The sequence below is a fragment of the Janthinobacterium sp. Bl 1 genome, from assembly GCF_058215535.1.
The window spans coordinates 5,012,938-5,471,943 of record NZ_CM177086.1; the positions used below are offsets into that span (position 1 = coordinate 5,012,938).

Here is a 459,006-nt window from a genome sequence, read left to right on the forward strand (position 1 = left end):
CGACACGGAACCATTGCTGGTGCGCACGCATTGCTGCTCCAGGTCCACCACCAGCTTGTAGCCGGGGAAAGCCTTGACTTCATTGAACAGGTGCTCGACCTGGCTTTCCGACAGCACGATGGGCAGCAAGCCGTTCTTGTAGCAGTTGTTGAAGAAGATGTCGGCAAACGATGGCGCGATGATGGCGCGGAAACCATATTGATCCAGCGCCCACGGCGCATGTTCGCGCGAGGAGCCGCAGCCGAAGTTCTTGCGCGTCAGCAAGATCGAAGCGCCCTGGTAGCGTGGCTCGTTGAGCACGAACTCGGGGTTCAGCGGGCGACGGCTGTTGTCCTGGCCCGGCTCGCCATGGTCGAGGTAGCGCCATTCGTCGAACAGGTTGGGGCCGAAACCGCTGCGGTGGATCGATTTCAGGAATTGCTTCGGAATAATCGCGTCGGTGTCGACGTTGGCGCGGTCCAGCGGGGCGACCAGGCCTTCGTAAATCGTAAATTTATCCATGCTGTTTCTACTCGGTAAGACGCGCGGCGCAGTGCGCCCGCACGTCACGGTTTATTTTCCGCCGGCGCCAGTGACAACCTGGCCGACTTTCTGCACATCGCGGCCGATGCCGGAGACGGTGTTGCAGCCAGACAGGATGACGGTGGCGATAAGGAGGGCGAAGAGTTTTTTCATGATGAGTTCTCGATAAGAAAGATGGGACTGATACCGCTAGTGTAAACCAGCGGCGCCAGTCCCTGCCGTCATCGCAATCCCCGCACGTCGACAAAGTGGCCGGCGATGCCCGCCGCCGCCGCCATCGCGGGCGACACCAGGTGGGTACGGCCGCCCTGCCCTTGCCTACCTTCGAAGTTGCGGTTCGACGTGGAAGCGCAGCGTTCGCCCGGCTCCAAACGGTCCGCATTCATGGCCAGGCACATGGAGCAGCCCGGCTCGCGCCATTCGAAACCGGCATCCTTGAAGATGCGGTCCAGTCCTTCGCGCTCGGCCAGGTCCTTGACGAGTCCGGAACCGGGCACGACCAGCGCCAGGGTGACGTTCGAGGCGCGGTACTTGCCGCGCACCACGGCGGCGGCCGCGCGCAAATCCTCGATGCGCGAATTGGTGCAGGAACCGATGAAGACCTTGTCGATGCGGATGTCTTCGATGGCCGTGTTCGGCTTGAGGTTCATGTAGACGAGCGCCTTTTCCATCGCATCGCGCTTGACGCTGTCTTTTTCCTGGTCAGGGTCAGGCACGCGGCCATCGACGCCGACCACCATTTCGGGCGACGTGCCCCAGGTCACTTGCGGCACGATCTCGGCCGCATTGAGGGTGACGACGAGGTCGAAGCGGGCGCCCGGGTCCGAATGCAGGGTGCGCCAGTAGGCAACGGCGCGTTCCCAGTGCGGACCGGCCGGCGAAAACGGACGGCCCTTGACGTAATTGATGGTGGTGTCGTCGACGCCGATGATGCCGGCGCGCGCGCCCGCCTCGATGGCCATGTTGCACACCGTCATGCGTCCTTCCATCGACAGGGCGCGGATGGCCGAGCCGCCGAACTCGATACAGTAGCCCGTGCCGCCGGCCGTGCCGATCTTGCCGATGATGGCCAGCACGATATCCTTGGCCGTCACGCCGGCCGGCAGCGCGCCGTCGACTTGCACCAGCATGGATTTGGATTTCTTTTGCAGCAAGGTCTGCGTGGCCAGCACGTGTTCCACTTCGGACGTGCCGATGCCGTGCGCCAGCGCGCCGAAGGCGCCGTGCGTGGACGTGTGCGAGTCGCCGCAGACGACCGTCATGCCGGGCAGGGTCGCGCCCTGTTCAGGGCCGATCACGTGCACGATGCCCTGGCGCTTGTCGTTCATGTTGAAGTAGGTCAAGCCGTAGTGCTTGGCGTTCTTGTCCAGGGTTTCCACCTGCAGGCGCGAGACCGGATCGGCAATGCCGTCCACGCGGCTCGTGGTCGGCACGTTATGGTCGGCCACGGCCAGGTTGGCGGAAATGCGCCATGGCTGGCGGCCCGCCACGCTGAGGCCGTCGAAGGCTTGCGGGCTGGTGACTTCGTGCAGCAGGTGCCGGTCGATATACAAAATTGTCGTGCCATCATCTTCGGCCCGAACAACGTGGGATTCCCAGAGTTTGTCGTAAAGCGTCTTCATCATGATTTATGCAGCGTTGCCACAGCCTGTAGTAAGTGATCTGTCGTACTGATCGAAGGGATCGGCAATGATTATGCCATATATTGTGCAATGCAGAACCAAAAGCCGCTCCAGCGTGGGATAGGCGATACAAAATTTGGCATGCTTTGCAGATATGACGAAAAAATTGCTGATACGAAAATCCGCCAAAATGCCGGCGGGGCGAATAAAAATCGAAAAAAGCCGAAAAAAAAGCCCGCTGCAGAGGTCTGCAGCGGGCTTGGTGTCAGTGCCGGTGTTTCTAGGCAGCCAGACGCACACTCCCCCTGCACCCGTCCATCAGGAACGACAGACCCACGACCAGCACCAGCTCGCCTTCGGCCGAACGGGCCGTACCGGTAATGCCTTCCACGGTGATGGCCGTCATCGGCTTGATCACGAGGTCGGCCGTGCCATCGACGGCTTCCACGGCGAGAATGTATGGCTGCGGCGCAGCGACAACGATGCCGACGCGCTCGCTGCACGATTCGTAGCCCAGCGAGCCGGCCAGCGACCGCACGGGCAATGGACGGCCCTGGTCTTTCAGCACGGGCGCGCCGCCCACTTCCATGAAGGTTTCCGGCAATTCGACGACGCGCTGTACCACCGCCATCGGCAGCGCCAGCGCGGCGCCCGAGGTCGATACGAGCATGGTCGGCACGATCGACAATTCGATCGGCAGGCGGATGGCAAACTTGGTGCCCTTGCCCAGCGATGATTCGATGTGAATGGCGCCGCGGTTTTTCTCCACGGCCGTTTTCACCACGTCCATGCCCACGCCGCGCCCGGAAACGCTGGAGGCGACTTCCTTGGTCGAGAAGCCCGGCAGGAACACCAGCTGGAAGCATTCGTCGTTGCTCAGTTGCGCGTTTTCGCTGATCAAGCCCTTTTGCTGGGCCTTGCTGCGCAGGAAGACGGGGTCCATGCCCTTGCCATCATCCTGCAGCACGATCATGACGCTGTTCGCTTCCTGCCATGCTTTCAGCGAAATATACGATTTGGCGGGCTTGCCGGCGGCCAGGCGCGCTTCCGGCGATTCGACGCCATGGTCGAGCGAGTTGCGCAGCATGTGCACGAGCGGATCGTACAGGCTGTCCACGACGACGCGGTCGACTTCCGTTTCCGCGCCTTCGATGGTCAGCTCGACATCCTTGCCCAGGTCTTTCGCCAGTTCGCGCACCAGGCGCGGGAATTTCTGGAACAGGCGGCCGACGGGCTGCATGCGCGTGGCCAGGGTGGCCCGCTGCAGTTCCGTCGAGTAGCGCGAAGCGCGTTCCAGGGTTTCCGCCAGGGTCGCCATCAAAGTAGCGGCCTGGCCTTCGAATTTGAATTGCAGCAAGCGCTCGAGCAGCACGGCAGCCTGGTTGGCGGCCTGCACGGATTCGCCGGCCACTTCCAGCAGCGCGTCGAGCTTGACGGCGTCGACGCGGATGCTGTCTTCCTTGACCGGTGCGGCATGGCGTACTTCCGGACGCTCTTCGCGTCGTTCGGCGCCATCCCAGGCCTTGGCGGCCGGTTTGGCGGCGGCAGCGGCAGGTGCAGCAGGTGCGGCGGCGGCCACGGCGGCAGGCGCAGCGGCGGCGGACACGGGCGCGGCAGCGACCCGGCTACCCTCGGGCACGACGGCGTTGTACATGGCTTCCCAGTCCAGGCCATCGGCGCCGGCAGTGGCAACGGCAACGGCAACGGCTGGCGCGGCCACAACAACTTCGGCAACCTCGGCAACAGGCGCGGCCACTTCCGCCACGGCGGCGGCTGGCGCAGGCGCATCCATGCCCTTGCCTTCGATGGCGTTCGTCAGGATATGTTCCAGCTCTTCCGGCATGGCCGGCAAGCTTTCCGGCGCGGCGCCATTGGCCAGTTCCGTCAGCTGGTCGGCCACGAAACCGGACGCTTGCAGCGCCGCCTCGATGGCGATCGGGGTCACGGGCGCGGCGCCCGTGCGCAAGGCGTCGAACAGGTTTTCCGTCAGATGGCAGGCCGCCACCAGCGCGGGCAAGCCCATGAAGCCGGCGCCGCCCTTGATGGTGTGGAAGGAACGAAACACGGCATTCAGTGTTTCCTTGTTGTCAGGATCGCGCTCGAGGCGCAACAAGTGCTCTTCAACATTAACCGCAAGATCCATCGCCTCAACGACGAAATCCTTGAGCATATCGTCCATTAGAATCCCAAATCCGCAAGAAGGTCGTCTACATTATCCTGGTCCAGCGCCACCGACGGCACGGACGGGCCCTGCATCAGCGGCACCGGTTTTTGCGCCAGTTTCTCGCGCACCTCGGCCGGCGCGTTGTCGCGCAGCAGCTGGGCCAGTTCGTTTTCCACCGTCTTGGTGATGTTGACCACTTTTTTGATCAGCTGGCCCGTGATGTCCTGGAAGTCCTGTGCCATCATGATTTCCAGCAAGCGCGCTTTTTCCGCTTCCGTTGCTTCGGAAACGGCTTGCGCGAACTGGCGCGAATCGCCGGCCAGGGCCTTGAATTCTTCCAGGCTCAGCTTGCCATCGAACAGGGCCGTCCAGCGGCTGTCCATGTCCTTGGCCTTCTTCGACAGCACATCTTGCGCCGGCATGCCTTCGTCGAGCGTGTTCAGAACCTTGTTGGCTGCCTGCTCGGTCAGGGTGGCGACGTATTCCAGGCGGTCCTGGGCGTCGACGATCTGCGACGACGCTTCCGTCAACGCCTTGTCGTAGCCCAGTTCGCGCAGCGAATCGTGCAGCAGGCGCACGATGCCGCCCAGGCGCTCGAACATCGGCTTGTCGGACTGGTCGACGGGATCGGCCGCGTCGCCAGGCGCATCGGCGCCGGCCACGGGCGCCGCTTCCGGCGCGGCTGGCGTTTCTGCCGCGGCGGCTGCCGGCACGGCGGCGCTGGCCGACACGGAGTCGAACAGCGCGTCGAAATCGTCATCCGCAATCACGGCGGGAGCGGGCGCGGCGGCAGGCGCGGGCTGAGCCGCGGCCGCACTTTGCGCAGATACTTCATCGAATAATGCGTCGAAATCATCAGCGGCGTTGGTCATATCCCTGCTTCTCCATAATTTGTCAAAATTCCGCCTGAACTGTGCGTTTTACAGACTGATACCCACAATTTCTCGATTAAGATGATTTGAGGCAATACCGCTGCGATGGTGCGAGTGTAGCAGGGCGCCGCCCTGTTGGTAAATCTCAAAACGCGCTTCCTGGTGCAAAGCTGGCCCACAAGAGCTTTTCCACCAGGAAATAAGTGTTCCTGCTGTTGTATTTTGAAATACTACCATTGGCGTGCGTGCAAGACCACGCGCAGTACAAGAAATCCTGCTTCCGGGCGCCCGCGCAACAGCGCAGTATGGACATCGTTGCAGCTAAAACACGATCTTTCTGCCAATGTTGTCTATACTGAAGGTGCAGTTGTGTTGATAATTATCAAGTCTTTACATGAATACAATGCTGCCGCCGCGTCTACAATAAGAGGCGTTGCGTGCGCTCAGTCACCGTCAAAGGATCTGCCATGTATAAGAAAATTCTGATCGCCACGGACGGCTCCACCGTCTCCAACTTGACGGCCTGTGCCGGCGTTGCCTTTGCCGAACAGATGCACGCCGACATTCTTGCCGTGTACGTGGCGCCCGAATACCAGTATCCGGTATACATCGAGATCATTCCGCCAAGCTACCCCAGCGAGGAGGAATACCGCATCGCCATGCGCAAAGCGGGCGCCGACCACTGGCAGCCCATCCTCGACGCGGCCGCCAAGCGGGGTCTGGAAGCGACGGGCTTGACGGCCTTTTCCGACAGCCCCGCCCTGAAAATCGTGGAAGTGGCGCAATTGCAGCATTGCGACCTGATTTTCATGGGCTCGCATGGCCGCAGCGGCTGGGGACAATTGCTGCTGGGCAGCGTGACCAACAAGGTGCTGTCGCACTCAAAACTGCCGGTACTCGTGCATAGGCTGATCAAGGAACCACCATCGGAATAAGGGGTCACATGGCCACGCAGACCGCCGTTGCCGGCACATTAAGAAAAAGGCAAATTTTCGGCCGCGTCAGTTAAAATGGCAACGTTTCTCGTTTCTCAACATTTGATTGTCCGGTGACGGACAGAGCAGATTTCACGCATCCAGATTGCCCGCCTATGATACGTATTGTGATTGCCGACGACCACACCATCATGCGAGAAGGATTGAAGCGCATCCTTGACGGCGCGCCGGACATCGATATCGTGGGTGAAGCCATCGACGGCTTTGAAGTACTCAACCACGTACGCCAGGGCGGTTTCGACCTGCTGCTGCTCGACCTGTCGATGCCGGGCCGCAGCGGCGTCGACCTGATCCGGCAAATCCGCAGCGAGGCGCCGAAGCTGGCCATCCTGATCCTCACCATGCACGAGGAAGAACAATATGCGGTGCGCGCCATCCGCGCCGGCGCGCAAGGCTATCTGACCAAGGAAAGCGCGGGCACCCAGCTCGTGGGCGCCATCCACAAGGTGGCGTCGGGACGTCCGTATATCAGCGCCGAGGTGGCGGAGCAACTCGTGCTCAACATCATGATGCCGAATGAAAGCTTGCTGCACAAACAGTTGTCGGACCGCGAGTTCGAAGTCTTTTCCCTGCTGGTGGCGGGCAAGTCGATCACGGAAATCGCCAACAATCTGCACCTGAGCGTCAAGACGGTGAGTACGCACAAGACGCGCATCATGCAAAAGATGGGCATGAGTTCGCTGTCGGAAATGGTCCAGTACGCCGTGGCGCACCGCCTCTTATCCCCCTTCAAGACTTGAGCACGGCGGCGCGCGCCCGCGCGTCGACCGTAGGAACAATCCTACCTCACCTACCACAGCTCCTACTGCCATATTCAGCCACTGCTGATATTAATTGGATACGGTTGTTGGCATACTGAAACCAGTAATCAAGTTGCTGGGAAGTTATTTCATCACACAGCAAGTCGTCAGCGAATTGAGCTCTACCTGCCTGGACGCGCGCCGCCCCTTCCCTGCCCGCCGTCCTGCGCACCCTGTCATTCAACTCTGAACTACCTGTCACCAGGAGATGAACATGCTGTCCACGCAAACGCCCGAAACCCGCGCCGCCTCCCCATCGCTGGCCCCCTCCTCCCCGATGGAAGCAGGGCGCCAGCGCCAGGGGCGGCTCTGGTCGAACCTGAAGGAGGTGTGCGACCTGCTGCATATCTCCAGCGCCTGCACCATCGCCGCCGACGAACTGCTGTTCCAGCACGTGCAATTCAAGACGGGCCAGCGCGTGCACACCATCGGCCAGCCGTTCGACACCCTGTACATCGTCAATTCGGGCTTCCTGAAAACCGTGCTCATCGATGAATTCGGCAATGAACAGGTACTGAGCTTTCCCATGAAGGGCGACATGCTGGGCGTTGACGGCATCCACTCGCGCCATTACTCCTCGGAAGCGGTGGCGCTGTCCGACTGCGACCTGATCCTGCTGCCGTTCAAGAAGCTGACGGCGCTGGGACGTGTTCACCTGGAACTGGAAAACGTCATGTACGGCGTGATGAGCCGTGAACTGGTGCGCGAACAGGCGATGATCGGCATGCTGGGCGCCTTGAGTGCCGAAGCCCGCGTGGCGCGCTTCCTCGTCTCGCTGGCCGACCGCTTCGCGCAGATGGGTTACTCGAGCAAGCTGTTCAACCTGCGCATGACGCGCCATGAAATCGGCAGCTACCTGGGCCTGACCCTGGAAACGGTGAGCCGCACCCTGTCCGCCTTCAATGAAATCGGCCTGATCTCGGTTGACCAGCGCACCATCGGCATCAAGGATCCGGACGCCCTGAAAACCCTGCGCCGCCTGCCGCCCTCGCGCTCGCGCGCCAAGCAGCTGGCCGCCGCCAAGCTCAAGGCCGACACCACCGCCGCCGCGGCCGCCTCGGCCCAATTGCTGGCCACGATTTAACGCCATCCCGCTTTCTTCCAGCTTGGCACAGGCTTGACCCGGCCAAGGCGCGCACCGCCTTGCCGGGTCTTTTTTGCCGCCACCGCCCCTCCACGCCGCGCCAGCGGCCGCCTTTGAACGACCTCGTCGGCCAAGGCGTCGCGCTGCCATAAAAAAGCGCAGGTTCCGCACAAATAAGCCTTGCTTTTCGGGCCACATTCAACAATAATGCAAATACGAATCATTCTCAACTGAGATAAAGAAAGCCCAACATGCAAAGCTCAAAACCAGCCTTGATCCAGGATGCCGCTACTGCCCACGTCCGTCCTCCCGTCAGCATGGCCCAGCCGGCGCGCCGCATCACCAGCGAAGCCCTGTTGCAGCAGGGCCGCGAAGTGGAGATTGAACACAGCGGCAAGATCTATCGCCTGCGCGTCACCCAATTGAACAAGCTGATCCTGACTGCCTGAAGCAGCACGGCAGCCAGTCACCACACTCGCCAGCCAGTCGCGCCCCGTGCGCGCAGCCAGCCAAACCACCGCACAGGAGTGTTTGATGGCGCATGACCGACCTTCCCCGATGTTTTCTTCCCCGCAAGGCCAACAGCCTGAATTGCTGCTCTCGGCCGTGCTGCACCTGATGTCGCACTATCATGCGGGCAGTCCCTGCGAGAAACTGGCCGGTGTCATCGAACGCCATCTGCAAGCGCTGGCCGGCTCGCCCGGCCTGAGTCCCGTGCTGCAAGCAACTTGCCAGCAACTGTCGCAGCAATGGGCCGCCCTGGTGGCGCTGCACCAGCCCACGCCGCCGAAGACCACCTTGCTGGATCGCCTGGCACGCATGCTGAGCGCCAGGCGCCCCGCTTCGCCCCTGCCGCAATAGTTCTCTTCAACATCTCCACCGCCCAACAGGATACCGCCATGTGTGACAAAGACCAGTCCCTGCCCGTCATCAGCAATTGCGCCCACGCCGACACGGAAACGGCCGCGCTCGCTTCGCGCCGCCGCCGGCTGTGGGAACTGTCGCACACCTGCCATTGTCCGCTGGTCGGCGTGGGTTTGCCATTGGGCTACCTGCGCAAGCTGGTAGGCAAGATGACGGGCGGACGCGTGCTGGCCGACGACTACGAAGTGCACGTGGGCGCCGTGACGGAATGCGGCGCGCGCAACCGCCTGTCCGAAGCGCTGCAAAAGGAACTCGAACGCCGCTACGCTCCCGTGATCCTGCGCTTTCGCGGCGCCAAGACGACGGAGCAGGTAGCGCAACTGTGGCGCACGGCCGTCGCCAACGGCGACGTGTCGGGCGCTTTCTGGGCCGGCCTGACACACCCGCGCTGCGATGCCGAGCTGGAAGAGCAGATGTGCCGCGACCTGCACATGATCCAGCACCAGGCCGGCGCCTGCGTGCGCGCCGACATGGGCAAATTTACGGCCTTGCAGGAAGAAAACGCGCGCCTGACGCACGAACTGGCCAAGCTGCAACAACGCAGCCAGGCCGCGCTGATGGAAAAGACGGGCGAGCTGGAACGCCAGGAAGCCGTGCTGCTGCGCACGCGTGCCGAGGCCATCGGCAAGGACAGCGTGATCGACGGCTTGCGCGCGGAACTGGCGCAGTTGCAGGCCGCCATCCCCGCCCTGGAATCGCGCACGCGCCTGGTCGAGCGCCTGGCGCAAATGGATGAGCGCGAAAAGGAATTGCGCCAGCAAATCACGGAATTGAAACAGGCCCAGCCGCGCCCGGCCGCTGTCGCGCCACCACCGGCGCCGAAGCTGGAAGTGCCGACCGGCGGCAAGCTGAAGATGCCGATCCGCCTCGTCGACCAAAGCGTCTTGTGCGTGGGCGGACGCAGCGGCAATGTCGCCACCTACCGCGCCCTGATCGAGCGGGTCGGCGCGCAGTTCGCCCACCACGACGGCGGCCTGGAAGACAATGCCAACCTGCTCGATTCGAGCCTGGCGGCGGCCGACCTGGTGATTTGCCAGACGGGCTGCATCAGCCACAGCGCCTACTGGCGCGTGAAGGATTATTGCAAGCGCACGGGCAAGCGCTGCGTCTTCATCGACAACCCCAGCATCTCCAGCCTGGCGCGCGGCTTGCAGGAAGTGAGCGGCGAGATGGACACGGCGCCGCTGGCCGATATCCAGCCGTAAGCAGTCCCCTCTGTCTTAATACACGTCGCGCCGGTAGCGCCCTTCGGCTGCCAGCGCGTCGAGCGCGGGCCGGCCCAGGATCTCTTGCAGCGCCTGGTCGACGCCGCCCGCCATGCCGGCCAGGCTGCCGCAAATATAGATGGCTGCGCCCTGCTCCAGCCACAGCTTGACTTCATCGGCATTGCCGCGCAGGCGGTCCTGCACATAGGTCCGCTCCGCCTGGTCGCGCGAAAACGCCAGGTCCAGGCGCGGCAAGTCGCCGCTGGCGTGCCAGCCTTCAATCTCTTCGCGATAATGGAAATCGTGGGCCACATTGCGTTCGCCAAAGATCAGCCAGTTGCGCCGCTGCCCTGCCAGCACGCGACTTTTCAAATGTCCGCGCAAGCCGGCGATGCCGCTGCCGTTGCCGATCAAAATCAATGGCCGCTGGGCATTGTCTTCCAGACGGAAACGCCGGTGCTGGCGCAAACGCAGCTGCACCACGTCGCCGACCTTGGCCTGCGCCGTGAGCCAGCCCGAGGCCAGGCCCAGGCTGCCATCGGGATGCGCATGCTGGCGCACCAGCAAGTGCACGCCGCCATCGCGCGGGATCGAGGCGATCGAATATTCGCGCGGCTGCGATGGATCGGCGGGCGCCGTCACCTGCACCAGGTCGCCCGACTGCCACTCCGGCAAGGCGCCCGCCACAGGCGCCAGTTCCACGTGATAAATGGCGCCGCCGGCGCTGCCAGGGTTGAGGTGGCGCCGCTGCGTCAGCCGCCAGTCGCCAAACGCGGGCGCGCTCCAGTCCGGTGCGTCGCTGGTGCCGGCCAGGTGGCTCAGGTGCTGGAACCATTGCTCGATGGCGGCGCTGGCGCTGCGGTCGACTTCGATGCGTTCGAACAGACGCGACGCGCCCTGCGCCGCCAGCCAGGCATCGAGCGCGCGGCCGAAGCCGCAGAACTGGCCATAGCTGCGGTCGCCCAGGGCCAGCACGGCATAGTGCAATTGCAGCAGCGCAATCTCGCCCGTCATCAATCGGCCCATGAAGGCGGCCGCATTGTCGGGCGCATCGCCTTCTCCATACGTGCTGACCAGGAACAAGGCCCGCTCCGCCTGTTGCAGATCGGCGGCTGTGACTTCGGCCAGCGCACACAGGCGCACGGGGATGCCGGCCAGCTGCAGGCTCTGCGCCGTTTGCGTGGCCAGTTCCTCGGCATTGCCCGTCTGGCTCGCATACGTTACAAGCCAGGGCCGGCTGTTGGCCAGCGCCGCCTTGGCGGCATCGGACGCGCGGCGTTTGGCGCGCGCGCGCAGCCAGGGCGCCAGGCACACGCCCGCATAACTGAGGGACAGGGCGGCCAGCAAGGCCAGCCGCGTCGTATCGTGCGTAAAAATCATGGATTAATCGTTCATTCGTCGAGCATGGCCAGCATGTGGCTGCTCAGCGTTTCGTGGTAGCCGTGCCCGTCGCGCTGCAGGAAGCGCGCGGCCAGGCCCTGCTCTTCGGCCAGCGCCATGCCGGCCTCGACACCCAGCACGGTCAGGGCCGTCGACCAGGCGTCGGCCGCCATGCATTGCTCGTGCACGACGGTGACGGAAGCGAGTTGATTGGCGATCGGCATGCCGCTGCGCGGATCGATGGTGTGCGAGAAACGCACCGTGCCGTCCTCGAAGAAACGCCGGTAATCGCCCGACGTCGCCACGGACAAGCCGTGCAGCGCCAGCAGCATTTCCGCCGGATGCTGCGCATGATCGGCACTATCGGCGGCGCCATCGACCTGTTCCAGCAAGACCCACCACGGCTGACCGTCGGGCTTGCTGCCGGCGCCGCGCAGTTCGCCACCCACTTCGACCAGGTAATGGTGGATGCCCTGGCTGTCCAGGTAGCGGGCCAGGCGGTCCACGCCATAGCCCTTGGCGATGGCGGACAAATCGAGCTGCAAGCCGCCCGGCTGGCGCGCGCGGCGGGCCGGCAAGTCCAGCTCCAGGCGGCGGCGCTGGCCTTGCGCCAGCAGCAGGGCCACGCTATCGTCTTTTGGCGGCAAAAAGCCCGGTTCATCGTAGCGATGGCGGGGACCGAAGCCCCACAGATTGACGAGGGCGCCCGCGCACGGGTCGTAGGCGCCGCCCGATGCTTGCGACACGTGCATGGCAAAGCCCAGCACCTCGCAAAACGCGGCGGGCAGGCTGTGCCAGCTACCAGGCTCGGCCTGGTTGAAGCGGCCCAGGTCGGACTCGTCGCTCCAGTGGCTCATTTGCGCCACGACCAGGTCCAGTTGCTGCTGCAAGCCCTGCTGCAGGTCGGCGCTGCCCGCGCGTCCCGGCATGGCGGACTCGAGCAGGCGCACCGACCAGCTGGTGCCCATGGACAAGCCGCGCAAGTCCCGGATCGCGGCGCCGGGCGGCGCGGCCTGATCGGAAATATGCTGCGGCAGCAGGACCCGGCGCATCGGCGCTCTCGTGACGATGCCGCCGCTTACTGCGGCAGCACTTCCACGGTGGCCGCGTACGTCATGCGGCGCTCGGGCATCACCGGCGGCTGGCCGGCCACGGCCGGTGCGGCCGCTGGCCAGGTGCTGCTCAGGTAATACATGCCGGCTGCCGGCACCGTAAACGTGATCTCGCCCTTGGCATCCGTGCTCTGGCGGATTTCACCGAGCACGCCACGGTAGCGCACGCCGCCCGGCACGAGGCTGAACGCCTGGTTCGCCGCCGGCTTGCCATCGACGAGGAAGCGCCACGTGGCTTTCTCGCCCGCGCGCAAGTCGTTCGGGTGCGTCACCGGCACGAATTCCAGGCCCACGCCCGTCGGCTTGAACACTTCCGTGCTCGTTTCGCCATTGCTGAAGAAAGTTTCCAGGCGCGCTGCCGTGCGCGTGATTTTCAGCTCTTGCGCGTCGGCCGGCACTTCCTTCTTGAACGTCTCTTCATTGCCGCGGAAACGTTTCTGCTCGCCATTGAGCTTGTAGCTGCCCATCACGTTTTGCGACACGATGGCCGCCTTGTACGTGCCCGGCTTTTCCATTTTTACGTCGAAGACGCTGCGCAAACGGCCCGTGACCGTGTTCGCCGGCGTGACTTTCGCGCCATCCGGACCGATCACTTGCAGCGCGTCCAGGCGCAGCGGCTGGTGGTCGATATCGAACAGGCCGTCGGAAACGGCCGCGTCCACCGTCACCCAGGCATCCTTGCTTTCCACCATCGTGCTCGATGGCACCATCCAGCCGCGGTGCGCGTGGGCGTTCATGGCCAGGCCGGCCAGGGCCACGGCGATCAGGGATTTGTTGAATTGCTTGAACATGATGTGCGCCTTATGGTTTGAGTTGGACGACGACATTGCCGAGTTCTTCCTTGCCTTTGGCAGGCACGGACTGGGCCGATTTCAGCGGCCACTGGAACGGCACGCGCACCAGTTCGCGTCCGCCCGCTTCGCGCGCCGCTTCCACGACCACCTGGTATTCGCCGGCCGGCAGCTTGTCGAGCAAGGCTTTGGCGCCGGGGAACGTCAGGGTATGTTCGCCGGGCGCGCGCGTGGCGCCGCTGACACCGTCAACGGGCATGGCCAGGTCGCGGCCGCTCTTGCGCCACCATTGGCGCATGTCCTTCAGCCATTTTTCACCGGCCTTGTCCTTCTTTTTCACGTCATACAGCACGGCCAGATTGCCAACGACCTTCTGATCCGCCGTTTCCAGCCAAGCCGCCACGTAAGGACGGTGGTATTCCGCCACGTTCAGTTGCGGCAGTTCAATCTTGAGGGACAGGTCGGCAGCCATCGCCGACGTACCGATCAGGGGAAGGCCAAGCGCCAGGGAGTAGCGTAATTTCATGGTGTGCCTGTAAAAAGGAAAAAACATCAGTGGATAAACAGCAAGGCGATCGCGCAAGGTATCAAGATACCGAGGCCCACCATCGGCCAGGTAAATGGCCGGTTGGCCGCGTGGAACTTCAAAATCAACAAACCCGTCAGGCAAAACACGATGCAGGCGCCGGCAAAGATGTCGATGAACCAGCTCCAGGCCACGCCCGTGTTGCGGCCCTTGTGGACATCATTGAGCCAGGACACCCAGCCCCGGTCCGTCAATTCATATTCGGCGGCCCCGTCTTCGAGGCCGATGCGCACCCAGGCGTCGCCGCCCGCCTTGGGCAGCGGCAGATACACTTCGTCGACCGACCATTCGGCGGGACGCCCGCCCGCATTGAGCGACCATTGCTGCTTGAGCCAGGCTTCGGCGGCGGCCGGCATTGGTGCATTGGCGCCATCGTGCTTGGCGGCATACGCGGCCAGTTCCGTGACGAGGGGTGCCGGCAGCTCGGCCTTCTGGCGTGTGATCGCCGGCTTGGCTTCAATCTGGCCGGCGTGGTTCAAGGTGATGCCGGTAATGGCGAACAAAAACATGCCCAGCAAGCAAAGCGCCGAGCTGATCCAATGCCATTGATGCAAGTTCTTCAGCCAGACGGCGCGGCTGGCGTTGTTCTTGGCCTTGTCTGCGGCGCCCGCATCAGCCATCGAGCGCTCCCGGCAAGGAGCGGGCCAGGTGGCGCGACAAGTCAGTGTGCTTCATTCCCATCCTTCAATCAAAGTGCATGCTTATATTTTCAAACAAATGATAATGATTATCATTTATTAAGTCAATACGTGGGGCGCCCCGCCGGGCCAGCGTTTTGTAACAGCTTTGAAACAAAGCTGGCCTGCTACGTAAGCTGCCGTACAGAGCCGCTTGCCGCACCCGCCTATGCTGTTGTACAGGACAATCAAACAGGAGCAAGCACATGCAACAGTATTCCAGCGAACAACTGGCCAACATCGCGGCCAAGATCAAGGATGTCAAATTCGGCATGCTGACCACCAGCGACGACATGCGCACGCTCACCAGCCGGCCGCTGACGCAACAGCAGGTCGACAGCGAAGGGCAAATCTGGTTTTTTGTCTCGGACGATGCCGCTTACACGCGCGACTTGCTGAACAATCCGCAAGTCAACGTCAGCTTTGTCGACACGGGCGACAGCCTGTATGTGTCCGTCTGCGGCCACGCGCAGCTGCTGAAAGACCGCGCCAAGGCGGAGGAATTGTGGAACCCGTTGGTGAAAGCATGGTTCCCGGGCGGACTCGACGATCCGAAACTGTCGCTGATCAAGGTGACGATACAGTCGGCCGAATATTGGGATAGCAGCGCCAGCAAGATGATGCAATTCTATGAAATGGCCAAGGCCGCCATCACGGGCGAGCCGCCGAAAGACATGGGCGAACACGGCCGGGTCGATCTGTAGCAGATTTTTCCTATTTTACCCGGGTGTTATTGACTTTCAATTTAACCCGGGTAAAATTGCCTCATTCCCCCATGGAGGCAAACATGCATACCCCCGCAATACCCGAGCTCACCGCCTTCGCCGGCAAACGCAAAGTGGCCGCCGGCCCCTTGCACGCGGTCGCGCAATCATTGAAAGAACTGGTGACGCGCGAACCCGACGCGCAGATCCTGATTTTCGACGACGCCAGCGGCAGCCAGGTCGACCTGAACCTGCATGGCAGCCTGGCCGACGTGCTGCAGCGCCTGCCACGGGCAGCCACGCCGGCGCCGCAGGAAGACATTCCCGCGCGCACGGCGGGCCGGCCGAAGCTGGGCGTGGTGGCGCGCGAAATCACCTTGCTGCCCCGTCACTGGGAATGGCTGGCAACGCAGCCGGGCGGCGCTTCCGTGGCCTTGCGCAAACTGGTGGAACACGCACAGCGCGGCAACAAGGCGCACGATGAACAGCGCCAGGCGCGCGAAGCGGCCTATAAGGTCATGAATGCGCTGGCCGGCGACGCGCCCGGCTTCGAGGAAGCGAGCCGCGCCCTGTTCGCCGGCAAGCAGCCGGCGTTCCTCGCGTGCGTGCAGGACTGGCCAGCCGACGTGCGCGAACACGTCTTGCAGCTGGCACAGCGGGGATGGTCCGAAGGTTAAGCGAAGGTTGAAAGATCAGACGCCCGTGCTGCCCGTGGTATCGGGCGCATCGTCGGCGCTCTGCCGGCTCTGCCCGGCGGAGCCGGCCTGGTGATGGGGCAAGCGGTCGGCGCGCCGCACTTCGCCGATGGAAAACAGATCGTCGCCGATATCGAGGCCTTGCTCGCTATCGACCAGCACAAAGTTTTCGCCCGAATCGGCCGTGCTTTGCTTGCTGCCCGCCGTGGCCGGCGTGCCACCCTGCTTATTGCCGGGCTGCGGCGTAGTGGAGTTACCCATCATCTTCTCCCTGATCGTGAATCCGTGATTGCAGATTGACTGTGTTCGCTGGGTTGACTGTGCGTGGGCCGTGGCCGGCGCAGCTATTTCATCATAGTCCATGCCTGCTGCGATACATCAGAATTTTCGCTAGCCAGCGGTAGCCAAATAAGCGCGGCCCTGGTCAGCGGCGTGCCTGTCTTCCGCTGGCCAGGGCCCATTGTTACTGTCTACTTGCTACCGCTTGCCAGGCACTACTTGTTGCGCGACCCCGAGCTGGAACCGGAACCGCCGCTTTGCTTGTTGCCACTGTCGCGGCCGCCATCCTGGTTCATGCTGGCATTGTCGCGCGAGCCGCTGGAGCTGGAGGCGCTTTGCCGATTGCCATCATTCTTGTGGCTTTGGCTGCCTGCACGGCGTGCCTCTTCCGACGTGAACTCATGCGCCGTGCCCTTTTCATGCGCGGCACGTCCGCCTTCGCTGGCGATTTCACGCTGCTGGGCGGGATCCATGGAAGCGAAACCCCGTTTGCTGGTATCGCTTTGCTTGTTGCCGCCGCTGCTACTGCTGCTACTGGTTTTACTACCTTGCTGTTTATTGTCGCTCGATGTGGCCATGATAATCTCCTTGATCGATGGAATCAAAAACAATGCAAAAAACAATGCAAACCATGCAATTCTTCCCCCTCGCATGGCAAGGGAACCGTCATCTTAGTGCGCACATGGGGTACAAGAAATAGGAGGATGGCAAGAGTGCATGTAGGATGAGTCCCGCCTACGGTAGCGTAGTTACTTTCAGTTTTCCACCAAAAGTACCAAACACTCAGCAGTTAGCGGGCAGCGGAAAAATCGCCGCGTCGGCCGTCACGTAGACGCGCTCGCCAGCGCCCGGGCGCACCGCATGGCCGCCCGTGAAAGCACCAAACGAGGGCAAAATGGCGCGCTCCTGCCCCAGCAGGAAACACGGCAGGCGCAAGCCGCCCCTATGTCGTTCAGTCCCTGCTGCGCGCAAGTGGAACACGGGATGCACGTGGCCGGCCAGCACATAGCCGGGCGCCACGGTATCCGGATGATGGCAGAACGACAGCTTGCCCACCTGGTGCGGTTCATCGACCATGCGTATCGCCAGCGTGGCGGCCGGGTCGCCCGCATGCGCATCGTGGTTGCCGCGCACCACCGTCAGGCGCACGTCCCGATGGCGCGCGCGCCAGGCCAGCATGGCTGCCACGGTGGCGGGCGCATGCGCGGCGCGCGCGTGCAGGAAGTCGCCAAGAAAGACGATTTCCTCGCAAGCGTAACTGGCCAGCAAGACGTCGAGCGCCAGCAGGTTTTGCGTCGTGGTGCCGCGCGGCACAGGCACACCCAGCGCGCGAAACGCGGCCGCCTTGCCGAAATGGATGTCGGCGATAACCAGCATCCGGCGCGCCGGCCAATAGATGGCCTTGTGCGCCAGCAGCCAGACTATCTCGCCAGCCAGCTCCACCACGCAGTGTGCTTGCGGCCCGCTCATGCGGCCGCCTTTTCCAGCGCGCTGACCAGGCGCGCCACCCGGTCCGACAGCTTTTCCGTCGTCAGCTGTTCGCGAAAGCGCTCGACCATCAGGCCGAAGGCAAATGGCGATGCCCGTTCCAGCGCTTGCAGGGAAATGCGCCGTCCATGCAGCTCGCGCAAGGTGGCGCGCAGGCGCGTCAATTCCAGCTCCTGTTCCAGCACTTCGCGCTGCGCCTGCGTGAGCAGCAAGTTGGCCGCATCGTGCTTGCGGAACACTTCAAAAAACAGCGAGGACGAGGCCTGCAACTGGCGCGCGCTTTTCGGCTGGCCCGGATAGCCCTGGAACACGAGGCCGGCGATGCGGGCGATTTCGCGGAAGCGCCGCTGCGACAATTCCGTCGCATTCAGGCTGGCCAGCACGTCCTCGAGCAAGTTGTCGGTGCTGAACAGGGCAAGATCGGCGCCGCTGGCGCCCGACAACAGCGGCGCAAAATCGATGTCGTCCGCACCCAGCAATTCAAAGCCGTAATCGTTGACGGCGATCGACAAGGTCGCCGGCTGCACGCGCGCGATGCGGTAGGCCAGCAAGGATGCCAGGCCCAGGTGCACGGAGCGTCCCGCAAACGGATACACGAACAAATGATGGCCTTCGCGGCTGGACAAGGTTTCCAGCAGCAAGGTCGCGCGCGTGGGCAGGCTCGACCATGCCTGCTGGATGGCCAGCAGCGGCGCCAGCGCGCGCATTTCCGGCCCGCTGGCCTTCCCTTCCTGCGCCAGTTGCAACTGGTCGAGCACGGCATGCGCGAGTTCCGACGACAGCGGCATCTTGCCGCCCTGCCAGCGCGGCACGGCGCCGCGGCTGCCCGTGGCGCGCCGCACGTAGGCCGTCATCTCGTGCACGCGCACGAATTCCAGGATGCGCCCGCCAAACAGAAAATGGTCGCCCGCCTTCAGGCGCGCGATGAACGATTCCTCGATGCTGCCGATCCGCCCGCCACCGAGGAACTTGACCTGGATCGCCGCCTCCGACACGATGGTGCCGATGCTCATGCGGTGGCGCCGCGCCAGCGCCACGTCCGGCACGCGGTACACGCCTTCCTCGTCCGGCAACACGCGCCGGTATTCCGGATATACGGTCAGGCTTTGCCCGCCCCGCGCGACGAAATCGAGCGCCCATTGCCACTCGTCCAGGGTCAGGTGGCGATACGACCAGGCCGCGCGCACTTCCGCGTACAGCTCGGCAGACTGGAAACCGCCGCCCAGCGCGATCGTCACCATGTGCTGCACCAACACGTCGAGCGGCTTGTCCGGCACGGGCCGCGCTTCCAGGTGGCCTTGCGCCAGGGCAGTGCGGGCAGCGGCCGCTTCCAGCAATTCCAGGCTGTTCGTGGGCACCAGGGTGACGCGCGAAATGCGTCCCGGCGCGTGACCGCTGCGCCCGGCCCGCTGCACCAGGCGTGCGATGCCTTTCGCGCTGCCCACCTGCAGCACCCGCTCGACGGGCAGGAAATCGACGCCCAGGTCCAGGCTGGACGTGCACACGACGGCTTTCAGTTCGCCCGTTTTCAGGTGCTGCTCGACCCACTCGCGCACTTCGCGGTCCAGCGAACCGTGGTGCAGGGCGATCAGTCCCGCCCAGTCGGGCCGCGCATCGAGCAGGTGCTGGTACCACAGCTCGGCCTGCGAACGCGTATTCGTAAACACCAGGGTGGTGGCGCTGCCCTCGATTTCGGCGATCAACGGTTGCAGCATCTGGATGCCCAGGTGCCCGCCCCAGGGAAAGCGCGTGGGGTTGACGGGAATCAGACTGTCGACGAGGATGCGCTTCTTGACTTTGCCTTCGACCAGCACGCCGGCGCTTTCCTCGCCCAGCAAGACGTCCCGCGCCTGCCGCAGATTGCCCAGGGTGGCCGACAAGCCCCACGTCATCAATGCGCCATTCCAGCGGCGCAAGCGGGCCAGCGCCAGCTGCACCTGCACGCCGCGCTTGCTGCCCATCAATTCATGCCACTCGTCAACGATCACGGTTTCAAGCAAGCTGAAACGTTCGCGGGCATCCGCCTGGCTCAGCATCAATGACAGGCTTTCCGGCGTCGTGACGAGCACCTCGGGCCAGGCTTTCGCCTGCCGTGCCCGCTGCGCCGCGCTCGTGTCGCCCGTACGCGCCTCGATGCGCCAGCCGGGGGCAAGCTCCGCGCCCGAGGCTTGCAGCGCGCGCACCGTGTCGGCCGCCAGCGCCCGCATGGGCGTAATCCACAGCACGCGCAAGCCCTGCTTTCGTCCCTTGCGTTGTAGTCGCTCGGCGCGCAGCAAGGCGCCGAACCAGACGGCATAGGTCTTGCCGGAGCCCGTGCTCGCATGCAGCAGACCGGACTGGCCCTGTGCAGCCGCACGCCAGACGGCGCGCTGGAACGGGAACACCGCCCAGTCGCGCGCGTCAAACCACGCATCGATGCGCTGCGCCAGCGCGCTTTTGCTCATTGCTTGCTCATGTGGCCTGGACCAGCATGGCCTTCAGGGTGGCCAGGGTGTCCGCATCGGCGATGGCCTTGTCGTCACGCCGGCGCAGGATGCGGGGAAAGCGCACGGCGATGCCCGCCTTGTGGCGGCTGGAGGCGGCGATGCCTTCGAAGCCGATCTCGAACACCATCGTCGGCTTGACGCTGCGCACGGGGCCGAATTTTTCTATCGTCGTCTTGCGGATGGCGGCATCGACTTGCCCGATCTCCGCATCCGTCAAGCCCGAATACGCCTTGGCGAACGGCACCAGCTTGCGCTCGCCTTCCTCAACGTCACCCCACACGGCAAACGTGTAATCCGTGTACAGCGACGCGCGCCGGCCGTGGCCCGCCTGGGCGTAGATCAGCACGGCGTCGATCGAATACGGATCGATCTTCCATTTCCACCAGGTGCCCACGTCTTTCGTGCGGCCCACGCCATACGCGGCAGACCTGGCCTTGAGCATCATGCCCTCCACGCCCCGCGCCCGCGATTCAGCGCGGATGGCCGCCAGCGCCTCCCAGCTTGCCGCCACTATGCGCGGCGACAAACGCAGCGCGGGAGCATTTACGCTGGCCACTACGCTTTCCAGCAGCGCGCGGCGCTCGAGCTGGGGCAGTTGCCGCACATCGACGCCATCGAGTTCCAGCACATCGTAGGCCACGAGCACGGCCGGCAGCTCGGCCAGCAGCTTGGACGACACGCTCTTGCGGCCCATGCGTTGTTGCAGATCGGCAAATGGCGCCGGCACATCGCCCGGCTGCCAGATAAGGATTTCGCCATCGAGCACGGTGCCCTCGGGCAAGGCCAGCTGCGCCAGTTCGGGAAAGCGCTCCGTGATCAATTCCTCGCCGCGCGACCACAGCCAGTTCACGCCCTCTCGGCGCAGCAGCTGGGCACGCATGCCGTCGTATTTCCATTCGGCCAGCCAGTCGCCGATGTCGCCGAGGCTCTGCGGCTCCGCCTGCAAGGGATGGGCGAGGAAAAACGGGTACGGCTGGCCGCCGCGCAGCGCATGTTCACCGTCCGACTGCGCCGCGATCAGCTTGAGAAAACCCGCGCCCGTGGGGCTGACCTTGCCGTCGGTCCAGCCCATCAGGCGCTGAGCGATCAGCTTGCTGTCGACGGCGGCAATGGACGCCAGCGCACGCGTCACCAGCAGTTTGGACACGCCCACGCGAAAGCCGCCGCCGATCAGTTTGATCAGCAGGAAGCGTTCGCGCGTTTCCAGCTCGTCCCAGTAGGCCAGCAAGTCGGCGCGGATGGTCTCGGGCGGTGCACCGCGCAACGGCGCGATGCGCTGCTCGACCCACTCGGCCAGGCCGACATCGCTGCGCCTGGCGGGCGCGGGCAGGATCAGGGCAATGGTTTCGGCCAGGTCGCCGACGGCGTGATAGGCCTCGTCAAACAGCCAGGCATCGAGGCCCGCCCGCTCGGTCGCATACTCGCGCAGCAACTTCGTGGGCACGGCCTGGCGCGGCTTGCCGCCGGCCAGGAAGTACACGGCCCAGGCCGCGTTTTCCGGTGAGGCGCCGCGAAAATACGCTTGCAGCGCCGCCAGCTTGCGGCTGGTGGACGTGGTCTCGTCGAGTTCCGCGTACAGCCGGGCAAAGTCACGCATGGGTGACGTCCTCCGCTGCCGTGGACAGGCCGGGCACGCCGTCATCGGCCTCGTCGTCGCCATACTCCGTCTCGAAGCCGCCCGCCTGCCAGCCGTTCTGCTGCAGCCAGCGCACCATCACGGGAATCGAGCCGTGCGTGACGATGATGCGTTCGGCCTGCGTGGCCGTGATCGCTTGCATCAGGCCGGGCCAGTCGGCATGGTCGGACAGGACAAAACCCCGGTCCACGCCACGCCGCCGGCGCGCGCCGCGCAGCAGCATCCAGCCGCTGGCGAACGCATCGCTGTAGTCGCCGAAGCGCTTCATCCATGGCGAACCGGCGGCCGACGGCGGCGCGATCACCATCGCCGTCTTCAGGGCCGCCTTGTCCGTCACGTCGCTCACCATCACGGTGGCGGGCAAGGCCACGCCCGATTCGCGGTAGACCTGCGTCAAGGCCTGCGCCGCGCCATGACAGATGATGGGACCGATGGAAGGGTCGAGCCCGGCCAGGATGCGCTGCGCCTTGCCGAAGGCATAGCAGAACAGCACGCTGATGCGCCCTTCAGCCGCATTCCTGCGCCACCACTGCTTGATTTCATCATTGATTTCCTGCGGCGCCTGCCAGCGGTAGATGGGCAGGCCGAACGTCGATTCCGTAATAAAGGTATCGCAGCGCACGGGCTCGAACGGTACGCACGTGGGGTCCGGCTGCAGCTTGTAGTCGCCCGACGCCACCCACACTTCACCGCCCACTTCCATGCGCACCTGGGCCGAGCCCAGCACGTGGCCGGCCGGATGCAGCGACACTTGCACGCCATGGTGTTCGATGCTCTCGCCATAGGCGAGGCCCTGGATGGACACGGCGCCCAGGCGCGCGCGCAGCACTTGCTCGCCGGGCGCGGCGCACAGGTAATGCCGGTGCCCGACACGCGCATGGTCGGCATGCGCATGCGTGATGATGGCGCGCTCGACGGGACGCCACGGGTCGATGTAGAACTGCCCCGGCACACAGTACAAGCCTTCCTTGCGCACCACCACCATGTCTGCCATGCCCTGCCCCCTGCGTTAAAAAAAGCGCGTTGGAATGGGCTGATTCTAGCGCTCTTGCGCCAAATCACTGTTCGGCAGCGCACCATGGCTTCACGCGGGAACGACGAACTCCGCCATGAAGGTACGCGTGGTGTTTTCCGGAAAGGCAATGGTGACCTGGTCGCCCGCCACGGACAGCACGGTGCCGATCTGGTAGCGCGGTACGCGCACGCGGCTGCCGACGGCGATCTGGGGTGCCGGCGCTGGCGGTGGCGTTTCAACAGGCGCGGGCGGGAACTCGTCAAGGCTGTTGGGTGCGGCCAGCGCGGGCGGCGACTGGCAATTGTCGCAAGTGCAGCAGCGCTCGAAATCGCCAGCATCGCCAAAATAATCGAGCAGCAGTTTCCATCGGCACAGGCCGCTTTGCGCGTACGCCACCATCTGCTCGAGCGCCTGCTTGTCGCGCTCCTGCTTGTCGACATAGATCTGCGCCAGCTGCGCATACGCAGGCATGACGTCCGACGGGGCTGTCAAGCGATAGCCGAGCTTGCGGTCCTGGCGCAGCAGCTTGCCGTCCTTTAACAGTTTCAGGCACACCTTCAAGTGGCCGTCGGAAAACTCGGGCAAGCGCGCTGCCAGGGCGGCGAAAGTAAAGGTGGTCGGCAATTCTTGCGCGGCCGCCACGATGGCGGCCAGTTCTTCGGCCGTGGGATAGTGCTTGGCCAGAAAGAACTGCTGCACCCGCTTGTCTTCCTGGAAGTACAGCAAGGTGCAGTCGGCGGGCAAGCCGTCGCGCCCGGCCCGACCCGATTCCTGGTAGTACGCTTCCAGATTGGCCGGCACCTGCAAGTGAATGACGAAGCGCGTGTCGGGCTTGTCGATGCCCATGCCAAACGCGTTGGTCGCGACCATGATGCGGCGCTCGCCGTTCATGAACAAGTCCTGGTTGTGCTTGCGCTCGCGCGCCGCCAGCTTGCCGTGGTAGCACGTGACGCTCTCGCCCAGTTCCTCCAGCCGCGCCGCCAGGTCCTCGACGGCCTTGACGGTGGCCGCATACACGATGCCCACGCCGGGCGTCTCGCGCAGCAGGCGCAAGACTTCGTCCTGTTTCTCTCCGGCATTCGTGACCTGGATCACGCGGTAGCGCAAATTGGCACGGTAGATGCCGGTATTGATGACCTGCAGCTTGCGCGCTTCGAGCTGCGCGTCGATATCGTCTATCACTTCCCCCGTGGCCGTGGCCGTCAGCGCCAGCACGGGCGGACGGCCCAGCGCGCGCAGGGCGGCCGCGATTTCCAGGTAGGCGGGACGGAAGTCGTGGCCCCATTGGGAAATGCAATGGGCTTCATCGATGACGACCAGGCTGGGCGGCGCGCTGGCCAGCAAGGACAGGAACTCGGGCATCGCCAGGCGTTCCGGCGTGCAAAAGATGATGAGCCTGCCGCCCTGGCCGATGCGGGCGATGGCGTCGTCCTCTTCGGCGCGCGACAGGCTGCTGTTGAGCTGCACGGCCGTGATGCCCAGTTCATGCAGCTTTTCCAGCTGGTCTTTCATCAGCGAAATCAGCGGCGACACGACCAAGGTGGCGCCCGGCAACAGCGCGGCGGGCAACTGGTAGCACAGTGACTTGCCGCTGCCGGTGGGCATGATGGCCAGGGTGTCGCGCCCGGCCAGCACGCTGTCGATGACTTCCTGCTGGCCCGTGCGCAGCCGCGCCACGCCGAAGACCGAGCGCAGCAGGCGCTGGATGTGTCGACCAGACTTGTTCAGCGAAGCAAGCATCATTGCCGTCCTAAAAGTAAAAGCACCATGCCGGCGCCCCTGCGCCAAGGTGCAGTTACTTTACGGCCGGGTCTGGCGCACCGCCATAGGACGGGCGCCACAGCTGGCGTAGGAATTCAGGAAGCAAACAGGATGGCCCAGAACAGCATCAACAAACCGGCAATCGACACGCACCACACGAGCGTGCGCACGACGGGCACGCCAAACGCGTACAGGGGCAGGTACAGCACGCGCGCGGCCAGGTACAGGGCGGCGCCGTACAGGGTCAGCGCGCTTTCCTGCGCCGTCACGTGGGCGATCAGCACGGCGGCGGCGAACAGGGGCAAGGTTTCGAACAGGTTCGCCTGGGCCCGCCGCAAGCGGCCCGTGATCTTGCCCACGGGCGGCCCGTCGCCGTCGCGCGCGCTCACGTTATAGGCCGTGCCCGTTTCGCGCGTGCGAAACAGCGCGGGCAGGAGGATTTGCACCAGCGCCAGCACGAGGGTACAGGCCAGCATCGTCAGTTCAGGAGTCATCCATTTGCCTCTGCAGGGTGAGACGGGCAAGCCGTGGGAGCGCGTGCCAGTCAGGGTTGGTCGAGTGCCGCTTGCAACTCCAGCAAATCATAGGGCTTGCGCAAGACGCTGGCGGAAAAGCCCAGCTCATCCATCGATTCCTTGCCATAGCCCGTGGAAAAGATAATGCGCATGCCAGGTTTGTCGCGCAGCACCATGCGCGCCAGCGCGATGCCGGACATGCCGGGCAGGCTGACATCCGTAAACAGGATATCGAAGTCTTGCTCGTTGAGCAGTTTCCACGCCGCCTCGCCATCGGACACACCGCTGACCGTGTGACCCAGCATGCCCACCAGTTCACACACCATCAGCTGCGAATCGAGATTGTCTTCCACCACGAGTATTTTCATCGATGTCGGCATGTCCCCCTGAGGTTCTGGCGCATGCCCCGTCAAGTCCAGCCCCGGCGTGCCGCCTGCCAGCAGGCTGGCCGCCAGGCCGCCACCCGCTTGCGTGCCGGCCACCGGTGCGCCGGACCGTTCAAACTGGCGCGCGCGCATTTGCTGCTGGCGGTTGGCCAGCACATGGCGCAGCTTGCGCGCCAGCTCTTCGCGCCGGTACGGTTTGCTGAGCAATTCAACTCCCGCGTCGAGTCTGCCCTCGTGCACGATGACATCCTGCGCGTAGCCCGACGTAAACAAGACGGCGATATCGGGCTGCAATTCGCGCGCCTGGCGCGCCATCTCCGTGCTGCTGACGGGACCGGGCATGATCACGTCCGTAAACAGCAAATCGATCTGCGCACCGCTGTGCAGCACGGCCAGCGCGCTTTCGCCATCCTCGGCCTTGAGCACCTTGTAGCCAAGCGCACCGAGCATGTCGACGACGGTCGTCCGCACACCCACGTCGTCTTCGACCACGAGCACCGTTTCCGTGCCGCCCGTGACGACGCCGCTCAATTCCAGCTCCTCGTCCGCTTCCGCCATCAGGGAACGGGGCAAATAGATTTTGACTCCCGTGCCCACGCCAGGTTCACTGTAAATGCGGATATGGCCGCGGCTTTGCGTGACAAAGCCATACGCCATCGACAAGCCCAGGCCCGTGCCCGCGCCTTCCGGCTTGGTGGTGAAGAACGGCTCGAACGCGCGCTGCAGCACGGAGCCGCTCATGCCGCGGCCCGTATCGGTCACTGACAGCATCACGTACTGGCCGGCAGGCACGTCGACCAGGTTGTGCACATACTGTTCGTCGAGCACGACGTTGCCCAGCTCGATGGTCAGCTTGCCCACGCCATCCATGGCGTCGCGCGCATTGATGGCCAGGTTCAGGATGACGTTCTCGATCTGGCCACGGTCGACCAGGGTATTCCACAGCCCGCCACCACCCACCAGCACGATGTCGATCGCTTCGCCCAGGGCGCGCCGCAGCAGCGCATCCATGTTGCGCACCACGCGCGCCAGGTCGGCCACCACCGGTTGCAAAGGCTGGCGCCGGGCAAACGCCAGCAGATGCGACGACAGCTTGGCGCCCCGCTCGACGGCGGCAATCGCCGTATCGAGGCGCTGGCGCATGACGCCATCCGTGCCCGCCAGATGCTGCAGCAAATGCAAATTGCCGGAAATGATTTGCAGCACATTATTGAAGTCGTGCGCGATGCCGCCCGTCAGCTGGCCCACGGCCTCCATCTTTTGCGCCTGGCGCAAGGCGTCTTCCGCCTTCGTGCGCTCATTGACTTCCTGTTCGACCCGGTGCTCGAGCGTTTCGTTCAATTCATGCAGCGCTTTTTCCACGCGGCGCCGGTCCGTGATGTCCGTCTTGACGGCGATCAAGGAACGCGTCTGTCCCTGTTCATCGACCAGGCGGCTGACATTGCTCGACACCCACACTTGCGAGCCATCGGGCTTCAGGTAGCGTTTTTCCAGCGAGAACGATTCGCCCGTTTCCACCAGGCGCTGGAACAGCACGCTGTTGCCGGGCACGTCCGCCGGATGCATGATGTCGTTCATGTTCAGGCTCAGCAGCTCTTCGGCCGAGCGCCCCAGCATGCGGCACAGGGCGCCGTTGACCCTCTGGAAACTGCCGTCGAGGCCCAGCTCGGACAAGCCCACCGAGGCCTGGCCGAAAATGGCCGCCATGCGCTCCTGGCTGGCGTTCAGTTCATCCTCGATCTGGCGCCGCTCCGTCACGTCGAACGACACGCCCACGTAGCGGCGCTGGCCCGGCACGCGGCCTGCCACCACCTCGCCCTGGCGCGCGATCCAGCGCAGCGCGCCATCGGCGGGACGGCGGATGCGGTACTCCACGTATTCGAGGGGATTGGGCGCCACAGCAAGCTTGCTGGGTCCGACCTTTTGCTGGTCGCGCGCATCGACCAGGCTTACCAGCAAGCGTTCCGTTACTTCTTCCTCGTCGGCAATGCCCCACAGGCGGCGAAAGGTGGGCGACACCAGCATCGCGCCCGTCTCGGGGAACCATTCGAAAGTGCCGATGCCGCCCGCCTGCTGGGCCAGGCGCAAGCGCTCCTCGCCTTCCATGCGTTCGGTGACGTCGATGCCTTCGACGAGGATGCCCGTGACCGTACCCTCGTCATCCTTGATGGGCTGGTAGACGAAGTCGATCTGGCGCTGGCCCGTCTGTCCGTCCGCCGTCTGCAAGTCCACCTTCACCTGGCGTCCCTCGTACGGTTCGCCAGTGCGGTAGACCTGGTCGAGCAGTTCGATGAAACCTTGCTCCTTGACTTCAGGCAAGGCCGCTTCGACAGTTTTGCCCAGCAGATCGCGGTGGCCGACCAGGCGCAGATAATGTTCATTCGCCAGTTCGAACACGTGCCGCGGCCCGCGCAGCAGGGCCATGAAGCTGGGCGCCTGCTGGAACAGGGCCCGCAGCAGCGCGCGTTCCTCGCCCAGGCGGCGGTTGGCCGCGCGCACGGCCTCGCTCTCGGCCTGCAATATAGTGTTGAGTTCGCCCAGTTCGGCCGTGGCCAGCTTCAGCTGGCGCCCCTCTTCCATGCGCGCCGTCAATTCCAGCGCCGTGCACAGCACGCCATCGACCTGGCCGCCGGCGCCATGCACGGGCGTGTAATATAGGTCGAAACAGACATCCGCGCGCTGGCCGTCGCGCAACAGCGGCAGACAGCATTCGCGGTGCACCTGGGTCTCGCCGCGCAGTCCCGCTTCGAGGATGCGCGCGTTCCAGTCCCAGATTTCGGGCCAGACGGCCGGCACCGTGCCGCCCAGCGCTTCTGGATGGCGCTCGCCTGCGATCTGGATGTAGTCGTCGTTGTAAATCATCACGTGCTGCGGGCCCCACATCAGCACCATCGCCATCGGCGAATTGAGCACGATGTCGACGCTGGTGCGCAAATGGGCGGGCCAGCCATCGAGCGGGCCCAGGCTGGTGGCGGACCAGTCGCGCTGGCGCACCAGCTCGCCCATATTGCCGCCGCCGCGCGGCCAGGCTGGCGCGCTCATGTAACCAATCCCGCTTGCACGCGCACCTGGCACTGGCGCGGGATGCGCACGGTCGCCAGCGTGCCCTGCGCGGCCGTCGAACTGATCTCGACCGTGCCGCCGTGGGCCTTGACGAACATGTTGACCGTGTACAAGCCCAGCCCCAGGCCCTGCCCCGTCCTGCGCTTCTCGCCCGCCTGCTGGAACGGCTCGAACAGGGTCGGCAGCAAGGCGGCCGGGATGACGCCGCGATTGGCGATGCGCAATTCAATGTGGTCGGCGTTGCGTCCGTCGAGGGCCAGTTGCACGGGCGCGCCCGGCTCGCCATGCGTGATGGCATTGTTTAACAGATTCGAAATGACTTGCGACAGCAAGCCCGCATCGCATTGCCCGTGCAGATTACCCACGCTGCTGACCTCGACCAGCGGGGCCTGGCCGGCCGTCTCGAATTCCTCGACGATGGCGCGCGCCAGCGCCAGGTAGTCGTGCGTGCTGCTGCGCAACTCCATCGTACCCGAGCGGATGCGCGCCAGGTCCAGCAGCTGGTCGACCATGCGCCCCATGCGCTTGGCGCTGCTTTCGATGCGCTGCGCCGTGACGATCACCTTCGGGTGGTCGCTCATCATCGGCAACAGCATGGCGCCGTTCATGACCACGGACAAGGGCGTGCGCAAGTCGTGGCCCAGCACGGCCGTGAACAGTTCGTTCAGGTGCAATGCGTGCTTGAGCTCGTCGAGCTGGGCCGACAATTCGCGTTTCTGCTGGTACAGCTGGACCAGCACGGCCACCTTGCTTTGCAAGGCTTTCACGTCGATGGGCTTGTAGAGAAAGTCGACGGCGCCCGCCTCGTAGCCGCGGAAGCTGTAGCTCGGTTCGCGCGATGCCGCCGTCAGGAAAATCAGGGGAATGCTGCGCGTGCGCTCGCTGCCGCGTATCAGCTCGGCCAGCTCGAAACCATCCATGTGCGGCATTTGCACGTCAATCAGGGCCAGCGCCACTTCATGTGTCAACAGCAATTCCAGCGCTTGCGCGCCCGAGCTTGCCTTCAGGATGACAATACCGGGCCGTGCCAGCACGGCTTCGGCGGCGACCAGGTTTTGCGCGATGTCGTCAACGACGAGGATATGGATAGGTGCGGTCACGGAATCATCTTCAGGCATCGCAACGGCAAGATGCCATCGTGTTTCGATATAAACATCAACATTGTTTCAATTCTCACATATATTACACGCACTACACCACTCTCATTCACTTGTGTTCGCCATCGCCGAGCAATGCCAGGCTGGCGGCCATTTGCGGCAAATCGAGCACGCGGTCGGCGCCCGCCAGCTTGAGCGCGGCCGCCGGCATGATGCCACAACTGGCCCGCTGCGGGTCTTGCACCCAGGCACTGCCGCCCAGCTGCCGCACGCGGGCCAGGCCCGCCGCACCGTCGGCCGAGGCGCCCGTCAGGATAATGGCCAGCATGGCGCGCCGGTAAGCGTACGCAGCCGTTTCCAGCAGGACATCGATGGACGGGCGCGAAAAATACACGGGCGCTTCCTGCGACAGGGAAAAGCAGCCATCGGGCTCGACTTGCAGGTGGTAGTCGGGCGGGGCGAAATACACGGTTCCGGCCTTCAGCGGTTCCTTGTCCTGCGCTTCGCACAAGGGCAGCGCGCAGCGCGCCGCATACAGATGCGGCAACTGGCTCGAGCGGCCTGGTGCCAGATGCAGCACCACCACGACGGCCGCGCGGCAGGTGGCAGGCAAGGCGCGCAGCACAATGCCCAGCGCTTCCACGCCGCCGGCCGAGGCGCCGATGGCGATCAGGCGCAGGCCGGCGGGCGGAGGCGCGACGTCGCAGCTTGGCAGCATGTCAGGCACGCTGGAAGATGCGTTCGGCCGGGCTCAGCTCGTTGAAGCTGTCCGCATGGCGGCTGAAATGCAGGCTTTCCTTCATGCCCAGGCCCAGGAAGCCCCGGTTCACCAGCGCTTCGTGGAACAGGCCCAGACTGCGGTCTTGCAAATCTTTATTGAAGTAAATCATGACGTTACGGCAGGAAACCATGTGCACCTCCGAAAACACGCTGTCCGTCGCCAGGCTGTGGTCGGCGAAGACGAACTGGCGCCGCAAGCGCCGGTCAAAGATGGCGCCCTTGTAGGCGGCCGTGTAATAATCGGACAGCGAACGCTTGCCGCCCGCCAGCTGGTAATTCTCGCTGAACTGGGCGATGCGCTCGATGGGATAGATGCCCGCTTCGGCGGCGGCCAGCGCTTCCACATTGATGTCGGTCGCGTAGATCATGCTGCGCTCGAGCAAGCCTTCCTCTTCCAGCAAGATGGCCAGCGACCATACCTCTTCGCCGCTGCTGCAGCCGGCCACCCAGATCTTGATCGAGGGATAGGTGTGCAGGATGGGCACGACTTTTTCGCGCAGGGCACGAAAATACGCGGGATCGCGGAACATCTCGCTCACTTGCACCGTGAAAAACTGCAGCATCTGCGCGAACATGGCCGGTTCGTGCAAGATGCGATCCTGCAATTGCGACAGGCTGGCGCAGCCGAAGCGCTCCATGGCCTGGCGCATGCGCCGGCGCAGGGACGCCACGGAATAATCGCGGAAATCGTGCTGATAGCGCAGCAGTATTCCCTCAAGCAATAACTTCAGTTCTATATCGAAAATATCGTCATCTAACAACATCCACCTCATCGGATACCTGACCGTTGAACACGGTGCAATGCGCACCGCGCAGTCACTGCCAAATGCTAGCAGATCGCCGGCGATTATCCTGCAGAGAAAGTTTCAGTTAGGTACGCTGGCGTACACTCACGCGTTTTTTTCGGCACTGTCCACGCCCTTCATGCCATTCCCCSGAATCTTCCTGTGTCCCTGCTGTCTGACTGTGTATACCAGACAAACGGGAGCCGTCCATGCAGCCAGCCCAATGGAAAACGTTCATCGCCCAGTTCGCCGGATTGAACCGCCGCCAGCGCCTGGCGGGCATCACCCTGCTGCGCGGGGCCGCATCGCAAGACGTCATCGTGGCTCTGGTCGAAAGCGTGGCCCGGCAGCGATTGCACTGTCCTGCCTGCAACAGCAACCATGCTCACCGGCATGGCCATGCACACGGGTTGCAGCGATACCGTTGCGCTCCCTGCGGGCGCACCTTCAATGCGCTCACCGGCACGCCGCTTGCGCGCTTGCGTCATAAATCGCTGTGGCTCGACTACGCCGATTGCCTGCTGGCATCGGATTCCGTGCGCAAGGCGGCAGTACAGCTAGGAGTGCACCGCAACACCACGTTTCGCTGGCGCCACCGGTTTTTATCGTTGGCAAAGACAGACCGGCCGCATGGCTTGCACGGCATCGCCGAGGCCGACGAGTTATATCTGCTGGAATCGGAAAAGGGAGCGCGGCAGATGACGCGTCCGGCGCGGCGCCGTGGTGGTCATGCCTTTAAACGTGGCATATCGAATGAGCAAGTCTGCATCCTGGTGGCGCGTGACCGCACTGGACAAACCCTCGATTTCGTCACGGGAAAAGGAGCACTGACCAAGGCACAGCTACATGCTTGCCTGCCACCCGTCATCGACAAGGATATCTTGCTGGTCACCGATGGTCATGCCGCCTACCGCGCCTTCGCCCATGAAGCAGGGGTCAGCCACCAGGCCGTCAACTTGCGTGCCGGCATCCGCGTGCGGGGCGCCGCCCACGTGCAAAACGTCAATGCGTATCACAGCCGCTTGCGGGATTGGCTACGGCCGTTTCACGGCGTGGCCACACGCTACCTGTCGAATTACCTGGGCTGGCGCTGGATACTCGACGCCGGGCGCATCCGCTCGCCAGAAACATTATTGAAGGCAACACTAGGAGCATTCCCACATCTAACGGTGACATAGCCTTTTTTTCAGGCATCCACGCCCTTCATGCCTTCTTCCGTATAGCGCGCGCCCGCCGCCATGCCCAAAGGAAAGGCCGCGTTCATCGCCGCCAGTTCCGCCCCATTCAGCCGCACGGCCAGCGCGCCGAGGTTGTCGTGCAAATACGCGATGCGCTTGGTGCCGGGAATGGGAATGATGTCGTCGCCTTGCGCCAGCAGCCAGGCCAGCGCCAGCTGGGCCGGCGTGCAGCCTTTTGCGCGCGCGATGTCCCTCACTTGCGCGACGATGGCCTGATTGCGCGCCAGGTTATCGGCGGCAAAGCGGGGATTGAACTGGCGAAAGTCGCCCGCGTCGAGGCTGGCCGCATCGGCAATGGCGCCCGTCAAAAATCCCCGGCCCAGCGGACTGTAGGCAAAGAAGCTGGCGCCCACGTCGCGGCAGGCGGCCAGCACGCCCTGCTCCGGTTCGCGCGTCCACAGCGAGTATTCGCTCTGCACGGCGTCCACGGGGCAGATCGCCGCCGCGCGCCGCAAGGTGGCGGCGCTCACCTCGCACAGGCCCACGGCGCGGATCTTGCCCTCTTGCCGCAGTTGCGCCAGCGCGCCCATCGATTCCTCAAGTGGCGTCTCGAGATTCAGGCGGTGCAGATAGAACAGGTCGATGGCCTCCACGCCCAGGCGCCCCAGCGAGGCTTCGCACGCCTGGCGGATGTAGGCGGGGGAATTGTCGACGCGGCGCGCATAACTGCCCGCCTCGCGCGCCAGCCCGCACTTGGTGGCGACCAGGGCCTGGCCGCGATGGCTGGCCAAAAAGCGCCCCAGCAACTGCTCGTTGTGGCCGAAACCGTAGGCGTCGGCCGTGTCGAACAGGGTCACGCCCGCCGCCAGGGCCGCTTCCAGGGTGGCCAGGGATTGCGCCTCGTCCGTGGCGCCATAGAATTCCGACATGCCCATGCAGCCCAGGCCCAATGCCGAACTGCTCATACCGTTATTGCCGATGCGTCGCTGTTGCATGCTGCTCTCCTCAGTTGTTGACTCGATGCCGCCAGTCTGGACCGCGCCGGATGACAAGGGAATGCCCGATTTCGTGATACCTTTCTGGTATGAGAGCCCTCGATACCCATGCCTTGACCCTGTTTTGCGCCGTCGCCCGCTGCCTGAACTTCCGCCAGGCGGCGGAGCAATTGCACATGACCCAGCCACCATTGTCGCGCGCCATCAAGGGGCTGGAAGACAAGCTGGGCGCGCGCCTGTTCGAGCGCGACACGCAGGGCGTGGTCTTGACGCCAGCGGGCCGTACCCTGCTGCCGCAGGCGCTGCACATCCTTGATTTGCTGGAGATGGCGCAGCAATCGCTGCGGCAAGACAGCGCACCCGCGCGCCTGCGCCTGGGCTTGACGAGTTCCGTGGCGGCCGGCCTGTTCCGTCCTTTGCTGGCGGCGCTGGAGGAGCAACTGGGCAATGTCCGCCTGGAATTGACGGCCGCCCCGTCGCCGCGCCTGGTCGCCGCCGTGCGCAAGAGCCAGCTCGATGCGGCCCTGCTTGCGCTACCCAGCGCCACGTTCGAGCTGGCCGTGCAGCAGCTGGCGCGCCAGCCCATGATGCTGGCCCTGCCCGCCGGGCACCGGCTGGCGAAGAAGCGCAAGCTCAGCCTTGCTGACATCGCCCAGGAACCCGTCTACTGGTTCGAACGGGCGCGCCAGCCCGCCTTTTTCGACCATTGCCAGCAAGTGTTCCGCCGGCATGATTTCGCGCCGCATTTCCTGCGCGAAGCACCCGACCACCATGTGCTGCTCGGCGACGTGGCCGCAGGCAAAGGCATGGCGCTGCTGGCCGACTCGTTCCGCGCGCTGCGCATGGATGGCGTGATCTACCGGCCATTGGCGGAAGGCGAGGAATTGGCGGCCGGCATCGGCCTGGCCTGGCAAGCCGACCACGGCCATGCGACCCTGCCCCTGCTGCGCCAGCTGGCGCAGGAATATCTGAAACAGTGACGGCCGCGCGCGGAGGCGCCAGACGCGCTACCATATCGCCTTCCCCATTTTCAAGCGCCACCACGACCATGACGTTTACCATCAGCGACGCCGCCTACGGCACCGATACCCCCGCCGCCAAGCAAGCCATGTATGCGGACTTGCGCTCGCAGCTGCAAGGCTTGCTGTCAGGCGAGACCGACTTCATCGCCAATACGGCCAACTTCAGTTCGCTGGTCTTCAACACCATGCCGGGCCTCAACTGGGCCGGCTTTTATTTCCTCAAGGGCGAGGAATTGGTGCTGGGACCGTTCCAGGGCAAGCCCGCCTGCATCCGCATCAAGAAGGGGCGCGGCGTGTGCGGCACCACGGTGGTCGAAGGCGAGTCCATCGTCGTGCAGGACGTGCATGCATTTCCCGGCCACATCGCCTGCGACGTCAATTCCCGTTCGGAACTGGTGGTGCCCGTGTTTGCGCATGGCCAGATCATCGGCGTGTTCGACCTCGACAGCCCGCTCGTCAGCCGTTTTGACGATGTCGACGCGCAAGGCGTCGAATCCTTGGTGCGCGTGCTGGAAGCGGCTATCGTTGCTGAATAACTAGTTGCCCGCCTTGACGGCGATGAATTCGCCCTTGCCGACCGTGGCCAGGCACGTCGTGTAGCGGCTGTCGGCTCGGATGGCTTCGATGAAGCCGGCCATGTCCGCGTAGTGCGAACTGGCGTTGTCGACCACCAGCACGCCGCCGGCCGCCAGCGCGCGGTCCAGCTGCGGCCACCACTGCGCGTATTGCTGGCGCGCGGAATCGAGGAAGATGAAATCGTAGGCGCCGTCCGCCGCATCGCGCAGCACGTCGCCCGCGTCCGCCAGCAGCTGGCCGATCACGCCCTGCAATTGCGCGCGCACGAAGTTGTTGTGCGCCATGTCGAACTTGTCCTGCGCCTTTTCCACCGTCACTACCTTGCCGCCCAGCGCCTGCACGGCGCGCGCCAGCCACAGGGTGGAATAGCCGTTCGACGTGCCGATTTCCAGCACCCGCCGGGCGCCGCGCGCGTGCACCATCACGGCCAGCAATTCGCCCGTGTCGCGCGTGATATTGAGCATGCGGCTGGCGCGCGCCGTGTGCGCCGCATCATTGGTGTTACCGAATGCTTCGAGTTCACTCAACAGAGTATCGATGCTGGGCATGGCGCCTCCTTGTTCAAAACACCAGCATAGCAAAAAAACTATGCCGGTGCACGGCGCAGCGGACGTTTCAGATACTGCACCATCACCACGCCCAGCAGGGTCACGCCGCCACCGATCACATCGTAGCTGTGCAAGGTTTCACCGAGGAACAGCATGGCGATGATCACCGTGAACACGGGCAGCAGATTCATCAAGGTCGTCGCGCGGCTAGGCCCCAGCTTGGCCAGGCCATGCATCCACAAAAACGGTGCGATGATGGAGGCGGGGATGCCGGCAAACAGCACCAGCGGCAAACCGGCACCGGTGACGGGCGGCGCGGACTGGCTCAGGTAGTACACGAACAGCACGGGCACGGCGCACCACACCTGGATCAGCAGCGAATGCCAGTTATTCAGGGGAATCTTCCAGCGCTTGAGCAGCACGCCATAGCCCGCGTACGACAGGCAGGCCAGCAGCATCAGCGCGTCGCCCACGGCCGCGCCATGGGCCAGCAGGGCGGCCGGATTGCCATGGCTGAGCAGGTAAGCGAGTCCCAGCAGCGACACGAGGCCGCCAAACACGCCGCCCACGGTGGGCGCCTCACCGAGCAGCAGCACGGACAAGCCCACGGCCAGCAGCGGCATCATCGATGCCAGGATGCCCATATTGGTGGCCGTCGTCGTTTGCGCGGCGATGTAGGCGAGGCACTGGTACATGACCATGCCCAACATACCCAGCACAAACAGTTTGCCCAGATACGGTCGCACCACGGCCCGCTGCTTCCATACGGGACGGGCAAACACGAGCGCCAGCAGCACGCCGGCCAGCAACCAGCGGTAGAACGAGATGGCGGCCGGATCGATCACGCCGACGGCCATCTTGCTGACGATGGTATTGATGCCCCAGATCAGCACGGCGATCACGGGTAACAGATAGTGCTTCACTTGCATGTTGCGGACTCCAGTATTCAGGACCACCATTTTCGCATGGTCCGATTCCATGGATATAATGCATAGCGGACAATCGATGCGAAGAACAGGACAAAGACACCATGGCCAGCAACCAGCATTTCCCCGCCGTTTCCGACGCCCTGCCCTATCCCGTGTATTTCCGCCTCGACGATTACCGCGCGCACCAGCAATTCGATTACCAGAGCCATCCGTGGGGCCAGCTCACATATTGCTCCACGGGCGTGATGGAAATCATGGTCGCGGGCCAGCGCTACCTGTCGCCGCCCCAGTACGCCGTGTGGATACCGCCCGAGACCTTGCACGACGGCTATATCCGCCAGGATGTCGTGTTTCACTCGGCCTACATCGACGCCAGCCTGTGCGCGCAGTTGCCGGCCCAGCCGTGCGCGCTGGTCATGAGCCCCCTGCTCAAGGCCATCCTCGGCGACTTTGCCGAACGCCATGTCACCACGCCGGCCACCGAAGCCGACCAGCGCCTGGCGCAGGTGCTGGTCGACCAGCTGCAGCTGGCGCCGTGCAGCCGCAACTATCTGCCTGGCAGCGACGAGCCCGTCATTGCGGCGCTGCTGGCGGCCCTGCAGGCGAAGCCTGGCAGTAACCGCTCACTGGCCGAGTGGGCCGCGCAACTGCACGTCACGGAGCGCACCTTGGCGCGCCGCTGCCAGCGCGAACTGGGCATGCCGTTCGGCGAATGGCGCCAGCGCCAGCGCTTCCTGGCCGCCCTGCCCCTGCTGGAACAAGGAGACACCGTGCAGGCGATCGCGCTGGAACTGGGCTACAGCACGGCTTCCGCTTTCATCGCTATGTTTCGCCGGCAAAGCGGCGGCACGCCCGACCAGTTCCGCCGCGGCCTGCGCTGAAAAAGCGGACCGGCGCTATCCGCTTTGTCATATGGGGATGCTAAAATTCAAACATCTTTCCAGAGAGCAAAAGGACGCGCATGAACCCCAGCACCGAGACGGCCACCGATACCCAAGGCAACGAGGACATGCCCCAGGCATCAGCAACGGCCGTGACGGCGCCAGCGCCCCTCAAGCTCGACAAGGAAGAGATACCGACGGTGCTGGGCAAGCTGCGCACCCTGGTGCAGGACAAGACGCGTTTCGAACCGCACGACATCACGCCGCTGGACGAGGAAGACGTACTGCAGGAGTTTTCGCTGCAAGCGAACTACGCGCTCGAGGCGCGCTTCGAGCAGCGCGTCATCAATGGCTATTTCACGCCAGCGGGCAATGACTGCCGCTGCCAGGGTGACCTGCACGAGGTGGGAGCGCTCGCTCACGCGCAGGAGAAGGAACGGCTGCGCCGCGCGGCGGGCAAGCTCGACAATGCCTTGCGCCAGCCAGGCCAGGCCTACAACGGCGTCGAGGCGGGCGTCTACCTGCCGCACGCCGTCAAGTACTGGCACCTCGATACCTGCAGCAACTGCACCGGCAGCGGCCGCATCAACTGCCACACCTGCTACGGCGCGACGACGGAAACATGCTGGAACTGCCACGGCGGGCGCACCGTCAGCTGCGACGCGTATGGCTGCTACGGCAGCGGCAAGGTGTCGTGCTCGTATTGCAGCGGCAGCGGCACCGTGTCCGAGCAAGTCACCGACTACATCACGGTGCAAGTGCCCACTACCACCTACAGCAACGGCAGCTCGCACACCAGTTACCATAGCGAGACGCGGCCCCAGTACCGCACCGAATACCGCTCTTGCTACCATTGCAGCTACGGCAAGGTCAGCTGCAACACTTGCCACGGTTCCGGCAACATCAATTGCGGCACCTGCCGCGCCAGCGGCAAGGTCACGTGCCGCACCTGCAGCGGCGTGGGCGACTTGCGCTGCAACCCGTGCGACGGTTCCGGCAAGGTGGGCAAGGCGGCCTGGGTCGACGTGCATGTGACGCCCGGCTACAGCGTCAGCCTGCCCAAGCAGGCACCCGATGACGCGCGCCGCATCCGCGACAAGGAGAGCGTGCACTCACTGGCAGCCATTGCCAGCAGCCTGGCCCTGGCGAAAGTGAGCATTTACAATGAAGACCAGCCGCAGGAAGTCGACGCCCTGTATGCGGCCAAGCTGCGCATCGTGCGCCTCGATGCATCGTGCAACGCGGAAAAGCACCACCTGGTGGCGTACGGCACGGACTTGCGCTGGCTGACCCTGGACGACATCGTGGAAAAGCTGCTGCGCGGCGACCTCAAGGCGCTCAGCGACGCGCTGGCCGGCAGCGCCGACGACGGCCTGTTCTCGGCCCACGTGCAAGGTTTGCTGACGCCGCTGCGCGACGTGGCCGCCTCGGAACTGAATGCGGACGTGATCGAGTCCGTCCTCAGCGGCGACGCGGACCACGCGCACGTCGATGTCGTCTCCGCCGACTATGCCAACAATGTGCGCACCTGCGTGCTCGGCGCCCTGCGCCAGGTCTACACGCGGCTGGCCAAACAATTCTGGTGGAAAGGCGCGCTGGCCGCGCTGGCCGCCGCCATCGCCACCTGGTTCTTCGCCGGACGCGGGGCCGCCGCCGTCGCCGGCCTGCTCGTCACGGGCGCCGGCTACTGGCTGTTCAACCGCAAGGTGAAAGCCGTGCTGAGCGAAGCGCTGGGCGGCGAGCGGCAAGCCGAACGGGCCATGGGCATCGCCGGCAAGGGCCGCCGCAACCAGCTGGCGCAAGTGCTGATCCTCGCGCCCGCGAGCGTGGCCGTGCTGGCCGCCAGCTATGGCTTGCCCGTGCGTGTGCGCCCGGCGGCTCCACCGCCGCAAACGGCCATCGCGTCGGCGCCCATCGCGCCCCATGCGCCAGCCGTTGTGCCGGCAGATGCGAGCAGCGCCAAGGCCGTCAAGCTGTACGAAAATGGCGACAAGGTTCAGGCGCTGGCCATGCTGGAAAGCCTGGTCGGCAAGGGCGACGCCGGCGCGTATGGCCTGTATGGCTGGATGCTGCTGATGGGCGAAGGCAAGCCGGGCCCCATCACGGCGCCAACGGCGCAGCAGCGCGAAGCACGCCAGGTGGCCGCCAAGCCCCTGATCGGCAAGGGCCTCGTGAAAAACGACAGCTATGCGCTGGCGGCGAAAGGCGTGATGCTGGCCGAAGGCTGGCAGGAACCGCGCAACAGGGCGCGCGGCCTCGACTTGCTGAAACAGGCCGCGAACAAGGGCAATGCGCAAGCCATGCACTTATTGGGCCTGTACCACGTGCGCGGCTACCAGATTCCCGTCAACCACAAGGAAGCGCGCAAATGGTTCACCCTCGCCGCCGACAAGGGCAGCGCGGGCGACATCTACAATCTGGGACTGATGGACTGGGAAGGAGCGGGACTGAAACGCCCCGACCGCGCCAGCGCCATGCAGCGCTGGAAGATCGCGGCCGCCATGGGAGAAGAACGGGCCATCAAAGCTGTGGCCCAGGGCAAACCCTAAGCGGCAGCGACCGCCGCCAGGGCCTGCAAGGCCATCGGGTTCGGCGTCGGCTCGGCGATTTTCGTCAGCAGGTTGCGGTCAGTGTGGTGGAACGGTTCGTCCTTGCCGCGGATGAGCATGACCGTGTCCTCGTCGTAGCCCCACGTGCCATCGGCGTGGATATCAACCTTGATCCGATATTCGACGGTGGTGAATGCGTGTTCGAGGAAGGGGTTCGAACAGATGCCGTACGCCGTCGAATCGCGCTTGGCCACCAGTTCGAAACTGGTGGCGTCCGCCGTCGTCGTGCCGGACGCCATGGCGATCTGGCCGCGCGGAATGGCCAAGGTCTGGATCACGGCGCCCGTGGCCGGCTCCCACAGCCAGTAGCCGACCTGCTCATGATACGTCTTGACTTGATCCGGCTTGGTGATGTGGATGTAGTAGCGCAAGCCGTAGAACAGTTGCGGGCCGTTGGTGACGGGGTCGATCGGCTGCAGTTCGATGCGCTCGACGAAGGCCTGCTTGCGCGGGCCATCCGCTTTCGGCTTGACGTCCAGGCCGCGCGTGCCCGTCCAGATGCCGGCCATGCCCGTCAAGGGGCCCAGGTTGTTCAGGGTGTGCACGTCGGCGGACGGCTCGGTGTAGATATCTTCGGGAAAATCGCTCATGCGGAAGTCTTCAAAATGGGGCAACAGTGCTTGCCGCCATTGTAAGACGCAGGGCACTCTCAGGGAAAGAGCGCGATGTGGCGTTCGATGAACAGCAGGGCGGCAGCTGCCAGCGCGGAGCGCTGCGCTTCGAACACCGTTTCGTCGCGCGTTTGCAGCAGATTGGCGGCCACCTCGGGCAGGTACAGTGCGCCGGTGATGAACGCCGCCACCGCGTCGATATTCGCGTACAGGGCGCTGTCGTAGCCTTCCCAGTCCACATAAGCCAGCCACTCGGCCAGCATCACCATGCCGGCGACGGGCGGCGCCAGGGCCGCGATGCGCTCCGCGCGCAGCACGCTGTCGCTGCCGATGCCTTCCTGCTGCAGCACGGCCAGCGCCACGTGCTGCAGCGCGTCTTCCGGATCGCGCCGGTATTTGTTCAGCAGGCGCTGCGTCAGCGTATAACGTTCGGCGTCGATGCCGCGCAGGGCGGCCGCCACGTCGTCGTCATGCAGCGCCAGGTGGCGCGCCGCGCAAGCGACATCCACGCCGGCTTTCGCGGCGACGATATCGGTAAGCTGCTGCCGGCGCGCGTCATCCATGCTTACACCAGCGGCTCGGTCGAACCGGTCAGGGTAAAGATTTCAAAGCCCGTTTCCGTGACGGCCAGCGAGTGCTCGAACTGCGCCGACAGCGAGCGGTCCTTCGTCACCGTCGTCCATTTGTCGGGCAAGACCTTGACCTGGTAGCTGCCCACGTTGAGCATCGGTTCGATCGTGAAGATCATGCCCGGTTCCAGCACGATGCCCGTGCCGGCGCGGCCGTAATGCAGCACTTGCGGCGTGTCGTGGAAGACCTGGCCCACGCCATGGCCGCAGAAGTCGCGCACGGAGGAAAAGCCCTGCGCCTTGGCTACCGCTTCGATGGCGGCGCCCACGTCGCCGAGAGTCGCTCCGGGGCGCACGGTGTGGATGCCGGCCATCATGGCGTCATACGCCGTGTTGACGAGGCGGTTGGCCAGGATGGAGACGGCGCCCACCTTGAAGGTGCGGCTGGTGTCGCCGAACCAGCCGTTGAACTTTGGCGTCACGTCGATGTTGAGGATGTCGCCCACTTTGAGGATCTTGGTCTCGGACGGGATGCCGTGCGTGACCACGTTATTGACGGAGATGCAGCTGGCGTGCTTGTAGCCGTGGTAGTCGATGGTGCCGGGGATGGCGCCGGCCGCGCGCATGAATTCTTCGCACAGGGCGTCGAGTTTGGCCGTCGAGACGCCCGGCTTCACGAAAGGCGCGATGTAGTCGAGCGTGTCGGCGGCGATGCGGCCGGCCGCGCGCATGCCGATGAAACCTTCTTCGTCGTGCAGCGGGATTTTCTTGCCGTGTTCAAGCTGGGTGGAATAGCGCATGGGGATTCTTTTCTTTGTTAGTGTGAGGTGGTATGGGCGGCCCAGCCGCGCACGGCGTCGTGCGAGGCGCGCAGCATGGCGTCGACGCTGGCCGGTATCGGCCGCTCCTGGGTCAGGTAAGGTTTGACGACGGCCACGGGCGCATCGATCAGCACGAATTTGAGCAGCATGTGATCGAGGTCCAGTTCCGTGGTGGCGGGCATGGCTTCGGCGCAGCGGACAAAGCAGGCGTCGAGCGCGGCCTGCTCCTCCTCAACGGCGGCCAGCAATTCCTCGCTGAGGCCACTGCTGAAATCGGGGCTGTCCGCGCATTGCAGCAGGAAGCGCGCATACACGGGCTTGCGCCGGCACCAGTCCAGCAAGCCATGCACGCCGGCCCAGGTGTCGCCGCCGAGCCAGCGGCTGGCCACTTCCTCGCGGAAGTCGCTTTTTACGCGCAGCCACGCGCGCGCCAGGATGGCGTTGCGCGAATCGAAGCGGTGATACACGGAGCCGATGGGCGCGCCGGCCTTGACGGCGATGGCGGCCATCGAGACGGCGCCCACGCCGCACTGGGCGGCGACGGCGATCGCGCTGTCGATGAAGTTGTTTTCGTTGAATTTAGCTAGTCTGACCATTCAAATAGAATACAGATTCTATTTGAATTCGTCAAGCACCCAACCATGGACCCACACGAGCGGCAACACGACTGGCCCTGCTGCCTTACAATGGTATGCACGAACCGCCACAAGGAGAATCCGCTTGCTTACGCCCCCCTTCATCGCCTCCTCCCGCTTCGACGATCCACGCCTGGCGCTGGAACAGGTGCAAGCCATTTACCGCAGCAGCATCGAACACTTGCGCGATGCGCTGCAGCGCTTTGTCGCCGGCGAAGACATGCACGAACGTGTGCGTGCCTGCTACCCCTTCGTGCGCATCCAGACGGACACCGTGGCGCGCGCCGACTCGCCGCTGGCCTACGGTTTTGTCGCCGGCCCCGGCGTGTTTGAAACCACCTTGACGCGCCCCGACCTGTTCGGCGATTACTACCTGGACCAGTTCACCCTGCTGCTGAAAAACCATAACAGCGGCCAGAAGGTGCACCTGGAAGTGGGCGTGAGCGCCCAGCCCATCCCCGTGCATTTCTCGTTCGCCGAGCATGACCATATCGAAGGCAATATGGATGCGGGCCGCCGCCTGGCCATGCGCGACCTGTTCGACCTGCCCGACCTGTCGGCCATGGACGACGGCATCGCCAACGGCACGCACGAACCGGCGCATGGCGAAGCGCAGCCGCTGTCGCTGTTCACGGGACCGCGCGTCGATTATTCGCTGCAGCGCTTGCGCCACTACAGCGGCACGTCGCCGCAGCACTTCCAGAACTTCGTCCTGTTCACCAATTACCAGTTCTACATCGACGAATTCATCCGCCTGGGCCACGCCATGATGGACCGCGCACCCGATGCGGCCGCGCCATCGGACGACGACGGCTACATCGCCTTTGTCGAACCGGGCAACGTGGTCACGCGCCGGGTCGGCCAGACGGTCGAAAGCGAGGATGCGCTGGGCGCCGCGCCGCCGCGCCTGCCGCAGATGCCCGCCTACCATTTACTGCGCGCGGACGGCAGCGGCATCACCATGGTCAATATCGGCGTGGGTCCCGCCAATGCGAAGACCATCACCGACCATATCGCCGTGCTGCGCCCGCACGCCTGGCTGATGCTCGGTCATTGCGCCGGCTTGCGCACCACGCAAAGCCTGGGCGACTACGTGCTGGCGCATGCGTATGTACGCGAAGACCACGTGCTCGACGAAGACTTGCCGCTGTGGGTGCCGATCCCGCCGCTGGCGGAAATCCAGCAGGCGCTGCAAACGGCCGTGGCGGAAATCACCCAGCTGACGGGGCATGACCTGAAACACATCATGCGCACGGGAACCGTGGCCAGCACGGACAACCGCAACTGGGAATTGCTGCCGCAGCGCACGCCGGAGCGCCGTTTCAGCCAGAGCCGCGCCATCGCGCTGGACATGGAGAGCGCGACGATCGCCGCCAACGGCTTCCGTTTCCGCGTCCCCTACGGCACCCTGCTGTGCGTGAGCGACAAGCCGCTGCACGGCGAAATCAAGCTGCCCGGCATGGCCAATCACTTCTACCGCGAGCGCGTCGACCAGCATCTGCGCATCGGCATCCGTGCCGTGGAACTGCTGCGCCGCCAGGGCGTGGACAGGCTGCACAGCCGGAAATTGCGCAGCTTTGCGGAAGTAGCGTTTCAGTAATAAGTGCCTTTCCCAACCGCCAGCCGCCCTTGCCGGGCGGCTTTTTTTTGTCCTGCTGCCCACCTTGTTCACCCCCGACATTGTCACAAAAAAACCACAGCTGTCTAGACAGGCGATCAGCAAAGACCAAACTTTCAATGATAATTGAACATAATTTCAAATTTAATTTATTTAACAATTGAAATTTAATACTTTCCTGCTTGCCACAAATAAAATTCATCCACCTTCATTCTGCCTCGTGCCATGCACCTGAACAAATACCCGGCAGTTCTTGACAGTCAAGATCAAAAAATGGTCTGATGAATTGCAAATTTAAAATACTAAATTTGTAAACATAGTCATTTTGAAAATACTTTCAAATAGCTACATAAAACCCTAAGGAAACTAAAGTTTCCTAGTTGGAGGATGGACAATGATTGAAAAGAAATTGAGCAAATCCTTGCGCATGATGTTTGCCGGCACTTTGGTCATGAGCGCAGGTTTCATGCACCAGGCCGTCCAGGCGCAGGAAGCCAAGGCTGGCGAGGAAAAAGTGCAGCGTGTGGTCGTCACCGGTTCCGCCATCAAGCGCGTGGATGCCGAAACGGCCGCACCGGTGGAAATCTACAGCAAGAAAGATATCGAGCGCACGGGCGCCACCAGCGTCGCTGAACTGGTGCGGAACCTGGCTTCCATCGACATCAATGACCAGGGCGAACTGAGCGCCAGCTCGCCTTCCGGTTCCGGCACCACCAACATCAAGATGCGCGGCTTGAGCGAACGCAACGTGCTGATCCTGTTGAATGGCCGCCGCCTGCCGACCAATGCGCTGGCTGACGGTTCGGGCGCGGGCGCCGCGGTTGACGTCAACGCCATCCCGCTGAGCGCGCTGGAACGCATTGAAATCCTGAAGGACGGCGGTTCGGCCATTTATGGCGCCGATGCCGTTGCCGGCGTGATGAACTTCATCACCAAAAAGAACTACCAAGGCCTGGAAGCGAAAACCAGCTACGGCCAAAGCTCGCGTTCGGACGCCAAGGAAAAGACGGCCAACCTCGTGTACGGTTTTGGCAACTATGACACCCAGGGCTTCAACGTGCTGGCCACGGTCGACGTGTTCAAGCGCGATCCGATCTACCGCAAGGACCGCGACCTGACCAGTTCGGCCGACTTCCGCCGCTTTGGCGGTCCGGATGGCCGCAGCGGCTTCCATCCTAGCGGCAACATTGCCGGCGGCGGCACCCTCGTGCCTTGTCCACCGGGCGATTTGAGCGCCGGTTCCTGCCGTTTCGACGTCAACAAGACCTTGCTGACCTCGACCAACGGCGCCGACCGCGCCAGCGGCATGCTGATCGGCAGCCTGAAAATCAGCGACAGCATTCGCGCGTTCGCGGAATTTACCTATTCCGAAAGCAAGGACGACTTCTCGTCCCAGCCTGCGCCTGGCAACTTCGTGTCCAATGGCAAGATCGTTGCCGGCCGCTTCATGCAAATGGGCCCGCGCCAGACCAACCGCAAGGGTACGATGACCCAGTTCTCGACGGGCCTGGAAGGCACGACGCGCGGCATCGACTGGGACGTCGCCATCGGCAAGGGCGTGAGCAAGGCCACCAACCGCGATTCGAACTATGCGCAGTCGGATCTGTTCAACGAAGCGATCGCCAATGGCACGATCGACCCGACCCGCACCGACAACCCGCAGGCCGCCGTCGACAAGATCCGTCTCACGCCTACGCGCGCCGGCAAGTCGGAACTGACCTTCTTCAATGCCAAGGCATCGGCGCCGATCATGGACCTGGCAGGCGGCGCGATGGCTTACGCCGTCGGCGTGTCCTACAACAAGGAAACGCTGAGCGACCAGCCCGACCAGAACCAAATCGATAACCTGGTCTTCGGCAGCATCCAGCAGGCTGCCGTGAAGGCGGACCGCAATTCCAAGGGCATCTTCGGCGAACTGTCGATTCCCTTCCTGAAAAACGTCGAAGCGCAAGTGGCCGTGCGCTATGACGATATCTCAAATGTCGGCAGCAAAACCAGCCCGAAACTGGCATTGCGCTACCAACCGCTGAACAACCTGATGTTCCGTGGTTCGTATGCGGGGAGCTACCTGGCGCCATCGTTGAAACAGATGTTTGGCGGCGTCGATGCGGGCGCCTACACGACCAACGATACTGATATCTGCAAAGCCTTCCCTTCGATCGCCGGCAATTGCACCAACTTCTCCTACTACGAGGTCTCCGGTTCCAACAAGGACTTGAAACCTGAAACGGGCAAGACCTACAACCTGGGCATGGTGTTCTCGCCAGTGAACTCGCTGACGGTCAGCATCGACTACTTCAAGATCAACAAGAAGAACGAGATCGGCACCCTGTCGGAACTGAAGGCAATCGAGCGCGGCAACGTGGAAATCAAAAATGGCGACGCGCGCATCCTGCTGAACAACCAGAACCTGGCCACGACCGAAGTGCAGGGTTTCGATACGGACTTGCGCTACACGTCGCCGCAAACGATGTTCGGCAAGTTCACGATCCGCAATGCGTCCACCATCTACACCCGCATGGAAACGCAGGATACGGAAACCGATCCGGTGCAAAGCACGCTGAAGACGTTCATGAATCCGAAGTACCGCAACACGTTCACTGCCAGCCTGGAAAAGGACAATATGTCCGGTTCCCTGGTCATCCGCACGACGGGCGACATGATCGACTCGCCCTTGCGCCGCGACGAAATCAAGCCGGGCACCCGCACGATTCCTTCGCACACGGAAGTGGATCTGACGGGCCAGTACGTGGCGATGCAAAACCTGACCTTCACGGCCGGTATCAAGAACCTGTTCGACAAGATGCCACCATTTAGCGCGACGGGTGCCAGCAACCAGTATGGCACCCTGGGCTTTGCCCAGCTGTACAACGTGCGCGGCCGTTACTTCTACATCGGCGCAGGCTACAAGTTCATGTAATGCAGCACCATCCCCGGCGGCCTGAAATGGCTGCCGGTGCTACCCACGAAAGCCGCACTCCTGTGCGGCTTTTTCATGCCCGGCAGACGAAAAAAAACCGCTGCAGGCAGCGGTTTTCAGGCAAGTCCAACGCTTACAGGAAGCGATCCAAAATCTTGCGCGTCGTCTTGTCGATATTGAACATGTCGCGTATCAAAAAGTGGATGCCGTGGTTGTCGGCGATCAAGAGCGACGTGGCGCCGATGCGGCGGATGTCTTCCTCGCCTTTCAGCACGAACTGCGTCTCGCCCCGGTCCGTATCGACATACCAGGTGCAGGGCGTGGCAAAGCTGGAAACGCTTTTCACGCGCGCGATCTCGGGCATGAATTCGCGCCCTTCCAGCTCTTCCTGCAGCAGGCTGCGCGCCGGCTCAGGCAAGGCGTCGATGCGGTCGATCCACGCCACTTCCTTGCCATTGCCCAGCACCAGCGAAATGCCTTCGTCGGGCGACTGGATGGGGAAGGCGCGCACGGGCGCCACACCTTCAAAGACCTGGCCGTCCGCGTCCGTCATCACCAGCTTGCCGAAGGTGTCGCGGCTTAATGTAAAAGTTGTACTGGCCATGCTTATTCCTTGTCATCCAGGGCGAGTTCGTTGTTGCGCGCCTGTGCTTCGTAGAGGCGGAAATAGGCGCCCTCTTTCGCCATCAGTTCATCGTGACTGCCCACTTCGACGACCTGCCCACGGTCCAGCACCACCAGGCGGTCGGCCCGGTGCAAGGTCGACAGCCTGTGCGCGATGGCGATTGTCGTGCGGCCCTGCACCAGGTTGTCCAGCGCCTTTTGAATCTCTTTTTCCGTTTCCGAATCGACCGACGATGTCGCTTCATCCATGATCAGGATGCGCGGGTCGATCAGCAGGGCGCGGGCGATCGAGATGCGCTGGCGTTCGCCGCCGGACAATCCCTGGCCACGCTCGCCCACCATCGAATCGTAGCCTTGCGGCAGGCGCAGGATGAATTCGTGCGCATGCGCGGCGCGCGCGGCGGCGATGATGTCCTGGCGCGTCGCGTGCGGCTTGCCGTAGGCGATATTTTCCGCGATGGTGCCGAAGAACAGGAACGGCTCCTGCAGCACCAGGCCGATATTGCGGCGGTAGTCGGACACGGCAAACGAGCGGATGTCGACGCCGTCGAGCAGAATCGCGCCTTCCGAGACGTCGTAGAAACGGCAGATCAGGTTGACCAGGGTGCTCTTGCCCGAACCGCTGTGGCCCACGAGGCCGATCATCTCGCCCGCCTTGATGTTCAGGGTAATGCCGCGGTTGACGGCCCGGTTGCCATAGCGGAAACCGACTTCGCGCAAGTCGATGCGTCCTTCGATCTTGTCCAGTTTCACCGGTTGCGCCGGTTCCGGCACGCTGGACACGTGGTCGAGGATGTCGAAGATGCGCTTGGCGGCCGACGCCGATTTCTGCGTCACGGAGACGATGCGGCTCATCGAGTCGAGGCGGCCATAGAAACGCGTGCTGTAGGCGATGAAGGCGGTCAGCACGCCGACGGTGATTTCGCCGCGCGACAGTTGCCAGATGCCGAAGCACCAGATGACCAGCAAGCCCATCTCCGTCAGGAACGATACGGTGGGCGAGAACAGCGACCAGACCTTGTTCAATTTGTCGTTGACAGCCAGGTTGTGCGCGTTGGCGTCGCGGAAGCGGGCCGCTTCGCGTTTTTCCTGCGCAAACGCCTTCACCACGCGGATGCCGGGAATCGTATCGGCCAGCACGTTGGTCACTTCGCTCCACACGCGGTCGATCTTTTCAAAGCCCGTACGCAAGCGGTCGCGCACCAGGTGGATCATCCAGGCGATGAAGGGCAGCGGCGCCAGGGTCATGATGGCCAGCCATGGATTCATCGACCACAAAATGACGCCCGTCATGATGATCATCAGTACGTCGGAAGCGAAATCGAGCAAATGCAGTGACAGGAAGACACAGATGCGGTCGCTGCCGCTGCCGATACGCGCCATCAGGTCGCCCGTGCGCTTGCCGCCGAAAAATTCCAGTGACAGTTTCATCAGGTGTTCATACGTGGCCGAGCGCAAGTCGGCGCCCATGCGTTCGGACACCAGGGCCAGCACATAGGTCTTGCCCCAGCCCAGCAGCCAGGCCAGCAGGGCCGAACCGAGCAAGCCGCTCATGTAATACACGACCAGCCATGGGTCGATATGCTTGCCGTTCTGATACGGGATCAGCACATTGTCCATCAGCGGCGCCGTCAGATACGGTGGAATCATGTGCGCGGCCGTACTCAGCAGCATCAGCATGAAGCCCAGGGCCAGCTGGCCACGGTAGGGATGGGCGAAGCGCCACAGGCGGAACAGGGTCCAGGTCGATGGCGGCGTGTGCAGCACCTTGGCGCAGATCGGGCATTCTTCCTGCTCCGGCTCCAAAGGCGCCTTGCAGCTGGGGCAGACTTCCTGCTCCGCTTCCAGCACGGGCTGGCCCGTCAGGTGGCTGTCGAGGCGCTCGACGAACTGTTCCAGCACGCGGATCGCATGCAAGTTCTGGCCCAAAGTGAAGCGCCACGACGCCAGGCGGCCGTGGTCGTCGAACAATTCCAGGTGGCCGACGCCGGCGTGGTCATGGTGCGTCAGGCGCAATCCGTGGCGGAAAGACCAACTTTTCCAGGTGGTATCGCCCGGCGAACGGGCCAGCAAACGCTTCTCGGTGACAACTATTATGCCTTTTGTGAAACGTAATCGCGCATCGAGGTCAACCTCAACGCTACTTAAAACGTTCTCCCCTGGAGAAAGGTTGCTCTCCACTTCCGCCAGCCAGTGTTCCGGCAGCGATGTGAGGGGAATAGTTGTTGCAGGAACACTCAGTTCAGTTGTCATCGTAAAGCATACTCCGGCTCGAGGCCAAGCCCTTCAGGGCGGGATTTGGGGGATGGGGCAGACGCCCGATCAATGTTTGTGTACTGCGCGATGGCGAGGTGGATGCACCAGTGGCAATTTCCTGTATTGTATCGAATGGATGCCTGCCGGTAAGGAATGATGGCAAAACGGCGCAAAAAAATCAGCGTCCGTCGTACAGGAGCAAGTATACAACAGCCCGCTGTTGCGCAAATGCTCCAGCTTGGCCCAGAGTCGGTATCTTTATAACAAGTACGGCAACAATTAGTAACAATTAGAATGACAACACCAGCAGAATAAGGGCAGCAAACGCGACAAGAGGCCGCTAAAAGTGGCACACTGCGCATACCCGGGATAAAGAACCAAGCAAGAGCCTGAAAAGACTCTGTAGAGCCAACATAAAGTATCTGGCGCCCAGACGCCTGGCTTGTTATCAAGAAACCACTTACATGATCAAGAAGAAGAACATCGAATTTGCCCGCGTCACCCACTTGCGCGGCCCCAACATCTGGACTTACCGCCCGGTGATTGAAGCCTGGGTCGATATCGGCGAACTGGAAGACTATCCATCCAATACCCTGCCCGGCCTGTACGAGCGCCTGGTGGCGTGGCTGCCCGGCATGATCGAGCACCGCTGCGGCGTGGGCGAACGGGGCGGCTTTTTCGAGCGCCTGCGCGAAGGCACGTGGTCGGCCCACATCCTCGAGCACGTGGTGCTGGAACTGCAAAACCTGGCAGGCATGCGCACGGGCTTCGGCCAGACGCGCTCGACCAGCCAGCGCGGCGTCTACAAGATGGCCTTCCGCACGCGCGAAGAGCACGTGGGCCGCGCAGCTTTGGCCGCCGCGCGCGAACTGCTGATGGCCGCCATCAACGATGAAGCCTACGACCTGGAAGCGGCACTGGCGCCCCTGCGCGACATGGTCGACGCGCGCTGCCTGGGCCCGAGCACGGCCAGCATCGTCGATGCGGCCACCGAGCGCCGCATCCCTTCGCTGCGCCTGAACGACGGCAACCTGGTGCAGCTGGGCCACGGCGCCGCGCAGCGCCGCATCTGGACGGCAGAAACGGACCGCACCAGCGCGATCGCCGAAGGCATCGCCAGCGACAAGGATCTGACCAAATTCCTGCTCAAATCGTGCGGCGTGCGCGTCCCTGAAGGCAGCCTGGTGCGCAGCGCCGAGGCGGCCTGGGAAGAAGCGCAAGACATCGGCGTGCCCGTCGTCGTCAAGCCGTATGACGGCAACCATGGCCGCGGCGTGTCGCTGAACCTGATGACGGAAAGCGACGTGAAGGCCGCCTACGAGCTGGCCGCGCGCAAGGGCGACAGCTCGGCCGTGCTGGTGGAAAGCTTCATCACGGGCGACGAACACCGTCTGCTCGTCGTCGGCAACAAGCTGATCGCGGCCGCCAAGGGCGAATCGCTGTGGGTCGACGGCGACGGCGTCTCGACCGTGCTGGAACTGGTCAACACGCAGATCAATACCGACCCGCGCCGCGGCGAAGGCGAAGATTTCCCACTGGGTACCGTCAAGCCGCACGAGTCGGGCGAAATCGTGCTGGAACTGCAGCGCCAGGGCATGACCGCCATGTCCGTGCCGCAGGCGGGCCAGAAAGTGCTGATCCAGCCGAACGGCAACGTGGCCATCGACGTCACGGACGACGTGCATCCGTCCGTCGTGCATGCGGCCCTGCTGGCCGCGCGCGTGGTCGGCCTCGATATCGCCGGCATCGACCTGGTCACCACCGACATCACGCGTCCGCTGGAAGAGCAGCGCGGCGCCATCATCGAAGTCAATGCCAGCCCTGGCCTGCTGGCGCATATCAAGCCGGGCGTGGGCCAGCCCCGCCCTGTCGGCGCGGCCATCGTCGACCACCTGTTCGCGCCAGAGGAAACGGGCCGTATTCCGCTGATCGGGGTGACGGGCACGCGCGGCGCCAGCCTGATCGTGCGCATGCTGTGCAAGCTGCTCAACCTGTCCGGCCTGCACACGGGCGCCGTCTGCAGCGAAGGCATGTACCTGGACCAGCGCCGTGTCGTCAGCAGCGATTGCGTGAACTGGGACGCGGGCCAGCGTTTGCTGCTCAACCGCACCGTGCAGACGGCCCTGTTCGAGAGCAATCCGCGCATGATCCTGGCAGAAGGCCTGGCCTACGACAAATGCCAGATCGGCGTCGTCACGGACATGGGCAGCCTCGATAGCGTCAAGGATTTCGACGTGCTGGACGAAGCGGGCCTGTACAAGGCCGTGCGCAGCCAGGTCGACGTGGTGGTGCCGACGGGCGTGGCCGTGCTCAACGCCGCCAACGCGCACGTGCTGGAGCTGGCCGAACTGTGCGACGGCACGGTGACCCTGTATGCGCAGGATGGCGGCTTGCCAGCCATCGCGGCGCAACTGGCCGCCGGCCAGCGCGCCGTATTCGTGCGCGGCAACCACATCGTGCTGGCCGAAGGCGGCATCGAAACGGTGTTGCTGTGCCTGGACTTGCTGAAACCGGCCACGGCCGGCAATGTCGACAGCGTGCTGGCCGTCGCCGCCGCCGCCTGGGCCTTGAACCTGCCCGTCGATTTGATTTGCGCTGGCCTGCGCACCTTTGACGCGGCACCTGGCTGCATCGGCAACTAATCGGCAACTAAGGCAAAGCAGCACTCAAGCCCGGCCAGGACGGCCGGGCCCACAAGAACACAACAGGATTACGGTTTAATTATGGAAGTATCTCGCGTACGGGCCTTGCGTGGCCCTAACCTCTGGAGCCACGACACCGCCGTGGAAGCCATTGTTTCCTGCACCACGCAGGAACTCGACATCGCCCAGCTGCCCGGCTTCGAAGCCCGCCTGCGCGCCCTCTTCCCGCAACTGAGCCCGCTGCAACCGCTGGGCAACTACAACGCCGCGCCGATGGCGCAGGTGCTGGAACTGGCGGCGCTGGGCCTGCAGGCGCAAGCTGGCTGCCCCGTCACCTTCAGCCGCACCACGCCGACCCTGGAAACGGGCATCTTCCAGGTCGTCGTCGAATACTCGGAAGAAGCCGTCGGCCGCCTGGCGCTGGAACTGGCGCAGCAGTTGTGCCGCGCCGCGCTCGACGATGCGCCGTTCGACCTGGCCGGCGCCCTGCACCAGTTGCAGGAACTCGATGAAGACGTGCGCCTTGGTCCATCGACGGGCGCCATCGTCAACGCGGCCGTGGCCCGCAACATCCCGTTCCGCCGCCTGACCGAAGGCAGCCTCGTGACGTTCGGCTGGGGCAGCAAGCAGCGCAAGATCCAGGCCGCCGAAATGGACGGCACCAGCGCGATCGCCGAAGCCATCGCGCAAGACAAGGAACTGACGAAAAAACTGCTCGATTCGGCTGGCGTGCCCGTGCCGCAAGGCCGCGTCGCCGTCGATGCGGACGATGCCTGGGCCGCCGCCTGCGAGATCGGCCTGCCCGTCGTCGTGAAACCGAAGGATGGCAACCAAGGCAAGGGCGTCACCGTCAACGTCACCACGCGCGAACAGCTGACGGCCGGCTTCCTCGCGGCGCAGGAATTCCGCGACGATATCCTCGTCGAACGCTATCTGCCCGGCCACGATTTCCGCTTGCTCGTCATCGGCAACAAGATGGTGGCGGCGGCCCGCCGCGACCCGCCGCAAGTGGTGGGCGACGGCCAGCACACGGTGCGCGAACTGGTCGACCAGGTCAACCTGGACCCGCGCCGCGGCAGCGGCCACGCCACCTCGCTGACGAAGATCCGCTTCGACGACATCGCCCTGGCCAGCCTGGCCAAGCAGGGCTATGTGGCCGACTCCGTGCCGCCGGTCGGCCAGCGCGTCATCCTGCGCAATAACGCCAACCTGTCGACGGGCGGCTCGGCCACCGACGTCACCGTCGACGTGCACCCGGAAGTGGCGGCGCGCGCCGTCGCGGCCGCGCACATGGTGGGCCTCGATATCTGCGGCGTGGACGTGGTTTCCGACAGCATTCTGAAACCGCTGGAAGAGCAGAACGCGGGCATCGTCGAAGTGAACGCCGCGCCGGGCCTGCGCATGCACCTGGCGCCGTCGTTCGGCAAGCCACGCCCCGTGGGTGAAGCCATCATCGCCGCCATGTTCGCCGAGGGTGACGATGGCCGCATTCCCGTCGTTGCCGTCACCGGCACCAACGGCAAGACCACCACCGTGCGCCTGATCGCCCACCTGCTGACGGCTTCCGGCCTGCGCACGGGCATGACCAACACGGATGGCGTGTACATCGAAGGACGCCAGATCGACAGCGGCGACTGCAGCGGCCCGCGCAGCGCGCGCAACGTGCTGCTGCACCCGGACGTCGACGCGGCCGTGTTCGAAACGGCGCGCGGCGGCATGCTGCGCGAAGGCCTGGCCTTCGACCGCTGCCAGGTCGCCGTCGTCACCAACATCGGCGCGGGCGACCACCTGGGCCTGAACTACATCACCACCGTGGAAGACCTCGCGGTCCTGAAGCGCGTGATCGTGCAGAACGTGGCCGACAGTGGCGTGGCCGTGTTGAACGCCACCGATCCGGCCGTGGCCCGCATGGCCAAGAATTGCAGCGGCACGGTGACCTTCTTCGCCGCCGACAAGACCCATCCTGTGATGGCCACGCACCGCGCGCAGGGCAACCGCGTCGTGTACGTGGAAGACGGCAAGCTGGTCGCGGCGCAAGGCAAGGAGCGCCACGAAATCGCCCTGTCGCAGGTACCGATCACGCGCAACGGCGCCATCGGCTTCCAGGTCGACAACGTCATGGCGTCGCTGGCCGCCGCCTGGGCCGTGGGCCTGGACTGGAAAACCATCGCGCTGGGCCTGAAAACCTTTGCCAATGAAGCCGACAATGCGCCGGGCCGCTTCAACGTGTTCGATTACAAGGGCGCCACCCTGATCGCCGACTACGGCCACAATCCGGACGCCATCCTGGCACTGGTGCAGGCCGTGGAAAGCATGCCGGCCAAGCGCCGCTCGGTGGTCATCAGCGGCGCCGGCGACCGCCGCGACGAAGACATCCGCCAGCAGACGGAAATCCTCGGCGCCGCCTTCGACGACGTGCTGCTGTACCAGGATCAATGCCAGCGCGGACGCGCCGACGGCGAAGTGGTGGCATTGCTGCGCCAGGGTTTGAACGGCGCCAAGCGCACCAGCCATATCGATGAAATCAACGGCGAATTCGTCGCCATCGACAAGGCCTTGGCGCGCCTCGGCGAAGGCGACCTGTGCCTGATCCTGATCGACCAGGTGGAAGAAGCGCTGGCGCACATCGCCAAGCGCGTGGCCGAAGCGTAAACGCAGCCTGAGGGCATATGAGGGCGGCCTGCGGGCCGCCCTTTTTCATCCCTGCGCCTCAGTCGGCGCCGGCTTTCCCGATCGTCTGCGCAGCCAGCGCGCCGGCCCGCATCTCGCTGGCAAACAGCGTCGCCGCATGCGCGATGGCGCGGGTGGCACGCGCGAGGAAATGCGTCCAGTGCTGCTGTTCGAGCAGCAGCATCTCGATGCAAAACCATACCTGACCGCGCTGCACATGGCCTTTCACCAGCTTGATGCGGCGGTTGACTTCATCGAGCGCGGCACGCACGCGCAGCAACTCTTCCGGCGTATCGATAGTCCACACATTCGGCAACAGCAGTTTCCCAAATTGCGCGTCATCGGCGTCAAAGCACAGGACATAGCCCATGCCTTCGAAACGGAAAACGATATCGCCATCGCTGTCGATCTGCGCCTGATATCCGTCCGCTTGCAAGTGCCGCAGCAACGGTTCGGTGATAGTGGATGCCAACATGGTGCTTCCTTTCATTGAGTGGGATGGCGACGCCCCATCTGGTGCCGCTGCATCGCTACCTCAACGCCGCCACCGGCAAAAAATACAAAACTATTTTCGCCACGTGTGAAGAACGGGCAAGGCCGGCACGTGCATGGATGCGGCAGGGATACCGGAATTGATATGGACATCGCAAAAGAAGTCATTTGTGGCGCAAAGTCATTCGCCCCTACCATGCTTCCTGAGCCAGTTCCAGCTCTGGCGGCAACTGCCGCAGCGTTCTCAACATAACTAAAATACAGGTGGAGACAAGATGATGCAATTGATGGCAACGGGCACCCGCACGCCCCGACAAAATACACGCTTGACCTTGAAGGCGACGGTAGCCGCCCTGGCCGGCGCAGGCCTGCTGAGCAGCGCCTCCGTCTGGGCGCAACAGGCGCCCGCCGTGGAAACGCCAGTGGCAGAAACGGTACCGGCAGCGGCGGCGGCCGACAATGGCGGCATCGCCGTCGTCGCCGTCACGGGCGTGCGCAGGGCGGCACAGAGCGCGCAGACGATCAAGAAAAACAGCGACCAGGTGGTCGACTCCATCGTCGCCGATGAAATCGGCAAATTCCCCGACAAGAACGTGGCTGAAATCCTCGGCCGCGTGACGGGCGTGCAGGTCCGCCGCGAAGGCGGCGAAGCCGGTACCGTCATCATCCGCGGCTTGCCTGGCGTGGTGACCCTGCTCAACGGCCGCGAAATGTTCACGTCCGTGGGCCGCAGCCTGTACCTGGCCGATATTCCGACGGCCATGCTGCAGCGCGTGGACGTGTACAAATCGCAGGGCGCCGACATGGTCGAAGGCGGCACGGCCGGCGTGATCGACGTACGCACCAACCGCCCGTTCGACTTCAAGGGTTTTACGGCATCGGGCAACGTGCGCGCCGAACACCGCGACAAGTCCGGCTCGACGGACCCGAACGTCAGCGGCATGGTCTCGAACCGCTGGAAGACCCAATACGGCGAATTCGGCGCCCTGCTCGGCCTGTCCTACCAGCGCGGCAGATACTATGACGAGACGATCTGGAACGCCGAACCCGTCAAGCGCCCGGAAGCGGGCAACATCACGGGTCCCGATTCCGTCGGCATGATCCCGACCGTGGGCGACCGCAAGCGCTACGCGGCCAACGCCGCCTTCCAGTGGCGCCCGAACTCGCAGGTGGAAGTGTATGCGGAAGGCATGTCAACCCTGATCAAGCACGCGTTCGACAGCCAGTTCTTCGTTGGTTCGCTGCCCTGGGGCCAGAACCCCGACATCACCCTGATCCCCGGCACCAATCAGGCGGCCACGGTGGGCAAGATCGACGGCCCATGGTCGCCGTTCACGCTGGGCTCGACCCAGGCGCGGCGCGACCGATCGATCGGTTCGCAAGGCGCCATCGGCGCGCGCTGGGACATCACGCCGCAGCTGCGCGCCACGACGGAACTGGCGCGCACGGTCAGCAACTTCGAGCGCGAATTTCCCATCCTCGACTTTCTCGCCCATCCGACCAGCATCATCGGCAGCACGAACGTGAACGGCGGCGCGCAGATCAGCTACCCCGGCTACAACATGCTCGATCCGAAGAACTACACCTTGCTCGGTTTCTACGACAATCACAGCCACGACGAAGGCAGCTCGACCGACTGGCGCGGCGACGTCACCTACGACATGGACAGCACGGGCTTCTTCCGCGAATTTTCGGGCGGCGTGCGCCTGGCCAAGCGCAAGGCCGAATCGATCCGCGAAAAAAATGGCCAGGGCGGGCTGACGTCGATCATGACTGCGGACGCGATTCCTGGCCTGGCCTGCGCCTCGCACGAGAACACGGGCAACTTCGGCCTGCAAAGCTGGCTCACGCCGTGCCGCGACTTCATGCTCAACAACACGGCCGCGCTGCGCCAGCTGTTTACGGGCAGCAGCGAACGCAGCCCCGACGATCCGATGACCCACTACAAGGATGTGGAAAAAACCAATGCCGTCTACGGCAAGGCGCGCATCGGCTTTGACCTGGCGCAGGTACCGGTCGACGGCACCTTGGGCGTGCGCGTGGTGCAGACCAAGCAGGATTTGCAAGGCAATTCCTCGCAAAACGGCATCGTCACGCCCGTGCGCGTCAAAACCTCGGACACGGACGTGCTGCCCAGCATGACCTTGAAAGCCATGCTGCGCCAGGACCTGATCGCCCGCATGACGGCCGGCAAGGCCGTGCAGCGCCCGAATTTTGCCGACTTCAACCCCGGCGTAAGCCTGGGCCAGAGCCTGGAGATGGTGCGCCCGACGGGCAGCGGCGGCAACCCCGACCTGAAACCCGTGGAAGGCAAGAACCTCGACGTGGCGCTGGAATGGTATTTCGCGCAGACGGGTTCCGTCACGGCCACCGTGTTCCGCCACAACTTCAAGAACTACATCCTGTCCGGTTCGGCCAAGGAAACGTATGGCGGCATCGAGTACGACATCACGCGTCCGCGCAACACCTCGAAAGGCCATCTGCAAGGCCTGGAAATGGCGTACCAGCAGTTCTACGACAAGCTGCCAGGCTGGATGAGCGGCCTGGGCCTGCAAGCGAACGCCACCTACATGACGGGCGAACTGGAAGAATTGAATGGCAGCGTGCACCCGTTCACGGGCATGTCGAAGTGGTCGGCCAATATCGTCGGCCTGTACGAACAGGGACCGTGGTCGGCGCGCCTGGCCTACAGCTGGCGCGACAAATACGTCGACGACTACAACTACCGCGGCAAGGGCATCCACCTGACCGTGGCGCCCACCAAGACCCTGGACGCATCGGTTTCGTACAAGCTCAACCCGAACACCACGGTGACCCTGGACGCGAACAACCTGCTCGACTCGACCTATCGCGACTACCACGACACGCCGGACTACGTGCGAGATGTGCGGCGCTACGACAAGGTCGTGGGTTTATCCGTACGCTGGAGCTTGTGATGGACCCTGACCAAACCGGCTGCGCGGCGCGCTTTGCGGCCGGCGATGCTCACGGCACGACAGTGCCGCTGCGCTTCTCGGCCACAAATCACTGCCGCTCGCGATGGTTTTGTCAGGCGTCGAAACGTCGTTGGAATACATGTCTTCTTCCTTGAGGAGTTTCAGCGCCAGCCGGCAACGGTTGGCGTTTTTTTTGCCTTGTGGAATCTATCCGACACAGGAATTGATTTAACGCAAAGTGGCGGTGCCGGGGCGCTTTTATGCTGGCAGTCTGACCATCGAACCCGGCGGGGACAGCATGCGCGATGCACGGCACGTCGACATACAGTTATTTCAACCCGACATCCCGGTGCGGCTCGACATGCGCACGGCGGCGCTGGTGGAGCATGCGCTGGCCTTGCAGGAAATGGCCGGCACGGGCGCCGCCGCCCTGTTTTTGCACTGCCACGACGTGCCGCTGCCTACCGCTCTGCGCGTGCTGACGACGGGACCGCACCGCAAACCGGCCGGGCCGCACCTGTTTGCCCGCCTGCGCCCGCGCACGGCCGCCCGGGCACACAGCGCGCCGCTACCGGCCCGCTGACGAATCCTGTACCATCGCCGCAACCTATTCAATGAGGCACGGCGATGCAGGCAGCGACACCCCACGATTCCTATGCGGCACTGATGGACCTGATCAAGGCGCGCCATGCGGAACTGAGCCCGCAATTCCAGGCCGGCGCCCGTTACCTGGCCGACCATCCTGACGAAGTAGCCGTGTCATCGATGCGCAGCATCGCCGCGCGCGCACAAGTGCAGTCGGCCGCCCTCGTGCGCCTGGCGCAGCAACTGGGCTTTGCCGGCTGGCCCGAACTGAAAGCCATCTTCGTCGAACGCCTGCGCGCGGGGCCGGCCGGCTACGCGGAAAAAGCCGGCGCGCTGGTGGGCAAGGAGGGCAATCTGGTCACCGAAGTTTTCACGGTGCAGCAGCGCAACCTGGCCGCCACGGAAAGCGCCAACCACGCCGCGCTGGACGGGGCCGCCGCTCTGCTGCAGGCGGCGCCCCGCGTGCACGTGGCCGGCTTTCGCGCCGCCCACCCGATCGCCTATACCCTGCATTATCTGTACCGGCTGCTGCGCCCCAGCGTTCAACTGCTGAGCGGCCAGGGCGGCACCCTGGAAATGGACTTGCGCGCCCTGCAGGCGGGCGAAGCCGTCGTCGTCGTCAGCTTCGCGCCGTATTCGAGCGAAACGCTGCTGGTGGCGCAGGCGGCGCGCATGGCCGGCTGCCACGTGGTCGCCATCAGCGACAGCGCCATGTCGCCGCTGGCCCTGCAGGCTGACGCCAGCATCGTCATCGCCGTCGACAGCCCTTCGTTCTTCCCTTCCATCGTGGCCGGCGTCGCGGCCGTGGAAAGCCTGGTGGAACTGCTGGTGGCGCGCGCCGGGCCCGATGCCGTCACTGCCATCGGCGCGGCGGAAAGCAAGCTACGGGCGCTGGGCGCCTACGCAAAAACATCAAATGATGTAAATTAAAAACAAATACATCAATCGTTGCAATGCGGCGCAACGCCTCCTATAATCGGCCATCCCACTTGCCGATAAGAAAGCGATGCCATGAGCCATGTCTTCCACCGCAGCTTGAGTACCAGCTATCCCGTCGCCGTGGGCGGCGATGGCCCCTACCTGATCGATGCCGATGGCAAGCGCTACCTGGACGCCTGCGGCGGCGCGGCCGTCTCCTGTCTCGGTCATTCGGATGCGGCAGTGATCGCCGCCGTGCAGCAGCAGATTGCCACGCTGGCGTACGCGCACAGCTCGTTTTTCACCAGCGAGCCGATGGAGCAGCTGGCAGATTTCCTCGTCGCCCGGGCACCAGCCGGCATCGACAGCGTGTATTTCGTCTCGGGCGGTTCGGAGGCGGTGGAAAGCGCGCTCAAGCTGGCGCGCCAGTATTTCGTGGAACGGGGCCAGCCGCAGCGCCGCCACGTCATCGCGCGCCGCCAGAGCTACCACGGCAATACGCTGGGCGCGCTGGCCACGGGCGGCAACGCCTGGCGCCGCCAGCAGTTCGAGCCGCTGCTGATAGGCGTGACCCACGTTTCCCCGTGCTACGCCTGGCGCGACCAGCAGGCGCATGAAACGGACGGCGACTACGTGGCGCGCCTGGGCCAGGAACTGGAAGACAATATCGCCGAGCTGGGCGCGGACAACGTCATGGCCTTCATCGCCGAACCCGTCGTCGGCGCCACGGCAGGCGCCCTGCCCGCCGTCGCCGGCTATTTTGCGCGCATGCGCGAGATCTGCCAGCGCCACGGCATCCTGCTGATCCTCGACGAAGTCATGTGCGGCATGGGGCGCACGGGCAGCCTGTTTGCCTGCGAACAGGAAGGCATCACGGCCGACCTGATCTGCATCGCCAAGGGCCTCGGTGCCGGCTACCAGCCCATCGGCGCCGTGATGGTATCGACAGACATCCGCGACACCGTCCGCGCCGGCACGGGCTTCTTCCAGCACGGCCACACGTATATCGGCCACGCCACGGCCTGCGCCGCCGCCCTGGCCGTGCAGCGGCAGATCGAGGAGCGCGATTTACTGGCCAACGTGCGCGCCATGGGCGGCTTGCTGCAAGAGCGCCTGCGCCAGCGTTTCGACGGCCACGCGCACGTGGGCGACATCCGCGGCCGCGGCCTGTTCCTGGGACTGGAACTGGTGCGGGACCGCCATACCAAACAGCCGTTCGACCCGGCCCGCCGCCTGCACGCGCGCATCAAGGCGCAAGCCATGCAAGCCGGACTGATGTGCTATCCCATGGGCGGCACCATCGACGGCCTGCACGGCGACCACATCCTGCTGGCGCCGCCCTACATCATCGACGCCAGCCACGTCGATGAGATCGTCGACAAGCTGGGCACGGCCATCGATGCCTGTGTGGCGTAACCGCGCATGCCTGCGGCAGAAATGCGCAAAGGCGACTGCCAGCAGTTTCTGTTCACTCCTTGCCAATATTAATTGACTTATTTTAAACAATCGTTTTAAATCAGGAAGTTACTCAAAATCAATCATCTTGGGCATTCAATCATCGCATTACCCCTTTTCGATGCTTGACGCCCGTGTTGATGCACTCTGAAGCCAAGGTATATGGAACTGCTCGACTCCCTGCGTCAGCCCCCACTGCAAGACGACACGATCAGCGGGCACTATGAAGTGCGCCGCTTGCTGGGCGAAGGCGGTTTCGGCCATGTATTCGAAGCTTGGGATGCCAAGCTGTGCCGTAGCGTGGCGCTGAAGCGCCTGAAACCGCAAGCCGACGTGCTGCATCCGGAAAAACTGATCAATGAAGCGCGCCTGGCCGCTTCGCTCAAGCATGCGGCCTTCGTGCGCATCTTCGCCATCGAGGGCCAGGGCACGGGCCAGTCCATCATCATGGAACTGGTCGAAGGCCAGACCCTGGGCCAGTTCATGCACAGCGGCAAGGCGGACCTGCAAACGGCGCTCGACGTCGCCTACCAGATCGCCGACGCGATGGACGAAGCGCACGCCATGGACCTCGTGCACGGCGACCTGAAACCGTCGAACCTGATGCTGGAAGCGGACGGTCAAGTGCGCATCCTCGATTTCGGCCTGGCCCGCCACATCGACCCGCAAGCCACGCAAACGACGACCCTGTGCGACTTGCAAGGCACGATCGCCTACATGGCGCCCGAGCGCCTGATGGGCCGCCTGCCCGACACGCGCGGCGACGTGTATGCCTTGGGCGCCATGCTGTACGAAATGCTGGCCGGCCAGCGCCACTTCGCCCACCTGAACGGCCTGGCCCTGGCCGCCGCCCACATGCAGGCGACGGAACCGTGGCCCGACCTGCCAGAATCCGTCCCGCCCGCCATCAACGCCCTCGTGCGCGCGATGACGGCGCACGACCCGGCCGAACGGCCACGCACCATGCGCGATGTGCGCGACGTCATACAGGCGCAGGCAAAACGACCGGTAACGGCAGATACGGTAGCCGATGCGCCAAGGTCAGCCAAGCCACCGACTTCGATTGCCATCCGCCTACAACTACCGCTCAAGCGCGCTCTGCTGGCGGCTGGCGCCATCCTTGTACTGGGCTTACGCATTTGGCAGGCCCCGAGCTTAATGTCCTGGCGTAGCACCAGCCAGGCACCTGCAGCGTACTCCGAAGTGGGATCCATGAAGGCTGGCATGGACGCCATGCGCACGTTTGACCAGGACAACTAGCAGAAACAGGCGGTCACGCATTTCTCGACTGTGTTACAGCACAACCCCAATAATGCCGCGGCGGCCGCAGGGCTATCTCTCGCATCGAGCCTGCGCTATATAGGAGAGGGCCGCGACGATACCTGGCTACATCGGGCTGAAATCAATGCCAGGCAGGCTCTGGAAGCAGACAATCAACTGGCACTGGCGCATGTCGCCAAGGCATGGGTATATGAAATACAGGGCAAGAGCGACGAAGCGTTGCATGCGACGACGAACGCCCTGAATCTCGAACCGAACAGTTTCCTCGGCTTGTATTGCAAGGCACGGCTGTACATCGCCAGCCAAAAATTCGATCTGGCCAAGTCCATACTGGACCAGGCCATGACGGCCTATCCACAGGCGAGCTTGTTTGTAACCTTGCTTAGCGTCATGCAGTATAGGCAGGGAGACTACCCCCGTGCCGAACAAGGCTTCCGGAAAAGTATTTCCATGTCGCCCCACTCCCCCAGCACCTATGCCTTCCTCAACGCACGCTTGTTAAGGCTGAATCGCGATGTGGAAGCGCTACAGGTCTTGCAGCAAGGCTTACAGATCGCTCCATACTGGGAGCTTTACACCAACCTAGGAACAACGCTGTTTGCCAAGGGCGACTATCTGGGTGCCGTGCAGGCGTTTGAGAATGCCGTATCCGAAACCAAGGGCAGTCCCGGCATCTACTTGCTGTGGGCCAATCTGGCCGATGCACAACGCTGGGTTCCGGCGCAAATGCAGGCGTCCAAACAATCCTATGCGCGCGCCATCGCCCTGCTACGGCCCATGTCGCAACGCAAACCCAACGATGTCACCGTCATTTCGCGCCTGGCGCTTTACCAGGCCTATGCAGGAGAAAAGCAAGCCGCCACTGCCGGCGTGCAGCACGCACTTAGTCTCGCCCCAGAAATGGCTGACGTGCAGTTTCGCGCCGCCCTCACGTATGAACTTATCGGATATCGCGGAGAAGCGCTGGCTGCGCTGCAACAAGCCAGCACGCTTGGCTATCCCCTCAATCTGATCGAGTCAGCCCCCGATCTGTTGAACCTGCGACGAGATGCTCGCTACCAGCAGTTTATTATTAACCTGAAAAGAGATCGTAAAACATGACGCCTGTAAGCCCTTGGATGAAGTTATCCGTGCATTTTGATGCAGATCAAATTACCAACCAGCTCGACTACAGCTTCACCTCGTGCGACGGCACGGCCGATCCACGCCATGGCCCCTATATGGGCGGGGTACACTTCCAGAAGGGACAACATGTCTATCTCGACGTGACTTGCTGCGGCTCCAAGGAGAGCGGCTTCAGCTCGTTCCAGATCATCGATTGCTGCATCATCAGCGTGCCGCAACTGACGCAGATCGGTCCGAAAGTCCCTACCATCTACTCACCGCCATCGCCCTTCCTGCAAGCCGTAGGCGCCACTTATAGCTTGCCACTGGACTTCGAAATCCAGCAACTGCTGGGTGATACCGACCAGCCAACGCTGCATCATATCCGCCAGGAATGGAAACATACGCTGGACGTGGGCTATGCAAGCGGCCGCTGGGAATTGTCTTTCGTCATCACCGTACGCATCATGCGCGGCGAAGACTCGCCGCCAGAATTGCGCGTATTTTCCTTTGACCCGGAAAGTTCAGTCGGCGGTACGACTAATCTGTAATACTTTACCAATGCCAATCTGGCGCGGCACATTGCGCCAGAAGCATGCGTGAACAAGTTAAGTTCGGCCATTCAGACACGATCTCTGCCATAACTATCTCCGTTGAGCACAGCATAGTCAACTTCAAAGCCACGCCCTTCCTCCGACGTGGCTTTTTTCCATCCGCACGCAATACGCCGCCCTGCCCGCCGAAAGCGGTAAAATGACGGCCTTGAACCCAAGCTCCGCCCTCTGGCGCGGCCTTGAATGCACACAGCACCACACACAGCCCGGCAGGCATGCGTTTCCCTGCCGCCGGACCAACGACAAAGAACACATGACCACCGTCCCAAAAGAAATCAACGCCGCCGCGGCAAAGAAAAATTCGGCTGAAAAGCTCACGCCCATGATGCAGCAATATTTAGGCATCAAGGAGAACCACCCGACGATGTTGGTCTTCTACCGCATGGGCGATTTCTACGAGCTGTTTTTCGAGGATGCGGAAAAAGCGTCGCGCCTGCTGGGCATTACCCTGACGGCGCGCGGCGTGGCCAGTGGCAATCCGATCAAGATGTGCGGCGTGCCGTTTCATTCGCTGGACGGTTATCTGGCCAAGCTGGTCAAGCTGGGCGAGTCGGTGGCCATTTGCGAACAGATCGGTGACCCGGCCACCAGCAAGGGCCCCGTTGAACGCAAGGTCATGCGCGTGGTCACGCCCGGCACCCTGACGGATGCGGACTTGCTGCCAGAGAAGGCCGAGCGTCCGCTGCTGGCCATGTGCAGCATCACGCAGCGCAAGACGGTGACCACGGGTCTGGCCTGGCTGTCGCTGGCCAGCGGCGCCTTGAAACTGATGGAGTTTTCCGGCGACAGCAGCACCGTGGCCGTACGCTTGCAGCAGGAACTGGAACGCATCGTGCCGGCTGAAATCTTGAGCGGCGACAATGGCAGCCTGTTCGACGACTATGCGGGCACACACATCAACCGCGTGCCGGACTGGCATTTCGACGTGGTGGGCGGCCACAAGGCCCTGCTCGATCAGCTGGGCGTGGCGACCTTGACGGGCTTTGGCGCCGATGGCCTGGGCGCCGCGTTCGGCGCGGCCGGCGCGCTGCTGCGCTATGCGCAGTCGACGCAGGGACGCGGTCTGCAGCACGTGCGCTCGCTGACGACGGAAACGGAAAGCGAGTTCATCGGTCTGGACGCGGCCACGCGCCGCAACCTGGAACTGACGGAAACCATTCGCGGCCAGGAATCGCCCACTTTATTTTCCCTGCTGGATCATTGCCGCACAGCGATGGGTTCGCGCATGCTGCGCCACTGGCTGCACCATGCACGGCGCGATCAGAAGGTGGCGCGCGCGCGCCATGAAGCGATCGCCGCGCTGGCGCAAAGCGAAGCGGCCGGCCCGCTCGCCGCCACCCTGGCGCAAGTACCCGATATCGAACGCATCACCACGCGCATCGCGCTGCTGTCGGCGCGTCCGCGCGACTTGGCCGCCCTGCGCGATGGCCTGCTGCAACTGCCGGCCCTGCGCGGCGACGTCGTGCGTTGTTATGGTCCTGGCCAGGGCGGAGAAACCGGCTTGCTGGCCGCCATCCACACAGCCTTGGCCACGCCTGTTGCCTGCCTGGACTTGCTGGTGCGCGCCGTGGCGCAGGAACCGGCCGCCATGGTGCGCGACGGCGGTGTGTTTGCCACCGGTTTCGATGCCGAACTCGATGAATTGCGCGCGCTGTCGGAAAACGCGGGCCAGTTCCTGCTCGACCTGGAGACGCGCGAACGGGCCCGCACGGGCATCGCCAACCTGCGCGTGGAATACAACAAGGTGCACGGCTTCTATATTGAAGTCACGCACGGCCAGACGGACAAGGTGCCCGACGACTATCGCCGCCGCCAGACCCTGAAAAACGCCGAGCGCTACATCACGCCGGAATTGAAGGTGTTCGAAGACAAGGCCCTGTCGGCGCAAGACAAGGCCCTCGTGCGCGAAAAGATGCTGTACGACCTGCTGCTGGCCGACCTGGCGCCGCACATCGGCACCTTGCAGACGATCTCGCAGGGCCTGGCCCAGCTCGACACCCTGAATGCGCTGACGGAACATGCGCAACAGCACAACTGGGCTGCGCCGCAACTGGTCGACGAGCCGTGCATCAACATCGTCGAAGGCCGCCACCCCGTGGTGGAAAAGCAGATCGAGCGCTTCATCGCCAACGATTGCCGCTTCGTCAACGAACGCCGTCTGCTCCTGATCACCGGTCCGAACATGGGCGGTAAATCGACCTTCATGCGCCAGGTGGCCTTGATCACCCTGCTGGCCTACGTGGGCAGCTACGTGCCGGCCGCGTCTGCCACCATCGGCCCCATCGACCGTATCTTCACGCGTATCGGCGCCACCGACGATCTGGCGGGCGGACGCTCGACCTTCATGGTGGAAATGACGGAATCGGCAGCCATTTTGAACGGCGCCACCGAGCACTCGCTGGTGCTGATGGATGAAGTGGGCCGCGGCACCTCGACCTTCGACGGCCTGGCGCTGGCATGGGCCATCGCGCGCCACCTGATCGATACGAGCCGCAGCTTCACCCTGTTCGCCACGCATTACTTTGAGCTGACGCAACTGCCGGACAGCCACCCGAGCGCCGCCAACGTGCATCTGTCGGCCGTCGAGCACAAGGACAGCATCGTCTTCCTGCACGCCGTGCAGCCGGGCCCTGCCTCGCAAAGCTACGGCTTGCAGGTGGCGCAACTGGCCGGCGTGCCACAGCCCGTGATCAAGGCCGCGCGCAAGCACCTGGCGCGCCTGGAAGCGCAGGCGCTCGACGCCACGCCGCAGCGCGACCTGTTCGCCGCGCCGGCAGCCGATCCGTATGCGCAAGAGGAAGAAGAAGAAGAAGCATCGGCGCCGCTGGCCGCGCTGAATGCGGCACAGCAAGCCTTGCTCGACGCCATCGCCGACCTCGATCCCGATGCGCTCACGCCACGCGATGCGCTCGAGCAGCTGTATCAGTTGAAACGGCTGGCCGCCGCATGACCTGCCGGCGCGGCACGATACACCTGCTGGCCGCCGGCTTGCTGGCTGCCAGCCTGCCATGGCAAGCGGCGCTGGCCGCCCAGAGCGACCAGGCCGGCTTCGAATTTGCCGTGCTGGGCCATTCCTTCAACGCCGGACCGGACGATGGCCCCCTGAAAAAAGCCATCGCCGACACGAGCGCCTTCAATGCATCTTTCGTCGTGGCCACCGGCATCAAGGCGGCCAGCGAATCGTGCAGCGACAAGCTGTACAGCCAGCGCAAGGACTTGCTCGACGCCAGCGGCCCGCCGCTGATCGTCTCGCTGTCGGCCAGCGATTGGGCCAACTGCCGCAATTCGCGCGGCAGGGTCAACGCCATCGAACGCCTGAACCGCTTGCGCGACGTGTATTTCGCCGACGACCAGAGCCTGGGCCAGCGCAAGCTGACCCTGTCGCGGCTGTCATCGACGGCGAAGTTCCGCAGCTATGCGGAAAACGCCCACTGGGAATATGGCGGCGTGCTGTTTGCCACCATCAACCTGCCCGCGAATAACAACCATTTCCTGCCGGAAGCGGGACGCAACAGCGAATTCGAAGACCGTCTGGTCGCCAACCGTTCCTGGCTGCAGCGCCTGTTCGCCATGGCGCAGCGCAAGAAACTCGACGGCATCGTGCTGTTTTCCGACGGCGACATGGGCGTGCTGGACGAAGACGACAATTCGCTGCTGCCCAGCTTCAGCTCAAAACAGGATGGCTTTGCCGGACCGCGCAAGCAGGTCCGTACCCTGGCGAAGAAGTTCAGCGGCAAGGTGTTATTGGTCGATACCCAGCGCGATGGCGACGCGGACGGCAAGGAAGGGAAAAGTAAAAAGGCCGCGGCCAAGGCAGGCGGGCCGAAAATCAGCTGGAAAGGCAACCTGGGCCACGTCAGCATCGACAACGACTGGTCCGCCATCGCCGTAAGGCCAGGCAAGACGCCATTCTTTGAGGTGCGTCAACGCGCAGTCAGGCCATCGGCCCAAGCGCGTGCCAAGGCGTCGACTGTACGCCGCTAGCGCATCAGCAAACAGGCCGGCATGTAGCCGGCCTGGAACAAGCGATATTAGTGAATCGGATGCGAACGGAAGTGATCGCCTTCGTCACCCTCTTCTTCATCATCGCCATGGTCATGGCCGTGTGCGCCATGCACGTGGCCATGGGCGATTTCTTCATCGGTGGCGGCGCGCACGTCAGCGACGGTCAGCGAGAAGCGCAGCGCGATGCCGGCCAGTGGATGGTTACCATCCAGCACGACTTTGTCGTCGGCGATATCGGTGACGGTGAAAATCATCGCTTCTTCGTCCGGCGAATCGCTTTCCGGCATGCCTTCGAACTGCATGCCCACTTCCAGCGGCTCAGGCAGGCGATTGCGCGGCTCGACCTTGACCAGGGCTGGATCATATTCACCGAAAGCATCATCCGGTTCGATCTGGATCGTGTTGGAGTAGCCGACTTCCTTACCGTCGAGTTCTTCTTCGATCTTCGGCAGGGTGTTTTCATAATCACCGTGCAGGTAGACCATCGGCTGACGGCCGTCTTCGATCAGATTGTCTTGCGCGTCTGACAGTTTGTAGTTGACAGTCACGACCGTATTTTTGGCAATCTTCATTATGCTTCCTTTCATTGTATAAGCTGGCAAATTATACCTTCACGCCGCCAACGGCAGGCGCATTCCTGCATTTCCGGTTGTTATAATGGGCGCATGAAAACATTAACTCTCCTCGGCGATATCACGCCGGCGCAATTCCTGCGCGACTACTGGCATAAAAAGCCCCTGTTGATCCGTCAAGCCGTACCCGGCTTCAAGGCGCTGTTCGATTTCAAGGCCCTGGCCGAGCTGGCTACCCTCGATCACGTTGAATCGCGCCTGGTCAGCCATGCGGATGGCCACTGGAACATGCAGCAAGGTCCGCTGACCAGCCTGCCTTCACTGAAACAGAAGGAGTGGACGCTGCTGGTGCAGGGCGCCAACCTGCACAGCGCCAAGGCTGACGCCCTGCTGCGCCAGTTCCGTTTCCTGCCGGACGCGCGCCTGGACGACCTGATGGTCAGCTTCGCCACTGATGGCGGCGGCGTGGGCCCGCATTTCGATTCCTATGACGTGTTCCTGCTGCAAGGCCAGGGCAAGCGCCACTGGCGCATCGGCGCGCAGAAAGACCTGAGCCTGATCGACGGCTTGCCGCTGAAAATCCTCAGCAACTTCACGCCCGACGAAGAATTCACCCTGGAACCGGGCGACATGCTGTACCTGCCGCCCCACTACGCACACGACGGCGTGGCCATCGGCGACTGCCAGACGTATTCGATCGGTTTCCGCTCGCCTTCGTTCCAGGAACTGGGCGAAGCTTTCCTGCAATTCATGGCCGATTCGATCGACTTGCCGGGCATTTACAGCGATCCGGACCTGAAAGCGTCGGGCAAGCCGGCGGAAATCCCCCGTGAAATGCTCAGCACCATCGCGGAAGAGCTGAACAAGGTGCGCTTCACGGAAGAAGACGTCACGATTTTCCTCGGTGAACACCTGTCGGAACCGAAGCACAATGTGTTTTTCACGCCGCTGTCCAAGCCGCTGACGGTGGGCCGCTTCGCGGACGCCGCACAGAAAAAGGGTGTCGTGTTGTCGCGCAAGACGCTGATGCTGTATCGTGGCAAGAATGTCTTCATCAATGGCGAATCGTTTGCCATTGGCAAGGCTGACAAAACGGCCCTGGAAACCCTGGCCAACGAACGCGCCCTCGATGGCGCTGCCGTGGCCCAGGCTTCCGATGACGTGATGGATGCCTTGTATACCTGGTATCAGGATGGCTGGATCGAACTGGCTTGAATGGGTGCAGCGTAGCAAAGTGGTATTACAGTAGGTAAAATAACAGCATCTGCGCCAGCGCAAAGAAAGATATTATTTTTATATCGTTTTGTCGCGCTTTCGCAAATCGCTTACACTTGCTTGCAATTTGCTTCGGTAAATATTGCGATATCACAAAATAGTTGCGAATTTGCCTCTTGCTCCTATTGCGACGCACCAAAAATCGCTATAATATTCGGTTAGGAAGTTTCCGTTGTCTGGCAGGCACCACCTGGTACGAAAAGCCTTCGAAGACGACCTAACGAGCGATAATTACCGGTAATTATTCATCGCAACAATGTTGATTTATTTTTTGAAATAATTAAGGAAAACAAATGAAAAAATCCCTGCTGATCGCCTCCCTGATGGTTGTTGCTCTGGCTGCTTGCAGCAAAAAAGAAGAAGCTCCTGCACCAGCACCAGTAGTTGAAACCCCAGCACCAGCACCAGCAGTTGAAGCTGCTCCAGCTGCTGCTGCTGACGCTGCTGCTTCGGCCGCTACCGACGCTGCTGCTGCTGCTTCGGCTGCCGCTTCGGCCGCTACCGACGCTGCTTCGGCTGCTTCGGCTGCTGCATCGGCTGCTAAGTAATTTAGCACCCTGCACTAAAGAAAGCCGGCCTTCGGGCCGGCTTTCTGGAAGGGTAAACACCCAACCAAACCTACTGCGCGCCGCGCTTTGCGGCCTGCGATGCTCACCGTACTAAAGTACGGCTGCGCTTCTTAGCCACAAATCACTGGCGCTCGCTACGGTTTTGTTGGGCGTCGCAAGCATCTATTGCGTACCCAAAATAAAAAGGCTGTCCCGGTTTGCACCGGGACAGCCTTTTTTATGATGCGTGGCAGCTTTTGATCGCCGCCACTCAGTGAACCTTATTTCAACTGATCGTTCAGCAGACCCAGGATCTTCTCTGCCACTGGCGAGGTATCTGGCTGGCCTTCGTTGCTGAGGATGCTGACCAGGCTGGTCGAGCCCGTGCCGGCCTTGACGAGGACGCGGTAGCGCTGCGCTTCCTTGTCCTTGTCGGACGACGAACCCCAGCTGAACAGTTTCGAGAAGAAACCATCTTTCTTGACTGCATCCGGGTCGACGTAACGCACGAAATACGTGCCTTGCGTGCGGTCGCGGTCTTCCACGGTGAAGCCGACGCGGTCCAGCGCCAGGCCGACACGGCGCCAGGCGCGGTCGAAACCTTCATCGACTTCGATTGCACGCGCCGGCGTGGCGGCGTCGCCGACCAGCTTGGCGTGCTGCGGCTGCACGATGGCGGCATCGACGGCCGTCTTCGCTTGCGCATCGTCGCTGGCCGCGCCCAGGCGCGTCATCAGCTTGGCCAGGAATTGCGCTTCCAGGCCCGGATCGTTCGGGCGAGCGGTCCAGGTGGTGGTTTCCTTGTCGCGGCCCGTGACAACCTCTTCCACGCCACGGTGGCTGACGTAGATCTCGGTCGAGCCATCGGCCAGGCGCTCCACGCGGGTACGGAACTTGTCTTTTTCACCGGTCGAGTACAGCGAATCGAAAGCCTTGCCGATGGTGCTGCGGATAAAGTCTTGCGGCACCTTGGCGCGGTTTTCATTCCACTCGGTTTCCATGATGCCAGCCGTCGGCTGGTCGATGGCAATGGTAAAGCCCGAATCTTCCCAGAACTGTTTCAGTTGCGGCCACAGCACTTCAGGCGATTGCTTGACGACCAGCCAGCGCTGGTTGCCCGCGCGCTCGACCTTCACGCCGCCTGCCGTAACCGGCACGACACCGACCACGCCATCGGCACCCACAACGACGGGCGTACCGGCCGTGGCGTTGCGCTGCGCGTTGTAGCCGGAAGCCGTGGCCACGCCGTTTTTCGCATCCGGCAGCGAGTAGCGGTTGTCCTGCTGCAATTGCGTCAGGTCAGGCGGCACGTCCAGGGTGCCGGCTTTCTTGACCGACTTGTAGTCGACCTTGTCGCCGCCAACTACCGAACTGATCATGCCGCAGCCCGCGAGGCTGGCTGCGATGGCGCCGATGACGATGCCGCGGACGGCGGTGGTGGCAGGCGCCGATTGGTTTTTCTTGCAATTAGTCATGTCGTAACTGGATAAGAAGCTAAGTAGCAGCTGGAATCAGGGAAGGTCCGGACTGGTCAAGTCCGGGCTTGAAGTTCGGTCTTAAGACAGGATGCCGGCGTCGCGCAAGGCATCGCGCACGGTCGCATGGCAATTTTCAGCCAGCGGCACCAGTGGCAAGCGTATGCCGGCAGGCATCAGGCCCATTTCGGCCATCGCCCATTTGACGGGCACGGGGTTGGGCTCGACAAACAGCTTCTGGTGCAGAGGAAAAACCTTGTTATTGATGGCAATCGCCGTGGCGCGCTCGCCCGCCATGGCCGCGACGCACAGTTCGTGCATGGCGCGTGGCGCGACGTTGGCCGTCACGGAGATATTGCCGTGGCCGCCGCAGAACATCAGCGCCATGGCGGTCGGATCATCGCCCGAGTACACGGCGAAGTCCGCTGGAACCAAACGCAGCAGGTCGATGCCACGGCCGATATTGCCGGTCGCATCTTTCACGCCGACGATATTCGGGATGGCGGACAGGCGCACGATGGTCTCGTTGCTCATGTCGGCAACAGTACGGCCCGGCACGTTGTACAGAATGACGGGAATGTCGACGGCTTCGGCGATGGCCTTGAAGTGCTGGTACATGCCTTCCTGGGTAGGACGGTTGTAGTACGGCACCACTTGCAAGACAGCATCTGCGCCCGCTTCTTTCGCGTAGCGCGTCAGTTTGATGGCCTCGGCCGTGGAGTTGCCTCCGGCGCCGGCGATGATAGGAATGCGTCCCTTGGCATGTTCGACGGTCAACTGTATCAGTTCGCAGTGTTCTTCCACGCTGACTGTTGCCGATTCGCCCGTTGTGCCAACGATGACGATGCCGTCCGTACCCTCGGCGATATGCCAGTCGATCAGCTTGCGCAGACCTGGAAAGTCCAGACTGCCGTCTGCGTGCATCGGGGTGACGATTGCTACAATGCTGCCCTTGATCATAGTAAGTTTATAGCGCCGATAAATAAAACAACGATTGTAGCGGATAGCCCGCGCCTGTGGTGCATTCTGACATAGTATGGCCGCTCAAAACGTCGGCAGCAGCGCTGCCAACCGTGGAAAATCCGGCCGGACGGCACAAATTCGTTGCACCAGAGCAGCTTTTGGCTGTTCCACGCGCCCATCCTCATACGCTACCACACGCAATCCCTGCTGCACCGCCCAGCTCAGCATTTCGCCTTCCTTCAGCAGGAATTTCGGATTCGACGGCTTGCCGAACTGTTCATTGCCCTCGGCAAACGTTTCATACAGCAGCACGCCATCGGGCGCCAGGCTGGTAACCATGGCTTCCAGCAGCGGCCGGTGCAGATAATTGGTGACGACGATGCCGGCAAAGCGGCCGGGCGCGAAGGGCCATACGGCGCCCGGCGCTTCCAGGTCCACCAGTGACGTGGTGATGCCCGTGCCGGCCGCTTTTTCCAGCATTTCCGGATCATGGTCGAGCGCGATCACGGGGTGGCCCAGGCTCACCAGGTGGCGCGCATGGCGGCCTGCGCCGCAGGCCAGGTCCAGCACTTCGCCGCCCGGAATCAGGGGCGCCCAGCGGCGCAGCCAGCCGGAAATCGCTTCGGTTTCTACTGTTGGTTCAATTGCTTGCATCGGTACTTCCATCAATTATGTGCGGCTATCCAGTTGCTTGTATCACGTCAACAGGGCCGTCAGGGGCGTGACCATGGTGACAAAAATTCCTATGACAAATTCGATTGCCGCCAGCAAGGCGCGGTTCAATACGCCCGTGTACATCAGCAGCACCAGGGCACCGAACACATACAGGCTGTAGCGCTCGATGCTGGCGTAAGGGCGCGCCAGCTGCATCGGCAGCAAGCCTGTCATGATGCGTCCGCCATCGAGCGGCGGCACGGGAATCAGGTTAAAGACGAACATGGCCGCATTCACGCTGACGCCGGCGCCCGCCATCTTGCGGAAAAACATGCCCATTTCCGTCGGCGGCATAACGCTGAGCACGACAAAGGCGATCATCCAGCCCAGGCCCATGACGAAATTGGCGCCAGGCCCGGCAAACGCCACCCAGGCCATCTGCTTCTTCGGATTGCGCAGGCGGCTGAAATCGACGGGCACCGGCTTGGCATAGCCGAACGGTACCTGGATTGCGAAATACAGCATCAAGGGCAGCAAGATCGTACCGAAAGGATCGATATGCCGGATGGGATTGAGGCTCAGCCGGCCCTCGTTCGAAGCCGTGGGGTCGCCGAAATAGCGGGCGACGTAGCCGTGCGCCGCCTCATGCAGGGAAATGGCAAACAGCACCGGCACCAGGTACACCGCAACGGTCTGGACTATCGTATTGAAATCGCTCATGACCGCGATTCTACCAGAGGCGCCACAGCCTCTTTCTTACGTTGTCATTAAGAACAGGTGAAGACCGGCGCGGCAACAGGCGCGCGATACCCCTCTACAAGCCCAGCACGGCCGGGTCGCCGCGGCCCACGCGCACCACTTCCGCCTCCGGTCCCGTCAGGTCGATCACGGTGCTGGGGCCATGTGCGCACACGCCGCCATCGATAATCAGGTCGACCAGTTTTTCCAGGCGTTCGCGGATGGTGTCGGCATCGGTCAGGCTATCTTCATCGCCGGGCAGAGTCAGTGTCGCGCCCAGCAGCGGCTGGCCCAGCTCTTCCAGCAGGCATTGCACGATGCGGTGCTGCGGCACGCGCAGGCCGATGGTCTTGCGCGAAGGATGGCTGAGGCGGCGCGGCACTTCCTTGGTCGCTTCCAGGATGAAGGTGTAGGCGCCCGGCGTGGCCGCCTTGAGCAGGCGGAACTGGCGGTTGTCGACGCGGGCATACACGCCCAGCTCGCTCAAGTCGCGGCATAGCAAGGTTAAATGGTGCTTTTCATCCACGCCACGGATGCGGCGCAGGCGTTCGACGGCGCCCTTGTCGTCGAGCTGGCACACCAGCGCGTAGCAGGAATCCGTAGGCAAGGCCACGACGCCGCCGGACTGGATGATCTGGGCCGCCTGCTTAATCAGGCGCAATTGCGGATTGTCAGGGTGAATCTGGAAAAATTGACTCATGTGTAAGCGTTCTGGCGAACCAGCTTGTTAAGTTAGCATTATTGTACGCCGCGCAGCGCAGCGATGCGTTGTTCGATCGGCGGATGGGTGGCGAACAGCGCGCCCCAGCCGCCATTGCCGCCGCTGATGCCCAGCGCCTGCATCGATTGCGGCAGCTCGCCCGGCGGCACGCCGCCCAGGCGTGCCAGCGCATGCATCATCGGCGTGGGGCTGCCCAGCAGCTTGGCCGAACCGGCATCGGCGCGGAATTCGCGCTGGCGGGAGAACCAGGCGACGATGATGGAAGCGAGCAGACCAAAGATCACTTCGCACACCATCACGGTGACGAAATAGCCGATGCCGCGTCCGCCGCCTTCGCGGTTGTTATTTTTCAGCAGCACATTATCGACAAAGAAACCCACGACGCGGGCCATGAAGACGACAAAGGTATTCACCACGCCCTGGATCAGGGTGAGTGTCACCATGTCGCCATTGGCGACGTGGGCGATCTCGTGGCCCAGCACGGCTTCGACTTCGTCGCGGTTCATGCTTTGCAGCAAGCCGGTCGAGACGGCCACCAGCGCCGAGTTTTTGAAGGCGCCCGTGGCGAACGCATTCGCGTCGCCTTCGTACACGGCCACTTCCGGCATGCCGATGCCGGCCCGCTCGGACAGCGCGCGCACGGTATTGACCAGCCACAATTCCGTCGACGACGTCGGGTTGTCGATCACGCGCGCGCCCGTGCTCCACTTGGCCATCGGTTTGCTGATCAACAGGGAAAAGATCGATCCCGTGAAGCCGACCACCAGCGAAAACACCAGCAGGCTGCCCAGGTTCAGGGTACTGCCGCGCGCCGGATTGCCCACGCCCAGCAAACTGAGCACGAGCGACAGCACTAGCATCACGGCCAGATTGGTTGCAATAAAAAGGACGATACGTTTCATGGGCGTTGGCTCCGGAAAACAGAATAGCTAAAAGATAAGTGTGCAGTCGCGACTTTTCAAGCCCGCGCAGGCCAGCCGCGCCCTAGAACCAGTCGTGCCAGATAGGCGTTACATTCGCTGGTAAAGGCGGCAACTTGGCAAAATCCACGCGCGATTCGCCCGGCGCATGGAAATCCGTGCCGCGCGAGGCGAGGAAGCCGTAGGCGTTGGCCAGCTGCGCGTATTCGGGATACTGGTCCGGGCTATGGCTGCCCGTGACGACTTCGATGGCCACGCCACCGAGCTGCTTGAATTCATCGAACAGCACGCCTTGCGCCATGTCGCTGAAGCGGTAGCGGCCAGGATGGGCGATGACGGCCACGCCGCCCGCGCCGCGTATCCAGCCCACCGCTTCAGCCAGAGTGGCCCAGCGGTGCTCGACGTAACCAGGCTTGCCTTCCGACAGGTATTTCTTGAACACGTCGGGGATGTTCGCGCATTTCCCCATTTCCACGATGTAGCGGGCGAAGTGCGTGCGCGACATCAGGTCCGGGTTGCCGACGAATTTCAAGGCCCCTTCATAGGCATCGGGAATGCCGGCCAGGTCGAGCTGACGGGCGATTTCGCGGCCGCGCGCATCGCGCCCCGAGCGCGTCTGGTGCAAGCCCTGCACGAGACCCGGATTGTTTTCATCGACTTGCAAGCCCACGATGTGCACGGTTTCGCCGGCCCACGTGATGGAAATTTCCACGCCGGCCACGAAACGCATGCCCAGGTCCAGCGCGGCCGCGCGCGCGGCGGCAACACCCGACACCTCATCGTGGTCCGTCAGGGCCCACACGTCGACGCCGGCCTTGCGTGCGTACGCGGCCACGGCGGCGGGCGCGAGCACGCCGTCGGAGATATTCGAATGACAATGCAGGTCGACTTTAAGCATGTGAAAACAATACCCTGCACGGGCTCAGCATGGAAGAAGTTTTCATTGTACGCTGCTTGTCAAATCGCGCTGCGGCGTTCCCGACACACATCAGGCCAAAAAGGCTTCCACCAGGCGCGCCAGTGCCGCCGGTTGATCATGATGCAGCATGTGGCCCGCATCGCGCATCATCTCGCAGCGCACATCCTTGATGCAGGCCAAACGCCGGTCGATTTCTATGCGCGCCTGTTCCTTGGGCCCCATCCATTGCCACATATTCGTGTCATCGGCCTCCACCCACAGCACGGGCGCCGTGATGCGGCGCCAGCACGCCATCACCTCTTCCACCTGATACAGGATGGGATTGACCCGCTTGTGCTGCGGGTCGCCCATGATGTCCCACTCGCCCGCCTCGTTCTGCGCCGACCAGTGTTCGGCGAGGAACGCCGCGCGCTCGTCCGGCAGGCGCGGGTTGGTCTTTTGCAGGCGTTCGGCCACGGCCTTTTGCGTGGGATAGCTGCGCATGGCGGGCGGCTCGCGCAATTCGTCCAGCCACTTGGCGTAACGGCCCGGCGCCTGCTCCGGTTTTGTTGCCATCATGCCGAAGCCTTCCAGGTTGATGAAGCGGCTGATGCGCTCGGGCCGCACGCCCGCGTACAGGCCGGCCACGTTGGCGCCCATGCTGTGGCCCAGCAGGTTGACGGGAGCGTCCGGCGAGTAATGCAGCAGCATGGCGTCCAGGTCGGCCAGGTAGTCGGGGAACCAGTAGGTGTCCGATTGCGTGTAGTCGCTGAGGCCAAAGCCGCGCCAGTCGGGCGCGATCACGTGCCAGTCGCCGGCCAGTTCGTCGACGACGAACTGGAACGAGGCGGCCACGTCCATCCAGCCGTGCACCATAAACAGGATGGGCGCCCCTACACGGCCCCAGTGGCGCACGTGCGTACGGGCGCCGCGGATGTTGATGAATTCGGAACGGGAAAGTTTCATGGGTTTCATCGCATGCCTGCCTTGAAAGTGGCGCAGATGGCGCCACATGCTGTGTCTGTAGATAGTACGGCCATAAAAGTACGACCGTTCGATAATTATACCGGATTGACGGTCGGCGCTCGGACTTGCCCTGCAACAGCGTAAAATAGCGCAAAACTTCCGCGTCCGGCCGCGCCCGGCGCTTCCACCACCGCCACAGGCTAACGATGACACTCTACCAATTGGGCGCCGATGCGCCGCAGATTGATGCTTCCGCTTTTGTTGCCGACACGGCCAACGTGATCGGCAAAGTGACCCTGGAAGCGAATACGTCCGTATGGTTCGGCGCCACGATTCGCGGCGACAACGAACGCATCACCGTGGGCGTCAACAGCAACGTGCAGGAAGGCGCCGTGCTGCATACGGACCCGGGCTACCCGCTGGACATCGGCCAGAACGTCACCATCGGCCACCAGGCAATGTTGCATGGCTGCACGATCGGCGATGGCGCCCTGATCGGCATCCAGGCCGTGATCCTGAATGGCGCGAAGATCGGCAAGAACTGCCTGGTCGGCGCGGGCGCCCTGGTCACGGAAGGCAAGGAATTTCCCGACAATATGCTGATCCTCGGCTCACCGGCGAAAGCCGTGCGGGCCCTGACGGCAGACGATATCACCAGGCTACAAAGCAACGCCGTGAACTATGTACAGCGCGGCCAGCTATTTAATACGCAACTCAAGAAGATTGGATAAAAGAATGACGACTGAAACCACGGGCGCCGTCAGCGCAGCCGCTACCGGCCAGGATACCCTGCAAAAATTTATTTTCGACAATGCCGCCGTGCGCGGCCAGTTCATCGACGTGTCCCACACCTGGCAGGAAGTGGTGTCGCGCCACGCCTATCCGACGGCCGTGAAAAAAGTGCTGGGCGAAATGGTGGCCGCCGCCGCCCTGCTGTCGGCCAACCTGAAATTCAACGGCTCCATCATCATGCAAATCCATGGTGACGGTCCCGTGCGCCTGATGGTGGTCGAGTGCGACTCCGACCTGCGCCTGCGCGCCACGGCCAAGCTCGACCCGGACGCCATCATCGCCGACGTGGCCACCGTGCCGCAATTGCTCAACGCCACGGGCAAGGGCCGCTTCATCATCACCCTGGATCCGGCCGACAAGGTGCCGGGCCAGCAACCGTACCAGGGCATCGTGCCGCTGGACGGCGACGACATGGCGACCGTGATCGAAAACTACATGTTGCGCTCGGAACAGCTCGACACGCGCCTGTGGCTGGCCACGGACGACACCGTCTCGCGCGGCCTGCTGCTGCAAAAGCTGCCCCACCATGGCGGCAAGGCCGAAGCGACGCCCGTGTCGGAAGAAGACGCGCTTGACACGTGGAACCGCGCCGTGATGCTGGCCTCGACCCTGAAAGAAGCGGAAATCCTGTCGACGGACATCGATACCCTGATGCAGCGTTTGTTCTGGGAAGAAACGATCCGCGTCTTCGACCCGCTGCACCCGAGCTTCCATTGCAGCTGCACGCGCGAAAAAGTGGGCAATATGCTCAAGATGCTGGGCGAGGAAGAAGTCAACAGCACCCTGGAAGAAGTGGGACAAGTGGGCGTGAACTGCGATTTCTGCGGCCAGCACTACGAGTTCGACAAGGTCGATTGTGCGCAGCTGTTCGTCACGGATGCGCCGGCAGAGGTGCTCATTCCACCCGCAGCCAGCATTAACTAATTGTAATATTCTTCGCGCCGCCTCTCAGGCGGCGCCTTTGTTTCTGCTGTCATCTTCCCGTCATCAGTTCGTCATCAGCCCGTCACGCGCCGCCGTTACGCTGCGCAGCTTGTATTACTCCCAATACTTTCCACAGGCTGATGATGACCACCCACTTGACGCTGGCCCTGCGCCGCCATTCCTTCCATGTTTTGCTGGGCGCTTGCGCCGCGGGCTTGAGTTTGCCTGCCCTGGCGCAAACGGCCGTGGCTGCCGCCGTGGCCTCGGCCACGACCGAGATGGCCTCGCCCGCCACTGCCGCCGATGAGGGCGCGACTATGGCCACCGTGGAGATTTCCTCGCGCAAGACGCGCTCTTCGGTCGCCCTGAGCAAGAATGAAATCCAGAAGATCCTGCCCGGCACGAATCCACTGAAAGCCTTGCAAACCTTGCCGGGTGTCAGCTTCCAGACGGCCGACCCGTGGGGCAACAACGAACAGAACCTGTCGCTGTTCGTGCATGGCTTTTCGGGCCAGCAACTGGGCTACACCATGGATGGCGTGCCACTGGGCGACCAGCAGTACGGCAACTACAACGGCCTGTCGCCGCAGCGCGCCGTGATCAGCGAAAACGTGCGCAGCGTGGTGCTGTCGTCGGGTGCGGGCGACCTGGCCACGGCCTCGACCAGCAACCTGGGCGGCACCATCGAAACCTATTCCAGCGACCCGCTGGCCACGCAGGGCGCCAGCGTGCAGCAAACGGTGGGCAGCCACCGCACTTCGCGCACGTTTGCCCGCTACGACACGGGCGCCTTCGGCGACGGCAGCAGCGCCTATTTTTCCATCCTGCACCACGAGGCGCGCGCCTGGGACTTCGATGCGCGCCAGGGCGGCGACCAGTTCAACGCCAAATACGTCAACCGCAGCGAGGCGGGCAAGCTGACCCTGTTCTTCAATTACTCGGACAAGATCGAGCCGAACGAAGACAGCACCGTGCACGTGGCCGGCGAAACGAGCGCGCCGTACACGCGCCCCTTCCTGTACCCGGACTTCAAGGCGGCTCTCAATTACCTGTCGCCAACGGGCGCGACGCCCGCTGCGGACGGCAACAATTACCGCAATTACTACAGCGATGCGCAGCGCACCGATTACCTGGCCTACGCCAAGTTCGACGCCAACCTGTCCGAAGGCATGACGTGGTCCAACCAGGTGTATTACCACAAGGATGATGGCGCTGGCGTGGTGGCAGGCCCCATCGGCGTGGCCGGCTTGCCGGGCCTGTTCAGCGTGTACTATCCGAAGCAGAACCTGAAGGAAGTCTTCGGCAACTCGGGCTACGCCGTGCGCACGACGGAATACGACATCAAGCGCGGCGGCTTCATTTCCACACTTCGCAAGGAAATCGGCAATCACCAGATCGAAGCGGGCCTGTGGCTGGAGCAGAACCGCTCGTCCGCCTACCGCCGCTGGTATGCGCTGGACGTCAACAACCCGACCTCGCCGTACGACCGCCCGAGCAATCCTTTGATCACGCAATACGGCAGCGAGATCGACAACAAGGTGGTGCAGCTGCACTTGCAGGATGAATGGCGCATCCGTCCCGATATCGCCCTGCAAGCCGGCTTCAAGTCCAGCCTGCAGTTTGCCGATGGCCAGTTCCCCGTGCAGCCGGCCAAGGGCGCCATTGCCGGCGGTTCGACGGCCTTGCCGGTCGGCACCATCAACACGAAAAAATGGTTCTTGCCGCAAGTGGGCGCACGCTGGGATGTCACGCCGCAAGACCAGCTGTATTTCAACATCCAGAAAAACATGCGCCAGTTCGTCACCTATGGCGGTGGCGGCGCCTCGCCATGGAGCTTGTCGAGCCAGGCCGCTTTTGATTTGTTCAAGCGCGATGCCAAACCGGAAACGGCCCTCACCTATGAAGTGGGCGTGCGCGGCAGCCATCCATTGAACCTGGGCGCCATCACTTCCATCGATGGGCAAATCAACGTCTACCACGTCGACTTCAGCAACCGCTTGCTGCAGATCAGCCCGACCCCCGTGATTTCCTCCATCATCGGCGGCAACCCCGTGCTGGCCAACGTGGGCAGCGTGCGCACGGACGGCATCGATATCGCCGGCACTGTTCACTTCGGCAACAATTTTTCGTTCTACAATGCCCTGTCGTACAACCGTTCGCAGTACGCGGACAATTACAACAATGGCGCCGCGCTGGTACTGACGGCGGGCAAGAACGTGCCAGGTTCGCCCGAGTGGCTGAACAAATTCGTGGCCTCGGCGACGTTTGGCGACATTGAAGTGCAGCTGACGGGAGACTATGTGGGCAAGCGCTACGCGACGTACACCAACGATTTGTCCGTGCCCAGCTATTTCCTGATGGGCCTGGGCGTGTCGGGCAAGCTGCCGGCCATGGCCAGCTGGCTGAAAAACCCGCGCTGGCGCCTGAACGTCAGCAACCTGGCCAACCGCGAAGGTTCGCTGAACGTGGTGGTCGGCGCGGCCGACAAGACCTACAACACCTTCCCGATCGCCCCGCGCCAGGGCTTCCTCACCTTGACGGCGGACTTCTGATGCGTACGCCAATCTTGCCGCAACGGCATTTTTCGCGCCGCAGCTTCGTCCGGGCGGCCGCCGGCGGCCTGGCGCTGGCCGCCGCGCCGGGCTTTGCGGCCGGCCTGCTGGCCACGCCACCTGCCCGTCCGCTCGTGTTCGCCCACCGGGGCGCCAGCGCCCTGCGTCCCGAGCACACCTTGGCGTCGTACGCCAAGGCCATCCTCGACGGCGCCGACTACGTGGAGCCGGACCTGGTCGCCACGCGCGACGGCATCCTCGTGGCGCGCCACGAAAGCAACCTGATCGACACCACCGACGTGGCGCGCCGTCCCGAGTTCGCCAGCCGGCGCGGCAAGAAGATGGTCGATGGCGAATGGCACGAAGGCTGGTTCGTCGACGACTTCACCCTGGCCGAACTGAAAACCCTGCGCGCCATCGAACGACTGCCGAAAGTACGTACCGGCAACACCCTGTACGATGGACAATTCCAGATCCCCACGTGGGAAGAAATCATCGATTTTGTTGCAGCGCAATCGGCCGCCAGCGGACGCATCATCGGCCTCGTGCCCGAGCTGAAAAGCTCGACCTACTTCCGCGATGCGGGCCTGGCGCTGGAAGACCGTTTCCTGTCGACCATGCTGGCGCACGAATACACGCGCCGCGCACCGATCGAAATCCAGTCCTTCGAAGTGGCAAATTTGAAATACTTGCGCGAGAAGCTGGGACGGCGCGCCAATGTGCGCCTGATGCAGCTGGTGGTGGGCGGCGATATCCGCCCGATGGACGTGGCCAAGGTGGGCGGCAAGCTGACGTTCGGGCAGATGACGACGCCGGCCGGCTTGCGCGACATCGCCGCCTATGCGGACGTGGTGGCGCCGCCAACGCGAGCAATCATCGCGCTGGGCGCCGACCAGCGCCTGGCCAAGCCCTCGTCCATCGTCGACGATGCGCACCAGGCGGGCTTGCTGCTGCACACGTGGACCTTCCGTCCGGAAAACCGTTTCCTGGCGGCCGACTTCCGCGATGGCAATGGTGAAAACGCGCGCAACGAAGCGGGATCCGTGGCGGAAATGCGGCGCTACATCGAGACGGGACTGGACGGCTTTTTCAGCGACGATCCGGGTTTGGGACGCATCGCCGCCGGATAAACATTTCGTAACAAATTCTTTTTCAGGGCGTGGCCGGCGGCTACGCCCTTATTATTCGCTTCCTGAATTTCTGAAATTGGAATTTGGAATTAGACATATATCGCCAACTCCATTATTGTGCAATGCAACAACAGACCATTCATGGAGGGCATATGTCCACTTTTACCAACACCTACAGCAACGACAACGACAACTACTTCAGCAACCTGGGCCGCGCCACGCGCGCCTTCCTGGGCGCCCTGCTCGCTTCCAAGCCATACAGCGACCTGGCCCAAAAGGAAGTCATCGCCAGCAGCAGCGCCGACGACGAGCGCTATGTGCGCCCAAGCAAGCACGATTTCGCCCTGCTGAACTCGGAAGCGAACCGCTACGAAAAGCTGATGCCTAACTTGGCTTCAGAACTGCGTTTCCTCGCTTCGCGCGGCTAATTCAATACTGAAAGGATTTTTATATGATGATTCTCGAAACCGCACTGATAGCCGTCGCCGTCGTCGTTACCGGCATCCATTTCTACCTGATCTCGACCGGCAAGGCCCGTTTCTGACCAGCAAGCAGCAAGACAGTCGAGTATAGCAGCAGCAAGTAAGTAGTACCAGGTAGCAATAAAGCTGTGATATGTCAGCCTGGCAATCGGTCCAGGCTGGCAAGTGGGAAGTACTCAGTGCGGCGCGGCAGCGTCCACCGGCGTTTCCTGCAGTGGCGGGGTTTGGCCCTTGCGCACGATCTGCACGAAAATCTCATTCTGTTTGACCATGCCCAGCTCATAGCGGGCACGCTCCTCGACGGCGCCCGTACCATCTTTCAGGTCGCGCACTTCGGATTCGAGCTTGGCGTTTCGCGCCTTCAATTCCATATTCTTTTTATTCGCCACCGCCACTTGGGCTTCCATGTCGGCAACGCGCAGCCAGCCGCCTTTACCCAGCCAGAGGGGAAATTGGATCAGCAGCAGCAGGGCTGCCAGGGCGAGCGTAATCAGGCGCATGGGGTAGTCGGTTAACAAACCGGCCGGATATCTCCGGCCGGTCAGTGGGTTTTACATCAGCTTACTTCAGATTATAGAACGCATCGCGGCCAGGGTAGCTGGCGATGTCGCCCAGGTCTTCCTCGATACGCAGCAGCTGGTTGTACTTGGCCATGCGGTCCGAACGCGACATCGAGCCCGTCTTGATCTGCAGGGCGTTCGTGGCAACGGCGATATCGGCGATGGTCGAGTCTTCCGTTTCGCCCGAGCGGTGCGAAATAACGGCCGTGTAGCCGGCGCGCTTGGCCATTTCGATGGCGGCGAACGTTTCCGTCAGGGTGCCGATCTGGTTGATCTTGATCAGGATCGAATTGGCGATGCCTTTCGAGATGCCTTCTTTCAGGATCTTGGTGTTGGTGACATACAGGTCGTCGCCGACCAGTTGCACTTTCTTGCCCAGTTCCGCCGTCAGGATCGCCCAGCCGTCCCAGTCGCCTTCGTGCATCGCGTCTTCGATCGAGATGATCGGGTACTTGTCGCACCAGGTCGCCAGCAGGTTGGTGAACTCGGTGGCCGTCAGGCTCAGGCCTTCGCCTTCCATTTCGTACTTGCCGTTCTTGTAGAACTCGGACGCGGCGCAATCGAGGCCGATGGCGATCTGCGTGCCTGGCTCGTAGCCTGCTTCTTCGATGGCCTGGATGATCAGCTTGATGGCTTCTTCATGGTTAGCCAAGGATGGCGCGAAACCGCCTTCGTCGCCCACATTGGTGTTCAGGCCCTTCTTGTGCAGGATCTTTTTCAGCGTGTGGAACACTTCCGCGCCGTAGCGGACGGCTTCCTTGAACGACGGAGCGCCCACGGGAATGATCATGAATTCCTGGATGTCCAGGTTGTTGTCGGCGTGTGCGCCGCCGTTGATGACGTTCATCATCGGCACTGGCATCTGCATGGCGCCCGAACCGCCGAAATAGCGGTACAGCGGCAAGCCCGCTTCTTCGGCGGCAGCCTTGGCAACGGCCATGGAGACGGCCAGGATGGCGTTAGCGCCCAGGCGCGATTTGTTTTCCGTGCCGTCCAGGTCGATCAGGGTACGGTCCAGGAAAGCCTGTTCATTGGCGTCCAGGCCCATGATGGCTTCGGAGATTTCGGTATTGATGTTTTCGCATGCTTGCAGCACGCCCTTGCCGAAGTAGCGCTTGGCGTCGCCATCGCGCAATTCCACGGCTTCGCGCGAACCGGTCGAGGCACCCGACGGTACGGCCGCACGGCCCATCACGCCCGATTCCAGCAACACATCGCATTCGACGGTCGGGTTACCGCGCGAGTCCAGGATTTCGCGACCGATAATATCAACAATAGCACTCATGTCATTCTCCAAAGTTAAGCGTAACAGGGGGCTGCACACTGCGTTCTGATGCGCAATTGCACAAAGGGGGCAAAGAAACTCCCGGCGGAGACGATCAGGCCGGGAGCTGTCTTACGGGTAATACTGTGCTGATCGACCGCGTTATTCAGCGACGGCGTTGGCTTCCTTGTGCGCCAGCGCTGCCTTGATGAACGAGGTAAACAACGGATGGCCGGTGCGTGGCGTCGATTTGAACTCAGGATGGTATTGCACGCCCATATACCATGGGTGGGCATTTTCACCCGTGCGTGGCAATTCCATGATTTCGCACAAATCTTCGCTCGGCGTACGGGCCGAAACGATCAGGCCAGCCGCTTCGACACGGGCCAGGTAGTGATTATTGGCTTCGTAGCGATGACGGTGACGCTCGGTCACCACGCTGCCGTAGATCTCGGCGGCGAGGGTGCCCGGATTGACGGCGCAGGTCTGCGCGCCCAGGCGCATGGTACCGCCCAGGTCCGAGTTTTCATCGCGCAACTCGACTTTACCATCGTGGTTTTGCCACTCATTGATCAGTGCAACGACAGGTTGATCCGTATCAAGGTCGAACTCGGTCGAATTCGCGTTCGGCATGTCTGCCTTGTTGCGCGCGTATTCGATCAGGGCCACTTGCATGCCCAGGCAGATGCCCAGGTAAGGGATCTTGTTTTCACGGGCGAACTGGGCCGCCTTGATCTTGCCTTCCACGCCGCGCTTGCCGAAGCCGCCCGGTACCAGGATGGCATCGTACTTGCCCAGGTTGTCGCAACCGGTCGTTTCGATTTCTTCCGAATCGATGTACTCGATGTTGACGCGGCTTTCCGTGTGGATGCCGGCGTGGCGCAACGCTTCGATCAGCGACTTGTACGACTCGGTCAGCTCGACATACTTGCCGACCATGCCGACGGTCACTTCCGCCTTCGGGTGTTCCATCGTGTAGATCAGCTTGCTCCAGATCGACAGGTCGGCCGGTGCGGGATCGAGGTCCAGCGCGTCGCAGATGATCTTGTCGAGGCCCTGGTCGTGCAGCATTTGCGGCACTTTGTAGATGGTGTCGACGTCCCACACGGAAATGACGGCGTCTTCCTCGATGTTCGAGAACAGCGAGATTTTCGCGCGCTCGTCTTCCGGGATGGCGCGGTCGGCGCGGCACAGCAGCGCGTTTGGCAAGATGCCGATTTCGCGCAGCTTTTGCACCGAGTGCTGGGTCGGCTTGGTTTTCAGTTCACCGGCCGAGGCGATGTAAGGCACCAGAGTCAGGTGGACGAAGGCCGTGTTCTTGCGGCCGGCGCGCAGGCTCAGCTGACGCGCCGCTTCCAGGAATGGCAACGATTCGATATCGCCGACGGTGCCGCCGATTTCGCACAGGGCCACGTCGTAGCCTTCGGCGCCACGGCGGATGTAATCCTGGATTTCATTGGTGATATGCGGAATCACCTGCACGGTCTTGCCCAGATATTCGCCCCGGCGTTCCTTGCGGATCACCGATTCATAGATCTGGCCAGTGGTGAAGTTATTCACCTTTTTCATGCGGGTGGAGATGAAGCGCTCATAGTGACCGAGATCGAGGTCGGTTTCGGCCCCGTCGTCGGTGACGAATACTTCACCGTGTTGCATAGGGCTCATCGTGCCAGGATCGACGTTGATATACGGGTCGAGCTTGAGCATGGTGACTTTAAGGCCGCGCGATTCGAGGATCGCGGCGAGGGAGGCGGCGGCAATCCCTTTTCCAAGGGAAGACACAACGCCACCAGTGACGAAGACAAATTTGGTCATTGCAGATGGTGCCGAACGGCACGTGCGGGAAATTGAAATTATACACTAAAGCCCGCCTGCGTCGCCTCCCGCGCGCGGAAATTTGCGCCAAATACCGACTATCCCTCCCCCTCCTGCTGTCTACGCACAACAAGATTGCAAGCTAGCAATAACTGAAATATTTCCAATTCCATACTTTGTGTGGGAGAGCGAACAGACCCTGCCGCACCCTGGCGGCACACTGGCATTTTCAACAGGAGGTCCATCATGAGCTACGAAGAACGCGACGCCTACGGCATGTATGTCAACCGCGGCCACAAAGGTCCCGGCCCGGAACTGATGGGTGCAGACACCCTGATCGGCGACCATGTGCACAACGCCAAGGATGAACATCTGGGCGAAATCAAGGAAATCATGATCGACATGCGCAGCGGCAAAATCGCCTACGCCGTCATGTCGCACGGCGGTGTGTTTACCATCGGCGAAAAGCTCTTCGCCGTGCCGTGGGAAGCGCTGCTGCTCGACACCGTCAACAAGCGCTTCACCCTCAACGTCGACAAGGAACGCATCGAAAATGCGCCCGGCTTCGACACGGATAACTGGCCGAACATGGCGGACCAAGCCTGGGCGACGTCGATCCACAGTTATTATGGAACGACGCCGCGCGAGTATTAAGAGCTGGCCTCATTTGGGGTCAGACCCGCCGGGGGCATGCGGCCCAATGGACCGCATGCCGATTCCAAAGGAACTGACCCCAGCTTTAAACTAGAACCGGTACTCCAGCCCTGCCACATACGTCCTGCCCCGCGCCGTACTCATCGGCGTGTTGTCCTGCGACTGCGACGGCATCGAGTTCAGACGGTTCAGCGCTTCCGAGTAATTCTTGTCCATGGCGTTCTGCACAGACAGGCGCAGGAACAGGTTTTTCGTCACCTGCCAGCTCGCATACAAATCGATCACGGCCGGGATCTTCGGATTGTCCACCTTCGCCACTTCCCCCGTCACCTCATCGGCTTCGTTGTCCGGCGACAGGCGGCGGTTCGATCCCGTGTGCTTGATGATGGCGCCCACCTCCATTTTATTGTCCAGCAAGCGCGTGCCCACATCGAGGTTGTAGTAGGTGCTGGGCAGCTCGCTGATGTCGGACGCGCCAAACCACGCGCTGGCGATCGAGGTGGGCTGGCTGGTCTTTTCACGCGTGTACGACAGCCGCGCAAAAGCCGGGCCCAGCTGGTATTGCGCTTCCAGTTCCCAGCCGCGCGTACGCACGGGCGTGGCCGAGTTGATGTAGATATACATATTGGTCACGTATTCGTCGACCGTCTCCCAGTCCGTGGCGATCACTTCCGAGATATTGCACTTGCGCCCGTTGTCACAGACGAGGAAGGATTGGCTGGTGATATAGCCGTCGATCTTGCTCTTGAAATACAAGGCCTTGAAGTTCAGCGCATCGTTGGCGCTCAGCAAACCGTGCAGGCTGGAATTGAAACCCAGCTGATAGGTCGTCGCCTTTTCTCCCTTCAAAAACGGGTTCATCGACGCCCCGCCATCGTTCGAGAAAAATACTTCCTGCGGATTCGGCCCCCGCATGGTGCGCTCGGCGCTGGCGAACGGCTGGAACCATGGCGTGACCTGCGCGGAAACGAGCAGAGAGGGATTGATGCCGTGTTCCTTCAGCGCGATATTCGCCGACCCTTGCGGGAAGCATTTCACGCGCTCGTCACAAGCCGGCTTGTAGCCCGTCAATTCAAAACGCGTGTAATTGAGCCCGGCATTGACCTGAACAATGCCGCGGTTGTATTGCAGGCCCGCATACAGGCTGTCGATCTTTTGCTTGCCGGCCGGGCCAAAGGTATTGTTTTCAATCGACTGCCGGTTGGCATCCGGATTGTCGGGATCGTCGACGAGGCTTTCCACGTGCTTGCTGTATTGATTGCGCATCAGCTTGCCGCCCACGGTCACCAGCGCGTCGCCGCCCGCCAGCTTGAAGCTGCTCGTGTTGTTGATGTCGAAGGCATCGGCACGATTGGCCGTGCTCGTGTTAACGAAATTGATCAAGGCTTCCGGCATGTATTTCTGCTTGCCGCGGCTGCTGCTGGCCGTCACATTGAGATCGATCAATTCCGAAAACGGCGTGTAGTGGTATTTCACATAGTAGTCATCGCTCCGGATATCGCGGCGCGTGAACGTATTGCGGTAATCGCGCGCCGACAATTCCAGCGCATGGAAATCGCTCAGTTTGAGGTCCAGCTTGAGCAATTGCGACTTCGGCTTTTGTTGATAGAAACGGTTGTAGCCGAAGCCGAATTCCTCGCTATCCGTGCCCTTGCCATTCTTGTAGTTGTTGCCGATCACGCTCGCGCTCGTGGCCGCCATGAAGCCGGCGCTGCCGCCATCGAAAGCAGGGTTTTTCATGGCCACGGCCAGCATGGCACTGCGCCCCACGCCATTGTTACCGGCGGACATCTTCGTGCGTGCGCCCACCTTCTCGCCCGTAAACACCACGTCATCGACGCCGATGGTGCGGAAGTTGGCGCGGCCGCCCAGCGCATTGACGCCGTCGCCACCGACGACATTACCGCGCGACACGTCCACGCCGATGATGAAATTCGGGTCGATCAGGGCGCCGAATTGGCTGCTGGGCACGCTACCATGCGCCACTTCCGACGGTGCGCTGCCATAGTAATTCTGCGTCACGCCATCGACCATGGTGTTGACCCGGCCAAAGCCGGACAGACCGCGGATGTTGACGCTGACGGCGCCCTGCGCGGGATCGATCTGGGTAAACGTGCCCGGCATGCCGCGCAGTATCTGGTCGACCGGCTGCAAGCGCGTATCGGCGCCGCGCGCACTGACGGCACCCGGTTTTTCCAGCGCCTGCTGTTCCGCCGACACAGCCTCGCCCGATACGTTCAGCGGCGAAAACACGACCTTGCCACTTTCTTGTGCCTGTTGCGCCCATCCCTGCTGCGCGAGCAAAGCCATGCAGATGCCCACGGCCTGCGTCATTGTCTTGATATGCATACACCCTCGATTTCTTATGTGATTGAAAATTCAGCTGGTGCCGTGGCCGCTCTCGGCGTCGAGCTTGAACGACACGGGCAAGGTCACTGTCACCGTGCCCTGGTGCAGGACGTTGTCGGGCGGCGCCGGCAGCGGTTGCGCGCGCTGCAGCACTTGCAGTGCTTCGCGGTCGAGCAGCACCGTGCCCGATGAGGTGACCAGTTCGCTGGCCAGCAGCTTGCCGTCGCGGTCCACCTGGAAACGCACCCAGGCGGCGCCGGCCCGCTTGCGCTGGCGCGCATCGCCCGGATAGCGCTTGAAATGGGCCAGGTGGCCGAGCACGCGGCTTTGCCAGCTGGCGGGCGCGGCATTGGTCGACGGCGTATCGCTATCGAATGGCGCCGCCTGCGGACCGCGCACGGCCGCGGGCGCCGGCGTCGCGCTGCTGCTCGCTTGCGCGGGTAATGACGCTTCCTTCGCGGCGTCCTTGCCCGGCTCCGCCGACGGACTGGTTTCTGCCTTCGCTTCTTTTTCCGCCGCGACGATCTCCGGCGCGGCGGCGCGCGCCAGCACGGGCAGCGCTTCTTGCCTGGCCGTGCTCTTTTTGGGTTGGGCGGCACTGGACGCCGCCGACTGGCGCGCCCCTGCCGCTGCCGCTTGCCGTGTTTCCGGCGACATCGCTTGCGCGGCAAATACCACCATCACGCTGGCGGGCGGCTGCGTGGGAGCGACGCTGACGGGCCGCCAGCCGGCCCACAGCAGCAGCGCCAGCACGGCGGCCACTACCAGCGACGTGGCGATGCCCCAGCTCAATATCGGACGCGGATTCACCCGCCCTCCCGGCCCACCAGGCCCACTTTCAGATAACCGGCCTGGCGCAGGGCATCCATCACGCCCAGCACATCTTCATACGCCGCTTGTTTGTCGGCCTGGAAAAACAGGGTGCGCTGGCGGTCGCCGCCCGTCTGCGCGTCGAGCAAAAGGCCCAATTGCCCGCGCGCCACGGGCGCCTCGCCCAGGTACAGGCTGCGGTCGGCTTTCAGGGAAACGAACAGGGGCTTGTCGGGGCGCGGTTCCGGCTTGGCCGTGGCGGCCGGCAAGTCGATTTTCAGGTCGACGGTGGCCAGCGGCGAGACCACCATGAAAATGATCAACAGCACCAGCATCACGTCGATGAAGGGGGTGACATTGATCTCGCAGAGTTCCGGCATGTCGGCCGTATCGTCGTCCGGCGAAGGAAACAGGGAAGCCATGGCTCAGGCCTGCTTGCGCGTGTCGAGGTCGCGGCTCAGCATCAGCAGCACTTGCGCGGAAGCGGCGCGCAGCTGCGCCTTGTACTGGTTGATGCCCCGGCTCAATACGTTATAGATGACGACGGCGGGAATCGCCGCCACCAGGCCCAGTGCGGTGGCCAGCAAGGCTTCCGCGATGCCGGGCGCGACAGTGGCCAAATTCGTGCTCTGGCTGACGGCGATGCCGATGAAACTGTTCATGATGCCCCACACGGTGCCGAACAGGCCGACGAACGGCGCCACGGCGCCGATGCTGGCGAGCAGGCCGATGCCTTGCGTCATGCTGCGTATATTGTGCGCAATCCACTGTTCCTGGCGAAAGCCGGCCCGCTCCTTCAGGGCCGCCGCCGGCGCGCTGGCGTGCGACAGCTTCAATTCCTGCTGCACATCGCCGAGCAGCTGTTGCGCCAGCACGGACGCCTCGCTCTTTGCCGCCGCGTCCGGCAAGGAAGTGGCCGTCTTCAGCACGGCAACGGCTTGCGACGCTTCGCGCCGCGCTTGCAGCAAACTGGCGCCCTTCACCAGCAAGACCACCCAGGTGGCCAGCGCGGCGACCAGCAAGCCGATGAGTACGCTTTTGACGACCTGGTCGGCAGCGAAAAACATGCCCAGCGGCGACATGTCGTGCGGCAAGGCAGACGCTTGCGCCGTGGCATGCAACACGGAAAGAACGGCGCCGCAGGTAGCGGCTTTGAGACAGGAGATACGCATGGAAGCTTCAACAGGTAACAGGCATGGCTGCGCCAACGGCGCGCACGCGCATGCAAAAAAATCGGACGAACTACCTGGCTGCTGCGAAGAAGCTTGCTGGGGGAGAATGCCGGGCTGAACGCCCGGCGGAGGTAAAACGGTTTACTTGGCGCTGGCGACGGCGGGCGCAACAACCGGCGTGAACCAGACGAAATCGGCCTGCGGCGCCTGGACGGCCGCGCCCTGCTGCGCCAGGACCAGCACCAGCGGCGCGGGGCCGCCCGTCAAGTCCTGTACGTGCAGCGGCACGCCCAGGTCCTTGTGTGCATGGTAGGCGCCGGCGATCAGCACGGCAGGCGTGGGTGCGGCCAGCAGGCGCTCGGCCATGCGGCGGTCGCGCTGCTGCTGCACCGACAGCATGGCGGCCAGGCGCGGCTCGTCGATCTGGTTGTCGTGCATGACGCGGATGATGTCTTTCAATTTGTCATGCACCTTGCCATCGTTGGCCAGGTTCGAATGCTTGCCCTGCACGGCCGGCTTGTCGATAAACATTTGCTTGATCTCGCTGCGGTCCAGGTTGGCCGACCAGACGGGATACGGCGCGCGCATCACGGTCATGACCAGGTCGCCATATTGCGCCCACTTCCAGTTCGGCTGCCAGGCCACCAGCTCGGCCACGTGTTCGGGGCGCACGACGGGGTCCGTCTGCAGCCACGGCTTGACCTTGTCCACCTTGGCTTGCTGATCCGGGTTCAGCATTTCCAGCAGCACGCTGCCTTGCGGACGCTGGCCCTGCAGTTGCTGCAACAGCCATTGCTCGATCTGGTGATGGCTGAGCTGGTCATGCTGCTCGCCCACGATGACACGCGGCGCGGCGGCCAGCTGGGCCAGCAATTGCTCGGCAGTCACGCGCTTGCCGCTGCGCAGGTCAACGATCTCGCCCAGCTGGCGCACGTCTTGCGCAGCGGCAGGTGCAACGGTGGTGGCGCCGGCACCGTTGACGGGTGCGACGCTGCCGCAGGCGCTCAGGGCCAGTACGCAGGCGGGCAGGACGGCGGCGAGGGACAGGGGGAATCTCATGGGCATGGCCTTTCGGATTGAAGCACGCATTGCAAAATAACTACTGGCGGGCATTTTAATAGAAATGATTCTCATTTACAACCACTGCGCGGCGCATCATGCGGAATTTTTTACAACTGGCAAAAATGGTGCTTCGGTGAAATCTCCAGGTGCGGGGTAAAATAAAAAAAACGGAGGACTTGCGTGAATCAAACTGACCAGTTGGCGGTACTGAAAAAACCGCTGCCAGACTCTCTTGCTGCCGTACTTTCCCTGATCTTTGCCGACCGCTTTTCCATGACGCAAGCCATGCGCGAACACCATGGCCGCGACGAGTCGAGCTATCCCCCCATGCTGCCGGACGCCGTCATCTTCGCCCATTCCACCGAGGAAGTGGCGGCCGCCGTCAAGCTGTGCAGCGCGCACGACGTGCCCATCATCGCCTACGGCAGCGGCACCTCGCTCGAAGGCCACGTGCTGGCCCTGCATGGCGGCGTGACGATTGATCTGTCGCAAATGAATCAGATGGTCGCCGTGCATGGTGAAGACTTGACGGCCACCGTACAGGCGGGCGTGACGCGCAAGCAGCTCAATGAAGAAATCCGCGACACGGGCCTGTTCTTCCCCATCGACCCGGGCGCCAATGCGTCCTTGGGCGGCATGGCCGCCACGCGCGCCTCGGGCACGAACGCCGTGCGCTACGGCACCATGCGCGAAAACGTGCTGGCCCTGACCGTGGTGACGGCCGATGGCCGCATCATCAAGACGGGAACGAGGGCGAAAAAATCGTCGGCCGGCTACGACCTGACACGCTTGTTTGTCGGCAGCGAAGGAACGTTGGGCATCATCACGGAAGTGACGGTCAAACTGTATCCGCTGCCGGAAGCAATCTCGGCGGCCGTGTGCTCGTTCCCCTGCACGGGCGACGCCGTCAGCGCCGTGATCCAGACCATCCAGATGGGTATTCCTGTGGCGCGGGTCGAGTTTCTCGATGAAAATGGCGTGAAAGCCATCAATGCCTACGACAAGATGGCGCTGCCGCAAAAGCCGCTGTTGCTGTTTGAGTTCCACGGCACGCCGGCCAGCGTGGCCGAGCAGGCACAGCTGGTGCAAGCCATCACGGCCGAACACGGCGCCAGCGATTTCGAGTGGGCCAGCCGCCCCGAAGACCGCTCGCGCCTGTGGGCCGCGCGCCACAATGCGTATTTCGCCCTGCTGCAGATGCGCCCGGGCAGCCGCGCCATTTCCACCGATTGCTGCGTACCGATTTCGCGCCTGGCCGAATGCATCCTCGCCACCAAGGCCGATTGCGAGGCGCAGGGCCTCGTCTACGCCATCATCGGCCACGTGGGCGACGGCAATTTCCACGTGCAGATGCTGGTCGACCCCGACGATCCGGCCGACATCGCCCGCGCGGAAAAGGTCAACAGCGACATGGTCACGCGCGCCATCGGCATGGACGGCACGTGCACGGGCGAGCACGGCGTGGGCATGCACAAGATGGCGTTCCTCGTGGAAGAACATGGTGTAGGCGCCATCGACACCATGCGCGCCCTCAAGCACGCGCTGGACCCGAAGAACATCATGAATCCGGGGAAGATCGTGCGCTGGTAATCAATACCAACCCAAAAAGCAAATGCAGGGGTCGTACCCTGAGGGTACGACCCCAGTCCTTGTCGTTGGGGTGATTTTTACAATTCCATGCGCATCGGCACGAAAGCGATGCCGCCCTCCTCCACCTTCGGCCCCGTGGCGACAAAGCCCAGGCTCGTGTACAGGGGCAAGGCATACAGCGAGGAGTTGACGGTAAAGGCCGTCACATCGCCCCTGGCCAGTGACGCATCGCGGGCTGCCTGCCACAAACGGCGCGCCATGCCGCGCCGGTGCAGGGCGCGCGGCACGAACATGTGGAACAGATGCGTGTTGTCGCGCATGGCCACGACGCCGGCCAGCTCGCCGCCGATATGCGCGAGCTGATACGCATAGCGCGACTGCGACAGATAGCCTTCGATGGCGGGCTGGCGGCAGTGTTCGATGAATTTTTCCGCCCCCGCGCCATCCGGATGCAGGGTCAGAAAGGGCATCAGGTCGTCGATCAGGGCAACGATGGCGGGCGCGTCGGCGACGAGGGCGGGACGCAGTGTCGGTTCGGGTGATGTTGTCATTCTTAAATAATGCCATGCCCTTGGGCAAACAAGCAATCCTCAACAAAAATCGCGGCTGCTGGTCCGCAAGCGTCCCAGCAGATGCGACATGTCGACCAGGCGCTTGGCCACCAGGTTGCGCACGATGCCCTCGCGCTGCCACACGCCGTACACGCCCAGCAACGGCGCGCTCAGCACTTCGCGCCGCTGGCTTTCCACCAGGTCGGGCCAGACGATGACGTTGACGGTGCCCGTCTCGTCTTCCAGTGTCATGAAGATCACGCCCTTTGCCGTGCCCGGCCGCTGGCGCACGGTGACGATGCCGCAGGCGCGCGCCACTTGCCCGCTCGTGTACGTCATCAGCCTAGACGCCGGCATGAAACGCTGTTCCAGCAATTGCCGGCGCAGCAGCGCCAGCGGGTGGCGGCCCAGGGTCAGGCCTTGCGCGCGGTAGTCGCTGACGATGCTCTCGCCCTCCGTCGGGGCGGCCAGCATGGGCAAGTCTTCCTCTTGCGTGGTGGCGCGCAGCAAATCCCTGTCGGGCACGGCGCCGGTCGCCTGCCACAGCGCGGCGCGCCGGTGCCCGGCCAGCGCGTGCAGCGCGTTGCCGGCGGCCAGCACCTGCAAGTCATGACGGTCCAGGCCGCCACGCAGGGCCAGGTCGGCCACGTCGATAAAGGCGGCAATGGCGCGCGCATCCTCGATACGCCGGGCGGCCTCGGCGCGCATGCCGAACAGGCTGTTCAAGCCCAGGCGCACGGCGGGCGCGGCCCCTTGCACAGTCTCTTCCAATACCGCTTCCCAGCCGCTGATGGTCACGTCGACGGGCAGCACTTGCACGCCATGCCGGCGACCATCCTGCACCAGTTGCGAGGGACTGTAAAAACCCATGGGCTGGCTGTTGAGCAAGGCGCACAGGAAGGCGGCCGGTTCGTGGCATTTCAGCCAGGAACTGGCGTACGTCAGCAGGGCGAAACTGGCCGCGTGCGACTCGGGAAAGCCGTATTCGCCAAAGCCCTCGATCTGGCTGAAGATGGCCTCGGCAAACTCTCGCTCATACTCGTTTTTGACCATCGTTTCAACGATGCGTTTCTTGTAATTGTTCATGCCGCCCTTGCGTTTCCAGGCCGCCATGGCGCGCCGCAGCTCATCGGCCTCGCCGGGGCTGAAATCGGCGGCGATGATGGCCACCTGCATCACCTGTTCCTGGAAAATGGGAATGCCAAGGGTGCGTCCCAGTGCCTTTTCCAGGCCCTTCGGGTACTCGATCGCCTCCTTTTTCTGGCGGCGCTGCAGATACGGATGCACCATGCCGCCCTGGATGGGGCCGGGGCGCACGAGCGCCACTTCGATGACGAGGTCGTAGAATTCACGGGGCCGCAGGCGCGGCAGCATGCTCATCTGCGCGCGCGACTCGATCTGGAACACGCCGATGGTGTCGGCCTCGCACATCATGTCGTAGGTGGCGGGGTCTTCGCGGGGAATATCCTGCAGGCGGAACTCCTCGCCGCGCCGCGCACCGACCAGCTCCAGGGCGCGGCGCAGGGCCGACAGCATGCCCAGCGCCAGCACATCGACCTTCATCAAGCCCAGCTCCTCGAGGTCGTTCTTGTCCCACTCGATGACGCTGCGCTCGGCCATGGTGGCGTTTTCAATCGGCACCAGGCGCGACAACTTCCCGTGCGCAATGACGAAGCCGCCCGGATGCTGCGACAGATGGCGGGGAAAGCCCAGCAGCTGCTGCGCCAGGCCGGCCCACTGCTGCGACAATGCCGCTTCCGGATCGAGCCCGCATTCGGCAAGGCGCTCCAGCAGATCGCGCTTGCCGTCGAACCAGCGGTGCGCCTTGGCCACTTTTTCCACGATGGCCAGGTCGATCCCCAGCGCGCGGCCGCTGTCGCGCAAGGCGCTTTTGGGACGGTAGCTGATCACCACGGCGGCCAGCGCGGCCCGCTCGCGTCCATATTTTCCGTAGATATATTGAATCACCTCTTCGCGCCGCTGGTGCTCGAAATCGACGTCGATGTCGGGCGGCTCGTTACGTTCGCGCGACATGAAGCGCCCGACCAGCGAATTGCCGCGTGCAGGGTCCACTTCCGTGATGTGCAGGCAATAGCAGACGGCCGAATTGGCGGCCGAGCCCCTGCCCTGGCACAGGATGTTTTGCGAACGGGCAAAGCGCACGATGTCGTACACGGTCAAAAAGTACGCTTCATACGACAGCTCGGCGATCAGTTCCAGCTCCTGCTCGATCTGCTCCTGCACGTTGGCCGGAATGCCCAGCGGAAAGCGGAGACGCGCGCCCGCATACGTTTCCTCGCGCAGATAGGTCGCCGGCGTGTGGCCGCCCGGCACCAGCTCGTCGGGATAGTCATAGCGCAGGCTGTCGAGGGAAAATTCGCACATCTTGGCAATGCGCAAGGTTTCCGCCAGCGCTTGCGGCGGATACACATTGGCCAGCCGCAGGCGCGCGCGCAAATGCTGCTCCGCATTTTGCGCCAGCGCATAGCCGCATTCGCCCACGGGCTTGCCCACGCGAATGGCGCACAAGGTGTCGAGCAAGGGCTTGCGCGAACGCACGTGCATGCACACGTGGCCGACGGCCACCACGGACAAGCCTTGCGCCTGCGCGGCCGCCTGCACGGCGCCGCGGTGCGCGTCATCCTGCGCCCGCTGCAGCAGGTTCAGGCCGATCCAGCTGCGCTCGCCGCCAAAGGTGGCCGCCATCCACGCCCCCTGCGCACGCACGGTTTCCGGCTGGGCCGGATAGCTGGGCAGCAAGATCATCAGGCAGCCGGGCAGCCCCCGCAAATGCGCAAACTCGGCCGAAGGCGCCGCAAAATCGTCGGGCGTCAGCAAATAGCGCCCCTTGGCCGCCCGCGTGCGCGCCATGGTGATCAGTTCCGACAAGTTGCCGTAACCGTCGATGTCTTGCACCAGCGCCAGCAAGGACAGGGCCGGACTGCCGTCGGCCTGCGTCAAATGAAAATGCGCGCCGATGATCAACGGAAAATCGGCCCGCTTGGCCGTCGCATGGGCACGCACGACGCCCGCCAGCGAGCACTCGTCGGTAATGGCCAGCCCCTTGTACCCAAGCTGGACGGCGCGCGCCACCAGCTCTTCAGCATGCGAGGCCCCATGCAGGAAGCTGAAATTGCTCAGACAGTACAACTCAGCATACTCGGGTAAGACGGCGCCCCACATGATCTACCTCAATACTGTATATAAACACAGTATATTATACTCATCGGGTAGCACGGGCCCCACATGATCTAGCCTCAATACTGTATAAACAAGCTATATTATACGCATGGAAGAGGTGACCGGGAAGCGCAACAGCTGTTGATTTAGAAAGTCAAAAGCTGAGAGCATGAAAAGTCAATGCGCGACAATACGAAACTCCGTTGCGGTGGCGATGGGACGAACTTGATTGCGCTCCCGTTTCAATTCCACGATGCCGTAGTTGGACATGGTTTTCAGTGTCCGCGACAGATTGCTCGGTTTACGGCCCGTTGTCTCAGCCAAGGCCGAGATGGATTCCGGTTGCGTTTCCAGAATCACGTGCAGTAATGCCCGGTTTTCGTCGCTCAGGACTTCCGCCAGCGATTTGATGGAAGTAAACCAGACTTTGGGTTCGTTCGGCTTCGGTTTATAGGTACCGCGAGCGATGGCGAGCACGCGTTCGCGGATTTTCTCTTGCGGCATGATGCCAATAAAAATCGGTTTCATTGCTTTTTTACCTCCAGCAAAATGCGGTCCACGTCAGCAAAGAAGTCATTGATCAGATGCTGCGCGTCCTTGAATTCGTATGGCACTCCCTGATCTGACGGATGCCGATGTTTATGGTCAAAAGTCACGATACGCCCCGCATATTTGAATTTCTTTGGCGGCTTGACCATATGGGCATTGTCGTAACCGAGGATGCGTTTGCCATACGGTTCGTGCAACGTCAGCGAGTAGCGTATGCCGTGGGGGATCTCATCCGATACCTTTGTCCGCCTGGCTTCTATCTTGATCCAATACCCGCCATCCTGGTCGAGTATGGAACCATCAAGGTCCAGCAATGTATCAATGGCAGGATCGATCCACATGCGGCAAAGTATATCATCAGTTGATATGCGACTTCCACGAAGGCGTCAATAAGCAGAGCCTTGTCGCTACAGGCTGACAGGATTGCAAGAGGCGTTGCGCATATTTTCGTTTATGCTCGTGTTTTACCTTATGCCTCGCCCATCATGATCGTCAACTTATTGAAATGTTTCGGCGCCGCACCCGGTGGCGGCAATGCGGCGCTGGTCGTGGAAAACGACGACAACAGCGAAACGGCGCGCCAGCAATTTGCCCGCGAACGCCAGGTCAGCGCTTGCGTCTTCCTCGACCGGCAAGCGGACGGAGGCGTCGTGCTCGACTATTTTTATCCGCACACGCGCAGTCCCCTGTACCTGCATGCCACCCTGGCGGCTGCCCATGTGCTGCTGACGGCACCTGGCGCACCGGCAGCCTTGACGGTGACCACGGCCATGCGCGGGCAAGCCTTGCAGCTGGTGCGCCGCGCGGAAGGTCTATTCATCGGCCTGGCGCAGCAGCCGGCGCCGGCCGTCATGGTGGAAAAATATGTGCCGTCGGAACTGATGGGCCAGCACATGCACTTGCTGTCGCCGCCCGTGATCGCCTCCGTCGGCAGCCCGAAGCTGCTGCTGGAAGTGGCCGACCGCACCACTCTGCGCGCACTACGGCCGAACCTGGAACTGATCGCCGACTGGAGCGCATTGCATCAGGTCAACGGCTGCTATGCATATTGCCGCACGGGCGAGCACGAGTACGAGGGACGCAACTTCAACCACCTCGACCCGGCGCTGGAAGACAGCGCCACGGGCGTCGCGGCGGGCGCGCTGTCTGCCCATTGGCAACAGTCGCTGCGCCTGCATCAGGGCCACGTGACGCAGCAGCCTTGTTTGATCGAGGTGCAATACAGCGCGCAGGCAATCTGGGTGGGCGGCATGGTGCAACGCAGCACCTGAACGGGGCATGCCGCACCAGTACAAGGCAAGCCGGGCAGCGGCGCAAAGCTAATCAACCAGGAAACAACAGTTACTACAAATTTGTAATAAGAAAACAAAGTATCGCTGGTGAATGATGAAATGATGGCACTAGAATCAAATCACAATACCACTTGGAGATACTGCGTGCCGACCCTCACCACCTTGCGTAAAGCAGTCCTCATCAGCCTGTACGGCAGCGCCGCCCTGGCCGCCTTCAGTCCCGCCGCCATGGCGCAGAGCAACGACCCTGCGGCCACGGAAGGTCCCGTGCAAACGGTCAGCGTGGTCGGCTCGCGCAGGGTCGCCAGTTCCTCCACCGATACGATGGTGCCGGTCGACATCATTCCGATTTCCAAGGTGGCCGAGCAAGGCGGCCAGTTCGACCTGGCGCAATCGCTGCAATACATCTCGCCCTCGTTCAATTCCACGCGCCAGACGGGCGCCGACGGGGCCGACCTGATCGATTCAGCCGCCCTGCGCGGCCTCGGTTCCGACCAGACCTTGGTGCTGGTCAACGGCAAGCGGCGCCACACGACGGCCCTCGTCAACCTGTTCGGCGCGCGCAACCGCGGCAACACGGGCACGGACATGAATGCGATTCCCTTGCTGGCGATCAAGAACGTGCAAGTGCTGCGCGACGGCGCCGCCGCCCAGTACGGCTCGGACGCCATTGCCGGCGTGATCGACATCGAACTGAAGAAAAGCCTGGGCTGCGAAGCCGTGGCCGGCTACAGCCAGTATTCGGAAGGCGACGGCAAGAATTACATGACCTCGGCCTATTGCGGCATCGCGCTGGGCGACAAGGGCACCTTGGCCATCACGGGCGAATACCTGGACCGGGGCCGCTCGAACCGCGCCGATTCCGACAGCATGCGCATCATCGGCGACACCAAATCCAAGAACAAAACGCTGTACGTGAATGGCGACTACGCCACCAGCGGCACGGGCAAGCTGTACTTCACGGCCGGCGCACAGACGCGCGACGCCTCGAGCGCCGCGTTTGGCCGGGGCGGCATCGGCAGCGACGATATTCCATCGCGCAATTCGGCCGCCATGTACCCGGACGGTTTCGTGCCTTTCATTAACGGCAAGATCGACGACCAGTACGCCACCATCGGCCACCGCAGCCAGATCGGCGAATGGCATGCGGATTTTTCACAAACCTATGGCTACAACAAGATGCGCTACGACATCAGCAATACGCTGAACGCATCGATCGCCAACCTCGACTTGATGAACGGCGGCAAGGGCGTGAGCGCCAGCAACTACGACGCGGGCGGCTTCTCGTTCCAGCAGCTGACCAGCAACGCCGACTTCAGCCGCTACTACGACACGGTGATGCGCGGCATGAACGTGGCCTTCGGCGCCGAGTACCGCAGCGAGGAATACAAGATCATGGCCGGCGAACCGGGCTCCTACAACGACGCCGACGGCGTGGGCGTGGGCGGCAATGCGGGCAGCCAGGGCTTTCCCGGCTTCCAGCCCGGCGACGCCACCAAGGCCAAGCGCCACAGCATCGCCGCGTATGGTGACGTGGAACTGGAATGGACGGAACGCCTGAAAACCCAGGCAGCCCTGCGCTATGAAAAATTCAGTGACTTCGGCTCCACCGTGACGGGCAAGCTGGCCGGCAGCTACAAGCTGGCGCCGAACGTGCTGCTGCGCGGTTCGGCCAGCACGGGTTTCCGCGCGCCATCGTTGCAGCAAGTGTATTTCTCGTCCACCTTCACCGACTTCATCGGCGGCGTGCCCACCGACGTGGTGCTGGCGCCGAACGGCGGCACCGTCGCCAACGCGGCCGGCATCCCGAAGTTGAAAGAGGAAAAATCCACCAGCTTTACCTTGGGCACCACCTGGACGCCGACGCAAGCCATCTCCGTCACAGCCGACCTGTACAACATCAAGATCAAGGACCGCATCGTGCTGTCGGGCCGCTTCAATGCCGACAACTACCCGGACCTGGCCGCGCGCCTGGCCCTGCTGGGCGTGGGCGAAGCGCAATTCTTCGTCAACTCCATCGACACGCGCACGCGCGGGCTGGACCTGACGGCTTCGCACAAGGGCGAGCTGGCCGGCAACCGCCTGAACACCTTCGTGGCCTTGAACCTGAGCAAGACGGAAGTGACGAAAGTCAAGACACCCGCCTCGCTGACGGGCTTCGAGGATGTCTTGCTGTCCGAGCGCGAACGCCTGTTCATCGAACAGGGCGGCCCGCGCGCGAAAGCCACCTTGGGCTTCGACTACATCACGGGCAAGCTCGAGTCCGACCTGCGCATCATCTATTTTGGCCCGCAAACCCTGGGCACCTTCAGCGGCACGGCCGAAGGCGTACCGAACGCCCGCTACAAGGCCAAGACCTCGGCCGACCTGAGCTTCACCTACAGCATCAGCAAGAACACCAAGCTGACCTTTGGCGGCAACAACATCTTCAACGTCAAGCCCACCACGCAAAACGCGGACGAGACGGATAACGGCTTCAAATACGACAGCGTGCAGTTCGGCCTGAACGGCGCTTCGTATTTCGGACGGCTGTGGGTGAAGTTCTGATCACCGTGTCCGCCTAAAAAAACAGCGGCTGCGCCAGCATGGGCAGCCGCTGTTTTTATGTCGGCCTCACCATTCAATGCTCATCGCCCGCATAGATCCACATGGGCTCTGTTTTCCCTGCGCGCACGAAACCCACGGATTCGTAGAACGCGATGGCCTTGCCATCCGCCGTCAGCATTTGCTGGTGAAATCCCGCATATTTTTCCAGCATGGCCGCCATCATCCTTCTGCCGACACCCTGGCCTTGCGCCATCGGATCGACGAGCATATGCGGAAAGTAGACAACCAGATGGCCATCGGAAATGGCATTGCCGATGCCAATCAATTTGCCATCGGCGCGGGCCGTCACCAGGCTGTGGGAATTGCGCAGCGCAGCCATCAGCTCTTTGGGCTTTTCCGCGGACGACCAGTGATTGGCCTTGTAGAGGGCTATCACTTCTTGCTCAGCGATCACATCATTCATGGAAATTTGCATCGGCACGGCCTTCTTTATGGATGACGCTGACCTTCGCAATGGGAAGGTCCAAGCGTTTCGATCACATCACCATCTATTGTATCGATCCACGCCCCACCAGTTTCACAACTCGTAGACGCCCATGCTCCAGTAGCGGCTGCCTTTCCTGTTGCGGGCAAGCCAACCCAATGCCTGCAACTCCTTGCCGATCAAACGATTCATGATGCCATGTCCGACCAGCAGCACAGGTCCCTTGGCGGCAAGCGCAACAAGCCGCTCGGCGGCGGCCCTGGCACGCTGCCGGGTGAACGTCAGCGAGTCCGAGCCGCGCGCATAACCGCAAAGCCAGAGCAGGCGAAAAATCACTGCCCAGGCTTGAGGCGGCAACCAGGGCGCTTTCCAGAGCGCAAAAGGAAGCTCCGCTTCAGTGAAAATCGCCTCTTGCGTGAATGGCAAGTCGCCCAGTGCCCTGGCTGTCGAGCATGCCCTGGGTGCCGTGCTGGCCACGATGGTCGACGCGGAAAGCGCTGCCACGTGGCACTCCGCAGGGATGCCACCCTCCTTGATCAGTGATTGATTGTAGAGATCAATCCACTGTCCCATTTGCAGCGGCGCTATCCAGCGCCCCTTGGCGAGTTGGGGCTCGCCGTGACGCATCAATGTTATTCGCATGTTCAGTCAGGTCGCCTCATACATTTTTCAGTCTCCTTCATTGCCCCGGCCGCTCCCGGCCAGCACGGCCGCAGTGAACAATGTTTGCCCTGCGGCAGAAAGCACGGATAATAGCGCCTAACTCATAAGCACTGTATTGGATTACCTCATGGAAATTAAAGTCAACTTTCTCGACAAGCTGCGTCTCGAAGCCAAGTTCGACGATTTTACGGTCATCGCCGACCAGCCCATCCGCTACAAGGGCGATGGCTCGGCGCCTGGCCCGTTCGATTACTTTTTGGCATCGTCGGCCCTGTGCGCGGCCTATTTCGTGAAGTTGTATTGCGATACACGCAATATTTCCACTGAGAACATCCGCCTGTCGCAAAACAATATTGTCGATCCGGAAAACCGTTACCAGCAGATTTTCAAGATCCAGGTCGAGTTGCCGGCCGATATCTCGGCCAAGGACCGCCAGGGCATCCTGCGCTCGATCGACCGTTGCACGGTGAAAAAAGTGGTGCAAACGGGCCCCGAGTTCGTGATTGAAGAAGTGGAGAACCTGGACGCCGATGCCCAGGCCTTGCTGGCCCTGAATCCGGCCCCTGGCGCGAATACCTATATCGTGGGCAAGGATTTGCCGCTGGAACAAACCATCGCCAATATGTCGGGCCTGCTGGCGGGCCTGGGCATCAAGATTGAAATCGCCTCGTGGCGCAACATCATCCCGAATGTGTGGTCGCTGCATATCCGCGATGCGCATTCGCCCATGTGTTTCACCAACGGCAAGGGAGCGACCAAGGAAAGCGCGCTGGCGTCGGCCTTGGGCGAGTACATCGAGCGACTCAGCAACAACCATTTCTACGCCGGGTCGTTCTGGGGCGAGGACATCGCCAACGCGCCCTTCGTCCACTACCCGAACGAGCGCTGGTTCAAGCCGGGCCGCAAGGATGCGCTGCCGAAGGAAATTCTCGATGAGTATTGCCTGGATATCTACAATCCCGATGGCGAGCTGCGCGGCTCGCACCTGATCGACACCAACTCCGGCAATGCCGAGCGCGGCATCTGCTCGCTGCCGTATGTGCGGCATTCCGATGGCGAGGTCGTGTATTTCCCGTCGAACCTGATCGAAAACCTGTACGTCAGCAATGGCATGAGCGCCGGCAATACTTTGGTCGAAGCACAGGTGCAATGTCTGTCGGAAATTTTTGAACGGGCCGTCAAGCGCGAAATCCTCGAAGGCGAAATCGCCCTGCCCGATGTGCCGCAGGAAGTGCTGGCGAAATACCCGGGCATCGTGGCCGGTATCGCCGGCCTGGAAGAGCAAGGCTTCCCCGTGCTGGTCAAGGATGCGTCGCTGGGCGGCGTGTACCCGGTGATGTGCGTCACCCTGATGAACCCGCGCACGGGCGGCGTGTTCGCCTCGTTCGGCGCGCACCCGAGCCTGGAAGTGGCGCTCGAGCGCAGCTTGACGGAATTGCTGCAGGGCCGCAGCTTTGAGGGCCTCAACGACTTGCCGCAACCCACGTTTGCCAGCGAAGCCGTCACCGAGCCGAACAACTTCGTCGAACACTTCATCGATTCGAGCGGCATCGTCTCGTGGCGCTTCTTCAGCGCCAAGGCCGATTACGATTTCGTCGAGTGGGATTTTTCCGGCCACGGCGAGAACTCGAATGCCGAGGAAGCGGCGACCCTGTTCGGCATCCTGGCCGGCATGGGCAAGGAAGTGTACACGGCCGTGTACGACCAGTTGGGCGCCACGGCCTGCCGCATCCTCGTGCCCGGTTATTCGGAAGTGTATCCGGTCGAAGATCTGATCTGGGACAACACCAACAAGGCGCTGCTGTTCCGCGCCGACATCCTGAACCTGCATAGCCTGGACGATGCCAGCCTGGAAGACTTGCTGGACCGCCTGGAAAACAGCGAGCTCGACGAGTACGGCGACATCGCCACCCTGATCGGTATCGAATTCGACGAAAACACGGTATGGGGCCAGCTGACGACCCTGGAATTGAAGCTGCTGATTCATCTCGCCTTGCAGCAGTTAGAAGAGGCGAAAGAGCTGGTGGAAACCTTCCTGCAGTACAACGACAACACGCTCGAGCGCAAACTGTTTTACCAGGCAATGAACGTGGTGCTGGAAGTGGAGCTCGATGACGCGCTGGAACTGGACGATTACGTCGTCAATTTCCGCCGCATGTTTGGCAACGAACGGATGGATGCAGTGCTGGGCTCCGTGGAAGGCAGCGTGCGCTTCTTCGGCCTGACCCCGACCAGCATGCAGCTGGAAGGCCTCGACAGGCACCAGCGCCTGATCGACAGCTTCAAGAAGCTGCATGCGGCGCGCGCCAAGGCGGCGGCTCGCTAAGTAGGTCGTGGGAAATTATTGTGAAGTTATGACGAACAGAACCGGAGGCTCTGCAAGGCGCCCGCTGCGACGCAGTGCAAGCACTGCTAGCAGCGGGCAACACCGCAGAGCGCCGGTTATGGAAGTCAGAAATGACAATAATTTATTACGCCCTACTTAGCATCATCACCTGGAAGCGATGCCATGGCCACACTGGAATTCTGGTTCGATTTCGGCAGCAACTATAGCTACCTGAGCGCCATGCGCATCGAAGCGCTGGCGCGTGAAAAAAAGGTGCATGTGATCTGGACACCATTCCTGCTGGGCGTCGTCTTCAAGGCGCTGGGCTGGCAGACATCGCCCTTCATCTTGCAAAAACTCAAGGGCGACTACACGTGGCGCGACATGGCGCGCCAGTGCGAAAAGTACGCGTTGCCATGGCAGCAGCCGAGTTCCTTTCCCCGCACGGCCCTCTTGCCCATGCGTGTGGCCTTGATCGGCGCGGACCAGGGCTGGATTGCGCCCTTTGCGCGCCGCATGATGACGATGAATTTTGCCGCGGACCGCGATATCGACAACATCGAGGCCGTCAGCGCAGTCTTGGAGGAACTGGGTCTCGATGCACGCGCCGTCCTGGCGCTGGCGTTGACACAAGACAACAAGCTGCGGCTGCGCCGCCAGACCGAGCAGGCACAAGCGCTGAACCTGTTCGGCGCCCCCAGCTTCATCAGCAACGGGGAATTATTCTGGGGCAATGACCGGCTCGAGGATGCGCTACTGCATGCAGCAGCCAGCCGCCGTTAAACTCAACTCCCCGCCAGCGCCGCGATCTCTTTGCGCATGTTGTCTATCGCCCGCTCATTGTACTGGTCGGCGAAATACGCATCGCCAAACAGCTGGCCCGCCTGCGCCTTGGCGCTCAGGTGCTGCAGGGCCAGGCCCCGCTGCTCGTTGAAGCGCACGGGGTCCACGTGCGCGTATTCTCTTCCGATCGCTTGCGTGTAGGCTTGATACACTTCTTCATCCTGTCCCAGGATGGCCAGGTCGGCGCTGAGCATGGCGTCCTTCAGCGCGTGGCTGATGCCGGGTCCCTGGAAGTGATCGGTGGCGCGTATCAATTGCGCCACATCCTGGTTGTCGCCCGCATCGAGGCCGCTGGCCAGCCACAGCTGGGCGCTCGCCTCTTCGCTCGAATACAGGGCATCGTCATCATGGCTGTAGACGGCGTCGTGGAACCAGAACGCCTTCTTGACCAGCGCGCTGTCGCGCTTGGGCGCAAAGGTATTGTCGGCCCACACGCGGATCTCGGACAGGCCATGCACCAGATGGTCGAGGTTGTGATAGTGGCGGTCCGCGCCGCCATACGCCTGCGGTCCCGTCAGGTGGGCGAACCAGTGGTCCGCCAGCGCGATGTCATCTTGCGAGGCGATCGCATAGTTCCACAGCGCTTCCCACTCCTTGCGCAGGCAGTCGAGTATCCACGCCTGGTAGGCGGGACCGGGGACGAATTTCTTCATGGTCCAGTTCCAGCCGACGGGTCCTTCCAGCGCCTTGACGAAGCTGGAACTGACGGAGCCGAGGTCGCGCGGCGGCATCACAAAGATCGTCTTGGCGCCCTGCAGCACGTCCACGTTCGTTTGCTGGATCAGGTTTTCATAGTCGAAATCGGCCGTTGTGCGAATGCCGCGGATCAAGTAGTCGCAGCCGTGCTTTTTCGCCGCGCGGGCCGTGTAGTCGCCCTTGACGATGACCACCTGCACATTGTCCCAGCCGCACTCGCGCGCGCTCTGTTCGATGATGCGCTTGCGGTCTTCAGCGGGAAATTGGGGACGCTTGGCGGGGTTTTGCGACAGGAACACGATCACCTCGTCGGCGAGCGAACGCGCTTCGCCGATCACCCACATATGGCCGTTGGTGATGGGGTCGAGGGTTCCTGAAAAGCCGATCTTCTGCATGCTGCGCTCCGTTTGCTTGATTGCTTATTGCGCAGACAATATATGCCAGCGGCGCGCGCGTCAATGCAACATGCCAAAGATCATGATCAAAACGCTATTTTTTCACGGCTTGCGGAAACTCCACGCGCACGCACAGGCCGCCCAGGCGCTCGGATTTATCGAGCACCAGGCGCGCGCCATGGCGCTCGGCGATGGCCTTGATGATGGCCAGGCCCAGGCCGCTGCCGTTGGCGTCCGTGCCGGGCACGCGGTAGAAGCGGCTGAAGACGCGCTCGCGCTCTTCGGGCGGAATGCCGGGGCCGCTGTCTTCCACCGATAACGTCACGCCGACGGGGCTGGCGCGCAGGTCGATGTCGACCGTACCGCCCTGCGGCGTGTACTTGATGGCGTTGTCGACCAGGTTGCGCAGCATGATGTTGAGCGCATCGGCCTGCCCCGCCACCTTGGCCGCATCCATGTGATGCAGGCCCAGGTCGATCTTGCGCGCCTGCGCGATGCCGGCCATGTCGCCCAGCGCGCGCTTGACGACGTCGTTCAAATCCACCGCCTGCAACTGGTCGCCGCTGGCGGCGCTCGCCTCCTGGCGCGCCAGCACCAGCAACTGCTCGACCAGGCGCGTGGCCCGCTCGATGCCGGCGCTCACGCGGGAGATCGCCAGGCTGCGCTTTTCCTGCGATTCGGCCCGCTCCAGGCTCAATACCTGCAGCTTCAATGCCGCCAGCGGCGTGCGCAATTCATGCGCAGCGTCGGCAACGAAATGCTGCTGCGCGTCGAACGCCGTTTTGACGCGGCCGAACAGCAGGTTCAGCTCATGCACCAGCGGGCGCACTTCGTCGGGCAAGCCCGCTTCCGAGACGGGCGACAGATCGTCCGCCTGGCGCGCCGCCACCTGTTTGCGCACGCGCGAGACGGGCGCCAGCGAACCACTGACGACCCACCAGACGACGAGCATCAATATCGGCGCCATCAGCGCAATCGGCCCCACCGTGCGCAGCGCCAGGCTGCCGGCCATGCGCTTGCGCACGGCCATGTCCTGGGCGATCTGCACGGTCTGGGAACTGGTTTGCACGGAGAAGATGCGGTAAGTCGTGCCGTTGGCCTTTACATTCGAAAAGCCCAGCACGGCGCGCTGCGGCAATTCCGCGCGCGTGATCGAACGGAACACCTGCACGCCGTCCGGCGTCCACACCTGCACCACCATGTCGTTATTGACGGGGTCGGCCGGCAAGGCTTGCGCATGGTTGGCCAGCGGCGCGCCGGAGCGCAGCGACAGGGCCATCTGCTGCATGTGATAGTCGAAAATCTGGTCGGCGTCGTACAGGGCGCTGCGGTAGGCGATCGACGCTTGCGCCAGAGCCGCCATGATGATGGCCGCCAGCAAAAACCACAGCAGGCGGCCGCGCAGCGAGTGCGTCACCGTAACCTTCATCCTCATGCCTTGGGCACCATGTAGCCGAGGCCGCGCACGTTCTGGATCAAGTCGCTGCCCAGCTTCTTGCGCAAGCCATGGATATACACTTCCACGGCATTGCTGTTGACTTCATCCTTCCAGCTGTACAGTTTTTCTTCCAGCTGCGCGCGCGACAGCACGATGCCGGGACGCGCGATCAAGGCTTCCAGCACGGCCCATTCGCGCGCCGACAGGTTGACGGGATGCCCTTCGGCGATCACTTCGCGCGTCAGCGGATTGATGGAGACGCCCTGGTGTTCGAAGACCGGTTCCGGCCGCCCCGAGGCGCGCCGCAACAGGGCGCGGATGCGCGCCAGCAGTTCGTCGAGGTCATACGGTTTCAAGACGTAATCGTCGGCGCCCGCATCGAGGCCAGCGATGCGCTGCTCGATGGCGTCGCGCGCCGTGGCCACGAGGACCGGCGTGTCGAGCTTGCGCAAGCGCATCGAGCGCAGCACGTCGAGGCCATCCTTGCGCGGCAAGCCCAGGTCCAGCAGCACCAGGTCATAGGTTTGCGTCTGCAGGGCCGTATCGGCCATATCGCCATCCTTGACCCAGTCCACCGCGTAATGCTCGGCGCGCAGCAAATCGAGCACCACTTCGCCGATCATCGTATCGTCTTCTACCAGCAATAAGCGCATGGCTTGCCTCTCTATCTCGTTACTCTTGTTTTCAGCCTAAACGCACCGGAATAAAAATCTTGTCGGGTCCGCGCTGTATCAGCAAGGCGACCGACTTGGCGGATTTTTCCACCACGTCGCGCACCTGCTCGACCGTGTTGACGGGACGGCCATTGACCGACAATAGCACGTCGCCCGGCTGCACCCCGGCGTTGGCGGCAGCACCGCCCGCGTCTTCCACCAGCAAGCCGGCGCTGATGCCCGCCTCGCGTTTTTCATCCGATTGTAACGGACGCAGGGCCAGGCCCAGCTTTACCTTGCCGGCGGCGCTGTCGCTCTTCGCCACGTCGGCCACCTTGTCGGCCGCATTGCCCAGGGTTGCCGTCAGGCTGACGATCTTGCCGTCACGCCAGACATCCATGGTGATCTTGTCGCCTGGCAAGGACGTACCTACCAGCGCCGGCAAGTCGGCCGAGCCGATGATGCGCTGGCCATTCACCTTGCGTACCACGTCGCCCGATTTCAGGCCCGCCTTGTCGGCCGGGCTGCCCCGCTCCACGTTGGCCACCAAGGCGCCTTCCGGCGTGGCCAGCTTGAACGAGTCGGCAAAGCCCTGGTTCACTTCCTGCACCGTCACGCCCAGTTTGGCGTGGCTGGCCTTGCCCGTGGCGACGATCTGGTCCTTGATGCGGCCGGCCAGGTCGATGGGGATGGCGAACGACAGGCCCTGGAAGCCGCCCGTCTGGCTGTAGATCTGCGAATTGATGCCGACCACTTCGCCGCGCGTGTTGAACAGCGGGCCGCCCGAGTTGCCGGGGTTGACGGCCACGTCCGTCTGAATGAACGGCACATTGCTGTCGTCGGGCAGGGAACGGCCCTTGGCACTGACGACGCCGGCCGTCACCGTGCTGTCGAAGCCATAAGGCGAACCGATGGCCAGCACCCACTCGCCCACTTTCAGGTCGCTCGAATGACCGAGCGGCACGACGGGCAGGTTGTTGGCGTCGATTTTCAGCACGGCGATATCGGTCTTCGGATCCGTACCGAGCACCTTGGCGCGGAATTCGCGGCGGTCGTTGAGCTTGACAGTCACTTCGCGCGCATCGCGCACCACGTGGGCATTCGTCATGATGACGCCGTCGGGGCTGACGATGAAGCCGGAACCAAGGCCATGCGTGGGCACGTCGCGGCCACCGCGCTGCCCGCCCTGCGGCCCCTGGAAGCGGCGGAAGAATTCGAAGAAGGGGTCGTTGCCGAAGTCGTCATTGCCGGCCTGGGCCGAGGGGTCGTAGGCCACCTTGGTGCTGCCCGTAACGCTGATATTGACGACGGCCGGGCTGTTGCGCGCGGCGATCTGGCTAAAGTCGGGCAAGGCCACCAGCGGCGCGGCAGCGGCGGGCGCCACGGCGGCAGCCACGGGTGCGCCTGGGGCAGCGGCAGCGGCATTCGCACCGGCATTGTTCTGATGCACCACCATGGCGCCACCGGCGCCCAGCACACCGATCGCGGCCAGCGCGGCTACGGTGCGTTTGATTTTCAGGGATGCGGTATTCGTTTGCTGTTCCATGAATTGCTCCTCATTTAATGAGATTTTGATGTCTGCAATAGTGGGCCACGAGTCTTAGGCGGTGCTTAACATTTTTCTATTTGGAAACAGGTATTTGCGCCTTTAAGCATGGCTTAATCTGGCCTGCCGCACGCACCTTGCATGGCGCTCAATGAAGGGCCCGAACGGGCTCCAGACGTGACACTGGCCGGATCAACCGGCCAGTATTTTACTGCATGGGGAGGGGATGTTCCCTCCCGCCTATCAGCGCGGGCGCCGGGTCGTCACGCTCAGCTCAGGCTGCCTGGCGCTGTTCCAGCACACTGACGGTAGCGGCGGTGCCGCTGCCGGCGCCGATCTCGATCTTACGCGGTTTCAGCGCTTCCGGCACTTCACGCACCAGGTCGATGGTCAGCATGCCGTTTTCAAACGTGGCGCCCGTGACCTTCACATGGTTGGCCAGCTGGAAACGCTGTTCGAAATCGCGGGCAGCAATGCCGCGGTGCAAGAACGTACGCTCGACGCCATCTTTCTGCTTGCGGCCCGTGACGTGCAGGGAGTCGCGTTCGGTGATGATATCGATCTCTTCGCGCGAGAAGCCGGCCAATGCCATCACGATGCGGTATTTATCTTCCGACACCAGTTCGATGTTGTATGGCGGATAGCTCGGTTGCGCATCGGCGCGTTGTTCGTTGAGCAGCTGTGCCAGGCGGTCGAAGCCAATAGCGGAACGGTAGAGAGGAGCAAGGTCAAAAGTACGCATGATAAATATCCTTTTCAAATGAAGCGATAAGAAGGGCGGACCTCACCATGAGCATCCGCCTGTTACCGATATACGGCCTCTCCAGTCCCTTTCAAGGCCTTGAAATTGGCAAAAAGCACCCCAGACATCGCTCAATTTGTAAGAAAATTTTACATGGCCCATCCCGGGGATTTTACATGGCGCCCCCTATGCGGGGCCGGCTTTTGGTGTATGCTGGCGGCATGAATAATGACACCGACATCCAGCTCAGCGGCCCCTTCAAGGCCACCGACGGCTCCGGCCGTGCCCACGACATCAAGGCCATCCGCATCTTCGACGAAGGCTACGGCATCATCGACGTCTACGTCGATTTCGCCGCTCCGCTCGAAGCGGGCGCCTACAAGGACAAGACCCTGGTCGGCCATATCCTGGCCCGCTTGCGCAGCCTCGGCTACGTGGGCCCCGACTTTGGCCATGGCGACTTGGGCCTGCAAGACAAGAAACTGATCGTTCTGGAAGCGCCCGAGGAATTCTCGGCCTTTGCCGTGAGCAAGGGCTGGAAAGATTTATCCGCCGAGTTTGACGAAGACTGATCCGTTTTCTCCCCCATCTACGCCGCGCCAGCCTCTGCTGCCGCGGCGTTTTTCATGGGCGGCAGCATCGTTACTTAGGAGAGGTAGCGTGCGCTCCACGCAGCGATCACGTTGGCGACATAGGCCGCGTCATCGCGCCCCGTCAACAGATGGTCGGCATCGTCGAGCGAAACGAAGCTTTTCGGGTGCTTGGCCGCCGTAAAGATATCCATCGCATTCGACAGGCTGACCGTCGTGTCGTTCGGCGCGTGCATCACCAGCAGGGCGCGGCGCAGGCCGGCGATGTGCTCTTTTAAGCTGTGGCTGCCCGCGTCGTCGACGAATTGCTGGCGGATGCGGAAGGGCCGCCCTTCCAGCTGCACCAGCGCTTCGCCTTCGGCGGCGATCTGCTCCAGGTGCTCGCTGAACATGCGCGTCACGTAGGCGGGCGTGCTCGGCGCGGCCAGGGTGGCGATGGCGGTCGCTTCCGGCACTTGCGACGCAGCGGCCAGCACGGCGGCACCGCCCAGGCTATGGCCGATCAGCAATTGTGGCGCGGCGTGCCTGGCCCGCAAAAAATCGGCGGCGGCGACCAGGTCGTCCACGTTCGACGAGAAATTCGTGGCGGCGAACTCGCCCTCGCTGGCGCCCAGTCCCGTGAAGTCGAAGCGCAGCACGGCGATGCCGTGTTCCGTCAAGCCTTGCGCGATGCGCCGCGCGGCCAGCACGTCCTTGCCGCAGGTAAAGCAGTGGGCGAACAGCGCGTAGGCGCGGATGGCGCCGTCGGGTGCATCGAGGCGCGCCGCCAGCACATGGCCGTGCGCGCCGGGAAAGTCTTGCCGGGTGGATTTCATTGTCTCAGGTCAAAGCTGCCGCGCAGCGCGGCCGATGGCGCATTGTAGCGCCGTCCGGCCACGGCTGTTTTAGCCACGCGATGGTATGTCGAGACCCGTGATGACGGCAGGCCGGGCCAGGAAAGCATCCAGCACGCGCTGCACGTTCGGGAAGTTGTTAAAACCGACGAAATCGCCCGCGCCGTAAAAACCCACCAGGCAGCGCACCCACGGGAAGATGGCGATGTCGGCAATCGTGTATTGGTTACCCATGATCCAGTCGCGGCCCTGCAGGCGCTGCTCGAGCACGCCCAGCAAGCGCTTGGCTTCGCCGAGATAGCGTTCGAGCGGACGCTTGTCCTCGTAATCCTTGCCGGCGAATTTGTGGAAGAAGCCCACCTGGCCGAACATGGGGCCGATGCCGCCCATCTGGAACATCAGCCACTGTATCGTTTCATAGCGCAAGCCCGCGTCCTGGGGAATGAACTTGCCCGTCTTTTCGGCCAGGTACAGCAGGATGGCGCCCGACTCGAACAGGGCCAGCGGCTTGCCATCGGGACCGTTCGGGTCGAGGATGGCGGGAATCTTGTTGTTCGGATTGAGGGACAGGAAGGCGGGCGACAGCTGGTCGTTTGTCTCGAAGCTGACCAGGTGCGGCTCATACGCCAGGCCCAGCTCTTCCAGCAGGATCGAGACCTTGATGCCGTTCGGCGTCGGCAGCGAGTACAGCTGCAGGAGCTCGGGATGAAGGGCAGGCCATTTTTGGGTGATGGGGAAGTCGGAAAGCTGTGTCATGGATATCCTTGATTTCAATGTAAGATGCGGCGCCGGGAAGCCAGTATAGCCAAGCATGGCAGTTTCAGCAGGACAGCCCATTCAGCCAAACAAGCCATGCAAAAACCAGCGCGGCGCGGCGTCTTCTCCGCTGCCGGCGATGCGCTCGCGGTAGACCCAGTAATGGGCGTGGTCGAGGCCTTCGGCGATGAAATAATCGCGCGCCTGCGACTGACCCCACCACCCCGCTTCGATGCGTTCGGCAACGGACACCATTTTCAGAGGCGAGCCATAAAACGGCCGGTGCTCGCGCATCAGCAGGGCGATGGGCTGGGCCAGCAGCCAGCCGGGACGGGGCATGCCGGGCAAGCCGGGCGGCAAGTCCGGCTGGGCGTTCCTGGCGCCGACCTTGGCCGGCAGCGGCAGCCACTGGTTGGCCGCTTCGGGACGGTAATCGGCGCGCGGCGCGGCCTGCAAGACATTGTCGCTCCCTAAGCACGCCACCAGCAATTCCAGCAGGCGCTGGCGTTCCTGCGGCGTGCCGCCCGGCTCGGGGAACAGGGTCTCGCTGGGCGGCGCCATCGCCTGCACCTGCAGCGCTTCCAGGGTCAGGCCGATCACGGGCGCCTCCAGCGCCAGCTGCGCCAGGCGCTCCTTGAGCAGGCGCACCAGGTGCTCGTCGCGCCACACGGCCTCGCCCAGCGCCAGGTCGATGACGGTGGGCGGACGCGCCACCCTGCCCCGCTCGTGCGCCAGCAGCAGCTGGATGCGCTCGACGGCAAATTGCCGCGCGCACAGCCAGCCCGTCATTTGCTGCAGCAGGCGGCGCGCACCGAACAGCAGCGCGTCAGCGTGCTCCACGCGGTCGAACAATTCCAGGCTGGCGCGGAACGTGGGCGGCGCTTCGAGCCACACGAACAGTTCCGTGCTGTGGCCATGCGCATCGTCGAGCATATCGAGCAAGGCTGCGCCGCAACGGCGCTGCAAGCCTGGCCGGGGCAAGTGGCGCAGCTGCCCCAGGATGCGGCAGCCGATGCCCTCGAACCACTCGAGGTAAGGGCGCGCGGGCGGCAGCAAGGCGCACGGCAGGCCGTCGAGGCGGCGGATCAGACTGGCCATGCCCAGCACGCGGCGCCGGCGCGTAGCGGCGCGCGCCAGCAGCCAGGCGCCGCGCGCCGTCGGGGCGCACGACAGCTGGGCCGTGTAGCCGAGCGCGCGCAAGCTGGCCGCGATGTGCCGGCACAGGGCGCGCACGCCGCCGAACAGGCGCAGGCTGGCGCCCGCATCGACGAGCAGGGTCGCTTCCTCGCCCTGCGCCACCAGCGGAGAATACTGCAGCAGCGCCAGCGCCACCGCTTGCAGGGCTTGCGCTTCCAGTTCAGGCGAGCGCTCGTGCAGGCGCGCCTGCGGCGCCAGCATCAGCGCACCGGCGCGGCGCATGCCCGGCCGGATGCCGGCCGCCAGCGCCAGCGGCGACACGGCCATCACTTGCTCCTGCTCCAGCACTACGCCCAGGCTGTCAGCCGACCAGCGCGGGCAAAACACTTCGAGCGGGAGCCGGGGCAGGCACAGGCCGATCCAGAGTCGCATGGCGTCGCAATAATGAAGGAGGTTGCAGGGGCAGGAACAGGGGCGCGTCGCGCTGCGGTCCCCGGCGCTTGATGAAGCCGATCTCGATGCCGCCGGCGGCCGGGCGCACGGACAGGCGCAACGGCGCAGGCGACGCATCCTGCGCGCCGTGCAGCGGGCGCAGCATGCAGAACAGGGTGTTGCCGCTTTGCGCGGCCAAGTGCAAACGGCGCAGGCTGTCGGCGCGCACGTGCGGCTGCCAGAACAGCAAGGCGCCGCAGGTACCGCTGCGCAAGATGTTTTCCGCCGCCCACAAGGCATCCTTGCTGCCGGCGCTTTTGAGCCACAGCAGTTGCGACGGCGCCAGCCCCTGCGCGGCCAGGGCCAGCGCCTGCGGCGGATGCGGTGGCTGCAACAGCACGATGGGCAAGCCCGGCAGCTGCGCCAGCGCGGGCGCCAGCAGCCGCAATTCGCCGCTGCCCGGCTGCTGCACCAGCAGGTCGATGAGGCTGCCGCTGGGCCAGCCGCCGCCGGGCAGCTGCGCGGACAGGGCGGCAAAGCCCGTGTCCAGGCAGCGCGTGGCGCCCTGCCCCAGCTGCGATGCGCGCCACAAGGACGGGTGCAAGGCTTCCGGCGAGGCCATCAATTGAGAATGTTGCATCATTGGATAGATAGATGAATACTGTATGCATATACAGTACTATCCAGTTCCACTTTTGGCAAGGTTTATCTGACTGCCGCTAGCGCAGGGGCCGCTCCGCCATGTCCGAAAAACCCCGTTTTTGGCATCGATTGCTGTACCATAAGCACTCTCCTTACCGGTTGGCAACGTACCAGCCGGCTTCCTCCGTCCATAAGGAAACGCATTTGACCACCATCCAAATCATCAGCGCCATCGTCTTCGGCCTTGCGCTCATCCACACCTTTGCCGCCAAGTCCTTTGAAACCTTGTCGCGGCGCCATCCCCGCCATGCGGGCTTGCTGCACTTGCTGGGCGAAGTGGAAGTCGTGTTCGGCTTCTGGGCCTTCATCCTGATTCTCATCATGGCCTTTGTCTCGGGCAGCGATGCGGCCATCGAGTATGCCGAGTCGCGCCATTACACGGAGCCACTGTTCGTCTTTGTCGTCATGGTCGTGGCCGCCTCGCGCCCCGTGCTCGATGCCGTGCAGCGCCTGTTGAAAAGCGTGGCGCGCGTGATGCCGCTGCGCACGGAACTGGGCCTCGTCTGGCTGGGCCTGGCGCTCGTGCCCCTGACGGGCTCCCTGATTACGGAACCGGCCGCCATGACCCTGGCCGCGCTGATGCTGGCACCGCAAATCTTCCGCCCGGGCATCCCTGAATGGCTGAAATACGGCGCGCTGGGCGTGCTCTTCGTCAACGTTTCCATCGGTGGCACCCTGACCTCGTACGCGGCGCCGCCCGTGCTGATGGTGGCCACCACGTGGAACTGGGACAGCGCCTACATGGCCAGCCACTTCGGCTGGAAGGCCGCCATTGCCGTGCTCGTCAACGCCACGGGCGTGAGCATATTGCTGCGCAAATACCTGCACAGCAACACTTCCGACATCAAGCCGAAGGCCGGCGATGTGGAAGCGCCAAAAGTACCGCTGGCCGTCAGCCTCGTGCACATGATCGTGCTGGCCGGCGTGGTGACCCTGGCGCACCATCCCGTGCTGTTCATCGGCCTGTTCCTGTTCTTCCTCGGCTTCGTGCAGGCGTACGAGCGCTATCAAAGCCCGCTGATCCTCAAGGAAGGCTTGCTGGTCGGCTTCTTCCTGGGCGGCCTGGTGGTACTGGGCGGCATGCAGCAATGGTGGCTGCAACCCATCGTCTCGAGTCTGAAGCCGCTGGCCCTGTTCTTCGGCGCCCTGGGCTTGACGGCCATTACCGACAATGCGGCCCTCACTTACCTCGGTTCGCTGATCGTCGGCATGACGGATGAAGCGAAATACATGCTGATGGCCGGCGCCGTGGCCGGTGGCGGCCTGACCGTCATCGCCAATGCGCCGAACCCGGCCGGCGTGGCCCTGCTGCGCCGCGGCTTCAAGGATGAATCGATCGGCGCCGTCGGCCTGCTGGCCGGCGCCCTGCTGCCGACGGCCGTGGCGGCCTTGGCCTTCCTCGCTTTGTAACGCTACTCACGGGGCGGCTGCCGGCCGCCCCCGCTTCCCTCAATTTCCCTCCTCAGTTACCCTCATACACGAGGAAATGCAGCCGGTCATAGAACAGGCTGTAGGCATAATCGAACGTGCCTACGCTGCGAAAACCCTTGTGCAGATACACTTGCAGCGCTTCGCTCTTTTCCCACACCGTCAGGGTGATGCGCGCGCAGCCCTTGCGGCTGGCCAGGTCGCGGATTTCATGGAACATCTGCCTGAATAAACCCTGGCCCCGGTATTTCTCGTCGATGGCCAGGCTGCTGACGAAACAGTCGTCGGCACGCGCATGCGCGAGCACGAAGGCATCATACGCATCGTCGAGCGCCTTCATGTCGTCGCGGTAATAGGAGACGGCGCCGCAGGCCTGGAACTCGTCCATCGTCGCGGCCGTGAAAAAGCCGATGAAACGCTCATCCTCGTCATGCAGGCCGTGGATGTGCGCCAGATACGGGTCGATGTTCTGCCGCCGCTGTAATTCGACGAATTGCAGATTCAATTTATTGCCGAACGAGCAGTATTCGAGGTAGCTGGTGGCAAACAGCAGCTTCGCCATGCGGTTCTTCGTCTCGTCATCCAGCAGTTCGCCCGGCACCAGCGTGAGCGGCGCATGCGACAGCAGGTCCGCCTGCGCCTCGTCACCTGGCGGGGCCACATCGCTGACGGCCGGCATGCGGCTGCCGTGGCGGCCGACGGTCGGGCGCCAGAAAGCACCGGCGGCAATATGCTGCGAACGGTGGGCCAGCAGGTAGCGGCAAAAGACGGTATTCACGCGGTCGAGCTGCGGGTCGTCCGACAGCACCGAGTAATAGTGAAAATGGTCGATGTCGGCCCGCAGCTGGGCCGCATAGGCCATACGCGGCACTTCCTCGATATCGAACACGTCGACGATGTCGGGCAGGATCAAAGGATCGTCAAGCTGCCAGCCGATCTCGTCGAGCCGCGCCACGCAACGCGCATACGCGCGCCGTTCCTCGTCGCTCAAGGGAATGTGCATGTCGGTAATGATATCGTCCAGCAAGCGCATGCCGCGGATGCCGCCCACCACCGCTTCCCGCGCGCCGTCATACAGCACGCAATAGCGCTGGTAGAACTCGGCATGGCTGAGCACGGTCACGCCCAGGTTTTTCTTCCATTCCGCATAGAACTGGCCAAACAGCCGCGCCTCGAATTGCGGGCAGGAACGGGGGACCTGCGCGTCGATGCCCGCATAGGCGAGGTTCACATTGCGCTGGATCACGCGCAGCGCGGCATCGTTCTTCTTGGCGATCAGCATGCCCGTTTCATCGAGAAACAGATTCATCCAGCTGACATGCCGGCGCTCTTCGCCGTCACCATCCTTGCGCTGGAAATAATCGGGCACTTCCGGCTTCATCAGGAAAATCGTCGCCGGATTATGCGGGATCGTATCGACATCCATATACAGGCCGCCGTATTCGCACATGATGAGGATGCGGAAATAATCGGACAAAGTGGCGAAGTAGCGCTGGGTATGTAGGGTGTCGAGGGTGTCGAAGCGGGCCGGCGCGAAATCGAGCGCCAGCGCACGCAGCGAGTTGATGTGCAGGGTCGTGCCGCCGATGGCGTAGCGGCCTATCGTGTAGCGCCCGGCGCCGCCCGTGGGGCTGAAGCGCTCGTCATTGCGCAGCTGCTGCGCATCCCATACCCACAGGATGGAGACGTATGGCGCGCCGTCGTTGCGCCGCACCTCTTCCAGCGCCGCGCCCCACTGCCCGATCGCTTCGGCTGCGATGGCAGGCAACGGTCCGCCCATCCAGATGCGGTGCAGATAGCGCTCGTCGTCGCCGAGCGCGCGCGTGGGGATGCAGCTGAGCGAGGAGCAGCTTGCCGCGTTGAAATGGTTGAAGTTCAGGGCGACGAAGCTGCGCAGGGCCGCGATGCCCGCCTGGTGTTCCACGGCCAGTTGCTCCAGGTCGCTGCCGGCCGGCCGGACATCGGCCAGGGTGATGTAATCGAGTTTCAGCCGGTTGATGCGGAACTCGTATTCGAGGTTGAAAATCTTTGCTTGATCGTGTTTCGAGGCCAGGTCATCTATTTTCATGGGCGCACCATTTTCCGCAGGAGAGTGTCAAGAAACTTCGCAGGAGGTAAAACAAGGTCGAGAACAGGCGCATCGTTGCGCCATCAGTGCCGGGCCAGCCGCACCCCGCTTTCCCGGCGCCCCGCCATGCCCCGCGTAAACAGCAGCAGGCAGGCCGTGATGGCCACGATGACGGGAATATTGAGCAGCGCATACGTTTCCAGCGCATAACCGAAGCGCTGGCACAGCACGTTGTACAGCTGCAGCCAGGCGGACAGATAAATGCAGTACAGCAAGCTCATGGCGGCCGTCGTCAAGGTCATCGCCTCCTTGCTGGCCGTGATCGCGCTGCGGATCAGCGCGCCGTTGAACAGGCCGAAACCGATGGAATAGACAAACATGCAGGCGGCAAACACGTCGACGTGATCGCGGCCCGCGCCGGCGCCCAGCATGCCGGCGGCCGCGATCAGCCCGCCCATGCGCAGCAGGGAGACGAGGGGGAAATCCTGGCGCAGGCGCTGGATGGCGATGCTGCTGAGGACAAAGCCCGACAAGATCACGCATTGCAGGGCGATATACGTGGCGTAGGACGCGCCCATTTCCTGCAGCACGAAGATGGGCGAAAAGCCGATCCAGGCCGTCAGCGGCACGGTGGCCAGCCCGGCCGTGAACATGCCGAACATGAAGCGCCCGTTGCTGAAAATGGCGGCATAGCTGCGCACGATCGCGGCCAGGTCCGGGCGCGTGACCTTGGGCGCCGTGCGCGGCATGGTCTTGCACAGGCCCAGCAAGGACAGCAGCGCCAGCAGCGCCGAGAGGAAAAAGACGTAGCGCCAGTCCAGCCGGCTGATGATGGCGCTGCCGAGGATGGGGCCGGCCAGGGGCGCGAGGATGGTGGTGCTCGACAGAATGCTGCTCAGCTTGACGGCCGCCATGTCGTCGAACAGTTCATGGATCATGGCATAGCCGATGAAGATGAAGCAGCAGCCCATGCCCTGGATGAAACGCACGGCAAGAAATTGCTCGATCGAGGCGGTCAATGGCACGGCCAAGGTGGCCAGCAGGAACAAGGTATTGCCGGTCAACACCAGCTTGCGCTTGCCGATGGTGTCGGCCAAGGGCCCGAGGAAAATCTGCAGCGAGCTGCCGCCCAGCAGATACAGGCTCAGGGACAGGGGGACGAACTTTTTTTCCGCATGGAACTCCTCGACGATGCCCAGCATCGCCGGCATGATCATGTCGTTCGACAGATAGATGTTGAGCTCAAAGACAAGGAAAAACGCAAAAAACCACAGCAACTGCTTCGACTTGATGGACATGGCGCGTTCCGTAACGTGGGTGGCTGCCGTCAGTGCGTATCAGCCGTCGGGGCATGGGACGGCGGACACGGTTTCACACTGAAAACGTGTACCAATTGTATACCAGTTCGTATTTTTAGCGCCTGTTTTTGTGATTTTTAAATACCGCAGCAATACCACTTGAATGAAATCCATGGTATTGCGGTATTTAGAATTCAGGCTGAAAAGGGCGCGGCCAGCGTGCCGGCGCGCTGGCCGCGGCTCTGCGGGGAAAGGGAGGACGATGCGTACCAGTGCCAGCGCACCGTTGCGGCGCGCGGCACGCCCGCTTATCGGCGGCGGTGGCTGGCGAAGAAATCGAGCAGCATCTTGCTGGCGTCGGGCTTGGCCTTGTCGTTGAACGGCAGGCTGGCGTCGCCGCCGCTCCACGCATGCTCGAGGTGCTCGACCTGTGCCACGCGCAGCAGCACATCCTTGCCCACCTGATAATCGTGCAGCGCATACGCATGGGCCGGATTGCGCCCGCCCGCCGCGCCGCCAGGCAGGCGCTGCACCGTCACCACGGTATCGAACGGCAAGCGGTTGACGCGCACGCTCTGGCGCACCAGCTGCGTCTGGTTAATGGACCGCACCACCTTGTCGGCCAGCCCTTGCAGCAGGATGGTGGGCAGGCGGGGAAACGCGGGCTGGCGCGCCAGTACTTCATCGATGGCCGCGTCGGCGCGGGCTGCAGCGCCATGCTGCATCACGCCCAGCGCGCCGATCAGGTTATGCCCGGCGCCAAAGACGGGCCCGGAATGCAGCCCCAGCGCCGCGAACAGATGGGGATGGTTCAGGGCCACGATATGCGCCATGCCGGCGCCGGCGGAAATGCCGCAGATATAGATGCGCGCGCGGTCGATCGCATAGCGGGCCGCCACCTGCTCGATGGCGCCGACGACCAGGCGCACGTCGCCGCCGCCCTCCTGCGTCAGCTTGTCATACCACTTCCAGCAGCGGCGCGCATGCGAGCGCAACGATTGCTGCGGATACAGCACGGCGTAGCCCTTGCGCTCGGCCAGGCGGTTCATGCGCGTGCCTTCGGCAAACTGCGTGGCGCTCTGTTCGCAGCCGTGCAGCATCACCAGCAGCGGCCGGCCCCGGCTGCGCATGGCGACGCTCGGCGCCTTCTCGGGCAAATACAGGAAATACGGCAGGCGCCGGCCGGGCATCTGCCCCAGTTCCGGCAGCGGCGCATAGTGGGCGGCCAGCCACTTGCCCGGCGGTGGCGCCGTTCGCTTGCGCACGCGCGGTGGCGACAGGGGCGTGGCAAAGGGCGCCAGCGAGGGTACGGCGTCGCTGGCGGGCCTGACGCGCGGCGTCGCCTTGGTCTTGACCATGGTCTTGACCACGGGCTTGCTGCGGGGTTTGGCCTTGGGCTTGGCTGGCACGGGGCCGAACAGCACCTTGGCCAGCTTGGTCGCCGTGCGCTGCTGCGCCTTACCGGCGCGCAATAACCCGCGCAGCCATTTGGTGGCGGGCTTTACCATGGCACGCGGCGTGCGTGTCGTTGTGGAGCGTACCGCAAGTTCATCCCACTGCATCGTTGCGTCATCAGCATGTGCGGCCTCCTCCTTGGAACGCATAGAGTACCGCAATTGGCTGACAGCACCGTACGTTTGCACACCGATAAAGTGCCGCTAAGGCACCATGAGGAAATCAAAGGCAAYTTATGACGAACAGAACCGGATGCTATGCAAGGCGCTCGCTGCGACGCAGTGCGAGCACTGCTAGCAGTGAGCAACGCCGCATGGCGACAGCACCGTACGTTTGCACACACGATAATTAAGTGGCCGTTACTTGGCACCATTGAGGCAGATCAAACGCCACATAGTACGTATGCTTAATCTGGATGTTCGATCAGCACTTCACACTAGGAGAGAATACCATGAGCTATCTGGACCGCGACATCCTGGGCATGTACCGTAACCACGACGGCCCGGGGCCGGCCCTGATGGGGGCCGATACCCTGATCGGGGACGATGTCTACAATCACGAAGACGAGGAGCTGGGCGACATCAAGGAAATCATGCTCGACATGCGAACGGGCCAGATCGCCTACGCCGTGCTGTCCTTCGGCGGCGTCTTGGGCATGGGCGACAAGCTGTTTGCCGTGCCCTGGGAACGCCTGACCCTGGACACCGTCAACAAGCGCTTCCTGCTGAACGTCGACAAAGACTTGCTGAAAAACGCTCCCGGCTTCGACAAGAACAACTGGCCCGACATGGGCAGCGAAGCCTGGAACCAGCAGATGGAAGCGTTCTATGGCAGCAGCACGCGCTACGGCAGCATGGCAGGCCACATGCCATCCGGCAGCGACCTGCGCAGCGGCGCCAGCCTGCAATCGGGCAGCGAAGGCAGCCTGACCGGCAGCTCCATGAGCGGCAGCCGCGCCGGCACGGGCAGCGGCCAGGGCGACCTCGGCGATCTGGGCTCGCGCTCCTCGCTCAGCGATGATGATGATCTCAACAAGCGCACTTGAGCCGGGTAGGTCGGGTAGGATGGATTAGAGGAGCATGTTGCTGCCCATCGTTAGCGTCAAGGCGCCTCTAGAAACCGTAGCGAGCAAGTTCAATATCGCGTTGAGTAGCGCAACCGTACTCTAGTACGGTGAGCAACGCCGACGCGATAGTGAGCTGCGCAGTAGGTTTATAGAGGCGCCATCACCGCTGCATCGACTCCCATACTTTCTGCAGGCGTTTGGCAGACACCGGCATCGGCGTCCGTAATTCCTGCGCAAACAGCGACACGCGCAGCTCTTCCAGCATCCAGCGGAAGTCGACCAGTTTCGGGTCCGTATTCTTGCCGGCCTGGCGGTCCTTGGCCTGGCGCAGATACGGCGCAGCGGCCGATTGCCATTCGGCCATGAGCTTGGTGTCGCGCGCGGGGTCGGCGCGCAGTTTTTCCAGGCGTACGTTGATCGCCTTCAGATAGCGGGGGAAATGCGCGAGCTGCGTGTACTCGTTTTCCGTCAGGAAGCGTTTATGCACGAGGCCTTGCAGCTGCGACTGGATATCGGTGGCGGCCGCTGCAGGAATATTCTGCAGGCGCTTGGGCAAGCCGTGGAATTCCGTCAGCACTTGCGACAGCAAACGGGCGATTTCATTGACCAGCAAGACCAGGCGCGACTTGCCCTCCGCCTGGCGCTTGGCGAAGGAAGCGGCGTCCAGCGGCAGCGGATCTTGCAGGCAGGCGATGTCGAGCGCCTTGTTGATGATTTGCTCGCGCAGCTCTTCCTGCGAACCGAGGGCCATGAATTGCATGCCCATCTGCTGCAAACCGGGGATGCTTTTCTCGACGTATTTGATCTGCTCCTTCATTTGCAGCGCGAACAGGCGGCGCAAACCGATCTTGTGCGTGCGGGCGGCCACGGTCGGGTCGTCAAACACTTCCAGGTCGCAATGCGTGCCCTTGTCGACCAGCGCGGGGAAGCCGATCAGGGTCAGCTTGCCCTGCACGATTTCGAGCAACTCCGGCAATTCGCCAAAGGTCCAGCCCGTCAAGCCCATGTGCTGCGAAACGGTGGCATTGCCGGACGCTGGCGCGGCAGCAGCAGCTGCGCCCTTGGCCGGCGTACCACCCTTGCCTGCCGCCGCATTGGCGGCGGCGCCCTGCGCCTGCGCCTGCAGCCGCGACGCCACTTGCGCGCCCGCCACCTTGGCACCGGGCGTGCCCGTGCCGGAAACGCCCGACACTTCAGCCAGTTTCTGGAAACTCTGGCGTGCCTGGCCGCCGAATTCCGCCTGCAAGGTGGCCAGGTTGCGGCCCATGTCCAGCTGGCGGGCATGCTCGTCGATCACCTTGAAATTCATGAAGTGATGGGCAGGCAGGGTTTCCGGCTTGAAGTCCGTCGTCAGCACATTGATCGTGATCTGCGTGCGGATGTCTGCGATGATGGCGTCGATCAAGTCGCCGCGGCCAAACACGCCCGCTTCATGCACGCGCTCGCAGAATTTCGCCGCATAGTCGGGCAGCGGCACGCAGTGGCGGCGCAGCTTTTGCGGCAGGGATTTCAGCAGCAGATGCACTTTTTCCTTCAGCATGCCCGGCACCAGCCATTCGCAGCGCTCGCGCGGCAACTGGTTCAAGGCATACAGCGGCACGCTCAAGGTCACGCCATCGCGCACGCTGCCCGGCTCGAAGTGGTACGTGAGTCCCATTTCCAGGCCCGTCACGGACATGGTTTTCGGGAACAGGTCCGTCGTCACGCCGGCCGCCTCGTGGCGCATCAGCTCTTCGCGATTCAAATACAGCAGCTTCGGATTGTCGCGCGTGGCTTCCTTGTGCCACTTTTCAAAACCGGCGCCATTGCACACGTCGGCCGGCAGCAGCTGGTCGTAGAAGGCGGCGATCAGTTCATCGTCGACCAGCACGTCCAGGCGGCGCGACTTGTGCTCGAGATTTTCAATGTCCTTGATCAGCTTGTGGTTGTGCGCAAAGAACGGCGCGCGCGTGTCGAAGTCGCCGCCCACCAAGGCGTCGCGGATGAAGATTTCGCGCGCTTCCGGCAAATTGAAATTGCCGTAATTGATGCGGCGCTGGCTGTACACCACCAGGCCATACAGGGTCGCGCGTTCGGACGCCGTCACTTGCGCCGAGCGTTTTTCCCAGCGCGGCTCGCCCCACGATTTCTTCAGCAGGTGCTCACCGACTTTTTCCAGCCACTCGGGCTGGATCTGCGCCACGCAGCGCGCATACAGGCGCGTCGTGTCGACCAGTTCGGCCGCCATGATCCACTTGCCCGGCTTTTTCAGCAGCGAGGAACCGGGCCAGATATGGAACTTGATGCCGCGCGCGCCCAGATATCCGGCGCCCGGCTCGTCCTCGCCCTTGAAGCCGATATTGCCCAGCAAACCGGTCAGCAAGGCCATGTGCAGATTGTCGTAGGTGGCCGGCGCTTCGTTCAATCGCCAGCCCTGCTCCTTGACGATGGTCAGCAGTTGCGAATGCACATCGCGCCATTCGCGCAAGCGCATCTGTGACAGGAAATTCGTGCGGCAATTGTCTTGCAGCTGGCGGTTGGTTTTCTTGTGCTCGATGGCCGATTCGAACCAGCGCCAGATTTTCAGGTAGCTCAAGAATTCCGACTTTTCATCGGCGAATTTCTTGTGCGCCTCGTCGGCCGCCTGCTGGTGTTCCATCGGGCGGTCGCGCGGGTCTTGCACGGACAGGGCCGAAGCGACGATCAGCACTTCCGTCAGACACGCGTTGTCGAGCGCGGCCAGGATCATGCGGCCCACGCGCGGATCGAGCGGCAGCTTGGCCAGCTTGTTGCCCAGCGGCGTGAGTTTATTCACCTCATCGACGGCGCCCAGTTCCTGCAGCAGCTGGTAGCCGTCGGCCACCGCGCGCGCCAGCGGCGGCTCGATGAAGGGGAAGGTTTCCACGTCCGTCAGGTGCAATGACTTCATGCGCAGGATGACGGCGGCCAGCGAGGAGCGCAGGATTTCCGGCTCCGTGAATTTCGGGCGCAGCAAATAATCCTGCTCTTCGTACAGGCGGATGCAGACGCCGTCGGCCACGCGGCCGCAACGCCCGGCGCGCTGGTTGGCGGCCGACTGGGCGATAGGCTCGACCTGCAATTGTTCGACTTTATTGCGGTAGCTATAGCGTTTCACGCGCGCCAGACCCGCGTCGACCACGTAGCGGATGCCGGGCACGGTCAGCGAGGTTTCAGCCACGTTGGTGGCCAGCACGATGCGGCGCGCATTGCTGGTTTTGAAGACGCGCTCCTGCTCCTCGGCCGACAGGCGTGCGAACAGGGGCAAAATCTCCACGTGCGGCGGATGGTGCTTGCGCAGCGCTTCGGCGCAGTCGCGGATTTCGCGCTCGCCCGGCAAGAACACCAGCACGTCGCCCGAGCCGATGCGGCACAGCTCTTCCACGCCATCGACGACGGCATCCATCAGGTCGCGCTTTTCGCGCGCAGCAGCCGTGCGCTGGCCAGGTTTGTCAGGGTTGGCGGCGCCGGGCATGGCGACCTGTTCACGCTCGACGGGACGGTAGCGCACTTCCACCTGGTACAAGCGGCCCGACACTTCGATCACGGGCGCCGGCTTTTCCGGCGTGCCGAAATGCCGCGCAAAGCGTTCCGCATCGATGGTGGCCGACGTGATGATGATTTTCAGGTCGGGCCGGCGCGGCAGCAGCTGCTTCAGGTAACCAAGCAGGAAATCGATGTTCAGGCTGCGTTCGTGCGCTTCATCGATGATGATGGTGTCGTAGTTTTTCAACAACGGGTCGGTCTGCGTCTCGGCCAGCAAGATACCGTCCGTCATCAGCTTGACGGACGCGCCACTTCTCAAGGTGTCGGCAAAGCGCACCTTGAAACCGACCGTTTCGCCCAGCGGCGTGCCCAGTTCCTGGGCGATGCGCTTGGCCGTCGACGAAGCAGCGATACGGCGCGGCTGCGTGTGGCCGATCAAGCCTTTTTGGCCACGCCCCAGCTCCAGGCAAATCTTCGGCAACTGGGTCGTCTTGCCGGACCCCGTCTCGCCCGAGACGATGATCACCTGGTTGTCCATCAAGGCCTTGGCGATTTCCGCGCGCCGGCCCGAGACGGGCAAGTCTTCCGGATACGTAATTGGCGGCAGCGGATTGCGGAACGCCTTTTCCGCTTCGCGCGCGGCGCGGGCTGCGTCACGACTTTCGCGCTCTTCGCGGCTAGCCTGGTCCTCGCGCGGCGGGCGCGCGGCCTGGGGCTTGCCCCTCCCACGCTGCTGCTGTTGCTGTTTCTGTTGTTCCGCGCGCGGCTGCTGCTGCCTTTGCTGGCTCACGGGCGGGCGCTGGCGGCCCTGCGCAGGCGTGGCGGCAGGCGCGGCAACATCCCCGCTGGCGGGCACATTTGCAACGTTGGAAGGAGGGGAAGACTTATTGCTGGCTGAAGACATTGTTTTTTACAGGTATTTTAAGCGCGCACATCGCGCAGCGAATTATAATGCGCTTAATGGAAAACCCTACCCAATTCGTCCAATGGCTGCGCTCCGTCGCGCCCTACATCCACGCCTTTCGCGGCAAGACCTTCGTGGTCGCCTTCCCCGGTGAACTCGTCAGCGCCGGGGCGCTGCAGGTGTTGGCCCATGATTTGTCCCTGCTGCATGCGCTGGACATCAATGTCACCGTCGTCTACGGCTCGCGGCCGCAGGTGGCGGAACAGCTGGCCTTGCGTAACGTCGAAGGCCGCTTCCACAATGGCGTGCGCATCACGGACATCGCCGCGCTGGAATGCGCGAAGGAAGCCGCCGGCGAGCTGCGCCTCGATATCGAGGCCGCGTTCAGCCAGGGCTTGCCGAACACGCCCATGTCGCATGCGGCCATCCGTATCATTTCAGGCAACTTCATCACGGCACGCCCGCTGGGCGTGATCGATGGCGTGGACCTGGAACTGACGGGCATCACGCGCAAGGTCGACGCGGAAACCATCCATTCCATCCTCGGTTCGGACGGCCTGGTGCTGCTCTCGCCGCTGGGCTTCTCGCCCACGGGTGAAGCGTTCAACCTCACCATGGAAGACGTGGCTTGCAGCGCCGCCATCGCCCTGCACGCGGATAAACTGATTTTCATTACCGAAACGCCAATGATGGAAGACGCGACGGGCGTGGAAATCCGCGAACTGTCGTCGCACCAGGCCGAAGCCGTGCTGATGGCCGGCTTCCTGCCCGACGCCACGGCGTTTTATTTGAAACATTGCGTCAAGGCCTGCCACAACGGCGTCGAGCGCTCGCACATCGTGCCGTTCTCGATGGATGGTTCGGCCCTGCTGGAATTGTTTACCCATGATGGCGTGGGCACCATGATCAGCCATGAAAACCTGGAAAGCCTGCGCCAGGCCACCATCGAAGACGTGGGCGGCATCATCAAACTGATCGAACCGCTGGAAGCGGACGGCACCCTCGTCAAGCGGGGCCGCGAGCTGATCGAGCGCGAAATCGATTATTTCTCCGTCATCGAGCATGATGGCGTGATCTTCGGCTGCGCCGCCCTGTACCCGTTCCCCGCGCAAAAGATGGCGGAAATGGCATGCTTGACGGTCAACCCGGAAGTGCAAGCCCAGGGCGACGGCGAACGCATCCTGAAACACATGGAAAACCGCGCGCGCGCCGCCGGCCTGAACAAATTGTTCGTGCTGACCACGCGCACCTCGCACTGGTTCAAGAAGCGCGGTTTCGTGCCAGCCACCGTCGACGACTTGCCGAAGGACCGCCAGCATATGTATAACTGGCAGCGCAAGTCGCAGGTGCTGATCAAACCCTTGTAAAACGAAAAAGCCTGGCATGCCAGGCTTTTTTGCATTGAGATCAACASCGGATATTCAGCGGCGCAAACGATTTGACCAGGTCGTCAAGCGCCTTCAATTGCGCCAGGAATGGTTCCAGCTGGTCCAGCGGCAAGGCGCTGGGGCCGTCGCAGCGGGCATTGTCGGGATCAGGATGGGCTTCCAGGAACAGGCCGGCGATGCCGACGGCCAGGCCGGCGCGGGCCAGGTCCGCCACTTGCTGGCGGCGGCCGCCCGAAGCGGCGCCACCGGGGTCGCGCTGCTGCAGCGCGTGCGTGACGTCGAAGATGATGGGCAAGTCGTCGCACGTCTTCTTCATGACGCCAAAGCCCAGCATGTCGACCACCAGGTTGTCGTAGCCGAGGCAGGTGCCGCGGTCGCACAGGATCAATTGATCGTTGCCCGCTTCCTTGAATTTCTCGACGATATTGGCCATCTGGCCAGGGCTCAAAAATTGCGGCTTCTTGATGTTGATGACTTTGCCTGTTTTTGCCAGGGCCACGACGAGGTCCGTCTGGCGCGCGAGGAAGGCGGGCAGTTGCAGCACGTCGACCACTTCGGCCACCTGCTGCGCCTGCCATGGCTCATGCACGTCGGTAATCACGGGCACGCCGAACGCCGCCTTGACGTCCTGGAAGATGCGCATGCCTTCTTCCAGGCCCGGGCCGCGATAGGAATGGATCGAAGAGCGGTTGGCCTTGTCGAAGCTGGCCTTGAACACATAGGGAATGCCCAGTTTTTGCGTCACGCGCACATATTCTTCGCAGGCGCGCATGGCAAGATCGCGCGATTCGAGCACGTTGATGCCGCCAAACAGCGCGAAGCTGCCGGTATTGCTGACGTCGATGCCATGGACTTTCACTGAGGTCATAGGGATTCCATATTGGTTAATTATTACTACTTGCTTGGAAGAGGCGCAGCCAGCGGCTGGCGCGATAAGGCATCTTACTAGCTGGGGCGGCGCAGATCAAATTTGATCCAGCGCAAGGGCGCGGCAAACGGCGTGTCGCCAGGCCGCGACGGCCCCGCGAGGGCAGGCGCAAAGTGCCTTATAATCACGCTTTATCTCTACACTGATTCAGGAGCACAGATGGCCCGCACGATCCACTGCATCAAACTCAACAAGGAAGCCGAAGGACTGGATTTCCCGCCGTACCCGGGCGAACTGGGCAAGAAGATTTACGAATCCGTGTCGAAAGAAGCATGGGCTGCCTGGCTCAAGCACCAGACCATGCTGGTCAATGAAAACCGGCTGAACCTGGCCGACGCGCGCGCCCGCAAATACCTGGCCACGCAGATGGAAAAGCATTTCTTCGGCGATGGCGCCGATGCCGCCATGGGTTACGTGCCGCCAACCGAGTAAGTTTTATCGCTTGCCCGTGACCACGTCACGGGCAGTTTCGCCTGCGTTTCACGCCCGCCTCCGCCGTTTCACGGCACTGCCTCCCCGTTTCATCGCACACCGCTCGCCGCTCATGCCGCCGGCTGGCACAGTACGTCCATCGACAACCTCTTTCCAAGGCGGACACCATGTTGCAGCAAATCTTCAGCCACACTCCCCTCTACGTCTGGGCCATCCTGGGCTTTCTCGTCTACCGGGGCGTGCTGGCCAGCCGCGCGCGCGAAGTGACTTTGCGCAAGCTGTGCATCATTCCCCTGGTGATGCTGGCGCTGTCGCTGAGCGGCGTGCATGGCAGTTTCGGCTTCGATGGCGTGGCGCCGTTCGCCTGGACAATCGGCGCCCTGGCCGGTGCGGCGCTGGCGTGGACGCTGACCGATGCGCGCAAGATCGTCGCCATTCCCGAACGGAGCAGCGTGCAGCGTCCCGGCAGCTGGGTGCCATTGATCCTGATGATGAGTATCTTCTGCATGAAATATGCGGTGGCCGTGACTCTGGCCATCGCCCCAGCCTACGCCCATGCGCCCGGCTTCATCGCACCTGTCTGCCTCGCCTATGGCTGCTTCAGCGGCCTCTTCCTCGGCGGCTTGCTGCACACTGTGGCCGTGTACCGGGCTGTGCAAAGTGAAGGCTGGGGTCAGACCCGGCGGGGGAATGCGCCCCAGTGAGGCGCATTCCGATCACGCAGTGACTGACCCCGGATTTCTGCTGCGTATCAGTAGGCCAGGGTACGCACGCCTTCCGGCATGCCCAGCAAGCAGACATTCGCGCCGCGCACGGCGAACAGGCCGACGGCGATGACGCCGACGATCTGGTTGATCTGCTGTTCCAGCGCCACCGGGTCGGCAATTTTCAAGCCCAGCACGTCGATGATCTCGCCGCCGTTATCCGTAATGAACGCTTGATCGCTGCCCGCCTTCAGGCGCAAGCGTGGCGTGCCGCCCAGTGCGGCCAGCTGGCGCGAGACGGCGGCGCGCGCCATCGGCACCACTTCCACCGGTAGCGGGAAGGCGCCCAGGGTATCGACGAGTTTGGAGCCGTCGGCGATGCAGACGAACTGTTTCGCGACGGATGCGACGATCTTTTCACGCGTCAATGCCGCGCCGCCGCCCTTGATCATGGCGCCGCTGGCCGTGATTTCATCGGCGCCATCGATGTAGACGGCGATCGATTCAACGTCGTTCAAGTCGAAGACGGGAATGCCATGACCTGCCAGGCGCGCGGCCGTCGCTTCGGACGACGCGACCGTCCCCTTGATACGGTCCTTGATCTTGGCCAGTTCATCGATGAAAAAGTTGGCGGTGGAACCGGTGCCGACACCGATGATTTCACCGTCCACCACATAGTTAATGGCGGCGCGGGCTACAGCTTGCTTCAATTCGTCTTGGGTCATGGCAAAAAAAGGCTAAAGTGAGGAATGCCGCTATTTTAACGGATTGCCAGCCCGGCCAGCCGGCCATGATGACGGGCCATGCGATGGAATACAACAGGGAAGCGGGAAACCTTTGCCCCAGGGCAATTCCCAGCCAATTACACTCTATGCCCCCTAAAATATGCGAAAATGGCACGATTGCCCGATATGACGTTCCAGGAATAGCACATGAATCACAGTAAACAGGTACTTGTTGTCGATGACAGCCGGGTTTCACGTTTGATGTCGCATCAGTTCATCCTCAGCAAACATGCCGACTGGCAAGTGATTGAGGCGGCGACGGGTGAAGAAGCCCTGGAAAAAGTCAAGACCATCAGCCCTGTGCTGATATTACTGGATGTCAACATGCCCGGCATGGGCGGCGTGGCGGCGGCGGAACAATTGCGCGCACTGTGCCCGCATACGCACATCATTCTCGTCACGGCCAACGTGCAAAACGCCATCCGCAACCGCGCCACTGAGCTAGGCGTCGGCTTCATGGAAAAACCGATCACGGAAACGCGCATCCACCAGCTGATCGCGTCACTGGGACTGTGAGCATGGTCAATCTCTCCGAACTCGAGAACGATGCCCTCGTAGAGATATTCAACATCGGGGTGGGCCATGCGGCCGCCGCGATGAGCGAAATCGTCAATGAAGAAGTCACCATGTCGGTGCCGTCGATCACCTTCCTGAACCGCGCCGACGCGGCTGCCTTGCTGGGGAGCAAGAAGGACGGCGAACGCATCTGCGGCGTCAGCCAGCATTACGATGGCGCCTTCGCCACCGAAGCCATCTTGATGTTCCCGGAAGACAAGAGCCTGGAAATCGTGCGCCTGATGGTGGGCGACGCCATGCCGCTGCAGGAACTGACGGAAATGGAACAGGAGGCGATGAGCGAAATCGGCAACATCATCCTCAATTCCTGCGTGGGAACTTTGGCCAACCTGTTCGACAGTGAACTGCATGGCTCGCTGCCCCTGTACCACGTGGGCACCAGCGCGGAAATCCTGTCCTCGTTCGGCGGCCACGATGACGACGCCGTCGTGCTGATGCTGCATATCGACTTCGTGCTGTCCAAGCACCAGATCCACGGTTATGTGGCATTCGTGCTCGACCTGTCCGCCTTGCACGACCTGAAGCAGCAGGTCAGCCGCTATCTGGCCAAGGTCCTGGGACAGGCGTGACGATCATGCCGGAGGCCTTGCACCGACTCGCCCTGCTCGAGAGCATACTCGGCGCCGTCAACCTGGGCGCCATCGTGCTCGACGAACAGCACCGCATCGTGCTGTGGAACCACTGGATGGCGCGCCACTCGGCGTGCCAGGCCGAGGCCGTGCTGTGCCAGGATTTCTTTGCCGTCTATCCGGAATTGCGCCACAAGCGCATAGCCTCGGCCATCACCCAGGCCCTGCGCGACAATTTCCAGTCGCTGCTGTCGCAAACCCTGCACAAGGCGCCGTTCCCCCTGTACACGCATGGCGCGGCCGAAGGTCGGGAGCGCATGCAGCAGGCGATTGCCGTCACGCCGATCAATTTGCCCGGTTCGCCGCGCCACTGCCTGATCCAGATCAATGATGTGACCATCGCCGTGGGCCGCGAAAAGCTGCTGCGCGAACAAACCATGGTCTTGCGTTCACAAACCTTTGCCGACGGCTTGACGGGCATCGCCAATCGCCGCCACTTCGACGTGGCGATCGAAAAGGAAATGCGGCGCGCCATGCGCACGGGCAGCCCGCTGTCGCTGCTGATGATCGACATCGACCATTTCAAGGATTACAACGACCATTACGGTCACCAGCAGGGCGATGACTGCCTGATTCGAGTGGCGGCCGAACTGGCCGCCATGCTGCAGCGCCCCACCGACTTGCTGGCGCGCTATGGCGGCGAGGAATTTGCCGCCATCCTGCCCGACACGGACGCGGCGCAGGCGCTGCGCATGGCCGAGGCGATCCGCGAACGGGCGGCCGGGCTGCGCATTCCGCATGCCAAGACGGGCAATGAGATCAAGCACATCACGGTCAGCATCGGCATCGCCACCCAGCACCCGCAGCAGCAGCCGACCATCGCCGCCCTGATCGGCGCCGCCGACCGCGCCCTGTACCTGGCCAAGGGCCCCGGTCCCCACCTAGTGCCGATGCAGACGCCATAAAAAAAGCAACGCCGGACAAAGGATTCCAGTAGACATCTTTCCGGCGTGTGCGTAGACTCGTCAGTGATTGCAGCAACAACAACAAGAATTTATCTGTGGTATCTATCCCTGCGCATGGCTCACCATGCGGGACACGGCCAGGAGCGCTTGTGAATCTCGATCCTCCCCTCAAATCCGGCTTGCCGGGTGCTGGCATGGATACGACCATGGTGAACGGCATGCGCCTGCTGCTGTCGAGCGCCACCTTGCTGACCCTGTTCATCGACCCCGAAAGCGCCGGCAAGCTGAGCAAGATTACCTGGCTGATCTTTTCCGCCTACACCATGCACAGCCTGCTGCTCTACGTGCTAGCCGTGCTGGGCCTCAGCCTGCCCCAGGATATCTTGCTGTACTGGCTCGACGTGGCCTGGTATGCGCTGATCGTGTTTTCCACCAGCAGCCACAACACTTTATTCTTCCTGTTTTTTTTCTTTGCCATCCTGACCTCGTCGTTCCAGCGCGGCTTCGAGGAAGGCGCGCGCGTCACCCTCGCTTCGGCCGGCCTGTTCGCCGCCACGGCGCTGTTCGGCGAAACGGACGCGGAACTGTCGCGCCTGCTGCTGCGGACCACCTTCCTGCTGGCGCTCGGCTACATGATCGCTTACTGGGGTGGTTCGGCCATCACGCAGCGCAGCCATCTGGCGCTGCTGCGCGATGTCAGCCAGCTGTCCAATCCGCGCTTCGGCGTCGACCAGACCATTACCTCGGTGCTGGAAAAAACCCGCAGTTATTTCAACGGCCGCAGCTGCCTGCTGATCATGCAGGACAAGGGCACGCGCGTCTGGTCGCTGCGCAGCGTGCTGCAAACGGCAACGGGCGTCGTGCACACCAGCTCGCTCCTCAGCGACGACGCGGCCAGTCCCCTGCTCGCTTTCCCGCACGATAAAATCGCGCTGTACAACCAGCCCGCCGGCCCCTGGCTGCCGTGGATAGGCGGCGCGCGCATGCTCGAGCCCGACAGCGGACGCTGGCTGCGGCATGACGACGCGGCGGGCGCCCGCCTGGCCGAACTGCTCGAAGCGCACGCCTTCATCAGCGCGCCGCTGCCTCTGCGCAATGGCAAAGGCCGCATCTTTATCGTCTCCGCCACCAGCATGAGCAAGACGGATGCCCTGTTCCTCAGCCATATCGGCGCGCAGGCGTTTCCCGTCATTGAAAACATCAACCTGCTCGACCGGCTGGCGTCGCAGGCGGCCTCGCGCGAACGCGAAAAGATCGCGCGCGACCTGCATGACACGGCCGTGCAGCCGTATATCGGCTTGCGCCACGGCCTGGCCGCCTTGCGCAACGAAGCCACGCCGGGCAATCCGCTGCTGCCGGAACTGGAAAAACTGATTATCATGTCAGGCCAGGTGATCGCCGACCTGCGCAGCTACGCGCGCACGTTCAAGAACGGGCAAGTGCAAAGCGAGCCGGAACTGCTGGTCGCACTGCGCCGCCAGGCCACGCAGATCCGCGAATTCTATGGCATCGACATCGCCCTGCAGATCGAAGGCGACCTGCACATCAACGACCGCCTGGCGGCCGAGGTGTTCCAGATCGTCAACGAGGGCATGAGCAATATCCGCAAGCATACGTCGGCGCGCCACGGCGCCGTCAAGCTGACCTGCGTGCAGGGCGCGCTGCACATCAGCATCGACAACGAATGCGCCGCCGCGCACGTCCCCGATTTCCTGCCCGACTCGCTGGCCGAGCGCGCCGCCGCCCTCGGCGGCACGGCCCGCGTCACGCATGGCATGCTGGGCAACACCTCCGTGCAGATCGAGATCCCCATATGAATGACGTACGCCACATGCCACCGGCCAGCCATGTCATCAGCGTCATGCTGGTGGACGATCACAAGACCATGCTGTGGGGCCTGGAGCGGCTGATCGGTGGCGAACACTCGGGCATGCGCGTGGTCGCCACGGCGTCCGACGGCACCGAGGCGCTGGAGCAGGCGAAAGCGCTGCAACCGGATGTGATCGTGCTGGACCTGGACCTGGGCGGCATCAGCTCGCTGTCCATCCTGCCCGCGCTGGCGCAGAGCGGCGGCACGCGCGTGCTGGTGCTGACGGCCAGCCACGACCAGGCCGTCCTCGACCAGACGGTGCTCAAGGGCGCACGCGGCATCGTCAGCAAGGATGCGCCGGCGGAGATGGTCCTGAAGGCCATCGAAAAGGTGTACCAGGGCGAGCTGTGGCTGGAACACGCGATGCTGGGACGCATGCTGACGCAGCTGACGCAGCCCGGTGGCGGCTCGGCGCAAGCGATCGCCATCGCCAGCCTGACCCTCAAGGAAAGAAAGATCATCGCCGCGCTGGTGCACGGCAGCGGCACGCCGGCCAAGCTGCTGGCGGACCAGCTGTTCATCTCCGAACACACCTTGCGCAATCACCTGACGTCGATCTACCGCAAGCTGGGCGTGTACAACCGCCTGGAACTGTACGCCTACGCCACCAAGCACCAGCTGGGCCAGTTGCCGCCCGGCGCCTGATCCTGCTGCATCCCCGCGCGGCTACGGCCGCGCATTTCCTCCCTGCCGCCCCTTCGCCAGCCACCGGCACGGCCGTTGCGTCTGCACGCCAGACTCGACCGTGACAATTGTCATGAAAAAAACAAGCAGTTCCTCCTTGCAATAAAAGGATGTTCTTCTGATGTAGATCAAGGTGCCAACTTCTATAGTGGATTTACCGGAGTGCAAATCACCGCACGGCCCACCACGACACGGAGCACAGCATGCGCCTTGACAAGTTTCTTCCGACCGCCCTGATCACCTATTTGCAGGGCAAGGAAAAGGCTGCGTTCTACCGCTATGCCCTGGTGGCGGCCCTCATGGCGGTGGTATGCATCATCGGACTGCTGGCACTGGGCGAAAGCCCATGAGAACGCCAGGTCGTAGCACCAGGAAGCAACACTGTCATGCCGTTTTACCCACCGCCGTACCTTAACCACACCAGGAGTTGTCATGAACCTCATCAAAAACTTTATCCGCGAAGAAGATGGCGTCACCGCAATCGAGTACGGCCTGATCGCTGCCCTGATTGCCGTGGTGATCATCGCCGCCATCACCATCGTCGGCACGCAGCTGAAAAAAACCTTCAGCACCATCGGTACCAAGCTGACCACCGCCAACTGACGCGGTGCTGTCCGGGCCGGCCCAGCGCCAGCCCGGACTACGCTTTCCCCCCATTCCCGGCACGCCCACCTTGACGACGCATAGCGAGGCCCATCGTGAAATATCTCTTCAGCCGTGTATCCGACGAGTCCGCCGTCACAGCGATCGAATACGCGCTGCTGGCGGGCCTGATCGCGGTCGTGCTGGTCATCACGATCACCGTGCTTGGCGACCAGGTCAAGCTGCTGTTTGTCTACGTCAAGGACCAAGTGGTCCTGGCCCTGTCATGAATACCCTGCGCCTCTCGCTGCGCACCCACCGCGCCCTGCTGCTGATCGTGCTGCCGTACGCCGCCGTGGCGATACTGCTGGCCGGCGGCCTGCCCAGTGCCTCGGACATCCTCAACGTGCTGGCAGGCTTCCTCGTGGCCATCCTCACGGGCCCCGTCTTCATCCTGTGCGGCTACACCATCCACGTCATGGTGATGAAACGCCCGCACCGCCTGTGCCACTATCTGTACCACGATCTGCGCCGCTACCTGAGCAACGAGCGCCTGCTGCACGCGCTGCCGGCCATGCTGCTGATCCCCGTCTTCGCCTCCAGCTTCACCGTCATCAAGGGCGCCATCCCGCGCCTGCACCCCTACACCTGGGATGCCACCCTGTCCGCCTGGGACGTCGCGCTGCATGGCGGCATGGCGCCATGGGAAAGGCTGCAGCCGCTGCTGGGCCACCCGCTCGTCACGGGCTTGCTCAACTTCAGCTACCACTTCTGGTTCTTCCTGTTCTACGCCATCCTGTACTGGCTCATCCTCGACACGCGCCGCCCGCTGCTGCGCATGCAGTTCCTGCTCAGCTTTGCACTGACCTGGATCGTCCTGGGCAGCATCATGGCCGTGCTGTTTGCCTCGGTCGGCCCCTGCTACTACGGCCACCTGCACGCCAGCGATCCGTATGCGCCGCTGATGGCTTACCTGCATGACGCCAACCAGCACGTCCCCGTCTGGGCACTGCAGGTGCAGGAGATGCTGTGGCAAGGCTATCAAAGCAAGGGCGCGAACGGCGAGCTGGGCATCTCCGCCATGCCCAGCATGCATGTGGCCACGGCCATGCTGATGGCCATCGTGGGCTGGAACGTCAACCGCGCCGCCGGCATCGCCCTGTCCGCCTTCGCCGTACTGATCCTGCTCGGCTCCATCCACCTGGGCTGGCACTATGCGCTCGACGGCTATGTCGGCGCGGCCGGCGCGGCCCTTGTGTGGCACCTGGTGGGACGGCTCTTGGGCAGCCAGGCCGCGATACCGGTCGTGCACCTGGCCACGGCGCCCTGCATGGGCAAGGAAGGACTGACATCATGAACGCCCACCTGCCCATGCTGCTGTGCCTGGCCGTGCTGGCCACCCTGCTCGCTGCTGCCCTGTGGCACGACCTGCGCACGCGCCGCATCCCGAACCGGCTGGTGCTGTGGGGCACCCTGGCGGGCTTGATCCTGAACAGCTTCGTGCCATCGGGCGCCGGCCTGTTCGACGCGGCCTTCGGCGGCCTGGGACTGCTGCAGGCGCTGGCCGGCGCCGCTGCCGGACTGGCCCTGCTGCTGCCCATGTATCTGCTGCGCGCCCTGGGCGCCGGCGACGTCAAGCTGATGGCCATGTGCGGCGCCTTCCTGGGACCCGACGCCGTGCTCGAAGCGGCCTTGCTGACCTTCCTGTGCGGCGGCGTGCTGGCTCTGGCAGCCGCGCTGGCCGGCCAGCGCCTGCGCCAGGTATTGAAAAATACCTACCACATGATGCTGGGCGCACTGCTGCACAGCCTTGCCGGCGGCGCCGCCACGATCGCCGAACCGCCGCCTGCCACCGGCAAGCTGGCCTACGCCTTCGCCATCGCCAGCGGCACCCTGCTGCAAGTGCTCCTGCATTACAACCACCTGTGGAGCCTGCGCTGAAACGCGCCGCTCCGACGACCCGCCACCCTAGGACCCGACCATGGACACCCTCGCCACCTTCTGCCACTCGCGCCACGCCAGCCTGCTCACCAGCATCGCCATGGCTTGCCTGTGGGCGTTCTTCGCCAGCGCCCACGTGGTGGGATTCCTGCACAGCGGCGACTGGAGCTATCTGCTGTTCTGCGCCGCCGAAACCCTGGCCGCCCTGTTCTTCATCGTGCGTTCGGCCCCCGTCAGCGTCTCGACCGATGCGGGCGACTGGCTGCTGGCCATCGGCGCCACCTTCGCCCCCTTCCTCTTCGCGCCAGCCGACATGGCCATCTGGCCCGGCGCGCGCTACCTGCTGGCCGTCGGCAGCCTGCTGCAGATCGCCGGCCTGCTGTCGCTGAACCGCAGCTTCGGCCTGGTGGCGGCGCAGCGCGAGATCAAGACGGGCGGCGTCTACCGCGTGGTACGCCATCCGCTGTATGCCAGCTACCTGATTTCCCTGAGCGGCTACCTGCTGGCCAACACCTCGCTCGCCAACACCGCCATCTATGTGGCGACGATGACGATGATGGTGATGCGCCTGCTGCGCGAAGAGCGCTTCCTGTCCACCGACGTGCGCTATCGCGTCTACATGCGCCAGGTGAAGTACCGCCTGCTGCCCTTCATTTTCTGATATCCGGCCACCTGAGCGAGGAGCATCCATCATGCCTGACACCTATCCAGAACGCAGCGACGGCGGCGGCGTCGAACCGGCGGCCAAGCGCGCGCCACGCACGGTCGAGGAAACGGGATTGCCCTTCCTGTTCCTGGTCGAACTGCTGGTCAAGATACTCTTCCAGCGCGGCCAGATCGGCCTGCCCGCCCTGTCGACGCACGTGAAACTGGGCGCCGGCGTGCTCGAGCCGCTGCTCACCTTCATGCGCGCCGAAAAACTGTGCGAAGCGCGCCGCAACGGCGGCAGCGGCACCGACGCCGACCTGTCTTATCTGCTGGGCGACCAGGGCCGCCTGCGCGCCGCCGAATACATGCGCCGCAATGCCTACAGCGGTCCCGCCCCCGTCACCCTGGCCGATTACAGCAACCAGGTGCTGGCGCAAAGCGTGGCGGACATGCAGGTCACCCGCGACGACGTGCAGCGCGAATTTCGCAACGTGGTGGCCAGTTCGGCCGTGCTCGACCAGCTGGGCGCGGCCATGAATTCCGGACGCGCCCTGTTCTTCCACGGCCCCGCCGGCAGCGGCAAGAGCTACCTGGCCGAGCGCCTGAACGGTCTGCTCAGCGGCGCCATCGCGCTGCCCCATGCCGTGATGGTCGACGGTGAAGTGCTGCCCTTCCTCGACCCCATGCTGCACACCGTGTCGCGCGGCGGCCCCGTGCCGTCCGACCCGCGCTGGGTGCGCGCCGAGCGCCCCGCCGTGCTGACGGGCGGCGAGCTGACGCTCGACATGCTGGACCTGCAATTCGACCAGGGCACCCGTTTGTACCAGGCGCCGCCGCACCTGAAGGCCAACAACGGCATCTTCATCATCGACGACCTGGGCCGCCAGCGCTGCTCGCCCGTGGAACTGATGAACCGCTGGATCGTGCCGATGGCGCGCCACATCGATTACCTGTCGCTGCACACGGGCTACAAATTCCCCGTGCCCTTCGACGTCATCGTCGTGTTCTCGTCGAACCTGGCGCCGCAGCACCTGGCCGACGATTCCTTCCTGCGCCGCATCGGCTACAAGATCCACGTCGGCCCCCTGAGCGCCTACCACTACCTGGCCGTGTTCCGCAGCACCTGCGCCCAGCTGGGCATCAATTTCGACGAAGCCTCCTACACCTATCTGCTGCACCTGCACAGCCAGTACGGGCGGCCCTTGATGGCCTGCTATCCGCGCGACATCCTCGCGCAGATCTGCGACCAGGCACGCTATGAAAACCACGCGGCGCAGCTGTCGCCGGAAGGGCTGCTGTGGGCATGGAAAAACTATTTCGGCAGCGATGACGACCTTGCAAGCACACACACCGGACCGGAAGCGGTCCAGCACAAAGGGGAAGCAAAATGAGAAACGCACGCGCTCTGACGATGATGGCCATTGCGGTCATCCTGGCGTTCGCCGCGGTCATCGTGGCCGCGCGCTGGATCAATGCCCAAGCCTCGGGCAACATCAACAAGGTGGCCGTGGCCCAGGTCGACATCAGCCTGGGCGCGCGCCTGACGCCCGACATGGTGCGCATGGTGGACTGGCCATCGAACGCGCTGCCGCCGGGCGCCATCAACGATCCGAAACTGCTGGAAACGCGCGTCACGCGCACCAGCATCCAGCACGGCGAACCTATCATGGAAGGCAAGCTGGCGCCTCCCGGCACGCAGGGCGGCCTGTCGGCCGTCGTCGCCGAAGGCAAGCGCGCCATGACCGTGCGCGTCAACGATGTGGTGGGCGTGGCCGGCTTCGCCCTGCCCGGCAACTTCGTCGACATCCTCGTCAACACCCAGGGCGAAGGGGCGCGCAAGACGCCGGACCGCGATCCGAACATTTCCAAGATCGTGCTCGAACGCATCCTCGTGCTGGCCATCGCCCAGGAATCGAGCCGCGACGACACCAAGCCCAAGGTGGTCAACGCCGTGACCCTGGAGCTGACGCCGGACCAGGCGGAAAAACTCGACCTGGCACGCAGCGTGGGCACCCTGTCGCTGGTGCTGCGCAACCAGATCGAGGACAAGCCCGTCAACACGGAAGGCGCCACCAAGTCCAGTTTGCTCGATGAAAAAGTCGCCATGGCAGCCCCCGCCGCCATGGTGCAAGCCAAGCCGCTGCCACGCCGCCGTCCCGCCGCCGCACCCGCGCCAACGGCCGGTCCAAGGGTCGATGTCATCAAGGGGCTGGAACGCAGCTCCCAACAATTCTAACCTGCACCAGAGGAGTCACGCCATGAGCACATATTGCACAGCAAGCGAAAGCCGGGCACTCAGCCTGGCGCTTGCCCTCGCCCTGATCGGCGCCCTGGCGCCCCAGGCACGCAGCGAACCCGTTGCCGCCACCGCCGCTACCGCCGACACCGGGGCAGCCAAAAGCAGCCGCGCCACCACCCGGCCCAAGGCCACGCCGCCGCAAAGCGAATCGCGCGCCGGCCGTACCGAGATGGCGCCGCAAATGAGCCTGGCGGAAGGCAAGTCGACCCTGATGCGCCTGCCGTTCGCCGCCAGCCGCATGTCCGTCGGCGACCCGCGCATCGCCGACGTCATCCTGCTCAATCCCAACGAGGTCTACCTGCTGGGACGTTCCGTCGGCACCACCAACCTGATCCTGTGGAACAAGAGCAATGACGCCACCATCATCGACCTGGCCGTCGGCATCGACAGCAGCAGCCTGCAGGCACGCATGGCCGAGCTGCTGCCGAACGAAAAGATCAACGTCACGGTGGCGGGCGACACCCTGATCCTGTCGGGCATGGTCAGCGACGTCGTCAAGGCCGACCAGGCCCTGTCGCTGGCCAACGCCTATGTGCAGCGCAGCGCCCGCAGCGGCAGCGCCGCCTCCGGCGCAGCACCCGCCGCAGCCGCAGGCGCCGCCGCTCCGGCCCCCGCCGCCACGCCCGATGCCAGCACGCCGCGCGTGATCAATCTGCTGTCGATCGCCGCGCCGCAGCAGGTGATGCTGGAAGTGAAGGTGGCCGAAGTGTCGAAAGTGCTGGTCGACCAGCTGGGCGCCAGCCTGGGCATCAACAAGACCATCGGCAGCTGGTCGTATTCGCTGCTGTCCAGTCTGCTCAGCAACAATCCCAGCGGCTTGAGCGGCGCCAGCAAGAACAACTTCTTCAACCTCGACGCGCAAAAACGCGATGGCCTGATCAAGGTGCTGGCAGAACCGAACATCATGGCCATCAGCGGCCAGGAGGCCAGCTTCCTGGCTGGCGGCAAAATCTTCATCCCCGTCAGCCAGACCAACAATAACGGCGTGCCCACCATCACCCTGGAAGAGAAGGAGTTCGGCGTGGCCGTGAAATTCACGCCCACCGTGCTCGAAGGGGGCCGCATCAACCTGAAGGTGGCGCCGGAAGTGTCGGACCTGAACAAGGACGGCATCGGCATCACGGCCACGGGCATCTCGGCCACGGCCATCCTGCCTTCGTTTACCACGCGGCGCGCCACCACCACGGTGCAGCTGTTCGACGGCCAGAGCTTCGCCATCGGCGGCCTGATCAAGAACAACGTGACCAGCAATATCAAGGCCATGCCAGGACTGGGCGAAGTGCCCGTGCTGGGCGCCCTGTTCCGCAGCACGGACTTCCAGACGGACCGCTCGGAACTGGTCTTCATCATCACGCCGCATCTGGTCAAGCCGCTGCCGCCCGACTACAAGCTGCCCACCGACGGCTACATCCAGCCGACGCGCGGCGACATGTTCATGCAGGGAAAAATGGAAGGCAGCGCACCGGCGCCCGCCCCCGCAGCGGCACAGACACCGGCACCAGCGCCCATGCAGCCGCAAGCGGCCGCGCCCCAGCCTGCCGCCGGCTTCGACCTCAAATAGGAGAACACCATGAAAAACGCACATCGCCTGCCTTGCGCCACCTTGCTGCCTCTACTGGTCCTGCTGGCCGGCTGCGCCGCCACCACCACGCCCGTGCTCGATTCGCACTTCGGCGAATCGGTGGCCCTGCTCAAGGCGCAGCAGATCATGTATCCGGACGCCTACCGCAATGCCAACCCCGTCAGCGGCATCGACGGCAAGGCCGGCGTCAGCGCCTACCAGCGCTACCAGAAATCGTTTGCGGCGCCGGAACCGCAACCGAATGTCTTCACCATCGGCGTGGGCGGACGCCAGTAGGCGCCGGTCCCGCGATGCACTTCCCCCAGGCCACCAGGAGACAGCCATGAACACCGCATTTCGCAGGCACGACAAGCAGCAGGGCGCGATCGCCATCGTGCTGGGGCTGACCCTGGTGGTGCTGTTTGCCATGGGCGGCCTGGTGCTGGACCTGGGCCACCTGTACATCGCCAAGGCGGAACTGCAGAACGGCGCCGACAGCGCCGCCCTGGCCGGCGCCGTGGAACTCAATCAAAGCGCGGACGGCATCGACAATGCGCAGGCCAAGGCCATCGCCATCGCGCAAAAGAACCGCTACGATTTTTCCACCGCGCTGACCATCACGGCCGCCAACATCGAGTTCGGCCCCAGTCCGGACGGTCCCTGGTCATCCGGCGCCAGCGCCCGCACCAGCCCCCAGGGCCAGACCTTCATCCGCGTCGACACGGGCAGCAAGACTTTCGCCACCTACCTGATGGGCATCGCTGGCATCGCCAGCACCAGCACCTCGGGCGTGGCAGTGGCGGGCCGCTTCGTCAACGACGTCACGCCGATCGGCGTGTGCGCCGTCGACCCGGCCAACAAGACGGCGCAATACACGTATCCTGCCGCGCCGGCCGGCACGGGCCTGACGGAGCTGGTGGAATTCGGTTTCCGCCGCGGCGTCACCTACAACCTGTTCGGTCTCAATCCGCTGGGCGGCCCGTCCGATCCCTACCTGATCAATCCCGTCGACGCCCCGCCCGGCACCTGCAGCGCCTCGCATGCGAGCGCCGCCTCCACCGCGCCCTTCATGTGCACGGGCAGCAGCGCCGTCATCACCAGCGGCACGGGCCAGGTGTACACGAACACAGGGCTGACGGCCTCGCTGGCCGCCTCGCTCAATTCGCGCTTCGACGATTACGGCGGCCCCTCCGTATGCGACCCGGCGACGGCGCCGCCCGACACCAACATCAAGGAGTATCCTTGCGTGGGCGCCGCGTCGCCCTGCGCCGCCACTGCCGCCAATTCGCCGCCCGCCAGCTGGATGGAACCGGGCGCCAGCACCTTGCCCAGCCAGCAGCCCGTCAGCCTGGCAGGCAGCAAGCCGAATTACCAGCTGCCGTCGGCCGGCACGGTTCCCGCGCCATCGGCCACGTTCGCCCAGTTCTCCGGCTACGGCGTGCTGTGGTCCTACGGCCCCGCCTACCAAAGCAATGGCGCCACCCCGGCCAAGGCCGGCACGGCGTATAGCGTCGCGGACGGCAACGCCAACCCCATGTACAGCACGGCCAAGGCGAATTACTTCGACACGGCCAGCTACCCCGTCAACGCCGGCGCAGGCTTTCCTGCCAGTACGCCGCCTTCGCCGTACAACCAGACCAGCGGCCCCACGTTCCAGGCGCCGTCGCCGGCCCATCCGGGGCAGCGCAACCGGCGCATCCTCAACGTGGTGCTGGTCGACTGCCGCACGGCGCCCGTGGGGCCTGCTTCGTGCGGCACCATGAACGCGGTCGGCATCGGCAAATTCTTCATGACGATGAAAGCCGATTTCAGCGGCGGCACCAAACGCCTCGACGTCGAGTTCGCGGGTCTGATCGAGCCCGTGCCGAATTCCGAAATCAAACTCTACAAGTGAGGCGGCCATGCGCATCCACCACTCCCCCCTCAGGCAGCGCGGCGGCGCCGCCGTCGAATTCGGCATCGTGCTGGCCCTGCTGATCACCCTGCTGGCAGGCATCTTCGGCTTCGGCCGCGCCTTCTGGTATTACGACGCGCTGACCAAGGCCACGCGCGACGCGGCGCGCAACATGTCCGTCAAGGCCAAGGCCGGCATCGCCTCGCAGGGTGTGCCGGCGGCCAGGCAGACGGTGGTCGACGCGGCCCTCAGCGCCGGCATCAGCGACTTCACCACGGCCAACGTGACGGTCACCTGCCTGGACGCGGCGTTCAACGACAGCAACTGCAACGATGGCACGGCGCCGGGCGGCATCCGCGTCGAAGTCGTCAACTACACGCTGTCGGTGGGCCAGTACCTGCCCTTCGTGATCGGTGCGGCCAGCAGCTATGCCACGCCGCTCTCGCCGCGCACCACCATGCGCTACATGCTGTAAGGAGAACGCCATGCGCCACCGCTTTTCATCGTCTCCTCCAGCCGGGCGCCAGCGCGGCGCCGCCGCAGTCGAATTCGCCCTGGTGTCGCTGCTGTTTTTCACGCTGCTGTTTGGCATCCTCGAATTTGGCCGCATGCTGTACCTGTACAACACGGTGCAGGAAGTGACCCGCCGCGCCGCGCGCGAAGCGGTGGTGCGCTGGATCGACGAGACCGACGCCATCAAGACCCTGGCCCTGTTCGGCGGCACGGCCCTGCCGGCCGCGCCGGAACTGACGGCCGCCAACATCACCATCCGCTACCTGAACAAGAGCGGCGCCGAAGTGACCTTGCCGCCGACGGACCCGGGCGACAACCTGTCGGCCTGCGGCGACATCACGCGCACGGCCAGCTGCATCGACAGCGTGCGCGTCTCGATCGACAACGTCAGCTACACGCCGATGGTCAGCCTGTTCGGTTTTCTCAATATCGCCGTACCAGCCTCGGTGGTGGTCATGCACGCCGAAAGCCTGGGCTTCCAGATCAACTGAACGCCTTTACCGAACACTTTTACCGGGGAGTACCAAGTGAATATCGTCATCGTCTCGAAGAATGAAGCCCAGCTCAAACGGCTGACCCGCTTGCTGCGCGAACGCAGCACGGCCGACCGCGTCACCCTGCTGGCGAGCATACCCGATGTATTCGACAACGGCGTCACGCCGGACTTGCTGCTGCTGGAGCAAGAGCAGACGGGCGAGGCGGAGCTGGAACAGCTCGAGCTGCTGGGCGGACGCCATCCGAACCTGGCCATCATTGTGCAATGCCCGCAGCAAAGTCCGCAATTCCTGCTGCGCTCGATGCGCGCCGGCGTGCGCGAAGTGCTGCAGCCGGACGACGACGCGGCCCTGTGCGCCGCCTTGCGCCGCATCGAGGAAAAACTGCAGAAGCAGGTCACGCGCAAGGGCCAGGTGCTGGCCTTCGTCTCGTGCAAGGGCGGCAGCGGCGCCACCTTCATCGCCGCCAACCTCGGCTACGCGCTGGCCGCCGGCGAACAGCGCAAGGTGGCGCTGTTCGACCTGAACCTGCAGTTCGGCGACGCCGCGCTGTTCGTCTCGGACCACAAGCCGGCCACCACCCTGTCGCAGCTGTCGCAGCAGATCGTGCGCCTCGACGCTTCGCTGCTGACCGCCAGCATGATCCAGATCACGCCCGCCTACAGCGTGCTGGCCGCCGCCGACGACCCGGCCCACGCGGCCGACGTCGAAGCCGACCATATCGACCGCTTGCTGACCCTGGCGCGCAGCCAGTACGACTACATCCTGCTCGACGTGGGACGCGGCCTCGATCCCGTCAGCGTGCGCGCGCTGGACCGGGCCGACCTGATTTTCCCCGTACTGCAGGCAACGTTGCCGTATGTGCGCGACGGCAAGCGCCTGCTCGACGTGTTCCGCGGCCTCGGCTACCGCGAAGACAAGATCCGCCTGATCCTGAACCGCTATGCCAGCAGCGACAGCATCCGCGTGGCCGACCTGGAAGCGGCGTATGGCAAGCACGTCTACAAATCCATCCCCAACCACTACGAAGCGGTGGCGGCCTCCGTCAGCCAGGGCGTGCCCATTCTCAAGCTGACGCCGCACAACGCCGTCTCGCGCGCCCTGCAGGAACTGGCCGCCAGCATGGCCGGCGAAACCCCGCCCGCCGCGCAAGGCTGGGTTTCGCGGCTGCTGGCGCGCGCCTGATTCCCTACAGCGCGCCTGATCCCCTACATTTACCGGAGACCGATCATGACTGTCGAAAAACTCACCCTGCGGGACCGCCTGGGCTATGCCCAGGATGACGCCAGCCTGAATGACGATGCCGCGCACCAGGGCGCATCGAGCCAGAGCTACCAGCAGCTCAAGCACCGCACCCACCAGGCGCTGCTCGACCGCGTCGACCTGGAAGGCATGCAGCGCCTGTCGCGCGAGCAAATCCGCGAAGAGCTGAAAATCCTCGTCAGCGACGTGCTCACGGAAGACAATGTGGTGATCAACGAGCTGGAACGGCGCTCGCTGATCCGCGACATCCAGGACGAGGTGCTCGGCTTCGGCCCGCTCGAACCGCTGCTGGCCGATCCCGGCGTGTCCGATATCCTCGTCAACACCTACCGCCAGGTGTATGTCGAGCGCCATGGCCGCCTGGAGCTGAGCGACGTCTGCTTCACCGACGACGCGCATTTGATGAAAATCATCGACAAGATCGTCTCGCGCGTGGGCCGGCGCATCGACGAATCGAGCCCCATGGTCGATGCGCGCCTGCCCGACGGTTCACGCGTGAACGCCATCATCCCGCCATTGGCCATCGACGGCCCCGTGATGTCGATCCGGCGCTTTTCGGCCCAGCCCCTGCGCCTGGCCGACCTGCTGCTCAAGCACAGCCTCACGGAGGAAATGAGCACCACGCTGCAGGCGCTGGGCAAGGCCAAGGTCAACATTCTGATCTCGGGCGGCACGGGCAGCGGCAAGACCACGATGCTCAATGCGATTTCCGGCTTCATCAGCACGGCCGAACGCATCGTCACCATCGAGGACGCGGCCGAACTGCAGATGCAGCAGCCGCACGTGGTGCGCCTGGAAACGCGCCCGCCAAATATCGAGGGCAAGGGCGAAGTGACGCAGCGGGCGCTGGTGCGCAACGCGCTGCGCATGCGCCCCGACCGCATCATCCTGGGCGAAGTGCGCGGCGCCGAGGCGCTCGACATGCTGGGCGCCATGAACACGGGCCATGAAGGCTCGATGGCCACCATCCACGCGAACACCCCGCGCGACGCGCTGACGCGGCTGGAAAACATGATCAGCATGGCCTCCGCGGCCCTGCCCGTGAAAGCCATGCGCCAGCAAATCAGTTCGGCCATCAGCGTGGTGGTGCAGGTGTCGCGCCTGACGGACGGCAAGCGCAAGGTCACGTCGATTCAGGAAATCACGGGCATGGAAGGCGAGATGATCACCATGCAGGAAATCTTCACCTTCCGCCAGACGGGCATCGGCGAGGACGGCACGGTGCAGGGACATTTCCATGCCAGCGGCGTGCGGCCGCGTTTCCTGGAACGCCTGCGCGCCTTCGGCATCAGCCTGCCGGAAACCCTGTTCGATCCCGCCCGCCAGTACCATTAAGGGGAGCATCATGGACTATCTCTATTACGTATTCGCCATCCTCACCTTCATCGCCGTGGTACTGCTGATCGAGGGCGTGTACCTGGCGTGGAACACCTCGCGCGGCCCGGAAGCGGAAAGGGTCGCGCGCCGCCTGCGCATCATGTCGGCCGGCGCGCATGGCGACGCGGGCAGCTCGATGATCAAGAAACGCCTGCTGAGCGACACCCCCTCCCTGCAGCGCGTGCTGCTCAGCGTGCCCCGCGTGCATGCGCTCGACCGCCTGCTGGAACAGTCGGGCATGACCTGGAGCGTGGCCAGCTTCGCCGGCGTGATGCTGGCCTCGGCCGGCGCCGCATTTTTGCTGCTCAGCTACTTCAGCGTGCCGTGGCTGCTGCTCCTGCCGCTGGTGGCCGGCGCGGCCCTGCTGCCGCTGCTGGTGGTCTTGCGCGCCAAGGCCAAGCGCCTGCAGCGCATCGAACAGCAATTGCCCGATGCGCTCGACCTGATGGCGCGCGCCCTGCGTGCCGGCCACGCCTTCCCCACCGCCCTGAAAATGGTCGGCGATGAAATGAACGCGCCGCTGGCCGTGGAATTTCGCGCCACCTTCGATGAAGTCAATTTCGGCATCGCCATGCAGGACGCGCTGATGAACCTGGCCACGCGCGTGCCCAGCACGGACTTGCGCTACTTCGTCATCGCCGTACTGATCCAGCGCGAAACGGGCGGCAACCTGGCCGAGCTGCTCGACAGCATCAGCCGCATCATCCGCGAGCGCATCAAGCTGCTGGGACAGGTGCGCGTGCTGTCGGCCGAAGGCAAGCTGTCGGCCTGGATTTTGTCGCTGCTGCCCTTCGGCGCGGCGGCCATGATCCAGCTGACCAATCCGCAATTCCTGGAAATGCTGTTCGTCGATCCGGGCGGACGCAAGATGCTCGCCGGCGCACTGGTGATGATGGTGTGCGGCATCCTGGTCATGCGCAATATCATCCGCATCCGCGTCTGAGCCCGCAAGGAGAATCCTCATGAATCCCGTCCATTTCGCCTTTCTCGCCCTGCTCTTCATTGCCGTCTTCGGCACCGTGCTGGTGGCCATGCGCAGCTTTGCCCCCGATCCCTTGCGCCAGCGCATGGACAACGCCACCGGCAAGAGCGCGGCGGCGCCTGGCGCCTCCACGCCCAGCCCCTGGCTGGCGCGCATGGTGCGCCTGAGCGGCCCGCTGGCCAAACTGTCGCTGCCCGATCAGGGTTGGGAAGGCTCCGTGATGCGCCGGCGCTTCATGAATGCCGGCCTGCGCCAGGCATCGGCGCCCATCCTGTTCTTTTCCGCCAAGACCATGCTGGCCATCGGCCTGCCGCTGCTGCTGTTCCTGGGCCTGAGCGCCTCGGGCAGCCAGATGGCCGGCAAAGCTCTCTTGTTCTGGCTGCTGATCGTGGCCGCCATCGGCTACTACCTGCCCAATATCGTGCTGGCGCAAATGATCAAGCGGCGCCAGCGCGACATCTTCGAAAGCTTTCCCGATGCGCTGGACTTGATGACGGTGTGCGTGGAAGCGGGCCTGGCCATGGATGCGGCGCTGGCCAGGGTGGCGGCCGAGATCGCCCTGAAAAGCGCCGTGCTGGCCGAGGAATTGCACCTGGTGATGCTGGAACTGCGCGCCGGCAACACCAAGGAACGGGCGCTGCGCAACCTGGCCCTGCGCACGGGCGTCGAGGATGTCGACGCACTGGTGGCCATGCTGATCCAGGCCGAGCGCTTCGGCACCAGCATCGCCGCCTCGCTGCGCGTGCAGTCGGACCAGCTGCGCACCAAGCGCCGCCAACTGGCCGAGGAAGAAGCGGCGAAGATCGCCCTCAAGCTGCTGTTCCCGCTGATCTTTTTCATCTTCCCTTCGCTGCTGGTCGTCCTGATGGGACCAGCGTTCCTGCAAATCTACCGCGTGCTCCTGCCCAGCATGGGCAGCGGCAGCTGACCGGAGAACCGCCATGTCACAGCACACCACCCTGATGCTCATGCTCGCCTGCGCCGGCCTGCTGCCCGCCTGCGGCCACCTGCCCGGCCCGGCCACTCAGAGCAACCATGCTGCGCCGCCCCAGGCGCGCATCGATGACAGCCCCGCCACCCGCAGCGCCGCTTTCTGCAAGCTGGGCAAGCGCATGCAGGAACTGGGCGACCCGCGCGCGGCGATGGAAGCCTACCGCGAAGCCCTGCTGCTCACGCCCGACTCGGCCGACGCGCGCAATGGCGCCGCCGTGCTGCACGCGCAACTGGGCCAGCTGGAAACGGCGCGCGGCATGCTGCAGGCGCTGGCGCAAGAGACGCCGACGGCCAGGACCTACAACAACCTCGGCTACGTGCTGTACCTGCAGGGCGATTACGCGCAGGCGGCCAGCGTGCTGCGCCAGTCGCTGCAGCTCGACAACGGCCAGCAGCCGGCGCGCGCCAATCTGGACCTGGCCATCGCGGCGCTGGCGCGCAGCATAGTCACGATCGATGCCACCGTGGAGACCATCGTGCCCGACCTGGCGCCGGCGCCCGCGCCAGCGGCGCCTGCCAGCCGCCTGCAGCTGACGCAGTTGCAGCCGAATATCTTCACGCTGAGCTGGCGCGACGCTCCTGTGACGGCGCAAGCCGCCTTGCCAGCCCCGGCAAAACCGGTGGCGCCGGTGGCAACCCTGCCACGGCTGGAAGTCATCAACGGCAATGGCGCAACGGGGATGGCAGCGCGCATGCGCGGCATGCTGGGCGGCATGGGCATCAGCGTGCTGCGGCTGGGCAACCAGCGGCCGTACGGCGTCCAGGCCAGCAGCATCGTCTACCGCTCCGGTCATGCGCAGGCGGCAGCCGCCCTGGCCCTGGCCTTGGGCGGCATGCCGCAGCTGCAAGCGGCGGACGACGGCGGCATCGGCGCGGGCGCCGACCTGCGTTTATTGCTGGGCAAGGATGCGGCGGCCAGCCTGCGCGCGCCGGACGTGCGCCTGGCGTCGAACACGACACCGTAACAGTGGCATCAGCGCGGCAGCAGGCGCCGGTCGGCGGGATTGATCAGGAAGCCTTGCAGGATATCCTGCAGCTGCGGCAGCTTCGCCACGTAGGCGGGAATGCCCAGCTGGCGCGCGCCGAAGTAGTGGGCGATGATGTCGCCCTGCTGTTCCATGTTGAAGTCGGACAGGACGTCGCCCGCTTGCGCATCGTAGCGGTAGGCGCGCTGGCCGATGTAGCCGCCGCGCAGCGCCAGCAGCACGCCATGCAGCAGCACGCTGTAGCCGAGCTGGTACTGCCACACATGCACCATCTCGTGGATGAAGAACAGCTTGCCGCTGTTGCCTTCGCGCGAGAAATCGTCGCGGTACTGGGCCGGCATGAAGTGCAGGCTGCCGCGCGGCGTCATCGCCGTGTTCTGGTCCTGCAAGCCGAACGGTAGAAAGGAGCCGCGCACGACGCGCACGCGCGCGTAGTCGATGGCGCCCTGGAAGACGCTGCGGGCCATGGCGGTTTCGCCGATGGTGAGGGGGCGGCGCAAGACGCGCATGGCACTGAGTCAGGGGGAAGAAGCGGCAAGCGTAGGAGCCTGCCGCGCGGGTACCGCTTAAACCGAACGAAGGCCGCTGGCCGCCTTGGCGATTTCCGTGATGCGGTCCCAGTTGCCGGCCGCGATCGCGTCTTTCGGCGTCAGCCAGGAGCCGCCCACGCAGGCGACGTTTTTCAGCGCCAGGAACTGCGACGCCGTCTCTTGCGAGATGCCGCCCGTCGGGCAGAACGTCACGTCCGGCAGCGGGCCGTAGATCGCGTTGAGCATGCCGATGCCGCCCGCCGGCACGGCCGGGAACAGTTTCAGCTGCTGGAAGCCGTTTTCACGCGCCGCCATCACTTCGCCTGGCGTCATCACGCCTGGCAGCAATGGCAAGCCGCTGCTTTTCGCCGCCGCCACCAGGGCCGACGTCAGGCCTGGCGACACGCCGAAGACGGCGCCCGCATCGCGCGCCTGCACGAATTCCTCGGGACGGGTCAAGGTACCCACGCCGACGATGGCGCCCGGCACTTCCGACATGGCGCGGATCGCTTCCAGGCCGTGCTTGGTGCGCAAGGTTACTTCCAGCACGCGGATGCCGCCCGCCACCAGCGCGCGCGCCAGCGGTACGGCGTGTTCAGGATCGTCGATCGCAATCACGGGGATCACGCTCGATGTGCGCATAATTTCCAGTAGTGTCATGGTCATCTCTTATTTCCTAGCCAAAAAGTCTTCATCGGAACCCGGTACGGTATCACCGACATTGTCGGCGTCGTGCAAGGCGACGGTGGTGGGAATCGGCGACGGCAGGCCGAAGGTGGTGGCACCCTCTTCCGCCGCGCTGACGGTGGAACGGAACATGGAAAACAGCTCGCGGCCCATGCCGATATGATTCGGCGACAGGTCGGCGGTCACCAGCGAACGCGCGTGCCAGACGTCGGCCGGCACCAGCGCTTCCAGTACGCCGGTGAAGGCGTCGAGACGGATGATGTCGCCGTCGCGCACGAGGCCCAGCGGGCCGCCGGCGAGAATCTCTGGCGACACGTGGATGGCGGCCGGCACCTTGCCCGACGCGCCCGACATGCGGCCATCGGTAACGAGCGCCACGTGGCGGCCCGCATCCTGCAGGTTGGCCAGCGCAGGGGTCAGCGCATGCAGTTCCGGCATGCCGTTGGCGCGCGGGCCCTGGAAGCGCAGCACGGCGACGAAGTCGCGGTCCAGGGTGCCCGCCTTGTAGGCGGACATGAAATCTTCCTGCGAATTGAACACGAGCGCCGGCGCTTCGACCGTGCGGTGCTCCGGCTTGACGGCCGAGACCTTCATCACGGCGCGGCCCAGGTTACCTGCGACCAGGACCATGCCGCCGTCCGGCGCGAACGGATTCGAGGCCGGGCGCAGCACGTTTTCGTCGGCGCTGGTGGCCGGTGCATCTTTCCAGAAGACCTTGCCGTCTTCGCCGAGGAACGGCTCCATGCAGTGCGCGCGCAAGCCGTGGCCGAGGATGGTGTTGACGTCTTCGTGCAGCAAGCCCGCGTCCAGCAATTCGCGGATCAGGTAACCGGTGCCGCCGGCCGCGTGGAAATGGTTCACGTCGGCGTCGCCGTTCGGGTAGATGCGCGTGAGCATCGGCACGATGGCCGACAGCTCGTTGAAATCGTTCCAGTCGATGACGATGCCGGCCGCCTTGGCGATCGCCACCAGATGCAGGGTGTGGTTGGTCGAACCGCCCGTGGCCAGCAAGCCCACGACGGCGTTGACGATACATTTCTCGTCAACGATATGGCCGACCGGCAAATAGCTGGCGCTCTGCGCCGTGATGGCGGCGGCGCGCTGGGAGGCGGCCACAGTCAGCGCATCGCGCAGCGGCGTGTTCGGCGTGATGAAGGCGGCGCCCGGCATGTGCAGGCCCATCACTTCCATCAGCATCTGGTTGCTGTTCGCCGTGCCGTAGAAGGTACAGGTGCCGGCGCCGTGGTAGGCTTTCGATTCGCCTTCGAGCAAGTCTTCACGCGTGGCCTTGCCTTGCGCATACAGCTGGCGCACTTGGGCTTTTTCCTTGTTCGACAGGCCCGACGTCATCGGACCGGCCGGCACGAAGACGGCCGGCAAGTGGCCGAAGTGCAGCGCACCGATCAACAGGCCCGGCACGATCTTGTCGCACACGCCCAGGTACAGGGCGGCGTCGAACATATTGTGCGACAGCGCCACGGCCGTCGACATGGCGATGGTGTCGCGCGAAAACAGCGACAGTTCCATGCCCGGCTGGCCTTGCGTCACGCCATCGCACATGGCGGGCACGCCACCGGCAAACTGGGCGACTGCGCCCACTTCGCGCACGGCTTGCTTGATGATCTGCGGGAAGCCTTCGAACGGCTGGTGCGCCGACAGCATGTCGTTGTACGAGGAAACGATGGCCACGGACGGCTTCTTGTATTCCTTCAGCGACAGCTTGTCGTTGGCGGGAAAGGCGGCAAAGCCGTGCGCCAGGTTGGTGCACGACAGGGCGCCGCGCTGCACGCCCTGGATGCGGGCCGCATCCAGATGCGCCAGGTAGGCGCCGCGCGATGGCCGGCTGCGCGCGATGATGCGCGCTGTTACGGATTCGACTACTGGATGCAGCGCCATATGGATTTCCTTAAAAATGAGTATTTCGTGAAATTTTACTACAAAATGCTGAGGAAGAAGCACTCTTGCATGGGCCAGCAACACAAATAAGCGACAGATTGCGGCGTATCAAGGCAAACCCGGGCAATATCGCGTACCGGCACGTGTCAACGTGGCTCTTATATGTCACGCGTGCCATCGCTAAAAAAAGCACAACAAAATCCGCTTCGCGTCACAAACTGTAGTGAAATTACGTTTTTCTGATGTATTATTCTCATACCAATGCCGGATCCGCTGTTCGCCACGACGAACGCGCCGCGCTCCTTTCAACCGAGACAAGCACCCAAGCCGACCGCCATGCGCCAGCCAGCACCTACTCCTGCCATCACCGCCACCGCCAGTTTCCAGTCCCTGCAAGCGCATAGCGCCAGCCTGCGCGAAGTGCATCTGCGCCAGCTGTTCGCGGCCGACCCCGCCCGCTTCTCCAGCATGACCGTCGATGCGGCCGGCCTGTTGCTCGACTATTCGAAAAACCGCGTCGACGCCACGGCCATGGGCCTGCTGATGGACCTGGCCCGCGAGCGCGGCGTGGAAGCGCAGCGCGAAGCCATGTTCACTGGCGAGAAAATCAATCTTACCGAACATCGGGCCGTTCTGCATACGGCTTTGCGCGCGCCACGCGGCACCAGGCTGGTCGTCGATGGCCAGGATATCGATGCCGACGTGCAAGATGTGCTGCAACGCGTCAAGGCGTTTACGGACAAGGTGCGCAATGGCAGCTGGCTCGGCTACACGGGCAAACCGATCTGCGACATCGTCAACATCGGTATCGGCGGCTCGGACCTGGGTCCGAAAATGGCGTGCCTGGCCCTGCGCTCGTACGCCAACCCGGGCCTGGAAATGCACTTTGTTTCCAACGTCGACGGTCACGACATGGAAGCGACCTTGTCCAAGGTCGATCCGGAAACGACCCTGTTCATCGTGGCTTCGAAAACTTTTGTTACGGCAGAAACCATGCTCAACGCCAACACGGCGCGCGCCTGGTTCCTGCTCGAAGGCGAAGAAAAGGATCTGGCCCAACATTTTGTGGCCGTCTCGACCAATACGCAAGCCATCGTCGACTTCGGCATTTCGCCGGACAATATGTTCCCGTTCTGGGACTGGGTCGGTGGCCGCTACTCCGTCTGGTCGTCGATCGGCCTGGCCGTGGCCCTGTCCGTCGGCTTTGAATACTTCAGCGATTTCCTCGCCGGTGCGCATGCGATGGACCAGCATTTCCGCCAGGCCCCGCTGGAACAGAACATGCCCGTCGTGCTGGCCATGGTCGGTTTCTGGAACCGCCAGTTCCTCGATTGCGGCTCCGTTTCCATCGCGCCGTATCACCAGGACTTGAGCCGCTTTGCCGCCTATCTGCAACAGCTGGACATGGAAAGCAATGGCAAGCGCGTCACCAAGGATGGCCAGCCCGTCGATGTGCCGACCGGTCCCGTCATCTGGGGCGATTGCGGCACGAATGCGCAACATGCGTATTTCCAGCTGCTGCACCAGGGCACGGACATCACGCCCATCGATTTCATCGCCGCCCTGCGCGCCACGCACGACTTGCCGGGCCACCACGACGCCCTGCTGGCCAACTGCTTCGCCCAGTCGGAAGCCTTCATGACGGGCAAGACGGGCGACGAGGTGCGCCTTGATTTGCAGGTGCAAGGCTTGCCGGAAAGCGAGATCGAAGCGCTGGTGCCGCACAAGACTTTCCCCGGCAACCGCCCCAGCAACACCATCCTGATGGACCAGCTGACCCCGACCACCCTGGGCGCCCTGATCGCGCTGTACGAACACAAGACCTTCGTGCAGGGCGTCTTGTGGAACGTCAACAGTTTCGACCAGTGGGGCGTGGAGCTGGGCAAGGTGCTGGCCAAGAAAATCCAGACCGAACTGACGGGCGAAGCCCGTCCCGACCACCACGACAGCTCGACCAATGGCTTGATTGCCTTGGCGAAAGCCGCCAAGGCGGCGTACTAACTTAATTGAGGTTTATGAATATTTACGAAATCAAAGTAGTCAGCGACAAAGCCATGCAAGTGGGCGAATGCCCGCTTTGGCATGGCAAGGAAGCGGCCCTGTACTGGGTCGACATCGATGGCCGCGCCGTGCACCGCTTGCACCCGGCCAGCGGCAAGCATGAGCAATGGAATATGCCGACGGAACCGTCGGCGCTGGCCATCAATGCGGGCGGCGGCCTGATCGTGGCCTTGCGCAGCGGCTTTGCCCACCTCGACACGAAGACGGGCAGCCTGGCGGAAATCGCCCCGGCACCGTTCGACATGAGCACCACCCGCTTCAACGATGGCAAGGTCGATCCGGCGGGCCGCTTCTGGGTCGGCACGATTTTCGAGCCGCGCAACGCTGACGCTGCAGAGATGTTCGTGCTGGACAAGGGACAAGTACGCAAGATCTGGTCGGGCGGCATGACCGTGTCGAACGGCCTGGGTTTCAGCCCGGACAAGCGCACCATGTACCACTCGGATACCACCACGCACCGCATCGACCGCTTCGATTTCGATGCGGCCACGGGTGCCATTTCCGCGCCGCAACCGTTCCAGCGTTTTTCCCCGGACAAGAAAGCGTTTGATTACGGCGGGCGCCCCGATGGCGCGGCCGTCGACAGCGAAGGCAATTACTGGTCGGCCATGTTTGAAGGCGGCAAGATCTTGCGCTTCGCCCCCGACGGCCATTTGCTGGGCGAAATCACCGTGCCCGTGCGCTGCCCCACCATGGTGACATTCGGCGGCCCCGACCTGCGCACCCTGTACATCACCAGCGCCAGCCACAACCGCTCGGCCACCGAAATCGCCGACTACCCGTTGACGGGCCACGTCTTGTCCGTGCGCGTGGACGTGGCGGGCCAGCCGGAAACAGCTTACCAGGCGTAATCCGACACCATTGTTGACCGTGGCGGCGTCGGATTACGCGCAGCTTCGCTGCGCCAATCCGACCTACCGGACTGCCACGTGCCCAGAGGCGTGGCGGACCAGCCGTAATCGTTTGCCAGCAAGAAAAAGCGCCGGCACCCGCGAGGGTCCGGCGCTTTTTCTTGCGCAACGGCGTAGGTCGGATTAGCGGGACGAAGGCCCGTGTAATCCGACAACAGTGTTGACCGTGGCCGCGTCGAATTACCGCGACAATACCTTGCGGATCGTCTCGGCCAATTCAGCCGCCACAAACTTCGCCACATACCCATCGGCGCCCACGCCCTTGACGTGGTCTTCGTTGGTCGAGCCCGTCAGCGACGAGTGGATCACCACGGGGATGTTGGAGAAGCGGCCATCGTTCTTGATGTTGCGCGTCAGGGTAAAGCCATCCATTTCCGGCATTTCCAGGTCGGTCAGCACCAGCGCGACCTTGTCTTTCGCCGTCTTGCCTTCCGTGGCCGCCTGGGCCGAGATGGCCTGCAGGCGCTCCCATGCTTCCTTGCCCGTCTTGGTCATGATGAAAGGCACGCCCATCGCTTCGAGGCCCTTTTCGATCAGCGAGCGGGCCAGCGAGGAATCGTCGGCCGCGAGGATCACGGCGCCGGCCGGCAAGCGCACTTGCGGGCCGATGCTGTTCTCGTCCACGTCCGGATCGCCCGACGGCAGCACGTTGCGCAGGATTTGCTCCACGTCCAGCACTTGCGCCAGGCGTGTCTTGTCCGTATCGCCATCGAGGCGGGCGATGCTGGTGACGAGGCCGCCACCGACGCTCGATTCGGCCGACAGCACCTGGTTCCATTCCAGGCGCACGATTTCATCGACCTCTTCCACGGCAAACGCCTGTGTCGAGCGGGCAAATTCGGTCACCATCAGGATCTTCAAGCCGCTGCTCTTGCAGCCGACCGCCATCGGCAAGTCGATCACGGGTACGATCTGGCCACGGATGTTGACCACGCCCAGCATGTGCGGGTGCGAACCGGCCACCGCCGTGATGGCAGGCATTTCCATGATTTCACGGACTTTGAACACATTGATGCCGAACAGTTCGCGGCTGGTCGAGTGATCACTGGTACCGAGCTTGAACAGGAACAGTTCGAATTTGTTATTGCCTGTCAGGCTGGTGCGTTCATCGACATCTTGCTGCATTGAATTCATTGTGTCCCCTTGAGCCGTCTTGTAAAGTTAAGTCGCCTGCCCCTGATGCTGCGGACAATGCGGACTGCACGTCGCATGGACGTCGGATGGCGGGTTCGGGGCATGGCCGGCGCTAGCGGTGCAGTGTGTATCGTACAATTTCTTACAACCAATAGTTGCTATCGATTCCAGCTTGAATTATACGGTTTTTTACTTTCTCCAAAGCTACTTTACGCTGCCAACGGCGATCCTGACAGCATTTCTTGCTTTGCCTGTTGCTACAGCGCAAATGATGACGCGGAGAACTAGAAATTTCCCTGGCAACCATGGTTACTTTGAAACGCCGCGTGAAAAGCAGGACAGCCTGCCCAGGCCGACGAACGGCATATAATGGCCATGCCGGCATCGCAGGCATGCATAGCGGGCAAAATGGCGACGATGGCGGCCGGAATGTAGTAAAATTTCTTGCAATTGCCTGTTCTACGTAGTAAATTTACACCACCGATTATAGTAGCGACAGACTGGCACTTCCGGTCGGCTTCCTCCCCGCTCCGGCCCTTTTACTTTTGCGACGACACTCACTTATGGCACTTACCGATTTTGACCTGGTCCTGTTTGGCGGCAGCGGCGATTTAGCAATGCGCAAGTTGTTGCCTGCAATGTATGCGCGCGACGTCGCGAACGATTTGCCGCCGACGGCGCGCATCATCTGTGTGGGCCGCCAGGACAGCGGCCAGGATGCCTTCCTGAAAATGGTGGAAACCAACTCGCGCCCGCATATCAAGGCCAGCACCCTGAATGCCGCCACCTGGAGCAAATTCTGCGCGCGCATCGTGTATGTATCGCTCAACGCCAGCGATGCGGCCACGTACGCGCCGCTGGTCGAAGCGCTGCGCGGCGATGCCGACCTGACCCGCGTGTACTACCTGGCGACGCCGCCGCATTTGTTCGCGCTGATCTGCGACAACCTGGAAGACAACGGCCTGGTGACGCCGAATTCGCGCGTGGTGCTGGAAAAACCGCTGGGCCGCGACCTGGCCAGCGCCAAGCAGATCAACGCCGAAGTGGGCAAGGTGTTCCAGGAATCGCAGATCTACCGTATCGACCATTACCTGGGCAAGGAAACCGTGCAGAACTTGCTGGCCCTGCGCTTCGGCAATATCCTGTTCGAGCCGCTGTGGCGCCGCGAATGGATTTCCGACGTGCAGATCACCATCGCCGAAAAGCTGGGCGTGGGCAACCGCATGGGTTACTACGACACCTCGGGCGCGCTGCGCGACATGCTGCAAAACCACTTGCTGCAACTGCTGTGCATCGTCGCCATGGAACCACCGACCTCGATCGCGCCGGACGCCGTGCGCGATGAAAAGCTGCAAGTGCTGCGCTCGCTGAAAAAATTCACGCCCACCACCCTGGCGCAAAACATCGTGCGCGGCCAGTACCGCGCCGGCCACGTCGACGGCGCCACCGTGCCGAGCTACCGCGACGAGCCGGATGCGCCGGAACATTCGCGCACCGAGACCTTCGTTGCGCTGAAGGCCGAGATCGACACCTGGCGCTGGGCCGGCGTGCCGTTCTACCTGCGCACGGGCAAGCGCATGGCCGACAGCCTGGCCGAGATCGTTGTGCGCTTCAAGCAGATCCCGCACTCGATCTTCAACCAGCCCACGTCGAGCTTCCAGCCGAACTGCCTGGTGATCCGTCTGCAGCCGGACGAAGGCTTGCGCATGAACCTGATGGCGAAAACCCCGGGCGACGGCATGCGCTTGAAACCGGCGGAACTGGAACTCGATTTCCGCGAATCGTTCAAGACCCCGCGCATGGACGCCTACGAGCGTTTGCTGCTCGACGTCCTGCGCGGCCAGCTGACCCTGTTCATGCGCGGCGACGAACTGGAAGCGGCCTGGGAATGGGTCGAGCCGATTCTCGACAACTGGGAACAGAACGACAGCGCGCCAATTCCATACACGGCAGGCACCTGGGGCCCTGCGGCCGCCAGCGCCCTGATCGGCCGCGATGGCTTGCAGTGGCGTGAAGAAGCATTACCCGAGGATTAACAGGCAAAACAGGGGCCTGCCCGCAGATGGGCAGGCCTTTTACCTATTACCCCCACACTCCTGAACACCTACCAGAAGACTACCCTGATGCTGCTTGATTCCATCCGCACCCAGCTCGATTCGCTCTCCAAGTCGGAGAAAAAGGTCGCGCTGGCCGTGCTTGACCAGCCTAACCAGACGGTCAGCCAGAACATCACGGCGCTGGCGAAAAGCGCGCAGGTGTCGGAACCGACCGTGGTGCGCTTTTGCCGCACCCTGGGCTATGACGGCTGGCATGAATTCAAGCTGAAGCTGGCGCAGGGGCTGGCCCTGGCCATGCCCGGCGCGAACGAGCAGCCGGCGCAGGACGACCTGGCGGCCGACCTGGTGAATAAAATCTGCAGCCGCTCGATCAACACCCTGCTCGACCTGCGCAACAACCTGAACCCGGAAGCGATCCAGCGCGCGCTCGACATCCTGTCGCGCGCCAGCAAGATCGAATTCTATGGCCAGGGCACGTCGGGCATCGTGGCGGCCGACGCGCAGCACAAGTTCTTCCGCTCGGGCGTGCCGACGGTCGCCTACAGCGATCCGAACATCCACAGCATCGCCGCGGCCCTGCTGCGCGGCGGCGACTGCCTGGTCGCCATCTCGCAGCGCGGCAACAGCCCCGCCCTCGTGCGCTCCGTGAAACTGGCGCGCCGCGGCGGCGCCGACGTCGTTGTGCTGGCCCCATCGGGCACGCCGCTGGCCGACCTGGCGACCGTGCTGATCCCGATAGACCTGGTCTTCAACACCGACCCCTACACCCCGATTTCCGCCCGCCTGGCCTACCTGGTCGTGATCGACGTGCTGGCCGTGGGCCTGGCCCTGCAACGGGGACCTGAATTCCGCAAGAAAATGCAGAATGCGCAGAAAGCGCTGCAGGAATTCGACATGCAGTTTGATTCCTTCATCGGCTGACCTGGCTGATATCCTGCCGGCTCCAGCCCTGCTGGGGCAGCTCCTTAGCCGGGGTGGCGGAATGAAATAGATCGGGCTCAGCAAATGCACGGACTGCGTTAGTCAAGGCTGCCAGCAAGGCCTGCAATGTGCGGCTATCGACCCAGTGCACGGGTAGCTCAATGGATTGGCATTTGACTTACACCATCTTCAGCGACTCCACGGCATTGGCAGATATATGATGGGCCATCGCGATAATGCGCTGTTCCTTGTGCAAAACAGGCAGCATGCCCGCATACTGAGCGCCTGACGGCTTGAAGGTATCCGATCCCATGTAAATTGACCGGAAACGCAAATAGCCACCTCCCAGAAGTCTGCTCTCGCGTCCACCCTTGTCCGGCTCGATCGCATCCATTTCGTTTTCGGTACCTTTGACAGCTTTGTATCGCAGCAATTGCTCTTTTTCCTTCTTGCTCAAACTATAGGGATTGGGCTTCCCAGGGTCTGCCTCCGGACCGTTCTCCCATTCACGGGCTCGCTCTTCCTGAGCCACAAGCAATTCCAGCGCGTACCACAAGTCAGGAATGTCTTTCCCCAACGGTTTGAACCACGCACGCGAGTCATGCACGAACTGTTCAAAAAAGTTGTTTACTTCGGCGGGTGGTACCGGCTTGTCCCAAAATTCGGCGATAGGTTCCCATTCGGGATTACGGGGCCGCCCTCTACTGCCAGTCGTGCGCTGATCGGTGCGCCATTTTTCAAAGCTCGCAACCTCTTCCTCCAACTCCTTGTCCGCCATCGTGAGATCAGTAAAATCGAATTTCCCGCTTTTATAGGTGGCTGCCAAATTCTTAACATTCGGCAAATCTCCCATCTTGCCAAGCATTTTCTTGCGCCACTGTATGTACAGCATGTGCTGGAATTCCATAATCCTATGTAGCCGCAATGATGGCTCAGCTCCTTGCCGCGCATGGCAAAAGCCGATATAGGCATTGAAGGTGGCTATTGTGCGCGGATCGATGCGAAAGGCCCGCTTCGTCGCTTCACTGGCCTCTTCCAGCTTCAGCGGCACCCCAGCCAGGCGCCCCGCCCGGTACATCGTGGCCAAGGTAATGCGCGACATCAAGTCACCTCCGCTTGGATCTGTACCGCGCCCTTGTTCTTGCGGTAAATAGCCGCCTCCGATGTCCGAATGAACACCGGGGAAAACAATTTCCGTGCAATTAGGGGGAATATTGCCCAGGTGAGCAACGGAGTCCAAGGGAAAAGACCGGCGTACTTCATGCGCCGACACCAGATGCAGGCACTTGGTTGGCCCCGGTGATGTGGGTATTCTGAGCGACACTTCGGTGTCGGCCCAGCCACCATGTCCGTCCACCATCCTGTTCGGGAGGGGCACTGAAGCTGCCAAGCCAACCGAAGCGACGGTATCGAACAGGCCCATAAAGTCGAACGTCACCTCGATAGTGCCCATACTTAACTGGCGAGCCTTGACGCCTTTGCTAACGGTCAGTTGCGCATCGAGCTTGCATAACCAGATAAACCAGTTGGCAAACGAGCGCGCTTCGGCCGCGCCACGCGAGAAACCGAACATCGACACGAAGATATTGAGCACCCTGCCTTTATTGACGCTTTTCGCCGGCCCATCGGTTGGCACAAATGGCCGCAAATTGCTGTGCAGCTTTTGCAAGGCCTGCGTAAAAGCATTCACCAGCGCCTGTGAAGGCCGCACTTTGCTGGGCAAACTGAGCGTATTGAAGTCCTTTTTAAACGTCTTATCATCCACCAAGGGAGCATCGGTATAATATCTGTGCACATTATTGAGTGCCTCCACCAATGCCCAGATGATACGATTTTCTCCCTTGTAGGCGAAGGCCAGGCCGCGCGCCCGGTCGCTGGTGAGGGCGCTAAATCCCTCCCCCGTATCGCCAACCTCGTCGAAACGTGTTCCCACTCCGGGAACATAGGTGCGAAAGTAACTGTTGTGGTATTTTGTTTCCAAGTCCGGCCAGGCCTCGCTGCCATGCGTATCTTTACCGCCGGGAAATGCACGGTACAAGCGCGCCACGTTGCTGTGACAATGAAGCGGCACATCCCGCTTCATATTATTGTTGGTGCCGTCAAAGAAGAAGCCGAAAAACAAATTCGCATCGCATGAGGGAGGAAAGCCTGGACGTGGGCACTCACGATTCTTTAAAAACTCTAAAATTTTTGGTAACTCATCAACTTCATCAAAAAAAACATCTCTGGCAGACGGATCATTTTTGTCAACAGAATAGCTTTTGGCTAAAAAAGCAGTCATGGTTCATCTCCTTCCAAACTTTGGATGACTTTTTTCTGAAAATCAATGATTTCCTGAATCTCCTTTACCTTCTCATCTGGCAAAGAATTTAAGTAAAGCAGCCCTCTTTCCAGCGTAAAAGCTAGCTTATTTCTCTCTCTCATTAGTTTCTGCTTGCGGCGCTCTTCGCGATACTCCTTCGTCGGCACCGGATACCCTTTGATTTTCCCCGGCCATTCCGGCAGGCTCGGTCCGTAATGCGACACCACGGCCCCCACGCTGCCATCTTCATAGACAATCAGCCAGATATCGCCCGCCTTCCCATTTGGATACGGCGGGATGCTGACCGTCTCGCGATGCAGAGTCGGGTCTGGATAAAACTGATAGACCACCACGACCTTCAAATCCGCATGCCATTTTTCCGGCACGCTGAAACAGCATATCGTGCCGCCTTGGCCATAAGGATCGATCGCATCGCCACCGCCGCCGCTGTTGGTATTGCCCGGATTTTCAACCGCAATGTAATTGACTTCGCGCGAAGAATAATTCAGCGCCTGAATGCTCGCCGCCATGCCGACGCCGGGAAAACATGCGGCCAGCAAGATACCTCGCCACAGCCACTGCCTGAACAAGATAATCATGACTTTGCCTCCACTGATAACATCGGCACAGCAACAGGGGATTGCTCCGCCATCCATCCTTCAAACAATGCAGCTGGCACTTGTGCCCGTGCAGGTTCCGCTAGCCAGAATGCAAGTTGCGACCGTGCTTCCAGGCCTGGGTTTTCGAGGCCAAATATGCATACGTCAAATCGATCTGGCGGTGCTTCAAGCCGCGCATGATCGGCACAACCCAGCCAGTATTCAACCAAGGCATGGGCATGTTCGGCAGTATGTGGTTCCAGCAAGCGAGGCCTGGTCGCGCGCACTTGGAACAGGATACCGTCGCCTTCCGCCGCGCGCATCAGTTGAGCGCATTGCTGCTCGCTTAACGATATGCCAACCGCCGCCGGAAGCGCCTCACCGGGCAAGGTCGAATCACCCCAGTCACCGTTACGCGTAACATATTGCCAATGGTGTGCCGGTCCGCAAAACTGGCCCAACTGCTGCGCCGTCAATATCTTGAAAAGCTGCGGCAAAATGCGGGTATCGGCAAACGACAATGCCACCGTATAGTCGGCGGCGTCAACGATGCACCATGGCGCCAAACGGGCCGCCAGTTGTTTCAACGGCTCCGGCGTGACAATCAGGCTGAGTGCCGGATGACCATTGGTTTTCTCAAGCAGCCGCTCCCAAGTAAAACGAGCTGCATCGTCAAACTCAACCAGCAGCGGCGAGATGGACAAAGTTTCTTCATTCGCACCTGGCGTACCGGCAAACAACGCCTCATATCGTAGATGCTGCGTGCGCTTAAGCAAGGGATAACACGACTCGTCAAAAACACCATCGACCAGCGCATATATGTGCGCCTCGGGAAACTGGCGGCGAAACGCCTGCAAGCGCGTGTGCGATGACACTTTCCAATCAGAGGGAAACATATTAATACCCACTTAGTCGCTCTCCTCTAACTGTTGTTTTCGGCTATTCACTCTTCCACCATAGAAAAAGGCGAACCTGATTCGGCGGCGCTACGCCTGCATCGTTTACATATGGAACGGGAGAATCTGGGCAACGGATAAGCGAGCCTTTCCGGACCGATAAAACTCTTCTTGCCGGCATGCACCGTGATCTTGCCCGGACACTGCACGGTGATGTTGCCGCCCTCGATCGTGATGTTCGCCCCGCCCGCCGTCGACAGGCGGATGCTTTTGGCCGCCGCCCAGTCGATGTGCGCGGCGGCGCTGACGATATTGACTTCCTCGCGCGCCTGCACGTTGAGCACGTCGGCCTGCGCCTCGAACTCGATGGCCTGTTTGGCGGCGATCAGTTGCAGGCCGGTATTGTTCTCGCCCGCCTTGACGACGCCGGCCAGCCCGCCAATGGCCTGGCCGCTGTGCAATCGCCACTGGCCGCCGCCGACGAACTGGGTGTCCTGGCCGCTCATCAGGGAGGTGGTTTCGCCATTCGCCAGCTGGATATCCTGGCCCGCCAGCACGCCCAGGCCGGCGCGGGCGGCGATGGCGATGATGGCGTCGCTGCTGTGCGGCAGCTTGCCGTCGGCCGGGACTGTCGGCTTGCCCGCTGCGTCGCGCCTGGCGGCGGCCGTATTTTCCTGGCTCAGCATGCCGGAGGCGGTGGTGAGGAAGGCTTGCAGGGGCGCCGCCTTTTCGTCCAGCGCACTGCTGGTGTTCGCCTTGGCCCCCAGGTGCGCTGCATACGCGACCGTCTTGTGCGTGACGGCGGCGGCGCTGAAGGTTTCGCCCAGCTTGGCCGCCTGCTTGAGCAGGACCATGCCCGGCGCATTGTCGCCGGCCGGATCGCGCGCCTGCGCGTCGTGGTTGACGAGGTAGCTGGAAATCAAGAGCCCGGCCCCGGCCCGCACGGCGCCGTAATCGTCGGTGCGCAGTTCGGCGCCCAGGCCGCGCAGGCTGCCCCGGTAATTGTCGGCCGCATGGATCAGGTGACCAAGACCGAGCGCGCTGGCCGCATGGCTGCTCTTGAGCTCGATGCGGCCCTTGCTGTCCGTATCGTCGAACAGCAGCTGGTTATAGCCAGCCGAGCCAGCCGGCGTACCGAATTCCTTGCTGCGGATGCCCCATTGCGCGGCGCCGTTGCGGTGCGCCGCGCTGCCGCCGGCCGCGCCATGCCAGAGCGGGCTGTTGCCGCCCGCCAGGTTGCCCTGGCCCGCCGCAGGGCGATCGTGTGACGGCTGGAAAACGCCGGCGTCGAACGACTCGCTGGCGTCACCGCGGGTTGTCCGTTGACGTCCGCCCTCGCCCTGCCCGTTGTACAGGGCGCCGACGATGATGGGCCGGTCGATATCGTTTTCCAGGAATTGCACCAGCACTTCCTGGCCGATGCGCGGCAGGAACTGGCTGCCCATGCCGCCGCCTGCCGCGCGCTGCGCCACGCGCACCCAGCACGTGGCGGCCGTTTCAAGTTGCCAGTGGAAACGGATGCGCACCCGGCCCAGCTTGTCGCAATGGATTTCGCTGCCGCCGCTCGCCGCGGCGCCGCCGTCGGCGCCGACGACGATGGCGCTCTGGCTGCCCAGGGCCGTCGGTGTCGGGTGGTGGCGTACATCGTTGTCGCCATGCACAGGGCGCCATGGCGTGCCTGCGGCAATCATCTCGATGCAGTTGGCGTAACCGCTGGCTTGCGCCTGGGCGATCGCGGTGGCAAAGTCGGCAAAGCCATCGCCGCCCGGCGCCATGGCTTCGTCCAGCAGTTCCGGCAGCGGTCCGAACAGTTCTGCCAGCGCCTGCAGTGCGGGCGCCGGCAGGTTGTTGATGCCGATGCTGGCCACCCGGAGCACGACATATTCGGACGCGGCACCATCGGCCTGCGGCAACGGCCCCTGCGTCAGGGTAAAGCGCGTGCCGGCGCGCAAGGTACGCACGGTCGAGCGCGCCTGCCACAACTGGGCGCGCGCTTCGCGCGACTGCATCTGCAACTGCGCATAGTGCTGCGCCTGCACGCCATTCGCATACCAGTACTGGCCCGGCGTATCGTAGCTTTCCAGCACTGGAGCATGCTTGCCGCCGATGGCCATATTCGTCGGCACGCTGGCGGCGACCGCCTTTTTGGCCTTGTAATCGTAGCTCAGCACGCTACTCAGCCCCACATGCAGGCTGCGCCGAGCGCACAGCGCCTGCACGCTGTCACTCGCTTCGCTGGCCCTGGCGCCATGAAAGCGCAAGCCGCCGCCCTGCGCGCTGCTGGCGTCCTCGGGCGTGGCGCACACATGGCTGCTGTCGGCAAAGACGATCATGGCCTGACCGTCAAACCGCCAGGCCAGCCCTTCTTCCGTCAGCAGCCGGCGCACGAAATCGTAGTCCGACTCCCGGTACTGGCAGCAATAGCTGCGCTCGCCCGCCTCCTGCATGAAAGATGCCACCTCGTCGCTCCAGCGCCACAGCGCGTATGGCGCATACGCCTGCAAGACCTCGTCGACGATGGCCGTCAGGCTCCTGTCTTGCCAGACGCGGCTGTTGCGCGCCTGGGTCAACAGCCACAGCCATGGGGTGATGCGCAGCCTGTAGCGCGCCAGGCCGCCATTGCTGCCCAGCGTGGCCGCGGCGCTGATGTAGCCGGAAAATGGGGTGCGCGTGCCGTCGGCCAGGCTGATATGCAGGCTGGCCGGCTGGCCCAGCAGGGGCGCCAGCGCCACATGGGCGCTGGTGGACAAGGCGATGATGTCGCGCGCGCCAACTTCCTGCAACCGCTCGTCGGCGGCAAAGGCTTCGACCAGCAAGCCGCTGTCCTGTCCATCATCGCCGATGGACAATGCATACAGGCGTGTCTCGCCGTTGAAGGCGGCTACCGCGCTAACGATATCTTGTGTCAAAAGATGCTCTTCATCTGGAGAGTGGCATCGCACATTGCTTATTAAAACAATGTGCAAAATAAACAAGTCCAGGCAATTATGCGCGAGTTCTCAAAAAAGCAAGATTCAATTGAGCAAGTAGTGCGCGGGCAAGCCAATAGTCGGTGCTTCAGGCAGTGAATTCGGTACAATACCCCGGCAAGCCCATTCACTCTTTCCCGTGCAGCCATGAACCAACTCGAACAACTGAAGCAATTTACTACCGTGGTGGCCGACACCGGCGACTTCCAATCGATCCAGGCATACACGCCACGCGATGCGACGACGAATCCGTCGCTGATCCTGAAGGCCGTGCAGAAGGATGAATACAAGCCGCTGCTGGAAAAGGCCGTGCGCGACCATCCGAACGCCTCGACCGCCGAAATCATCGACCGCCTGCTGATCGCCTTTGGCGTGGAAATCCTGCAAACCATCCCCGGCCGCGTCTCCACCGAAGTCGATGCGCGCCTGTCGTTCGACACGGAAGGCACGGTCGCCAAGGGCCGCGACCTGATCGCCCTGTATTCGAACGCAGGCATTCCGCGCGAGCGCGTGCTGATCAAGATCGCCTCCACCTGGGAAGGCATCCGCGCCGCCGCCATCCTGGAAAAGGAAGGCATCCGCTGCAACATGACTCTGCTGTTCTCGCTGGCCCAGGCCATCGCCTGCGCCGAAGCGGGCGCCCAGCTCATTTCGCCGTTCGTCGGCCGCATCTACGACTGGTACAAGAAATCGACGGGCATCGACTACATGGGCGCGGAAGATCCGGGCGTGCAATCGGTCCGCCGCATCTACAACTACTACCGCAAGTTCGGCTACAAGACCGAGGTGATGGGTGCGAGCTTCCGCAACACGTCGCAAATCCTCGAACTGGCCGGCTGCGACCTGCTCACCATCAGCCCCGACCTGCTGCAAAAGCTGGCCGACAGCGATGCGCCGGTGGAGCGCAAGCTGAGCGCCGAAGCGGCGCCATCGACCAACATCGTGCAAATGTCGCTGAACGAAGAAGCGTTCCGCTTCATGATGAATGAAGACGCGATGGCGACGGAAAAACTGGCCGAAGGCATCCGCGCTTTCTGCGTCGATTCCGGCAAGCTGAAACAGATGATCGCGGCACTGCGTTAATTCCGGCAATCACGACGGACGAAAAAGAGCGGCGCCGTGCATTGCACGGCGCCGCTTTTTTCATGCCCGTGCGATCAGGAGCAGCGGAACGTGGCCACGCCCTGGTAATTGGCGCCATTTGCCAGACGCACCTTGTAGCCGCCCGTGACGAGGTAGCTCCCCGTACCGCCGTCGCCCAGCGCCAGCAGCATGCCCGAGCCTGCCGCCAGGAAGCCGCCGCTGATGCCGCATGTACCTGGCGTGTTGATCATGCCCGTAGCCGCTGCCTTGCCGGTGCTGCCGCCGGCCGTGGCATCTACCGTCATGGCCAGTGTGGCGCCTGCCGCGCCGAAGGACAAGGTGGCGCTGCCGCTGGCCGTGCCGAAATAGCCGCCCTGCGAGCTGGTCGTACCGCCCGTATAGCTGGGCGCCGTGAACTTGCCCGCATCGCATTGGAAAGCGCCGGTGAAGGGCAAGGCCGCCACCGTGTTGTAGACGCTGTAATGGGCGCTGGCATTATTGCCGCTCATGACCGTGCTGCCGCTGCTGCTGCTGATCGTGCCGGTGAACCAGCGTCCCTGCGCAAATGCCGCGTCGCCGCTAATGTCGCGCGTGATGGACGGGTTGCCCGTCAGCACGATGCTGCCGATATTGCTCAAGGCGCCGGAGGTATCCTGGACCAGCAGGCTGGCCTTGCCACTGCTCTGCAAGCCGATAGCCGTAAAGATGAAGCGGCTATTGTCGCCATTGACGAAACGGGCGCTGACACTACCCGTGTTTTCGCCGGTGGCCGCTGGCACCGTGGGAACGACAGGAACGACAGGAACGACGGGCGCCACCGGATCGGCAGGCTTGGCCGTGTTCACGGCAACCGACGTGTCGGATGGGGAAGAGGAACCGCCACCACCGCAAGCGGCAAGCGAAGCGGCGATCAGGGTCAGAACAAAAGCGTGATTCAGTTGCATACGATTCCAATAAAAAAAGCAAGACATAAGGAATCCTTGGCACATGCCAAAAATTCAACGTCCAATATTATGCAACATTTCTCAAGAGAATGGTTGCCTTAAAGAAATTTATTAATACTAACAATGGGACTATAGCGAGCGCGACTGTGTCATGGCGCCACGCTGGCGGTAAAATACCTGGCTACAGGCCGCCAACGACTACTCATGCAATCACCGATCACTATCCGCCTGGGCCGCCGCGCCCGGGCGCGCATCGCCGACAACGGGGTGCGCGCCAGCGATATCGCCATCGTTCCTGCCGCCGCAGGCGGGCCGAAAGGCTTGATCCTGCACCAGCTCGATTGCTGGCTGTTCGGCCACTTCCTGCCACAAGCGCCGCGTCCGCGCCAGTTCGTCGGCGCTTCGATCGGCGCCTGGCGCATGGCCGCCGCCGTGTTCCCCGACCCTGTCGCCGCGCAGCGCCGCCTGGTGCGCGAATACGTGGGCCAGCGTTATCCCGACAAACCCGAGGCGGCGCACGTCAGCCGCACCTGCCGCGCCCTGCTCGACGCCGTCCTCGATGGCCAGGATGCGCAGCTGCTGCGGCACGAGCGCCACAGCCTGTCGGTGCTGGCCGTACGCGGCATCGGCGCGCTGGCGCAGCCGGGCAAATGGCGCGACCGGCGCGGCTTCCTGATGGCGGCCGCCGGCAACGCCGTGGCGCGCGCGCGCCTGGCCGCCTCGCTGGAACGCGCCGTGTTCCATGCCGGACCGGATGGCGCCAGCTGGCTGCGCTCGCGCTTCGACGCCTTCCATTCCCACTTCGTGCCGCTGGCGCAAGACAACCTGCGCGACGCGCTGCTGGCCTCCGGCTCCATTCCGCTGGTGCTCGATGCGGTCACGGACATCGCCGGCGCGCCGCCCGGGCGCTACTGGGACGGCGGCCTGGTCGACTACCATTTGCACCTGCCCTACCAGCGCGAACCGGACCTCGTGCTGTATCCGCATTTTGCCGACCATATCGTACCGGGCTGGCTGGACAAGGCCATGCCCTGGCGCCGCGCGCGCAGCGGCGATAGCGCACTCGACAACATGATCCTCGTCTCGCCGTCGCCCGCCTTCGTGGCCAGCCTGCCCAACGGCAAACTGCCGGACCGGCGCGACTTCCCCCATTACGGGCAAGACCACGCGGCGCGCATGCGCGACTGGCGCCGCGCCATCGCGGAAAGCGAGCGCATGGCGGCCGCCTTCGCCCGCTGGGCCGAGCAGCCGGACTTGCGCCAGGCGGGCGATCTGTAGCACGGGCGTGGCTGCAACAGACGCCAAAACAAGCGCGCGTTTCGCTCGCCTCTTGGTCACTTCTCAGTGCATACTATGTCGCACAGGCAATTAAATCCCCTCTGCGACAGGAGCTCCAACCATGCACGCCCTCTCCCACCTTCGTATCGGCACGCGCCTGGCTGCAGGCTTCGCGCTGGTGCTGCTGCTGTCCGTGATCTCCACCTCGTACGCGCTGTACAGCGCCCACGTGAATGCCGAAGCGACGCGGCAAATGATGGAAAAACCGCTGGCCAAGGAACGCCTCGTATCGGACTGGTACGTGCTGATCTATTCGGCCATCGCGCGCACCTCGATGATCGCCAAAAGCACGGATGAAACCCTGTCCAGCGTGTTTGCCGACACCATCGCCGACAGCACCAAACAGGGCAGCGAACTGCTGAAGAAAATCGAGGCGCTGCTCGACAGCGACGAAGAAAAAGCCATCTTCAAATCGTCCATCGCCGAGCGCGTCAAGTACCAGGATGCCAAGACCCTGGTGATGAATGCGCGCAAGGCAGGCGACGCGGCGCAGGCGGAAAGCACCTACCGCGACAGCTTCGCGCCGGCCGCCACCAAATACCAGAACAACGTCAAGGCCCTGCTGTCGCAGCAGCGCCAGGCCATCGACGCCACGGCGCACGCGATCGAGGCGGCCAACGGGCGCAGCTTCACCCTGCTGCTGACCTTGTGCGTGCTGGTGGTGGCGCTGGGCAGCATCTGCGCCTGGCTGATCACGCGCTCGATCACGCAGCCGTTGAAGGCTGCCGTGAAAGTGGCGGAAACGGTGGCCGACGGCGACTTGCGCACGCATTTCGGCAAGGCCGCCAGCGATGAAATCGGCGACCTGATGCGCGCGCTGCACGGCATGAACGAGGCGCTGCGCAAGGTGGTGTCGGAAGTGCAGACGGGCACCAACGCGATCGCCACGGCATCGGGCGAAATCGCCGCCGGCAACCAGGATTTGTCGGCCCGCACGGAGCAGCAGGCCAGCTCGCTGGAAGAGACGGCGTCGTCGATGGAAGAACTGACCAGCACCGTCAAGCAGAATGCGGACAATGCGCGCCAGGCCAACCAGATGGCGGTGGCCGCGTCCGGCGTGGCCGAACGGGGCGGCAGCATCGTCAGCCAGGTGGTCGACACCATGGGCGCCATCGATACGGCATCGACGAAAATCGTCGACATCATCGGCGTCATCGACGGCATCGCCTTCCAGACGAATATCCTGGCCTTGAACGCGGCCGTCGAAGCGGCGCGCGCCGGCGAGCAGGGACGCGGCTTTGCCGTCGTCGCCACGGAAGTGCGCAGCCTGGCGCAGCGCTCGGCCGCGGCGGCGCGCGAAATCAAGACCCTGATCGGCGACTCGGTGGAACAGGTCAACAATGGCACGCGGCTGGTGCAGCAGGCGGGCAGCACCATGGGTGAAGTGGTCGACAGCGTGCGCAGGGTGACCGACATCATGGCCGAGATCACCGCCGCCAGTGCCGAACAAAGCCTGGGCATCGACCAGGTCAACCAGGCCATCGCGCAGATGGACCAGGTAACGCAGCAAAATGCGGCCCTGGTGGAAGAAGCGGCCGCCGCGGCCGAAAGCATGCAGGACCAGGCCGCGCGCCTGGCGCAAGTGGCGGCCGGCTTCCAGCTCGAACACGTCGTCGCGGCGGCGCCCGTGCGCGCCGCGCGGCCAGCCAAGGCCGCCATTGCCAGCACGCAAAAACTCGCGCCACGCCAGTCCCAGGCCACGGCCGGCAAGCCGGCAGCACCCAAGGCGGCCGGTGCGGCGGCGCACAAAACGCCATCGCACATCGCCGGCGACGACTGGGAGGAATTTTAAGCCAGGGGGTTCAAGCCCGGTTTTCAAGCACAGTTTCAAGCGCCGTGCCGGCGGCGGCAAGGCGCTTGAAACTATTTGACAGCGGCGCCAGGCGCGCCGATACTGGTTTCAGGTGGGACTGGCGCGCCACCGCGACATGAGACAGCCGGCGCCTCCAGGGAGAGACCATGCGCCCCTATCTTGTTTCCGCCCCTTGCTTCAAGCACCTGGGCGCCGCCCTGCTCTGCTGTGTTTTGGCGGCCTGCAGCGTCACACCGCCTGCCAGCCTGCCCCCCATCTTCAACGACAGCGATTTCGCCCCGGCCGCCGCCATCGACGCCAGCCAGGTCTTTGCTATCGACGAGCCCATGCGCCAGTATGTGCGCACACAAGTGCGGCGCGAGGCGCGCACCAAAAATCCCCGCGCGGCACTCGCCGATGCCCTGCACAACCGGGCCGGGCTGCAGCTGGAATATGATGCCGCCATGACCCGCACGGCGCGCACAGCGTTCGATGCGCGCCAGGGCAATTGCCTGTCGCTGGTGCTGATGACGGCCGCACTGGCCAAGGAAATGGGGCTCAATGTGCACTACCAGGTGGTGCTGGGAGAGGAAAGCTGGAGCCGCAGCAGCGGCATGTATTTTGTCACCGGCCACGTCAATCTCGCACTGGAACGCCGCCCCGTCGGCAATACCGTCGGCTACGAGGCCGATGCCATCCTGCTCATCGACTTCCTGCCGTGCGCGAAGATCACCGGCCAGCGCACGCAGGAAGTCGACGAAGCAACCATCCTGGCCATGTACCTCAACAATCGCGCCGCCGAAACCATGAGCCAGGGCGACCTCGATCAAGCCTACTGGTATGCGCGCGCCGCCATCCTGCAAGACCCCACGTTTGCGGGTGCCTTCAATACCCTGGGCATCATCCAGCTGCGCCACGGCGACGTCGAGCCGGCGCGGCGCACGCTCGCCTACGCGCTGGAACGCTCGCCGATCAACACCGTGCTGCTGTCCAACCTGGCGCAAGCACTCGACGCGCCTGGCGCGCGGACTGAAGCGCAGCTGCTGCGGCGCAAATTGCTGGCCCTGCAGCCAGAGCCGCCGTTCCACTTTTTCAACCTGGGACAGGCGGCCATGCAGCAAACCGACTACCAGGAAGCGGCACGCCTGTTCAAGCGCGAGATGGCGCGCGACCCCTACTACCATGAATTCCACTTCTGGCTGGCGCAGGCGTATGCGCGCATGGGCCAGCTGGCGCAGGCCGGCACGCAGCTGGAACTGGCGATGGACAACAGCACCACGCGCGGCGAGCACGGGTTGTCCGCGGCCCAGCCACCGCGCATTAGCGCAGTCAGCACGCGTCAGTCTTCCAGGAACATCTGCTGTAAATCGTTCAGGAAGCACAATCCCCGTTCCGTCGGGCGGATGACCTGGTGGTCGCGGTACAGCAAGCCTTTCGCTTCGGCCGCATTGAGCGGCTGCTCGATGGCGTTGAGGGCCAGGCCCGTGCGCTCGGCGAACAGGTTCGGCGCAAAACCCTGCGTCAGGCGCAGGGTATTGAGCATGAATTCGAAACCCATTTCCTCGCGCGCCAGTTCGCGCTCTTCCTGCACCGGGTTGCCGGCCAGTACCGCGTCCATGTAGGCGCGCGGCTGCTTGTAGCGGGCCTGGCGCAGCACGCGGTGCGGGAACGATATCTTCGAATGCGCACCCGCACCGATACCCAGGTAGTCGCCGAATTCCCAGTAATTGCGGTTGTGCTTGGCCTGGCGGCCCGGCTGCGCATAGGCCGACACTTCATAGCGGCCGTAGCCCGCCTGCGCCGCGCGCGCGGCGACCATGTCGGCGATGTCGGCGCTCTCGTCGTCGTCCGGCAGCACGGGCGGATACTTGGCGAACAGCGTGTTCGGCTCCAGAGTCAGGTGGTACAGCGACAGGTGCGGCGGCGCGAACGACAGCGCCGTTTCCAGGTCCTGCCGCGCCTCGTCCAGCGTCTGCGTGGGCAGCGCGTACATCAGGTCGAGGTTGAAATTGTCGAAGTTGGCGTGCGCGATCTCCACCGCGCGGCGCGCCTCGTTGTCGTCGTGGATGCGCCCCAGCGCCTGCAAATGGCGGCCATTGAAGCTCTGGATGCCAATCGACAAACGGTTGATGCCGCTGGCCCGGTAGGACTTGAATTTTTCCGCTTCGAAGGTGCCCGGATTGGCTTCCATGGTGATTTCACAATCGGGCTCCAGTGGCAGCAGGGTGCGCACGTCCGACATCAGCCGGTCCAGGCCCGCCGCCGACATCAGGCTGGGCGTGCCGCCGCCGATGAAAATGGTGTGGATCTTGCGGCCCCAGATCAGCGGCAGCGCCATTTCCAGGTCCAGCCGCAGGGCCGCCAGGTATTCGGCTTCCGGCAAATCGCCGCGCACCTCGTGCGAATTGAAATCGCAATACGGGCATTTTTTCACGCACCACGGGAAATGGATGTACAGCGACAGCGGCGGCAGAGCCGTCAGGTTCAGCGCGCCCGGCTGCAGGTATTTCAGGGCCGCCCCGGCCGCGCCGGAAATGCCTTCCTGCGGCGCGGGAGCGGTGCCGGGCTTGGCTGCCGATTTGGCAACGGCACCCACCAGTTTGATCGGGATCATCGCAGCTTTTCCACCAGCGCGCGCAGGGCCTGGCCACGGTGCGACAGCGCGTTCTTTTCATCGGACGTCAGTTCGGCCGCGCACTTGCCCAGCGCGGGAAGGAAGAAATGCGGATCGTAGCCGAAGCCGCCGTTGCCGCGGGGCGTGGCGATCATCTCGCCGTTCCAGCGGCCGTCGGCGATCACGGGCTGCGGGTCGTCCGCATGGCGCACGTACACCAGCACGCAGTAGTAATACGCGGATTTGTCGGCATGCGCCTCGAGGTCGGCGATCAGCTTGGCGCTGTTGGCCGCGTCCGATTTCGGCTCGCCCGCATAACGGGCCGAGTACACGCCCGGCGCGCCGCCGAGCGCATTGACGCACACGCCGGAATCGTCGGCCAGCGCCGGCAAGCCCGTCAGGCGCGACGCGTGGCGCGCCTTCTGCAGCGCGTTTTCAACGAAGGTGTGGAACGGCTCGTCGCTTTCCGGCACGTCATACTCACCCTGGGCGTGGACGGAAAAACCGATGGTCGAGAGCAGCTCGTTGAATTCCTTGAGCTTGCCGGCGTTGTTGGAGGCGAGGATGAGGCGTTGGGTCATGTCAGTAGTCCGGTTGAAGTGCCGACATTGTAAACCTTTTGCGCTCCCCTCACCGTGGCCCACCGCCGCGCTCGACGGCGGCAAAAGCGGGCTTGTTGCCCGGCGCGGCGGGCGGCGATGTGTAAATCTGTGTAAAGATCAGATCCCCAAAGCCTGCTTCTGCATGGCGATCAGATCGGCGATGCCGCCCTGCGCCAGGTCCAGCAAGCGGTTCATGCCGGCGCGGTCGAACGCGGCGCCTTCTGCCGTGCCCTGCACTTCGATGAAGTGGCCCGCTTCCGTCATCACCACGTTCATGTCCGTGTCGCAGCCCGAGTCTTCCACGTAGTCGAGGTCCAGCACCGGCATGCCCTGGTAGACGCCCACCGAGATGGCGGCGACAAAGCTTTTCACGGGAATGGCGGTGATCGCGCCGCGTGCCTGCAACTGGGCAAACGCGTCATACGCGGCCACCATGGCGCCCGTGATCGAGGCCGTGCGCGTGCCGCCGTCGGCCTGGATCACGTCGCAATCGAGGTGCAGGGTGCGTTCGCCGAATGCCTGCAAATCGAAGGCGGCGCGCAGCGAGCGACCGATCAGGCGTTGGATTTCCTGCGTGCGGCCCGACTGCTTGCCGCGCGCCGCTTCGCGGTCCATGCGCGTGTGCGTCGAGCGCGGCAGCATGCCGTACTCGGCCGTCAACCAGCCCTGGCCCTTGCCCTTCAGGAAGCCCGGCACCTTGTCTTCGATGCTGGCGGTGCAGATGACCTTGGTGTCGCCGCACTCGATCAGCACCGAGCCTTCGGCATGCTTGGTGTACTGGCGGGTGATGCGGATGGCGCGCAGCGCATCGACGGCGCGGCCGCTCGGGCGGGATTCGAATGTCATGGGGATATCCTGTGTGATTGGGGTTGCGGCAGCGATTCTACCACCGCACGCCCGTCTATTTGCGGCCATGCAACAGCGCAGAGCGCAATGGCGGGCGGCGCACACATGATCCATACAATCCTGCCCCGCCAAACACAATTTTCTTTACAATGCCGTAAAACGCACACTATTCAGCAATTTTCAGGCCATCGGGCACTTCGGTCCTGTTTTGCGGCGCGGGCGGTATTGCCTGCGCCGGCTGATTAAGTGTATAAGTGACTGTATACAAGACCAAATCGGGGAATCCTTTGAGCATTTCAAGCATGACAGGCTACGCGGTTGCCACCAGCGAAGGTGCTGCAGGCACACTGACAATTGAAATCAAGAGCGTCAACTCGCGCTTTCTCGACCTGCAATTCCGGATCAACGACGATCTGCGGGCCCTGGAGCCTGATTTGCGCGCCGCCGTCATGTCCGCCATCACGCGCGGCAAAGTCGAGGTACGCCTGAGCTTTGGCCGCAAGGCCGCGACAGCCGGCACGCAGGCGCTGAACCTGCCCCTGCTGACTGAACTGGCGCGCCTGCAAAACGAAGTGGGCCAGCATTTTGTCTCCGCCCCCGTCATGACGGTGGCCGAACTGCTGCGCTGGCCTGGCGTCATCGAAGAAGCGCAAGTGGGACAAGAGTCCCTGCAGGCGGACGTGGGCGCGCTGACCAAGCGCACCGTGGCCGCCTTCGTCGACAGCCGCAAGCGCGAAGGCGCGGCGCTCGAAGCCGTGCTCGTGTCGCGCATCGAGGCGATGGAAGCCATCGTCAAGCGCATCACGCCATTGATACCGCAAGTGGTCGCGGCTTTCCAGCAAAAAGCCATCGAACGCATGCAGGACGCGCTGGGCCTGGCCAGCCAGGGCTCGAATTCGGCCCTGTCGCGCCAGGACGCCATGGAACGCATCCGCCAGGAAGTGATTTTGTACGGCATCCGCATCGACGTGTCGGAAGAACTGGCGCGCCTGTCGGCCCACCTGGGCGAAACGCGCCACATCCTCACCAAGGGCGGGCAAGTGGGCAAGCGCCTCGACTTCATGATGCAGGAACTGAACCGCGAAGCCAATACCCTGGGCGCCAAGGCATCCGTCAAGGAACTGGCCGACGCCTCGATGGACTTGAAGCTGTTGATCGAGCAGATGCGCGAACAGGTGCAGAACCTGGAATAAGGGCCAGCCTGGCCAGGCATCCTCCATGCCGGCCGCTTTGGGACTGGCTCGCCGCCTTGCCTCTTGGTAAAATAGCGGATTGGGCGCCGCTCGCGCAAGCACCGGCGCCAACAACACGATTATTGAAAGATCCGCATGAGCCACCCTACCGCCTTCTCCGGCAGCCTGTTCGTGGTTGCCGCGCCATCGGGCGCCGGCAAATCGACACTGGTCAATGCATTGCTGGCGCAAGAGCCCGGCATCAAATTGTCGATCTCGACCACCACGCGCGCCCCCCGTCCGGGCGAGCAGCATGGCCGCGAGTACTATTTCACGACGGCGGAAGACTTTGTCGCGCGCGCCGACCAGGGCGAATTCCTGGAATGGGCGGAAGTGCATGGCAATTATTACGGCACCTCGCGCATCATGGTGGAACAGCAAATGGCCGCCGGCACCGACATCCTGCTGGAAATCGACTGGCAGGGCGCGCGCCAGGTGCGCAAGCAATTTCCCCGCGCGGCCGGTATTTTCATCCTGCCGCCGTCGATCGATGCGCTGGAAGAGCGCTTGAACAAGCGCGGCCAGGACGAGCCGCACGTGATCACGCGCCGCCTGCTGGCGGCCGGCGGCGAAATCGCACACGCTCCCGAGTTCGAGTATGTTATTATCAATGAAGAGTTTACGGTCGCTTTGTCCGAACTGAGCGCGATCGTGAGAGCGGCCCGTTGCCGGTTTGCGCAACAAGCGGCCCGCAACGCATCGCTATTCGCCCAGCTGGGCCTGCACGCAGAATAATCATCTCTGCACGCCAGTTCACACAGCACCACGCACACAAATTTAGGAGTTACTATGGCCCGTATCACAATCGAAGATTGCCTGAAGCAGATCCCTAACCGTTTCCAGCTGACCCTGGCTGCGACTTATCGCGCACGTCAGTTGTTGCAAGGCCACACCCCGAAGGTGGAAGCCAAGGACAAGCCTACCGTTGTCGCACTGCGTGAAATCGCTGCCGGTAAAGTCGGCATCGAAATGCTGAAAAAGGTCCCGATGTAATTGGGAACCCGCGTGCCGGAACAGTGCTGACCCCTGGTTCTACCGTATCCTTTATTCACACTGTGAAGCAACGCGACGTTTTATGAGTCTGACCCCAGCCGACACGACTTCCGCAGCACTGCCGCCCCTGGCCCCGCGCCAGGCGGCAAAATCGCAGGGCGCTTCCGCGCCCGGCACCGGCACGTCCGGCAGCAATACCCCCGCAGCACCGCCAGCGCCCGCCCTCGGCGTGGCCTCCGTCAGCCATCTGGCCGACAAGCTGGCCGAATACCTGTCTCCCGCCGACCTGAAGAAAGTCAAGGAAGCCTACCGCTTCTCCGACGAAATGCACCTGGGCCAGATGCGCCGCTCGGGCGAGCCGTATATCTCGCATCCGATCGCCGTCGCCGAAATCTGCGCCGACTGGAAGCTCGACGCGCAAGCCATCATGGCCGCCCTGCTGCATGACGTCATGGAAGACCAGGACGTCAAGAAGGATGAATTGATCGAGCGCTTCGGCGCACCGGTCGCGCACCTGGTCGACGGCCTGTCGAAGCTGGAAAAGATCGAATTCCAGAGCCAGATCGAAGCGCAGGCGGAAAACTTCCGCAAGATGCTGCTGGCCATGGCGTCCGACGTGCGCGTGATCCTCATCAAGCTGGCCGACCGCCTGCACAATATGCGCACCCTGGACTTCATGACGGCGGCGAAAAAGCGCCGCATCGCCAGCGAGACCATGGAAGTGTACGTGCCGATCGCGCACCGCCTCGGCCTGAACAACATCTACCACGAACTGCAGGACCTGTCGTTCTCGCACCTGTACCCGATGCGCTACCGCACCCTGGCGAAAGCCGTCAAGGCGGCGCGCGGCAACCGGCGCGAAGTGGTCAACAAGATCATGGAAGCGGTGAAAAGCACCTTGTCCATGGCCGAACTCGAGGCCGACGTCACGGGCCGCGAAAAGACCCTGTACGACATCTATAAAAAGATGCGCAGCAAGCATTTGTCGTTCTCGCAAGTGCTGGACGTGTACGGCTTCCGCGTGGTGGTGGGCAGCTTTGCCGACTGTTACGTGACCCTGGGCACCCTGCACAGCCTGTACAAGCCCATGCCGGGCAAGTTCAAGGATTACATCGCGATCCGCAAGCTGAACGGCTACCAGTCGCTGCACACGACCGTCATCGGCCCGTACGGCACGCCCGTGGAATTCCAGATCCGCACGCAGGAAATGCACCGCACGGCCGAGTCCGGCGTGGCGGCGCATTGGCTCTACAAAAGCGGCGAATCGAACCCGTCCGACCTGCAGCAGCGCACGCATGCGTGGCTGCAATCCCTGCTCGACATCCAGCAGCAGACGGGCGACTCGGCCGAATTCCTCGAACACGTCAAGGTCGACCTGTTCCCCGATTCCGTCTACGTGTTTACGCCGAAGTCGAAGATCATCGCCCTGCCGCGCGGCGCCACGGCCATCGACTTCGCCTACTCGATCCACACGGGCATCGGCGACCAGACCGTGGCCGTCAAGATCAACAACGAAACCTCGCCCCTGCGCACCGAGCTGCACAATGGCGACATCGTGGAAATCATCACCGATTCCTCGTCGCGCCCCAGCCCGACGTGGCTGTCGTTCGTGCGCACAGGCAAGGCCCGTTCGGCCATCCGCCACCATCTGCGCACGATCAACCTGCCCGAATCGATCGCCCTGGGCCAGCAGCTGCTGTCGCAGGCGCTGCACACCCTGAACATCGACGCCGACCTGCAAGCACCGCTGGTCGAACGCCTGCTCAACGAATCGAGCGCCAATTCCATGGACGAGTTATATGCGGACATCGGCATCGGCAAGCGCATGGCCACCCTGGTGGCGCGCCACATTTTTGGCTTGATCGGCGGCGAAGCGGCCAGCATGCCGGTGGAACACAACAGCGGCAGCGAACTCGACCCTGTCACCATCTGCGGCAGCGAAGGCGTCTCCGTGCAACTGGCGCCATGCTGCTTGCCGATCCCGGGCGACCAGATCATCGGCCAGCTGCGCCGCGACCAGGGCTTGCTCGTGCACACGAGCGACTGCTCGCAAGCGAAACGCCAGCGCGCCAAGGAACCGGACCGCTGGATCGCCGTGCGCTGGGGAACCGAACTGAACCGCCGTTTCGACTGCCGCATCAAGGTGCTGATCAACAGCGAGCGGGGCATCCTGGCCAGAGTCGCCGCCGAAATCGGCGAATCCGACGCCAACATCATCTATGTGGGCATGGACGAAGACAAGGACAACGTCCTCGACCAGCTGCGCTTCACCGTGCAAGTCAAGGACCGGGTCCACCTGGCGGCCCTGCTGCGCAATGTGCGCAGAGTGGCCGGGGTCAACCGCATCCTGCGCGAACGTAACTAGCCCTGGGGTCAGACCCGCCGGGTCTGACCCCAAGCTTACGCCTGCGGCTGATCTCCGCGTTCTGCAACATGTCGCAAAAAATCCTGATCACCAAGTGCAAATTCGGCATTGATACTGGCGCGCAACTGACTCAAATCTCTCAACGACCAATCCCGTTGAAAAAGTTCACGATAGGCAGCCTGTGCTTCCACCTGACTTCTCCCCAAACGCCAATACAGCGGATGTGCAGTTACCAGGCTATCAAGCTCGCCACACGCGTTACAGCGATAGCTGGACCAACGATACGCTCCTGGCAAGTCAACCATCCCAGCACGAACCGGATTGAGTTCGATATAACGCTGACAAACCAGTAGGTATAACTCATCTTGCACCAGGCAAGACTTATAACGGCCATCCCATATGCTTCCAGTCCTTCCGTAACGCCAATTGAAGTATTGCGCAAGCGATTTCATTAAACCAGAGGGAATAGTGGAAGTGTCTGCGGACAGCAGCAAATGCACATGATTCGTCATCAAGACATAGGCATGCAGTCTGCACAGCTTCGCATGTGAGGCCTGGCTCAGTTGCTGCAAATACCAAAGAAAATCAACAGGTTCAAAGAAGCATGATTGTCTGTCCGCTCCACGCTGCACCACATGCAAGGGCATGCCAGGCATAAACAAACGCTGGACGCGGGCCATGACTGCGCCTCCCGTAAAGGAAAGTCCCATTTTGGCGTGACAGGCTTATCGACACCCTGCGTCACCGCAAACTACCCCTCCCCCGGCGCAGGATACGTCACTTCCAGCAATTCCAGTTCCTGCTCGCCCAGCGGCGTGGTGAGGGTGATCACGTCGCCTTCGCGCGCCTTGGTGATGGTGCGGGCCATGGGCGAGACCCAGCTGATCTTGCCGTTCAGGGGGTCGAACTCGTCGATACCGACGATGGTGATGGTGTGCGTTTCGCCGTCGCTGGTGCGGTAAGTTACCGTGGCGCCGAAGAAGACCTGGTCGTTGCCATGGTGCACGCTGGGGTCGACGATGGCGGCCAGGTCCATGCGTTTGGTGAGAAAGCGGATTCGGCGGTCGATTTCGCGCAGTCGCCGCTTGCCGTAGATATAGTCGCCATTTTCCGAACGGTCGCCATTTGACGCCGCCCAATGGACGATGCGCACCACTTCCGGACGGTCGACGTCGATCAGCTGCAGCAGTTCTTCCTTGATGCGCTGATAACCGGCCGGCGTGATGTAGTTCTTGGCGCCGGCGGGAATGGCCAGCGCCAGCGCGGCCGCTTCTTCATCGTCGTCGTTGTCGGATTCTTTTACAAAGGCTTTATTCATCTGTCTATTGTAGCCCCGCCAGGGAGCCACGGGCACACGGGATGCGGGGGCAAGCGGGCTTTTTTGACGTATCATCGTGGCAATCGCGGCAAACCTGCGCCGCACACGGAGACGGATGAAAAAATTCTACAGAGTCAGGCGCTGGCTGTTCGCGCCGCTGGTCTACCTGGCCGCCATCTTCCTGCTGATCGAGGAATGGCTGTGGGCGACCGGGGCCCGCATCATGCAGGTGATCGCGCAATTTCCGCCCCTGCATGCGCTCGAAGCGTGGATCAGGCGCCTGCCGCCGTACTGGGCGCTGGCCATCTTCGTGCTGCCGGCCGTGCTGCTGTTTCCCGTCAAGCTGCTGGCCCTGCTGGCGATCGCGCGCGGCCATGCGTTTTCCGGCATCGGCGTGATCGTCATCGCCAAGCTGGGCGGCGCGGCCGCCGTCGCGCGCCTGTACAGCCTGACCCGTCCCACCCTGTTGAGTTTGCCATGGTTTGCGCGCTGGCATGGCTTGTTCATGGAAACCAAGGACCGCTGGATCGCCCGCCTGCGCGCCACGCGTCCATGGCGCCGAGTCAGCCGGCTGTCGGCCGCGCTGGGCCGCGCCCGCCGTGCCTGGTGGCAGCGCTTGCGCAAAGGCACGCCAGGGCGCCATAATTCCCGCCCTGCCAGGGTGCTGCGCCGCTTCGCCGCCTTCTGGCGCGCCCGCCGCTGATGAAGAAAGCCAACTCCATGCACGACACGCCCCGGCTGGCGCCCGCCCTGCGCGCGGCGGCGCCGGAAATCTATCTGTACGACGCGGCCAGCTTGCAATTGCTGGATGCCAACGATGCCGCCTGCGACAACTTGCAGTATGCGCGCAAGGAATTGCTGGCGATGACGCCCTTCACGCTGGCGCCGCAACTCGACGCGCAGCAGCTGGCCGCCGTGCTGGCCACCCTGGACGACAGCATCGGCGCGCAAGCCCGGCTGCACGTGCAGCAGCGCCGCCGCGACGGCAGCCTGTATTCGCTCAGCCTGCATTTGTCGCGCGCCCACCGCCACGGCCGCGCCCTGCTGCTGGCCGAGGGAGAAGACTTGCGCACGCCGCAGGCGACGGCCGCCGCGCTGGCGCAGGTGCAGTCGCGCTTCAACGCCATCGTCTCGAATACGCCGGGCCTCGTGTACCAGTTCTGCCTGCATGCGGATGGACGGGCGTCCTTTGCCTACCTGAGCGACGGTTGCCAGGCCCTGCTGGGCCTGAGCCCGGCATTGCTGCACGCGCGCCCTGAACTGTTTTACCAGTTGATCCTGGCCGACGACCGCGCCTCGTATCTGGAATCGATGCAGGCGTCAAAAACGGCCTTGTGGAGCTGGAACTGGGAAGGCCGCATCTGGATCGATGCCTGGAAAGACGTCAAATGGATCAACCTGCGCTCCACGCCGCGCGCGCTGGCCGACGGCACGGTGCAGTGGGAAGGCATCATGACGAATATCACGGAAAGCCGGCTCGAGCAGATCGAAGTGCGCCAGTCGCGCGCCCGCCTGGCCGAGCTGACTGCGCATATCGACAAGGTCAAGGAACACGAACGCACGCGCCTGGCGCGCGAACTGCACGATGACCTGGGTGGCAATTTGACGGCCATCAAGATGGCCTTGGCCATGCTGGCGCGCCGCCTGCCGCCGGACGATACCCAGCTGCAGGAAAAGGCCGACTATGTCGACGCCCTGGTCGACCGCAGCATCGACGCCGTGCACCGCATTTCGCTGGACTTACGCCCCTCCATGCTGGACCTGGGTCTGGTCGCCGCGCTGGACTGGCAAGTGAAGGAATTCGCGCGCCAGGCAGGCATCGAATGCCAGTTCATTTCGAACCGCCAGCACATCGACCTCGAGCTGGACCAGGCAACGAGCCTGTTCCGCATCGCCCAGGAAGCGCTGACGAATATCGCCAAGCATGCGCAGGCGAGCAAGGTCACCGTGCGCCTGGCCCGGCAGCGCCAGCATATCAGCCTGTCGATCGCCGACAATGGCGTCGGCATGCGCCTGTCCGACCGCGCCAAGCCGCAATCGTTCGGCATCCGCGGCATGGCAGAACGGGCCAGCGCGCTGGGCGGCACCCTGAGCCTGATGGATGGGCCGGGCGGCGGCACCATCCTGAGCATAAAAATCCGGCTGACCACGGCGCGAGAGGCGATAATAGCGGCTGCAGCCAGTGCGCCAGCGCACAGCGGGCCGCCACCAGACGCGGCCTAGTGGGTGAATCAGATAGGAAACAACGCAGTCATGAAAGAAAAAGCCACCATCCGGGTATTCATCGCCGACGATCACGCGATCGTGCGCGAAGGCTTGAAGCAAATCCTCGCCGACACGAAGGACATCATCGTGGCCGGCGAAGCCGAAAATGGCCACGACGCCATCAAATTGTTCCGTGGCTCGAAATGCCAGGTGTTGCTGCTCGACATCTCCCTGCCCGACCGCAGCGGCATCGAGGTGCTCAAGCAGATCAAGAAGGAAAAGCCGGAACTGGCCGTGCTGATGCTGTCCATGCACCGCGAGGACCAGTACGCCATCCGTTCGCTCAAGGCGGGCGCGGCCGGCTACCTGACGAAACAGAGCGCGCCGCGCGAGCTGGTCACGGCCATCCGCCAGGTGGCGCAAGGCTTGAAATACATCAGCGCCTCGCTGGCGCAGGAACTGGCCAACACGGTGGGCGAAGACCACGAAACGGCATTGCACGACACCTTGTCTGACCGCGAATACCAGACCCTGGTCATGATCGCTTCGGGCAAGGCGGTAGGCGCCATCGCCGAGGAGCTGAAATTGTCCGTGAAAACCGTCAGCGAATACCGCGCCCGCTTGCTGGTCAAGATGAAACTCAAGAATAGCGCCGAACTGACGCACTACGCCATCCGCAACCAGCTGGTGGATTGACGGCAAAGCGGCATGCCCGCTGGCATCGGGCGAATTGGCAGGACTTCTCCTTGCTTCTCGCACAATAAGTTCTTTGCCAACTCGCATATCATGAGGATAATGAGAAATATCTGAAAAGGCTGTGCCTACATGTCCAGTAAATTGCCATCTTCCCCAGCAAGCGCTCCCGCTGGCGCCACGAATACCGCCGCCGCGGCGATGAACCCGGCCGATATCGCCCGCGAAGCGTTTCGCCGCCTGGCCACGCGCCGCATCGCCCCGACACCGAGCGCCTACCGCGATATCTACAATGAAATCGCCGGCATCAGCGAACCGGCGGACAGCCCTGCGGCGCCTGGTGCCGTGCTGGCAGCGAGCGCACCCACGGAAAGTGGCGCGGAAAACGTCCTGACGCAATTTGCCGCCAAGATGAGCGAATCGGCGGGCGAACTGGGCGACTTTGGCAAGCGTTTCCAGCGCGCACTGAAAGCACGCGACTGGGACAGCTATGCGCGCACTCTGGCGCAACTGGCGGAGAAACAGGTCAAGAAAGGCGGCGGCATCGAATTGCCGCCCCTGCCGGACGGCGAACAGACGCGCACCCTGCGTGAATTGCTCAGCCGCACCCTGGGCTTTGCCGTCGCCACCTTGCTGACGGGCACGCCCGCGCTGGTGGAAGAGGCCGAATCGCTGGGCGCGGCCATCAAGCAGGCCCATACGGAAGAAGCGCTGAACGAAGCGGCCCTGCGCCTGAAGCAGCTGTGCTACCAGATCGAACTGAAAAGCGGCGACACGGCCGAGCAGCAAGAATTGCTGCTGCGCCTGTTCAAGCTGCTGCTCGACAACGTCAGCCAGTTGCTCGACGACGACAGCTGGCTGCGCGGCCAGGTCGATGCCGTGCAAAACCTGATCGCCGGCCCGCTCGACCAGCGCGCGCTGGAAGACGCCACGCGCAGCCTGAAGGAAGTCATCTACAAGCAAAGCCAGCTCAAGCACAGCCTGTCCGACGTCAAGCTGACGGTGAAAAACATGATGATGACCTTCATCGACCGCCTGGGGCAAGTGGCGGCCAGCACGGGCGACTTCCATGAAAAGATCGGCGGCTATTCGGAAAAGATCAGCCAGGCGGAAAATATCAGCGAACTGAACAGCGTTCTTGACGAAGTCTTGCGCGAAACGCGCATGGTGCAGAACGAAGCCTTGCGCGCACGCGACAAGATGGTGCTGGCGCGCCAGGAAGTGCAGGATGCGGAGCAGCGCATCCACACCCTGGAAGCGAAGCTCCAGCATATGAGCGAACTGGTGAGGGAAGACCAGCTGACGGGCAGCCTGAACCGCCGTGGCCTGGACGACGTGTTCGAGCGCGAAACGGCCCGCTCCGACCGCCGCGGCACGCCGCTGTGCATCGCCATGCTGGACCTCGATGACTTCAAGCGCCTGAACGATACCTACGGCCACCTGGCCGGCGATGCCGCCTTGAAACACCTGGTAAAAATCGTCAAGGAAACCCTGCGCTCGATGGACGTCATCGCCCGCTTCGGCGGCGAGGAATTCCTCATCCTGCTGCCGGAAACGACGGTCGAGGCCGCCTCATCGACGATGACACGCTTGCAGCGCGAGCTGACCCGGCATTTCTTCCTGCACGACAACGAAAAGGTCTTGATCACCTTTTCCGCCGGCGTCGCCCTGCGCCTGCCTAACGAAGACCAGGCCGAGCTGGTCAAGCGCGCCGACCGCGCCATGTACCAGGCCAAGCAGACGGGCAAAAACCGGGTGGTGGTGGCGGACTGAACCAATTAACTCCGTTAGTGCCGCGGCAGCGGCACCTTCTCATCATTGACTGACAATAACTAACCGCGCTGACGGCTACGCCACGAACCACGCGCCTGAGAGAAAATGGTTTTCCGCGAGAGCAATGTTAACAGCCCCATTAACATCATCGCATATGTTGATGGTTCCGGGACCGCCGATGTTAACGTTACATTCAGGGACTTCTTCTCGTCAAAATAGGTAAAATCATCCGCTATTCGCCCTTCATTCTTCGACATGATCACAAAGCTCATCGCTCCGGCATTTTTTTGATACTGCTGATTGGCAAAGTCAGTCATATCGATATATATGGTGGAATTGATGCCGGCCTTGATTTTTCCCAGCGATGCAGTGTAATCGATAACCGGCGTTCTACCACGGGTGAGCGTACCGCCATCCCAGTCATTTGACATAGCCCATATTTGCAGGGGAGCTCCATTCATATAGCTCTGCCTTGGTGAGTACGATATCTCGAACAGTGCAGATGTCACGGAATTTCCGGCAACATATGCAGGCAAGCTGAACTTTTCATACATCCTGGCTACGCCGCCATTAAACACGTTCCCCGCATAAATTCCACTATAAAAATAGGTGTTACCGTTACGTCCATTGCCGTAGACCGAAATATCTTCCATAGGAGCAATAACAACTGCTTTCGCAAAACTTTGCTGTGCATAGGATGCAATCCCCAACAATAACAGCACAGAAAAAATAATCCTCTTACATGTCATACCAGCTTCCTTCCCTTGACTATACCGAAACACATCACCTATAAGATGAAAAATTGAACCCAATAATGCTTAACGCCTTTAAAAGCAATAGGCCACGTCAATAACAATAAAAACACAACAATAATGCAAAAAATATAATTTTAAAATAATCAAAATCAAGAATACTAAAATTAGGTGGGAGAACCGATAAATTGGATAGTAGCTGAGGCCCGAACAAGAACAATTCCTACCCTGTCTTGAAACAGGTACGCTGTAACCGTAGGAAGCTGGCATCCTTAACATTGACACCAAAAAATGTCTCATTCACAACACCTCAAGAGATATCATTTGCTCATGGCCCTCGCCTGCCCAACAAAATAAAATTATTTTCACCCTAAAGTTTCCAAAAAGCATGTCGTCTAGCGCGCGGCCTGCGACAAACTGAAGGGCTAAAAATTAAAATTTAAAGCACTTTTCGCCATAAATTTTCCCGCAGAGCAACCGTTACCCTAAACAACAGCGGCTTGATTGTCCCGGAACAGCGGGGCAGGCCAAAGTGACTAGCACATAGCGCAATGTAGTACCTGTCTGGAGAATTAACATGGCTGCAGTAATTAACACCAACATCGCTTCCCTGAACTCGCAACGCAACCTGGGCTCCTCGCAAGCATCCCTGAGCACCTCGCTGCAACGCTTGTCCTCTGGCTTGCGCATCAACAGCGCCAAGGATGATGCTGCTGGTCTGGCGATTTCCGACCGTATGACGTCGCAAATCCGCGGCATGACCCAAGCAACCCGCAATGCAAACGACGGCGTCTCGCTGGCCCAAACGGCCGAAGGTGCACTGTCGAGCTCGGGCGACATCCTGCAACGTATCCGCGAACTGGCCGTACAGTCGTCGAACTCGACCAACTCGTCGAGCGACCGCCAGGCGCTGCAAACCGAGGTGACGCAGCTGAACTCGGAACTGAACCGTATCGCCACGACCACCTCGTTCAACGGCCAGGCACTGCTCGATGGCACCATGGGTACGGCCAACTTCCAGGTCGGCGCCGATGCGAACCAGCTGATTTCCGCCAACGGCGCGAACTTCCTGACGAACACATATGGCAACAACCGCGTTGAAAACAACGCTGTTGCAGCCAAACTGACCACGACCAACGTCGTTGCAGCCAAAGATGTCACCGTCAACGGCAAGCTGGGTACCGACAAGTACACCACCGTTGCAGGCGACACCGCCAAGTCGATCGCTGCCGCATTGAATGCCAAAACGGCAAGCACCGGCGTCACCGCCACGGCAAAAACCGAAGCCAACCTGGGCTTGGGTGCGGAATCGTACTCGTTCAAATTGAACGGCGATAATTCTGCACCTGCTGATGCCGTGACTGTTTCGTTCACCGTCACCGGCGCCGCCAACCAGGCGGCCGACTTTGCCGCCGGCATCAACGCGATCAATGCACAAACCGCCAAAACGGGCATCACGGCAAGTTTTGACGCCAAAAATCCTGGCATCAAGCTGAGTAATGCCAATGGTGCCGACATCCAGGTGACGAATGGCGCCACGGCTGCTGTCAAGCTGGACGTCAAAACCTACAACTTGGATAACACGTTGTCGGCGGCTGCTGATACCAAAGGTGCAGCTGCAGTTGGTATCGCCAACGGCAGCGTGACGTTCGATTCGGACAGCAGCTTCTCCGTGACCGATGCGGGTTCCGGCCTGGGCCTGGGTGCGGCGGCCGCTGGAACCACGAATGCTGGTTCGCAGCTGAAATCGGTTGCATCGCTGGACGTCACGACGTTTGCGGGCGCGCAATTGGCCCTGAAGATCACCGATGCGGCACTGTCGACGGTCAACAGCCAACGCGCCCAGTACGGTGCTTTGCAATCGCGCTTCTCCTCGGCGATTTCGAACCTGCAATCGACGACGGAAAACCTGTCCGCATCGCGCAGCCGCATCGTCGATACCGACTTCGCAGCAGAAACGGCCAGCCTGACCCGCGGCCAGATCCTGCAACAAGCTGGTACCGCCATGCTGGCGCAAGCAAACTCGCTGCCTAACGGCGTGCTGAGCCTGCTGCGCGGCTAATCTTCGATTAGTCTCGTCACATCGCCAGACCCAGGTTCCCCTGCCGGATTTTTTCGGCAGGGGAATTTTCACTAGGAGAGCACCATGACTATAGACACGATATCAGCCGCCTCGGCCAGCCGGATCGAGAAGAGTTACACTCCGGCAGACATCGCGCCGGCACGTGCCGCGGCATCTCGCAGCACCACTGACGCCGTGACAACGCAGCAAAATGAGCAGGAACCCAGCCGCGCCCAATTGGACCAGGCGGTATCGGAACTGAACCAGTCGTCACAAATCAAGACCCAGGGCCTGGAATTTTCCGTCGATGAGGACAGCCAGCGCACAGTCGTCATGGTGATCGACCAGGAAACCAAGGAAGTCTTGCGGCAGATCCCGACCAAGGAAGCCCTGGCGCTGGCCAAGGCCTTTGAGTCAGCCAAAGGCGCGCTCATCAGCCAAAGCGCCTGACGGATGCCATGCAAAACCGTCCGCGCTGCCATGTTTCGCCATGCATCAGCACGACACCGGGGTCCGCCAGCCAGCCTGCCGGCCCCCGTATTCTTATTACCACAAGAGCAACCCTTTACGCACACCAGGCCGCTTTTTTCCCCGAAATGAAAACAGGACCATAAAAGCCCCTCTCAAGTCCTGATTGATTCTGCCGATAACAGCTTATATTAGTGTTTTCCTAGGAGCATGTAGTGGCCATCTCACCAACCTTATCTTCCCCAGGCATCGGCAACAGCACGCTGGACGTCACCGCCCTCATCGATAAGCTGATGACAGCTGAAGCATTGCCCCTGGACGTCTACGACAAGAAAACCGCTTCCTACCAGGCCAAGCTGAGCGCGCTGGGCACGCTGAGCGGCGCCGTGGGCGCCTTCCAGACTTCGCTCTCGGGCTTGAGCAACAGCAATAATTTCCGCGCCGTCTCAGCAATGCCTGCCGACCCTCTGGTGCTGTCCGGCGTCGCCGGCGCCAAGGCCGTGGCCGGCAATTACAACATCAATGTCAGCCAACTGGCGCAGTCGCAAACCCTGACCTCGGCTGGCTACGCCAGCAAGATTTCCACCATCGGCTCAGGCGCCAAGACCACCATTTCCTTCCAGTTGGGCAATGTTACCGGTGGTATCTTCGGCATGAAAGGTACGGCACTCAGCGGCACCACTTTGCAAAACGGCATCAACAACGGCTCCCTGACCCTGAATGGCACGGCCATTCCCACCGATGCCAGCACGACAAGAGCACGCGCGCTGGCCGAAGCCATCAATGCCAAGAGCAGCACCACGGGCGTGACGGCAACGGCGCAGCCGGCCGCCAGCAGCGCCACCCTGTTCGGCCGGTATGGCAATGTTGCCACCGGTGCCGATGGCAGCAGCTATTCGCTGTCCGTCGGCGGCGTCAATATCGTTACGCAAGGCAATGGCGTGGCGGCCGGGAGCGGCATCACGGGCGCCTCGCTCGACACCACACTGGCCGGCCCGAACGCCGTCTCGAACGCGCTGGCCGAGGCCAACATCACCGTCACCGGCAAGGCTGCCGACGGCACCCTGCAATTTACGCGCGCCGACGGCTCCAACATCCAGATCGAGGAAGTGGTCACGGGCGACGTCAAGGGCGGCATCGGCCAGGCCACGGGCGCACGCAACACGGGCTTTAACGTCACGGTCGCCAGTTCCATCACGCTCGCCTCGACCAATGGCAGCCCCATCACGGTGGCCGGCAGCAATCCGGCCGCCGCCGGGCTGACGGCCGGCGCCGGCGGCAGCTATATCGGCAGCGGCTTTACCCAGGATGCGACGCAGGCGACGGGCACGGTGGTCATCGATTCCACGAACAACTCGCTGCAAGGCATCCGCGACGCCATCAACAATGCAGGCCTGGGCGTGACGGCCAGCATCGTTTCCGATGGTACGGACAAGCCCCACCATCTGGTGCTGAGCTCAGTCAAGTCCGGCGCCAACTCCTCCATGAAGATTTCGCTGAGCGGCAGCGATGGCCAGCCCGCCGACAGCGCACTGGCGACCTTGCTGTCTTACGACGCTGTCGGCACGCAAAACCTGAAACAGAACAGCGCCGCGCAGAACACCATGCTCAGCGTGAACGGCATTCCCATCACGAACAGTTCGAACAGCATCGACAGCGCCATCGAAGGCGTGACCCTGAACGTCGCTAAGGTGGGCAGCAGCTCGCTGTCCGTGTCCAAGGATACGTCGACGGTCAAGACCAGCGTCACCGCCTTCGTCAAGGCGTACAACGATTTGAACGCGTCGATTGCCAAGATGACGTCATACAACGCGGAAACCAAGACAGGCGGCATCATGCTGGGCGATTCGACCACGCAATCGATCCAGTCGCAGCTGCGAAAACAGCTGAGCACGTCGATCACTGGACTGGACAGCAACCTGAAGACCCTGGATCAGGTCGGCATTACCTTCCAAAAAGACGGTAGCCTGGTACTCGATTCGGCCTTGCTGGACAAGGCAATCGGCGCCAATTTCTCGGACGTGGCAGGCCTCTTCTCGGCCTTGGGAAAAACCACGGACAGCAACGTGGCTTTCACCAGTTCGACGGCCGCCACCAAGCCCGGTTCGTATGCGCTGAACATCACCAACATGGCCAGCCAGGGTTCACTCACCTCGAACGGCATGTAGCGCGCCAGCACGACCATCGCCAGCGACACTACCTGGAGCGTCACCCTGAATGATACGGAGCCTGCGGCCGCCAAGAACACGGCGACCGTGACCATTCCTGCTGGCAACTATACACCCGCCCAGCTGGCCGCGCTGATCCAGTCGTCGATCAATGGCGTGAAGACCTTCGGTGAAAACGGCGGATCGGTGACGGCTTCGATCGACGGCAATGGCCGCCTGGTAGTGGCGTCCGCCCGTTACGGCTCGGTCTCCAACCTGGCTGTGGCCAGCGTGACCGGCACCGGTGTCGAATCGCTGATCGGCGCGGCCACGCCCACCAAGGGAACCGACGTGGCCGGCACCATCGGCGGCCAGGCCGTCGTCGGTTCGGGCCAGACCTTGACGGGGGCGCCAGGTTCGCCTGCCGACGGCCTGAAGATCGAAGTGACGGGCGGCGGCATAGGACGACGAGGCACGGTGAGCTTTTCGCAGGGCTACGCCTACCAGCTGAACAACCTGGCCACCTCCTTCCTCGGCACGGACGGCCTCATCACCGGCCGCACGACAGGCATCAACAAAAGCATCAAATCGGTGGCCGACCAGCGCCAGCGCTTTGCCGACAAGCTGACGGGTATCGAAGCGCGCTACCGCGCCCAGTACACGCGCCTGGACGTGACGCTGAGCAAAATGGCGACCACGCAATCGTATTTGACCCAGCAGCTGGCCGCCCTCGCCGCCAACCGTTAAGCCCAATCATCAGGAGAATTATATGTTTGGAACCCAACAACGCGGCGTCAATGCCTATGCCAAGGTCGGCCTGGAAACGGGTATCGTTTCGGCCTCGCCGCACAAGCTGATCGTGATGCTGTACGACGGCGCCCTGGTGGCCGTGCTCAGCGCGCAGATGCACATGAAATCGGGCAACGTGCCGGAAAAAGGCAAGTCCATCTCGAAAGCCATCCAGATCATCGACAATGGCTTGCGCGCCAGCCTGGACAAGGACGCGGGCGGCCAGATCGCCGAAGGCCTCGACGCCCTGTACGAATACATGAGCGCACGCCTGCTGACGGCCAATCTGAACAATGACATCAACCAGCTTGAAGAAGTACAGCGCCTGCTGACCGACCTGCGCGAAACCTGGAACGCCATAGGCGCCACTCCCGCCGCCATTCCCGGTGCCGATCTGAAACGTATGCCCAGCCTTGCGAGCGCCTGACCCATGATGACGAATCAAGAAGTCCTGACCACCTACGAAGCCATGCAGACCCTGACGGGCCAGATGGTGACCGCCGCCACCAACGCCGACTGGGACGAGCTCGAAGCGCTGGAACAGCGCATCAGCGCGCATGTGGCCGCGCTGAAGACAAACGAAGAAAAAGTCGTGCTGGAAAGTGCTGGCCGCCAGCGCAAGGTCACGCTGATCAAGCAGATGCTCGAAGACGACCGCAAGATCCGCGACCTCACCATGCCGTGGATGGCGCAATTGTCCAAGCTGATCAACAGCACCGGCACCGAACGACGCCTGGCCAACGCCTACGGCGTCTAAACGCCCACGGGGCAAGGTCAGCTATCATGTTGCCGAAGATGGATGCGATCGGCATGACGCCCTTGACCCCGGTCAAGGTCACCCGGGCGGCCGATGCCGTCGCCGACCCGCGCCAGGCCGAGTTCCAGCGCTCGCTGCAGGGACTGATCGGCAAATCCATGCAGGGACAGGTACTGGCCCGCATGGGCGATGGCAGCTTCCTCGTGCGCGTGGCCGGCACGCCGGCCCGCATGCAGCTGCCCGCCGGCGCCCAGCCGGGCACGGAAATCCCGCTGACCTTGATCGGCATCAATCCCCGCCCCTCTTTTCAAATCGGCAATAACCGCGACCAGCCCGCCAGCGCCCTGCTGACATATGCGGACGCGGAAGCCGAACCCGACGCGGCAGAAACGCGCGGGCCCCAGGCCGGTGCCGCCCAGGCTGGCACGCGTGCCAGCAGCACGGCCGCCACCCTGCTCAGCCGTACGCCCCTGACACCGGCCAATCTGCTGCCCGCGCTGGCAGGCGACACACCCGCGCCCGAGCTGAGCACCACCGCGCGCGCCATCAGCACTGTACTGAGCCAGGCGGAAAGCGTGCCCGGCGCGCCCTTGTCGCTGGTCGGCAAGACGCCGCTGATGGCCACGCCGGGCGCCGCTCCGGCCCAAGTGGCCCAGAACCTGCGCGATGCGGTCGGCAGCAGCGGCCTGTTCTATGAATCGCATGTGGCCGAATGGGCCGAAGGCAAGCGGCCGCTGGCCTCGCTGCTGCTGGAGCCGCAAATGCAGAAGGCGGCACAGGGCGACATGGCCAGAACGGGCACCGACCTTGCTTCGGCGCAACTGATCAATTTGCAGCTGCATACGCACGAACAGGCGCGCGTGCAGTGGCAGGGCGAAGCCTGGCCCGGGCAGAAGATGCAGTGGGATATCAGCAAGGATGCGCCGGAAGGGCAGCAGCACGATGGCCGCGAGGGCGACGAGGAAGCGACGGCCTGGCGCAGCAATGTGCGCTTCCAGTTCCCCCTGCTGGGCGACCTGGCCGCGCACGTGGTCCTGCAGGGCGGCAGAGTGGCGATCCAGTTGCAAGCGGGCAGCGAAGGCAGCGCCGACACCTTGCGCCAGCATGCGGCGCGGCTGGAAGCGTCGCTGGACGCGGCTGGCTGGCCCTTGTCGTCGTTGACGATCGCCGGCAAGCCGGAGGCGGCTGGAGAAGACGATGCTTGACGACACCAAACGCAAGGTGCCGCAGACGGCCGTCGCGCTGGCCTACCAAAGCGGCACGCCGGCGCCCAAGGTGGTGGCCAAGGGCAGCGGCCTGATCGCGGATCAGATCATCAGCACGGCGCGCGAACATGGCGTGTTCGTGCATGAATCGAAGGAATTGGTGGCGCTGCTGATGGATGTCGACCTGGACCGCCAGATTCCGCCCGGCCTGTATCGGGCGATTGCGGAACTGCTGGCCTGGTTATATCATATTGAATCTGCGAATGGCGGGCCGATTCCGCCGCCGCCCGACACCAGCGTCAACCTCACCGATACATAGACAGGCATCAATGCAAGCACATATTATGGATTCCGGCCTCGAAAACTGGCATGATTTTGAAGTGGAATCGCGGCGGGAAATCATTGCCTTGCTGCGCAGCATCAGCGAAAAGAACCAGCTGATCCGCATGCTGATCCACGGTGAATCCGATGTGTGCGTCACGTCCATCCTGGAAGTCGATGCCGACCGCAACACAGTCATCCTCGACCGTTCCGTGAATGCCGACCAGAACCGGCGCATGCTGGCCGCCAAGGGTATTTCGTTTGAAACCTCGCTCGACAAGATCCGCATCCTGTTTACCAGCGCCCTGGTGGAAGAGTGCAATTACAGCGGCACGCCCGCCTTGAAAATTGCCATACCAGAAACACTGATCCGCTTGCAGCGGCGCGAGTATTACCGCATGACGACGCCCGTGAGCAATCCCGTGCGCGTCTCGATTCCCCTGCCACCCTCGCTCGGTGGCGCCGACACCGTGTTCCCGCTGGCCGACATCAGCTGCGGCGGCATCGCCATCCTCGACAATAAACTGATGCTGGGCGAAACGATCGGCAGGGACTATCCCGGTTGCCGCATCGACTTGCCCGACGTCGGCATCGTCACCGCGACTTTGCAAATTCGCAATTCGCTGGACATGACTCTGCTGAACAACAAGCTGAACCGCCGCCTCGGCTGCCAGTTCGTCGACCTGCCGCGCAGCATGCTCGCGCACGTGCAGCGCTACATCACGCGGCTGGAGCGGGAGAGGAATGCCAGGATGGCTGGGTTAGGTTAACACCTTACAAACCTACTGCGCGTCGCCATTTGCGGCCTGCGATGCTCACTGTACTAGAGTACAGTTCCGCTTCTCGGCCACAACTGGCTTCCGCTCGCTACGGTTTGTAAGGCGTTCGTGACGTACCAATACACTTGTCTGTATCAAACCTGCATATTCATGATCTCATGATACGCAGCAACTAATTTATTCCTTACCTGCACCGTCGCCTGGAATTCGATGCTCGACTTTTGCATCGCTACCATCACGTCCGACAGGCTGACCTTTTCGTCGCCCATGGTAAAGCGCTGGCCCAGCGCCGACGAAGCCTTTTGCGCGCCGCTCACGGAGTCCAGCGCGCTCTTGAAGGCATCGGCAAAATTCACCTTCGCCGCCGGCATCTCGGTCTGGATCGCCGGTATTTTCGCCTCCGGCCGCGTGGCCGCCGACTTCAGTTGCGCGATCATCGCCTCGATCCTGCTGCTATCGATACCGCCTGTTTTCACTTTGCCTCCCGATTCTGGTCTGCTTCATATCTGTTCCATGCCTGTTGCACCCAGAGAACAAAACCCTGGCTTGCAAGGCAACGACGGGTACAATAACTTCCGTCACATGTTGCCAGGGTTCCACAATACCAGCGCCAACGCCAGCCGCTCGGCCGAGCAGGCGGCAAAAGCGCCTTCTATTTGGACGATTGAAGCGCGTGACAGTGGCGGATAATTCTGCATATCGCCCCCTCCTCCAGTGGAAGCGGCCCCCACTCATTAGCAAACATACGCGCCCCGGAAGGCAATCATGGCTGTAGCCGAAGAAATCGATGTGAACCGCATACCGCCGGAACCGGCGCCTGCCCGCTCGCCCGTAGAGTCCGTGCAAGCGTTCGCCAAGACGCCGATGGGCAAGAATTTCCTGCGCGGCCTGGGCGTGGCGGCACTGATCGCCATCGGCGTGGCCCTGTACATGTGGAACCAGCCGCCTGAATACAAAGTCCTGTTCTCGAACTACACGGACCGCGACGGCGGCGCCATCACCGCTTCGCTGGATCAGCTGGGCATCAAGCACAAGTTTTCCGAAGGGGGCGGCGCCATTCTCGTGCCATCCGAGCAAGTCCACGATGCGCGCCTGAAACTGGCCGCGCAAGGCTTGCCGAAAGGCGGCAACGTGGGCTTCGAGCTGATGGAAAACCAGAAGCTGGGCGTCTCGCAATTCCTGGAGCAGGTCAATTTCCAGCGCGCGCTGGAAGGCGAACTGGCGAAATCGATCGAATCCGTCTCCGCCGTCGATACGGCGCGTGTCCACCTGGCCCTGCCCAAACCGTCCGTCTTCGTGCGCGAACAGCAAAAACCGACGGCTTCCGTACTGCTGAACCTGCATCCGGGCCGCGGCCTCGATCAGTTGCAGGTGAGCGCCATCGTCCACCTGGTGGCGTCGAGCGTGCCGGAATTGCTGCCGATCAATGTCACCGTGGTCGACCAGGCCGGCACCTTGCTGTCGAACCAGGAAAAGGACAAGGACCGCGCCAACGGCATCAAGAGCCTGGACCCGAACCAGCTGAAGTACGTGCAGCAATTGCAGCAAAGCGTGATCAAGCAGGTCGAATCGATCCTGCTGCCCATCGTCGGCGAAGGCAATGTACGTGCCGAAGCGACGGCCGACGTCGATTTCTCGCAAAGCGAGCAGGCAGCCGAAACCTACAAGCCGAATTCGCCGCCGGAAGCGTCCACCATCCGCAGCCAGCAAACGAGCGAATCGACGGGCGCCGGCAATGCCAACCCATCCGGCGTGCCGGGCGCGCTGTCGAACCAGCCGCCTGGCGTAGCGACGGCGCCATTGACGGCCGAGGCGCCGGGCGCCCCGGGCGGCGCACCGACGGCACCGACACAAAAGGAATCGACGACGAATTATGAAGTCGACAAGACCGTGCGCTACGAACAGAAATCGATGGGCGGCCTGCGCCGCCTGTCGGTGGCCGTCGTCGTCAACTATCGCCGTACTTTCGACAAGGATGGCAAGGTCACGGTCAAGCCGATTTCCCCTGCCGAAATGGTCCAGATCAATAATCTGGTCAAGGAAGCGATGGGCTACAACAAGGAACGCGGCGACAGCTTCAGCGTGGCCAACTCGCCGTTCGACGGCATCGACCGCGCGCCGGAAGGCAAGCTCGAATGGTGGCGCGACCCGGCCAACTTGCCGCTGGCCAAGGAATTGGCGAAATTCCTCATCACGGCCCTGATCCTGCTGTATATCTTCATCAAGATCGTGCGTCCGATGCTGCGCCCCGTGATGCGCAAGATCGACGATTTCGGCGCCCCGCCGCCCGTCATCGAGCCGGAACTGGCGAAAACGGACGAAGAAAACGAAGTCCTGCTCAGCGAGGCGGAACTGGAAGAGCTGGAAGAAGATACGGCCCGCGGTTATCGCGAAAACCTGGCGATGGCCAGGAAACTGGCCCAGGAAGACCCACGCGTGGTGGCCAACGTAATCAAAGCATGGATAGGCAATAATGACTGAGACAACGGGACTGCAAAAAGCATCGATCCTGATGCTGGCACTGGGCGAGAGCGAAGCGGCCGAGGTCATGAAATTCCTCGGCCCGCGCGAAGTGCTGAAACTGGGCGCCGCCATGGCCACCATGAAGGGCATCGCGCACGAGCAGGTGGTCGAGGTGCTCGGCGACTTCCGCGCGCAGACGGAACTCAATTCCACCGTCGGCCTCGATTCGGACGAATATATCCGCCAAGTCCTCACCAAGGCGCTGGGCGACGACAAGGCGTCCGTGCTGCTGTCGCGCATCCTGGGCGGCAAGGATGCGTCCGGCATCGAATCGCTGAAATGGATGGATTCGCAATCCGTGTCCGAGCTGATCCGCAACGAGCACCCGCAGATCATCGCCACCATCCTCGTCCACCTGGAACGCGACCAGGCTTGCGAAATCCTCGGCCATTTCACCGACCGTTTGCGCAACGACGTGGTCTTGCGCATCGCCACCCTGGACGGCGTGCAGCCGGCCGCCTTGCGCGAACTCAACGACGTGCTGACGAAACTGCTGTCGGGTAACGAAAACATCAAGAAATCGTCGCTGGGCGGCGTGCGCGCGGCAGCCGAGATCCTGAACTTCATGAGCGGCGAGCAAGAAGGCTCCGTCATGGACAACATCAAGAACTACGACAACGACATGGCGCAAAAGATCATGGACGAAATGTTTGTGTTCGACAACGTGATCGACATCGACGACCGCGGCATCCAGTTGCTGCTGCGCGAAGTGCAGTCGGAAATGCTGATCATCGCCCTGAAAGGCGCCTCGCAGGAGCTGCGCGACAAGATCTTCAAGAACATGTCGCAGCGCGCCGGCGAGATGATGCGCGAAGACCTCGAGTCGAAAGGCCCCGTGCGCCTGTCGGAAGTGGAATCGCAGCAGAAACAGATCCTGCAGATCGTGCGCCGCCTGGCGGACGAAGGGCAGATTGTCTTAGGTGGAAAAGGCGAGGATTCGTTTGTCTAATTTGATTCCCAAAGAGCAGCAAACCGCCTACCAGCGCTGGGAAATGACCTCGTTTGGCGACGAGCGTCCCAGCGTGGTGGCGGCGCGCAAGCTGCTGGAACCGGATCCGGAACCCGAGCTCGACCCGTTTGCCGAACTGCACGAGGAAGAGCTGGCCCCGCCGCTCGAATACCCGACGCAGGAAGAGCTCGACGCCATCCGCGAGGAAGCGCGCGCCACGGCCTTCGAGGAAGGCCGCGCTGCCGGCTATGCGGAAGGCCACGCGGCCGGGCATGCCGACGGCCATGCCGAGTCGTATGCGCAAGGCAAAGCGGCGTCTAGCGTGGAACTGGCGCACCTGCAAACCATCGCCGTCGACTTCGGCACGGCCGTGCACCAGGCCGACGAACTGATCGCCAACGACGTGATGGAACTGGCGCTGCAGCTGGCCAAGGGCATGCTGAAAACTGCCTTGCCCGTGCGCCCCGAGCTGATGTTGCCGATCGTGCGCGAAGCCATCGAATACTTGCCCGTGCTGCAACAACCGGCCTTGCTGATGCTCAACCCGGAAGACGCGCAAGTGGTGCGCGACGGCATCGGTGATGAGCTCGACAAGGGCGGCTGGCGTGTCATCGAAGACCCGAGCGTGGAACGCGGCGGTTGCAAAATCGACACGGCCAGCAACCAGATCGACGCGCAGGCGTCTACCCGCTGGCACCGCCTGACGCATGCGCTGGGCAAAGACCTGGACTGGCTGGCGCCGTGAGCGAGCCCGTCAAAGGCCCCACTGCCCATGCGGCGCGCTGGCGCGCCTACCTGAGCGACTGTTCGGCCGTCGTCGGCTTTGTCGAGCCGATGCAAATTTCTGGCAGGGTCACGCGCGTGGCCGGCCTGGTGATGGAAGCCGTGGGCTTGCGCCTGGCCGTCGGCGCCGCCTGCACCGTGCCGCTGCCGAATGGCGGCCGGGTCGAGGCCGAAGTCGTCGGTTTCGAAGGCGACCGCCTGTTTTTGATGCCACAAAGCGACGTCGAGGGCATCGTGCCCGGCACGCGCGTGTTTTCCGTCGAACCGGCCATCCCCCGCCCCGGCAGCGTGGCGCATCCGCGGCGCCGCCCCAGCGACCGCGCGCGCCACTTGCCCGTCGGTCCGCAACTGCTGGGCCGCGTGCTCGATGGCGCGGGACGCCCGCTCGACCAGCTCGGCCCCCTGCACACGGTTGACAGCGCCCCCATCAATGTACGCCCCGCCAATCCCCTGGGCCGCGCGCCCATCGTCGATACCTTGGACGTGGGCGTGCGCTCGATCAACGCCATGCTGACCGTGGGCCGTGGCCAGCGCATGGGCCTGTTCGCCGGTTCCGGCGTCGGTAAAAGCGTGCTGCTGGGCATGATGGCCCGTTACACGGAGGCGGACGTGATCGTCGTCGGCCTGATCGGCGAACGGGGCCGCGAGGTGAAGGAATTCATCGAGCAGATTCTCGGTGCCGAAGGCCTGGCCCGCTCCGTCGTCGTGGCCGCGCCGGCCGACACGCCGCCGCTGATGCGCCTGCAAGGGGCCGCGTATGCGACGGCCATTGCCGAACATTTCCGCGACCAGGGGCAAAACGTGCTGTTGATCATGGATTCGCTGACCCGCTACGCCATGGCGCAGCGCGAAATCGCCCTGGCCATCGGCGAACCGCCCGCCACCAAGGGCTATCCGCCCTCCGTCTTCGCCAAGCTGCCCGTGCTGGTGGAGCGGGCCGGCAATGGCGAGGAAGGCGGCGGCTCGATCACGGCCTTCTATACCGTGCTGACCGAGGGCGACGACCAGCAAGATCCGATCGCCGACTCGGCGCGCGCCATCCTGGACGGCCATATCGTGCTGAACCGGCGCCTGGCCGAGGCGGGCCATTATCCGGCCATCGACATCGAGCAATCGATTTCGCGCGCCGCCCACTCGATCACCACGCATGAGCACCAGCAGCAGGCACGCAAGCTGAAACAGCTGTATTCGCGCTATGAGCGCAGCCGCGACCTGATCAGCGTGGGCGCCTACAGCGCCGGCACCGACCCCGTGCTGGACCAAGCCATCGCCCTGCATGAAAAGATTGAAGCGTTTTTGCAACAGCAAATCACGGAGCGGGTCAGCATGGACGAGAGCTTGGGGCAACTTACCGCTCTATTCGACTGATTAGGACTTGCATAGCGGGAATATAATCAGCCATGGCTTCTCCTTCCCAACTTGCAACCCTGATCGACCTCGCCCAGCGCGAAACGGACGATTGCGCCAAGCGCCTGGGTGCGGCCCTGAAAGCGCTCGATGATTGCCGCCAGAAGCTCGACATGCTGTCCGGCTACCGCGACGACTATGCCCAGCGCTTCGAGGCGAGCATGAGCAACGGGATCACGCCGATGGCGTACCGCAATTTCCAGGCTTTCATGGCCAAGCTCGACAGCGCGATCATGGGCCAGCAGCAAGTGGTCGAGCATGCGCAAGCGCGCAGCGACAATGAAAAGATGCGCTGGCAGCTGGCCGAACGCAAGCGCATGTCGTACACGACCCTGAACAACCGGGCGCAGGAACAGGCGCTGAAGCTGGAAAACAAGCGCGACCAGAAAGCAATGGATGAGCACGCGGCGCGACAAGCCTATTACAAACGCTAAGCAACACTGAGGCAGCATCATGCAAACCCAGCCAACCCCGATTTCCCAGATTATCTCGCCGAACGCCACGCCGGGCGCCGCCAACCGCAGCCAGCCGACCACCAGCGGTGCGGCGGGCGACTTCCAGCGCACCCTGAACCGCCAGATCGAGCAACGCCAGGCCAGCCGCAATATGGCGCAAACGCAAGCAGCAGCGCCGGCGGCGCGTCCTGCCAGCCCCGCCGCCACGGCAGCGCCCGCCAATGCGCCGAAGCCGGCGCAAGCGGGCACCGACCAGGCGGCCAGCAGCGAACAGCCGTCGGCGCAGTCGGCCGAAGCGGCGGCCACACAAGCCAGCGGCAGCAGCGCCGCCGAGGCCAATGTTCCCCCCGACACAGCGCCGCCAGCCGATCCGGCCGCCGAGATGCTGGCCCTCGTGGGCAGCATCCAGCTGGCCATCCAGCCGCCAGCGGCCAAGGCCGTGCCGGAACTGCCCGTGCGCGCCGGCGTCAAGGCCGACGGCAAGGGCCTGGCAACGGGGCCGTTGCTGGCAGCCGGCCAGGGCAGCGGCAAGGCGGCCGCCAGCGTCATCGCGCAAGCGGACGGCGGCGACTTTGCCGACAGTCTGGGCCAGGCCCAAGGCAAGACGGCCGCCACACCAGGCACCAGTGTGCCGGCCAGCAAGGCCGAGCCGGGCAAGCTGGCCATCGACGCGCAACTGGCAGCGACCGCCAAAGCGGGCGCCGCCGTGGCCGAACCGATCCTCAAGGAAACGCCAGCCGACCTGAGCCGCCTGGCGGCCCAGTTGCAGCCGGGCGCGCTGCAGCAGGCGGCGGCCGCCGTGGCCGTGCCGGCCGACAAGCTGACGGGCCGGGTCGGCTCGCCGGCCTGGGACCAGCAACTTGGGCAGAAAGTCGTGTGGATGGCGGCCGGTGGCGACCAGAGCGCCACCCTGACCCTGAATCCGCCCGACCTGGGACCCGTGCAAGTGGTCTTGACGGTCACCAATGACCAGGCCGACGCCGCCTTCATGTCGGCCCAGCCGGAAGTACGCCAGGCGCTGGAAGCGGCCATGCCGCGCTTGCGCGAAATGATGAGCGAAGCGGGCATCGCCTTCGGCAGCGCCACCGTCTCGGCCGGCACGCCGGAACAGCAAAACAATGGCGAACGCGCTGCCTCGGGCGAACGCCGTGGCAATGGCCAGAGCGGCGGCGCCTCCGGTGGCGAGATCGCCATCGCGCCGGCGACGGCCGGACGCAGCCGGGCCAGCCTGAGTGCCGTGGATACCTTTGCCTGAGGACAATTCGTCGTCCGCAGGCCACAGGCGCGCCCCACGGCATAACTTTTCGTATAAAAACAGCGAGTTGAGGGCGCTTCCGCCCTCTTTTCACTGCATCCTCCTGCGCAGAATTTGCCGATAATGACATAATGGCGTCGTGATCCACTTCCATGCACCCGAGTACCATTGAAAGCAAATCCAAAAATGAAAGCAGATCCGAAAGCAGATGCAGGCCTGGCTCCCGCCGGCGCCTCGAAAAAGAAGCTTCTGATCATTGTGCTGGCCTCGGTGCTGGTGGCCGGCGGCATCGGTGGCGGTGCCGCCTGGTACTTCTTGCATGGCAAGGCCGATAAAGAAGAATCGGCGCCGAACAAGAAAAAACATGCCGCGTCCAAGGCAGGTCCACCCGTTTTCGTGCCCGTCGATGCCTTCACCGTCAACTTGCAGCCGGAAAATGGCGAGCAATATCTGCAGATCGCGTTTACCCTGCAGGTGAGCAGTCCGGAAGAAATGGACTCGATCAAGCTGAACATGCCAAAAGTGCGCAGCCGCTTGCTGTTGCTGCTGTCCGGCAAGAAGGCGTCCGAACTCAATACCGTGGAAGGCAAGCAGCAGCTGGCGGCCGAAATCATCAATCAGGTGAACCAGCCGTTCGAGGACAAAGGGCCGGAGCAGGACGTGACGGACGTATTATTTACCGCATTCATCATTCAATAAGCAGCCATGGCCGATAATTTCCTCTCCCAGGAAGAAGTCGATGCCCTTCTGAAGGGTGTCAACGGAGACCAGGACGACGCGCAGGCGCCGGAAGACGTCACGGGAGTTCGTACCTACAACCTGGCAACCCAGGAGCGCATCGTGCGCGGCCGGATGCCGACGTTGGAAATTATCAACGAGCGTTTCGCCCGGCTGCTGCGCGTGGGCCTGTTCAACTTCCTGCGCCGCAGCGCCGAAGTGTCGGTCGGGTCCGTGCGCGTCTCGAAATACAGCGAGTTCATCCGTAATCTGGTGGTGCCGACCAATCTGAACCTGGTGCACATGAAGCCGCTGCGCGGCACGGCCCTGATGGTCTTCGATCCGGGCCTCGTCTTCCTGCTGGTCGACAACCTGTTCGGCGGCGACGGACGTTTCCATACGCGCGTCGAAGGACGCGACTTTACGCAGACGGAGCAGCGCATCATCCTGCGCATCCTCGATATCGTCTTCGAGGCGTACACCAAGTCGTGGGAGCCGGTCTTCCCCGTTGAGTTTGAATATATCCGCTCGGAAATGAACACGCAGTTCGCCAACATCGCCACGCCGAACGAGGTGGTGGTGGCATCCACGTTTACGGTGGAACTGGGCTCCGTTTCCGGGCAAATCCACTTCTGCATGCCGTATTCGATGATCGAACCGATCCGCGATTCGCTGACCTCGAGCCTGCAGGGCGAGGCGCTGGAAGTGGACAAGCGCTGGATCCGCCTGATGACGCAGCAGATCCAGATCGCCGAAGTCGAGCTGGTGGCCTCGCTGGGCACGGCGCGCGTGTCGTTCGATGAAATCCTGAACATGAAGGTGGGCGACATCATCCCGCTGAATATTCCGGAACTGATCGCCGCCACCGTCGATGGCGTGCCCGTGATGGATTGCACGTACGGCGTGTTGAACGGACAATATGCATTGAAGGTGGAGAAACTCCTCGCTAATGCCGATAACATGAACAACCACTAAACACCTGACCAAACCTGCTGCGCGTCGCGCTTTGTGCGGCCTGCGATGCTCACCGTGCTCCAGCACGGTTGCGCTTCTTAGCCACAAATCACTGCCGCTCGCTACGGTTTTGCCAGGCGTTACAATTAATATATACACTGGCCGCTTGGCGGCCAACTCTGTACAACAGGAGAAACACATGTCTGACAACCAAGACGACCAAAGCGCGGAAGACGATTGGGGCGCGGCCATTGCCGAGCAGGCCAAGGCGGAAGCCGAAGCGCTGCAAAACCAGGCCGCCAATACGGCCAGCGCGGCCAGCGCCGCCGTGTTCAAGGACTTTTCCAAGCAGGCGTCGAAGTCGGAAACGCACAACGATATCGATTTCATCCTCGATATCCCCGTGCAGCTGACGGTCGAACTGGGCCGCACCAAGATCGCCATCAAGAACCTGCTGCAACTGGCGCAGGGTTCCGTTGTCGAGCTCGACGGCCTGGCCGGCGAACCGATGGACGTGCTGGTGAACGGCTGCCTGATCGCCCAGGGCGAAGTGGTGGTGGTCAATGACAAGTTCGGCATCCGCCTGACCGACATCATCACGCCTTCCGAACGCATCCGAAAATTGAATAAATGAAGCCTGGCCTGTTGATTTCCACCGTGCTGCCGCTGATGGCGGCATGCAGCATTGCCCTGGCTGAAGCGCCAGCCGCATCCACGCCGGCGGCCAGCGCCGCCAGCGCTTCCGCCGCCGTGGCAAGCGAGACACCGCCTGCCGCCGCAACGGCGCCAGCAGTTTCTCCGGCTGCCTCGCCGGCCGCCGCCCTGCCCGCCATGCCGCCCGGCGCACCGGCAACGATGGCGCCAACAAGCTCGGCCGGTAGCTTGCTGCAAACCATCCTCGCGCTGATGTTCGTGCTGGCCCTGCTGATCGGCCTGGCCTGGTTCATGAAACGCTATGGCCCCAAGGTCATGGGCGGCAACAACAAGATGCGCGTCGTCAGCTCGCTCAACCTGGGCGGACGCGAGCGCATCGTCCTCGTCGAAGTGGCCGACCAGTGGATCGTCGTCGGCGCCTCGCCCGGCCGGATCAATGCGCTGGCCACCATGCCGCGCCAGGAAGGCGATCTGCCGCAACTGGCCACGGCGCAAAACGGCCCCGCGGCCGCCAATTTTTCCGAGTGGCTGAAACAGACCATCGAAAAACGCAATGGGAAATAAGCAGCAGATGGCGTGGTCCACCTTGAAGACTCCCCTGACCTGGCTGCTGGCGGCCATTGCCCTGGCCTTGCCGCTGTGGGCGATGGCCCAGCCTGGCATCCCGGCCTTCAACAGCACGCCGGCGCCGGGCGGCGGCCAGAATTATTCGCTGCCGGTGCAGACGCTCATCCTGATGACGTCGCTCACCTTTTTGCCGGCGGCCCTCTTGATGATGACCTGCTTTACGCGCATCATCATCGTGCTGTCCCTGCTGCGCCAAGCCATCGGCACGCAATCGGCGCCGCCGAACCAGGTGCTGGTGGGTCTGGCCCTGTTCCTGACCCTGTTCGTCATGGGGCCCGTGTTCGACAAGATCTATACGGATGCCTACCAGCCCTACCAGGAAAACAAGATCACCATGCAGCAGGCGCTGGACAAGGGCGTCGATCCCCTGAAAACCTTCATGCTCAAGCAGACGCGCCAGGCCGACCTGGCCCTGTTTGCCAAGATGTCGCGCTCGCCGGCCCTGCAAGGTCCGGAAGACGTGCCGCTGCGCATCCTCGTGCCCGCCTTCGTCACCAGTGAACTGAAGACGGCGTTCCAGATCGGCTTTGCCATCTTCATCCCGTTTTTGATCATCGACATGGTGGTCGCCAGCGTGCTGATGTCGATGGGTATGATGATGATGTCGCCCGCGACGATCTCGCTGCCGTTCAAGCTGATGCTGTTCGTGCTCGTCGATGGCTGGCAGTTGCTGCTGGGCTCGCTGTCACAGAGTTTTTACTAGGGGAAATACATGACACCCGAAAGCGTCATGACCCTGGGCCGCCATGCGATGGAAATCACGCTGATGGTGGCCGCGCCCATGCTGCTCGTCGCCCTCATCATCGGTTTGATCGTCAGTATTTTCCAGGCGGCCACGCAGATCAACGAGGCGACCCTGTCCTTCATCCCCAAGCTGGTCGGCATCTTTGTCGCCATCGTCGTGGCCGGTCCGTGGATGCTGTCCGTCATGCTCGACTACATGCGCCAGGTGTTTACGGGCATCCCGAACCTGGTGGGTTAGTGCAGCCACTGTTGCCATGCTGACCCTGTCCAGCATCGAACTCAATACGTGGATCGCAGCATTGCTGTGGCCGCTTAGCCGCATCCTCGGCCTGATCGCGGCCGCGCCCCTGTTCGGCAACGCAGCCCTGCCGGCCAGCGTCAAGGTGACCCTGGGCGCGCTGCTGGCCATGATCATCGCCCCCACCGTGCCGGCCTTGCCGGCCGTCAACCCGATGTCCCTGCCCGGCTTGCTGATCCTCACGCAAGAGATGCTGGTGGGGCTGGCCATGGGCTTTTCCATCCGCATCGTGTTTTCCGCCATCGAAATGGCCGGCGAACTCAGCAGTCTCACCATGGGCCTGGGCTTCGCCTCGTTCTTCGATCCGCAAACCAAGGGCAGGTCGTCCGCCATCAGCCAGTTCCTCGTGATGCTGGCCACCTTGATGTTTTTGACCGTCAACGGCCACCTGGTCTTGCTGGCGGCGCTGGCGGAAAGCTTTGTCAGCCTGCCCATTTCGGCTAGCCCCATCAGCGGCGGCGGTTTCCAGCAATTGGCGGCCTGGGGCGGGGAAATCTTCCGTTCCGGCCTGCAAATTTCGCTGCCCATCATCGCCGCCCTGCTGCTGACCAACGTGGCCCTGGGCATCTTGACGCGGGCCGCGCCGCAGCTGAACATTTTCGGTATCGGCTTCCCCGTCACCCTGGGCGTGGGCTTGCTGGTGATCGGCATGGTCCTGCCCTACCTGGCCACGCCCTTCCAGAACATGTTCCTGCGCGGCATAGAAACGGCGCGTTTGCTGCCGCGCGGCTTTGCCACGCGCGACCGGCCACCGCCGCCAGCTCCGCCCAATCCCCTGCGCCCCGCACTGCCAGCGCCGGCGCCGCTGCCTGCCGCGCGCTGACCAGGGCTATCAGCCCAGCGCGTGGCGCAGCAACAGCGCCGACAGCACGAACATGGTCACGCCGATCAAGCCATCGAGCACTTGCCAGGCCCGGGGCCGCGCAAACCACGGCGCCAGCCAGCGCGCACCATAACCGAGCGAGGCAAACCACAGCAGGCTGGCCGCGCTGGCGCCAACGATAAACCAGCCGCGCATTACGCCCGGCTGCTGGGCGCCGATGCTCCCCACCAGCAATACCGTATCCAGATAGACATGGGGATTGAGCAAGGTAAATGCCGCCGCCTGCGCCAGGATGGCAGCCAGGCCGAGGCCGGCACCGCCCTCGGCGGCGCGCAGCTGCTGGGGACGGCGCGCACGCCGCAGTGCTTGCCAACCGTAGACGGCCAGAAAAATGGCGCCGCCCAGCGCCAGCGCGCTGGCCAGCATGGGGCGCTGCCCCAGTGCCCGGGACATGCCCAGGACGCCAGCGGCAATCAGCGCCGCGTCCGCCAGCGCGCAAAACAGCACGATGGCGCCCACATGTTCGCGGCGCAAGCCTTGCCGCAAGACAAAGGCATTTTGCGAGCCGATGGCAACGATGAGTCCCAGGCCCAAGGTCAAGCCCTGGAGAAAGACGGAGAAAACGAGTGGTGTGGTGGCGGTCGAGAGTGTCATGCGGTGATCTTGCCAGCCGCAAGAAATGAAGGCAAACTACCTTTTCTACAGCAAGTTAAGGAAAACTTCATTCATGCTCGATTATGCCGCCCTCGCCGCGCTGGCTTCCGTCATCCGCGAAGGCAGTTTCGAGCGCGCAGCGCGCGCCTTGCACGTGACGCCATCGGCCATTTCGCAGCGCATCCGCCTGCTGGAAGAGCGCGTCGGCTGCGCGCTGGTGATACGCGACCAGCCCTGCCGCGCCACGGAAACGGGCCGGCGCCTGTGCCAGCACGTGGACCAGGTGCAATTGCTGGAACAGGATTTGCAGGGCACCTTGCCGGCGCTGGCAGCCCAGGGCATGTCGCGCGCCAGCGTGCCCATCGCCGTGAATGCCGACAGCCTGGCCACCTGGCTGGCGCCCGCCATCGCCGCCTTCGCGGCCGCGCACCCGGTGCTGCTGCAAGTGGCCGTCGACGACCAGGACCATACGGCCGAATGGCTGCGCAGCGGCGCCGTGCTGGCGGCCGTCAGCGCCACGGCCAGGCCCGCTTCCGGCTGCAACAGCCGCCCGCTGGGCGCCATGCGCTACCTGGCGGCCGCCAGTCCCGCCTTCCTGCAGCGGCATTTTGCCCAAGGCGTCGGTGCCGCCAGCCTGGCACTGGTGCCCAGCCTCGTCTTCAATGCCAAGGACGAGCTGCAGGCGCGCTGGGTGCGCCGCCTGTGCCACCGGCACGTGGAACTGCCGCGCCACACCCTGCCCTCGTCGCATGCTTTCGTTACGGCAGCGCTGGCCGGCATGGGCTGGGGCCTGCACCCGCAAGCGCTGATCCAGTCCCATCTCGACAATGGCAGTCTGGTCGAGCTGCTACCCGCTACACCTCTCGATGTGCCCCTGCACTGGCATACGGCACGTGCCGCCTCGAGTCTGCTCGACGGCCTGAGCGCAGCCATCCTGGCCGCCGCCCGCACGGGCCTGCTGCCGCCCTGATTGCCAGCTTCAGGGCTGGTCGCTGCTGAATGCGAAGCGCCAGCGCCGCACGTCGACGTTCAAGCGCAACTGGTGATGCTTGACCAGATAGCGCACGCCGACGAGGGCCGCCGCCAGACCGGACAAAGCGCCGATGCCCAGCGCCCAGCGCGGGCCGAAGGTGTCGGCCACCCAGCCCACGATGGGTGCGCCCAGCGGCGTGCCACCCGCCGAAATGGCCAGCACGATGGCCATCACGCGGCCCCGCATGGCGGGTGCCGTCGACAGTTGCACGCTGCTGTTGACGCTGGTGGTAAACGTTTGCGCGGCGATGCCGATGACCACCAGCATCATGCCGAACAGCCAGTAATTGGGCATCACGGCGGCCAGCGCGCACGCCAGGCCGAACAGCGCGGCCGCACCCAGCAGCAAGGCCAGCGTGGGTTGGCCGCGCCCCGCCGCCAGCAAGGCGCCGGCCACGGAGCCGCAAGCCATCACGGAACTGAGCACGCCATACTGGCCGGCACCCGCATGGAAAGCCGTCACGGACATGGTCGACAGGAAGATGGGGAAGTTCAGGCCGAAGGTGCCGATCAGGAACAGCATCAGCAGGACGGCCATCAGGTCGGGCCGCTGGCGCACGTAGCGGAAACCCTCGCCCAGGCTGGCGCGCGTGGCCTTCAGGCGCGGCGCGCGGCGCAGCAATTCCACGCGCAGCAGCAACAGCGAACCGATCACGGCCGCAAACGAGACGGCGTTGATGATGAAGACCCAGCCGCTGCCGACGCTGCTGATCAGCAAGCCGGCCACGGCCGGGCCCAGCATGCGCGCCGCATTGAACGAAGTGGAATTGAGCGCCACGGCATTGGTCAAGTCTTCCTCGCCGACGATTTCGGCAACGAAAGTCTGGCGCACGGGCGAATCGAAGGCCGTCACGCAGCCGAGCAGGAAAGCAAACACATACACATGCCACAGTTGCACGAGACCGCTGATGCACAGCAAACCCAGTCCCAGCGCCAGCAATCCCATGGCCGCCTGCGTGCACAGCAGCAGCTTGCGCCGGTCGAGCAAATCGGCCGCCATGCCCGTCAGGGGCAGCAACAGCAATTGCGGACCGAACTGCAAGGCCATGACGATGCCGACGGCGCTGGCATTGTGCTGCGTCAATTCGCTGAGCACCAGCCAATCCTGCGCCGTGCGCTGCATCCAGGTGCCGATATTCGACACGAGGGCGCCGCCGGCCCAGATACGGTAATTGGGAATGCGTAGTGAACGGAATGTGTTGTTCATCTGGGCGTGCGGGCTCCTTGCCGGGTGTTAAGGTCTAGCAGCGGATCATTCCGCCAAGCGTTTGAGTAATGCCACCGCATGGTTCAATTCGGTGACTTCGTCCGGCGTGAGCCGGGTTTCAATGGTGCGCGCCAGCCAGTCTTCGCGCGCGGCGCGGCTGGCTGCGATCCAGGCGCGGCAGCTGTCCGTCAGGGTCAATATCGTTTGCCGTCCGTCAGCTGGATCGGGCGAGCCCGTCACCATCTGTGCTTCCGTCAAGGCTTGCACGGTGGCGGCCATAGACTGGGGCCGCATGCCTTCGGCGCGGGCCAGGCTGCTGGCCGTGGCCGGGCCGTCGCGCTCGAGACGGCTCAGCACGGATGCCTGCGACATGCTGACGTCCCCCAGGTGCGCCTCTTCGCGCAGGCGGCGCCGCAATTTGCCGATCAGGATGCGCAATTCGCCGGCCAGTTGCAGGACTTGTTCGTGGTCTTCTTGTGGGGTGTGCATGGGAGCGAAAGTGGATCAACGGCCCCTACTATAACAGATACACAGGTAGACTGCACAGTTTGCCTGCATATCTTGTCCAAGTGACCAGATTGCGGACGCAAAAAAGCCGGGGCCGGAGATGTCCTCCCTGCCCCGGCTTGCCGGTCGTCCTGCCGATGCCCGTTCTTAGCTGATGTAGTTGAACAGCGACAGGCCCGAGATCGAGGTGAACGATTTTTGCGCCGCCTGCAGGGTGATCTGTTGCTGGCTGAAGGTGGAAATGGCTTTCACCATGTCCAGGTCCTGCAGGTCCGACAGGGTGGTGGCGTACTGGATGTCGAGATCGTCACCGGCGCTGTCGAGGTAATCGAGTTCCTTCAGGCGCGAACCGACTTCCGAGCGCACCGACAGCACGTTGTCGTAGGCCGTGTCGAGCAGGTCGTGCGCCGTGTTCAGGCTGGCCGTCAGGCGTGCCTGCCCCGCGTCGCCCGTGGCCGGCTGGCCCAGTGCGCCGATCAGGTTGGTAATCGTGGTAAAGATCGATTCCTTGCTGCTGGGCTCAAGGGTGAACTTGTCCAGGTCGGCTGGCTTGCCCGCGACATTGACTTGCTGGCCGTCAAAGTTGATGGCGTCGCCCGATTTATAGGCCACCGGCACGGCCGGATTTGGAATGGTCTGGCCCAGGGTCACATCCGTCACCGTATAGGTCGTCTTGGCATCCGTGCCCGTGCCCGTCACCTGGAAGTCGATCGAGTACTTGTGCCCCGTCAACTTGGTGGGATCGGTGACGGTGCCGCCGGAAATGATGCCGGCGCCGCCGCGCGTAAAGTTGGCGCCGGCGGCCGCCGTGGTGAACTTGCCGTTGCCCGTCAAATTGTTCTCGAACACGGCCGCGCCCGAGTCGCTGGTAGCCAGGTAGCGCGCCGAGCCCACCTGCAGCTCGCGCTGGCCCTGGTCGCCCACGTAGGTGGCGCCGCCCGGCGTCTGGCTGAACGGCTGGGTCGTCGACTTGTAGCCGGAAAACAGGTAGCCGCCCGCGTTGTCGGACGTGTTGGCAATGCCCATCAGGTCGGTCAGGCGGCCCTTCAGCTCCGTGGCCAGGCTCTGGCGGTCGATGTCCTTCAATGCCGGATTACCGGCCTTCAGCACCAGTTGCTGCACGTCGGCGATCAGCGAGGCGGTGCTGCCCAGCGCCAGCTCTTCCTGCGAGAGGAAATTCTTGGCGTTCGAGCGGTTCGTCACGAATTGCGTGTTGATCGATTGCGACTGCGTCACTTCCAGCGCGCGCGACGAGGCGATCGGGTCGTCGGCCGGCGTCAGGTTGCGGCGGTTCGCCGACAGCTGCATCTGCGTACGGTTCAAGGCGCCCTGCAGATTGTTCAGCTGCGAGCTGCCCTGGTCATAAATCATTCGTGTGCTGATGCGCATGATGCTGCCCTTCCAGAAAGCCGCCGCGCGCTACGTCGCGGCAAAAATTGATTAACGTCCCAAGCCGATCACCACGTCGAACAGGGTGCTGGCAATCTGCATGACCTTTCCGCACGCCTGGTAGGACTGCTGGTAACGCAGCAGGTTGGCCGCCTCTTCGTCGAGGTTGACGCCGGAGACGGCCTGCTGCTGGGTGCTAACCTGCTGCAGCAAGGCCAGACTGGCCAGGCCGCTGACCTGCACTTCGCGCGTCTTGTTGCCCACGAAGCTGACGGTTTGCGCATACGAACCCTGGAACGTGGCATTGCCGCCATCGAGGATGTTCTTCGTCTGCAAGCCCGCCAGCAGCGCGGCGTTGCGGTTGTCGCCCACGCCGCCCGCATTGGGCTTGATGGTAAAGGTGTCGCCCTGCGCCGGCGCGCCCGTCATGCTGACATTGATGCCGCCAAAGCTGAAGTTGTCGCCTTCCGTATACGGGATGTTCGCCGTGCCGGCCGGATACGTCGTGGTGGTCCCATTCAAGCCCTTGACCGTCACCGCCTGGCCCGCCGGGAAACCCGTCAGCGAGGTGGTCGCCTTATCGTAGGTCAAGGTCACGGGACCCGTCAGGGCATTGCCCGGGGTCAGGTAGGCCTTGTCGACGGAGCCGGCGCTGAGCTTGCCCGAGCCCGTATTGGCCACAGTCGCCGACGTGGCGATCGGCGCAGCGGCGGCGATCTTGTTGCGGTCGGTGATCAGCACGTTCAGGCCGGCCGCGCCATTCGCCGTCGGCTTGATGACGTAGTTGTCGCCCTGGGCGGCCGTGCCCGAGATCGAGAAATCGACGCCGTCGATGGTTTGCGGCCCCGTTTGCGGATACGGATTGATGATGGTGTGCGCGCCGTCGGACTCGCGCGTCACCACATAGTTGCTGCCGTCGTATTTCAGGCTGTAATCGCTGGCCGTCAGCTTGGTCGGATCGCTGACCTTGGCCGACAGCACGGTGGTGCTGCTGGTGTTGTTGCCGCGGTCGGCGCCGATCACGGGATCGGGGATCTTGAAAAAGTCGCCGCCCATGGCGCCATTCAGATCCTGGCCCAGCTTGTGCTGGTCGTTGAAGGTGCTGGCCAGCGCGATGGCGACCTTGCCCAGCGAGTTCTGGACATTGTCCAAGGTGCCGCTACGGAATTCCAGCAAGCCGCCCAGCGAGCCGCCGGTCAGGGAGCTGTCGGGCAGCACGGTCACGGTACTGCCCGTGACATAGCCCACCTCGATGCGGTTCGGATCCGTGCGCGAAGGCGTGGCCGCCAGCTCGAAGCTGCGGTCGGCCACCACCAGGGGCTGCCCCGCGCCGATGGAAATGGTGACGGTATTGTTGGCAGCGGGCTGCACCGTCGCCTTCACGTATTTGTTCAATTCCGTGATCAGCTGGTCGCGCTGGTCGAGCAGATCGTTGGGCTGGTTGCTGGCGTCGACCGACAACTGGGAAATCGACTTGTTCAACTCGGCGAGCTGCTTGGCATAGGTATTGATGACCGTCACATTCGACGTGATCTGCGAATTGACGCCGTCGCCGATCTCCGTCAGGCGCGCGCTCAGGCCCTGGAAGCGGGAAGCGAGCGAGCCCGCGCTCGACAGCAGCGCCTGGCGCGATGCGACCGACGAGGGATTGGAACTGAAATCCTGCACGCCCTTGAAGAAATCCTGCAAGGCGGGCGACAGGCCCGCCGTGGGATCGGCCAGCAAGTTATCGATCTGGCTGATCTGCGTGTAATAGGCGTCGAGTGCGCTGGTCGCGCTTTGCGCGGTGTTGACCTGGGTGGCCATGAAGCTGTCGTACTGGCGCTTGATCTGCGACACTTCCGTGCCCGTGCCAACGAAGCCATAGCCCGCATAGTTGGACTGCGAAGTCTGCTGCAGCACCGTCTGGCGATTGTAGCCGGCTACGCCCGCATTGGTGATGTTATGCCCGGTCGTCGACAGGCCCACCTGCGCTGCAAGCAAACCGCTCTTACCGATGCTGAGTAGATTCGAAGTCATGGTGTCTTATTGGTTACCGTCAAATGTATTTACGGCAGCCGCGGCGAAAACTTGAAGCGCGCGGCCTGCACGGGAGCACGGGGGGTTACTAGCCGACCAGCGAATTCTTGATAATTTTTGTCAATTTGGCAGCGTAATTCGGGTCCGTCGCGTAGCCGGCCTTTTGCAAGCCCTGGGCGAACGTGCTGGCGTCGCCCGCGCTGGCCAGCACTTTCTCGTAGCGCTTGTTGTTGGTAATCAACTGCGCATAATCCTTGAAGCTGTCCGCATAGCTGTCATAGGCGCGGAATTTTTCCACCTTGCGCTGCGCCTTGCCATTCACGTATTCCGTGGTGACGGCTTCCGTGACCTTGCCCTTCCAGTCGCCCGTGGCCTTGATGCCGAACAGGTTGTGGCTGCTGCTGCCGTCGCGGCTGATGATTTCGCGCTTGCCCCAGCCCGTTTCCAGCGCCGCCTGGCCCAGCATGAACTTGGCCGGGATGCCGGTGGCGCGGCTCGCTTCTTCCGCATGCACGCCCAGCTTTTCCTGGAAGGCGCGCACGTGCGGCGCCTGCGTGGCGTTGGCCTTGTCGCTCAGGGTCTTGCCGGTACCGGTGGCGCTGGCGGCGCCCTCGGTGAGGGCGCCCTGCTGCTGGCGGAAGGCGGCCAGCGCCTGCGCCATGCTCGACGAGCGCGGCGACGGCGCTTCGGCGCCATCGGCGGCCAGCGCCTGGTTCGACGACGATAGCTGGCGGATCAGCACGTCCGCCAGACCCGTACCGCGCTTGGCCAGGTTCTGGCTGGTCTGCTGGTCCAGCATCGAGGTGTACATCTTGCTTTGCTGGCTATCCATGATGCCGTCCTGCGGCGTGGCTTCGCGCATGCTTTTCATCATCATGTTGATGAACATGGCTTCGAATTGCGTGGCCGCCTCTTTCAGGGCGGCGGGGTCCTTCGCCTTGGCGGACTGGCGCAAGCCATCCATGCCCTTGACGTCGTAGGCGGCGGTATTACTGAGGTCGGTTTGGCTGATCATGGCGTATCCATCAAATGATTTCAAGTTCGGCGCGCAGCGAACCGGCCGCCTTCATCGCCTGCAGGATGGCCAGCAAGTCTTGCGGCGAGGCGCCGATGGCGTTCAGGGCTTTCACTACCTCGGACAGCGAGGCGCCGCCCTTGACCAGCATGACCTTGCCCGGTTCCTTCTTGATATCGATCTGCGCCGTCTGCGTGACCACCGTGCGCCCGCCCGACAAGGGAGCCGGCTGGCTCACTTGCGGCTCGACATTGATGGTGACGGACAGGTTGCCGTGCGAAATGGCGCACGTTTCCAGGGTCACGGACTGGTTCATCACGACGGAACCGGTGCGCGCATTCATGATGACCTTGGCCGCCAGGCGGGCCGGATTGACTTCGATGCTTTCCAGCTGACCCAGGAAAGACACGCGCTGGTCGCTGCCGCCCGGCGACTGCACCTGGATCACGCGGCCATCGAGCGCGGCGGCCGTGCCGGCGCCGTAACGGCTGTTGATGGCATCGACCACGCGGCTGGCGGTGGCGAAATCGGTGGCGTTCAATTCCAGGCGGATCGTGTTGTTGGCGCCCAGCGCCGAAGGCACGGTGCGCTCGACGGTCGCGCCGCCCGAGATGCGTCCCACGCTCAGATGGTTGATGACGACGGAGCTGCCGGCCGCCTGCGCGCCCACGCCGCCCACCAGCACATTGCCCTGCGCCATGCCGTACACCTGGCCGTCGGCGCCCTTCAATGGGGTCATCAATAAAGTGCCGCCGCGCAAGCTTTTCGCATTGCCCATCGACGATACCGTCACGTCGAGCAGCTGGCCCGGCTGGGCAAACGCGGGCAAGGCCGTCGTCACCATCACGGCGGCCACGTTTTTCAATTGCAAGCTCGTGCCTTGCGGCAAGTTGATGCCTTGCTGCTGCAGCATCGCCGCCACGCTCTGGATGGTAAATGGCGTTTGCGTCGTCTGGTCGCCGCTGCCGTCAAGGCCGACGACGAGGCCATAGCCCATCAGCTGATTCTGGCGCACGCCGGCGATGCTGGCCAGGTCCTTGATACGCTCGGCCTGCGCCACGGGCGCCAGCAGGGAAGCGGCGAGGCCGAAAATGGCGAGAAAGCGGGGGAAAGTCAACATTGCCATGATCAGAACGGCAGCAGGCTGAGGAAGAAGCGCGACGCCATCGACGCCATTTCGGCACGGTCGATCTGGCTGTTGGTGCGGTATTCGACGCGCGCGTCGGCCACCTGGGTCGACGGCACGACGTTGCCCGTGCCGATGGTGTCCGGATTGACCATGCCCGAGAAGCGGATGAATTCCGTGCCCTTGTTCATGGCGATCTGTTTTTCGCCGGCGACGATCAGGTTGCCGTTCGGCAGCACTTCAATCACCGTCACGCCGATCACGCCGGAAAACGTGTTGCTGGCGGACTGGTTGTCGCCATCGGCAAATTTCGTCGCGCCATTCGCCGAGACGGTGCCGCCCAGGCGGCCCTGCAGCATGCCCGGCGTGCTGAAGCCCACGCTGCCGGACTTGTTGCCGGAACTGGCGCCTGCCTTGACGGCATTCGTGCGTTCGGTGATGGCGATCGTCATGGTGTCGCCCACGTGGCGCGCACGGCGGTCTTCGAAGGCGGGACGGTAGGTCGACGGCTGGTAGATGGAGCCATTGTTGACGACCACGGGTTCGGGCATCGGTGCGCGCGTGGTGGTCGGATATTGCACGATGGACGTAGGCGTGATGGCGCAGCCGGACAGCAGGACTGCGGACAACAGGGCGATGATGGGGTATTGCATGGCGAACCTCCGCTGCCATCCGGCGGCGGATGGCATGACGACTATGAAAATTAAAGTTGCGACAATTTCTGCAGCATTTGATCGGATGTGGTGATGGCCTTGCTGTTGATCTCGTAGGCGCGCTGCGTCTGGATCATGTTGACCATTTCCTCGGCCACGTTGACGTTCGACGTCTCGATATAGCCCTGCATCAGCACGCCGGCGCCGTTGGTGCCCGGGGTATTGGTTTGCGCCACGCCCGAGGCGCCCGTTTCCATGTACAGGTTCTCGCCCTTCGATTCCAGACCGGCCGGATTGACGAAGGTGGTCAGCTGCAGCGAGCCGATCTGCGATGGCGCCACGGTGTCGGGCAAGGTGACGGACACTGTGCCGTCGCGCGCCACGGTCAGGCTCAGCGCATTGGTCGGCACGGTGATGGCGGGCTGGATGACGAAACCTTCGGAGGTCACGAGCTGGCCGTTGGCGTCCGTCTGGAACGAGCCGTCGCGCGTGTAGGCGGTGGCGCCGTCCGGCATCAGCACCTGGAAGAAGCCCGTGCCGTTGACCATCACGTCGCGCGAATTGCCCGATGCCTGGGGATTGCCCTGAGTATGGATGCGTTCGGTGGCCACGGTGCGTACACCCGTGCCGATCTGCAAGCCCGATGGCAGCTGGGTCTGCTGCGACGATTGCGCGCCCGGCTGGCGCACATTTTGATACAGCAAGTCTTCAAACACGGCGCGCGACTTCTTGAAGCCCGTGGTGCTGACGTTGGCCAGGTTATTGGCGATCACGTCCATCTGCGTCTGCTGCGCTTCCAGGCCGGTTTTGGCAATCCAAAGGGAACGAATCATGATTTTTCTCCAATAACAGCGCTAGTCAGCTCTGTAGACTATTTCTATGTGACCATTATGCGGTGGGCCCCATCAATTCAAAGCGAGGATCTGGGTGGCTTTCGCCGCGTTATTCTCGGCATTCTTCAACAAGCTCATTTGCGTTTCGAACTGGCGCGCCAGGGCAATCATGCTGACCATGGAGTCGACGGGGCTGACATTGCTGCCTTCCAGCGCACCGGTGGTCAGCTTGACGGCCTGGTCGGCCTGCGCCACCGTGCCATCCTTCAGGCGGAACAGGCCGTCGTCGCCGCGCACCAGTTGCTGCTCGGGCGGGTTGACCAGCTTGATGCGCCCCAGCACCGTCGACGGGCCCGGCGGCACGTCCGTGGAAATCGTGCCCACCGTGCCGTCGCTGGCGATGGCCACCGTCACGCCGGGCGGAATGGCCATAGGACCCGTATCGCCCTGCACCATCAGGCCCGACTGCGTTTGCAGCATGCCGTTTTCATTGAGCTTCAAGGCGCCGTTGCGCGTGTAGGCTTCGGAACCGTCGGCCGACTGCACCGCGATCCAGCCGCCGTTTTCCACGGCCACGTCGAGCGCGCGGCCCGTGTGCTGCATCGGACCTTGCGTGAAATCGGAACCGACCGTCGAATCGACGACGAAGGTACGCGTCGGCATCATGCCGTCGGCCACCACGGGCACGGCGCGGAACGAGTCGAGCTGGGCACGGAAACCCGTGCTGGTGGCGTTCGCCAGGTTGTTCGCCGTGGTCGCCTGCTTGTCGAGGATATGCTTGGCGCCCGAGCCGGCGGTGTAGATGAGACGGTCCATGTGTTTTCTCCGTACAAAACGAAAGCGGGGTCAGACCCGAGTGACGACTCCCCTGATTATTAACGCAGGTTAACCAAAGTCTGCAGAACCGAATCCTGCGTCTTGATGGTTTGCGCATTCGCCTGGTAGGCGCGCTGGGCCGTGATCATGTTGACCAGTTCCGCCGTCAAGTCCACGTTCGACACTTCCACGGCCGAGGCGCGCAAGTCGCCCAGGTTGCCCGAGCTCGGCTCGCCTGTCATGGGGCTGCCCGAGGTCGAGCTTTCCGCCCAGGCATTGTTACCCAGCGGTTCAAGGCCATTCGGATTGGAAAAGTTGGTCAGCACCACCTGGCCCAGGTCGCGCGTCTTGCCATTGTTGTACTGGCCCTGAATCACGCCATCGGAACCCACGACGAAACGGCTCAGCTGGCCAGCCGCGTAGCCATCGGCCACGGTGCGCTTTTCGCTGGTGGACGAGCTGAGCTGGGTGGAATTGGTGAAGTCGACCTTGATCGCCAGGTTCGCGTTCGCGCCCGTGGCGGGGAAGACGGGCAGGTTCACCGTCACCGGCAAGGTTTGCGGCGGCGTCAGGCCCAGCATGGCGGCCTTGTCCAGGCTGCCGACGCTGTTGAACACCAGCGAAGCCGACTTCACGGCGGGCACTTCCGTCACCGAGGAGATATTGGTGTCGATCTGGTCTGGCGTCAGGCTGGAATTGACACCATTGGGCACGGCGCTGCCAAAGGTGGCGCTGATGGCGGCCAACTGCGCGGGGCTGGCACCGGCCGCCGCGGCGGCGGTGCGCACGGCGGCGCCGGCCGCGTTGCCGTAGGCGACGGCGGCGGCCGTGATATTGGCCGGTACCAGCGGCACAGCCGTGACGGCGGCCTGGTAGGCGGCGCGCGCAGCCAGCGAGGCGGCATCGGTCTGCGCCGCGGACGCCACTTTCGCGCTGGTGATTTCCTTGCCGTCAGTGGCCGTGTAGACATCCCACGTATTGGTGCCCGTCTTGACGTAGAAATTGGACATGGTGTGCGCATTGCCCAACGAATCGAAGACGGGCACGGGGAATTGCTTGGTCCACGATTTTTGCTCGGCCACGCTGAACGGCACCACGGTCGGCATGGCCGAGTTGGAATCGAGGTTGACCTGGGTATCGACCTTGGTGGTCGCCTGCGGCGCCATGTCGGACGGGTCGATCTGCAGCGGCACGGTGGCGCCGGCCAGGATCTTGCCGTTCGCATCGGCCGGATAGCCGGTCAGCTGGGCTTTCTGCGCATTGATGATGAAGCCGCTCTTGTCGACCTGGAACTGGCCGTTGCGCGAATACTGGATGGCGCCGTTCACGCTGGTGCGGAAGAAACCGCCGCCATTGATGGCGATGTCGAGCGGATTGGAGGAACTTTCCAGGTTACCCTGGTTGAACAGCTGCGCCACTTGCGACACGGATACGCCGATACCGGGCTGGTTGCCCCCAACGCCATACAGCGAGTTGGCATAGATGTCGGCGAACTGCGCCTGCGATTGCTTGAAACCCACGGTGGCCGAGTTGGCGATATTGTTGCCGATGACGTCCAGCGATTTGGCGGCGCCATTCAAGCCGCTCAGGCCTTGTTGGAAAGACATTGTGTTCTCCTGGTAGAAATTAGGGGTAGAGGGTCTACGCTACAAATGAGCGGCTTGCTTACAAAATCTGCTTCACATCGGCCATGGTGATACTGCCCACGCCTGGCACGTTCAATTTCACGCCGCCCGCGCCCGTCGACACGCTGGCGACCGAGCCGAACATCAACGCCGCCGCATCGGTCAGCTTGGCGCCGCCGCGCGTGGCTTCCACCGAGAAGGTGTAGGCGCCGTCGGCCAGCACGACCGGCTTGCCATCTTTATCGAGCTCGGCCGTAGAACCGTTCCAGCCCAGCGGCAAGGTACCGGCATCCTGCGGCCCCAGGTCGATGGAATGGACTTCCTTGCCCGTGCTGTTGTAGATGATGACCTTGACCTTGTCGGCCGGCGTCGCCAGGTCCACGCCCAGCAGGGCCGCGCTCTTGCTCAAGGTGATGTTCTTGCCTGCCGTCAACACGCCGTGGCCGATGATATTGGCCGCCTGCATGGATTCGGCCTGCTGGTAGCTGGTCTTGAGCGTTTCCAGGGTGGTATTGAGCTTGTTGACGCCCGTCACCGTGGACAGCTGGGCCAGCTGGCTCGTCAGCTGTGCATTGTCCAGCGGGTTCATCGGATCCTGGTTTTGCAGCTGGGTCACCAGCAGGGTCAGGAATTTGTTCGTTTCTTCCTCGACGCTGCCTTTCGCGGCCGTGTTCTTCTTCGGATTCATTGTCGCCATCAGGTCGGTGACGGTGGCGGTGCTGGTATCGATGGTTGCCATAATGGTCAGTCAGCCTTATTGGCCGATGGTGAGGGTTTTCAGGAGCAGCGACTTGGCCGCGTTCATGGTTTCCACGTTGGTCTGGTACGAACGCGAAGCCGACAGCATGTTGACCATCTCGTCGACCGTATTCACGTTGGGCATGGTGACGTAGCCCTTTTCGTCGGCCAGCGGGTTCTTCGGGTCGTAGACCAGCTTCATCGGCGACGGGTCTTCGATCACCTTCTGCACCTTGACGGCCGTGGCGCCGTTGGCCATGGGCACGGCTTCGAACACGACCTGCTTGGCGCGGTAGGCTTCGCCCGTGGCGCTGGTGGCGCTGTCGGCATTGGCCAGGTTGCTGGCCACCGTGTTCAGGCGCTGCGCCTGGGCGCTCATGGCCGAACCGGAAACATTGAAGATATTAAATAGCGACATGATTATTGTCCTCCCTGGATGGCCGTCAGCATGCCCTTGATCTGCGAGTTGAGGAACGTCACGGCCGCCTCGTAGCGGATGGCGTTGTCGGCAAAGGCATTGCGCTCGAGGTCCATGTCGACCGTATTGCCATCGACGGCGCCCTGGGCAGGCGCGCGGTACAGCAGCGGCGTACCGTCGGCCAGGGTCTCGACCTTGCCGCCACCGGCCGCGCCCGCAACCGCGGCCACGCCCTTGCCCGGCATATGCTGCGGCGCCGTGCCCTTCAGGGCCGGCGGCACGCCATCCTTGCGCGCCATCGCCCCTTTCAATGCGGCGGCGAAATCGACATCGCGCGCCTTGTAGTTGGGCGTGTCGGCATTGGCGATATTCGAGGCGAGCAATTCCTGGCGCGTCGAGCGCAGGCTCAGCGCCGTCTCGTTGAAGCGCATGTAATCGTCGAGTTTCCCTATCATGTCAGGCTCCGGAAAAATCTGCCACTGGCGCCCGAGATGGCGGAAGGATGGCGGTATAGTGATGACAGGAAACATAGTACGGCGCCCACCAGCAAGACCATCGCCGGATCAGACCGTACTTTTACCCCTTAATCGGCGCTTCGAACGGGGCGGCGCGCACTATCATGGCACTATTCCAGAGGCCTATCACCATGAAAACACCGCTTGCTCTCCTCTTCGCTCTCGCCGCTCTGCCACTGCTGGCACAGGCGCAAAACGCCGGCCGGCAGACGCCGGAAGCGCTGCGCAACAACGTGGAACAGTTCCTGCAAGTGCAAAGCAATGGCTTGCCGGGCAAGGTGACGATCACCGTCGGCGCCGTCGATCCGCGCCTGAACCTGGCCGCCTGCCCCGCGCCGCAAGCGTTCATGGCACCGGGCGCGCGCGCCTGGGGCAAGACCACCGTCGGCGTGCGCTGCACGGCGCCCAGCAACTGGACTATCTATCTGCAGGCAAACGTGGCCGTCGTAGGCGACTACGTGGCCAGCGCCGTGCCGCTGGCGCAAGGACAAGCCATCGACGCCAGCCAGCTGGTGACGATGCAGGGCGACCTGGCCGCATTGCCGGCAGGTATCGCCACGGACATGGCCCAGGTGGTGGGCGCCAGCACGAATATTTCCTTGCCGCCAGGCACACCGATGCGCCTCGACACCCTGCGCCGCAAGCCGGTGGTGATGCAGGGCCAGCTGGTACGTGTCGTTTCCAGTGGCAACGGTTTCCAGGTGGCATCAGAAGGACGCGCCATCGGCAGCGCCGGCGATGGCCAGACGGTGCAGGTGCGCACGCAGAGCGGCCAGCAGATCAGCGGCGTGGCGCGGCCTGGCGGCATGGTGGAGGTCGCCTTTTAAACCCGGATGGACAGCGATATTGTGGTCTGGCGCACTAAAGTTTCGGAAGAAGGTGCCGATAATGACACATATCCCGGAGTTTTTTGACTTCGACCAGACGAGGATCACGCTGTGAAAATTACCGATAACACCATTAAAAGCAATCCCGGCCTGCCGGTGGCGCCCGCGAGTACCTCCGGCGCCCGGAACGCCGAGAAAGCCCAGGCAACACCGACGACGTCGGACAATGTACGCCTGTCGCCGCAAGGACAGGCATTAGCGGCCAGTGCAACTGCCGGCAGCGGCGCCGTGTTCGACACGAAGAAAGTCGAACGCATCAAGCTGGCGATCGCCGACGGCCAGTTCCAGGTCAATTCTGAAAAAGTGGCGGACGGTCTCCTCGACACAGTCAAGGACTTGCTGCACTCACGAAATAGATAGGTTCCCTCATGCAATCAGTGACTCCGTTTTCCAGCCTGCGCGACGAGCAACAGCTCATGACCACATTGCTGGCATTGATGAAAGAAGAACAGCGGCATCTGGTTGCGGCTGACATCGATGCAATCACGGAGCTCACGGTGCGCAAGACGGCACTCGTAGGACAATTGAGCCAATTGGCGGCGCAACGCCACCAGGCGCTGGCGGCAGCAGGTTTTACCGCCGCCGAAGCGGGCATGGAAGACTGGCTGGTCGGCGCCAGCGAAGCCGAGGCAGCGCCCCTGTGGAAAGCCCTGCTCGAGACGACGCGCGAAGCGAAGGAACAGAACCGGCTGAACAGCCTGCTGGTCAACAAGCACATGCTGCACACGCAAGGCGCCCTGAACGCCATGCGCCCCACGGCCCAAAGCGGCAATTTCTACGGCCCCAGCGGCCAACCGATGACGAACCCGGCCAGCCGGCGCGTCGTAATCGGCTAAGCGTCTTCCCGTTTTACCCCAGCAATAAGCCATTGCTGCACGCCTGACGCCGTCTCAAGCAGCGGCAGCCATACGACTGCCATCGAGAACATCATCGCCGTGTCGCCCCCTCCAGGGAAACTGCGGCGGTGCCAGCGCGTCCGCATTCCCTCCACAACACCGCACGCAGAAACAACACAAGCCCTTTTTGACGCCGCACGTTTGAGCATGCTCAAACTTGAGACAGGTGATGACTATATGCTAATCCCTGGCGTACGCCGTACATCTCCAGGTGGGACTTTCCTCGCCGACACGAACATCGTTCCCGCAGGCATAGCTGATCCATTTCACGCCCCAGCCTGCGCTTTTGCGCTGCGCCATGACGCACACCACCTCAATCGCAAGTACATAGGAGCATGATATGAACTCTCTCTCAGTAAGCAAGGCTGGCGCGGCGCTGCTGCTCGGCTGCACCCTGCTGGCGCCGGTCGCGCAGGCCGAAACGCAATCCGTGTTCTACAACCACCTCGTATCGACCGCCGTGGTGGCCACGCCGCTGCTGGCGCAAGACACCTTGTTCGTCGACACCTTCACGACGGAGCACGGCTCGCTGCTGCAAACGACCACGTTTACGGTCGGCGCCGGCGTGCAGTCGTTCACGGGCAACGCGGCTTGGCTGGTCACCGGCGCCAACGATTTCGGTCCCCGCCTGACTGGCGTCAACATTGACTTGTTCGACTCCAGCAATAACCTGGTGCAATCGGATACCTTCACCGGCGTGCTGGGTTCGTTTGCCCATTCGACTTTCGACGGCCTGCTGGGACCAGGCACCTACACCCTGGTGGCAAGCGGCATCGGCGTGCGTGATTCCGTGCTGGACATTTCCATCACCACGGCCGTGCCGGAACCGGAAACCTATGGCATGCTGCTGGCGGGACTGGGCCTGATCGGGTATAGCATACGGCGCCGCAAAACGGCTGCCTGACCGACATCGGGGCGCCTGCAAGCACTGCCGTCGCTGGCAGACACGGGGCCGGCGCGGTGGTTCCATGTGCGGACTGGCTTATGCACGAGCCAGCCCATGCAGGGGCTGGCCTACGCACTCAACCGTGCGCGGGCCGGCCCGTATGCTGGCGGTATTTCGCCACGATGGCTTGCGCCCTGACGCTGGCGGCCGCTTGCTGCTCCGGCGTCAACTCGTTTTGCAGCCAGTGCCAGTATTCATCCTGGTACGGATTCGTCGTGCCTGGCGTGAGGATGTCGTCGTAGACCATGCGCAGGGCCAGCAGGTAGCCATACGCTTGCGGCGCGTCTTTCTGCACCACGTCGCCATCGCGCAGGTAGGCCATCATCAGGGTCGACACGCTGGTCAGTTCCGCCGCGTCCGCCTGTGCCGTCAATTGGGCGATCGCTTGCCGCTTCCAGGCCTGCACCAGCGGATCGTCGGGACGGTTGCGCAGCGCGCTGCGGTCGCCGAACGGGCCTTCCGACAGGAACAGGGTGGCCGCGCCCGGCACGCCGCCTTGCGCGGCAGTGGCCAGGTAGCCGAGGCGATCCTCGCGCTGGCGCTGCGTCATGCCCGCGCACAACTGCTGCTGGGCTGCTCTTTCTTCCGCCGTCATCTCGCGCCCCAGCTCGAATTCCATGCCCGGCAAGCGGCTTTCGCGCTGGAAGACGATGCAGTCGTCAATCAGGTTATAGGCTGCATACGCGTCTTCCGGCTTGCCGCTGGCGCTCAGGTGTTCGAGCCGCTGCGCCAGGGACACGACAACGGGCGCGGCATCGGCGGCCGGGGTGGCATCGATATTCAAATACGATGCCAGGCTGCGCCCTGGCGGCGCGCTGGCGGCGGCAGTGGCGGCAGTGTCCGGTGCGCCGCCATCGGGCGCGGGCCAGTACACGACCGCCAGCACTGCCGCGATGGCAGCGGCGATGGCGATACCGGTCAGTTTGTTATTCATATGAGGTGGCGCATAAAAGGAAATGCACGTTACCACAGGCGCGCGGCAGCGGGCCGCACACCACCGGACGCACGCGCCCCGGCTAGCCGCCGGCCTTTTTCGGCTGGTGGCCCAGCTTGGTCAGCGCGGCAACGATGGTGTCGACATGGTCGCCCTGCACTTCGATCACGCCATCCTTGACCGTGCCGCCCGAACCGCATTGCGTGCGCAGCTGCTTGCCCAGCAGGGCCAGCGCGATGGCGTCCAGCGGCAAGCCCTTGACCACGGTAACGCTCTTGCCGCCGCGGCCCTTGGTCTGGCGCGACACGCGCACCACGCCATCGCCAGCGGGCGCCGCCTTCGCTTGCGCCTTGCACGCGCATTGCGCCAGCGGCTGGCGGCAGGCGGGACACATGCGGCCCGTTTCGGTGGAATAGACGAGACCGCCCTGGGAGCTGCTTTTCATGATGGAGAAATAAAAAGAAAGAAGGCCGCGATTGTACCAAGCGGCGGCATGCAGTGGACAAGCGGGAATCGGCCGGCGCAACTGCCGTTGCCGGCGCCACGCGCGCTGTCGGCACTTCCGTCACCGTTTCCGGGATGCCCGAGAGGATCGTCACGGCGACCCGGCGGTTGCGCGCGCGCCCTTCCGCCGTTTCGTTGGGCGCCACGGGGATGTTGTCGGCGTGGCCGACGGCCGTCAGGCGCGACGCCTTGACGCCGCTGGCGATGAACAGGCGCACCACGGCGCTGGCGCGCGCGGCCGACAATTCCCAGTTCGAGGCAAAGGTCGAATTGCTGATCGGCTGCACGTCCGTATGTCCTTCCACCTGCACGTCGTGCGTATCGTCCTTGAGCAGCACGGCGACGGCGCGCAGGGCCTGGTCCGACTCCACCGTCAGGCGCGCCGCGCCCGGGTCGAACAGCACGCTGGCATTGATTTCCACGCTCACGCCGCGGCTCGTCTGCGTGACCCGCACCTTGCCTTCCTTGACCAGGGGCGCCAGGGTCGACGTCAAGTCCTGCGCCAGGCGGGTCATGTGTTCGCGCTCGCGGCGGATGGCTTCCGTGCGGCGTTTCAGGGCGGGGTTCGGCAGCGGGATCGCTTGCGGCGCTTCCATGATGATGGGCGGCGCGCCCTTTTCCAGGCTGAAGGCCTGGCCGATGGCGTTCTGGAAGACGCGGTACTTGCCTTCGTTGACTTGCGAAATGGCGTACATCACGACAAAGAAGGCGAACAGCAGGGTGATGAAGTCGGCGTACGAGATCAGCCAGCGGTCCTGGTTGTCCGGTTCCTCGTCATACTTCCTGCGCGCGCGCCGCATCATGGTCAGTGCTCGTGCAGCAGGCTGGACACGCGCTCTTCGATGATGCGCGTGTGGTCGCCCGTGGCGATGTCGTACAGCACGGCGGCCGTGATTTCGTACTGCAGCACGCGGCGCGAGACGATGGCCTTGAGTTTATTCGCCACCGGCAGGAACAGCAGGTTGGCCAGGCCCACGCCGTAGATGGTGGAGACAAACGCCACGGCGATGCCGCTGCCTAATTTACTTGGGTCGGTGAGGTTTTCCATCACGTGGATCAGGCCCAGCACGGCGCCCAGAATCCCGATGGTGGGCGAATAGCCGGCCGCCGATTCCCACACCTTGACGGCCTGGCGTTCGGCCATTTCGTAGGCCGAGATTTCCACGTCGAGCAGCTGGCGCAGCTTGTCCGGTGCGATGCCGTCGACGATCATCCGCAAGCCCTTGGCATTGAAGCGGTCGGCCGTGTTTTCCATCAGGCGCTCGAGCGCCAGCGGGCCGTCGCGGCGCGCCGTCAAGCTCCACTGCCCGATGTCGCGCGCCAGCGCGGCGCGCGTGTCGGCTGGCGGCAGGAAGACCCAGCGCAGCATTTCCAGACCGCGCACGAAAGTGCGCAGCCGCGTTTGCAGCAGCACGGCGCCGAAAGTGCCGATGATGACGATGGCAAAGGCGGCCGGCTGCAGCAGGGAGGCCATCTTGCCGCCTTCCAGTGCCTGGCCGACCAAGAGGCCCGCCAGCGCCAGCGCCAGCCCGATTACGCTGGACCAGTCCACGCCTGCTCCCTCAAGGTTGCGCGCAGGCGCGCGACGGCCTGGGTATGCAGCTGCGAGACGCGCGATTCGGATACGCCCATCACCGCGCCGATCTCCTTCAGGTTCAGCTCTTCTTCGTAATACAGGCCCATGAGTATTTTCTCGCGTGGTGGCAGCGCGTCGATGGCATCGATCACGGATTGCCGGAAATCGGTATCGAGCAGGGAACGCAAGGGGTCGCTGTCCTCGTCCACGCAATGGCGGTCGAGGAAGCTGTCATTGCCGTCCGGGTCATGAAAGTCTTCGTAGTACACGAGCTGGTGGCCGCCGCCGTCGCCCAGCATTTCCTGGTAGTCGACCAGCGACATCTTGAGCAGTTTCGCCACTTCCGACTCCGTCGGCGGATGGCCGAGACGCTGCTGCAAGGTGCTCATCGCCTCTTCGATCTTGCGCATGTTCTGGCGCATGCTGCGCGGCAGCCAGTCGCTGGTGCGCAATTCGTCGAGCATGGCGCCGCGGATGCGCAGCACGGCATACGTCTCGAACTGCGCGCCATGCGTTTCTTCATAGCGGCTGATGGCATCGAGCAGGCCGATCATGCCGGCCTGGATCAGGTCATCGACCTCGACCGAAGGCGGCAATTTCGCCTTCATATGGTGCGCCAGACGCTTTACCAGCGGAATGTGCTCCGTCAGCAAATAGTCCTTGTTCGATTTCCCTTTGACCGTGTACATAGGCTGCTTATTGTTTTCTCATCTTATCTGGTGCTACGGTTGGCTTCAGGCGCTGAACTGGTGCGGGCTCCCCGTCTGGTACAAGGTGCCGCCGAGCACCGGTGCCGCCGAACGGGCCAGCCGCTCGGCCAGTCCGCGAAACGCCACCGAGGCGCCGGCCAGCGGAAACGCATCGACCACGCTGCGGCCCAGGCGCGCCGCGCGGTGCAGATACTCATCGGCAGGCACCGAGCCCATCGACGTCAGCTTCACGGCCAGGTAACGGCTCGCCGCCTGTGCCATATTATCGTATACCACTTTTGCTTCGGATTCGGAAGCGCCGGTGACGAGAATGCCGAACGGACGGCGTCCCAGTTCCTGGCTCAGGCGCTTGATCAGGCAGTACGCCGCCTTGATCGAGGTGGCGCTGGTCGACACTTGCACGACGATATCGGACGACGCCATCAAGGGCACGGGGAAGCAGGCGCCCTCTTCTGCCACGACGCCGTCGACCAGCACGATGCCGCTCTGGCGCGCGAGTACTTCGAACGTCTTGCCCAGGCGGCGCAGTTCGTCCTCGCCCGCATAGTCCATGCTGTCCATCAGGTGGTTGCGCGCGCCCAGGCTGGCCACGCCAAAGCCTTGCGGCACCTGGTGGATGACCTGGTTCAAGCCGCACTGCTGGCGCGCCACGTCGCGCAGGCTGGCGCCGTGCGCCAGTCCCAGGCGCGCGGCCACGCCATCGCTGCCGCCGCTGGCGTCGAGCAGCAGCACGTCATTGCCGCCGTAGACGAGCGAAGCACCCAGATTGACCAGCATGGCGCCCTTGTCGTCCTGCGGCGTGGCCGACAGGAACGTCATGACGCGCGGCTGCGGGCCGGCCAGCATGCGACGCAAGCCTTCGGCCTGGTCGAAGTCAAAATTAGCCAAGATGCACCCCGCGCGCTTCATTGTTGCGGGCGGCTGCCTGCGCCATCAGGAGAGGCAGTTCGGCATCGGAAAACTGCGTGGCCGCCGAGTCGCGCTTGAGCTTGAAGGCGCGGTCGATCAGGTAGCCGCGGTCGGCCAGGTACAGGTCTTCCGGCACGCGCTGGCCGTTCGACACATAGAACAGGTTCAGCTTCTGGCGGATCACCACGTCAAGCACGTTGCCGATCGACGCCGCTTCATCGAGCTTGGTCATGATGCAGCCGGCCAGGCCGCTGCCTTGATACGCGCGCACCACTTCGTTGAGGGTTTCCTGGGTTGCCGTGGAATTCAGGCACAGCAGGCGTTTCACGTCGGCGCCGGCACCCGACAGCATGGCCACCTGCTCCGTCACCATCTGGTCGCGCTGGCTCACGCCCACCGTATCGATCAGCACCGTGTGCTTGTTCTTCAATTCTTTCAGGGCGATGCGCAAATCCGCTTCATCTTTCACGGAATGCACCATCACGCCGAGGATCTTGCCGTAGATGCGCAGCTGCTCATGCGCGCCGATACGGTAGGCGTCCGTGGTGATCAGGGCCAGCTTTTCCGGGCCGTGGCGCATCACGCAGCGGGCCGCCAGCTTGGCCGTGCTGGTGGTCTTGCCGACACCGGTCGGGCCCACCAGGGCGAACACGCCGCCCTGCTCGAGCATGGCGTCTTCATTGGCCACCGTGTTCAGGTTACGGCTGAGGACGGTCTTGATCCAGCGCATGCTTTGCGCACCGTCGAGGCCGGCGGGCAGCTTGTCGATCAGGTAGCGCGCCAGGCTGGCGGAAAAGCCGGCGGCCAGCATTTCGCGCAGCACGACGGCTTTTTGCGGCTCGCGCTGCTGCGTCGACCCCCAAGAAATTTCCGCCAGCTGGGTTTCCATCATGCCGCGCATGGCGCGGATTTCATTCATCATGCCGCTCATCTCGGCGGCGGCATTTTCTTTGACGTGCGCCAGCGCGCTGGCCATCATCTGCTGCATGCGGGCCATGTCCACTGGCTCGGAAGCAGCCTGGCGCGGCGCGGCAGGACGTGGCGCAGCCGGGCGCTGGGCCGGGGCGGCCGGACGCTGCGGCGTGGCGAACTGGGTCTGCAACTGGGGACGGGGCTGGGCCATTTCGGACGCGGCCGGCGGCGAAGCGAGCGAAGCGGCATCGTCATTGGCCAGCGCGAGGATTTCCACCACGCCATCGGCCTGGCGGTTCGACAGGATCACGGCATCGGGGCCCAGCGCTTCGCGCACCTTGCGCAGCGCATCGCGCGACGAGGCGCCCGTAAATTTCTTCACATTCATGACCGGCCTCCCAAGGCGGGGGTGGCGCAATATTGGCTGAACTGTGTGACCATCATCGACTCCTGTTGCTTGAGTGCTGTCTTCCACATGGACACAGATCACTCGGACAGTTTCCATTATTAGCGATGCTTGCAGGAAACGATCGAAGGAACAGGACGGGAAAGTACCCGTTATTCAGTTTGCCGGGAGGAAATTGATGTTTTTTTGACCAAAAGCAAGGGCTGGGGTCAGACCCCCACTGACGCTAACGCAAAGCTCAGCGCTAACGCTGGCGGGGGTCTGACCCCGATGCTAATGAAGATAACTACTGCGCGCCCACCAGCGCCGTGACGCGGATCGTCTTGGTTTCCGGCACTTCCGCATGCGACAGCACTTTGAGTTGCGGCAAGGCGCGGCGCAGGAAGCGCGACAGCAGGGCGCGCAGCGGCGCCGGCACCAGCAGCACCGGCGTCAGGCCCAGCGCTTCCTGCTGCTGGGCAGCCAGGCCCGCCTGGTGGGCGATGGTGTCGGCCAGGCCCGGCTCGATGCCGGCGCCGTCACCGCCATTGCCCATCGCTTGCATCAGCAGGCGCTCCAGGCGGCTGTCGAGCGTCATCACGGACAGCTCGGCCGCACCGGGGAACAGTTGCTGCACGATGGCGCGGCCCAGGGACACGCGCACCAGCGCCGTCAGCTCGTTCGGGTCTTGCGTGCTGACCGTGTACTCGGCCAGGGTTTCGATGATGGTGCGCATGTCGCGGATGTGCACGCCCTCGGCCAGCAGGTTCTGCAACACTTTTTGCAGAGCCGACAGCGACAGCATCTTCGGCACCAGGTCTTCCACCAAGCGCGGCGCATCCTTGCCCAGGTGGTCGAGCAGCGACTGCACTTCCGCGCGGCCCAGCAGCTCCGACGCATGCGAGGTGATCAGGTGATTCAGGTGCGTGGCCACCACGGTGCCCGCATCGACGACCGTGTAGCCCATCGATTGCGCCTGGTCGCGCAAGCTGGCGTCGATCCACGTGGCGGGCAAGCCAAACGCGGGGTCGCTCGTGGCCAGGCCCGGCAAGGTGCCGCTGGCCATGCCGGGATTGATGGCCAGGAACTGGCCGTTGAACGCTTCGCCCACGCCCACTTCCACACCCTTCAAGGTGATGCGGTAGGCGGACGGCTTCAATTCCAGATTGTCGCGGATATGCACGGGCGGCGCCAGGAAGCCCACTTCCTGGGCGAACTTCTTGCGGATGCCCTTGATACGCTTGAGCAACTCGCCGCCCTGCGTCTTGTCGACCAGGGGAATAAGGCGGTAGCCGACTTCCAGGCCCAGGGTATCGACGGGCATGATGTCTTGCCAGCTGGCTTCTTCCTGCTCGGGCGCCACGGTCGCCTGCGGCGCTTCGGCTGGCTTCTCGGCCGCTTCTTTTTCCTGCGTGCGCTTCTTGCTGATCAAATAGGCGGACCCGGCCAGCAGCGCAGCCAGCAGGAGGAAAACCATGTTCGGCATGCCGGGGATCAGGCCCATGCCGCCGATGATGCCGGCGGTAATATACAGCACTTGCGGTTTCGCAAACAGCTGGCCCACCAGCTGGGTACCGATGTCCTGTTCGCTGGCCACGCGCGAGACGACGATACCGGCCGCCGTGGAAATGATCAGCGAAGGAATCTGCGCCACCAGGCCATCACCGATGGCCAGCAAGGTGTAGTTCTTGAGCGCGTCGGCAAAACCCATGTCGTGCTGCAGCAAGCCTACCAGCAAGCCGCCGACGATATTGATGACGGTCACCAAGATGCCGGCGATGGCGTCGCCGCGCACGTATTTGCTGGCACCGTCCATGGCGCCATAGAATTCCGCTTCCTGCGCCACTTCCGTGCGGCGGCGGCGCGCTTCGTCTTCGCCGATCAGGCCGGCGTTCAGGTCGGCATCGATGGCCATCTGTTTACCGGGCATGGCATCCAGCGCGAAGCGGGCGCCCACCTCGGCGATACGGCCCGCACCCTTGGTCACGACGGTAAAGTTGATGATGGTCAAAATAATGAAGACCACGATACCGACCGTGTAGTTGCCGCCGATCAGGAAGTGGCCGAACGCTTCAATCACTTTACCGGCCGCGTCGGCGCCCGTATGGCCTTCCGTCAGCACCACGCGCGTGGACGCCACGTTCAGCGACAGGCGCAGCATGGTCGATACGAGCAGGATGGTCGGGAACGCCATGAAGTCGAGCGGCTTGACCGTGTACAGCGCCGTCAGCAGCACGATGATGGACAGCGCGATATTGAAGCTGAAGAAGATGTCGAGGATGAAGGCGGGCAGCGGCAGCACCATCATCGCCAGCAGCATGATGATGATGATCGGCGCGGCGATGCCCTTGCTGGCGTTGCCTTTCAATCCGCTGAGCCAGGCTGGCATGGTCAGGCCGTTCATGGTGTGCTTCCTTTATTCTTGTCTGCCGCGTCTGCCGCGGGTTTGTTCTGCGACGCGGGGTCGAGCGGGTCGAGCTCGGGTGGCACGTCGAGTTTTTTCGGCTTGTCGGGGCGCTCGCCGTGGCCCTTGCCGTAGCTGCGCAGCTGGAACACGTAGGCCAGCACTTCGGCCACGGCGCCATACAGCGCCTCGGGAATCTCGTCGCCGATGTCCGTATGCTTGTACAGCGCGCGCGCCAGGGCCGGCGCTTCCAGGATGGCGACCTTGTGTTCGCCGGCCAGTTCGCGGATCTTCGCCGCCACCTCATCGATGCCCTTGGCCACCACCTGTGGTGCGCCGCGCGAATTCTCGCCATACTTCAGCGCCACCGCGTAGTGGGTCGGATTGGTTACCACCACGTCGGCCGTCGGCACGTCGGCCATCATGCGGCGGCGCGACATTTCATGCTGCATCTGGCGTATCTTTGCCTTGATCTGCGGATTGCCGTCCGACTCTTTCGCTTCCTGCTTGACTTCTTGCAAGGACATTTTCATCTTGTTGGCGTAGTGCCACATCTGGTACGGACCGTCGATGGCGGCGATCAGGCCCAGCGCGCCCACGATCAGCAAAAAGGCCGTGATCAGCAAGCTGATCAGATGGGCCGAACCGGCGCGCAAGGATTCCACCGACAGGCCCAGCACGGCGTCCTTTTGATGCTGCATCACCATCCAGGCGACGACGCCGACGACGAGGGTCTTGGCGATGGCCTTGAGCAACTCCACCAGCGCATTCTTCGAAAACATATTGCCCAGGCCGCGAATCGGGTTGAGCTTGCCAAAATTGGGGGTAAACGCCTTGGAGCTGAACAGCCAGCCGCCCACCAGCACGGGCGAAGCCAGGGCGACGAGCATGATGGCCGCGGCGTACGGCAGGCAGGTCAGCAAGACCGAGCCCACGTCGTAGCCGATGCGCAACATCATCGCGTCGGGATTGAGTATCTGCTCCCGGTCCAGGGTCAGCCCGGAAACCATGACGGCCGTCAGCCGCCGCACGATGGCGTCGCCGGCAAACCACAGGCAGCAGCCGGACGCCATCAACACCGTAAACGTGGCCACTTCACGCGATCGCGGAACGTCGCCTTCCTCACGCGCCTGCTCGAGGCGCTTCGGTGACGCGGCTTCGGTCTTTTCTGCGTCGCTGTCTTCCGACATCAATCAACTCCGGTGAAGTCCTGCAGCCTGGCTAGGCGCAATACGGACTGGGCATGGAGCATTATCGAGTCAAGTGCCTTGTTGCCATCGGCGGAACAGGGGGACAAATCCCCTGCATTTCCTTTGCTCCTCAGAAACCTTAGCGGGACTTCCTGGCTTCCGCCTGCTTCACCGTCTGCTCGATCGCGCCAAACAAGGATTTACCGTCGTCGCCCAGCATTTCCAGTCGAACAACATCGCCGAACAGCAGATACGGCGTACTGGCGACGCCATCGGCGATCATCTCCTGGTTACGTCGCTCAACGATGCTGGAAAACCCCTTCTTGACTTCCTTGTTGGCGACGCCGCCCGCGCTGACCACGCTGCCGGCGCGCGCGTTGCGCGTCTGGCACAGATGCGCGAGCAATTGCGGGTAATTGAACGCCATGTCGGCGCCCGCATGGGGCTGGCCCGTCAACTTGCCGTTCAGGCTGCAGCGCAAGGCGTAATGCACCTTGCCGCCGCGCCAGGCGTCGCCCAGTTCGTCGGGCGTGATGGCGACAGGCGAGCAAGCCATGGCCGGTTTCGCCTGCAGGAAGCCGTAGCCGCCGGCTTGCTCGTCGGGCGCCAGGTTGCGCAGCGTGATGTCGTTGACCAGCATCAACAGCTTGATGTTCAGGTGCGCCTGGTCCGGCGTCGAGCCCATGGCCACGTCGTCCGTGATGGCGGCGATGCCTGCCTCGTAATCGATGCCCCACTGCTCGTGCGCCAGGGTGATGTCATCGTGGGGACCGAGGAAATCGTCGCTGGCGCCCTGGTACATCCTTGGAGCATCGCGCAGATTGGCGGGCGCATCAAGTCCCGCCGCCTTGCAGGCGCGCTCGATCTGCTGCAGATAGGATGCACCGGCCACGCGCAGGCTGCTGCGCGGCAAGGGCGCCATGCAGTTGGCCGGGTCGAACTCGAAGGCGCGATGGCCGCGGCCGCTATTGATGGTCTGGTACAGCAAGTCCAGCTGGGGCGCGATGAAGCTCCAGTCGTCGAGCGCCTTTTGCAGGGTCGAGGCGATGCCATCGGCCAGGTGGGCCGTTTTCAGGTCGCGCGAGACGACAGCCAGCTGGCCATCGCGCGTGCCATCGTTCAGGGTAGCTAATTTCATGTGCGGGAAACTTCGTCAAAAGCAGGCAATAGGAGGCTAAAGACGCCAAAAAGCCGGGACATCCCCGGCTTTGACGATCTAGAGGGATTTACGCCAGCAGCGCCAGTTGCTCTGGAGTGAGATAGCACCACTCTCCTTCGGCGATGCCCAGCGATTCCAGGGTCAGGCTGCCGATGGCGGAACGGTGCAGCGCGCTGCAATGGTTGCCGGCGGCAGCCAGCATGCGCTTGACCTGGTGGTATTTGCCTTGCTCGAGCACGATTTCCAGCTGGTGCTCTCCGCGCTTGACGCAAACGAGGGCTGCCAGTGGGGCCGGCTCATCGTGCAATTGCACGCCGGCCAATAACAGGGCCACCAGTTCATCCGTCACGGGCTCTTGCGTGGTGGCCTGGTAAATCTTGGGGACGTGGCGCTTCGGCGACGATTGTGCATGGATAAATGGGCCATCGTCGGACATCAGCAGCATGCCGGTCGTATCGTGGTCGAGCCGGCCGACGGGCTGAACTTCGCGCCAGGTGAACTGTTCCGGCAGCAAGGTCAGCACGCCAGGGTGATGGCTGGGCTTGCGCGAGCATTCGAAGTTGGCGGGCTTGTTCAGCGCCAGGTACAGGTGCGCGCGGTAGACCCACTCTTCTTCAAACACGTGCAGCACCAGGCCTTCGGTCTCGACGGTGGTGCGGTAATTGGTCTGGGTGACGCCATCGATGACGACATCGCCATCTTCGATGAGGGAACGGCAATATTTACGGGTGCCAAAACCCTGCGATTGCAGGATGCGGTCTAGGGATAATTTACTCATGGGCGTGACTTTACCAGAAGCGGCTGGCAGCGTGAAGCGGCCGCGCGCGCGGCCTGCGCAAGGCCGCCGAGGGCGCACCAGCCTTGCGCATGCACAGATGAGCTGAAGTACAAGGTGAGATTTCGATATAAATGGCTAATTCCTTTGAGCAATATCAAGCGCTCGGAATATCGCATTGATAGACTGAAACTTCGTTAGGAATCCGCCTAACGAGCTTTAGGAATAATAACCAAGCAACGATTCACAAGGACATTGTATGAAGCATACCGATACCATCGCCTTACAAGGCAGCATCGCCGACATGCGCCAGCGCATCGCTACGGAACAGGCGGCCATGCACAAGGTCAGACTCGGCGTGGCGCGCTGGAGCAGCGCCCCGGCGCCGCAGGATGAGGACGCAACGCCATCGCCAGCGAGCCAGACGCATTGGCATGCCGAGGCGCAATGCCATTTCATGTGCTGGCTGGAACTCGGCGGTTTTGCCCACGCGGATGCGGATGCGGTCGCGGAAACCGACAACGTGACGGCGCCCGTCATGGTGGACACAGCGCCCGAGATCAGTTCCGGCGCCAGTGCCGGCGCAGCGCCAGCCCGGCAGGCAGCCACCCTGCCCGCACACTGCAACGGCTGCGCCGTCTGAGCGCACCCGGTCCGCCTACCAGCCATGCCCTGCCCTCGCATGCCTGCCTTGCCAGCACGCCCCACTCCAACATCGAGCAACACTTGCCCATTCGGCACGAACGACGCACAAAAGGAAACGGCGGCATTGCGCCGCCGTTCCCAAGCCCCATCGGGACTTTAGTGAGGAATGTAAATTCACTCAAAACCACATCTGCGATGCGGCGAGTAGTTCCAGGACCTGCCAATCAAGTTAGTACTGACAACATAGTTGATATATCGCCCCTCCTTGAAAAGAACTACGGTTTCACTATAGCCCAAGCAGCCCCATTTTCAAGCCAATTTACCACCTTATTGAAAATCATTCTCGATTGGCTTGCTTGCCAGCCAAGAGTGATGTCCTCAGCGCAACGCCGGTTGTGACTGCTGTACGGCCGCCTTCATGGCGCCCGCGCCCATGGCGGCGCCAAACTTTTTGAGCACCCGTTCCGGCAAGCCTTCATGCTGCGTATAGTCGACGATGTCTTCCGCCTTGACGACGTCGCGCGCCACGCTGTCGACCGTGCCGAAATCGTCGGCCAGGCCCATTTCCACGGCTTTCGCGCCCGTCCAGTACAAGCCGGAGAAGGTATCGGCCGTTTCCTTCAGGCGCTTGCCCCGTCCCGTCCGCACCACCTCGATGAATTGCTGGTGGATTTCATTGAGCATGCCTTGCGCATACGCCTTGTGCTTTTCCGTCAGGGGGCTGAACGGGTCCATGAAGCCCTTGTTCTCGCCCGCCGTCAGCAAACGGCGCTCGACGCCGACCTTTTCCATCACGCCCGTAAAGCCGAAGCCATCCATCAGCACGCCGATGGAGCCGACCACGCTGGCCTTGTTGACGTAGATGCGGTCGGCGGCAGCCGCGATGTAATAGCCGCCCGAGGCGCACATTTCATCGACCACCACATATAAAGGCTTGTCCGGATAACCCTTGCGCAGGCGCTGCATCTCGTCGACGATCATGCCGGCCTGCACAGGGCTGCCGCCCGGACTATTAATATGCAGCACCACGGCCACGGAGCCGGCGTCGGAAAACGCCTTGTCCAGCGCGGGGATGACGACGGCGGCCGAGCCGCTGCCTTCGGACTCGATGGCGCCATTGATGTCGATCAGGGCCGTGTGGCGGCCCAGGGTTTCGCTGTCGTCGGCCGTGTTGTAGTCATAAAACACCCACAGGGCGAACAGCACGATCAGCAGGCCGAAGATCTTGAAAAAGATGCTCCAGCGGCGGTGCGCGCGTTGCTCTTGCAAAGTGGCAAATACCAGCTTTTCCAGCACGTCGCGCTCCCAGTTCCCCGCAGGGACGCCGTGGCCGGCGGCTGGCGCGCTGCTGTCCAGCTTGTCATTCGTGTTATCGCTCATGATTCACTTTGTTTAAATTACAATAAGGCCTGCCCCGGCCTCAGGCCGGCAGCGGCTGGACATACTCGTCGGGCTGCCAGTACAGCTGGCCATCGCGTTCGGCCACGGCGATCGAACGCAAGCGCCCCCCCTTGCAGGGACCGCCCGCGCACAAGCCGCTTTCCGGCACATAGATGGCGCCATGCGTCGAACACATCAGGTACAAGCCGCTGGACTCGAAAAACTCGCCTTCCGCCCAGTCCAGTTCGATCGGCACGTGGGCACAGCGGTTCAGGTAGCCATACGCCTTGCCGCCATGGCGCACGACAAAGCCCGTGGTCGCTTCGCCACCGGCCGAAACGGGAAAGCGCACTCCCTTGCCGCCATCGGCCACGGCGTCGGCCGGACAAATCAACACTTCCGCAACATCAGTCATCATGCGTGCTCGCTCAGCCATTGATGCAGGTCGGCCACCGTGGCGGCCGAATACAGGGGATTGCAAGCTTGCAACTGCGCCACCGGATGCGCCCCATACTCTACGGCAATACCCGCCGCGCCTGCATTGCTTGCCATCAATAAATCATGGCTGGTGTCGCCAATCATCACGGTACGGCGCATATCCTGCCCCAATTCGCGCGTCAGTTCCTGCAGCATGGCCGGATGGGGCTTGGAAAACGTTTCATCGGCGCAGCGCGTCGCATCGAACAGGGACAGCAGCTTGACGGCATTCAAGGAGCGGTTCAGGCCGACACGGCTCTTGCCCGTGGCCACCGCCAGAAAGTACGCCTGCTGCGACAGTTCCTGCAGCATCTCGTGTACGCCGGGAAACAGGGTCAGCTCATGGTCGCGCGACAGATAGTGATAGCGGTAGCGCTCGGCCATGCGCGCATGGTATTTCGGCTCCACGTCCGGCATCACCAACTGCATGGCTTCCTGCAAGCCAAGGCCGATCACGTGCGAAGCGAGCAACTCGGTGGGAATGGGCAAGCCAAGGTCTTTGGCCGATGCCTGGATGCACTTGACGATGGTCGAGGTACTGTCTATCAGGGTACCGTCCCAATCGAAGACGATCAGATCAAATTGCTTTCTTGCCATGTTTCCCGACAGCATAGCCGCCGGCTCCTTGAGAATGAATGATGGCGACTGACTACCTTATGAGTAGTGTCACGTGCACGCGCTGGTTACTTATCGTGCGGCAACGGCCAATGGTTTGCCCAAGCTTACCAAGAAACGCTCGCATTCGACAGCCAGCGGCGCGTTCAAAGTCATCGTCTTGCCCGTTTCCGGATGCGTAAACGTGATCTGGTGCGCATGCAGGAACATGCGTTTCAGGGCGCCGCGCGTGCTGTCGGCCTTCAACAGGGCACGGTTGAGGGCGAAGTCGCCATATTTATCGTCGCCGGCGATGGGGAAACCGGACGAGGACAGGTGCACGCGGATCTGGTGCGTGCGTCCCGTCTTCAATTCCGCCTCCAGCAAGGCGAAGTTGTGATATTTATGCAACAGTGAAAACACCGTGTGCGACGCCAGGCCATCGGCCTGCACGGCCACCCGGCGCTCGCCTTCGGCCGTCGTATATTTATGCAGCGGCAACTTGATATGCTGGCGTGCATTCTTCCAGTCGCCGGCCACCAGCACCAGGTAGCGCTTGTCGGTGACGCCGTCGCGCATCTGCTCGTGCAGATTGGTCAGCGCCGTGCGTTTCTTTGCCAGCAACAGCAAGCCCGACGTGTCGCGGTCCAGGCGGTGTACCAGTTCCAAAAACTTGGCGTCGGGGCGCGAAGCGCGCAATTGCTCGATCACGCCGAACGACACGCCCGAGCCGCCATGCACGGCCACGCCGGCCGGCTTGTCGATGACGAGCAGCTGCGCATCTTCGAAAATGATCTTGAATTCGGCGGCCGGCGCGCCCGTAGGGGCCTTTTCGGCCACGCGCACGGGTGGAATGCGCACCACGTCACCGGCGGCGAGACGGTACAGCTGATCGATACGGCCTTTATTGACCCGCACTTCTCCCGATCGCAAGATCCGGTAGATGTGGCTTTTAGGCACTCCCTTGCACACTCTTAATAAGTAGTTGTCGATGCGCTGGCCTGCTTCTTCCTCGGCGATCGTTACGAATTGGGCTTGCGGCTGAACCGGGGGTGTTGAAGGGGGAACAACATCATTTTGACTCTTCATTTACTATGTCTTCCCAGAAATCTCTCTAAGTCCTTCATTTTGAATATATAATTGTTTTTGCTGCGGCCCTGGCTGCTGCGAGTGTAAGAATAAAAGCACATTTTACACAGGGGCGTCTCCACCGGCCTCGCCAAATTGCAAATTCGGTGGAAAAAAATGTATATGCACCATCCCTGCGCGAATCAAGGTTGCACCGTAGTTGTAATCGGATAACGCGTGGAGATGCTGAAGTGAGTGTGGGATTATAAGGATAAGTACCCGTTAGCGCGACTTATCGAGTCGGGCTCGCGGGTTGATGAAGTTGATAACGCTTGCCGTTTTCGCCAAACCCCGTATGTGGCCAAATACTGAGGGTTGTCGATGATAGGCTGAGGCCAAGCCTCGCCATCGCGATCCCTGTAATGAGCCGGCTAACGATTTTGGCTCTGAATTTGCTGACCACTTGCATTCTCTGCCCCCGATGCAGTTCATTCTCATCCGGGCTGTTTCAGATGAGTTGCAAGTGTCCTGTGCACTCGGCATGACGATCGACCTCACCGCGCCTGTTGCGGCCGTAACGTATACCTCGTACGCGTTGTTGCTCCGCACGCCTGGGCATTTCCCCCGCCAGCACTCCCGTTCTCGCATATATCCCTGTACTTCGCCGCTTCCCCGGAAGCGGCTTTGAGATGGCCTACGGGTCGCGGAGTTATAAAAATGAAACGCATGTTGTTTAATGCCACGCAGCAAGAAGAACTGCGCGTAGCGATTGTCGACGGACAAAAACTGATCGACATCGATATCGAGACAGCCGGGCGCGAACAGCGCAAATCCAACATCTACAAGGGCGTGATCACGCGCATCGAGCCATCGCTCGAAGCGTGCTTCGTCAGCTATGGCGAAGACCGCCACGGCTTCCTGCCTTTCAAGGAAGTTGCCCGCACGTATTTCCGCGAAGGCGTCGACGTGCGTAACGCTTCCGTCAAGGAAGCGCTGCGCGAAGGCCAGGAAATCATGGTCCAAGTGGAGAAGGAAGAGCGCGGCAACAAGGGCGCCGCCCTGACCTCGTTCGTCTCGCTGGCCGGCCGTTACCTGGTCCTGATGCCGAACAACCCGCGTGGCGGTGGCGTATCGCGCCGCGTGGAAGGTGAAGAGCGCCAGGAATTGCGCGAAACCATGGATAAACTGGACTTGCCAGCTGGCATGTCCGTGATTGCCCGCACGGCAGGCATCGGCCGCAACGTCGATGAACTGCAGTGGGACTTGAATTACCTGATGCAACTGTGGCGCGCCATCGAAGGCGCCGGCAAGTCGGCCAACGGCGCTTTCCTGATCTACCAGGAATCGTCGCTCGTCATCCGCGCCATCCGCGACTATTTCCAGCCCGACATCGGCGAGATCCTGATCGACACCGACGAGATCTACGACCAGGCGCACCAGTTCATGAGCCACGTGATGCCCGACATGGTGCACCGCGTAAAACGCTACAGCGACGACGTGCCGCTGTTCTCGCGCTTCCAGATCGAACACCAGATCGAAACGGCGTACAGCCGCACCGTGCCGCTGCCATCGGGCGGCGCCATCGTCATCGACCATACCGAAGCGCTCGTTTCCGTCGACGTCAACTCGGCCCGCGCCACGCGCGGCTCGGACATCGAGACGACCGCCTTCAACACCAACTGCGAAGCGGCCGAAGAAGTGGCCCGCCAGCTGCGTCTGCGCGACTTGGGCGGCTTGATCGTCATCGACTTCATCGACATGGAAGTGGCGAAAAACCAGCGCGAAGTGGAACAGCGCCTGAAAGATGCGCTGCACCATGACCGTGCCCGTGTACAAATGGGCAAGATCTCGCGCTTCGGCCTGATGGAACTGTCGCGCCAGCGCCTGCGTCCTTCGCTGTCCGAAGGTTCGCACGTGACGTGCCCGCGCTGCTCCGGCACCGGCCACATCCGCGACACGGAATCGTCCGCCCTGCAGGTGCTGCGCATCATCCAGGAAGAGGCGATGAAGGAAAACTCGGCCACCATCCACGTGCAAGTGCCCGTGGACGTGGGCGCCTTCCTGCTCAACGAAAAGCGCGGCGAAGTACTGAAAATCGAAAACCGCCACCGCATCGCCGTGATCCTGATCCCGAACAAGCATCTGGAAACGCCGCACTACAAGCTGGAACGCATCAAGCACGACGACCCGCGTCTGGAAGACAGCCAGGCCAGCTACAACCTGGCGGAAAGCGCTGAAACCGACATGGCGTACAGCAAGCGCCAGAAGGAAGAAGCCAAGCCGCGCCAGGAAGCCGTCGTCAAGACGATCACGCCTGACCAGCCGGCACCGCTGGTCGAGCGCAAGCCCGTCGAAGCGAAACCGGCCCAGTGGCCTGCGCCTGCCGCACCACAGGGCCTGATCGCCAAGATCATCAGCTTCTTCACCGGCGCTCCGGCACCGGTGGCGCCAGCACCTGCTCCTGTCGCACCAGCCAAGCCGGCCGGCGCCGACCGTGGCGACCGCAACAGCCGTGGCCCGCGTGGCCGTGGCCGCAACGGCAAGCCTGGCCGCGAAGAACGCGAACCAGGCCAGGGCCGTCCAGCCCAGGACGATGCAGCGAAAGAAGCGGAAGCACTGGAAAAAGCGGCCCGTCCGCCACGTCCACCGCGTCCGCCACGCGAACCGCGTGAAGCGCGCGAGAACGGCGATACGGCGGCAGCACCGCGCGAACGCGGCGAACGCCCTGAACGCGCCGAGCGTCCGGAACGCGCGGAGCGTCCAGAGCGCGCCGAGCGTCCGCCACGCCAGCCACGCGAAGCGCGCGAACCACGCGCCGACAAGGCTGTTGTTGCTGAAGTGAAAGCTGAAGAGCTGGCACTGGTTGGCGCCACCGCCAGCGCAGTCAACGTGGTCGTGGCGTCAAACGGTCCTGAATCCGACGCCGCACCGGCGAACCTGCTGAAAGCGCCGGCAAATGCCGGCCCTGAAGGCGAAGAGACGGAAAGCGACGTGGAAGGCGAAGAACCGCGCCGCCGCCGTCGTCGTGGTGGCCGCAACCGCAACCGCCGCGACCGCGAAACGGGCGAGCTGATCGAATCGGCAAACGGTGACAACGAAGGCCAGGACGCACCAGTGATCAGCTTTACGGTCGCTCCGGCACCGGAAGCTGCCGCTGATGCCGCTCCAGTCGCCGTCGTGGCCGCCGCCGCTGTCGTCGCCGTTGCCGTACCAGTGGAAGCTGCATTGGATGCCGCTCCTGCCGTCGTGGCTGAAGTCGTGGAAGTGGTCGAAGTGGTGGAAGTGGTCAAGGTTGAAGAAGCCGCACCAGCGGCTGAAGTGATCGTGCCGCCAGCCCCTGTGGAAGCCGTCGTTGCTGCAGCGCAAGCTGAACCAGCCGCTGCCGAACCAGCACCAGCTGCCGAGTACAGCTTTGCCGAGAAAGCGGAAGCTGCACCGGCGCCAGCGCCTGCTCCAGCGGAAGTCATCGTCGAAGCGGCGCCAGTCGTGGAAACGGCAGCTGCCGTGGAAACCGTCCCTGTGGCTGAAGAAGTTCCAGCAGCAGCGCCAGTTGTCGAAGCGGCACCAGCCGTGGTGGAAGCGGCCCCGGTGGTAGCCGAAGCGGCTCCCGTCCCTGCTCCGGCACCAGCGCCAGCGCCTGTCGTTGCTCCTGCTCCTGCTCCTGCCGCGCCGCTGGACTTGAGCGCGGTGCTCGGTTCGGCCGGCCTGACCCTGGCTGCCACCGATCCGGAAAAACTGCGCCTGGCGCAGGAAGCGGCCGCGAAGGCAGTCGCTCCGGTCCGCAAGCCACGCGAACGCAAGCCATTGCCGCCGCAATCGGATGAGCCGTTGATCCAGGTCAACACGCAACGTCCATAAGCGTGCCGGGTTCGCCCAGCCGCCAATGATGAAAGGGGGAGCTCAGGCTTCCCCTTTTTTATGTCCACTTTTTTGCTGCCCTCCACCCGCCATGCACGAGAACGCCAATCTGCCTCCCGCCCCCGTCAGCCTGCGCAGCGCCTTCTGGTACTGGCTCAAGCTGGGCTGCGTCAGCTTTGGCGGCCCCGCCGGGCAAATCGCCATGATGCATGCGGAACTGGTGGAAAAGCGGCGCTGGATTTCCGAGCAGCGTTTCCTGCACGCGCTCAATTACTGCATGCTGCTGCCGGGGCCGGAAGCGACCCAGCTGGCCATCTACATCGGCTGGCTGATGCATCGCACGCGCGGCGCCCTCGTGGCGGGCCTGCTGTTTTTGCTGCCCTCGCTGCTGGTGCTGATCGCCCTGTCCTGGCTGTACATGGCGTATGGCCACGTTGGCGCCATCGCCGGCGTCCTGTACGGCATCAAGCCGGCCGTTGTCGCCATCGTGCTGGCGGCCGCCTGGCGCCTGGGCCGGCGCACCTTGCGCAGCCCCGGCCTGATCGCCATCGCGGCGGCCGCATTTGTCGCCATCGCCGTGCTACAGCTGCCATTTCCGCTGATCGTGCTCAGCGCCGCCCTGCTGGGCATGGCGGGCGGGCGCTGGTTGCCGGGTCACTTCCATGCCAACGGCGCATCGCACGGCGGCGCGGCCCGCTACGGCGCCGCCCTGATCGATGACGACACGCCGACACCGGACCACGCGCGCTTCCGCTGGCCGCGCCTGCTTGGCACGGCCGCCGTGGGCCTGGCGCTGGCCTTCTTCGTCTGGCTGGGCCTGGCGCTGGCGGGCGGCGCGGACCAGCCGCTGGCGCAGATGGGCGTGTTTTTCAGCAAGGCAGCCCTGCTCACGTTCGGCGGCGCGTATGCCGTGCTGCCCTACCTGGTGCAGGGCGCCGCCGACCACTACCACTGGATCACGAGCGCGCAAATGATGGATGGCCTGGCGCTGGGCGAAACGACGCCCGGCCCGCTGATCATGATCGTCGCCTTCATCGGTTTTGTCGGCGGCTGGAGCCATGCCGTGACGGGTGAGCAGCTGTGGCTGGCGGGCGTGTCCGGCGCGCTCGTTGCCAGCTGGTTTACTTTCCTGCCCTCGTTCATCTTCATCCTGGCCGGCGCCCCCCTCGTGGAAGCGTCGCGCGGCAATTTGCGCCTGAGCGCGCCCCTGACGGCCATCTCGGCAGCCGTGGTGGGCGTCATCGCCAGCCTGGCCCTGTTCTTTGGCCGCCACGTCTTCTGGCAAACAAACCCGCTGCCGCACTGGGACTGGGTAGCGATTGCCATTGCGCTGGCGGCCGGCGTGGCGCTGATCAAATACCAAATGGGCACCATCAAATTGCTGCTCGCCTGTGCCATCTTCGGCCTCGTGCTATCGTATCTGCCTTGACCGATTTTACGTAAGTGGCATGACCTTTCATGGCTGACAAGATTATCTACCTCGCCGAAGCCCGCAATGGGGCACCGGCGATCCCCGCACGGCTGGAAAGTCCCAGCGGCAACGTGGCCGACAGCCTGGGCCGGCCCCTGCACGACTTGCGCATCTCGATTACCGACCGCTGCAATTTCCGTTGTGTGTATTGCATGCCGAAGGACGTGTTCGACAAGAACCACGTGTATCTGCCGCACACGGATTTGCTGTCGTTCGAGGAAATCACGCGCATCGCGCGCCTGTTCGTCGCGCACGGCGTGGAAAAGATCCGCCTGACGGGCGGCGAACCCCTGCTGCGCAAGAATATCGAAAAGCTCATCGCCATGCTGGCAGCGCTGCGCACGCCATCGGGCCAGCCGCTGGACCTGACCCTGACAACCAACGGCTCCTTGCTGGCCAGAAAAGCGCAGGCGCTCAAGGATGCGGGCCTGAACCGGGTCACCGTGTCGCTCGACTCGCTCGACGACGCCACCTTCAAGCGCATGAACGACGTCGATTTCGCCGTCGCCGACGTGCTGCACGGCATCGATGCGGCGCACGCCGCGGGCCTGGGCCCCATCAAGATCAACATGGTCGTCAAGGCCGGCATGAACGAGCAGGAAATCGTGCCCATGGCGCGCCACTTCAAGGGCACGCCGTACATCCTGCGCTTCATCGAATACATGGACGTGGGCGCGTCGAATGGCTGGAACTTGCAGGAAGTCATCCCGTCCGCCGAAGTCGTGCGCCGGATCGCCTCACACATGCCCTTGCTGCCCATCAACCCGAACTACACGGGCGAGACGGCGGCGCGCTGGCGCTATGCGGATGGCAGCGGCGAAATCGGCCTCATTTCCAGCGTCACGCAAGCGTTCTGCGCCGACTGCAGCCGCGCCCGCCTCTCGACCGAGGGCAAGCTGTACACCTGCCTGTTCGCCAGCAGCGGCCACGACCTGCGCAGCCTGCTGCGCGGCGGCCATAGCGACGCGGAAATATCCTCGGCCGTGGCACAGCTGTGGCGCGGTCGCGGCGACCGCTATTCGCAATTGCGCACCAGCCAGACGGATTTGACGGACGGCGCACTTGAGCACGGTAAAAAGAAAGTGGAAATGTCGTACATCGGCGGCTGAATCTGGGGCGGTGCACGCGCCGCGCTGCTACCATGGCGCATGCACCAATTTCCCTACCTGACATGATCAACAAACACGACATTACCGGCCTGATCCTGGCCGGCGGCCTCGGCACGCGCATGGGCCAGCGCGACAAGGGCATGCTGCCCCTGCATGGCCAGCCCCTGGCCCGCCACGTGCTGCAGCGCCTGGCGCCGCAAGTGGGCCAGCTGGCCATCAGTGTCCACGCGGATGCCGGCGATTACGCAAGCTTCAGCCTGCCCGTGTGGCCCGACGCACTGCCAGGCCAGCTGGGCCCCCTGGCCGGTTTGCATAGCGGCATGCGGCACGCCGGCACGCCCTACCTGCTGACGGTGCCGTGCGATTCGCCCATGCTGCCGCCCGACCTGGCAGCGCGCCTGGCGGCCGGTTTGATCGACAGCGATGCCGACCTGGCCATCGCCGTCACCGAAGAAATCGATCCGGCGACGGGATCGGCCGTGCGCCGCCCGCACCCCGTCTTTTGCCTGGTGAAAACCTCGGCCCTGCCCCAGTTAGACTCGTATCTGCGCGGCGGCGAGCGCCGCATGCGTACCTGGCATGGCCCCTTGAAACTGGCTGAGGTGCTCTTCGAGAACCATGGTGCGTTCGGCAACATCAATACGCCAGATGAGCTGACTGCCCTGCAGGCGCAGGGCTTGTCCGTGCCGATGGCGCAAGCCATCCTGGCCGACACCGTCGCGCCCGTCGCCGAGATCGAGGAACTGGCGCTGCCGCAAGCGTTCGAGCGCATCCTGGCGGCCGACATCATCTCGCCCATCAGCGTGCCCGCGCACGACAATTCCGCCATGGATGGCTATGCGCTGCATGGGGCCGACCTCGGTGGCGACGCACCCGTGACCCTGGCCGTGGTCGACACCATCCTGGCCGGACGTCCCGGCACGGTCAACGTCGGGCGCGGGCAATGCGCGCGCATCATGACGGGCGCCGTCATGCCGGACGGCTGCGACAGCGTCGTGCCGCAGGAACTGGTGCGGCACGCCAGCGAGCACCACATCACCGTGGCGCCCGACTGCATCCGCCCCGGCGACAACCGCCGTTTCAAGGGCGAAGACTTGATGCAGGGCCAGCCTGCGCTGCTGCAAGGCAAACGACTCGGACCGGCCGAACTGGGGCTGCTGGCCTCGCTGGGCATCGCCACGGTGCCCGTGCGCCGGCGCCTGCGCGTGGCCTTCTTTTCCACGGGCGACGAATTGCGCTCGATCGGCGAGCTGCTCGACGCGGGCTGCATCTACGACAGCAACCGCTACACCCTGCTGGGCATGCTGACCCGTTTGGGCTGCGAGGTGCTCGACATGGGCATCGTCAAGGACAATCCGCAAGTGCTGGAAGCGGCCCTGCGCGGCGCCTGCGCCAAGGCCGACGTCATCATCACCTCGGGCGGCGTGTCCAGCGGCGCGGCCGATTTTACGCGCGAGATCCTCGCCCGCCTCGGTGACGTGGCCTTCTGGCAAATCAACATGCGCCCGGGCCGCCCCATGGCCTTTGGCCGGATTGCCAGCGAGGGCGACACGGCCTTGCTGCTGGGTCTGCCAGGCAACCCCGTGGCCGTGATGGCGGCGTTTTATTTCCTCGCCCGCCCCACCCTGCTGCGCCTGATGGGCGCCGATGCGGACACATCCACCCTGCCGCTGCTGCAGGTGGCGGCGCAAGCGCCCATCCGCAAGAAACGGGGCCGCACGGAATACCAGCGCGGCATCGTCGAGCGGGGCGCCGACGGGCGCCAGCACGTGCGCGTGACGGGTGCGCAAGGATCGGGCATCCTGCGTTCGATGACGCAAGCCAATTGCATGATCGTGCTGCATGAGGCGCAAGGCCACGTGGCGGCCGGCGACCTCGTCGATATTGTGCTGTTCCATGGGCTGATATAAGCTGATACTGGTTGGCCTCTGCTGCAGGGCATGCACGGCATATGCAGTGCGAAGTCCCCCAWTGCAAWCAATTCCCCTGCGCGGCAGACGCTTTCCTATCGAGATAAAAATATCAATTATTTCTCATTAAAATAAATCAATAAACACAACACTAATTGTAATAATTTTATTTATTAGTTGATATTGAAGTTTCTTCGGTGATAACATTCGAACTCATACAAAAAAGTTCAATTTTGATATTGTTTTCACGAGGAACAACAATGAGACACAGCTCATGGATTGCGGGAGCCAGCTTGCTGGGTGCGGCATGCCTGCTTGCCACCTTATCCCTGGCGCCCTTGCCCGCCAGCGCGAAAGGCATCGCGCGCGCCGATGTGCTCGATAACTGCAACTGGAATCGTCCCGGAGTCGACCCGTTCATGGGTGACGTGGTGGCGGCCGTGGACCGCTATACGGATATCGCGCCGCCCGTGCGCGAACAATTGAAGGAGCGCATGCGTGCGCGCCAGTACGATGAGATCGTGGTGATCAGCCGCGACGCCATCCGCGGCAAGGGCAATTACAACGCGCGCATCAGCGACATGCATTTCGGCCCTGGCCGCGTCTGTCGCAACGTCACGCGTGCGGGCTGGAACGAGCAGATGCAGGAACGGGGACTCGTGTATTGCGTGCAAGGCCAGTGCATCCTGGTGCCGACGATTTGCCGCAACGTCAGCCGTATCACGCAGGCGCCCGCATCGGCGCCGCCAGCGGCCGGTGCCGCTCCCGGCGGTGCAGCACCCGTTGCCGCCGCGCCCACTGCCCCGGAAGCAGCAGGCGTGCCCCTGATCGACAATCCCGACGCCTTGCGCGGCGGTTCCTTCACGGGCGGCGCCATGCCGCCCGAGGTGGCCAGCATTCCTTTCCTGCCCTTCGATTATGTACGTACCGCCGGCGGCATCACGCCGCCTGCAGGCATGGGCGGCGGCGGTGGCGGCGGTGGAGGCGGCAGCGGCCTGCCGCCGGACCGGGGCAGCAGCATCATCGTGCCGCCCACCGTGATCATCCCTAGCTTGCCACCGACCGTGCCGACCGTCTTGCCGGCCGTGCCGGAACCGCAAACCTGGGGCATGCTGCTGGCGGGACTGGCGCTGACAGCCTTCGGCGCCAGAAAACGCCTTGCCAGCAAGCATGCCGCTTGAGGCGTAGCCAGCCGTATGCGGACTTGTTACTATGGTGCATTCCAGACAAGGACCGCCATGCCCGACATCGATAGCCGTTCGACACGTCTCGTTGCACTGCGCAACGAAGGCCGGCACGCGGAAGCGCTGCCGCTGCTGCAACAGCTGTTCGCCGAGGCCGGGCAAACCCTGAATCCGGCAAGGTCGAGCTATTTCATTGTCATGCTGGAGTGGAAGTTTTTGGCCGAGGCATACGCGCCAGCGTACGCCGCCCTGCAGGCGGAGCGTGATGCGCAAATCCAGTTGCTGCTGTCGGGCCAGCATGATTTCGGCCACCACGACAGCCGCGCGCCACAGGCAGGCAGCACGTTTGGCCGCAGGTCGCGCTTCTCTCTCATCGCCGAGATGAACGACACGCTGGGCGATGCCCGCTCCACCGCCGACCTGTTCGCCCAGCTGGACGCCAGCGCCCCCGAACTGGCGCGCCAATACGCTTGGCAAGCCCTGCAAGCTGTTGTCGAGGCGGGCAATTTCGCGCTCGCGGACCGCTATCACCGCGCCCCGCTGGAGCACCTCGATATGGTCAATGCCCTGTCCGCCAGCCTGCCCTTGTTTCCTGCGCCGGGCACGCCGCCGCGCCTGGCGGCGGAGTTGATGAATCTGGCAAAAGACGTGCGGATCGCCGCTGCCATACTGCGTGGACAAGGGCAAAGCGCCGAGGCGGACGCACTGGGCGCTGCCTTGCTTGCCGGCCTGGCGAATGACGCCATGCGCACACTGGCACAGCGCGAACTCGATGCGCCGGGCAGCATCACCGCTGAACTAGTCAACCATCAGATGGCGCAAGAACAGCAAGACCAGCAGACTTAGCCAGCCGCTGCGGCGAACGAAACGGCGCTATTCGGCGTCCGCCTTACCCAGCAGCAAGGCGGCCGCCTCGCCCGGCAAGGCTTCCACGGATTTCAATTTGCGCGCCATCTGCCGGCTGCGCACTTCCGCGCTTTCGATATTTTTCGCCGCCTTTTCCAGGGTCAGCCGGGTTTGCGACAGCACCTCGCCGAACTTGCCGAATTCCGTCTTCACGGCGCCCAGCACTTGCCACACTTCGGACGAGCGCTTTTCCAGCGCCAGGGTGCGAAAACCCATCTGCAGGCTGTTGAGCAAAGCCGTCAGGGTGGATGGCCCGGCGATGCTGACCCGGTGCACGCGCTGCAATTCGTCGGCCAGTCCCGGGCGGCGCAGCACTTCCGCATACAGCCCCTCGGTAGGCAGGAACAGGATGGCAAAGTCGGTGGTCAGCGGCGGTGCCAGGTATTTCTCGGCGATGGTTTTCGCTTCGCCCCGCACGGCCCGCTCCAGCTCGCGTCCAGCCAGGGCCACGCCATCGGCATCGGCCCGCTCGGCCGCCTCGACCAGGCGCTCGTATTGTTCCTTGGGGAATTTCGCGTCAATCGGCATCCACACGGGCGGCCCGCCGTCGACCATGCCCGGCAGTTTCAGGGCGAATTCCACGCGCGCGCCGCTGCCCGGCAAGGTTTCCACGTTTTTCGCGTACTGGTCGACAGTGAGTACCTGCTCCAGCAGCATTTCCAGCTGGACCTCACCCCAGGTACCGCGCGTCTTGACGTTGGTGAGCACCCGCTTCAAATCGCCCACGCCCAGCGCCAGCTGCTGCATCTCGCCAAGGCCCTGGTGGACTTTTTCCAGCCGCTCCGATACTTGCTGGAACGACGCACTGAGGCGCGTTTCCAGGGTCGCGTGCAGTTTCTCGTCGACCGTCTTGCGCATTTCTTCCAGGCGCGCGCCATTGTCGGCCTGCAAATCGCGGATCTTGTTCTCGAGCGTGGCGCGCACTTCCAGCATGCGCTGCGCATTCGATTCCGTCAGCTGGGCCAGAGTTTGATTGGTACTCTCGGCAAAGCGCGCCAGGCTTTGCGCCTGTTCTTCGCGTCCGACTTTGCCCTGCGCCTGCATCTGCGTGCGCAGGCTGTCGAGCTGTTGCAGGGTCGCCGCCTGGAATTGCGCCAGGCCGGCGGCCAGGTCTTGCCGCGTGGCCTGTGCCGACGCCTGCAGTTGCAGCCGCACTTCGCGCTCGACCCGGTCGATGCGTTCCAGGCTTTGCTGCTGGTGCTGCTGCACCAAGGCCAGGGTGGTGGCGCCGTCGCCGGCCGCGCCACGCGGGCGCAGCAAGATCAATAGCAACAGGACGATGGCGACGATGGCGGCGCCCAGCAGGCTGTAAAACTCGATTGGGCTCATGGGTGTCAGTCAGGTTTGTTGCGCATCCAGTCGGCCGTCTGATAGAACGATTCCATCAGGCGCACGCGCAAGGACTCTTCGATGCCCGTGTCTTCCATGGCCCAGGCCATGGCGCGCAGCCACTGGTCGCGCTCGCTGGTGCCGATGGCGTAAGGCAAGTGACGGGCGCGCAGGCGCGGGTGGCCGAATTTCTCGATATACAAATCCGGTCCGCCCATCCAGCCCGTCAGGAAAAAATACAGCTTGTCGCGCGAGCCGTCCGTCGACGGCGGATGCATGACGCGGATGCCGGCGAACTCGGGCTCGAGCTCCATCAAGTCATAAAAACGGTCGACCATTTCGCGCAGCACGGGGGCGCCGCCGATGGTCTCGTACAGGGTGGGGGCAGTGGTATCAGTCATGGTCGCCATGATAGCGCAAGCGCTGGCGGCCCATGCGGCGCCAGCACCCTCTGCCACAATAAATGGCAATATACTTGACTAATCAAGCTCTTATCAAGTACTATGCAATTTTAAACCCGGGATCAAAACAGCATGTCAACCACACTCCAAGCTCCTTTGCTACGCAATACCAACTTCCGCTGGTTGCTCGGTGGCGGCCTCGTGTCCATGCTCGGTGACCAGTTCAGCATGCTGGCCCTGCCCTGGCTGGTGCTGAGTCTGACAAACGATAGCCTGAGCCTGGGCATCGCCGTGGCCCTGATGGGCGCGCCGCGCGCCGTGCTCATCTTGTTCGGCGGCACCATCGCCGACCGTTACTCGCCCCGGCGCGTGCTGCTGCTGAGTAAATATGCGAACGCCGCCATCCTGCTGGCACTGTCCGGCCTGCTGATGCTGGACCAGGCCAGTGTGGCGCTCGCCTATGCGGCCGCGCTGGCGCTGGGCATCGCCTCCGCCTTCGGCATTCCCGCCAGCACCGCCATCCTGCCGCAAGCCGTGCCGCCGCAAGTGCTGCAGACAGCCAACAGCCTGCAGATGGGCGCGCGCCAGTTGTCCTTGCTGGCCGGCCCGCTGCTGGCGGCGCTCGTGCTCGGCGCCCACGATGGCGGGCAACAAACCGGCATGGCGGCGCTGGCCGCCGCCTTTGCCATCGATGCGCTGACGTTTCTGTTCTCGGCCTGGACCTTGCGGCAAGTCAGCCTGCGGCCACTGGCAGCGGCCGCCGCGGCGCAGGGCATGTGGCGCGACATGGCGGCCGGCCTGGCCATGGTGTGGCGCGACATGGCCTTGCGCAGCTGCTATGCCTACTGGGCCGTGGTGGCCTTCTTCGTCATGGGTCCGCTGCAAGTGGCCCTGCCCGTACTGGCCAGCGAGCGCCTGCACGGCGCCCCGGCGCTCGGTTTGCTGATGGGCGCGCACGGCGCCGGCACCCTGGCCGGCATGCTGGCGTCCAGCCTGGGCGGCGCCTGGCTGCGTGGCCGCTTCGGCGCCACCCTGCTGGCCGTCGATGCCATCGTCGCCATCCTGTTGATGGCGCTGGGACAAATCGATACAGCCTGGCAAGGCGCGGCCTTGCTGGCCGTCACGGGATTGCTGGGCGGCTATGTGCAGGTGGCCATCTTTACCTGGATACAACGGCGCGTGGCGCCCGCCATGCTGGGCCGGGCGATGGCGCTGTTCATGGGTATCTTCCTGGGACTGGCACCGCTGTCGGCGGCGGCCACGGGCGCGCTGCTGCGCCACCTGAGCGTGGGCGAACTGTTCTGCGCCGGCGGCGCCCTGCTGCTGGCCGCCGCCATCGCCGCCGCCCTGCTCACCGATATTGCCCGCATCGCAAGCACCGACCACGTCACCCAAGCTTGAGGAAACCGCAGCATGGATAAAACACAGCAAGCTGCCTTGAAAGCAGCTTATCGGCAACAAGCGCCCGCACTGGGCATCATCGCGCTGCGCCACCTGCCCAGCGGCCGCACCCTGCTCGAACGCAGCCGCAACGCGCCCGGCGCGCTGAACCGCCACCGTTTCGAACTCGCGCTGGGCTCGCACCGCAATACGCGCCTGCAGGCGGACTGGCGGCACGATGGCGAGGCAGCTTTCCGCTTCGACATCATCGACACCGTCAAGCCATCAGCCGATCCCGGTTTCGATGCGGACGCCGAACTGGACGCCCTGCTGGCACTGCACCAGGCGCAGTTGCAGGAACAGGGGCAATCACGCTATTGAGCGGCCATGCTTTACACTTGCGCACTCACGCACTACGCACCATGCAGCAAATGAAAAGGATGACATGACCGATCTCACTCCCCCGCCGCCGGACGGCGGCAGCGCGCTGGACTTTTGCCTGCGCCTGGCGCGGGCCCAGGCCATGCTTGTGCGCCGCTTCGACAGCACCTTGGGCAATCTGCATGGCTTGAGCTTTGGCGATTATCAATTGCTGTACCACTTGCAACGCGCGCCCGGCGGACGCCTGCGCCGCATCGACCTGGCCGAGCGCCTGGCGCTGACGGCGTCCGGCATCACGCGCTCGCTGATGCCGCTGGAAAAAATCGGGCTGGTGGCGCGCCAGGCCGATGCGCGCGATGCCCGCGTCGGCTACGCCGCCATCACGGCCGCGGGACTGGAGTTGCTGGCGCACGCGAATACGACGGCGCAGGCGCTGGGCCAGGAATTGCTGGGTAATGCCAGCGCGGAACAGCTGGCGCCCCTGTCCCTGCTATTAAGTGGCATTGCCGGCAACCAGCCCGGCCAAGTCTGAGGTCTACACCAGCGCCAGCTTGCGCAACCGCCGCGTCGATGGCCAGCGCGCCATGCCCGTCTCGTCGCGGATGGCGGCGCAGGCGTCCAGCACCCTGGCGCACTCGTCCTCGCGCAAGCCCGCATTCAGGGTCAGGCGCACCAGCGAGCGGTTTTTCGGCGTGGCCGGCGCGCAGAACACGGCGCCGTAGATGCCATGCCGTTCCAGCGCCTTGCGCAGGATCAGGGTATCGGGTTCGCTGCCCGCTTCCAGCGCGATGATCTGCTCGGTGCCGTCGCTGACGTTGTAGCCCAGATCCATCAGCCCCTGGCGCAACTGCACGCTGTGGCGGTGCAGCGCGGCGCGGCGGCCATCGGCGGCGCGGATGAAGTCGAGCGCCGCATCGAACCACGCCAGCTCGTGTTCGAGCAGGCAGGAACTGAAGATGGCGGGCCGCGAGGCGGACAAAAAATATCCCTTGAAACGGCCCGAACAGGTAATCAGCCCGGCCCGGCCCGCAAACGCCTTGGCCAGCGACGCCGTGCGGAAATGCACGCGCTCGGCCAGCCCCAGCTCCACCACCAGGCCCGCGCCTTGCGGGCCATGCGTGCCCAGCGAGTGCGACTCGTCGACGATCAGCATGCTGCCGCTGCGCTCGGCGATTTCCACCATCTCCAGCACCGGCGCCACGCTGCCATTCGTGCTGTACAGCGCATCGACGATGATGATGCCGGGACCATGCTTGTCGATCTGGCGCTGCAGGTGGGCGCCATCGTTGTGCAGAAAAGCAACAGGCACAGCTTGCGCCGATTGCACGCCCTCCCACAGCGAAGCATGGGCCTGCATGTCGAGGTACACGGGGATGCCGGGTCCGGCCAGGCTTTGCAGCAAGCCCACGTTGGCCGCCCAGCCCGATTGCGCCAGCACGCACGCTTCGCTGCCCAGATAGTCCGCGAATTTTTGTTCGAGGCGGTGCTGGCGGCTGCCTTCCTGCAGGAAGACGGACGACATCAGCATGGCGCCGCCGCCCTGCAAGACGCGCGCCTGGGCCGCCAGCAGCGCCGCCTCGCCGGCGATGTTCAGGTAATCATTACCTGCCAGCATGACCGCACTGGCCGGCATGGCCTGCCATTCATGCAAATGCTGGCCGCCAAGCAGCTTCTCGATGCGCTCGACGTAATGTTCATCCATGCGCGCGCGCACAAAGGCGGGCATCCGTTGTTCGGCGTGGACGTCGCGGGACGATAGAGGGGAAATGGCGTTTAACATAGGAACTCCTGATTGGTTGCGGGGGAACTACCGCGTCCAACATGCGCGAGCCATCGGGCAAGAGTTTGATACAACTCAACAGTTATGCTGATATCCTGCTGATACAGAGGGAACCCGCCGATCATGTTGCATTGACACGCTTCAACAAACACGCCCCCTTACCATGATGCATGCGCAGTCCCCTTCCGGAAAACGATGGCAAGGCAAGCTGCTCCAGCCTTTCCTGCACTTCCACGACGCCATCGAACACACGCCTGTGCGGCGCGCCCAGGTGCGTACGCTGGCGCTCATCGGAGCGCTGGGCATGCCGCTGTACTACGCGCTGTGGCATTATTTCTTTCCGCAGGAATACGAATCGCCGCTGCTGCGCATCGTCGCGGCGCTGCTGTTCCTGCCCGCGCTATGGCCCGACCGCTTCAGCAATACCTGGTTCAGCGTCTACCTGTTCCTGGGGCTGACCTTCGAACTGCCGTTTTTCTTCACGTACATGTTCCTGATGAACCATGCCTCGACCATGTGGGCGCATTCGCTGCTGGTGGCGCTGGTCGTGCTGTTTCACTTCGATACGCGCATCGCCATACTCGCCTACCTGAGCGGTACCCTGCTGGCCTGCCTGACGTTTGCCGTGGCCGGCGATCCCGCCTTCCTGCTCAGCGGCGGCGTCTTGCAGCAATTGCCCGTGCACTGGTTCACGATTGCCGTGCTGTCCGTGGTCAAGGTGGGGCGCAACGTGGGCGCGCAAGAGAAACTGGCCGGACTGGCGGCTGGCCTGGGCAGCGTGGCGCACGAATTGCGCACGCCCCTCGTCAGCGTCGAGGCGAACGTGCGCGGACTGCAGCGCGGGCTACAGCAAAACATGCAAGACCAGCCGCCGGACGCGGCCAGCCTGGAAGCGCTGGCGCGCATCCAGTTCGAAGTGCGCCATATGCACCACATGATCGATCTGTTCCTGCTCAGCGCCAGCGCCGTCAACCGCAAGCTCGAAGCGAGCGAAGCGGTGGCCATGCACGACAGCGTGGCCGCCGTGCTGCGCCGCTATCCGTTTACCAGCACGGCCCAGCGCGACATCGTCAAGGTCGACGTGCGTGCCGATTTCACGTTTCCCGGCCAGTCGGAGCTGTGCGTGGTGATCCTGCTGAACCTGCTGCGCAATGCCTTGAAAAGCATCCACCGCGCCGGCAAGGGCCGCGTGCGCATCATCATCGATGGCGCCCATCCCGTGCCGCGCCTGCTGTTCATCGACACGGGCTGCGGCATCGCCACCAGCCGCCTGCCGCTGATCTTCGACCGCTTCTATTCGTATCCCTCGCACAACGGCAGCGGCATCGGCCTGGCCCTGTGCCGGCAAATCATGCAAGCCTGGCAAGCGCGCATCCGCTGCGTCGCGCGCGAAGGCGCCTACGCCATCTTCGTGCTGGAATTTCCCCAGCCCCTGCCCGTGCCCACGCACAACCGTTTTCCATCCATCCACCGCGCGAGGTGACGCATGCAACTGCCCGTCTACACCCATCCGACCCTGACCGTACTGATCGACGACAGCGATTCCTTCCTGAAAAGCCTGGCGTTCCAGCTCGATCCCGGCCTGGCGCGCAAGACTTTCCACGACACCAGCAGCGCCCTGCACTGGCTGCGCCAGAGCGCGCAACCGGGCGAAACGCCGCTGCACGTGAACTTCGACACGCAAAACCTGCCGCCCGACCAGTACAACGTGGCGCTCGACATCGAACGCATCTGGCGCATCAGCGGCCAGGCGCAGCGCTTTGCCGTGCCCTCCGTGCTGGTGGTCGATTATTCGATGCCGCAGATGAATGGCCTGGAATTTTGCCAGGCCGTGCGCGACCTGCCGTGCAAGAAGATTTTATTTACAGGGGCGGCCGATGAAAAAGTGGCCGTGACGGCCTTCAACCGGGGCTTGATCGACCGCTACATCAAGAAAAGCGACGACGATGCGCTCGACATCCTGGAACAGGAAATCCATGCCCTGCAGCGCGAATTCTTCCTGCAACAAACGGACACCGTGCGCGACTTGCTGATGCTGCACGACTACAGTTTCCTGCAAGACGAGGCGCTGGCCGCCGTCGTGCACGAGCTGTGCCAGCGCCATGGCTTTGTCGAATACTATATTTTTCCCAATCCCAGCGGCATCCTGTTTTTCACGCGCGACGGCCACGCCAAGCTGATGATCATCGAGACGGAACGCAGCCTGCACACGCAATACGAAATGGCGCGCGACAGCGACGCGCCCGAATCCTTGCTGCTGGCGCTGCTGGAAATGCGCGTGATTCCCTACTTTTCCGACGCCGACAGCGACGGCATGTACGCGGCGCAGATCGGCGAGAACTGGTTCCGCTACTGCGCCGCGCCCACCATCTGCCTGGGCAGCGTGACGTATTTCTGGGCCCTGTTCGACGTGCCGGCGCACCAGTTGGGGCAACCGGTCATGTCCTATGCGCAGTTTTTGCGCGCGGGCGCGGGCGCGGGCGACAGCATCAGCGCTTTGGATTAGCCCTCACGCAGGGTTTGCAGCGGCGGATGTTTGAGCACGTTGCGCAAGCCCAGCCAGCCGCCGGCGATCGCGCACAAGGCGCCGGCCAGCAGGCCGAACGCCCACACGCCGGGTGCGAAGCTCCAGGCGAATTTGAACTGGTACGTGGCCAGGGCCCAGCCCATGGCGGCCGCGCCCGATGCCGCCAGCAAGCCGGCCAGCGCGCCGACGAGGGAAAACTCGATCAGCTGCGCCTGCGCCAGCTGGCGCCGCGTGGCGCCCAAGGCGCGCAGCAAGCCCGCTTCGCGCGTGCGCTCGTCCTGCGAACCCATCAGGGCCGCATACAGCACCAGCAAGCCCGACGCCAAAGTGAAGGCAAAGAGGAATTCGACGGCCGTCACCACCTGGTCCAGCACGCCCTGGATCTGTTTGAGCACGCCGCCCACGTCGACCACCGTCAGGTTCGGGTAGTCGCGCAGCAGAGCATTCCCCAGGTCCGCCTGCGCGGCCGGCAAGTGAAACGCCGTGATCCACGTCTGCGGCGTGTCCGCCATGGCGGCCGGGTTGATGATGACGAAGAAATTGACGCGCATCGAGCCCCATTCCAGCTTGCGCAAACTCGTGATCGCCGCTTCCACGGGCTGGCCGGCGATGTCGAAGCGCAGCTTGTCGCCCAGTTTCAGTTTCAGGGTCTTGGCGATGCCCTCCTCCACCGACGCTTCGGCTGGCGCGCCGGGCGTATTGGCGAACCACTTGCCGGCCACCAGTTTGTTTTCTTCCTGCATGGTGGCCATCGTCGACAAGTTGAATTCGCGGTCCGCCAGGCCCTTGGCGCGGTCATCCTCGTAGGTGCTTTCCGTGATCGCGTTGCCGTTCACGGCCACCAGGCGCCCGCGTATCATCGGATACAAGGGCGCGTTGGCCACGCCCGCTTGCGCCAGGCGCGCGGCGATCGGCTCTTTCTGTTCGGGCAGGATATTGATCATGAAACGGTTCGGCGCGTCCGGCGGCGTGGCGTTGCGCCAGGCCACCATCAGGTCGCCGCGCACCACCGTCAGCAGCAGCAAGGCCATCAAGCCCAGGGCCAGCGACACCACCTGGATGACGGTGGCGCCCGGGCGGCGCTGCAAGGACGTGACGGCAAAGCGCCAGCCTTGATGGTTGAAAACGCCGCGCAGGGTTTTCAGCGACTTGATGCCCAGCCAGCCGGCCAGGCCGAACAGGGCGAAGCCGCCGAGGAAGCCGGCCGCCGTCAGCAGCGCCAGTTTCACGTCGCCCGCCTGCCACAACAGCAGCACGACGAAGGCGGCGATGCCCAGGCCATACGTGGCCACGGCCAGCGCCTGCGGCGGCTCCTGCTCGCGGCGGATCACGCGGTTGTGCGGGACATTGCGCAACTGCAAAATCGGCGGCAGGGCAAAACCCAGCAAGAGCAGCATGCCGGTGGCCACGCCTTGCAGCGCGGGCAGCATGGACACGGGCGGCAAGTCGTTCTGTACCAGTTTTCCCAACAGCTCCAGCAGCACCAGGTGGCCGCCGAAGCCGACGGCAACGCCGACGACGCTGCCGGCCAGGCCGACGAGCAGGAATTCGATCACGTACATGGCCGTAACCTGGTTTTGCGTCAAGCCCAGGCAGCGCAGCATGGCGCACGCGTCCAGGTGGCGCAGCATGAAGCGGCGCGCGGCCATGGCCACGGCGACGGCCGCCAGCATGGCCGACAGCAAGCCGACGAGGGACAGGAAACGGTCGGCGCGGTCCAAGGTCGACTGCATCTGCGGACTGCCCGATTCCAGCGACTCGATACGCACGCCCTTGATGGCCTGCGTCTTGATCTGGCTTTCCAGCCAGGCTTGATACTGCGCAAGCTCGGCCGCCTTGGCCGATGGCGCCGACAGCAGCAAGCGATACGACACGCGCGAGCCGTTCTGCACCAGCGCCGTGGCGGCCAAGTCGCCCAAGGGCAGCATGACTCTCGGGGCGAAGTTCAAAAAGGAGGCGCCACGGTCCGGCTCGCTGGCGATCAGTTGCGTGACCGTAAATGCCTTGTCGCCCAAGGTCAAGGTATCGCCCAGCTTCGCGTTCAGGCTGGACAGAATCGCCGCATCGACCCACAGGGTGCCGGGCGCCGGCACCTGGTCCGTGGGCCGTCCCACGGCATCCTGCGCTTCGCTCAGTGTGGTCGTGATTTTCAGCTTGCCCCGCTGCGGGTAGCCGGGCGAGACGGCCTTGATGGACGCCAGCTGCGACAGCGACTGCTCGCCCTCGCCCGCCTGCGCCATGCTGGGAAACGTCACCGTATCGGCCAGGATAAAGCCGCGCTTGAGCGCTTCGGCGCGCCACGCCGTATTGACGGGCTGGTCGGCATTGATGACGAGGTCGGCCCCCAGCAGCTGGTGCGCGTCGCGGTTCAGGCCCGCGCGCAGGCGGTCGACGAAAAAGCCGACGGCCGACAGGGCCGCCACGGCGACGATCAGCGCGACGAGCAGGAAACGCAGTTGCCCGGCGCGCCAGTCGCGGCCGGTCATTTTCAGGGAGAGGCGGAACATGGGCGGCGGGTCTTTATGCGAGTTGGTTGTGATGCGTTATTGCGCGATGCCGTGGGCGGCCGCGTGCTGGGCGAAATACGCATCGACAGTGGCGAGGAAGGCGTCTTTCTGTGCCTGCGGCAGGAAGGCGGCGATGAAACCGTTGCGCGCCAGGCGGTGTGCGTGGGACAGGCCCAGTGGCAAGGCGTCGAAGATGGCGTCGAAATTGTCGTTCATGTAGCCGCCGAAATACGCGGGATCGTCCGAGTTCACCGTCACCAGCAGGCCAGCGTCGAGCAGTTGCACCAGGTTATGGTCATGCATCTGGTCGAACACGCGCAGCTTGGTGTTCGACAGCGGGCACACCGTCAGCGCGATCTGTTCGCGCGCCAAACGGGCCGTCAGTTCCGCGTCTTCCAGGCAGCGCACGCCATGGTCGATGCGTTCGACCTGCAAGTCGTCGAGCGCCGTGCGGATGTAGGCTGGCGGGCCTTCCTCTCCGGCGTGAGCCACCAGGTGCAAGCCCAGCTCGCGGCAACGGGTGTACACGCGCGAGAATTTCTCGGGCGGGTTGCCCACTTCCGACGAGTCGAGGCCGATGCCGATGAATTTGTCGCGGTGCTGCAAAGCGTCTTCCAGGGTCTCGAATGCTTCTTCCTCGCTCAGGTGGCGCAGGAAGCACAGGATCAGGGCCGCGCTGACGGGGCTGTCTTGGCAGGCGCGGTGGATGCCGTTGATCACGTCGGCCATGGCCACGCCGCGCGCCGTGTGGGTTTGCGGGTCGAAGAAGATTTCCGTGTGCAAGACCTTATCGGCTTCGGCGCGCTGCAGGTAGGCTTGCGTCATGTCGTAGAAATCCTGCTCTTTCAAGAGCACGCTTGCGCCAGCGTAATAAATGTCGAGAAAAGACTGCAAATCCGTAAAAGCATAGGCGCTGCGCAAGTGTTCCACCGATTCATAACCAAGCGGCACGCCATTGCGCGCTGCCAGTGCGAAAATCAGTTCCGGCTCCAGCGAACCTTCGATATGGATATGCAGTTCGGCCTTCGGCATGCCGCGGACGATCGCGCGCAATTGGGGGTTCATCATGGGTGTTCCTTATAGGGTGGCGATAAAAATGCTGGCTCGCGCGCGCGCACGCGCGGCGCGCAGGGCCATCAGACATGCAGGCATCTTAGCGCAAGATGGCCGGCCTCACCGGCGACCGGCCGCCATGGCGCCGGCTGCGGCAGCGCGACGGCCGGCATCGGCACGCGCTGGCGAATTGTCGTATGATGGTTTAAAAGGCCTACAAAGGTTCATTGAAATTGAGGAAAAATTTGATGATTTATCCAATTAAATCAACAATTTACAAACAAGTATTAAGGATATGCTGACATATCTTTTGACTTCCTGATCCTTTAGAGCAATAATTAATTTCATGGGGTAAAGGTAAGTGCAACAAGCGCTATCAACAGTGAAAAAATAAGCCGGCTGGCCACGTCAGCACACGGCATCAAGCGCCAGTTTTTTGGTCCGGGCAATCCGGACTCGCAAAGACAGCCGGGCTTGAAACAACAATAAAAATCGGTACGGGGTACAGAAAAAATTCAGACGGCAAGCCCAGGCGAGTGCCAGGCGGGCGGCCATGGTGACTGGCAGTTCAGGTTTACATTAAAGGACATTGACATGACCATTTTTGATAACTATGCAGCACGCTACGAGCGCACCCGCGAAGAGGAAATGTCGCTCACCGAATACCTGGCCCTGTGCAAGAAGGACAAGCTGACGTATGCCAGCGCGCCCGAACGCATGCTGGCCGCCATCGGCGAGCCGCAGCTGGTCGACACGCGCAACGACACGCGCTTGTCGCGCATCTTCGCCAACAAGGTGATCAAGATCTATCCCGCTTTCCGCGAGTTCTACGGCACCGAGGAAGTGATCGAGCAAGTCGTCTCGTATTTCCGCCACGCGGCGCAAGGGCTGGAAGAACGCAAGCAGATCCTGTACTTGCTGGGGCCTGTCGGCGGCGGCAAGTCGTCCATCGCGGAAAAACTCAAGTCGCTGATGGAACACGTGCCCTTCTATTGCCTGAAAGGCTCGCCCGTCAACGAATCGCCACTGGGCCTGTTCAACGAGGAAGAGGACGGCACCATCCTGGAAGAGGATTACGGCATCCCGCGCCGCTACCTGCGCAACATCCCCAGCCCGTGGGCCGTGAAACGCCTGCATGAATACAATGGCGATATCAACCAGTTCCGTGTCGTCAAGCGCTATCCGTCCGTGCTGAAACAGATCGCCATCTCGAAGACGGAGCCGGGCGACGAGAACAACCAGGATATTTCCTCGCTGGTGGGCAAGGTCGACATCCGCAAGCTGGAAGACTACGCGCAGGACGACCCGGACGCCTACAGCTATTCGGGCGGCCTGTGCCTGGCCAACCAGGGCTTGATGGAATTCGTGGAAATGTTCAAGGCGCCGATCAAGGTCTTGCACCCGCTGTTGACGGCCACGCAGGAAGGCAATTACAAGGGCACGGAAGGTTTCGGCGCGATTCCGTTCGACGGCATCATCCTCGCGCACTCGAACGAGTCGGAATGGAAGACGTTCAAGAACAACCGCAACAACGAGGCGTTTCTTGACCGTATCTATATAGTCAAGGTGCCGTACTGCCTGCGCGTATCCGATGAAATCAAGATCTACGACAAGCTGGTGGCCAATTCTTCGCTCGTCAAGGCCCCGTGCGCGCCCGGCACCCTGCGCATGATGGCGCAGTTCGCCATCCTGTCGCGCCTGAAGGATCCGGAAAACTCGAGCATCTTTTCGAAGATGCTCGTCTACGATGGCGAAAACCTCAAGGATACGGACCCGAAAGCCAAGTCCATGCACGAATACGTCGATTATGCGGGCGTGGACGAAGGCATGAACGGCCTGTCGACGCGCTTTGCCTTCAAGATCCTGTCAAAGGTGTTCAACTTTGACAATTCCGAAGTGGCCGCCAATCCCGTGCATCTATTATATGTACTGGAACAGCAGGTCGAGCGCGAGCAGTTCGCGCCGGAACTCGAACAGCGCTACTTCTCGTATATTAAAGAGCACCTGGCGCAGCGCTATGTGGAATTCATCGGCAAGGAGATCCAGACGGCCTACCTGGAAAGCTATTCGGAATACGGACAGAATATTTTCGACCGCTACGTGACGTTTGCCGATTTCTGGATACAGGACCAGGAATACCGCGATCCGGACACGGGCGAAAGCTTTGACCGCGAATCGCTGAACAATGAACTGGAAAAGATCGAGAAGCCGGCGGGCATTTCCAATCCGAAGGATTTCCGCAACGAAATCGTCAACTTCGGCTTGCGCGCGCGGGCCTCGAATGGCGGCAAGAATCCCGCCTGGACCAGTTATGAAAAGTTCCGCACCGTGATTGAAAAGAAAATGTTTTCGAATACGGAGGAATTGCTGCCCGTGATTTCCTTCAATGCCAAGGCCAGTGCCGACGATGCCAACAAGCACGCCGACTTCGTGGCCCGCATGGTGGAAAAAGGTTATACGGCCAAGCAGGTACGCCTGTTATGCGAATGGTACTTGCGCGTACGCAAGTCGTCATAGCGCGGACAGCGGAGGCGCGTTCCCGCCCGGCAACTGACGGGACGCGCAGGACGAGAGGCAAGGAGGCACCCTTTGACATACCTTATCGACAGGCGCTTGCAAAGCAAGAATAAATCCGCCGTCAACCGCGAGCGTTTCCTGCGGCGTTACAAGGGCCAGATCAAGGATGCCGTGGGGCGCGCCATCAAGGGGCGCTCGATCACGGACGTCGAGAATGGCGAGAAGGTCAGCATCCCCGTCAAGGACGTGGGCGAACCGTCGTTTGGCCACGCGCATGGCGGCGTATGGGAAGTGGTCAATCCCGGCAACAAGGAATACCTGAAAGGCGACCAGATCGCCCGGCCGAAAGGCGGCGGCGGTAGCGGGCGGGGCAAGGCGGGCAATAGCGACGAGACGACGGAAGACGATTTCATCTTCGAATTGTCGCGCGAAGAATTCATGAATTATTTCTTCGAAGACCTGGAATTGCCGCACATGGTGAAAACCCAGCTGACGGCCACGACGGAATTCAAGAACCAGCGCGCCGGCTACAATATGTCGGGTACGCCATCGAACATCCACGTGCTGCGTTCCCTGCGCGGCGCGCTGGGCCGGCGCATCGCCGTCGGCGGCGGCGCCCGCAAGCAGCTGGCGCAGGCCGAGGAAGACCTGGCGACCCTGCTGCATGAAGGGGCACCCGACAGCGACCCGCTGGTCACGGAACTGCGCCGCCTGATCCACCACCTGCACACGCGCCTGCTGGCGATTCCCTTCATCGATCCGTTCGACTTGCGCTACAGCAACCGCATCAAGGTACCCAAACCGATGACGCAGGCCGTCATGTTCTGCATCATGGACGTCTCCGGCTCCATGGACGAGTCGCGCAAGGACACGGCCAAGCGCTTCTTCATCCTCCTGTATCTGTTCCTCAAGCGCGTCTACGACAAGATCGAGGTGGTCTTCATCCGCCACCATACGGCGGCGGCCGAAGTGGACGAGCATGAATTCTTCAATTCGCGCGAGTCGGGCGGCACCGTCGTGTCGTCCGCGCTGCACTTGCTCAACACCATCATCGACGAACGCTATGGCGCCGGGCAATGGAACAGCTATGTAGCGCAGGCATCGGACGGCGACAACTGGGACAACGATTCCATGCTGTGCCGCCAGTTGCTGATCAATACCATCATGCCCAAGGTGCAGTACTACACCTATGTCGAGATCACCGACGGCCCGCAGCAGAACCTGTGGGAGCAATATGCGGGCGTGCTCGACCATCACGCCCATTTCGCCATGCAAAAGATCGTCACGCCGGCCGATATCTACCCGGTCTTCCGCGAACTGTTCAAGAAACAGGTGAAATGATGAGTGCAGCCTTTGACCGCGCCAGCAATACTCCGGGCGAACCGTTCGTGCGCCTGCGCCACCCGAACGCCCTGCCCGAGCAGTCGGAATGGACGTTCGAGCTGATCGAGCAAATCCACGAGGAAATCCGCCGGGTGGCGAAACAGTTTGGCCTCGACACGTATCCGAACCAGCTGGAAATCATCACGGCCGAGCAGATGATGGATGCCTACACCTCGGTGGGCATGCCCGTCTCGTACAACCATTGGTCGTTCGGCAAGCACTTTCTGTCTACCGAGAAAAGCTACAAGCGGGGCCAGATGGGCCTGGCTTACGAGATCGTCATCAACTCGAATCCGTGCATCGCCTATTTAATGGAGGAAAACAGCCTGACCATGCAGTCGCTGGTGATCGCGCATGCGGCATACGGGCATAACTCCTTCTTCAAGGGCAATTACCTGTTCCGTGCCTGGACGGATGCGGACGCCATCATCGACTATATGGTGTTTGCCAAGAATTACATCGCCGAATGCGAACAGCGCCATGGCGTCGATGCCGTGGAATTGCTGCTCGATTCGTGCCACGCCATCCAGAACTATGGCGTGGACCGCTACAAGCGCCCGGCGAAGCTGTCGATGGCGAAGGAATATGCGCGCCAGAAAGAGCGCGAAGCCTATGTACAGTCGCAGATCAACCAGCTATGGCGCACCCTGCCCCGGCGCGACGAAGACGAGGAAGAGGACGACCAGCGCAAGGCCGCCCCCCGCTTTCCTCCCGAACCCGAGGAAAACCTGCTGTACTTCATCGAGAAGTACGCGCCGCTGCTGGAACCGTGGCAGCGCGAGATGGTGCGCATCGTGCGCAAGATTTCCCAGTATTTCTATCCGCAGCGTCAAACCCAGGTCATGAACGAGGGCTGGGCCACCTTCTGGCATTACACGATATTGAACCAGCTGTACGACGAAGGCGTGGTGGGCGACGGCTTCATGATGGAGTTTCTCAAAAGCCATACCAACGTCGTCTACCAGCCGCCCATCGACAGCCCGTATTACAGCGGTATCAATCCGTATGCGCTGGGTTTTGCCATGATGAGCGACATCCGCCGCATCTGCGAGCACCCGACGGACGAAGACCGCGCCTGGTTCCCCGACATGGCCGGCAGCGACTGGCGCAAGAGCCTGGACTTTGCCATGCGCAATTTCAAGGATGAAAGCTTCATCGCCCAGTATCTGTCGCCGCGGCTGATCCGCGAATTCCATTTCTTTGCCGTGCTCGACGACGACAAGAATGAAAAGCTGGCCATTTCCGCCATCCACGACGATGCCGGCTACCGCTACGTGCGCCAGCAGCTGGCCGAGCAATACAACCTGGGCAACCGCGAGCCGAATATCCAGGTCTGGTCCGTCAATACGCGCGACGACCGCGCCTTGACCCTGCGCCACACGCAATTCCAGCGCCGCCCGCTGAACCAGCAGGCGGCCGAGGTGCTCAAGCACGTGGCGCGGCTGTGGGGCTTCGATGTCCACCTCGATACGGTCGACCCGCAGGGCGTCGTCCTGGGCACCCTGAATTGCCGCCGGGAAAAACGCAACCGGCGCGATGACCCCGTTGTCAGGCCATGAAATGATTTATTGATAATAATCAATGGCAAGAATATAAGCATTTCCTATGCCTGCATAGGAATTCAGTATGGCTTGGCGGCCTCAAATGGGCTTCCAGGACCGCCTTTTTTGACTTGGGTGAAGTGGCTTCCGCACCCGTTTGGTGCGCGTACGCCGCTAAGTGGTCTGGTTCCGAGTCAAAACATTTCCAAAAGGAAAGATTTTCCTCCAAATTTAGCGGTTTCCATATTGAATATCACGAAATATAATTCCGCCATATGGGCACATCGGAGAACTTAGCAGTGGTAGCCCAAAACGGCTGTAAAAAACCGATAAGACCGCCTTTTTTTCTGTCCGAAAGCGTGCAAAGATGACATAAGCAAGTACGTTTTCAGGGCGCAAAAGCGCCAAAAATTTAACCGGTTTTAGGCGTTAAAAATCTGTGTAAAATAAAGAATTCGTATGTATAATTCGGCGACGTCCCGGATACGGCTGGAGCTTTGTGTCGTCATTTTGGGGTTCAGTTGCAAGACAAGAGATGGTATTTGGAGAAAGCAGGCATGAATTTTTCGAACGAGAAAAGTCCCAAGAACTACACAGGCATCACTATCGTTGTCCTGCTGCACGTTCTCGCGGCTTACGGGATCGTGACGGGCTTGGGCAAGCGGTTGGTCACCAAAATGATGGAACCGGTTGAAACCAAGATTATCGAGGAAGTCAAACCGCCTCCACCGAAGGATCTTCCACCGCCACCACCGCCGCCAGAAATGAAAGCGCCACCGCCGCCATTCATTCCGCCAGTCGAGGTGAACGTGCAGCAGCCGCCACCACAGCAAAACGTGATTGCAAATACGACTGCTGTGAAGCCAGCCACGAATGTATTGGCACCGCCAGCACCGCCTGCACAGCCTGCGCCAACTCCTGGACCAGCCAAATCGGTGCGTACACCGGCCGTGGTTGACTTCAGTGTCTGCGAAAAGCCGGCTTATCCAAAGTCGTCGCAGCGCAATGAGGAAACCGGTGTGGTGACACTGTCGTTCCTGATCGGTGTAGACGGCAAGGTCGCTGATTCGAAGATCGTGAAGTCCAGCGGCTTCAGAGACCTGGACAAAGCCGCGGTGCAAGGTATCAGCCGCTGTACATTTAAGCCGGCAACAGTTGACGGCAAGCCGGAACAAGGCTGGCAGCAAATGCAATACGTTTGGTCGCTGGATTAAAACCCGAGACAGTTATCCCCTGTCTCACACTATGATTTCGTTGTCATTACGTTCAGCGATCTGTTATTTTTAATTTTGGAGGAAGCATGTTTAAGAATACCCGTTTGTCCGCATTTTTTGCCGCGGTTCTGTTGTCCGTTACCGCTACTACCGCTCTGGTAGCAGCTCCGGCATTCGCTGACGCGCCAGCATCGGCAGCAGCTACGGCTCCAGCGGCAGACGCTGCAGCAGCACCAGCACCAGCTGCTGACGCAGCAGCTCCAGCAGCAGACGCAGCCGCTCCAGCCGCTGACGCAGCAGCTCCAGCCAAAACCGAAGAAGTCCACAACCCGTTCGGCCTGCAAGCAGTGTGGGACGGCGGCTTCGTGCCACGCGCCACCCTGATCATCCTGGCCATCATGTCGATCGGCAGCTGGTACATCATCATCACCAAGCTGATGGATCAAATGAAGATCTTCAAGCAAGCTAAAGAAACCGCTGCCAAATTCTGGAAAGCACCTTCGATCGCTGCTGGTTCGGCAACGCTGACCGAAGGCTCGCCATTCCGCTTCATCGCTGAATCGGGCACCAAGGCAACGGCTCACCATGACGGCGCCCTGCTGGAACAAATCGACCTGTCGACCTGGGTGACGATGTCGATCCAGCGCGCTTCGGACAAAGTCCAATCGCGTCTGCAAGATGGCCTGTCGTTCCTGGCAACCGTTGGTTCGACCGCACCGTTTATCGGTCTGTTCGGTACCGTTTGGGGTATTTATGGCGCGCTGACCAACATCGGCATGACCGGTAACGCTTCGATCGATAAAGTTGCAGGTCCAGTTGGTGAAGCACTGATCATGACCGCTTTCGGTCTGCTGGTCGCCGTTCCTGCCGTTCTGGGTTACAACTGGCTGGTGCGTCGTAACAAAACCGCAATGGAAGACGTACGCTCGTTCAGCGCCGACGTTCACTCGGTACTGATCTCCGGCGCAATGTCGACCAGCGAAGCTGGCCGTGCTGCCGGCGCTAAAAAGATCGGATAAGAATCATGTCGATGTCCGTCGGCTCCGACAGCGGAGATGAAGATCAAGTAATGTCAGAAATCAACACGACGCCGCTCGTCGACATCATGTTGGTTTTGCTGATCATTTTCTTGATCACCAGTCCGGTTGTCCTCAAATTGCAGAAAATCGATCTGCCGATCGAGGCCAACCAAGCCCTTCAAAGCAAGCCAGAAAACGTCAACATCGTTGTCAACAAGGATGGCGAGATTTATCTGGGCCAGAAGAAACTGAAAGATACGAGCGAACTGTTCGATTATCTGAAAGTTGAAGCAGTGAAAGTACCGCAGCCGGAAGTACACGTTCGTGGCGACCAAGAAACACGCTACGAATCGGTCGGCCGGGTTATTTACACGACCCAACGTGCCGGGATCCAGAAGGTCGGCTTCATCACCGAACCACCTGACAAGGGCTGATAGCAACTGGCAGCGGCGCCCCGGCAACAAGGGCGCGCCACTGCCGGAAGCTGACCGGGCGGCAGTTTCGCCCGGTGCTTCGTTGGACTTCTTAAAGGAAACACTATGAGTATGAATGTCGGTTCGGGAAGCGCTCCAGGCGCGGATCCGGAACCAATGATGGAACTGAACATGACGCCCCTCATCGACGTGATGCTGGTGCTGATTATCATGTTGATCATCACGATTCCTAAGCAAAACCACTCGGTGAACTTGAACATGCCGGTCGGCACCCCGCCGCCACCGACAACCGAACCAGTGGTCGTCACGATCGATGTCGATTTTGACGGTACGATCTTGTGGGACAATCAGGTCGTTCCTGACCGCGCTTCGCTGGAAGCCAAGCTGAGCAACGTCGCTGCGCAAGCAGACCAGCCGGAAGTGCATCTGCGTCCGAACAAGCTGGTGGAATACAAAGTCGTCGCCGGTGTGATGGCGTCCGCGCAGCGTCTGGGCGTGACCAAAATCGGTCTGGTCGGCAACGAGCAATTCCAGTAAGCTGCAGCAATCAGGTTCTCTTTACATCCGAATAGGCAGGACTTCCTGCCTATTCGCTTTTTACTGAAAGACTTTCTTATGTCCAAGTTTCGTCTCGCTCATCTCGGCCTCGTCATGGCCGCTATCGGTTTTACCGCAGCAACTCCCGTAATCGGCCTGGGCTCGCTGGCATACGCCGCGGACACCGTGCGTGCCGAAGTGGGCAAGCCACTGCAAGAAGCGCAAAAACTCGCTAGCAGCGGCAAAAACAAGGAAGCGCTGGCCAAGCTGCGCGAAGCTGACAGCGTCGGCGGCAAGACCGCCTTTGAAAGCTACCAGATCGAGCGCGTGCGCGCCTCGGCCGCTGCTGCCGCCGGCGACAACGGCACCGCCATCAAGGCGTTTGAAGCCGTCATCAATTCCGGCCGCCTGAGCGCCGCCGAAGCCCCTAAATTCACGCAAGCGCTGGCAGGCATGTACTACCGCGCCAAGGACTGGCCGAACACCATCACCTGGATCAAACGTTCGCTGAAAGACCGCGAAGATCCACAGATGCGCGAACTGCTGATCCAGACCTACTACGTCAGCGGCAACTACGCCGAAGCGGCGAAGGAACTGCAATCGCGCGGCGGCAACTCGGAAGCGAGCCTGCAAATGCTGGCCAACATCCAGTTGAAGCAGAACGACAAGGCCGGCTACGTCGCCACCCTGGAAAAACTGGCATCGAGCTATCCGAAAACCAGCTACTGGGCCGACCTGCTGAACCGCGTTTCCGGCAAACCTGGCTTCTCGCAGCGCCTGGGCCTGGACGTCCAGCGCCTGCGCCTGGCCAACGGCCTGTTCACCAAGCCATCCGAATACATGGAAATCAGCCAGCTGGCCCTGCAAGCAGGCAATCCTGGCGAAGCGCTGGCCATCATCGAGCAGGGCTACAAAAAAGGCGTGCTGGGCACCGGCACCGATGCCGCCCGTCACCAGCGCCTGAAAGACCTGGCCCTGAAAACCCAGGCTGACCTGAAGGCCAACGCCGCCAAGTCGGAAGCGGAATACGTCAAGAACAAGGACGCCGACAGCTTGAGCAAGCTGGGCTTCGCCCTGGTCTACGATGGCCAAGCCGACAAAGGCCTGGGCCTGATGAATGACGCCGTGAAAATGGGCACCGCCAAGTATCCGGAAGAAGCCAAGCTGCATCTGGGCATCGCCTACATCCACGCCGGCAAGAAAGCCAACGCATCGACCGCGCTGAAAGCAGTCAAGGGCACGGATGGCGCTGCAGATCTCGCCCGTTACTGGGCCTTGATGAGCAAATAATACAACACGTCCAGGGCGTTGTTGCCGCGTCTCGCCGTACATTCGTACTGTCTTCGACGCGGCGCCTAGCCCTGAACATGTTGTCAAGTCCTTAGTTCCCGAAAAGCGTTGCCAGCACACCCGCCGGCAACGCTTTTTATCATTTCAGCAGGGAAATTACCTCTGCGCCCGCCCTGCCGGGTGTGCATCCCTGAAACAGTCCGTATAATCCCCCTTTTGGCACAGTTTTTCATCAGATTCCTATGAAGGTATTCCGCGGACTTCCCAATGCCCAGGCACGAGCGCCTTGCGCTCTGACCATCGGCAATTTTGACGGTGTCCACATCGGCCATCAGGCCTTGCTGGCGCGCGTGCGCGAAGCTGCAACCGAACTCGGCATCGAAGCGGCCGTGATGACGTTCGAGCCGCACCCGCGCGAATTCTTCGCGCAGCGCGCTGGCGACCTGTCGAAAGCGCCGCAGCGCATCGCCAACCTGCGCGACAAGCTGCAATCGCTGGACGATGCCGGCATCGACCGTGTCGTCGTCGAGCACTTCAGCGCCCAGTTCGCTGCCTTGACGCCGCAGGAATTCACGGAAAAAGTCCTCGTCGACGGCTTGCACGTGAAATGGCTGATGGTCGGCGACGACTTCTGCTATGGCGCCCGGCGTGCCGGCGACGTCGCCATGCTGCAGGAAGCGGGCCGCCAATACGGTTTCCACGTAGAAACTTTACCGACGGTGATGAATGGCAGCACGCGTATCTCGTCATCGGCCGTGCGCCTGGCCCTGGCCGCCGGCGATTTCCCGCTGGCGACGCAGCTGCTCGGCCATCCGTACGCCATTTCCGGCCACGTGATCCACGGCCAGAAGCTGGGCCGCACCCTCGGTTTCCCCACTCTGAACCTGCGCGTGGCGCACCGCCCCGCCCTGTCCGGCATCTTTATCGTGCAGGTACACGGCCTGGGACCGGCACCGCTGCCCGCCGTGGCCAGCCTCGGCGTGCGCCCCACCGTCGACGACAGCGGCCGCGTCTTGCTGGAAGTGCATCTGTTCGATTTCGCCCAGTCCTGCTACGGCAAGCTGGTACGCGTGGAATTCCTGGAAAAGCTGCGCGACGAAGAAAAGTACGACGACTTGCCCACCCTGACGGCCGCCATCGAGCGCGACTCGAACCAGGCGCGCGCCTACTTCGAGCAGCGCAGCGGCGCCATTACCGCCACCGACCGAATTTGACGCCGGCCAACTCCGCCGACTGGCGGCGCCCGCCGCCGCAAACCATTCAATATCATTAAAGAAGATTATGTCCGATCAAAACAAGCCAGCCACGCCCAAGCAGAACAAGAAGCCTGAAAGCAAATACCCGGTCAACATGACGGAAACCCCGTTCCCGATGCGCGGCGACATGGCCAAGCGCGAGCCGCAATGGGTACAGCAATGGCAAGACAAGAAAATCTACGAACGCGTGCGCAAGGCTGCCGCCGGCCGTCCGAAATTCATCCTGCATGACGGCCCGCCGTACGCGAATGGCGACATCCACCTGGGCCACGCCGTCAACAAGATCCTCAAGGATATGGTCGTCAAGTCGCGCTCGCTGGCCGGCTTCGACGCGCCGTATGTACCGGGCTGGGATTGCCACGGCATGCCGATCGAGATCCAGATCGAAAAACTGCACGGCAAGAACCTGCCGACGGCCGAAGTGCTGGAAAAGGCGCGCGCCTACGCCAACGTGCAGGTCGAGCGCCAGAAGAAAGACTTTATCCGTCTGGGCGTGCTGGGCGAGTGGGACAACCCCTATCTGACGATGGCGCACGGCAATGAAGCGGACGAATTGCGCGCGCTGGGCAAGCTGCTGGAAAAAGGCTATGTCTACCGCGGCCTGAAGCCCGTCAACTGGTGCTTCGACTGCCAGTCGGCCCTGGCCGAGGCGGAAGTGGAATACGCGGAAAAACGCGATCCCGCCATCGACGTCGGGTTCAAGTTCGCCGAGCCGGCCAAACTGGCGGCCGCCTTCGGCCTGCCATCGCTGCCGACCGATAACGGTTTCATCGTCATCTGGACCACGACGCCATGGACCATCCCGTCGAACCAGGCGCTGAACGTGCACCCGGAAGTCAAATACGCGCTGGTGAAGACCGAGCGCGATGGCCAGCCATTGCTGCTGATCCTGGCGCAAGACCTGGTCGTGGCCAGCCTGGCGCGCTTCAAGCTCGAGGGCACGACCATCGCCACCTGCGACGGCGCGGCCCTGGCCGGCATCAGCTTCCGCCACCCGCTGCATGCGAGCGACGCTTTCTATGACCGCCTGTCGCCCTTGTACCTGGCCGAATACGTGACCACGGAAAGCGGCACGGGCGTGGTGCACTCGGCGCCAGCCTACGGCCTGGACGACTTCATCTCGTGCAAGGCGCACGGCATGAAGGACGACGACATCATCAAGCCCGTCATGGGCGACGGCAAGTTCGCCTCGACCCTGCCCCTGTTCGGCGGCATGACCATCTGGGAAGCGTCGAAGCCGATCTGCAACGCCCTGCGCGAAGCGGGCGCGCTGTTCGAAGTCAAGATGTTCGACCACAGCTATATGCACTGCTGGCGCCATAAGACGCCGATCATCTACCGCGCCACCTCGCAGTGGTTCGCCGGCATGGACGTGACGCCGAAAGACGGCGGCGCGACCCTGCGCGAGACGGCTTTGAAAGGCATCGCCGACACCGAATTCTTCCCGGACTGGGGCCAGGCCCGCCTGCACGGCATGATCGCCAACCGTCCCGACTGGACCCTGTCGCGCCAGCGCCAGTGGGGCGTGCCGATGGCCTTCATCGTGCACAAGGAAACGGGCGACCTGCATCCGCGCACGCCGGAACTGCTGGAGCAAGCGGCCAAGCTGATCGAAAAGGACGGCATCGAGGCATGGCAGGCGCTCGATCTGAAAGACCTGATCGGCGACGAAGCGGCCATCTACGCGAAGAACAAGGACACCCTGGACGTGTGGTTCGATTCCGGCGCCACGCACCAGACGGTGCTGGGCGGCCCGCAAGGCCACGGTTCGCATTCGACGCAGCTGCAATTCCCGGCCGACCTGTACCTGGAAGGCTCGGACCAGCATCGCGGCTGGTTCCACTCGTCGCTGCTCGTGTCGTCGATGCTCAATGGCCGTCCGCCGTATAAAGCCCTGCTGACGCACGGCTTCACGGTCGATGGCGAAGGCAAGAAGATGTCCAAGTCGCTGGGTAATACCCTGGCGCCGCAAAAGATCTCGGACACCCTGGGCGCCGACATCCTGCGCCTGTGGATCGCCTCGACCGACTACACGGGCGAGCTGTCGATCTCCGACGAGATCCTGAAACGCGTGACGGAATCGTACCGCCGCATCCGCAACACCCTGCGCTTCCTGCTGGCCAATACGTCGGACTTCAATCCGGCCACGGATGCCGTGCCGGTGGCGGACATGTTCGAGATCGACCGCTATGCGCTGGCCAATATGGCATCGCTGCAAACGCAGATCGAGAACAACTACGCGCGCTACGAATTCCACCCGGTGGTCTCGAAGCTGCAGACGTACTGCTCGGAAGACCTGGGCGGCTTCTACCTGGACATCCTGAAGGACCGTCTGTACACCTCGGGCCTGACGTCACACGCGCGCCGTTCGGCGCAAACGGCCCTGTGGCACATCACGCAAAGCCTGCTGCGCCTGATGGCCCCGGCCCTGTCGTTCACGGCCGAAGAAGCGTGGGCCGTCTTCGCAGGAAGCGAAGCGTATGCCGCCAGCGATGAAACCATCTTCACGCAAACCTGGTGGCAGCTGCCGGAAGTGTCGGACGCGGCCGGCCTGCTGGAGAAATACACGGCCCTGCGCGCCGTGCGCACGGACGTGACGAAACAGCTGGAAGACTTGCGCACCTCGGGCGCCATCGGCTCCTCGCTGCAGGCGGAACTGACGATCAAGGCCGCGCCGATGAAGTACAAGCTGCTGACCACCCTGGGCGAGGACTTGAAGTTCGTCTTCATCACCTCGCAGGCAAGCGTGGCCGAAGTGGCTGACGAAGCGGCCGAGGAAGTGATCGTGGCCGCGTCGACGGCGCCGAAGTGCGAGCGCTGCTGGCACTACCGTGCGGACGTGGGCATGGACGCCGCGCATGCTACCCTGTGCGGCCGCTGCGTCAGCAACCTGTTTGGAAAAGGCGAATCGCGCCGCTTCGCATAAAACAGCAAGCCGGGGCTGGATGACTCCCGCCCCGCTCCCACCGCCGCTGCCGCAAGGGCAGCGGCGGCTCTATCTTCCCTGGAAAAATATGGCCACCAAAAACCGTTTTTCATCGAAATCGTCATCGTCGGCGTCGCTCGTGCCCTGGCTGGGCATTGCCGCCATCGTCATCCTGTTCGACCAGATTACCAAGATCACGATCCTGAAGACCTTCCGCTATGCGCAAGAGATGGTCATCACCTCGTATTTCAACCTGGTGCTCGCGTATAACAAGGGCGCCGCGTTCAGCTTCCTGTCCGACCAGGGCGGCTGGCAGCGCTATTTCTTCACCGGCATCGCCCTGGCGGCCGCCATCTACATCATCTATCTGCTGAAAAAGCACGCCGGCCAGCGCATGTTCTGCTGGGCCCTGGCGCTGATACTCGGCGGCGCGCTGGGCAACGCCATCGACCGCCTGATGTACGGCCACGTGGTCGATTTCCTCGACTTCCACTGGAAAAGCTGGGGCCATTTCCCCGCTTTCAATATCGCCGACAGCGCCATCTGCATCGGCGCGGCCCTGTTCATCATTGATGAACTGCGCCGGGTAAACAAATAAACACGCAGGAGAACGGCATGGAATTGTCCGGCAAAAAAATCGTCCTGGGACTGTCTGGCGGCGTCGCCTGCTACAAGGCGGCGGAACTGTGCCGCGCGCTGACCAAGGCCGGCGCCTCGGTGCAAGTGGTGATGACGGATGCGGCCAGCCACTTCATCACGGCCGTCACGATGCAGGCGCTGTCCGGCCACCCCGTGCACACGAGCCAGTGGGATGCCCGCATCGACAACAACATGGCGCATATCGATCTGACGCGCCATGCGGACGCCATCCTGATCGCGCCGTGTTCGGCAGACTTCATGCGCAAGCTCGCGCATGGCGTGTGCGACGACCTGCTGTCGACCCTGTGCCTGGCCCGTCCCGCCCACCTGCCCCTGCTGGTGGCGCCGGCCATGAACGTGGAAATGTGGCAGAACCCCGCCACGCAACGCAATGTGCAGCAGCTGCGCGACGACGGCATCAAGCTGTTCGGCCCGGCCGCCGGCGAACAGGCGTGCGGCGAAGTTGGCCTGGGCCGCATGCTGGAACCGGAACAGCTGCTGACGGAGCTGATCGCCGCCTTCCAGCCGAAAGTCCTGGCGGGCAAGCGCGTGCTGGTCACGGCCGGCCCCACGTTCGAAGCCATCGACCCCGTGCGCGGCATCACCAATCTGTCCTCGGGCAAGATGGGCTATGCCGTGGCGCGCGCGGCGCGCGAAGCGGGTGCCGAGGTGCTGCTCATTTCCGGCCCGACGGCCCTGGACGCGCCCTTCGGCGTGCGCCGCATTGACGTGCAAAGCGCGCAGCAGATGCATGATGCCGTACTGGCCCACGTCGACGGCCAGCATGTCTTCGTCGCCGTGGCCGCCGTGGCCGACTGGCGCGTGGCCAACGCCAGCGACCAGAAGATGAAAAAGCAGGCCGACGGCTCCGTGCCCGAACTGCAGTTCGCGCAAAACCCCGACATCCTGGCCACCGTGGCGGCACGCACCAACCTGGCCGGCTATCCGTATTGCGTCGGCTTTGCCGCCGAATCGGAAAACCTCGTGGAATTCGGCTCGACCAAGCGTGAAAAGAAGGGCATTCCCCTCCTGGTCGGCAATATCGGCCACAACACGTTTGGCCAGGACGACAACACCATCATCCTGTTCGACGAGGAAGGCCATACCGTGCTGCCGCGCGCCTCGAAACTGAACCTGGCGCGCCAGCTGATTTCGGAAATCTCGAAGCGCATTGCCAAGAATTCGCTGCTCAAATAATCCCTTTAAACGACTTAGCTTAGTTAGTTAGATTCATGAAAAATATCGACATCAAGATCCTCGACGCCCGCATGAAGGAACTGCTGCCGGCCTACGCCACGCCCGGCAGTGCCGGCCTGGACCTGCGCGCCTGCATCGACGAGGCGATCACCATCGAGGCTGGCCAGACCGTGCTCATTCCCACCGGCCTGGCCATCCACATCGGCGACCCGTCGTATGCGGCCATGATTTTGCCGCGCAGCGGCATGGGCCACAAAAACGGCATCGTATTGGGGAATCTGGTAGGCTTGATTGACTCCGATTACCAGGGCCAGCTGATGGTATCGACCTGGAACCGGGGCCAGAGCGCTTTCACGCTCAACCCCATGGAACGCCTGGCGCAACTGATTATCGTGCCGGTGCTGCAAGTGGGCTTTAACGTCGTCGAGGAATTCGGCGACAGCGAACGCGGTGTTGGCGGTTTCGGCAGCACCGGCAAACATTAACAGCGACTGACAAACCGTAGCGAGCGGATGTGAGTTGTGGCTGAGAAGCGGAGCTGTGCGAATGCACAGTGAGCATCGGAGGCCGCAAATCGCGCCGCGCAGTAGGTTTTGTCAGGAGCTACACGAAGGAATAGTCCATGCCAGGTTTCCGCCATCCGATCCCAGCCCCAACTTCGCTGCGCCGATTGGCCACTCCTCTCCTGTTGGCCAGTGCCGCCATTCTCGCCGGCTGCACCACCCCGATGACGAATGTCAGCGGCCCGTTCAACGTCGTGCCGGCGCCCGATGCGCCCGCGCCGACGGCGCAGCAAAAGGCGGCGCAGGAAGAACTGGTGAAGATGGTGTCGCTGCAGGACCGCCTGTCGAAAGTCTCGGCGCCCCTGCTGATCAACAATGCGGACCTGTGCAAGACGTATGCGCGTAACCTGCTGGGCTTCACGGCGCAGAACAAGTATTCCTACCCCGGCATTTATGCCGACGCGGCGCAGGCGGCCCTCGGCTACGGCGAACAGATGCAGGTGTCCGGCGTCCTGCCGGGCAGCGGCGCCGCGCGCGCCGGTTTGCGCAAGGGCGACGGCTTGCTGGCCGCCGAAGGCAAGCCGCTGCCGGCCGGCCCGAAAGCGGAAGGCCCGTTCGGCGCCATCGTCGGCCCGCTGGCCTCGAAAAGCGCGAGCCTGAACATGACCATCGCCCGCGACGGCCAGCAGCAGGAGCTGAAAATTCCCGTCACGCGCGCCTGCGCCTTCCGCGTCGCCCTGGGCAATGCGGACAATATCAACGCGTATTCGGACGGCGGACGCATCATGCTCACGCGCGGCATGGTCAATGCGGCGCAAAACGACGAAGGCATCGCCTTCGTCATCGCCCGCGAAATGGCGCACAACATCCTCGACCACGCACGCAGCCAGCGCACGGCAGGCACGGCCGGCAGCATCATCGACAGCCTGGGCGCCGTGCAGCCCGACGTATCGATGCTGACGGGCGCCGCCGGCATCAAGGCCATGCCGCAGGAACTCGACGTGCAAGCCGACACCCTGGCCATCTACCTGCTGGCGCGCGCCGGCTACAACGTCGACAACGCCGCCCGCTTCTGGCAGCGCCTGGCCGCGCAAGTGCCGGCGACGGTCGCCAACGGCTACACGGCCCTGCACCCGGGCACCAACTCGCGCATGGCGGCCGTCAACCGCGCCGTCATCGACGTGCGCGCCAAGCAGGCGGCGAAGAAGCCGTTGAAGCCTTAAACGCCAAAGGCGCCTGACGCAGCAGGTTTGCTCAGGCGCCGGGGAAATTCGGGAAGTAGGTGCCCATGATCCAGGTCAGGGCGCCGCAAAACACCACCGCCAGGAACAGGGCGATGAGCAGTTTGCCAAACTTGGGGATGCCGTCATCTTGCGTCTTTTGGTCGTTCGACATGAAACTCTCCGCAGGCTGTTGGAGAGCGTAGTATAGCCACAATATTAAAAAATATTCCATACTTTGCCGCCTACCTGCGGCTTTCCTTCCGCGCCCCATGGACAGCATCGACCTTGAAGTTCTGAAAACCAGCGCCGCCTGGCTCGCCGCCGGCCACCGCTGCGAACTCGTCACCGTCATCAAGACGTGGGGTTCCAGCCCCCGCCCCGTGGGCGCCACCCTGGCCATCTGCGACGATGGCACGGTGGTCGGTTCTGTCTCGGGCGGCTGCATCGAAGATGACTTGATCGACACCGTGCGCGTGCACGGCATCGTGCGCACGCTGCCGGAAATCGTCAGCTACGGCATCAGCGCGGACGAGGCGCACCGCTTCGGCCTGCCCTGCGGCGGCACCATCGAACTGGCCATCGAACCGCTGCATGCAGACAGCCGTGTGGCCGAACTGCTGGCGCGCCTGGAAGCACATGAACTGGTCGAGCGCCGGCTCGACCTCGACAGCGGCGCCGTCATCCTGCGGCGCGCCACGCCGGGCGCCGTGCTGGCCCTCGAAGATGGCGTACTCACCACGCAGCATGGCCCGCGCTGGCGCTTGCTGATCATCGGCGCCAGCCAGCTGTCGCGCTTCGTGGCGCAGATCGCCACGGCCATGGATTACCACGTCATCGTCTGCGACCCGCGCGAAGAATACCGGGGCGGCTGGAACGTGCCCGGCGTGCCCCTGCTGCACGCCATGCCCGACGACCTCGTGCTCGAACTCAAGCTCGATAGCCGCAGTGCCGTCGTCGCCCTCACGCACGACCCCAAGCTCGATGACCTGGCCCTGATGGAAGCGTTGAAATCGCCAGCGTTCTACGTGGGCGCGATCGGCTCGCGCGCGAATAACGCCAAGCGCCGCGAACGGCTGCTGCAGTTCGACGTCAGCGCAGAACAGCTGGCGCGCCTGCATGGACCTATCGGCCTGTACATCGGCAGCAAGACGCCGGCCGAAATCGCCATTTCCATCCTGGCCGAACTGACGGCCGTGAAAAATGGCGTGCCCGACGCCCTGCAGATCCAGCACGCGGCGGCACTTAGCCCGCCCACCACCGACATCTGCGCGCTAAGGCAAAAAGCAAGAAACGCGGCGCGCCCGCATCGCCTCCCTGATACCGTCCCTGACTTTGCCGCCCACCATGACCCTGCTGCACTGGACCCTCCCCCTGCCCGCCGGCTACCGCCGCGACGACGTCATCGCCTTCCACAGCCGCGATGGCGAAGCCGTGGCCGAACAGGTCACCGAGACTGGCCTGCGCAAGGGCATCCTGCTGCAAGGCGTGCCGGTCGTGCTGGACGTCGCCTTCACGGACGCTGCCGCCGTCTGCCGCGCCGAGATCGATGGCGATGCAGACCTTCAAACGCCGCTGCACGGCGCCTTGCTCAACATCCTCGGCCTGCGCATCGACCCGCAGCCGTTCGCGCAACTGGCCGCCGGCGACCCGCTGCTGGCGCCTCTGGTCAGCGTCAATCCGGGCCTGCGCATCGTGCAATCGGCCAGCCCGTTCGAAGCGCTGACCTGGGCCATCATCGGCCAGCAGATCAACCTGCCGTTCGCCATTTCCCTGCGCCGTACTTTCATTCTGCAGGCGGGACGCCGGCACGGCAGCGGCTTGTGGTGCTATCCCGAGGCGCGCGACGTAGCCAGGCTGGAAATCGAGGATCTGACCAGCCGCAAATTCTCGCGCGCCAAGGCGGAAACCGTGCTGCGCCTGGCCCGCCTCGTCGATGAGGGAGAACTGTCGCTGGAGCTGCCGCCCTCCGGCGACGTGGCGGCGATTTCTCAGGCGCTGCTGGCCGTGAAAGGCATCGGCCCGTGGACCGTCAACTACGCGCTGCTGCGCGGCTACGGCTATGCCGACTGCTCGCTGCACGGCGATGTGGCCATCCGCGCCGCTCTGCAAAAACTGCTCGGTGAAGTAACGAAACCTGACATGGCGCGCACGGAACAGTGGCTGCGCCAGTACGCGCCGCACCGCACCATGGCGGCCGCCCACCTGTGGGCCAGCCTGCATCCAAAAAATAATCCGCCGGCGCGGGAATAAACGGCCAGCGGCACGCGTCTATCCCTTGCAAGCCCCCAAAACCTCAAGGAGACCATCATGCGCTTCACCACTTTCGCCGCCACCGCCCTGTTCACCGCCTTGTCCGCCCCGCTGGCCTTCGCCGCCGACGTCATGCCCGCCAACGGCATGCTGGTCAACGCCAGCGGCATGACCGTGTACGTGTTCGACAAGGATGTCGCCGACAGCGGCAAGAGCGCCTGCAGCGGCGGCTGCCTGGTGGCCTGGCCCGCCGTCATCGCCACCGAAGCGGCGCCCGCCGCCCCGTATGGCAGCATCAAGCGCGAAGACAACGGCGCCATGCAGCTGACCTACAAGGGCAAGCCCCTGTACCTGTACAAGGAAGACAAGAAGCCGGGCGACGTGGCCGGCGACAATTTCAAGAACGTGTGGCACGTCGTCAAGCCGTAAGCAGCCCTTCCCGCCGCCACGATGGCCTCGCAAGACGATAGCCGCCAGCTGCAAGCGTGCCTGCCCGGCCTGCGCCGCTATGCGCGCGCGCTGGCGGGCGCCCTGCACGCGGACGACCTGGTGCAGGACACCGTGGAGCGGGCGTGGCGCAAGCTCGATCAGCGGCAGCGCGGCGGCGAGATGCGGTCCTGGCTGTTCTCCATCATGCACAATCTGCATGTGGATCAATTGCGCCGTCCCGGCCTGGCGCTGCAGGAACTCGACGACGACGCCCCGCTGCCCGCGCCCGAGCACACGCCGGGGCAGTCCATCGCCATCGGCGAAATGGATACGGCGCTGGCCCGCTTGCCGCTGGGACAGCGTGAAGTGATCCTGCTCGTCGCGCTCGAACAGATGCCGTACGAGCAGGTGGCGGCGACCCTGGGCATCCCCGTCGGCACCGTGATGTCGCGTTTATCGCGCGGGCGCGAGCGGCTGCGCGAACTGCTCGACGGCCGCCCCGCCGGCAGCCATGGCGCCCCCACCCTGAAAGTCGTGAAATGACAACGCAAGCCATCAGCGAAGCGCAATTGCACGCCCTGGCCGACGGCGTCCTGCCCGAGGAACAGCGCGCGGCCATCGACGCCCACCTGCGCGCGCATCCCGACGATGCCGCCAGAGTCGACGCCTGGCGCGCACAGAACAGGCAACTGCGCGCCCTGTTCGATCCCGTGCTGGACGAAGCCGTGCCGCCAGCGCTGCTGCAAGCGACATCGCCAGCGGCGGCGAACGGCACCTGGCAGCGCCCCGCCATGCAGGCGGCAGCGGCCGTCGTGCTGGTGCTTGCCGGCGGCATGGGCGGCTGGCTGCTGCGCGGCGATGCCGGCGATGGCGCGACAGCCAGCGCCAGCCCGATGTCCCTGGCGCGCAGCGCCGCCGTCGCCCATGCCGTCTACACACCCGAAGTGCGACACCCTGTGGAAGTGGGTGCGGAACAGGAGGCGCACCTGGTGCAATGGCTGTCGAAACGCCTGGGCACGAAATTGCAGCCGCCCGCGCTGTCGCCGCTCGGTTATCACCTGATCGGCGGGCGCTTGCTGCCCGGCGATGGCGACGGCCCCGTGGCGCAATTCATGTATGAAGATGGCGGTGGCAAGCGCCTGACCCTGTACGTGGCGAAAGAACGGGCCGGCAGGCAGGAAACGGCTTTCCACTACACGCAAGAGAAGGAGTTAAGCGTGTTTTACTGGATCGACGGCCAGCTCGGTTATGCCCTCTCGGCGAACCTGCCCAAACAGGAACTGGGCAAGATCGCCGGCGCCGTGTACGCGCAGCTGGAACAGCCGCGTTAAGTTAAGGTTGGCGCGCGCCGCTGTGCGCGTAATCCGGCGAGGTGGATCGCTCCGGCCAGCAAGCCCAATACAACGCCAAACACCGCCACGCCCGTCCAGCCGAAACGCTGCATCAGCCAGCCGCTCACCGCCACGCCGGCGGCGCCGCCGATGAAGGTCGCCGTCATGTACAGGCTGTTGATGCGGCCCTGGGCGGCCGGATCGACGGCAAAGGCGCGCGTCTGGTTGGCCACCAGGGCAGCCTGCACGCCGATGTCGAGCACGATGACGCCGATCACCAGCAAGGCCAGCGACGAGGCGGCGCCCGCCAGCAGCAGGTAGGACAAGGTCACGATGGCGATGCTCAATCCAATGACCGTGCGCGAACCGAGTCTGTCGGTGGCCCTGCCGCCCACAGTGGCGGCCAGCGCGCCGGCCGCGCCGATGATGCCGAAGGCGCCGGCCCAGGCGCTGCCCAGATGCCATGGGCCGTTGGCCAGCAGCGAGGCCAGGTTGACCCAGAACGCATTGAAGCACGCCCACAACAGCGCCTGGATCAGCATCGATTCGCGCAGGGGACGATGGTCGCGCGCCAGTGGCCACAACGACGCCAGCAAGCCAAGGTAGGAGAGCTGGCTACCCGGTTTCCCGCGTGGCAGCAAGGCCGCCGCCGCGATCCACACGGGCACCATGAATGCCGCTTCCATGGCGTACACGGCGCGCCAGCCCCAGGCCTCGCCCACCACGCCGGCCACCGTGCGCCCGAGCAGGATGCCCACCATGATGCCGCTGACCACCGTGCCGACGGAACGGCCGCGCTCAGCGGGCGGCGACATGCTCGCGGCGAGCGGCACCAGTTGCTGCGGCACGCAGCTGACGATGCCCAGGCCAAACGAAGCGCCGATCAGCGGCCAGATGCCCGGTGCCAGCGCCGCCGCCAGGGCGCAAACGAAAGCCAGCGCGATCTGCCCCAGCACCAGGGTGCGCCGGTCGACGCGGTCGCCCAGCGGCAGCAGCAGCGCCAGCCCCGTGGCAAAGCCCAGCAGCGCCGCGCCGGCGACCAGGTTGACGGCCGCCAGATCGACACCGAGGCCGGACTGGATCAGGGGCAGGATAGGCTGGGTGCAATAGATGTTGGTGATGACCGCACCAGCGATTACCGCCATCATGAGGATCTTGCCGCGCGGCGCGGACGCCACGGTGTGTGCATCGGGCGGGGGAATGGGTGTGGGGCGCATGGCGCTCTCCTTTCAAGTTGCCGCGGCGACGTGCCGCAGCGAAGGAGACCAGCTTACTTACTTGCACCAACAAAGAGAATCCCATAAGATTGAGAATCATTCTTCCAATATTTGACAGGATCACATGAGAGCAAGCGATGGATAGACTGGAATCCATGACCATCCTGCTGGCCGTGGTGGACGCGGGCAGCCTGTCGGCCGCCGCACGCCATCTCGGCATGCCGCTGGCCAACGTCAGCCGCAAGGTGGCGGCGCTGGAAGCGCACCTCAACACGCGCCTGCTGCACCGCACGACGCGCCAGCTGTCGCTGACGGAGGCGGGCCACTCCTACGTGGCCGCGTGCCGCCGCATCCTCGAAGAGATCGGCGAAGCGGAGCGTATTGCGACGGGCGAATATGCGGTGCCGAAAGGCGAACTGACGATCACGGCGCCCGTCATGTTCGGACGCCTGCACATCGTGCCCGTGGTGGCGGCGTTCCTCGCCCGCTATCCGGACATCGAGATCAAGCTGGTACTGACGGACCGCGTCCTGCACCTGATGGACGAGCAGGTCGACGTGGCCGTGCGCATCGGCGACCTGCCCGACAGCAGCTTCGTGGCGACGCGGGTCGGCACGGTGCGCCGGGTCGTCTGCGCCAGCCCCGGCTACCTGGCCGCGCATGGCACGCCAACTGCGCCGGGCGATCTGGCCGCGCATGCCTGCATCAGTTTCGAGGTGCTGGAATCGCGGCGCGCCTGGGTCTTCGGCACGGGCAAGGCTGCGCAGTCCGTGCCCGTGCACTCGCGCCTGGCCGTCAATACGGTGGACGCGGCGATCGCCGCCGCCACCCTGGATGCGGGCGTGATCCGCGTGCTGTCGTATCAGGTCATGGACGCCCTGCGCGGCGACAGGCTGCGCATCGTGCTCGCACCGTTCGAAGCGGCGCCCTTGCCCGTCAGCCTGCTGCACAAGGGACAAGCGCCGCTGCCATTGAAATTGCGCGCCTTCCTCGATTTCGTCACACCGCTGTTGCGCGCGGTGGCACTGGACGTCAGCCCAGCGCGCGTTGGAGTTCCGCATACGCGTCGACCAGCCGCTCCTTCGAATAGCCGCGATTGAGCCCACTGGGATTGGGCAAGATCCACACACGCGCGCCGCCGAAGCGCTCTGCCTGTTCGCCCCACTCCAGCTGGCGCTTGCCCGTCATCGCCGCGTAGGCGGCCTTGCCCAGGAAGGCGATCCACTGCGGCCGCATCAATACCAGTTTATGTTGCAGGCCCGCCGCCGCTTGCGCGAATTCGTCCGCCCCCACCTGGTCCGCGCGGCTGGTCGGGCGGCCGACGGCCGCCGTCAAGCCCAGTCCGAAATCGAGCACGCTGGCATCGTCCTGCGGCGCCACCAGATGCGGCGTGAATCCAGCCAGGTGCAGCACGGGCCAGAAGCGGTTGCCGCGGCCGAGAAAATGGTGGCCGGCCGCCGCCGCGTCCACGCCGGGATTGAGGCCGCAAAAGACCACCTGCAAGCCGGGAGCGAGGATATCGGGCAAGCCTTGCGCCGCTGCGATGTATGTCATGGAGAACTCCAATATCAGAAGCCGCAGTATGCCACCGGGCCCCACGCCCTGCAGCGCAGGGCGGCTGATGCTACCATCCCATACTGATGAGCTAATCCGTTTGGCGGATGGCCGTCGCGCTTTCCGCACCATCCCCCACAGAGGAATACACATGACGACCCTGACCATCAATGGCAAACAGCACGCGCTTGCCCTGCCTGAAGACACGCCCCTGCTGTGGGCCTTGCGCGACGAACTGGGCATGACCGGCACCAAATTCGGCTGCGGCATGGCCCTGTGCGGCGCATGCACCGTGCACCTCGATGGTGTAGCCATCCGCTCCTGCGTGACGCCGGTGTCGGCCGCCGCCGGCAAGAAGATCACCACCATCGAAGCCGTGGGCGAAGACAAGGTCGGCCTGGCGCTGCAGCAAGCGTGGCAGGAACACGGCGTGCCCCAATGCGGCTACTGTCAGGCCGGGCAGATCATGTCGGCCACGGCCCTGCTGCACAAGACGCCCAAGCCGAACGACCAGCAAATCCGCGAAGCGATGAGCGGCAATATCTGCCGCTGCGGCACCTACACGCGCATCCATGCAGCCATCAAGCAGGCCTCGGCCAGCATCAACGCAAAAGGAGCGGCCAAATGAGCATCCATGACACTCCCGCCGTCCATTCGCCCGCGCGGCGCAACTGGCTCAAGGCCGCCGGCGCGCTGGCCGGTCTGACTCTGGTGGCAGGCCCTTCCGGCCTCGTGATGGCGGCCGACGCCGTCAAATATGGCGGCGACAAGATGGCCGGCGGCGTGGTCGACGACAGCCTGGTCTTCCTGTCGGTGGCCGCCGACGGCATCGTCACCATCGTGGTGCACCGTTCCGAAATGGGCCAGGGCATCCGCACCAGCCTGCCCATGGTGGCGGCCGACGAACTGGGCGCCGACTGGGCGCAGGTGCGCGTGCAGCAGGCGCCCGCCGACGAAGCGCGCTACGGCAGCCAGGATACGGACGGTTCGCGCAGCATGCGCCACTCGTTCCGCGCCATGCGCCACGTGGGCGCCACGGCGCGCCTGATGCTGGAAACGGCGGCCGCCGTGCGCTGGGATGTGCCCGTCACCGAGGTCAAAGCCGTCAATCATGCGGTCGTGCATGCGGCCAGCGGACGCTCGCTGTCGTTCGGCGCGCTGGCCGAGGAAGCGGCCAAATTGCCGGTGCCGCCACGCGCGCGCATCAGCCTGAAAACGGCGGACGAGCTGCGCTATATCGGCCAGACCAGCACGCGCGGCATCGACCTGCGCGACATCGTCACGGGCAATACCCACTTCGGCATCGACACGCGCCTCGATGGCATGGCGTATGCCGTCATCGCCCGTCCACCCGTCTTCGGCGGCAAGCTGAAAAGCGTGGACAAGACGGCGGCCCTGAAAGTGCCGGGCGTGCTGCGCATCGTCGAACTGGCAGGCAGCCCGCCGCCGGCCATGTTCAATCCGCTGGGCGGCGTGGCCGTCATCGCGCGTAACACCTGGGCGGCCATCAAGGGCCGCGAAGCGCTGGTGCTGGAATGGGACGACGGCCCGAACGGCAGCTATGATTCGAAAGCCTTCCGCAAGACCCTGGAAGCGGCCGTGCGCCAGCCGGCCAGCCCGGCGCGCGACCAGGGCAAGACGGTGGCCACCCTGGCCGCCGCTTCCGCCGCGCGCAAACTCAGCGCCGAATACTATCTGCCCCACCTGGCCCACGCCACCATGGAGCCGCCCGCCGCCACCGTGCGCATCGCCGGCGGCAAGGCCGAAGTGTGGGCCTGCGTGCAGGCGCCGCAAGCGACGCGCAGCAACGTGGCCAAGGCCCTGGGCTTGTCGTACGACGACGTCACCGTCCACGTGACCCTGCTGGGCGGCGGCTTCGGGCGCAAATCGAAACCCGATTTCGCCGTCGAGGCGGCGCTGCTGTCGAAAGCCATGGATGGCGCGCCCGTCAAGCTGACGTGGACGCGCGACGACGACTTGCAGCACGATTACCTGCACACGGTGTCCGTCGAACGGCTGGAAGCGTCGCTGGACGCGAAAGGCATGCCGACGGCCTGGCTGCACCGCACTGCCGCCCCCACCATCACCTCGACCTTTGCCGCCGGCGCAAACAAGCAGGCGCCGTTCGAGCTGGGCATGTCGGCCATCAACGTGCCGTTCGCCATTCCGAACATCCGCGTCGAAGTGCCCGAGGTGCAGGCCCACACGCGCATCGGCTGGTTCCGTTCCGTGTCGAACATCCCGCACGCCTTCGCCATCCAGTCGTTCACGGCCGAACTGGCCCACGCGGCAAAAAAGGATCACCGCGACTACCTGCTGGCGCTCTTGGGCCCCGCGCGCAAGATCAACCCGGCCGACCTGTCCGATGGCTGGAACTATGGCGAAGACCCGGCGAAGTATCCGGTCGATATCGGCCGCATGCGCCACGTGATCGAGCTGGCGACAGCCAAGGCGGGCTGGGGCCGCAAGCTGCCCAAGGGACGGGGGCTGGGCCTGGCCGTGTCCTACAGTTTCGTCACCTATGTGGCGGCCGTGATCGAAGTGGAGATCAATGCGGCCGGCGAAGTCATCGTGCCGAGAGTCGACATCGCCATGGATTGCGGCCCGCAGATCAACCCGGACCGCGTGCGCTCGCAAATCGAGGGCGCCTGCATCATGGGCCTGTCGCTGGCCATGAGCGGCGAGATCAGTTTTAAAAATGGCCGGGTCGAGCAAAGCAATTTCCACGACTACGCCGTGCTGCGCGCCGCCGACGCGCCGCGCGTGATCCACACGCACCTGGTGCCGGGCACCCTGGACATGGAGCTCGGCGGCGTGGGCGAACCGGCCACGCCGCCGATCGCCCCGGCCCTGTGCAACGCCATCTTCGCCGCCACGGGCAAGCGCATCCGCGCCCTGCCCGTGGGCATGCAGCTGGCGAAGAAGGCTTAGGACCGTCGCGCGGCAGGCAACTGCAGCAGCAATGCCGCAGTGGCGACCAAGGCGGCGCCTGCCGCCAGCAGCCACATCGGCCAGTTGAGCAGGAGCAGCACCCCGCCCATGGCGGCGCCGATGGCGCTGCCCAGGTACAGCGCCGACTCGTTGAGGGCGATGGCCAGGTTGCCGTCGCCCTGCCGCGCGCGCACGGCCAGCAGCTGCTGGTTTTGCGGCACTTGCAGGGCCCAGCCAGCCGCGCCCCACAGCGCGATCGGCGCCAGCATCAGCCAGGCCGACCAGCCAGCAGCCAGCGGCAGCGCGCACAAGGCCAGCGCCAGCAGCAGCAAGATGCAGCAGGTCAGTTTCGGCGCCGCCACCTTGTCCGCCCATGGCCCGACCAGCACACTGCCCACGATCCCTCCCACGCCCCACGCCCACAGGAAGGGCGTGGCGGACATCGCCGCCCCCTGCGCGGACCACGCCAGCAGCGGCGCGATAAACGTGTACATGCCCAGGCTGGCGATGGCCGCCAGCAAGGACACGAGCAAAATGGCCAGCACCTGCCCATCGGCCAGCAAGGCCAGCTTGCGGCGCAGAGAAATCGCCGGTGCCGCCGGCAGCGCGGGCAGCTGCCACAGCAAGCCCGCCAGCGCCAGCCCGCCCAAAAGAGTCACCAGCCACAGGGCCGCCGTCCAGCCCAGCTGCTGCGCCAGCAGCAAGCTCAATGGCACGCCCAGCACCGTGCCGCCCGCCATGCCGCCCATGATCACGCCGATGGCCTTGCCCCGCTGCTGCTGCGCCGACACGCCCGCCGCCGCCGCGATACCGAGCGCCAGATAGACGCCCGCACCGATGCCCGCAATGGCGCGCCATGCGAGCAAACCGCTGAAACCGGACGCCAGCGCGCTGGCCCCGTTCGCCAGCACGAACACGGCCAGCGCGATCAGGAGGCCGGAGCGCTGCGCGCGCGCCGGCAGCAAGGCCACGGCCAAGGGCGAGCCGAGGCCATAGGCCAGGGTGAACGCCGTCACCAGTTGCGCGGCCATCGCCAGCGAGATGGAAAACGCGCCGGCGATCATCGGCATCAAGCCCGCCGTCACATACGACGCCATGCCCAGCGCGAACGCGCCCACGGCGATCAGGTAGACGGCGGCGGGAAGCGCGGTAGTGTCAACTGCGGGGGTGCTGCGGAAAGAGTCAGACATGGGCAAGCCTTCGGAAAGAAAGCAGGCATTCTGGAATACAATATAAACAATTACAATTTAACTGTTTATGCTATTACTGATAGCAACAGGCTCACCGGAAAGACAGCACCATGCGCACCTTAGCACGCACCCGCCACGAACTGGCCGCCTACCTGCAGGTGCGGCGCGCGCGGCTGTCGCCGGAAGACGTGGGTTTGCCCGGCGGCGGACGGCGCAGGACACCGGGCTTGCGCCGCGAAGAAGTGGCGGCGCTGGCCGGCGTGGGGCTGACCTGGTACACATGGCTCGAGCAGGGGCGCGACATCGGCGTCTCGAGCGCCTTCCTCGACAAGCTGGCCGAAGTGCTGAAACTGGACGCGGCAGAACGCCGCCATCTGTTCCTGCTCGCGCATGCGCGTCCGCCAGCCGAAGAAGGCAAGACGTTTTGCGTGGTGCCGCCGCTGGTGCGCCGCCTGATGCACGAGCTGGCGCATCCGGCCTATGTGCTCAACCTGCGCTGGGACGTACTGGCGTTCAATGCGGACGCGGACGCGCTGTTCGGCTTCGCCGCGCATGCCGCCTCGCGCCGCAATCTGCTATGGCTGTTGTTTACCGACCCGCTGCTGCGCGCACGCTTCACGGTCTGGGAAGAGCAGGCGCCGCTGATGCTGTCGAGCTTTCGCCGCGACTACGCGCGCGCCACGCAGGAAGCGGACATCCACGCGCTGGTGGAAGAACTGGAAAAAGTCTCGCCCGAATTCAAGCGATGGTGGCGCCGCCACGACGTGCATGCGCCGTGTGCAGGCGTGCGCCAGCTGACAATCGACGGCGAGCAGGTCGCCTATGAACACACCTCGCTGACCATCGATGCGGACCGCCACTTGCGCCTGATCGTGTATGCGCGCCAGATGCCGGAGTAAACGGGGCGCACAACGAAAAAACCGCTGGCCCTCTTGCGAGGAACCAGCGGCTTCGAATTGGTTGCGGGGACAGGATTTGAACCTGTGACCTTCGGGTTATGAGCCCGACGAGCTGCCAGACTGCTCCACCCCGCAGGCGAATTATATACCAGTTTGCTGCACTGCGGGGAGCTAATCGCGGCAGGCGGCTGGAAGAGCTGCATGGGCGGCTTGAGAATGAAAAAAGCCGCTGATCTTTTGCAAGTATCAGCGGCTTTCCGGTATTGGTTGCGGGGACAGGATTTGAACCTGTGACCTTCGGGTTATGAGCCCGACGAGCTGCCAGACTGCTCCACCCCGCACAAGAATTATAAGGGCAAACGGGTGGCTTAGGCAATAGCTATCTTAAATTCAACCGTAATAGACCAATCTAATGAATACCCGGGTGGCATGAGCGGCAGCCAATCGTGCCTGCGCTGCTCGCCACGCGGCACGCAATCGGTGTACAGTAAGCGTTACACCAGACACCCATTTTCCTAAGCTGCCCATGAAATTCTGCTCCGAATGCGCCCATCCTGTCAGCCTGTCCATTCCGGAAGGCGACAACCGTCCGCGCTATGTGTGCGCCAACTGCGACGCCATCCATTACCAGAACCCAAAAATGGTGGTCGGCTCGATTCCCGTCTGGGAAGAAGATGGGCAGCTGCAGGTCTTGCTGTGCAAGCGGGCCATCGAGCCGCGCCTCGGTTACTGGACGCTGCCGGCCGGCTTCATGGAAAACGATGAAACGACGTCCGACGCGGCCGAACGCGAAACGGTGGAGGAAGCGGGCGCGAATATCGAACTGGGTCCCCTGTTCTCGCTGCTGAACGTGCAGCGCGTGCACCAGGTGCACCTGTTCTACCTGGCGCGTTTACGCGACCTCGATTTCGCGCCGGGCATCGAAAGCCTGGACGTGCAGCTGTTTACGGAAGCGCAGATTCCCTGGGATGACCTGGCCTTCCCCACCATCCGCGCCACCCTGGAACTGTTCTTTGCCGACCGCGTGAAAATCCGCGAAGGCGGCAGCTATGGCGTCCATACGGGCGACATCACGCGCCCGATGGCCCGCGCGGACGCAGAATAAGCAACCGCCGCATGATTCCCTGGCTCGACATCCACACCCCGTTCCCCGACGTCTCGCACGCCCTGACCGACGAGGCGCCCGGCCTGCTGGCGGCCGGCGCCGACCTGTCGCCCGCGCGCCTGCTCGACGCTTACCGGCGCGGCATCTTCCCCTGGTTTTCCGAAGGCCAGCCCATACTGTGGTGGAGCACCGATCCGCGCATGGTGCTGATGACGGAAGACTTCAAGGTGTCCGACAGCCTGGCCAAGGCGATCCGCAAGGTCGAGCGCAGCGCCGCCACGGACGGGCGCTGGCAGCTGCGCTTCGACGGCGATTTCGAGGCCGTCATGCGCGCCTGCGCGGCGCCGCGCAAGGATGGCCCGGGCACCTGGATTTCGGACGAGATCATCGCCGGCTACACGGGCTTGCACCAGCTGGGCTACGCGCATTCGTCGGAACTGTGGTTTGACGGTGAACTGGTGGGCGGCGCGTATGGCGTGTCGATCGGGCGCATGTTCTATGGCGAATCGATGTTCGCCCGCGTCTCGGACGGCTCGAAGATCGCATTGGCCTACCTCGTACGGTTTTTGCAGGCGCGCGGCGTGACCATGATTGACTGTCAGCAAGAAACGAAACACCTGGCCTCGCTGGGCGCGGCGCCCATTTCGCGCGCGCGCTTCCTGGCCCATGTAAGGGTCGCCATTGAAGCAGCGCAAATCACCGATTGGCATGCTGCGCCACCGGCGTAAAAAAGCTATGATAGCTCAAGGCACACCGCCGCGGACAGACCAGACAGGATCAGCATGACGCACCTGAACGAACTACCGTTTGCCACCCTGCAGTTCTACACGACGGCACCGTACCCGTGCAGCTACCTGGACGACCGCCAGGCCCGCTCGCAGGTGGCCACGCCTTCGCACCTGATCAACAGCGACGTGTATTCAGAACTGGTGCGCAACGGCTTTCGCCGCAGCGGCATTTTTACCTACCGCCCGTATTGCGACGGCTGCCAGGCCTGCATCCCCGTGCGCGTGGTGACGGGCGATTTCACGCCCAACCGCAACCAGCGCCGCGCCTGGAGCCGGCACGCCGGCCTGCAGGCGGGCGTGGCCACCCTGTCCTTCCTCGACGAACACTACGAACTGTATCTGCGCTACCAGAGCACGCGCCACGCGGGCGGCGGCATGGACCAGGACAGCCGCGACCAGTACGCGCAATTCCTGCTGCAAAGCCGGGTCAACACGCGCCTGGTGGAGTTCCGCGATGCCGACGGCATCCTGCGCATGGTCAGCATCATCGACGTGCTGGCCGATGGCCTGTCGTCCGTCTACACTTTTTTTGACCCGGACGTGCCGGGCGCCTCATACGGCACCTACAACGTGCTGTGGCAAATCGCCCAGGCACGCGAGCTGGGGCTGCCGTATGTGTATCTCGGCTACTGGATCGCGCAGAGCCCGAAGATGGCCTATAAAATCAACTTCAAGCCGCTGGAAGCGCGCATCAAGGGGCAGTGGGTGGTGATGTAAAACCAAGCGCATGTCGGTGGGGGCAGTTGGTAGGTCGGATTAGCGCGCAAGCGCGTAATCCGACACCACCGGCGGCGCCAACAATATTGTCGGATTACGCTCCGCTAATCCGACCTACGCCTTTTATTTACTTTTATCCGGAAACGCCGGACGCTTGGGCAGCACGGGCGGATTCTTCGCCAGCTCGGCCTGGATCACTTCAATCGCTTTTTCCAGCTGCGGATCGCGGCCGGCGATGACGTCGGCCGGCGTTTGCTCGACTTCGATATCGGGCGGCACGCCTTCGTTTTCCACGCCCCAGCCGTTCTCTCGCGTCCAGAACGCCAGGTTCGGCGCCGTGATGGTGCCGCCATCCATCAGCACGGGGAAGCCGAGGATGCCCACCAGGCCGCCCCACGTGGCCTTGCCGATCAGCGGGCCCAAGTTATTTTTGCGGAACATCCACGGCAGCAGATCGCCGCCCGAACCGGCCGTCTCGTCGATCAGCATGGCGCGCGGGCCCTGGATCGACGCGGACGGCGTCTTCATGTCGGCGCCGTAGCGCATGGTCCACCAGGCGATTTCCTTCTTCTGCAGGATCTCGATATAGTAATCGGCCACGCTGCCGCCGCCATTGAAACGCTCGTCGACGATGATGGCCTGCCTGTCCGCCTGCGGGAAGAAATAGCGCTTGAAGTAGGTGTGGCCCAGGCCCGCCGTATTCGGCACGTACACGTACGCGACCTTGCCGCCCGTAGCGGCATTGACCTTGCGCATATTGCCTTCGATCCAGTCGCGGTTGCGCAAGGCATCCTCGGTGGGCACGGGCACCACGGTGATCGTGCGCGCACCCTTGCCGTCGGCCGAGGGCCCCACGGTCAGGTCGATGGCCTTGCCGGCCGTGTTCTCGAAGGCGCTGTAGATATTCGTCGGCGGCGCCAGCGGACGGCTGTCGACGGCCAGCAGGTATTCGCCCGCCTTGACGTTCAGGCCAGGCTCCGTCAGCGGCGCGCGCAGGGCCGGGTTCCAGTTCAAGCCGCCATACACTTTCTTGAAGCGGTAATGGCCGTCGCTTACTTCATAGTCGGCGCCCAGGAGCCCCCCCGGCACCTTCTTCGCCTCGATAAAATCGTCACCGCCACCACCGCGGTGATGGCCCACGGCCAGTTCGCTGCACATCCACTGGATCAGGCGGTTCAGGTCGGCGCGGCTCGACAGCTCAGGCAGGAACACGGCGTACTTGTCGCGCATGGCTTTCCAGTCCACGCCATGCATGCCCGGGTCATAGAAATAATCGCGGTTGATGCGCCACACTTCATTGAAAATCTGCGCCCATTCGGCGCGCGGGTCGGCTTTTACTTCGATGGCGTCGACCTTGATCTTGCCTTCGCCCGGCATCAGCAGCTTGCCCGTGGCGGACCCCATGGCCCAGTTGTCCTTCTGGCGGTACAGCAGCTTCTTGCCGTCGGCCGACACTTCGAAATCATCGGCTTCGGCCACCACGGTTTCCGCCTTGCGCTCCTTCAGATCGAAGCGCTGCACGGCCTTCTTGCCATCGCTTTCGCGCAGCAAAAAGATCTGCCCCGCGGCACCGGCGGCGAGGCTGGAAAACTGCGCAGCCGGCAGCGGCAAGTCGACGATGCGCGTGGCGATGCCGTCGAAATCGATGCTGATCGGCGCCACAGGCGCCACGGCCACTTTCGGGTCGTCGCGGCCCGTCTTCGGATCGACCTTCGGTTCGTTCTTCGGCTCCGCTTCCGCCTTGGCCGTGTCTTTTTTCGCGTCCGTGCTGGCGGCCTTTTCCTCGTCGCTTTCCTTGATCAGGGGCGACGGCAGGTCGCGCCGCAGCACGGCCATCCACACGGTGCGCGTCACCAGATTGTCTTCGTTCTGCTGCGAAAACCAGTTGTTGCTGGGGCCCGCATTCGTGGACGCGAAGAAGTACAGGTACTTGCCGCTCTTGTCGAACACAGGTTCGGCCACGTCGGACAGGCCGTCGGTCACCGGCATCGACTTGTTCTGCTCGACGGAATAGATGTAGGCGCTGCGCGTGTAGGTGGGCGAGTTGAGCGTGTAGGCCAGCCAGCGCGAGTCGGGCGCCCACGAGGCGCGCATGCTCTTGTCGACGCCATACATCGGCTCCGTGGCGACCTTCTGCACCTTGCCCGTGCCGACGTCGATCACGTACATGCTCCAGCCATTATCGGCAAACGCGATCTTTTTGCTGTCGGGCGACCAGACGGCGTTGTCATAGAAGCCGCTGCCATTGAGCTTGAACTTGCGCACGGCGCCCTTGCCATCCTGCGCCCGCACATGCAATTCATATTCGCCCGACTCGTCCGAGAAATATGCGACCGAGCGGCCATCGGGCGACCAGATCGGCGTGCGTTCGTGGGCGCCGGCCGTCTGCGTCAGATTGCGCACGTCGCCCTTGTCCGCGGGGATGGTGACGATCTCGCCCCGGTACTCGAAGGCGACCCTCGCGCCCGATGGCGAAATCGACGCGTCGCGGATGTATTTCGCGTTCTTGACCCAGCGTGGACGCGTTTGCCCCAGGTCGCTGGCCACGGCGATGGTCAGCTTGTGCGCCTGGCCGCTGGCGATGTCGAACGCGTGCAGATAGCCGGCCTGCTCGTAGACTATCTTACCGTTCGCGGCCGACGCGTTCAGCACGGGGAAATCCGCATGCCGCGTCAGCTGGCGCACGGCCTTCGTTTTCACGTCATACGCAAAGAGGTTGAATTCGCCGTTGCGGTCGGAGCGGAAGTACACGGTGTCGCCTATCCACATCGGGTCGACGTCGTTCGAGCGCGTCGTCGGCTGGGGGATTTTTTCAATCGATTTATCGGACGACGAGAATAGCCACAGCCAGGAATTGGTGCCGCCCCGGTAGCGCTTCCACTGCTTGAAGGCGGGCGCCAGCGGGTTGTATGCGATGCGCTTGCCATCGGGCGAATACGTGGCGCGCGACGCGTTCGGGATTTCCAGCTGCGTTTCCACGCCGCCCGCCACCGGCACCGTAAACAGCTTCTGGAAGCGGTTGTTGAAGGCGGCGCGGGGCGAGGTAAACATTACGGACTGGCTATCGGGCGTGAACGACTGCGCCAGGTCCGCGCCCGGGTGGAAGGTCAGGCGGCGCGGCACGCCACCGGCCGCCGCGATCACATACACGTCGATATTGCCGTCGATATTCGCGCTATACGCGATCAGGCTGCCGTCGGGCGAAAACACGGGGTTGGACTTGTCGCCCAGGTCGGACGTCAGGCGCCGCGCGCCGCCGCCATCGAGGTTCGACAGCCACAGGTCGCCGGCATAGATGAAGGCGATGTGGCGGCTGGAGACGGCCGGTTCGCTCAGCATGCGGGTGTCTTGCGTATTGGGCAGGGCCAGGGCCGGGTGGCTCAGCAGCAGTGCGCTGGCGGCCGCGATGGCCGTCAAGATGCGTGTCTTTTTCAATCGATGTCTCGCTTATGAAGTCAACAGAACAGAGAAAAAACAGGAAGGTCCACGGCCCAATGCAAATTATGAATGAATTAATGTTGCTTTAGACCAAAGAGAACTATACACCCGGCAGCCGCGCGGAACACGGTAAAATACGGCACTTATTTCGCGCGCCGCCAGCCCTTCCCGGCGGTCCGCACACCTACTCAAAGCGCCCCATGTCTGAAAAATTCCTGTACTCCCTCGCCCGCCCGCTGCTGTTCTCGATGGATGCCGAAGCGGCCCACCATCTGACCCTGCCCGCCCTGAAACGCGCCAGCGCGCTGGGCCTGACGAAGCTGGCCGGCAAACCGGCGGCGGACCCGCGCACGGTGATGGGCATCACCTTCCCCAACCCGGTCGGCCTGGCCGCCGGTCTGGACAAGGATGGCGCCTATATCGACGCGCTGGCCGACCTGGGTTTTGGTTCCATCGAAGTGGGCACCGTCACGCCGCGCGCGCAGGCGGGCAATCCGAAACCGCGCATGTTCCGCCTGCCGCAGGCGCAGGGCATCATCAACCGCATGGGTTTCAATAATGGCGGCGTGGACGCCTTCGTCGCCAACGTGCAGGCGTCGAAGTTCTACCAGAACCGCGCGGGCGTGCTGGGCCTGAACATCGGCAAGAATGCCGACACGCCCATCGAGCGCGCGGCCGACGATTACCTGCTGTGCCTGGAAAAAGTCTACCCGTATGCCAGCTATGTGACGGTGAACATCTCGTCGCCGAACACGAAAAACCTGCGCCAGTTGCAGGGCGCGTCCGAACTCGACGCCCTGCTGTCGCAACTCAAGGAAGCCCAGGCGCGCCTGGCGGACAAGCACAAGCGCTACGTGCCGCTGGCCCTGAAAATCGCGCCGGACATGGATGGCGAACAGGTGAAAAGCATCGCCGAGTCGCTCACGCGCCACCAGATCGACGGCGTCATCGCCACCAACACGACCCTGTCGCGCAGCGCCGTCGAAGGCATGCCGCACGGCGCGGAAGCGGGCGGCCTTTCCGGCGCGCCCGTGTTCGAACTGTCGAACAATGTCATCCGTTTGCTGAAAGCGGAACTGGGCGACGCGCTGCCCATCATCGGCGTGGGCGGCATCATGCAGGGCAAGGATGCTTTGGCCAAGCTCGAGGCGGGCGCGCAGCTGGTGCAGTTGTACAGCGGCCTGATCTACGCGGGCCCCGCCCTGATCAAGGATTGCGCCCGCGCGCTGCGCGGCAAGCAGGCGAAATGATCGACAAGGTCAAGCTGGGCTCCAGCAGCCTGGAAGTGAGCACGATCTGCCTGGGCACGATGACCTTCGGCGAGCAGAATAGCGAAGCCGAAGCGCACAGCCAGCTCGATTACGCGCTCGAACGCGGTATCAACTTCATCGACACGGCCGAGATGTATCCGGTGATGGCCAGCGCGCAAACGCAGGGCAGCACCGAGCGCTACATCGGCAGCTGGCTGAAGAAAAGCGGCAAGCGCAGCCAGATCGTGCTGGCCAGCAAGGTGGCCGGGCCGAACTCGCGCATGCACTGGATACGCAATGGCAAGACGGACCACGACGCAGTCAACATCCGCGCCGCCGTCGAAGACAGCCTGCGCCGGCTGCAGACAGAGCACATCGACCTGTATCAGTTGCACTGGCCCAGCCGCAACCTGCCCATCTTCGGCGCCAGCGTGTACAACCCGCGCAAGGAACACGCGTCGGTCGCCATCGAAGACACGCTGGCCGTGCTGGGCAAGCTGGTCGACGAAGGCAAGATCGGCCACATCGGCGTGTCGAACGAATCGTCGTGGGGCGTGTGCGAATACGTCAAGCAGGCCGAGCTGAAGGGCTTGCCGCGCATCGCCTCGGTCCAGAACCTGTACAACCTGACGGCGCGCCATTTCGAGACGAGCTTGCTCGACGAGACCTGCCACCGGGAAAATGTCAGCTTGCTGGCCTACAGCCCGCTGGCGTTCGGCCAGCTGACGGCGAAATACCTCGACGATCCTCAAGCCAGGGGCCGCCTGACGATTTTCCCGCCCGGCTGGAGTCCACGCTACGTGCGCCCCGCAACCATAGCGGCAGCCGCCCAGTATGCGGCGCTGGCCCGCGCGCACGGCTTGACGCCGGCGCAGCTGGCGCTGGCCTGGTGCTACTCGCGCTGGTTCGTGGCCTCGACCATCATCGGCGCCACCAGCGTGGCGCAGTTGCAGCAAAATATCGACGCCCATCAAGTCAGCCTGTCGCCAGAACTGGTAGCGGCCGTCGACGCCATCCACGCCAGCCTGCCCAACCCTGGGCAGTAAGCGCGCTCCGTCTGGCGGCGCAGGCCGCCGCCAGGCTCCCCTCTCATCGCAACTAGTCGTATTTATACAACAGCTGGCAATTTACTGCTGTGCAGCATTGCGGCCATGCCTTGCCCGGTCGTATGCTGGAAACGAGGCCATATGCGCTACTCGCGCCATGTTGACGTCTTTCAGACATTTATTGCATATCGATAGACAGAACGATTCGTAAGCACGCCGCGTGCCCACTGTTAATCTGATTGCATCATCGGACCGTCATGGTCCGCGCAACCACCAACCGAAGAGATATCGTCGATGAGTTCAAGCACCGCCCGTTCCCAGCTTCCCGCCCTCCCCGTCAAAACCGTTATCGCCGCCAGCCTGGTCGCCTGCTTCAGCCTGCCGATGCAGGCGCAAGCGCAGCAAGAACTGCCGGCCGAAGGCGAATTGCAATCGGTGGTGGTTACCGGCACCTTCGCCAAGAACCGCCGCACCATCGACTCCGAATCGCCGATCGACATCCTCACGTCGCGCGACCTGCAAAGCACGGGTTCGGGCGAGCTGGCGACCGTGCTGGCGCGCCTGCTGCCATCACTGAACTTTGCCCGCGCCACGGGCGCCGACGCCAGCGACGCCGTGCGTCCGGCCCAGCTGCGCGGCCTGTCGCCCGACCAGACCCTGGTGCTGGTGAACGGCAAGCGCCGCTACACGTCGGCCGTCGTCAACGTCAACGGTTCGCTGGGCCGCGGTTCGGCGCCCGTCGACCTGAACGCCATCCCGCTGGCCGCCATCGACCACGTGGAAGTGCTGCGCGATGGCGCGGCGGCCCAGTACGGTTCCGATGCGATTGCCGGCGTGATCAACATCATCCTGAAAAAAGGCGCGGCAGGCGGCGACGTCGAAGTGGGCTATGGCCAGACGCAGGAACGCGATGGCAAGCAAAAATCCATCAAGGGTTCGGCCGGCTTCGCCCTGGGCGACGACGGCTGGGTGCGCGTCTCGGCGGAAGTGGCGGAACGCGATCCGACCAACCGCGCCGGCGCCGACTTCCGCAATCCGGCCGAGCCGCGCTACGGCAAGGTCAACCAGCGCTATGGCGATCCGGAAAGCAAGCCGGCGACGATTTTCCTCAACAGCGAATACCGCATCAACGACAATATCGACTGGTACGCCTTCGGCAACTATGGCAAGCGCGATACGTCGGCCGCCGCCACCTGGCGCACAGCGCTCAACGCCGCCCTGCCTACAACGAAGCAGTCCGCCCTGCGCACGCCGATCTATCCGCAAGGCTTCTTGCCGCTGCAAAACAGCACCCTGACGGACCAGTCCATCGTCACGGGCTTGCGCGGCGAGGCGGCCGGCTGGCGCTGGGATGCCAGCCTGAACTACGGCAGCAACAAGTTCGAACTGGATCTCGACAACACGGTCAACCAGTCGCTGGGCGCGAACAGCCCCACGCATTTCTATGCCGGCTCGCTGAAAAACGAACAGACCGTATTCAACCTCGATGCCGCGCGCGAATTTCCCGTCTCTTACTTTACGGGCCCGCTGACGGTAGCCGTCGGCGCCGAAGCGCGCCATGAAAAGTACAGCATCGGCGCCGGCGACGAAGCGTCGTACACGGGCGGCGGCTCGCAAGGCTTTGCCGGCTTCCGTCCTGCCAACGCGGGCAGCCACTCGCGCCACAACGAGTCGATCTATGTGAACCTGGAAGCGGAAGCGACGAAGAAACTGTCGGGCGGCGTGGCCCTGCGCCATGAGCGCTACAGCGATTTCGGCAGCACCACCTCGGCCAAGGGTTCCGCGCGCTATGCCTTCACGGACGCCCTGTCCCTGCGCGGTACCGTGTCGAGCGGCTTCCGCGCGCCATCGCTGGCGCAGCAGTACTACACCATCACCACGACCAACTTCCAGGTCGTCAACGGCATCAACACGCCGATCGAGACGGGTACCTTCGCCGTCAACACGCCGCAGGCACGCGCCCTCGGTGCACAGGATCTGAAACCGGAAAAGGCCCGCAACTACAGCCTGGGCCTGCAGTTCCAGCCTAACCGCAACTTCACGACGACGGTGGATGCCTACCGCATCGACATCGACAACCGCATCCTGTTCTCGGCCAATCTGGTCCTCAACAATGCCCTGAAAAGCGTCCTGGCCGCGCAAGGCACGCCTGTGGGCTCGGGACGCTATTTCACCAACGCCGTCGATACGCGCACGGAAGGCGTCGACATCGTCAGCACCTACCGCATCGACCTGCAGGAAAAGGACCGCCTGGACCTCACCGTGGCGTACAACCACAACAAGAGCAAGGTTCAGAAAATCGCCGACAATCCGGCCATCCTGACGGCCAACAACCTGAAACTGATCGACCGCCAGAGCATCGACCGCATCACGGTGGCGTCGCCGAAGGACAAGTTCAGCCTGGCCGCCGACTACGGCTTCGGCATCTGGAATGCGCACGGCGTCGTGACGCGCTACGGCAGCTTCACCGTGCCGCAGAACGACGCCAAGCTGGACCAGACGTACGACCCGCAATGGGTGCTGGACGTATCCGGTTCCGTGAAACTGGGCAAGAACTGGCGCCTCGTGGCCGGCATCGACAACGTGACCAACCGCTACCCGGCGCAAGTGACGAGCGCAGGCAACCTGAACGTCAACGGCACCCAGCCCTACAGCATCTTCGCGCCGAACGGTTTCAACGGCCGCTACTACTACGCCAAGGCTGGCTATAGCTGGTAAATAGCGCTCTACCATGCAAAAAGCCCGGAACGCAAGGTGCGTTTCCGGGCTTTTTCATGTCTTGCGCCCGCAGGCGCATCAGACTCAGGCGCGGCGGCGGCGCGCGGCAAAACCGACCAGGCCCAGACCCAGCAGCAGCATGCCGTAGGTCGTTGGCTCAGGCACTGCCGAGACCGAGTTGAACGCGCGGAAATTGCTCAGGCCACGCGGCAGGTTGCTCAGGCTGAAAACCGTATTGGCGGCCAGCGGCGTGTCCCAGTGGAACAACAGTTCGCCACGGCCATAATGCACGGCCAGGTAGTCAAAGCTGGAGTTGACGGTGAACGAACCGGACTTGCTGCTGGCGATGTCGCCCTGGGCGGCCAAGACCAGCGAACCGGCGCCGCTCGATGGCAGACCAAACTTGGTGCTGACCAAGCTCTGGATGGCGGCCGCACTTTGCGCGCCGGACGGGTTGGCGCCGTCATAGACCCAGACCGAGTCCGCTGCCACGCTGCCGTAGGTAACGGTCTTGCTGCCCACCGCGAAGCCGCTCATGGCAGGATCGGTGATTTCCACCCAGCTCGCAGCCTGGGCCAATGGCGCCAGGCAAGCCGAGACAGCAAGGCAGAGACCGAGCACAGCACGTTTAGTCATATTCATAGTTTCCCCTATTGATAAATTTCAAAAATTACAATGTTGTTTATATTTTTATTACATTTCCTTGCGATTGGACAAAAGATATCATTCAGGAAATCAAAATGCAATAAAAGAAACATCTTCAGCCATTGAAAATTTCAATCGGTCTCATGCATTGATTACATGAGCCCGCTTTGCGCAGTGTCATGCTTCGTACAACCTGGGCCATGAAATGGGCGGGCTGGACTGAAGTGTTGTTAATTCACACAGGCGCAGGCGCCGTTCAGGCAAGCCCGGCCGACGTTATCGCACGCCGTCTTGCGCCAGCGCAGACAAGCGCCATTTTTCCTGCCGGACGGCCCGTCGCCGCGCCCTATCATGCATGCTCCTGCCGACATCCATCACGGAGCACGCCATGCTGACTTTAAGCAAATTGAGTCCCTCCATCACCGACATGATCCGCTTCGACCATAGTCACGTGCTGCTGGCCTTTCACCAGTACACCACCAGCAAAAAGCCTGCCGTCAAAAAAGCGCTGGCCGAAACCATCTGCAGCGCACTGGACATCCACGCACAGCTGGAAGAGGAAATTTTCTATCCGCAGATGCGCCAGCTGGACGGCGACGCTGCGGTACGCCAGAAAAGCGTGCCCGAGCACCAGGAAATGCGCCGCCTGATCGCCGAATTGCGCGCAACCGATGCCGCCGCCATGCGCCATGACGCCCTGCTACTGGAAATGATGCGCGGCGTGCTGCACCATGTGGCCGATGAAGAAACCGTGCTGCTGCCGGAAGCCGAGACGCAGCTGACAGCAAGGCGCTTGAGCGAGCTGGGCGCACAGATGACGCAGCGCCGCATGGCCCTGGTCAAGCCGCAAGCGGGCAAGATCGCCGCCAATACGCTGATCGGCTTTTCCAGCAGCACCGCCGCCTGGGTCATGGGCGCAGCCGGCGTGCTGGTGGCGGCCAGGCTGTTTGCCCGCAAAACGGCCTGAGCCGACCTGCCGAGTAGCCAGGCCGGCGGGCAATCAGCTACCATGGGAGCTCTTCGACTCCGATGACGGACCACCATGCCCAGTTGGCACCTTGCCGACGCCGCCGAACTGGCGGCGCGCCACCCCTATACTTTTTATAAATCACCGCCCGAGGCCATCGCCCAGGTGCGCCCCGGCGAGGTGGTCAAGCGGATCTTCGCCTTCCACAGCGACGACCCGCAAGCGCCAGGCGCCGAGCGCATGTGGGTGCTGGTCGATACGGTCGAGCCGCATGGGCACTTCACCGGCAAGCTCGACAACATGCCCGGCTACATCGCCGATTTGCAGGCCAAAGACCCCATCGCCTTCGCGGCGCGCCACATCATCAATACGCAGCACGACGATGACGACAACCTCGTCAACCGCTACGCGGGCCTGTGCTTCGTGACGAAAAAAGTGCTGGAAGACGGCGCGCCCGTAGGCTATCTGTACCGCGAGGAGCCGGACAACGACGACGACAGCGGCTGGCGCTTCACGGCCAACGACGAAAGCGACGACTACATGAACGACAGCGCCAACGTGGCCCTCGTATCGCTGGGCGCCGTGCTCAGCGTGGACGACCGTTGTATTGCGCTACTGGATGCGCCCGCCGGATCGGCCTATGCCTTCGACCACAACACGCAACAATTCATGGCAGTTGACGAATGACAACAGATGAACTGAAGCAATTTTGCGCGGCCCTGCCCGGCGCGCAAGCCGTGCTGCATGGCCCGCCGTCGAACATCCTCGTGTGTGAAGTGAGCGGCAAGAAATTTGCCTATTTCAAGACCAGCGCACCAGAACAGTGGCGCTTCAGCCTGCGGGTCAGCGCCGAGCGCTTTATCGAACTAACGGACATGCCCGGCGTGAAACCGGCCCGCTACATGGGCCGCTTTCACTGGGTGACCATCGTCGACGTGGCGCGCTTCCCCGCCGATTACCTGGCGGAACTGGTGCAGGATAGCTACGCGCGCGCCGTGGCCAGCCTGACGCGCGCGCAAAGGGCGGCAATCGCCTAGAGGGCTTCCTCTCCCGCCATGGCGCGGTCGATGTCTTCGCGCGTCAGGTCCGGCGCCAGCTGCAGGATGAACTCGTAGGCATAGGCGCGCAGGTAGGCGCCGCGGCGCACGGCCAGGCGCGTCGTGTTGGTGGCAAACAGATGCGACGCTTCCACGGCCCTTAGCCCCTTGTCGCGGCCATGGTCGAAGGCCATCGAAGCCACGATGCCCACGCCCAGACCCAGCGCCACGTACTGCTTGATGACGTCCGAATCCATGGCCGTCAAAATGATGTCTGTCGTTACGCCCGCCTTGGCGAACGCGTCGTCGATATGGCCGCGCCCCGTGAAGCCTTTGTCGTAGGTAATCAACGGGTATTTCGCCAGGTCTTCCAGGCGGATCGGCGAGTGCTCGAGCAGCGGGTGGCCGTCCGGCACGACGATCAGATGGCTCCAGCGGTAGCACGGGAACGACACGAGGTCGGGGAACTGGCTCAAGCCTTCCGTGGCGATGCCGATATCGGTCTTGCCCGACAACACCCATTCCGCGATATGCTCGGGCGCGCTTTGCTGCAGCGCGATGCGGACCTCGGGGAAGGCGGCGCGGAAGCCCTGCACCACTTTCGGCAGCGCATAGCGCGCCTGCGTGTGCGTGGCCGCCACGGATAACGTCCCGCTGGTCTGGCCGCTGTATTCGAGACTGGCCTGCTGCAGGTTTTCCGCCTCGATCAACAGGCGGTCGACGATCTTCAGAATGCCCTTGCCCGGTTCGGTCAAGCCCGTCAAGCGCTTGCCGTTGCGCTCGAAAATCACCACGCCCAGCTCGTCCTCGAGTTCGCGGATTTGCCGGCTTACGCCCGGCTGCGACGTGAACAGGGCGTTGGCCACTTCCGTCAGGTTATAGCCGCGGCGGGCCGCTTCGCGGATCGAACGCAGTTGTTGAAAATTCATAGTGTTCCAGCCTCTCAGGTTCTTGTCGGTTCAACGAACACGTGTAATCGTTTCGGGCGGACAACTAAGGTCTCCCCCTCCTTCAGCTGCAGATGGGTAAAACGCTCGTTCGACATCACCGCTTCGATCAGCTCGCTGTTATCGACGCGCTGCAAGTCCAGCTGGGCCAGCGGACCGATCGCATGGGCGCGGCTCAGCTTGACGACGATGCCTTCCGCGCCCTGCGTGTAGCGGTCGATTTCCAGGTCGTGCGGCCGCACATAGGCAGTGCCCTTGCTGTCGCTGACGCCCGCATAATCGGGCACCTCGAAGCTGGCGTCGCCGGTCGCCATCACGCCGTCATGCACGCGGCCGTGGAACAGGTTGACGTTGCCGAGGAAACCGTAGACAAACGGGGACGCCGGGTGGTTGTAGACTTGCTCAGGAGAACCGAGTTGCTCGACGGTACCCTTGTTCATCAGCACGACCTGATCGGCCACTTCCAGCGCCTCTTCCTGGTCATGCGTGACGAAAATGCTGGTCACGTGCAGATCGTCATGCAGGCGGCGCAGCCAGCGGCGCAATTCCTTGCGCACCTTGGCATCGAGAGCGCCGAACGGTTCGTCGAGCAGCAGCACGCGCGGCTCGACGGCCAGGGCGCGCGCCAGGGCGATGCGCTGGCGTTGCCCGCCCGACAGCTGCGGCGGATAGCGGTCGGCCAGCCAGTCCAGCTGCACCAGTTCCAGCAAATCTTTGACCTTGCGGCGGATCTGGTCTTCCGACGGGCGCTCGCTGCGCGACTTCACGCGCAAGCCGAAGGCCACGTTTTCAAACACGGTCATGTGCTTGAACAGCGCATAGTGCTGAAAGACGAAACCGACTTGCCGCTCGCGCACGTGGCGGTTCGACGCATCTTCCGCGTCCAGCAGCACTTGCCCGCTGTCCGGATGTTCGAGGCCAGCAATGATGCGCAGCAAGGTGGTCTTGCCGCAACCGGACGGACCCAGCAGGGCCGTCAATTCGCCGGCGGGAAAGTCCAGCGAGATATTGTCGAGGGCGACGAAATCGCCGAAACGCTTGTGGATGTTGTTAACTGCGATGGTCATATCAGTGCTCCGTAGAACGTAAGGCGGAATCGTCGGCGTCGCTCTCGTTCAAACGCCACTCAATGAAAGCTTTCAAGGCCAGGGTCACCAGGGCCAGCAGGGCCAGCAGGGAGGCGACGGCAAATGCGGCGGCGAAGTTGTACTCGTTGTACAGAATCTCCACCTGCAGCGGCATGGTGTTCGTTTCGCCGCGGATATGGCCGGAAACGACCGACACGGCACCGAACTCGCCCATGGCGCGGGCGTTACACAGGATCACGCCATACAGCAGACCCCACTTGATGTTCGGCAAGGTGACTCGGCGGAAAGTGTTCCAGCCCGAGGCGCCCAGCACGATAGCGGCCTCTTCCTCTTCGCTGCCCTGCGATTGCATCAGCGGAATCAATTCACGCGCGACAAACGGGAAGGTGATGAAGATGGTGGCCAGCACGATGCCGGGCACGGCAAACAAAATCTTGATGTCGTGCGCTTGCAGCCACGGGCCGAACCAGCCCTGGGCGCCAAACATCAGCACGTAGATCAGGCCGGAAATCACGGGCGAGACGGAAAACGGCAAGTCGATCAGGGTCAGCAAGATGCTCTTGCCGCGGAATTCGAACTTGGCGATGCACCAGGAAGCGGCCACGCCAAATACCAGGTTCAGCGGCACGGCGATGGCGGCCGTGATCAGGGTCAATTTAATCGCGGAAATCGCGTCCGGATCGATGATGGCGGCGATATACGCTTCCCAGCCCTTCTTGAACGCTTCCGCAAACACGGCCACCAGGGGCACGATGAGGAAGGCCGTCAGGAACAGCAGGGCGATGGTGATCAATACCGTGCGCACCCACAATGGTTCCAGCACGACGGGGCCGACATTCGGCTCGAAGCGCCGCGCTGTCGGCAGCGCCTTGTCCACGCCAGCGGCGGCAGTCGTATTCGTACTCATGATTTCTTCGCCTTTCCGCGCGCCCATGCTTGCAGCAGGTTAATCGTCAACAACAGCAGGAAGGAGACCACCAGCATCACCACGGCGATGGCCGTGGCGCCTGCGTAATCGTATTGTTCCAGCTTGGTAATAATGAACAGCGGCGTGATTTCCGACACCATCGGCATATTGCCGGCGATAAAGATCACGGAACCGTACTCGCCCGTGGCGCGGGCAAAGGCCAGCGCAAAGCCCGTCAGCAGCGAAGGGAAAATCGTGGGGAAGATGACGCGGATAAATGTTTGCAATGAACTGGCGCCCAGGCTGGCGGCCGCTTCTTCCAGTTCCTTTTCCGCGTCTTCCAGCACCGGCTGCACCGTGCGCACGACGAAAGGCAAGCCGATGAAAGTCAGCGCCACCACCACGCCCAGCGGCGTGAACGCCACCTTGATACCCAGCACGCCTTCGATGAACTGGCCGAACCAGCCATTCGACGAATACAGGGCCGTCAGGGTGATGCCGGCCACAGCCGTCGGCAAGGCGAACGGCAAGTCGACCAGCGCGTCGATGATGCGCTTGCCGGGAAACTTATAGCGCACCAGCACCCAGGCCAGGATGCCGCCAAACACCACGTTCAACAGGGCCGCGATCAGCGAAGCGCCAAACGTCAGGCGGTAGGACGCCATCACGCGGTCGGACGTGACGGCGCTGAAGAAGGCCTCCCACGTCATGGTGAAGGTCTTCAGGAACACCGACGACAGCGGGATGAGAACGATCAGGGCCAGGTAAAAGAGCGTGAAACCCAGTGACAGCTTAAACCCCGGCATGACCCGAAACGGCGCTCCGCGCGCCTTGAGCGGTGCTGCTGATGCTGCAGACATAGAAACCCCTTCTTATTACATTTTTGAGTTATAGGGCGCAATAATCACATGCAACCGTTATAAAAAGAACTAACCATTTCTCATTTGCTTAGATGGATTTTGCATACCTGCTGGCGGAGTCTATGGGCGAAAAAAAGGGGTCGGACCCTGCGGGTCCGACCCCGGCTTTTGGGGTGGGGTTGGGGTGGGCACACACTTAACCCAAAACCTTGACGGCTGGGGTCAGACCCGGCGGGGAAATGCGTCCTAGTAGGACGCATTTCAATCGCGAAGCGACTGACCCCGTTCTTACTTGTTCGGCTGCGGCGTCAGACGAAGGTATGGCTTGGCGGCCGTAAAGCCCTTCGGATACTTTTGCTTGATCACGTCCGGGTCTTGCACAGTCAATGGAATGATGACGTCGTCGCCGTCTTTCCAGTTGCCTGGCGTGGCCACCGTATAGCCGTCCGTCAGTTGCAAAGCGTCGATGACGCGCAGGATTTCATTGAAGTTGCGGCCCGTGCTCAGCGGGTACGTGAGGATCAGCCGCACCTTTTTGTTCGGGTCGATGATGAAAACGGAGCGCACGGTGGCCGTGACGGATTGTTCCGGATGGATCATGTCGTACAGCACCGAGACTTTCTTGTCGACGTCGGCAATGATGGGGAAGCCCACGACCGTGTTTTGCGTCTCTTCGATATCCTTGATCCAGCTCTTGTGCGACTCGGCCGCGTCCACGGACAGGGCGATGGCCTTCACGTTGCGCTTGTCGAATTCCGGCTTGAGCTTGGCCGTCAAGCCCAGTTCCGTCGTGCACACGGGGGTAAAGTCGGCCGGGTGTGAAAACAGCACCACCCAGGAATTGCCAGCCCACTCGTGGAACTTGAGCGGGCCGATCGAGCTGTCTTGTTCAAAATCAGGGGCGACATCGCCCAGGCGTAAAGTCATCGTGATCTCCTGTGAGGTTGTGTGGCGGAATGTTCGTCGAATCAGGCTGCCTGACGGTGGCGCTTGTCGCTTTGCGCCAGATCAAACAGCGTTTGCAATTGCGCCTGGCCGTAGACCCAGTCGCCAAGGCGCGACTCGGCATTGATATGGCCCAGCGCACCGCCATCAATATACTTGCAATTCCAGCGCCGTGCCCACTGCGCCGCGTGTTCGGCCGTCATCCACGGATCGGTCTGGCTGGCGATCAGGATGCCGGGGCAAGGCAGCCGCTTTTGCGGCAATGCCTTCGCCACGCCAAACTTGTCGGGATCGGCCGGCCCCACCAGCAGCACGCCGGCCACGCCCTGCGGGTCGCGGGCCAGGCTGTGCGCCGTCGTCAGGCAGCCGAAGCTGTGTGCGACGATCAGGGTCGGGCGCGCATCCTGCCGCCGCACCTGGTCCAGCCGCGCCGACCAGCTGGCCAGGTCGGGCGCGTTCCAGTCGTCCTGCTCGACCCGCTCGAACTGCGGATACAGGCGCTGCCAGCGGCTCTGCCAATGCTCGGGGCCGCTGTTATGCAAGCCCGGCACGATCAGTACCCGGTAATCGGAAAAGCTGCGCAGCGCCATGATGTGTCCTTTTAGTAACGGTCTGGCCATCGTGCCATCCGATATTATTTAGGCTGGTAGATCTGGTCGAAGATGCCGCCATCGGCAAAGTGCGCCTTCTGTGCGGCCGTCCAGCCGCCCGCCACTTGCTCGATGGTGAACAGGTTGACCTTGGCGAATTGCGAGGCGTATTTCTTCGCCGCCTTGTCCGTTGCCGGACGGTAGTAATTCTTCGCGATGATGTCTTGCGCTTCATCCGTGTACAGGTAGTTCAGGTAAGCCTCGGCCACCTTGCGCGTGCCGTGCTTGTCGGCAAATTTGTCGACGACGGCCACGGGCGGCTCGGCCAGGATGCTGACGGAGGGCGTGATGATGTCGAACTTGGTCGGACCCAGTTCCTTGACGGCCAGGTAAGCCTCGTTTTCCCAGGCGATCAGCACGTCGCCGATGCCGCGCTCAACAAAAGTGGTGGTGGCGCCGCGCGCGCCGGAATCGAGCACGGGCACGTTTTTATACAGTTTGCCGAGGAAATCCTTGGCCTTCGCCTCGTTGCCGCCCGGCTGGCGCAGCGCGTAACCCCATGCTGCCAGATGGTTCCAGCGGGCGCCGCCCGAGGTTTTCGGATTCGGCGTGATGACGGAGACGCCCGGCTTGATCAGGTCGCTCCAATCCTTGATGCCTTTCGGGTTGCCCTTGCGCACGAGGAAGACGATGGTCGAGGTGTATGGCGAGCTGTTGTGCGCCAAACGCTTTTGCCAGTCGCCGGCCAGCAGCTTGTGCTCGGCCAGCGCATCGATGTCGTAGGCCAGGGCCAGAGTGACGACATCCGCTTCCAGGCCGTCGATGACAGCGCGCGCCTGCTTGCCGGAACCGCCATGCGATTGCTTGATCTTGACGTTGTCGCCCGTCTTGCCTTTCCACTCCTTGGCAAATGCCGTATTCACATCCTGGTACAGCTCGCGCGTCGGGTCGTACGACACGTTGAGCAGGGTGATATCGGCAGCCTGCGCCGTTTGCAGAATGGCAAACGCGCTGATGGCGGCGGCAATGATGATTTTTTTCGACAGCATCTAAGATCCCCGTGTGGTTGAACTTGCAGAGCCACCAGATTACGGCGCCATGGCCGCAAAGAGAACGAAGCGTTTCGCCGTTTGATATGCGTTTTTCACATATGGACAGCGCGCAACGGGGATTTAGCAGTTAATAAAAACGGTTAAATAAAATGACGGCCCAGGTGGCAAAGGCCAGGATGCAGGTCAGCAGCACGGCGGCGCTGCCGAAGTCCTTGGCGTTTTTCGACAGCGGATGGCGTTCGAGCGAAATGCGGTCGACCACGGCTTCCAGGGCAGAATTGATCAGTTCGACGATCAATATGAGCAGCAGCACGCCGATCAGCACCAGCTTTTCAAATGCGGAAACGCGCAGCAGCAAGGCGATCACCGTGCCGACGACGAACAGGCCCAGTTCCTGGCGGAATGCATGTTCGTGGCGCCAGGCCGCTTTCAAGCCATCGAGCGAGTAGAAAAAGGCGGAGAAAATCCGTTTCAAGCCGCTTTTGCTCTTGAATTCATTGACAGGTTGCATAGTTTTCCATGGTTCAAAGTACATGCTATCCACGCATTATGACGGGCACAATAGGGATTGTGACAATTTATTCGCTATCTATCTCGGAACATTTCACTATTTTTTCACATCATGGTATAAAGAAGGATGAATACTGCATTGCACCAAATCCATCATGAAAATTGAACCGGTCGCTGCCCCGAAGACGACGATCCAGGTGATCGAGCGCATGGTCGCCCTGCTCGATGCCCTGGCCAAATATTCCGACCCGGTCAGCCTGAAGGAATTGTCGAAAGTATCGGGCCTGCACCCCTCGACGGCGCACCGCATCCTCAACGACATGGTGCTGACGCGCTTTGTCGACCGCATCGAACCGGGCACGTACCGGCTGGGCATGCGCTTGCTGGAACTGGGCAATGTGGTGAAAAGCCGCCTCAGCGTGCGCGAAGCGGCGCTGGACTTTATGCGCCAGCTGCACAAGAAAACCCAGCAAACGATCAACCTGTCCGTGCGCCAGGGCGACGAGATCGTCTACATCGACCGCGCATTTTCCGAGCGCTCGGGCATGCAGGTGGTACGCGCCATCGGCGGCCGCGGCCCGCTGCACCTCACCTCGACCGGCAAGCTGTTCCTCTCCGTGGACGAGCCGAAAGCCATCCGCGCCTACGCCACGCGCACGGGCTTGGCCGGGCACAACAAGAATTCCATCACGGATCTGCAAAAGTTAGAGCGCGAACTGAGCCTGGTGCGCGAGCGCGGCTATGCGCGCGACAATGAAGAGCTGGAACTGGGCGTGCGCTGCATGGCAGCGGGCATCCGCGACGATACGGGCAAGCTGATCGCCGGCCTGTCGATCTCGGCGCCAGCCGACCGTTTGCAGGATGAGTGGCTGGCGGACCTCGTCGAAACGGCGAACCAGATTTCAGTGACTTTGGGTTTTATACCCCAAGACTAAAGAAACAGGGCAGCAACGCTGCCCTGTTTCTTTTAGCCGCCGGGCAGACTCATGTTGGCAGGCTTCAGTGCTTCGAGCCACTTGCGCATGCGGCCCGCATCGGCCGTGCGCGACTGTTTTCCCTTGGAATCGAGGAAGACCATGATCACGGCCCGTCCTTCGATGACCGCCTGCATCATCAAGCAACGTCCCGCCTCATTGATAAAGCCCGTCTTTTGCAAGCCGATTTCCCAGCCCGGGTTGGCCACCAGGTGATTCGTATTGCCAAACTGCATGGGCTGACCGCTGGCTTCCACGATGGCTTTCGGGTCCGTCGAGTACTCGCGCAGCAGCGGATGGCGGAAAGCGGCCATGGCCAGCTTGCCCAGGTCGCGCGCGCTGGCCACGTTCATCTTCGACAAGCCGCTGGAATCGACGTAATGGGTATCCATCATGCCCAGCTGGCGCGCCTTGCTGTTCATGGCATCGACAAACGCCGACAAGCCGCCCGGATAATTGCGTCCCAGCGCCGAGGCGGCACGGTTTTCCGAGCTCATCAAGGCGATGTGCAGCATATTGGCGCGCGTCAATTGCGAACCCACTTTCAGGCGCGAGCTGCTGAACTTGGCGCGGTCGACGTCCTCGTCCGTAATCGTCAGCAGTTCATCCATGTCCTGACGCGCTTCGACCACCACCAGGCCCGTCATCATCTTGGTGATGGAGGCGATGGGCAGGGCCACATTCGAATTCTTTTCAAACAGCACTTCCGAATTGGCCTGGTCCAGCACCAGCGCCACGCTCGACTTGAGGTCGAGCGGGTCGCGCGTGAGGTTCAGGCCGGCCAGGTCGCCCATGGTCGGCATCGGTGCGGCCATGGGCACGGCCACGCTGCTGATTTTTTGATAGATGACCTTGCGTTTGCCGCGCACCATGACGACCCGGCGCACGGTCTTGTCGCGCGGCGCGGCCTTCGCGCTCTTGCGCAGCACGACTTTGACTTTCTTGGTGTTCTGTTTCTTGGAGGCTGAGGATTTGCCGTTCGCTTCCTTGGCGTGCACGGCCGCAGCCGGCGCCAGCGCAAACAGCAGGGAAGCCAGGATACCCAGCGCAAGTTTAAACTTAGCCATTCGATAATTCCCCGTGAAGCTGTTGCCTTATTGCAGTGTAGCGAAATGCAGAGTATTCGCAAGCCTATTTAACAGTTAGGACAGTATTTATTGCAGTACTGAAATACAAATCGTTAGCGATCAGCAAACAAGCTCATCCTTGACGGTTATTTGCTGGTGCACATCGCCGGGATGTCTATTTGTTCATGAATTTAACAAAGCCGGCCAACGGTTCGCGTTCCGTGCTCAGGCGGTTCTCGACCTTGCCCGGGTCCGCATAGCCGAGGGCCATGCCGCACACCACCATTTCGCTGGCCGGCACGCCCAGCTCGTCGCGGATAATGTCATGGTAATGGATGAAGGCAGCCTGCGGGCACGTGTCGAGTCCCCGCGCGCGCGCCGCCAGCATGATGTTTTGCAAGAACATGCCGTAGTCGAGCCAGGAACCCTGCTCCAGTACCCGTTCGATGGTAAAGATCAGCCCGACGGGCGCATCGAAAAACTGGAAATTGCGTCCATGCTGGGCCGCCATACCGGCCGTGTCGCTCCGCTCCAGGCCCAGCAGCTGGTACAGGTCCAGGCCGATCTTGCGACGGCGCTCGATGAACGGCGCCGTCCACTGGCGCGGGTAATAGGTATACGACGCCGTGCGCGCGGGCGCATCGGGCGCCTTCGGTGCGGCATAGACGTCGAGGATGCGGCGCGACAGCCGCGCGCGCGCCTCGCCCGACAGCACATACACTTTCCACGGCTGCATGTTGGCGCCCGAAGGCGCGCGCGCCGCCACTTCCAGGATGCGCGCGATATCGTCCTGCGCCACCGGCGTGGGCAAAAAGGCGCGGATGGAACGGCGCGACAGAATGACGGCGTCGACGGCTTGCTGCGCCGCCTGTGTTTCAAATGCTTGCTTGTTCACTGCCCTGCTCTCCCGCTCTAACTATTTCTTGACGACAAACACGACGCCGACCACGGCCACCAGCATGCCGGCGATGCCCAGCATATTGAACGCTTCGCCGAACATCAGCCAGGCCATCACGGCCGTCGTGGGCGGCGTCAGGTACAGCAAGCCCGTCACTTTCGTGGCGTCGCTGCGGCGGATCAGGGCGAACAGCAGGAAGATGGCGCCGATGGACAGCACAAGTACCGACCACAGCAAGGCGCCGATGAAATTCGCCGTCCATTGCACATTGCTGAAATGCAGGTCCAGTCCTTCGTAATACAGGGCGAATGGCAAGACCACGACGATGGAGGCGGCAAACTGCACCACCGTGCCGGTGCGCAAGTCGAATTGCGGGCAATGGCGTTTTTGGTACATGGTGCCGGCCGTCATCGACAGCAGCGCGAACACGCACAGCAGCACGCTTTCCACCGTCAGGCCCACGAGGTTGATCTTCGCATACACGACAAGGGCCACGCCCAGCAAGCCGAAGAACAGGCCCAGCCACTGGCGCGGGCGCACGGATTCGCCGATCAGCGGCGCGGCGCAAGCCGTCAGCACGGGTTGCATGCCCACGATCAGGGCGGACAGGCCGGCCGGCATGCCCAGCTTGATGGCGCACCAGACGCCGGCCAGGTAGCCGGCCTGCATCAAAATGCCGGCCACGGCGATCTGGCGGAACTGTCCCACGGGCCACGGTGCGCGCAACAGCAGCACCAGCGGCAACAGGATCACCAGCACGCCCAGGAAGCGCAGCAGCAAAAAGGTCAGCGGGGGCGCGTACGGCAGGCCGAACTTGGCCACGATAAAACCTGTGCTCCATAACAACACGAAGAAGCCAGGCAAGGCCATCGGCGTCAGAGTGGTCAGAAGAGAGGCTTTGCCGCTGGCGCCAGCCGCGGCGGGAAGATTGGACATGGTATCAACTCGGGAAACGGGATCGGCACCAGGTGCTGCGCCAGTGCGGGAGGCAAAGTCTAGCATGCTGCGCCGCAATCGTCCCCGTAGCCGCTGGAAACGGTAGTTTAGGCATAAACCATTGACACCCAGAAATCAAATATTTCTCTTTAGAAACAATGACTTTTGATCCAAATCTATTCAATTGTTGCATCGCACAAGAAACGCTTGACTTCGTTTTTTTTAACCGTAGAATAGGGTTTGTTGCGTTGCACAATTCTTGTTCAGCTTGAAAAATTTAGATTCACCTGCTTTCCCAAACGGTACACGCAGCATCAAATTAACCAGATTTCGATTTTTTGGAGATTTATATGTTTTCAATTCCTGAGCAATTTTCGTCCGCTACCAAAGCCAACCTGGAAGCCCAATTCGCCCTGTTCTCGTCGCTGACGGGCAAAGCCTTCGAAGGCATCGAAAAGATCGTCGAACTGAACCTGACCGCTGCAAAAGCGACCCTGGAAGAATCGACCGCCGCCGCCAAGCAATTGCTGTCGGCAAAAGATCCACAAGAATTCTTCTCGCTGAGCGCTGCTCAAGCCCAGCCTAGCGCCGAAAAAGCCATCGCTTACGGTCGTCACCTGGCTGCCATCACGTCGGGCACCCAAGCCGAGTTCAGCAAAGCTGCTGAATCGCAAATCGCTGAAACCAACCGCAAAGTCCTGTCCCTGGTGGAAGAAGTCACCAAGAACGCGCCAGCCGGTTCGGAAAACGCCGTCGCCATCCTGAAAAGCGCCATCGGCAACGCCAATGCAGGCTACGAGCAATTCTCGAAAACCAGCAAGCAAGCCGTCGAAGCCATCGAAGCGAACCTGACCTCGGCCGTGAACCAGTTCACGCAAGCAGCTGAAAAAGTCGTGCCACGCGCTGCCGCCAAGTAATTCTTGCGCGACCGCTCCGGCGGTCCGCTAGTACCAGCTCCTCCAGGCATCCATCCCGCACTTCCCCGACGGATGCCATTATGCCCCAGCCTAGCTGGGGCATTTTTTATGCACGCTTACTCTCCCAGATACGCCGCTTTCACGCGCGGATCGTCAAGCATGGCGGCCGCATTGCCGCCCATGGTGACGAGGCCGGAATCCATCACATAGCCGCGGTGCGCCGCCTGCAGGGCCAAGCGGGCATTCTGTTCGACCAGCAAGATCGTGATGCCTTCGGACGACACCTTGCGGATCACCTCGAAGATTTTCTCGACCATGATGGGCGACAGGCCCATCGACGGCTCGTCGAGCAGCAGCAGTTTCGGATGGCTCATCAGGGCGCGCGCCATGGCCAGCATCTGCTGCTCGCCGCCAGACAGGGTGCCGGCCATCTGCGCCGCCCGTTCCTTGAGGCGTGGAAAGACGTCGAACCAGCGGGCGATATCGTCCTCGACACCCACCTTGTCCGTGCGCGTGTAGGCGCCCATCATGAGGTTTTCCCGGATCGACATGCGGGTAAACACGCCCCGCCCTTCCGGCACCATGGCCAGTTTTCTTTCCACCAAATGAAACGATTTCGTCCCCTTGAGCGACTCGCCCAGGTAGCTGATCGTGCCTTCGACCTTGCAGGCCGGCAAAGTGCCCGTGATGGCTTTCAAGGTCGTCGTCTTGCCGGCGCCGTTCGCGCCGATCAGGGCGATCAGCTCGCCCTCGTTGACTTCCAGATCGATGCCCTTGACGGCCTTGATGCCGCCATAGGCCACATGCAGGCCCGATACCTTCAATACATTCTTGTTCAAGCCATCGTTACTCATGCGTGCGATCCTCCCAGATAAGCCTCGATGACGGCCGGGTTTTGTTGTATCTCGGCCGGCAAGCCTTCGGCGATGCGCTTGCCATATTCGAGCACCGTGATGCGGTCGCACAGTCCCATCATCAGTTTCACGTCGTGCTCGATCAGGAGCACGGTCTTGCCTTCAGCCTTGATTTTCACCAGCAACTCGCGCAGGGCCAGCTTTTCCGTCGCATTCATGCCGGCCGCCGGTTCGTCAAGGGCCAGCAGTTGCGGGTCCGTGGCCAGCGCGCGGGCGATTTCCAGGCGCCGCTGGTCGCCGTACGACAGGAAGCGTGCCGTGCGGCTGGCGAACTGGGCGATGCCGACAAAGTCGAGCAGCTCCATGGCCCGCTGGCGGATGGACGCTTCTTCCTCGCGCGCCGCCTTATGGCGGAAGATGGCGCCGAACACGCCCTGGTGCGAGCGCACATGGCGCCCCACCATGACGTTTTCCAGCGCCGTCATGTCGCCAAACAAACGGATGTTCTGGAAGGTGCGCGCAATGCCCGCCTTCGCCACCTTGTGCGGCGCGGACGGCGAATACGGCTTGCCGGCCAGCTCGAAGGTGCCCGTATCGGGCTGGTACAGGCCGGTAATCACATTGAAAAACGTCGTCTTGCCGGCCCCGTTCGGACCGATCAAGCCGTAAATCTGGCCTTGCCGGATGGTGATACCCACGTCGGTGAGCGCCTGCAAGCCGCCAAAACGTTTATTCACGCCGGCAATATTGAGAATGATCTGTTCGCTCATGCTATCCCTCCCTTAAGCGGACACGACGCCGGTGGATTTGTTGGGCTGGTCGACATCGTGGTCGGGCCGGTCTTCATGCTTAGGCGATGGCCACAAGCCGGCAGGACGGTTGAGCATGATCAAGACCATGGCCAGGCCGTACAGCAACTGGCGCAGCACTTCCGCCTCGATCACCACGTGGCCGAACAGCGCCTGCTGGGCCGGCTCCACCACGTGGCGCAGCACTTCAGGGATCGAGGCGAGGATCACGCCGCCGAGGATCACGCCGGGGATGTGGCCGATGCCGCCCAGCACCACCATGGCCAGCACGGCGATCGATTCCGTCAAAGAAAACGATTCCGGCGAGACAAAGCCCTGGAAGGACGCAAACATGGCGCCCGCCACGCCGCCGAACGAGGCGCCCATGGAAAAGGCCAGCAATTTCACGTTGCGCGTGTTGATGCCCATGGCCTTGGCCGCGATCTCGTCTTCGCGGATGGCCACCCAGGCGCGGCCCAGGCGCGAATGCTGGAGCCGCTTGGTGACGAACACGACGGCGATGCACAGGAAGAGGAACAAAAAGTAATAGGCATTTACGGACGGCATGGAAAAACCGGCCACCGTCACGGTGCTGTTGGTGCCCGCCTCGCCCGCCAGGTTGACGCCGAAGATGCGGATCGGGTCGATCAGATTGATGCCCTGCGGCCCGTTCGTGAAATTGATCGGGTCGTTCAAGTTGTTCATGAAGATGCGGATGATCTCGCCAAAGCCCAGGGTCACGATGGCCAGGTAGTCGCCGCGCAGCTTCAAGGTGGGCGCCCCCAGCAGGGCGCCGAACAGGCCGGCAACAAAGGCGGCCAGCGGCACGATGATCCAGATCGACAAATGGATGCCGTTTTCGCGGATTTCCGGCCCCATCAGCTGCACCAGGGTTTCGCCCAGCACCGGATATTGATTCACCACCGATTCAAGCAGGATGGCGAACTGGGGCGACGCCAGCAGGGCCGTCAGGTAGGCGCCCACGGCATAGAAGGCGATGTAGCCGAGGTCGAGCAGGCCGGCAAAGCCGACGACGATGTTCAAGCCCAGGGCCAGCATGATGTACAGCAAGGCCATGTCGATGATGCGTACCCACGAGTTGCCGAACTGGGCGGCAAAAAACGGGAATACCATCAGCAGCGCTGCCAGGCCCAGCATGCCGGCGTAGGCCTTGGCCGGATTCTTTTTTGCGTCGAAATCGAGTAGTGCCATGATTTAATCTCCCAGTTTCACATCAGGCACGGTCGGCCACACGTTCGCCCATGATGCCGGACGGGCGCAGGGTCAGCACGATGATCAGCACGACGAAGGCAAAGATATCCTGGTAGTGGCTGCCCAGGAAGCCGCCCGTGATGTCGCCGATATAGCCGGCGCCCAGGCTCTCGATAATGCCCAGCAAGATACCGCCCAGCATGGCGCCGTAGATATTGCCGATGCCGCCCAGAACCGCCGCGCAGAAGGCCTTCAAGCCGGGGATGGCGCCCATGGAAAATTGAATGGAGGCATAGTTGGCGCCCCACATCACGCCGGCCACGGCCGCCAGCGCGGCGCCGATGGCAAAGGTGGCCACGATGACCTTGTCGGAATCGACGCCCATCAGCCCTGCCACGCGGGGGTTTTCCGCCGTGGCGCGCATGGCGCGGCCCATGCGGGTTTTTTCCACCAGCAACACCAGTCCGCCCATCGACAGCGCGGCCAGGGCCAGCAGCAACACTTGCGTTTGCGAAATCACGGCGCCGCCTATGTTGATGGGGTCGGTCGACAGCAATTGCGGGAAGGGCAAGGGATTGCGCGTCCAGATCATCATGGCGAAGGTTTGCAGCAGGATGGAAACGCCGATGGCGGTAATCAGAGGGGCGAGGCGGGGGGCGTTGCGCAGGCGGCGGTAGGCGACCCGCTCGATGATGATGTTGACCAGAATACAGATGGGTATGGCGCCGAGGATGGCGGTGGCCAGTTTCAGATAGCCGGGCCAGTCCGGCACATAAATGCCCAGCAGCTTGAGGATGGTCAAGCCCACCATGGCCCCGATCATGAGCACGTCGCCGTGGGCGAAGTTAATCAGGTTCAGCACGCCGTACACCATGGTGTAACCGAGGGCGACTAAGGCATACATGCTGCCCAACACCAAGCCGTTAATGATCTGCTGGATGAATGTATCCATGATTGCCCTATCAAATATGCATTTTTCGGGAACAACTTCCGCCAGAACATGTCGCTGATACAAAAACGGCACCGGAGGAAGAATTCCTGCAGTGCCATCCCTGGACCGTTCTCACCAGCATGGTGCACGCACTGAAAACGGGCGTGACCTTGCTTAGTCATAACGACAACATATTCAAGCTTGAGGCAATCATAACGATCTTTTGCAAAAACTAAGCTTGGAATAAATCAATCATTTCCGAATTAAATTCGGTTTTGAGGTAACTATTTCATCGATACTCAGCAGCCGTACAGCCTCAGGCGACGTCGCGCTTGATGCCGTCGAGGCCTTTCGGCATCGGGAACGTGACGGCTTCCTGCACGCCATCGAGCGGGCGCACGCTCTTCACGCCGCACTCTTTCAAGCGGTCGATGACGGCTTGCACCAGCACCTCGGGCGCCGAGGCGCCAGCCGTGACACCCACGCGCAGCTTGCCTTCCAGCCACGCCGGGTCGATTTGCGAGGCATTGTCGACCATGTAGGCAGGCGTGCCCATCTTGTCTGCCACTTCGCGCAGGCGGTTCGAATTCGAGCTGTTCGGGCTGCCCACGACGATCACCACTTCCACCAGCGGCGCCATGAATTTCACGGCTTCCTGGCGGTTTGTGGTGGCGTAGCAGATGTCGCCTTTTTTCGGCTCGGCGATATTCGGATATTTCGCTTTCAAAGCCGCAATAATGTCGCTGGTGTCGTCAACTGACAACGTTGTCTGCGAAACATAGGCCAGGCTCTCCGGATTAGCGACCTGCAATTTCGCCACATCGTCGAGCGTTTCCACCAGATGCATGCCCATATCGGCCTGGCCCATCGTGCCTTCCACCTCGGGATGGCCATCGTGGCCGATCATGATGATCTCGCGGCCTTCGCGGCGCATCTTGCCCACTTCCATGTGCACCTTGGTGACCAGCGGGCAAGTCGCATCAAAAATGCTCAGGCCGCGCGATTCCGCCTCGGCACGCACGGCTTTCGACACGCCATGGGCGGAAAACACGAGCGTATTGCCAGCGGGCACGTCATCGAGGTCATCGATGAAGATGGCGCCCTTGTTGCGCAAATCGGCCACCACATAGGCGTTGTGGACGATTTCATGGCGCACATAGATAGGTGCGCCAAATTGCTGCAAGGCGCGTTCGACGATTTCGATCGCCCGGTCGACGCCAGCGCAAAAGCCGCGGGGCTGGGCCAGTAACAGTTCTTTATCCATCGCTATTCCTTACAGCACCGAAATGAGCTTGACTTCAAAGCGCAGCGGCTGGCCGGCCAGCGGATGGTTGAAGTCGAAAAGGGCCGAATCGTCGCGCATTTCGCGCAGCACGCCGGCAAAGCGGCCGCCGCCAGGCGCGGCGAAGTCGACCAGGTCGCCGATCTTGTAGTCGGCGCCCGGCACCGAGTTTTCGTCCAGGGTAGCGCGCGAGACGGACTGCACCAGCTCGGGATTGCGCTCGCCAAAGCCTTCTCCGGCCGCCAGCTCGAACGTCTGGTGCGTGCCTTCAGGCAAACCCAGCAGACGCTGCTCGAGGAATGGCGCCAGCTGGCCCTGTCCCAGCATCAAGGTCGCGGGATTTCCGCTGAAGGTCGTGACAATGTCAGTACCGTCAACAGTAGCAAGACGATAATGCAGAGTGAGGTAAGCCGCTTCGGTGACGACTGCTGGTTGCTCGTTGGACATAGTAGTTTTCAAGTAACTGGTGCAAAACGATATTGTAAGCCACCCTGAGCCAGCGCGCCCCATGCCATCTCGGCGCGGCCATGCTTTTGTCAAAAAACATGACCGCGCGCCCTTTCACTTATCCGACGTTGACGTACACCAACTGGCCAGGCGTACTCGCATGATTGCCAAAGCCCGAGCTGTCTTCCAGGTTGCCGTCGAGTTTCCAGCGCCCCACAGGCCTATGCACGATGCCGTACTGGCCATAGTCATACACTTCCTTGGGCGTCAGCACGCGGTCGTACAGGATGACGTCCGACAACTGCCAGGCGGGCGTGCCCTGCTCCTGCGCATGCACGGGGTGGCCGATCAACAGGGGAGTGCCGGTGGCCTGCACGAATGGCTGCACCATTTTGTTACCTTGGTACATCAGGAAATCATCGACGTACAGGCTGATGCTGCCGTCATGCTTGACAGTATAGGTGCAGCGAAACCAACGGTTGGCAATATCCACCTGCAGGCCGTGGCCATGGCTATTGACGCCCGTACCAACACTGTTCCACATGGACAGGAACGTCTTGATATCCTGCTTGAACAGCGCCCATCCTTTCTTGTCCGCCTGATGCGCGACAAAAGCCTGCGCCTGACCAACGGTCGATGAGAAAGCCTGCTGCCGGATACAATACGACAGCGAAAAATCCGCACTCTCGTAGCGCACGGACGAAGGCACGGTGAGTATCAGGCCAGGCTGGAACTGCAATGTCTTCGTCACGCCGAAACACGGCTTAGGCGGTGCAGGGCGGATAGCGTCGTCGCCGCGCAAGGCGTTCCAGACAGGCTCGCGATCGCTGCTGTAGGCCGGCGTATGCAACAGGTTCAGTCCCTTAACTTCCATGGGTATCCCCCCATTCCAGCACCAGAAACTGGCCAGCTGCACGCCTGTGCGCCGGATGGCATTCAGCATGGCATGCAGATTATCTTGCCGCACAGCATCCTGCAAAGTCAGCTCCTCGCCTCTGGCCACGCCAAAGCTGCCGATGTAATACGGTTTGCCCAAGGCATCGGCAGCGCGCTGCATCACCTGCAGATAGGCCAGCGAGGACGAAACGAAGTCCGCTGGCAAATCCGCGCTGTCACCCAGGGCACTGCTCACATATTCATTACCCAGGAACAGGTTTTCACAAAGACAGTCGACCGGGTCCGGATTCACCAATGGCAGGGTTTCCGCAATATATTGCTGCAAGGAACCTTGACGGGGCGACGTATGGGCAATGCCGGCATTACCGGAAGAAATCATGCGCGCCAGACCATCGTTGGCGCGCAGCAATTGCGCCGTCTCCTGGATGATTTCGCGGGTAGCAGTCAAGCTGATCCCGGTCACGCCCATCAGTTCCTGTGCGGCCATCCAGGCGGCGATGCCGGCGTGGTTGCTGTAGTGCTGCGCAAAAGCCTGCGCAAAGGCACGCATGTAGCGGCGCGTTTTCGACTGTGGATTGACCAGTGCGACCCGCGCGGCTGCGGCCTGCTCGTCTTTTGTAGCGCCCGCAGCGCCCGCCTCTCCCACCAATTGCGGCACGGCGTAGGGATTCCAGAATGGGCAGGCAATGATGCCGATGCCATTGGCCAGCGCGCAATCGAGCAGCGCAGTTATGGCAAGCCAGTACGATTCCTGGATATTCACATCGGTTAGCGTGTTGTCGGGTGCGAACTTTGGCTGGCCAACGATGGCGCCCCAATTTAAATAACCAGGTTTTCCGCTAAAGGGCGCCACCATCACCTGAATGTACTTGAAGCCGTTCGCCGCAAGATACGGCAAATCGGTGGTGTAATCAGGATTTTTCTGGGCGAGAACGTGCGGAGCGGTAACGCTCCAGTTACGGCGCTCCAAGTACGCGTGCGAATTAAGGCCAATACCGCTGACCTTGCCCGTGTTGACGCCGGCGGCGTTGAACTCTTGCATGACTCCATTGATAACTTTGATGTACGGCATGACGACTCCTGTAAAACAAGTGGAAGACATTGAGTTCAGGGCCCTGACTCCCCGTCGCTGCAACTTGCATGGAATGCAACGACAGGCAAATGATAGCGCCTGAAAATACCCGGGCCGGGCATCTTGGCTTTTGTTTTTTTAGCATGACCTGACATAAAGACGAGCTAGCGCAGCATGGCCGCCCGGGGAAGGCGCGACAATCATCGGCAGGCGCCACGACCAGCTGGGCGCACCGGGGAGGCAACATGGGCATCAAGGATTGGCCAGCCGGCGAACGGCCGCGCGAACGCCTGATCGAGGATGGCGCGCAATCGCTGTCGGACGCGGAGTTGCTGGCCGTGTTCCTGCGCACCGGCGTGCGCGGCAAGAGCGCCGTGGAACTGGCGCGCGATACGGTCGAGCACTTCGGCTCCTTGCGGGGCCTGTTTGGCGCCAGCCTCGTGAGTTTTTCCGCCGTGCACGGCATGGGCAGCGCCAAGTTTGCCCAGCTGCAAGCCGTGCTGGAACTGGCGCGGCGCGCCATCATCGAGGACTTGCAGGCGGGTCAGGCCCTCAATTCGCCGCACGCCGTCAAAGACTATTTACGCCTGACTCTGGGCAACCTGGCGCATGAAGCGTTTCACGTGTTGTTTTTGGACGTCAAGAACCGCCTGATCACGACCCAGGAAATGTTTCGCGGCACCCTCACCCACACCAGCGTGTATCCGCGCGAAGTGGTCAAGCAGGCGCTGCTGCACAACGCGGCCAGCGTCATGCTCGCGCACAACCACCCATCCGGCACGCCGGAACCGAGCGAATCGGATCTGCTGCTGACGCGCGCGCTGGTGCAAGCCTTGTCGCTGGTGGATGTTCGCATCCTCGACCATTTCGTCGTGGCCGGGCGGCAAGTGCATTCGTTTGCGGAACATGGGCAAATCTAGGCCAGAGCCCGCTCCACCGCAGTTAACCATGTGTAAACAAGGACATACGTGACAAGGGCAGCAGGCTTGTCTAGCAGTAAACAGCGCTGTTTACCAGTGCTTTTCCCTATGAGGAAGGGTAAAAGTCAAATTGTTAAATTATTTCAATACAACATGAAACAATTGTTTTTCGCAAGTCATTGATAAATCGGCTTATTTTGGATATACTCTCGTTTTTCCAATTTGGAATATCTTTAAGGAGTGCGCCATGGCACGTGTTTGCCAAGTCACTGGGAAGAAGCCGATGGTCGGCAACAATGTTTCCCATGCAAACAACAAAACCAAACGTCGTTTTTTGCCTAACTTGCAGAATCGTCGTATTTTTGTTGAATCTGAAAACCGCTGGGTCTCCCTGCGTTTGTCCAACGCCGGTCTGCGCGTCATCGATAAAGTCGGCATCGACGCCGTATTGGTCGATATGCGCGCTCGTGGCGAAAAAGTCTAATTAGCAGAATAAGGGAGCTATCATGGCAAAATCAGGCCGCGACAAAATCAAGTTAGAATCGACCGCCGGTACGGGTCACTTCTACACGACTACCAAAAACAAGCGTACGACGCCTGCGAAAATGGAGATCATGAAATTCGATCCTAAAGCACGCAAGCACGTAACGTACAAAGAAACCAAAATCAAGTAATTGATATTGTGTTCTGTAAAAAGAGCCGCTCCGATGAGCGGTTTTTTTTCGCCCTGATTTTCGGCCGACTCTCTTCACCTTTGTCCCGGCGAAAAAAAAGCCCTGGAAACCAGGGCCTTTATCTGCTGCTGCAGCTTACCTATGCATAGCTGCGCAGGCGCAAGGAAAAATCCTGCAGCGACTTGATGCCCGACGCTTCGGCGCGCGTGCACCAGTCTTGCAGCTTCTGCAGCAACTGTTCACGCGTAAAGTGCGAACGCTCCCAGATGGCGCCCAGCTCCACGCGCATGTGGTGCATGGTTTCCAGCGCCTTGCTGTGCTGGAACAGTTCCGACAACTGTTCGTGATGCGCATCGGCCAGCTTGCCCGGTTCGCGCTGCATCAGCTTGCGCGACGATTTCAGGAAGCGTTTTTCCAGCTCGGCCTTGTGTTTCAGGTGTTCCAGCTCTTCCTTCCAGGCATGCTTGATCGATTTTGCATACTTGGCCATCACGTCGTAGCGGTTGGCGATGACGGACTGCAAGGTCTCGAAGTCCGCTTCCAGCTTGCCGTGCGAGAACTTCGGTTCTGGCGCCAGTTTTTTCACCTTGGCCAGGCCCAGCATTTCCAGCGCGCGGATATACGCCCAGCCGATATCGATTTCATACCATTTCGACGACAGCTTGGCCGACGTCGCATACGTATGGTGATTGTTGTGCAACTCTTCGCCGCCAATCAAGATGCCGAAAGGAATGATGTTGGTTGCCGCGTCGGCGCAGTCGTAGTTGCGGTAGCCCCAGTAGTGGCCGATGCCGTTGATGATGCCGGCCGCCGTGATCGGGATCCACATCATTTGCACGGCCCACACGGAAATGCCGATCACGCCGAACAAGGCGAAGTTCACGAAGAACAGGATCACCACGCCCAGCCAGCTGTATTTGGTGTACAGATTGCGTTCGATCCAGTCCGTCGGCGTGCCATGGCCGTACTTGGTCATGGTTTCCATGTTCTTCGATTCAGCGCGGTACAGCTCGGCGCCCTCCCAGAACACTTTCTTGATGCCGCGCGTCACGGGGCTGTGCGGATCTTCTTCCGTATCGCACTTGGCATGGTGCTTGCGGTGGATGGCGGCCCACTCCTTGGTGACCTGGCCCGTCGTCAGCCACAGCCAGAAACGGAAGAAATGGCTGGGCAGCGCATGCAATTCCAGCGCCCGGTGGGCCTGGTGGCGGTGCAGGTAAATCGTGACGCTGGCGATCGTGATGTGGGTGACCACCATGGTGTACAGGAAAACTTGCCATGCGGACAGATCGGTAATGCCAGTTGCCATGAACTGCAAAACGTCGTGTAAAACGGAACTCAATGTCATTACTACTACTCCAAGTGGACAGGGCGTGCGCACGGTCGCTCCAGTGACTCTGGAGGTCCGGCAGAGTTAATTTTAGGCGTGATTGTACGCCCTAATGGGTGCTATCAGGCAAAATCGGAGGCAGGCAGCGAGGTTAAGGCTGGGTGCCGGATGGCGTGGACTCACCGTCTGCAGCGCTGGCAAGCGGGGCAGGAGGCGTACCAACAATACGCAGTTCGCGTTGCGGAAACGGTACAGTGACCTTATGTTCCTGCAAGGTGCGCCAAATGGCGCGGTTCACATTCGACTTCACGCCGCCCGTGCCGTTTTCCGGATCCGCGATCCAGAAGCCGATCTGCACATCGAGGCCGTCGGCGCCGAAACGCACGAGGGTAGCCGATGGCGGATTGCTTTGCGACACACGCGGCACCTTGGCGGTCGCCTCTTCCAGCAAGGGGAAGATGACGTCCAGGTCCGTTTCGTAACCCACCGACACGGCCGTCGACAGCCAGACCATGCGGTTGCTCAGCGACATGTTCTGCACGCCGCCGGAAATCAGCATTTCATTGGGCACGATGGATTCAACCCCATCGCCACCCAATAACACAGTATAGCGCGTATTGATCTGCGTGACCTTGCCCGTAAATTGACCGACCGTGATCATGTCGCCGATGGTCAGACTGCGGTCGAGCAGGATGATGAAACCGGAGACGAAGTTCGCGGCGATCTTTTGCAAGCCGAAGCCCAGCGCCACGCCAAAGGCGCCGCCAAACACGGACAGCACCGTCAGGTCGATGCCCACCAGCGACAGGCTGACCAGCACGGAAACAAGGATCAGCACGGCGCGCCCCATGCGCGACAGCACCACGCGCAAGGAGGTGTGCAGGCCCTGCATTTTCATCAGGCGCTCGTCGAGCGAGGTACCGGCCCACATGGCCAGCACCAGCAGCACGGCTACCGAAATAGCGGCTTGCAAGATGGCAGCCACGGACACCTTGTTGCGTCCCAGCGGCACGACGATGCTTTCCAGGAAGGTATGCAGTTCCGGCCACAGGCCCGTGATGTACAGGGCCATGCCGGCCCATACAACGATCGTGAAGATCTTTTCCAGCAGCAACATGGTGGGGCTGATATCGCCATGGCGGGCAAAAATGCGGCGCAGCACGTAAAAACCGAAGCGCACCAGCGCCATCGACGTGCACAGGGGGATGGCAATGCTGAGCAGATTCACCGACTGGAACTTGGCCAGGAAATGCTGTGCAATACCCAGCAGCATGGCCGCCAGCACGGGCGTCAGGATGCGGATAAAGCTATCCGTGCGCTGCAGGGTTTCCGGCGTGGCAGGCGTCACGGCCGCTTCCGCCCGCTGGTGCAGAAACACGCGCAACTGCCGCACCAGCAGCCAGCTCAGGGCCAGGCAGGCAACGATCGCCAGCGCCTGCCACAGGATGGCCGGTTGACGGAAATCGTCGACAAAGTCAGTGATCAGGTTGAGCAGCGGGGTTTCATTCATGGCGGATGGAATCTGGAAGGTGGTGCGGGAAAACAAACGGGCGGGGTGCCCACAGCCTGCGCCAGACTGGCTGGCGCAAGTGCATGGCCACCGCTGCGATGCTGCAGCGATGGCCCGTGACAAACTTATTCAGCTTGCTCAGCGTCAACGTCGTCGGCCGGCTTTTCATCGGCGTAGACTTTTTTCGGCATGACCTTGCGCTCGAACACGGCGGCGAAGAAACCGTCCGTCTGATGCAGGTGTGGCAACAATTTCAGGTAGTCGCCCATTTCCAGCTCGATCTTCTGTTCCGCCAGCACCTTGTTCATCGGCACCAGGGTGAAGTCCGGATGGGCCGCCAGGAATTGCTCGGCGATAAAATCGTTTTCTTCGTTCAGGAAGCTGCAGGTGGCGTACACCAGGCGACCGCCGCCCTTGACGAGGCGCGCCGCGCCGGCCAGGATGGCTGCCTGCTTGGCTTGCAGTTCGACGATCGAGTTCGGCTGCTGGCGCCATTTCACGTCCGGATTGCGGCGCAGGGTGCCCAGGCCGCTACATGGGGCATCGACCAGCACGCGGTCGATCTTGCCGGCCAGGCGCTTGATCTTGGCATCGCGCTCATGCGCGATCTGCACCGGATGCACGTTCGACAGGCCGCTGCGGGCCATGCGTGGCTTCAGCTTGGCCAGGCGCTTTTCCGACACGTCGAATGCGTACAAACGGCCCGTGTTGCGCATCAGTGCGCCCAATGCGAGCGTCTTGCCGCCCGCGCCGGCACAGAAATCGACCACCATTTCGCCGCGCTTGGCGCCGACGATCTGCGACAGGATCTGGCTGCCTTCATCCTGCACTTCGATGGCGCCGCTCTGGAACAGGGGCAGGTTTTGCAACGATGGCTTCTTGATCACGCGCAAGCCCAGCGGCGCATAGGGCGTTGGCGTGCTGAGGATCGGCGCTTCGGCCAGGGCCAGCATCACGTCGTCACGCGTGGCCTTGAGCGAGTTCACGCGCAAGTCCAGCGGCGCCGGCGCATTCAGCGCATCGGCCAGCTTCATGGTTTCCGCTTCGCCGAACTGGGCGATCAGCTTGTCGAACAGCCAGGTCGGCATGTTGGCGCGCATGTTCGACGGCATCAGGCTGCGGTCGATCTGCGTGATGCGTTCCAGCCATTCCACTTCTTCTTCCGTCAGGCCGCCCAGCGAATCGGCGCCCACCGCTTCGGCCAGACCGAGGATGGTCAAACGGCGCATGGTCGGGCCACTGCCCGCTTCGGCGAAGTCCGTGAAGAACGATTTGTTGCGCAGGACGGCATAGATGCCTTCGGCGATGGCGCCGCGTTCGCGCGAACCGAGGCGCGGATGGTCGCGGAAATAGCGCGACAGGGTAGTGTCGGCCGGGGCCGTGAAACGTAAAATTTCGCGCAATACTTCTTCAGCATTGGCAAGTATCGCTGGTGGCAATCTCATTGTTATTCTTTCTGTAATATTTTATTGAGGATCCACGCGGACCTGGCCATGCTCGACTGACAGTTTATCGTCAATGAACAGGCGGATGGCGCGCGGGTAAAGCAGATGTTCCTGTACCAGCACGCGCGCCGATAAGCTCTCTTCTGTGTCGCCTGGCAAGACGGGGACTTTCGCGCTTGCCACGGCCGGGCCATGATCGAGCTCGGCAGTCACGAAATGCACGGTCGCGCCGTGTTCCGTTACACGAGCCTCGAGCGCCTGGCGGTGCGTCGCCATGCCCGGGAACAGCGGCAGCAGCGACGGGTGGATATTGAGCATGCGCCCTGCGTAATGTTCAACGAAGGGCGGCGTCAGGATGCGCATGAAACCGGCCAGCACGACCAGGTCGGGGGCAAAACCGTCGATCACGGCTTGCAGCGCCGCATCGAACTGTTCGCGGCTGGCATAATCCTTGTTGGCAACGACTGCGGTCGCTATCCCATGTTCCGCGGCAAAAACCAATCCCTGGGCATCGGCCCGGTTACTGATGACGGCGGCAATACGGGCTGGCCATTGCTCGGCTTGCGCCGCGCGCACAACCGCTTCCATGTTGCTGCCGCGTCCGGAAATGAGGATAACGATATTTTTCATAGCGCGCATTGTACCCGCTATGGCGATGCGAACCAAGAAAGGCCGGCGATATTGTTGCGCCGCAACATACTCGCACAACAAGCGCTTTCGCCGGACAATGCTGCCTGCCAAGCGGGAAAAAGGCTGATTTTACGCTACCGCAACGAGAGTAAGTGTTTACTCGAACGAATAGAAGACGCGGAACGGGACTTTCTTCTCGGCCCAGTAGTCGGCCGCGTCGCGGAACACGTCGAGCAGGATCTCGCGCGCTTCCTTGTCGAATTTTTGCGTATTTGGCAATTGCTCGAGCACCACCAGGAAACCCGTCTGCGTGCCCGCCTTGAACATGGTGTCCGTCAGGCACAGGCGCAGGGCATCGAAATTCTTCGCCAGGTTTTTCGGGAACAGGAATGCTTCTGCAATAATGCCGATGACTTGTTGTTTGGTCTGTCCAGCGTTGCAATGCGCATATAAAAAGTGCTGCCCGAGACGGATCGCCTCGTCTTGTAATTCGGTCACGCGAAAGGCACGGATGGACTGGACAAGGTTGGGCGGCACGGTTAGTAACAAACTCATTTTTCCCTCAAATCGACCTGTTATGTATGGATCTCTTCTAGCTGCTCTTCTTATTGCATCCCCGCACGCGGGTCAATGCGCACGCGGTGATTCGATCTGTATCAACTTTTATGCGATTCAGTGCGATTTTATATAAGCCATACGCGTATTAGGGTAACGTGTTGTCCTGCATGAATCAACCCGAATATGATGTCAAACGCAAGATTTGTTACAAACCGCTGGTTTCAAGTCATTTCAACATCTTGTATCGATTGAAAGTGCATGTTACAGACTGTGGGGCAAGGGACTTGGGCTGTTACATTTTGTTGCCAGCCGAAACACTTGCCCCGGTCTGGCGGGATTACTATAGTCCCAAGTTGTAAAAAATACCCTGAAAGATTCTCTAGATAACGAGGTTACAAATGAACTTGCAAGCCAAATTGATGATGTCAGCCCTTTGTATCGGTGCATTGCCACTCGCCCAGGCCGCCGACTTTGAAGATTTCGGCAAGGTCGTGCGCGTCGTGCCGCAAGTGGAACAGATCAACCGTCCACGCCAGGAATGCCGTACGGAATACGTGCAAGTCCAGGCGCCGCCGCAACAGCGCAGCGCTGGCGGCTCCATCGTCGGCGGTATCGCCGGCGCCCTGCTCGGCAGCCAGGTCGGAAGCGGCAATGGCCGCACGGCCGCCGCCGCCGCTGGCGCGATTGCCGGCGCCGTCGTCGGCGACCGTGTCGACAACCAGAACAATTACCAGGGCGGCATGCAGGAACAAGCCGTCAAGCAATGCCGCCAGGTCGATCACTGGGAATCGCGCAACAATGGCTATCAAGTCACCTACGACTACCGCGGCCGCAACTACACGAGCATCATGTCCTACGATCCGGGCGAGCGCATCCGCTTGCGCGTCTCCATCGAGCCCGCACATCAGTCAGAGTAGCAAGCGGCCCATACCATGCCAGCCCCAGCGGCTGGCATTTTTTATGGCGTCCCGGCACGGGCTATAATGCGGCACACTTTCAGGCCGCCTTATGCTTATCAAACGAAAATCCATCGAACAAGTCGAATCCTCGCGCCCAGCGCGCAAGCCCCGCTACGCCCCTGTCACCCTGTCGGAAATGGATGGCGTGCGCTATCTGCATTTCGGCACGGAATGGGTGCAGGGCGCCATGCGCATCCGCAAGCCGGACTGGCCGGAACTCGAATACGCGCAGCAGATGATGGCGTGGATGCTGTGGATCGAGCAGCCGCAGCGTATCGCCCAGCTGGGCCTGGGCACGGCCGCGCTGACCAAGTTCTGCTACCGCCAGTTCCCGCAGGCGCAAGTCGAGGCCATCGAACTGAACCCGTCCGTCATCACCATCTGCGAATCGATGTTCAAGCTGCCGCCCAACGACGAGCGCCTGCACGTGCGCGAAATGGATGCGCTCGACTACGTCAACGACGACGCCAACCACGGTACCCTGGACGCCCTGCAGGTGGACCTGTATGACGCCACGGCGCGTGGTCCCGTGCTCGACAGTGCCGATTTCTATACCGCCTGCTGCGCCTGCCTGGCGCCGCACGGCATCATGACGGTCAACCTGTTTGGCGACCATCCCAGCTATGCGAAAAACATCAAGGCGATGAAGTTTGCGTTTGAACAGGTGATCTGTCTGCCGGAAGTCCATGATGGGAACGTGGTGGCGATCGCGTTCAAGACAAAAGTGGCTCTCGATACCGAAGCGCAAGCCGCCCTGCTCGAGCGCGCCAAGCAGATCGTCGCCGAGACCAAGCTGCCCGCCAAGTCCTGGGTCAAGGGCATCGTCAGCACCCTGTAACCGCCGGTCTGCCCAGGCATGGCCGGCAGCCTGGAAAGGCACCGGCCATGCCCGTTTCCCCTCCCCCCTCTTCCACCTCTGCCGACACGCCGCTGGAACTGCCGCAACTGCTGGCCTGGCTGCAGGAAGACGGCTTGCTCGATGCGGCGCAAGCGGCAGTCGTCCAGGCCCAGGCCGCCCAGCTGCCGGCACCGGCTCTGCATCCGCTGTGCAGCATCGCCCACGGCGCACTCACGCTCGACACCCTGTGCGCCTGGCTGGCGCAACGTTCGAGCCTGCCGTATGTGCGCATCGATCCCCTGCACATCGATTTCAGCCAGGTGGCCGACGTCATGACGGCCGGCTATGCGGCCCGCTTCAACATCCTGCCCGTGGAAAGCACGCCGGAACGGATCGTCATCGCCACGGCCCAGCCTTACGCGCTCGCCTGGCAGGCGCAATTGGGAAACCTGGCACCGCGCAAGCTGAGCCTGGTCATCGCCAACCCGCTGCACATCGCCGACGCCATCGCGCAATTTTTCAGCCTGGCCAGTTCCGTCAAGGTGGCCCGGCAAGCGTCCACGCAAGACCTGGCGCTGCGTCACAATTTCGAACAACTGGTGGAACTGGGGCGCAACAAGACCAGCCTCGACGCCAACGACCAGCACGTCGTGCGCATCGTCGACTGGCTGTGGCAATACGCGTTTGCCCAGCGCGCTTCCGACATCCACCTGGAACCGAAGCGCGATGCGGGCCTCGTGCGCCTGCGCATCGACGGCCGCCTGCACCAGGCCTATCAGCTGCCGCCCGTGGTACTGCTGGCCATGACGGCGCGCATCAAGTTGCTCGGGCGCATGGACGTGGTGGAAAAGCGCCGCCCGCAAGATGGCCGCATCAAGACGCGCAATGCGCAGGGCCAGGAAATCGAGCTGCGCCTGTCGACCTTGCCCACGGCCTTCGGCGAAAAGCTCGTCATGCGCATCTTCGACCCGGAAGTGGCCGTCAAGAGCCTGTTTGACCTGGGCTTTCCGCCGGCGGATGCCGAACGCTGGCGCCAGCTGACGGCGCGCACGCACGGCATCGTGCTGGTAACGGGCCCTACCGGCTCGGGCAAGACCTGCACCCTGTACAGCACCTTGAAGGCGCTGGCCAGCAGCGAAGTCAATGTGTGCACGGTGGAAGACCCCATCGAAATGGTCGAACCGGCCTTCAACCAGATGCAGGTGCAAACCCAGGCCGGCATCGAGCTATCGTTTGCCGATGGCGTGCGGGCGTTGATGCGGCAAGATCCCGACATCATCATGGTGGGAGAAATCCGCGACCTGGCCACGGCCGAGATGGCCATCCAGGCGGCGCTGACGGGACACCTGGTGCTGTCGACCCTGCACACCAACGACGCGCCCTCGGCCGTCATGCGCCTGCTGGAACTGGGCTTGCCCGCCTACCTGCTGGAAGCGTGCCTGATCGGCGTGCTGGCGCAGCGCCTGCTGCGCTGCCTGTGCGCGGGCTGCAAACAGCTGGACACCGCCCCGGAAGTCGCTGCATGGCAACGCCTGACGGGCGGCCAGCTGGAGCGGCCGGCCGCCGCGTACCGCCCCGTCGGTTGCGCCCTGTGCCGGCACAGCGGCTACCTGGGGCGCGCCGGCATTTATGAACTGCTGAGCGTGACGGAAACATTCGGTCAGCTGGTCAAGGCCGGCGCCGACCTGCACGCGCTGCGCCGCCAGAGCATCCTCGACGGCATGACGCCGCTGCGCATCGCCGGCGCGCGCAAAATCATCGATGGCACAACCAGCATCGACGAAGTGCTGAAACTCACGGCAGCCCTGCATTAGCAGGCCAGCACTTTCTCGCAGGAATGCTTTGCATTCTTTTTCAACTGATATATAATGCGGCCTCTTTCGGGTCGTTAGCTCAGCTGGTAGAGCAGCGGACTTTTAATCCGTTGGTCGCAGGTTCGAATCCCGCACGGCCTACCACGAATGCGCAGTACTAAAAAGCCCATCCTCACGGATGGGCTTTTTTCGTTTCCGGACCCCACGGTTATACTGGCTCATCGTCTTGCCAGCCCTGAAAGAAACGCATGAAACTTGTCGCCACCCTCCTCCTGGCCACCGCCTGCCTGTCCGCCCAAGCCCAGACGCAGCCACCCATCGTGCTCGACGGCCAGTACAGTGCGCGCACGGACGAGATGAGCTTGGAGATCATCGGCAACCGCGTCTGCTTCACACCCGACAAGGCGCAATGGGGCCGTCTGCCCCGCCCTGCCGCCACACACGATGCGTGGTTCTGTTTTTCCAACGATGGCGAGGCGCGCCGGCTGCTGCGCGTGCCCGCAGGCCAGGCCGACAATTGCGGCTGGCAGGCGCGTGCGCGCATCGTCATCGATACCTACCAGCCATATGTGGAGCAAGGCGACGGCAACGACATGGCGCGCCTGGCGTCGGTCATCAAAGTGGCGCAGCCGAACGCCATCGCCTGCGAATAATCAGTTCAGTTCTATCAGTCCAGTTCATACTCCTGCAGATAACGGGCAAACAGTTCTCCATCGGACAGCGGACACGCAAATCCCGCGCCCCAGTCCGCCAGCAGCAATTGCTCTTTCAAGGGCAGCAGCAACAGCTCGGGCATGGCGTCGCTGCACCACAGGTCGCACACGATGCCCTTGTCGTCCAGGCCGGCAAACAGGGTTTCCGTCTTCTCGCCGCCGAAGGCCAGCACGTTCTTGCATTCCACGCGGTACGTGCTGTAACCCGTGTAGACGGCGTCATACGGCGGCAAGGCGTCCGCCAGCGCCAGCCGCAACTGATCGGCCGTGAGGCCCAGCGCGCCCATCTGCGACGGCGGCGCCTCGGGCACGTACATCTGCGTCCAGCCGGCGCCGCTGCGGTGCGCGTCGGCAAACGCCTCTTGCTCGCCCATATGCGTCAGACAGTGCTGCAAGTTATCGAGCGGCAGCAGTTCGATCATGCAAAAATCGTCTTCGTGGTAATACGCTTCCCGCATGTTTTAGTTCTCCAGCAAGTCTTGCAGTTGCACATTGCGCCGCGACGTCAGCCGGCCGGCCCAGGTCTCGCTCGTCACGGATGGATAACGTACGGCGCCAAAGTTCATCCAGGCATCGCGGTACGCCAGCCACAGGCGCTGGGTGGCGCGGATGCCATCCTTGCCCACGGCGCCCGCATGGGTTTGCGCCGGCTTTTTCATGAGCTTGCCGTAGATGGCGTTGAGCTCCTTGTCCAGCGCTGCCGCCTGTTCCTTGGACATGCTGGCCGGCAGCTTGCCCGCTTCGTACTCGCGCAGATCATGCGCCAGCAAATCGAGCTCGGCCGTGCGGGCGGCGATGCTCAGGGCGGCGCGCGCCGTGCCGCTCAAGTCCGTTTCATTGGCCGCGCGCGCATCGGCAAACTTGCTTGCCGCCGCCTGCAGCTTTTGCAGCGACGCTTGCGCCGCTGCCGGCATTGCTTCGCTGACTTTGGCTGTCGCCTGCCCGCGCACTCTTTGTTTCTGGCGCGCATCGATGGCGCTGCACACGCCCATCATGTAGCCGCTCGTGATGTCGTCGCACAAATCGATCATGCCGCGTCCGCTGGCATTGATCTGCTGCAAGTGTTCGATGCGGCCCCGCATTTCTGCCGGCGCCGCATCGATGCTGCACGCATACTTGAGCGCCAGCAACGGGTCTTTTTGCACGCCCTGTCCATTCTGGTACAGCATCATCAGGACGGCGCTGTTTTGCGTGGCCATGGCGCAATGGCGCACGGGACGCCAGTCGGCCGGCTTGGGCGAGGACATACTCTTGGTATCGTAATACAGGTCCGTTGCCTGGCATTGCTGCAGGGACGCCACGGCCGATGGCGCCGGCAGGTCGGCGGGCGGCGGCGCCGCATCCTTGACCTTCAGGCAGCCCGCATACCAGGCCGTGCTTTCCGCGTGACCGACGCCCATGGCGCTCGTGTTCGGGTAGGGAGCGGGTGCGGCGGCAAAAACCGGGGCCGTCAGCAGGCAGCTCGCGCCCAGCAATATTGTTTTCAATAAGGGTAGACTAATTTTCATGGCCGGCCAAAGGTAGCGTCAGTAAAAGAACAAGTTTAACTGATCAGCCATGGCGCGCCCGCCCGATACGTGACCGTCCCGCCTGGTAAGTAACGGTACCCAGCCTTGGCAGTGCAGGAAAGCATGGGCAATAATGTTGCCCGCTGTACTTTTTTCACTACTCCGGACCACGCCCATGACCTCACCCCGTCTTCGCCGTTCCCTCGGCTCCCTGCTGATCGCAGCGGCCTGTGCCTCGCTTGCCCAGGCCGCCGATATCAAGGCCACCACTCCAGTTGCCGCTACGCAAACGCAAGCCAAACACGCCATCACGCATGAAGACGTGTGGCTGATGAAACGGGTGGGCGCGCCCGTCGCCAGCCCCGATGGAAAGTGGGCCGTGTTTTCCGTGGTTGACAGCGCCTACGATAGCAAGGAGCAATGGTCGGACCTGTGGATCAAGTCCCTGGCTGACGACAGCCCCGCGCGGCAACTGACGTATTCCAAAAGCGGCGAAAGCGCCGTGGCCTGGTCGCCAGACAGCCGCCAACTGGTCTTCGTTGCCAAGCGCGACGGCGATGACGCGGGCCAGATCTACCGCCTCGACGTGGCAGCCGGCGGCGAAGCGCAACGGTTGACCGAGCTGACCATGGGCGCGCGCATGCCGAAATGGAACCCGGACGGCAAGCAGTTGCTGTTCATCAGCGATATCTATCCAGGCAACAAGACGGAAGCCGACGTCAAGCAAAGCACGAAAGAACGCAAGGAGCGAAAATACAGCGCCCGCTCGTATGAAACGACGGCACCGCGCTATTTCGACAAATGGCTGACCGACAAGCAGGTGCGCCTGTTCGTCATTGATGCGCAAGCGGACGCCAAGCCGCGCGACATTCTGTCGGGCACGCAACTGGTCACCCTGCCGGGCTTTGGCGGCGGCCAGGGCGACGAGGGACAATCGCTGGACGCCGTCTGGACGCCGGACGGCAAGGCAGTCGTCTTCAACGCGGCCACCAACCGCGACGCGGCCCAGCGCGAAGCCGTCGTTTCGCAACTGTATTTGCTGCCCGTGGCGGGCGGCGAAGCGCAGCGCTTGACGCAGGATAAGCACAGCTATGGCAGCCTGAAATTCGCGGCCGACGGCAAGACCCTGTTCGCCTTGAGCGACGCGCAAACGCCTGGCAAGGTGTATGACGTGAAACGCCTGGCCAGCTTTGCCTGGCCGATGAGCAACCCAGCCCCGACCATCCTGACAGCCAAGCTGGACCGTTCAATCTCCCGCTTCGTGCTGCCCGAAGGCGGCAAGCGCGTCCTCTTCAGCTATGAACATGCGGGCCTGGAAAAGCTGTACTCGATCGACGCCAAGGGTGGCGACGTGCGCGAGGAGCCATCCTTGCCGACGGGCACCATCAACTCGCTGAGCAGCGGCGGCAAGGCCCTGGTCGGTGTGTGGGAGTCGTCCATCAACCCGCCGGAAATCTACGCGTTCAACGGCAAGCAGCCGAAACGGCTGACGGCCTTCAACACGGACAAGGCCGATAAAATCGACTGGCAGGCGCCCGAGCACTTCTGGTTCACCACGGCGGACGGCCGCAAGATCCACAATATGCTCGTCAAGCCGGCCAATTTCGATCCGAACAAGAAATACCCGCTATTTACCGTCATTCATGGCGGCGCGGCCAGCATGTGGCGCGACCAGTTCGTGCTGCGCTGGAACTATCACTTGCTGGCCAAGCCAGGCTATGTCGTGCTGTTGACGGACTACAAGGGTTCCACCGGCTATGGCGAGGAATTTTCGCGCTCGATTCAACTCGACCCTTTGAAGGGCCCGGGCGATGAAGTCAACCAGGGCGTCGATGAAGCCATCAAGAAATATCCATTCATCGACAGCACGAAGCTGGCCGCAGGCGGCGCCAGCTATGGCGGCCACCTGGCCAACTGGCTGCAAGCGACGACCACGCGCTACAAGGCCATCGTCTCGCACGCGGGCGAAATGGACCTGATCATGCAGTGGGGCACCAGCGATGGCGGCTTCGGCCGTGAAACGAATGCAGGCGGCCCCGTCTGGTCGAACCTGCCCGTATGGCGCGAGCAAAGCCCCATCATGCAAGCGGGCAACCACGAAAAAGGCACGGGTTTCACGACCCCGATCCTGATCACCGTGGGCGAGCTCGACTACCGCGTGCCGGCCAACAATGCCTTGATGAACTTTGCCGTGCAACAGCGCCTGAACGTGCCGGCAAAACTGCTGGTCTTCCCGGACGAAAACCACTGGATTTTGAAGGGCGAGAACAGCCGCTTCTTCTATAGCGAAGTCGAGGGATGGCTGGCTAAATACCTCAAATAAATCCTGAACCGTTCTTGATATACTGAAGCCAGGCTCCGCACATGCGGGCCTGGCTTTTTTCATGCCGCTTGCGCGGCGCTCACGGCCACCTTCTGGCGCTGGATCGCCAACACCATCAGCGCGGCGACGAGGCAGGCGGCGCCGGCCGCGAACAGGGCCGGGTTGTAGGTCAGCATCAAGGTGCGGACGCGGCCCGCGCCATAGGCGGCCACGGCGGCGCCCAGCTGGTGGCCGGCGAAGATCCAGCCGAATACCATGCCTGCCCGCTCCCGGCCAAACGTGGCGCCCACCAGTTTGACGGTCGGGGGCACGGTGGCGATCCAGTCGAGGCCGTAGAACATGGCGAACAGCGACAGGCCATACAAGGTGAATTCCGAATACGGCAGCCAGAACAGCGACAAGCCACGCAAGCCGTAATACCAGAACAGCAATTTTCGGTTGTCATAGCGGTCCGACAGCCAGCCGGACAAGATCGTGCCGAACAGGTCGAACGCGCCCATCATGGCCAGCACGGACGCGGCCGGCACGGCCGACAGGCCCGAGTCGCCGCACAAGGAAATGAAGTGCGTCTGGATCAAGCCATTGGTGCTGAGGCCGCAGATGAAGAAGGTGCCGAACAGTATCCAGAAAGTGCGGTTCGCCGCCACGCTGCGCAGGATCACGAACGGCGTGGCAAACGTCATTTTTGCGGCCACTGGCGCCGTGAGGGGCATGCCCGGGTCGGCGCCGTAGGGCCGCAAGGCAATATCCTGCGGGCGGTTGCGCATGCACAGGAAGGCCAGCACGGCGACGAGGGCGCAGGCGGCGAACACGGGCATGACGGCCGTGCGCCAGCCGTAGTGCTCGATCAGCCAGGCGCCCACGGGCAGGAACAGCAGCTGGCCCGTGGCAGAGCTGGCCGTCAGCACGCCCACCACCAGGCCCCGGTGCGTCTCGAACCAGCGGTTCGCCACCACGGCGCTCAAGACCAGCGCCGTCATGCCCGAGCCGAGCCCCAGCAGAATGCCCCACAGGGCCACCAGGTGCCAGAACTGCGTCATGCGCGTGGCCAGCAGCATGCCGGCTGCGATCAGGCCCAGGGCCACGCAGATGACATTGCGCAAGCCGAAGCGTTCCATCAGGATGGCGGCAAACGGCCCCATCAGGCCAAACAGCACGAAGCGCACGGCCAGGGCCGAGGAAATCTGCTCGGCATCCCAGCCGAACTCGCGGCTCAGAGGCTGCATCAACGCGCCCGGCAAGCCCAGCGCAGCGGACGAGGTTAATGCCGTGAGGAAAGTGATGGCGACGATGACCCAGGCAAAGTGCACGCCGCGCCGCTCCAGCCATTGCGAAAAGGGATAGGAAAGCATGCAGTCCTCATGAGAAAAAGTGGATGCCGATCAGCATCAGCCGATGGGATTTTTTTCATGTTATATTATGATCGTAATTTATACAATCAAAAAAAACTGGAACCACACTGCTGCGTGCGGCTCCAGTCCCGGTTTAGCGACATGTACAGAATGGGCTTATTTCACCTTCAAGCCATTCTTCACATCCGTCACGCCTTCCACGCCACGGGCCAGGTCGGCGGCTTTTTGCATTTGCGCCTGGGATGGCACGAAGCCGCTGAGCATGACGACGCCGTTGACCGTTTCCACGTGCACGTCGAGCGCTTTCAAGTCATTGTCCTTGACGAGGTCAGCCTTGATTTTCGTGGTGATGACGGAGTCGGCCACGGCCGTCTTGGTACTGCCGGCCGCATTGCGCGTCACGCAGGCGGCCTTGGCCGTCGCATCCATGGCGTCGCAGTTTTCCTTCGTCGTGGCGGGTGGATTCTGCGCCACGTTGGTGCCGGCCCGGGCGCCCGTGTTCGCGTCTGCCAGCGCGGCCGTTTTCGCTGCCTTGGCATCGTTCATGCACGTGGTTTTCTCGGCGCCCGTGCGGTCGCCGCATTTGGCCTTGGCCAGGTCATACTCGGCATCGGCGACGTCCTTGCGGGCCTTGCCCAGTTCGCGCGGCGTGTTGCGGTATTGCGCCACAGCGTCCGATTCGGCCTTGGCGCGCGCCACCTTGGCTTCTTCCACGCAGACTTTTTTCGCGTTGCCGCTCTGGGCGTCGCAGGCGGCCTTGGCCTGCTTGTAGTCGGCCGTTGCCTTGTCCGTCAAACTCTTGTACGAGGCATCCTGCGCATACGCTGGCGTGGCGGCAAGCAGGGCGCTGGCACTGGCGGCCAGCATGAGTGCGATCATTTTGTTCATGATGGTTCCTCTCTGGTTAGTTGATGCCCAGATTAGACCCCTGCCGGAAGCAAAGCTCCGTGCGACAGCACACGCTGACCGTCCATTCACTTAAAAATCATCGTTTATTTGTCGCCGCTCAAGCCTTTTCGCCACAATACTTGCGCCTGTTCAAATATTGAAGCGGGCCCATCAAATACACCGGCGCCATCGGCCAGCGCCAGCCATGCCTGCGTGGCGTGGGAACCGCCTGCACCGCCGCCCGCAACCTCGCCACCGGCGCGCACGCCGCGCATCCAGGCCAGCACATGCCGGTACTGCTCCGGGTGGCGCCCATGCATCCAGGCCAGGGCCACGAGGTCCGCATAGCCCTCTTCGCGGCGCGTCTCGCGCAGCTCCTGCGCCAGCGGTGTCAACTTGCCGCGCTGCATGCTGCGCGGCTCGACAAAGCCGCGTGGCAAGGCATGCCAGTCTCCCTGCGCATAGCGCTGGCAGTGGCCGATCTCATGCGCCATCATCGCTTCCATCATCAGGCCGTGACGCGTGGCCGGCACGCCCTGCAAGACGCTGTCTGCCTGCGCATTGCCGCGCAAGGACAGCACCAGCTTGCAGCGCCCTGCTTCGTAGCCCAGCGCCAGCGGCACGGCGCCGGGCGCATCCTGCGGCTGCACGATGATGTCGATGGGCAAGCCCTGCGCACGTGCAAACGCGATGACGGGTTGGCCCGCCTGCAGCCAGCGGGTTTCCAGATCGGTGAGCTGGGCCGCAGCGACGGCGGGCAAGGCAAGGGACACACTTAACAGCGAAAACAGTTTCAACATGGGATCAACAGGAGAAATGGGGATTTACTACTGCAGAGTAAGCGGTAAAAATGTTTCCACAAGGAAAAACTAGCAACTTTTCATAAATAAAGACAAAAAAAACCGGCGCAGATGCGCCGGCTTTCCAGACTGACAATAATCAAAGTCGGCTTATTTCTTCGCCGCCTGGTCCAGTGCGCGGGCCGTGACGAATTCCGGGCGGATATCGTTGGGCACGGCCTTCATCTTGTCGAGCGCCACCTGCACTTCAGGGCGGATGACCACGTACTTGCTCATCATGTCTTTCGCGCGCGCATAGTCGCCCGTCGCCTCGATGGTCAGAAACTCACGGTCCAGGTCGATCACGGCCTGCTTGATCTTGGAAAAGTCGACGCCGAACTTGCCGTCGCCCAGCGACACAAAACCGCCCTTGTCGAGGATGTAATTCATCTGGATGGCCATGCCGCGCGCATGAGAATCCGTCAAGCCGAAATGCAGGGTGCGGAAACCAGAGGCGAGGAACGTGTTGTACAGCTTGCGCTCGGCCACGTCGCCCTGGCCCAGGGTATCGTTCAGTTGCCCCTTGTCCATCATGTAGCGCAAAGCGAACAATCCCGTGATGTCGGCCTTGGCTTCTTCGATGGTCGAATAGGCTTCCTTCAAGTCCTGGCGCGGCGTCGATGGCTTGCCGTCGACGGTGGTCGCGTGCGGGCCCAGGCCGTGCATGATTTCATGCGCGAGGATGTGCGTGAAGAAGGAATTGAAGTCGACGTCCTGCTGCGCTTCGGGCGTCAGCACCAGTTTCGAAATCGGCGTCAGGGTGGCCTTGAACTTGGCTTCCTGCACGTTTTTCAACATGACGCGCTTGGAGCCGCGCGCGCTGATGATGCGCTCGTCGTTCGGCAAATTGTAGGCAGCCGTCTGCACGGCCATGTTGCCGTCGCCAGCGCCATACACCTGGTTGACCACCACCATCGGCGCCAGCGCGCCCACCTTCGGGTTGCGGTACCGGGCGTCGAGCGGCAGGTTGTCTTCCAGTTCCTGCATGTGCTTGGCGAAGAAGTTCAGCTTCTGCGTTTCCGCCTGGTCGCGGATGTTCACGTACGCTTCGAACGCGGCCTTGTAGCCGAACAGCTCATCGTTATACGTTTCATACGGGCCGATGGTGATGTCGACGGGCGAATCGAGGTCCATCCAGGCGAAATCGGACGGCAGATAGTCGTTGTCGAGGAAAGCCTTGGCGCGCAGGGTCAAAAATTTCTTCAGGGAAGCGTTGTCCGTGGCGGCGGCAGCTTCATCAAGAAGCTTGGCCAGCTGTTTGAGTTCCACCTTGTACTCGTCCGAATACTTGACGGTCTGATACTTGCCATCCTTGCCTGCGCGAATCGTCGTGAAGAACCATTGCGCCTGCTGCTTGTCGTCGGCCGAGAGGCCATTCATCCACGTTTCCAGGCTGGCCTTGGTGGCGCCCTGCGGATAGAAATTGCCTGCTTCCGGCTTATGCGCGGGAATGGCGATGCCGGCATAGCTGGCCGGCATGAACGAGGCATGCGCGTCGAGCACCGACCAGGGACCTTTATTGATCCAGAAATAGTTCAGACGGGCCTGTCCCAGCTTTGACGTGTCCTTCTTCAGCGCTGCCCACAGCGCTTCGTTGCCGGACCAGCGCTGGCGCAGCTGCAGCACGTCGACCAGCTTGGCCGCCTCGACCAGCTTGGCGATGGCCTGGCGGTCGCCAGCAGACAGGTGCGTGACATCGGCCGTCAGCGCGACGGGCGCGTAGCGGGCGCTCATGGCCGCCAGTTGTTGCGCGGTGGCCGGGGCTGCCGGCGTTGCGGCGCAAGCGCTGCCGACGGCGGCGGCCATCAGCAGGGGGAACAGGATACGTTTCATGGGGACCTCAGCAAACAATGTAAGGTCCCGATTGTAAACGAGCGCCGCTTAAAACTCTTCCCATGCGTCATCGGCGGGCACCTTGGAGGCCAGCTTTTTCGCTGCCGGCTTCGCTGCCGCCTTGACGGCCGGCCTGGCAGCAGTCACGGCAGCCGGACGCGCACGCGCCGGCTGCGGCGCCTGCAGCGGCACTTGCGAGTTGTCGAGCTTGAAGATGCTGACCACCTGCGACAGACTGCCGGCCTGCGCTTCCAGCGATGCGGCGGCCGAGGCCGACTGCTCCACCAGCGCCGCATTCTGCTGCACCACCTGGTCCATCAGGCCGACAGCCTGGTTGACCTGTTCGATGCCGGACGACTGCTCGCGCGTGGCCACGCTGATTTCGCCCATGATGTCGGTCACGCGCTTGACGCTGTCGACAATGTCTTGCATGGTCGTGCCCGCTTCATCGACCAGGCGCGCGCCCGTGCCGACGCGCTCGACCGAGTCGTCGATCAGCGACTTGATTTCCTTGGCGGCCTGGCTGGAACGCTGGGCCAGGCTGCGCACTTCGGTGGCGACGACGGCAAAGCCCCGGCCCTGCTCGCCGGCACGCGCCGCTTCCACGGCGGCATTGAGCGCCAGAATATTCGTCTGGAAAGCGATGCCGTCGATCACGCCGATAATGTCGACTATCTTTTTCGACGATTCGTTGATGGCGGCCATGGTCTGCACCACCTGCGCCACGACGGCGCCGCCCTTGACGGCCACACCCGAGGCCGATACGGCCAGCTGATTCGCCTCGATCGCGTGCTCGGCGTTCTGCTTGACGGTGCCCGTCAATTGCTCCATCGACGTGGCGGTTTCCTCGATCGACCCGGCCTGCTGTTCCGTGCGGTTCGACAGGTCCAGGTTGCCGGCCGCGATTTCGCGCGAATTGGTGGCGATGGTCTGCGTGCCGGCACGCACCTGGCTGACGATGGCCACCAGGCTGTCGCGCATGCCGCGCATGGCGTACAGCAAACTGTTGCGGTCGTTCGGCCCGGTAGTGATGGTCACTGCCAGGTTACCAGCGGCAATTTCACCGGCGATGGCGGCCGCGTAGTCGGGCTCGCCGCCGAGCTGGCGCAGCAAGCCGTGGCTGATGCGCCAGGCCGCGATGGTACCGATGGCGATCGCGCCCAGGCACAGCAGCACCATGAAGAAGAAAAAGCTGCGCGCCACCGTGCTTGCGCTGTCGGCCTGTTCGCGGCTCATCTTTTCTTCGAGGTCGATCAGCTGGTTGACGGACGCAAGCCAGCCCGTGAAGGCGGCGGCGCCCTGCTGCTGCAGCAAGGCGGTGGCGCCGGCCACATCGTCGGCCAGGCGCAATTGAATCACCTTGGCGATGATCGGCTGGGCCTTCGCTTCACTGGCCTTGATGGCGGCCAGGGCCGTGCGTTCCGCTTCGGTCACGTCCTTGCCGCTGCCGATGATCTGGTCCAGCGGTGCGGCGGCCTGCGCGTAATTAGCGGCCAGCGTTTCGATGCGCGCGATTTCCGGCTTGGCCGACGCCGCGTCGGCCGCCAGCACCACATCGCGCAGGGCGATTGCGCGGTCATGCACGCTGCCGCGGAAATTGATCGCATGGCGCTGCTTGACGTTGTTGACGTCGCTGATACTGGTGAGGATGGCGTCGATCTTTTGCACGCGGTTGATGCCGAGTGCGGTAACGATGATCAGCAGCAACAGGACCAGGCCGAATCCCGTATAAAGCCGTGTGCTGATTTTGGTGCTTTGCATATCCGTCTCATCCATTCATTCATGAAAATGTCCAAATTCTTCATCACCATGATGTTGACATTTGGAAATAAAAGTTAATTTATCATGAATGGAAGCAGGCTGCCTGAGGCCGGTCAAAAGCAGCCTTTTTGAGGCCTTGAACCCTACCACACGCGGTAGACCTGCCCCGTCTGCGCCCCTTCCACGCTGCGGCTGTAGGCCAGCGCTACGCGGCTGGCGGCGGCCGGCTCGAAGCCGTAGAAGAAGGGGCCATACGATTCCAGCGATTCTTCCAGTACCGTGGGGCTGACGACATTGATGCGCACGCCGCGCGCCAGTTCGATGGCGGCGCCCCGTACAAAACCTTCCACGGCCGCATTCGTCATGCTGGCGGCCGCGCCGAAGCGGATCGGCTGCTCGGCAACGATGCCGCTGGTCAAGGTAATCGAACCGCCATCGTTCAGGTATTCCTGCGCCACCAGCGCCACGTTGACCTGGCCCATCAGCTTGCTGTCCAGGCCCAGCTGGAATTGCTCGGGCGTGAATTCGGCCAGGGGGCCGAAATGCAGCTTGCCGGCCGTGACGACAACGGCGTCGACCTTGCCGATGCGCTGGAACAGGGCGCGTACTTGCGCGATGTCGCCCATGTCGGCCTGGTGCGTGCCCGTGCGGCTGCCCACTTCGATGATTTCATGGCGCTGCGCCAGTTGCGCGGTGACGGCCTTGCCGATGGTGCCGCTGGCGCCGATGATGACGATTTTCATGCTGCTTCCTTGTGTGGGTTGAACGATGGAGCCAGTATGCGCCGCTTCCAGAAAGGAATAAATGCGCTAGAATTTACAAGATTACCAACCCACAGTTTGCAATCAAGGCGACATGGATAAATTGCGCAGCATGGAAATCTTTGTGTCCGTCGTCGACCAGGGCAGTTTCACGGCGGCCGCCGACACCTTCCGCATCTCGCCCGTGATGGTGGGCAAGCACATCAAACAGCTGGAAGAGCGGCTGGGTACGCGCCTGCTGGCGCGCACGACGCGGCGGCAAAGCCTGACGGAAATCGGCAGGCAATACGTGGAGCAATGCCGCCAGATCCTGGCGCAGATCGCGGCGGCCGAAACGGGCGCGGAAGCGATGCGCGCCACGCCGCGCGGCAAGCTGAAGATCACGGCGCCCGTATCCTTCGGCAGCGAATGCATCGCGCCACTGATGGCCGACTATCTGACGGTCTATCCGGACGTGAGCCTGGAGCTCAATTTGAATGACAGGATGGTGGACCTGGTGGAGGAAGGATTCGATGCGGCCATCCGCATCGGCAAGCTGGAAGATTCCGGCATGGTGGCGCGGCCCTTGCGGCCATATGCGATGGTGATCTGCGCCTCGCCCGCCTACCTGGCAAAGCACGGCACGCCGCGCACGCCGGACGACCTGGCGCGGCACGAATGCGTGGATTTCATGCAGTGGTCGCGCCACATGCGCTGGCGTCTGAGCGGCAAGGAAGCGCGCCACGATGGCGCTGCGGCCGAAAGCCGCTTCCGCTCGAACAATGGCCAGGCGCTGCGCATGGCGGCCCTGCACGGCTTCGGCATCGTCATGCAGGCGGAGATTTTACTGGCCGACGATATCGCGGCGGGACGGCTGGTGCCGCTGCTGGCCGATTACGTGCCGGCGCCGCGCCTGATGCATGTGCTGTATCCGCGCGACCGCCAGCCTACGCCGAAGCTGACGACCTTCATCGATTTTCTGCTGGAACGCTACGGGCCGGCGGCGACACCGCCACCGGCCACGCTCACGTAATCGTCGTACCTAGTTCACCTTCGCGGCAGGTGCGGACGCCAGCTTGGCCAGCTCGCCGTCCGGCTGCCAGCCCGCTCCCAAGGAACGGGCCACGGCCACGGTCGCCAGCAGGCGCTGGGTCTTGATCTGCGCGGCGGCGCGGTCCGCTGCCAGCGAACTACGCTGCGCGTCCGTCACATCCAGATAGGTCGAGATGCCGCGCTCGTAGCGCGTACGCGCCACCAGGTAGGCGCGCGCCGCCGCTTCCTGCGACAGGGCCTGGGCGTCGCCCTGCAACTGGCGCTGCTCCACGTCGGACAGCGCATCTTCCACTTCACGCAAGGCCGTCAACAGCTTCGTTTCATGGTTCGCCACGGCTTCCGCATAGCGCGCCTTGGACAGGTCAAGATTGGCCTGGTTGCGGCCGCCGTCGAAGATCGGCAAGGACAGGGCCAGCGGACCAAAGCTGAACTGGCGCGAACCGCCCTGCGCCAGGTCGCGCAGCTTTTCGGATGCGTAGCCGAAATTGCCCGTCAATTGCAGCGTCGGATAAAACGCGCCTTCGGCCACGCCCACTTGCGCGTTCGCCGCGCGCAGGCCCGCCACGCTGGAAACGAGGTCCGGGCGGTGCGCCAGCAGGCTGGCGGGCAAGCCGACAGGAATGGCGGGCGGCAGCGGCAAGACGGACGGATCGGCGGCCACCGGCAATTGCAGCGCCGACGGCGGCTTGCCCGTCAGGGTGGCCAGGCTGTTTTCCAGCTGGTTGCGCTGGCGCCTGACTTCATGCAAATCGGCCTGCGCGTTCGACAGTTCGACTTTCGCGCGCGCCAGGTCCAGCTCATTCGTCAAGCCCGCGTTGAAGCGCGCTTCGACCAGCTGCGCCGATTCGCGGCGCGTGTCGAGCGCGCCATTCAGGATGGCCATTTCCGCATCGAGTCCGCGCAGCTGCCAGTAATTGCTGGCCACTTGCGACGACAGCATCAGCAGCACGCCGTCGCGGTCGGCCTGCGCCGCCAGCGCCTGCGAATCGGCCGCTTCAACCATGCGTTTTACACGGCCCAGCAAGTCGACTTCATACGACAGCGTAGCGCCCGCGGAAAAATTGTTGCCGCTGACCGAGCGGTTGCCTTGCGCCAGGCCCTGCGACGTGTTGGCCGAGGTGCGCGAGTTCGATACACCCGTGCTGACGTTCACGCTCGGTCCCTGGTTGGCGCGCGCCGTGCCGCTTTGCGCCAGCGCCTGCAGCAAGCGCTCGCCGGCCGCCTTCACGCTGGGGTTGTCCTGCAGCGCGCTTTGCTCGAGGCGGTTCAGGGTGGCGTCGCCGTAGATGCTCCACCACTCCTTGGGCAGTTGCGCGGCGTCAGCCGCAGCCGCGCCATGGCGGAAGGTGTCGGCGCCGGCGACATTGCCCGGCGCGGTGAAATCCTGGCCCACGGTGCCGCAGGCGGACAGCGCCACGGCAAGGGAAGCGGCCAGCGCGATTTTCGTCAATACTGTTTGCATGATGTGTACCTTCTTGTTCTTGAGGTGCTGCACGTGCGAGCTGTGCGCGGTCAATGACCGCCGCCACCGCCACCGGGAGCTTTGAGTTTATCGGCCAGCCACAGGGGCACGATGCAGGCCAGCAGGATGGCGCCGATCAGGAAGAAGCCATCGTTGTAAGCCATCACATACGCTTCGCGGCGCACGATGCCGTCGATCGCCTGCAAGGCCTGGTTGCCGGCCGTGACGGCGTCATAGCCTTTGGCCATGAACGACGACGTCAGCTGGTCGATGCGCAGCTGGGTGGCGCTGGAATAGGCATTGATCGCTTCGCCCAGGCGCTGCGAATGGAAATGCTCGCGGGTGCTCAGGGCCGTGGCCAGCAGGGCGATGCCGATCGAGCCGCCCAGGTTGCGCGTCATGTTGAACAGGCTCGAAGCGGACGGCATGTCCTTCGGCGCGATGCCCTTCATGGCGAAGTTCGACAGGGTCAGCATGACGAAGGGCTGGCCCAGCGCGCGCACCACCTGCGACCACAGCAGCTGGTCGTAGCCGGTGGACGCGTCCATGTAGGCATTCATCATGCACGAACCGCCAAACAGCAACAGGCCGAACGAGCACAGGATGCGGTTGTCCACCACGGACGACAGCTTGGCGACGAACGGCATGATGAACAGCTGCGGCAAGCCCACCCACATGATGACTTCACCGATCTGCATCGGCGAGTAGCCCGCGATCTGGCCCAGGAACAGGGGCAGCAAAAAGGCCGAGCCATACAGGCCCATGCCCGTCACGGCCGACAGCACGGTGGCCACTAAAAAATTGCGCTGGCCATACAGGGCCAGGTTGACGAACGGTTCAGCGCGCGTGGCGCTGGTAACGACCCAGCCCAGGATGCCCACCAGGGCCATCGAGGCGAAGGCGATGATGAAACCGGAGTCGAACCAGTCCTTCGAGTTGCCCTCTTCCAGAAAGATGGTCAGGCAGCCGAGGCCCAGGGCCATGAAGAAGATGCCCAGCCAGTCGGCCTTCCAGAACATCTCGAGCTTCATCGGCTCCTTGTCGAGGCCATAGATCATGCCGGCGATCAGCAGCACGCCCGGCACCCAGTTGATGTAGAAGATCGATGGCCAGCCATACAGCTCGCTCAGATACCCGCCCAGGGTCGGGCCCATGGCTGGCGCCAGGGTGGCCGTCAGGCCGAAAATCGCCATGCCGACGGCGCGCTTCGACGGCGGCAGCTTGAGCATCACCAGCGTAAACGCCATCGGGATCAGGGCGCCGCCCGTGAAACCCTGCAGCATGCGGAAGACGATCATGCTTTCCAGGTTCCACGCCGTGCCGCACAGGGTGGAGAACAACAGGAAGAAAGCGGTGGTGCCGATCATGTAGGTACGCAGACCGAACACGCGCGCCAGCAGCGCGGTGAGGGGAATGACGATAATTTCGGCCACCAGGTAGGCCGTGGAAATCCACGAGCCTTCTTCCTGGGTGGCCGACAGCGAGCCAAGGATATCCTTGAGCGAGGAATTGGTGATCTGGATGTCGAGCACCGCCATGAAGGCGCCCAGCATGCCGGCGGCGACCGCCAGCCAGGTGCGCCCGGAGACTTTCTCGTCGATCACGGGAAACGCTGGCGGCTTCGCCAGCGTGGTGGAGGGGCTGCTCATGGAAGCTTAGTGGGTGGTGGACTGGGCGGCAGGAGCGGCGGCGTGACGCGCGGCCGGCTGCGTTTCAGGCTGATTGACTTCCACTTCGGCGATCACCGACATGCCCGGCACCAGGCGGCCATTCATGGCCTTGATGTCTTCCGGCTGGAAGACGATTTTCACCGGCACGCGCTGGACGATCTTGGTGAAGTTGCCGGTGGCGTTATCGGCTGGCAGCAGGGCGAATTGCGCCCCCGAGGCAGGAGCGAAACTGTCCACGGTACCGACCAGTTTCTTGCCCGGCATGGCGTCGATGGTCACGTGCACGCTCTGGCCGCGGTGCAGGTCGGCCAATTGGGTTTCCTTGAAGTTGGCGGTGACCCAGACGTTGTCTTGCACGATGGCCGTCAATTGCTGGCCAGGCTGCACGCGCATGCCCGTTTCCACGTTGCGCTTGCCGATGCGGCCGGCGACAGGAGCCAGGATGCGGTTGTATTGCAGCTGCTGTTCCGCGTCCTTCAATTGCACGCGCAGCACGGCCACTTGTGCCTTGGCCACGTCGCGCGCAGCTTGCGCCGCGCCAATCTGCGCCTTGGCGGCCGACGCGCTGTCGCGGCGGGCGGCCAGGTCAGCCACGGCGCTCGAGCGGGCCGCATTGGCCGCGTCGAGTTCCGCTTTCGAGACGGCTTTCATCTGGCTCGTGTACAGCTGGCCATAACGGTCCGCATCCTGTTTCGCGCGCAGCAGTTGCGCATCGGCTTGCGCCACTTGCGCCTGGGCGCCACTGGCTTGTGCCTGCACTTGCGCGATCTGCGCGTCCGCTTGCAGCACTTGCTGCTCGGCGCTGGCGATCTGTGCGGCGATCTGCTCGGTTTTCACGCGCTGGTCGAACGGGTCGAGTTCGGCGATCACGTCGCCCTCTTTCACCATTTGATTGTCGTCGATGAAGACCTTGGTGACGACGCCGGAAATGCGCGCCGAGACGGGATGCACGTGGCCGGCCACATAGGCGTTTTCCGTTTCCACGAAATAGTGGCTGCGGTACCACATGCGCGCGCCGGCGCCCAGGGCCACGAGGACGATCAGGCCGGCGATGATTTTGACGCGGTTGTTCGGTGGTGCGGAGCTGGCGGAAGCGGCGGGCGCGGAAGGGGCGGCCGGGGCCGCAGGTGGGACGGCGCTCAGCACTTTGTGCTCTGCGTGGCCTGGCTGGTTGGACATACTCGCTCCGGAAATGAAATGATATATGTTCATTATTGGGCAAAGAAAAGCCAAAGTCAAGAAATGAAACGATTGCATTTCATTTTAATTTGCACTACAGTGTGAGCCATCACTTACCTTCCAACTTATAAAGAGACCCAGACCATGTCCGATCCCGGCCTCAGCGATACCTTGCCTACCGATAAAGAATCCGGCGACGCCGCCCAGGAGCTTTCCTGCTGCGGCAAACCAGCCGGCCGCCCGCGCGCGGCCGACATGGAAGCGCGCATGGACAACCTTCTGCACACGGCCGGTTGCCTGTTTCTGGAAAAAGGATATGGAAAAGTCAGCCTGGAAATGATCGCCCGCGAAGCCCATGTGGCCGTGCGTACGATTTATGTGAAGTTTGGCGGCAAGTCGGGCTTGTTCAATGCCGTGGTGGAATTGCGCCGCGCCGCCTACTTCTCGACCATGCCGGCGCTGGAAACGGATATGCGTCCCCTGCCCACGATCCTGGGCGAGTTCGGCCTGCTGTTCGTGCAACTCGTCACGATGCCGGCGGCCATCCACCTCAATCGCATGGTGGTGGCCGAAGCGGCCACGCATCCTGAACTGGCGGAAACGTTTTACAAGGTGGGACCGGGACAGACGCGCGAGATGCTGACGAGGTTTTTCAGCCGCCCCGACATCGCGCCCCTGTTCCGCGCGGAGCTGGCGCCGGCCATGCTGTCGCTGCACCTGCTCAATTGCCTGCTGGGCGACCAGATGTCGCGCCTGCTGTTTCCGCCACAAACGCAACCGGACGTGGCGCAATTGCGCGCCAAGGTAGCCGTCAGTCTCGACCTGTTCCTGCGCGGCACCCTGCGCCAGCCGCTGGCGGACTGACGCGGGAAGGCTGACCGGGGAGGTCAGCCAGGGCGGCCACAGTCTTCCGGCTGCGCCGCTTCGGCGTGCTCATCGTTCAAGCCCAGCGCGCGCAGGAAAGGCTGGGCCGCCGACGCGCCATCGACAGTGAGTGAAGACTCGCTTTCATCGTAGCGGTCCGGGCCATAGCGCATCAGGTCGAACGAGGTTTCAAAGCGCTGCGCCAGGAAATACGTGCGGAAGTAATCGAAGGAAAACGCCACCTGGCCATCTTCCCGCAACAGCAAGCCATGCGCATACAGCGGCGCCAGCCAATCTCCGGCCGCCATGCTCCAGCCTTTCACGCCGCAATAGTCGCTGGCAAAGCGCTCCAGCTCCGCCTCGTTGAGGAAAACGCTCTTGGCTTCGAACATCACGAACGCCAGCTCGATCAGGAATTCGCGCGCATCGGCAGCCGCGCCGGCGTCCACGCGCTGCTGTGCGCCCGCCTTGCCCAGCAAGCCATCGAGATAATCGCGCTCGCCTGCCAGCTGCGGCAGCAAGGTGGCAAACACATACTCGGCATCCACCTGCCCCGTTTCCTGGCCATTCGGCGTGTACAGCACCGACAGGGCGAAATTCTTGCTCACGTCATCGAACTCGCGCAGGGACACCGTCCACCGCGTGCCTGGCGCACCGCCATCGGCCGCGGCCTCGCCCGTGCCGAACTCGAGCACGGCAAACGCCGCCATCTGGCCATTGGTATCGTACAGACTGCCGGGATTGCTCTTGAACAGGATGCCCAGCGACTTCATCAGCGAACTGGCATCGCCCGTATGCTGGTGGCCATGGAACACGGCGTGGATATTCTTGTAGTGCGCGCGCTGCTCGGCACTGGCGTGCTCATCGGCGGAGAAAAAGCTGAAGCCGGCATTGCCCAGCGCCGCAGCCGCAACACCCTGCGCGCGGCTGCCCGGCACCAGGTAGAAACGCGCGCCGGGCAAGCTGGCCGCCTGCAGCAAGGGGCGCAGGAAGTATTCGTAGACATACACGGGCGTCGTGCCGGCACAGGCGTCGGGCGCCACCAGCTGGCCCGTGAAGAAAATCGCATCGATCCGCTTGCCCGCCGCCAGTATAGCGGCCACATCCTGGTACAAGGCATGCAGCATCACGGCTTGCTCTTGCTCGTCAGCCCGGCGCAAACGGACGTCGGCAATATGAAGGGCGGTAAATTTTTTCATCGTTGCAAAGCTCTCTCAGTACAGCGGAACTTGACCGTATCCCACGCTGACAACATTCCTGGAAAAATCACACGCTTCCGTCGAAGCAAAAGAAAAACATGGTGACAGACCTCCATTCTGCCACTTTTTCCACACGGCAATACTCACCAATTTTCACAAGGCACCGCTGCACCACGTTTTACTATGATGCAGATCAAGGGAAATAAAAAAAACCGGGAACATGTCCCGGTTTTTTTGTACTGAAAGTTAACGCTTCATCAGCGCTTGCGCGGCGGCGGCAAGTCCGTGCACACGCCTTCGCGCGCTTTTGCCAACCTGCCGATCGACTCGCCCAGGGTTGGATGCGGATGGATGGTCTTGCCGATGTCGGTGCCGTCGCAGCGCATTTCGATGGCCAGAGCGATTTCGCCGCCTCATCGTTCCCCTGTCGCCCGCGTGCGTGCCGACGATGGCAGGATAATAAAAAACCCCGCAATCGCTTGCGGGGTTTTTAGTGTTACAACACAGCGCTACAACATCAGCGCTTGCGCGGCGGCGGCAAGTCCGTGCACACGCCTTCGTACACTTCAGCGGCCATACCGATCGATTCGCCCAGGGTCGGGTGCGGATGGATGGTCTTGCCGATGTCGGTGCCGTCGCAGCCCATTTCGATGGCCAGCGCGATCTCGCCAATCATGTCGCCCGCATGCGTGCCGACGATGGTGCCGCCGATGATGCGGTGCGTTTCAGCGTCGAACAGCAGCTTGGTGAAGCCTTCGGCGCGGCCGTTGGCCACGGCGCGGCCCGAAGCTGCCCATGGGAAGTGGCCCTTCTCGACCTTGATGCCCTTGGCTTTCGCTTCGTCTTCCGTGATGCCGGCCCATGCCACTTCCGGATCCGTGTAGGCGACCGATGGAATCACCTTGACGTCGAAGTGCGACTTCTGGCCAGAGGCGGCCTCCGCTGCCACGTGAGCTTCGTGCACAGCCTTGTGCGCCAGCATCGGCTGGCCCACCAGGTCGCCGATGGCGAAGATGTTCGGCACGTTGGTGCGCATCTGGCTGTCGACGTTGATGAAACCGCGGTCCGTCACCTGCACGCCCGCCTTGTCGGCGGCCAGTTTCTTGCCGTTCGGGCTGCGGCCCACGGCCACCAGTACCAGGTCGTAGATCTGTGGCGCCGGTGCGGTAGCACCTGCTTCGGCTGCTTCGAACGTGACCTTGATGCCTTCCGGCAGAGCCTCGACGGCTACCGTCTTGGTCTTGGTCATGATGTTGTCGAAGCGCTTCTCGTTGAACTTCTGCCACACCTTGACGGCGTCGCGGTCCGCGCCCTGCATCAGGCCATCCATCATTTCGACCACGTCAATGCGCGCGCCGAAGGTCGAATAAACGGTTGCCATTTCCAGGCCGATGATGCCGCCGCCGATGACCAGCATGCGTTTCGGGATCTGGCGCAATTCCAGCGCGCCCGTCGAATCGACGATGCGCGGGTCTTCCGGCACGAAGGGCAGTTTCACCACGGACGAACCGGCGGCAATGATGGCTTGCTTGAACTGCACGACTTTTTTGGAGCCGTCGCCTGCCGTCACTTCGATGTGGTTCGCGGACAGGAACTGGCCCACGCCCGTCACCACTTGCGTCTTGCGCGCCTTGGCCATGCCGGCCAGACCGCCCGTCATGTTCGAGATCACGCCTTCCTTGTACTTGCGTACCTGGTCGATGTCGATCGTCGGCTTGGCAAACGTCACGCCCGTGTTGGACATGTGCGCCGTTTCATCGATGACGGATGCAACGTGCAGCAGCGCCTTCGACGGAATGCAGCCCACGTTCAGGCACACGCCGCCCAAGGTCGCATAGCGCTCGACGATGACCGTCGACATGCCCAGGTCGGCCGCGCGGAACGCCGCCGAATAGCCGCCAGGACCGCCGCCCAGCACCATCATGTCGACGTCGATGTCAACCTGGCCGCTGTAATTACCGGCCGGGATGGCGGCAACGGCTGCAGCTGGTGCCGCCGCTGCAGGAGCCGGAGCTGCGGCAGGCGCAGGAGCGGCCGCCGGTGCGGCTGCAGGAGCAGCAGCGCCTTCCGACGCTTCCACCACCAGCAGCGCGCTGCCTTCGGCGATCTTGTCGCCGACCTTGACTTTCAACTCCTTGACGACGCCGGCGTGGGTCGATGGAATCTCCATGCTGGCCTTGTCCGATTCCACCGTGATCAGGGACTGGTCCACCTTGATGGTGTCGCCGACCTTGACCATCAGTTCGATGACTTCGACTTCCTTGAAGTCGCCGATATTCGGTACTTTTACCTCTACTGTGCTCATCAATCGCTCCTTACAGCAGAATTTTGCGCATGTCGGCCAGGACTTCGCCGAGGTACACGGAGAATCGCGCGCCCATCGCGCCATCGACCACGCGGTGGTCGTAGGACAGCGAAGTGCCCATCATCAAACGTGGCTGGAAGGCCTTGCCATCCCATACCGGCTTGATCGAGGCTTTCGACAGACCCAGGATCGCGACTTCCGGTGCATTGACGATAGGCGTGAAGTGCGTGCCGCCGATGCCGCCCAGGGACGAGATCGTGAAGCTGGCGCCCTGCATGTCGGCCGGTTTCAGCTTGCCTTCGCGCGCCTGCAAGGAGAGTTCCGTCATTTCACGGGCGATCTGCGACACCGACTTCTGGTCCGCGCCCTTGATCACGGGGACCACCAGGCCATTCGGCGTGTCGGCCGCGAAGCCGATGTTGTAATACTGCTTGAGGATCAGGTTCTCGCCCTTGGCATCCAGGGAAGCGTTAAACGCGGGGAATTTCTTCAGCGCGGCAACGGAAGCCTTGATGACGAAGGCCAGCATGGTCAGCTTGGCCGCATCCTTGTTCTTCGCATTGGCCGCGTTGGTGTCGACGCGGAACGCTTCCAGGTCCGTCACGTCCGCTTCGTCGAACTGCGTGACGTGCGGGATCATGACCCAGTTGCGGTGCAGATTCGGGCCCGAGATTTTCTTGATGCGCGACAGCGGCAGCAATTCGGTCGTGCCGAATTTGCTGAAGTCCAGCGACGGCCATGGCAGCAGATCCAGGCCCACGCCCGAACCGCCTTTGGCAGCGACCGGCGCATTTGGCGCGGCGACGGCACCCGACATCACGCCCTTGACGAAGTTCTGCACGTCTTCCTGGGTGATACGGCCCTTCGGACCGGAACCGCCCACGCGGGTCAGGTCCACGCCCAGTTCGCGCGCGAACTTGCGGATCGATGGCGACGCGTGCGCCAGCTTGCCGTTCGCTGCAGGAGCGGCGGCAGGAGCTGGTGCAGCGACCGGCGCCGAAGCGACGGCGGCGGCTGGCGCGGCGGCAGCTTGCGCAGCCGGTGCCGGTGCAGCAGCGGCAGGTGCAGCAGGAGCCGCGCCACCGGTCGTTTCCACGACCAGCACCAGGCTGCCCTTGGCAACCTTGTCACCGACCTTGACTTTCAATTCCTTGACGATACCGGCGTGGCTCGATGGGATTTCCATGCTGGCCTTGTCCGATTCGACCGTCAGCAGCGACTGGTCGACCTTGATGCTGTCGCCGACCTTGACCATCAGTTCGATGACTTCGACTTCCTTGAAGTCGCCGATGTCGGGTACGGTCACTTCGACCAGGGCCGGCGCGCCGGCTGGGGCGGCAGGTGCTGGCGCGGCCGCAGGAGCGGCGGCGGGGGTTTCAGCGGCAGGTGCTGCGGCCGGGGCGGCAGCGGCAGGCGCAGGGGCCGAGGCGTCGTCCGCCACTTCCAGCAGCAGGACCAGCGAACCTTCGGCGATCTTGTCGCCCACGTTGACTTTCAATTCCTTGACGACACCGGCGTGGCTCGATGGAATTTCCATGCTGGCCTTGTCCGATTCGACCGTGATCAGGGACTGGTCGACCTTGACCGTATCGCCTGGCTTGACCATCAGTTCAATGATCTCGACTTCCTTGAAATCGCCGATATCCGGGACTTTGACTTCCACAATGCTCATAGCTTGCTCCGTTATTTTATTTGTCAGATGGACCCGCACACACGCCAGGGCGGCGCTTTCGCACCGCCCTGGCATCATCGGGTCCGCACAACGATTACTGGGTCACCGGATTCGGTTTGTTCGCGTCGATGCCGTACTTGGCAATCGCCTGCTCCACCACCGACACGTCGATCTTGCCTTCGTCAGCCAGCGATTTGAGCGCGGCCACGGTGACATAATAACGGTTCACTTCGAAGAACTCGCGCAGCTTGGCGCGGCTGTCCGAGCGGCCAAAGCCATCGGTACCGAGCACTTTATAAGTGCGGCCCTTCGGCATGAAGGCGCGGATCTGTTCTGCAAACGCGCGCATGTAGTCGGTCGTGGCGACGATCGGGCCATCCGTGTCCTGCATCAGCGACGTCACGTAAGGCACGCGCTGCTCTTTCGACGGGTTGACCATGTTCCAGCGTTCCGCATCCTGGCCATCGCGGGCCACCAGGGTCAGCGACGGTGCCGACCACACGTCCGCAGCCACGCCCCAGTCGTTCTGCAACAGCTCGGCGGCGAAGATCGATTCGCGCAGGATGGTGCCGCAACCGATCAGCTGTACGCGCAGCTTGGCGTCAGCCTGGCCTTCCTGCAGCTTGTACATGCCTTTCAGGATGCCTTCTTCCTGGCCTGGCTTGATGCCTGGCTGGGCGTAGTTCTCGTTCATGATCGTGATGTAGTAGAACACATCTTCCTGGTTGGCGATCATGCGGCGCAGGCCGTCCTGGATGATGACGGCGACTTCATGGCTGAAGGTCGGATCGTACGGCATGCAGGTCGGGATGGTCGCGGCGAAGATATGGCTGTGGCCATCTTCGTGCTGCAAGCCTTCGCCGTTCAGCGTCGTACGGCCAGCCGTGCCGCCCATCAGGAAGCCACGGGCGCGCATGTCGGCCGAAGCCCATACCTGGTCGCCGATGCGCTGGAAGCCGAACATCGAGTAGAAGGTGTAGAACGGGATCATGATGCGGTCGTTGGTCGAGTACGACGTCGCCGCGGCGATCCACGAGCTCATGCCGCCCGCTTCGTTGATGCCTTCTTGCAGGATCTGGCCAGCCTTGTCTTCGCGGTAGTACATGACCTGGTCTTTGTCGACCGGCTCGTACAACTGGCCTTTCGGGTTGTAGATGCCGATCTGGCGGAACAGGCCTTCCATGCCGAAGGTACGCGATTCATCAACCAGGATAGGCACGACGCGCTGGCCCAGGTTCGGGTCTTTCAGCAGAGTCGAAATGACGCGCACAAACGCTTGCGTGGTCGAGATTTCACGGCCTTCAGGCGTCGCTTCCAGCACGTTCTTGAACGCGTCCAGGCCAGGCACCGGCAGGGTTTCTTCCGACTTCTGGCGGCGCTGCGGCAGGTAACCACCGAGGGCCTTGCGGCGCTCGTGCAGGTAGACCATTTCCGGCGCGTCGTCGGCTGGCTTGAAGAACGGGATATCGGCCAGCTTGTCGTCAGGGATAGGCAGCGAGAAGCGGTCGCGCATTTCGCGGATGGCTTCGTCGTCCAGTTTTTTCGTCTGGTGCGCCGTGTTGCGCGCTTCGCCGGACTTGCCCATGCCGTAGCCCTTGATGGTTTTCACCAGCAGGACGGTCGGCTGGCCCTTGTGTTCCTGGGCGATCTTGAATGCCGCGTAGATCTTGTGCGGATCGTGGCCGCCACGGGTCAGGCGCCAGATGTCGTCATCCGTCATGTTCGCAACCATTTCCAGCAGCTTCGGATGCTTGCCGAAGAAGTGCTTGCGCACGTAGGCGCCGTCTTTGGCCTTGTAGTTCTGGTACTCGCCGTCGACGGTTTCCATCATCACGCGCTGCAGGATGCCTTCCTTGTCTTGCGCCAGCAGGGCGTCCCAGCCCGGGCCCCAGATGACCTTGACGACGTTCCAGCCGGCGCCACGGAATTCGCCTTCCAGTTCCTGGATGATCTTGGTGTTGCCGCGTACCGGGCCGTCCAGACGCTGCAGGTTGCAGTTGACCACGATGACCAGGTTGTCGAGCATGTCGCGTGCGGCCAGACCGATCGCGCCCAGCGATTCCGGCTCGTCCATCTCGCCGTCGCCGCAGAAAGCCCAGATCTTGCGGTTGTCGGTTTTCGCGATGCCGCGTGCGTGCAGGTATTTCAGGAAGCGCGCCTGGTAGATCGCCATGTGCGGGCCCAGGCCCATCGACACGGTCGGGAACTGCCAGAAGTCAGGCATCAGCTTCGGATGCGGGTACGAGGACAGGCCCTTGCCGTCGACTTCCTTGCGGAAGTTCAGCATTTGCTCTTCCGTCAAGCGGCCTTCGAGGAAGGCGCGCGCGTAGACGCCGGGCGACGAGTGGCCCTGGATGTACAGCAGGTCGCCGCCGTGGTCGGCCGTAGGCGCGTGCCAGAAATGGTTGAAACCGATGCCCAGCATGTTCGCCAGCGAAGCGAACGACGACAAGTGGCCGCCCAGGTCGCCGTCGGCGCGGTTGGCCTTGACGACCATGGCCATGGCGTTCCAGCGCATCCACGAGCGCAGGCGCTCTTCGTATTCGAGGTTGCCGGGACAGTGGGCTTCTTGTTTGGTGGGGATGGTATTGACGTAGGCGGTGGTGCTGGAGAACGGGATCTGGGCGCCGCGGCGGCGGGCCAGGTCAACCATGCGCTCCATCAGGTAATGCGCGCGTTCCGGACCTTCATTTTCCAGAACGGCTTCGAGCGCGTCCAGCCACTCCTTGGTTTCCTGCATATCCGGGTCGGTGCCGATCTGTGTCGTTACCTGGTTCAGTTGAGCTGACATCTGTTGAGTCTCCTTTGTGAACGCCCCACCCCGATTTTCCGGATCGCTGTCGGACGGTATTTCGCTGATTATTTACTATTAAGTCGGTTTAGTGTGGGGATTCTAACAGCGTATTTACTATTTTTCAAATTACGATATAGCATTTCGTATTATGAAATTACCCTATGAAATTTATGCTGCACTGCCGCAAATTCTGTCTGGAAATTAGGGTGAGCAGAGTGCCAAAAACGAATGTACACCCCGGTCGTCCGCACAGGCATACCGGGCCAAGCGGGCCTGAAAAATGTCGAGGGCAAGGCGCAGCGACGCAGACAGTACGCCAGTACGGCAAGGAGCTGCAACGCCGCCATCGGCATTTTCTCAGGCCCGCGTCTCTGGCCCGCTTTTATGCCGGGCCAAGCGGGCCTGAAAAATGTCGAGGGCAAGGCGCAGCGACGCAGACAGTACGCCAGTACGGCAAGGAGCTGCAACGCCGCCATCGGCATTTTCTCAGGCCCGCGTCTCCGGCCCGCTTTTATAAGGGCTTGGCATAGCCAAAACCGCCCCTTTGCACCGCCCGGCTTTATAATCTGTCTTTTCCCTCCCACACAGCCTCCTACCATGCCAGCACAACTGATCGACGGAATCGCCCTCTCCCAAAAACTGCGCAGCGAGATCGCCACGCGCGCCGCCGCCCTCACGGCCAAGGGCACCCAGCCCGGCCTGGCCGTGATCCTCGTCGGGGAAGACCCGGCCAGCCAGGTGTACGTCCGCAACAAGGTCAAGGCGTGCGGCGACGTGGGTTTCCACTCGGTGCTGGAAAAATATGAAGCGGACCTGTCCGAAGCGGACTTGCTGGCACGCATCGCCAGCCTGAATACCGATCCGGCCATCCATGGCATCCTCGTGCAAATGCCGCTGCCAAAACATATCAACCCGCACAAGGTCATCGAAGCGATCGCCACGACGAAAGACGTCGATGGCTATTCCGTCCTGAGCGCCGGCGAACTGATGACGGGCTTGCCCGGCTTCCGCCCGTGCACGCCATACGGCTGCATGAAACTGATCGAAAGCACGGGCGTGGACTTGCGCGGCAAGCACGCCGTCGTCATCGGCCGCAGCAACACGGTCGGCAAGCCGATGGCCCTGCTGCTCTTGCAAGCGAACGCAACCGTCACCATCTGCCATAGTGCGACCCCGGACCTGGGCCTGTACACGCGCCAGGCGGACGTGGTCGTGGCCGCCGTCGGCCGCCGCAACACCCTGACGGCCGACATGGTCAAGCCGGGCGCCATCGTCATCGACGTGGGCATGAACCGCGACGATGAAGGCAAGCTGTGCGGCGACGTGGATTTTGCCGGCGTGAAAGAAGTCGCCTCCCACATCACCCCCGTACCCGGTGGTGTTGGCCCGATGACGATCACTATGTTGCTCATGAACACGGTAGAGGCTGCCGAGCGCATTTAAGAATCACCGGGGCGGCATGACCGCCCTTTTATATATGGATGGAACCGACGATGAATACCAATCCCCTGCTTGATTTTTCCGGCCTGCCACGCTTCGATGCGATCACGCACGAGCATGTCACGCCTGCCATCGATACCCTCTTGGAACAGGCGCGCGCCACGGTGGCGCAGCTGGAAGCGCCCATGGAAGAAGTGAGCTGGGAAAACTTCGTCGCGCCCCAGGACCACATCGCCGAAACCTTGGGCCGCGCCTGGAGCATCGTCAACCACTTGAATAGCGTGGTCGACACGCCCGAGCTGCGCGCCGCCTACAATGCGAACCAGCCCAAGGTGACGGAATTCTGGACCGAGCTGGGCCAGAACGAAATCCTGTTTGGCAAATACAAGCAGTTGCAGGCCCGCGCCGATTTCGCCAGCCTGTCGCCGGCGCGCCGACGCATCGTCGACAATGCCGTGCGCGACTTCCGCCTGGGCGGCGCCGAGTTGCCCGAGGATAAGAAAGAGCGCTTTGGCGCCATCCAGGAAGAACACGCGGCCGTCTCGACGCGTTTTTCCGAAAACGTGCTTGACGCCACCAATGACTACAAGTTGCTGGTCGAGAACGAGCTTGAACTGGCCGGCCTGCCCGACGACGTGAAAGCCGCCGCGCGTGCCGCCGCCGAAAAAGCGGGCAAGCAGGGCTATGAATTCTCGCTGCACTTCCCGTCGTACTACCCGATCCTGCAATTTGCCGACAATCGCGCGCTGCGCGAGACCATCTACCGCGCCAACGCCACCAAGGCGTCGGACCAGGGCGACGTCTTCAGCAAGAAAGAGGAGTGGGACAATACCCAGAATATCGTCACTCTGTTGCAATTACGCGACGAAGAGGCAAAACTGCTGGGCTACGCCAATTTCGCCGAAGTGTCGCTCGTCTCCAAAATGGCCACCTCGCCCGCGCAAGTCATCGCTTTCCTGGAAGACCTGGCCAGGCGCGCGCGTCCGTTCGCCGAGAAGGACTTGGCCGAACTGAAACAATTCGCCCGCGAAGAGCTGGGCATCGCCGAGCTGCAGGCGTGGGACGTGCCTTACGCTTCCGAAAAGCTGCAGGAACGCCGCTACGCGTTCTCGGCCCAGGAAGTCAAACAGTACTTCCCTGAACACAAGGTGATCGACGGCCTGTTCCGCCAGATCCAGAACCTGTTCACCGTCGACATCAAACCCGATACGGCACCCGTCTGGCACAAGGATGTGCGTTTTTACCGCATCGAGCGCGACGGCAAGCTGGTCGGCCAGTTCTACCTGGATCTGTATGCGCGCGCCGGCAAGAGCGGCGGCGCCTGGATGGACGACGCGCGCGGCCGCCGCGCCGACGCGCAACACGTGCAAACGCCGATCGCCTACCTGACCTGCAATTTCACGGAGCCGGCCGTGGTCGACGGCAAGGCTCAGCCTGCCCTGTTCACGCATGATGAAGTCATCACCCTGTTCCACGAATTCGGCCACGGCTTGCACCATATGCTCACCGTCGTCGACGAACTGGGCGTGTCGGGCATCGCCGGCGTCGAATGGGATGCCGTGGAACTGCCATCGCAATTCATGGAAAACTTCTGCTGGGAATGGGAAGTGCTCGAGCACATGACGGCGCATGCCGTCACGGGCGAGCCGCTGCCGCGCGCGCTGTACGACAAGATGCTGGCGGCCAAGAATTTCCAGTCCGGCTTGCAAACCCTGCGCCAGGTGGAGTTCTCCTTGCTCGACATGCATTTGCACTATGACTACGATGCCAGCACGGGCCAGAGCGTGCAGCAGCTGATCGACGGCGTGCGCGCCAAGTTTTCGCTGCTCATCCCGCCCCCGTTCAACCGCTTCCAGAATGCCTTCGGGCATATCTTCGCCGGCGGCTACGCGGCTGGCTACTACAGCTACAAGTGGGCCGAGGTGCTGTCCGCAGACGCCTATGCGGCGTTTGAAGAAGCCAAGGCGCTGGGACCGGACGCCACCACGGCGGCAGGCAAGCGTTATTTGCAGGAAATCCTGTCCGTCGGCGGCTCGCGCCCCGCGCTGGAATCGTTCACGGCCTTCCGCGGCCGCGAGCCGAGCATCGACGCCCTGCTGCGCCACAGCGGCATGGCCGCTTGATCGCCATGAGCCGCGTCGATTTTCACAGCAACGTGCCGGACAAGCTGGCGTATGCCTGCCGCCTGGCGCGCAAGGCCTATATGGCCGGCAACAAGGTCGTCGTCCTGGTGGCCGACAGCGCCCAGATCGACGCCTTGAACAGCGCCATGTGGACCATTTCCGCCACGGATTTCCTGCCGCACGTGCTGGCCGGCGACCCGCTGGCGGCGCAAACGCCCATCATCCTGACCGATGACGAAGCGGCGGAATTGCCGCATCACGACATCCTCGTCAACCTGTCGCAGCTGCCGCCCGCCAATTACGCGCAGTTCCAGCGCGTCTTCGAGATCGTTTCCATCGACGAGCAAGATGCGCAGGCGGGCCGTCAGCGCTTCCTGCACTACCGCCAGCAAAACGTACAGCCGACCCACTTCGTGGCAGGGAAGACATGAGCCAGCAGCCATTCGACCAGGGCATCCCCCTGCTGACGGAGGTGCTGCTGGGGCCGGAAGTGGCCGAGGCCGTCGCGCCCGCCGCAGCGGCGCCTGCCGTCGAGGAAGCGCCGGCGTTGCCGCCAACGGTGGCGCAGCCCGACTGGGACGCCATCGAACAGCGGCTGACGCAGCGCATCCTGCATCAGGTGCAGGGCAAGATCGACCATCTGCTGGAAGAGCGCATCGCCCATGTCCTGCAGACGGCGCTGCAAAACGCCCTGATCGGCATGCGGGGCGCTTTGCGCGAAGACTTGCAGCAGTCGCTGGAGCAGATCGTGGCGCATGCGGTCAGTCATGAACTGGGACATTTGCACCCACCTGCGCAAGCCTGAGCATGCTGCGCAATGTCGGGTTACGCGCTGCGCGCTAACCCGACCTACTCTATTCACCCGACCTACTCTATTCTTTCCTCCAACGCCATTCTTTGGTGCGCTCGCGCCTGCGAAATCGGTGCATCGCGCCTCACTTTGGTGATTGTTGCGACAAAATGTAAAAAGCCCGAAATGCGGCTTTGCGCCGCCTGTTTTTTGTTGTACCTTTCTTCACACGTACCGCCTGTCGAAGCGGTTTTCACGAGACGCCGCCGTATCTTTATCCATTGGAGAATGTTTATGCTGCTCAAGACCAAAGTCCTTCCTCTCGCCCTCGCCCTCGCTTTTGCCGGCCATGCGGGCGCACAGGAAATCATCAAGATAGGCCACGTCGCCCCGGTCTCTGGCGCCAGCTCCCACCTGGGCAAGGATAACGAGAACGCGGCCAAGATGGCCATCGAGGACTTGAACGCCAAAGGCTTCAAGATCGACGGCAAAGCCGTGAAATTTGTGCTGGTACCCGAAGATGACGCAGCCGATCCCAAGCAGGGCACGGCCGTGGCGCAAAAGCTGGTCGACGCCAAGGTCAACGGCGTCGTCGGCCACCTGAACTCGGGCACGACGATTCCCGCCTCGCGCATTTACTTCAATGCCGGCATTCCGCAGATTTCACCGGCCGCCACCAACCCGACGTACACCCAGCAGAAATTCAACACGGCCTTCCGCGTGGTGGCCAATGACAACAAGCTGGGGGGAACTTTGGGCGCGTATGCCGTGGGCAAGCTGCAAGCGAAGAAAATCGCCGTCATCGATGACCGCACGGCTTACGGCCAGGGCGTGGCGGAACAGTTCGTCAAAGGCGCCAAGAAGGCGGCACCTGGCGTGCAAATCGTCGGCAAGGAATTTACCAATGCCAACGCGACGGACTTCAATGCCATCCTGACGAGCATCAAGTCGAAAAATCCCGACCTGGTCTTCTTTGGCGGCATGGATTCTGTGGGCGGCCCCATGCTGCGCCAGATGAAGGCGCTTGGCATCAAGGCCAAGTTCATGGGCGGCGACGGCCTGTGCACGGAACCGCTGGGCAAGCTGGCCGGCGACGCCGTTGGCGAAGACATGGTCACCTGCGCGGAAGCGGGCGGCGTGACGGGCGCGCAGCAAAAAGGCATGGATGATTTCCGCGCCCGCTACAAGCAAAAGTACAACATGGAAGTGCAGCTGTACGCGCCATACGTCTACGATGCCGTGATGACCATGGCCACCGCCATGGCCGACGCCAAATCGTCGAAACCGTCCGTCTACCTGCCGTTCCTGGCCAAGGTGCAGTACCAGGGCGTGACGGGCCCCATCTCGTTCGATGCCAACGGCGACATCAAGGATGGCGCGCTGACCTTGTTCACGTATCGTGACGGCAAGAAGACAAAAATGGAAGTGGTCAAGTAAGCGGCTGCGTCGCCACGTAAGCCTGCAAGCCTTCGGCCAGCGCGTCGAAGGTGGCGCGGCAGCGCAGGCTGCCGCGCAAGTCTGCATGCATGGTGATCCACGTTTCCATCGGTAGCGCAAACGCCTGCGGCAACACGCGCCGCAGGGCCGGATCGCGCGCCGCCAGCCCCGCCTGGCACACGCCGATGCCGGCACCTGCCCGTATCAGGGCCAGTTGCGCCAGGTCGCTGTCGCTGCGCCAGGCAAAATTTTCCCGCGTAAATCCCTGGAAGGCTGCACCCGCGTTGCGCACGAAGGGGCTCGCCTCGTCGTAGCCGATGACGGCATGCTGCGCCAGATCGGCCAGTGCCAGCGGCGTGCCGTGCCGCGCCAGGTAGTCCATGTGCGCGTGCAGGCCCAGTTCGATATCGCCCACCTTGCGCGCCACCAGCTGCTCCTGGCGGGGCCGCAGCATGCGCACGGCGATGTCCGCCTCGCGGCGCAGCAAATCCTGCACCTTGTTACTCAATACCAATTCAATGACCAGGTCCGGATGGCGCGCGCGCAAGCTGGCCAGGATGGGCGGCAGTACCTCCACGCCCACCACTTCGCTGGCCGCGACGCGCACGACACCGGCCACGCCCTGCCCCTGGCTGCTGGCGGCGCGCTCCATCAGGGCGGCCGTATGTTCCATGGTTTCCGCATGGGGCCGTAGCGCCAGCGCCACTTCCGTGGGGAGCAAGCCCAGCTGGGAGCGCGTGAACAGGGTCGCGCCCAGTGCCTGCTCGAGCGCGGCGATATGCCGGCCGACGGTCGGTTGCGTGATGGCCAGCGCGCGGGCCGCGCCGGACAAGGAGCCGTGCTTGAGCACGGCCAGCAGTGAACGGTAGTATTCCCAGGCAATCGAGGTAGTCATACATAAATGTATAGCCTGTGGTCGATGCTCGTCAATTCCCAATTAGTCCTGCGCGGCAGATACTGGCCTCATCAACCACACGGAGGACAATATGGACAAAACAGCATTGGTACTGGGCGCCACAGGCGGCATCGGCGGCGAGATGGTGCGCCAGCTCCTGGCGACGGGCTGGCAGGTGCGTGCCTTGACGCGGGGAACAACACCATCGCCACGCGGCGACGGCATTGAATGGCTGCGCGGCGACGCGCTATCGCGCGCGGACGTGCTGGCGGCCGCCAAAGGCTGCGCCGTCATCGTGCACGCCGTCAACCCGCCCGGTTACCGCAACTGGGGCCAGCTGGTGCTGCCCATGCTCGACAACACGATTTCTGCGGCGATTGCCGAAAACGCCACCATCGTGCTGCCGGGCACCGTGTACAACTTCGGCCCCGACGCCTTTCCCGTGCTGGCGGAAGACGCGCCGCAACGCCCGCAGACGCGCAAGGGCGCCATCCGTGTGGAACTGGAAGCGCGGCTGGAATGGGCCGCCACGCAGGGCGCCAGGGTCATCATCGTGCGCGCGGGCGACTTCTTCGGCCCCCGCGCCGGCAATAACTGGTTTTCGCAGGGTTTGGTGAAACCGGGCCAGGGGGTGCGCAGCGTGCTGTATCCGGGCCTGCCCGGCATCGGCCACCAGTGGTCCTACCTGCCCGACGTGGCGCGCACGATGCTGCAATTGCTGGCCATGCGCGCCACCTTGCCCGCATTCTCCCGCTTTAACATGGCCGGCCACTGGGACCACGACGGCCGGCAAATGACGGGGGCGATTGCGCGCGTGGTGGAACAAGCGACGGGAGCTGCACCCGCCATCGGGCGTTTCCCGTGGTGGCTGGTGGCGCTGGCGTCGCCGTTCGTGCCGACCCTGCGTGAAATGCGCGAGATGCGCTATCTGTGGCAAACTCCTTTGTGCATGGAGAATGCGCGGCTGCTGGCGGTGCTGGGCCGGGAGCCGCATACGCCGCTCGACGAGGCGGTGCGGGCGACACTGGAAGGCCTGGGCAATCTGCAAAAGGTCGCGGGCAAAAAAAACGCGCCGGGATTGCCGGCGCGCTAATTGCAGGTACTGCGGCACAGATTATTTCTGTGCCAGTACCCATTTGACCAGGGTGTGGGCTTCAGCATCGCTCACTTGCGGGTTCGCTGGCATCGGGATCGCGCCCCAGGTGCCGGAACCGCCCTTCATGACTTTCGCCACGAGCTTGTTTTCAGCGTCTTTCTGGCCAGCGTACTTGGCAGCCACGTCCTTGAACGCAGGGCCCACCAGTTTCGTGCTCACCGCATGGCAAGCCATGCAGTTTTTTGCTTTCGCCAGATCCGGATTGGCCAACGCTGCTTGCGATGCCAGAGCCGATACGGTCAATACACTCACCAACATAAAACGTTTCATTGTCTTTTCTCCAAAGTTACTTCCTGCGGCATTCTACTGTGTTTCCGCAGATGCACCACGAGCCCAGATCAAGCGTTTCAATGTAGTAACGCAGTGTAGTAGCGATTAGGCATTCATATTCTGCCCCATCTGCGCGTCCATGACCATGTTGTTTGTAAGGCGATGTAACGACAAGCGGCCCCGCGCAGTAGATCGGGGCCGCTTGTCTTACCTGCGCAACAGATCAGCGCTTCTTCAACTGCGACAGGTCGCGCACGGCGCCCCGGTCGGCCGACGTCGTCAGCGCCGCATACGCCTGCAGCGCCTGCGAGACATAGCGGTCGCGGTTGACGGGCAGCCAGGCCGCGTCGCCCTTCGCTTCCATGGCGGCGCGGCGCGCGGCCAGTTCGGCATCCGTCACGCGCAGGTTGATGGTGCGCTCGGGGATGTCGATATCGATGAAGTCGCCCTCTTCCACCAGACCGATGGCGCCGCCTTCGGCCGCTTCCGGCGAAGCGTGGCCAATCACCAGGCCCGAGGAACCGCCCGAGAAGCGCCCGTCCGTGAACAGCGCGCACGCCTTGCCCAGGCCCTTCGACTTGATGTACGAGGTCGGGTACAGCATTTCCTGCATGCCGGGGCCGCCTTTCGGGCCTTCGTAGCGGATGATCACGACGTCGCCTTCATGCACGGTGTCTTCCAGGATGGCAGCGACGGCCGCATCCTGGCTTTCGAACACGCGCGCCTTGCCCGAGAATTTCAAGATACTTTCGTCGACGCCTGCCGTCTTGACGATGCAGCCCTTTTCGGCCAGGTTGCCATACAAGACGGCCAGGCCGCCATCCTGCGAATAGGCGTGGGCCTTGTCGCGGATGCAGCCCGTGCTGCGGTCCGTGTCGACTGCCGCAAAACGCTCCGACTGCGAGAACGCGGTCTGCGTTGGCACGCCGCCCGGCGCGGCGCGGAACAGTTCATGCACGGCAGGATCGTCCGTGCACTTGATGTCGTTTTGCGCGATGGCGTCGGCCAGGGTCGGCGCGTGGATCGTCGGCAGAGTCGTGTTGAGCAGGCCGGCGCGCGCCAGTTCGCCCAGGATGCCCACGATACCGCCCGCGCGGTGCACGTCTTCGATATGGTATTTGTCCGTCATCGGCGCGACCTTGCACAGGCACGGCACCTTGCGCGAGATGCGGTCGATGTCGGCCATCGTGAATTCCACTTCCGCCTCGTGCGCGGCGGCCAGCAAGTGCAGCACGGTGTTGGTCGAGCCGCCCATGGAGACGTCGAGCGCCATGGCGTTTTCAAACGCGGCCTTGGTGGCGATCGAGCGTGGCAGCACCGAATAATCGTCCTGCTCGTAGTGGCGCTTGGCCAGTTCGACGATCAAACGGCCCGCGCGCAGGAACAGCTGCTGGCGGTCCGAGTGCGTGGCCAGAATCGTGCCGTTGCCGGGCAGGGCCAGGCCCAGCGCCTCGGTCAGACAGTTCATCGAATTGGCTGTAAACATGCCGGAGCAGGAACCGCAGGTCGGACAGGCCGAGCGTTCGATTTCCGCCACGTCGGCGTCGGACACGGTGCTATCGCCCGCCTTGATCATGGCGTCGACCAGGTCCAGCTTGATGATCTTCTGGCTGCCGTTAACAACCTTGACGACCTTGCCCGCTTCCATCGGCCCGCCCGAGATGAAGACGACGGGGATATTGATGCGCATGGCGGCCATCAGCATGCCCGGCGTGATCTTGTCGCAGTTCGAGATGCAGACCATCGCGTCGGCGCAGTGGGCATTGACCATGTATTCGACGGAGTCGGCGATCAGGTCGCGCGACGGCAGCGAATACAGCATGCCGCCATGGCCCATGGCGATGCCGTCATCGACGGCGATGGTATTGAATTCCTTGGCCACGCCGCCGGCCGCTTCGATTTCGCGCGCCACCATCTGTCCCAGGTCTTTCAAATGCACGTGACCGGGCACGAACTGGGTGAACGAGTTGACGACGGCGATGATCGGCTTGTCGAAGTCGCCGTCCTTCATGCCGGTGGCGCGCCACAGGGCGCGGGCGCCAGCCATGTTGCGGCCGTGGGTGGTGGTGCGGGAGCGGTATTGCGGCATGATGGGGACCTTCCGAAAAGTGATTGGTGCCTGACTGTGCGGATCTGCAGTAAAACCCTGCATGCAGTGGGGGTACGCCAGATTGCCTTGCGCACGCCCCACTGTCAAATATATGATGCACGCGTCTGTGAGTCGTTTTACATATCACAGCAATCAATCCGCATGGAAACACATATGAACCTGGAACTGCGCCAGCTGCGCTACTTTGTCACCGTCGCCGAAGAATTGCACTTCGGCCGCGCCGCCGCGCGCCTGCACATGACGCAACCGCCCCTGTCGCAAACCATCATGGCGCTGGAAGAATTGCTGGGCGCGCCGCTGTTCGTGCGCACGCGGCGCGAGGTGCAGCTGACGCCGGCCGGCACGGCCCTGCTGCCCGAAGCGCGCCGGCTGCTGGCGCAGGCGCAGGATTTGCCCGCGCTGGTACGGCGGGCCGCACAGGGCGAGGCGGGACGGCTGAGCCTGGCCTTCGTCTCGTCGGCCGACTACAGCGTGCTGCCGCCATTGCTGCGCGCGTACCAGGCGGCCTATCCGCAAGTGCACATCCAGCTACAGGAAGCCACCTCGGACCTGCAGCTCGACGAACTGCTGGCCGGGCGCACGGATGCGGGCCTGTTGATCCCCCCGCTACCCGAGAAGGCAAAAGGGGAACTCGATTACCTGCCCGTGCTGGCCGAACCGCTGGTACTGGCCGCGCCGTCCGGCCTCGGCATATTGAATACGCCGGGCCCCGTGCGCCTGTGCGACGTGCCGCCCCTGCCCTTGATCGTTTTCCCGCGCGCCATTTCTCCCGCCCTGCACGACGCCATTCTTGGCGTCTTCCGCGCGGCCGGCATCACGCCGCAGATCGGCCAGGAAGCGATCCAGATGCAAACCATCGTCAGCCTCGTCTCGGCTGGCATGGGCATCGCGCTTGTGCCACAATCGGTATCGAATCTGATGCGCCCGGGCGTAGAATACAGGCCGCTGCAGGACGCCACGCCGCTGGTGGAAACAGGCCTGGCCTGGCGCCGCGACAATCCGTCCGCCGTGCTGCAAGGTTTTTTGGCGCTGCTGCGCAAGCAGATCGGCGCAGCCGCCGATTAAAATTAAGTGGCCGCTAAGACAAAAAACGGCCAGCGCCCCCATACTACGCAACCTTGGCTTTAAACAAAGAAAGAAACCCCATGCTGATACACCCGATGCCCGACCCGATAGCCATCCAGATCGGCCCGCTCGCCGTGCACTGGTACGGTCTGATGTATGTGCTGGCCTTTGCCCTGTTCATTATCCTGGGCAGAGTGCGCATCAAGCAGCCGCACATCGCCGTGCTGGGCTGGAAGAAGGAAGACCTCGATGACATGCTGTTCTACGGCATGCTGGGCGTGGTAATCGGCGGGCGCCTGGGCGAAGTGCTGTTCTACCGTCCCGAATATTTCATGCACAACCCGCTTGAGATCTTCATGGTCTGGCATGGCGGCATGTCCTTCCATGGCGGCTTCCTCGGCGTCATCCTGGCCATGTATCTGTGGGGCCGCAAGGCGGGCCGCAACCTGTTCGACGTGCTCGACTTCATCGCCCCGCTGGTGCCACTCGGCTATGCGGCCGGCCGTCTGGGTAACTTCATCAATGCCGAACTGCCGGGCCGCATCGCGCCGGAAACCCTGCCGTGGGCCATGCAGTGGCCAGGCATTCCGTATCCCGTGCACCCGTCGCCGCTCTACCAGATGCTGGTCGACGGCATCCTGGTCTTCATCATCCTGTGGCTGTTTGCGCGCAAGCAGCGTCCGCGCATGGCCGTGGGCGCCATGTTTACCCTGCTGTACGGCTGCGCGCGCTTCTTCACCGAATACTTCCGCACGCCGGACTGGGAAGTCGTGTGGCTGGGCGTGCCGATCACGTCGGGCCAGATGCTGTCCCTGCCGATGATCGTCGGCGCCATCGCGCTGCTGGTGTGGGCGTATAAAAGCCAGGTAATGGGCACCCCTCCCACCAAGGCGCGTCCGGCAAACACGTAAAACCACTGTCCCCCGGTGGCGCGCCAGGCAGGCGCGCCACTTTCCCTCCGCCTCCTTCCGGCAACATTTCCCTCAACGCAATTAAATTTTCTCGTGGAATAGACTTGCCGTTGACATCTCGGTATCATCGTTTTCACGACGCCACCGGGGAGTGCCTTGCCATGCCGCCTGCAGGGCGAAAGCTGACATGCTCGATTGCGCTGGCCACCTGCTATGTGTTGGCCCAGCTGGCCTTGATGGCCTGGGCAGGCACGCGCGCCCCGTACGTCAGCTATGCATTCAGTATTGTCTCGCCCCTGCTGGCGCTGGCCGCCTGTTGCCGCTGCGCCTACGTCAGCGCGGCAGGCGCCGCCAGGACAGGCTGGGCCCTGTTCGCCGTGGCCATGCTGTTCTGGAGCACGGGCATGATATTGTCGGCCTGGCAGGATCTGAGCGGACAAGTGGCCTCCGACGCCACGTATTTTTCCGATTTCGCCTATTTCATGTATGGCGCGCCCCTGCTGCTGGCCATCTCGTCCGTAACGCACAACCATCCCTCGCGCACCTTGCAATGGCTCGATGCCGTGCAGGTGCTGCTGGCGGCCTACCTGGCTTATACGGTCATCTTTTCCGTGTCGCCATTCGACCAGCGCTCGATCGCGCCGATTCCCGCCAGCCTGCTGGTGCTGACCTACAACGTGGAAAACCTGGTACTGGCCTGCTGCGCTTCGCTGCGCCTGCTGGCGCACCGCCGCGATGGCGGGCAAGGCCGCTTTTACCTGTTCCTGACGGTGTTTTTGTGGTGCTATGCGGGCTGCGCAGCCACATATAACTATCTGACCCTGCATGGCGTGACGCAAGCATGGAGCGAAGTGCTGCCGAGCCTGCCATTCCTGCTGCTGGTGTTGCTGGCCACGCGCGTCACGGCGGCGCAGTCCGCAGCCGAAAGTACGCAGGCGCAGCAAGCCCCGCAAAAGCTGACCCTGCTGATCGACAATTTCAGTCCCATCTTCTTTACGGCCGCCTTGCTGGGCTTGGGCTTTGCCGTCATGCGCGCGCATTTCTACCTGGCGGCGGCGTCGCTGTTCCTCGCGCTGCTGGTCCACGCGCTGCGCTCGGCCACTTTGCAAAGCCGCTACATGCAAAGCGAACTGGCCTTGCGCGCCGCGCATGACAAGCTGGAAAAGCTGTCGCTGACGGATGGCTTGACGGGCATCGCCAACCGGCGCTGCTTCGACCAGACATTACAGCTGGAGTGGCAGCGCACCGCGCGCAACCATCAAGGGCTGGCCCTGTTGATCATCGATATCGATTTCTTCAAGAGCCTCAACGATACCTTCGGCCACCCGTATGGCGACGCCTGCCTGGTGCGGATCGCGGCCGCCCTGCACTCGGCGCTGCCGCGCGCCAGCGACCTGGCGGCCCGCTTCGGCGGCGAGGAGTTTGCCGCCATCCTGCCCGCCACCGATGGCGACGGCGCGCTGGCCGTGGCGCACAAGATGCAGGAAGCGATCGCCGCGGCCGCCATCGTCCACGCGCCGTCGCGCGGCGGCCTGGTAACGGCCAGCATCGGCCTGGCCTTGAGCGACGCAGGACAGACGCCGGAACAATTGCTGGCCGCCGCCGACCAGGCCCTGTACCGGGCCAAGCAGAATGGCCGCAACCGGGTCGAAGCCTAGCCTTTCAGCTTATTGGTAATCACTTTCCATTGCGCCGGCGTCACGGGCGTGATCGACAGCCGGCTGCCTTTCTTGAGCAGCAGCATGTCTTCCAGTTCCGGCATCTGGCGCATCTCGGACAGGGGCAGCAGCGCCGTCTTCTTTACGCCGCGCACGTCGACGCTGATCCAGCGCGGCTGCTCCGGCGTGGCCTTGGCATCGAAATATTTGCCACCCTCTTCAAACTGGCTGTGATCGGGATAGGCGCCGCTGGCCACTTCGGCCACGCCGGCCACGCCCGGCTGCGGGCAGCTCGAGTGATAGAACAGCACGCCATCGCCAGGCCGCATGCCATCACGCATGAAGTTGCGCGCCTGGTAGTTGCGCACGCCGAACCACGGCATGGTGTGTTTAGGCGCGGCCATCAGGTCGTCGATGCTCACTTCATCGGGTTCGGATTTCATCAGCCAGTATTGTTTCATGCAGACTCCGTATCAAAGCGACAGGCGTAAAAAAACGGTTGCGCATCAATGCTGCAACCGTTTTCAGTTGTACTACCAAGTTACTGCGAATTGGGCCCCGCCTGTGCCGCTATGCCGGCATCCCGAACCAAACGGTTCAAGGTGGTCACGTTAGTTCAATTTCGGGTTCGTCGAACGAGCGACGCTCACTCCCATCAAACAAAATTCGCAACCGATGCGCATAAATGGTTCAAGGAATATATGGCAATCGCGAACACCGCAGGGTAGACCCAAGTTTACTCCTTTGATCGCGCATCGCAAAGACAAATCGTCGCGTGCACGCTTAAAAAAGGTTTTCCTGGGGCGTCAGAGCGCTATCCAATACCGTGTGCATGGCCGAGATTTTCTGCTTCACTTCCAGGATCGTCAATTCCGACAGCGGACCTTGCGGCGACTTCACGGAGAGGAACTCCGCAGCCACGCCCAGGGCGGCCAGCACGGCGATGCGGTCATTGCCCTTGACCTTGCCCGCGTCGCGGATGGCTTTCATTTTGCTATCGAGATAGATCGCCGCTTCGCGCAGCGCGCGCTCTTCGCCGTCGCGGCACACCATGCTGTAGGACTGGCCCATGATATTGACATCGACACGCGGCATCACGCTTCCTTCTCGTTCTCGGCAATATAGGCGCCCGCTTCCGAAGCGGCTTGCTCCAGGCCGGCTTGCACCAGTTCGGGAATTTTTTCCAGCAACGCTTCGACCCGCTCCTGCGCCTCGCGCATGCGCTGCACGTACAGGGCGTTCTCGGCGGCCAGCGCGGCATTGTCCTTGCGCAGTTGCGCGTTTTCACGGCGCAGCGCATGGGTCATTTCGGCCAGCAGGCCTATTTTGTCGGATAATTCGTTGAATTCGGAAATCATCCCGCCACTATAGGGCGGACGCTCCATGGGCGTCAATCGAATCACGCCGCTGTCACACATATTTACATCAATGCAGGTCAGTTGCCGTGAAATACACGCTTTTTCCGGCGCTTTTCGCCAAGTGCGCGCATCTGTCAGCGCCGTGATGGCAGCGTTTTACTCGTCGACGTAATCGGGTTCGATATCGAGTCCGCCATAGCGGTTTTCACAAGAGCGGCGCGTCAGCGTCTGTTGTCCACCCTTGCCGTCAAGCACCATCGTCAAATCGCGGCAAGTACGGCCGTAGCTGCCAGGTTTGCCGTCCGTCAGCGAGGGCGTCAGGCGCACCGCCAGCGGTACCGCATTGCCCAGTCCCTTGTTGCTCCACTGGCGCGTCTTGCCATCCTCTTCATCTTTCAAAGTGCGCACGGCGGCCGTCAACAGGGCTTGCTTTTCCTTGGCATTCAGCTTGGCGATGGTGACGTCGGACAGGAAAGGCGGATACACGACGGGCGCCGGATCCTTGCCCTGCACATCCCAGCGGCCGCTGCTCTGCGAACAGGTACGGCGGCTCAAGTCCTGCGACTTGTCACCGGCCGTGACGACGAATTTCAGGTCGCGGCAGATGTGCGCCTTCAGGCTGTGTTCCGTCATGCCCGAGTTGCTGAAGTTATACGTGACTTTGACCAGCACGCCGCGGTCGCCGCCGTTGTCCCACACGTGCGCTTCCTGGTCATCGTCGTCCTTGTTCAGATCGTTGAACAGGTCGTTCAGCAGTCTTTCCTTTTCCTGCGGCGTCAAGGCGGCCACGGTGATCTCGTCGACGATGGTGGGCGTTTGCGCGGCGGCATTGCCCAGGCAGGCAAGGCCGAGAACAGTGGCGCCCAGCAGGCGCAGGGCGGGATGGGAAGTGGTCAATGGCATGGTGTGCTTTCTGCTGCAGATAAGGATGTGTGGCGATATTGATATGCAATTACAATCATCTTATCAAAGTCCATAGTAAAACTGTGTTTCCTGTACGTACAGGAACGCCGTTCGCCTGACGGGCATGCTAGAGTCGCGCCTGTTGCTGACGCCCGGGAACGAGGCTTGCGTTTGCGCAAACCCTGCGTAAATGCAGGCTGCGCAGAACGTCTAAGCTTATCTTCCCGGAGAATAAGCCCTTGAATAAGCCCCCTACCGTCCCTATAATTAGCACTCGTTAGTAGAGAGTGCTAACAAACTCTTTCGTAGCAATCCTCAGGACATGATGGTGTCTGCCGGGCAACAGCAGGGAACGCTACGCGGCGGGCGACGCCGCGATGCCACCACTGCCTAGCTGGCACGCACCCGATGACATGGGGTTTGCTTGACCGTTGCGGGCTGCTTTCAACGGCGGTCACTGAAAGCACGCCTGGCGCTGTGCCAGGCATGTATTCATTTAGCAACACCTATCCATTGAACTTTAAGGAGTTTTGTATGAATCTGCGCCCATTGAACGATCGCGTCATCGTCAAACGCCTCGACCAGGAAACCAAAACTGCGTCCGGCCTCATCATTCCTGATGCAGCTGCTGAAAAACCGGATCAAGGCGAAGTCCTTGCCGTAGGCAATGGCAAGATTCTCGACGACGGCAAAGTCCGTCCTCTGGATGTCAAAGTAGGCGACCGCGTCCTGTTCGGCAAATACGCTGGCCAAACCGTCAAAGTTGACGGCGATGAGCTGCTGGTCATGCGCGAAGAAGACATCATGGCGATCGTCGTCAAGTAATTGTTTCCACGTTGTAGACAGATACATCCCGAAACTCAGGAGAATTGAACATGGCAGCTAAAGAAGTAGTATTCGGCGACGCAGCGCGCGCCAAGATGGTCGAAGGCGTCAATATCCTCGCCAACGCAGTCAAAGTCACCTTGGGCCCGAAAGGCCGCAACGTCGTTCTGGAGCGCTCGTTCGGCGCCCCTACCGTCACCAAGGATGGTGTGTCGGTAGCGAAAGAAGTTGAACTCAAAGACAAGCTCATGAACATGGGCGCGCAAATGGTCAAGGAAGTTGCTTCCCGCACCAGCGACAACGCCGGCGACGGCACCACCACCGCAACCGTGCTGGCACAAGCCATCGTGCGCGAAGGCATGAAGTTCGTTGCCGCCGGCATGAACCCGATGGACCTGAAGCGCGGTATCGACAAGGCAGTTGCTGCCACCGTCGAAGAACTGGCGAAAATCGCCCGTCCTTGCACCACGACCAAAGAAATCGCCCAGGTTGGCGCGATCTCGGCGAACTCGGACTACTCGATCGGCGAGCGTATCGCTGAAGCGATGGAAAAAGTCGGCAAAGAAGGCGTCATCACCGTGGAAGACGGCAAGTCGCTGAACGACGAGCTGGACATCGTTGAAGGCATGCAGTTCGACCGCGGCTACCTGTCGCCATACTTCATCAACAACCCAGAGAAACAAGTTGCCGTACTGGACAGCCCATTCGTCCTGCTGTGCGACAAGAAAATCTCGAACATCCGTGACCTGCTGCCGGTACTGGAACAAGTCGCAAAAGCTGGCCGTCCACTGCTGATCATCGCGGAAGACATCGAAGGCGAAGCGCTGGCGACCCTGGTTGTGAACAACATCCGCGGCATCCTGAAAACCTGCGCAGTGAAAGCACCTGGCTTCGGCGACCGCCGCAAAGCCATGCTGGAAGACATCGCTGTCCTGACCGGCGGCCAAGTGATCGCTGAAGAAGTCGGCCTGACCCTGGAAAAAGTGACCCTGGCCGAACTGGGCCAAGCGAAACGCATCGAAGTGGGCAAAGAAAACACCATCGTCATCGATGGCGCCGGCGAAGCTGCCTCGATCGAAGCACGCGTGAAACAAGTGCGTGTACAGATCGAAGAAGCGACCTCGGACTACGACCGTGAAAAACTGCAAGAGCGCGTCGCCAAACTGGCTGGCGGCGTTGCCGTGATCAAGGTTGGCGCAGCCACCGAAGTCGAAATGAAAGAGAAAAAAGCCCGCGTTGAAGATGCACTGCACGCGACCCGCGCTGCCGTGGAAGAAGGCATCGTGCCAGGCGGCGGCGTAGCCCTGCTGCGCGCACGCGCCAACATCACGGTCAAGGGCGACAATCCTGATCAAGACGCTGGTATCAAGATCGTCCTGCGCGCAATGGAAGAGCCACTGCGCATGATCGTGCAAAACGCTGGCGAAGAAGCTTCGGTCGTCGTGGCAGCCGTACTGGCTGGCACGGGCAACTACGGCTACAACGCTGCCAACGGCACGTATGGCGACATGGTTGAAATGGGCGTTCTGGACCCAGCCAAAGTAACCCGTTCGGCGCTGCAAAACGCCGCTTCGATCGCTTCGCTGATGCTGACGACCGACTGCATGGTCTGCGAAATCGCTGACGACAAAGCAGCCGGCGGCATGGGCGGCGGCATGGGTGGTATGGGCGGCATGGGCGGCATGGACGGCATGATGTAATGTCCGGCGTCCCCGCGCGCAGGCGACGGCGCGCAGGGATGCATACGCCGGGCCAGGACAGGCAGACCAAAAGCTGTTATCGCCGGCCCGGCAGCCCCGAAAATCAACAACACCGAAAGGCAACGGAACAACGACTCTGGATGCGGCATACACGTTTCGCAACGCCGATGGCGGCCCCCGCGATTGCCGGCCTGTGCGTTTTGCTTTAGCATGGCCGCCATCGTCGTTCTTTCTCATCCCACCATCATGCCGCCACGCGCCTCTTCTTCCAAAACCACCATCATCGCCGGCATCCTGGCCGGCTTGCTGGCCGCCGGGCTCGGCGCTTTCTACCTGCACCAGCAATCCGCGCCGCATGGTGACCATGCCCCTGCCGCGAGCAGCCAGACGACGGCGCAAGAGCAGAACGCGCGCGCCGTCGATGCCTTGCTGGCTTTGCCGGAAATCAAGGCCTGGTCGGCGCATATCGAAAAGGCCTCGGGCGGCCGCGCGCACGGCGCCGTGATGGAGACGTCGCCCGAGACGCGCCTCGTCGATGGCGTCGCCTGCTATCAGCTGAGCTTTTTCGAAAGCACGCCCGATGCGGCGCACCGCTGGGAAAGTTTCGTCGTCACGCCCGACGGCAAGCGCATCCTCGTCGACGACATCGCCAGCGGCGACCTGATCACCCTGGAACAATGGCGCAAGGACAACGCACCCATGCAGCGCATCGCGCCGCAGTAACGCTCCACGCGGGCGTCCCCGGCGGCGGGACGCTGGCGTTGCAGCGCAAGCTTTACTTTCTGGCATCGAAGCCCGATACTCGGCCACATGCCCGCCATCACTGTCCGCTCCCTCACGCCAGACGACGCCAGCGCCTACCGCGCGCTGCGCCTGGCCGGCATCGCCGAACTGCCCGCCGCCTTCTGCACCACGCATGCGGCGGAAAGCGGCTTGCCCTTGGCACAGATAGCCGAGCGCTTGCGCGCCACATCGCACCAAATAATATTTGGCGCTTTCAACAAGGAACAATTGATCGGCATTGCCGGCCTGCGCCGCGAACCGATTGCCGTCGTGCATGACAAGGCCAGCCTGTGGAACGTGTACGTGACACCGCAGGCACGCGGCTGCGGCGCGGGACGGCAACTGGTGCAGGCGGCCATCGCGCACGCCTGCAGCGTGCCCGAACTGGCCCGCGTGCGCCTGGCCGTGGCACAGGACAACGACGCGGCATTGCCACTGTACCTGGCCTGCGGTTTTACCCTGGAAGACTGTCCCGCATCGGATGGCATGCTGCAAATGCAACTGTTGCTGCCCCGTCCAGCCCGTGCAAGTGTCGAAAGTAATGTCTTTATGAAAATCAATACCTTACAAATCCCTGCGAAATAGCGGACAGGCCGTTTTTTCTGTTGCAAGCAAACGCGGCAGGCCTTAGCATCGCGGCTTACAAAAAAAACTTGGGGAGAGCCAATGTCATCGGCCGAGACACAAACCGCCACGGGCAAAATGCCCCGGCAAATACCGTACATCATCGCCAACGAAGGCTGCGAACGCTTCAGCTTTTACGGCATGCGCAACATCCTGACGCCATTCCTCATCAGCACCTTGCTGCTGATGATCCCGATCGACCAGCGCACGGGCGAAGCCAAGCACGTGTTCCACACCTTCGTCATCGGCGTGTACTTCTTCCCGCTGCTGGGCGGCTGGCTGGCCGACCGCTTCTTCGGCAAGTACAACACCATCTTCTGGCTCAGCCTCGTATATTGTGCCGGTCATGCCTGCCTGGCCCTGTTTGAAAACAGCGTCAACGGCTTCTATTTCGGCCTGTTCCTGATCGCCTTCGGTTCCGGCGGCATCAAGCCGCTCGTGGCCTCGTTCGTCGGCGACCAGTTCGACCAGACCAACAAGCACAAGGCCAAGCTGGTCTTCGACCTGTTCTACTGGATCATCAACTTCGGCTCCTTCTTCGCCTCGCTGCTGATGCCGATGTTCCTGCGCGACTACGGTCCCTCGATCGCCTTCGGCATTCCCGGCCTGATGATGCTGGCCGCCACCATCGTCTTCTGGATGGGCGCCAAGAAATACGTGCACGTGCCGCCAGCGCCGCCGAACCCCGATTCGTTCACCCGCGTGGCCCGCACGGCCCTGCTGGCGCGTGTCGACGGCGGCTCGCGTCCCGGCCTGTACGTGGCCTACGTCGGCGTGATCGGCGCCCTGTATGCGTTCTACAGCATTCCTGAATGGGGCTTCGTGATTTCCGCGTGTACCGCACTGGTCTTGCTGCTGGCCTTCGGCAGCATCGGCACGGCCATGCAGCTGGAACGCGCACGCGGCATCCACCCTGACGAAGCCGTCGAAGGCGTGCGCGCCGTACTGCGCATCCTCGTCATCTTCGCCCTCGTCACGCCGTTCTTCTCGCTGTTCGACCAGAAGGCCTCGACGTGGATCGTGCAAGCGAACACCATGGAAAAACCAAGCTGGTTCCTGCCGGCGCAGATGCAGGCGCTGAACCCGATGCTGGTGATGCTCCTGATCCCGTTCAACAACCTGGTGCTGTACCCGATGCTGAACCGCTTCGGCTGGGAAGCGACGGCCCTGCGCCGCATGACGGCCGGTATCGGCTTTTCCTCGCTGGCATGGATCGTCATTGGCCTCTTGCAGCTGGCCCTCGACAGCGGCAGCGCCGTCTCCATCATGTGGCAGATCCTGCCGTACGCGCTGCTGACGTTCGGCGAAGTGCTGGTCTCGGCGACAGGCCTGGAGTTTGCGTACAGCCAGGCGCCCGTCTCGATGAAGGGCGCCATCATGAGCTTCTGGAATCTGTCTACGACGGTGGGCAATCTGTGGGTGCTGATCGTCAACCGCAGCGTCATGAACGAAGGCGTGATCGGCAAGATCGCCGAAAGCGGCATCAGTGTGACGGCCTTCCAGATGTTCTTCTTCGCCGCCTTCGCCGCCGTGGCCATGCTGGCCTTCGGCCTGTATGCGAAGCGCTACAAGATGGTGGACAACTACCGCCAGGCGGTGGTGCCGGGCAAGGCGTAATCATACAAGTAGGTCGGATTAGCCCGAAGGGCGTAATCCGACAACGCTGCTGACAATGTCGTCGGATTACGCGTGGCGATGCCACGCTAATCCGACCTACGCATTCTTCTTTTTTACGTCGTCACCGTGGGCGCATCGCGCCCCGTGCGCTCGCGGATCTGCGCCAGTTGCTCGGCCACCGCGATCAGCCCCGCCAGCGCTTCCTGGGTCGGGATGGCGTGCCGTGCCGGATCGGCTTCGTAGCGCTCCAGGTACAAACGCAGGGTGGCGCCTTCGGTGCCCGTGCCGGACAGGCGCAGCACGATACGCGCGCCGTCCGTCATGATGATGCGGATGCCCTGCTGCGTGGCCACGGAGCCGTCGACGGGGTCCGTGTAGCTGAAGTCGTCGGCCAGCGCCACCGTGTAGCCATTGACGACCTGGCCCGGCAAGGCGGCCAGCTGGCCGCGCACGGCCTCCATCAGCTGCGCCGCGCAAGCGCTGTCGATGTCGTCGTAGTCGTGGCGCGAATAGTAGTTGCGGCCATACATGGCCCAGTGCGCGCGCACGATGTCTTCCACCGATTGCTTCTTCTCTGCCAGCAGGTTGAGCCAGAACAGCACGGCCCACAGGCCATCTTTTTCGCGCACGTGGTTCGAGCCCGTGCCGTAGCTTTCTTCGCCGCACAAGGTGGCCATGCCGGCGTCGAGCAGGGTGCCGAAGAACTTCCAGCCCGTCGGCGTCTCGTAGCACGGTATGCCCAGCGCGCCAGCGACCCGGTCGGCCGCGCCCGACGTCGGCATGGAGCGGGCGATGCCGGACAAACCGGCGCGGTAGCCGGGCGCCACGCTGGCGTTGGCGGCCAGGATGGCCAGGCTGTCCGAGGGTGTCACGTCGAAGCGTCGGCCGACGATCATGTTGCGGTCGCCGTCACCATCGGAGGCGGCGCCGAAGTCCGGCGCATCAGCGCCGGCCATGATGGCGATCAGCTGCTGCGCGTTGACGGGATTCGGGTCCGGATGGCCGCCGCCAAAGTCTTCCAGGGGCAGACCGTTGATGACGCTGCCCTTCGGCGCGCCCAGCATGCCTTCCAGGATGGCCGTCGCATACGGGCCGGAGACGGCGTGCATGCCGTCAAAGCAGATGCGCAAGCCGCCCGCGAACAGGACGCGGATGGCGTCGAAATCGAACAGCTGCTGCATCAGTTCCGCGTAGTCCGCGACGGAATCGATCACTTCGACCGTCATCTGCTCGATGCGCACGGTGCCCAGGGTATCGAGGTCGATATCGGCAGCGTCGCTGATCCGGTATTCGGTGATAGCCTGCGTGCGCGCAAACATGGCTTCGGTGACCTTTTCGGGCGCCGGGCCGCCACTGGCGATGTTGTACTTGATGCCGAAATCGCCATCGGGGCCGCCCGGGTTATGGCTGGCCGACAGGATGATGCCGCCACTGGCGCCCTGCTTGCGGATCACGCAGCTGACGGCCGGCGTCGACAGGATGCCGCCCTGCCCCAGCAGCACGCGCGCATAGCCGTGCGCGGCCGCCATGCGCAGCACCGTCTGGATGGCCGCACGGTTGTAGTAACGCCCGTCGCCGCCCAGCACCAGGGTCTGGCCGCGGCAGTCGCCGAGCGTGTCAAAAACGCTCTGCACGAAATTTTCCAGGTATTGCGGCTGGCTGAACACGCCCACTTTCTTGCGCAGGCCCGACGTGCCTGGCCGCTGGCCGGCTATCGGCGCCGTATTGATGATTTGAATAGCCATCTTGCCTCCATGTTAACTTTGCATGTTAACGCATGCGCGGCTGGCGGCAAAGCGTTGTACGTCTGCCACGGTGCGGTAAACCGCTTACGCTGGCTGCGGCAATGCCGCTCCTCACTCTTGCATGTCTCGCAACCCCGCACTATAATAAGAATAGTTCTCATTCACATTTAGGCTCTCACCAGAGTCTGCACGCAGTCACCGGCTGGTGCGCAGCTGGATGACACGCTGCGCCAGCCAGGCACTACGCCAAGCAAGCCTTCCCCTATCAATACCTGTGTGCCGCACAAAGGCAGGCGCACGAGAAGAAGGATGTTTCATGGCGCGAGCACGTTCGCTGGCCGGCATGGTTGCCGGCCCGTTTTCCCCACCGATTTCCAAGGTTGCCATGCGCCCGCTGGCCATCGCCGTGCATTCGGCCTTGCTGACGGCGGCGCTGGGCGCGGGCGCGGCCCTGGCAGCGGAAGCGCCCGCCAAGCCCGAAGAAGCCACCTTGAGCGAAATCAAGGTGCAAGCCCAGCAAGACAAGGCGTCGACCGAGCACACGGGTTCCTACACCACCAAGCAGATGGCCACGGCCACGCGCATGGGTCTTTCCATCCGCGAAACGCCGCAATCGATTTCCGTGGTGACGCGCCAGCGCATGGACGACATGGGGCTGAACAGCCTGGCCGAGGTGCTGGTGCAGTCGACGGGCGTGACGGTGCAGGAAAACGACAGCGAACGCACGAGCTTTTCGGCGCGCGGCTTTTCCATCGGCAATTACCAGATCGACGGCGTGGCCGTCAATTCCGGCAGCAATGCGCTGTTCGACACGGCCATCTATGACCGCATCGAAATCGTGCGCGGCGCCACGGGCCTGGTCAGCGGCAATGGCGACCCGTCGGCCACCATCAACATGCTGCACAAGCGTCCAGGCAAGGAGTTCGCCGCCTCGGCCGGCCTGACCGTCGGTTCGTGGAACAAAGTCCGCCTCGAAGGCGACATCAGCGCGCCGCTGAATGCCGACGGCAGCATCCGCGGAAGAGTCGTCGTGGCAGGCCAGAACCGCCATTCCTATATGGACCTGTACAAGGAACGCAAGCTGGTGGGCGCCGTCATCGTCGAGGCGGACCTGACGCCGGACACTCTGCTGACGGCCGGCATCGACTATCAAAGGAACACGCCGAAAGGCACGAGCTGGGGCACCACGCCCCTGTTCTTCTCGGACGGCACCTCGGCCAACATGCCCCGCTCGTTCAACATGGCGGCCAAGTGGAGCAGCTGGGAGCGTGAATTCGAAAACAAATACGTCTACCTCGAGCACCGCTTCGCCAACGACTGGAAGATCAAGGCTGCCTACGGGCGCCTGGACAGCTCCTCGAACGGCAAGCTGTTCTACGGCGGCAGCGGCTTTCCCAACCGCGATGGCAGCGGCCTGGAAGTCTGGAGCGGCGCCTTCCCCTACGATGAAAAACAGGACAACTTCGACCTGTCGGCCAATGGCGCCTTCACCCTGCTCGGCCGCCAGCACGATCTGGTGCTGGGCGTGAACGGCTGGAAGCGCACCGGCACGACGAATGAAACCCTGCTGCCCGATCCGCTGCCCTACGCCACCACCATCCCCGACTTCCGCCACTGGACGGGCGACGTGCCCGAGCCGGTACTGACGCGCACGGGCGCGCGCGACATCGCCACCACCAAGCAGTCGGGCGCTTTCATCGCCACGCGCATCAACGTCACGGACAACTTCAAGGTGCTGGCCGGCGCGCGCGTCTCGCGCTGGGAAACATATAACGACCGCATCGACACCCAGGGCCGTTTCGTGAAGCGCAGCTCCGCCTACAAGACGGACGACGTCGTCACGCCGTATGCGGGCCTGGTGCTCGACGTCAGCAAGAGCACCTCGCTGTACGCCAGCTACACGGACCTGTTCAAGCCGCAAAACCTGAAGGACAAGAACAACGCCTTCCTCGACCCGATCACGGGCAGCAACGTGGAAGCGGGCGTGAAGAGCGAATTCTTCGACGGCGCCGTGAATGCTTCGTTCGCCGTGTATGAAGCCAAGCAGGACAACCTGGGCGAGGAAGACAAATCGGTGCCGCTGACCTTCGTGCTGCCCGATGGCAGCCGTCCCTATGTCTCTTCGGGCAAGGGCACGAAAAGCAAAGGCTACGAAGCGGAAGTGTCGGGCAGCCCCTTGAGCGGCTGGCAGCTGTTCGCCGGCTACACGCACAACAAATCGAAGACGGGCAAGGGCGTGGTGACCAACACCATCCAGCCGACCAATATGCTGCGCGTCTCGACCACCTACCGCCTGCCGGGCGAGCTGCAAAACGTCACCGTCGGCGGCGGCTTGAACTGGCAGAACGAGATCTACACGACAGCCACCCTGCCGAACAAAAGCAAGATCCGGGTCAGCCAGGGCAGCTACGTGCTGGCCAACCTGATGGCGCGCTACCAGATCAGCCCGAAACTGTCTGCCAGCCTGAATGTCAACAACCTGTTCGACAAGACGAATTTCCGCCGCGTGGGCTTCTATAACGGCGGCTATTACGGCGAGCCGCGCAACGTGGCGCTGAACCTGCGCTACCAGTACTGACGCACGATACGAGCCGATTTTCCATTCTCATCACAAACTAAGGGATACACCATGCACATCACTTCCATCGCGCGCCTCGGCGCCCTCGCCACCGCCCTGCTGGGCGCGGCTATCGCCTCCGGCAGCGCCAGCGCGCACCAGATCTGGCTGCAGCAGGACGGCAAGGCGGCCAGCGTGTACTTCGGCGAATTCGGCGACAACCTGCGCGAAGCGTCGCCCGGCCTGCTCGACAAGTTCAGCATCAAGAACGTGACGTGGGTATCGGCCAAGGGCGCGCAGCCGCTGCAGGCAAGCAAGACGGCCGGCGCGTTCCTCCTCAATGGCAAGGTGGGCGCCGGCGAAAGCATCATCGTCGAAGAAGACAACTACCCGTCGTGGGAAGAGAAAAAGGATGGCAAGGCCACGCGCACCGTGTGGGTCCCGGCGGCGCGCCTGATCGCCGACGGCAAGGCGCAGACGCCAGCGCTGACCCTGGACCTGGTGCCAACCGGCAAACCAGGCCAGTTTCAGGTCAGCTACCAGGGCAAGCCGCTGGCGCAAGCCAAGGTCAACGCCGTGGTGCAGTCGGGCTGGGGCAAGGAAGCGTGGAGCGATGCGCAAGGCCTGGTCAGCTTCCCGCTGCCATGGAAGGGCACCTATGTGCTGGAAGTGCAGCACACGGACAAGACGGCGGGCCAGCGCGGCGCGCAAGCGTATGACAAGGCGATGTTCGTGACCACCCTGAGCCTGGTGCAGCCGCAAGGCGTGACGCCGCTGCCGGCCGGCCCTGCCCTGCCGCCCAGCAAGGATCACGACTGACCATGCCAGCGCCAGCCATCACTAAAATCGCGCGCCTGCGGCTGTCCGCCGGCGCCGTGTACCGGCTCGGCGTAGCCTCGCGCAGCGTGGCGGCCATCGTCGGCGGCTACGTGCTGGCCGCGCTGGTCACCATGCTGCTGTCGGTAAGCCTGCCCATGGCCCGTTCCGAAGCAGTCATGACAGCCACACTGCTGTCGTTTGCCATCTATACCTGCGCCGTGATGTGGGTCTTCGCCACGCGCAGCGCGCTGCGCGCCTGGCTGGGCCTTCTGATACCGGCCGCCGTCATCGCCGCCATCCTGCAGTGGATGGACGCACTATCCTGGAGTCTCGCATGAAAGAAGGTTTCCGCCAGTCGATGGCATGGCTGCACACCTGGTCCGGCCTGCTCGTCTGCTGGATCTTGCTGCTGGTGTTTTGCGCCGGCACGGCCAGCTACTACCGCAATGAAATCACGCTGTGGATGCAGCCAGAACTGCATGGCGCCGCCGCCAGCCAAGTGAGCACCGAGGAAGCGGCCAAGGTCGCGCAAAAAGCGATGGAAGAGCGGGCCACGGGCGCCACGCGCTGGTTCATCAGCCTGCCCGGCGAGCGCAGCCCCGCCACGCAACTGGGCTGGAGCAAGCCATCGCAACCGGGCGAAAAGAAACGCGGACGTCGCGGCAATTTTCATAGCGAAAAGGCCGATCCGGCCACGGGCGATGTGCTGTCCAAGCCGCGCGAGACGCGGGGCGGCGAATTCCTCTACCGCCTGCACTTCGACCTGCACTACATGCCGGCCATCTGGGCCCGCTGGATCGTGGGTTTCTGCGCCATGTTCATGTTCGTCTCCATCATCAGCGGCATCGTCACGCACAAGCGCATCTTCAAGGACCTGTTTACCTTCCGGCCGAAAAAGGGCCAGCGCTCATGGCTCGATGCACACAACGTGACGGCCGTGCTGGCCCTGCCATACCACATCATGATCACCTACACGGGCCTGGTCACGTTGATGTTCCTGTACATGCCATCGGGCGCCACGGCCGCCTACAAGGGCGACAAGGACGCCTTCTTCGCCGAGGCGTTTCCCGGCCGCTCGGGCGACAGCAAGCCGGCCGGCGTGGCCGCGCCGCTGACGGCGCTCGCGCCCCTCGTGCGCCAGGCGGAACAGCACTGGGGCGGCGGCAAGGTCGAACGCATTTCCGTCAACCACCCGGGCGACGCCAACGCCACCATTTCACTGACGCGCGCGGGCGGGCGCGACATGTCATCGAAACAGCCCTCGATGGAATTCGATGGCGTTTCCGGCAAGCTGCTGTCGACCGACGGTGACGCACAGCCTGGCGCGGCCGCCACGCAAGGCGTGATGGTGGGACTGCACGTCGCGCATTTCGGCGGCCCGCTGCTGCGCGCCCTGTTCTTCCTGTCCGGCCTGGCCGGCTGCGCCATGGTCGCCACGGGCGCCCTGCTGTGGGCCGTCAAGACGCGCCAGAAGCAGGCCAAGGCGCTGGCCGCCGGCAAGCGCGCCAGCTTCGGCCTGCGCCTGGTCGAGGCGCTCAACATCGGCGCCATCGCCGGCATCCCGATCGCCTTCGGCGCCTACTTCTGGGCCAACCGCCTGCTGCCGGTGGCGATGGAAGACCGGCCGCAAGAGGAAATCGCCTGCTTCTTCGGCGCCTGGGCCCTGGCCGCCATCATCGCCCAGCTGCGCCCGTCACGCGCCATGTGGCGCATGCAGCTGGCCGCCGGCGCCTTCCTGCTCGCGTCGCTGCCTGTGCTGAACGTCTTCACCACCGATTCGCACCTGGGCGTCACGCTGTTCCTGGGCCGCGGCCCCGTGGCGGTGGCCGCCTTCGACCTGGTGGTGCTGGTGCTGGGCCTGGGCCTCGCGTATGCGGCGTTCAAGTTGAAGCCGCTGCCCGTGAAAGCGGCCAAGGCGGCGCCAGTACAACCGGCGCAGACGATGGAGGCCGCGTGATGGAGCTGCTGTCGAACTTCCTCGTCTTTGCCTTGTGCTATGCGGGCCTGTCTTCGCTGTGCCTGGCGATGGACCGCCACTACGCCGACCTGCACGGACGCGGCGCCGAACCGCCCGCACCGCTGCGCCGCCGCCTGCAGTGGACGGGCTGGCTGGCGCTGGCGGCGGCCCTGGCCTGGGCCATGCACATCGCCGGCGGCGGCTATGGCCTCGTCTACTGGGTCGGCAGCCTGACGGGCTGCGGCTTGCTGCTGATCTGGCTGCTGCCGTATGCGCCCCACCAGGCCATGCGCCTGGCGCGCATGATCGGCGTGGCGGCCTTGCTGGCCGCCGTCGCGCTGGCCGTGCTGTAATTATCATGGCCATGACACCCCTGCTGCCCACGCAGCTGGAAAGCCATTACCGCGCGCACCACGGCTGGCTGGCGCACTGGCTGCAGCGGCGCCTGGGCAATGCTGCCGAGGCGGCCGACCTGATGCACGATACCTTCGCGCGCCTGCTGGCCGGCGCGCCCATGCAGCCGCAAACGCCGGCCCTGCGCGCGCCCAAAGCTTACCTGGCGACCGTCGCCAAACATCTGCTGATCAACCATTTGCGCCGCCAGTCGCTGGAACGCGCGTGGCTGGCCACGCTCGCCACCCTGCCCGAACAGCATGTGCCATCGACCGAGCAGCGCGCGGAAATCCTGCAGGCGCTGCAAGCGGTCGACGCCATGCTCGACGGCCTGAAACCGAAGGTGCGTGCCGTCTTCATCATGGCGCAGATCGAAGGCCATGCCTATGCGGATATCGCAGCACAGCTGGGCATCGGCGAGCGCTCCGTGAAACGCTACATGGCCGAGGCACTGACCGAATGCGTACTGCTGGCGCAGGACTTGCCGGCATGAGCGCGGCCACTTCGCCATATCCACCGTTGTCGCGCAAGGTGGCGCGCCAGGCCGTCGAATGGTATTTGCTGGAGCAATCGGGCCAGGCCACGCCGGACGACCTGGCAGCCAGCGTCCAGTGGCGTGCACGCGACCCGGAACACGCGCGCGCCTGGAACCGGGTGCAGCAGGTGAGCCAGACGGCAGGCATGCTGCCGCCGGACCTGGCCGTGCCCGTGCTGCGCCGGCCGCAGCGCCGCGTGGCAGTGCAAGTGCTGCTGGCGCTGATGGCGGCGCCCGCAGCCTGGCTGCTGGTGCGCCAAGACATACTGGCCGATTACCGCAGCGGCGTGGGCGAACGACGCGAAGTCTCGCTGCCCGATGGCAGCACCGTGGTGCTCAATACGGACAGCGCCGTCGATGTGGCGTATGGCGCCGGCGAACGCCGGCTGACCCTGCGCCGCGGCGAAGTGCTGGTGCAGACGCGCCCCGACCATGCGGGCAGCCGCCCTTTCATCGTCGCCACCTGCCATGGCCGCATCCGCGCGCTGGGCACGCGCTTCACCGTGCGCGTCGACGACGACGGCAGCCGCGTGACGGTGCTCGAACACGCGGTGGAAATCACGCCGCGCGCGCCCTCGGCCACCATCCGCACGCTCGTGGCGGGCCAGCACAGCCGCTTCGACGCCAATCACGCCGGCCTGCCCACGCCGGCGCCGCTGCAAGCCGATGCGTGGGCGCGCGGCATGCTGGCGGTGCAGGATATGCGCCTCGATACCTTCGCTGCCGAATTGTCACGCTACCGCCCCGGTCTGCTGCGCGTGGAGCCGCAAGTGGCGGGCTTGCGCCTGTCGGGCGCCTTCCAGCTCGACGACACGGACGCCGTACTGGACAGCCTGGCGCGCATGCTGCCCGTCGACGTGCTGTACCGCACCCCGTACTGGGTCACCCTCGCGGCCCGCAAAAAATAATTGTTAAAAATTGGCCCCTTTTTTCGGCATGGCCTGTCCTGTAAGTACGACAACCACACTCACCGGAAAGGCCAGACCATGCAACCACCCCGTTTGACTCCCCTCGCGCGCGCCATCGGCAGCGCCTTGATCCTGCTGTCGCTGGCGCAGGCGCCGGCCATGGCGGCCGATGCCGCCGCGCCAGCCGCCGCGCAAACGGTCTTCCACGTGCCGGCCGGCGAGCTGTCCGCCGCCATCACCAGCTTTGCCATCGAAGCAAAAGTGAGCGTGGGCGCGGCGGCCGAACTGCTGCAAGGCGTGCGCACGCCTGGCCTGAGCGGCAGCTACACGGTGCCCCAGGCACTGGCCCGCTTGCTGGCCGGCACGGGCCTCGAGGCGCTGCCCAGCGGGGAACGCAGCTACGTGCTGCGCAAGGCGGGCGCCGCATCGACCGGCGCGCCGATTGCCGCCACCCTGGACGAAGTGGCAGTCAGTTCCAGCGCCCTGCGCGACGGCACCACGGAAGGCAAGCGCGGCTACGCGGGCCTGACCAGCGCCACGCGCCTGAACCTGTCGCTGCGCGAAACGCCGCAGGCCGTCAGCGTCATCACGCGCCAGCAGATCGACGACCAGGGCTTGCGCACCTTGCAGGACGTGCTGGTGCAGGCGCCCGGCATCACGGTCGACCATTCGTCAAGCACGCGCGAATACGACCAGGTATTTTCACGCGGCTTCGAAGTGACGTCGTACATGTTCGACGGTATCCCGACCAGCAAGAACCTGGAAGCGCGCACCTACGACATGGCCATCTACGACCGCGTCGAAATCATCCGCGGCGCCACGGGCCTGATCAGCGGCACGGGCAGCCCGTCGGCCGCCGTCAACCTGGTGCGCAAGCGCCCGGGGCGCGCTTTTGCCGCCACGGCCGGCGCGCAGTTGGGATCATGGGACCGCTACCGCATCGAAGGCGACGTCTCGACACCGTTGACGGCGGACGGCAAGGTACGCGCGCGCCTCGTCGCCGCGCATGAAGACCAGCGCTCGTTCATCGACCGCTACCGGCAGAAAAAGGACGTGCTGTACGCCATCGTCGAAGCGGACCTGACGCCGTCGACGGTGCTCAGCGCCGGCATCAACTACCAGCAGGAAAAGCTCAAGGGCGCGGGCCGCGAATTCCCCATGTTCTATGCCGACGGCTCGCAGACCCGCTTCCCCCGCTCGATGAACGGCACGGCCGCGTGGAGCACGTATGACCGCGAGCAGAGCATGCTGTTTGCCACGCTCGACCATTATTTCGACAACGACTGGATCGCCAAGCTGGCCGTCAGCCGCAGCAGCAACCGGTACGACGCCTTGCAGGGTTTTTCCGGCAATGGCTACCCGGACCGCATGACGGGCGGCGGCATGCGGCTGTGGCTGGCCAACTGGCACAGCAAGCCGCAACAGACCTCGCTCGACGCGTACGTCAGCGGACCGTTCCGGGCCTTCGGCCGCCAGCACGAACTGGTGCTGGGCGTGAGCGCCTCGGAACTCGAGACGAATAGCCCCATCTATCCGGGCTGGCGCCTCGCCGGCTATGATCATGCGGTGCCGAATATCCACGCCTGGAATGGCGATATGCCGGTACCCGACTACAGCGGCACGCGCCTGGGCAGCTCGTACGACAAGGAGCGCGAAAGCGGCCTGTATTCGACGCTGCGCCTGCGCCCGACGGACGCGCTGTCGGTGATCCTGGGCGCGCGCCTGTCGTACTGGAAGCGCGACATCCGCAGCGATTACGATGCCGACACGGACCTGTACGACGCGATGCGCGAAAACGGCAAGATCACGCCGTATGCGGGCCTCGTCTACGACCTGGGCCGGAACTGGTCGGCCTATGCCAGCTACACGAGCATCTTCACGCCGCAAAGCCAGCGCGACGTCAACAGCCGCTTCCTGGCACCGCTCGAGGGCAAGAACTACGAAGTGGGCGCCAAGGGCGAATTCTTCGGCGGCAAGCTCACCACCAGCGCCGCCGTCTTCCAGCTGAAGCAGGAAAACCTGGCCGAAGCCGATCCGGGCAATGTCTGGATCATCGGCACGGGCGGCGGCTCCTACGCCTATCATACGGTCAAGGGCGCCACCACGCGCGGCTTCGAGGCGGAAGTATCGGGCCAGTTGCGCCCCGACTGGCAGCTGACGGCCAGCTATGCGCATAGCCGCATCCGCAATGCCGCCGGCGCACGCATCCAGACCAACCAGCCGCAAAACATGGCCAAGCTGTGGACCACCTGGCGCCTGGCGCAAGGCATGCCTGGCCTGGTGCTGGGCGGCGGCGTGAACTGGCAGAGCGATATCTACATGGACGACCGCGGACCGAATGGCGAACGCTTCACGCAGAAGGCGTATGCGGTGGCGGGACTGATGGCGCATTTCCAGGTCAGCAGGCAGCTGGTGGCGACCCTGAACGTCAATAACGTCTTCGACAAGCGCTACTATTCGACGGGCATGGGCGGCTACTACGGCGATCCGCGCAACGCCATGCTGTCGCTGCGCTATCAGTTCTGAATGGCTTCGCTACTTTTGAGCAGCGCCTCGATGTCCTCGGGCGCCACGGCGCGGCCGAGAAAATAGCCGAACGCTTCGTCGCAACCCATCTCGGCCAGCAGTTCCAGCTGCTCGCCGCTTTCCACGCCGCCGGCGATGGTGCGCAGTCCGAGCGTGCGCGCCATCGCCACGATGGCGCGCACCACGGCGCTATCGCCGCCCGGCTTGCCCAGGTCGTCGACGAAGCACTTTTCGATCTTGACGGCATCCGTTGGAAAGCGTTTCAGGTAAGTGAGCGAGGCGTCGCCCGTGCCGAAATCGCTGATGGCGATCGCCATGCCCAACTGGCGGAACTGGCGCAGTATCAGCTCGCAGTTCTGGTTGCTGTCGATCAGGATGCCGGCGGCGATTTCCAGTTCGATGCAATGGCCCGGCACGCCGGCCGCCTCCAGCGCGGCGGCGAAATTGCGCGCGATATCGCGCTGGTAGAACTGGCGCGCGGACAGGCTGACGGACACCGTCAGCATCTGCCCCTGCGCGATCCAGCTGCGCGCCTGCTCCACGGCCGTGGCCAGCACCCAGGCGCCGACCGGCAGGATCAAGGCGCTTTCCTCCAGCACCGGTAAAAAGTCGAGCGGCATCATCAGGCCCAGTTCCGGGTGCTTCCAGCGCAGCAGCGCCTTCACGCCCGTGATCCTGCGCGTCTTCAAGTCCATGCGCGGCTGGTAGTACAGCACGAATTCATTGCGTTCGAGCGCGTGGCGCAGGGCCGTCTCGAGGATGGTGCGCGAATACGACTGCGTCTGCATGCGCGGCGCATAGCGCTGGCAAGTACCGGGCGCGTGGCGCTTGGCCGCATACATGGCCAGGTCGGCCTTTTCGATCAGCGCATTGACGTCGTCATCGTCGTCCGGGTACAGGGCCACGCCCACGCTGGCTGCCACCGACAGGCTGTATTCGCCGATGACGAAGGGCGCGGCGATGGCGCGGACGATTTTCTCGGCCACCCGCTCGGCATCGTGTGCCGTGCGCAGTTCCGTCAGCAGGATGATGAATTCGTCGCCGCCCTGGCGCGCCACCGTATCGACCTTGCGCACGCACTGCTGCACCCGGCGCGCGAACTCCGTCAGCACCTGGTCGCCCACGTCGTGCCCCAGGCTGTCGTTGATGGATTTGAAGCGGTCGATGTCGACGAACAGCACGGCCAGCAGCCCCTGGTGGCGGCGCGCGTAGGCGATGCCGTGCTCGAAGCGGATCTGGAAATGCAAACGGTTCGGCAAGCCCGTCAAGCCGTCGTGGTGGGCGATGAATTCCAGCTGCTGCTCGGCGCGCCGGCGCGCCGACACATCGTGCAGCAGCAGCACCGCGCCGCCCTGCGCCAGTGGCGCGCAGCTGTACTGCACGTCGATGCGCTTGCCGTCGAGATGGCGCAGCAGCACGGCGCCGCGCGCCACTTCCAGCACTTCCTGCCGCGCCACGCAGTCGCGCACCTGGCGCGCCGCATCGATGGGCGTGCCGTCATGGAACAGCGGCAGCAGCTGCGTCACGGGCTGGCCCGGGCCATCATCGCCCAGCAGTCCGCCCATGGCGCTGGCGCGGGGATTCAGGTACCGCACCACGCCATCGTGGTCGGTGCCGATGACGGCCGCCGGCAGCGCATGCAGCAGCGCCAGCGCATCGGCCATGCGTTGCGCCTGCGCCGCCTGCAGCACGACGTCCGTCGCATGGCGCATGCGCCACATGCGCGCCGCCCGCCACTGGCAGGCCAGCAGCACGGCGAGCACCATGGCCAGGGCCAGGCACAGCGCCAGCAGCAGCGCCGTCATGCGTCACCCGGCAGGCGAAAAGTACGGAACATGGTTTTCCTTTGCAACGTGCGCCATGCGGCCGGGCGCAGATACATGCTGAAAGGAAATAATATAAGAATTTTGGCGCGATATTTGCCTGATCGGGCGCCGCTTGACTGGCATCAAGCGGCGCGTGGCACGCCCGCTTCAGGCCAGCGACAGCGTCCGGGCCGGGGCGGAACCCGCCGCTGCGGCCACGCCGGGCGTGCCATGCAGCTTGAAGATACTGACGGCGTCGGCCAGGCTGGCCGCCTGCTGCTGCAGCGCGTCCGCGGCGGCGGCGGCCTGCTCCACCAGGGCCGCGTTCTGCTGCGTCACGCCATCCATCTGGCTGATGGCGATGCTGATCTGCTCGATGCCGTCGCGCTGCTCCACGCTGGCCACGGCGATCTCGCCGATGATGGCGTTTACGCGCTGCACGCTGCTCACCACGTCATCCATCGTGCGCCCCGCCTGGCCGGCCAGCACGCTGCCCTCTTCCACCGTACGCACGGATTCGCCGATCAGCTGCTTGATTTCCATGGCCGCCGCACTTGACCTCTGCGCCAGGCTGCGTACTTCCGTCGCCACGACGGCAAAGCCGCGCCCCTGTTCGCCCGCGCGCGCCGCTTCCACGGCCGCATTCAGGGCCAGGATATTCGTCTGGAAAGCGATGCCGTCGATGACGGCGATGATGTCGACGATGCGCTTGGACGAGGCATTGATATGGCTCATGGTCTGCACCACCTGCGCCACGGCTGCGCCGCCGCGCTGCGCCACGTCGGACGCGCCGCCGGCCAGCTGGCGCGCCTGGTCGGCATTCTCGTTATTCTGCCGCACGGTGGACGTCAGCTCGATCATCGAGGCGGCCGTCTCTTCCAGCGAACTGGCTTGCTCTTCCGTGCGCGAGGACAGGTCCATATTGCCGCTGGCGATTTCCGCCGAGGCCGTGGCGATGGCGTCCGTACCGGTGCGCACCCGTCCCACGATGGCGGCCAGGTTGCCGCTCATGGCTTTCAGGGCCCGCAGCAGGTCGCCGATTTCATCGCGGCTGCCATCGGCCACCACGGCGCGCAGGTCGCCGGCCGCCACCTGCTGGGCGATGCCGACGGCCGCGCCCAGCGGCAGCGTGATGCTGCGGATCAGCCACCACACGGTGACGGTACCAACCACCAGGGTCACCAGCACGGTGGCCAGCATGACGATGCTGGCGCTGCGATGCGCGGCCGCGTCCTGCTCCTTCATCTGCGCCATCAGGCTGTGCGACTGCTTGCCGATGGCAGCGACGATGGCGTCGATCTGGCGCGTCGGTTCACGATCCATGCCCTTGACCAGCGCATCGACCACGTGGGCGCTGTCGGCGCGCGCGCCATCGAATTTTTGCAGGGCCGCCAGGTAGCTCACGCCCAGCGCGTCGTGCGCCTGCAGCGCCTGCGCCACGGGCGCCGTGTCGAGCCCCAGCGAAGCCATCATCGATTGCAGGCTTTTCAATTCCTTGCGCGTCTGCGCGCCGCTGGCGACGAACGCTTCGCGGTAGCGCTGGAAGGCGGCCGCATCGCCGCCGCGCAGCAGGATGTTTTTCCACTCCTGCACCTGGATCTTGAATTCCACCTGCGCGCTGCGTGCCGCGTCGATGGCTTCCGTCAGGGCCACGGCGCGCTGCATGGCGTCCGCGCTGCGCGCACTGGCCGCGTCGAGCGCGCTCCAGCCGCGCGCGCCGACGAACACCAGCGCAAGAAAGAAGAAGGCGCCCAGCAGACCGAGGCGGACGGAGATTTTCAGATTCGCAAGTTGCATGTGTTTCTCCCGGAGGCAAGAACAGGATGGCAACAAAGGCGCCGCCAAAACTATCCAATTCTCACCAAATAGGGAAATCATGCGGCGCGCCCCATGAAAAACCAAGCAACGCTTTCGTTAGAGAAACACTTTCAACATAGAAACAACAAATTACAAGGAAAGGTTGACTGCCTGGCCATAGTGACACGCTCGCAGCATGGTCAGGCCGGCAATCTTGCCGGTCGCTTCAGCGCTACACCGCCGCCGCGCCGGCAAATTCCTCGCGCAGCAGCGGATACAGACGCCGGTAGCGCGCCAGCCGTTCGTCCAGCACGGCGGACGCTTGCGGCGCGATTGTCTCCTGCGCGGCTGGCCGCGTGCACACCTGCGCGGGCGGCAAGCCCGTCACCGCCATCTGCGCCAGACGCGCCGCGCCCATGGTGCCGCCAGCCGCGCCGTGGTCGTGGCGCAGCACCTGCAAGCCCGAGGCATTCGCGCACAGCTGGGCCCAGAAGCGGCTGCGCGAACCGCCGCCGACGAACGATGCTTCTTCCAGATGCGTGCCGGCGCTGCGCAAGGCCGCATTGCCGTCGGCCATGGCAAAAGCCACGCCTTCCATCGCGCTATAGGCCAGTTCCGCACGGCCGTGTTCCGTCGACAGGCCAAAGAACACGCCGCGCGCGGCAGCGTCGTTGTGCGGCGTGCGCTCGCCGCTCAAATACGGCAGGAAGATGGGCGCCGTGCGCGCCTCGACGTTTTCCGCCAGGCTGACCAATTCGCCGATGTCGCTCGACTGCGTCAGCCGCGCCACCCAGCTGAGGCTGGACGCGGCACTGAGGATCACGCTCATCTGGTGCCAGCGCTCGGGCAGGCAGTGGCAGAACGCGTGCACGCCCTGGCCCGGATTCGGTGCAAAGCCGTCGCTGCCGGCAAACAGCACGCCGGACGTCCCCAGCGACAGCAGGCCGGCGCCCGGCTCCACCACGCCCAGGCCGACAGCCGCCGCCGCATTGTCGCCCGCGCCGCCGGCCAGCAGCACCGGGTGCGCGATGCCCCATTCCTGGCACAGCGATGGCCGCACCTGCGCGGCGGCGGCGCTGCCTTCGACCAGGCGCGGCATGTGCTCGCGCGTCAAACCGGTGGCCGCCAGCATGCGCTCCGACCAGTCGCGTTTGGCCACGTCCAGCCACAGGGTGCCGGAAGCGTCGGACATGTCGGACACGTACTCGCCCGTCAGACGCAGGGCCACGTAATCCTTGGGCAGCAAGACCTTGGCCGTGGCGCGGAACAGCGACGGTTCGTACTTTTGCAGCCACAGCAGCTTGGGCGCCGTGAAGCCGGGCATGGCCTGGTTGCCCGTGATGGCGCGCGACTCGGGCACCAGTGCCTCGAGTTCCACGCATTCGGCAAAGGCGCGCGTGTCGTTCCACAGGATGGCTGCGCGCAGCACGTGCTGCTGCTTGTCGAGCAGGGTGGCGCCATGCATCTGGCCCGACAGGGCGATGCCGCGCAAGCCGGAAAACGCCACCGGTTGGGCGGCGCGGATGGCGGCGATGACGTCCAGGGTGGCGTGCCACCAGTCTTCGGGATTCTGTTCCGACCAGCCGGGATGGGGGCTGGACACGCGCAGGGTCACGCCGGCGCTGGCAACGATGGTTTGCGCGTCATCGGTGAGGATGGCCTTGACTTCGGAAGTGCCGATATCGATACCGAGATAAGTCATTTGATTCCAGAATAAAGTTAAGAATGGCCGTCGCCGGAAGGATCGGGCATGTTCATCAGCAGGCAGGAGCGGAATTTCGACGGCGACATCTGCTTGTGCGCCAAAAACTGGCGGTTGAAATTGGAAAGGTTGTTGAAGCCCGTGCGGTAGCAGATATCGGTGACCTTCATGTCCGTATTCATCAGCAGCTCGCAGGCCAGCGCGATGCGCTCCTGGTTCACGTACTGGATGAACGAGGTGCCCGTATGCTTGCGGAAGAAACGCGTGAACTTGAGCGTATTCATCTCCGCCACGTCAGCCACGTCCTGCTCGCAAAAATCGAGCGTGATGTTCTGCTTGATATACGCCAGCACCAGGTTGATGGTCGACGACATGTAGCGGCCCGCCTGCGCCAGATAGGTGACGCTGGCCAGGGGCCGCCGCTCGCGGCACTCGCACAGCTCGCCGAACAGGCGCGTAAACAGTTCAACCCGGCGCAAGCCCTGCGCCGTCGTCAATTCCTTCATCAGCGGCACCAGGCGCAGGCCCAGCGCATCGGGAAATTGCAAGCCCCTGGCAGCCTCGCCCAGCAGGGCTTTCAGGGGCGCCATTTCCGGGAACAGCAGCGCGCAGCGTTCGATGAAGTCGCCGGAAAACTGCAGCACCAGGTCGCGCTCGGGCAAGACCACGCCTTCCGGCAGTTCGCTGACCCAGTTGTGCGGCAGGTTCGGCCCCGTCAGGATCAGATTGCCCGCCCCGTAGCTGCCGATATGGTCGCCGATGAAAAATTTGCCGTTTGACGTGATGATGAAGTGCAGTTCGTACTCGGGATGAAAATGCCATTTCGCCACCGTGTGCGGAAAGCCGTGCGCCCACGCGCGAAACGATTCATGGATCGGTTTGTGGATCAGTTCCAGGTCAGGCGTCACGGCAGTTCCTTACGCGGTCTCGTTGCCAGCTATTCTAACCACTTACCTGGGCATTGAGCGCCAAAGCCAGACCGCTGTCGGCGTCGAACAGGTGCATGTGCTCTTCATCGAAGGCCAGCGCCAGGGTCTGGCCCACCTGCGCCGCGCTGTTGGCCGCGTTCGCCGGCAGCAGCGCCGACAAGGTCAGGGCGCCGCACTGGAAGCTGATCAGCGCTTCGGCGCCCAGCAGCTCGACCAGGTCGATCACGCACGCCAGGCCATGCGTGCCTGCCTGCTCCTGCGGCAGCGCCGCGCGCAAGTGATTCGGCCGCAAACCGAACACCACGCGCGTGCCCTCGGCCAGCGCGGTGAAGCGGGGCGATATCAATGGCCAGCGGTAGCCGGCGCACACGAGCACCGTTTGCCAGCCATCCTTCTCGACGACGCCATCGATGAAGTTCATGGCAGGGGTGCCAATGAACCCTGCCGCGAACAGGGTGCGCGGATGGTTGTACAGTTCCGCCGGCGTGCCGATCTGCTCGATATGCCCGCCCTTCATCAGCACCACCCTGTCGGCCAGGGTCATGGCTTCGAGCTGGTCGTGCGTGACGTACAGGGTGGTGGTGCGCAGGCGGCGGTGCAGGCGCTTGATGTCGGCGCGCAGCTGCGCGCGCAGCTTGGCGTCCAGGTTCGACAGCGGTTCGTCGAACAGGAACACTTGCGGCGTCTTGATCATGGCGCGCGCAATGGCCGTGCGCTGCTGCTGGCCGCCCGACATGGCGCGTGGCTTGCGTTCCAACAGGCTGTCCAGGCTGAGAATGGCCGCCACCTCGCGCACGCGGCGCTCGATCTCGTCGTTCGGCACCTTCAGGCGGCGCAGGCCGAAGGCGATGTTGTCGTACACCGTCATGTGCGGATACAGCGCGTAGTTCTGGAACACCATCGCCACGTTGCGCGCACGCGGCGGCAAATCGTTGACGATGGCGCCGCCGATGTGCAGCTCGCCGCCGCTGATGTCTTCCAGGCCCGCGATCATGCGCAGCAAGGTCGATTTGCCGCAGCCCGATGGCCCCAGCAGGACGATGAATTCGCCGTCATCGATTTCCAGGTCGAACGGCTGCAGCACGGCCGTCTTCTCGTCATACGTCTTGTGCAGCTGCCTGCAAGTGATGTTTGCCATGGTGTTAGTCTCCTGCCAGTTCGATCTGGATCTTGACGTCGCGCGGATGGCCCTGGGCCGCTTCCTCGAACGCCCGCACGCCGTCGGCAAAGCCGAAGGTGCGCGAAATGAAGGGTTTGACGTCGATCTTGCCCGAAGCCAGCAAGGCGATCGCGCGCGGGAAGATGTTCGCGTAGCGGAACACGGATTCGATGCGCACTTCCTTGGCCTGGATGGCGACGATATCGAAAGGGACATTTTCGGGCGGCATGCCGACCAGCACCAGGCAGCCGTTCGGGCACAGCAGGTCGACGATGTTGTCGTAGGCGCGCATGCTGCCGCTGGCCTCGAAAACGATGTCGGCGCCCCAGCCGTCCGTCAGTTCGCGCACCGTATCAAACAGGCTGGCGTGGCGCACGTCGACCGTGGTCACGGCGGGATTGCCGGCGAACAGGGCCAGTTTTTCCGGCACCAGGTCGGCCAGGATCACGCGCGAGCAGCCGCCCGCCAGCGCGGCCAGCGCATTCATGGCGCCGATGGTGCCGGCGCCGATCACCACGGCCACGTCGCCCGGCTTGATAGCCGCCTTCTTGGCCGCCTGCAGGCCGATGGCCAGCGGTTCGACGATGGCGCCTTCGCCGAAGCTGACGTTGTCGGGCAGCTTGAAGGTAAAGGCGGCCGGATGCACGACATACGGCGTGAGGCATCCGTGGATGGGCGGCGTGGCCCAGAAGCGCACGGCGGGATCGAGGTTGTACAGGCCGCGCATGGTGGCCGGCGAATCGAACTGCGGCACGCCCGGCTCCATGCAGACGCGGTCGCCCACCTTCAGGTGCGTCACGTCATCGCCCACTTCGGCCACCACGCCGGACGCCTCGTGGCCGAGCACCATCGGCGCTTCGACGGCGAAGGGGCCGATCTTGCCATGTTTGAAGTAATGCACGTCGCTGCCGCAGATGCCCACGGTGTGAATCCTGATTTTCACGTCGCGCGGGCCGACGGCCAGCGGCAGGTCGATGTCGCGCAAGGTGATGGAATGCGCTTGTTCCAGTACGAGTGCTTGCATGATGGATTTCCTTATTTATGTTTGAGCATGGAGTTGAGCAGCCGTCCCAGGATGCCAACGAACAGCAGCGGCGGCAGCGCCAGCAGCACGGTGGAAGCGTTCACCACGCCCCACGGCACTTCCTGGCCCATCGAGGTAAAAGCCGATGCCACCACGGGCAGGGTCATGCTTTTCGACGAGGTGAGCGCCAACGCGATCATCAGTTCATTCCAGACCAGCACGAAGCTGAAGACGATGCCGCCCATCAGGGTTTTCGAGGCCACCGGCAGGGCCACGTACCAGAACACCTGGTAAGGGCCGTAGCCATCGAGCGCGGCCGCTTCCTCGATCTCTTTCGGGATGCGGGCAAACGCGGGAATCGACAGCCAGATGATGGTCGACAGGGTCACCAGCAGATACGTCACCACCATCGACAGACGCGAGTCGTACAGGCCCAGGTCGATCCAGATCGAGATCAAGGGAATGGCGACGGCCACGGGCGGCAAAAAGCGCAACGACAGCAGGAAGAACTGGATATCCTTCTTGGCCGGGATCGGATAGCGGGCGATCGCATACGCGGCAGGCACGCCCAGCACGGCGCCCAGCAGCACGGCGACGCCGACGATGGCCACGCTGTTGCCCAGCCCCGTCAGCACTTCCGGGCTGGCCAGCACCTGCTTGTAATTGGCCAGTGTCGGGCTGAAGAAAAAGCGCGGCACGGGCGTGACGATGTCCATCAGCTCCTTGAAGGAATTGAGCACGGCCCACAGGATGGGAAACAGCGCCACGAGGATAATCACGGTGGTAATGGCAGTGGTGGCGGCATGGTCCACGCCGCGCCGGATAGTCAGTTTTCCCATTTGGCGACTCGCTTCCAGAGCAGGGTGAATATTACTGTCGTGGCCAGCATCATCAGCACGGCCATGCTCGATGCGTACGACACCTTGCCCATCAGGCCGATGCCTTGCGCATACGCATACATGTCCAGGGTTTCGGTGGAGATGCCGGGGCCGCCCTTGGTCATCACGTAGATCAGGTCGAACGAGCGCAGCGACTCGACCATCTTGATGAACACGAGGCTCATGATGGGCACCTTCAGCATGGGCAGCGCGATATACGCATACACCTGGAGCGTGCTGGCGTAGTCGAGGCGCGCCGCTTCCAGCGGTTCGCCGGGCAGGGTTTCCAGCAGTTTCAGGATCACGGCGCCGAAGAACAGGCCCCACTGCCAGATGTCGACCAGCGCCACCGCATACAGGGCCGTGGCGGGGTCGGACAGCAGGGCCGTGCCGCCCAGCCCCACGCATTCGAGCATCCAGTTGAGGATGCCCATCAATGGCGAATACATGAACTTCCAGATGAAGGCGGCCGACACGCGCGGCAGCAGCACGGGCACGATCAAGAGCAGCGCGATGATGTCACGCGTGCGTCCCTTGACCTTCTCGAACAGGAACACGGCCAGCAGCACGCCGACGATCAGCGAACCGGCCACGGTCACCACTTCCCAGATGGCCGATACCTGCACGGCATTGAGGAAGCGGCGGTCGCCGAACAGGCGGAGAAAATTGGCAAAGCCGACGTAATCGCTGTCGCTGTAGCGCAGCACGCGGTTTTGCAGGGCCAGGTTGATGGCGGCGATACTGGGCACCAGGCCCAGTACCAGCAGGACCAGCAGCGGCAGAGTCAGAAAGACGGCGGGCAGCCAGGTGTGGCGTTTTTTATGGATGGAGTGTGGCATAGGAATCAGCTTTCAAACGAGAACGGGCAAGCGCTGGCTTTAGCCCCAAGGCAAGAGCTGGGGTCAGACCCGCCGGGGGATTGCGCACCAGTGGGGCGCAATCCGATCGCGAAGCGACTGACCCCGGGGCTTATTTGCGCTTCTTCGCCCGAGAAACCACCTCGGTCGCATACTCATTCGCCTCATCCAACGCGCTTTGCACGTCGCCGCGCGTGCCCGTAAACACTTCCTCCAAAACTACGCCCAGGTTGTCGCCGATGTCCGGCCACTCGGGGCTGGGCCAGATGGTGACGCGCGAGACGGGCGTGGTGTCCGTCAGGCCCGCCTGGATCTGCGGCTTGACGTGCTTGCGGAAGTAGTCGCTGTTGATGGTGCTGGTGCGGTTATAGTCGCTGAAGACGTTGTCCTTCAGGCGCGCCTGCTCCTGCTCCTTGCCCGTGGCGAAGGCGATGAACTTGCCGGCCGCCTGGCGCGTGCATTCATCTTTCGCGCCGGTGGCGGAGATGGCCAGGCCGTGGCCATACGCGGCCGATGGCAGCGGCGCTGGCGGGCGCACATAGCCGACCTTGTCGACCACCGAGGATTTTTTCGGGTCTTCCATCCAGTCGGCAAACGGCGTCGACTCGATCATGAACGCCACCTTGCCCGACCTGAACGCTTCGAGCGCATTGCTCCAGTCGTAGGTGGCGCCGCCCGGCGGCGAATACTTGAACAGCTCGCGGTACAGGGTGGTGGCCTTGACGGCCTGCGGCGAATTGAAGGCCGGCACGCCATTGTTTTCCCACTTGCCGCCGGCGGCCAGCATAAACGGCGCCCAGCGCCACACATTCATGCCCGAGCCGCGCTGGCCCCGCGCCGCCCAGCCATACACATTCGGCGGATTATTCATTTTCTTGACGGCGGCGACCAGTTCATCGAGCGTCTTCGGCACGGCGATGCCGGCTTTTTCCAGCAGGTCGCGGCGGTAGAACAGGAAGTCGCTGCCGCCGATCAGGGGCGCGAAATACGCTACGCCCTTGTACGAGGCGACGGCGCGGCGGCCCGGCAGGAAGTCGTCGTAATCGGCGTCCTTGGGCAGGTATTTAAGCAGGGGGACGACCCAACCGGCCGTGGCGAATTCGGCCACGTTGGCTTCGTCGATGTAATAGATCTGGTAGGAGCCGGCCTTGGTGGAAGCGTCGAGGCGGGCTTTCGAGCGGCGGTCGTTTTCGCCGAAATAGCTGATTTGTACCTTGGTGCCGCTTTTCTTTTCATACTCGGCGAGGGTCTTTTCCATCACCGTCAAGCCCAGGCTTTTTTGTGCCAGCACCTTGATCACGGGCACCGAGCAGCTTTGCGCCGAGGCGTCTGCAAACCCGGCGGACATGAGGGTGCCCCATGCAACAGCAGTCATGATTTTCATAACACGTCTCCATTTTTATAATCCGGCGGTTTTCCACCGGTATGCCAACTATAAAAACAAAGTCCATCTGCCACCACTGCAAAAGCGGCGAGTTTTCAAATACTATTTTTCAGCAAAAAGGCCTCCATGCCGGCCGCGATGGGCTGATCTTTTTTACCACACACAATATATAAAGCCGCTTGATTTATTAATTAGCCGGGCGTATATTTGGCTCGGGCACCGCATTGACGGCCGCCCCCAGGCCGAGGCAATCGCCTCCCGGTAAAAAATAAATAGATTCTGGAGACAACACAATGAACGTCAAACAATGCATCGCACTGGCTGTCCTGACGGCAGCCGGCGGCGGCGCCATGGCCGAGGAAGCAATCGTCGGCCTGATCACCAAGACCGATACCAACCCCTTCTTCGTGAAGATGAAAGAAGGCGCGCAGCAACGCGCGAAACTGAAGGGCGCTAAGCTGTTGACGGCGGCCGGGCGCGCCGACGGCGACAACGCCGGCCAGGTGACGGCGATCGAGAACATGGTGGCCGCCGGTGCCAAGGCGATCATGATCACCCCGAGCGATTCGAAAGCCATCGTGCCCGCCATCAAGAAGGCGCGCGCGGCCGGCGTGCTGGTGATCGCCCTCGACAGCCCGACCGAGCCGCAGGACGCCACCGATGCGCTGTTCGCCACCGACAACTACAAGGCTGGCTTGCTGATCGGCCAATATGCGAAAGCCGCCTTCGCCGGCAAGCCCGTCAAGATCGCCATGCTGGACTTGTTCCCCGGCCATCCGGTGGGCATAGCCCGCCACAACGGTTTCCTGGCTGGCTTTGGCGCGCCGGGCATCAGCGCCAAGACGGTCGGGCCGGCGAAAACCGCCGACGTGGTGTGCATGGCCGACAGTTTCGGCGACCAGGGCAAGGGCCAGACGGCGATGGAAAACTGCCTGCAGAAAAATCCCGACATCAATCTGGTGTACACCATCAACGAGCCGGCCGCCGCCGGCGCCTACAAGGCACTCAAGGCCCTGGGCAAGGAAAAGAACGTGATGATCGTTTCGGTCGACGGCGGCTGCGCCGGCGTGCGCGACGTCAAGGCCGGCGTCATCGCGGCGACCTCGCAGCAGTATCCGCTGAACATGGCAGGCCTGGGCGTCGAAGCCGGCGTCGAGTACGCCAAGAACGGGAAGAAGGCCAGCGGCTACGTCGATACCGGCGTCACCCTGATCAGCGACAAGCAGCAAGCGGGCGTCGAGAGCCGCGACACGGCGTTCGGCCTGAACTCCTGCTGGGGTAAATAAATCCACGCAGGCGGCCACGTTCGGCAAGGCTATCTGCCTTGCCGGCGCGCTGTCGCCTGCGCGTCGCCTTTTTCCCCTCTTGAATATGGATAACAGATGCGTTCCACCATCCCGACATTTCTGCCGCCGCTCTCCAAACTGGGCCCGGTCATTGCCCTGCTCGCCGCCTGCGTCTTCTTCGCGTCGCAGAGCGACCGCTTCCTCAGCAGCCAGAATTTTTCCCTGATTTTGCAGCAGGTCATGGTCGTCGGCATCATCGCCATCGGCCAGACCCTGATCATCCTGACCGCCGGCATCGACCTGTCCTGCGGCATGGCCATGGCGCTGGGCTCGGTCATCATGACCAAATTTGCCGTCGACCTCGGCATGACCCCCTATCTCGCGATCGGGTGCGGCATCGCCGTCACCGTGCTGATCGGCTTTATCAACGGCGCGCTGGTGACCTCGGTCAAGCTGCCGGCGTTTATCGTCACGCTGGGCACGATGAACATTGCTTTCGCCGTCACGCAGCTGTACTCGCAGGCCCAGACCGTCACCGGCCTGCCGGAAGCGATGGGATTTTTCGGCAACACCTTCCAGCTCGGCCAGGCCACCTTTACCTACGGCACCGTGCTGATGCTGGGCATGTACGTGCTGACCTGGCTGTACCTGCGCGAGACCGCGCCCGGCCGCCACCTCTACGCCGTCGGCAACAATCCGGAGGCGGCCCGCCTGACCGGCATCGCCACGAATAAAGTCTTGTTGGGCGTCTACATGATCGCCGGGATGTGCTACGGCATCGCCGCGCTGATGTCGGTGGCGCGCATGGGCGTGGGCGACCCGCAGGGCGGCCAGACCGACAACCTCGACAGCATCACCGCCGTCGTGCTCGGCGGCACCAGCCTGTTCGGCGGGCGCGGCTCGATCATGGGCACGCTCGTCGGCGTGCTGATCGTCGGCGTGTTCCGCAACGGCCTGACCCTGATGGGCGTGTCCTCGGTGTACCAGATCCTGGTGACGGGCATCCTGGTCATCCTGGCCGTGGCCACCGATCAACTGACACACAAGAAAGGTTGATGAGCATGACGACGCATGTGCAACCGGTATTCCAGGCCCGCGGCCTGGTCAAGCGCTACGGCAGCGTGACCGCCCTCGACGGCACCGATTTTGACTTGTTACCGGGAGAAATACTCGCCGTGATCGGCGACAACGGCGCCGGCAAGTCCTCGCTGATCAAGGCGCTGTCGGGCGCCCTCGTCCCGGACGAAGGCGAGATGCTGCTCGACGGCAAGCCGATCCATCTGAAGTCGCCGATCGACGCCCGCCGCTACGGCATCGAGACGGTGTACCAGGACCTGGCCGTGGCGCCGGCCATGACGATCGCCGAGAACCTGTTTCTCGGCCGCGAACTGCTGCGCAAGGGCATGTTGTCGCGCTTCCTGCGCTGCATCGACAAGAAGCAGATGCTGGCCGAGGCGGAAGCCCATATGCGCGATTTGAAAATCGGCATCCGTTCGATGAAGCAAGCCGTCGGCACCCTGTCTGGCGGCCAGCGCCAGGGCGTGGCCGTGGCGCGCAGCACGGCGTTTGCCAGGCATGTCGTGATTCTCGATGAACCAACCGCCGCACTCGGCGTAAAGGAGGGCAATATGGTACTGGAACTGATACGCAATGTGCGCGAGCGCGGCCTGCCGGTGATTTTGATCAGCCACAACATGCCGCACGTGTTCGAAATCGCCGACCGCATCCACGTGCAACGCCTGGGCAAGCGCGTCGCCGTCCTGAACCCGAAGCACATCAGCATGTCCGACACCGTGGCGGTGATGACGGGCGCGAAGAGCGCCGAAGACTTTCCGGAGGAAGCCCATGCTTAAGGGAATCGATCCGCTGCTCAGCCCGGAATTGCTGAAGATCCTGTGCGAAATGGGGCATGGCGAGGAAGTCGTGCTGGTCGACGCCAACTTCACCAGCCAGACCCTGGGCCAGGGCAAGCCGCTGGTGCGCCTGCCCGGCATCGACCTGCAGCGCGCCAGCGCGGCGCTGCTGTCGGTGTTTCCGCTCGACGCCATGGTCGACCAGCCGGTCGCCTTCATGAAGGTATGCAACACCGCCGACGGCTATCTGTCGGCGCTGCAGCGCGCCATGCTCGATCAGATCGCCGCCACCGGCGCCGCCACGCCCGGGCAATGCGAAGCGGTCGAGCGCTTCGCCTTCTACGAACGCGTCAAGGGCGCCTACGCCATCGTACAGACGGGCGAAATGCAGCCGTACGCCAATTTCCTGTTCAAGAAGGGTGTGATCAGCGATCCGCTGGCGGGCTGAGGAACGTGCAGCTGGCATAAAACATAAAATAAAGGAGACAACCATGTCAAAGCACTTCCCTGTTCTCGCCTCTTGCCTTGCCACCCTGCTGGTGGGCTGCGGCAGCGATAGCGACAGCACCAGCGGGCCGCCCCAGTCCAGCCACCTGGAAACCTACCGCCCCCAGCTCTCGTACACCGCCGCCAAAAACTGGCTGAACGATCCCAACGGAATGGTCTACCACGACGGCGAATACCACCTGTTCTACCAGTACAACCCGAACGGCAATACCTGGGGCGACATGTCCTGGGGCCACGCCGTCAGCACCGACCTGCTGCACTGGAACGAGCTGCCCGTCGCCCTGACGGCCGAAAAAGACGCTGGCGGCAAGCTCACGCAAATGTTCTTCTCCGGCAGCGTGGTGGTGGACACCAACAATACCAGCGGCCTTGGCAGCGCCGGCAATCCTGCCATGGTGGCCATCTATACCAGTGTGTACCCGCAAGGAAAAACGCTGGCCAACGGCCAGGTGCTTGCCCCCAACACCCAGTCCCAGTCCATCGCCTACAGCCTGGACCGGGGACGCACGTGGACCCAGTACGCCGCGAATCCGGTGATTGCCGCGCCACCGGCGCCGTTTGAAACCGAAGGACAAAATTTCCGCGATCCAAAAGTCTTCTGGTATGCACCGGAGCAAAAATGGGTCATGGTTGCCGTGGCCTCGGAGAAGCACCAGGCGCTGCTGTTCTCGTCCAAAAACCTGCGCGACTGGACCTACATGAGCGCCTTTGGCCCGGCCAACGCGGTCGGTGGCATCTGGGAATGTCCCGACCTGTTCGAGCTGCCGGTCGATGGCGACGCCAGCAAACGCAAATGGGTAATGAACATCAACATCAACCCCGGTTCGGTGGCCGGTGGTTCCGGAGCGCATTATTTTGTAGGGAAATTCGACGGCACGCGCTTTGTGGCCGACGCCAACAGCGTGATCGACAAGAAGCCGCCCACGGGCACCGTCTACCAGGACTTTGAAGCGGCCAGCTTCGACGCCACCGGCTGGGCATCGACGGGCGACTTTGCAGGCAAGACGCCCGTGGTCCCCTCGCATGGCGTGGCCGACAACCAGGGCAGCCAGCTGCTCGACACCTACCGGCTGGGCAAGGATGACGGCGCTGTGGGTACGCTCACCTCGCCCGCCTTTACCGTGTCCAGCAAGTACATCAATCTGATGGTCGGCGGCGGACGCCATCCACGCCTGGCCGGTGCCGGCGACGGCACGGTGCCTGCGGGAACCTTGCTGTTCCCGGGCGCCGGTTTTGAAGGCCCGGCCAATGCCACCTACGCCGACCTGGGCTGGACACCCGCCGGCGACGTGGTGGGGCAAAAGGTTGCCGCCGGAAGCGACGCCGACCGCCAGGCGGCAGCCGGCAAGCTGGGCGCGGGTGTGTTCAATTCCTTCTTCGGGGCCGGTGACGTGTCCAAGGGCAGCCTGACGTCGCCCACCTTTACCATCTCCAGGGACTATATCAACTTCCTCATCGGAGGAGGCAACCATCCCTACAGCAGCCCCAATCCCACGGCGGTGGTGCTCAAGGTCAACGGCAAGGTCGTGCGCAGCGCCACCGGGGCGGACTCTGAACTGAACTGGACAAACTGGGACGTACGCGAGTTCGCCGGACAGCAGGCCCAGATCGTCATCATCGACGACAACGACGGTGCCTGGGGACACATCGTTGCCGACGTGTTCGAGGCATCGGACCAGCCTGCCAAGCCCGTCAGCGACGAAACGACGGTCAACCTGCTGGTGAACGGCCAAGTGGTGAAGAGCGCAACCGGCGCCAATGCCGAAACCCTGAACTGGCGCAGCTGGAACGTGGACGCCTACCGTGGCAAGAGCGCGCAGATCCAGGTGGTGGACAACAACACCGGCGGCTGGGGCCATATCCTGGTCGACCATATCGTCTTTTCGGACAGCGCCAAAGAAGAAGCCAACTGGCTCGACTACGGCGCCGACTTTTATGCCGCCGTGACCTGGAACGGCATACCCGATGGCAAGCGCATCGGCCTGGGCTGGATGAGCAACTGGGACTACGCTGGCAACACGCCCACCACGCCATGGCGCAGCGCGCAGACCTTCGCCCGGGAATTCACGCTGCGCACCATAGCCGGCCAGGTGCGGCTGGTGCAGCAGCCGGTGGACAACTTCAGCACACTGCGCAGCAAAGCGCTGTACAGCGCCCAGGACCGTTCCGTGGCCGCCGGCGTGCAAGCGCTAGCTATCGCCCCCGCCCCGGGCCAGGCCCTGGACATCGTGGCCAAATTCCAGCCGGGCAGTGCCAGCGGTTTTGGCCTGAAGGTGCGCACTGGCACGAATGGCGAAGAAACCGTCATCGGCTATGACGCGGTGGCGGGCGAGGTCTACATCGACCGCAGCAAATCGGGCGACGCCAGTTTCAACGCCAGCTTTGCCGCCCGCCATACCGCCCCGCTGCCCCTGCGCACCGGCACAGTGGACCTGCGCATCGTGGTCGATACCTCGTCGGTAATGGTATTTGCGGGCAACGAGGTGGTGTTGACCGACCAGATCTTCCCGCAACCGTCCAGCAACGGTGTCGCGCTGTTCGCCGTGGGCGGCGCGGCAACATTGAAAGAGCTGACCATCTGGCCTTTGAAGTCGATCTGGGCCAAGCGCTAAAGCTGCACGGGAGCTCCAGCCATCTGGAGCTTCACTGGCGGGGCGGTGGATATGTAATAAAATGTCCTTCTTTACGCCTGTAGAAACCGGACCCGCCCCGCCATGTCAGACAGCTTTACCGAAGAGGCGTGCGCGCCGCAAGCAGCCATCGACGATGTTCAATGGCTGCAGCCGCGCGGCTCGAACCAGATGGGCATGAGCCAGTTCAACGAGCGGGTGGTGCTGCAGGCCGTGCGCTTGCACGGCAGCATGCCGAAGGCCGACCTGGCCCGGCTGACCAATCTGAGCACGCAAACGATTTCCCTGATCATCAACCGCCTGCTCGAGGAAGGCCTGGTCAGCAAGCGCGCACCGGTGCGCGGCAAGGTCGGCCAGCCGTCGGTGCCGATCATGCTCAATCCGGACGGCGCCTTCTCGATCGGCATCAAGATCGGCCGGCGCAGCCTCGACGTGTTGCTGGTCGATTTCGTCGGCAAGACGCGCGAGCGCCTGTCGTTCCCCTATTCGTTTCCCGTCCCCGACACCGTATTCGGCCAGATCGAGTCGGCGCTGAAAAGCATGGCCGTGCTGCTGGGACCGAAGTTGCTGCCGCGCCTGTGCGGCGTCGGCATCGCCGCGCCACTGGGCCTGGGCGGCTGGCAGAATCTGCTCGAGATGGCGCCGGAGCAGGCCAACGCGTGGGACAGCATCGACATCGGCCAGCGCGTACAGGCGATGACGGCGTTGCCGGTCGAGTTCGCCAAGGACACGGCCGCCGCCTGCGTCGCCGAGCTGGTGCTCGGGCGCGGGCGCAGCATCAAGAACTTCCTGTACATCTTCGTCGACATCTTCATCGGTGGCGGCCTGGTCATCAACAGCCATTTGCACAGCGGCCTGCACGGCAACGCCGGCGCGGTCGGCTCCTTGCCGCTCGGCATGGCCACGGCCGGCGCCAGGCATCCGCCGGGCCAGCTGCTGGGCGACGCTTCCCTGTTCAACCTCGAGCAGTTGTACACCCTGGCCGGGCTGGACCCGGCCGCCGCCCACGACGGGCGCGCGCTGCAGGAACCGTTCGTCACGCACACCGTGGCCTGGCTCGACGACGCGGCGCGGGCCATCGCGCTGAGCATCACCAGCGCCACCTGCCTGCTCGACCTGGAGGGGGTGATTATCGACGGTTCCTTCGACCGCGGCCTGCTCGAACAATTGCTGGTCCAGGTCGAGCGCGCGCTGGAATGCTATAGCTGGGAGGGCATCGCCCGGCCGCAGGTGCTCGGCGGCACCGTCGGCTCCGACGCGCGCGCCGTTGGCGGCGCCTTCCTGCCGCTGTACGCGCATTTCGCGCCGGACCGCGACCTGTTCCTCAAGTAAAGGTTCTGTCGCGTTGTTCCCCAGCCGCTCTTGATCTTGAACACCTCGCTTTACCTGATCGGCCTGCCGACGAGCGCCAATACGACAGAACCACCTAAACAAGCTGGTCCGGCTCGCGAGCCGTCAACTTCAACGCCAACAGCAAGCCGCTGACAAGATCAACGGAGAAGGTTGGGGTTGGTGGATCACTTACGTAGCATTCGGTGAAGAGCTAAGAGGTGCATCGAGGAAAATTTGTATTGCTTTCGCCACTCCTTCAAGGTCGCGAAGTTCGCACTCCCATACCACCATGACCTGCCATCCCGACCGACGCAAGGCATCGAATGTTCGCGTATCGCGCAGCTTATTGCCGTTGAGTTTCGCGCTCCAAAAATCGATACGCGACTTGGGCATGCGCGCCGACTTACATCCATCATGCCGATGCCAAAAACACCCGTGCACGAAGATGACCTTCCTCTTGCCTGGAAATATCAAATCCGGCGAACCAGGAAGGTCTTTGACGTGAATCCGATAGCGATATCCTGCGGCAAAAACCATTTTTCGAACCAGCAGCTCGGGACCGGTATTTTTTCCTTTAACCCTCGCCATCACTCTGCTACGCGACGGCTGGTCTAGCGTATCGACCATGACGCCCCCCATGAAACCCCAAACCTAAGGTCATTTTTTGTGCTTTTCAAGGGTAATTTGAGACGAAACAAGTCAAGTCATTGAGTACTGTATAAAAACACAGTAAAATGAATCAACTAATTTGACATTGCATCAACTGCAATGAAATAGAACAATTTTTCATCGATTCGCTGCTCTCTGGTTCATTGCTTTATACTGCTGCACTGCTCAAGTATATCCAAAATGAATGTGTCATTCGCAACTAAGCCTGCTGGCGAAGTTGCTAGTTGCAAAATCGAAATATTATCTTTAAATAAACAATACCGACTCATAATTTCGCGCAAAAGTAGCATCGTTTCAGCCATTCCAAATGACCATGTATAACACGCCCGCCCTTTTAGTCCCACCAGAAATGCCGGTGGCAAACACTCGCCTCATCGAGTCAATTGAGCTATTCGCAGGCGCGGGTGGCTTGGCGCTTGGGTTCTCCAGCAATGATGTTCAACATCGTGCGGTCGTCGAATGGAACAGCCATGCCTGCAACACCCTACGCAATAACAAGCTTCATCGGGTGGCGCCAGTCAGCTATTGGCCCGACGTGACGGAAGGGGATGTGCGCAATTTCAACTACGCGAATCATGACAACATCGATCTGATCACCGGTGGACCACCGTGCCAACCTTTTTCCATGGGCGGCAAGCACGGTGGTTTTCTTGATGAACGAGATATGTTTCCGCAAGCGGTACGGGCTGTCCGAGAGGCAAGGCCACGAGCTTTCACCTTTGAAAATGTGCAGGGACTCAAACGTGCCGCGTTCGCCGATTACTTCAGCTATATCCTGCTGCAACTCGAATTTCCTTCCCAAGTAGCCAAAGCGAAAGAGCTATGGACGGAACACTTGGCAAGACTACAAAAACACAAGGCCAATGGCGCGGCAAGCGAATATCATGTTTATCATCGCCTGGTCAATGCGGCGAACTATGGTGTTCCTCAAAAGCGTATGCGGATCTTCTTCGTAGGATTCAGAGCCGATGTGCATCAACCTTGGGATTTCCCTGCAGAAACGCATAGCAGTGATGCGCTAATACTGACAAAATGGGCAAGTGGAAGCTACTGGGAACGTCACCGCATCGCATCCAAACACCGCCCGCCACGACCTGATGGCATCGATAAAAAGATCCAGAAAATACTGGATGCGGATCATGGCGCCAACATGCTTGCCTGGCAAACCGTTAGAGATGCCATCTCCGATTTGCCCGATCCAGAACTATCCTCCGCGAAGACGCTCTTCCAAGCGCACCGATTCCAACCCGGTGCGAGGGCTTATGCGGGGCATACCGGCAGCCCAATTGATGAACCTGCCAAAGCGCTCAAGGCCGGTGATCACGGCGTTCCTGGCGGAGAAAACATGCTACGCCACAACGACGGTTCGGTGAGGTACTTTACGGTAAGGGAATCAGCACGCATTCAGACTTTCCCTGACAACTTTATATTTGAAGGGACATGGTCCGAGACCATGCGCCAGCTTGGCAATGCCGTGCCTGTCAAATTGGCGGCAGCGATGGCTCGTGGGGTATGTGAGTTGTTAAGAGAGTGAAATTGGTTTTTGACAGTGCAGAAAAAGGCATGAAGAACATGCGATTTTCCTGTCAATTTGAAGAGTAAAATCAGGCAAAATCTTCGTTACTTATCCGAAGGCGTGCTGACTTCCGCTGCGACCTGATCGAACAAAACACCCCCTTTTGCAGGGGTAAAGAAACGCTCTCGGTTAATCTGACGCATATCGCTCATGATGCGCTCGAAAATCTGATGAACGTCCGTGTAAGGCAAGTGACGTGTCAGGTGGCCGGCAATCTGGTCATTAATCGTCTCGGGTGATTTCTGGTTTTCAAAAGTTTTGTCGGCCCACTCACGCCCTGGGTGCATAGTATCCCAAGGGGATCGTTTATTGACACGCGTATCAGAACTGTCGCCGTGCTTTCCCAAACCAAAGCAAATCTTTGTTTCCGAGTTCCAGATCGGTTTGAAAAAATTGATCAAATAGTCCTCAGCCGATTTTTGATAGCCACTTTGCACAATCAAAAAGCGACATTCAAAATCTTCAATCTTCAGCGTCGTGGTCGCTTTTCGAATACTTTTGGCATGCTCATTAAGTCGCGCCGACAGCTTGGTTCCTTGTGTCACCGCATCCTTCGCGCCTTGCCGATCAGGGTCGGCCTTTCCCACATAAATGGGATGATCCATGTCCTTGAGCGGCAGGTACGGCGGGAAATCACCTCGATAATAGATCGCATACACACCCGCGCCATAAAAGTCAGGGATGGCCGCCAGCGAATGCCGTTCCTGCGCGACCATGGTCAAAGCCACTACCCTGCCGGCGGTGTTGGGATCGGATGGATCGAAAATTGACTCCGGCCGCCAGACGGGATCCAGCTTCTCCGTAGTAGCCTTGATCTCCGAGACCACCTTTTCCAGCTCCAAACGAATTTTCTTAAGACTCCTTGCATCATTCCCCGCATCGGCATTGCTGATGCGGTGGGCCAGAGTTTGCAACTCGGCAAGCATGCTTTCGAGAGGGAGAACTGCTTTTTTACTTGTGGCCATCTAATTCCTTATTCTCTTCAGTATTTGATATTTTCGTTCACACAACACAAGGACTAAGAAAAACTCTTGCGATAGATATTGATGTCCTTGCCGACGATGGGCTGGCGCGAAAAGCGTTCGAAGCGCAAACCGAGCTTGTTGATCAAGTTGATCGAAGGCTGGTTCTGCGGCGACACGAGGCCATACACAGCCGGCAGGCACAGCACGTCGCGCGCATGGCGCAGCACGCTAGCTGCAGCCTCCCAGGCCAGGCCCTGGCCGCAATACGCGGGCAGCAGCGCGTAGCCGATATCGGGGCCCGGCATGGTGGCGCGCTTGATCAGGCCGCACATGCCGATCGCCACATTGTCAGCGCGGTGCTCGACGATATAGAAAGAGTAGCCGAGTTCCTGCTGCTGCGCGATCGGGCCCGTTTCCAGCGCCGCGCGCGCCGCGTCCACGGTATGGATCTGACGGTCGCCGATGGTGGCCAGCCAGGTCGGTTCGTTCACCAGCCCGAGGAAAAACGCCGCGTCATCGACGCTGGCGGTGCGCAGGCGCAGACGGGGCGTCTCGATCACGGTGACGGCGCCGCTCATGCCGGCCACTGCATCGGATCGGTCAGCAGCTGGTACATCACGTAGGCGTCGACATAGCCGAGCTGCGCGTGGCGATAGGCCAGCGGCAAGGTGGCGACGACCGTGAAGCCCAGTTTTTTCCACAGGGTGACGGCGGCCAGGTTGGTGCTGACGACGAAGTTGAACTGCATCGCCAGGTAGCCCGCGCGGCGCGCTTCTTCCATGCAGTGCACGCCCAGCAGGCGCCCCACGCCCACGCCCTGCGCGGCCGGGTCGACCATGAACGAGGCATTGGCCACGTGCGATCCATGGCCAGGCTGGTTCGCCACCAGCTTGTACATGCCCAGCAGGCGCTCCGTGCCCATGGTGGCGACAAAGCTTTGTACGCCGGGGCCGAACCAGTAGGCGTGGCACGCTTCGCGCGTCGTATCGACGGGGAAGGGATACGTGTCGCCGCCGGCCACCAGGGTCTGGAAGATCGGCCACATGGCGTCGAAATCGGCTTCGCTGGCCGGGCGGATATCAATTTCTTTCAAGTCGATGCTCCTGATAACAAGTGATGGCTGATTGTATCAGCGGCCCAGGCGGAAGTTCACGCTGTCCGGCCGCCCCGGCAAGTGCAGGCGCGATTGCGCGCGCGGTGCTTCGCTGACGATTTTCCCGCGCCGCAGCACCAGGCGCCGCGCCGCGCGCAGGCGCAGCGCTTCCACGGTACTGCCGCAATCGAGGATCAGCAAATCCGCATGGCAGCCGGGCGCAATGCCGTAGCCATCGAGGCCCAGGATGCGCGCCGGCGTTTCCGTCACGGCCAGGAAGCAGTCGTGCATCGCTTGCTGGCCCGTCATCTGCGCCACGTGCAGCCCCATGTGCGCCACTTCCAGCATGTCGCCCGAGCCGAGGCTGTACCACGGGTCCATCACGCAGTCGTGGCCAAAGGCGACGGGGATGCCGGCGGCCAGCATCTCGGGCACACGCGTCATGCCGCGCCGCTTCGGATACGTATCGTGGCGCGCCTGCAAGGTGATGTTGATGAGGGGATTGGCGATGGCCGCCACGCCTGCCTCGCGGATCAGGGGCAGCAGTTTGCTCACATAATAATTGTCCATCGAATGCATGGACGTCAGGTGCGATCCCGTCACCCTGCCCTGCATGCCAAGGCGCTGGCTGTGGAAGGCCAGGGTTTCGATGTGGCGCGACAGCGGGTCGTCCGACTCGTCGCAATGCATGTCGACCATCAGCCCACGTTCGCAGGCGAATTCGCACAGCAGGCGCACGGATTCCGCGCCGTCCGCCATGGTGCGCTCGAAATGCGGGATGCCGCCCACCACGTCGACGCCCATGGCGATCGCGCGCTTCAGATTGTCGAAGGCGCCGGGACTGCGCAGGATGCCGTCCTGCGGGAACGCCACCAGCTGCAAATCGAGATACGGCGCCACCTGCCGCTTGACGTCGAGCAGCGCTTCGACGGCCAGCAGGCGCGGATCGCAGATATCGACGTGCGAGCGGATGGCCAGCAAGCCGCGCGCCACGGCCCAGTCGCAATACTGCAGGGCGCGGTCCACCAGCGCCTGCTGCGTCAATTGCGGCTTCAGCTCGCCCCACAGGGCGATGCCTTCGAGCAGGGTGCCGGAGGCGTTTACGCGCGGCAAGCCATAGCTGAGCGTGGCGTCCATGTGGAAGTGGGCATCGACGAACGGCGGCGTGACGAGGTCGCCCTCGGCGTCGATCTCTTGCGCGCCCGTCACGGGCAAGGCGGCGCCGACGGCGGCGATGCGGCCGCCCTCGATGGCGATATCGATGGCGCGGCGCCCGTCGGGCAGGCTGGCATTGCGGATGACAAGGTCCATGCGGACACTCCTTCGGTTGACTACGGTACCTGGCGCTTCAAGTGCATTGGCATCTTGGCTTTTCAAGGATGCTGCGGTGCATGAATATAGTCACTGGCAAAAGCGTAGCCATAGATTCCCTGACAACGCTTTGCGCACGCGCAAACTTGTGGCAGATGCTGCCAGACGCATGAATCAAGCATGCGCGGGGCAGACGCCCTTGAGAAAATAGCTTTCAACTAACTCGAATCACCGCTAGAATATTCATATTGCGTTGCATCATAAAAAGCCTATGATCAGCTGTTTAGCACGCTACTTACTTTACAAAACGCGGCCAACTCTGGTTTTCGGGATTTTGCAGAGCGTTTTGCCAGCATTTTAATCCGTACAAAGGAGTAAATATGTTTCCGCTTCCTGAACAATTTTCCAGCGCCGCCAAGTCGCAACTGGAAAGCCAGCTGCAAATCTTCAGCACCCTCACCAGCAAAGTCTTTGAAAGCGCCGAAAAAATTATCGCGCTGAACCTGAACGCCGGCAAGGCCGCCATCTCGCAAACGGCGGAGACGGCCCAGCACCTGCTGGTAACGCAGGACCCGCGCGACTTCTTCAGCTACAGCACCAGCCAGGCGCAACCGAACATCGAGAGCGTGCTGGCCTACAGCCGCCAGCTGTTCGGCATCGCCTCGAGCACCCAGGCGGAATTGCTGGCCTCGGCCAAGGCCCGCCTCGACGAAGCCGCGCCTGTCGCCGCACCCGCTCCTGCCGCAGCCAAGCCTGCGCTGGCAGCTGTACCTGCGCCTGCCGCTGTACCTGCACCATCGCCAGCGCCAGCAGCCGCACCTGCGCCCGTTGCCGCCAGGCCTGCCGAAGCAGCCAAGCCTGCCGCCGCGCCGGCAGCCAAACCAGAAGCAGCGCCTGCCAAGGTTGCCGAGAAGGTCGCCGACAAGCCAGCCGTGAAAGCGGTGGAAGCCAAGCCGGCGGCCAAACCGGCAGCCAAGCCGCAAGCGGCCAAACCCGCACCTGCACCTGCACCTGCACCAGCGAAAGCCGCCGCGCCGGCACCGGCCAAGCCTGCCGCAAAACCATTTCCTTCGAGCAAACCGGCCGCCAAGCCAGCCAGCGCCGCCGGCAAGACCGTAGCCAAGGCCGCCGTCAAGCACGCCCCTGCCCCAGCCGCCAAGCCGGCAGCCAAGGCAGCGCCCAAAGGTACGCCATCGAAACAGCTCGACATGCTGGGTGGCGCTAAAGGCAGCGGCCGCAAGTAAGCCTCGCGCACAGCACTGACGCAGCAAAACAACGGGCTACGGCCCGTTTTTTGCGTGCCCGTCCACAGCGCGCTTTTCCACCTTGTTGTATCCTACGCGTACTTTCCGTCCGCGTGCCCGCCCTTCCGCCCCGCGACACCCCATTACTAAAAACAAAAGGTAACCATGAGTTTATCGAGGCTCATCGCCGGCTTCGTGCGTCAGCATTGGCCGGCGTATGCCGCCGCTGCCGTCATGCTGACAGGCGTGGCAACACTGACCGTCTGGATCCCGCGCCGCGTGGGCGCCATCATCGACGCGCTGGCCGCGCACCGCATGACGGCGGCCGAACTGTGGCTTGAGCTGCTGACCCTGCTCGCCGTCGGCGTCGTCATCTACTTCCTGCGCGTGGGCTGGCGCATCACCCTGTTCAAGGCCGCCTACCAGCTGGGCGTGATGCTGCGCACGCGCTTCTACACGCGCATGTCGCAGCAGGGCGCGTCGTTTTACCAGAACCAGCGCACGGGCGACCTGATGGCGCTGGCAACGAACGACATCGACGCCATCGAAATGGCCGCCGGCGAAGCCATGCTGGCCGGCTTCGACGGCACCCTGACCCTGCTGATGGTGCTCGGCATCATGCTGCTGGGCGTGGACTGGCGCCTGGCCTGCATCGCCCTCCTGCCCTTCCCGCTGATGGGACTGGCCTTCTGGCGCATCTCGAGCCATATCCACACGGCGTCGACGGATTCCTTAAAGCGCTTTTCCGCGCTGAACGACCATGTGCAGGAATCGCTGTCGGGCGTGCGCACCTTGCGCGCGCTGGGCCTGGAAGAGCGCAGCAGCAAGCAGTTTTCCACCCTGGCCGGCCATGCAGCCAACGCCAGCCTGACGGCGCAGCGCTGGGAAGCGGCGTACGAACCGGCCGTCGGCCTGACCCTGACGGCCGCCACGGCGCTGACCCTGGGCCTGGGCGGCTACCTCGTGTGGCAAGACCAGCTGACCATCGGCGCGCTGACGAGCTTTTCCATGTACTTGGGCCAGCTGATCTGGCCCATGTTCGCCGCCGGCTGGGTGCTCTCGCTGATCGAACGGGGCCGCGCCGCCTGGCAGCGCTTGCAGCCGATGCTCGATGCGCCGCTGGCCATCGACGACCACGGCACCATCGCCACCCTGACGCCAGGCCCCCTGCAATTGCAGGACGTCGGCTTTGCCTACGCGGGCCAGACGGCGCCGGCCCTGTCCGGCATTTCGCTGCGCCTGCTGCCGGGCCAGACCCTGGGCTTGGTGGGCCCGACGGGCAGCGGCAAGTCGACCCTGCTGCGCGTGCTGCTGCGCCAGGTGACGCCGCAATCGGTCACAGCCACGTGGAACGGCCAGCCGCTCGACGCCTACACCCTGCACGCGCTGCGCGCTGCCATCAGCTGGGTGCCGCAGGAGTCGTTCCTGTTCTCCGCCACCATCGCCGACAATATCGCCCTCGCCCGTCCCGGCGCCACGCGCGAGGAAGTGGAACGGGCGGCGCAGCTGGCCGACATCCACGACGATATCCTGCAATTCCCCGATGGCTATCAGACGCACGTGGGCGAAAAGGGCATCACCCTGTCCGGCGGCCAGCGCCAGCGTGTGGCGATTGCACGCGCCCTGCTGGCCGACAACGGCTTGCTGCTATTGGATGATGCGCTGTCCGCCGTCGACACGGGCACGGAAACGCGCATCCTGCAGCACCTGGAAGAACTGCGCGCGCGCCGCCCCGAGCGCAGCGCCATCATCGCCAGCCACCGCCTGAGCGCCGTCGTCAACGCGGACCTGATCCTGGTGCTGCGCGATGGCCATGTCACGGAAACGGGCAACCACGACGCGCTGATGCAGCGCGACGGCTGGTATGCCAGCCAGTGGCGCTATCAACAACTGGAGGCCAGCCTCGATGCCATCTAAGACAGACCAAACAGATACAGCCACCCAATCCGTGCGCCGCCAGGCCGCGCAAGCGATCGGTCTGCTGCGCCGCGCCGCCGCGCCCGACCTGCGCCATTTGTATTGGGCCACGTTCTGGCTGATCATCGCCGCCGCCCTCGAAGTGACGGGGCCGATCCTGGGCAAGGCCCTGATCGACCAGCACCTGCTGCCGCGCCACCTCGACTGGACGCGCATGTCATTGCTGCTGGGCGGCTGCCTGCTGACGGGCTGGGTCGCGTCCGGCCTGCGCTATCTGCAGCTGGTGCGCCTGTCCGGCCTGGCCATGCGCTCGGTGCAGCGCCTGCGCGAAACCGTCTACCAGCACGTGCTGCGCCTGCCGATGAGTTTTTTCGACCGCGCCATCACGGGCCAATTGGTCAGCCGGGTCACCAACGACACGGAAGCCGTGAAATCGCTGTACGTGCAGGTGCTGTTCGTCATCCTCGACAGCTCCATCGTGCTGATCGGCACCATGGCCGCCATGGCTTTCCTCGACTGGCGATTGATGCTGATCGTGCTGGCCCTGCTGCCGGCCGTGCTGGTCATCGTCTTCCTGTACCAGCGCTGGAGCGCACCGGCCGTCACGCGGGCGCGCGCCCTGCGCAGCGAGATCAACGGCCAGATCGCCGAATCGATCGGCGGCATGAGCGTGCTGCAGGCGAATAACGCGGAAAAGCGCTTCGGCGCGCGCTTCACGGGCATCAACCAGGACCACTACACGGCGCGCATGCAGGAATTGCGCGCCAACGCCTGGCTGCTGCGCCCCGCGCTCGACATGCTCAACATCGTGCTGCTGGCCGTCGTCATCTTCAGCTTCGGCCGGCGTGAGATGGGCGCCGTGGAAGTGGGCGTGCTGTATGCGTTCATCAGCTACATCGCGCGCGTGATCGAGCCGCTGATCCAGATCACCATGCAGTTCAGCCAGCTGCAGCAGTCGGTGGTGGCCACGGCGCGCGTGTCGGCCCTGCTCGACGAAGCACAGGCGCTCGAGCACGCGCAGGGAAGGGAAACACCGGCCCTGCGGCATGCGCAAACGGGCAGCGAGCTGCCCGCCGTCGACATCAGGAAGCTGACCTTCGCCTACGTGGAAAACCAGCCCGTGCTGCACGAGCTGTCGCTGACGATACCGCAAGGTGCGTTTTTTGGCATCGTTGGCCACACGGGCAGCGGCAAGTCGACCCTGCTGTCGCTGCTGCTGCGCTTTTACCCCGTCACGCAGGGCAGCATCGCCATCAATGGCGTCGCCCTCGACAGCATCGACAACGAGCATTTCCGCGCCGATGTGGGCCTGGTGCCGCAAGACCCGTTCCTGCTGGCCGCCTCGGCGCGTGAAAACATCGACATGGGCCGCGGCTACACGCAGGCGCAGATCGAGACGGCCGCGCGCGCCGCGCATGCGCACGACTTCATCGCGGCGCTGGAACACGGCTACGACACGCCGCTGGGCGAAGGCGGCTCGCGCCTGTCGTCGGGGCAGAAGCAGCTGATCGCCATTGCCCGCGCGCTGGCCGGCCAGCCGCGCATCTTGCTGCTCGACGAAGCGACATCGCGCATCGATAGCCAGACGGAGCAGATCGTGCAGCTGGCCCTCAACGAGTTGCGCGGCAAGGTCACCATCATCGCCATCGCCCACCGCCTGTCGACCATCCGCGAGGCCGACCGTATCATCGTGCTCAATCACGGCCGCATCACGGAAGCGGGGCCGCACGACGCCCTGATGCAGATCGAAGGCGGCCTGTACCAGCGCCTGTACCTGCTGCAGCAGCTGGCGCAGTAGTAGCGCCTTGTCAATGCCGGCCGTGTGCACTTTCGCAAATTTCTGCGTCCCGCATGATCTTTCTTGATTGCAACAGAATATAATCTGTTACAGACAGGTGGTCATTGCGGGAGCGGGACGTTGGCAGGCAGACAGAGACGGGCATCATGGCGAAAGGCGCATTGGCTGCTGGTATTGGCCTGCTTGCTGCCGCCTGCCGTGCACGCCCAGGCCATCAGCAACCTCGAGCAGTATCTCACCGCCGTGCGCGACGATGGCCGCTTCGTGCCCGCGCGCGCCCTGCAGCGCCTGCAAGAGGTGGAAACGCAGGCGCGCAGCGCTCCCCTGCCCATCCGCGCGGAATTCCTGACCCAACTGAGCCACGCCCGCATGCGCCTGGGGCAGAACGACATCGCCATGCAGCTGGCCGAGGAGCTGATCGCCTACGCGCGCCAGAACAAGAGCGACGTGGCGCTGGCGAAAGGCATGCTCAACAAGGCCTACATCACGTTTGCCCGGAACGAACGGCGCGCCTCGCACCTGCTGGCCTTTGAAGCGGAAAAGATCGCCAACCGCACGGACGACTTGCCCGTGCGCGTGCAGGCGACCATCAGCGCAGGACAGTCGTGGGCAGAGGAAGGCAATTTCCCGTTTGCGCTGGCCAAGCTGCAGGCGGCCGTCGACCTGGCGCGCCAGAGCCAATCCCCATCCAGCCTGGCCGCCGCCCTGAACGCCCTCACCTTGCTGTACACGCAGATGCGCGAATACGACAAGGGTTTCGAGGTGCTCGACGAATTGCTGGCCGTGTCCAGCACCCTGGCGTCGCCGGGCCGCATGGCGCAGGCGAAGAATACGGAATACGGGCTGGCGCTCGACGCGCAGCAGCCGCGGCGGGGCCAGCGCGCCCTGCTGGCGGCCCTGGCGCTGGAACGCCAGCTGGGCGCGCGCGGCATGGTCGCCGTCACCCTCGTCAATCTGTCGGACAGCTACCTGAAGGAAGACGACTACGGGCAAACCTTGCGCTACGCGAATGAAGCCATCACGGCGGCGCGCCTCGTCAACGATGAACAGGTGGAAGCGACGGCAAGGCTCAATATCGGCCAGGCGCTGATCGGCCAGGGACGGTTGCAGGAAGGCAAGCAAAGCGTGGCCACGGGCCTGGCCTACTACGAACGCACGGCCAACCAGCCGGAAATGCAGGCCGTGCTGCTGGAATACGGCATGGCGCTGGAAAAGGCGGGCGACCTGCGTGGTGCAGTCACCGCGTATCACCGCGAGCGCGGCATTTCCAACCAGCTGTTCGAAAAGCAGCGGCAAAAGGCCGTGTATGAGCTGCAAGAAAAGTATGAGGCGGAAAAGAAACAGCGCCAGATCGAGCTGCTGAGCCGCGAAAATCAGCTGAAGAGCACGGAAATCGACAACCGCCGCCTGCAGCAGCGCGTGTGGTGGCTGCTGGCGCTGGTACTGGCCATGGCATCCGCCATCGTCGGCTTGCTGTATCGCAAGGTGCGCCACGCGAACGTGCAGCTGAAGGTGAAAAACCAGGAACTCAAGCGCCAGAGCTCGCGCGACCCGCTGACGGCCCTGTACAACCGCCGCCATTTCCAGGAATTCATGCGCAGCCATGCGGGCAAGCCGCAGCCATCCTATGCCGGCGGCGATGTCGTGGGCGCGCTGTTCCTGCTCGACGTAGACCATTTCAAGCACATCAACGACGGCTACGGCCATGCGGCGGGCGACCTGGTGCTGACGACGATCGCCGAAACCTTGCACGACGTGTTGCGAGAAACGGACATGATCGTGCGCTGGGGCGGCGAGGAATTCCTCGCCTTCCTGCCGGCCGTCGCCCGCGACGGGCTCGACGACATCGCGCGGCGCATCCTCAACGGCATGGCGGCGCAAAGCATCGACTACCAGGGGCAGACCATTCAGGTGCATGTGTCCGTCGGCTTTGCGCCCTATCCGCTGGCGCCGCTGGGACGGCCGCTCACGTGGGAACGCAGCGTCAACCTGATCGACATGGCGCTGTACCTGGCCAAGGCGCACGGACGCAACCGGGCGTATGGCTTGCGCGGTTTTCGGCAGGTGGAAAAAACGACACTGGAAGCGGTGGAGCAAGACCTGGAACGCGCGTGGCGCGACGGCTTTGTCGATTTGAGCGTGGTGCTGGGGGGAACGGACGGGGTGGACAAGACGGAGACGGCCGTATCAGGCGGCCAGGCCAGCGAAGGCGTCGCCGCAGCCGCCATCACCTGACGGCAGCTGCGGGGCGCGCTGATGACGTGCTTACTTGTGTGCGGCGTCCTGCATCTTTTCGCCGGCTTTTTCCACTTTCTTGCCCACGGCATCGGCCGCTTCGCTCATTTTCTTGTCGGCGTCAGCGGCGACCTGGTCCATCTTGGCGCCCGTATCGGCAGCGGCCTGGCTCACGGCAGCGTCAGCCTTGGTAGCGGCATCCTTGATGTCGGCTTCAGCCTTGGCAGCGGCCGCATCGATCTTCTGGCCAGCTTGTTCCGCAGGACCGGCGGCGGCGACATCATCCTTCTTCTGGCAGGCAGCCAGTGCCACAACCATCATGCCGGCGGCGCACACGGTCATCCAATTTTTGCTTGCTTTCATGGTATTCCCTTTCGTTGTTATCAAAAGACACAGATCAGTTCGCAATATACACCTGGCTAAAATTTTCTAGCGTGCGCTAACGCACATAAAAACAGGCTTTTGTGGCGTAGTTGTAAGCAATGGTATCTTGATATCTTTTAGCCATGTTTTCCCTGCACCGGATGGGCGGCCTGATAGCCATCCGTCAGGGTGTGCAGGAAGGCGATCACGTCGGCGATCTCCGCGTCGTTCAGGGCTGGCGCCTGGCCCGGCTGGCGGTCGAACGGCGCTTCCACGTTCACGTTCGCCGCCAGGCCAGGCGGCAGGTCGTCGTATTTGCGCACCTTGCCGTTTTTATCCATCGGATACCATTTTTGCGGCGCCGTATCGCGCTGCACGTAAAAACGCAGCACCTGTTCCAGGCTGTCAAAGCTGCCGTTGTGGAAGAACACCTTGCGCAGGGCGACGTTGCGCAGGGACGGCGTCTTGAAGCTGCCGCAATACTCCTTATGCTCCATCAAGTCGGTGCGGTCCGGGCCGCACAAGCCCATGTCGAAGTACGCCGGATCCGCATTGACGGGCAGCTTGCCATTGCGCGGCACGCCGATATTGATCAAGCCGTAATCGGTAAATTGGGGAAAGGCGCCGCCGGAAGTGATCTGGCTGATGTGGCAGGACGCGCAATTGCCCTTGCGTTCATCGTTGAACAGGGCCAGGCCGCGCGCTTCCTGCGGGCTCAACACGGCCTGCTTGCGCAGCACGGCGTCGTACTTGCTCGTGTACGGATAGAAGTCCAACGGGCTTTCCTGGAACACTTCCAGCGACATCAGCGCCCAGCGCAAGGCCTGGCCCGGCTGCGCGAAGATATCCGCGCCATACGTCTGGCGGAACTGCGCCGCCAGAGGGCCGGCCTGCAATTTGGCGACGACGGCGGCCGCATCGCGGTTGCCCATTTCGCGTTTGGAGAGCAAGGGCGCCAGCGCCTGCTCGTGGCCCGACTGGGCGCGGCCATCCCAGTTGCGCCCGCCCGTGGGACCCGCGTCGACGCTGTCATCGCCATCGTCGTCATGAAAATGTTCGGTGAAGGCAGGCGCCGTCTGCAGGTAGCGCAGCGAGGGTGCCGCGCGCGTGCCCGCATCCTTCAATTCAGGGCCGCCCAGCTGCACCGCCAAGCCATTCGGCGGGCCATATGCGTGCTCGGGACTGTGGCAGCTGGCGCACGACATCTTCCCCGAGACGGACAGGCTGGGCTCGAAAAACATGGCGCGGCCCATGGCCGTCATCTGCGCCACCGAAGGCTGGCGTTGCAGGGTGGGCGCATAGGCACCTGCCAGGTAGGCGGGCGGGGCGACGGCCTCTTTTTGCGGCGCGGGCTGGCAGGCGGCCAGCAGACAGGCGGCCACAATGGCAAGCAGCAAGGTGGAGTTCGTTTTCATCATGGGCTGGCAGCGTAGCAATGGCATGTGACAGCTGCGTGACAAAACCCTGCAAAACCTAATGTATCAGGTCCGTACATTACGTCATGTAACAGGCGCTGACATGTCACGCAGCTGACATATTGCCTGCCTAGCATGCGACGTTTTCCACCCAAAAGGCATGCACATGAAACCGCACTCCCGCCCCGTCTTACGTCCCCTGCCTATCCTGCTGTCGCTGGGCCTGGCCGCCTGCGGCAGCAACTATGCGATCACGCCCAGCACCACGGGCCAGGTGATCGGCAGCTACTATGAAAACGCCCAGGTGTGCCTGGAAAGCGCCACCTCCAAACTCACGTGCGACAGCGCTTCCAGCCCCGTGCGCACGGCCGCCGACGGCAGCTACACCTTGGACGGCCAGGGCGCCGTGCTGGTGACCGTCGGCACGGACGCCATCCGCCATGAAGCCATCGGCGACGCGGGCATCAAGGTGACGCAAAAGCTGCTGCTGCGCGCCCCCGCCGGGCACAGCGCCTTCGTCAGCGCCCTGTCGACGGAACTGGCGCAAGTCATGGATGGCAATGGTGGCGACTTTACGGCCGCCAGCGGCAAGCTGGCCGCGCGCATCGGCGTGTCCGAAGCGGGCCTGGCGTCGGACTTCAACAAGGCCAGCGGCGACGAGCTGGCGAAACTGAAGGCGGAAAACGCCAGCGTGACGGCCTTGATCGCCAGCGCCAGCGCACAGGCGGCGCCCGCCGATGCGCTGGCCGCACTGAACGGCAGCTTGGCGCTGAACAATATCCAGACCATCGTCGTCATCTACGCGGAAAACCGCGGCTTCGACAATCTGTACGGCCTGTTCCCGGGCGCGAACGGCGTGCCGGGCGTGAACCCCACATCAAGCGCCGCCTATGTGCCACAGAAAGACATCGACGGCAGCACCCTGCCCGTGCTGCCACCCACCTGGGGCGGCATGACGGCGGCCGGCCAGAGCACCGTCATCACGCAGGCGCAATCGGCCAACCTGCCCAACAAGCCGTTCCAGATCGACGATGCCAATAGCCCGTTGTACCTGCCGCAATCGGTGATCACGCGCGACCTCGTGCACCGCTTCTACAACAACCAGATGCAGATCAACGGCGGCGCCAACGACAAGTTCGCCGCGTATTCCGATGCGGGCGGCTCTCGCATGGGCTATTACGATGGCAGCAAGATGCAGCTGTGGGACATCGCCAAGCAATATGCGCTGGCCGACAACCTCTTCATCGGCGCCTTCGGCGGCTCCTTCCTCACGCACCAGTACCTGATCTGCGCGTGCGCACCCACGTATCCAAACGCGGACACTTCGGTGGCGAAAGGCTCGATCGCGAAGATCGACGTCGACGCCAACGGCAACTTTGTGCGCCTGACGCCATCCGCCACGGCGCCAGGCACGGTCTTGAACGGGGCGCCCGCCTATGCCAACGACGGCGCGCTGACGCCGGCCGACAGCACGGGCATGTTCTACGCCGTCAATACCATGCAGCCGCCGTTCCAGCCCAGCAGCAACGCGCCCGCCTCGGGCGACAGCAGCAAACTGTATGCGGACACGGGCAAGGCCAATACGCTGCCGCCGCAAACGCAGACGAATATCGGCGACCTGCTCTCTGGCAAGAACATCGACTGGGCCTGGTATGCGGGCGCCTGGAAGGACACGACGGCCCTGGCCACGGCCAGCGCGCGCGCCGGCAGCTTCCCGAATCCGCCCAACTTCCAGTTCCACCACCAGCCGTTCAATTACTTTGCCAACATGGACCCCGTAAAGGCGCCCGCCTACCGCGCCGCCCACCTGCGCGACTTCGACAGCCAGTTCCTGGCCGACGCGGGCGCCGGCAAGCTGCCGCCCGTGACCTTCTACAAGCCGCAGGGCAATTTGAACCAGCACCCGGGCTACGCCAGCGTGGCCGACGGCGATGCGCACATCGCCAGCGTCATCGCCCAGCTGAAGAAAAGTCCGCAATGGAAAAGCATGCTGGTCATCGTCACCTACGATGAAAATGGCGGCTTTTATGACCACGCCGCGCCGCCGAAGGGCGACCGCTGGGGTCCGGGCACGCGCGTGCCGGCCATCCTCGTCTCGCCGTACGTGAAAAAGGGCTTGGTCGACCATACGCAATACGATTCGGCCTCGATCCTGCGCGCCATCACGCACCGCTTCGCCCTGCCCGTGCTCGATGGCTTGAGCACGCGCGACAAGGCGCTGGTGGCCAATGGCGGCAAGCCCATGGGCGACTTCAGCGCGGCGCTGGCGCTGGTACCGCAAGAGTAAGGCTGAGTAAGGCTGAAAAAATGCGCCCGCCCGATTTGACCGCGGCGGGGGTGTTACCTGCTGACGCTACTGGCCGGGGGACGCATCGAGCAGCGAGCGTTCGAGCAATTGCGACAGCGCCGTGCGCAGCGTCTGCGTGCGCGCCGCCAGTTCCGGCCGCTTGTAGCGCTCGGCGGCGATCAGGCTGGTTTCCAGGCAGACGCGGTCGCCCTTGGCCAGGCAGGCGTCGGCCAGGTCGAGCTGGGCGCTCGCTTGCGCCACTTTCACCTTGGCGTCGAGTTCCAGGGTGTCGGGATCGTCGCCCCAGCGTTTCACGTAGATGGCCAGGCGCGTGGCGGCCAGCTCCGGCTTGCCCGCATCGAGCGCCTGCTTGACGCTGTCCTGCAGCGCCGTCCACGCCTGCGCCCGCTGCTGTTGTTTGTCGCATGCGGCGGCGGACTTGGTGATGCTCGCCTGCAAGCGCTTGATGTGGGCGGCGGGCGCCTTGGCGCTTTTCAGCACGGCCAGCGCGCTGCGCGCCCCATCGAGGTCGCACTGCGCCGCCAGCGCAGTGGCGGCCTCGACCTGTTCCGCAACGCTGGCCGGCTTGTCGGCGGGCTTGTTGTAAAACCAGATGCCGGTCAGCACCACCGCCGCCGCGATCCACGTGCGCAAGCGCACGGGCGGGCGCGGCGGCGGCACCGAGCCTTTGCCGGCAGGCTTGGCGGGCGGCGCCTTGGCCGGCGCGGCAGGCGCTGGCGGCAAGGGTACTGGAGGGACAGGCTTGGGAGCAGGCGCGGCAGCGGGCTGCGGTGCAGGCTGCGGCACGGGAATGGGCGGAGCCACGGGCACCGGGGGCGGCGCCACTGCTTTCTCCAGAACAGGCGCCTGCGCCACCTGGCGCGTACCGCAAAACGGGCAATGCGCCACGCGCAGCGGCAAGGTTTGGCCGCACGCGGCGTTGATGCAAACGTCATTCACTGTTTCAAGCACATTCCAACCTTTTCCTGGAGTCATTCCACTGCGTTCTGCCGCAATATTACCTTACGCAAGCACCACAGCGGCGCACCCGCACCGTGTTCCGCAGCCTTGATATCGATCAAAAAGCATCGGCCGCCGCGGCCTAAGCTGGAAGCACCGGCCAAGGACAAGGAGAACGCCATGCCAGCCCACCTGATCATCGAAGACGGCCAGCCCTGGTGGGACAGCGCCGATATCTGGGTCGTGCCGGGCACTGATCCGAATGGTTCGCCGGGTGCGCCCATCGCCGGCACCAGCAATTACCTGTGGGGCCGCGTGCACAACACGGGCAACAGCGCCTCGAACGGCGTGCGTGTGGATTTTTACTGGGCCGATCCTTCCGGCCAGATCGCCGTCGGCGCCGCCACACAGATCGGTTCCGCGTTTGCCGACTTGCCGCCCGGCGCCACGCAGGAAGTGCTGTGTCTGGTGCCGTGGATGCCCGTCATCGTCAATGGCGGCCACGAATGCCTGCTGGCCGTGGCCCATGGCCCGGGCGACGTCAACCCGCTGCCCGATCCCCTGCCCAACGGCTTTCCCTTCCAGCCCAAGCAGCACGAGCAGATCGCCCAGCGCAATGTCAACGTCGTGCTGGCGGCAAGGCGGGCGCAATTGCTGAGCATCGCGGTGGCGGCCCTGCACCGCGCGACGAAAAAAGTGGAGCTGCAGATTGAATATGGCGGCGAGCTGCCCGAGCGCCTGCTGGCCACCCTGGGGCTGGAGCGATGGCAGCCGGCCAGGGACGCACGCCTGGTAGCGGGGCTGGTGCGCACGCCCCATTGCAATGGCGATGCGCCCGGCGAGCAAAAGCTGGTGCTGGAAGTGCCGCGCGGCCAGGCGCAGGCCGTGTACCTGAGCGTGCGCGCCGAAGCCTTGCCGCCACGCCAGTATGCGCTGCTGCGCGTGCTGGAAACGCGCGACGGCAAGGTCATGGGCGGCGTTACGTATGTCGTCACCGATCTCGAGAACGAGCAAGCTCAAGAGCCCGCGCAAGAACAGCACAGCCCCGAGGAGCAAGCATCATGAGCGATACCCCCCTGCAGGTGCTGACGCGGCCGTTCGCGATCGAGCCCGTCACCAATATCATGCTGCCCGATGGCATCTTCGACAATGCCATCTATGGCTTGCGCATCGCCGCCCACGTCACCAATATGTCCGGCAGCGCCCTGACGAATGTCACCGTGTACCTGGAAAGCGTGGGCGACCCCGGCATCGTGCCCGTGGCGCGCACCTTTTTCTTTGCCAGCATTCCCGCCGGCGCGGCCATGCTGGTCATGTGGGATGCCGACTTCCAGCATGCGACACCCGGCAAGCGCCTGGTCAGCTTCGTCGCCAAGGCGGACGGCCACACGCCGCACCGCTCGATCCAGCAAATCTTCGTGTCACAGACGCGCTTCGACAGCGCCACCAACACCTACACGTGCACGGTCGAGGAAGGCACGCTGGAACTGTCCAAGCCGCAAGGCCACCTGCCGGGCAAGCGCTGGGGCAGCACGGGCACGGATGGGAAGGAGTGCCGCTGCCCGCCCGGTCTGGGGCCCATCGTGCCGACCGGCATGACCCTCGTCTGGACGCCGAACCCCGCTTATGCGGGCACGCACGGAGACTTGCCGTTTTCCGACCCGTGGTGGAAAGTGCTCGCCATCATCATTGCCATCATCGCCGCATTGGTGGCCATCATTGCCGCTGCGCTCGGTTCAGGCAAAGCCAGCTTCAGCGTGGGCGGCACGTTCGAGGAAACCGATCCCAGCGTCGATTGCTGTTCGCTTGAAGGGGCCGGCTCGGGCCAGCCCGAATTCACGGTGGCGGGCGTGGCCTCGGCCATCGCCTCGGGCGCCATCGCCGTCGCCTGCTCCGATATCGCGGACCCGTTCTGGCGTGGCCAGGAAGCAACACCACCGGCCGCCGGCGAACTGACCCTGGCCGAGCGCGTGGTGGCGAAATGGGTGTTGCCGGAAGCGCCGAACGCCGGCCTGCCCTACACGGCCGACATCAGCTGGGAGTATCAGCGTTTCACGACGGGCGCCATCTACCAGCATGCCGTCACCGAAACGCAAGTCAACATCCACGTGGCGGGGCCCGTGGAAACGGATACGCCCGCCGTCGTGCAGGCCTACGAACCGCTGTGGATACGCGCCAGCTTCAAGCGCGACAATGGCAATGTGTTCCGCGGCACGGAACTGTATGCCTTCGTGCTGTTCCAGGCGCCGCAAGGCCTGTATTTCGTCGAATCGCTGACCGATGACGGCCTGGGCTTCGACCCGGGCGCCAACGATGGCGTCTACGCAGGCAGCCTGGACTTGAAGCGCGCTTACCGCACCCTGCTGCAATATGATCAAAAGGTCTACGGCACCTGGAGAGTCTTCGTCTTCGCCCAGGACGTCAACCTGACCAAGCCCGGCACGCCGCCCGAAATCGCCGCCCAGCACATCGGCGGCATGTTCGTCGCCAGCGCCATCGAAATCACCTTCGACGACACCCTGCCCTGCCCGCTCAAGGCGCAGGCAAATATCGTCGTGGTGTAGTAAGAAGCAAGGTCAGGCGTAGGTCGCGTAGGTCGGATTAGCGCGGCAAAGCCCCGCGTAATCCGACAATATTGTTGGCACCGCGCGCACGCGAAAGGCAACAGAGGAAGTATCCTGGGGCAGGCAACATCTCCCCGGCCTTGTATCAGCCGTTCTTACACCTTGACGCTTTCAGCCTTGGCAATGACCGTGCGCGGAATGATATCCGTCGCCGGGCAAGTATCCATCGCATCCGAATACGCAAGCCAGCGCTGCAGGCTTTCCATGCGGCGAATCGTGATGCCCTTGCCATTGATATAGCCGATCTGCTCGAAATTGGCGGGGCTGGTGGTCAGTTTCGACACGGTGGGCGCATTGTCGACCAGGCGGTCGTAGGCCTTGCGCGCCTTGTGCTCCCACTTGGCCAGCACGGGGTCGTCAAAGCGGTTGCTTTCAAAATACACGGTGATGGTGCGGTCGTGGTTGGCAAAGCCGACGATGGCCGCGCCCTTGCGTATGGTCAACAGGACATCTTCCTTGACGCCCGTGACGGGAACGAAGACGGCGGCGCGCCCATCCGTATCCGGCCGCTCCATGGGAATATCTTGTCCGATTATGCTCATTACATCACACTCTTCGTCATCGCCTGTTGGCTTGTTGTCCTGATATGAAAGCGTGGAACCGCGCCGTGCGTTTGCGCGCTGCGCCGCCGCTCCAGGCTCTGTCCAACCCTGCCGTATAGCCATTTCTCAATAATACATTGCCGGAAAGCACTACACAAGATAATCAGGGGCGCAGGCAGCCGGTCCTCCGCCGGATGGGGAATGGCGGCGCCCGGGGCAATCACCTTATAATGCTGCGATTACTTCACGTCCCACACCTTCGCACCATGACGCTTCCCGAGAATGACACCAGCCGGCTCGACGCCATTAGCGCCGCCGCCACCGAAGTGGCCGCGCAAAACGTGGCCGACCTGCTGGCCATGGCCATCTGCCACCGCCCGGACGAACCGTCCCTGATCGTCTGCGACAAGCGCAGCTGGCTCAACGTCGTGCTGACGGAAGCGTATCGCCAGGCCTTGCCGGACGCGGCCTTCATCGATTTCGACGAGGTCACGCCCGATGCCGTGCTGGCCGCGTTTGCCGAACTGCCGGCCGGCAGCCTCGTCGTGCTGATCCAGTCGACCAGCTTCCGTCTGGAAGCGTTCCGCATCCGCATCGAGCTGTTCAAGCGGGGCCTGAAAGTCATCGAGCACGTGCATCTGTCGCGCATGCCCGGCGTGCAGGGCTTGCACTACATCGCCTCGCTGGCCTACGACCCCGCCTACTACCGGGGCGTCGGCCATGCGCTGAAGGCGCGCATCGACAAAGCCCGCCACGGCATGGTCGACAGCGGCGGCGAGCAGCTGGTCTTCGCCTCGCCATTCGAGGGCGCGAAGCTCAATATCGGCGATTACAGCGGCATGAACAATATCGGCGGCCAGTTCCCGCTGGGCGAAGTATTCACGGAAGCGCAGGACCTGGAAGCGGTGAACGGGCGCGTGCGCATTTTCGTTTTTGGCGACACGCACTTCATGGTCAACCGTCCCGACACGCCGATCACGCTGATCATCGAAAAAGGCCGAGTCACTGGCACGGAAAACGCCACGCCGGAATTTACCGCCATGCTGGAGATCATCCGCGCGCACGAAGGCGAAGTGTGGGTGCGCGAACTGGGCTTCGGCATGAACCGCGCCTTTTCGCGCGAACAGCTGGTCAACGACATCGGCACGTATGAACGCATGTGCGGCATCCATCTGTCGCTGGGCGCCAAGCATGGCGTCTACACGAAACCGCAATTCAAGCGCAAGGATGCGCGCTACCACGTCGACATCTTCGCCGTCACCGAAGCCGTCTACCTCGACGACGAGCGCGTGTACGCCGATGGCGCGTGGACGGTGGAGCCGGTCGCCTTCAGCTAAAAAATCCCGCCGCTTCCAGCTCGCGGTCCCACGGCGGCACGGGCTGGTATTCGGCCACGAGGAAATCGATCAGCGCGCGCACCTTGGGCGACGGCTGGCGGCTGGCCGGATACAGGGCGCTCAAGTGATTCAGGGGCAGCTCCCAGTCCGTCAGCACGGGCACCAGACTGCCATCGAGCAGATTGCGCCAGGCGAGGAAGGTGGTGCTGTAGACGATGCCGAGACCCCGCTGCGCCGCCTGGTGCAGCACCAGGCCGTTATTCGCCGTAAACCCCGCCTGTACGCGCACGCTCACCTCTTCGCGCGACTCGCCCTCTCCACGCTGGAAATGCCAGTTCGTGCCATCGGTCAGGTGGCTGAAATGCAGGCACTGGTGCCGCAATAGCTCTTGCGGCGTCTGCGGCACGCCCCATTGCGCCAGGTAGGCGGGACTGGCACACAGCACGGCGCGGCACGGCGCCAGCGGGCGCATGGCCAGCGCGCTGCTGTCCGGGATGCCGCCCACGCGTATCGTCAAGTCAAAGCCGTGGCGTATCGGGTCGAGCAGCGCATCATCGACAAACAATTCGGCCTGCACCTGCGGGTGCAGCAAACTGAAACGGGCGACGGCGTCGGCCAGCCACGCGCTGCCGAAACTCGACGGCGCCTGGATGCGCAGCGGCCCGGCCAGCTCCGCCCCCGCCCCGGCCTGCGCCACGTGCGCCACCATGCGCGCCGCTTCCTGCGCCTGGCTGACGGTGGCCATGCACGGCGCCAGGTAGGCGCGGCCCGCGTCCGTCAGACTCACTTCGCGCGTGGAGCGGTGCAGCAGGCGCGCATGCAGGCGCTCCTCCAGCTGCATGATGGTCTTGCTGACCATGGCCCGCGTCAGGCCCAGGCGCTGCCCGGCCACCGTAAAGCTGCGCTGGCGCGCCACCTCGACAAAGATTTCCATCGCTTTTAATTGATCCATGTCAAAGATTGTCTGTGTTTTGGCGACAATCTGTCAACCGCTGGGCGATTGTTTGCCGCCCGCGCCCATCCTACAATGGCGCTTTCCACTGACCTCAGGAGCCGCCGCCATGCTAACGATCGAACAACAAGAACAGTATCAACGCGACGGCTACATCATCCTGCCCGGTTTCAAGGGTGCGGACGACATCGCCGCCCTGCGCGCGCGCGCCGAGCAGATTGTCAACGAATTCGATCCCAGCGTCAGCCAGTCCATCTTCACCACGCGCGACCAGGCGAAGAACACCAACGATTATTTCCTCGCGTCCGACAACACCATCCGCTGCTTCTTCGAGGAAGAAGCGTTCGGCCCGGACGGCCAGCTGAAGCAGGCGAAATCGCTGTCGATCAACAAGATCGGCCACGCCATGCATGACCTGGACCCCGTCTTCCGCGCTTTTTCGGCCGACCCGAAACTGGCCGAAGTGGCGCGCGACCTGGGCCTGGCGGATGCACAGGTGTGGCAATCGATGTACATCTTCAAGCAGCCCGGCATCGGCGGCGAAGTGCGCTGGCACCAGGACGCCACGTATTTCGAAACCACGCCCATCAGCGTGACGACCTTCTGGTTCGCGCTGGAAGACGCCACCCTGGACAACGGCTGCCTGTGGGCGGAACCGGGCGGCCACCGCGGCCCCCTGCGCGAACGTTTCATCCGCAACGGCGACCAGGTAAGAGTGGAAAAACTCGATGCCATGCCGTGGCCCGACGACAGCACGGCCGTACCCCTGGAAGTCAAGGCGGGCGCCCTCGTCTGCTTCCACGGCTTGCTGCCCCACTACAGTGCGCCGAACCGCTCGCCTGTGTCGCGCCACGCCTACACCTTGCACGCCACCGACGGCCAGACGCAATACGCGGCCCACAACTGGATCCAGCGCGACGACTCCTTCCCCGTGCGGGGCTTCGTCTGATGCGCATCGACGTCTTCGCCGCCCACTGGGGCAATAACGACCTGCCGCCCGACGTCTTCATCGACAAGGTGCTCGATGCCGGTTTCGACGGCATCGAGATGTCGCTGCCGCTGGACGCGGCCCTGCGCGAGGAATGGACGGATCGCATCGCCAAGGCGGGACTGCAGCTGATCGCCGCACAGTGGGAAACCGTGTTCCACAGCGACTTCGAACTGCACCGCGCGGCTCTCGCCGAACTGCTGGAAAACGCCTGCCTGGCGCGCCCCGTGCTGGTCAACACCCACACGGGCAAGGATTTTTATACGCAGGCACAAAACGCAGAACTGCTCGACCTGGCCGCCGCCATCTCGGCCAGGCACGGCGTGCCCATCGTGCATGAAATCCACCGCAGCCGTTTCAGCGGCCACCCGATGCTGCTGCTGCCGTATCTGCAGCAGTATCCGCACCTGCCCTTGACTGCCGACCTGTCGCACTGGTGCTGTGCCTGCGAATCGCTGCTGGAAGACCAGCCGCACACGCTGGCGCAAGTGCTGCCGCTGGTGCGCCACGTGCACGCGCGCGTCGGTCATGCGCAGGGTCCGCAAGTGGCCGACTTCCGCGCGCCGGAAGCGAAAACTGCGCTCGACGCCCACCTGGCCTGGTGGGACGCCATCGTCGCCCTGCGCCGCGCGGCCGGCGCCGAGCGCATGACGTTCACGCCGGAATTCGGCCCCGCGCCGTACACGCAAACCTTGCCGTGGACGCAGCAGCCCGTGAGCGACGCGTGGGAACAGAATGTCGCGATGCTGCAGCTTTTACGCCAGCGCTATCCGGCAGATTAAGGAAACTGCGCAAAATTGGCCTGCACGAAATCGATGAAGGTGCGCAGCGGCGCGGGCAAATGGCGCCGGCCCGCATAGTATAAAAACGGGCCGGGAAAGGGCATCGCCCAGTCTTCCAGCACGGGCTGCAGCTGGCCCGCATCGATATACGGCTGCAGCCACTCTTCAAACAGATAGACGAGGCCATGGCCGGCGATGGCCATGCTGACCGCAAAATCAGCCGCCGTCGGCGTGACGATCACGGGGCCGTCCGGCTCCACGCTCACTTTCTGCCCGCCCCGCTCGAACTCCCACGGTGGAACCGCGCCGCTGAGGAATTTCCCCAGCAGGCAGGCGTGCTGCAGCAGGTCGCGCGGATGCACGGGCACGCCGCGCTGCGCCAAGTAGGATGGCGCTCCCGCCACCGCGAAGCGCTGCGTGCGCGGGCCGATCGGGATGGCGATCATGTCCTGCTCCAGCCGCTCGCCATAGCGGATGCCCGCGTCGCAGCCACTGGCGACGACATCGACAAAATTATTATCGACCACCAGCTCGACCCTGATCTGCGGATAGGCGCGCAGGAACTGGTCGACCATGGGTTGCAAGAAGAAGCGCGCCGCGTTGACCGGCACGTTCAGGCGCAAGGTGCCGCGCGGGCTGTCGCGCAAGTCGTTCAGCACGTCGAGCGCGCTGCTCACTTCATCGAGCGCCGGGCGCAAGCGCGTCAGCAGCAGTGCACCGGCCGCCGTTGGCGTCACGCTGCGCGTCGTGCGTTCCAGCAGGCGAATGCCCAGCTGCTGCTCCAGCCGGCGCAGCGCTTCGCTCATGGCGGACGCGGACTGCCCGCTGGCGCGCGCGGCCTGGCGAAAACCCCGGTGCCGGGCCACCAGGGCAAAGGCGGCCAAATCGGCCATGGAAGGGCTGTCTGCATGCATGGGAAGAGCTTTCATTGTGCGTAAATGAGTACAGCCTGTGCCGGATTGACCCGATTATCATACAGCGCAATCGGCCTTACGATGGCTGCTCTTGTCCTCAACCATCGCACAGGAGCTGCCATGCACACGTATTCCCCCGCCCGCGACCAATTCACGCCCGCCCATTGCGACATCGCATTCAACCGCCTCGGCTACGGCGCCATGCAACTGGCCGGCCCGCACGTCTGGGGGCCGCCGAAAGACCGCGCCGCCGCCGTCGCCGTGCTGCGCGAGGCCATCCAACTGGGCGTCAACCATATCGACACGTCGGACTTTTACGGCCCGCACGTCACCAACCAGATCATCCGAGAAGCGCTGCATCCCTATCGCGACGGCTTGGCCATCGTCACCAAGATCGGCTTCATGCGCGGCGCCGACCAATCCTGGCAGCCGGCCGCATCACCACGGCAGCTGCGCGACGCCGTGCACGACAACCTGCGCAACCTGGGCCTGGACGTGCTCGACGTGGTCAACCTGCGCGCGCCGGGCATGGCCGGACCTGACGGCTCGTCGCTTGCCGGGCCGCTGGACACGCTGGTGCAGCTGCAGCGCGAAGGCCTGGTGCGCCATATCGGCCTGTCCAATGTCGATGCGTCCCAGGTGGCCGAGGCACAGCGCATCAGCCCTATCGTCTGCGTGCAGAACCACTACAACCTGGCGCACCGCGCAGACGATGCGCTTATCGACTCCCTGGCCGCGCAAGGCATCGCCTATGTGCCGTTCTTCCCTCTGGGCGGCTTTTCGCCGCTGCAGTCCGATACCTTGAACCAGGTGGCGGCCACCCTGCAAGCCACGCCGATGCAGGTGGCGCTGGCCTGGCTGCTGCAGCGTGCACCGAACATGCTGGTTATTCCCGGCACCTCGTCGGTGGCGCATCTGCGCGAAAACATCGCGGCCGGCGCGCTCACGCTCGACGCCCAGGCGCTGGCGGCATTGAGGTCGCTTGCAACTAAGTAGCGCACTATATATACTGTAGCCATGGATACCACTACCGCCCCCAACCCCTTGCACCAGGTGCCGCGCCTGGACGGCCAGCTGTGCTTTGCGCTGTACTCGACTTCGCTTGCCATGAACAAGCTGTACCGCAAGCTGCTGCGCAAGCTCGGCCTGACCTATTCGCAATACCTGGTGATGATGGTGTTGTGGGAGCGCGACGGCTTGACGGTGTCGGAAGTGGGTGAGCGCCTGTTCCTCGACTCGGCCACCCTGACGCCCTTGCTCAAGCGCATGGAGCAATCGGGCTTGCTCACGCGCACGCGCGCCGCCAGCGACGAGCGCCAGGTCATCATTTCCCTCACGCAGCAGGGCGACCAGCTGCGCCACGAGGCGGCCCTGCTGCCCGAGGCCATCCTGGCGGCCAGCCACTGCAGCGTGGAGCAGGTTGTGGACATGAAACAACAACTGAACCAGTTGCGCGACAGCCTGATGAAAAGTGAGTGAAAGCGCCACTTTTCCGAGCAAAATCAGGCAAAGCATCCCCCTGACAGCGCCAGGCAAAAGCTGGCGCAAAATCCGCCTTTCTTTATTACAAATCGATACATGGATGGCCCCACCCTGCGTATAGAATAGTTGCCACTATTTCCTTACAACAACATCAGGGTGAATATGCGCATACCTTTCGGCTCCGTAGCCTCGCTGGCTCTCTGCTTTACCGTGTCGTCCTTCGCCGCCGAGCCATTCGACGACAAGTTCCGCCAGCTCGAAGAGGTGTTGCCCACGCCAAATACCTACCGCACCGCCTCCGGCGCGCCCGGCCACGCCTACTGGCAGCAGCGCGCCGACTACACGATCCGCGCCACCCTCGATGAAGCCAGGCGCGAAATCGCCGGCAGCGGCACCATCACCTACCATAACCAGTCGCCCGACACCCTCGGCTACCTGTGGGTGCAGCTGGACCAGAATATCTACAAGCCCGATTCCGACGCGCGCCGCATGGCCACGGCGCCGTCGCGCCAGGCGTGGGCCAAGACGGCGGGCGAAGACACGATGAAATTCGAAGGCTTGCGCGGCATCCTCGCGCGCGGCGACTTCCAGGGCGGCTTCAATATCCGCGCATTGAAAAGCGCCGATGGCCAGCCTTTGAAATACGTTATCAACCGCACCATGATGCGCATCGACCTGCCGCAGCCCTTGAAGCCGGGCCAGGACTTTGCCTTCCAGATCGACTGGGATTACCGCATCAACGAACAGAAGGTGCTGGGCGGGCGCGCCGGCTATGAAGTCTTCGACGACAAGAACGCCCTGTTCGAAGTGGCGCAGTGGTTCCCCCGCATGGCGGCCTATTACGACGCGGCCGGCTGGCAGCACAAGCAGTTCCTCGGCTCGGGCGAATTCACGCTGGAATTCGGCGACTACGACGTGCAGCTGACGGTGCCCGCCGACCATATCGTCGCCTCCACTGGCCAGCTGCAAAATCCGCAGGACGTGCTGTCTGCCGCGCAGCGCAAGCGCCTGGAAAAAGCGCGCGGCAGCGACAAGCCCGTCGTCATCGTCACGCAAAAAGAAGCGGAAGCGGCCGAGAAATCCGTCAGCCGCGCGCAAAAGACGTGGCACTTCAAGGCGGCCAACGTGCGCGACTTCGCCTGGGCCTCGAGCCGCAAGTTCATCTGGGATGCGCAGGGCTACAAGAAGGGCGGCAGCGATGTGATGGCCATGTCCTACTACCCGAAAGAGGGCAATCCGCTGTGGGAAAAGTACAGCACGCAAGCCATCGTGCACACGATCGAGCAATACAACAAGTACAGCATCGACTACCCGTACCCGACGGCCATCTCCGTCAACGGCCCCGTGGGCGGCATGGAGTATCCGATGATCTCGTTCAACGGTCCCCGTCCGGTGAAAGACAAGAAGACGGGCGAGCTGACCTACTCGAAGCGCACCAAGTATGGCCTGATCGGCGTGATCATCCACGAGGTGGGCCACAACTACTATCCGATGATCATCAACTCGGACGAACGCCAGTGGACGTGGATGGACGAAGGCCTCAACACCTTCGTGCAATACCTGGCGCAGCAGGCGTGGGAAGAAAACTATCCTGCCTCACGGGGCGAGCCGCGCGAGATCGTCGACTACATGCGCAGCCGCGACCAGGTGCCCATCATGACCAATTCCGAGTCCCTGCTGCAGTTCGGTAACAACGCCTACGCCAAGCCGGCGGCGGGCCTGAACATCCTGCGCGAGACCATCCTCGGGCGCGAACTGTTCGACTACGCGTTCAAGGAATATGCGCAGCGCTGGAAGTTCAAGCGCCCCACGCCCGCCGACTTTTTCCGCACCATGGAAGACGCTTCCGGCACGGACCTCGACTGGTTCTGGCGCGGCTGGTTCTATACGACCGATCCGGTCGACATCAGCATCGACGGCATCAGCGAATACGGCGTGAGCTCGAAAGATCCGGCAACGGAAAAAGCGTGGAAAAAGGCGCAGAAAGAGGCCCAGCCGGAATCCGTCACGAGCCGCGCCAACAAGGGCATGCCGCGCCGCGTCGATGCGCATCCGGAGCTCAAGGATTTCTACAACCAGCACGACGATTTCACCGTGACCAACAAGGACCGCAACGCCTACGCCGAAGCGCTGGCCGCCCTGGAACCGTGGGAAAAGGACTTGCTGAAACAGGGCAAGCACCTGTACCTGGTCGACCTGTCGAACGTGGGCGGCATGGTCATGCCCCTGATCCTCGAGATCGAACTGAAAAGCGGCAAGAAATACGTCGAGCGCGTACCGGCCGAAGTGTGGCGCTACTCGCCGAAGAAAATCACCAAGGTCGTCATCACGGATGAACCGATGGTGGGTCTGGTGCAGGACCCGTACTGGGAAACGGCCGACATCGACACGAGCAACAACAGCTGGCCGCGCAAGATCACGCCATCGCGCCTGGAGCTGTTCAAGAGCGAGAAGTCGCCCAAGGATAACCTGATGCGCGATTTTCATACGCCGCTGAAAGGCCAGAACGGCGGCTCGGCCAAGGGCGACGAGGCATGAAGCGCTGGCGCGCGCTGGCTGCTGCCGTGCTGGCCTGCGCCAGCATGGCGGCCGGCGCCCACAACTTCCACATGGGTATCGCCGACATCAGCTACAACGCGGCCAGCGGCAGCACGGAAGTGGTGCACACCTACACGGGCCACGACGTCGAGGCGCTGCTGACGAACCTGTACCAGCGCCAGTTCGACCTGGGCCAGGAAGACAGCGAAGCGGCGCTGCGCCGCTATGTGGAAAAACAGTTTTACCTCGTGGGGCCGGATGGCAAGCGCTTGCGCCTAAGCTGGGTCGGCATGAAGGTCAACGCCGACAATGTGGTCATCTTCCAGGAGCTCGAACGCACGCGCCTGGCCCCCGCCACGCGCATCCACAACCAGTTGCTGATCGACTTCCTGCCCAGCCAGCGCAATACCCTCAACGTGCAGGACAGCGGCGCCATCCAGACGCTGATTTTCGACCGCCAGAACACGGAACTGCCGATCCGCTAAGGCCCGCCCCCTATTACATCCATGACGCCACGCTCTCTTCCCCTGCTCCTCGCCGCCCTGTTTTCAGCCACCGCCGCCCACGCCGACGACATCTTCCAGCGCGTGCTGATCGACGGTTCGCGCCTGAACCAGCTGGGTGTGGCCGATTCGGCCAACGCGGGCAGCGTCACGCAACAGCAGCTCGATGCGCGCACCAGCTACCGGCCCGGCGAATTGCTCGAAGCCGTGCCGGGACTGATCGTCAGCCAGCATAGCGGCGAGGGCAAGGCCAACCAGTTCTACCTGCGCGGCTTCAACCTCGATCATGGCACGGACTTGCGCACCACGGTCGACGAGATGCCCGTCAACCAGCGCAGCCATGGCCACGGGCAGGGCTGGACGGACCTGAACTTTCTGATCCCCGAACTGGCCATGCGCCTCGATTACAAAAAGGGGCCGTATTCGGCGGCGCAAGGCGATTTTTCCTCGGCCGGCGCGGCGTCCGTCGTCTACGCGAACCGCCTGACGCAGGGCATCGCCAGCGTGGGCGTCGGGCAAAACGGCTTTCGCCGCGCCCTGCTGGCCGATACGCTCGATGCGGGCGACGGCAGCCTGCTGTACGCGCTCGAAGCGCAGCACAACGACGGCCCGTTCACGCAGCCGGACCGCTACCGCAAGCTCAATGGCGTGCTGCGCTACAGCGAAGGCTATGCCAACAACGGCTTCAACGTCACGGCCATGGCGTATGACGCCAGCTGGAACGCCACCGACCAGATTCCGCTGCGTGCCGTACAGGACGGCACCCTGGGCCGCTTCGACGCCATCGATGCCAGCGACGGCGGCAAGGCCCAGCGCTACAGCCTGTCGGGCGCCTGGCGCCGGACGACGGACGACATGTCGTCCAAAGTCAGCGCGTATGTGATCGCCAACCGCCTGGCCCTGTTCTCGAATTTTACGTATGCGATGGACGACCCCGATAACGGCGACCAGTTCGCCCAGCCCGACCGGCGCGTGACGGCCGGCCTCGACGCCAGCCACACCTGGCACCGCCACACGGACAGGGGCAGCAGCGACACCACCATCGGCCTGCAGCTACAGAACGACAATATCCACAATGGCCTGTACAACACGCGGCAGCGCCAGACCGTGTCGACCACGCGGCAAGACCATATCGTTGAATCGAGCATCGGCGTGTATGGCGAAAACAGCACGCGCTGGTCGCGCTGGCTGCGCACCGTGGCCGGCCTGCGCGCGGACGCCTACCGCTTCGACGTGCGCAGCGACCGGCCGGCCAATTCGGGCAAGGCCAGTGACCATTTGTTCAGCCCCAGCCTGAGCGTGATCGCCGGACCGTGGCGCGATACGGAAGCGTATATCAACATTGGCAATGGTTTTCACAGCAACGACGCGCGCGGCACGACGATCACGGTCGACCCGAAGACAGGCGAAGCGGCCGACAAGGTCACGCCGCTGGTGCGCTCGCGCGGACTGGAACTGGGCTTGCGCAGCGCCGCCATCGCCGGCCTGCAAACGTCGCTGTCGCTGTACCGGCTGGACTTCGATTCCGAGCTGCTGTTCATCGGCGACGCGGGCGCCACCGAGGCGGGCCGCCCCAGCCGCCGCTACGGCATCGAGTTTTCCAGCTACTACAAGGCGACCAGATGGCTGTCGCTGGACCTGGACCTCGCGTATGCGCGCGCACGCTCGCGCGGCAGCGACCCGGCGGGCGACTTCATCCCCGGCGCCATCGAAGGCGTGGCCCAGCTGGCCATGACGGTGACGCCGCCAGGGCCGTGGTCGGGCTCCTTGCGCTTGCGCTACTTCGGCCCGCGCCCCCTGATGGAAGACAACAGCGTGCGCTCGTCGGCCAGCGTGGGCTTGAACGGGCGCATCGCCTACCAGATCGACAAGACCTTGCGCGTGGAAGTCGAAGGCTACAACCTGGCCAACCGGCGCGACTCGGCCATCGATTACTACTATGCCTCGCGCCTGCCCGGCGAAGCGCAGCCCGTCGACGACATCCACTTCCATCCGGTGGAATCGCGCTCGCTGCGCCTGACCCTGGTAAAGAATTTTTAAGTAAACAAGAATAATTCTTATCGCACTGCACAGGAAACGCCGCGAAGTCGTAGAATGCCAGGCTGGATAAACTGAGACAGGCCGCGTTGCGGCCGCACCGCCATGAGCACTTCCGCACCGATCTTTACCGACCCGTCCCACGTCAAGGAAGCCTTGCGCGATGACGGCTATGCCGTCCTGCGCCCGCAGGACGTGGCCGCGCTGGCCGACTGCCCGCTGGACGCATTGCGCACGCTGGAACCGAGCTGGAATACCCTGGCGCTGGACAATTACCTGAAGGATGGCGGCCGCTATCGCCGCCGGCGCCACTCGTGCTTCGTGCAGGATGGCGAACGCCTGACCCAGACGGCGCACCGTCCGCACTGGCAGCCGGTGGAATACAACGCCCTGCACGGCGGCATGCACCGCCTGTTCGAACCGGTCGAAGCGGCTATCGTCGCGCAAGCGGCCTGGCAGCAGTTGATTCGCGCGCTGGGCGACGTCTGCTCGCAAGTCAAGGGCAGCCAGCCGTGGTTCATCGAAGCGCACCAGTTCCGCATCGATACGACGGACGGCATCGGCCGGCCCACGCCGGAAGGCGCACACCGCGACGGCGTCGATTTCGTCGCCGTGCTGCTGATCGGGCGCGAACAGGTCAAGGGCGGCGAGACGCGCATCTTCGAAGCGGATGGCCCCAACGGCAAGCGTTTTACCCTGATCGAACCGTGGTCGCTGCTGCTGCTCGACGATGCGGCCGTGATCCACGAATCGACGCCGATCCAGCCCCTGGGCGAGCATGGACACCGCGATACCCTCGTGCTGACCTATCGCGCAGGCCAGTTCCAGGGCGAAAACTGACAAGCGGCCACAGCATTTCCTGTGGCCAAAATAGTTACTTGGAAGTTACTTTTGCAGACCTAAATCCGATATAGTCATACGATGTCGATATTGCGCGCTCACGGCGCCCAGCATCACCACACTGAAATCCTAGGAGAGGTCTGTGGACTCCAACAACCAAATCAAGCCTGACGAAATCGAGATCCTGATCGTCGAGGACAGCCCGACCCAGGCGGAGCGCTTGCGCCGCCTGATCCAGTCGCTGCACTACAACGCGCGCGTGGCGGCGAATGGCCAGCTGGCCCTGGCCGCCATCCGCGAGCGCAAGCCGCACCTGGTGCTGTCCGATATCGTCATGCCTGAAATGAATGGCTACGACCTATGCCGCGCCATCAAGTCCGATCCGACCCTGCGCGACATTCCCGTGATCCTCGTCACCTCGCTCAACGATCCGAAGGACATCATCCGCGGCATCGAGTGCGGCGCCGACAATTTCATCCGCAAGCCCTACGCGGAAGACTACCTGCTCAACCGCATCAGCCACATGCTGATGAACCAGAAGCTGCGCAAGAACCAGAACGTGGAAATCGGCATCGCCCTGTACCTGGGCGACCAGAAGCATTTCATCAATGCGGAACGCCAGCAAATCCTCGACCTGCTGATCTCCACGTATGAACAGGCGGTGCAGGTCAACGGCGAACTGCAGGCGCGCGAACGCCAGGTGATCGAGCTGAACATGCGCCTGGCGCACCATGCGGCCGAACTGGAAACCATCAACCGCGAAATCGCCCTCAAAAACCTGGAGCTGGCCGAAGCGAGCCGCATGAAGTCGGCCTTCATCGCCAACATGTCGCATGAACTGCGCACGCCGCTCAACGCCATCATCGGCTTCACCGGCGCGCTGCTGATGAAACTGCCCGGCCCCCTGACGTCCGACCAGGACAAGCAGCTGAACACCATCCGCGCCAGCGCGCGCCATTTGCTCTCGCTGATCAACGACATCCTCGACGTGGCCAAGATCGAAGCGGGCAAGCTGACCCTGTCGATCGAACCCGTGCACTGCCAGGAGCTGATGGCTGACGTGGCCGACACCCTGCGTCCCCTGGCCCAGCAAAAAGGCCTGGCGCTGGAACTTGAACTGGGCGAGCCGGGCCAGTCGCCCGCCATCATCGACACGGACCGCCGCGCGCTGACGCAAATCCTCATCAACCTGCTCAACAATGCCATCAAGTTCACGGAACAGGGCACGGTGCGCATCAGCCTGTCCCAGCGCGACGAAGACGGCGTGCTGGTGACGGAAATGAGCATCGCCGACAGCGGCGCCGGCATCAAGGAAGAAGACCAGGCCAAGCTGTTCCAGGCCTTCTCGCAGCTCGATTCCACCTCCACGCGCCACGTGGAAGGCGCGGGACTGGGCCTTTACCTGTGCCAGAACCTGGCCAACGCCATCGGCGGCGCCCTGTTCTTCAACAGCGACTACGGCTCGGGCAGCACGTTTACACTGGCCCTGCGCAGCAAGGCCTGAGCTTCTGTGCGCCGCAACATGGAATACGGGCTTTTTGCCATCGAAAAGAGACCGATACAGTAGTTCTACGGTATTGCACTGCACCATTTTCAGCGCTATAGTAGAACTGTCTCCTCCAATTCGTTCTCCGAACATTGGATTCAGCCCGCGAATACAACCGCGGGCTTTTTTTTGCCTGCGTTTTTCATTATCTTCATCATTCCTTAACTAAATCAAGCGGCTTAGTTATATCAATCGTTTGAGATATATGATTAAATCTCCGGCATGATTGAAAAAAACGCCATCCCCACTTCCCATGCCGACGACGGGCGCAAGCCCCGTTCCGACGGCGAGCAGTCGCGCGAGCGGCTGCTGCATAGCGCCATCCGCCTGTTTGCCGAGCAAGGCTACGCCAAGACGTCCACGCGCGAACTGGCGCAGGCGGCCGGCACCAACGCGGCCGCCATCAGCTATTATTTTGGCGACAAGGCGGGACTGTACCGCGCCGCCTTTGCGCAGCAGTCAGCGGACCCGCAAGATAATATCGCCCTGTACGAGCAACCGCATTTCACCTTGCGCCAAAGCCTGGAAGGCTTTTATGCGCAATTGCTCGCTCCCATGCAGCAGGGCGACATCGCGCGCGACTGCATGCGCCTGTGGTGCCGCGAAATGCTCGAACCGACGGGCCTGTGGGCGCGCGAGATCGACCAGAACATCCGCCCCGAACACGAAGCGCTCACGCGCGTGCTGGCGCGTCACCTGGGCGCCCCCGACAACAGCGACGACATGCACCGGCTGGCGTTTTCCATCGCTTCGCTGGCACTGCAGCACATGGTGGGCACCGAGGTGCTGCACACCTTGCGCCCGCAACTGCTGGAATCGCCGCATGCGATCGACACCTGGCTGGCGCGCCTGACCGACTACGCGCTGGCCATGGCCGATGTGGAGCGCCGGCGCCTGGCCATTCCTCCCTCACCCTCTACACCTCAACGACAAGCAGAAGGACCAGCATGACGACTATTCGATGCACCGTTCAACGCGTCCTGGCCGCCAGCATCGTGCTGGCGCTGGGCGGTTGCGCCCTGCAGGGGCCGCCCGCAGCGGTGGCCGCCAGCGCGCCCGCGCAGTGGCAGGCGCCGCTGCCGCACAACGGCAAGCTGACGGACCTGGCCAACTGGTGGCAGGGCCAGGGCGACAGCCTGCTGGTGGAATTGATCAACGACGCGCAGCAAGTCAGCCCGACCATCGCCGCCGCCGGCACGCGCATCGTGCAGGCACGCGCGGACCGCATCGCCAGCGGCGCCGCGCTGGCGCCCACCTTGGACGCGACGGGCAGCGTGGTGCGCACCAGCCAGCAATCGGCACAGCCCAGCGGCACCACCTCGCAGGCCGCGCTGCAGGCGTCGTGGGAAATCGACGTGTTCGGCGCCAACCGCGCCACGCGCGATGCGTCCCAGGAGCGCTACGACAGCGCCCGCGCGCTCTGGCATGAGGCGCGCGTCTCGGTGGCCGCCGAAGTGGCGAACCAGTATTACGCCTTGCGCACCTGCCAGCAATTGCAAGCCGTGTCCGAACAGGATGCCGTCTCGCGCCGCGACTCGGCACGCCTGACGGAACTGAGCGCCGAAGCCGGCTTCCAGCCGCCCGCCAATGCAGCGCTGGCCCGCGCCAGCGCCGCCGAAGGCGCCAGCCGCGCCATCGAACAGCGCGCCGCCTGCGACGTGAATATCAAGGCGCTGGTGGCCCTGTCGGCCATGCCGGAAGCGTCGCTGCGCGAAAAATTGGCGGCCAGCCCCGCCATCCTGCCCTCGCCCGTGGCGATTGCGGAACTGCCGGCGCAAACCCTGGGCCAGCGCCCCGATGTCTACAGCGCCGAACGTGAAGTGGCGGCCGCCAGCTTCGAAGTACGCGGTGCGCAGGCGCAGCGCTATCCCCGCCTGAGCCTGGCCGGCTCCATCGGCAAGGGCAATATCCGCGCCAGCGGCACCAGCATCACGGCCAGCACCTGGAGCATCGGCCCGCTGGCCGTCAGCCTGCCCATCTTCGACGGCGGCACCCGCCGCGCGCAGATCGATGCGGCCACGGCGCGCTACGACGAAGCCGTGGTGAAATACCGCGCCGGCGTGCGCCAGGCCGTGCGCGAAGTGGAAGAGGCACTGGTCAACCTGGCCAGCACGGACGAGCGCAGCAGCCATGCGAAAACGGCTCTGGAAGGCTACCGCGTGTCGTTCGTCGCCACGGAAGACCGCTACAAAAATGGCCTGGCCAGCCTGATCGAACTGGAAGACGCGCGCCGCACGCGCCTGGCCGCCGAAAACACGGTGGTCAACCTCGAGCGCGAACGCAGCGCCGCCTGGGTGGCGCTGTACCGCGCCGCCGGCGGCGGCTGGACCAGCAGCGCCATCGCCAACAACGCCCCCTGACGGATACACAACATGAAAAAAATGACCTTGAAACCGATGGCGCTCGTCCTGGCCGCCCTTTGCGTGATGCTGGGCGCCGGCGTGGCCCTGTACTCCCCTTCCTCCACGGCGGCCGACGACGCCAAGGATAAAAACGCGGCGCAAAAACCGGCGCTCACCGTCACCACGGCCAAGCCGCAAACGGCCAGCCTGCCCATCAAGCTGAAGGCCAACGGCAACGTGGCCGCCTGGCAGGAAGCCGTCATCGGCAGCGAATCGAACGGCTTGCGCCTGACCGACGTGCGCGTGAACGTGGGCGACGTCGTGCGCGCCGGCCAGGTGCTGGCCGTGTTCTCGAACGACACGGTGAACGCCGACGTGGCGCAGGCCAAGGCCGCCGTGCTGGAAGCGCAAGCCAATGCGGCGGAAGCCGCCGCCAACGCGCAGCGCGCCCGCTCGCTGCAAAGCACGGGCGCCATCAGCGCGCAGCAGATCAGCCAGTACCTGACGGCCGAACAGACGGCCAACGCACGCATCGCGTCCGCCAAGGCGCAGCTGGCGTCGCAGCAGCTGCGCCTGAAATACACGCAGGTGGTGGCGCCCGACAGCGGCATCATCTCTTCGCGCTCGGCCACCGTGGGGTCGGTGGTGGGCGCCGGCACGGAACTGTTCCGCATGATCCGCCAGGGCCGCCTCGAATGGCGCGCCGAAGTGACGGCCACCGAGCTGCTGAATCTGAAACCGGGCACCCTGGCGCAAGTGAAGGCGGCCAACGGCAGCGTCTTGACGGGCAAGGTGCGCATGATCGCCCCTACCGTCGATCCGCAGACGCGTTCCGCCCTCGTGTATGTCGACCTGCCTGCCGGCACGGGCAGCAACGCGCCGTTCAAGGCCGGCATGTACGCCAGCGGCGAATTCGAACTCGGCACCTCGGGCGCGCTGACCGTGCCACAGCAGGCGATCGCCGTGCGCGATGGTTTCAGCTATGTCTTCCGCCTCAATCCCGACCAGCGGGTCAGCCAGATCAAGGTGCAGGCCGGACGGCGCCTGAGCGACCGCATTGAAATCCTTGGCGGCATCACGGCCGACACCACCATCGTCGTCAGCGGCGCAGGCTTCCTCAATGACGGCGATCTGGTACGCAATGTACAGGCTCCGGCAGCGGCCAAGGCTGCCGTAGCACCGGCAGCGAAAAAGTAAGGAGAGGCCATGAATTTTTCCTCCCTCTCGATCAAGAATCCGATCCCGGCCATCATGCTGTTCGCGCTGCTGACCCTGGCCGGTCTGCTGGCCTACAAGGCCAATCCGGTGCAAGATTTCCCCGACATCGAACTGCCCATCGTCACCGTCAGCGCCGTGCTGCCCGGCGCGGCACCAGCCCAGCTGGAAACGGAAGTGGCGCGCAAGATCGAAGATTCCGTCGCCACCCTGCAAGGCGTGAAAAACATCTATACCAAGGTGCTCGATGGCGTCGTCACAGTGACCGTCGAATTCATCCTGGAAAAGCAGATCGCCGAAGCCGTCAACGATGTGCGCGACGCGGTCGCGCGCGTCAAGGCGGACATGCCGGCCGAGCTGCGCGACCCCACCGTCACCAAGGCTTCCACGGCAGGCAGGGTCGTGCTGACCTTTATCGCCACGGCGAAGCCGGGCGTGGACAACCCGCTCGACTCTCCCGACCTGTCCTGGTTCGTCGACAACACGGTGGCCAAGCGCCTCTTGACCGTGCCCGGCGTGGGCGCCGTCACCAGAGTCGGCGGCGTCTACCGCGAGATTCAGGTGGAACTCGACGAGGCGCGCATGGCCGCATTGAAAGTGTCGGCCCTCGACGTGTCGCGCCAGCTGCGCCTGGTGCAGCGCGAAGCGCCTGGCGGCAGGGGCGACATCAGCGGCGCCGAGCAGTCGGTGCGCACCATCGCCACCGTGAAAACGGCCGATGAACTGTCGCGCGTGGAAGTGCCGCTGCCGGACGGGCGCCATGTGCGCCTGGACCAGGTCGCCACCGTGCGCGACACCATCGCCGAACCGCGCGCGCTGGCCGAGCAGGATGGCAAAACGGTCGTCGCCTTTGAAGTGTTCCGCACCAAGGGTGCCAGCGAAGTGGCCGTCGCCAAGGGCGCGCGCGACGCCATCGCCGACCTGCAGAAGGAAAACCCGAACGTGGTGCTGCAGCAGTCGATCGACAATGCCTTCCCCGTCGAGGAAAACTTCGACGGCTCGATGGAGCTGCTGTACGAAGGCGCATTGCTGGCCGTGCTGGTGGTGTGGTGGTTCCTGCGCGACTGGCGCGCCACTTTGGTGGCCGCCGCCGCCCTGCCCCTGTCCGTGATGCCCGCCTTCCTCGGCATCTACTGGTTCGGCTACACGCTCAATACCGTCACCCTGCTGTCGCTGGCCCTGGTCGTCGGCGTGCTGGTCGACGACGCCATCGTGGAAATCGAAAACATCGAGCGCCATCTGCGCATGGGCAAGTCGCCGATGGAAGCGGCCATGGAAGCAGCCGACGAAATCGGCATGGCGGTCATCGCCACCACCTTCGCGCTGGTGGCCGTGTTCCTGCCGACGGCCTTCATGAGCGGCATTCCCGGCCTGTTCTTCAAGCAGTTCGGCTGGACCGCCGTGCTGGCCGTGCTGGCCTCGCTGGTGGTGGCGCGGCTGCTCACCCCGATGATGGCGGCCTATATCCTGAAACCGCTGCCGCACAAGGAAGAGCAGGATGGCTGGCTGATGACGCGCTACCTGACGGTCATGCGCTGGTGCCTGAACCACCGCGGCATCACGGCCATCGCCGCGGCCCTGTTCTTTGTCGGCGCCATCGCGCTCGTGCCGCTGCTGCCGACCGGTTTCGTGCCGGCCGCCGACCGTGCGCAGACGCAGATCAACCTGGAACTGCCGCCCGGCTCCACTCTGGGCGAAACGCAGGCCGTGGCAGCCCTGGCGCGCGATGCGGCCATGCGCACGCCGGGCATCGAGGGCGTCTTCAGTTCGATAGGCGGCGGCTCGAGCGGCGATGCCTTCGCCCCCGGCGCCGCGGCCGAGGCGCGCCGCGCCGTGCTGACCCTGACCACCGTGCACCGCACCGAT

The 459,006-nt window shown here is 63.0% G+C and carries 407 protein-coding genes, 3 tRNA genes, 1 other RNA gene and 4 pseudogenes (2 of these 415 cut by a window edge); 219 read left to right on the forward strand and 196 right to left on the reverse strand.

All coding sequences use genetic code 11. The annotated features are described in order from the left end of the window. From leuD to AC4BCN_RS22615, 5 genes are all read right to left on the reverse strand, one after another. A protein-coding gene (leuD, locus tag AC4BCN_RS22595; protein WP_058049067.1) for a 3-isopropylmalate dehydratase small subunit crosses the window boundary here: on the reverse strand, positions 1-501 show its 5' portion. The gene continues 147 nt to the left of window position 1, outside the view; the window shows 501 of its 648 coding nt (coding positions 1-501); the start codon lies at positions 499-501; its stop codon lies off the left edge, out of view. 51 nt (positions 502-552) lie between these two features. Then, the gene (locus AC4BCN_RS22600) at positions 553-675 is read right to left on the reverse strand and encodes an entericidin A/B family lipoprotein (protein WP_010400408.1); all 123 of its coding nucleotides are present in this window, start codon (positions 673-675) and stop codon (positions 553-555) included. Positions 676-743: 68 nt separating this feature from the next. Then, on the reverse strand, positions 744-2,147 hold the full coding sequence (gene leuC, locus AC4BCN_RS22605; RefSeq protein ID WP_072452451.1) for a 3-isopropylmalate dehydratase large subunit: 1,404 nt from the start codon (positions 2,145-2,147) through the stop codon (positions 744-746). A gap of 277 nt (positions 2,148-2,424) precedes the next feature. Further along, a complete protein-coding gene (locus tag AC4BCN_RS22610) occupies positions 2,425-4,323 on the reverse strand; it encodes a chemotaxis protein CheA (protein WP_490491796.1) in 1,899 nt (632 codons plus the stop codon). Continuing rightward, positions 4,323-5,180 (reverse strand): protein phosphatase CheZ, encoded by an 858-nt coding sequence (locus AC4BCN_RS22615; protein ID WP_139091569.1) that lies wholly within the window; start codon positions 5,178-5,180, stop codon positions 4,323-4,325. Before AC4BCN_RS22615 ends, AC4BCN_RS22610 begins: the two co-directional genes overlap by 1 nt. Positions 5,181-5,647: 467 nt before the next feature. On the opposite strand from AC4BCN_RS22615, the gene AC4BCN_RS22620 reads away from it, so the two are divergent. From AC4BCN_RS22620 to AC4BCN_RS22645, 6 genes are all read left to right on the forward strand, one after another. Continuing rightward, a complete protein-coding gene (locus AC4BCN_RS22620) occupies positions 5,648-6,115 on the forward strand; it encodes a universal stress protein (protein ID WP_034750554.1) in 468 nt (155 codons plus the stop codon). Positions 6,116-6,270: 155 nt separating this feature from the next. Next, a complete protein-coding gene (locus tag AC4BCN_RS22625; RefSeq protein WP_034750556.1) occupies positions 6,271-6,915 on the forward strand; it encodes a response regulator in 645 nt (214 codons plus the stop codon). A gap of 337 nt (positions 6,916-7,252) precedes the next feature. After that, complete coding sequence (locus tag AC4BCN_RS22630) at positions 7,253-8,059, forward strand: Crp/Fnr family transcriptional regulator (RefSeq protein ID WP_070221155.1); 807 nt, start codon at positions 7,253-7,255, stop codon at positions 8,057-8,059. 251 nt (positions 8,060-8,310) lie between these two features. After that, positions 8,311-8,508: a hemin uptake protein HemP gene (gene hemP, locus AC4BCN_RS22635; RefSeq protein ID WP_034750559.1), complete on the forward strand. Its 198-nt coding sequence runs from the start codon at positions 8,311-8,313 to the stop codon at positions 8,506-8,508. An 85-nt stretch (positions 8,509-8,593) separates the two neighbouring features. Further along, a complete protein-coding gene (locus AC4BCN_RS22640) occupies positions 8,594-8,920 on the forward strand; it encodes a hypothetical protein (protein WP_128142320.1) in 327 nt (108 codons plus the stop codon). A gap of 38 nt (positions 8,921-8,958) precedes the next feature. Continuing rightward, positions 8,959-10,188 (forward strand): DUF2325 domain-containing protein, encoded by a 1,230-nt coding sequence (locus tag AC4BCN_RS22645; RefSeq protein WP_490491797.1) that lies wholly within the window; start codon positions 8,959-8,961, stop codon positions 10,186-10,188. A gap of 15 nt (positions 10,189-10,203) precedes the next feature. On the opposite strand, the gene AC4BCN_RS22650 is transcribed toward AC4BCN_RS22645, so the two are convergent. Genes AC4BCN_RS22650 through AC4BCN_RS22670 form a run of 5 tightly spaced genes read right to left on the reverse strand, consistent with a single transcriptional unit; the run spans position 10,204 to position 14,677 of the window. Beyond that, positions 10,204-11,568, reverse strand: coding sequence for a sulfite reductase subunit alpha (locus tag AC4BCN_RS22650; RefSeq protein WP_490491798.1), 1,365 nt, complete (start codon positions 11,566-11,568; stop codon positions 10,204-10,206). An 11-nt stretch (positions 11,569-11,579) separates the two neighbouring features. Next, entirely contained in the window at positions 11,580-12,620 is a 1,041-nt protein-coding gene (locus AC4BCN_RS22655; protein WP_490491799.1) for an FAD:protein FMN transferase, read from the reverse strand. A gap of 26 nt (positions 12,621-12,646) precedes the next feature. Beyond that, on the reverse strand, positions 12,647-13,471 hold the full coding sequence (locus AC4BCN_RS22660; RefSeq protein ID WP_139091565.1) for a DUF4198 domain-containing protein: 825 nt from the start codon (positions 13,469-13,471) through the stop codon (positions 12,647-12,649). A gap of 10 nt (positions 13,472-13,481) precedes the next feature. Next, positions 13,482-13,997 carry a DUF2271 domain-containing protein gene (locus AC4BCN_RS22665; RefSeq protein ID WP_070303571.1) on the reverse strand — a complete coding sequence of 172 codons (516 nt, stop codon included), beginning with the start codon at positions 13,995-13,997 and terminating at the stop codon, positions 13,482-13,484. A gap of 26 nt (positions 13,998-14,023) precedes the next feature. Beyond that, a complete protein-coding gene (locus AC4BCN_RS22670; protein ID WP_139091564.1) occupies positions 14,024-14,677 on the reverse strand; it encodes a PepSY-associated TM helix domain-containing protein in 654 nt (217 codons plus the stop codon). Between the two features lie 263 nt (positions 14,678-14,940). Here AC4BCN_RS22670 and AC4BCN_RS22675 point away from each other — a divergent pair, with 263 nt between their 5' ends. Together AC4BCN_RS22675 and AC4BCN_RS22680 are read left to right on the forward strand one after the other, a co-directional pair. After that, the gene (locus tag AC4BCN_RS22675) at positions 14,941-15,438 is read left to right on the forward strand and encodes a pyridoxamine 5'-phosphate oxidase family protein (RefSeq protein WP_072452437.1); all 498 of its coding nucleotides are present in this window, start codon (positions 14,941-14,943) and stop codon (positions 15,436-15,438) included. 83 nt (positions 15,439-15,521) lie between these two features. Further along, on the forward strand, positions 15,522-16,115 hold the full coding sequence (locus AC4BCN_RS22680; protein ID WP_490491800.1) for a DUF2239 family protein: 594 nt from the start codon (positions 15,522-15,524) through the stop codon (positions 16,113-16,115). Positions 16,116-16,130: 15 nt separating this feature from the next. Here the strand turns inward: AC4BCN_RS22680 and AC4BCN_RS22685 are convergent, their stop codons facing one another. The 12 genes from AC4BCN_RS22685 to AC4BCN_RS22740 form a co-directional block, all read right to left on the reverse strand. Beyond that, entirely contained in the window at positions 16,131-16,394 is a 264-nt protein-coding gene (locus AC4BCN_RS22685) for a hypothetical protein (protein ID WP_139091562.1), read from the reverse strand. A 233-nt stretch (positions 16,395-16,627) separates the two neighbouring features. Continuing rightward, positions 16,628-16,990 carry a KGG domain-containing protein gene (locus AC4BCN_RS22690; protein WP_139091561.1) on the reverse strand — a complete coding sequence of 121 codons (363 nt, stop codon included), beginning with the start codon at positions 16,988-16,990 and terminating at the stop codon, positions 16,628-16,630. Between the two features lie 205 nt (positions 16,991-17,195). Beyond that, on the reverse strand, positions 17,196-17,882 hold the full coding sequence (gene pdeM / locus AC4BCN_RS22695) for a ligase-associated DNA damage response endonuclease PdeM (RefSeq protein ID WP_490491801.1): 687 nt from the start codon (positions 17,880-17,882) through the stop codon (positions 17,196-17,198). After that, positions 17,879-20,344, reverse strand: coding sequence for a ligase-associated DNA damage response DEXH box helicase (locus tag AC4BCN_RS22700; protein WP_490491802.1), 2,466 nt, complete (start codon positions 20,342-20,344; stop codon positions 17,879-17,881). Before AC4BCN_RS22700 ends, pdeM begins: the two co-directional genes overlap by 4 nt. Positions 20,345-20,351: 7 nt before the next feature. Further along, positions 20,352-21,983 (reverse strand): ATP-dependent DNA ligase, encoded by a 1,632-nt coding sequence (locus AC4BCN_RS22705; RefSeq protein WP_490491803.1) that lies wholly within the window; start codon positions 21,981-21,983, stop codon positions 20,352-20,354. Then, positions 21,976-23,016 (reverse strand): ligase-associated DNA damage response exonuclease, encoded by a 1,041-nt coding sequence (locus AC4BCN_RS22710; protein WP_490491804.1) that lies wholly within the window; start codon positions 23,014-23,016, stop codon positions 21,976-21,978. Before AC4BCN_RS22710 ends, AC4BCN_RS22705 begins: the two co-directional genes overlap by 8 nt. A 90-nt stretch (positions 23,017-23,106) precedes the next feature. Further along, positions 23,107-24,777 (reverse strand): RecQ family ATP-dependent DNA helicase, encoded by a 1,671-nt coding sequence (locus AC4BCN_RS22715; protein ID WP_490493627.1) that lies wholly within the window; start codon positions 24,775-24,777, stop codon positions 23,107-23,109. A gap of 116 nt (positions 24,778-24,893) precedes the next feature. Further along, a complete protein-coding gene (locus tag AC4BCN_RS22720) occupies positions 24,894-25,292 on the reverse strand; it encodes an MAPEG family protein (protein WP_034750597.1) in 399 nt (132 codons plus the stop codon). A gap of 50 nt (positions 25,293-25,342) precedes the next feature. Next, a complete protein-coding gene (locus AC4BCN_RS22725; protein WP_490491805.1) occupies positions 25,343-28,741 on the reverse strand; it encodes a hybrid sensor histidine kinase/response regulator in 3,399 nt (1,132 codons plus the stop codon). Further along, on the reverse strand, positions 28,738-29,862 hold the full coding sequence (locus tag AC4BCN_RS22730) for a hybrid sensor histidine kinase/response regulator (protein ID WP_490491806.1): 1,125 nt from the start codon (positions 29,860-29,862) through the stop codon (positions 28,738-28,740). The genes AC4BCN_RS22725 and AC4BCN_RS22730 overlap by 4 nt, the downstream gene beginning before the upstream one ends. A 106-nt stretch (positions 29,863-29,968) precedes the next feature. Continuing rightward, positions 29,969-30,577, reverse strand: a complete 609-nt coding sequence (locus AC4BCN_RS22735; RefSeq protein ID WP_490491807.1) for a chemotaxis protein CheB — start codon at positions 30,575-30,577, stop codon at positions 29,969-29,971. Position 30,578: 1 nt separating this feature from the next. Continuing rightward, a complete protein-coding gene (locus tag AC4BCN_RS22740) occupies positions 30,579-31,403 on the reverse strand; it encodes a CheR family methyltransferase (RefSeq protein WP_200873008.1) in 825 nt (274 codons plus the stop codon). Positions 31,404-31,633: 230 nt separating this feature from the next. On the opposite strand from AC4BCN_RS22740, the gene AC4BCN_RS22745 reads away from it, so the two are divergent. Beyond that, on the forward strand, positions 31,634-32,602 hold the full coding sequence (locus tag AC4BCN_RS22745) for an IS1595 family transposase (protein WP_490491808.1): 969 nt from the start codon (positions 31,634-31,636) through the stop codon (positions 32,600-32,602). A gap of 8 nt (positions 32,603-32,610) precedes the next feature. Here the strand turns inward: AC4BCN_RS22745 and AC4BCN_RS22750 are convergent, their stop codons facing one another. Further along, positions 32,611-33,597, reverse strand: a complete 987-nt coding sequence (locus AC4BCN_RS22750) for an aldo/keto reductase (protein ID WP_338679431.1) — start codon at positions 33,595-33,597, stop codon at positions 32,611-32,613. Between the two features lie 89 nt (positions 33,598-33,686). On the opposite strand from AC4BCN_RS22750, the gene AC4BCN_RS22755 reads away from it, so the two are divergent. After that, positions 33,687-34,577, forward strand: coding sequence for a LysR family transcriptional regulator (locus AC4BCN_RS22755; protein ID WP_338679432.1), 891 nt, complete (start codon positions 33,687-33,689; stop codon positions 34,575-34,577). A gap of 68 nt (positions 34,578-34,645) precedes the next feature. Then, a complete protein-coding gene (locus AC4BCN_RS22760; protein ID WP_338679433.1) occupies positions 34,646-35,155 on the forward strand; it encodes a GAF domain-containing protein in 510 nt (169 codons plus the stop codon). Here the strand turns inward: AC4BCN_RS22760 and AC4BCN_RS22765 are convergent, their stop codons facing one another. Together AC4BCN_RS22765 and AC4BCN_RS22770 are read right to left on the reverse strand one after the other, a co-directional pair. Beyond that, positions 35,156-35,743: an O-methyltransferase gene (locus AC4BCN_RS22765; protein ID WP_338679434.1), complete on the reverse strand. Its 588-nt coding sequence runs from the start codon at positions 35,741-35,743 to the stop codon at positions 35,156-35,158. It lies immediately after the preceding gene. A 38-nt stretch (positions 35,744-35,781) separates the two neighbouring features. Further along, positions 35,782-36,672 (reverse strand): DMT family transporter, encoded by an 891-nt coding sequence (locus tag AC4BCN_RS22770; RefSeq protein WP_338679435.1) that lies wholly within the window; start codon positions 36,670-36,672, stop codon positions 35,782-35,784. A 101-nt stretch (positions 36,673-36,773) separates the two neighbouring features. Between AC4BCN_RS22770 and AC4BCN_RS22775 the strand changes: the two genes are divergently transcribed. Then, a complete protein-coding gene (locus AC4BCN_RS22775; RefSeq protein WP_338679436.1) occupies positions 36,774-37,553 on the forward strand; it encodes an AraC family transcriptional regulator in 780 nt (259 codons plus the stop codon). Between the two features lie 80 nt (positions 37,554-37,633). Beyond that, entirely contained in the window at positions 37,634-40,102 is a 2,469-nt protein-coding gene (locus tag AC4BCN_RS22780; RefSeq protein ID WP_338679437.1) for a hypothetical protein, read from the forward strand. Here the strand turns inward: AC4BCN_RS22780 and AC4BCN_RS22785 are convergent. Genes AC4BCN_RS22785 through AC4BCN_RS22800 form a run of 4 tightly spaced genes read right to left on the reverse strand, consistent with a single transcriptional unit; the run spans position 40,099 to position 42,759 of the window. Next, entirely contained in the window at positions 40,099-40,752 is a 654-nt protein-coding gene (locus AC4BCN_RS22785; RefSeq protein ID WP_072455217.1) for an FABP family protein, read from the reverse strand. The genes AC4BCN_RS22780 and AC4BCN_RS22785 overlap by 4 nt on opposite strands. A 59-nt stretch (positions 40,753-40,811) precedes the next feature. After that, on the reverse strand, positions 40,812-41,336 hold the full coding sequence (locus tag AC4BCN_RS22790) for a hypothetical protein (RefSeq protein ID WP_338679438.1): 525 nt from the start codon (positions 41,334-41,336) through the stop codon (positions 40,812-40,814). 2 nt (positions 41,337-41,338) lie between these two features. After that, complete coding sequence (gene map / locus AC4BCN_RS22795) at positions 41,339-42,142, reverse strand: type I methionyl aminopeptidase (RefSeq protein ID WP_051991081.1); 804 nt, start codon at positions 42,140-42,142, stop codon at positions 41,339-41,341. 17 nt (positions 42,143-42,159) lie between these two features. Next, positions 42,160-42,759 carry a TetR/AcrR family transcriptional regulator gene (locus AC4BCN_RS22800; protein WP_099379113.1) on the reverse strand — a complete coding sequence of 200 codons (600 nt, stop codon included), beginning with the start codon at positions 42,757-42,759 and terminating at the stop codon, positions 42,160-42,162. A 124-nt stretch (positions 42,760-42,883) separates the two neighbouring features. On the opposite strand from AC4BCN_RS22800, the gene AC4BCN_RS22805 reads away from it, so the two are divergent. Both AC4BCN_RS22805 and AC4BCN_RS22810 read left to right on the forward strand, forming a co-directional pair. Beyond that, complete coding sequence (locus AC4BCN_RS22805) at positions 42,884-44,398, forward strand: AMP nucleosidase (RefSeq protein ID WP_034750639.1); 1,515 nt, start codon at positions 42,884-42,886, stop codon at positions 44,396-44,398. A gap of 412 nt (positions 44,399-44,810) precedes the next feature. Next, positions 44,811-47,336, forward strand: coding sequence for a TonB-dependent receptor (locus AC4BCN_RS22810; protein WP_338679439.1), 2,526 nt, complete (start codon positions 44,811-44,813; stop codon positions 47,334-47,336). A gap of 133 nt (positions 47,337-47,469) precedes the next feature. Here the strand turns inward: AC4BCN_RS22810 and AC4BCN_RS22815 are convergent, their stop codons facing one another. Both AC4BCN_RS22815 and AC4BCN_RS22820 read right to left on the reverse strand, forming a co-directional pair. Continuing rightward, complete coding sequence (locus AC4BCN_RS22815) at positions 47,470-47,940, reverse strand: cyanophycin metabolism-associated DUF1854 family protein (protein ID WP_139091544.1); 471 nt, start codon at positions 47,938-47,940, stop codon at positions 47,470-47,472. 2 nt (positions 47,941-47,942) lie between these two features. Continuing rightward, positions 47,943-50,213, reverse strand: a complete 2,271-nt coding sequence (locus AC4BCN_RS22820; protein WP_080698525.1) for a cyanophycin metabolism-associated ABC transporter — start codon at positions 50,211-50,213, stop codon at positions 47,943-47,945. A 467-nt stretch (positions 50,214-50,680) separates the two neighbouring features. Here AC4BCN_RS22820 and AC4BCN_RS22825 point away from each other — a divergent pair, with 467 nt between their 5' ends. Together AC4BCN_RS22825 and cphA are read left to right on the forward strand one after the other, a co-directional pair. Then, positions 50,681-52,858, forward strand: coding sequence for a cyanophycin synthetase (locus tag AC4BCN_RS22825; RefSeq protein ID WP_490491809.1), 2,178 nt, complete (start codon positions 50,681-50,683; stop codon positions 52,856-52,858). A gap of 81 nt (positions 52,859-52,939) precedes the next feature. After that, entirely contained in the window at positions 52,940-55,510 is a 2,571-nt protein-coding gene (gene cphA, locus AC4BCN_RS22830; protein ID WP_490491810.1) for a cyanophycin synthetase, read from the forward strand. 58 nt (positions 55,511-55,568) lie between these two features. Here cphA and AC4BCN_RS22835 read toward each other — a convergent pair whose 3' ends face one another. Continuing rightward, a complete protein-coding gene (locus tag AC4BCN_RS22835) occupies positions 55,569-56,003 on the reverse strand; it encodes a hypothetical protein (RefSeq protein ID WP_490491811.1) in 435 nt (144 codons plus the stop codon). A gap of 292 nt (positions 56,004-56,295) precedes the next feature. Here AC4BCN_RS22835 and AC4BCN_RS22840 point away from each other — a divergent pair, with 292 nt between their 5' ends. The 9 genes from AC4BCN_RS22840 (at position 56,296) to AC4BCN_RS22880 (ending at position 68,897) form a co-directional block, all read left to right on the forward strand. Beyond that, positions 56,296-58,956, forward strand: coding sequence for a TonB-dependent receptor (locus AC4BCN_RS22840; protein WP_490491812.1), 2,661 nt, complete (start codon positions 56,296-56,298; stop codon positions 58,954-58,956). A 298-nt stretch (positions 58,957-59,254) separates the two neighbouring features. Further along, positions 59,255-59,539: a hypothetical protein gene (locus tag AC4BCN_RS22845; RefSeq protein ID WP_490491813.1), complete on the forward strand. Its 285-nt coding sequence runs from the start codon at positions 59,255-59,257 to the stop codon at positions 59,537-59,539. 44 nt (positions 59,540-59,583) lie between these two features. After that, positions 59,584-60,471, forward strand: coding sequence for a MurR/RpiR family transcriptional regulator (locus tag AC4BCN_RS22850; protein ID WP_490491814.1), 888 nt, complete (start codon positions 59,584-59,586; stop codon positions 60,469-60,471). Between the two features lie 81 nt (positions 60,472-60,552). Next, positions 60,553-61,875 (forward strand): aspartate aminotransferase family protein, encoded by a 1,323-nt coding sequence (locus tag AC4BCN_RS22855; protein WP_490491815.1) that lies wholly within the window; start codon positions 60,553-60,555, stop codon positions 61,873-61,875. A gap of 201 nt (positions 61,876-62,076) precedes the next feature. Continuing rightward, the gene (locus tag AC4BCN_RS22860) at positions 62,077-63,174 is read left to right on the forward strand and encodes a serine/threonine-protein kinase (protein ID WP_490491816.1); all 1,098 of its coding nucleotides are present in this window, start codon (positions 62,077-62,079) and stop codon (positions 63,172-63,174) included. Between the two features lie 30 nt (positions 63,175-63,204). Further along, positions 63,205-64,296, forward strand: a complete 1,092-nt coding sequence (locus AC4BCN_RS22865; RefSeq protein WP_490491817.1) for a hypothetical protein — start codon at positions 63,205-63,207, stop codon at positions 64,294-64,296. Then, entirely contained in the window at positions 64,293-64,850 is a 558-nt protein-coding gene (locus AC4BCN_RS22870) for a hypothetical protein (RefSeq protein WP_490491818.1), read from the forward strand. Before AC4BCN_RS22865 ends, AC4BCN_RS22870 begins: the two co-directional genes overlap by 4 nt. Before the next feature lie 316 nt (positions 64,851-65,166). Then, positions 65,167-67,863 carry a DNA mismatch repair protein MutS gene (gene mutS, locus AC4BCN_RS22875; protein ID WP_490491819.1) on the forward strand — a complete coding sequence of 899 codons (2,697 nt, stop codon included), beginning with the start codon at positions 65,167-65,169 and terminating at the stop codon, positions 67,861-67,863. Beyond that, positions 67,860-68,897, forward strand: coding sequence for a hypothetical protein (locus AC4BCN_RS22880; protein ID WP_338679450.1), 1,038 nt, complete (start codon positions 67,860-67,862; stop codon positions 68,895-68,897). Before mutS ends, AC4BCN_RS22880 begins: the two co-directional genes overlap by 4 nt. Positions 68,898-68,944: 47 nt before the next feature. Here AC4BCN_RS22880 and AC4BCN_RS22885 read toward each other — a convergent pair whose 3' ends face one another. After that, on the reverse strand, positions 68,945-69,490 hold the full coding sequence (locus tag AC4BCN_RS22885; RefSeq protein WP_070303515.1) for an FKBP-type peptidyl-prolyl cis-trans isomerase: 546 nt from the start codon (positions 69,488-69,490) through the stop codon (positions 68,945-68,947). Between the two features lie 93 nt (positions 69,491-69,583). Between AC4BCN_RS22885 and AC4BCN_RS22890 the strand changes: the two genes are divergently transcribed. Together AC4BCN_RS22890 and AC4BCN_RS22895 are read left to right on the forward strand one after the other, a co-directional pair. Then, positions 69,584-70,705, forward strand: coding sequence for a cupin domain-containing protein (locus AC4BCN_RS22890; RefSeq protein ID WP_092710750.1), 1,122 nt, complete (start codon positions 69,584-69,586; stop codon positions 70,703-70,705). 353 nt (positions 70,706-71,058) lie between these two features. Further along, a complete protein-coding gene (locus tag AC4BCN_RS22895) occupies positions 71,059-71,313 on the forward strand; it encodes a hypothetical protein (protein WP_034783358.1) in 255 nt (84 codons plus the stop codon). Positions 71,314-71,594: 281 nt separating this feature from the next. Here AC4BCN_RS22895 and bamC read toward each other — a convergent pair whose 3' ends face one another. From bamC to AC4BCN_RS22935, 8 genes are all read right to left on the reverse strand, one after another. Next, positions 71,595-72,788: an NlpB/DapX family lipoprotein gene (gene bamC / locus AC4BCN_RS22900; RefSeq protein ID WP_490491820.1), complete on the reverse strand. Its 1,194-nt coding sequence runs from the start codon at positions 72,786-72,788 to the stop codon at positions 71,595-71,597. Between the two features lie 81 nt (positions 72,789-72,869). Continuing rightward, the gene (gene dapA, locus AC4BCN_RS22905) at positions 72,870-73,748 is read right to left on the reverse strand and encodes a 4-hydroxy-tetrahydrodipicolinate synthase (RefSeq protein ID WP_034750679.1); all 879 of its coding nucleotides are present in this window, start codon (positions 73,746-73,748) and stop codon (positions 72,870-72,872) included. Positions 73,749-73,832: 84 nt separating this feature from the next. Beyond that, on the reverse strand, positions 73,833-74,405 hold the full coding sequence (locus tag AC4BCN_RS22910) for a class I SAM-dependent methyltransferase (protein WP_490491821.1): 573 nt from the start codon (positions 74,403-74,405) through the stop codon (positions 73,833-73,835). A gap of 42 nt (positions 74,406-74,447) precedes the next feature. Beyond that, on the reverse strand, positions 74,448-75,125 hold the full coding sequence (locus AC4BCN_RS22915; protein ID WP_139091533.1) for a site-2 protease family protein: 678 nt from the start codon (positions 75,123-75,125) through the stop codon (positions 74,448-74,450). A 94-nt stretch (positions 75,126-75,219) separates the two neighbouring features. Further along, positions 75,220-75,843: an L-threonylcarbamoyladenylate synthase gene (locus AC4BCN_RS22920; protein WP_490491822.1), complete on the reverse strand. Its 624-nt coding sequence runs from the start codon at positions 75,841-75,843 to the stop codon at positions 75,220-75,222. Positions 75,844-75,881: 38 nt separating this feature from the next. After that, on the reverse strand, positions 75,882-76,766 hold the full coding sequence (gene htpX, locus AC4BCN_RS22925; RefSeq protein ID WP_070303511.1) for a protease HtpX: 885 nt from the start codon (positions 76,764-76,766) through the stop codon (positions 75,882-75,884). 82 nt (positions 76,767-76,848) lie between these two features. After that, positions 76,849-77,682 (reverse strand): 3',5'-nucleoside bisphosphate phosphatase, encoded by an 834-nt coding sequence (locus AC4BCN_RS22930; protein ID WP_034750693.1) that lies wholly within the window; start codon positions 77,680-77,682, stop codon positions 76,849-76,851. Positions 77,683-77,772: 90 nt separating this feature from the next. Continuing rightward, on the reverse strand, positions 77,773-78,648 hold the full coding sequence (locus AC4BCN_RS22935) for an alpha/beta fold hydrolase (protein ID WP_338679455.1): 876 nt from the start codon (positions 78,646-78,648) through the stop codon (positions 77,773-77,775). A 206-nt stretch (positions 78,649-78,854) separates the two neighbouring features. Between AC4BCN_RS22935 and AC4BCN_RS22940 the strand changes: the two genes are divergently transcribed. The 5 genes from AC4BCN_RS22940 to AC4BCN_RS22960 all read left to right on the forward strand — a co-directional run bounded on the left by AC4BCN_RS22940 (position 78,855) and on the right by AC4BCN_RS22960 (position 84,474). Further along, complete coding sequence (locus AC4BCN_RS22940; protein ID WP_139091530.1) at positions 78,855-79,379, forward strand: gamma carbonic anhydrase family protein; 525 nt, start codon at positions 78,855-78,857, stop codon at positions 79,377-79,379. Between the two features lie 4 nt (positions 79,380-79,383). After that, positions 79,384-80,364, forward strand: coding sequence for an Hsp33 family molecular chaperone HslO (gene hslO / locus AC4BCN_RS22945; RefSeq protein ID WP_128142279.1), 981 nt, complete (start codon positions 79,384-79,386; stop codon positions 80,362-80,364). A gap of 140 nt (positions 80,365-80,504) precedes the next feature. Beyond that, the gene (locus AC4BCN_RS22950) at positions 80,505-82,916 is read left to right on the forward strand and encodes a TonB-dependent receptor (protein ID WP_490491823.1); all 2,412 of its coding nucleotides are present in this window, start codon (positions 80,505-80,507) and stop codon (positions 82,914-82,916) included. Then, entirely contained in the window at positions 82,916-84,046 is a 1,131-nt protein-coding gene (locus AC4BCN_RS22955) for a glycerophosphodiester phosphodiesterase (protein WP_490491824.1), read from the forward strand. The genes AC4BCN_RS22950 and AC4BCN_RS22955 overlap by 1 nt, the downstream gene beginning before the upstream one ends. A gap of 152 nt (positions 84,047-84,198) precedes the next feature. Beyond that, complete coding sequence (locus AC4BCN_RS22960) at positions 84,199-84,474, forward strand: hypothetical protein (protein WP_490491825.1); 276 nt, start codon at positions 84,199-84,201, stop codon at positions 84,472-84,474. A gap of 230 nt (positions 84,475-84,704) precedes the next feature. On the opposite strand, the gene ftsB is transcribed toward AC4BCN_RS22960, so the two are convergent. The 3 genes from ftsB to pyrG all read right to left on the reverse strand — a co-directional run bounded on the left by ftsB (position 84,705) and on the right by pyrG (position 88,167). Further along, complete coding sequence (ftsB, locus tag AC4BCN_RS22965; RefSeq protein WP_070221436.1) at positions 84,705-85,028, reverse strand: cell division protein FtsB; 324 nt, start codon at positions 85,026-85,028, stop codon at positions 84,705-84,707. 61 nt (positions 85,029-85,089) lie between these two features. Then, positions 85,090-86,373 (reverse strand): phosphopyruvate hydratase, encoded by a 1,284-nt coding sequence (gene eno / locus AC4BCN_RS22970; RefSeq protein ID WP_034750709.1) that lies wholly within the window; start codon positions 86,371-86,373, stop codon positions 85,090-85,092. Between the two features lie 141 nt (positions 86,374-86,514). Further along, entirely contained in the window at positions 86,515-88,167 is a 1,653-nt protein-coding gene (gene pyrG / locus AC4BCN_RS22975; protein WP_072455259.1) for a CTP synthase, read from the reverse strand. A 246-nt stretch (positions 88,168-88,413) separates the two neighbouring features. On the opposite strand from pyrG, the gene AC4BCN_RS22980 reads away from it, so the two are divergent. Continuing rightward, complete coding sequence (locus AC4BCN_RS22980) at positions 88,414-88,821, forward strand: PRC-barrel domain-containing protein (protein WP_034750714.1); 408 nt, start codon at positions 88,414-88,416, stop codon at positions 88,819-88,821. 90 nt (positions 88,822-88,911) lie between these two features. Here AC4BCN_RS22980 and AC4BCN_RS22985 read toward each other — a convergent pair whose 3' ends face one another. From AC4BCN_RS22985 to AC4BCN_RS23005, 5 genes are all read right to left on the reverse strand, one after another. After that, positions 88,912-91,170: a TonB-dependent receptor domain-containing protein gene (locus AC4BCN_RS22985; RefSeq protein ID WP_490491826.1), complete on the reverse strand. Its 2,259-nt coding sequence runs from the start codon at positions 91,168-91,170 to the stop codon at positions 88,912-88,914. A 30-nt stretch (positions 91,171-91,200) separates the two neighbouring features. Continuing rightward, positions 91,201-91,980: an energy transducer TonB family protein gene (locus AC4BCN_RS22990; protein ID WP_490491827.1), complete on the reverse strand. Its 780-nt coding sequence runs from the start codon at positions 91,978-91,980 to the stop codon at positions 91,201-91,203. After that, positions 91,977-92,402: a TonB system transport protein ExbD gene (gene exbD / locus AC4BCN_RS22995; RefSeq protein ID WP_490491828.1), complete on the reverse strand. Its 426-nt coding sequence runs from the start codon at positions 92,400-92,402 to the stop codon at positions 91,977-91,979. The genes AC4BCN_RS22990 and exbD overlap by 4 nt, the downstream gene beginning before the upstream one ends. Positions 92,403-92,405: 3 nt before the next feature. Next, entirely contained in the window at positions 92,406-93,152 is a 747-nt protein-coding gene (gene exbB, locus AC4BCN_RS23000; RefSeq protein WP_490491829.1) for a tonB-system energizer ExbB, read from the reverse strand. Positions 93,153-93,293: 141 nt separating this feature from the next. Continuing rightward, complete coding sequence (locus AC4BCN_RS23005; RefSeq protein ID WP_490491830.1) at positions 93,294-94,217, reverse strand: ChaN family lipoprotein; 924 nt, start codon at positions 94,215-94,217, stop codon at positions 93,294-93,296. A gap of 177 nt (positions 94,218-94,394) precedes the next feature. Between AC4BCN_RS23005 and AC4BCN_RS23010 the strand changes: the two genes are divergently transcribed. Beyond that, complete coding sequence (locus AC4BCN_RS23010; RefSeq protein ID WP_139091525.1) at positions 94,395-95,804, forward strand: FAD-binding oxidoreductase; 1,410 nt, start codon at positions 94,395-94,397, stop codon at positions 95,802-95,804. Positions 95,805-95,881: 77 nt separating this feature from the next. Here the strand turns inward: AC4BCN_RS23010 and AC4BCN_RS23015 are convergent, their stop codons facing one another. The 4 genes from AC4BCN_RS23015 to AC4BCN_RS23030 all read right to left on the reverse strand — a co-directional run bounded on the left by AC4BCN_RS23015 (position 95,882) and on the right by AC4BCN_RS23030 (position 100,425). Further along, entirely contained in the window at positions 95,882-96,355 is a 474-nt protein-coding gene (locus AC4BCN_RS23015) for a GNAT family N-acetyltransferase (protein ID WP_223278979.1), read from the reverse strand. Positions 96,356-96,394: 39 nt separating this feature from the next. Continuing rightward, positions 96,395-99,538, reverse strand: coding sequence for an error-prone DNA polymerase (locus AC4BCN_RS23020; protein WP_490491831.1), 3,144 nt, complete (start codon positions 99,536-99,538; stop codon positions 96,395-96,397). Between the two features lie 174 nt (positions 99,539-99,712). Next, a complete protein-coding gene (locus AC4BCN_RS23025; protein WP_034750728.1) occupies positions 99,713-100,063 on the reverse strand; it encodes an HVO_A0114 family putative DNA-binding protein in 351 nt (116 codons plus the stop codon). After that, positions 100,060-100,425, reverse strand: a complete 366-nt coding sequence (locus AC4BCN_RS23030; protein ID WP_034750731.1) for a toxin-antitoxin system TumE family protein — start codon at positions 100,423-100,425, stop codon at positions 100,060-100,062. Before AC4BCN_RS23030 ends, AC4BCN_RS23025 begins: the two co-directional genes overlap by 4 nt. Before the next feature lie 144 nt (positions 100,426-100,569). On the opposite strand from AC4BCN_RS23030, the gene AC4BCN_RS23035 reads away from it, so the two are divergent. Continuing rightward, positions 100,570-101,355: a PhzF family phenazine biosynthesis protein gene (locus tag AC4BCN_RS23035; RefSeq protein WP_490491832.1), complete on the forward strand. Its 786-nt coding sequence runs from the start codon at positions 100,570-100,572 to the stop codon at positions 101,353-101,355. A gap of 165 nt (positions 101,356-101,520) precedes the next feature. Then, positions 101,521-103,923, forward strand: coding sequence for a TonB-dependent receptor plug domain-containing protein (locus tag AC4BCN_RS23040; protein ID WP_490491833.1), 2,403 nt, complete (start codon positions 101,521-101,523; stop codon positions 103,921-103,923). 73 nt (positions 103,924-103,996) lie between these two features. Here AC4BCN_RS23040 and AC4BCN_RS23045 read toward each other — a convergent pair whose 3' ends face one another. Together AC4BCN_RS23045 and AC4BCN_RS23050 are read right to left on the reverse strand one after the other, a co-directional pair. Beyond that, complete coding sequence (locus AC4BCN_RS23045; RefSeq protein WP_490491834.1) at positions 103,997-104,386, reverse strand: GNAT family N-acetyltransferase; 390 nt, start codon at positions 104,384-104,386, stop codon at positions 103,997-103,999. Between the two features lie 114 nt (positions 104,387-104,500). Next, complete coding sequence (locus AC4BCN_RS23050; protein ID WP_490491835.1) at positions 104,501-105,034, reverse strand: histidine phosphatase family protein; 534 nt, start codon at positions 105,032-105,034, stop codon at positions 104,501-104,503. A 163-nt stretch (positions 105,035-105,197) separates the two neighbouring features. On the opposite strand from AC4BCN_RS23050, the gene AC4BCN_RS23055 reads away from it, so the two are divergent. After that, a complete protein-coding gene (locus AC4BCN_RS23055) occupies positions 105,198-107,396 on the forward strand; it encodes an OsmC domain/YcaO domain-containing protein (RefSeq protein WP_490491836.1) in 2,199 nt (732 codons plus the stop codon). Between the two features lie 183 nt (positions 107,397-107,579). Further along, entirely contained in the window at positions 107,580-108,179 is a 600-nt protein-coding gene (locus tag AC4BCN_RS23060) for a 2-hydroxychromene-2-carboxylate isomerase (protein ID WP_490491837.1), read from the forward strand. Between the two features lie 2 nt (positions 108,180-108,181). Here the strand turns inward: AC4BCN_RS23060 and coaD are convergent, their stop codons facing one another. The 5 genes from coaD to AC4BCN_RS23085 form a co-directional block, all read right to left on the reverse strand. Then, a complete protein-coding gene (gene coaD / locus AC4BCN_RS23065; RefSeq protein ID WP_490491838.1) occupies positions 108,182-109,330 on the reverse strand; it encodes a pantetheine-phosphate adenylyltransferase in 1,149 nt (382 codons plus the stop codon). A gap of 94 nt (positions 109,331-109,424) precedes the next feature. After that, on the reverse strand, positions 109,425-110,759 hold the full coding sequence (locus AC4BCN_RS23070; protein ID WP_034750754.1) for an ATP-binding protein: 1,335 nt from the start codon (positions 110,757-110,759) through the stop codon (positions 109,425-109,427). Positions 110,760-110,761: 2 nt separating this feature from the next. After that, complete coding sequence (locus AC4BCN_RS23075) at positions 110,762-111,421, reverse strand: response regulator (protein WP_034750756.1); 660 nt, start codon at positions 111,419-111,421, stop codon at positions 110,762-110,764. A gap of 31 nt (positions 111,422-111,452) precedes the next feature. Continuing rightward, on the reverse strand, positions 111,453-112,967 hold the full coding sequence (locus tag AC4BCN_RS23080; protein WP_139091517.1) for a Do family serine endopeptidase: 1,515 nt from the start codon (positions 112,965-112,967) through the stop codon (positions 111,453-111,455). A 274-nt stretch (positions 112,968-113,241) separates the two neighbouring features. Further along, on the reverse strand, positions 113,242-113,709 hold the full coding sequence (locus tag AC4BCN_RS23085; protein ID WP_490491839.1) for an Hsp20 family protein: 468 nt from the start codon (positions 113,707-113,709) through the stop codon (positions 113,242-113,244). Between the two features lie 221 nt (positions 113,710-113,930). Here AC4BCN_RS23085 and AC4BCN_RS23090 point away from each other — a divergent pair, with 221 nt between their 5' ends. Then, positions 113,931-114,281, forward strand: coding sequence for a hypothetical protein (locus AC4BCN_RS23090; RefSeq protein ID WP_034783462.1), 351 nt, complete (start codon positions 113,931-113,933; stop codon positions 114,279-114,281). A 74-nt stretch (positions 114,282-114,355) separates the two neighbouring features. On the opposite strand, the gene AC4BCN_RS23095 is transcribed toward AC4BCN_RS23090, so the two are convergent. From AC4BCN_RS23095 to imuA, 4 genes are all read right to left on the reverse strand, one after another. Continuing rightward, a complete protein-coding gene (locus tag AC4BCN_RS23095) occupies positions 114,356-115,114 on the reverse strand; it encodes an alpha/beta hydrolase family protein (RefSeq protein ID WP_490491840.1) in 759 nt (252 codons plus the stop codon). Between the two features lie 69 nt (positions 115,115-115,183). After that, complete coding sequence (locus AC4BCN_RS23100; RefSeq protein ID WP_490491841.1) at positions 115,184-115,888, reverse strand: glutathione binding-like protein; 705 nt, start codon at positions 115,886-115,888, stop codon at positions 115,184-115,186. 81 nt (positions 115,889-115,969) lie between these two features. Beyond that, positions 115,970-117,457, reverse strand: a complete 1,488-nt coding sequence (locus AC4BCN_RS23105) for a Y-family DNA polymerase (protein WP_490491842.1) — start codon at positions 117,455-117,457, stop codon at positions 115,970-115,972. Beyond that, positions 117,387-118,097 carry a translesion DNA synthesis-associated protein ImuA gene (gene imuA, locus AC4BCN_RS23110; protein WP_319991091.1) on the reverse strand — a complete coding sequence of 237 codons (711 nt, stop codon included), beginning with the start codon at positions 118,095-118,097 and terminating at the stop codon, positions 117,387-117,389. Before imuA ends, AC4BCN_RS23105 begins: the two co-directional genes overlap by 71 nt. 206 nt (positions 118,098-118,303) lie before the next feature. On the opposite strand from imuA, the gene AC4BCN_RS23115 reads away from it, so the two are divergent. Next, positions 118,304-119,569 (forward strand): putative Na+/H+ antiporter, encoded by a 1,266-nt coding sequence (locus tag AC4BCN_RS23115; protein ID WP_070303483.1) that lies wholly within the window; start codon positions 118,304-118,306, stop codon positions 119,567-119,569. Between the two features lie 52 nt (positions 119,570-119,621). Here the strand turns inward: AC4BCN_RS23115 and AC4BCN_RS23120 are convergent, their stop codons facing one another. From AC4BCN_RS23120 to AC4BCN_RS23130, 3 genes are all read right to left on the reverse strand, one after another. Further along, positions 119,622-121,655 (reverse strand): GNAT family N-acetyltransferase, encoded by a 2,034-nt coding sequence (locus AC4BCN_RS23120; RefSeq protein WP_490491843.1) that lies wholly within the window; start codon positions 121,653-121,655, stop codon positions 119,622-119,624. An 83-nt stretch (positions 121,656-121,738) separates the two neighbouring features. Then, a complete protein-coding gene (locus AC4BCN_RS23125) occupies positions 121,739-122,953 on the reverse strand; it encodes an MFS transporter (RefSeq protein ID WP_490491844.1) in 1,215 nt (404 codons plus the stop codon). Between the two features lie 308 nt (positions 122,954-123,261). Next, positions 123,262-124,461: an extracellular catalytic domain type 1 short-chain-length polyhydroxyalkanoate depolymerase gene (locus tag AC4BCN_RS23130; protein WP_490491845.1), complete on the reverse strand. Its 1,200-nt coding sequence runs from the start codon at positions 124,459-124,461 to the stop codon at positions 123,262-123,264. A 398-nt stretch (positions 124,462-124,859) separates the two neighbouring features. On the opposite strand from AC4BCN_RS23130, the gene AC4BCN_RS23135 reads away from it, so the two are divergent. Then, complete coding sequence (locus tag AC4BCN_RS23135) at positions 124,860-125,453, forward strand: PRC-barrel domain-containing protein (RefSeq protein ID WP_490491846.1); 594 nt, start codon at positions 124,860-124,862, stop codon at positions 125,451-125,453. Between the two features lie 181 nt (positions 125,454-125,634). Here AC4BCN_RS23135 and hrpA read toward each other — a convergent pair whose 3' ends face one another. Continuing rightward, on the reverse strand, positions 125,635-129,861 hold the full coding sequence (gene hrpA / locus AC4BCN_RS23140) for an ATP-dependent RNA helicase HrpA (RefSeq protein WP_490491847.1): 4,227 nt from the start codon (positions 129,859-129,861) through the stop codon (positions 125,635-125,637). Between the two features lie 56 nt (positions 129,862-129,917). Between hrpA and argA the strand changes: the two genes are divergently transcribed. Beyond that, entirely contained in the window at positions 129,918-131,228 is a 1,311-nt protein-coding gene (gene argA, locus AC4BCN_RS23145; protein WP_490491848.1) for an amino-acid N-acetyltransferase, read from the forward strand. 40 nt (positions 131,229-131,268) lie between these two features. Here the strand turns inward: argA and kdsA are convergent, their stop codons facing one another. Further along, entirely contained in the window at positions 131,269-132,117 is an 849-nt protein-coding gene (gene kdsA / locus AC4BCN_RS23150; RefSeq protein WP_490491849.1) for a 3-deoxy-8-phosphooctulonate synthase, read from the reverse strand. Between the two features lie 219 nt (positions 132,118-132,336). Between kdsA and AC4BCN_RS23155 the strand changes: the two genes are divergently transcribed. Both AC4BCN_RS23155 and AC4BCN_RS23160 read left to right on the forward strand, forming a co-directional pair. Next, entirely contained in the window at positions 132,337-132,609 is a 273-nt protein-coding gene (locus AC4BCN_RS23155; RefSeq protein WP_034750797.1) for an oxidative damage protection protein, read from the forward strand. Positions 132,610-132,776: 167 nt separating this feature from the next. Beyond that, a complete protein-coding gene (locus tag AC4BCN_RS23160; RefSeq protein WP_490491850.1) occupies positions 132,777-133,313 on the forward strand; it encodes a DUF6622 family protein in 537 nt (178 codons plus the stop codon). A 47-nt stretch (positions 133,314-133,360) separates the two neighbouring features. Here the strand turns inward: AC4BCN_RS23160 and rpiA are convergent, their stop codons facing one another. Then, entirely contained in the window at positions 133,361-134,038 is a 678-nt protein-coding gene (rpiA, locus tag AC4BCN_RS23165) for a ribose-5-phosphate isomerase RpiA (RefSeq protein WP_490491851.1), read from the reverse strand. A 207-nt stretch (positions 134,039-134,245) separates the two neighbouring features. Here rpiA and AC4BCN_RS23170 point away from each other — a divergent pair, with 207 nt between their 5' ends. The 23 genes from AC4BCN_RS23170 to AC4BCN_RS23280 all read left to right on the forward strand — a co-directional run bounded on the left by AC4BCN_RS23170 (position 134,246) and on the right by AC4BCN_RS23280 (position 154,274). After that, entirely contained in the window at positions 134,246-134,614 is a 369-nt protein-coding gene (locus tag AC4BCN_RS23170) for a response regulator (RefSeq protein ID WP_490491852.1), read from the forward strand. A 2-nt stretch (positions 134,615-134,616) separates the two neighbouring features. Further along, a complete protein-coding gene (locus AC4BCN_RS23175) occupies positions 134,617-135,243 on the forward strand; it encodes a chemotaxis protein CheC (protein ID WP_092711326.1) in 627 nt (208 codons plus the stop codon). Between the two features lie 5 nt (positions 135,244-135,248). After that, positions 135,249-136,208, forward strand: coding sequence for a diguanylate cyclase (locus tag AC4BCN_RS23180; RefSeq protein ID WP_490491853.1), 960 nt, complete (start codon positions 135,249-135,251; stop codon positions 136,206-136,208). A gap of 149 nt (positions 136,209-136,357) precedes the next feature. Continuing rightward, positions 136,358-138,025 (forward strand): sensor histidine kinase, encoded by a 1,668-nt coding sequence (locus AC4BCN_RS23185; RefSeq protein ID WP_128142249.1) that lies wholly within the window; start codon positions 136,358-136,360, stop codon positions 138,023-138,025. Then, positions 138,022-138,723 (forward strand): response regulator, encoded by a 702-nt coding sequence (locus tag AC4BCN_RS23190; RefSeq protein WP_223278976.1) that lies wholly within the window; start codon positions 138,022-138,024, stop codon positions 138,721-138,723. The genes AC4BCN_RS23185 and AC4BCN_RS23190 overlap by 4 nt, the downstream gene beginning before the upstream one ends. A gap of 242 nt (positions 138,724-138,965) precedes the next feature. Further along, positions 138,966-139,112: a hypothetical protein gene (locus AC4BCN_RS23195; RefSeq protein WP_157814672.1), complete on the forward strand. Its 147-nt coding sequence runs from the start codon at positions 138,966-138,968 to the stop codon at positions 139,110-139,112. A gap of 82 nt (positions 139,113-139,194) precedes the next feature. After that, positions 139,195-139,365 (forward strand): Flp family type IVb pilin, encoded by a 171-nt coding sequence (locus tag AC4BCN_RS23200; RefSeq protein WP_490491854.1) that lies wholly within the window; start codon positions 139,195-139,197, stop codon positions 139,363-139,365. Positions 139,366-139,460: 95 nt separating this feature from the next. Continuing rightward, positions 139,461-139,634, forward strand: a complete 174-nt coding sequence (locus AC4BCN_RS23205; RefSeq protein ID WP_456150718.1) for a Flp family type IVb pilin — start codon at positions 139,461-139,463, stop codon at positions 139,632-139,634. Next, positions 139,631-140,701, forward strand: a complete 1,071-nt coding sequence (locus tag AC4BCN_RS23210; RefSeq protein ID WP_490491855.1) for a phosphatase PAP2 family protein — start codon at positions 139,631-139,633, stop codon at positions 140,699-140,701. The genes AC4BCN_RS23205 and AC4BCN_RS23210 overlap by 4 nt, the downstream gene beginning before the upstream one ends. After that, complete coding sequence (locus AC4BCN_RS23215; RefSeq protein ID WP_223278975.1) at positions 140,698-141,285, forward strand: A24 family peptidase; 588 nt, start codon at positions 140,698-140,700, stop codon at positions 141,283-141,285. The genes AC4BCN_RS23210 and AC4BCN_RS23215 overlap by 4 nt, the downstream gene beginning before the upstream one ends. Positions 141,286-141,325: 40 nt before the next feature. Next, positions 141,326-141,946: a methyltransferase family protein gene (locus tag AC4BCN_RS23220; RefSeq protein WP_490491856.1), complete on the forward strand. Its 621-nt coding sequence runs from the start codon at positions 141,326-141,328 to the stop codon at positions 141,944-141,946. Positions 141,947-141,977: 31 nt separating this feature from the next. Further along, positions 141,978-143,324 (forward strand): DUF8689 domain-containing protein, encoded by a 1,347-nt coding sequence (locus AC4BCN_RS23225; protein ID WP_490491857.1) that lies wholly within the window; start codon positions 141,978-141,980, stop codon positions 143,322-143,324. Beyond that, positions 143,321-144,169, forward strand: a complete 849-nt coding sequence (gene cpaB / locus AC4BCN_RS23230) for a Flp pilus assembly protein CpaB (RefSeq protein WP_490491858.1) — start codon at positions 143,321-143,323, stop codon at positions 144,167-144,169. The genes AC4BCN_RS23225 and cpaB overlap by 4 nt, the downstream gene beginning before the upstream one ends. Positions 144,170-144,191: 22 nt before the next feature. Next, the gene (locus AC4BCN_RS23235) at positions 144,192-145,793 is read left to right on the forward strand and encodes a type II and III secretion system protein family protein (RefSeq protein ID WP_490491859.1); all 1,602 of its coding nucleotides are present in this window, start codon (positions 144,192-144,194) and stop codon (positions 145,791-145,793) included. A 9-nt stretch (positions 145,794-145,802) separates the two neighbouring features. After that, positions 145,803-146,090: a hypothetical protein gene (locus tag AC4BCN_RS23240; protein ID WP_490491860.1), complete on the forward strand. Its 288-nt coding sequence runs from the start codon at positions 145,803-145,805 to the stop codon at positions 146,088-146,090. 46 nt (positions 146,091-146,136) lie between these two features. After that, positions 146,137-147,687 carry a pilus assembly protein TadG-related protein gene (locus AC4BCN_RS23245; RefSeq protein ID WP_490491861.1) on the forward strand — a complete coding sequence of 517 codons (1,551 nt, stop codon included), beginning with the start codon at positions 146,137-146,139 and terminating at the stop codon, positions 147,685-147,687. A gap of 7 nt (positions 147,688-147,694) precedes the next feature. Then, a complete protein-coding gene (locus AC4BCN_RS23250; protein WP_034750833.1) occupies positions 147,695-148,162 on the forward strand; it encodes a TadE/TadG family type IV pilus assembly protein in 468 nt (155 codons plus the stop codon). 10 nt (positions 148,163-148,172) lie between these two features. Then, positions 148,173-148,691, forward strand: a complete 519-nt coding sequence (locus AC4BCN_RS23255) for a TadE/TadG family type IV pilus assembly protein (protein ID WP_490491862.1) — start codon at positions 148,173-148,175, stop codon at positions 148,689-148,691. Positions 148,692-148,727: 36 nt separating this feature from the next. After that, complete coding sequence (locus AC4BCN_RS23260) at positions 148,728-149,879, forward strand: CpaE/TadZ family protein (protein WP_128142240.1); 1,152 nt, start codon at positions 148,728-148,730, stop codon at positions 149,877-149,879. A gap of 45 nt (positions 149,880-149,924) precedes the next feature. Then, a complete protein-coding gene (locus AC4BCN_RS23265; RefSeq protein ID WP_034750845.1) occupies positions 149,925-151,292 on the forward strand; it encodes a TadA family conjugal transfer-associated ATPase in 1,368 nt (455 codons plus the stop codon). Between the two features lie 10 nt (positions 151,293-151,302). After that, complete coding sequence (locus tag AC4BCN_RS23270; RefSeq protein ID WP_139091497.1) at positions 151,303-152,277, forward strand: type II secretion system F family protein; 975 nt, start codon at positions 151,303-151,305, stop codon at positions 152,275-152,277. A gap of 19 nt (positions 152,278-152,296) precedes the next feature. Beyond that, positions 152,297-153,244 carry a type II secretion system F family protein gene (locus AC4BCN_RS23275; RefSeq protein WP_490491863.1) on the forward strand — a complete coding sequence of 316 codons (948 nt, stop codon included), beginning with the start codon at positions 152,297-152,299 and terminating at the stop codon, positions 153,242-153,244. A gap of 13 nt (positions 153,245-153,257) precedes the next feature. After that, on the forward strand, positions 153,258-154,274 hold the full coding sequence (locus tag AC4BCN_RS23280) for a LytR C-terminal domain-containing protein (protein ID WP_490491864.1): 1,017 nt from the start codon (positions 153,258-153,260) through the stop codon (positions 154,272-154,274). A gap of 8 nt (positions 154,275-154,282) precedes the next feature. Here the strand turns inward: AC4BCN_RS23280 and AC4BCN_RS23285 are convergent, their stop codons facing one another. Genes AC4BCN_RS23285 through edd form a run of 3 tightly spaced genes read right to left on the reverse strand, consistent with a single transcriptional unit; the run spans position 154,283 to position 157,408 of the window. Further along, a complete protein-coding gene (locus tag AC4BCN_RS23285; RefSeq protein WP_490491865.1) occupies positions 154,283-154,804 on the reverse strand; it encodes a Rhs element Vgr protein in 522 nt (173 codons plus the stop codon). 57 nt (positions 154,805-154,861) lie between these two features. After that, complete coding sequence (locus tag AC4BCN_RS23290) at positions 154,862-155,491, reverse strand: bifunctional 4-hydroxy-2-oxoglutarate aldolase/2-dehydro-3-deoxy-phosphogluconate aldolase (protein WP_070303463.1); 630 nt, start codon at positions 155,489-155,491, stop codon at positions 154,862-154,864. A 3-nt stretch (positions 155,492-155,494) separates the two neighbouring features. After that, positions 155,495-157,408 carry a phosphogluconate dehydratase gene (gene edd, locus AC4BCN_RS23295; RefSeq protein ID WP_490491866.1) on the reverse strand — a complete coding sequence of 638 codons (1,914 nt, stop codon included), beginning with the start codon at positions 157,406-157,408 and terminating at the stop codon, positions 155,495-155,497. Between the two features lie 336 nt (positions 157,409-157,744). On the opposite strand from edd, the gene pgi reads away from it, so the two are divergent. Both pgi and AC4BCN_RS23305 read left to right on the forward strand, forming a co-directional pair. Continuing rightward, entirely contained in the window at positions 157,745-159,409 is a 1,665-nt protein-coding gene (pgi, locus tag AC4BCN_RS23300) for a glucose-6-phosphate isomerase (RefSeq protein ID WP_490491867.1), read from the forward strand. 14 nt (positions 159,410-159,423) lie between these two features. After that, positions 159,424-160,320, forward strand: a complete 897-nt coding sequence (locus tag AC4BCN_RS23305; protein WP_490491868.1) for an SMP-30/gluconolactonase/LRE family protein — start codon at positions 159,424-159,426, stop codon at positions 160,318-160,320. A gap of 240 nt (positions 160,321-160,560) precedes the next feature. Here AC4BCN_RS23305 and AC4BCN_RS23310 read toward each other — a convergent pair whose 3' ends face one another. Next, positions 160,561-161,514 carry a chemotaxis protein gene (locus AC4BCN_RS23310; RefSeq protein ID WP_034750860.1) on the reverse strand — a complete coding sequence of 318 codons (954 nt, stop codon included), beginning with the start codon at positions 161,512-161,514 and terminating at the stop codon, positions 160,561-160,563. 563 nt (positions 161,515-162,077) lie between these two features. Between AC4BCN_RS23310 and zwf the strand changes: the two genes are divergently transcribed. Beyond that, on the forward strand, positions 162,078-163,550 hold the full coding sequence (gene zwf, locus AC4BCN_RS23315) for a glucose-6-phosphate dehydrogenase (RefSeq protein WP_034750861.1): 1,473 nt from the start codon (positions 162,078-162,080) through the stop codon (positions 163,548-163,550). Between the two features lie 87 nt (positions 163,551-163,637). Next, on the forward strand, positions 163,638-164,492 hold the full coding sequence (locus AC4BCN_RS23320) for an SIS domain-containing protein (protein ID WP_034750862.1): 855 nt from the start codon (positions 163,638-163,640) through the stop codon (positions 164,490-164,492). Between the two features lie 178 nt (positions 164,493-164,670). Here the strand turns inward: AC4BCN_RS23320 and AC4BCN_RS23325 are convergent, their stop codons facing one another. From AC4BCN_RS23325 to AC4BCN_RS23340, 4 genes are read right to left on the reverse strand one after another with little or no spacing between them, the layout of a single operon-like run. After that, positions 164,671-166,773 carry a T6SS phospholipase effector Tle1-like catalytic domain-containing protein gene (locus tag AC4BCN_RS23325; protein ID WP_490491869.1) on the reverse strand — a complete coding sequence of 701 codons (2,103 nt, stop codon included), beginning with the start codon at positions 166,771-166,773 and terminating at the stop codon, positions 164,671-164,673. Then, entirely contained in the window at positions 166,770-167,393 is a 624-nt protein-coding gene (locus tag AC4BCN_RS23330; RefSeq protein WP_490491870.1) for a DUF3304 domain-containing protein, read from the reverse strand. The genes AC4BCN_RS23325 and AC4BCN_RS23330 overlap by 4 nt, the downstream gene beginning before the upstream one ends. Next, positions 167,390-168,289 (reverse strand): DUF4123 domain-containing protein, encoded by a 900-nt coding sequence (locus AC4BCN_RS23335; protein ID WP_490491871.1) that lies wholly within the window; start codon positions 168,287-168,289, stop codon positions 167,390-167,392. Before AC4BCN_RS23335 ends, AC4BCN_RS23330 begins: the two co-directional genes overlap by 4 nt. A gap of 47 nt (positions 168,290-168,336) precedes the next feature. After that, complete coding sequence (locus tag AC4BCN_RS23340) at positions 168,337-171,198, reverse strand: type VI secretion system Vgr family protein (RefSeq protein ID WP_490491872.1); 2,862 nt, start codon at positions 171,196-171,198, stop codon at positions 168,337-168,339. A gap of 207 nt (positions 171,199-171,405) precedes the next feature. Between AC4BCN_RS23340 and tal the strand changes: the two genes are divergently transcribed. Beyond that, positions 171,406-172,341 carry a transaldolase gene (gene tal / locus AC4BCN_RS23345; RefSeq protein ID WP_034753971.1) on the forward strand — a complete coding sequence of 312 codons (936 nt, stop codon included), beginning with the start codon at positions 171,406-171,408 and terminating at the stop codon, positions 172,339-172,341. Positions 172,342-172,415: 74 nt separating this feature from the next. Here tal and AC4BCN_RS23350 read toward each other — a convergent pair whose 3' ends face one another. After that, a complete protein-coding gene (locus AC4BCN_RS23350; protein ID WP_490491873.1) occupies positions 172,416-173,285 on the reverse strand; it encodes a hypothetical protein in 870 nt (289 codons plus the stop codon). 204 nt (positions 173,286-173,489) lie between these two features. Here AC4BCN_RS23350 and AC4BCN_RS23355 point away from each other — a divergent pair, with 204 nt between their 5' ends. From AC4BCN_RS23355 to AC4BCN_RS23365, 3 genes and pseudogenes are all read left to right on the forward strand, one after another. Continuing rightward, positions 173,490-174,563, forward strand: a complete 1,074-nt coding sequence (locus tag AC4BCN_RS23355) for a patatin-like phospholipase family protein (RefSeq protein WP_338679494.1) — start codon at positions 173,490-173,492, stop codon at positions 174,561-174,563. 121 nt (positions 174,564-174,684) lie between these two features. After that, positions 174,685-176,415, forward strand: coding sequence for a methyl-accepting chemotaxis protein (locus tag AC4BCN_RS23360; RefSeq protein WP_338679495.1), 1,731 nt, complete (start codon positions 174,685-174,687; stop codon positions 176,413-176,415). A gap of 1,112 nt (positions 176,416-177,527) precedes the next feature. Continuing rightward, positions 177,528-177,665, forward strand: a pseudogene (locus tag AC4BCN_RS23365) (tetratricopeptide repeat protein); the annotation flags it as partial. 89 nt (positions 177,666-177,754) lie between these two features. On the opposite strand, the gene hemW reads toward AC4BCN_RS23365, so the two are convergent. From hemW to rph, 3 genes are all read right to left on the reverse strand, one after another. Then, positions 177,755-179,029, reverse strand: a complete 1,275-nt coding sequence (hemW, locus tag AC4BCN_RS23370) for a radical SAM family heme chaperone HemW (RefSeq protein WP_139092262.1) — start codon at positions 179,027-179,029, stop codon at positions 177,755-177,757. Continuing rightward, positions 179,026-179,610, reverse strand: coding sequence for an RdgB/HAM1 family non-canonical purine NTP pyrophosphatase (gene rdgB, locus AC4BCN_RS23375; protein WP_034753983.1), 585 nt, complete (start codon positions 179,608-179,610; stop codon positions 179,026-179,028). The genes hemW and rdgB overlap by 4 nt, the downstream gene beginning before the upstream one ends. Positions 179,611-179,748: 138 nt before the next feature. Next, positions 179,749-180,477, reverse strand: a complete 729-nt coding sequence (gene rph, locus AC4BCN_RS23380) for a ribonuclease PH (RefSeq protein WP_034753984.1) — start codon at positions 180,475-180,477, stop codon at positions 179,749-179,751. Positions 180,478-180,779: 302 nt separating this feature from the next. On the opposite strand from rph, the gene AC4BCN_RS23385 reads away from it, so the two are divergent. From AC4BCN_RS23385 to AC4BCN_RS23400, 4 genes are all read left to right on the forward strand, one after another. Then, positions 180,780-181,670 (forward strand): YicC/YloC family endoribonuclease, encoded by an 891-nt coding sequence (locus tag AC4BCN_RS23385; protein WP_034753986.1) that lies wholly within the window; start codon positions 180,780-180,782, stop codon positions 181,668-181,670. Between the two features lie 135 nt (positions 181,671-181,805). After that, positions 181,806-182,444 (forward strand): guanylate kinase, encoded by a 639-nt coding sequence (gmk, locus tag AC4BCN_RS23390; protein ID WP_080753685.1) that lies wholly within the window; start codon positions 181,806-181,808, stop codon positions 182,442-182,444. Positions 182,445-182,498: 54 nt separating this feature from the next. After that, complete coding sequence (rpoZ, locus tag AC4BCN_RS23395) at positions 182,499-182,702, forward strand: DNA-directed RNA polymerase subunit omega (protein WP_010400723.1); 204 nt, start codon at positions 182,499-182,501, stop codon at positions 182,700-182,702. An 82-nt stretch (positions 182,703-182,784) separates the two neighbouring features. Next, positions 182,785-185,067: a RelA/SpoT family protein gene (locus tag AC4BCN_RS23400; protein ID WP_456150739.1), complete on the forward strand. Its 2,283-nt coding sequence runs from the start codon at positions 182,785-182,787 to the stop codon at positions 185,065-185,067. A gap of 35 nt (positions 185,068-185,102) precedes the next feature. On the opposite strand, the gene AC4BCN_RS23405 is transcribed toward AC4BCN_RS23400, so the two are convergent. Together AC4BCN_RS23405 and greB are read right to left on the reverse strand one after the other, a co-directional pair. Further along, positions 185,103-185,747 (reverse strand): transposase, encoded by a 645-nt coding sequence (locus AC4BCN_RS23405; RefSeq protein WP_490491875.1) that lies wholly within the window; start codon positions 185,745-185,747, stop codon positions 185,103-185,105. A 71-nt stretch (positions 185,748-185,818) separates the two neighbouring features. Further along, positions 185,819-186,385, reverse strand: a complete 567-nt coding sequence (gene greB, locus AC4BCN_RS23410) for a transcription elongation factor GreB (RefSeq protein ID WP_035821325.1) — start codon at positions 186,383-186,385, stop codon at positions 185,819-185,821. Between the two features lie 115 nt (positions 186,386-186,500). Here greB and AC4BCN_RS23415 point away from each other — a divergent pair, with 115 nt between their 5' ends. From AC4BCN_RS23415 to AC4BCN_RS23430, 4 genes are all read left to right on the forward strand, one after another. Further along, positions 186,501-187,088: a hypothetical protein gene (locus AC4BCN_RS23415; RefSeq protein WP_230517261.1), complete on the forward strand. Its 588-nt coding sequence runs from the start codon at positions 186,501-186,503 to the stop codon at positions 187,086-187,088. Between the two features lie 17 nt (positions 187,089-187,105). Further along, positions 187,106-188,608 carry a sensor histidine kinase gene (locus AC4BCN_RS23420; protein ID WP_490491876.1) on the forward strand — a complete coding sequence of 501 codons (1,503 nt, stop codon included), beginning with the start codon at positions 187,106-187,108 and terminating at the stop codon, positions 188,606-188,608. Positions 188,609-188,638: 30 nt separating this feature from the next. Continuing rightward, positions 188,639-189,286 (forward strand): response regulator, encoded by a 648-nt coding sequence (locus tag AC4BCN_RS23425; RefSeq protein ID WP_034753998.1) that lies wholly within the window; start codon positions 188,639-188,641, stop codon positions 189,284-189,286. Positions 189,287-189,484: 198 nt separating this feature from the next. Next, on the forward strand, positions 189,485-191,056 hold the full coding sequence (locus AC4BCN_RS23430) for a diguanylate cyclase (RefSeq protein ID WP_490493628.1): 1,572 nt from the start codon (positions 189,485-189,487) through the stop codon (positions 191,054-191,056). Positions 191,057-191,115: 59 nt separating this feature from the next. Here AC4BCN_RS23430 and AC4BCN_RS23435 read toward each other — a convergent pair whose 3' ends face one another. Beyond that, positions 191,116-191,778 (reverse strand): DNRLRE domain-containing protein, encoded by a 663-nt coding sequence (locus AC4BCN_RS23435; protein WP_338679501.1) that lies wholly within the window; start codon positions 191,776-191,778, stop codon positions 191,116-191,118. A 607-nt stretch (positions 191,779-192,385) separates the two neighbouring features. On the opposite strand from AC4BCN_RS23435, the gene AC4BCN_RS23440 reads away from it, so the two are divergent. From AC4BCN_RS23440 to AC4BCN_RS23480, 9 genes are all read left to right on the forward strand, one after another. Then, entirely contained in the window at positions 192,386-193,870 is a 1,485-nt protein-coding gene (locus AC4BCN_RS23440; protein ID WP_072455362.1) for a flagellin N-terminal helical domain-containing protein, read from the forward strand. Positions 193,871-193,954: 84 nt separating this feature from the next. Continuing rightward, positions 193,955-194,320 carry a flagellar protein FlaG gene (locus AC4BCN_RS23445; RefSeq protein WP_070303638.1) on the forward strand — a complete coding sequence of 122 codons (366 nt, stop codon included), beginning with the start codon at positions 193,955-193,957 and terminating at the stop codon, positions 194,318-194,320. A 233-nt stretch (positions 194,321-194,553) separates the two neighbouring features. Further along, entirely contained in the window at positions 194,554-196,506 is a 1,953-nt protein-coding gene (gene fliD / locus AC4BCN_RS23450) for a flagellar filament capping protein FliD (RefSeq protein ID WP_490491877.1), read from the forward strand. A gap of 87 nt (positions 196,507-196,593) precedes the next feature. Continuing rightward, positions 196,594-197,232 carry a flagellar filament capping protein FliD gene (fliD, locus tag AC4BCN_RS23455; protein ID WP_490491878.1) on the forward strand — a complete coding sequence of 213 codons (639 nt, stop codon included), beginning with the start codon at positions 196,594-196,596 and terminating at the stop codon, positions 197,230-197,232. A gap of 22 nt (positions 197,233-197,254) precedes the next feature. Then, positions 197,255-197,701 carry a flagellar export chaperone FliS gene (gene fliS / locus AC4BCN_RS23460; RefSeq protein WP_490491879.1) on the forward strand — a complete coding sequence of 149 codons (447 nt, stop codon included), beginning with the start codon at positions 197,255-197,257 and terminating at the stop codon, positions 197,699-197,701. Positions 197,702-197,704: 3 nt separating this feature from the next. Further along, positions 197,705-198,031: a flagellar protein FliT gene (locus tag AC4BCN_RS23465; protein WP_490491880.1), complete on the forward strand. Its 327-nt coding sequence runs from the start codon at positions 197,705-197,707 to the stop codon at positions 198,029-198,031. A 26-nt stretch (positions 198,032-198,057) separates the two neighbouring features. Beyond that, positions 198,058-199,236, forward strand: coding sequence for a flagellar hook-length control protein FliK (gene fliK, locus AC4BCN_RS23470; protein ID WP_490491881.1), 1,179 nt, complete (start codon positions 198,058-198,060; stop codon positions 199,234-199,236). Next, a complete protein-coding gene (locus AC4BCN_RS23475) occupies positions 199,229-199,555 on the forward strand; it encodes an EscU/YscU/HrcU family type III secretion system export apparatus switch protein (RefSeq protein ID WP_035821344.1) in 327 nt (108 codons plus the stop codon). Before fliK ends, AC4BCN_RS23475 begins: the two co-directional genes overlap by 8 nt. Before the next feature lie 25 nt (positions 199,556-199,580). Then, on the forward strand, positions 199,581-200,327 hold the full coding sequence (locus tag AC4BCN_RS23480) for a flagellar brake protein (RefSeq protein ID WP_490491882.1): 747 nt from the start codon (positions 199,581-199,583) through the stop codon (positions 200,325-200,327). Between the two features lie 143 nt (positions 200,328-200,470). Here the strand turns inward: AC4BCN_RS23480 and fliE are convergent, their stop codons facing one another. Next, positions 200,471-200,773 carry a flagellar hook-basal body complex protein FliE gene (gene fliE / locus AC4BCN_RS23485; protein WP_230517249.1) on the reverse strand — a complete coding sequence of 101 codons (303 nt, stop codon included), beginning with the start codon at positions 200,771-200,773 and terminating at the stop codon, positions 200,471-200,473. On the opposite strand from fliE, the gene AC4BCN_RS23490 reads away from it, so the two are divergent. The 14 genes from AC4BCN_RS23490 to fliR all read left to right on the forward strand — a co-directional run bounded on the left by AC4BCN_RS23490 (position 200,670) and on the right by fliR (position 212,525). Beyond that, positions 200,670-201,026, forward strand: a complete 357-nt coding sequence (locus AC4BCN_RS23490) for a hypothetical protein (RefSeq protein WP_314606218.1) — start codon at positions 200,670-200,672, stop codon at positions 201,024-201,026. The genes fliE and AC4BCN_RS23490 overlap by 104 nt on opposite strands. Before the next feature lie 75 nt (positions 201,027-201,101). Further along, positions 201,102-202,817, forward strand: a complete 1,716-nt coding sequence (gene fliF / locus AC4BCN_RS23495; RefSeq protein WP_139092277.1) for a flagellar basal-body MS-ring/collar protein FliF — start codon at positions 201,102-201,104, stop codon at positions 202,815-202,817. Beyond that, positions 202,810-203,808 carry a flagellar motor switch protein FliG gene (fliG, locus tag AC4BCN_RS23500; protein ID WP_034754023.1) on the forward strand — a complete coding sequence of 333 codons (999 nt, stop codon included), beginning with the start codon at positions 202,810-202,812 and terminating at the stop codon, positions 203,806-203,808. Before fliF ends, fliG begins: the two co-directional genes overlap by 8 nt. Positions 203,809-203,851: 43 nt before the next feature. Then, entirely contained in the window at positions 203,852-204,553 is a 702-nt protein-coding gene (locus tag AC4BCN_RS23505; RefSeq protein ID WP_139092333.1) for a flagellar assembly protein FliH, read from the forward strand. Positions 204,554-204,642: 89 nt separating this feature from the next. Beyond that, complete coding sequence (gene fliI / locus AC4BCN_RS23510; protein ID WP_232731380.1) at positions 204,643-205,959, forward strand: flagellar protein export ATPase FliI; 1,317 nt, start codon at positions 204,643-204,645, stop codon at positions 205,957-205,959. Positions 205,960-205,991: 32 nt separating this feature from the next. Further along, positions 205,992-206,432 (forward strand): flagellar export protein FliJ, encoded by a 441-nt coding sequence (gene fliJ, locus AC4BCN_RS23515; protein ID WP_139092279.1) that lies wholly within the window; start codon positions 205,992-205,994, stop codon positions 206,430-206,432. Between the two features lie 19 nt (positions 206,433-206,451). Then, positions 206,452-207,708, forward strand: coding sequence for a flagellar hook-length control protein FliK (locus tag AC4BCN_RS23520; protein WP_490491883.1), 1,257 nt, complete (start codon positions 206,452-206,454; stop codon positions 207,706-207,708). Positions 207,709-207,894: 186 nt separating this feature from the next. Next, entirely contained in the window at positions 207,895-208,407 is a 513-nt protein-coding gene (gene fliL, locus AC4BCN_RS23525) for a flagellar basal body-associated protein FliL (protein WP_128142213.1), read from the forward strand. Between the two features lie 6 nt (positions 208,408-208,413). Next, a complete protein-coding gene (gene fliM / locus AC4BCN_RS23530; protein WP_034754035.1) occupies positions 208,414-209,400 on the forward strand; it encodes a flagellar motor switch protein FliM in 987 nt (328 codons plus the stop codon). A 178-nt stretch (positions 209,401-209,578) separates the two neighbouring features. After that, a complete protein-coding gene (fliN, locus tag AC4BCN_RS23535) occupies positions 209,579-210,013 on the forward strand; it encodes a flagellar motor switch protein FliN (RefSeq protein ID WP_034754038.1) in 435 nt (144 codons plus the stop codon). Continuing rightward, positions 210,010-210,597, forward strand: a complete 588-nt coding sequence (gene fliO, locus AC4BCN_RS23540; protein WP_139092281.1) for a flagellar biosynthetic protein FliO — start codon at positions 210,010-210,012, stop codon at positions 210,595-210,597. The genes fliN and fliO overlap by 4 nt, the downstream gene beginning before the upstream one ends. Next, positions 210,587-211,363: a flagellar type III secretion system pore protein FliP gene (fliP, locus tag AC4BCN_RS23545; protein WP_490491884.1), complete on the forward strand. Its 777-nt coding sequence runs from the start codon at positions 210,587-210,589 to the stop codon at positions 211,361-211,363. Before fliO ends, fliP begins: the two co-directional genes overlap by 11 nt. A 9-nt stretch (positions 211,364-211,372) precedes the next feature. Next, on the forward strand, positions 211,373-211,642 hold the full coding sequence (gene fliQ, locus AC4BCN_RS23550) for a flagellar biosynthesis protein FliQ (protein WP_034754044.1): 270 nt from the start codon (positions 211,373-211,375) through the stop codon (positions 211,640-211,642). Between the two features lie 16 nt (positions 211,643-211,658). Continuing rightward, positions 211,659-212,525, forward strand: a complete 867-nt coding sequence (gene fliR / locus AC4BCN_RS23555; RefSeq protein ID WP_490491885.1) for a flagellar biosynthetic protein FliR — start codon at positions 211,659-211,661, stop codon at positions 212,523-212,525. A gap of 9 nt (positions 212,526-212,534) precedes the next feature. On the opposite strand, the gene AC4BCN_RS23560 is transcribed toward fliR, so the two are convergent. Continuing rightward, a complete protein-coding gene (locus AC4BCN_RS23560) occupies positions 212,535-213,179 on the reverse strand; it encodes a LysE/ArgO family amino acid transporter (protein WP_139092283.1) in 645 nt (214 codons plus the stop codon). A 73-nt stretch (positions 213,180-213,252) separates the two neighbouring features. Here AC4BCN_RS23560 and AC4BCN_RS23565 point away from each other — a divergent pair, with 73 nt between their 5' ends. Beyond that, the gene (locus tag AC4BCN_RS23565) at positions 213,253-214,149 is read left to right on the forward strand and encodes a LysR family transcriptional regulator ArgP (RefSeq protein WP_490491886.1); all 897 of its coding nucleotides are present in this window, start codon (positions 213,253-213,255) and stop codon (positions 214,147-214,149) included. Positions 214,150-214,158: 9 nt separating this feature from the next. Here AC4BCN_RS23565 and AC4BCN_RS23570 read toward each other — a convergent pair whose 3' ends face one another. The 13 genes from AC4BCN_RS23570 to flgB form a co-directional block, all read right to left on the reverse strand. Continuing rightward, complete coding sequence (locus AC4BCN_RS23570; RefSeq protein ID WP_490491887.1) at positions 214,159-215,418, reverse strand: MFS transporter; 1,260 nt, start codon at positions 215,416-215,418, stop codon at positions 214,159-214,161. A gap of 45 nt (positions 215,419-215,463) precedes the next feature. After that, positions 215,464-215,907 carry a MarR family winged helix-turn-helix transcriptional regulator gene (locus AC4BCN_RS23575; RefSeq protein WP_456150756.1) on the reverse strand — a complete coding sequence of 148 codons (444 nt, stop codon included), beginning with the start codon at positions 215,905-215,907 and terminating at the stop codon, positions 215,464-215,466. A 165-nt stretch (positions 215,908-216,072) separates the two neighbouring features. After that, positions 216,073-217,314 carry a flagellar hook-associated protein FlgL gene (gene flgL, locus AC4BCN_RS23580; RefSeq protein WP_490491888.1) on the reverse strand — a complete coding sequence of 414 codons (1,242 nt, stop codon included), beginning with the start codon at positions 217,312-217,314 and terminating at the stop codon, positions 216,073-216,075. 51 nt (positions 217,315-217,365) lie between these two features. Further along, on the reverse strand, positions 217,366-219,333 hold the full coding sequence (gene flgK / locus AC4BCN_RS23585; RefSeq protein ID WP_128142205.1) for a flagellar hook-associated protein FlgK: 1,968 nt from the start codon (positions 219,331-219,333) through the stop codon (positions 217,366-217,368). Between the two features lie 88 nt (positions 219,334-219,421). Continuing rightward, a complete protein-coding gene (gene flgJ, locus AC4BCN_RS23590) occupies positions 219,422-220,348 on the reverse strand; it encodes a flagellar assembly peptidoglycan hydrolase FlgJ (RefSeq protein ID WP_230517238.1) in 927 nt (308 codons plus the stop codon). A gap of 10 nt (positions 220,349-220,358) precedes the next feature. Next, positions 220,359-221,474: a flagellar basal body P-ring protein FlgI gene (locus tag AC4BCN_RS23595; RefSeq protein ID WP_436835978.1), complete on the reverse strand. Its 1,116-nt coding sequence runs from the start codon at positions 221,472-221,474 to the stop codon at positions 220,359-220,361. Positions 221,475-221,476: 2 nt separating this feature from the next. Further along, positions 221,477-222,127: a flagellar basal body L-ring protein FlgH gene (locus AC4BCN_RS23600; protein WP_072455384.1), complete on the reverse strand. Its 651-nt coding sequence runs from the start codon at positions 222,125-222,127 to the stop codon at positions 221,477-221,479. A 50-nt stretch (positions 222,128-222,177) separates the two neighbouring features. Beyond that, positions 222,178-222,960, reverse strand: a complete 783-nt coding sequence (gene flgG, locus AC4BCN_RS23605; protein WP_034754070.1) for a flagellar basal-body rod protein FlgG — start codon at positions 222,958-222,960, stop codon at positions 222,178-222,180. Between the two features lie 72 nt (positions 222,961-223,032). Beyond that, entirely contained in the window at positions 223,033-223,776 is a 744-nt protein-coding gene (locus tag AC4BCN_RS23610; RefSeq protein ID WP_035821385.1) for a flagellar basal body rod protein FlgF, read from the reverse strand. 59 nt (positions 223,777-223,835) lie between these two features. Further along, positions 223,836-225,383 (reverse strand): flagellar hook protein FlgE, encoded by a 1,548-nt coding sequence (locus AC4BCN_RS23615; protein ID WP_128142203.1) that lies wholly within the window; start codon positions 225,381-225,383, stop codon positions 223,836-223,838. A gap of 58 nt (positions 225,384-225,441) precedes the next feature. Beyond that, the gene (locus AC4BCN_RS23620; RefSeq protein WP_128142202.1) at positions 225,442-226,140 is read right to left on the reverse strand and encodes a flagellar hook assembly protein FlgD; all 699 of its coding nucleotides are present in this window, start codon (positions 226,138-226,140) and stop codon (positions 225,442-225,444) included. A gap of 15 nt (positions 226,141-226,155) precedes the next feature. Beyond that, a complete protein-coding gene (flgC, locus tag AC4BCN_RS23625) occupies positions 226,156-226,557 on the reverse strand; it encodes a flagellar basal body rod protein FlgC (RefSeq protein ID WP_034754081.1) in 402 nt (133 codons plus the stop codon). A 2-nt stretch (positions 226,558-226,559) separates the two neighbouring features. Beyond that, complete coding sequence (gene flgB / locus AC4BCN_RS23630; protein WP_128142201.1) at positions 226,560-227,012, reverse strand: flagellar basal body rod protein FlgB; 453 nt, start codon at positions 227,010-227,012, stop codon at positions 226,560-226,562. A 191-nt stretch (positions 227,013-227,203) separates the two neighbouring features. Here flgB and flgA point away from each other — a divergent pair, with 191 nt between their 5' ends. From flgA to AC4BCN_RS23650, 4 genes are all read left to right on the forward strand, one after another. Further along, positions 227,204-227,899 (forward strand): flagellar basal body P-ring formation chaperone FlgA, encoded by a 696-nt coding sequence (flgA, locus tag AC4BCN_RS23635; protein WP_490491889.1) that lies wholly within the window; start codon positions 227,204-227,206, stop codon positions 227,897-227,899. Between the two features lie 111 nt (positions 227,900-228,010). After that, positions 228,011-228,319 carry a flagellar biosynthesis anti-sigma factor FlgM gene (gene flgM, locus AC4BCN_RS23640; RefSeq protein ID WP_034787161.1) on the forward strand — a complete coding sequence of 103 codons (309 nt, stop codon included), beginning with the start codon at positions 228,011-228,013 and terminating at the stop codon, positions 228,317-228,319. An 8-nt stretch (positions 228,320-228,327) separates the two neighbouring features. Then, positions 228,328-228,795, forward strand: coding sequence for a flagella synthesis protein FlgN (locus AC4BCN_RS23645; protein WP_128142199.1), 468 nt, complete (start codon positions 228,328-228,330; stop codon positions 228,793-228,795). 400 nt (positions 228,796-229,195) lie between these two features. Next, positions 229,196-229,759 carry an FxDxF family PEP-CTERM protein gene (locus AC4BCN_RS23650; protein ID WP_139092291.1) on the forward strand — a complete coding sequence of 188 codons (564 nt, stop codon included), beginning with the start codon at positions 229,196-229,198 and terminating at the stop codon, positions 229,757-229,759. A 118-nt stretch (positions 229,760-229,877) separates the two neighbouring features. Here AC4BCN_RS23650 and AC4BCN_RS23655 read toward each other — a convergent pair whose 3' ends face one another. From AC4BCN_RS23655 to AC4BCN_RS23705, 11 genes and pseudogenes are all read right to left on the reverse strand, one after another. Further along, complete coding sequence (locus AC4BCN_RS23655; RefSeq protein ID WP_139092292.1) at positions 229,878-230,735, reverse strand: hypothetical protein; 858 nt, start codon at positions 230,733-230,735, stop codon at positions 229,878-229,880. Positions 230,736-230,817: 82 nt separating this feature from the next. Then, on the reverse strand, positions 230,818-231,180 hold the full coding sequence (locus AC4BCN_RS23660) for a translation initiation factor Sui1 (RefSeq protein WP_139092293.1): 363 nt from the start codon (positions 231,178-231,180) through the stop codon (positions 230,818-230,820). A gap of 88 nt (positions 231,181-231,268) precedes the next feature. Next, positions 231,269-232,039 (reverse strand): annotated as a pseudogene (motD, locus tag AC4BCN_RS23665) (flagellar motor protein MotD); the annotation flags it as partial. 5 nt (positions 232,040-232,044) lie between these two features. After that, the gene (locus tag AC4BCN_RS23670) at positions 232,045-232,791 is read right to left on the reverse strand and encodes a flagellar motor protein (protein ID WP_046685945.1); all 747 of its coding nucleotides are present in this window, start codon (positions 232,789-232,791) and stop codon (positions 232,045-232,047) included. Then, positions 232,773-233,504 (reverse strand): RNA polymerase sigma factor FliA, encoded by a 732-nt coding sequence (locus AC4BCN_RS23675; RefSeq protein ID WP_490491890.1) that lies wholly within the window; start codon positions 233,502-233,504, stop codon positions 232,773-232,775. The genes AC4BCN_RS23670 and AC4BCN_RS23675 overlap by 19 nt, the downstream gene beginning before the upstream one ends. Positions 233,505-233,549: 45 nt before the next feature. Then, positions 233,550-234,413 (reverse strand): MinD/ParA family ATP-binding protein, encoded by an 864-nt coding sequence (locus AC4BCN_RS23680; protein ID WP_128142195.1) that lies wholly within the window; start codon positions 234,411-234,413, stop codon positions 233,550-233,552. Next, positions 234,406-235,734 (reverse strand): flagellar biosynthesis GTPase FlhF, encoded by a 1,329-nt coding sequence (gene flhF, locus AC4BCN_RS23685; RefSeq protein ID WP_034754102.1) that lies wholly within the window; start codon positions 235,732-235,734, stop codon positions 234,406-234,408. Before flhF ends, AC4BCN_RS23680 begins: the two co-directional genes overlap by 8 nt. 304 nt (positions 235,735-236,038) lie before the next feature. After that, positions 236,039-238,135 carry a flagellar biosynthesis protein FlhA gene (flhA, locus tag AC4BCN_RS23690; protein ID WP_128142193.1) on the reverse strand — a complete coding sequence of 699 codons (2,097 nt, stop codon included), beginning with the start codon at positions 238,133-238,135 and terminating at the stop codon, positions 236,039-236,041. Next, positions 238,132-239,325: a flagellar biosynthesis protein FlhB gene (gene flhB, locus AC4BCN_RS23695; protein WP_490491891.1), complete on the reverse strand. Its 1,194-nt coding sequence runs from the start codon at positions 239,323-239,325 to the stop codon at positions 238,132-238,134. Before flhB ends, flhA begins: the two co-directional genes overlap by 4 nt. Positions 239,326-239,464: 139 nt before the next feature. Beyond that, complete coding sequence (locus AC4BCN_RS23700) at positions 239,465-240,463, reverse strand: fumarylacetoacetate hydrolase family protein (protein ID WP_490491892.1); 999 nt, start codon at positions 240,461-240,463, stop codon at positions 239,465-239,467. 88 nt (positions 240,464-240,551) lie between these two features. After that, positions 240,552-241,262 (reverse strand): pseudouridine synthase, encoded by a 711-nt coding sequence (locus AC4BCN_RS23705; protein WP_128142190.1) that lies wholly within the window; start codon positions 241,260-241,262, stop codon positions 240,552-240,554. Positions 241,263-241,518: 256 nt separating this feature from the next. On the opposite strand from AC4BCN_RS23705, the gene AC4BCN_RS23710 reads away from it, so the two are divergent. Next, positions 241,519-241,902 carry a hypothetical protein gene (locus AC4BCN_RS23710; RefSeq protein ID WP_490491893.1) on the forward strand — a complete coding sequence of 128 codons (384 nt, stop codon included), beginning with the start codon at positions 241,519-241,521 and terminating at the stop codon, positions 241,900-241,902. A 380-nt stretch (positions 241,903-242,282) separates the two neighbouring features. On the opposite strand, the gene AC4BCN_RS23715 is transcribed toward AC4BCN_RS23710, so the two are convergent. The 4 genes from AC4BCN_RS23715 to AC4BCN_RS23730 form a co-directional block, all read right to left on the reverse strand. Further along, positions 242,283-243,284: a S49 family peptidase gene (locus AC4BCN_RS23715; protein ID WP_139092299.1), complete on the reverse strand. Its 1,002-nt coding sequence runs from the start codon at positions 243,282-243,284 to the stop codon at positions 242,283-242,285. Positions 243,285-243,324: 40 nt separating this feature from the next. After that, positions 243,325-243,702, reverse strand: a complete 378-nt coding sequence (locus tag AC4BCN_RS23720; RefSeq protein ID WP_189396687.1) for a Rieske (2Fe-2S) protein — start codon at positions 243,700-243,702, stop codon at positions 243,325-243,327. Next, positions 243,699-244,358 (reverse strand): HAD-IIIA family hydrolase, encoded by a 660-nt coding sequence (locus AC4BCN_RS23725; RefSeq protein WP_034754241.1) that lies wholly within the window; start codon positions 244,356-244,358, stop codon positions 243,699-243,701. The genes AC4BCN_RS23720 and AC4BCN_RS23725 overlap by 4 nt, the downstream gene beginning before the upstream one ends. A 90-nt stretch (positions 244,359-244,448) precedes the next feature. After that, the gene (locus AC4BCN_RS23730; protein ID WP_139092300.1) at positions 244,449-245,444 is read right to left on the reverse strand and encodes an RluA family pseudouridine synthase; all 996 of its coding nucleotides are present in this window, start codon (positions 245,442-245,444) and stop codon (positions 244,449-244,451) included. A 696-nt stretch (positions 245,445-246,140) separates the two neighbouring features. Here AC4BCN_RS23730 and AC4BCN_RS23735 point away from each other — a divergent pair. The 6 genes from AC4BCN_RS23735 to AC4BCN_RS23760 all read left to right on the forward strand — a co-directional run bounded on the left by AC4BCN_RS23735 (position 246,141) and on the right by AC4BCN_RS23760 (position 255,801). Continuing rightward, positions 246,141-249,281 (forward strand): Rne/Rng family ribonuclease, encoded by a 3,141-nt coding sequence (locus AC4BCN_RS23735; protein WP_490491894.1) that lies wholly within the window; start codon positions 246,141-246,143, stop codon positions 249,279-249,281. A 91-nt stretch (positions 249,282-249,372) separates the two neighbouring features. Continuing rightward, entirely contained in the window at positions 249,373-250,710 is a 1,338-nt protein-coding gene (gene chrA, locus AC4BCN_RS23740) for a chromate efflux transporter (RefSeq protein ID WP_490491895.1), read from the forward strand. A 29-nt stretch (positions 250,711-250,739) separates the two neighbouring features. Next, positions 250,740-251,861 (forward strand): GTP 3',8-cyclase MoaA, encoded by a 1,122-nt coding sequence (gene moaA / locus AC4BCN_RS23745; protein WP_128142186.1) that lies wholly within the window; start codon positions 250,740-250,742, stop codon positions 251,859-251,861. A 62-nt stretch (positions 251,862-251,923) separates the two neighbouring features. Further along, positions 251,924-253,771 carry a molybdopterin molybdotransferase MoeA gene (moeA, locus tag AC4BCN_RS23750; RefSeq protein WP_490491896.1) on the forward strand — a complete coding sequence of 616 codons (1,848 nt, stop codon included), beginning with the start codon at positions 251,924-251,926 and terminating at the stop codon, positions 253,769-253,771. A gap of 260 nt (positions 253,772-254,031) precedes the next feature. Then, positions 254,032-254,952, forward strand: coding sequence for an MHFG family PEP-CTERM protein (locus tag AC4BCN_RS23755; RefSeq protein ID WP_490491897.1), 921 nt, complete (start codon positions 254,032-254,034; stop codon positions 254,950-254,952). Positions 254,953-255,009: 57 nt separating this feature from the next. Further along, entirely contained in the window at positions 255,010-255,801 is a 792-nt protein-coding gene (locus AC4BCN_RS23760) for a hypothetical protein (protein WP_072455414.1), read from the forward strand. Positions 255,802-255,828: 27 nt separating this feature from the next. Here AC4BCN_RS23760 and AC4BCN_RS23765 read toward each other — a convergent pair whose 3' ends face one another. Next, on the reverse strand, positions 255,829-257,190 hold the full coding sequence (locus AC4BCN_RS23765; RefSeq protein WP_072455416.1) for a DNA recombination protein RmuC: 1,362 nt from the start codon (positions 257,188-257,190) through the stop codon (positions 255,829-255,831). Between the two features lie 5 nt (positions 257,191-257,195). Then, complete coding sequence (locus tag AC4BCN_RS23770; RefSeq protein ID WP_034754244.1) at positions 257,196-257,591, reverse strand: group II truncated hemoglobin; 396 nt, start codon at positions 257,589-257,591, stop codon at positions 257,196-257,198. Positions 257,592-257,723: 132 nt separating this feature from the next. On the opposite strand from AC4BCN_RS23770, the gene AC4BCN_RS23775 reads away from it, so the two are divergent. The 3 genes from AC4BCN_RS23775 to AC4BCN_RS23785 all read left to right on the forward strand — a co-directional run bounded on the left by AC4BCN_RS23775 (position 257,724) and on the right by AC4BCN_RS23785 (position 259,884). After that, entirely contained in the window at positions 257,724-258,992 is a 1,269-nt protein-coding gene (locus AC4BCN_RS23775; protein ID WP_490491898.1) for an MFS transporter, read from the forward strand. Between the two features lie 12 nt (positions 258,993-259,004). Then, positions 259,005-259,352 carry a GIY-YIG nuclease family protein gene (locus AC4BCN_RS23780; RefSeq protein WP_490491899.1) on the forward strand — a complete coding sequence of 116 codons (348 nt, stop codon included), beginning with the start codon at positions 259,005-259,007 and terminating at the stop codon, positions 259,350-259,352. A 64-nt stretch (positions 259,353-259,416) separates the two neighbouring features. Beyond that, the gene (locus AC4BCN_RS23785; protein ID WP_490491900.1) at positions 259,417-259,884 is read left to right on the forward strand and encodes a MarR family winged helix-turn-helix transcriptional regulator; all 468 of its coding nucleotides are present in this window, start codon (positions 259,417-259,419) and stop codon (positions 259,882-259,884) included. A gap of 3 nt (positions 259,885-259,887) precedes the next feature. On the opposite strand, the gene cqsA is transcribed toward AC4BCN_RS23785, so the two are convergent. After that, positions 259,888-261,132 (reverse strand): alpha-hydroxyketone-type quorum-sensing autoinducer synthase, encoded by a 1,245-nt coding sequence (cqsA, locus tag AC4BCN_RS23790; protein ID WP_490491901.1) that lies wholly within the window; start codon positions 261,130-261,132, stop codon positions 259,888-259,890. Between the two features lie 163 nt (positions 261,133-261,295). On the opposite strand from cqsA, the gene AC4BCN_RS23795 reads away from it, so the two are divergent. Together AC4BCN_RS23795 and AC4BCN_RS23800 are read left to right on the forward strand one after the other, a co-directional pair. Continuing rightward, positions 261,296-262,615, forward strand: a complete 1,320-nt coding sequence (locus AC4BCN_RS23795; RefSeq protein WP_490491902.1) for a sensor histidine kinase — start codon at positions 261,296-261,298, stop codon at positions 262,613-262,615. Positions 262,616-262,618: 3 nt separating this feature from the next. Then, positions 262,619-263,638, forward strand: coding sequence for a response regulator (locus tag AC4BCN_RS23800; RefSeq protein ID WP_490491903.1), 1,020 nt, complete (start codon positions 262,619-262,621; stop codon positions 263,636-263,638). Here the strand turns inward: AC4BCN_RS23800 and AC4BCN_RS23805 are convergent. Next, a complete protein-coding gene (locus tag AC4BCN_RS23805; protein WP_490491904.1) occupies positions 263,635-266,166 on the reverse strand; it encodes an ABC transporter permease in 2,532 nt (843 codons plus the stop codon). The two genes, AC4BCN_RS23800 and AC4BCN_RS23805, sit on opposite strands and share 4 nt — an antisense overlap. A 36-nt stretch (positions 266,167-266,202) precedes the next feature. Next, the gene (locus AC4BCN_RS23810; protein ID WP_456150781.1) at positions 266,203-267,234 is read right to left on the reverse strand and encodes an adenosine deaminase; all 1,032 of its coding nucleotides are present in this window, start codon (positions 267,232-267,234) and stop codon (positions 266,203-266,205) included. A 579-nt stretch (positions 267,235-267,813) separates the two neighbouring features. On the opposite strand from AC4BCN_RS23810, the gene AC4BCN_RS23815 reads away from it, so the two are divergent. The 14 genes from AC4BCN_RS23815 to AC4BCN_RS23880 all read left to right on the forward strand — a co-directional run bounded on the left by AC4BCN_RS23815 (position 267,814) and on the right by AC4BCN_RS23880 (position 284,898). Beyond that, a complete protein-coding gene (locus tag AC4BCN_RS23815) occupies positions 267,814-269,736 on the forward strand; it encodes a PrkA family serine protein kinase (RefSeq protein WP_034754154.1) in 1,923 nt (640 codons plus the stop codon). A gap of 72 nt (positions 269,737-269,808) precedes the next feature. Next, complete coding sequence (locus AC4BCN_RS23820; RefSeq protein WP_128142175.1) at positions 269,809-271,077, forward strand: YeaH/YhbH family protein; 1,269 nt, start codon at positions 269,809-269,811, stop codon at positions 271,075-271,077. Continuing rightward, positions 271,077-272,678 carry a SpoVR family protein gene (locus tag AC4BCN_RS23825; protein ID WP_072455730.1) on the forward strand — a complete coding sequence of 534 codons (1,602 nt, stop codon included), beginning with the start codon at positions 271,077-271,079 and terminating at the stop codon, positions 272,676-272,678. Before AC4BCN_RS23820 ends, AC4BCN_RS23825 begins: the two co-directional genes overlap by 1 nt. 539 nt (positions 272,679-273,217) lie before the next feature. Next, positions 273,218-273,874: an energy transducer TonB gene (locus AC4BCN_RS23830; protein ID WP_034754161.1), complete on the forward strand. Its 657-nt coding sequence runs from the start codon at positions 273,218-273,220 to the stop codon at positions 273,872-273,874. A gap of 86 nt (positions 273,875-273,960) precedes the next feature. After that, on the forward strand, positions 273,961-274,893 hold the full coding sequence (locus AC4BCN_RS23835; RefSeq protein WP_181878028.1) for a MotA/TolQ/ExbB proton channel family protein: 933 nt from the start codon (positions 273,961-273,963) through the stop codon (positions 274,891-274,893). Positions 274,894-274,898: 5 nt separating this feature from the next. After that, a complete protein-coding gene (locus tag AC4BCN_RS23840) occupies positions 274,899-275,327 on the forward strand; it encodes an ExbD/TolR family protein (RefSeq protein ID WP_128142174.1) in 429 nt (142 codons plus the stop codon). A 105-nt stretch (positions 275,328-275,432) separates the two neighbouring features. Then, positions 275,433-275,864 (forward strand): ExbD/TolR family protein, encoded by a 432-nt coding sequence (locus AC4BCN_RS23845; protein WP_176741207.1) that lies wholly within the window; start codon positions 275,433-275,435, stop codon positions 275,862-275,864. Positions 275,865-275,942: 78 nt separating this feature from the next. Further along, positions 275,943-277,154, forward strand: a complete 1,212-nt coding sequence (locus AC4BCN_RS23850) for a tetratricopeptide repeat protein (RefSeq protein WP_490491905.1) — start codon at positions 275,943-275,945, stop codon at positions 277,152-277,154. 242 nt (positions 277,155-277,396) lie between these two features. Then, entirely contained in the window at positions 277,397-278,368 is a 972-nt protein-coding gene (locus tag AC4BCN_RS23855) for a bifunctional riboflavin kinase/FAD synthetase (protein ID WP_034754171.1), read from the forward strand. Between the two features lie 67 nt (positions 278,369-278,435). Next, the gene (gene ileS, locus AC4BCN_RS23860; protein ID WP_490491906.1) at positions 278,436-281,336 is read left to right on the forward strand and encodes an isoleucine--tRNA ligase; all 2,901 of its coding nucleotides are present in this window, start codon (positions 278,436-278,438) and stop codon (positions 281,334-281,336) included. An 88-nt stretch (positions 281,337-281,424) separates the two neighbouring features. Next, positions 281,425-281,934 carry a signal peptidase II gene (lspA, locus tag AC4BCN_RS23865; protein WP_034754175.1) on the forward strand — a complete coding sequence of 170 codons (510 nt, stop codon included), beginning with the start codon at positions 281,425-281,427 and terminating at the stop codon, positions 281,932-281,934. Positions 281,935-281,951: 17 nt separating this feature from the next. Beyond that, entirely contained in the window at positions 281,952-283,172 is a 1,221-nt protein-coding gene (gene coaBC, locus AC4BCN_RS23870) for a bifunctional phosphopantothenoylcysteine decarboxylase/phosphopantothenate--cysteine ligase CoaBC (RefSeq protein WP_070303584.1), read from the forward strand. Positions 283,173-283,207: 35 nt separating this feature from the next. After that, positions 283,208-283,657 carry a dUTP diphosphatase gene (gene dut / locus AC4BCN_RS23875; RefSeq protein WP_034785229.1) on the forward strand — a complete coding sequence of 150 codons (450 nt, stop codon included), beginning with the start codon at positions 283,208-283,210 and terminating at the stop codon, positions 283,655-283,657. A gap of 137 nt (positions 283,658-283,794) precedes the next feature. Further along, complete coding sequence (locus AC4BCN_RS23880) at positions 283,795-284,898, forward strand: M48 family metalloprotease (RefSeq protein ID WP_490491907.1); 1,104 nt, start codon at positions 283,795-283,797, stop codon at positions 284,896-284,898. Between the two features lie 31 nt (positions 284,899-284,929). Here the strand turns inward: AC4BCN_RS23880 and AC4BCN_RS23885 are convergent, their stop codons facing one another. After that, positions 284,930-285,070, reverse strand: coding sequence for a hypothetical protein (locus AC4BCN_RS23885; RefSeq protein WP_175444556.1), 141 nt, complete (start codon positions 285,068-285,070; stop codon positions 284,930-284,932). Positions 285,071-285,167: 97 nt separating this feature from the next. Between AC4BCN_RS23885 and AC4BCN_RS23890 the strand changes: the two are divergent. From AC4BCN_RS23890 to AC4BCN_RS23910, 5 genes and pseudogenes are all read left to right on the forward strand, one after another. Continuing rightward, positions 285,168-286,172, forward strand: a pseudogene (locus AC4BCN_RS23890) (XdhC family protein); the annotation flags it as partial. A 70-nt stretch (positions 286,173-286,242) separates the two neighbouring features. Then, positions 286,243-287,148, forward strand: a complete 906-nt coding sequence (locus AC4BCN_RS23895; RefSeq protein ID WP_490491908.1) for a DNA-3-methyladenine glycosylase family protein — start codon at positions 286,243-286,245, stop codon at positions 287,146-287,148. 57 nt (positions 287,149-287,205) lie between these two features. Then, positions 287,206-287,577, forward strand: coding sequence for a COG4315 family predicted lipoprotein (locus tag AC4BCN_RS23900; protein WP_058050557.1), 372 nt, complete (start codon positions 287,206-287,208; stop codon positions 287,575-287,577). A 21-nt stretch (positions 287,578-287,598) separates the two neighbouring features. Continuing rightward, positions 287,599-288,120, forward strand: coding sequence for an RNA polymerase sigma factor (locus tag AC4BCN_RS23905; RefSeq protein ID WP_490491909.1), 522 nt, complete (start codon positions 287,599-287,601; stop codon positions 288,118-288,120). Beyond that, positions 288,117-288,908 (forward strand): anti-sigma factor family protein, encoded by a 792-nt coding sequence (locus tag AC4BCN_RS23910; RefSeq protein WP_490491910.1) that lies wholly within the window; start codon positions 288,117-288,119, stop codon positions 288,906-288,908. Before AC4BCN_RS23905 ends, AC4BCN_RS23910 begins: the two co-directional genes overlap by 4 nt. Here the strand turns inward: AC4BCN_RS23910 and AC4BCN_RS23915 are convergent. Further along, positions 288,905-290,125 carry an MFS transporter gene (locus AC4BCN_RS23915; RefSeq protein WP_338679531.1) on the reverse strand — a complete coding sequence of 407 codons (1,221 nt, stop codon included), beginning with the start codon at positions 290,123-290,125 and terminating at the stop codon, positions 288,905-288,907. The genes AC4BCN_RS23910 and AC4BCN_RS23915 overlap by 4 nt on opposite strands. 137 nt (positions 290,126-290,262) lie before the next feature. Between AC4BCN_RS23915 and AC4BCN_RS23920 the strand changes: the two genes are divergently transcribed. Continuing rightward, the gene (locus AC4BCN_RS23920; RefSeq protein WP_319990911.1) at positions 290,263-291,225 is read left to right on the forward strand and encodes a LysR family transcriptional regulator; all 963 of its coding nucleotides are present in this window, start codon (positions 290,263-290,265) and stop codon (positions 291,223-291,225) included. On the opposite strand, the gene mug is transcribed toward AC4BCN_RS23920, so the two are convergent. Continuing rightward, entirely contained in the window at positions 291,158-291,679 is a 522-nt protein-coding gene (gene mug, locus AC4BCN_RS23925) for a G/U mismatch-specific DNA glycosylase (RefSeq protein ID WP_338679532.1), read from the reverse strand. The two genes, AC4BCN_RS23920 and mug, sit on opposite strands and share 68 nt — an antisense overlap. 151 nt (positions 291,680-291,830) lie before the next feature. Between mug and AC4BCN_RS23930 the strand changes: the two genes are divergently transcribed. Beyond that, positions 291,831-292,307, forward strand: a complete 477-nt coding sequence (locus AC4BCN_RS23930) for a (2Fe-2S)-binding protein (protein ID WP_485878831.1) — start codon at positions 291,831-291,833, stop codon at positions 292,305-292,307. Further along, positions 292,304-294,610, forward strand: a complete 2,307-nt coding sequence (locus AC4BCN_RS23935; protein WP_490491911.1) for a xanthine dehydrogenase family protein molybdopterin-binding subunit — start codon at positions 292,304-292,306, stop codon at positions 294,608-294,610. Before AC4BCN_RS23930 ends, AC4BCN_RS23935 begins: the two co-directional genes overlap by 4 nt. Here AC4BCN_RS23935 and AC4BCN_RS23940 read toward each other — a convergent pair. Next, on the reverse strand, positions 294,607-295,800 hold the full coding sequence (locus AC4BCN_RS23940) for an MFS transporter (RefSeq protein ID WP_485878835.1): 1,194 nt from the start codon (positions 295,798-295,800) through the stop codon (positions 294,607-294,609). The genes AC4BCN_RS23935 and AC4BCN_RS23940 overlap by 4 nt on opposite strands. Positions 295,801-295,910: 110 nt before the next feature. Here AC4BCN_RS23940 and AC4BCN_RS23945 point away from each other — a divergent pair, with 110 nt between their 5' ends. Beyond that, positions 295,911-296,699, forward strand: a complete 789-nt coding sequence (locus AC4BCN_RS23945; protein ID WP_490491912.1) for a helix-turn-helix transcriptional regulator — start codon at positions 295,911-295,913, stop codon at positions 296,697-296,699. A gap of 58 nt (positions 296,700-296,757) precedes the next feature. Here AC4BCN_RS23945 and AC4BCN_RS23950 read toward each other — a convergent pair. Together AC4BCN_RS23950 and AC4BCN_RS23955 are read right to left on the reverse strand one after the other, a co-directional pair. Continuing rightward, positions 296,758-296,834: transfer RNA gene (locus AC4BCN_RS23950), tRNA-Met, on the reverse strand. Positions 296,835-296,963: 129 nt separating this feature from the next. Continuing rightward, a tRNA-Met gene (locus AC4BCN_RS23955) sits at positions 296,964-297,040 on the reverse strand. 185 nt (positions 297,041-297,225) lie between these two features. Between AC4BCN_RS23955 and AC4BCN_RS23960 the strand changes: the two genes are divergently transcribed. Genes AC4BCN_RS23960 through AC4BCN_RS23970 form a run of 3 tightly spaced genes read left to right on the forward strand, consistent with a single transcriptional unit; the run spans position 297,226 to position 299,309 of the window. Continuing rightward, on the forward strand, positions 297,226-297,804 hold the full coding sequence (locus tag AC4BCN_RS23960) for an NUDIX hydrolase (protein WP_034747557.1): 579 nt from the start codon (positions 297,226-297,228) through the stop codon (positions 297,802-297,804). A gap of 11 nt (positions 297,805-297,815) precedes the next feature. Further along, on the forward strand, positions 297,816-298,532 hold the full coding sequence (aat, locus tag AC4BCN_RS23965; protein WP_490491913.1) for a leucyl/phenylalanyl-tRNA--protein transferase: 717 nt from the start codon (positions 297,816-297,818) through the stop codon (positions 298,530-298,532). A gap of 54 nt (positions 298,533-298,586) precedes the next feature. Further along, positions 298,587-299,309 carry an arginyltransferase gene (locus AC4BCN_RS23970; RefSeq protein WP_034747551.1) on the forward strand — a complete coding sequence of 241 codons (723 nt, stop codon included), beginning with the start codon at positions 298,587-298,589 and terminating at the stop codon, positions 299,307-299,309. 123 nt (positions 299,310-299,432) lie between these two features. Here the strand turns inward: AC4BCN_RS23970 and AC4BCN_RS23975 are convergent, their stop codons facing one another. Then, positions 299,433-302,744, reverse strand: a complete 3,312-nt coding sequence (locus AC4BCN_RS23975; RefSeq protein WP_338679537.1) for a S41 family peptidase — start codon at positions 302,742-302,744, stop codon at positions 299,433-299,435. Between the two features lie 203 nt (positions 302,745-302,947). Between AC4BCN_RS23975 and AC4BCN_RS23980 the strand changes: the two genes are divergently transcribed. From AC4BCN_RS23980 to AC4BCN_RS23990, 3 genes are all read left to right on the forward strand, one after another. Next, complete coding sequence (locus AC4BCN_RS23980; RefSeq protein WP_338679538.1) at positions 302,948-303,997, forward strand: quinone-dependent dihydroorotate dehydrogenase; 1,050 nt, start codon at positions 302,948-302,950, stop codon at positions 303,995-303,997. Further along, complete coding sequence (locus AC4BCN_RS23985; RefSeq protein ID WP_490493629.1) at positions 303,997-305,043, forward strand: aldo/keto reductase; 1,047 nt, start codon at positions 303,997-303,999, stop codon at positions 305,041-305,043. The genes AC4BCN_RS23980 and AC4BCN_RS23985 overlap by 1 nt, the downstream gene beginning before the upstream one ends. A 294-nt stretch (positions 305,044-305,337) precedes the next feature. Continuing rightward, on the forward strand, positions 305,338-307,761 hold the full coding sequence (locus AC4BCN_RS23990; RefSeq protein ID WP_490491914.1) for a TonB-dependent receptor plug domain-containing protein: 2,424 nt from the start codon (positions 305,338-305,340) through the stop codon (positions 307,759-307,761). A gap of 84 nt (positions 307,762-307,845) precedes the next feature. Here AC4BCN_RS23990 and AC4BCN_RS23995 read toward each other — a convergent pair whose 3' ends face one another. After that, a complete protein-coding gene (locus AC4BCN_RS23995; RefSeq protein WP_490491915.1) occupies positions 307,846-308,397 on the reverse strand; it encodes a PEPxxWA-CTERM sorting domain-containing protein in 552 nt (183 codons plus the stop codon). Between the two features lie 397 nt (positions 308,398-308,794). Here AC4BCN_RS23995 and AC4BCN_RS24000 point away from each other — a divergent pair, with 397 nt between their 5' ends. The 3 genes from AC4BCN_RS24000 (at position 308,795) to AC4BCN_RS24010 (ending at position 310,410) form a co-directional block, all read left to right on the forward strand. Next, positions 308,795-309,373, forward strand: coding sequence for a hemerythrin domain-containing protein (locus AC4BCN_RS24000; RefSeq protein ID WP_490491916.1), 579 nt, complete (start codon positions 308,795-308,797; stop codon positions 309,371-309,373). A 75-nt stretch (positions 309,374-309,448) separates the two neighbouring features. After that, the gene (locus AC4BCN_RS24005) at positions 309,449-310,060 is read left to right on the forward strand and encodes an immunity protein Imm33 domain-containing protein (RefSeq protein WP_490491917.1); all 612 of its coding nucleotides are present in this window, start codon (positions 309,449-309,451) and stop codon (positions 310,058-310,060) included. After that, positions 310,057-310,410 (forward strand): MmcQ/YjbR family DNA-binding protein, encoded by a 354-nt coding sequence (locus AC4BCN_RS24010; RefSeq protein ID WP_072455471.1) that lies wholly within the window; start codon positions 310,057-310,059, stop codon positions 310,408-310,410. The genes AC4BCN_RS24005 and AC4BCN_RS24010 overlap by 4 nt, the downstream gene beginning before the upstream one ends. Here the strand turns inward: AC4BCN_RS24010 and AC4BCN_RS24015 are convergent. The 8 genes from AC4BCN_RS24015 to AC4BCN_RS24050 all read right to left on the reverse strand — a co-directional run bounded on the left by AC4BCN_RS24015 (position 310,407) and on the right by AC4BCN_RS24050 (position 317,310). Continuing rightward, positions 310,407-311,339 (reverse strand): CysB family HTH-type transcriptional regulator, encoded by a 933-nt coding sequence (locus tag AC4BCN_RS24015; RefSeq protein WP_070301441.1) that lies wholly within the window; start codon positions 311,337-311,339, stop codon positions 310,407-310,409. The two genes, AC4BCN_RS24010 and AC4BCN_RS24015, sit on opposite strands and share 4 nt — an antisense overlap. Before the next feature lie 14 nt (positions 311,340-311,353). Then, the gene (locus AC4BCN_RS24020; RefSeq protein ID WP_072455473.1) at positions 311,354-312,424 is read right to left on the reverse strand and encodes a sulfate/molybdate ABC transporter ATP-binding protein; all 1,071 of its coding nucleotides are present in this window, start codon (positions 312,422-312,424) and stop codon (positions 311,354-311,356) included. Between the two features lies 1 nt (position 312,425). Beyond that, positions 312,426-313,379 carry a sulfate ABC transporter permease subunit CysW gene (cysW, locus tag AC4BCN_RS24025; RefSeq protein ID WP_436480179.1) on the reverse strand — a complete coding sequence of 318 codons (954 nt, stop codon included), beginning with the start codon at positions 313,377-313,379 and terminating at the stop codon, positions 312,426-312,428. Beyond that, the gene (gene cysT / locus AC4BCN_RS24030; RefSeq protein WP_223279094.1) at positions 313,349-314,158 is read right to left on the reverse strand and encodes a sulfate ABC transporter permease subunit CysT; all 810 of its coding nucleotides are present in this window, start codon (positions 314,156-314,158) and stop codon (positions 313,349-313,351) included. Before cysT ends, cysW begins: the two co-directional genes overlap by 31 nt. Positions 314,159-314,500: 342 nt before the next feature. Further along, the gene (locus tag AC4BCN_RS24035) at positions 314,501-315,139 is read right to left on the reverse strand and encodes a peroxiredoxin (RefSeq protein WP_034747512.1); all 639 of its coding nucleotides are present in this window, start codon (positions 315,137-315,139) and stop codon (positions 314,501-314,503) included. Between the two features lie 41 nt (positions 315,140-315,180). After that, positions 315,181-315,747: an RBBP9/YdeN family alpha/beta hydrolase gene (locus AC4BCN_RS24040; RefSeq protein WP_128142151.1), complete on the reverse strand. Its 567-nt coding sequence runs from the start codon at positions 315,745-315,747 to the stop codon at positions 315,181-315,183. A gap of 44 nt (positions 315,748-315,791) precedes the next feature. Then, positions 315,792-316,796 (reverse strand): sulfate ABC transporter substrate-binding protein, encoded by a 1,005-nt coding sequence (locus tag AC4BCN_RS24045; protein WP_128142150.1) that lies wholly within the window; start codon positions 316,794-316,796, stop codon positions 315,792-315,794. Positions 316,797-316,926: 130 nt separating this feature from the next. After that, positions 316,927-317,310 carry a diacylglycerol kinase gene (locus AC4BCN_RS24050; protein ID WP_139091030.1) on the reverse strand — a complete coding sequence of 128 codons (384 nt, stop codon included), beginning with the start codon at positions 317,308-317,310 and terminating at the stop codon, positions 316,927-316,929. 154 nt (positions 317,311-317,464) lie between these two features. Between AC4BCN_RS24050 and AC4BCN_RS24055 the strand changes: the two genes are divergently transcribed. Then, positions 317,465-318,244: an IclR family transcriptional regulator gene (locus AC4BCN_RS24055; RefSeq protein WP_490491918.1), complete on the forward strand. Its 780-nt coding sequence runs from the start codon at positions 317,465-317,467 to the stop codon at positions 318,242-318,244. A 32-nt stretch (positions 318,245-318,276) separates the two neighbouring features. Here the strand turns inward: AC4BCN_RS24055 and pbpG are convergent, their stop codons facing one another. The 3 genes from pbpG to AC4BCN_RS24070 form a co-directional block, all read right to left on the reverse strand. After that, entirely contained in the window at positions 318,277-319,350 is a 1,074-nt protein-coding gene (pbpG, locus tag AC4BCN_RS24060) for a D-alanyl-D-alanine endopeptidase (RefSeq protein WP_139091031.1), read from the reverse strand. 175 nt (positions 319,351-319,525) lie between these two features. Beyond that, a complete protein-coding gene (locus tag AC4BCN_RS24065) occupies positions 319,526-320,245 on the reverse strand; it encodes a nitroreductase (RefSeq protein ID WP_490491919.1) in 720 nt (239 codons plus the stop codon). A gap of 21 nt (positions 320,246-320,266) precedes the next feature. After that, positions 320,267-321,184, reverse strand: a complete 918-nt coding sequence (locus tag AC4BCN_RS24070) for a DMT family transporter (protein WP_034747493.1) — start codon at positions 321,182-321,184, stop codon at positions 320,267-320,269. 350 nt (positions 321,185-321,534) lie between these two features. On the opposite strand from AC4BCN_RS24070, the gene AC4BCN_RS24075 reads away from it, so the two are divergent. Then, positions 321,535-322,101 carry a phasin family protein gene (locus AC4BCN_RS24075; protein WP_034747490.1) on the forward strand — a complete coding sequence of 189 codons (567 nt, stop codon included), beginning with the start codon at positions 321,535-321,537 and terminating at the stop codon, positions 322,099-322,101. 116 nt (positions 322,102-322,217) lie between these two features. Here AC4BCN_RS24075 and AC4BCN_RS24080 read toward each other — a convergent pair whose 3' ends face one another. From AC4BCN_RS24080 to AC4BCN_RS24110, 7 genes are all read right to left on the reverse strand, one after another. After that, positions 322,218-322,940 (reverse strand): ABC transporter ATP-binding protein, encoded by a 723-nt coding sequence (locus AC4BCN_RS24080; RefSeq protein ID WP_128143263.1) that lies wholly within the window; start codon positions 322,938-322,940, stop codon positions 322,218-322,220. A gap of 11 nt (positions 322,941-322,951) precedes the next feature. After that, entirely contained in the window at positions 322,952-323,725 is a 774-nt protein-coding gene (locus tag AC4BCN_RS24085; protein WP_128142146.1) for an ABC transporter ATP-binding protein, read from the reverse strand. Between the two features lie 12 nt (positions 323,726-323,737). Continuing rightward, positions 323,738-324,955 (reverse strand): ABC transporter permease subunit, encoded by a 1,218-nt coding sequence (locus AC4BCN_RS24090; protein WP_034747480.1) that lies wholly within the window; start codon positions 324,953-324,955, stop codon positions 323,738-323,740. A 22-nt stretch (positions 324,956-324,977) separates the two neighbouring features. After that, entirely contained in the window at positions 324,978-325,907 is a 930-nt protein-coding gene (locus AC4BCN_RS24095; RefSeq protein WP_034747477.1) for a branched-chain amino acid ABC transporter permease, read from the reverse strand. Positions 325,908-326,202: 295 nt separating this feature from the next. Further along, a complete protein-coding gene (gene ispH, locus AC4BCN_RS24100; RefSeq protein ID WP_034747471.1) occupies positions 326,203-327,150 on the reverse strand; it encodes a 4-hydroxy-3-methylbut-2-enyl diphosphate reductase in 948 nt (315 codons plus the stop codon). 9 nt (positions 327,151-327,159) lie between these two features. Beyond that, positions 327,160-327,615 (reverse strand): FKBP-type peptidyl-prolyl cis-trans isomerase, encoded by a 456-nt coding sequence (locus tag AC4BCN_RS24105; protein ID WP_034785165.1) that lies wholly within the window; start codon positions 327,613-327,615, stop codon positions 327,160-327,162. A 118-nt stretch (positions 327,616-327,733) separates the two neighbouring features. Continuing rightward, positions 327,734-329,584, reverse strand: coding sequence for a LamG-like jellyroll fold domain-containing protein (locus AC4BCN_RS24110; RefSeq protein ID WP_490491920.1), 1,851 nt, complete (start codon positions 329,582-329,584; stop codon positions 327,734-327,736). A gap of 245 nt (positions 329,585-329,829) precedes the next feature. Between AC4BCN_RS24110 and radC the strand changes: the two genes are divergently transcribed. The 3 genes from radC (at position 329,830) to rpmG (ending at position 331,178) form a co-directional block, all read left to right on the forward strand. Next, positions 329,830-330,504 carry a RadC family protein gene (gene radC / locus AC4BCN_RS24115; protein ID WP_070301434.1) on the forward strand — a complete coding sequence of 225 codons (675 nt, stop codon included), beginning with the start codon at positions 329,830-329,832 and terminating at the stop codon, positions 330,502-330,504. A gap of 247 nt (positions 330,505-330,751) precedes the next feature. Further along, positions 330,752-330,988: a 50S ribosomal protein L28 gene (gene rpmB, locus AC4BCN_RS24120; RefSeq protein ID WP_010400928.1), complete on the forward strand. Its 237-nt coding sequence runs from the start codon at positions 330,752-330,754 to the stop codon at positions 330,986-330,988. A 22-nt stretch (positions 330,989-331,010) separates the two neighbouring features. Beyond that, positions 331,011-331,178 carry a 50S ribosomal protein L33 gene (rpmG, locus tag AC4BCN_RS24125; RefSeq protein WP_010400929.1) on the forward strand — a complete coding sequence of 56 codons (168 nt, stop codon included), beginning with the start codon at positions 331,011-331,013 and terminating at the stop codon, positions 331,176-331,178. A gap of 139 nt (positions 331,179-331,317) precedes the next feature. Here rpmG and AC4BCN_RS24130 read toward each other — a convergent pair whose 3' ends face one another. The 5 genes from AC4BCN_RS24130 to AC4BCN_RS24150 form a co-directional block, all read right to left on the reverse strand. Further along, positions 331,318-332,487 (reverse strand): DesA family fatty acid desaturase, encoded by a 1,170-nt coding sequence (locus AC4BCN_RS24130; RefSeq protein WP_411268328.1) that lies wholly within the window; start codon positions 332,485-332,487, stop codon positions 331,318-331,320. Between the two features lie 172 nt (positions 332,488-332,659). Further along, positions 332,660-334,018 carry a mechanosensitive ion channel family protein gene (locus AC4BCN_RS24135; RefSeq protein ID WP_490491921.1) on the reverse strand — a complete coding sequence of 453 codons (1,359 nt, stop codon included), beginning with the start codon at positions 334,016-334,018 and terminating at the stop codon, positions 332,660-332,662. A gap of 125 nt (positions 334,019-334,143) precedes the next feature. Next, complete coding sequence (locus AC4BCN_RS24140; RefSeq protein ID WP_102292656.1) at positions 334,144-335,463, reverse strand: RsmB/NOP family class I SAM-dependent RNA methyltransferase; 1,320 nt, start codon at positions 335,461-335,463, stop codon at positions 334,144-334,146. 21 nt (positions 335,464-335,484) lie between these two features. Beyond that, entirely contained in the window at positions 335,485-336,093 is a 609-nt protein-coding gene (purN, locus tag AC4BCN_RS24145; protein ID WP_034747453.1) for a phosphoribosylglycinamide formyltransferase, read from the reverse strand. Between the two features lie 156 nt (positions 336,094-336,249). Next, positions 336,250-336,648 carry a barstar family protein gene (locus AC4BCN_RS24150; RefSeq protein ID WP_034747450.1) on the reverse strand — a complete coding sequence of 133 codons (399 nt, stop codon included), beginning with the start codon at positions 336,646-336,648 and terminating at the stop codon, positions 336,250-336,252. A 401-nt stretch (positions 336,649-337,049) separates the two neighbouring features. On the opposite strand from AC4BCN_RS24150, the gene AC4BCN_RS24155 reads away from it, so the two are divergent. The 5 genes from AC4BCN_RS24155 to AC4BCN_RS24175 all read left to right on the forward strand — a co-directional run bounded on the left by AC4BCN_RS24155 (position 337,050) and on the right by AC4BCN_RS24175 (position 340,915). Further along, positions 337,050-337,568 carry a glycine zipper 2TM domain-containing protein gene (locus AC4BCN_RS24155; RefSeq protein ID WP_490491922.1) on the forward strand — a complete coding sequence of 173 codons (519 nt, stop codon included), beginning with the start codon at positions 337,050-337,052 and terminating at the stop codon, positions 337,566-337,568. A 91-nt stretch (positions 337,569-337,659) separates the two neighbouring features. Beyond that, the gene (locus AC4BCN_RS24160) at positions 337,660-338,448 is read left to right on the forward strand and encodes a class I SAM-dependent methyltransferase (protein WP_490491923.1); all 789 of its coding nucleotides are present in this window, start codon (positions 337,660-337,662) and stop codon (positions 338,446-338,448) included. Positions 338,449-338,495: 47 nt separating this feature from the next. Beyond that, positions 338,496-340,262 carry a GspE/PulE family protein gene (locus AC4BCN_RS24165; RefSeq protein ID WP_490491924.1) on the forward strand — a complete coding sequence of 589 codons (1,767 nt, stop codon included), beginning with the start codon at positions 338,496-338,498 and terminating at the stop codon, positions 340,260-340,262. A 68-nt stretch (positions 340,263-340,330) separates the two neighbouring features. Then, a tRNA-Lys gene (locus tag AC4BCN_RS24170) sits at positions 340,331-340,406 on the forward strand. 104 nt (positions 340,407-340,510) lie between these two features. Further along, a complete protein-coding gene (locus AC4BCN_RS24175; RefSeq protein WP_490491925.1) occupies positions 340,511-340,915 on the forward strand; it encodes a hypothetical protein in 405 nt (134 codons plus the stop codon). Positions 340,916-340,929: 14 nt separating this feature from the next. Here AC4BCN_RS24175 and AC4BCN_RS24180 read toward each other — a convergent pair whose 3' ends face one another. Both AC4BCN_RS24180 and AC4BCN_RS24185 read right to left on the reverse strand, forming a co-directional pair. Beyond that, positions 340,930-341,433: a hypothetical protein gene (locus tag AC4BCN_RS24180; RefSeq protein WP_490491926.1), complete on the reverse strand. Its 504-nt coding sequence runs from the start codon at positions 341,431-341,433 to the stop codon at positions 340,930-340,932. Positions 341,434-341,436: 3 nt separating this feature from the next. Then, positions 341,437-342,483: a lysozyme inhibitor LprI family protein gene (locus tag AC4BCN_RS24185; protein ID WP_490491927.1), complete on the reverse strand. Its 1,047-nt coding sequence runs from the start codon at positions 342,481-342,483 to the stop codon at positions 341,437-341,439. 175 nt (positions 342,484-342,658) lie between these two features. On the opposite strand from AC4BCN_RS24185, the gene AC4BCN_RS24190 reads away from it, so the two are divergent. Continuing rightward, positions 342,659-344,806: a dipeptidyl-peptidase 5 gene (locus AC4BCN_RS24190; RefSeq protein ID WP_490491928.1), complete on the forward strand. Its 2,148-nt coding sequence runs from the start codon at positions 342,659-342,661 to the stop codon at positions 344,804-344,806. 59 nt (positions 344,807-344,865) lie between these two features. On the opposite strand, the gene AC4BCN_RS24195 is transcribed toward AC4BCN_RS24190, so the two are convergent. The 6 genes from AC4BCN_RS24195 to AC4BCN_RS24220 all read right to left on the reverse strand — a co-directional run bounded on the left by AC4BCN_RS24195 (position 344,866) and on the right by AC4BCN_RS24220 (position 352,222). After that, positions 344,866-346,158: an MFS transporter gene (locus AC4BCN_RS24195; protein ID WP_490491929.1), complete on the reverse strand. Its 1,293-nt coding sequence runs from the start codon at positions 346,156-346,158 to the stop codon at positions 344,866-344,868. 156 nt (positions 346,159-346,314) lie between these two features. Beyond that, the gene (locus AC4BCN_RS24200) at positions 346,315-347,046 is read right to left on the reverse strand and encodes a BON domain-containing protein (protein WP_490491930.1); all 732 of its coding nucleotides are present in this window, start codon (positions 347,044-347,046) and stop codon (positions 346,315-346,317) included. Between the two features lie 104 nt (positions 347,047-347,150). Next, complete coding sequence (locus tag AC4BCN_RS24205) at positions 347,151-347,846, reverse strand: hypothetical protein (protein WP_490491931.1); 696 nt, start codon at positions 347,844-347,846, stop codon at positions 347,151-347,153. Between the two features lie 150 nt (positions 347,847-347,996). Further along, positions 347,997-349,718 carry a dipeptidyl-peptidase 3 family protein gene (locus AC4BCN_RS24210; RefSeq protein ID WP_490491932.1) on the reverse strand — a complete coding sequence of 574 codons (1,722 nt, stop codon included), beginning with the start codon at positions 349,716-349,718 and terminating at the stop codon, positions 347,997-347,999. Positions 349,719-349,766: 48 nt separating this feature from the next. After that, the gene (locus tag AC4BCN_RS24215) at positions 349,767-351,479 is read right to left on the reverse strand and encodes a methyl-accepting chemotaxis protein (protein WP_490491933.1); all 1,713 of its coding nucleotides are present in this window, start codon (positions 351,477-351,479) and stop codon (positions 349,767-349,769) included. Positions 351,480-351,622: 143 nt separating this feature from the next. After that, positions 351,623-352,222 carry a short chain dehydrogenase gene (locus AC4BCN_RS24220; RefSeq protein WP_128142131.1) on the reverse strand — a complete coding sequence of 200 codons (600 nt, stop codon included), beginning with the start codon at positions 352,220-352,222 and terminating at the stop codon, positions 351,623-351,625. A 112-nt stretch (positions 352,223-352,334) separates the two neighbouring features. On the opposite strand from AC4BCN_RS24220, the gene AC4BCN_RS24225 reads away from it, so the two are divergent. Further along, positions 352,335-353,252 carry a LysR family transcriptional regulator gene (locus AC4BCN_RS24225; protein WP_139091044.1) on the forward strand — a complete coding sequence of 306 codons (918 nt, stop codon included), beginning with the start codon at positions 352,335-352,337 and terminating at the stop codon, positions 353,250-353,252. 9 nt (positions 353,253-353,261) lie between these two features. Here AC4BCN_RS24225 and AC4BCN_RS24230 read toward each other — a convergent pair whose 3' ends face one another. Genes AC4BCN_RS24230 through AC4BCN_RS24240 form a run of 3 tightly spaced genes read right to left on the reverse strand, consistent with a single transcriptional unit; the run spans position 353,262 to position 357,583 of the window. Beyond that, a complete protein-coding gene (locus AC4BCN_RS24230) occupies positions 353,262-354,734 on the reverse strand; it encodes an efflux transporter outer membrane subunit (protein WP_490491934.1) in 1,473 nt (490 codons plus the stop codon). A 50-nt stretch (positions 354,735-354,784) separates the two neighbouring features. Further along, positions 354,785-356,383, reverse strand: coding sequence for a DHA2 family efflux MFS transporter permease subunit (locus tag AC4BCN_RS24235; RefSeq protein ID WP_070301420.1), 1,599 nt, complete (start codon positions 356,381-356,383; stop codon positions 354,785-354,787). 6 nt (positions 356,384-356,389) lie between these two features. Next, on the reverse strand, positions 356,390-357,583 hold the full coding sequence (locus AC4BCN_RS24240) for an HlyD family secretion protein (protein ID WP_490491935.1): 1,194 nt from the start codon (positions 357,581-357,583) through the stop codon (positions 356,390-356,392). Between the two features lie 144 nt (positions 357,584-357,727). Between AC4BCN_RS24240 and AC4BCN_RS24245 the strand changes: the two genes are divergently transcribed. Continuing rightward, entirely contained in the window at positions 357,728-358,447 is a 720-nt protein-coding gene (locus AC4BCN_RS24245; RefSeq protein WP_139091047.1) for a TetR/AcrR family transcriptional regulator, read from the forward strand. 23 nt (positions 358,448-358,470) lie between these two features. Here the strand turns inward: AC4BCN_RS24245 and AC4BCN_RS24250 are convergent, their stop codons facing one another. From AC4BCN_RS24250 to aceE, 5 genes and pseudogenes are all read right to left on the reverse strand, one after another. Then, positions 358,471-359,646 (reverse strand): hypothetical protein, encoded by a 1,176-nt coding sequence (locus tag AC4BCN_RS24250; protein ID WP_490491936.1) that lies wholly within the window; start codon positions 359,644-359,646, stop codon positions 358,471-358,473. Positions 359,647-359,903: 257 nt separating this feature from the next. After that, positions 359,904-360,096 (reverse strand): annotated as a pseudogene (locus AC4BCN_RS24255) (oxidoreductase dimerization domain-containing protein); the annotation flags it as partial. A gap of 67 nt (positions 360,097-360,163) precedes the next feature. Next, positions 360,164-361,951 carry a dihydrolipoyl dehydrogenase gene (gene lpdA / locus AC4BCN_RS24260; RefSeq protein ID WP_139091049.1) on the reverse strand — a complete coding sequence of 596 codons (1,788 nt, stop codon included), beginning with the start codon at positions 361,949-361,951 and terminating at the stop codon, positions 360,164-360,166. A gap of 10 nt (positions 361,952-361,961) precedes the next feature. Beyond that, complete coding sequence (gene aceF, locus AC4BCN_RS24265) at positions 361,962-363,623, reverse strand: dihydrolipoyllysine-residue acetyltransferase (RefSeq protein WP_490491937.1); 1,662 nt, start codon at positions 363,621-363,623, stop codon at positions 361,962-361,964. Positions 363,624-363,717: 94 nt separating this feature from the next. Next, a complete protein-coding gene (gene aceE / locus AC4BCN_RS24270; RefSeq protein ID WP_101482508.1) occupies positions 363,718-366,414 on the reverse strand; it encodes a pyruvate dehydrogenase (acetyl-transferring), homodimeric type in 2,697 nt (898 codons plus the stop codon). A gap of 600 nt (positions 366,415-367,014) precedes the next feature. Between aceE and folD the strand changes: the two genes are divergently transcribed. From folD to AC4BCN_RS24295, 5 genes are all read left to right on the forward strand, one after another. Continuing rightward, positions 367,015-367,860 (forward strand): bifunctional methylenetetrahydrofolate dehydrogenase/methenyltetrahydrofolate cyclohydrolase FolD, encoded by an 846-nt coding sequence (folD, locus tag AC4BCN_RS24275; protein ID WP_034747393.1) that lies wholly within the window; start codon positions 367,015-367,017, stop codon positions 367,858-367,860. A gap of 50 nt (positions 367,861-367,910) precedes the next feature. Next, positions 367,911-369,980 carry a M3 family metallopeptidase gene (locus AC4BCN_RS24280; RefSeq protein WP_490491938.1) on the forward strand — a complete coding sequence of 690 codons (2,070 nt, stop codon included), beginning with the start codon at positions 367,911-367,913 and terminating at the stop codon, positions 369,978-369,980. A 5-nt stretch (positions 369,981-369,985) separates the two neighbouring features. Beyond that, entirely contained in the window at positions 369,986-370,411 is a 426-nt protein-coding gene (locus AC4BCN_RS24285; protein ID WP_490491939.1) for a DNA polymerase III subunit chi, read from the forward strand. Then, the gene (locus tag AC4BCN_RS24290) at positions 370,408-370,785 is read left to right on the forward strand and encodes a DUF2486 family protein (protein ID WP_128142120.1); all 378 of its coding nucleotides are present in this window, start codon (positions 370,408-370,410) and stop codon (positions 370,783-370,785) included. Before AC4BCN_RS24285 ends, AC4BCN_RS24290 begins: the two co-directional genes overlap by 4 nt. Before the next feature lie 279 nt (positions 370,786-371,064). Next, positions 371,065-372,207, forward strand: coding sequence for a branched-chain amino acid ABC transporter substrate-binding protein (locus AC4BCN_RS24295; protein ID WP_139091054.1), 1,143 nt, complete (start codon positions 371,065-371,067; stop codon positions 372,205-372,207). Here the strand turns inward: AC4BCN_RS24295 and AC4BCN_RS24300 are convergent. Next, a complete protein-coding gene (locus AC4BCN_RS24300) occupies positions 372,200-373,102 on the reverse strand; it encodes a LysR family transcriptional regulator (protein ID WP_490491940.1) in 903 nt (300 codons plus the stop codon). The genes AC4BCN_RS24295 and AC4BCN_RS24300 overlap by 8 nt on opposite strands. A gap of 91 nt (positions 373,103-373,193) precedes the next feature. Here AC4BCN_RS24300 and AC4BCN_RS24305 point away from each other — a divergent pair, with 91 nt between their 5' ends. Further along, a complete protein-coding gene (locus AC4BCN_RS24305) occupies positions 373,194-374,195 on the forward strand; it encodes an NAD-dependent epimerase/dehydratase family protein (RefSeq protein WP_490491941.1) in 1,002 nt (333 codons plus the stop codon). 21 nt (positions 374,196-374,216) lie between these two features. Here AC4BCN_RS24305 and AC4BCN_RS24310 read toward each other — a convergent pair whose 3' ends face one another. Next, positions 374,217-374,528, reverse strand: coding sequence for a c-type cytochrome (locus tag AC4BCN_RS24310; RefSeq protein WP_034747381.1), 312 nt, complete (start codon positions 374,526-374,528; stop codon positions 374,217-374,219). 223 nt (positions 374,529-374,751) lie between these two features. Further along, a complete protein-coding gene (gene ilvD, locus AC4BCN_RS24315; RefSeq protein WP_331776913.1) occupies positions 374,752-376,617 on the reverse strand; it encodes a dihydroxy-acid dehydratase in 1,866 nt (621 codons plus the stop codon). Positions 376,618-376,791: 174 nt separating this feature from the next. On the opposite strand from ilvD, the gene AC4BCN_RS24320 reads away from it, so the two are divergent. The 3 genes from AC4BCN_RS24320 to AC4BCN_RS24330 all read left to right on the forward strand — a co-directional run bounded on the left by AC4BCN_RS24320 (position 376,792) and on the right by AC4BCN_RS24330 (position 380,272). Continuing rightward, a complete protein-coding gene (locus AC4BCN_RS24320) occupies positions 376,792-377,703 on the forward strand; it encodes a LysR substrate-binding domain-containing protein (RefSeq protein ID WP_490493630.1) in 912 nt (303 codons plus the stop codon). Positions 377,704-377,783: 80 nt separating this feature from the next. Further along, on the forward strand, positions 377,784-378,614 hold the full coding sequence (gene lgt, locus AC4BCN_RS24325) for a prolipoprotein diacylglyceryl transferase (protein WP_490491942.1): 831 nt from the start codon (positions 377,784-377,786) through the stop codon (positions 378,612-378,614). 161 nt (positions 378,615-378,775) lie between these two features. Beyond that, positions 378,776-380,272, forward strand: a complete 1,497-nt coding sequence (locus AC4BCN_RS24330) for a GGDEF domain-containing protein (RefSeq protein ID WP_490491943.1) — start codon at positions 378,776-378,778, stop codon at positions 380,270-380,272. On the opposite strand, the gene AC4BCN_RS24335 is transcribed toward AC4BCN_RS24330, so the two are convergent. From AC4BCN_RS24335 to AC4BCN_RS24355, 5 genes are all read right to left on the reverse strand, one after another. Continuing rightward, a complete protein-coding gene (locus AC4BCN_RS24335) occupies positions 380,269-380,733 on the reverse strand; it encodes an EVE domain-containing protein (RefSeq protein ID WP_490491944.1) in 465 nt (154 codons plus the stop codon). The genes AC4BCN_RS24330 and AC4BCN_RS24335 overlap by 4 nt on opposite strands. 90 nt (positions 380,734-380,823) lie before the next feature. After that, positions 380,824-381,001, reverse strand: a non-coding RNA gene (ssrS, locus tag AC4BCN_RS24340) — 6S RNA. Between the two features lie 54 nt (positions 381,002-381,055). Further along, positions 381,056-381,367, reverse strand: a complete 312-nt coding sequence (locus tag AC4BCN_RS24345; RefSeq protein WP_034747344.1) for a cell division protein ZapA — start codon at positions 381,365-381,367, stop codon at positions 381,056-381,058. Beyond that, positions 381,367-381,630, reverse strand: coding sequence for a hypothetical protein (locus AC4BCN_RS24350; protein ID WP_034747342.1), 264 nt, complete (start codon positions 381,628-381,630; stop codon positions 381,367-381,369). Before AC4BCN_RS24350 ends, AC4BCN_RS24345 begins: the two co-directional genes overlap by 1 nt. Before the next feature lie 156 nt (positions 381,631-381,786). Continuing rightward, on the reverse strand, positions 381,787-382,533 hold the full coding sequence (locus AC4BCN_RS24355) for a hypothetical protein (RefSeq protein ID WP_490491945.1): 747 nt from the start codon (positions 382,531-382,533) through the stop codon (positions 381,787-381,789). A 534-nt stretch (positions 382,534-383,067) separates the two neighbouring features. Here AC4BCN_RS24355 and groES point away from each other — a divergent pair. The 5 genes from groES to AC4BCN_RS24380 all read left to right on the forward strand — a co-directional run bounded on the left by groES (position 383,068) and on the right by AC4BCN_RS24380 (position 388,082). Further along, positions 383,068-383,358 carry a co-chaperone GroES gene (gene groES / locus AC4BCN_RS24360; protein ID WP_010400979.1) on the forward strand — a complete coding sequence of 97 codons (291 nt, stop codon included), beginning with the start codon at positions 383,068-383,070 and terminating at the stop codon, positions 383,356-383,358. A gap of 50 nt (positions 383,359-383,408) precedes the next feature. Then, positions 383,409-385,058, forward strand: a complete 1,650-nt coding sequence (gene groL / locus AC4BCN_RS24365) for a chaperonin GroEL (protein ID WP_128142111.1) — start codon at positions 383,409-383,411, stop codon at positions 385,056-385,058. Positions 385,059-385,268: 210 nt separating this feature from the next. Continuing rightward, positions 385,269-385,781 carry a hypothetical protein gene (locus AC4BCN_RS24370; protein ID WP_128142108.1) on the forward strand — a complete coding sequence of 171 codons (513 nt, stop codon included), beginning with the start codon at positions 385,269-385,271 and terminating at the stop codon, positions 385,779-385,781. An 87-nt stretch (positions 385,782-385,868) separates the two neighbouring features. Further along, positions 385,869-386,426, forward strand: coding sequence for a GNAT family N-acetyltransferase (locus AC4BCN_RS24375; protein ID WP_490491946.1), 558 nt, complete (start codon positions 385,869-385,871; stop codon positions 386,424-386,426). 81 nt (positions 386,427-386,507) lie between these two features. Next, entirely contained in the window at positions 386,508-388,082 is a 1,575-nt protein-coding gene (locus AC4BCN_RS24380; protein ID WP_128142106.1) for a POT-type proton-dependent oligopeptide transporter, read from the forward strand. A gap of 113 nt (positions 388,083-388,195) precedes the next feature. Here AC4BCN_RS24380 and AC4BCN_RS24385 read toward each other — a convergent pair whose 3' ends face one another. Next, complete coding sequence (locus AC4BCN_RS24385) at positions 388,196-389,827, reverse strand: alpha-D-glucose phosphate-specific phosphoglucomutase (protein WP_338679573.1); 1,632 nt, start codon at positions 389,825-389,827, stop codon at positions 388,196-388,198. Positions 389,828-390,143: 316 nt separating this feature from the next. Here AC4BCN_RS24385 and AC4BCN_RS24390 point away from each other — a divergent pair, with 316 nt between their 5' ends. From AC4BCN_RS24390 to AC4BCN_RS24425, 8 genes are all read left to right on the forward strand, one after another. Next, on the forward strand, positions 390,144-392,405 hold the full coding sequence (locus AC4BCN_RS24390; protein WP_338679574.1) for a TonB-dependent siderophore receptor: 2,262 nt from the start codon (positions 390,144-390,146) through the stop codon (positions 392,403-392,405). Between the two features lie 51 nt (positions 392,406-392,456). Then, positions 392,457-393,203: a DUF4198 domain-containing protein gene (locus AC4BCN_RS24395; RefSeq protein WP_490491947.1), complete on the forward strand. Its 747-nt coding sequence runs from the start codon at positions 392,457-392,459 to the stop codon at positions 393,201-393,203. Positions 393,204-393,205: 2 nt separating this feature from the next. Further along, a complete protein-coding gene (locus tag AC4BCN_RS24400; RefSeq protein ID WP_490491948.1) occupies positions 393,206-393,541 on the forward strand; it encodes a DUF3649 domain-containing protein in 336 nt (111 codons plus the stop codon). Next, the gene (locus AC4BCN_RS24405) at positions 393,538-395,160 is read left to right on the forward strand and encodes a PepSY-associated TM helix domain-containing protein (RefSeq protein WP_490491949.1); all 1,623 of its coding nucleotides are present in this window, start codon (positions 393,538-393,540) and stop codon (positions 395,158-395,160) included. Before AC4BCN_RS24400 ends, AC4BCN_RS24405 begins: the two co-directional genes overlap by 4 nt. Next, positions 395,160-395,513, forward strand: coding sequence for a DUF3325 domain-containing protein (locus AC4BCN_RS24410; RefSeq protein ID WP_128143260.1), 354 nt, complete (start codon positions 395,160-395,162; stop codon positions 395,511-395,513). Before AC4BCN_RS24405 ends, AC4BCN_RS24410 begins: the two co-directional genes overlap by 1 nt. A gap of 5 nt (positions 395,514-395,518) precedes the next feature. Continuing rightward, positions 395,519-396,046 carry a sigma-70 family RNA polymerase sigma factor gene (locus AC4BCN_RS24415; protein ID WP_490491950.1) on the forward strand — a complete coding sequence of 176 codons (528 nt, stop codon included), beginning with the start codon at positions 395,519-395,521 and terminating at the stop codon, positions 396,044-396,046. Next, the gene (locus AC4BCN_RS24420) at positions 396,043-396,996 is read left to right on the forward strand and encodes a FecR domain-containing protein (protein WP_490491951.1); all 954 of its coding nucleotides are present in this window, start codon (positions 396,043-396,045) and stop codon (positions 396,994-396,996) included. The genes AC4BCN_RS24415 and AC4BCN_RS24420 overlap by 4 nt, the downstream gene beginning before the upstream one ends. A gap of 78 nt (positions 396,997-397,074) precedes the next feature. After that, positions 397,075-399,522: a TonB-dependent siderophore receptor gene (locus tag AC4BCN_RS24425; RefSeq protein WP_490491952.1), complete on the forward strand. Its 2,448-nt coding sequence runs from the start codon at positions 397,075-397,077 to the stop codon at positions 399,520-399,522. Here the strand turns inward: AC4BCN_RS24425 and AC4BCN_RS24430 are convergent. The 9 genes from AC4BCN_RS24430 to AC4BCN_RS24470 all read right to left on the reverse strand — a co-directional run bounded on the left by AC4BCN_RS24430 (position 399,513) and on the right by AC4BCN_RS24470 (position 411,057). Further along, positions 399,513-401,327 carry a putative bifunctional diguanylate cyclase/phosphodiesterase gene (locus tag AC4BCN_RS24430; RefSeq protein WP_490491953.1) on the reverse strand — a complete coding sequence of 605 codons (1,815 nt, stop codon included), beginning with the start codon at positions 401,325-401,327 and terminating at the stop codon, positions 399,513-399,515. The genes AC4BCN_RS24425 and AC4BCN_RS24430 overlap by 10 nt on opposite strands. Before the next feature lie 168 nt (positions 401,328-401,495). Then, positions 401,496-403,124, reverse strand: coding sequence for a methyl-accepting chemotaxis protein (locus tag AC4BCN_RS24435; RefSeq protein ID WP_128142095.1), 1,629 nt, complete (start codon positions 403,122-403,124; stop codon positions 401,496-401,498). A 232-nt stretch (positions 403,125-403,356) separates the two neighbouring features. Further along, a complete protein-coding gene (gene xylB / locus AC4BCN_RS24440) occupies positions 403,357-404,826 on the reverse strand; it encodes a xylulokinase (protein ID WP_490491954.1) in 1,470 nt (489 codons plus the stop codon). 17 nt (positions 404,827-404,843) lie between these two features. After that, the gene (locus AC4BCN_RS24445; protein ID WP_034747313.1) at positions 404,844-405,734 is read right to left on the reverse strand and encodes an AraC family transcriptional regulator; all 891 of its coding nucleotides are present in this window, start codon (positions 405,732-405,734) and stop codon (positions 404,844-404,846) included. A gap of 34 nt (positions 405,735-405,768) precedes the next feature. Next, entirely contained in the window at positions 405,769-406,893 is a 1,125-nt protein-coding gene (locus tag AC4BCN_RS24450) for an ABC transporter ATP-binding protein (protein WP_128142093.1), read from the reverse strand. A 4-nt stretch (positions 406,894-406,897) separates the two neighbouring features. Then, positions 406,898-407,938, reverse strand: coding sequence for an NAD(P)-dependent alcohol dehydrogenase (locus tag AC4BCN_RS24455; protein ID WP_490491955.1), 1,041 nt, complete (start codon positions 407,936-407,938; stop codon positions 406,898-406,900). Between the two features lie 11 nt (positions 407,939-407,949). Further along, the gene (locus AC4BCN_RS24460) at positions 407,950-408,777 is read right to left on the reverse strand and encodes a carbohydrate ABC transporter permease (protein ID WP_338679584.1); all 828 of its coding nucleotides are present in this window, start codon (positions 408,775-408,777) and stop codon (positions 407,950-407,952) included. Next, positions 408,765-409,655, reverse strand: coding sequence for a carbohydrate ABC transporter permease (locus tag AC4BCN_RS24465; RefSeq protein WP_083292505.1), 891 nt, complete (start codon positions 409,653-409,655; stop codon positions 408,765-408,767). The genes AC4BCN_RS24460 and AC4BCN_RS24465 overlap by 13 nt, the downstream gene beginning before the upstream one ends. A 130-nt stretch (positions 409,656-409,785) precedes the next feature. After that, entirely contained in the window at positions 409,786-411,057 is a 1,272-nt protein-coding gene (locus AC4BCN_RS24470) for an ABC transporter substrate-binding protein (protein WP_072455567.1), read from the reverse strand. A 293-nt stretch (positions 411,058-411,350) separates the two neighbouring features. Between AC4BCN_RS24470 and AC4BCN_RS24475 the strand changes: the two genes are divergently transcribed. The 6 genes from AC4BCN_RS24475 (at position 411,351) to AC4BCN_RS24500 (ending at position 418,665) form a co-directional block, all read left to right on the forward strand. Beyond that, positions 411,351-412,343 (forward strand): sugar ABC transporter substrate-binding protein, encoded by a 993-nt coding sequence (locus AC4BCN_RS24475; protein WP_338679586.1) that lies wholly within the window; start codon positions 411,351-411,353, stop codon positions 412,341-412,343. 96 nt (positions 412,344-412,439) lie between these two features. Then, a complete protein-coding gene (locus AC4BCN_RS24480; RefSeq protein WP_490491956.1) occupies positions 412,440-413,399 on the forward strand; it encodes an ABC transporter permease in 960 nt (319 codons plus the stop codon). Next, entirely contained in the window at positions 413,399-414,196 is a 798-nt protein-coding gene (locus AC4BCN_RS24485) for an ATP-binding cassette domain-containing protein (RefSeq protein ID WP_490491957.1), read from the forward strand. The genes AC4BCN_RS24480 and AC4BCN_RS24485 overlap by 1 nt, the downstream gene beginning before the upstream one ends. Further along, positions 414,189-414,644, forward strand: a complete 456-nt coding sequence (locus AC4BCN_RS24490; protein ID WP_490491958.1) for an RbsD/FucU family protein — start codon at positions 414,189-414,191, stop codon at positions 414,642-414,644. Before AC4BCN_RS24485 ends, AC4BCN_RS24490 begins: the two co-directional genes overlap by 8 nt. Positions 414,645-414,687: 43 nt before the next feature. Further along, a complete protein-coding gene (locus tag AC4BCN_RS24495) occupies positions 414,688-417,315 on the forward strand; it encodes a GH32 C-terminal domain-containing protein (protein WP_490491959.1) in 2,628 nt (875 codons plus the stop codon). Positions 417,316-417,417: 102 nt separating this feature from the next. Next, positions 417,418-418,665 carry an ROK family transcriptional regulator gene (locus tag AC4BCN_RS24500; protein ID WP_490491960.1) on the forward strand — a complete coding sequence of 416 codons (1,248 nt, stop codon included), beginning with the start codon at positions 417,418-417,420 and terminating at the stop codon, positions 418,663-418,665. Positions 418,666-418,854: 189 nt separating this feature from the next. Here the strand turns inward: AC4BCN_RS24500 and AC4BCN_RS24505 are convergent, their stop codons facing one another. Beyond that, a complete protein-coding gene (locus AC4BCN_RS24505) occupies positions 418,855-419,292 on the reverse strand; it encodes a very short patch repair endonuclease (protein WP_338679590.1) in 438 nt (145 codons plus the stop codon). Between the two features lie 349 nt (positions 419,293-419,641). On the opposite strand from AC4BCN_RS24505, the gene AC4BCN_RS24510 reads away from it, so the two are divergent. Beyond that, positions 419,642-420,868 (forward strand): DNA cytosine methyltransferase, encoded by a 1,227-nt coding sequence (locus AC4BCN_RS24510; protein WP_338679591.1) that lies wholly within the window; start codon positions 419,642-419,644, stop codon positions 420,866-420,868. Between the two features lie 86 nt (positions 420,869-420,954). Here the strand turns inward: AC4BCN_RS24510 and AC4BCN_RS24515 are convergent, their stop codons facing one another. The 4 genes from AC4BCN_RS24515 to AC4BCN_RS24530 are packed head-to-tail and all read right to left on the reverse strand — an operon-like array spanning position 420,955 to position 424,279. Beyond that, positions 420,955-421,875: an Eco29kI family restriction endonuclease gene (locus tag AC4BCN_RS24515; protein ID WP_338679592.1), complete on the reverse strand. Its 921-nt coding sequence runs from the start codon at positions 421,873-421,875 to the stop codon at positions 420,955-420,957. Positions 421,876-421,928: 53 nt separating this feature from the next. After that, a complete protein-coding gene (locus AC4BCN_RS24520) occupies positions 421,929-422,453 on the reverse strand; it encodes a GNAT family N-acetyltransferase (RefSeq protein ID WP_070301383.1) in 525 nt (174 codons plus the stop codon). Further along, positions 422,450-422,968, reverse strand: a complete 519-nt coding sequence (locus AC4BCN_RS24525) for a GNAT family N-acetyltransferase (protein ID WP_490491961.1) — start codon at positions 422,966-422,968, stop codon at positions 422,450-422,452. The genes AC4BCN_RS24520 and AC4BCN_RS24525 overlap by 4 nt, the downstream gene beginning before the upstream one ends. A 36-nt stretch (positions 422,969-423,004) precedes the next feature. Continuing rightward, the gene (locus tag AC4BCN_RS24530; protein ID WP_490491962.1) at positions 423,005-424,279 is read right to left on the reverse strand and encodes an amidohydrolase family protein; all 1,275 of its coding nucleotides are present in this window, start codon (positions 424,277-424,279) and stop codon (positions 423,005-423,007) included. A gap of 380 nt (positions 424,280-424,659) precedes the next feature. On the opposite strand from AC4BCN_RS24530, the gene phaP reads away from it, so the two are divergent. The 4 genes from phaP (at position 424,660) to AC4BCN_RS24550 (ending at position 431,473) form a co-directional block, all read left to right on the forward strand. Further along, the gene (phaP, locus tag AC4BCN_RS24535) at positions 424,660-425,523 is read left to right on the forward strand and encodes a TIGR01841 family phasin (protein WP_490491963.1); all 864 of its coding nucleotides are present in this window, start codon (positions 424,660-424,662) and stop codon (positions 425,521-425,523) included. Between the two features lie 165 nt (positions 425,524-425,688). Continuing rightward, complete coding sequence (locus tag AC4BCN_RS24540) at positions 425,689-427,440, forward strand: ABC transporter ATP-binding protein (RefSeq protein WP_490491964.1); 1,752 nt, start codon at positions 425,689-425,691, stop codon at positions 427,438-427,440. Beyond that, complete coding sequence (locus AC4BCN_RS24545) at positions 427,430-429,238, forward strand: ABC transporter ATP-binding protein (protein WP_490491965.1); 1,809 nt, start codon at positions 427,430-427,432, stop codon at positions 429,236-429,238. Before AC4BCN_RS24540 ends, AC4BCN_RS24545 begins: the two co-directional genes overlap by 11 nt. Positions 429,239-429,412: 174 nt before the next feature. Then, positions 429,413-431,473 (forward strand): sensor domain-containing diguanylate cyclase, encoded by a 2,061-nt coding sequence (locus AC4BCN_RS24550; protein WP_490491966.1) that lies wholly within the window; start codon positions 429,413-429,415, stop codon positions 431,471-431,473. Between the two features lie 30 nt (positions 431,474-431,503). On the opposite strand, the gene AC4BCN_RS24555 is transcribed toward AC4BCN_RS24550, so the two are convergent. Next, positions 431,504-431,836 carry a hypothetical protein gene (locus tag AC4BCN_RS24555; RefSeq protein WP_034747273.1) on the reverse strand — a complete coding sequence of 111 codons (333 nt, stop codon included), beginning with the start codon at positions 431,834-431,836 and terminating at the stop codon, positions 431,504-431,506. A gap of 137 nt (positions 431,837-431,973) precedes the next feature. Then, entirely contained in the window at positions 431,974-433,254 is a 1,281-nt protein-coding gene (locus AC4BCN_RS24560) for a cytochrome-c peroxidase (protein WP_490491967.1), read from the reverse strand. 163 nt (positions 433,255-433,417) lie between these two features. On the opposite strand from AC4BCN_RS24560, the gene acpA reads away from it, so the two are divergent. Then, positions 433,418-435,538 (forward strand): acid phosphatase, encoded by a 2,121-nt coding sequence (acpA, locus tag AC4BCN_RS24565; RefSeq protein WP_490491968.1) that lies wholly within the window; start codon positions 433,418-433,420, stop codon positions 435,536-435,538. A gap of 66 nt (positions 435,539-435,604) precedes the next feature. Here acpA and AC4BCN_RS24570 read toward each other — a convergent pair whose 3' ends face one another. Continuing rightward, complete coding sequence (locus AC4BCN_RS24570) at positions 435,605-436,510, reverse strand: hypothetical protein (RefSeq protein ID WP_490491969.1); 906 nt, start codon at positions 436,508-436,510, stop codon at positions 435,605-435,607. A 168-nt stretch (positions 436,511-436,678) separates the two neighbouring features. Between AC4BCN_RS24570 and AC4BCN_RS24575 the strand changes: the two genes are divergently transcribed. Then, positions 436,679-437,563, forward strand: a complete 885-nt coding sequence (locus AC4BCN_RS24575) for a hypothetical protein (RefSeq protein WP_490491970.1) — start codon at positions 436,679-436,681, stop codon at positions 437,561-437,563. After that, positions 437,560-439,062: a hypothetical protein gene (locus AC4BCN_RS24580; protein ID WP_485881123.1), complete on the forward strand. Its 1,503-nt coding sequence runs from the start codon at positions 437,560-437,562 to the stop codon at positions 439,060-439,062. The genes AC4BCN_RS24575 and AC4BCN_RS24580 overlap by 4 nt, the downstream gene beginning before the upstream one ends. A 155-nt stretch (positions 439,063-439,217) precedes the next feature. Here AC4BCN_RS24580 and AC4BCN_RS24585 read toward each other — a convergent pair whose 3' ends face one another. Beyond that, positions 439,218-439,637, reverse strand: a complete 420-nt coding sequence (locus tag AC4BCN_RS24585; protein ID WP_080698430.1) for a hypothetical protein — start codon at positions 439,635-439,637, stop codon at positions 439,218-439,220. A 293-nt stretch (positions 439,638-439,930) separates the two neighbouring features. On the opposite strand from AC4BCN_RS24585, the gene AC4BCN_RS24590 reads away from it, so the two are divergent. Then, a complete protein-coding gene (locus AC4BCN_RS24590) occupies positions 439,931-441,001 on the forward strand; it encodes a M29 family metallopeptidase (protein ID WP_490491971.1) in 1,071 nt (356 codons plus the stop codon). Here the strand turns inward: AC4BCN_RS24590 and AC4BCN_RS24595 are convergent. Further along, positions 440,994-441,953, reverse strand: a complete 960-nt coding sequence (locus tag AC4BCN_RS24595) for a LysR family transcriptional regulator (RefSeq protein WP_490491972.1) — start codon at positions 441,951-441,953, stop codon at positions 440,994-440,996. The two genes, AC4BCN_RS24590 and AC4BCN_RS24595, sit on opposite strands and share 8 nt — an antisense overlap. A 109-nt stretch (positions 441,954-442,062) precedes the next feature. On the opposite strand from AC4BCN_RS24595, the gene AC4BCN_RS24600 reads away from it, so the two are divergent. Both AC4BCN_RS24600 and AC4BCN_RS24605 read left to right on the forward strand, forming a co-directional pair. Beyond that, entirely contained in the window at positions 442,063-442,902 is an 840-nt protein-coding gene (locus AC4BCN_RS24600) for a phytanoyl-CoA dioxygenase family protein (RefSeq protein WP_456150869.1), read from the forward strand. Then, entirely contained in the window at positions 442,902-443,723 is an 822-nt protein-coding gene (locus AC4BCN_RS24605) for a sugar phosphate isomerase/epimerase family protein (protein ID WP_490491973.1), read from the forward strand. Before AC4BCN_RS24600 ends, AC4BCN_RS24605 begins: the two co-directional genes overlap by 1 nt. Here AC4BCN_RS24605 and AC4BCN_RS24610 read toward each other — a convergent pair. Next, a complete protein-coding gene (locus AC4BCN_RS24610) occupies positions 443,720-444,637 on the reverse strand; it encodes a LysR family transcriptional regulator (RefSeq protein ID WP_490491974.1) in 918 nt (305 codons plus the stop codon). The two genes, AC4BCN_RS24605 and AC4BCN_RS24610, sit on opposite strands and share 4 nt — an antisense overlap. 120 nt (positions 444,638-444,757) lie before the next feature. Between AC4BCN_RS24610 and AC4BCN_RS24615 the strand changes: the two genes are divergently transcribed. The 11 genes from AC4BCN_RS24615 to AC4BCN_RS24665 form a co-directional block, all read left to right on the forward strand. Continuing rightward, entirely contained in the window at positions 444,758-445,633 is an 876-nt protein-coding gene (locus tag AC4BCN_RS24615) for an aldo/keto reductase family oxidoreductase (protein ID WP_490491975.1), read from the forward strand. A 21-nt stretch (positions 445,634-445,654) separates the two neighbouring features. Continuing rightward, positions 445,655-446,116, forward strand: a complete 462-nt coding sequence (locus AC4BCN_RS24620) for a MarR family winged helix-turn-helix transcriptional regulator (protein ID WP_101482558.1) — start codon at positions 445,655-445,657, stop codon at positions 446,114-446,116. A gap of 165 nt (positions 446,117-446,281) precedes the next feature. Beyond that, a complete protein-coding gene (locus AC4BCN_RS24625) occupies positions 446,282-448,657 on the forward strand; it encodes a M1 family metallopeptidase (RefSeq protein WP_490491976.1) in 2,376 nt (791 codons plus the stop codon). Next, positions 448,654-449,142 carry a DUF6702 family protein gene (locus AC4BCN_RS24630; RefSeq protein ID WP_490491977.1) on the forward strand — a complete coding sequence of 163 codons (489 nt, stop codon included), beginning with the start codon at positions 448,654-448,656 and terminating at the stop codon, positions 449,140-449,142. The genes AC4BCN_RS24625 and AC4BCN_RS24630 overlap by 4 nt, the downstream gene beginning before the upstream one ends. 21 nt (positions 449,143-449,163) lie before the next feature. Continuing rightward, positions 449,164-451,200, forward strand: a complete 2,037-nt coding sequence (locus tag AC4BCN_RS24635; RefSeq protein ID WP_490491978.1) for a TonB-dependent receptor — start codon at positions 449,164-449,166, stop codon at positions 451,198-451,200. A 102-nt stretch (positions 451,201-451,302) separates the two neighbouring features. Further along, positions 451,303-452,037, forward strand: coding sequence for a 2OG-Fe dioxygenase family protein (locus AC4BCN_RS24640; RefSeq protein WP_490491979.1), 735 nt, complete (start codon positions 451,303-451,305; stop codon positions 452,035-452,037). A gap of 142 nt (positions 452,038-452,179) precedes the next feature. Further along, on the forward strand, positions 452,180-453,541 hold the full coding sequence (locus tag AC4BCN_RS24645) for a hybrid sensor histidine kinase/response regulator (RefSeq protein WP_139091102.1): 1,362 nt from the start codon (positions 452,180-452,182) through the stop codon (positions 453,539-453,541). A gap of 264 nt (positions 453,542-453,805) precedes the next feature. Further along, positions 453,806-454,534, forward strand: a complete 729-nt coding sequence (locus AC4BCN_RS24650; RefSeq protein ID WP_139091103.1) for a CerR family C-terminal domain-containing protein — start codon at positions 453,806-453,808, stop codon at positions 454,532-454,534. After that, complete coding sequence (locus AC4BCN_RS24655) at positions 454,531-455,943, forward strand: efflux transporter outer membrane subunit (RefSeq protein WP_490491980.1); 1,413 nt, start codon at positions 454,531-454,533, stop codon at positions 455,941-455,943. Before AC4BCN_RS24650 ends, AC4BCN_RS24655 begins: the two co-directional genes overlap by 4 nt. A gap of 12 nt (positions 455,944-455,955) precedes the next feature. Continuing rightward, positions 455,956-457,122 (forward strand): efflux RND transporter periplasmic adaptor subunit, encoded by a 1,167-nt coding sequence (locus AC4BCN_RS24660; protein WP_490491981.1) that lies wholly within the window; start codon positions 455,956-455,958, stop codon positions 457,120-457,122. A gap of 9 nt (positions 457,123-457,131) precedes the next feature. Further along, positions 457,132-459,006: the 5' portion of an efflux RND transporter permease subunit gene (locus AC4BCN_RS24665; protein ID WP_490491982.1), read on the forward strand. The gene runs 1,242 nt beyond the window's last position; only the first 1,875 of its 3,117 coding nucleotides appear in the window; it begins with the start codon at positions 457,132-457,134; the stop codon falls past the right edge of the window.

Excerpts from the sequence above, each read along its gene's own strand:
- AC4BCN_RS24330 (WP_490491943.1), top strand. The coding sequence starts at position 378,776 with ATGCCGCCTGCAGGGCGAAAGCTGACATGCTCGATTGCGCTGGCCACC.
- rph (WP_034753984.1), bottom strand. The coding sequence starts at position 180,477 with ATGACATTCGAATCCCGCCCGAGCGGCCGCGCCGTCGATGCGCTGCGC.
- AC4BCN_RS24610 (WP_490491974.1), bottom strand. The coding sequence starts at position 444,637 with ATGCATGCAGACAGCCCTTCCATGGCCGATTTGGCCGCCTTTGCCCTG.
- AC4BCN_RS23880 (WP_490491907.1), top strand. The coding sequence starts at position 283,795 with ATGCCAGGTTTCCGCCATCCGATCCCAGCCCCAACTTCGCTGCGCCGA.
- AC4BCN_RS24210 (WP_490491932.1), bottom strand. The coding sequence starts at position 349,718 with ATGAAACGTATCCTGTTCCCCCTGCTGATGGCCGCCGCCGTCGGCAGC.
- AC4BCN_RS23570 (WP_490491887.1), bottom strand. The coding sequence starts at position 215,418 with ATGAACAACACATTCCGTTCACTACGCATTCCCAATTACCGTATCTGG.
- AC4BCN_RS22600 (WP_010400408.1), bottom strand. The coding sequence starts at position 675 with ATGAAAAAACTCTTCGCCCTCCTTATCGCCACCGTCATCCTGTCTGGC.
- AC4BCN_RS22785 (WP_072455217.1), bottom strand. The coding sequence starts at position 40,752 with ATGAGCGATTTTCCCGAAGATATCTACACCGAGCCGTCCGCCGACGTG.
- radC (WP_070301434.1), top strand. The coding sequence starts at position 329,830 with ATGGGCATCAAGGATTGGCCAGCCGGCGAACGGCCGCGCGAACGCCTG.
- AC4BCN_RS23715 (WP_139092299.1), bottom strand. The coding sequence starts at position 243,284 with ATGAGCGATAACACGAATGACAAGCTGGACAGCAGCGCGCCAGCCGCC.
- AC4BCN_RS23090 (WP_034783462.1), top strand. The coding sequence starts at position 113,931 with ATGAATAATGACACCGACATCCAGCTCAGCGGCCCCTTCAAGGCCACC.
- AC4BCN_RS23030 (WP_034750731.1), bottom strand. The coding sequence starts at position 100,425 with ATGTGGATCGATCCTGCCATTGATACATTGCTGGACCTTGATGGTTCC.
- AC4BCN_RS22665 (WP_070303571.1), bottom strand. The coding sequence starts at position 13,997 with ATGAAATTACGCTACTCCCTGGCGCTTGGCCTTCCCCTGATCGGTACG.
- AC4BCN_RS24225 (WP_139091044.1), top strand. The coding sequence starts at position 352,335 with ATGGATAAATTGCGCAGCATGGAAATCTTTGTGTCCGTCGTCGACCAG.
- AC4BCN_RS24205 (WP_490491931.1), bottom strand. The coding sequence starts at position 347,846 with ATGTTGAAACTGTTTTCGCTGTTAAGTGTGTCCCTTGCCTTGCCCGCC.
- AC4BCN_RS23805 (WP_490491904.1), bottom strand. The coding sequence starts at position 266,166 with ATGTTCCGCCTCTCCCTGAAAATGACCGGCCGCGACTGGCGCGCCGGG.
- AC4BCN_RS24375 (WP_490491946.1), top strand. The coding sequence starts at position 385,869 with ATGCCCGCCATCACTGTCCGCTCCCTCACGCCAGACGACGCCAGCGCC.
- AC4BCN_RS22930 (WP_034750693.1), bottom strand. The coding sequence starts at position 77,682 with ATGCTTAAAGTCGACCTGCATTGTCATTCGAATATCTCCGACGGCGTG.
- AC4BCN_RS24600 (WP_456150869.1), top strand. The coding sequence starts at position 442,063 with ATGCTAACGATCGAACAACAAGAACAGTATCAACGCGACGGCTACATC.
- AC4BCN_RS24430 (WP_490491953.1), bottom strand. The coding sequence starts at position 401,327 with ATGACGGCGCTGCTGCTGGCGCTGTGCCTGGCCCTGGCCATGGTGCTC.
- AC4BCN_RS24390 (WP_338679574.1), top strand. The coding sequence starts at position 390,144 with ATGGCGCGAGCACGTTCGCTGGCCGGCATGGTTGCCGGCCCGTTTTCC.
- exbB (WP_490491829.1), bottom strand. The coding sequence starts at position 93,152 with ATGCGTATCTCCTGTCTCAAAGCCGCTACCTGCGGCGCCGTTCTTTCC.
- AC4BCN_RS24585 (WP_080698430.1), bottom strand. The coding sequence starts at position 439,637 with ATGGAGCGGCCGGATACGGATGGGCGCGCCGCCGTCTTCGTTCCCGTC.
- bamC (WP_490491820.1), bottom strand. The coding sequence starts at position 72,788 with ATGACTAATTGCAAGAAAAACCAATCGGCGCCTGCCACCACCGCCGTC.
- AC4BCN_RS22790 (WP_338679438.1), bottom strand. The coding sequence starts at position 41,336 with ATGGATGACGCGCGCCGGCAGCAGCTTACCGATATCGTCGCCGCGAAA.
- AC4BCN_RS24175 (WP_490491925.1), top strand. The coding sequence starts at position 340,511 with ATGAAACTTGTCGCCACCCTCCTCCTGGCCACCGCCTGCCTGTCCGCC.
- AC4BCN_RS22710 (WP_490491804.1), bottom strand. The coding sequence starts at position 23,016 with ATGGCAGACATGGTGGTGGTGCGCAAGGAAGGCTTGTACTGTGTGCCG.
- AC4BCN_RS24320 (WP_490493630.1), top strand. The coding sequence starts at position 376,792 with ATGAACCTGGAACTGCGCCAGCTGCGCTACTTTGTCACCGTCGCCGAA.
- AC4BCN_RS23440 (WP_072455362.1), top strand. The coding sequence starts at position 192,386 with ATGGCTGCAGTAATTAACACCAACATCGCTTCCCTGAACTCGCAACGC.
- AC4BCN_RS22655 (WP_490491799.1), bottom strand. The coding sequence starts at position 12,620 with ATGCGCCGGGTCCTGCTGCCGCAGCATATTTCCGATCAGGCCGCGCCG.
- AC4BCN_RS23060 (WP_490491837.1), top strand. The coding sequence starts at position 107,580 with ATGGCCACACTGGAATTCTGGTTCGATTTCGGCAGCAACTATAGCTAC.
- AC4BCN_RS22740 (WP_200873008.1), bottom strand. The coding sequence starts at position 31,403 with ATGTTGTTAGATGACGATATTTTCGATATAGAACTGAAGTTATTGCTT.
- AC4BCN_RS22625 (WP_034750556.1), top strand. The coding sequence starts at position 6,271 with ATGATACGTATTGTGATTGCCGACGACCACACCATCATGCGAGAAGGA.
- AC4BCN_RS23240 (WP_490491860.1), top strand. The coding sequence starts at position 145,803 with ATGAAAAACGCACATCGCCTGCCTTGCGCCACCTTGCTGCCTCTACTG.
- AC4BCN_RS23360 (WP_338679495.1), top strand. The coding sequence starts at position 174,685 with ATGCACGCCCTCTCCCACCTTCGTATCGGCACGCGCCTGGCTGCAGGC.
- AC4BCN_RS24355 (WP_490491945.1), bottom strand. The coding sequence starts at position 382,533 with ATGCCATTGACCACTTCCCATCCCGCCCTGCGCCTGCTGGGCGCCACT.
- pbpG (WP_139091031.1), bottom strand. The coding sequence starts at position 319,350 with ATGGCTAAGTTTAAACTTGCGCTGGGTATCCTGGCTTCCCTGCTGTTT.
- pgi (WP_490491867.1), top strand. The coding sequence starts at position 157,745 with ATGCGCCAGCCAGCACCTACTCCTGCCATCACCGCCACCGCCAGTTTC.
- AC4BCN_RS23785 (WP_490491900.1), top strand. The coding sequence starts at position 259,417 with ATGACCGATCTCACTCCCCCGCCGCCGGACGGCGGCAGCGCGCTGGAC.
- AC4BCN_RS23560 (WP_139092283.1), bottom strand. The coding sequence starts at position 213,179 with ATGACACTCTCGACCGCCACCACACCACTCGTTTTCTCCGTCTTTCTC.
- AC4BCN_RS24410 (WP_128143260.1), top strand. The coding sequence starts at position 395,160 with ATGGAGCTGCTGTCGAACTTCCTCGTCTTTGCCTTGTGCTATGCGGGC.
- hslO (WP_128142279.1), top strand. The coding sequence starts at position 79,384 with ATGACGACTGAAACCACGGGCGCCGTCAGCGCAGCCGCTACCGGCCAG.
- gmk (WP_080753685.1), top strand. The coding sequence starts at position 181,806 with ATGAGCCACCCTACCGCCTTCTCCGGCAGCCTGTTCGTGGTTGCCGCG.
- AC4BCN_RS24620 (WP_101482558.1), top strand. The coding sequence starts at position 445,655 with ATGGATACCACTACCGCCCCCAACCCCTTGCACCAGGTGCCGCGCCTG.
- AC4BCN_RS23895 (WP_490491908.1), top strand. The coding sequence starts at position 286,243 with ATGACCCTGCTGCACTGGACCCTCCCCCTGCCCGCCGGCTACCGCCGC.
- pyrG (WP_072455259.1), bottom strand. The coding sequence starts at position 88,167 with ATGACCAAATTTGTCTTCGTCACTGGTGGCGTTGTGTCTTCCCTTGGA.
- AC4BCN_RS23830 (WP_034754161.1), top strand. The coding sequence starts at position 273,218 with ATGAATTTTTCGAACGAGAAAAGTCCCAAGAACTACACAGGCATCACT.
- AC4BCN_RS24575 (WP_490491970.1), top strand. The coding sequence starts at position 436,679 with ATGCCAGCCCACCTGATCATCGAAGACGGCCAGCCCTGGTGGGACAGC.
- AC4BCN_RS22915 (WP_139091533.1), bottom strand. The coding sequence starts at position 75,125 with ATGAGCGATTTCAATACGATAGTCCAGACCGTTGCGGTGTACCTGGTG.
- AC4BCN_RS24160 (WP_490491923.1), top strand. The coding sequence starts at position 337,660 with ATGCTTATCAAACGAAAATCCATCGAACAAGTCGAATCCTCGCGCCCA.
- AC4BCN_RS24505 (WP_338679590.1), bottom strand. The coding sequence starts at position 419,292 with ATGGTCGATACGCTAGACCAGCCGTCGCGTAGCAGAGTGATGGCGAGG.
- ileS (WP_490491906.1), top strand. The coding sequence starts at position 278,436 with ATGTCCGATCAAAACAAGCCAGCCACGCCCAAGCAGAACAAGAAGCCT.
- AC4BCN_RS24350 (WP_034747342.1), bottom strand. The coding sequence starts at position 381,630 with ATGATTTCCGAATTCAACGAATTATCCGACAAAATAGGCCTGCTGGCC.
- lspA (WP_034754175.1), top strand. The coding sequence starts at position 281,425 with ATGGCCACCAAAAACCGTTTTTCATCGAAATCGTCATCGTCGGCGTCG.
- AC4BCN_RS23080 (WP_139091517.1), bottom strand. The coding sequence starts at position 112,967 with ATGGAACAGCAAACGAATACCGCATCCCTGAAAATCAAACGCACCGTA.
- AC4BCN_RS24305 (WP_490491941.1), top strand. The coding sequence starts at position 373,194 with ATGGACAAAACAGCATTGGTACTGGGCGCCACAGGCGGCATCGGCGGC.
- AC4BCN_RS23845 (WP_176741207.1), top strand. The coding sequence starts at position 275,433 with ATGAGTATGAATGTCGGTTCGGGAAGCGCTCCAGGCGCGGATCCGGAA.
- AC4BCN_RS23215 (WP_223278975.1), top strand. The coding sequence starts at position 140,698 with ATGAACGCCCACCTGCCCATGCTGCTGTGCCTGGCCGTGCTGGCCACC.
- AC4BCN_RS23795 (WP_490491902.1), top strand. The coding sequence starts at position 261,296 with ATGATGCATGCGCAGTCCCCTTCCGGAAAACGATGGCAAGGCAAGCTG.
- fliE (WP_230517249.1), bottom strand. The coding sequence starts at position 200,773 with ATGATCGCGCAACTGAAGTCGGCGGCCACGCGGCCGGAGGCGAAAATA.
- AC4BCN_RS24455 (WP_490491955.1), bottom strand. The coding sequence starts at position 407,938 with ATGCAAGCACTCGTACTGGAACAAGCGCATTCCATCACCTTGCGCGAC.
- AC4BCN_RS22835 (WP_490491811.1), bottom strand. The coding sequence starts at position 56,003 with ATGTTGGCATCCACTATCACCGAACCGTTGCTGCGGCACTTGCAAGCG.
- AC4BCN_RS22735 (WP_490491807.1), bottom strand. The coding sequence starts at position 30,577 with ATGCTGCCAAGCTGCGACGTCGCGCCTCCGCCCGCCGGCCTGCGCCTG.
- AC4BCN_RS24235 (WP_070301420.1), bottom strand. The coding sequence starts at position 356,383 with ATGAGCAGCCCCTCCACCACGCTGGCGAAGCCGCCAGCGTTTCCCGTG.
- AC4BCN_RS23815 (WP_034754154.1), top strand. The coding sequence starts at position 267,814 with ATGACCATTTTTGATAACTATGCAGCACGCTACGAGCGCACCCGCGAA.
- AC4BCN_RS22775 (WP_338679436.1), top strand. The coding sequence starts at position 36,774 with ATGGCCAGCAACCAGCATTTCCCCGCCGTTTCCGACGCCCTGCCCTAT.
- cpaB (WP_490491858.1), top strand. The coding sequence starts at position 143,321 with ATGAGAAACGCACGCGCTCTGACGATGATGGCCATTGCGGTCATCCTG.
- AC4BCN_RS23200 (WP_490491854.1), top strand. The coding sequence starts at position 139,195 with ATGAACCTCATCAAAAACTTTATCCGCGAAGAAGATGGCGTCACCGCA.
- AC4BCN_RS22920 (WP_490491822.1), bottom strand. The coding sequence starts at position 75,843 with ATGAGTCAATTTTTCCAGATTCACCCTGACAATCCGCAATTGCGCCTG.
- AC4BCN_RS24420 (WP_490491951.1), top strand. The coding sequence starts at position 396,043 with ATGAGCGCGGCCACTTCGCCATATCCACCGTTGTCGCGCAAGGTGGCG.
- AC4BCN_RS22715 (WP_490493627.1), bottom strand. The coding sequence starts at position 24,777 with ATGCTTGCTTCGCTGAACAAGTCTGGTCGACACATCCAGCGCCTGCTG.
- AC4BCN_RS24405 (WP_490491949.1), top strand. The coding sequence starts at position 393,538 with ATGAAAGAAGGTTTCCGCCAGTCGATGGCATGGCTGCACACCTGGTCC.
- AC4BCN_RS23660 (WP_139092293.1), bottom strand. The coding sequence starts at position 231,180 with ATGAAAAGCAGCTCCCAGGGCGGTCTCGTCTATTCCACCGAAACGGGC.
- hemP (WP_034750559.1), top strand. The coding sequence starts at position 8,311 with ATGCAAAGCTCAAAACCAGCCTTGATCCAGGATGCCGCTACTGCCCAC.
- imuA (WP_319991091.1), bottom strand. The coding sequence starts at position 118,097 with ATGCAACATTCTCAATTGATGGCCTCGCCGGAAGCCTTGCACCCGTCC.
- AC4BCN_RS24165 (WP_490491924.1), top strand. The coding sequence starts at position 338,496 with ATGCCCGTTTCCCCTCCCCCCTCTTCCACCTCTGCCGACACGCCGCTG.
- AC4BCN_RS23320 (WP_034750862.1), top strand. The coding sequence starts at position 163,638 with ATGCTGCTTGATTCCATCCGCACCCAGCTCGATTCGCTCTCCAAGTCG.
- AC4BCN_RS23425 (WP_034753998.1), top strand. The coding sequence starts at position 188,639 with ATGAAAGAAAAAGCCACCATCCGGGTATTCATCGCCGACGATCACGCG.
- AC4BCN_RS23050 (WP_490491835.1), bottom strand. The coding sequence starts at position 105,034 with ATGCGTCACGGCGAGCCCCAACTCGCCAAGGGGCGCTGGATAGCGCCG.
- AC4BCN_RS23620 (WP_128142202.1), bottom strand. The coding sequence starts at position 226,140 with ATGGCAACCATCGATACCAGCACCGCCACCGTCACCGACCTGATGGCG.
- AC4BCN_RS24220 (WP_128142131.1), bottom strand. The coding sequence starts at position 352,222 with ATGAAAATCGTCATCATCGGCGCCAGCGGCACCATCGGCAAGGCCGTC.
- AC4BCN_RS24660 (WP_490491981.1), top strand. The coding sequence starts at position 455,956 with ATGAAAAAAATGACCTTGAAACCGATGGCGCTCGTCCTGGCCGCCCTT.
- flgL (WP_490491888.1), bottom strand. The coding sequence starts at position 217,314 with ATGCGCATCAGCACACGAATGATTTATGACCAGGGCAGCTCGCAGCTG.
- AC4BCN_RS24020 (WP_072455473.1), bottom strand. The coding sequence starts at position 312,424 with ATGACCATCGCAGTTAACAACATCCACAAGCGTTTCGGCGATTTCGTC.
- rpmB (WP_010400928.1), top strand. The coding sequence starts at position 330,752 with ATGGCACGTGTTTGCCAAGTCACTGGGAAGAAGCCGATGGTCGGCAAC.
- AC4BCN_RS24040 (WP_128142151.1), bottom strand. The coding sequence starts at position 315,747 with ATGGCGCTGCGCAGCTTTTCCGATTACCGGGTACTGATCGTGCCGGGC.
- AC4BCN_RS23155 (WP_034750797.1), top strand. The coding sequence starts at position 132,337 with ATGGCCCGCACGATCCACTGCATCAAACTCAACAAGGAAGCCGAAGGA.
- AC4BCN_RS24155 (WP_490491922.1), top strand. The coding sequence starts at position 337,050 with ATGAACTTGCAAGCCAAATTGATGATGTCAGCCCTTTGTATCGGTGCA.
- AC4BCN_RS23655 (WP_139092292.1), bottom strand. The coding sequence starts at position 230,735 with ATGAATAACAAACTGACCGGTATCGCCATCGCCGCTGCCATCGCGGCA.
- AC4BCN_RS23170 (WP_490491852.1), top strand. The coding sequence starts at position 134,246 with ATGAATCACAGTAAACAGGTACTTGTTGTCGATGACAGCCGGGTTTCA.
- AC4BCN_RS23595 (WP_436835978.1), bottom strand. The coding sequence starts at position 221,474 with ATGGCAATGTTGACTTTCCCCCGCTTTCTCGCCATTTTCGGCCTCGCC.
- AC4BCN_RS24050 (WP_139091030.1), bottom strand. The coding sequence starts at position 317,310 with ATGCAACCTGTCAATGAATTCAAGAGCAAAAGCGGCTTGAAACGGATT.
- AC4BCN_RS24180 (WP_490491926.1), bottom strand. The coding sequence starts at position 341,433 with ATGCGGGAAGCGTATTACCACGAAGACGATTTTTGCATGATCGAACTG.
- AC4BCN_RS24415 (WP_490491950.1), top strand. The coding sequence starts at position 395,519 with ATGGCCATGACACCCCTGCTGCCCACGCAGCTGGAAAGCCATTACCGC.
- cqsA (WP_490491901.1), bottom strand. The coding sequence starts at position 261,132 with ATGTTAAACGCCATTTCCCCTCTATCGTCCCGCGACGTCCACGCCGAA.
- AC4BCN_RS24515 (WP_338679592.1), bottom strand. The coding sequence starts at position 421,875 with ATGGCCACAAGTAAAAAAGCAGTTCTCCCTCTCGAAAGCATGCTTGCC.
- AC4BCN_RS23730 (WP_139092300.1), bottom strand. The coding sequence starts at position 245,444 with ATGAAGAGTCAAAATGATGTTGTTCCCCCTTCAACACCCCCGGTTCAG.
- AC4BCN_RS23055 (WP_490491836.1), top strand. The coding sequence starts at position 105,198 with ATGGAAATTAAAGTCAACTTTCTCGACAAGCTGCGTCTCGAAGCCAAG.
- AC4BCN_RS23720 (WP_189396687.1), bottom strand. The coding sequence starts at position 243,702 with ATGATGACTGATGTTGCGGAAGTGTTGATTTGTCCGGCCGACGCCGTG.
- AC4BCN_RS23405 (WP_490491875.1), bottom strand. The coding sequence starts at position 185,747 with ATGGCCCGCGTCCAGCGTTTGTTTATGCCTGGCATGCCCTTGCATGTG.
- aceF (WP_490491937.1), bottom strand. The coding sequence starts at position 363,623 with ATGAGCATTGTGGAAGTCAAAGTCCCGGATATCGGCGATTTCAAGGAA.
- AC4BCN_RS22840 (WP_490491812.1), top strand. The coding sequence starts at position 56,296 with ATGATGCAATTGATGGCAACGGGCACCCGCACGCCCCGACAAAATACA.
- AC4BCN_RS22860 (WP_490491816.1), top strand. The coding sequence starts at position 62,077 with ATGGAACTGCTCGACTCCCTGCGTCAGCCCCCACTGCAAGACGACACG.
- AC4BCN_RS23035 (WP_490491832.1), top strand. The coding sequence starts at position 100,570 with ATGATCGTCAACTTATTGAAATGTTTCGGCGCCGCACCCGGTGGCGGC.
- AC4BCN_RS22825 (WP_490491809.1), top strand. The coding sequence starts at position 50,681 with ATGATCAAGAAGAAGAACATCGAATTTGCCCGCGTCACCCACTTGCGC.
- AC4BCN_RS23995 (WP_490491915.1), bottom strand. The coding sequence starts at position 308,397 with ATGACTAAACGTGCTGTGCTCGGTCTCTGCCTTGCTGTCTCGGCTTGC.
- groL (WP_128142111.1), top strand. The coding sequence starts at position 383,409 with ATGGCAGCTAAAGAAGTAGTATTCGGCGACGCAGCGCGCGCCAAGATG.
- AC4BCN_RS22755 (WP_338679432.1), top strand. The coding sequence starts at position 33,687 with ATGAGAGCCCTCGATACCCATGCCTTGACCCTGTTTTGCGCCGTCGCC.
- AC4BCN_RS23120 (WP_490491843.1), bottom strand. The coding sequence starts at position 121,655 with ATGAAAATAGATGACCTGGCCTCGAAACACGATCAAGCAAAGATTTTC.
- AC4BCN_RS22780 (WP_338679437.1), top strand. The coding sequence starts at position 37,634 with ATGAACCCCAGCACCGAGACGGCCACCGATACCCAAGGCAACGAGGAC.
- lpdA (WP_139091049.1), bottom strand. The coding sequence starts at position 361,951 with ATGAGCACAGTAGAGGTAAAAGTACCGAATATCGGCGACTTCAAGGAA.
- AC4BCN_RS22890 (WP_092710750.1), top strand. The coding sequence starts at position 69,584 with ATGAAAACATTAACTCTCCTCGGCGATATCACGCCGGCGCAATTCCTG.
- AC4BCN_RS23520 (WP_490491883.1), top strand. The coding sequence starts at position 206,452 with ATGCAAACCCAGCCAACCCCGATTTCCCAGATTATCTCGCCGAACGCC.
- AC4BCN_RS22650 (WP_490491798.1), bottom strand. The coding sequence starts at position 11,568 with ATGATTTTTACGCACGATACGACGCGGCTGGCCTTGCTGGCCGCCCTG.
- greB (WP_035821325.1), bottom strand. The coding sequence starts at position 186,385 with ATGAATAAAGCCTTTGTAAAAGAATCCGACAACGACGACGATGAAGAA.
- AC4BCN_RS22845 (WP_490491813.1), top strand. The coding sequence starts at position 59,255 with ATGCGCGATGCACGGCACGTCGACATACAGTTATTTCAACCCGACATC.
- rpoZ (WP_010400723.1), top strand. The coding sequence starts at position 182,499 with ATGGCCCGTATCACAATCGAAGATTGCCTGAAGCAGATCCCTAACCGT.
- AC4BCN_RS22745 (WP_490491808.1), top strand. The coding sequence starts at position 31,634 with ATGCAGCCAGCCCAATGGAAAACGTTCATCGCCCAGTTCGCCGGATTG.
- AC4BCN_RS24150 (WP_034747450.1), bottom strand. The coding sequence starts at position 336,648 with ATGAGTTTGTTACTAACCGTGCCGCCCAACCTTGTCCAGTCCATCCGT.
- eno (WP_034750709.1), bottom strand. The coding sequence starts at position 86,373 with ATGAGTGCTATTGTTGATATTATCGGTCGCGAAATCCTGGACTCGCGC.
- AC4BCN_RS22705 (WP_490491803.1), bottom strand. The coding sequence starts at position 21,983 with ATGCGTGACTTTGCCCGGCTGTACGCGGAACTCGACGAGACCACGTCC.
- xylB (WP_490491954.1), bottom strand. The coding sequence starts at position 404,826 with ATGACTTATCTCGGTATCGATATCGGCACTTCCGAAGTCAAGGCCATC.
- AC4BCN_RS23935 (WP_490491911.1), top strand. The coding sequence starts at position 292,304 with ATGAGCATCCATGACACTCCCGCCGTCCATTCGCCCGCGCGGCGCAAC.
- AC4BCN_RS24310 (WP_034747381.1), bottom strand. The coding sequence starts at position 374,528 with ATGAAACGTTTTATGTTGGTGAGTGTATTGACCGTATCGGCTCTGGCA.
- AC4BCN_RS23415 (WP_230517261.1), top strand. The coding sequence starts at position 186,501 with ATGAAAAAATTCTACAGAGTCAGGCGCTGGCTGTTCGCGCCGCTGGTC.
- AC4BCN_RS24345 (WP_034747344.1), bottom strand. The coding sequence starts at position 381,367 with ATGCCGCGTGTCGATGTCAATATCATGGGCCAGTCCTACAGCATGGTG.
- AC4BCN_RS22770 (WP_338679435.1), bottom strand. The coding sequence starts at position 36,672 with ATGCAAGTGAAGCACTATCTGTTACCCGTGATCGCCGTGCTGATCTGG.
- AC4BCN_RS24245 (WP_139091047.1), top strand. The coding sequence starts at position 357,728 with ATGTCCGATCCCGGCCTCAGCGATACCTTGCCTACCGATAAAGAATCC.
- AC4BCN_RS22935 (WP_338679455.1), bottom strand. The coding sequence starts at position 78,648 with ATGAAACTTTCCCGTTCCGAATTCATCAACATCCGCGGCGCCCGTACG.
- flgB (WP_128142201.1), bottom strand. The coding sequence starts at position 227,012 with ATGATAGGGAAACTCGACGATTACATGCGCTTCAACGAGACGGCGCTG.
- AC4BCN_RS24015 (WP_070301441.1), bottom strand. The coding sequence starts at position 311,339 with ATGAATTTTCAACAACTGCGTTCGATCCGCGAAGCGGCCCGCCGCGGC.
- fliQ (WP_034754044.1), top strand. The coding sequence starts at position 211,373 with ATGACACCCGAAAGCGTCATGACCCTGGGCCGCCATGCGATGGAAATC.
- flgK (WP_128142205.1), bottom strand. The coding sequence starts at position 219,333 with ATGACTTCGAATCTACTCAGCATCGGTAAGAGCGGTTTGCTTGCAGCG.
- AC4BCN_RS22685 (WP_139091562.1), bottom strand. The coding sequence starts at position 16,394 with ATGGGTAACTCCACTACGCCGCAGCCCGGCAATAAGCAGGGTGGCACG.
- AC4BCN_RS24070 (WP_034747493.1), bottom strand. The coding sequence starts at position 321,184 with ATGTCCAATCTTCCCGCCGCGGCTGGCGCCAGCGGCAAAGCCTCTCTT.
- AC4BCN_RS24010 (WP_072455471.1), top strand. The coding sequence starts at position 310,057 with ATGACAACAGATGAACTGAAGCAATTTTGCGCGGCCCTGCCCGGCGCG.
- AC4BCN_RS24625 (WP_490491976.1), top strand. The coding sequence starts at position 446,282 with ATGCGCATACCTTTCGGCTCCGTAGCCTCGCTGGCTCTCTGCTTTACC.
- moeA (WP_490491896.1), top strand. The coding sequence starts at position 251,924 with ATGATCAACAAACACGACATTACCGGCCTGATCCTGGCCGGCGGCCTC.
- AC4BCN_RS22620 (WP_034750554.1), top strand. The coding sequence starts at position 5,648 with ATGTATAAGAAAATTCTGATCGCCACGGACGGCTCCACCGTCTCCAAC.
- AC4BCN_RS23420 (WP_490491876.1), top strand. The coding sequence starts at position 187,106 with ATGCACGACACGCCCCGGCTGGCGCCCGCCCTGCGCGCGGCGGCGCCG.
- AC4BCN_RS22880 (WP_338679450.1), top strand. The coding sequence starts at position 67,860 with ATGACCTGCCGGCGCGGCACGATACACCTGCTGGCCGCCGGCTTGCTG.
- AC4BCN_RS24435 (WP_128142095.1), bottom strand. The coding sequence starts at position 403,124 with ATGCAACTTGCGAATCTGAAAATCTCCGTCCGCCTCGGTCTGCTGGGC.
- AC4BCN_RS23280 (WP_490491864.1), top strand. The coding sequence starts at position 153,258 with ATGTCACAGCACACCACCCTGATGCTCATGCTCGCCTGCGCCGGCCTG.
- AC4BCN_RS23700 (WP_490491892.1), bottom strand. The coding sequence starts at position 240,463 with ATGAAATTAGCTACCCTGAACGATGGCACGCGCGATGGCCAGCTGGCT.
- flhA (WP_128142193.1), bottom strand. The coding sequence starts at position 238,135 with ATGAACGGCCTGACCATGCCAGCCTGGCTCAGCGGATTGAAAGGCAAC.
- AC4BCN_RS24185 (WP_490491927.1), bottom strand. The coding sequence starts at position 342,483 with ATGAAAATTAGTCTACCCTTATTGAAAACAATATTGCTGGGCGCGAGC.
- pdeM (WP_490491801.1), bottom strand. The coding sequence starts at position 17,882 with ATGAGCGGGCCGCAAGCACACTGCGTGGTGGAGCTGGCTGGCGAGATA.
- AC4BCN_RS22640 (WP_128142320.1), top strand. The coding sequence starts at position 8,594 with ATGGCGCATGACCGACCTTCCCCGATGTTTTCTTCCCCGCAAGGCCAA.
- fliP (WP_490491884.1), top strand. The coding sequence starts at position 210,587 with ATGGGAAATAAGCAGCAGATGGCGTGGTCCACCTTGAAGACTCCCCTG.
- AC4BCN_RS23725 (WP_034754241.1), bottom strand. The coding sequence starts at position 244,358 with ATGGCAAGAAAGCAATTTGATCTGATCGTCTTCGATTGGGACGGTACC.
- coaBC (WP_070303584.1), top strand. The coding sequence starts at position 281,952 with ATGGAATTGTCCGGCAAAAAAATCGTCCTGGGACTGTCTGGCGGCGTC.
- AC4BCN_RS23710 (WP_490491893.1), top strand. The coding sequence starts at position 241,519 with ATGAAGCATACCGATACCATCGCCTTACAAGGCAGCATCGCCGACATG.
- AC4BCN_RS22800 (WP_099379113.1), bottom strand. The coding sequence starts at position 42,759 with ATGGTCAGACTAGCTAAATTCAACGAAAACAACTTCATCGACAGCGCG.
- AC4BCN_RS24395 (WP_490491947.1), top strand. The coding sequence starts at position 392,457 with ATGCACATCACTTCCATCGCGCGCCTCGGCGCCCTCGCCACCGCCCTG.
- AC4BCN_RS23945 (WP_490491912.1), top strand. The coding sequence starts at position 295,911 with ATGCGCACCTTAGCACGCACCCGCCACGAACTGGCCGCCTACCTGCAG.
- AC4BCN_RS24370 (WP_128142108.1), top strand. The coding sequence starts at position 385,269 with ATGGCCGCCATCGTCGTTCTTTCTCATCCCACCATCATGCCGCCACGC.
- phaP (WP_490491963.1), top strand. The coding sequence starts at position 424,660 with ATGTTTCCGCTTCCTGAACAATTTTCCAGCGCCGCCAAGTCGCAACTG.
- AC4BCN_RS22950 (WP_490491823.1), top strand. The coding sequence starts at position 80,505 with ATGATGACCACCCACTTGACGCTGGCCCTGCGCCGCCATTCCTTCCAT.
- AC4BCN_RS23250 (WP_034750833.1), top strand. The coding sequence starts at position 147,695 with ATGCGCATCCACCACTCCCCCCTCAGGCAGCGCGGCGGCGCCGCCGTC.
- AC4BCN_RS23445 (WP_070303638.1), top strand. The coding sequence starts at position 193,955 with ATGACTATAGACACGATATCAGCCGCCTCGGCCAGCCGGATCGAGAAG.
- AC4BCN_RS22870 (WP_490491818.1), top strand. The coding sequence starts at position 64,293 with ATGACGCCTGTAAGCCCTTGGATGAAGTTATCCGTGCATTTTGATGCA.
- AC4BCN_RS23270 (WP_139091497.1), top strand. The coding sequence starts at position 151,303 with ATGGACTATCTCTATTACGTATTCGCCATCCTCACCTTCATCGCCGTG.
- AC4BCN_RS22660 (WP_139091565.1), bottom strand. The coding sequence starts at position 13,471 with ATGTTCAAGCAATTCAACAAATCCCTGATCGCCGTGGCCCTGGCCGGC.
- AC4BCN_RS23175 (WP_092711326.1), top strand. The coding sequence starts at position 134,617 with ATGGTCAATCTCTCCGAACTCGAGAACGATGCCCTCGTAGAGATATTC.
- AC4BCN_RS23675 (WP_490491890.1), bottom strand. The coding sequence starts at position 233,504 with ATGTACACGGTCAAAGGGAAATCGAACAAGGACTATTTGCTGACGGAG.
- AC4BCN_RS22700 (WP_490491802.1), bottom strand. The coding sequence starts at position 20,344 with ATGAGCAAAAGCGCGCTGGCGCAGCGCATCGATGCGTGGTTTGACGCG.
- AC4BCN_RS23195 (WP_157814672.1), top strand. The coding sequence starts at position 138,966 with ATGCGCCTTGACAAGTTTCTTCCGACCGCCCTGATCACCTATTTGCAG.
- purN (WP_034747453.1), bottom strand. The coding sequence starts at position 336,093 with ATGAAAAATATCGTTATCCTCATTTCCGGACGCGGCAGCAACATGGAA.
- AC4BCN_RS24545 (WP_490491965.1), top strand. The coding sequence starts at position 427,430 with ATGCCATCTAAGACAGACCAAACAGATACAGCCACCCAATCCGTGCGC.
- aceE (WP_101482508.1), bottom strand. The coding sequence starts at position 366,414 with ATGTCAGCTCAACTGAACCAGGTAACGACACAGATCGGCACCGACCCG.
- AC4BCN_RS23285 (WP_490491865.1), bottom strand. The coding sequence starts at position 154,804 with ATGCGCGTCTTGCGCCGCCCCCTCACCATCGGCGAAACCGCCATGGCC.
- AC4BCN_RS24555 (WP_034747273.1), bottom strand. The coding sequence starts at position 431,836 with ATGAAAGCAAGCAAAAATTGGATGACCGTGTGCGCCGCCGGCATGATG.
- AC4BCN_RS23760 (WP_072455414.1), top strand. The coding sequence starts at position 255,010 with ATGCCCGACATCGATAGCCGTTCGACACGTCTCGTTGCACTGCGCAAC.
- AC4BCN_RS23310 (WP_034750860.1), bottom strand. The coding sequence starts at position 161,514 with ATGAATTCAATGCAGCAAGATGTCGATGAACGCACCAGCCTGACAGGC.
- AC4BCN_RS24200 (WP_490491930.1), bottom strand. The coding sequence starts at position 347,046 with ATGAACAAAATGATCGCACTCATGCTGGCCGCCAGTGCCAGCGCCCTG.
- AC4BCN_RS23160 (WP_490491850.1), top strand. The coding sequence starts at position 132,777 with ATGTTGCAGCAAATCTTCAGCCACACTCCCCTCTACGTCTGGGCCATC.
- AC4BCN_RS23235 (WP_490491859.1), top strand. The coding sequence starts at position 144,192 with ATGAGCACATATTGCACAGCAAGCGAAAGCCGGGCACTCAGCCTGGCG.
- AC4BCN_RS24000 (WP_490491916.1), top strand. The coding sequence starts at position 308,795 with ATGCTGACTTTAAGCAAATTGAGTCCCTCCATCACCGACATGATCCGC.
- rpmG (WP_010400929.1), top strand. The coding sequence starts at position 331,011 with ATGGCAAAATCAGGCCGCGACAAAATCAAGTTAGAATCGACCGCCGGT.
- AC4BCN_RS23825 (WP_072455730.1), top strand. The coding sequence starts at position 271,077 with ATGAGTGCAGCCTTTGACCGCGCCAGCAATACTCCGGGCGAACCGTTC.
- AC4BCN_RS23765 (WP_072455416.1), bottom strand. The coding sequence starts at position 257,190 with ATGAGCCCAATCGAGTTTTACAGCCTGCTGGGCGCCGCCATCGTCGCC.
- AC4BCN_RS24500 (WP_490491960.1), top strand. The coding sequence starts at position 417,418 with ATGTCAGACAGCTTTACCGAAGAGGCGTGCGCGCCGCAAGCAGCCATC.
- AC4BCN_RS23475 (WP_035821344.1), top strand. The coding sequence starts at position 199,229 with ATGCTTGACGACACCAAACGCAAGGTGCCGCAGACGGCCGTCGCGCTG.
- AC4BCN_RS22750 (WP_338679431.1), bottom strand. The coding sequence starts at position 33,597 with ATGCAACAGCGACGCATCGGCAATAACGGTATGAGCAGTTCGGCATTG.
- chrA (WP_490491895.1), top strand. The coding sequence starts at position 249,373 with ATGCACGAGAACGCCAATCTGCCTCCCGCCCCCGTCAGCCTGCGCAGC.
- fliF (WP_139092277.1), top strand. The coding sequence starts at position 201,102 with ATGGCTGTAGCCGAAGAAATCGATGTGAACCGCATACCGCCGGAACCG.
- AC4BCN_RS22955 (WP_490491824.1), top strand. The coding sequence starts at position 82,916 with ATGCGTACGCCAATCTTGCCGCAACGGCATTTTTCGCGCCGCAGCTTC.
- AC4BCN_RS24140 (WP_102292656.1), bottom strand. The coding sequence starts at position 335,463 with ATGAGATTGCCACCAGCGATACTTGCCAATGCTGAAGAAGTATTGCGC.
- AC4BCN_RS23565 (WP_490491886.1), top strand. The coding sequence starts at position 213,253 with ATGCTCGATTATGCCGCCCTCGCCGCGCTGGCTTCCGTCATCCGCGAA.
- AC4BCN_RS24285 (WP_490491939.1), top strand. The coding sequence starts at position 369,986 with ATGAGCCGCGTCGATTTTCACAGCAACGTGCCGGACAAGCTGGCGTAT.
- AC4BCN_RS24475 (WP_338679586.1), top strand. The coding sequence starts at position 411,351 with ATGAACGTCAAACAATGCATCGCACTGGCTGTCCTGACGGCAGCCGGC.
- AC4BCN_RS23800 (WP_490491903.1), top strand. The coding sequence starts at position 262,619 with ATGCAACTGCCCGTCTACACCCATCCGACCCTGACCGTACTGATCGAC.
- AC4BCN_RS23755 (WP_490491897.1), top strand. The coding sequence starts at position 254,032 with ATGAGACACAGCTCATGGATTGCGGGAGCCAGCTTGCTGGGTGCGGCA.
- AC4BCN_RS23305 (WP_490491868.1), top strand. The coding sequence starts at position 159,424 with ATGAATATTTACGAAATCAAAGTAGTCAGCGACAAAGCCATGCAAGTG.
- AC4BCN_RS24335 (WP_490491944.1), bottom strand. The coding sequence starts at position 380,733 with ATGAAACAATACTGGCTGATGAAATCCGAACCCGATGAAGTGAGCATC.
- AC4BCN_RS23355 (WP_338679494.1), top strand. The coding sequence starts at position 173,490 with ATGCAATCACCGATCACTATCCGCCTGGGCCGCCGCGCCCGGGCGCGC.
- AC4BCN_RS22960 (WP_490491825.1), top strand. The coding sequence starts at position 84,199 with ATGTCCACTTTTACCAACACCTACAGCAACGACAACGACAACTACTTC.
- AC4BCN_RS22670 (WP_139091564.1), bottom strand. The coding sequence starts at position 14,677 with ATGGCTGATGCGGGCGCCGCAGACAAGGCCAAGAACAACGCCAGCCGC.
- AC4BCN_RS23190 (WP_223278976.1), top strand. The coding sequence starts at position 138,022 with ATGAATGACGTACGCCACATGCCACCGGCCAGCCATGTCATCAGCGTC.
- AC4BCN_RS24490 (WP_490491958.1), top strand. The coding sequence starts at position 414,189 with ATGCTTAAGGGAATCGATCCGCTGCTCAGCCCGGAATTGCTGAAGATC.
- AC4BCN_RS23645 (WP_128142199.1), top strand. The coding sequence starts at position 228,328 with ATGCAATCAGTGACTCCGTTTTCCAGCCTGCGCGACGAGCAACAGCTC.
- AC4BCN_RS24425 (WP_490491952.1), top strand. The coding sequence starts at position 397,075 with ATGCAACCACCCCGTTTGACTCCCCTCGCGCGCGCCATCGGCAGCGCC.
- hrpA (WP_490491847.1), bottom strand. The coding sequence starts at position 129,861 with ATGTCTTCAGCCAGCAATAAGTCTTCCCCTCCTTCCAACGTTGCAAAT.
- tal (WP_034753971.1), top strand. The coding sequence starts at position 171,406 with ATGAACCAACTCGAACAACTGAAGCAATTTACTACCGTGGTGGCCGAC.
- argA (WP_490491848.1), top strand. The coding sequence starts at position 129,918 with ATGGAAAACCCTACCCAATTCGTCCAATGGCTGCGCTCCGTCGCGCCC.
- AC4BCN_RS24480 (WP_490491956.1), top strand. The coding sequence starts at position 412,440 with ATGCGTTCCACCATCCCGACATTTCTGCCGCCGCTCTCCAAACTGGGC.
- AC4BCN_RS24460 (WP_338679584.1), bottom strand. The coding sequence starts at position 408,777 with ATGGGAAAACTGACTATCCGGCGCGGCGTGGACCATGCCGCCACCACT.
- AC4BCN_RS22810 (WP_338679439.1), top strand. The coding sequence starts at position 44,811 with ATGATTGAAAAGAAATTGAGCAAATCCTTGCGCATGATGTTTGCCGGC.
- AC4BCN_RS23330 (WP_490491870.1), bottom strand. The coding sequence starts at position 167,393 with ATGATTATCTTGTTCAGGCAGTGGCTGTGGCGAGGTATCTTGCTGGCC.
- AC4BCN_RS22820 (WP_080698525.1), bottom strand. The coding sequence starts at position 50,213 with ATGACAACTGAACTGAGTGTTCCTGCAACAACTATTCCCCTCACATCG.
- AC4BCN_RS22630 (WP_070221155.1), top strand. The coding sequence starts at position 7,253 with ATGGAAGCAGGGCGCCAGCGCCAGGGGCGGCTCTGGTCGAACCTGAAG.
- AC4BCN_RS23385 (WP_034753986.1), top strand. The coding sequence starts at position 180,780 with ATGACAGGCTACGCGGTTGCCACCAGCGAAGGTGCTGCAGGCACACTG.
- AC4BCN_RS24380 (WP_128142106.1), top strand. The coding sequence starts at position 386,508 with ATGTCATCGGCCGAGACACAAACCGCCACGGGCAAAATGCCCCGGCAA.
- AC4BCN_RS23920 (WP_319990911.1), top strand. The coding sequence starts at position 290,263 with ATGGATAGACTGGAATCCATGACCATCCTGCTGGCCGTGGTGGACGCG.
- AC4BCN_RS22615 (WP_139091569.1), bottom strand. The coding sequence starts at position 5,180 with ATGACCAACGCCGCTGATGATTTCGACGCATTATTCGATGAAGTATCT.
- AC4BCN_RS23225 (WP_490491857.1), top strand. The coding sequence starts at position 141,978 with ATGCCTGACACCTATCCAGAACGCAGCGACGGCGGCGGCGTCGAACCG.
- AC4BCN_RS24105 (WP_034785165.1), bottom strand. The coding sequence starts at position 327,615 with ATGTCCAACGAGCAACCAGCAGTCGTCACCGAAGCGGCTTACCTCACT.
- AC4BCN_RS22675 (WP_072452437.1), top strand. The coding sequence starts at position 14,941 with ATGCAACAGTATTCCAGCGAACAACTGGCCAACATCGCGGCCAAGATC.
- AC4BCN_RS23125 (WP_490491844.1), bottom strand. The coding sequence starts at position 122,953 with ATGTCCATCAAGTCGAAGCAGTTGCTGTGGTTTTTTGCGTTTTTCCTT.
- AC4BCN_RS23810 (WP_456150781.1), bottom strand. The coding sequence starts at position 267,234 with ATGATGAACCCCCAATTGCGCGCGATCGTCCGCGGCATGCCGAAGGCC.
- AC4BCN_RS24005 (WP_490491917.1), top strand. The coding sequence starts at position 309,449 with ATGCCCAGTTGGCACCTTGCCGACGCCGCCGAACTGGCGGCGCGCCAC.
- fliM (WP_034754035.1), top strand. The coding sequence starts at position 208,414 with ATGGCCGATAATTTCCTCTCCCAGGAAGAAGTCGATGCCCTTCTGAAG.
- AC4BCN_RS24290 (WP_128142120.1), top strand. The coding sequence starts at position 370,408 with ATGAGCCAGCAGCCATTCGACCAGGGCATCCCCCTGCTGACGGAGGTG.
- flhF (WP_034754102.1), bottom strand. The coding sequence starts at position 235,734 with ATGAATGTGAAGAAATTTACGGGCGCCTCGTCGCGCGATGCGCTGCGC.
- AC4BCN_RS22720 (WP_034750597.1), bottom strand. The coding sequence starts at position 25,292 with ATGACTCCTGAACTGACGATGCTGGCCTGTACCCTCGTGCTGGCGCTG.
- AC4BCN_RS23610 (WP_035821385.1), bottom strand. The coding sequence starts at position 223,776 with ATGGACCGTCTCATCTACACCGCCGGCTCGGGCGCCAAGCATATCCTC.
- AC4BCN_RS23840 (WP_128142174.1), top strand. The coding sequence starts at position 274,899 with ATGTCGATGTCCGTCGGCTCCGACAGCGGAGATGAAGATCAAGTAATG.
- cysT (WP_223279094.1), bottom strand. The coding sequence starts at position 314,158 with ATGCCGGGGTTTAAGCTGTCACTGGGTTTCACGCTCTTTTACCTGGCC.
- flgC (WP_034754081.1), bottom strand. The coding sequence starts at position 226,557 with ATGTCGCTATTTAATATCTTCAATGTTTCCGGTTCGGCCATGAGCGCC.
- AC4BCN_RS24560 (WP_490491967.1), bottom strand. The coding sequence starts at position 433,254 with ATGATGAAAACGAACTCCACCTTGCTGCTTGCCATTGTGGCCGCCTGT.
- AC4BCN_RS23020 (WP_490491831.1), bottom strand. The coding sequence starts at position 99,538 with ATGTGGGGCGCCGTCTTACCCGAGTATGCTGAGTTGTACTGTCTGAGC.
- AC4BCN_RS24240 (WP_490491935.1), bottom strand. The coding sequence starts at position 357,583 with ATGTCCAACCAGCCAGGCCACGCAGAGCACAAAGTGCTGAGCGCCGTC.
- AC4BCN_RS24540 (WP_490491964.1), top strand. The coding sequence starts at position 425,689 with ATGAGTTTATCGAGGCTCATCGCCGGCTTCGTGCGTCAGCATTGGCCG.
- AC4BCN_RS23025 (WP_034750728.1), bottom strand. The coding sequence starts at position 100,063 with ATGAAACCGATTTTTATTGGCATCATGCCGCAAGAGAAAATCCGCGAA.
- coaD (WP_490491838.1), bottom strand. The coding sequence starts at position 109,330 with ATGCAGAAGATCGGCTTTTCAGGAACCCTCGACCCCATCACCAACGGC.
- AC4BCN_RS23350 (WP_490491873.1), bottom strand. The coding sequence starts at position 173,285 with ATGCAACTGAATCACGCTTTTGTTCTGACCCTGATCGCCGCTTCGCTT.
- AC4BCN_RS23615 (WP_128142203.1), bottom strand. The coding sequence starts at position 225,383 with ATGTCTTTCCAACAAGGCCTGAGCGGCTTGAATGGCGCCGCCAAATCG.
- AC4BCN_RS23180 (WP_490491853.1), top strand. The coding sequence starts at position 135,249 with ATGCCGGAGGCCTTGCACCGACTCGCCCTGCTCGAGAGCATACTCGGC.
- AC4BCN_RS23930 (WP_485878831.1), top strand. The coding sequence starts at position 291,831 with ATGACGACCCTGACCATCAATGGCAAACAGCACGCGCTTGCCCTGCCT.
- AC4BCN_RS23940 (WP_485878835.1), bottom strand. The coding sequence starts at position 295,800 with ATGTCTGACTCTTTCCGCAGCACCCCCGCAGTTGACACTACCGCGCTT.
- AC4BCN_RS23980 (WP_338679538.1), top strand. The coding sequence starts at position 302,948 with ATGTCTGAAAAATTCCTGTACTCCCTCGCCCGCCCGCTGCTGTTCTCG.
- fliO (WP_139092281.1), top strand. The coding sequence starts at position 210,010 with ATGAAGCCTGGCCTGTTGATTTCCACCGTGCTGCCGCTGATGGCGGCA.
- AC4BCN_RS24250 (WP_490491936.1), bottom strand. The coding sequence starts at position 359,646 with ATGAAAAAATTTACCGCCCTTCATATTGCCGACGTCCGTTTGCGCCGG.
- AC4BCN_RS23045 (WP_490491834.1), bottom strand. The coding sequence starts at position 104,386 with ATGAATGATGTGATCGCTGAGCAAGAAGTGATAGCCCTCTACAAGGCC.
- AC4BCN_RS23855 (WP_034754171.1), top strand. The coding sequence starts at position 277,397 with ATGAAGGTATTCCGCGGACTTCCCAATGCCCAGGCACGAGCGCCTTGC.
- dapA (WP_034750679.1), bottom strand. The coding sequence starts at position 73,748 with ATGATCAAGGGCAGCATTGTAGCAATCGTCACCCCGATGCACGCAGAC.
- AC4BCN_RS23325 (WP_490491869.1), bottom strand. The coding sequence starts at position 166,773 with ATGACTGCTTTTTTAGCCAAAAGCTATTCTGTTGACAAAAATGATCCG.
- AC4BCN_RS23960 (WP_034747557.1), top strand. The coding sequence starts at position 297,226 with ATGAAATTCTGCTCCGAATGCGCCCATCCTGTCAGCCTGTCCATTCCG.
- ilvD (WP_331776913.1), bottom strand. The coding sequence starts at position 376,617 with ATGCCGCAATACCGCTCCCGCACCACCACCCACGGCCGCAACATGGCT.
- fliG (WP_034754023.1), top strand. The coding sequence starts at position 202,810 with ATGACTGAGACAACGGGACTGCAAAAAGCATCGATCCTGATGCTGGCA.
- AC4BCN_RS23275 (WP_490491863.1), top strand. The coding sequence starts at position 152,297 with ATGAATCCCGTCCATTTCGCCTTTCTCGCCCTGCTCTTCATTGCCGTC.
- AC4BCN_RS24590 (WP_490491971.1), top strand. The coding sequence starts at position 439,931 with ATGACGCTTCCCGAGAATGACACCAGCCGGCTCGACGCCATTAGCGCC.
- AC4BCN_RS23465 (WP_490491880.1), top strand. The coding sequence starts at position 197,705 with ATGATGACGAATCAAGAAGTCCTGACCACCTACGAAGCCATGCAGACC.
- flgA (WP_490491889.1), top strand. The coding sequence starts at position 227,204 with ATGAAAACACCGCTTGCTCTCCTCTTCGCTCTCGCCGCTCTGCCACTG.
- flhB (WP_490491891.1), bottom strand. The coding sequence starts at position 239,325 with ATGTCGGAAGACAGCGACGCAGAAAAGACCGAAGCCGCGTCACCGAAG.
- moaA (WP_128142186.1), top strand. The coding sequence starts at position 250,740 with ATGGCTGACAAGATTATCTACCTCGCCGAAGCCCGCAATGGGGCACCG.
- AC4BCN_RS24595 (WP_490491972.1), bottom strand. The coding sequence starts at position 441,953 with ATGGATCAATTAAAAGCGATGGAAATCTTTGTCGAGGTGGCGCGCCAG.
- AC4BCN_RS22680 (WP_490491800.1), top strand. The coding sequence starts at position 15,522 with ATGCATACCCCCGCAATACCCGAGCTCACCGCCTTCGCCGGCAAACGC.
- fliN (WP_034754038.1), top strand. The coding sequence starts at position 209,579 with ATGTCTGACAACCAAGACGACCAAAGCGCGGAAGACGATTGGGGCGCG.
- AC4BCN_RS23015 (WP_223278979.1), bottom strand. The coding sequence starts at position 96,355 with ATGACAACATCACCCGAACCGACACTGCGTCCCGCCCTCGTCGCCGAC.
- AC4BCN_RS24075 (WP_034747490.1), top strand. The coding sequence starts at position 321,535 with ATGTTTTCAATTCCTGAGCAATTTTCGTCCGCTACCAAAGCCAACCTG.
- AC4BCN_RS22940 (WP_139091530.1), top strand. The coding sequence starts at position 78,855 with ATGACACTCTACCAATTGGGCGCCGATGCGCCGCAGATTGATGCTTCC.
- AC4BCN_RS24655 (WP_490491980.1), top strand. The coding sequence starts at position 454,531 with ATGACGACTATTCGATGCACCGTTCAACGCGTCCTGGCCGCCAGCATC.
- AC4BCN_RS24400 (WP_490491948.1), top strand. The coding sequence starts at position 393,206 with ATGCCAGCGCCAGCCATCACTAAAATCGCGCGCCTGCGGCTGTCCGCC.
- htpX (WP_070303511.1), bottom strand. The coding sequence starts at position 76,766 with ATGAAACGTATCGTCCTTTTTATTGCAACCAATCTGGCCGTGATGCTA.
- AC4BCN_RS23575 (WP_456150756.1), bottom strand. The coding sequence starts at position 215,907 with ATGCACACCCCACAAGAAGACCACGAACAAGTCCTGCAACTGGCCGGC.
- AC4BCN_RS23480 (WP_490491882.1), top strand. The coding sequence starts at position 199,581 with ATGGATTCCGGCCTCGAAAACTGGCATGATTTTGAAGTGGAATCGCGG.
- AC4BCN_RS24295 (WP_139091054.1), top strand. The coding sequence starts at position 371,065 with ATGCTGCTCAAGACCAAAGTCCTTCCTCTCGCCCTCGCCCTCGCTTTT.
- AC4BCN_RS23850 (WP_490491905.1), top strand. The coding sequence starts at position 275,943 with ATGTCCAAGTTTCGTCTCGCTCATCTCGGCCTCGTCATGGCCGCTATC.
- AC4BCN_RS23650 (WP_139092291.1), top strand. The coding sequence starts at position 229,196 with ATGAACTCTCTCTCAGTAAGCAAGGCTGGCGCGGCGCTGCTGCTCGGC.
- AC4BCN_RS24035 (WP_034747512.1), bottom strand. The coding sequence starts at position 315,139 with ATGACTTTACGCCTGGGCGATGTCGCCCCTGATTTTGAACAAGACAGC.
- AC4BCN_RS22895 (WP_034783358.1), top strand. The coding sequence starts at position 71,059 with ATGAAAAAATCCCTGCTGATCGCCTCCCTGATGGTTGTTGCTCTGGCT.
- AC4BCN_RS23105 (WP_490491842.1), bottom strand. The coding sequence starts at position 117,457 with ATGCGACTCTGGATCGGCCTGTGCCTGCCCCGGCTCCCGCTCGAAGTG.
- AC4BCN_RS23780 (WP_490491899.1), top strand. The coding sequence starts at position 259,005 with ATGGATAAAACACAGCAAGCTGCCTTGAAAGCAGCTTATCGGCAACAA.
- AC4BCN_RS23130 (WP_490491845.1), bottom strand. The coding sequence starts at position 124,461 with ATGGTAAAGCCCGCCACCAAATGGCTGCGCGGGTTATTGCGCGCCGGT.
- AC4BCN_RS22885 (WP_070303515.1), bottom strand. The coding sequence starts at position 69,490 with ATGAAGATTGCCAAAAATACGGTCGTGACTGTCAACTACAAACTGTCA.
- AC4BCN_RS23915 (WP_338679531.1), bottom strand. The coding sequence starts at position 290,125 with ATGCGCCCCACACCCATTCCCCCGCCCGATGCACACACCGTGGCGTCC.
- AC4BCN_RS23430 (WP_490493628.1), top strand. The coding sequence starts at position 189,485 with ATGAACCCGGCCGATATCGCCCGCGAAGCGTTTCGCCGCCTGGCCACG.
- dut (WP_034785229.1), top strand. The coding sequence starts at position 283,208 with ATGAAAAATATCGACATCAAGATCCTCGACGCCCGCATGAAGGAACTG.
- AC4BCN_RS23265 (WP_034750845.1), top strand. The coding sequence starts at position 149,925 with ATGACTGTCGAAAAACTCACCCTGCGGGACCGCCTGGGCTATGCCCAG.
- AC4BCN_RS22645 (WP_490491797.1), top strand. The coding sequence starts at position 8,959 with ATGTGTGACAAAGACCAGTCCCTGCCCGTCATCAGCAATTGCGCCCAC.
- AC4BCN_RS24280 (WP_490491938.1), top strand. The coding sequence starts at position 367,911 with ATGAATACCAATCCCCTGCTTGATTTTTCCGGCCTGCCACGCTTCGAT.
- mutS (WP_490491819.1), top strand. The coding sequence starts at position 65,167 with ATGACCACCGTCCCAAAAGAAATCAACGCCGCCGCGGCAAAGAAAAAT.
- AC4BCN_RS23970 (WP_034747551.1), top strand. The coding sequence starts at position 298,587 with ATGACGCACCTGAACGAACTACCGTTTGCCACCCTGCAGTTCTACACG.
- AC4BCN_RS23075 (WP_034750756.1), bottom strand. The coding sequence starts at position 111,421 with ATGCGCTTATTGCTGGTAGAAGACGATACGATGATCGGCGAAGTGGTG.
- rdgB (WP_034753983.1), bottom strand. The coding sequence starts at position 179,610 with ATGACCCAACGCCTCATCCTCGCCTCCAACAACGCCGGCAAGCTCAAG.
- AC4BCN_RS23600 (WP_072455384.1), bottom strand. The coding sequence starts at position 222,127 with ATGCAATACCCCATCATCGCCCTGTTGTCCGCAGTCCTGCTGTCCGGC.
- AC4BCN_RS22725 (WP_490491805.1), bottom strand. The coding sequence starts at position 28,741 with ATGAGCGCGCCAGCCTGGCCGCGCGGCGGCGGCAATATGGGCGAGCTG.
- AC4BCN_RS24385 (WP_338679573.1), bottom strand. The coding sequence starts at position 389,827 with ATGGCTATTCAAATCATCAATACGGCGCCGATAGCCGGCCAGCGGCCA.
- lgt (WP_490491942.1), top strand. The coding sequence starts at position 377,784 with ATGCTGATACACCCGATGCCCGACCCGATAGCCATCCAGATCGGCCCG.
- AC4BCN_RS24640 (WP_490491979.1), top strand. The coding sequence starts at position 451,303 with ATGAGCACTTCCGCACCGATCTTTACCGACCCGTCCCACGTCAAGGAA.
- AC4BCN_RS23900 (WP_058050557.1), top strand. The coding sequence starts at position 287,206 with ATGCGCTTCACCACTTTCGCCGCCACCGCCCTGTTCACCGCCTTGTCC.
- map (WP_051991081.1), bottom strand. The coding sequence starts at position 42,142 with ATGCGCTATTCCACCCAGCTTGAACACGGCAAGAAAATCCCGCTGCAC.
- AC4BCN_RS24095 (WP_034747477.1), bottom strand. The coding sequence starts at position 325,907 with ATGGATACATTCATCCAGCAGATCATTAACGGCTTGGTGTTGGGCAGC.
- fliI (WP_232731380.1), top strand. The coding sequence starts at position 204,643 with ATGCAAATTTCTGGCAGGGTCACGCGCGTGGCCGGCCTGGTGATGGAA.
- AC4BCN_RS23005 (WP_490491830.1), bottom strand. The coding sequence starts at position 94,217 with ATGCCCATGAGATTCCCCCTGTCCCTCGCCGCCGTCCTGCCCGCCTGC.
- AC4BCN_RS23905 (WP_490491909.1), top strand. The coding sequence starts at position 287,599 with ATGGCCTCGCAAGACGATAGCCGCCAGCTGCAAGCGTGCCTGCCCGGC.
- AC4BCN_RS22815 (WP_139091544.1), bottom strand. The coding sequence starts at position 47,940 with ATGGCCAGTACAACTTTTACATTAAGCCGCGACACCTTCGGCAAGCTG.
- AC4BCN_RS23255 (WP_490491862.1), top strand. The coding sequence starts at position 148,173 with ATGCGCCACCGCTTTTCATCGTCTCCTCCAGCCGGGCGCCAGCGCGGC.
- AC4BCN_RS24135 (WP_490491921.1), bottom strand. The coding sequence starts at position 334,018 with ATGAATGAAACCCCGCTGCTCAACCTGATCACTGACTTTGTCGACGAT.
- leuC (WP_072452451.1), bottom strand. The coding sequence starts at position 2,147 with ATGATGAAGACGCTTTACGACAAACTCTGGGAATCCCACGTTGTTCGG.
- cphA (WP_490491810.1), top strand. The coding sequence starts at position 52,940 with ATGGAAGTATCTCGCGTACGGGCCTTGCGTGGCCCTAACCTCTGGAGC.
- cysW (WP_436480179.1), bottom strand. The coding sequence starts at position 313,379 with ATGGGCGCGCGGAAAGGCGAAGAAATCATGAGTACGAATACGACTGCC.
- flgJ (WP_230517238.1), bottom strand. The coding sequence starts at position 220,348 with ATGATCAGCCAAACCGACCTCAGTAATACCGCCGCCTACGACGTCAAG.
- AC4BCN_RS22985 (WP_490491826.1), bottom strand. The coding sequence starts at position 91,170 with ATGCATATCAAGACAATGACGCAGGCCGTGGGCATCTGCATGGCTTTG.
- AC4BCN_RS22980 (WP_034750714.1), top strand. The coding sequence starts at position 88,414 with ATGAGCTACGAAGAACGCGACGCCTACGGCATGTATGTCAACCGCGGC.
- AC4BCN_RS23210 (WP_490491855.1), top strand. The coding sequence starts at position 139,631 with ATGAATACCCTGCGCCTCTCGCTGCGCACCCACCGCGCCCTGCTGCTG.
- ispH (WP_034747471.1), bottom strand. The coding sequence starts at position 327,150 with ATGGATAAAGAACTGTTACTGGCCCAGCCCCGCGGCTTTTGCGCTGGC.
- fliS (WP_490491879.1), top strand. The coding sequence starts at position 197,255 with ATGTTTGGAACCCAACAACGCGGCGTCAATGCCTATGCCAAGGTCGGC.
- AC4BCN_RS23220 (WP_490491856.1), top strand. The coding sequence starts at position 141,326 with ATGGACACCCTCGCCACCTTCTGCCACTCGCGCCACGCCAGCCTGCTC.
- AC4BCN_RS23400 (WP_456150739.1), top strand. The coding sequence starts at position 182,785 with ATGAGTCTGACCCCAGCCGACACGACTTCCGCAGCACTGCCGCCCCTG.
- AC4BCN_RS24130 (WP_411268328.1), bottom strand. The coding sequence starts at position 332,487 with ATGGCAACTGGCATTACCGATCTGTCCGCATGGCAAGTTTTCCTGTAC.
- AC4BCN_RS24605 (WP_490491973.1), top strand. The coding sequence starts at position 442,902 with ATGCGCATCGACGTCTTCGCCGCCCACTGGGGCAATAACGACCTGCCG.
- flgG (WP_034754070.1), bottom strand. The coding sequence starts at position 222,960 with ATGATTCGTTCCCTTTGGATTGCCAAAACCGGCCTGGAAGCGCAGCAG.
- AC4BCN_RS23990 (WP_490491914.1), top strand. The coding sequence starts at position 305,338 with ATGAGTTCAAGCACCGCCCGTTCCCAGCTTCCCGCCCTCCCCGTCAAA.
- zwf (WP_034750861.1), top strand. The coding sequence starts at position 162,078 with ATGGCACTTACCGATTTTGACCTGGTCCTGTTTGGCGGCAGCGGCGAT.
- AC4BCN_RS23735 (WP_490491894.1), top strand. The coding sequence starts at position 246,141 with ATGAAACGCATGTTGTTTAATGCCACGCAGCAAGAAGAACTGCGCGTA.
- AC4BCN_RS24085 (WP_128142146.1), bottom strand. The coding sequence starts at position 323,725 with ATGAGCGAACAGATCATTCTCAATATTGCCGGCGTGAATAAACGTTTT.
- AC4BCN_RS24215 (WP_490491933.1), bottom strand. The coding sequence starts at position 351,479 with ATGCAAAGCACCAAAATCAGCACACGGCTTTATACGGGATTCGGCCTG.
- exbD (WP_490491828.1), bottom strand. The coding sequence starts at position 92,402 with ATGGCTTCCCTGTTTCCTTCGCCGGACGACGATACGGCCGACATGCCG.
- AC4BCN_RS23885 (WP_175444556.1), bottom strand. The coding sequence starts at position 285,070 with ATGTCGAACGACCAAAAGACGCAAGATGACGGCATCCCCAAGTTTGGC.
- AC4BCN_RS22690 (WP_139091561.1), bottom strand. The coding sequence starts at position 16,990 with ATGGCCACATCGAGCGACAATAAACAGCAAGGTAGTAAAACCAGTAGC.
- AC4BCN_RS24580 (WP_485881123.1), top strand. The coding sequence starts at position 437,560 with ATGAGCGATACCCCCCTGCAGGTGCTGACGCGGCCGTTCGCGATCGAG.
- mug (WP_338679532.1), bottom strand. The coding sequence starts at position 291,679 with ATGACATACATCGCAGCGGCGCAAGGCTTGCCCGATATCCTCGCTCCC.
- AC4BCN_RS22850 (WP_490491814.1), top strand. The coding sequence starts at position 59,584 with ATGCAGGCAGCGACACCCCACGATTCCTATGCGGCACTGATGGACCTG.
- AC4BCN_RS24470 (WP_072455567.1), bottom strand. The coding sequence starts at position 411,057 with ATGAAAATCATGACTGCTGTTGCATGGGGCACCCTCATGTCCGCCGGG.
- fliL (WP_128142213.1), top strand. The coding sequence starts at position 207,895 with ATGAAAGCAGATCCGAAAGCAGATGCAGGCCTGGCTCCCGCCGGCGCC.
- AC4BCN_RS23135 (WP_490491846.1), top strand. The coding sequence starts at position 124,860 with ATGAGCTATCTGGACCGCGACATCCTGGGCATGTACCGTAACCACGAC.
- AC4BCN_RS23095 (WP_490491840.1), bottom strand. The coding sequence starts at position 115,114 with ATGAAATCCACCCGGCAAGACTTTCCCGGCGCGCACGGCCATGTGCTG.
- AC4BCN_RS24110 (WP_490491920.1), bottom strand. The coding sequence starts at position 329,584 with ATGCCGTACATCAAAGTTATCAATGGAGTCATGCAAGAGTTCAACGCC.
- AC4BCN_RS24615 (WP_490491975.1), top strand. The coding sequence starts at position 444,758 with ATGCACACGTATTCCCCCGCCCGCGACCAATTCACGCCCGCCCATTGC.
- AC4BCN_RS23705 (WP_128142190.1), bottom strand. The coding sequence starts at position 241,262 with ATGAGTAAATTATCCCTAGACCGCATCCTGCAATCGCAGGGTTTTGGC.
- AC4BCN_RS24055 (WP_490491918.1), top strand. The coding sequence starts at position 317,465 with ATGAAAATTGAACCGGTCGCTGCCCCGAAGACGACGATCCAGGTGATC.
- AC4BCN_RS24635 (WP_490491978.1), top strand. The coding sequence starts at position 449,164 with ATGACGCCACGCTCTCTTCCCCTGCTCCTCGCCGCCCTGTTTTCAGCC.
- AC4BCN_RS22910 (WP_490491821.1), bottom strand. The coding sequence starts at position 74,405 with ATGCAAGCAATTGAACCAACAGTAGAAACCGAAGCGATTTCCGGCTGG.
- rpiA (WP_490491851.1), bottom strand. The coding sequence starts at position 134,038 with ATGACCCAAGACGAATTGAAGCAAGCTGTAGCCCGCGCCGCCATTAAC.
- AC4BCN_RS24495 (WP_490491959.1), top strand. The coding sequence starts at position 414,688 with ATGTCAAAGCACTTCCCTGTTCTCGCCTCTTGCCTTGCCACCCTGCTG.
- AC4BCN_RS23245 (WP_490491861.1), top strand. The coding sequence starts at position 146,137 with ATGAACACCGCATTTCGCAGGCACGACAAGCAGCAGGGCGCGATCGCC.
- AC4BCN_RS24195 (WP_490491929.1), bottom strand. The coding sequence starts at position 346,158 with ATGCTTTCCTATCCCTTTTCGCAATGGCTGGAGCGGCGCGGCGTGCAC.
- AC4BCN_RS22760 (WP_338679433.1), top strand. The coding sequence starts at position 34,646 with ATGACGTTTACCATCAGCGACGCCGCCTACGGCACCGATACCCCCGCC.
- AC4BCN_RS23770 (WP_034754244.1), bottom strand. The coding sequence starts at position 257,591 with ATGACTGATACCACTGCCCCCACCCTGTACGAGACCATCGGCGGCGCC.
- AC4BCN_RS24630 (WP_490491977.1), top strand. The coding sequence starts at position 448,654 with ATGAAGCGCTGGCGCGCGCTGGCTGCTGCCGTGCTGGCCTGCGCCAGC.
- AC4BCN_RS24230 (WP_490491934.1), bottom strand. The coding sequence starts at position 354,734 with ATGCAAACAGTATTGACGAAAATCGCGCTGGCCGCTTCCCTTGCCGTG.
- AC4BCN_RS24450 (WP_128142093.1), bottom strand. The coding sequence starts at position 406,893 with ATGGCAAACATCACTTGCAGGCAGCTGCACAAGACGTATGACGAGAAG.
- AC4BCN_RS24090 (WP_034747480.1), bottom strand. The coding sequence starts at position 324,955 with ATGGCACTACTCGATTTCGACGCAAAAAAGAATCCGGCCAAGGCCTAC.
- AC4BCN_RS23910 (WP_490491910.1), top strand. The coding sequence starts at position 288,117 with ATGACAACGCAAGCCATCAGCGAAGCGCAATTGCACGCCCTGGCCGAC.
- AC4BCN_RS23775 (WP_490491898.1), top strand. The coding sequence starts at position 257,724 with ATGTCAACCACACTCCAAGCTCCTTTGCTACGCAATACCAACTTCCGC.
- AC4BCN_RS23290 (WP_070303463.1), bottom strand. The coding sequence starts at position 155,491 with ATGACCATGACACTACTGGAAATTATGCGCACATCGAGCGTGATCCCC.
- fliJ (WP_139092279.1), top strand. The coding sequence starts at position 205,992 with ATGGCTTCTCCTTCCCAACTTGCAACCCTGATCGACCTCGCCCAGCGC.
- acpA (WP_490491968.1), top strand. The coding sequence starts at position 433,418 with ATGAAACCGCACTCCCGCCCCGTCTTACGTCCCCTGCCTATCCTGCTG.
- fliR (WP_490491885.1), top strand. The coding sequence starts at position 211,659 with ATGCTGACCCTGTCCAGCATCGAACTCAATACGTGGATCGCAGCATTG.
- groES (WP_010400979.1), top strand. The coding sequence starts at position 383,068 with ATGAATCTGCGCCCATTGAACGATCGCGTCATCGTCAAACGCCTCGAC.
- AC4BCN_RS24520 (WP_070301383.1), bottom strand. The coding sequence starts at position 422,453 with ATGAGCGGCGCCGTCACCGTGATCGAGACGCCCCGTCTGCGCCTGCGC.
- AC4BCN_RS24190 (WP_490491928.1), top strand. The coding sequence starts at position 342,659 with ATGACCTCACCCCGTCTTCGCCGTTCCCTCGGCTCCCTGCTGATCGCA.
- AC4BCN_RS23100 (WP_490491841.1), bottom strand. The coding sequence starts at position 115,888 with ATGACACAGCTTTCCGACTTCCCCATCACCCAAAAATGGCCTGCCCTT.
- AC4BCN_RS24485 (WP_490491957.1), top strand. The coding sequence starts at position 413,399 with ATGAGCATGACGACGCATGTGCAACCGGTATTCCAGGCCCGCGGCCTG.
- aat (WP_490491913.1), top strand. The coding sequence starts at position 297,816 with ATGATTCCCTGGCTCGACATCCACACCCCGTTCCCCGACGTCTCGCAC.
- AC4BCN_RS23070 (WP_034750754.1), bottom strand. The coding sequence starts at position 110,759 with ATGAAGGTTACGGTGACGCACTCGCTGCGCGGCCGCCTGCTGTGGTTT.
- AC4BCN_RS23835 (WP_181878028.1), top strand. The coding sequence starts at position 273,961 with ATGTTTAAGAATACCCGTTTGTCCGCATTTTTTGCCGCGGTTCTGTTG.
- AC4BCN_RS24300 (WP_490491940.1), bottom strand. The coding sequence starts at position 373,102 with ATGACTACCTCGATTGCCTGGGAATACTACCGTTCACTGCTGGCCGTG.
- folD (WP_034747393.1), top strand. The coding sequence starts at position 367,015 with ATGCCAGCACAACTGATCGACGGAATCGCCCTCTCCCAAAAACTGCGC.
- AC4BCN_RS22765 (WP_338679434.1), bottom strand. The coding sequence starts at position 35,743 with ATGCCCAGCATCGATACTCTGTTGAGTGAACTCGAAGCATTCGGTAAC.
- fliK (WP_490491881.1), top strand. The coding sequence starts at position 198,058 with ATGTTGCCGAAGATGGATGCGATCGGCATGACGCCCTTGACCCCGGTC.
- edd (WP_490491866.1), bottom strand. The coding sequence starts at position 157,408 with ATGGCGCTGCATCCAGTAGTCGAATCCGTAACAGCGCGCATCATCGCG.
- AC4BCN_RS22855 (WP_490491815.1), top strand. The coding sequence starts at position 60,553 with ATGAGCCATGTCTTCCACCGCAGCTTGAGTACCAGCTATCCCGTCGCC.
- AC4BCN_RS24045 (WP_128142150.1), bottom strand. The coding sequence starts at position 316,796 with ATGCTGTCGAAAAAAATCATCATTGCCGCCGCCATCAGCGCGTTTGCC.
- AC4BCN_RS23335 (WP_490491871.1), bottom strand. The coding sequence starts at position 168,289 with ATGTTTCCCTCTGATTGGAAAGTGTCATCGCACACGCGCTTGCAGGCG.
- AC4BCN_RS24465 (WP_083292505.1), bottom strand. The coding sequence starts at position 409,655 with ATGCCACACTCCATCCATAAAAAACGCCACACCTGGCTGCCCGCCGTC.
- AC4BCN_RS24650 (WP_139091103.1), top strand. The coding sequence starts at position 453,806 with ATGATTGAAAAAAACGCCATCCCCACTTCCCATGCCGACGACGGGCGC.
- AC4BCN_RS24530 (WP_490491962.1), bottom strand. The coding sequence starts at position 424,279 with ATGGACCTTGTCATCCGCAATGCCAGCCTGCCCGACGGGCGCCGCGCC.
- AC4BCN_RS23505 (WP_139092333.1), top strand. The coding sequence starts at position 203,852 with ATGACCTCGTTTGGCGACGAGCGTCCCAGCGTGGTGGCGGCGCGCAAG.
- AC4BCN_RS23085 (WP_490491839.1), bottom strand. The coding sequence starts at position 113,709 with ATGCGTACTTTTGACCTTGCTCCTCTCTACCGTTCCGCTATTGGCTTC.
- ftsB (WP_070221436.1), bottom strand. The coding sequence starts at position 85,028 with ATGCGCCTGATTACGCTCGCCCTGGCAGCCCTGCTGCTGCTGATCCAA.
- AC4BCN_RS24510 (WP_338679591.1), top strand. The coding sequence starts at position 419,642 with ATGACCATGTATAACACGCCCGCCCTTTTAGTCCCACCAGAAATGCCG.
- AC4BCN_RS22610 (WP_490491796.1), bottom strand. The coding sequence starts at position 4,323 with ATGGACGATATGCTCAAGGATTTCGTCGTTGAGGCGATGGATCTTGCG.
- hemW (WP_139092262.1), bottom strand. The coding sequence starts at position 179,029 with ATGATCCCGATCAAACTGGTGGGTGCCGTTGCCAAATCGGCAGCCAAG.